A 461,373-nucleotide genomic window follows, 5' to 3' on the forward strand; every position below is an offset into this window, starting at 1 on the left:
CGTCCGGGCGGTGCACGATGCCGCGCACGGTGTGCCGGGTCGTCTGCGGCCGGTTGGAGGTGATCGCCACCTTCTGGCCGACCAGAGCGTTCGTGAGGGTGGACTTCCCCGCGTTGGGACGGCCCACGAAGCAGGCGAAGCCCGCCCTGTGGACGGCCTCGGACGTTTCCGACGGCTCGGATGACTGACTGCGAACGCTCATGGCGCCCATTGTCCCTGATCCACGGGGCACCGCCGTACCGGTACGCCCCCGCGCCGGACCGGGCCCGGCCCGAAAGCCGCCGCGGCCCCGGCCGGCCCGGTCCACCGGGGTCGTCAGCCCGCGTCCACCACGGCCCGCACCGTGCCGTCCGGCGCGGCGACCAGCACCGGCGTCCCCGGACCGCCCAGGTCCCGTACGGCCGCCAGGTCCTCCGCCGCCGCCGACTCCGCCTCGGTCACCACGGCCGCCGCCTCCAGTGACTTCGCACCGGACGCCACGGCCATCGCCACCGCTGTCCGCAAGGCGCTGAGCCGCAGCGATTCCAGGGCGACGGTGCCGGCGACGTAGGTCCGTCCCGTCTCGTCGCGTACGGCGGCGCCCTCGGGGACGCCGTTGCGGGCCCGGGCGGAGCGGGCCAGGGTGACGATCTTGCGGTCCTCGGGGTCGAGCGCGCTGGTGTCGGTCATGAGGTGAGCATACGGAGCGGTCCCGCGCTCACCCCGCCACGGGGTGCATCGTCCCGCGCCGCCCCTCCGGGGAGGCCGGTCCTCCAAAGCGGTGGGGCGGCCCGGTGCGCACCGGGCCGCCCCACCGTGGCCGGGCTCCTCAGGGGCGGTCCAGCCGCAGCCGCTCCGCGCGCGGCAGCCCCGCCACCACCAGGTCGTACGAATCCTCGACGAGTTCCCGCACCAGGCGGTCCGGCAGGCCGCCGTCGGCCGTCACCGTGTTCCAGTGGCGCTTGTTCATGTGCCAGCCGGGGACGACCAGGCCGGGGTGCTCGGCGCGCAACCGGACCGCCTCCTCGGGGTCGCACTTGAGGTTGACCCTCAGGGGCCGCGCGTCGAGGTCGGTCAGGGCGAACAGCTTCCCCCGGACCTTGAAGACGGACATCTGCGGACCGAACGGGAAGTCCTCCACCGCCGCGCCGAAGGACAGGCACAGCGCGCGCAGCTCCCCCGGGGTCATTCCGGCTTCTCCTCCTCGTCGTCGCCGTCCGGGGAGTCCGCCGGGTCCGCGGGCTCCACCAGCACCGTCACGATCTTGTTGCGGCGGCCGGCGGCGGCTTCCGCCGTCAGGCGCAGCCCGCGCCCGTCGGGGAGTTCGACGACGGCCGAGGCACCGGCGATCGGGACCCGGCCGAGCGCCTTGGCGAGCAGCCCGCCGACCGTCTCCACGTCCTCGTCGTCGTACGACTCCAGCCCGTACAGCTCGCCGAGGTCGCCGATGCCGAGGCGGGCGGTGACCCGGTGGCGGTCCTCGCCGAGTTCCTCCACGGGCGGCAGTTCGCGGTCGTACTCGTCGGTGATCTCGCCGACGATCTCCTCCAGGATGTCCTCGATGGTGACGATGCCGGCCGTGCCGCCGTACTCGTCGACGACGACGGCGACGTGGTTGCGGTCCTTCTGCATCTCCCGCAGCAGATCGCCCGCGTTCTTGGTGTCGGGCACGAAGAACGCCGGGCGCATCGCCGTCGACACCAGCTCCGACTCCGCGTCACGGCTGATGTGCGTCCTGCGGACGAGGTCCTTCAGGTAGACGATCCCGACGATGTCGTCCTCGCTGTCGCCGGTGACCGGGATGCGGGAGAAACCGGAGCGCAGGGCGAGGGTGAGGGCCTGGCGGATGGTCTTGTACCGCTCGATGACGACGAGGTCGGTGCGCGGGACCATCACCTCGCGCACCAGGGTGTCGCCCAGCTCGAACACCGAGTGCACCATGCGGCGCTCCTCGGCCTCGATCAGCGACTCCTTCTCGGCGAGGTCGACCAGCGCGCGCAGCTCCGCCTCGGAGGCGAACGGGCCGCGCCGGAAGCCCTTGCCGGGGGTGAGCGCGTTGCCGATGAGGATGAGCAGCGACGGGACCGGGCCCATGATCCGCGCCAGCGGCACCAGGACGTACGCCGCCGCGGTCGCCGTGTTCAGCGGGTGCTGGCGGCCGATGGTGCGCGGGGAGACCCCGACGGCGACGTACGACACCAGCACCATGACCGCGATGGCGACGGCCAGCGCCTCGCCGGTGGCGGGGAACTCCCTCAGGCAGGCGTGGGTGACCAGCGCCGCGGCGGCCATCTCGCAGACGACGCGGACCAGCAGCGCCACGTTGAGGTAGCGGGTCGGGTCCGCGGCGACCCGGGCCAGCCTGGCGCTGCCGCGCCGCCCGGACCGTACGGCCTCCTCGGCCCGGAAGCTGGAGACGCGCGCCAGGCCCGCCTCCGCGCAGGCGGCGAGCCAGGCGACGACGATCAGGGCGACGGCGCCCAGGACGAGCGCGGGGCTCATGAGACGGTCGGAGCCGGGGACGGGCCGGTCAGGCCCCTCTCCGCACGCCAGCCGTCCACGATGGCCGCCTGCAGGCCGAACATCTCGGCCTTCTCGTCCGGTTCCTCGTGGTCGTAGCCGAGCAGGTGCAGCACACCGTGGACGGTGAGCAGCTGGAGCTCCTCGTCCATGGTGTGCCGCGTCGGCGCCTCGGCGCCCTGCCGGGCGGCGACCTCGGGGCACAGCACGATGTCGCCGAGCAGGCCCTGCGGCGGCTCGTCGTCGTCCTTGGCCGGCGGGCGCAGCTCGTCCATCGGGAAGGACATGACGTCCGTCGGGCCGGGCAGGTCCATCCACTGGATGTGGAGCTGCTCCATGGCGTCGGCGTCCACGACGATCACCGAGAGCTCGGAGAGCGGGTGGATGCGCATCCGCGCGAGCGCGTAGCGGGCGATGTCGAGGATCGCCTGCTCGTCGACCTCGGTTCCGGATTCGTTGTTGACGTCGATCGACATGGTCGTGCTGGTCTACTTCCCCTTGGAGCCCTTGGCGCCCGTCGTGCCGCGCTTCCTGTGCGCGCCGTTCTCGGTGCCGTGCTTGCTGTCGTACTTCTCGTACGCGTCGACGATACGGCCCACCAGCTTGTGCCGTACGACGTCGTGGGACGACAGCCGGGAGAAGTGGACGTCCTCGACGCCCTCCAGGATCTCCTGCACCTGGCGCAGGCCGGACTTCTGCCCGTCGGGCAGGTCGACCTGCGTCACGTCACCCGTGATCACGATCTTCGAGTCGAAGCCGAGACGGGTGAGGAACATCTTCATCTGCTCGGGGCTCGTGTTCTGGGCCTCGTCCAGGATGATGAAGGCGTCGTTGAGGGTACGGCCGCGCATGTACGCCAGCGGCGCGACCTCGATCGTGCCCGCCGCCATCAGCCGCGGGATCGAGTCCGGGTCGAGCATGTCGTGCAGCGCGTCGTACAGCGGACGCAGGTAGGGGTCGATCTTCTCGTAGAGCGTGCCGGGCAGGAAGCCCAGGCGCTCGCCCGCCTCGACCGCCGGGCGGGTCAGGATGATGCGGTTGACCTGCTTGGACTGCAGGGCCTGCACCGCCTTGGCCATCGCCAGGTACGTCTTGCCGGTACCGGCGGGGCCGATGCCGAAGACGATGGTGTGCTTGTCGATGGCGTCGACGTACCGCTTCTGGTTGAGCGTCTTGGGGCGGATCGTGCGGCCGCGTGAGGACAGGATGTTCTGGGTGAGCACCTGGGCCGGGGTCTCCTGGCCGTCGCTCTCCCCCCTCTCGCTCGCCTTGAGCATGGCGATCGAGCGTTCCACGGCGTCCTCCGTCATCGGCTGCCCGGTGCGGAGCACGAGCATCATCTCGTCGAACACGCGCGAAACGAGGGCGACCTCCGCAGGGTCGCCGACCGCGCTGATCTCGTTGCCCCGGACATGGATGTCGGCCCCCGGGAAGGCCTTCTCGATCACGCGCAGGAGGGAGTCGCCGGAACCCAGCACGGTCACCATGGGGTGCTGGGCGGGGACGGTGAACTGCACTTTCGCCTGCCCCTGCGCGGGGGTGTGAGCTGTGGGTGTCTGAGTCATGGGCCGGCGCTTAAGGCCTGCGGTTCCTCCTCGTCAGGGCCGCACGGCTGACGGCGGCCTCGCGACTTCCAGGGTACGACGGGCGGGTGACAACACCGAAGAGCTTTTCGGCGGGGTCTTGCGGCAGCGCCGGGCCGGGCGGTGATCAGGCCGGGCGGCGGAAGCCGATCGTGGGGACCGCCCGGCGCAGCGGCCAGGGCCGGACCAGCTCCTCGGGGACCAGACCGGCCAGGAAGGCGTACCGGCGCAGGGCCGCCGGGTCCTGGCCCTCGACGGACTGGACCTTGCGCCACCAGGCGGCGATCTCGGACCAGCCGGGCGCCGACAGGGAGCCGCCGAACTCCTGCACGGACAGGGCGGCGGTCAGGCCGGCGAAGGCGAGCCGGTCGGCGAGCGGCCAGCCGGCCAGGGTGCCGGTGACGAAACCGGCGACGAAGACGTCGCCCGCGCCGGTGGGGTCGAGGGCCTCGACGGCGATGGCGGGGACCTCGGCGCTCTCCCCGGTGCGCCGGTCCACGGCGTAGGCGCCCTCCGCGCCGCGGGTGACCACCGCCACCGGCACGTGCTCGGTCAGGGCGTGCGCGGCGGCCCGCGGGCAGTCGGTGCCGGTGTAGCGCATGGCCTCCTCGGCGTTGGGCAGGAACGCCTCGCAGTGGGCGAGGTCGGTCAGGCCCGCCAGGTCCCAGGCGCCGGTGTCGTCCCAGCCGACGTCGGCGAAGATGCGGGTGCCCCGGGCGGCGGCCTGCGCGATCCAGGGGGCCGGCTTGCCGGGGGTGAGCGAGGCGACGGCGGCGCGGGCGCGCGGGGGGCAGTCGGGGGCGGGTTCCTCCGGCGGCGGCTCGTGGCCGTGGGAGACCATCGTGCGCTCGCCCTCGTACGCCATGGAGACGGTGACCGGCGAGTGCCAGCCGGGCACGGTGCGCGACGGGGTCAGATCGATGCCCTCGCCCTGTTCGAGGGTGTCCCAGCAGTAGTCGCCGTAGTGGTCGTCGCCGAAGGCGGCGGCGAGGGAGGTGCGCAGGCCGAGGCGGGCCAGCGCGGTCGCCATGTTCGCCACGCCGCCCGGGCTGGATCCCATCCCCCGGGCCCAGGACTCCGTCCCGCGCACCGGGGCGGAGTCGAGCCCGGTGAAGACGATGTCGAGGAAGACGGTGCCGGTCAGGTACACGTCCCAGGGCGGATCGGCCGGTGTGCGCAGGGCCGCCAGGGGGTCGACCTGGGGGTGGCGGCGCGTGTCCGCCGCGGCGGGCGGGGCCGGTGCGGCGGGCGCATCGGCCGCGGCCGGCGCGGCGGACACGGTGGACACGGCGGACACGGCGGACGTGGTCGACGCGGTCGGTGCGTCGGACGCGGCGGACGCTGTCACGGTGCGCTCCCTGGCATGGTGCGGACCAGGCCAGTGTGCACCACGCCGCCGACGGCGCGGCGGTCGCTCCGTTTGCCGGTCAGGCCGTCGCGGTCCCCGGCCGCCCGGTGCGGGCCACGCCCGGCGTCGTGTCCGGCGCCGTGCCCGGCGTCCCGGCGGCCGGGGCCTGCGCCCGCCGGGTGCGGACCCGGTCGTTGCGTCCGCCGCCCCGTACCAGCAGGACGCTCAGCGCGGCCAGGAAGCCGACGACCGTGAGGCCGACCAGGCCGCCCTTGGTCGAGCCGGTGGCGTCCTCGATGATCCCGAAGGCGGTGGGGGCGACGAAGCCGCCGAGGTTGCCGATGGAGTTGATCAGGGCGATGCCGGGGGCGGCGGCACGGGCGTCGAGGTAGCTCTGCGGGATGGTCCAGAAGACCGGGGAGGCCGGTTTGAAGCCCATGGCGGCCAGGCACAGGGCGCCCAGCCCCGCCCACGGCGAGACGAACACGGCGAGCAGGGTGCCGCAGCCGCCGAGGACGAGCAGGGTGACCAGGACGGGCCGCCGCTTGCCGATGCGGTCGGAGACCCGTCCGCTGACGTAGACGGCGGCGATCGCGCACAGCCACGGCACGGACGTCAGCAGCCCCACCTGGAAGTCGCTCACCCCGCCGATGTCGTCCACGATCGACGGGAGCCAGAACGTCACCGCGTACAGGGCGACGTTGATGGCGAAGTAGATCCACAGGAACAGCAGCATCTGCGGGTCGGCGAGCAGCTTCCAGCGCGAGACGCGGGCGGTGCCGCGTGTCGTCTCCCGGGCGGCCTGCTCGGCGTCGATGACGGCGGTCAGGCCGGCCTTCTCCTCGTCGGTGAGCCAGGTCGCGGACTCGACGCTGGAGTCCAGGAAGCGGTAGACGACGAAGCCGAGGACGACCGAGAAGACTCCCTCGATGAAGAACATCCACTGCCAGCCGGCGTGGCCCCAGACGCCGTGCATCTCCATCAGGGCGCCGGAGACGGGGCCGACGATGACGGTGGCGGTGCCGGAACCCATCAGGAAGACCGACGTGGCCCGGCCCCGGTGGCTGTCGGGCAGCCAGCGGCTGAAGTAGTAGATCACCGCGGGGAAGAAGCCGGCCTCGGCGGCGCCGAGCAGGAAGCGCAGGGCGTAGAACATCTCCACGCTGTCGACGAAGGCCATCGCGGTGGCGACGACGCCCCAGCTGATCATGATGCGGGTCAGCCACACCTTGGCGCCGAACCGCTCCATCAGCATGTTGGAGGGGACTTCGAAGATCGCGTACGCGATGAAGAAGATGCCCGCGCCGAGGCCGAACGCGGCGGCCGAGAGTCCCACGTCGGCGCGGAGCTCGTCCTGGGCGAAACCGAGGTTGACGCGGTCCATGTAGTTCGCGACGAACATCACGAAGAACAGGGGGACCACGCGGCGGAAGATCTTGCGGATCGCCGACCGGACGGCCGGCGGGTGCTGCGCTTCGGGGACGGGGGGCACTGCAGGCACGAGCGGCTCCGATCGTGGCAGGGGGGAGGGGTTGCGGGTCGGTCACCAGCGCGGCACGGACGGCGTGACCCAGGCGGGGTCGGCCACGCGCATCGCCGCCGCGTCGTCGCGGTCGCGCAGGGTGCCGTCGTCCTCCAGCCAGCGCCGGTGCAGGGCGGCCAGCCGGTCGGGGTCGACGGTGACACCGAGGCCGGGGGCGTCGGAGACGGCGACCTTGCCGCCCGTGAAGGCGAGGCGCTCGGTGAGGACGTCCTCCGACTGCCAGGGGTAGTGGGAGTCGCAGGCGTGGTGGAGGTTGGGGACGGTGGCCGCGACGTGGGTCATCGCGGCGAGGCTGATCCCGAGGTGGGTGTTGGAGTGCATGGACACCCCGACGCCGAAGGTGCGGCAGACCGCGGCGAGCTGCTGGGTGTTGCGCAGGCCGCCCCAGTAGTGGTGGTCGGAGAGCACGACCTGGACGGCGCCGCGCGTGAACGCCTCCGGGATCTCGGCGAACGTCGTCACGCACATGTTGGTGGCGAGCGGCACCTTCGTGCGGGCGGCGACCTCGGCCATGGCGGGGGTGCCGAGCGCGGGGTCCTCCAGGTATTCCAGGACGTCGCCGAGCTCCTGCGCGACCTTCAGGGAGGTCTCCACCGACCAGGCGCCGTTGGGGTCGAGCCGGAGCGGGTGGCCGGGGAACGCCTCGGCCAGCGCCCGGATCGCGGCGATCTCCTCCTCGGGCGGGAAGACGCCGCCCTTGAGCTTGAAGGAGGTGAAGCCGTACCGCTCGGTGAAGGTCCGGGCCTGCTCGACCACGCCGGCCGGGTCGAGGGCGGCGCCCCAGTCGTCCCGCTCGGCGGCGACGCCCTCCGGGTGGCCGGCCCACTTGTAGAACAGGTACGCGCTGTACTCGACGGCGTCGCGCACCTTGCCGCCGAGCAGGGCGTGCACGGGCAGTCCGAGCGACTTGCCGAGGGCGTCCAGGCAGGCCACCTCGAAGCCGGAGACGACCGACAGGCGCAGCTTGTCGGCGGTCTGCACCCCGCGCAGTCCTCCGACGTCGACCTGCCCGGAGACGCGGGAGGCGTCGACGGCGACCTCGTCGGCGAGCAGGAAGAGGCCGTTGAGGTCGCTGACCTGGCACCCCTTCAGCTTCTCGGCGAAGGGGCGGGCCAGCTCCAGGTACTTGGTGTCGCCGTACGTCTCGCCGACGCCGGTGACCCCGTCGGCGGTCTCCACCTCCACGATCAGCCGGGGCGTGTACGGCTGGTGGACGCCCTGGGTGTTCAGCAGCGGCGGGTCGGCGACGAGGATAGGCGTCAGGCGGACGTCGGTGATCGTGAGGTTCACAGGGAGGCTCCTACGAGGTCGAGGCCGGTGGTGAGCAGGGACTTCAGGGCCGCCAGGTCGGCGGGGGCGGGGTCGGTGAGCGGGGCGCGGACGGGGCCGACCGGGCGGCCGCGCAGCCGGGCCGCCGCCTTCACCAGCGACACGGCGTATCCGGGCACCCGGTCGCGCAGTTCGACGAGCGGGACGTAGAAGTCGCGCAGCAGCTTGTCCACGGTGCCGTCGTCGCCGCCGCGCAGCGCGGTGAAGAAGGCGTTCGCGATCTCGGGGGCGAAGGCGTGCACGGCGGAGGAGTAGGCGGGGACGCCGATCGCGGCGTAGGCGCGGGCCTGGATCTCGGCGGTGGCGGCGCCGTTGAAGAACAGGAAGTCCTCGGGGGCGGCGAGGGTGAGGCGCTGGAGGCGGTCGAGGTCGCTGTGGCCGTCCTTGAGGCCGATGACGGTGTCGAGGGCCGCGATCCGCCGGAACGCGGCGGCGGTGAGGGCGACCTGTCCGCGCTGGTAGGCGATGAGCGGCAGCCGGGTGCGGGCGGCGAGGTGCTCCACCTGGGCGACCAGGCCGTCCTGCGGGGCGGCGGTGAGGTAGTGCGGCAGCACCAGCAGCGCGTCGGCGCCGGCGTCCTCGGCGATGCGGGCGAAGCGGGCGGCCTGCGCCCAGCCGTAGCCGGTGCCGGCGACGACGGGGAGGCGCCCGGCGGCCTCCTCGACGGCGATGGTGACGACCCGCCGGTACTCGTCCTCGTCCAGGGAGAAGAACTCGCCGGTGCCGCAGGCGGGGAAGAGGGCGCCGGGGCCGGTGGCGATCTGGGCGGCGACATGGGCGCGGAAGCCGTCCGCGTCGAGGGTGCCGTCCGCGCGGAAGCTCGTCAGCGGGAACGACAGCACCCCGTCGGCCATGCCTGCGCGCAGTCGTCGCGCCACGGCGTCCACGTCCGTATCGAGACCCACGATTATCTCCTCATGTAGACGTCATCTACGTATGGAGATGGAGGTTAGATACGCGAACAGGGCCCGTCAATGGTTCGGACACCCCGATTACGATCGGCGCATGTCGGAGACAGGTGGCGTCCGCGAGGTGAAGTCGGCGGCGCGCACGGTGGAGCTGCTGGAGCTGCTGGCCGCGCGCGGGGACCGCCCGGCGCGGCTGCAGGAGCTGGCGGACGAGCTGGACGTGCCGCGCAGCTCGATGTACGCGCTGCTCCAGACGCTGATCTCGCGGGGCTGGGTGCGCACCGACGTCACCGGCTCGCTCTACGGCATCGGCATCCGCGCCCTGCTCACCGGCACCGGCTACCTCGACTCCGACCCCCGGGTGCGCCTGGTGCGGCCGTATCTAGACGAGGCGTCCGAGGCGCTGGGCGAGACGATCCACCTGGCGCGGCTCGACGGCCGGGACGTGGCCTACCTGGCGACCCGGGAGTCGCACGAGTACCTGCGGACGATCAGCCGCGTGGGCCGCCGGCTGCCGGCGCACGCGGGCGCGCTCGGCAAGGCGCTGCTGGCCGAGCGGCCGGACGCGGAGCTGCCCGAGGGCCCCTACGAGGCGCTCACGCCGAACACCCGCGCCGACCGGGAGTCGCTGGCGGCCGACCTCGCGCGGGTGCGGGAGCGCGGCTACTCCGTCGACCGCGAGGAGGGCGTCCTCGGCATCGTCGGCTTCGGCTTCGCGCTGCGGTACGACAAGCCCGCCCAGGACGCGATCAGCTGCTCGGTGCCGGTGGCGCGCGTGAGCCCCGCGCACGAGCGGCGGATCGTCGCCGTGATGCGGGAGATCCGGGCCCGGATCGAGGCGTCGGCTCCGGCCGGCGGCGGGTCGGTCCACTGGCGTTAGCGCCCGCTGTTACCCGGCTTCCCCAAGATCAAACATAAGAGTGATCCAGATCACATCCTCCGGCTTCGTCGGGGGCTCCTCGCGCTTGATACAAATTGCCCGCGCGTTCCCGTCCGTCGACGGCCGTCGCCCCTCCCCCCTTCCGCTCGCCTCCTTCCGCACGCCTTGGGAACGCCCGTGTTCGCCCGCACCACCCCCTGGCCCCTCGTCGCCCTGTTCACGGCCGGGTACCTCGCCCCGTATCTGCTGCCGACCACCGTCGGCCGGCTCGACTCCGGGCTTCCGCTCTCCGCCACGCAGGCGGGCGCCGTCGGCAGCGCGCTGCTGCTGAGCTCGGCGACGGCGGGCTTCCTGCTCGCCTCCCGCGTCGAACGCGTCGGCGCCCGCGCCCTGGCCCGCACGGGCCTGGTCCTGGCCGCCCTCGGCTACGGCGGCGCCGCGCTCACCACCGCCGTCCCGGCCGTCGTCGCGGGCGCGGTCGTCGGCGGCTTCGGGTCGGGCACGGCCACGACGGTCGCCACCACCCGGATCGCTGCCCGGCGCGACCCGCACCGGGCCTCCACACTGGGGCTGCTGAGCGTCTCCGGTCTCGCGGGCGCGGTGTACCTGACCGTCCCGCACCTCGGTCCCGGGCACGGTCTGCCGCTGGCCGCGCTCGCCCTGACCGCGCTCGCCGTCTGGCCGCTGACCGGCTCCCTCCCCGCCGGCACCGGCGCCGCGCGGACCCGTGCCGCCGACGCCCCGCTCCCCCACCGCCGCTCCGGACTGCTCCTCGTCGCCGTCATGCCGCTGTGGTCGCTCGCCCAGAACTCCCTGTGGGGCGTCAGCGGCCGGATCGGTCTGTCGCAGGCGCACCTGGGCGAGGCCACCATCGGCGCGGTGTTCGCCGTGGCGCTCGGCGCGGGCCTGCTCGGCGTGCTGGCGGCGGGAGCGCTCGGGGCGCGGCTGGGGCGGGCGCTGCCCATCGGGGCGGGCACGGTCCTCATCGCCTGCTGCATCGCGCTGAGCGCCTCCGCGACCTCCCTGGGCACCTTCGCCGCCGGGGAGATCGCCTGGAACACGCTGTACCCGATCGTGCTGTCGTACCTGCTCGGCCTCGCCGCCTCGCTCGACGCGCGCGGCCGGTGGGCGGTGCTCGTCGGGTCGGCTTCCTCGCTGGGGACGGCGGCGGGGCCGCTGACCGGCAGCGTGCTGTCCGCGCAGGCCGGGTTCCCGGTGATGGGCGCGGTCCTCGGCGCCGTCCTGCTGCTGGTCGCCGCGCCGATGACCGCGGTCGCCCTGCACGCCGGCGGGCGCCCGCTGCTGCCCGGCGCGGTCCGCCGCCGCGGGGGGACCCCGGCGGCGGTGGTCGCCGCCTCCCCCGGCACGCCCGCCGGGGCGGTCCCCGAGGTCGGCGCCCCGGAGCAGCCGGTCGTGGAGATCACCGTCGACACCCCGGCCGTCCCCGCCCGGCGCGCCTACGACACGGCGGGACCCCGGCAGGCGGCGGCCGCGCCGGGGTCCGGGACCGGCTGACGGGTCAGGCGCCGAACTCGTACGCCTCCACCTCGGCGAGGCAGCGCGCCCGCCGCTCCTCGTCGTCCTCCAGGAAGGAGGCGAGGAAGGAGTTGCGGGCCAGCTCCCGCAGCCGCTCGTCGTCCAGCCCCAGCGTCTCGCGCACGGCGTCGAAGTTGTCGCCCGCGTACCCGCCGAAGTAGGCCGGGTCGTCGGAGTTGACCGTGCACAGCAGCCCGGCGTCCAGCATGGCGGGCAGCGGGTGGTCGGCGAGGGTGTCGACGGTGCGCAGCCGCACGTTCGACAGGGGGCACAGGGTGAGCGGGACGCGCTCGCGCACCAGCCGCTCGACCAGGGCCGGGTCCTCCATGCAGCGCAGGCCGTGGTCGACCCGTTCGACGCCGAGGACGTCCAGGGCCTCGGCGATGTACTCCGGCGGGCCCTCCTCGCCGGCGTGCGCGACCCGGCGCAGGCCGAGGGCGGCGGCCTCCTCGTACACCTCGCGGAACTTCACCGGCGGGTGGCCGACCTCGGCGGAGTCCAGGCCGACGCCGGTGATCCGGTCCAGGTACGGCTTGGCGGCCCGGAGCGTCTCGAGCGCCGACTCGGCGGACTCGTCGCGCAGGAAGCACAGGATCAGCCGGGTGGAGACGCCGTGCCTCTCCTCGCTGCTCCCCAGCGCCCGCCACAGCCCCTCGACGACCGTCTCCATGGAGATTCCGCGGGACAGGTGGGCCTGCGGGTCGAAGAAGATCTCCGCGTGCCGCACGCCCTGCGCGGCGGCGCGGGCGAGGTAGGCGTCGGCCAGTTCCTCGAAGTCGCGCTCGGTGCGCAGGACGGCCATGAGCTCGTAGTACAGGTTCAGGAAGGACTGGAGGTCCTCGAACCGGTAGGCCTCGCGGAGCTCGCCGGTGTCGGCGTACGGCAGCGGCACGCCGTTGCGCGCGGCCAGCTCGAAAGCCAGCTCGGGCTCCAGTGTGCCTTCGATGTGCAGGTGCAGTTCAGCTTTGGGCAGGGGCATCGGAGCATCGTACGGCGGTCTCACCGACGGCTGGGAACCGGAACCCGCAGCAGGTCGTGCGCCACCGTCAGCTCCCCCTCGTACCCGGCCGCCCGTGCCTGGCGCTCGTACTCCCCGGGATCGGTGTAGCGCTGGCTGAAGTGGGTCAGGACGAGGTGGCGCACGCCGGCGTCCCGGGCGACCCGCGCCGCCTGGCCCGCGGTGAGGTGGCCGTGCTCGACGGCGAGCGCCTCGTCCTCGTCGAGGAAGGTCGACTCGATGACGAGCAGGTCGCACCCCTCGGCCAGCGCGTACACGCCGTCGCACAGCCGGGTGTCCATGACGAACGCGAACCGCTGGCCGCGCCGCACCTCGCTGACGTCCTCCAGCCGCACCCCGCCCAGCGACCCCTCGCGCTGGAGGCGGCCCACGTCCGGCCCCCCGATGCCGTGCGCGGCCAGCCGCTCGGGCAGCATGCGGCGCCCGTCGGGCTCCACGAGCCGGTAGCCGTAGGACTCGACGGGGTGGGAGAGCCTGCGCGCCTCCAGGGTGTAGGCCGGCGTGGCCGCCAGGACCCCGTCGGCGGCGACCGGGGCCTCGGTGATGCCGACCGTCTCGCGGTAGGCGGTGGCGTACCGCAGGCGGTCGAAGAAGCGCCGGCCCGAGAGCGGGTAGTGGGCGGTGACCTCGTGGGGCACCCGGTCGAGGTTGACGCGCTGGATCACGCCGGCCAGGCCCAGGCAGTGGTCGCCGTGGAAGTGGGTGACGCAGATCCGGTTCAGGTCGTGGGCGGCGACCCCGGCGCGCAGCATCTGGCGCTGCGTGCCCTCGCCGGGGTCGAACAGGATGCCCTCGCCGTCCCAGCGCAGCAGGTAGCCGTTGTGGTTGCGGTGCCGGGTCGGGACCTGACTGGCCGTGCCGAGGACGATCAGTTCACGTACGGACAAGGCGCATTACCCCGGGGGCCACTGCAGCCCGCGCCCGCCGAGGACGTGGGCGTGGGTGTGGAAGACGGTCTGCCCGGCACCGCTGCCCGTGTTGAACACGATGCGGTAGCTGTCCAGCTTCTCGTCCTCGGCGACCGCCCGCGTCTCGCGCAGCACGTCCGCGGCGAGCGCCGGGTCGGCGGCGGCGAGCGCGGCGGCGTCCGCGTGGTGCGCCTTGGGGATCACCAGGACGTGGGTGGGCGCCTGGGGGTTGATGTCGCGGAACGCCAACGTCGTCTCCGTCTCGCGCACGACCGTCGCCGGGATCCGCCCTGCGACGATCCTGCAGAACAGGCAGTCGTCCTGTGGCTCCCCTGCCATGCGTGTGCCTCCTCACGCCCGGGTGATCACGTACCGGGGCATCGTAGCGAGTGGGGGTGTCACCCCGGGTCGCCGGAGCCCCGCTCCGGGGCGGGCAGGGTGGGCGGCGTCTTCGCCGGGGTCCGCTCCAGCGCCGCCAGGGCCAGCCCGATCGCCTCGTCGAGCTGCGGGTCGCGGCCCGCCGCGTGGTCCTGCGGGCGCTGCACGACCTCCACGTCCGGGTCGACGCCGTGGTTCTCCACGCCCCACCCGTACCCCTCCAGCCAGAAGGCGTACTTGGGCTGGGTGATCAGCGTGCCGTCGACGAGCCGGTAGCGGCTGTCGATGCCGATGACACCGCCCCAGGTGCGGGTGCCGACCACCGGGCCGATGCCGAGCGCCTTGATCGCGGCGTTGACGATGTCGCCGTCGGAGCCGGAGAACTCGTTGGCGACGGCGACGACCGGGCCGCGGGGCGCGTCGGACGGATAGCTGTAGGGGCGCATGCCGCGCGGCACGTCCCAGCCGACGACGCGCCGGGCCAGTTTCTCGATCACCAGCTGGGAGGTGTGCCCGCCGCGGTTCTCGCGGACGTCGACGATCAGGCCCTCCCGGGCGACCTCCACGCGCAGGTCCCGGTGGAGCTGCGCCCAGCCGGAGCCGACCATGTCCGGGACGTGCAGGTAGCCGAGCCGGCCACCGGACCGCTCGTGGACGTGGGCCCGCCGGTCGGCGACCCAGGCGTGGTAGCGCAGCGGTTCCTCGTCCGCGACGGGCACGACCACCGTGTGCCGCACCCCGCCGCCGCCGGAGGGCGAGACCGTCAGCTCCACCGGCTTGCCCGCCGTGCCGACCAGCAGCGGGCCGGGCCCGGTGACCGGGTCGACGGGCTGCCCGGCGACCGCGACGATCGCGTCCCCGGGCCGCACCGCGACGCCGGGCGCGGCGAGCGGGGAGCGGGCCTCGGGGTCGGAGGTCTCCGAGGGCAGGATGCGGTCGACGCGCCAGGTGCCGTCCTCGTGGCGGGAGAGGTCGGCGCCGAGCAGACCCTGCGGGGCGCCGGAGCCGAAGCCGCCGCGCGGGACGACGTAGGCGTGCGAGGTGCCGAGTTCGCCGTGCACCTCCCACAGGAGGTCCACCAGGTCGTCGTGGGTGGCGACCCGGTCCAGCACCGGCCGGTAGCGGTCCAGGACGGCGTCCCAGTCGACGCCGTTCATGTCCGGCCGCCAGAACTGGTCCCGCATGACGCGGCCGGTCTCCTCGAACATCTGCCGCCACTCGGCCGCCGGGTCGACGGTCTGCCGTACGCGGCTCAGGTCGACGGTGATGTTGGTGTCGCTGTCGTCGTCGTTGGAGGCGCGCCGGTCGCTGGGGACCACCTTCAGCCGTCCGTCGGTCCGCAGCAGCACCCGCTTGCCGTCACCGCTGACCTCGAAGTGGTCGACGTCGCCGGCGAGGTGCTCCAGGCGCTGCTGGACGAGGTCGTAGCGCTCCAGCTCGGTGTGCGGGTCCGGGGCGTCCGGGGTGGCGCGGGAGGCGCCGAGCACACCGGTCACCGGGTGGCGCAGCCACAGCACGCCGTCCTTGGCGGCGCGCAGGTTGGAGTAGCGGGCGGCCTCGACGGGGAAGGGCACGATCCGGTCGGCGAGGCCCTCCAGGTCGACGCGGGTGGTGGGGGCGCCCTCGCTGTCGGGGGTCTCCTCGCGGTGGTCGGAGGTGTCGAACGGGCGGCCGTGCCGCTGCGGCCCGAACGGCGAGGGCGTCGTCGCGGCCAGCGTGATCAGGTGCGGGCGGGCGCCCTCCACGAAGGCCAGGTCGAAGACGTGCTGGTCGTAGACCGGGTCGAAGGAGCGGGTGGACAGGAAGGCGAGGTGCTTGCCGTCGAGGGTGAACGCCGGGGCGTAGTCCCGGAACCTGAGCGGGGTCGCCTCGGTGACCGACAGGTCGGTGGTGTGGGCCAGCTTGAGCTGGCGCAGGGGGGAGGGGCCGGGGTGGGACCAGGCGAGCCAGGCCGAGTCCGGCGAGAAGGCCAGTCCGGAGACGTCGCCGTCCTCGCTGCGGTCGACCTGGCGGACCTCGCCCGACTCGCGTTCGACGAGCAGGACGCGGCCGTCGTGGGAGGCGACGGCGGCGCGGCTGCCGTCGGGCGCCATGGCCAGTCCCAGGACGCGGCCGAGCCGCCCGGCGGCGATACGGCGCGGGGTGGCGCCGGGCGCGAGGCCGGTGGCGGGCGCGAACTCCAGGGCGTCGTCGCCCTCGGCGTCCGTCACCCACACCACCCACTCCTCGCCGTCGGCGCGGAAGACGCGCGGCAGCCGGGACCGGACGCCGGGCCGCACGGACAGCGCGCGGGCGGGGCCGGAGCGGTGGGTGACCCAGTGCACGCCGCCGCGCACGGCGACGGCGCTGCCGCGCGCGGTGTGGTCCGGGAAGGCGGACCCGAGCGAGCGGGCGGCGTCGATCTGGTACGGCTGGAGGTCGACGCGCGGCCCGCCGAGCCGGATGCCGAGCCGGCGCGGCTCGGCGCCCTCCAGGTCGTCCAGCACCCACAGTTCGCCGGCGCCGCAGTACACGACCCGGGTGCCGTCGGTGGCGGCGTGCCGGGCGTAGAAGCCCCCGAGCGGGGTGTGCCGCCGCAGATCGGATCCGTCGGGCAGGGAGGAGTACAGCGCCCCGGTGCCCTCGTGGTCGGAGAGGAACGCCACCCTGCCCGCGGCCCACAGCGGGTACTCGATGTTCCCGTCCAGTTCCTCGTGGAGCCGGACGAACCCGCCGTCGCCCTCGCGGTCGATCCACAGCTTGCCCGCCGTGCCGCCCCGGTACCGCTTCCACCAGGCCGCCTCGCGGTTCATCCCCGACGACAGCAGCACCGTGCCGTCCGGCCCGTGCGCGACGTCGCCGACGGGCCCGTACGGCAGGGTCTCGGCGGGCCCGCCGTCGAGCGGGACGGCACGGGCCCAGGTGCGGCGCAGGCTGGCCTGGCCGTGGGCGCTGAGGGCCAGCACCCGGCCGTCCGGGGTCCAGCCGCGCACCTGGGTGCGCCAGTTCCCCCAGTGGGTGAGGCGCTTGGCGGGGCCGCCGTCGACCGGGGCCAGGTGCACCTCGGGGGCGCCGTCGCGGGTGGAGGTCCAGGCGACGAAGGTGCCGTCGGGCGAGATGCGCGGGTGGGTGACGGGCACGTTGTCGGCGCTGACGCGCCAGGCCCGGCCCCCGTCGAGCGGGGCGAGCCACACGTCGTCCTCGGCGGTGAAGGCCACCAGGTCGCCGTGCGGATGCGGGTAACGGAGATAGGCAGGCGATGCGGACTGGGTCACCCGGTCACCCTATGCAGCACGGGCCCCGCTGGACAGGGGGCCGGGACACTTGCCACCCGCCCTCGTGAACGTCCCCGCGAACGTCATTTCCCCTCCACCGGCCAGCACTTGGGGTGCTCCTGGCACCAGACGGTCCTGGTGACGGTCACGGTCACGGTGGGCCCCGGCCGCTCCCCGGTGGGGCCGCCCGCGGGCGGCGTGGGCGTGGCGTCGCAGTCGCCCAGCCCGTCGACGCGGAACCGCACCTTGCCGTCCACCTTCGCGGTGAGGTTCCCGCGCACGCAGGCCCCGTCGACGACGCGGGTCACCTCGCCGTCGACGGTGATCTCCTTGCCGTCGTCCGTCTCGCCCTCGCAGTCGACGGAGGCGACGGTCTCCCCGGAGGCCGGACGCGCCGACGCCGTACCGCCGTCACCGCGGGAGGCGGTGCAGGTCAGCCACCGCACGCCCGCCTTCTGCCGGTTCAGTTCCCGCGTCACCGCCTCGTCGGTGGTGTACGCCACCGACGCGGAACTCAGCCCGCCGGGATCGCAGGCGACGGCCCCGCCCACGGCGAGGGCCGCGAACGCCCCCGCGACCACCGTCCGCCGCCCGCGCGGCCACCACCGGGCCGGCCTCCTCGATACCCCCATGGCCGGCAGACTGCCACCACTGCCCGCCGGCGCGGTAGAGCGCATACGGCCATGCGGCGCGCCCCCCCGGAGCGACCGGCGCGTCAGCTCCAGCGGCCGGTACGGGCCAGCAGCACCGCCGCCGCGGCCGTACCGGCGGTGGAAGTGCGCAGCACGCTGGGCCCCAGCCGGTACGGCCGCCCGCCCGCCCGCGCGAACACCTCCAGCTCCTCCGGCGAGACGCCGCCTTCGGGGCCGACGACCAGCACGATCTCGCCGGAGGCGGGCAGATCGGCGGTGGCCAGCGGGATCTCGCCGGACTCGTGCAGGACGGCGGCGAAGTCGGCACCGGCCAGGAGGTCGGCGACCTGCCGGGTGGTCGCCGCGTCCGCGACCTCGGGGAAGCGGACCCGGCGGGACTGCTTGCCGGCCTCCCGCGCCGTCGCCCGCCATTTGGCCAGCGCCTTCAGCCCGCGCTCGCCCCTCCACTGGGTGACGCAGCGGGAGGCCGCCCACGGCACGATCGCGTCGACGCCGACCTCGGTCATCGTCTCCACGGCCAGCTCACCCCGGTCGCCCTTGGGCAGGGCCTGGACGACGGTGATGCGGGGCCGCCCCGGGGGCTCCTCGTGGACGCGCTCCAGGCCGCCGACGACGAGCCGGTCCTTGCCCTCGGCGGCCTTCACCACGCCCTGCGCCCAGCGTCCCCGCCCGTCGGTGAGGACGACGTCCTCGCCGGGCCGCAGCCGCTTCACGGAGACGGCGTGCCGTCCCTCGGGGCCGTCCAGCACGTACTCCCCGTCCGGCGGGTCCGCCGGACGGAGGGAGTCGACCACGAACACCGGTGCCGTCATCGGCCCGCACCTCCCGCCGGGAACCCCGGCAACCGTGTGACGGCGGACGCGAGCTCGTCCGCCAGTACCTCCACCAGCCGCCCCGCGGGCAGCTTCCGGGCCATCCGGTGGCCCTGTCCCGCCCACAGCGCCATGCCCTGCGCGTCGCCCGCTCCGGCCGCCGCCGCGCGCAGCGGCGCGGTGAGGTGGTGGACGTCGGGGTAGGCGGCGGGGGCGTAGCGGCCGTGCTCGCGCAGGAAGCGGTTGACCAGGCCGCGTGCCGGGCGCCCGGAGAACGCCCGGGTCAGCTCCGTACGGACGAACAGGGGGTCGGTCAGGGCCCGCTTGTGCAGGGCGTGCGCACCGGACTCCTCGGTGGCGAGGAAGGCGGTGCCCAGCTGGGCGGCGCTCGCGCCGGCCGCGAGCACCGCGGCGATCTGCGCGCCGCGCATCAGGCCGCCGGCGGCGACGATCGGCAGGCTCACCGCCTCGCGCACCTGGGCCAGAAGCGACAGCAGCCCGATCCCGGCGCTGTCCGTCTCCGGACAGTCCCGGTGGGTGCCCCGGTGGCCGCCGGCCTCCACGCCCTGCGCGATCACCGCGTCCGCGCCGGCCCGCTCCACGGCCCGCGCCTCCTCCGCGGTGGTGGCGGTGACCAGGGTGAGGGTGCCGGCGCGGCGCAGGGCGTCCAGGGCCTCCCGGCTCGGGCAGCCGAAGTGGAAGGAGACCACCGGCACCGGGTTGTCCAGCAGTACCGCCAGTTTGGCCTCGTAGCCGTCGTCCCGGCCGTGGCCGGGGTCGCCGAGCCCGGTCCCGTACCAGGCGGCCTCGCCCGCCAGCTGGTGGGCGTAGACGCCGACGGCGGCGGGGTCGGCCGTCTCCGGCTGCGGCAGGAACACGTTGACGCCGAAGGGCCGGTCCGTCAGTCCGCGCAGCTGCTTGATCTCCTGGTACATCCCGTCGGCCGTCTTGTACCCGGCGGCCAGGAACCCCAGCCCGCCCGCCTCGCTCACCGCGGCGGCGAGCCGCGGCACGGAGACACCGCCCGCCATGGGGGCCTGCACGATCGGCAGGGGGAACAGATCGGTCAGCGCGCAGGACATGACCGCATGGTGTCACGTCCCGCGCACCGCTCCGCATCCCCCCTCGAGCGGACCCGGCGCCCGTCGAACGCGTCCTCCGACTCCGAGGACACCCCCGGCCGGCCGGGCCGGCCGCACCCGCGCGGGGGACGGGCCCGGGCCCCCGGCCATATCCGGCCGCGCGCGTCTCAGCGCCCGTTGAACGCGTCCTTCAACCGCGAGAACAGCCCCTGCTGGCCCGGCTGGAACTGGCCCTGCGGCCGTTCCTCGCCGCGCAGCTTGGCCAGCTCCCGCAGCAGGCGCTCCTGCTCGGGGTCGAGCTTGGTCGGGGTCTGCACCTCGACGTGGACGATGAGGTCGCCGCGCCCGCCGCCGCGCAGGTGCGTGACGCCCCGGCCGTGCAGCGGGATCGACTGGCCGGACTGGGTGCCGGGGCGGATGTCGACCTCCTCCCGGCCGTCGAGCGTCTCCAGCGGCACCTTGGTGCCGAGGGCCGCCGCCGTCATCGGGATCGTCACCGTGCAGTGCAGGTCGTCGCCGCGCCGCTGGAAGGTCGGGTGCGGCAGCTCGTGGATCTCGACGTACAGGTCGCCGGCGGGGCCGCCGCCGGGGCCGACCTCGCCCTCCCCGGCGAGCTGGATGCGGGTGCCGTTGTCGACACCCGCGGGGATCTTGACGGTGAGGGTCCGGCGGGAGCGGACCCGGCCGTCACCGGCGCACTCCGGGCACGGCGTCGGGACGACCGTGCCGAAGCCCTGGCACTGGGGGCAGGGGCGCGAGGTCATGACCTGGCCCAGGAAGGAGCGCGTGACCTGGGAGACCTCACCGCGACCGCGGCACATGTCGCACGTCTGGGCGGACGTGCCCGGCGCGGCACCCTCACCGCTGCACGTGGTGCACACCACCGCCGTGTCGACCTGGATGTCCTTGGTCGTGCCGAAGGCCGCCTCGTCCAGCTCGACCTCGATGCGGATCATCGCGTCCTGGCCGCGGCGGGTGCGCGAGCGCGGCCCGCGCTGCGACGCCGTGCCGAAGAACGCGTCCATGATGTCGGAGAAGTTCCCGAAGCCGCCCGCGCCGAAGCCGCCCGCGCCGGCGCCGCCGGACTGCGAGAGCGGATCGCCGCCGAGGTCGTAGACCTGCTTCTTCTGCGGGTCCGACAGCACCTCGTAGGCGGCGTTGATCTCCTTGAACCGCTCCTGGGTCTTCGGATCGGGGTTGACGTCCGGATGCAGCTCGCGGGCGAGCCGCCGGAAGGCCTTCTTGATCTCTTCCTGCGACGCGTCGCGGCGCACGCCGAGTACGGCGTAGTAGTCCGTGGCCACCTACGACTCCGCCAGGATCTGTCCGACGTACCGTGCCACTGCGCGTACCGCTCCCATCGTTCCCGGGTAGTCCATGCGGGTCGGTCCGACCACGCCGAGCTTGGCAACCGCCTCGCCGCCCGAACCGTAACCGACCGACACGACGGACGTGGAGTTGAGTCCTTCGTGGGCGTTCTCGTGACCGATGCGGACGGTCACGCCCGGATCCTTCGCCTCGCCGAGCAGCTTCAGGAGGACGACCTGCTCCTCCAGCGCCTCCAGCACCGGCCGGATCGTGAGAGGGAAGTCGTGCGAGAAGCGGGTGAGATTGGCGGTGCCGCCGATCATCAGCCGTTCCTCGTTCTCCTCGACGAGGGTCTCCAGCAACGTGGAGAGCACCGTGGAGACCGTACCGCGGTCCTCGACCTCGAAGGCGTCGGGCAGGTCCTCCACCAGGCTCGGCACGTCCGTGAAGCGACGGCCCGCGACCCGGCTGTTCAGCCGCGCGCGCAGATCCGCCAGGGACGTCTCGCCGAAGGGCGCCGGGCAGTCGACCACCCGCTGCTCGACCCGCCCGGTGTCCGTGATCAGCACGAGCATCACGCGCGCGGGCGCGAGGGAGAGCAGCTCCACGTGCCGCACGGTCGAGCGGGTCAGCGACGGGTACTGGACGACGGCGACCTGCCGGGTGAGCTGCGCGAGCAGCCGCACCGTGCGGGCCACCACGTCGTCGAGGTCGACGGCGCCCTCGAGGAAGTTCTGGATCGCGCGCCGCTCGGGCGCGGTCATCGGCTTGACCCCGGCCAGCTTGTCGACGAAGAGCCGGTAGCCCTTGTCGGTGGGGATCCGCCCCGCACTGGTGTGCGGCTGGGCGATGTACCCCTCCTCCTCCAGGGCCGCCATGTCGTTGCGCACGGTGGCCGGGGAGACGCCGAGGTTGTGCCGCTCGGTGAGCGCCTTGGAGCCGACGGGCTCCTCGGTGCCGACGTAGTCCTGGACGATGGCGCGCAACACCTGAAGCCTGCGTTCACTGAGCATCGCGCACACCTCCAGAAGTCGTCCGCCGGGTGTCTTCCCTGTCGTCGCCTGGCACTCGACGCGTGCGAGTGCCAGTCTTCCCCGGCCCAGTGTACGGCGGTGGGGTACTTCCCCGGCAAGGCTGGTCCCGCGCCGCCGCGGTCACGGGTCCCGTGCCCGCTAGCGTCCCCGGTATGACGACGAGTTGGGAAGAGCTGGGGTGGGAGCGGGTGGCGGCCGGGGTCGGCCGGTGCCGGCTGCCGGTGTGGGACTGCACGGCGGGGCTCGTGGCCGGCCGGGGCGCGGCGCTGCTGATCGACGCCGGGTCGAGTCTCGGGGAGGGGGCGCGGCTGCGGGCGCGGGCGCGGGAGCTGGCCGGGGGGCGTGTGACGCATCTCGCGCTGACCCACGCCCACTTCGATCACGTCTTCGGGGCGGCGGCCTTCGCGGACGCGGAGGTGTTCGGGGCGGCGGGCCTGGGCGGGGCGCTCGCCGGCGGCCGGCAGGAGCTGAGCGCGGACGCGGTGGCCAACGGCCTGGACGCCCGGCGGGCGCGGGAGGCCGCGGACGCGCTCGTCCCCGTCCGCCACGAGGTGCGCGGCGAGCTGACGCTCGACCTGGGCGGCGGCCGGTGGGTGGTGCTGGCCGACGTGGGTCCCGGGCACACCGCCCACGACCTGGCGGTCCTGGTGCCGGGCGAGGTGGACGTGGTCTTCTGCGGCGACCTCGTGGAGGAGTCCGGCGAGCCGCAGGCGGGTCCCGACGCCGTACCGGCCCACTGGCCGGCCGCCCTGGACCGGCTGCTGGAGCTGGGCGGGGAGGACGCGCGGTACGTGCCCGGCCACGGGGCGGTGGTGGACGCGGAGTTCGTGCGGCGGCAGCGGGACGCGCTGGCGGCGCGCTTCGGCGTGTCGCGCTGAACCGGGCGCGCGGGATCCTCCTATCGTCGGGGGAATGCGTCCACCCGTCTCCCGCCACCGCCCCTCCGGCGAGGGTCCTGCGGGCCCGCGCCCCCGTGTGTACTCCGCCGACCTGACCCCTGCCTGGAAGAAGCCCCGGCCGGTCCCCGAGGTCCCGGCGGAACCGGGTCTGGTGGTCGAGGAGCCGGGGTCGGGTTTCTGCGGCGCGGTGATCCGCTGCGAGGCGGGCACGGTGACCCTGGAGGACCGCTTCGGCAGGCACCGGGTGTTCCCGATGGAGCCGCGGGGCTTCCTGCTGGAGGGCAGGGTGGTCACGCTGGTGAAGCCGCCGTCGGGGCCGGCGCGGCCCACGCGTACGGCGTCCGGGTCGGTGGCCGTGCCCGGCGCACGCGCGCGCGTGGCCCGCGCCGGGCGGATCTACGTCGAGGGGCGGCACGACGCCGAGCTGGTGGAGAAGGTGTGGGGCGACGACCTGCGCGTCGAGGGCGTGGTCGTGGAGTACCTGGAGGGCGTCGACGACCTGCCGTCGATCGTGCGGTCCTTCGCTCCGGGCCCGGACGCCCGTCTCGGCGTGCTGGTGGACCACCTGGTGCCGGGCTCGAAGGAGTGGCGGATCGCGCAGGCGGTGACGAGCGAGCACGCCCTGGTGGTGGGCCACCCGTTCGTCGACGTCTGGGAGGCGGTCAAGCCGTCGTCGCTCGGTATCGAGGCGTGGCCGCGGGTGGAGCGCGGGCAGGACTGGAAGACGGGGGTGTGCCGGGCGCTGGGTTGGCCGGAGAACACGGGGGCGGCCTGGCGGCGGATCCTGTCGCGGGTGCGGTCCTACAAGGATCTGGAGCCGGCGCTGCTCGGGCGGGTGGAGGAGCTGATCGACTTCGTCACGGCCGACGGTGGGGCCTGACGACCCGGCGGACGCCGGATCACCGGTGCCCGGCTCGCGGCCCGGCAGGTCCGGCGGCCCCCTCCGGACCCCGTGATCCGCCCTCCGCACCCGGTGGCCGGCCCCCCTCGCCGGCGGGCTCGGCGCGGAGCACACGGTGCGCCGTCACCGGGTCGGTGACCCGGTGGGCGCCTCACCGGACGCGCAGGCCGAGCGCTCGACCAGCGCCTCGCACCGATTCACCCGCACGAGTGATCAGTCCACCAGGTCCCTGACCACCGCGTCCGCCAGCAGCCGCCCCCGCAGCGTCAGCACCGCGCGCCCCTCCTCGTACGGCTCCTCCTGGAGCAGCCCGTCCGCCAGCGCCCGGCGGGAGGCCGCGAGGCCCTCCTCCCGCAGCAGCGCGAGCGGCACGCCCTCCCGCAGCCGCAGCTCCAGCAGGACGCGCTCCACCCGGCGGTCCTCGTCGCCCAGCACCTCGCGGCCGGCCCCGGGGGACCGCCCGGCCGCCAGCGCCGCCGCGTAGGCGCCGGGATGCTTCACGTTCCACCAGCGCACCCCGCCGACGTGGCTGTGCGCGCCGGGACCGGCGCCCCACCAGTCGGCACCCCGCCAGTACAACTCGTTGTGCAGGCAGCGCCCGGCGCGGGAGGTCGCCCAGTTCGACACCTCGTACCACTCGAAGCCGGCGGCGGACAGGGTCTCCTCGGCGATCAGGTAGCGGTCGGCGTGCACGTCGTCGTCGGTCATCGGGATCTCGCCGCGACGGATGCGGCGGGCGAGTTGCGTGCCCTCCTCGACGATGAGCGCGTACGCGGAGACGTGGTCGGGCCCGGCGCCGAGGGCGGCGTCCAGGGAGGCCCGCCAGTCGTCGTCGGACTCGCCGGGGGTGCCGTAGATCAGGTCGAGGTTGACGTGGTCGAAGCCGGCCGCGCGGGCCTCGGCGACGCACGCCTCGGGGCGGCCGGGCGTGTGGGTGCGGTCCAGGATCTCCAGGACGTGCCGCCGCGCGCTCTGCATGCCGAAGGAGATCCGGTTGAAGCCGCCCTCGCGGAGGGTGGCCAGGTAGGCGGGGTCGACCGATTCCGGATTGGCCTCCGTCGTCACCTCCGCGTCCGCCGCGAGGCCGAACTCGTCGCGGATCGCGCGCAGCATCCGTACGAGGTCGTCGGCGGCCAGCAGGGTGGGCGTGCCGCCGCCGACGAACACCGTGCGGACCTCGCGGGGGTCGTCGCCGAGCACCTTGCGGGCCAGGCGGACCTCGTCGGCCAGCGTCTCGGCGTAGTTGTCGCGGGAGGCGAGGACGCCGCCGGTGCCGCGCAGCTCGGTGGCGGTGTAGGTGTTGAAGTCGCAGTAGCCGCAGCGGGTCGCGCAGTACGGGACGTGCAGGTAGAAGCCGAGGGGCCGGTCGGCGGCCCCGGCCAGCGCGGACGCGGGCAGGGCGCCGTCGGCGGGGACGGGCTCGCCGTCGGGGAGTGCGGAGGGCATGGGTTCCATTGTCCAGCACCGGGCGGCGGCACCGCGCCGGGCCGGTGCCGGGATCTGCCGGCACCGGCCCGTCCCGAAGGCCCCTACGCCTCGCGCGTCCCCTCGTACATCTCGTCGATCAGGTGCTTGTACTCCCGCTCGACGACCGGCCGCTTCACCTTCAGGCTCGGGGTGACCTCGCCGTGCTCGACGTCGAGGTCGCGCGGCAGCAGCCGGAACTTCTTGATCGTCTGCCAGCGCTGGAGGCCCTCGTTGAGCTGTTCGACGTAGCCGCCGACCATCTCGACGGTGGCGGGCGCGGCGACGATCTCGGCGTACGAGCGGCCCTCCAGCCCGTTCTCCCCGGCCCACCCGGTGATCGCGGCCTCGTCGAGGGTGATCAGCGCGGTGCAGTAGTTGCGGTCGGCGCCGTGCACGAGGATGTGGGAGACGTACGGGCAGATCGCCTTGAACCGGCCCTCGACCTCGGCGGGTGCCACGTACTTGCCGCCGGAGGTCTTGATGAGGTCCTTCTTGCGGTCGGTGATGCGCAGGTAGCCGTCGGGCGACAGCTCGCCGATGTCGCCGGTGTGGAACCAGCCGTCCGGCTCCAGCACCTCGGCGGTCTTGTCGGGCAGGTTGTGGTAGCCCTGCATGATGCCGGGGCCGCGCAGCAGGATCTCGCCGTCGTCGGCGATGCGCACCTCGGTGCCGGGCAGCGGCTTGCCGACCGTGCCGGTGCGGTAGGCCTCGCCGGGGTTGACGAAGGAGGCGGCGGAGGACTCGGTGAGGCCGTAGCCCTCCAGGATGTGGATGCCGGCGCCGGAGAAGAAGTAGCCGATGTCGGGCGCGAGGGCGGCGCTGCCCGACACGCAGGCGCGCAGGTTGCCGCCGAACGCCTCGCGGATCTTGGCGTAGACGAGGGCGTCGGCGACCCGGTGCTTGGCCGACAGGCCGAGGGGGGCGCTCGCCGTGCCGGTGCGGCGGAAGTTGTCCTGGGTGACCCTGGCGTACTCGCGGGCGACCTCGGCGGCCCACTGGAAGACCTTGTACTTGGCGGCGCCGCCCGCCCTCGCCTTGGCCGCGACACCGTTGTAGACCTTCTCGAAGATGCGGGGCACGGCCGCCATGTACGTCGGCCGCACCACCGGCAGATTCTCTATGATCTTGTCGACGCGGCCGTCGACGGCGGTGACGTGGCCGACCTCGATCTGGCCGGAGGTCAGCACCTTGCCGAAGACGTGCGCGAGCGGCAGCCACAGGTACTGCACGTCCTCGCCGGTGACCAGCCCGGTCGCGGCGATCGCCTTCGCCATGTACGACCAGCTGTCGTGCGGGAGGCGGACGCCCTTGGGCCGGCCGGTGGTGCCGGAGGTGTAGATGAGGGTGGCGAGCTGGTCCTTGGTGATCGCGCCGACCCGCTTCACGACCAGGTCGGGATCCCTCTCCAGGCGGGCCGCGCCCCGGCGCTCCAGCTCGGCGAGGGTGAGCACCCGGTCGCCGGGCTCGACGCCCTCGCCGTCGATGACGACGACGTGCGTCAGCTCGGGCAGCTCCGCCCGCTTCTCACGCGCCTTGGCCAGCTGCTCGGCGTTCTCCGCGATGAGCACCCGGCTGCCGGAGTCCGACAGGATGTACGCCGACTCCTCGGCGTCGGTCTGCGGATAGACGGTGGTCGTGGCGGCGCCCGCGCACATGATGCCGAGGTCGGCCAGGATCCACTCGATCCGGGTGGCGCAGGCCAGGGCCACCCGCTGCTCCGGTTCCACCCCGAGCTCGATCAGGCCGGCCGCGATGGCGGTCACCCGCTCGGCGGCCCGCGCCCAGCTCAGCGACCTCCACTCGTCCGGGCCCCGGCCGGAGGCGGACGGGAGGGGGTAACGGTATGCCTCGGCGTCCGGCGTGGCCGCCACGCGCTCCAGGAAGAGGCCCGCCACGGACGGCGGACGGTTCTCGATCAGTGTCTGTGCGTCGCTCACGACATCCTCCGGGCCCGCGACAGTGCGGCTGGCTCAGGTGCGGCTGGTCTTCCTCGGCGGTCTTCCTCGCGAGCCGCTGTTTAACTCACGAGTAACTACGGGGCAGGGTTCAGAGTAGAGGCCGGTCGGCCGCGGCGTAAGACTCCGCGCCCTGCCACTTACCCCTTCCCCTCCTCGGAGGATGCCCGCAACCACGCGCGGGGGCCCGCCGTACGGAAGTACGACGGGCCCCTCGCTGTTCGTTTCATCCGGGCGCTTCCCGATCCGTTTCGCCCGGTTACTTCTTGGCCTTGCCCGACCCCGCGCTGTCGTCGCTGGAGAGGACGGCGATGAAGGCCTCCTGCGGGACCTCCACGGAACCCACCATCTTCATCCGCTTCTTGCCTTCCTTCTGCTTCTCCAGCAGCTTCCGCTTGCGGGAGATGTCACCGCCGTAGCACTTGGCGAGGACGTCCTTGCGGATGGCGCGGATGGTCTCGCGGGCGATCACCCGGGAGCCGATGGCGGCCTGTACCGGCACCTCGAAGTTCTGCCGCGGGATCAGCTCCTTCAGCTTGGCGACGAGCCGGACGCCGTAGGCGTACGCCTGGTCCTTGTGGGTGATCGCCGAGAAGGCGTCCACCTTGTCGCCGTGCAGCAGGATGTCGACCTTGACGAGCGAGCTGCTCTGCTCGCCCGTGGGCTCGTAGTCGAGGGACGCGTACCCGCGCGTCTTCGACTTGAGCTGGTCGAAAAAGTCGAAGACGATCTCCGCGAGCGGGAGGGTGTAGCGGATCTCGACGCGGTCCTCGGACAGGTAGTCCATGCCGAGCAGGGTGCCGCGCCGGGTCTGGCACAGCTCCATGATCGCGCCGATGAACTCGGTGGGCGCGAGGATGGTGGCGCGCACGACCGGCTCGTACACCTCCGCGATCTTCCCCTCGGGGAACTCGCTCGGGTTGGTGACGACGACCTCGGTGCCGTCCTCCATGATCACGCGGTAGACCACGTTCGGCGCGGTCGCGATCAGGTCGAGGCCGAACTCGCGTTCCAGGCGCTCCCGGATCACGTCCAGGTGGAGCAGGCCCAGGAAGCCGACGCGGAAGCCGAAGCCGAGGGCGGCGGAGGTCTCCGGCTCGTAGACCAGCGCGGCGTCGTTGAGCTGGAGCTTGTCGAGGGCCTCGCGCAGCTCCGGGTAGTCGGATCCGTCCAGCGGATACAGACCCGAGAACACCATCGGCTTGGGGTCCTTGTAGCCGCCGAGCGCCTCCTGGGCGCCCTTGTGCTGACTGGTGACGGTGTCGCCGACCTTCGACTGGCGGACGTCCTTCACACCGGTGATGAGGTAGCCCACCTCACCGACGCCGAGACCGTCGGCCGGCAGCATCTCCGGCGAGTTGGTGCCGATCTCCAGCAGCTCGTGCGTCGCGTTCGTGGACATCATCCGGATCCGCTCGCGCTTGTTGAGCTGGCCGTCGATGACACGGACGTACGTCACGACGCCGCGGTAGGAGTCGTAGACCGAGTCGAAGATCATCGCGCGGGCGGGGGCGTCCTCGACGCCGACCGGGGCGGGGATCTCGGCGACGACCTTGTCCAGCAGCGCCTCGACGCCGAGCCCGGTCTTCGCGGAGACCTTGAGCACGTCGTCGGGCTCGCATCCGACCAGGTTGGCGAGTTCCTCGGCGAACTTCTCGGGCTGCGCGGCCGGCAGGTCGATCTTGTTGAGCACCGGGATGATCGTGAGGTCGTTCTCCATCGCCAGGTAGAGGTTGGCGAGGGTCTGCGCCTCGATGCCCTGGGCGGCGTCGACGAGGAGGATGGTCCCCTCGCAGGCGGCGAGCGACCGCGACACCTCGTACGTGAAGTCGACGTGCCCCGGGGTGTCGATCATGTTGAGGATGTGCGTGTTGGCCTTGTCGTGGGTGGGGGCCCACGGCAATCGCACCGCCTGGGACTTGATCGTGATGCCGCGCTCGCGCTCGATGTCCATGCGGTCGAGGTACTGGGCGCGCATCTGCCGCTGCTCGACCACGCCGGTCAGCTGGAGCATCCGGTCGGCGAGCGTGGACTTGCCGTGGTCGATGTGCGCGATGATGCAGAAATTGCGGATCAGAGCCGGGTCGGTACGGCTCGGCTCGGGCACATGGCTAGGGATCGCGGGCACGCAGGGTCCTGATTCTTGAGGCGTCCGCAGTGTCTGCGGTCTCGGGTCGGATCGATACGTAGCCTCCATGGTCCCACGGGCGGGGACCGGCGACCGGTTTGGGCCGCGCAATCGCCCGCTGGTAGTCTGAGTGGCTGTGTCTCATGCCCTCTCGGCGGGAGGCACGTCTCCTAGAAATCACCGGCGCGCGAGACGGACCGCCAGCGGCCCCGTGCTCGCGTGCCTGAACCTGTAGAGGCTCATCCGTGGCGAACATCAAGTCCCAGATCAAGCGGAACAAGACCAACGAGAAGGCGCGGCTGCGCAACAAGGCCGTCAAGTCCTCTCTGAAGACCGCGATCCGCAAGGCCCGCGAGGCCGCCGCCGCGGGTGACGTCGAGAAGGCCACCGAGTACCAGCGCGCCGCGGCGCGTCAGCTCGACAAGGCCGTCTCCAAGGGCGTCATCCACAAGAACCAGGCCGCCAACAAGAAGTCGGCGCTGGCGCAGAAGGTCGCGTCCCTCAAGGGCTGAACCCTTTCTTGATCTGACCGGATCCGACCGGACCCCCGGTGGATCCAGCCGCCGGAAGGACCCAGAGCGGGCCCTCTCTCATCCGCTCCCGACCGGCACCCCGGATCCGCGCGCGGCCTGCGTTCGCCACGCGGGCGCGGATCCAGCAGCTTCACCCGGAGGCCCCGCCGTCCCGCCCTTCCCCAGGGCGGGACGGCGGGGCCTTCGGCCTGCCGGGGACGCGCGGTGCCCCGCCACCGGCCGGTGGCGGGCGGTGTCCCCACGTCCGGCGGGGGCCCGGGCGGACCGAGCCCTGTCGGCAGGCAGGGACCCGGTGGTGACGGGCCGGGGCCGCCGCCGGGCCGGGTGTCAGGCGCGGCCCCTCGACCGCGCCGCCCGGGCGATCGTGACGACCGCCTTCTCCAGGGCGTACTCGGGGTCGTCCCCGCCGCCCTTCACCCCGGCGTCCGCCTCGGCGACCGCCCGCAGCGCCACGGCCACCCCGTCCGGCGTCCAGCCCCGCATCTGCTGCCGCACCCGGTCGATCTTCCACGGCGGCATGCCGAGCTCACGGGCGAGATCCGCCGGCCGTCCCCCGCGCGCGGAGGACAGCTTGCCGATCGCCCGTACGCCCTGCGCCAGCGCACTGGTGATCATCACCGGCGCCACCCCGGTCGCCAGCGACCAGCGCAGCGCCTCCAGCGCCTCCGCCGCCCGCCCCTCGACCGCCCGGTCGGCGACCGTGAAACTGGACGCCTCGGCGCGCCCGGTGTAGTACCGCCCCACGACCGCTTCGTCGATCGTGCCCTCGACATCCGCGGCCAGCTGTGCGACCGCCGAGGCCAGCTCCCGCAGATCGCTGCCGATCGCGTCGACGAGCGCCTGGCACGCCTCCGCCGTGGCCGACCGCCCGGCCGTGCGGAACTCGCCCCGCACGAACGCCAGCCGGTCCGCCGGCTTCGTCATCTTCGGGCACGCCACCTCCCGCGCCCCCGCCTTGCGCGCGGCGTCCAGCAGCCCCTTGCCCTTGGCGCCGCCCGCGTGCAGCAGCACGAGGGTGATCTCCTCGGCGGGCGCCGAGAGGTACCCCTTCACGTCCTTGACCGTGTCGGCGGACAGGTCCTGCGCGTTGCGTACGACGACGACCTTCCGCTCGGCGAAGAGCGAGGGGCTGGTCAGCTCGGCGAGCGTGCCGGGCTGCAGCTGGTCCGGGGTCAGGTCACGTACGTCCGTGTCGGCGTCGGCGGCCCGCGCGGCGGCCACCACCTCCTGCACGGCACGGTCGAGCAGGAGCTCCTCCTGGCCCACGGCGAGGGTCACCGGGGCGAGGGGGTCGTCGTTCGCAGTCTTCCTGGCCATCGCCCCAAGCATCCCACGCGCCGCTGACAACGGACCGCGAACCAAAGGGCACGGCGTTCCCGGGCCGCTCCCCGGCCCCACCGGCCGACGGGGCTACGGCTCCTCCCGCCAGCCGTCCCACTCCTGCACGAACGCGTCCAGCTCGGCGGCGTCCAGCCGCTCCTCCTCGTCCCGCAGGACGACGAGCCACTGGGCGTCCTCGGCGTCGTCCTCGCCGGCCAGCGCCTCCCGGACGAGCCGGGGTTCCTCCTCGACGCCGAACCGCTCCCCCAACTCCCGGGCCACTTCCTCCGCGGCGTCGCGGTCGGGCAGCACCAGCACATGTCTCACGTCACTCACGCACGCCATTGTCCGACATCACGCCGGCACCGCACCGACGGCGGCTGCCCCCTGGCGGGGACGAGCCGTCCCTCCGCCCCCGTCCCGTCCCTCCCGGTTCGCCGGCTCCCGGGCACGGTCCGCATGTCGGGCGACCGGACAGAAGGGAGACGGGAAAGGAGGGGGAGACGGAAGAAGGAGGAGACGAGAAGGGGCCATCGGTCACCCGTGGAGCCCCGAGGCGGCACGTGCCCCGCGGACGGAATCCGGCGGACGCGGCGGAACTCGCGCACGGCGCCCCGTACGCGGCCCCGGCCTCAGTCACCCGCCACCCGCAGCCGCCCGTCCGTACCGACGACCGCCAGCGTGCCGTCCCGGTCCGTCCGCAGCACCGCCGCGCCCCCGGCGCGCAGGGCGGCGACCGTGCCGGGGGCCGGATGCCCGTACGGGTTGTCCTCCCCGCAGGAGATCAGCGCCAGCCGCGGAGAGATCCGGCGCATGAGGTCCGGATCCTGGTACGCCGAGCCGTGGTGGGCCACCTTGAGCACGTCCGCGCCTTCCAGCGCCGCTGCCGCCGGTGACCTCGCCAGCGCCCGCTGGGCCGGGGGCTCCAGGTCGCCCAGGAGCAACAGCCGCAGCCCGGCCGTCCGGACCAGCAGGGTGACGCTGGCGTCGTTCGGCCCCTCCGGCTGCGGCACCGGGCGGGCCGGGGCGGCGTGCGCGCCCGCTCCGGACCCGGGGGGCGGGAGGGGCCACACCACCTCCCAGGACAGCGCGCCGGTCCGGCGCCGTTCCCCGGCGGCGGCGTGCCGCACGGGAACGCGCCGGGCCGCCGCCTGGCGCCGGACGAACTCCGCCTGCCCCGCGGGTTCCTCGAAACCGGTCGTCTCGATCGCGCCCACCGCGCGCCCCCGCAGCACGCCGGGCAGGCCCGCCACGTGGTCGGCGTGGAAGTGGGTGAGCACCACGAGCGGGACCCGGGTGATGCCGAGCAGGCGCAGGCAGCGGTCGACGAGCGTGGGATCGGGTCCGGCGTCCACGACGACGCCCGTGCCCTCGCCCGCCGCGAGCACCAGCGCATCCCCCTGTCCCACGTCGCACATCACCATCCGCCAGCCCGGCGGCGGCCACCCCGTGATCACCCGGGTCAGCGGTGGCGGCTGCACCACCACGAGCAGCAGCAGCACCCCGCAGACCCCGCACCACCAGGGGTGCCGCGCCAGACGGCGCCCGGCGAGCAGCACGGCCACCGTGACCAGCGCGAGCAGCGCCGCCCCGATCCAGCCGCCCGGCCAGTCCACTCCCGAGCCCGGCAGTGCCGCCCCGGCGCGGGCGACCCGCGCGATCCACCCCGCTGGCCAACTCGCGCACCAGGCAAGGGACTCGGCCACCGGCATCGCCAGCGGCGCCGTCGCCAGCGCCATGAAGCCCAGCACCGTGGCCGGCGCGACCGCGAACTCCACGAGCAGGTTGCACGGCACCGCCACCAGGCTCACCCGTGCCGAGAGCACGGCGACAATCGGCGCGCACACCGCCTGCGCGGCCGCTGCGGCGGCCAGCGCCTCCGCCACCCGCGGTGGGACCCGGCGCCGCCGCAGTGCCGCGCTCCACCGCGGCGCGACCGTGAGCAGGGCCCCCGTGGCCAGCACGGAGAGCAGGAAGCCGTAACTGCGCGACAGCCACGGGTCGTACAGCACCAGCAGCAGGACGGCCGTCGCCAGCGCCGGGATCAGGGAGCGGCGGCGTCCGGTGGCCAGGGCGAGCAGCGCGACGGACCCGCAGGCCGCCGCCCGCAGCACACTGGGGTCGGGCCGGCACACGACCACGAACCCGAGGGCGAGCGCGCCGCCCAGCACGGCCGTCGTCCGCAGGGAGACGCCGAGGCGGGGCGCCAGTCCCCGGCGCTCGCTGCGCTGGGCCAGGCCGGGCGGCCCGAGCAACAGGGCCAGCAGAATGGTGAAGTTGGCTCCGGAGACGGCGAGCGTGTGAGCGAGGTCGGTCTCCTTGAACGCCTGGTCCAGTTCGGGGGTGATGCGCGAGGTGTCCCCGACGACCAGGCCTGGCAGCAGCGCCCGCGCGTCCGCCGGCAGGCCGTCGGTGGCCTCCCGCAGACCGGCCCGCAGCCGGCCCGCGACGCGCTGCGGCCCCGACGGCTCCCCCACCACGTCCGGTGCCGTCCGGCCCCGTACCCGCAGCACGGCCGCCACCCGGGCCCCGTCCGCCGACGCGGGTGCCAGCCGCCCGGTGACGCGCAGCCGCGTGGACGGCAGCAGGCCGAGCCACGGGCCACCGGCCCCGGCGGCGGATTCCCCGTCCGTCGTACCCGGGCCGGGGCGGACGACCAGCAGCACCGGTGTCCGGGTCGCGACCGCCGGCCCGTCCGCGGCCACCCGCCGTACGTCGGCGTCGATCAGTACCGCGTCCGGGATCATGTGATCGCCCCGGACGCGGGGCCGGCTGAGCCGGGGGTCGGAGACCGTCTCCACTTCGGCGGTCACGGTCGCGTACCGCTTCGCGAGGGCCGGTACGGGTCCCCGGCGCAGGTCGGCTCCGTGGAGTCCGGCCGAGGCCGCGGCGGCGGCGACGCAGAGCAGTACGGCGGCGGCCGGCACGCGTGACCACGCCCCTGCCCCACGCCGCAGCGGCGGCGGCAGCGCCTGGGCCGGTGCCGTCAGCAGGAGACCCGCGACGGCCAGGCAACCGCTCACGGCACCGGCGGCCCATCCCGGTGAGGCGTCCAGCAGCAGCGCCGCCGTCGCCCAGGCCGCGAGCGCGGGCGGCACCAGCCGCAGGTCCGCCGGTCCCTCCTGCCGGGGCCGGGCCGCCCCCAGCCGCGTCCCGGAGGCCGCGTGCACGGCCGCTCGGGCGGGTGGCGTCCGGGCGAGGGCCGGGACGGGGGGCGGGTCGGCGGGGGCCGGGGCGGTCGCGTGCTGCGGCGGTTCGGGGGCCGGGCTCATGGCCGGACCAGGTTCCGCAGGTCCGCGAAGCGCCGCTCGCCGATTCCGTTCACCTCGCGCAGTTCGTCCACCGAGCGGAATCCGCCGTGCTGGGTGCGGTAGTCGACGATGTGCCGGGCCAGCACGGGGCCGACGCCCGGCAGTGTTTCGAGCTGGTCGGCGGTGGCCGTGTTGAGGGAGAGCGGAGCGGCGGGACCCGCCGTGACGGCCCCGGCCGGGCCGCCCGCGCCGGGAACCGGGACGGGGGCGGGGGCGGGTCCGCCGACGACGACCTGTTCGCCGTCCACCAGGAGGCGGGCGCGGTTGAGGCCGTCGGTGTCGGTGCCGGGACGTACGCCACCGGCCGCGCGCAGGGCGTCCTCGACCCTCGAACCGGCCGGCAGCCGGTGGATGCCGGGTTCGCGGACCTTGCCGCCGACGTCCACGACGATCTCGGCGCCGGCCGGGGGCGAGGCCCCGGCCGGGGGCTCGGGCACGCCGCTCTGCGGGTCCGCCCGCCCCGGTCCCCCGCCCTGCCCGCGCTCCTGCCCCGGTTCGCCGTACGGCGCCGCCGCCCGCACCACCTCCGGGACCCGCACGGGCTGGGTACGGCCCGCCCAGAAGTGCTGCGCGGCGAAGGCCGCGGCGGCGACGAGCACCACCGCGAGGGCGGCCACGCCCCGCCGCTCCAGTCCGCACCTGGCTTGCAGCCACACGGGCAGCCGCTCCCGCAGTGCCGGACCGGCCCGCTCCCGCCAGCCGCCTTCGGCCGTCGCGCGCTGCGCCCCCGCCCCGTCAGCGCCTCCCCCGCCCTCGCGTGCGTCCGGCGCCTCCCACCCGTCGCGGGCGGGATGCCCCGCGGCAGGGCGTCCGGTGGCAGGCCCGTCGGGCGGCGGCCCCTCCGCCGGCTCCGGCCGCTCGCCGGCACGGGCGGCGAAGAGCAGGTCCGCCCGTCGGCGGAGCTCCTCGGCCGGGGCCCTCCGGCGCCGTGGGCGGCCGTGGGCGCGGGGCGGGCGGCGGTGGCGGGTACGGCCGTCGGAGGCGGGCCCGCGGCCCGGGCCGCTGGTCGCCGTCGCTGTGCGTGAGGGTGATCGAAGAGCATGCGACGAGGATCGGGCACCTCGCCGCACTCGCGATGATCATGCCGGGGTTCCGGGGACTACTGCCCGGTTGTGGACATCCCGGTCACCCGCACGGGTGACGGGGCGGAAGGCCAGAGGTGCCGCGCCGCCTCAGCGGGAGGACACCACGACCCCCAGCAATCCGGGTCCCGTGTGCGCCCCGATCACCGCCCCGACCTCGCTCACATGCAGGTCGGCCAGGCCGGGGACCCGCGCCCGCAGCCGGTCCGCGAGGGCCGATGCCCGGTCGGGGGCGGCGAGGTGGTGGACGGCGATGTCGACCCGGGCGCCGCCCGCGCGGTCGGCGGCGATCTCCTCCAGGCGGGCGATCGCCTTGGCCGCCGTCCGCACCTTCTCCAGGGGTTCGATCCTCCCCCCGCCCAGCTGCAGAAGCGGTTTCACCGCGAACGCCGAGCCGAGCAGGGCCCGCGCGGCTCCGATCCGGCCGCCGCGCCGCAGATAGTCGAGGGTGTCGACGTAGAAGTAGGCGGAGGTGCCCGCGGCGCGTTTCTCCGCGGCCGTGACGGCCTCGTCCTCCGTGGCGCCCTCCTCCGCCGCCTCGGCCGCGGCGAGCGCGCAGAACCCGAGCGCCATCGCGACCATCCCGGTGTCCACGACCCGCACGGGTACCGGCGCCTCCCTGGCCGCGGCCACCGCCGCGTCGTACGTCCCCGACAGTTCGGCGGACAGGTGGAGCGAGACGATGCCGTCGGCGCCGGACTCGGCGGCCTTGCGGTAGGTCTCGGCGAAGAGCTCGGGGCTGGGGCGGGAGGTGGTGACCGGGCGTCGCTTCTGCAGGGCCTGGGCCAGGGAGCGGGTGGAGATCTCGGTGCCCTCCTCCAGGGCCCGGTCGCCGAGGACCACGGTCAGGGGGACCGCGGTGATGCCGTGGCGCTCCATCGTCCGGGCCGGAAGATAGGCCGTTGAATCGGTGACGATCGCGACATGGCGGGACATGTGCTGGAGGTTACCTGGCGTAGTGCGCGTGCGGCAGTGCGGCCCCGGACGGACGGGGCGGACGGGACCGGATCAAGTCGTGTTCTCGGGGCGGGTCTTCCGCTGCCAGGGGTGGACGGGCCGCGGATCGGGCGGGGTGATGGCGGGACGCGCCGGTTCCTGCGCCGGGTGCGGTCGCGGCTCACCGTCCGGGTGCGGCCGCGGGTCCCGGGACCGGGTCCGTCGCGCCGCCGCGTCGTCGGCAGCCGGGGCTTCGGGCCACGGCGGGGGCGGCGTGGCCGGCTCGTCCACCTGTGACCAGTGCCGCAGGGCACCGGCCTCGACGTCGATCTGCGCGCTCAGCATGTCGAGGTCGTCGTCGGCGAAGCGGTGCGCCCGGTCGCGGGCCGCCCAGCGCAGCGAGTCCGCGGAGCGGGTGATGCGCTCGGTGCGCTCCCGCAGGTCCGGCAGCCGCGCGGCGAGCGCGGCACGGTCCGGTTCGGACTCCAGGCGCCTGAGCTCGGCGTCGAGTTCGTGCCCGTGCGCGCTCAGCCGCTCGAACAGGGCCAGGGACTCCTTGAGGGACGCGTCCTCGGCCGCGCCCGCGTGCAGGGCGTCCTGCGTGGCCCGCATCGAGGTGCGCAGGGCCAGCCGCAGCTGGGCGAGCTCGCCCGCCGGGCCGGGCTGCGCGAAGGACTTGGCGCGCAGCGTGTGGTCCTCGACCGTGCGGCGGGCCTGGGTGAGGGTGCGGTCCACGCCGCGTTTGGCGGCGCCGACCGCCTTCACCGTGGCGTAGACACCGAGGGCGACGAAGATCACGAAGAGCAGGGCGAAGACTGCGATCACTTCTTCCACGGTGCTCCTCCTCCGGCCCTGCGGACCTCCGGCCTGCCACGGCGGCCGCCGCGCCGCTCTTCAACGGTAAACGCAACGGGCAGGTCCGGAGTTCCGGAAGAACCCCGAACCTGCCCGTAGGGGACCACCCCGAGCCCGTCCGCGTGACCGGCCGCGAGCCGCCGCCGGACACCGGCGGAGCGGCGCCGGCCGGCCCGCGCCCGGACGTTCGCGCCTACGCCGGGACGATGTTCACCAGCTTCGGCGCGCGCACGATCACCTTGCGGATCCCGGCCCCGTCCAGCGCGGCGACGACCTTCTCGTCGGCCAGGGCCGCCTTCTCCAGCTCCTCCTCGGAGATGGACGGCGACACCTCCAGCCGCGCCTTGACCTTGCCCTTGACCTGCACCACGCACGTCACGGTCTCGTCCACGACGTACGCCGGGTCGGCGACGGGGAAGTCCTGGTGGACCACCGAGGCGGTGTGGCCCAGCCTGCGCCACAGCTCCTCGGCGATGTGCGGGGCCAGCGGCGCCACCAGCAGCACCAGCGCCTCGGCGACCGGCCGGGACACCGGGCCGCCCGCCTTGGTCAGGTGGTTGTTCAGCTCGGTGATCTTGGCGATGGCGGTGTTGAACCGCAGGCCCTCCAGGTCCTGGCGCACGCCGTCGATCGCCTTGTGCAGGGCGCGCAGCGTCTCCTCGTCCGGCTCGGCGTCGGTGACCGTCACCTCACCGGTCGTCTCGTCGACGATGTTGCGCCACAACCGCTGCAGCAGCCGGAACTGACCCACCACCGCGCGCGTGTCCCACGGCCGGGACACGTCCAGCGGGCCCATGGCCATCTCGTACAGGCGCAGCGTGTCGGCGCCGTACTCGGCGCAGATCTCGTCCGGCGTGACCGCGTTCTTCAGGGACTTGCCCATCTTGCCCAGCAGTCGGGTGACCTTCTCGCCCCGGTACCAGTACGCGCCGTCGCGCTCCTCCACCTCGGCGGCCGGCACCGCGATGCCACGGGCGTCGCGGTAGACGTAGGCCTGGATCATGCCCTGGTTGAACAGCTTGTGGAACGGCTCGGCCGAGGAGATGTGCCCCAGGTCGTACAGGACCTTGGACCAGAAGCGCGCGTACAGCAGGTGCAGCACGGCGTGCTCGGCGCCGCCGACGTACAGGTCGACGCCGCCGTGCGGCTGCCCCTGGCGCGGGCCCATCCAGTACTGCTCGATGCCGGGGTCGACCAGCCTGTCGCCGTTGTGCGGGTCCAGGTAGCGCAGTTCGTACCAGCACGAACCGGCCCAGTTGGGCATGGTGTTGGTCTCACGGCGGTACTTCTTCGGCCCGTCGCCCAGGTCCAGGGTGACGTTGACCCAGTCCTCGTTGCGCGACAGCGGCGTCTCGGGCTGGGTGTCGGCGTCGTCCGGGTCGAAGGTGCGCGGGGAGTAGTCCTCGACCTCGGGCAGCTCCAGCGGCAGCATCGACTCGGGCAGCGCGTGCGCGACGCCGTCCTCGTCGTAGACGATCGGGAAGGGCTCGCCCCAGTAGCGCTGGCGGCTGAACAGCCAGTCGCGCAGGCGGTAGTTGACGGTGCCCTCGCCGATGCCCGTGGACTCCAGCCATGCGGTGATGCGCGCCTTGGCCTCGGTGACGCCCAGACCGTCCAGGTCGATCCGGTCGTTGGCGGAGTTGACGATCTTCGCGTCGTACGACGCGAAGGCGTCCTCCCAGGTCGAGGTGTCGGTGCCGCGGCCGTCGGTCGGCTCCACCACGCAGCGCATCGGCAGCTCGAAGGCGCGCGCGAAGGCGAAGTCCCGCGTGTCGTGCGCGGGGACGGCCATGATGGCGCCGGTGCCGTAGCCCATCAGGACGTAGTCGGCGATGAAGACCGGGATCTTCTCGCCGGTGACCGGATTGGTCGCGTACACGCCGGTGAAGACACCGGTCTTGTCCTTGGCCTCGGCCTGCCGCTCGACGTCGGACTTGGACGCGGCCTGCGCGCGGTAGGCGGCGACGGCCTCGGCCGGGGTGGCGTGACCGCCGGTCCACGCCTCGCGCGTGCCCTCGGGCCAGGCGGCCGGGGTGAACTTCTCCACCAGCGGGTGCTCGGGCGCCAGCACCATGTAGGTGGCGCCGAACAGGGTGTCCTGGCGGGTGGTGAAGACGGTGATGTGCTCGCCGTCGACGGGGAAGTCGATGCGGGCGCCCTCGGAGCGGCCGATCCAGTTGCGCTGCTGCAGCTTGATGGCCTCGGGCCAGTCCAGCTCGTCCAGGTCGTCCAGCAGCCGGTCGGCGTAGGCGGTGATGCGCATGTTCCACTGGCGCAGCTTGGCCTTGAAGACGGGGAAGTTGCCGCGCTCGGAGCGGCCCTCGGCGGTGACCTCCTCGTTGGCCAGCACGGTGCCCAGGCCGGGGCACCAGTTGACGGGCGCGTCGGAGGCGTAGGCCAGGCGGTAGCCGCTCAGGACGTCGGCGCGCTCGGCGGCGGTCAGCTCGCTCCAGGAACGGCCGCCGGGGACGGCGCGCTCACCGGACTCGAACTGCTCGACCAGTTCGGAGATCGGGCGGGCCTTCTTCGCCTCCTCGTCGTACCAGGCGTTGAAGATCTGCAGGAAGATCCACTGGGTCCACTTGTAGTACTCCGGGTCGATCGTGGCGAACGACCGGCGCTTGTCGTGGCCCAGGCCCAGCCGGCGCAGCTGGGCCTTCATGTTCTCGATGTTGGCCTCGGTGGACACGCGCGGGTGCGTGCCGGTCTGCACGGCGTACTGCTCGGCGGGCAGGCCGAAGGCGTCGAAGCCCAGGGTGTGCAGGACGTTGTGGCCGGTCATGCGCTGGAAGCGCGCGAAGACGTCGGTGGCGATGTAGCCCAGCGGGTGGCCGACGTGCAGGCCCGCACCGGAGGGGTACGGGAACATGTCCATGATGAACTTCTTGGGCTTGGCGGCCAGCTCCGGGTCGCCCGCCAGGTCTCCGCTCGGGTTGGGCGCCGCGTAGGTGCCCTCGGCGTCCCAGAAGTCCTGCCAGCGTGCCTCGATCTCCGCGGCCACGGCGGCCGTGTAGCGGTGCGGCGCGGCCACCTCGGCGGTGGCAGCGGGGTTCGTCTCGCTCATGATCCTCAAAGCTCCATCGATCGTCTCTGCCTACGGCTGTCGAGAAACGAAAAATCCCCTCGCACAGGAGGGGATGCCGCGCCGATTCCGGCCACTCGACTCGTCCGGTGGCCGGGACTGATCAGCGCGGCCCGCTAAGCAGAAGGCGTACGGCACGCATGGCGTCAGGGTACCGCAGCCTCCGTGCGGGCGGCGACGCGCTTCCCGCGGACCTCCGCGGCGGCGGGAGCGGTGCGGGCACCCGCCCGCCGGGCACGGCCGGGGCGCCGCTCGAGGTCCACCGCGCGCGGCGGTCGCCGAGGGGCGGCGCGACGACGGCCGGCGAGGCGCTCGCCTCGCCCGCGGCAGGCGGGCGGTTCGCTCGGGGCGGGCGCCCTCCCGCGATCCGTCGGCGCTCCTCGGGGCCACGGACGCCGTGCGCCCGGCCGCCGGCCCGGAAGGATCCGGAAACGAGAAGATCCCGCCGGGTCCGACGACCCTGCGGGATCCTTCTGTGGAGCTAAGGAGAATTGAACTCCTGACCTCCTGCATGCCATGCAGGCGCTCTACCAACTGAGCTATAGCCCCTTGCCGTTTTCCTTCCGGTTTCCCCGGCGGCGACGCCAACATTACACGGTCCCCCCGGCCCAACACCAAATCGCTTTCGTTCTGTCCCTTTTCGCCCCTGATGTCCCCCAAGCTGGTCCCTGCGTCGGCCCCGGCGGGGAAGTCCGGGGGTCAGGCCGTGACGAACGAGTAGAACCGCTTGAGCGTGCAGTGCTCCTCGAGGAGCCGGCCGTAGATCGGCTCACCCTCCAGTTCGCGGTACGTCTCGATCGGGTCGCCTTTTATGATCAGCGCCCGCGCGCACTCCTCGCACCAGTACTGGTACTCCGGGTTGACCGGCTCCATGTCGCGGACGATCGGCGTACCGCTGCCGCACCAGTCGCACTTCCGCCTGTGTGCACCCATCGATCAGCTCCAGCTGTGGCCGCAGGCCGTGCACACGTACGAGATTCCGCCGTTGTCCCCGAGGACTTGGGCCACGTGCGCGGAACCGCAGGAAGGGCAGACGAGACGGGTGCCCGTGTCGTGCGTCACAGCGGTGTCGAGGAAGTGACCGACCTCCTCGCGGATGCTCGCAGGCATCGCTACTCCCTCCCGTCGGGCCGCGCTCCCTTCCGGCCGTTTGATTCTGCCACGACCGGACCGACACGGTCAGCGACGCCTTGGATACCGGTCCGGACACGACGTCCGGAGCCGCCACCCCCGCGACGCGCCCCCGCGGCCGGCGGCGCCCGCCCGGACGAGGAAACGAAGAATCCCGCCCCCCGGAGGGGACGGGATTCGTCCGTGTGCTGTGGAGCTAAGGAGAATTGAACTCCTGACCTCCTGCATGCCATGCAGGCGCTCTACCAACTGAGCTATAGCCCCTTGTGTTCTTCCCGCTCGGCGGGGCGAACAAGAAGAACTTTAGCCTGTGACCTGCCGGAAAGTGAAATCCGGGGTCCCGGACCTGCCGCGGGCCGCTCAGTCGTCGTCGCCGAGCACCGGCTCCGGCAGGGTGCCGGCGTTGTGCTCCAGCAGCCGCCAGCCGCGGGCGCCCTGGCCGAGGACCGACCAGCAGCAGTTGGTCAGGCCGCCGAGGCTCTCCCAGTTGTGCGGCGCCAGCCCGAGGAGGCGGCCGATGGTGGTGCGGATCGTGCCGCCGTGGCTGACCACGACGAGCGTGCCGTCCTCGGGGAGCTTGTCGACGTGCCGGAGCACGACGGGGGCGGCGCGGTCGGCGACCTCGGTCTCCAGTTCGCCGCCGCCGCGGCGCACGGGCTCGCCGCGCTTCCACGCCGCGTACTCCTCGCCGTACCGGGCGATGATCTCGTCGTGGGTCAGGCCCTGCCAGGCGCCCGCGTAGGTCTCGCGCAGCCCCTCGTCGAAGGTCACCTCGAGACCGGTGAGCGCGGCGAGCTCGGCGGCGGTGTCCGCGGCCCGCCTCAGGTCCGAGGCGACGATCGCGTCGGGCCCGAGGCCGGCGAGCAGCCGGGCGGCACGGCGGGCCTGGGCGACACCGGTCCCGGTGAGCTCGATGTCCGTGGTGCCCTGGAAGCGGCGCTCCACGTTCCAGGCGGTCTGGCCGTGCCGCCAGAGGATGACGCGGCGGCCCCTGCCCTGCTTCCTGCCGGGCTCGGCACCGGCGCCGCTCACCGCCACTCCCCGCCCGGCTCCGCGGCCTCCTCGGCGGCCTGCGCTCGCGCGTGCTCCTCGGCCTTGCCGCGGGTGGCCCGGGCGTCGTCGGGCAGTTCGATCTCGGGGCAGTCCTTCCACAGCCGCTCCAGGGCGTAGAAGACGCGCTCCTCGCTGTGCTGGACGTGGACGACGATGTCGACGTAGTCGAGCAGGACCCAGCGGGCCTCTCGGTCGCCCTCGCGGCGCACGGGCTTGGCGCCGAGCTCCTTGAGGAGCCGTTCCTCGATCTCGTCGACGATCGCCTTGACCTGGCGGTCGTTGGGCGCGGAGGCGAGGAGGAAGGCGTCCGTGATCGACAGCACGTCGCTGACGTCGTAGGCGATGACGTCGTGGGCGAGCTTGTCGGCGGCCGCCTGGGCGGCGGTGTTGATGAGCTCCAGGGAGCGGTCGGTAGCGGTCACTGCACGGCTTTCGGTCGGCGGTCGGTTTGCCTTCCAGGGTCTCACGGACGGCCGCGGGCCCCCGGGGTGTGAAGGGGCGGTCCCGCGTGGGCCGCGTCACGCGCGCGGCGCGGCCCACGCGGTCCGTGGTGTGCTCGGCGTCCCTAGGACGACGGCTCGTAGTCCTGGCCGAGGAGCACCGCGACGTCCGCGGTCGAGGAGACCTTCCCCCGGGTGACGGCATCGGCCGGGAGGCCCAGGGTCTTGGCGACCTCGGTGGCGTCCTCCTTGTCGGCGGCGTCCGCGTAGAGGACCTGGGACGTCGTCCGGGCGGACGTCGTACCGCCCTCCAGGAAGGTGAAGCCGCCGTTGAGGAGCGCGACGCGGGCCCTGTCGGTGTCGTCCCGCGTCCCGCCGGCGTTCCGCACCAGGACGCGCACGGCGGAGTCCTGGCCGGGACTCTTGGCGGTGCCGCCGAGGATGTCCTTGACGACGCTGTCGCTCGCCTCGGCGTCGAGCGTGCCGTCCGGCTGGACCGGCAGCAGCGCCGTCTTGCAGTCGCCGCCCTTGGCCAGGTCGGCCAGCCCGGCGAGGAAGGTGCCGAGCTCCTTGTCGGTGAGCGGCGGGTCCAGGATCTGCGCCAGCGTCTGGATGGTGGTGGTCGCGGCCTGCGGATCGGAGGGCAGCTTGCGCAGCACGCCCTGCATGACCTGGCCGAACCGCTCCAGCTGGGCGTTCGGCGACTCCTCGGGGGCGCGGTAGGTGGCGTAGGCGACCGCCATCTTCCCGCTCAGGGTCTGGTTCTCGCCCTGGTGGACCAGCGGCGCCGTGCCCTTCTTCCCGGAGTCCGGGTCGGGCACGTCGGTGTCGGTGTCGACGTCGATGCTGCCGACCAGGTCGACGAGGTTTTGCAGGTAGGGGGTGTCCAGCCGCCAGGTGCCCTGGATGGAGGTGCCCAGGACCGAGTCCAGCGCCTCCTGGGTGCCGTCGGCACCGGCGTCCTCGACGGACTTGGCGAGCGTGGTGGTGGTGCCGTCGTCCCCGGTCAGCGTGAGGGAGTTGGGCAGCAGGACGGCGGTGCCCTGCCGGGTGGTGGCGTTGTCGACGAGCAGCGCCGTGGTGGTGCCGCCGTTCCTGGTGTCGTGCAGGTGGACGACGATCACGTCGCGCTTCTGGGCGCCCGCCGCCGTCGCACCGCCCGTCTCCGCGCCGGAGGACGACAGTCCGGGGAGCTTCCCGGCGTACCAGAGCCAGCCGGTTCCGCCGACCACGCACAGCGCCAGGACGACGGCCAGCGCGATCAGGCGCGCGCGTGCACGGCGGCGGGCCTCCTCGCGGCGCTCGGTGCGGTTCTCGGTGAACTTCAGCCAGTCGATGACGTCCTCGGAGTCGCCGTCCGGCTCCTCGACGAAGGCGAACTGCTCGGTGCGGTAATCCCGTTCGGCCCCTGCGGCTTCGGTCCCCGCTGCGGGTTCCGGCTCGTCGGGCGGGCCGACCTGCTGGGGGACGTAGGCGGTCTGCTCGGCGACGCGCGCCTGCGGCCCGCCGGCGGCGGTCTGCCCGTACGGGTCGTACGGGTCGTGGGGCTGCCCGCCTCCGCCGCCCTGGTGGGCGGCGGAGGCGTAGGAGCCGTAGGGGTCGTGAGGGTCGTGGGAGGCGGAGCCGTAGGAGGGCGCGGACGGCTGCCGGTCCGTGTCGTGGCCGGCGTCCGCGGCCTGGACGCCGTAGGAGGGGGCGGCCTGCTGCGCACCCGCGGTGTACGGGTCGTAGGCGTATCCCTGCTGGCCTTGCTGGCCTTGCTGGCCTTGCTGCCCGTACGGGTCGTACGGGTCGTACGGCTGCTGGTGCGCGTGCTGCTGCACCGGGGCCTGGCGGTACACGGGCTGGCCGTACTCGTCGTAGCCGACGAGCTCGTACGAAGCGCCCCCGTACCCCGCGTCGTATCGGTCGTTCACCGGTACCCCTCTCGGCTCAGTCGCCGTGGTACAGCTGGCGCTTGTCGATGTAGCGCACGACTCCGTCGGGCACCAGATACCAGACGGGGTCGCCCTTGGCGACTCTCGCACGGCAGTCCGTGGAGGAGATGGCCAGGGCGGGGACCTCGACGAGGGAGACACCGCCCTCGGGCAGGCCCGGGTCGGTCAGGTGGTGACCGGGGCGGGTGACGCCGACGAAGTGCGCCAGGGAGAACAGCTCCTCGCTGTTGTGCCAGGTCAGGATCTGCGCCAGCGCGTCGGCGCCGGTGATGAAGAACAGGTCCGTGTCGGGGTTGAGGGCGCGCAGGTCACGCAGGGTGTCCACGGTGTAGGTGGGACCGCCGCGGTCGATGTCGATGCGGCTCACCGAGAACTGCGGGTTCTCGGCGGTCGCGATGACCGTCATCAGGTAGCGGTCCTCGGCCGCGGAGACCTTGCGGTGGCTCTTCTGCCACGGCTGGCCGGTGGGGACGAACACCACCTCGTCGAGGTGGAACCGCACGGCGACCTCGCTCGCCGCCACCAGGTGCCCGTGGTGGATCGGGTCGAAGGTGCCGCCCATGACGCCGAGACGGCGCTTGCCCGTGCGCACCGGGCCGTCACCGGAGCCGGCGGCACGGCCGGGAGCGGGGCGTCCCCGCGCGCCGCTCGCCGTGTCGTTCGCCGGACCGGTAGGCATGTCCTGCTCTCCCATGCGAGCAGACCCTACCGGCCCGGTCCGGGGGCTTCGGCCGCCCCCGGCCCCACAGCACCCGGTGGCCGGGCGCGACGCCGCCGGAGGGCCGCCTAGCGGTCGCGGTTGAAGCGCGTGGTGACCCACAGCAGGAGCATCAGGATGACGAAGGCGGCGCCACCGGTGAGGTAGGGGCTGAGGCTCTCGTGGTTGCCGCCGTGCTCCTGGCCCTCGGCGGCGAGGGTGACCAGCTGGGCAGCGGTGCTGTGGAAGCTCATCTTCGGCAGGACCTATCAGGTGTGGGCGGGATAAAGACGTCGGCTCATCGTATGCGGGAGCCGTGCGGGCGATCACGCCGACTCCGCCGTCGAAGGCGTCCGCCCGCGCCGGGACGCCGGTGCCCTCGCCGTCCGTCCCGTCCGGGGAACCTTCCGGCCGCCTCAGTCGTCCTTCCGCCTGTACCCCCGCAGCAGGAACCACGCGGTCAGCACAGAGCCCAGCACCATCACGATCAGAACGACCCGGAGCAGGTTTCCCGGCCCCTGCTGCTCGGCGGCGAGCGCGGCCTCGGCGAGCCGGGCGGTACGGGGGGTGTGCTCCATGGGGCGGCCTCTCCTTCGCTGTGCTGCCCGTCCACGGTATCTCCGCCTAGGCTGGGCTCTGCCTCGGGGGCACAAAAGGCCGCACAAGGGTCCGTAAGGGACCCCGCACACACGCATGGGGGAAGACATGTCCGACGGCCAGCAGCACACCGGGCACGAGAGCGTGCCGAGCCGGCAGCGCCGACGCTTCCCGGAGATCTCCTCACGCGCCTACGAGCATCCGGCCGATCGCAGCGCCCTGGTGGCGCTGCGCAAGCTGAGCGGCTTCGACACGGTCTTCAAGGCCCTCAGCGGCCTGCTGCCCGAGCGGAGCCTGAGGCTGCTGTTCCTGTCCGACTCCGTGCGCGTCTCGGACCGGCAGTTCCCCCACCTGAACGACATGCTGCGCGACGCCTGTCACATCCTGGACCTGGAGAAGGTCCCGCCGATGTACGTCACCCAGGACCCGAAGCCGAACGCGATGTGCATCGGCCTGGACGAGCCGATCATCGTCGTCACCACCGGCCTGGTGGAGCTGCTCGACGAGGAGGAGATGCGGGCGGTCGTCGGTCACGAGGTCGGGCACGCGCTGTCCGGGCACGCCGTCTACCGGACCGTGCTGCTCTTCCTCACCAGCCTCGCGGTCCGGGTCGCCTGGATCCCGCTCGGCAACGTCGCGGTCATGGCGATCGTGACCGCGCTGCGCGAGTGGTTCCGCAAGTCGGAACTGTCCGCCGACCGCGCGGGTCTCCTGGTCGGACAGGACCTGCAGGCCTCCCTGCGCGCCCTGATGAAGATCGCGGGCGGCGATCACCTGCACGAGATGAACGTCGACGCGTTCCTGGAGCAGGCCGACGAGTACGAGGCCGGGGGCGACCTGCGCGACTCCGTCCTGAAGATCCTGAACGTGCTGCCGCGCTCCCACCCGTTCACCACCGTGCGGGCCGCCGAGCTGAAGAAGTGGGCCGCCACCCGCGACTACCAGCGGCTCATGGACGGCCACTACCCGCGGCGCGGCGAGGACAGGGACACCTCCGTCCGGGACTCCTTGCGGGAATCGGCCTCCAGCTACGCCACGCACGTGCGCGGCTCCAAGGACCCGCTGATGAAGCTGGTGAACGACCTCGCGGGCGGCGCCGGGGACCTCGGCGAGCGGGTACGGCGCGGATTCGGCGGCTTCGCGGGCACCCAGCCGCGGTCGCCGAAGTCCTCCGGCGGACCGGAGGGGACCCCGGGAGCGGGGCCGGAGGATTCCGCGGGTCCTCGGGGCTCCGGCGACGGCGGGACGCCGGGCGGCCGGCCGGGCGACGGGCGCTGACCACCGGCCGGCCCGGCCTTCCACCGGACCTGCCGCCCGTCCTGCCGCCCGGGATCACGCGCGCCTCGGCACGTCCCCCGCGTCACACCCTCGGTTGCGCGCTCGCCGCCAGCGATCCGCACAGGGCCGTGGCGCCGTCCGTGGTGTAGGGGTCGGTGCCGGCCGGGGCGCCCGCCTCGGCGGTCCGGCCGGCGAGCAGCGGACGCAGGTGGTCCGCCGACTCCTCGGCGCAGGACAGCGGACCGGCCCGGACGGAGGAGACGACGAGTCGGGCCTGGCGCAGGCGCAGGTCCTCCCGGTCGAAGCGGAAGAGCAGTTCGCGCCGGACGGTGAACAGGGACGCCTCGGCCCGGTCCTCCCCGGCGGGCCGCAGCGCGTAGACGAAGACGTGGTCGGCGGTGACCTCCAGGGTGGAGGAGCCGGTCTCGGCGACCCCCAGGGTGCCGTGCGCCCGGACCCCGGGGTCGGCGAGCTCGGCGCGGGAGGGGTCGAAGCGCACCAGCCATCCGGTGGGCGCGTGCCGGCCGTCGGCGGCGGGGTCGCGGAGGCTCTCGTCGAACTGGTCGAGCTGGCCGGGGGCGAGCAGGACCCGCACGGAGCGCACCTGCCGGCCGCCGAGCACCTCCGGATCGAGCGCGGAGCGGACGATGTACTCCTTCGCGGTGGTCAGGGCGGTGCGGACCTGGTCGCCGGAGAAGTGCGCGGTCCGCTTGACCGCCGGGAGCGGGACGCCCTCGGCGCCGACGCGGAACCCCGCGGCGGGACTGTGAGCGAACAGGTGGGCGGGATCGGCGGCGCCGGGCACCCGGCCCTGCGGCACGAGCGGGACGACGGCCATGCGCAGCGGCTCGGCGGGCTCCCGGGCGGCGGGCCCCTGGTACGGGTGGCGCAGGCCCATGTAGATCGCGGTGCCGAAGGCGAGGGCGATCAGCACGACGAGGACGAGTGCCTGCCGGGGCAGCCCGGCCCGGCGCAGCGGCGGGCGGCGGCGCACGGCGGGCGCGTGGCCGGCCACGCGCTCCTGGGCGGAGTACTCCTGGAGGCGGGCAGCGCGGACGAACGACTCGTCGAAGACGACGGAGCGGTACTCGTCCTCGCCTCCCGAGGGGACGCCCCCGGGTGTCCCCTCGGGCGGGTCTCCAGGCCCTCCCATACCTTCAGAGTAGGTCGGCGCGAGCCCCGGTAAACGCCCCGCGCGCGCCCGGTCCGGCCGGTGCGCGACAGGTCGCCGCGGTGGCCCTCAAGGGCTGCGCGGGATCACCGGGACGGCCGGCTGGGAGTAGTCGGCGGAGGCCGAGGGGGTCGCCGCGGCGCCCTGCTCCGGGCGGGTCGAGACGGGCGGGGGGACCTGCTCCCGGCCGCTGCCCGAGGACGCGCCCCGGTAGACGGCCGTGAAGGCCAGCGCGACCATGCCGACGCCCATCACGAGGGCGAGCACCCAGGCGACGGGGCGGTGCCAGCGGACCTGCTTGCCGTACGCCCCCGGACGGCCGTAGGGGCCGCCCGGGGCGTCGGTGTCGTCGTCCGGGGGGTCGAGGCCGGGATCGGGGCCGAAGCCGCCGTACCCGTCGTCGTACCGCTCGCTCCTGGGCCGGCTCCGGCCGGCCTCCGTCTCGGAGGCCTCGGCTCTGGCCTGGGCGGCGGCCAGGAGACGTTCGACGGCGGTCGGCTCGTGCACCACGGCCGCCCGTACGAACGCCTCGTCGAAGACCACGGAGGCGAACTCTTCGTCCGGCGCTCCGCGGTCGTGGTCGCTGTCGGGCTCCCAACCGTCCCAGCCGTCAGGGAACGGCGTGCCCCCCACGTCCTCCGGCACGGATCCAGAGTAGACCTGAGGGGTCATTTTGGGCAGACGGTATGGAAATTCGTCCGGAGGGCGGGACGGCGCCTCTCCGGCGTGCCCGCGGCGGACGGGCACCCGCCCGCAGGCACGTGCGCCGCCGTCGGTCCGTGCGGCGCTCAGCGCCGTACGTGCCCGTCGCCGGTGACGATGTACTTGGTGCTGGTCAGCTCCGGCAGGCCCATCGGGCCCCGGGCGTGCAGCTTCTGCGTGGAGATGCCGATCTCGGCGCCGAAGCCGAACTGGCCGCCGTCGGTGAAGCGGGTGGAGGCGTTGACCGCGACCGTCGTGGAGTCGACCAGCTGGGTGAAGCGGCGGGCGGCCTGCTGGGAGGTGGTGACGATGGCCTCGGTGTGCCCGGAGCTCCACAGCCGGATGTGCTCGACGGCCTTGTCGAGGGAGTCGACGACCGCCGCGGCGATGTCGTACGACAGGTACTCCGTCTCCCAGTCCTCCGCCGTGGCCTCGACCACCGTCGCCCGGGAGCCCTTGGCGTAGGCCATCACGCGCTCGTCGGCGTGGACGGTGACGCCGGCGTCGGCGAGGGCGTCCAGGGCGCGGGGCAGGAACTCGGCGGCGATGTCCCGGTGGACCAGAAGGGTCTCGGCGGCGTTGCAGACGCTGACGCGCTGCGCCTTGGAGTTGATCAGGATGTCGACGGCGGTGTCGAGGTCGGCCGCCGCGTCGACGTAGACGTGGCAGTTGCCGGTGCCGGTCTCGATGACGGGGACGACGGACTCCTGGACGACCGTGTTGATCAGCGAGGCGCCGCCGCGCGGGATGAGCACGTCGACCAGGCCGCGGGCGCGCATCAGCTCGCGGACGCTCTCGCGGCTCTCGCCGGGGACGAGCTGCACGGCGTCGGCGGGCAGGCCGGCCCCGCCGACGGCGTCGCGGACGACCCGGACGAGCGCGGCGTTGGACCGGTACGCCGAGGAGGAGCCGCGCAGCAGGACCGCGTTGCCGGACTTCAGGCACAGGGCGGCGGCGTCGACCGTGACGTTGGGCCGGCCCTCGTAGACGATCCCGACCACGCCGAGCGGGACGCGGACCTGGCGCAGGTCGATGCCGTTGGGGAGGGTGGAGCCGCGGACCACCTCGCCGACCGGGTCGGGCAGCGCGACGACGTCCCGCACGTCGGCGGCGATGGCCCGCACCCGCTCCGGGGTCAGGGTGAGCCGGTCGATGACGGCCTCGCTGGTGCCGGCCCCGCGGGCCTTCGCCACGTCCTGGGCGTTGGCCTCGACGATCTCGCTCGTGCGGACCTCCAGGGCGTCCGCGATGGCGAGCAGCGCGTCGTCCTTGACGGCCCGCGGCAGCGGGGCGACATCGGCGGCGGCGGCCTTGGCGCGGTAGGCGGCCTGGGTGACCGGGGTCATCGAGTCGTACGGCGAGAGCGTGGTCATGGAGGAAGCGTAGTGCGCGCGCCGGGCCCGGCCGGCGGCCGTCCCACAGCGCGAGACGGGTTCAGAAGGGGTGCACGCCGGCAGGGGTCGCCGGTGCCGGACCGTATCCCGCGGCGACGCGCTGGTGGTAGGTCGCGCGGTCGATGACCTCCAGGCCGACGATCTCCCAGGGTGGCAGGCCCGCGCTCTGGCGGTGCTCGCCCCACAGGCGCAGCGCGACGGCGGCGGCGTCGTGCAGGTCGCGCGCCTCCTCCCAGTAGCGGATCTCGGCGTGGTCGTCGGCGTAGCGGCTGGTCAGCAGGAAGGGGTGGTCGTGCGCGAGCTGTTCCAGGGCACGCCGCACCTCCGGCAGCGGGGCGCGCGCGCCGGAGACGCTCAGGGTGACGTGCCACAGGCGCGGGAGGTCCGCCGGTTCCCCGCCCTCGAACCGGTCCCCCGCCGCCACGCTCGCCAGGGCGCGCTCCTCGCCGGCCGCGCGGGAGCCGGCACCACCGCGGGAGGTCGCCGTCCCCGGGCGCACTCGTCTCACGACGGCCTCCTTCGTGCACAGGTCGAACCGCGGATCGCGCGGACTGGTCGGGCTGGACGGCGTCGCGTGGAGCCGCCCCCCTGGACAAAGTTGAGCAGGCCGCACGGGCCCGTGGGGCGGTTTTGCGGAACGTAGACCACCGGTGCGGGGATGTTTCGACCCATTAAGGGTGCAGGATGACCAGATCGTCCCTGTGTACGACCTCGCGTTCGTACGCCGGTCCGAGCTCCCGGGCCAGCTCCCGCGTCGAGCGGCCGAGCAGCCGGGGGATCTCCTTGGCGTCGAAGTTGACCAGCCCGCGCGCCACCGCGCGCCCCTCGCCGTCCCGCAGTTCGACGGGGTCCCCGGCGCTGAACTCGCCCTCGACGGCGGCGACCCCGGCCGGCAGCAGCGAGGTGCGGCGCTCGACGACCGCGCGCACCGCCCCGTCGTCGAGGGTGAGCGCCCCCTGCGGGGTGGAGGCGTGCTGGAGCCACAGCAGCCGGTCGGCGGACCGCTTGCCGGTGGGGTGGAAGTAGGTGCCGGTGTCCCGGCCGGCCAGGGCGTCGGCGGCGTGGACGGCGCTGGTCAGCACCACGGGGATGCCGGCGGCGGCGGCGATGCGGGCCGCCTCGACCTTGGTGACCATGCCGCCGGTGCCCACCCCGGCCCTGCCGGCGCTGCCGATCTCGACGTGCGCGAGGTCCCCGGGCCCCCGCACCTCGGCGATCCGCGAGGTGCCCGGCCTGGCGGGGTCGCCGTCGTACACGCCGTCGACGTCGGAGAGCAGCACCAGCAGATCGGCGTGGACCAGGTGGGCGACGAGGGCGGCGAGGCGGTCGTTGTCGCCGAAGCGGATCTCGTCGGTGGCGACGGTGTCGTTCTCGTTGACGACCGGGAAGGCGCCCATGGCGAGGAGTTTGTCCAGGGTGCGCGAGGCGTTGCGGTGGTGGGCGCGGCGGCTCATGTCGTCGCTGGTGAGCAGCACTTGGCCGACGCGGACGCCGTAGCGGGCGAAGGAGGCGGTGTAGCGGGCCACGAGCAGGCCCTGGCCGACGCTGGCGGCGGCCTGCTGGCGGGCGAGGTCCCGCGGGCGGCGGCGCAGGCCCAGCGGTGCGAGGCCGGCGGCGATGGCGCCGGAGGAGACCAGCACGATCTCCCGTCCCTCGCCGCGCACCTTGGCGAGCACGTCGACGAGCGCGTCGACCCGGTCGGCGTCCAGGCCTCCCTCGGCGGTGGTCAGCGACGAGGAGCCGACCTTGACGACGATCCTGCGGGCCTCGTTCACGGCCTGCCTTGCCCCTGCCACCTGTGGTCCTTCCCCTCGCTCGCGGTCCGGCTGCCCGCCTCGCAATCTACGCGAGGCGGGCGCCCGGCCGCGCCTCCGTTCCGGTGGCCGGACGGCCGGCGGCGGGCCGTCCGCTCAGCCGCGCAGGTGCCGCCAGCCCCGCCAGGCCGACTGGATCATGTCGTCCAGGCCGTACCGCGCGGACCAGTCCAGCTCGCGCCGGATGCGGTCGGCGGACGCCACCACGCGGGCCGGGTCGCCGGGCCTGCGCTCCGCGACCACCGGCGCGATGTGCTCGTTGCCGGTGATCTTGAGGATGCGGTCGACCATCTCGCGCACGGAACTGCCCTCGCCGCGCCCGATGTTGAGGACGAGGGAGGTGCCGGCCTCGGCCTCGGTCAGGCGCCGGGCCGCCGCGAGGTGGGCGGAGGCGATGTCCTCGACGTGGATGTAGTCGCGCACGCAGGTGCCGTCCGGCGTGGCGTAGTCGTCGCCGAAGATGCGGGGGGCCTCGCCGGCCTCCAGGCGCTCGAAGACCATGGGGATGAGGTTGAAGACGCCGGCGTCGGCCAGCGCGGGCTCGGCGGCGCCCGCCACGTTGAAGTAGCGCAGCGCGGCGGCGCGGATGCCGTGCGCCCGGGCGGCGGCGGCGATCAGCCACTCGCCGGCCAGCTTGGTCTCGCCGTAGGGGCTCATCGGCGCGCAGGGGGTGTCCTCCGTGACGAGGTCCACGTCCGGCATGCCGTAGACGGCGGCGGAGGAGGAGAACACGAGCCTGCCGACGCCCGCGTCCGTCATGACCTCCAGGAGCGTCTGCAGGCCGGTGACGTTCTCCCGGTAGTAGTGGAGCGGACGCTCGACGGACTCGCCGACCTGCTTCTTGGCCGCGATGTGCACCACGCCTGTCACAGCATGGTCACGAATCGCCCGGGCGAGCAGGGGCGCGTCCAGCACGCTGCCGACGACCACCGGCACCCCCTCGGGCACCCGCTCGGCGCTGCCGGTGGACAGGTCGTCGTAGACGACGACGCGTTCACCGCCCGCCGCCATGGCGCGCACCACATGCGCGCCGATGTATCCGGCTCCGCCCGTGACCAACCAGCTCATCCTCGTGCCTCCCGGGTCGCTGTCACTGGGTGCAGACTCGTCCGTGGGCCCGGGAAAATCGAGTCGGGCATACAAGACATAAGGCAATAAAGGCCTTTATGGGCGCTTCACCATGGGCAAGTTCTCCCGTCACCGCGGAGCGGCCCATCCGCCCCCGCTTTTCCGGATTTTCCGGCACCCGCGGGCCTTCGAGGCCCCCGCTACCTCGCCCACGGAAACTTCATGTGAATCCTTTACGCTGATGCGGCGGCGCGCTCCAGGTCCCGCGCCCGGAGCGCGTTCCGGTCCCAGCCCGCGCCCCGCGGTCAGTCCTCGGAACAGGTTGTAAGGATGCCCAAACTCTCCCTCGTCGTCCCCGTGTACAAGGTGCAGGGCTATCTGCCCGAGTGCCTTGACTCCGTGCTCGGCCAGGACTACACGGACTTCGAGATCATCGCGGTCGACGACTGCTCGCCGGACGGGTCCGGGGCCATCCTCGACGAGTACGCGCGGCGGGACGCGCGGATCCATGTGATTCACCTCACGGAAAACGTCGGTCTGGGGCGCGCGCGAAACGCGGGACTGGAAAAGGCGCGAGGCGAATACGTGCTGTTCCTGGACAGCGACGACACGCTGTCCGACGGGGCCCTGACGGCGATATCCGAGCGGCTGGAAGCCACCTCGAACCCCGACATACTCATCTTCGACTACGCCCGCACCTACTGGGACGGCAGGGTCCGCCCCAACCAGCGCGCGGACCTGCTCGAACAGAGCGGACCGGACGTCTTCACCCTCGCCGAGCGCCCGCAGTTGCTCGGCCTGCTCCAGATCGTCTGGAACAAGGCCTACCGCCGCGACTTCATCGACCGCACCGGCCTCACCTTCCCGCCCGGGTACTACGAGGACGCCCCCTGGACCTTCTGCTCGCTGATCAGCGCCGAGCGGATCGCCCTGCTGAACCGGGTGTGCGTGCTGTACCGGCAGCGCCGCGAGGGCGGCAACATCCTCAAGACGGTCAGCCGCAAGCACTTCGACGTCTTCGACCAGTACCGCCGCGTCTTCGACTTCCTCGACGAGCACGAGGAACTCGACCGGTGGCGCGGACCGCTGTTCCGCAAGATGGTCGACCACTACCTGACCGTGCTGGAGCGCCCGGGCCGCCTGCCGCAGCAGGCCCGCGCGGAGTTCTTCCACCGCGCCTCCGCCGACTACCGCGCCCGCCTGCCCGAGGGCTTCCAGCGCCCGCCGGGCGGCCGCGGCCACAAGTACGCCCTGCTGGAGCGCGACGCGTACGCGGCCATGGTGAGCGCCTCCACCGCGGTGAAGCTGCGCCAGTCGGTCAGGAAGCGCACCCGTGCGGCGCTCATCCGGTCCAAGCGCGGCGCGATGGGCGTCCACTACCAGTCGCAGCTGCGGCTGCCGCTGGACGAGAACCTGGTGCTGTTCTCCGCCTACTGGAGCCGCAGCGTCTCCTGCAACCCCGCGGCCATCGACGCCGAACTGGCCCGTCTCGCCCCGCACATGCGCCGCGTGTGGGCCATCCGGCCGGACGCGGTGGACCAGGTGCCCGAGGGGGTGGAGTACGTCCGCGTCGGCTCGCGCGCGTACTGGACGGCCCTGGCGCGCGCCAAGTACCTCGTCAACAACGTGAACTTCGCCGACGCCGTGGTGAAGCGGGAGGGCCAGGTCCACCTCCAGACCCACCACGGCACGCCGCTGAAGACGATGGGCCTGGACCAGCAGAAGTACCCGGCCTCCACCCACATGGACTTCGCCAAACTCCTGGAGCGGTGCGACCGCTGGGACTACAGCATCAGCTCCAACCGCTTCTCCACCGCCGTCTGGGAGCGGGTCTACCCCTGCTCCTACGTCTCGCTGGAGACCGGCTACCCGCGCAACGACGTCCTGGTCACCGCCGGCGCCGAGGAGGTGCGCCAGGCCCGGAAGGCCCTCGGGCTCGCCGACGGCGCCAAGGCGTTCCTGTACATGCCGACCCACCGCGAGTACCAGCCCGGCTTCACCCCGGGCCTGGACCTGGCCCGGCTGGCCGACGAACTCGGCCCCGACGTCACCCTGATGCTGCGCGGCCACTACTTCTACGGCAGCTCCCCGCACATCGCCGAACTGCGCCGCAGCGGCCGGATCGTCGACGTGTCCGGGCACCCGCGCGTGGAGGAGCTGTACCTCGCCGCCGACGCGCTGATCACCGACTACTCCTCGGCGATGTTCGACTACGCCGTCCTGGACCGTCCGATCATCGTCTACGCGCCCGACTGGGACATCTACTCGGCCGTGCGCGGCACCTACTTCGACCTCCTTGAGGAGCCGCCCGGCGCGGTGGCCACCTCGCAGGCCGAGCTGATCAGGCTGCTCGGGTCGGGTGACTACGACAGCCGGGACGCGGCCGGGCGCCGGGACGCCTTCCGCCGGCGCTTCTGCGAATTCGACGACGGGCACGCAGCCGAACGCGTGGTCCGGCGCGTCTTCCTCGGCGACAGGACCCCGCTGCCCTTCGTCCCGTTCGACGAACGCCCCCACGCCCCGACCCCCGCCCAGGCGCTCGAACCGGTCGAGCGGGCCTGACCCCCGAAAGGAGATCCACCAAGCCATGGCCCCTCGGCTCAGTGTCATCGTCCCCATCTACGACGTCGAGCGCTATCTGCCGGCCTGCCTGGACTCGCTGGCCGCCCAGACCTTCCGCGACCTCGAGGTCCTGATGGTCGACGACGGCTCCCCCGACGACTCCGCCGCCATAGCCGCCGCGTACGCCGAACGCGACCCGCGCTTCAAGCTGATACGCAAGGAGAACGGCGGTCTGGGCGCCGCCCGCAACACGGGCATCGCGCACGTGTCCCCGCAGGCGGAGTACGTCACCTTCGTCGACAGCGACGACCTGATCCCGCCGGACGCCTACCGGCTGATGGTGAACAGCCTCGACGAGTCCGGCTCGGACTTCGCCACCGGCAACGTCTTCCACCTCAAGGGCGAGAAGACCTGGCAGGTGCCCCTGCTGAGGATGCTCGCCGGCGAGGCCCGCCGCGCCACCCACATCTCCCGCTACGGCAAGCTGGTCGCCGACCGGATCGCCTGCAACAAGGTGTTCCGCCGCACCTTCTGGGAGAAGCACGGTTTCGCCTTCCCCGAGGGCCGCCTGTACGAGGACACGCCCGTCACCATGCGGGCCCACTACCTCGCCGACGCCGTCGACGTCATCTCCGAACCCTGCTACTACTGGCGGCTGCGCGAGGGCGAGTCCGCCCCCTCCATCACCCAGCGCCGCACCGACCCGGCCGGTGTCCGCGACCGCGTCACCTCCGTGCTGGAGATCAGCGCCTTCCTGGCCGAGCAGCCCGGCGAGACGTTCGCCCGGCTCAAGGAGGAGTACGACACCCGCGTCCTCAAGGACGACCTGCGGCTGTTCCTCAACGTGGTGCCCGACGGCGACGAGGAGTACCGCGCCGAGTTCCTGCGCTCGGCCAACCGCTTCCTGGACCGCATCGACCCCAAGATCGTCATGGCGCTGCCCGCCCAGCTGCGCGTGCAGTGGCTGCTGGTGCGCAAGCACAAGCTGGACGAGCTGATCACCCTGCTCGCCGGCCAGCGGCGCAAGGAGGCCGTCGAGGTCAGCGGTCTGGTCCGCAAGTACGCCTCCTTCCCCTCGCTGGCCGACGCCGACCTGGACTTCCCGCGCAAGGCGCTGCGCATCGACCAGGACCTGCGGATGCGCGCCCCGCTGCAGGAGGTGACCTGGTCCGAGGGCAAGCTCGTGCTGTCCGGCAACGCCTGGATCGACAAGATCGACCTGGCGTCGAAGCACTCCTCGGTGAAGGTGCTGCAACTGCGCAAGGACAAGTCCCGCCGCCGCATCCTGCTGCCCGCCCGCAACGTCCACCGCCCCGAGTGCACCACCGACTCCGGCCAGGACCGCTACAACTACGACTGGGCCGGCTGGGAGGTCACCATCGACCCGGCGCGGCTGCGCAAGGGCGGCGAGTGGCAGGAGGGCCTGTGGCACGTGGGCCTCGGCCTGTACGCCTCCGGCCTGGTGCGCCGCGCCGCCGTGCAGTCCAGCGGCGGCGCCGCCTGCAACTTCCCCCCGTACCACTGGCTGAGCCCCGACTTCCGGCTGCTGCCCTCCGTCGAGCGCGGCGCGCTCAAGATCCGCATCGAGCGGGTCCGGGCGCTGATCACCGGGCGCACCGTGGAGGGCGACCGGATCGTGGTCACCGGTGAGATCCGGGTGCCCCTCGCCGCCGACGAGAACGTGGTGCTGCGGGTGCGCAACCAGAAGGGCGCCGACGTCCACGAGTACCCGGTGACCGTGACCGACGAGGACGGCACCCAGCGGTTCTCGGTGGAGGTCCCGGTGGCCGACGTGGCGCTGGTGTTCCACGACGGCGTCGACGCCAAGGCGCAGCCGGAGAACCGCACCTGGTCCACCGCGCTGATCGCCCGGGACCCGCAGGGCGCCGAGCGCCAGTTCGGCACCGTGCTCCAGGAGGGCCTGCCCGACGCCCGCTTCAACCTGCCCGCCTCGCTGGGCGAGCGGGCCGAGCTGTGCGAGCTGGCCATCGTCGCGGGGCACACCGGCTACCTGAAGTTCGCCGGCCGCACCCGCCGCGCCACGATCGACCGGGTGGGCGTCGAGGACGGCCGCATCACCATCGCCGCGCACACCGACCCCCGGCTCACCGGCGCCCGGTTCCTGCTCAAGCCCCGCAACCGCTTCGAGGAGCGCTTCGTCGAGGCCCGCTGGTCCGAGGACGGCCGCTTCGAGGTCGCCTTCGACCCGTCGACCCTCGGCGGCGGGGGCAACGTGCCGCTGCGCGCGGGCCGCTGGAACCTGTGGCTGCGCCCGGAGGACGGCGCGCCCGACGTGCCCTTCGTCACCGACCGGCTGGCGGCGGACCAGTTCCCGCTGCGCGCCGAACTGAACGGGCGCCGCTACTGGCTGGAGAACCGCTGGGCCGACTTCCCGCAGCTCAACTGCCGCTCGGAGCTGAGCGACCTGGAGCGCGGCCCGTTCCGGCAGAAGCAGCTCCGCTGCGAGCTGTACCAGCCCCTGCGCCGGCAGCCCCTGCGCGACCAGGTCTTCTACCTCAGCTACAACGGCAAGCAGTTCTCCGACAGCCCGAAAGCGATGTACCAGGAGCTGGTCCGCCGCGGCTCGGACCTCAAGCACCTGTGGGCGGTCCGCGACGGGCAGGTCGTCCTGCCCGAGGGCGTCGAGCGGGTGCGGATGTGGGGCACCGAGTGGTACGAGGCGCTCGCCACCAGCCGTTACATCGTCACCAACGGCCACCTGCCGGACTGGATCGAGCGGCGCCCGGGCCAGGTCATCGTGCAGACCTGGCACGGCACGATGCTGAAGAAGATCGGCCACGACATCGACACGCTGCACTTCGACCGCCGCTACCAGGAGAAGCTGGCGCTGGAGGCGAAGCAGTGGAGCCTGGTGGTCTCCTCCAACCGCTTCAGCACGCCCATCCTCAAGCGCGCCTTCTCCTACGACGGCGAGATCCTGGAGGCGGGCTACCCGCGCAACGACTACCTGTACTCCCCCGACAAGGACCGCATCGCCGAGCGCGTGAAGAAGCAGCTCGGCCTGCCCGAGGGGAAGAAGGTCGTCCTGTACGCGCCGACCTGGCGGGACGACCTGGCGCACAGCGCCGGCCAGTACCTGTTCGACCTGCGGATCGACCTGGAGGACGCGCAGCGGCGGCTCGGCGACGACCACGTGCTGCTCATCCGCCGCCACTCCAACGTCGTCGACGCGGTGCCCGGCGCCGGCAACGGGTTCGTGTGGGACGTGTCGGAGTACCCGGACATCGCGGACCTCTACCTCGCCGCCGACGTCATGATCACGGACTACTCGTCGGTCATGTTCGACTACGCCCACCTGCGGCGGCCGATGCTGTTCTTCACCTACGACCTGGAGCACTACCGGGACACGCTGCGCGGGTTCTACTTCGACTTCGAGCAGGACTCGCCCGGTCCGCTGATCTCCACGTCCAAGGAACTGGTCGACGCGCTGCGCGACATCGACCGGGTGTCGGCCGAGTACCGGGAGCGCTTCGAGCGCTTCCACCACCTGTTCTGCGACCTGGACGACGGCAACGCCTCGGCGCGGGTCGTGGACCGGATGCTGGAGCAGAGCCGGGAGCTGTGACCGCCCCGCGGCGCCGAACGAACGGGCCGGGCCCCGCAGGACGTTTCCTGCGGGGCCCGGCCCGTCGTCGCGGTGCCGCGGCGCCGGGCGCGCCGCGGCGGTGGGTCACAGCCGTACGGTCTTCACCGCGAACTGGCTCAGCGCCGTGTAGTACGGCCGCAGCTCCGTCCTGACCGGCCGCGGGGCGGCCGGCGCCGTGCCCAGGCTGCGCCGGGCACGGCGGACGGCGCGGCCCACCACCGACGGCCGTGCCGCGGGGCCGCTGGTGAGCACCGGGCGGGGGAAGGTGAACACGTCGATCGGCTTGAGCACGTCGGTGGCCAGCTTCGCCAGCGCGGCGCGCGGCGCTCCCTCCTCCGGACGGATCCAGAAGTCCCAGATGGCCTCCTTGCCGTCCTCCTCGCCGTGCTCCCGCGCGAGGGTCGCGCAGTCGACGACCGCCTCGAAGGCGCCGTCCCCGGCGTCGCGCGCCTCGAACCTGAGCACCCGCTCCTTGTTCCGCCGGTGCACGGCCTCCACCACCGCGCCCCGGCCGAGCGCCGCGCCCCACAGCTCCGCCCGCAGCCGGACGGCCCGGTCGTCCACGCGGACCGGCCCGACCTCGGCGTGCACCTCGCGCAGGGCGCTGCGCACCCGCAGCCGGCCGTTGTCGTGCCGGTGCGGCAGCAGCAGCGCGAGCGGGTGGCCGTGCGGCCGGGGCAGCTCCACGGCGAGCAGGTCCCGGGTGTCGCAGCCGTAGCCGTCGGTGGTCAGCGGCACCTCCGCGCCCGAGGGGGAGGCCAGCGCCGCCTCCCAGGTGCCGTGCGGCAGTCCGGCGTCCCAGGCGACGAGCGCCTCACCGGCGTCGGAGAACGGGAAGCGGCGCTCCTCGCCGTCCTTGCCGCTGCGGCGCAGCACCAGCTCGGCGCCGTGGGCCCGGTCGGGCAGCGGGCCGACCGCGATGTGCACGCTGCCCCGGTCGTCGACCCGGGCGGTGGCGTGCCGGGGCAGCGCCTTGCGGGCGAACGCCCGCTCCAGGATGGCCTCGAAGCGCTCCCGGCTGGCGGTCTCGTGGAAGCGTTCGGCGCCGCGCACGGCGTTGGCGCCCATCTTGTGCCGCAGCTCGTCGTCCTGCACCAGCCGCAGGATCGCCTCGGCCATCTCCTCCACGTCACCGCGCGGGACGAGCAGCCCGTCCTCGCCGGGGGTGAGGATGTTGCGCGGGCCGTGGTCGGCGTCGGTGCTGACCACGGGCAGCCCGGCCGCCATGGCCTCCACGATGACGTTGCCGAACGCCTCCCGCTTGGACGGCAGGACGAAGATCGAGCCCTTGCCGAACTCCGGCGTGACCGGGGCGGTCTGCCCCATCAGCAGGATGCTGTTGGACAGGCCCAGTTCCTCGATGCGGGCCCGCAGCCGGGCCTTCTCGGCGCCGCTGCCGTAGATCCGCAGCGTCCAGTCGGGTGCCTGGGCGTGGACCTTGGCGAAGGCGTCGATGAGCAGGGCGTGGTTCTTGTTGTCGGTGAGGTGGCCGGCGGCGACGACGACCTTGTTGGTGCCCTTGGAGCGGATCGGGGAGGCCGGCACGCAGTTGGGCATGACCGCCAGCCGGTCCCGCACCGCCGGCACCTGCCGGCCGATGCTCTCGACCTCCTCCGGGGTGAGCGCCGTCAGGGCGTCCAGGGACAGGTAGGCGGGGAAGAGCCGTTCCTTGATGTCCTTGGCGTAGATGGACGGCATCGAGTGCTCCTGGGCGACCTTGAGGTACGTGCCCGGGGCCTGCGCCAGCATGATGGTGTTGCGCGGGCTGGAGCTGACCACGACGTCGGCGTCCGTGGTGGCGAGGTAGTCGAGCAGCCGCAGCTCGGCGAGCCGGCTGACCACCGGCTTCTTGGAGCCGGTGTTCGGCGGGTAGACCAGCGGCCACTTCTCCACCAGCGGATCGTCCAGGTCGGACACCGGTGAGTGCGGGCGCAGATCGCTGAGCACCCGCACCGAAACCCTGGGGTCGAGGGGGAAGTACGACTCGTCGCGCACCTTGCGCAGCGCCACGATCTCCACCTCGTGCCGGTCGGCGAGCGCGCCGGCCAGTGCCTGGGTCGCGCTCACCACTCCCCCCATGTGACAGAGGTCGCGGACCAGGAATGCAATCTTCACTGTGAATCCCCATCCAGGGCGCCGCGTACGGGCGCCGTACTTGGCCGTGGTCCGATGGCCGGTCGTCGGTGCCGACCGGTCGCCCCGGATTGCCCGCCGCGCGGGCGGGACGAGCCCCGGCCGGGCAGAGAGCGGCCCCGCACATTAGACGGGGGAGGACCGTCCGGCGTTGTTCACCGAACGGTCACGATTGAGACACGTCACCGAGGACCGGCGCACGTACCGGTGCCGGCGCGCGCCGCCGCGCGGCACCGGCCGGTCCCGCGGACGGCCGCCGGCGCGCCCCCCGCGCCGCGGGGCCGGGGACGGGCGCCGGCGGCCGTCCCGCGCCGCTCGGGGGAACGAACCCCTAGAACGGCTCGAAGTCGTCGAACTCCCGCTGCGCCTCGTCCCGCTCTGCCTGCCGGTCCCGGCGCCGCTGCGCGGCCGGCCGGGGGGCCTCCAGGCGGTGGTCCTCGCCGCGCCGGCCGAGCATCTCGGCACCGGCCATCACCGACGGCTCCCAGTCGAAGACGACCGCGTTCTCCTCGGGACCGATGGCGACACCGTCCCCGGCGCGGGCACCCGCCTTCATCAGCTCCTCCTCGACACCGAGGCGGTTGAGCCGGTCGGCGAGGTAGCCGACGGCCTCGTCGTTGTTGAAGTCGGTCTGCCGCACCCAGCGCTCCGGCTTCTCGCCGCGCACCCGGAACAGGCCGTCGTCCTCGCGCGTGACGGTGAAGCCGGCGTCGTCGACCGCCTTGGGCCGGATCACGATGCGCGTCGCCTCTTCCCTGGGCTTGGCGGCACGCGCGGCGGCCACCAGCTCGGCCAGCGCGAACGACAGCTCCCTCAGCCCGGTGTGCGCGACCGCCGACACCTCGAACACGCGGTATCCGCGCGCCTGGAGTTCCGGCCGCACCATCTCGGCGAGGTCCTTGCCGTCCGGTACGTCGATCTTGTTCAGGACGACGATCCGCGGCCGGTCGTCGAGGCCGCCGTACTGCCGCAGCTCCTCCTCGATGACGTCGAGGTCGGAGACGGGGTCGCGGTCGGACTCCAGCGCGGCCGTGTCCAGCACGTGCACCAGCACGCTGCACCGCTCCACGTGCCGCAGGAACTCCAGTCCCAGCCCCCTGCCCTGGCTGGCGCCGGGGATGAGGCCGGGGACGTCGGCGATCGTGTACACGGTCGAGCCGGCCGTCACCACGCCCAGGTTGGGCACCAGGGTGGTGAAGGGGTAGTCGGCGATCTTCGGCTTGGCCGCGCTGAGCACGGAGATCAGCGACGACTTGCCCGCGCTGGGGTAACCGACCAGCGCCACGTCGGCGACGGTCTTCAGCTCCAGCACGATCTCGCGCACGTCACCGGGCTCGCCGAGCAGTGCGAAGCCGGGCGCCTTGCGCCGCGCGGAGGCCAGCGCCGCGTTGCCGAGGCCGCCCCGGCCGCCCTGCGCGGCGACGTAGGAGGTGCCGTGGCCGACCAGGTCGGCCAGGACGTTGCCCGCCTTGTCGAGGACCACGGTGCCGTCCGGCACCGGCAGGACCAGGTCCTGGCCGTCCTTGCCGGAGCGGCTGCCGCCCTCGCCGGGCTTGCCGTTGGTGGCCTTGCGGTGCGGGGAGTGGTGGTAGTCCAGCAGTGTGGTCACCGACTGGTCGACGGTGAGGATCACGTCGCCGCCGCGGCCGCCGTTGCCGCCGTCCGGGCCGCCCAGCGGCTTGAACTTCTCACGGTGGACGGAGGCACAGCCGTGGCCTCCGTTACCCGCGGCGACGTGGAGTTCGACGCGGTCCACGAAGGTGGTCATGGTGGGGTGCCTCCTGGGGGTGCCCCGGCCGGGCCGGGGAGGTACGGGGGTTGCTCTCTGCTCCAACGCGCGAAAGGCGGACCCGCTTCCCGTGAGGGAAGTGAGGTCCGCCTCGCGAAAGTGTCCGATCAGGCGACCGGAACGATGTTCACGACCTTGCGGCCGCGGTGGGTGCCGAACTGCACCGAACCGGCCTGCAGGGCGAACAGCGTGTCGTCGCCGCCACGGCCGACACCGGCGCCCGGGTGGAAGTGGGTGCCGCGCTGGCGGACCAGGATCTCACCCGCGTTGACGACCTGACCGCCGAAGCGCTTCACGCCGAGCCGCTGGGCGTTGGAGTCGCGACCGTTCCGGGTGGACGATGCGCCCTTCTTGTGTGCCATCTGTTCTCAGTCCCTTACTTCGCAGCCGTGGGGATCTCAGTGACCTTGATCGCCGTGTACTGCTGGCGGTGGCCCTGACGACGACGGTAGCCGGTCTTGTTCTTGTAGCGCAGAATGTCGATCTTCTGGCCCTTGTGGTGGTCCACGACCTCGGCCTGGACCTTGATACCGGCCAGCACCCACGGGTCGCTGGTCACGGAGTCGCCGTCGACGAGCAGCAGGGTCGAGAGCTCGACCGTGTCGCCGACCTTGGCGGTGGAAATCTTGTCAACCTCGACGATGTCGCCGACAGCAACCTTGTGCTGCCGACCACCGCTGCGCACGATCGCGTACACGCGGAACTCACTCTCTACGCTCGGGGAACGGCACCCCCGCAGGCCAGCCGTCCGGATTGACGGACGGCCTCTCCCGGCCAGCCCTGTGTCCGGGAGGAAGAGGTTTACGGGGATGTGGCATGTCAGTGGACACGCCGACGGTCAAGGTTACGGGCCCCTGCCCACAGGGGTCAAACCGGGCCCCCTCGGTCCGGTCTGCGGCCGGCGAGGGGGCGAGCCGGGTCAGTACCGGGAGGCGATCTCCCGGCCCTTGGCGAGGTCGTCGTGGTTGTCGATCTCGACCCACGGCACGTCGCCGATCGGCGCCACGTCGACGCGGAAACCGCGGTCCACCAGCTCCTGGTAACCGTCCTCGTAGTACAGCTGCGGGTCCCGCTCGAAGGTCGCCCGCAGCGCGTCGGCCAGCTCCGCCGCCGCCTCGCCCTCGATCAGCGTCACACCGATGTACTCACCGGTCGCCTCCGCCGGGTCCATCAGCTTGGTGATCCGCCGCACCCCCTTGTCCGGGTCCACGACGACCTTCATCTCCTCGTCGGCCAGCCGCTTGACCGTGTCCAGCGCGAGGATGATCTTCTTGCCCTGCCCGCGGGCCGCCAGCAGCGTCTTCTCCACCGAGACCGGGTGCACGGTGTCGCCGTTGGCCAGGATCACCCCGTCCCTCAGCGCCTCCCGCCCGCACCACAGGGAGTAGGCGTTGTTCCACTCCTCGGCCCTGTCGTTGTCGATCAGGGTGAGCTTCAGGCCGTACTTCGCCTCCAGCTGCTCCTTGCGCGCGTACACCGCCTCCTTGCGGTAACCGACGACGACCGCGACCTCGGACAGCCCGACCTCCGCGAAGTTGCCCAGCGTCAGGTCCAGCACGGTCAGGCCGTCCGGCGCGCCCTCGGGCCCCACCGGAACCAGCGCCTTGGGCAGGGTGTCGGTGTAGGGCCGCAGGCGCCGTCCGGCACCGGCGGCGAGTATGAGGCCGATCATCGTGTTTCTCTCCTTGCTTGCGTGCCGTCCGGCAGCGCCCCGGGCGAGGCGCCGGGGCCGGTGGGACGGCGTGGGGCCCTGCCCGCAGGCGGGCAGGGCCCCACGCCGGTGAACCCCGGTCGGGTCAGGCCTCGTCGGTGGAGGCCGAGACGGACGAGGCCGTCTGCTCGGCCGCCGCGGTCTTCTTCGAGGCCGTCTTCTTGGCCGCCGTCTTCTTCGTGGCGGCGGTCTTCTTGGCGGCGGTCTTCTTGGCGGCGGTCTTCTTCGCCGTGGCCTTCTTGGCCGCCGTCTTCTTGACCGCCGTCTTCTTCGCGGCCGCCTCCTCGGCCGCCGCCTCCTCGGTGGCCGCGGTCTGCTCGGCCGCCGCCTCCTCGGTGGCGGCGGTCTTCTTGGCCGCCGTCTTCCTCGTGGCGGCGGTCTTCTTCGTGGCCGCCTTCTTCGCCGTGGCCTTCTTGGCCGTCTTGCGCGCCGCCTTCTTGGCCGGAGCGGCCTCTTCGGCGGCTGCGGCGGTCCCGGCCTCTTCCGGAGCCCCGGCGACCTGCTCGGCAGGGGCCTCCTGCGCCGGGGCTTCCTGCGCGGCGGCAGGCCCGGCGGTCGACGGCAGGACCATGACGGCCGCCTCCACGGGCGCGGTGGGCGCGGTGGGCTTCCGCACGGCGCGGCGCCGCGGACGGGCCGGGGCGGTGGGCTCGGGCTGCTCCGGCGGAGCAGCAGGAGCAACCTCCTCGGCCCGCGCGACCGGCGCCGCCTCGGGGACCGTCACCACGGCCGCCTCGGCTCCCGCCGGCGATCCGGCCGGCGCGGACACCCTGCGGGTCGCCCGGCGACGCGTACGGCCCTTGGGCGCGGCCTCCTCGGCCGCCGGGGCCTCGGCGGCCGGGGCCTCGGCGGCCGGGGCCTCGGCGGCCGGAGCCGCGACGACCGCGTCCTCGACGGCCGCGGGCTCGGCCAGCGCCTCGGCGGCCGTCTCCCGGCGCACCGGACGCTCGGCCTCCTGCTCGGCCGTCACGTCCTGAGCCGTGGGCACCTGGACCTGAGCGGCCTTCCCGGCCTTGCCGGCCTCACCGCGGGACGCGCCCGCCGGAGCCGACGCCCGCCGGCTCGTCCGGCGCCGCGTACGCCCGCGTCCCGCCGCGGCCTCCGCCTCGGCGATGCTGCTGTACAGCTCCTCGTCCGGCGCGAAGTCGGGTGCCGGCAGGGCGACCGGCCCGGCGGCCTCGGCGGTCACCTCGGCCTCGGACTCGGCCTCCGCCTCCTGCTCCGCCGTCTCGGCACCCTCGACGGCCGCCACGGCCTCGTGCTCGTGCTCGTGCGGCTGCTCGGCACCACCCGCACGCGCCCGCTTGCGGCGCTTGCCACCGCTCGGGGCGGCGGACGGCTGGTCCAGGTGGACGATGACTCCGCGCCCGTTGCAGTGGACGCAGGTCTCCGAGAACGACTCCAGCAGGCCCTGCCCGACCCGCTTGCGGGTCATCTGCACGAGCCCCAGCGAGGTCACCTCGGCGACCTGGTGCTTCGTACGGTCGCGGCCCAGGCACTCCAGCAGGCGGCGCAGCACCAGGTCGCGGTTGGACTCCAGCACCATGTCGATGAAGTCGATGACGATGATGCCGCCGAGGTCGCGCAGCCTGAGCTGGCGCACGATCTCCTCGGCCGCCTCCAGGTTGTTCCTGGTGACGGTCTCCTCCAGGTTGCCGCCCTGGCCGGTGAACTTGCCGGTGTTGACGTCGATGACGACCATCGCCTCGGTCCGGTCGATCACCAGCGAACCGCCGCTGGGCAGCCAGACCTTGCGGTCCAGGGCCTTGGCGAGCTGCTCGTCGATCCGGTACGTGGCGAAGACGTCGACCTCGGACGTCCACCGCTGCAGGCGGTCGGCGAGGTCCGGCGCGACGTGGGAGACGTACCCGTGGATGGTCTCCCAGGCGTCGTCACCGCTGACGACGACCTTGGAGAAGTCCTCGTTGAAGATGTCGCGCACGACCCGCACGGTCATGTCCGGCTCGCCGTACAGCAGCGTCGGCGCGTTGCCGTTCTTGGCCTTCTTCTGGATCTCCTCCCACTGCGCCTGGAGCCGCTCGACGTCGCGGCGCAGTTCGTCCTCGCTGGCGCCCTCGGCGGCGGTGCGCACGATGACGCCCGCGTCCTCGGGGACGATCTTCTTGAGGATGGTCTTCAGCCGGGCCCGCTCGGTGTCGGGCAGCTTGCGGCTGATGCCGGTCATCGAGCCCTCGGGCACGTACACGAGGTAACGGCCGGGGAGGGAGACCTGGCTGGTGAGACGGGCGCCCTTGTGCCCGATGGGGTCCTTCGTCACCTGGACGAGCACGGGCTGCCCGGACTTGAGGGCGGTCTCGATGCGGCGCGGCCCGTTGGCCATGCCCAGCGCCTCGAAGTTGACCTCGCCCGCGTACAGCACGGCGTTGCGGCCCTTGCCGATGTCGATGAAGGCGGCCTCCATCGACGGCAGGACGTTCTGCACCTTGCCGAGGTAGACGTTGCCGACGTACGACGTCGACTGCTCCTTGTTGACGTAGTGCTCGACGAGCACGCCGTCCTCCAGGACGCCGATCTGCGTGCGGTCGCCGTGCTGGCGGACGACCATCACGCGCTCGACGGCCTCGCGCCGGGCCAGGAACTCGGCCTCGGTGATGATCGGCACCCGGCGGCGGCCCTGCTCGCGGCCCTCGCGGCGGCGCTGCTTCTTGGCCTCCAGACGGGTCGAGCCCTTGATGGACTGCACCTCGTCGGACGGCTCGGCGGCCTTGCGCGGCTCGCGGACCTTGACGACGGTGCGCTCGGGGTCGTCGGCGGAGGGCTCGGGGTCGGCGGAGGTGTCACCGGCGCGGCGACGGCGGCGACGACGGCGACGGCTGCTGGTGGAGCCGTTCCCGGCGTGGGCGTGCTCGTCGGCGGCAGCCGCGGACTCCTCCGCCTCCTCAGTGTCCTCCTCCACCTGCTCGGCGGTGTCCTCGGCGTCCTGGGCGGCCTGTTCGGCGGCGAACTCCTCGGAGTCGGCGTCCACGCCCTCACCGGCCTCGCCCCGGCGGCGGCGACGGCCGCCCCGGCGCCGGCGGCGGCGCGAACCGCCCTCCTCGGCATCCTCGGCGTCGACCTCGTCGGACTCCTCGGGCTCCTCGGCCTCCTCGGGCTCCGGTTCCTCCTCGGCCCGGGGCTCCACGGCACGCTCGTCGGCCGCCGCGCTCCGGCGGCGCCGGCGGCGGCGCGAACCGACGGCCTGCTCCTCCGGGAACTCCTCTGCCCCCTGGACCTCCGCGGCCTCTGCGGCCTCCGCGGCCTCCTCGTGCTCCTCAGTCCCGGCGGCCACGGCAGCCGCCTCCGCGGCGGCCCGCTCCGGCGTCTGGAACTTCGGCTCGGCGAAGACCGGAGGCTGGAAGACGGCGACGGCGGGACGTGCCGGGCGTCGCGGAGCGTCGGCCTCGGCGGCGGACGCGCCGGCGGGCTGGGCGGGCGCGGCGAAGCCGGTGGCCGCCTTGCGGACGGCCCGGCGCCGCGTACGGCGCGGAGCGGCTTCCTCGGCCTGCGCGGCCTCACCCGTCTCGTCGGCGGGGGCCTCGGGTGCCTGGCTCACGACGGCGTCCTTCCGGCCGTCACCCGCGGCGCTCCCGGGGGATGCGGCGGCCTCGGCCGTCCCGGCGGCCTCGGCGGGCGCGGACACCCGGCGCGCGGCCCGGCGCCGCGTACGGCGCGGAGCGGCGGCCTCGTCGTCGGCACCGGCGCCCTCGGCGGCCGGAGCCTCGGCGCCGGAGACCGGCACCGCTTCCGGAGCAACGGCCTGCGCGGACACCTCGGCCTGCTCGGACACCGCCGACGGCTCCGGCGCGGACACCGTACGCGTCGCACGATGCCGCGTACGGCGCGGAGCGGCGCTCCCGGCCGCCTCGGTGACCTCGGGGGCTTCGGTGGCGGTCCCGGCGGCCGGAGCCTCGGCGCCGGACACCGGCACCGCTTCCGGAGCAACGGCCTGCGCGGACACCTCGGCCTGCGCGGACACCGCCGACGGCTCCGGCGCGGACACCGTACGCGTCGCACGACGCCGCGTACGGCGCGGAGCGGCGCTCTCGGCCGCCTCGGTGACCTCGGGGGTTTCGGTGATGGTCTCGGCGGGCTCACCCGTCCCGGCGGCGGGGGTCGCGGGGACGACGGTCTCGGCCGCCTCCGCCGCCGCGGGGGCGCCGGCGGGTGCGGAGGCACGGCGCACGACGCGCCGGCGGCGACGGCCGGCGGGCGCGGGCTCCTCGGCGGCGGGTGCCGCGGTCTCCTCCGCCGCCTTCTCCTCGTCACCGGCCGTGGCGGCGGGCGCGAGGGCCTCGGCCTCCTCGCTCCCGGTCCGCGTCGCGGCCGGTATGGCCGGCGCGACCGTCTCCGCCGGGGTGTCGGAGGAAGTGGCCGGCGGACCCGCCGGCCGTGAAGCGGCCCGGCGCCGACGACGCGGCGGCAGGGTGTCGCTGGGGGTGTTCTGTTCGGAACCCTGGGTGGGCTCGGTCGGTTCGAGCATGCGGGCGTTTCTCCCGTCAGGCTCCCGGGCGCCGCGCCTGGTCCGGCGCTCGATCAGGTCGATCACCGTTGACGTCCGCGGCTCGCGCGGTGCGCGGTGCCGCCGTCCGGGGCGCGGGCGCCGCTCGGAAGCTCTCCGTGTCCTGTCTCGCCGGTTCCGTACCCCTTTTTGTGCACGGCCTGGCGAAAGTCTTCTGGTCGGTGCGCTGCCCGACCCAGGTGGCTCCCGAGTTCGAGGGCGGCGCTTCGACGTCCGTCCCTGGTGGGGACCTTCCTTACGCCGGCGCCTTCGCGGCGGCAGTCGCGCCGGCCGCCTGCGGCGCGGTCGCTGCTGCCTCGCGGTCGGGCGCGAGCGGGTCGGTCACCGTGCCGGTCTCTTCATCGAACAGCCCCTGCGCCAGCCTGGTCACCGCTGCGGGGACCGGCGGCGCCAGGTCGGCCACGGCGCTGAGACCGGACAGGACGTCGTCGGGTCGTACGGCAGGCGTCACGTGCCGAACCACCAGCCGCAGTATCGCACAGGGCCGGTCACTCGGCCTATCAGCCGGGGAACTCTGCGTTTCCACGCTCTCCAGGTTCGCGACGGCGGACCGGGCGTCGAAGGTGCGGACGCCGTTCTTGGTCAGGCGCTGGACCTCCACGGTCCCGGCGGCGTTGAACGCCTCGACGGCGCGCGCGGCCTGCGCGGGCTCCACCCCGTCCAGCCGCAGCTCCCACACGGAGGCCGTCAGCCGGTCGGCGAGCCCGGGGGTCCGGGCCTCCACCGCCTCGATCACGTCGAGCCCGGCGGGCAGCGACTCGTCGAGGAGGACCCTGAGCTGTTCGGGGTCCCGCGGCTCGGTGAGCGCGATCTCCAGGTACTCCGCCTCACTGCCCGTGCCGGTGGGTGCGGCATTGGCGTACGACACCTTCGGATGCGGCGTGAACCCCGCCGAGTACGCCATCGGCACCTCGGCTCGGCGCAACGCGCGCTCGAAGGCGCGCTGGAAGTCACGGTGGCTGGTGAACCGGAGGCGGCCGCGCTTGGTGTAGCGCAGTCTGATGCGCTGCACCGCGGGTACCGGCGGCGGGCCTTCGGGCTGTCGCTTGCCCAGTGTCGTTCAGTCCTTCGTGAGAGCGGTCGTACTGCTACCAAGAGTACGACCCTCGGCAACCGAAGGTTCCCGCCGGTCCGCCGCCCGGACCGGCGCCGGCTCCCCGAACAGCATCCGCCGCACGTCGGCACGGGCCTGCCGCGCGGAGGCCCGGGCGGAGCCGAGCGCCCGCCGCGCCGCCCGCCCGACCCCGCGCGCGGCCTCGGCGGCGGGCCTGAGCACGGCGTCCCGCACGACGTGCCCGACGGGCGTCAGCACGCTGCGGTACACCCACCGCACCGGCTCCACGACGATCCACCGCAGGAGCGTCCCGAGCGCCCGCCCGACGGCGAGCGAGACGTACCCCGCCACCCGCCAGGCGTGCCCGAGCGCCGCCCGGACCTCCCTTCCGACGACGGCGAGCACCCGCCCGACGGGCGCGAGCACCCACCGCCACACACCGACGGCCGGCAGGACGAACAGCACCCTCGCCACCCGGTACAACGCGATCCCGATCCCGGTCACGGCCATGCGCGCGCACCACGCCAGACCCCTGCCGCACCAGGCGAGGGCTCGTCCGGCCGGCGCGAGCACCCAGGTGCGCAGCCACACCGCCGGCACGACGACGAGGCAGCGCGCCAGCACGCCCAGCACCGCGTACACGGCGCGCCCGACGGCCGCGAACCCGGCGCCCACGGCCCGGAGCACCCGCACCACCGCATGCCCGGCCGGGACCAGCACCCGCGTGTACACCCACGCGAACCCGTGCCCGAGCGGGGTCAGCACCCACCGGTACAGCCACACCGCCGGGACGCCGACGCACACCTTCGCCAGCCGGGCCAGCCCCTTCGCCACGGGCACGACGACGTACCGCCACACCCCCACGAAGGGCCACACGAACACCGCGCGCCCCAGCCACAGCAGGGCCCGCCCGACGGGCCGCAGCACCGTGTCGTTCAGGAACCGCGCCCCGGCGGCCAGCGCGTCCCACATCATCCGCACCGGCAGGACCAGCACCAGCATCACGATCCGCACCGGAATCCGGATCGCGGCGACGAGGCATCCCCCGCCCGGCGCCGGCCGCCGCTCACCGTGAACGGGCCGTGCGGCCGCCTCGGCCGACGCGGGGCTCTCCGGGGGCTGTTTCCGCAGTTCCATACCGGGGTAGACGCGGCAGCACCCCCTTCGGATGCGTCCGGCGGCCATCTCGCCCCGGCCGCCGGACAAGCGCGTGCGCCCCGCCCGGGGACCCGGGCGGGGCGCACGCGGAGTCCGGCTCAGCCCCGGCCGCCGCCGGGCGCGGCGTTCTTGACCGTCAGGGGCAGGAGCTTCTTGCCCGTCGGGCCGATCTGGATGTGGGTGTCCATCTGCGGGCAGACGCCGCAGTCGAAGCAGGGCGTCCAGCGGCAGTCCTCGACCTCGGTCTCGTCGAGGGCGTCCTGCCAGTCCTCCCAGAGCCAGTCCTTGTCCAGGCCGGAGTCGAGGTGGTCCCAGGGAAGGACCTCCTCGTAGCCGCGCTCGCGGGTGGTGTACCAGTCGACGTCGACGCCGAAGGGCGCCAGCGCCTTCTCCGCGCAGCTCATCCAGCGGTCGTACGAGAAGTGCTCGCGCCAGCCGTCGAACCGGCCGCCGTCCTCGTACACGGCGCGGATGACCGCGCCGACACGGCGGTCGCCGCGCGACAGCAGGCCCTCGACGATGCCGGGCTTGCCGTCGTGGTACCGGAAGCCGATGGACCGGCCGTACCTCTTGTCACCGCGGATCTTGTCGCGCAGCTTCTGCAGGCGGGCGTCCGTCTCCTCCGCCGACAGCTGCGGCGCCCACTGGAAGGGGGTGTGGGGCTTGGGGACGAAGCCGCCGATCGAGACGGTGCAGCGGATGTCGTTCGACCCGGACACCTCGCGCCCCTTCTGGATCACGCGGGTGGCCATGTCGGCGATCTGCAGGACGTCCTCGTCGGTCTCCGTCGGCAGGCCGCACATGAAGTACAGCTTCACCTGCCGCCAGCCGTTGCCGTACGCCGTGGCGACCGTCCGGATCAGGTCGTCCTCGGAGACCATCTTGTTGATGACCTTGCGGATGCGCTCCGAGCCGCCCTCGGGTGCGAAGGTCAGACCGGACCGGCGGCCGTTTCTGGTCAGCTCGTTCGCCAGGTCGATGTTGAAGGCGTCGACGCGGGTCGACGGCAGCGACAGGCCGATCTTGTCGTCCGTGTAGCGGTCCGCCAGCCCCTTGGCGATGTCACCGATCTCGGAGTGGTCGGCGCTGGACAGCGACAGCAGGCCGACCTCCTCGAAGCCGGTCGCGTTCAGGCCCTTCTCCACCATCTCGCCGATGCCGGTGATCGACCGCTCGCGCACCGGACGGGTGATCATGCCGGCCTGGCAGAAGCGGCAGCCGCGGGTGCAGCCGCGGAAGATCTCGACCGACATGCGCTCGTGGACCGTCTCCGCCAGCGGCACCAGCGGCTGCTTCGGGTAGGGCCACTCGTCCAGGTCCATCACGGTGTGCTTGGACACCCGCCACGGCACGCCGGACCGGTTGGGTACGACGCGGGCGATACGGCCGTCCGGCAGGTACTCGACGTCGTAGAAGCCGGGAACGTACACCCCGCCCGTCTTCGCCAGGCGCAGCAGCAGTTCCTCGCGGCCGCCCGGCCGCCCCTCCGCCTTCCAGGCGCGGATGATCCCGGTGATCTCCAGCACGGCCTGCTCGCCGTCGCCGATGACCGCGCAGTCGATGAAGTCGGCGATCGGCTCGGGGTTGAACGCGGCGTGCCCGCCGGCCATCACGATCGGGTCGTCCGGCCCGCGGTCCCTCGCCTCCAGCGGAATGCCGGCCAGGTCCAGCGCGGCCAGCATGTTCGTGTACCCCAGTTCCGTGGAGAACGACAGGCCCAGCACGTCGAACGCGCGCACCGGCCGGTGGCTGTCCACCGTGAACTGCGGGACGCCGTGCTCCCGCATCAGCGCCTCCAGGTCCGGCCACACGCTGTAGGTGCGCTCGGCGAGGACGCCCTCCTGCTCGTTCAGTACCTCGTACAGGATCATGACGCCCTGGTTGGGCAGGCCGACCTCGTAGGCGTCGGGGTACATGAGCGCCCAGCGGACGTCGCAGGAGTCCCAGTCCTTGACCGTGGAGTTGAGCTCTCCGCCGACGTACTGGATCGGCTTCTGCACATGCGGGAGCAGAGCTTCGAGCTGCGGGAACACAGACTCGGCGGCTTCGGCAGGCATCTCGCGGAACCTTCGTGTGCTGGCTGGGGGTACCCCCGGCCGGAGGCTGGGGGCGGGTGACCATCAAGCGTAACCCGTTCGCGGGGTACCTCCGGACCCGGCGCTCACCGGCTGCCCGTGCCGGGGTGCCTGCCCCGCCCTCCTCGAGCGGGGCAGGCACCCCCACAGAGCCCGGTCAGGCGCCGCGAGCGCCCCCGGTCCCCTCCGCGCCCGCCCGGGCCGACGCGGTGCTCACGCCGACATGGGCCGCTGCACGGTGATCGACTGCAACAACCCCACCGCTATCCACACGGCGAACATCGACGACCCGCCGTACGACACGAAGGGCAGCGGCAGCCCCGTCACCGGCATGATGCCGAGCGTCATGCCGATGTTCTCGAAGGCCTGGAACGCGAACCAGGCCACGATCCCGGCCGCGACGATCGTGCCGTACAGGTCGGTGGTCTCCCGCGCGATGCGGCACGCGCGCCACAGCACCACGCCCAGCAGCAGGATGATGAACCCGGCCCCGACGAACCCCAGCTCCTCACCCGCCACGGTGAAGACGAAGTCCGTCTGCTGCTCGGGCACGAACTGCCCCGTCGTCTGCGAACCGTGGAAGAGCCCGGAGCCCGTCAGCCCTCCGGAGCCGATCGCGATGCGCGCCTGGTTGGTGTTGTAGCCGACGCCCGCCGGGTCCAGTTCCGGATTGGCGAAGGCCGCGAAGCGGTTGATCTGGTACTCGTCCAGGACGCCCAGCTGCCACACCGCGACCGCTCCGACGGCCCCGCTCCCGAGCAGCCCGAACACCCACCGGTTGGACGCGCCGGAGGCGAGCAGCACCCCCAGCACGATGACGACCATCACCATGACCGACCCGAGGTCGGGCATGAGCATCACGATCAGCATGGGCACGGCGGCCAGCCCCAGGGCCTGGAGCACCGTCCGGTGGTCGGGGTACGGCTTGTCCCCCGCGTCCACCCGCGCCGCCAGCAGCATCGCCATGCCCAGGATGATCGTTATCTTCACGAACTCCGACGGCTGCAGCGAGAACCCGCCGCCGAGCTGGATCCACGAGTGGGCGCCGTTGATCGTCGAGCCGAGCGGCGTGAGGACCAGCAGGATCAGGAAGACGGACGCCCCGTACAGGAGCGGCACGACCGTCCGCAGCGTGCGGTGGCCCAGCCAGACCGTGGCGATCATCAGGGCGATCCCGATGCCGGTGTTCAGCAGGTGGCGGACGAAGAAGTAGTACGGGTCGCCCTGGTTGAGCTCGGTGCGGTTGCGGGTCGCCGAGAACACGAGCACCGAGCCGATCAGTGACAGCGCCGTCGCGGACAGCAGTACCGGCCAGTCCAGCCGGCGCACGACCGAGTCGCGGGCGAGCAGCCGCGTCCACCCGGCGCGTTCGGGCCCGTACCCGGAGACCTGGAAGCCGTTCGCCCCCGTCATGCCAGCACCCTCCGCGCCGTCCGGTGTCCGCGCCGGCACCCGCCGGTGCCTCCGCGCCTGTGCCCGCGCCGCCGCGCCTGCCGGTTCTGTGCCGCCGGTGTCGCCACGGTCGCCGCGTCGTCCCCCGGCTGTCCGGTGCCGTCCGGCGCCGGACTCCGGCCCGGCTCGGCGGCCTTCTCCCGCTGCGCGGGGTCCTCGGCGATCCTCGGCGCGGCGATGGTCCCGTCCGGCTTGACCTTCGGCAGGCTCTTCGCCGGCTCGGGCAGCAGCGCCTTCTTCGGGTCGATGGAACCGTCCTCCTGGACGCCGTACAGCGCGTCGTAGATCTTGCGGACGGCCGGGCCGGACGCGCCGGAACCCGTACCGCCCTGGGAGATCGTCATGACGATCGCGTAGTCGTCGGTGTAGGTGGCGAACCACGACGTCGTCTGCTTGCCGTAGACCTCCGCGGTACCGGTCTTGGCGTGCATCGGGATCTCGTCCTGCGGCCAGCCCCCGAACCGCCAGGCGGCCGTACCGCGGGTGGCGACGCCGGCGAGGGCGGCGTCCATCTTGTCCCGCGTCTCCTTGCTTATGGGCAGCCTGCCGTGCGACTCGGGCTCGATCTCGCTGACCTTCTTGCCGTCGGCGCTGACGATGGCCTTGCCGACGCTCGGGGTGTAGAGGGTGCCCCCGTTGGAGATGGCCGCGTAGATGGTGGCCATCTGAATCGGCGTCACCAGCGTGTCGCCCTGGCCGATGGAGTAGTTGATCTCGTCACCGGCGCGCATCTTGTTGCCCTCGATGCAGTTCTCGTACGCGATCTTCTCCACGTACGAGCCGTCCTTCTTGCCCGACTTGCACCAGGCGTCCTTGTTGGCCTCCCAGTACCGCTGCTTCCACTGGCGGTCGGGGACGCGGCCGGTGACCTCGTTGGGCAGGTCGATGCCGGTCTCCTTGCCGAGGCCGAACTGGTGGGCGGCCTTGAAGAAGTAGTCGTTCGGCTCGCCCTTGGGGTCGATGCCGCCGTCCTTCTTCCACTCCTGGTGCGCGAGCCGGTAGTAGACGGTGTCGCAGGAGACCTCCAGCGCCCGGCCCAGATCGATGGCGCCGTAGTTCGCCGACTCGAAGTTCTTGAAGACCTGGCCGCCGACGTTGTACGCGCTGGAGCACTGGTAGCTGCCGTCGAAGTCGTACCCGGCCTCGACGGCGGCGGCCGTGGAGACCACCTTGAAGATCGAGCCGGGGGCCGCCTGACCCTGTATGGCGCGGTTGAGCAGCGGGTAGTTGGAGTTCTTCCCGGTGAGCTTCTTGTAGTCGGCGGAGGAGATGCCGCCGACCCAGGCGTTGGGGTCGTACGTCGGGTTGGACGCCATGGCGACGATGCGGCCGGTCCTGGCCTCCATGACCACGACGGCGCCGGAGTCGGCCTTGTAGGTGGTGCCGGTGTTGCGGTCGTACTCCTTGCGGGCGGCCTTCATGGCCTCGTTCAGCTCGTACTCGGCGACCCGCTGCACCCGGGCGTCGATGCTGGTGACGAGGTTGGAGCCGGGCTGGGCGGCGTCGGACTCCGCCTTGCCGATGACGCGGCCGAGGTTGTCGACCTCGTAGCGGGTGACGCCGGCCTTGCCGCGCAGCTGCTTGTCGTACTGGCGTTCCAGCCCGGAGCGGCCGACCTGGTCCGAGCGCAGGTAGGGCGATTCGCTGTCCTGGGCCTGCTTGATCTCCTCGTCCGTCACGGGCGAGAGGTAGCCCAGCACCTGGGCGGTATTGGCCTTGCCGGGGCTCGGGTAGCGGCGCACGGCCTGCGGTTCGGCGGTGATGCCGGGGAAGTCCTCGGAGCGCTCGCGGATCTGCAGGGCCTGTTTGGGGGTGGCCTCGTCGGTGATGGGGATGGGCTGGTACGGCGAACCGTTCCAGCAGGGCTGCGGCGTCTCGGCGTCGCACAGCCGGACCTTCTCCATGACCTCCTCGGGCCGCATGCCGAGGACGCCGGCGAGTTTGGTGAGGACCGCCTTGCCGTCGTCCTCCATCTTCATCAGGTCGGTGCGGGAGGCGGAGACGACGAGCCGGGTCTCGTTGTCGGCGAGCGGCACGCCGCGCGCGTCCAGGATCGAGCCGCGCACGGCGGGCTGGACGACCTGCTGGACGTGGTTGCCGGAAGCCTCCTTGGCGTACTCCTCGCCCTCGCGGATCTGGAGGTACCACAGCCGGCCCGCGAGGGTGCCCAGGAGGGAGAGGACGAGGACCTGGATGACGACGAGCCGGATCTGGACCCGTGGACTGCGCCCGGTCTCGGGAATGTTGGTCACTGCGGCTGCGTCCCCCTCTCGGTGTGTGTACGTTTCCCGGCGGCCACCTCGAAGCGCGCACGGGCCCTGCCGGGCCGGTCCGCGTGCGCGCCCCGCACGCCCGGAGTGTTCGAAGCGTCCGGGGCGCCCGGCGTGTCCGTCACCGTCGTCACAGCCGCTTGACCCCCTTGATGCGCCCGGCGCGGGCCGTCCGGGCCCGGGCCGCCTTCACCCGCAGTCCGCCCCGCTGGCCGCCGATGCGCAGGCCGGTGCCTCCGGCGACCCAGCCGGAGGAGATGTCGGTGTTCCGGGCGGCGGAGTTGGTCTCGGCGAGCGGGTCGTCCTCGGCGCGCCGGGCCAGCGCCATGATGCCGGGGACGACGAAGGGGGCGAGCAGCAGGTCGTACAGGGCGGCCGTGAACAGCAGGCCGGGCAGGCCGACGTGGCGGGCGGCGGTGTCGCCGACGAGGGCGCCCACACCGGCGTACAGCAGGGTGGAGCCGATGGCGGCGACGCCCACGACGGCCAGGGGGCCGACGGCGGACTTCAGCCGGCCGTTCTCGGGTTTGACGAGTCCGGCGAGATAACCGACGACGCACAGCACGAGGGCGTAGCGGCCGGCGGCGTGGTCGGCGGGCGGGGCGAGGTCGGCGAGGAGTCCGGCGCCGAAGCCGACGAGGGCGCCGCCGACGTGGCCGTACACCAGGGCGAGGCCGAGGACGGTGAGCAGCAGCAGGTCGGGGACGGCGCCGGGCAGGTGGAGCCGGGCCAGGACGCTGACCTGGATCACCAGGGCGACGACGACCAGGGGGACGGACAGCAGGATCCGGTTGACGCGCATGGGCATGAGCTCCTACTGCTCGGGTTGGAACCGGCCGTCGGCGGGCGCCTGGGCGGACGGGGTCACGGTCACCGTCACCGTCGGCTCGGGGGCCGGCCGGGGCTTGTCCGGGAGGACCGTGTCGCGGGGGTCCTTCTCCGGGGCCTGGACGACGACGCCGACGACGTCGAGCTTGGTGAAGCCGACGTACGGCGTGACGTAGAGGGTGCGGGTCAGGCCGCCGCCGGAGGGGTCGACGCGGGAGACGACGCCGACGGGGACGCCGGGCACGAACGGCCTGTCGGCCTGGGAGCCGAAGGTGACGAGGCGGTCGCCCTTCTTCACCTCCGCCTTGCCGTTGAGGAGTTCGACGCGCAGCGGCCGGTCGCCCTGGCCGGAGGTGAAGCCGAGCTCGTCGCTGCCCTCCAGACGGGTGCCGACGGTGAAGTCGGGGTCGTTGGCGAGCAGCACCGTCGCGGTGTCCGGGCCGACGGTCGTCACGCGGCCCACCAGGCCGTCACCGTTGAGGACGGTCATGTCCCGCTTGATGCCGTCGTGGGCGCCGACGTCGATGGTGATGGTCCAGGAGAAGCCCTGGGCCGCCCCTATCGCGATGACCTGCGCGCCCTTGATGCCGTACTGGCCCTTGCCGGCGAGCTTCAGCATCGTTTCGAGCTGCTTGAGGCGGCTGCGGCCGCGGTCGTCGCTGCCGAGCTTCGCCTTCAGCGCGGCGTTCTCCCTCTCCAGCTCGGCCAGCCGGTCGTGCCGGTCGCCGGAGTCCCGGATCGCGGCGACCGCGTTGCCGACCGGGTCTACCGCGGCCGACACCCCGTTCTCGATCGGACCGAAGACGGTGGCCGCGGCATGCCGGGCACCGTCGACCGGTGAGTCCTCCCCGCCGCGGATATCCACCGTGATCAGCGCGAACGCGATGGCGATCAGCAGCACCAGGAGCAGCCGGCTCTCTTTCGTGTCCCTCACGTGCGGCGGCCGTGCCTTCCTCGTCGGAATTCGGGAATGGATGGGCGAATTCGCTGGTATCGGTGTTATGGAATGGAGTGACGCGGAAACCGCCGCGCCCCCCGGTGCGAACCCGGGCGGCCAGGCGGTCCCTGCTTGTTGTCTCTATATCAACGATCCGCCGTACGAGAGGAGAGCGTCTCGTACGGCGGAACCGGACGTCGCGTCATCTGCGCGGCTGGGCGTCCAGAACCTGCTGGAGCGCCTCGAACTCCTCGACGCACTTTCCGGAGCCGAGCGCCACGCTGTCCAGCGGGTCCTCGGCGATGTGGATCGGCATGCCGGTCTCCCGGCGCAGCCGCTCGTCGAGGCCGCGCAGCAGCGCGCCGCCGCCGGTCAGCACGATGCCCCGGTCCATGATGTCGCCGGACAGCTCCGGCGGGCACTTGTCGAGGGTCGTCTTGACGGCGTCGACGATGGCGTTGACCGGTTCCTCGATCGCCTTGCGCACTTCGGCGGCGGAGATGACGACGGTCTTCGGCAGCCCGGAGACGAGGTCCCGGCCGCGGATTTCGGTGTGCTCGTCGGTGTCGAGGTCGTACGCCGAACCGATCGTGATCTTGATCTGCTCGGCCGTGCGCTCACCCAGGAGAAGGCTGTACTCCTTCTTCACGTGGTGGATGATCGCGTTGTCCAGCTCGTCGCCCGCCACGCGGATGGACTGAGCGGTGACGATGCCGCCGAGGGAGATGACCGCGACCTCCGTGGTGCCGCCGCCGATGTCGACCACCATGTTGCCCGTGGCCTCGTGGACCGGCAGGCCGGAGCCGATGGCCGCGGCCATGGGCTCCTCGATGATGTGCACCTGTCGGGCGCCGGCCTGGGACGACGCCTCGATGACGGCGCGGCGCTCGACGCCGGTGATGCCGGAGGGCACACAGACGACGACCCGCGGACGAGCCAGATACCGCCGCTTGTGGATCTTCAGAATGAAGTAGCGCAGCATCCGCTCGGTGATCTCGAAGTCGGCGATGACGCCGTCCTTCAGCGGACGCACGGCAACGATGTTGCCGGGCGTGCGCCCGATCATCTTCTTCGCTTCGGCACCGACCGCGAGGATGCCACCGGTATTGGTGTTGATCGCGACGACGGACGGTTCGTTGAGTACGATCCCGCGACCCCTGACGTACACCAGCGTGTTGGCGGTCCCGAGGTCGACAGCCATGTCACGGCCGATGAACGACATTGAGTTCCCCATCAGGATTCGACTGGCCTTCCCAAGAGCCTGTGACAGCTCTTCAGGTCGGCGAGGTGGGTGCTGTGACGTGAATGCTTCCATCGTAGACGCGCCTTCACGGACACAGCGCGAGGGTCTTCGCCATTGTCAGCAGATGGCGCACCGCCTCGCTTGTGGAGACGGTCCAACGGAGGCATTCGTTCCCCCGATCGGCACCCATATGTCACAGGGCGGCCGCCTGTGTGCGGCCGCCCAGGTCGGATGGGCCATTCGGCTGACGGAGCGTCAAAAAAAGGGATCTTCGGGAATCAGCCGCGGTCCGGGAAGAAGATCTTCACCTCGCGTTCGGCGGACTCCTCGGAGTCGGAGGCGTGGATCAGGTTCTCCCGGACGATCACGCCGTAGTCCCCGCGGATGGAACCGGGGGCCGCCGCGATCGGGTCGGTCGGGCCGGCCAGCTGCCGGACGCCCTCGATGACCCGCTCACCCTCGACGATCATGGCGACGACGGGGCCGGAGGACATGAACGCCACCAGCGGCTCGTAGAACGGCTTGCCCTTGTGCTCGCCGTAGTGCTGCTCCAGGGTCCCGGAGTCCAGCGTGCGCAGCTCCAGCGCGGTGATCCGCCAGCCGGCCTTGCGCTCGATGCGGCTGATGATCTCGCCGGTCAGGCCACGACGGACGGCGTCGGGCTTGAGGAGGACGAGGGTGCGCTGGGTCACGGCGGGACTCCTTCGGATCAAAGGGTGTGCGGGGTGATGAGAGTACCCGGCGCCTCCGGGCACCCGTTACACAGCGTCAGGCACGCGGCCGGGCCTCAGGCCGCGTCCGGCGCCGAGGCCTCGGCCTGCGCCGCGAATCTCGCCTTGGCCTCGTCGATCTTCCGCCCGTAGTGCACCGACGCCCACCACAGCGCGGCGAAGACCGCCCCCATGAAGAACATCGTCGGCACGACGAAGCCGGAGGCGACGAGCGCGATCTGCAGGACCCAGCCGAGCGCGACCCCGCCGGGCCGGGTGACCGCCCCGCACAGCACCAGGCACAGGAACATCGCGATCCCGCTGACCGTCCACACCGTCGCCATGGACAGGTCCGGGTCCTTCATGGCGACCAGTCCGGCGAAGCCGATGACGAAGAACTCGCCGATCAGGGTCGAGGAACACAGCGTACGCACGGGATGTCAGCCCTTCCCCAGGAGCAGTCGGGCCTCGCCGACGGTGATGACGGAACCGGTGACGAGCACGCCGCCGCCGGCGAACTCGCCCTCCTCCTCGGCCAGCGTGATCGCGGCCTCCAGCGCGTCCGGCAGCCGCGGCTCGACCTGTACGCGCTCCTCGCCGAACACCTCCACGGCGACGGCCGCCAGCGCGTCGGCGTCCATCGCGCGGTGGCTGGAGTTCTGGGTGACGACGACCTCGGCGAAGACCGGCTCGAACGCCTCCAGCAGCCCCCGCACGTCCTTGTCGCCGCTCGCGCCGACGACGCCGACGAGGCGGCTGAACTGGAACGCCTCCCCGATCGCCTCCGCCGTCACCCGCGCGCCCGCCGGATTGTGGGCGGCGTCCAGCACGACGGTCGGCGAGCGCCGGACCACCTCCAGCCGCCCCGGCGAGGAGACGGCGGCGAAGGCCTTGCGCACGGTGTCGATGTCCAGCGGCTCGGCCCGCTGCGCGCCCACGCCGAAGAACGCCTCGACGGCGGCGAGCGCCACGGCCGCGTTGTGCGCCTGGTGGGCGCCGTGCAGCGGCAGGTACACCTCGGTGTACTCACCGCCCAGTCCGCGCAGCGTCATCAGCTGTCCGCCGACGGCGACCTGCCGGTCCAGGACCCCGAACTCCAGGCCCTCGCGGGCCACGGTGGCGTCCACGTCCACGGCCTTCTTCAGCAGCGCCTGCGCCGCGTCCACCGGCTGCTGGGCCAGGATCACGGTGGCGCCCTGCTTGATGATGCCGGCCTTCTCGGCGGCGATCTCGGCGGTCGTCGAACCGAGCCGGTCGGTGTGGTCCAGGGAGATGGGGGTCACGACGGCGACGTCACCGTCGATGACGTTGGTGGCGTCCCAGCTGCCGCCCATGCCGACCTCGACGACGGCCACGTCCACGGGCGCGTCGGCGAAGGCGGCGTACGCCATCGCGGTGAGCACCTCGAAGAAGGACAGCCGGTACTCCTGCCGCCCGTCGACCATCTCGACGTAGGGCTTGACGTCCTGGTACGTCTCGATGAACCGCTCGGCGGAGATCGGCGCGCCGTCCAGGCTGATCCGCTCGGTGATCGACTGCACGTGCGGCGAGGTGTACCGCCCCGTGCGCAGCTCGAAGGCGCCGAGCAGGGCCTCGACCATGCGGGCCGTGGAGGTCTTGCCGTTCGTCCCCGTGATGTGGATCGAGGGGTACGTCCGCTGCGGCTCGCCCAGCACGTCCATCAGCGCGGAGATCCGGGTGACGGACGGCTCCAGCTTCGTCTCGCCCCAGCGGGTCGCCAGCTCCGCCTCGACCTCCCGCAGGGCCTTGTCGACCTCGGGGTCCTCGGGGCGCGCGGGCACGTCGGCCTGCGGCGGACCGCCCTGGGTGCGCAGGGTCCGGCTGCCTGCCTCGATGACCGCGAGGTCGGGGTCGCGGTCGGTCTCGGCCTCGATGATCTCGTCGAAGGAGGCGGCCGGGTCGGGCTGCTCACTGCTGTCGTGCGGGGGGAGCTCACTCACGCTCCCCAGTCTACGGAGCGCCACCGGCACGGGAGGGCGAAGGTCCCCGGAGCCGGTGGCTCCGGGGACCTTCGGGGCCCCTCGCGCGAACGGGCGCCTACGCCTGCGGCAACCGCTCCAGCTGCGCCTGGATGCGCGCGATGTCCTCCTCGGCCTTGGCGAGCCGCGTGCGGATCTTCCCCACCACCTGCTCCGGCGCCTTGGCGAGGAACGCCTCGTTGCCCAGCTTGGCCGTGGCCTGCGCCTTCTCCTTCTCGGCGGCGGCGAGGTCCTTGGCCAGGCGCTTGCGCTCCGCGGCCACGTCGATCGCGCCGGACAGGTCGAGCGCGACCTCCACGCCCGCGACCGGCAGGGTGGCCGTCGCGGTGAAGGCGTCGCCCTCCGGCTGGAGCCGCAGCAGCTGCCGGATGGCCGGCTCGTGCGGCGCGAGCGCGGTGCCCTCCAGGGCCAGCCGGGCCGGGACCCGCTGACCGGGCTGCAGGCCCTGGTCGGCGCGGAAGCGGCGGACCTCGGTGATCAGCGACTGGACCGTGGCGATCTCCCGCTCGGCGGCCTCGTCCCGGAAGCCGGAGTCCTCGGGCCAGTCGGCGATCACGACCGACTCGCCACCGGTGAGCGTGGTCCACAGCGTCTCGGTGACGAAGGGCACGACCGGGTGCAGCAGCCGCAGGGTGACGTCGAGGACCTCGCCGAGGACGCGCTTGCTGACCTCGGCGGCCTCGCCGCCCGCCTGGAAGGTGGTCTTGGACAGCTCGACGTACCAGTCGAAGACCTCGTCCCACGCGAAGTGGAACAGCGCGTCGGACAACTTGGCGAACTGGTAGTCCTCGTAGTACGCGTCCACCTCGGCGACCACCGAGTTCAGCCGGGAGAGGATCCAGCGGTCGGTCGACGACATCCTCGACGCGTCCGGCAGCGGGCCCTGGACCGTCGCGCCGTTCATCAGCGCGAAGCGGGTCGCGTTCCAGATCTTGTTGGCGAAGTTGCGGGACCCCTGGACCCAGTCCTCGCCGATCGGGACGTCCACGCCCGGGTTGGCGCCGCGCGCGAGGGTGAAGCGGAGCGCGTCGGAGCCGTACTTGTCCATCCAGTCCAGCGGGTTGACGACGTTCCCGAAGGACTTCGACATCTTCTTGCCGTGCTGGTCGCGGACCATGCCGTGCAGGGCGATGGTGTGGAACGGCGGGGTGCCGTCCATGGCGTACAGGCCGAACATCATCATCCGGGCGACCCAGAAGAAGAGGATGTCGTAGCCGGTGACCAGGACGGAGTTCGGGTAGAACTTCGCGAGGCTCTCGGTCCGCTCGGGCCAGCCCAGCGTGGAGAACGGCCACAGGCCGGAGGAGAACCAGGTGTCCAGGACGTCGGGGTCCTGGTGCCAGCCCTCGCCGCTGGGCGGCTCCTCGTCGGGGCCGACGCAGACCACCTCGCCGTTCGGGCCGTACCAGACCGGGATGCGGTGCCCCCACCACAGCTGGCGCGAGATGCACCAGTCGTGGAGGTTGTCCACCCAGTCGAAGTAGCGCTTCTCCATCTCCTGCGGGTGGATCTTGACCTTGCCGTCGCGGACCGCGTCGCCGGCGGCCTTGGCGAGCGGTCCGACCTTGACCCACCACTGCATGGACAGGCGCGGCTCGATGGTGGTCTTGCAGCGCGAGCAGTGGCCGACCGAGTGGACGTAGGGGCGCTTCTCGGCGACGATCCGGCCCTCGGCGCGCAGCGCGGCGACGATGGCGGAGCGGGCCTCCAGCCGGTCCAGGCCCTGGAAGGGGCCGTGCGCGGTGATGACCGCGTGCTCGTCCATGACGGCGATCGCGGGCAGGTCGTGGCGCTGGCCGATCTCGAAGTCGTTCGGGTCGTGGGCCGGGGTGACCTTGACCGCGCCGGTGCCGAACTCGGGGTCGACGTGCTCGTCGGCGACGACGGGGATGCGGCGGCCGGTGAGCGGCAGCTCGATCTCGGTGCCGACGAGGTGGCGGTAGCGCTCGTCGTCGGGGTGGACGGCGACGGCGGTGTCGCCGAGCATGGTCTCCGCGCGGGTGGTGGCGACGACGATGGAGGTGTCGCCCTCGCCGTAGCGGATGGAGACGAGCTCGCCGTCGTCGTCCTGGTACTCCACCTCGATGTCGGAGATGGCCGTCAGGCAGCGCGGACACCAGTTGATGATGCGCTCGGCGCGGTAGATCAGCTCGTCGTCGTAGAGCCGCTTGAAGATCGTCTGGACGGCCTGGGACAGGCCCTCGTCCATGGTGAAGCGCTCGCGCGACCACGCCACGCCGTCACCGAGGCGCCGCATCTGGCCGGAGATCTGCCCGCCGGACTCGGCCTTCCACTGCCAGACCCGCTCGACGAACGCCTCGCGGCCCAGGTCGTGCCGGGACTTGCCCTCCTTGGCCAGCTCCCGCTCGACGACGTTCTGCGTGGCGATGCCGGCGTGGTCCATGCCGGGCTGCCACAGCGTCTCGTGGCCCTGCATGCGCTTGCGGCGGGTGAGGGCGTCGATCAGCGTGTGCTCGAAGGCGTGGCCCAGGTGCAGGCTGCCGGTGACGTTCGGCGGGGGGATGACGACGGTGTACGGCGGCTTGTCGCTCTTGGCGTCCGCCTCGAAGTAACCCCGTTCTACCCAGCGCTCGTACAGCTTCCCCTCTACCTCGGCCGGCGTGTACTGGGTCGGCAGTTCGGTCGTGGGCGCTTGCTGCGGCTGCTGAGTGTTCTCGGTCACGGGGGCCAGTTTAGAGGTGTCACGACCCAGTCCCGAAACGCGATTCCTTTGTAACGGTGCGACCCCCGGTGACCTGCGCACGCCATGTCTGCGTCAGGATGACAGCAGATATCGAGCATCCGGAGGGGAACCCCGTAATGAGCTACAACCAGCCGGGCCCGTACGGCGGGCAGCAGCCTCAGCAGCCCGGACCGTACGGCCAACCGGGTCCCTACGGCCAGCCGCCGCAGGCTCCCCAGCCCGGCTACGGCTACCCCCAGCAGACGCCGCCCGCCCCGCCGCAGCCCGGCTACGGCTACCCCCAGCAGTCCGCGCAGGGCGTCCCGCCCCAGGCCCCGCCCTACGGCCAGCAGCCCGGACCGTACGGCCAGCAGCCCGGACCGTACGGCCAGCAGCCGTTCCAGCAGCCCGGACCGTACGGCCAGGACCCCTACGGCATGCCCCAGCCCCCGGCCCCGGGCGGCGGCGGGAAGAGGACCGGGCTGATCATCGGCGCGGTGGCGGTCGTCGTGGCGATCGGCGTGGGCGCGTACGTCGTGCTCGGCGGGGGCGGGACCGGGGGCGGTTCGGACGTCGCCGACGACGGGCCGCACAAGCTGACGACGCCCGCGACCGTGCTCGCCGGCGAGTACGAGAAGGGCCAGAGCCTCGGCGGCTTCAGCGGCAGCGACATCGAGGAAGCGGAGAAGTACGGCGTCAAGGACGCCCGGAACGTCAACGCGAGTTACCAGGCCGGCGACGAGGACAATCCGCTGGCCGCGAAGATGGTCCAGTTCATGGGGGTCTACGGCGAGATCGACGACCCCGAGAAGGTCGTCGACGCCATGTTCACCGGCATGAAGGAGAACGCCGCCAAGGACGCGGACACCCTGGGAGAGGTCGTCGGCAGCCCGCAGGGCTTCAGCCCCGCCGACCTGGACGGCGCGGTCCTGAAGTGCCAGGAGACCAGGATCGACAACCTCGGCGCCGGCACCGGGGCCTCCGGTTCGTCGAAGATGAGCATGCCGGTGTGCATCTGGGCCGACCACAGCACCCTCGGCGTGACCATCAGTGTCGACGTGGCCGACGCCATGTCCGGCAAGACCGCCGACCTCGCGCAGGCGGCCGATCTCACGGCCAAGCTCCGCAAGGACGTGCGCGTCAAGATCTGACGTCCCGGCGTCACGCACCGCGCGAAGGGGCCCCGGCCGAGTGACCGGGGCCCCTTCGCGTGGGTGGGGTGGGCGGTTACGCCGTCTTCTGCTCCCCCGGTCCGCGCCCGCGGTTGTCCCGCGGGATCAGGGTGGGGTTGACGTTGGACGAGACCACGTCCGCCGTGATGACGACCCGCGCCACGTCCTTGCGCGACGGCACCTCGTACATCACGCCCTGGAGGACCTCCTCCATGATGGCGCGCAGGCCGCGGGCGCCGGTCTGGCGCAGGATGGCCTGGTCGGCGATGGCCTCCAGCGCCTCGCGTTCGAAGTCGAGCTCGACACCGTCGAGCTCGAACAGGCGCTGGTACTGCTTCACCAGCGCGTTGCGCGGCTCGATGAGGATCTTGAGCAGGGCCTCGCGGTCGAGGTTGTGCACGGAGGTGATCACGGGGAGGCGGCCGATGAACTCGGGGATCATGCCGAACTTGACCAGGTCCTCCGGCATGACGTCCTCGAACTGGTCCTTGGCCTCCAGTTCCCGCTTGGAGCGGATGGTGGCGCCGAAACCGATGCCCTTGGCGCCCGCCCGGGACTCGATGATCTTCTCCAGGCCGGAGAAGGCGCCGCCCACGATGAACAGGACGTTCGTCGTGTCGATCTGGATGAACTCCTGGTGGGGGTGTTTGCGCCCGCCCTGCGGCGGCACCGAGGCCGTGGTGCCCTCCAGGATCTTCAGCAGGGCCTGCTGCACGCCCTCGCCGCTCACGTCGCGCGTGATCGACGGGTTCTCGCTCTTGCGCGCGACCTTGTCGATCTCGTCGATGTAGATGATCCCGGTCTCGGCCTTCTTGACGTCGTAGTCCGCGGCCTGGATCAGCTTGAGCAGGATGTTCTCGACGTCCTCGCCGACGTATCCCGCTTCCGTCAGCGCCGTCGCGTCGGCGATGGCGAACGGCACGTTCAGCATGCGGGCGAGGGTCTGGGCGAGCAGGGTCTTGCCGGAGCCCGTGGGGCCCAGCAGCAGGATGTTGGACTTGGCCAGCTCGATGGCGTCCTCGCGGCCCTGCGCGCCGCCGTTCTCACCGGCCTGGACCCGCTTGTAGTGGTTGTACACCGCGACGGACAGGGCCTTCTTGGCCGCCTCCTGGCCGACCACGTACCCCTCGAGGAACTCGTAGATCTCGCGGGGCTTGGGCAGCTCCTCCCAGCGGACCTCGCTGGTCTCGGCGAGCTCTTCCTCGATGATCTCGTTGCAGAGATCGATGCACTCGTCGCAGATGTACACACCGGGCCCTGCGATGAGCTTCTTGACCTGCTTCTGGCTCTTGCCGCAGAACGAGCACTTGAGCAGATCGCCGCCGTCACCGATGCGTGCCACGGTGTGCTTCCCCTTCGCCTGGGAGACGCCTGGACGTCAACGTCCGACGACTCCTGGTGCTGCCTTATGTCCGACGGTACCTTGCCGAGCCCCCCGTTCGGGCCCCCCTTGGCGCGGTTCGCTTTGACGTGAACCGCGCCGGACCGCGCCAAGGGGCGGCAGACGATACAGCCTCTCGAAGACTCCCGCGTCAGCGCAGGCTGGCGTTGTCCATCTTCCGGGTGGTGATGATCTGGTCGATCAGGCCGTACTGCAGCGCGTCCTCGGCCGTGAGGATCTTGTCACGCTCGATGTCCTCGCGGATCTTGTCGATCGGCCGGGTGGAGTGCTTGGCCAGCATCTCCTCCAGCTGCGTCCGCATCCGCAGGATCTCGTTCGCGGCGATCTCCAGGTCGGAAACCTGACCGCGGCCGGTCTCGCTGTACGGCTGGTGGATCAGCACGCGCGCGTTGGGCAGCGCCATGCGCTTGCCGGGCGTGCCGGCGGCCAGCAGGACGGCGGCGGCGGAGGCCGCCTGGCCCATGCAGACCGTCTGGATGTCCGGCTTCACGTACTGCATCGTGTCGTAGATCGCGGTGAGCGCCGTGAAGGAGCCGCCGGGGCTGTTGATGTAGACCGAGATGTCCCGGTCGGGGTCCATCGACTCCAGGCACAGCAGCTGCGCCATGACGTCGTTGGCGGAGGCGTCGTCGATCTGGACGCCGAGGAAGATCACTCGCTCCTCGAAGAGCTTGGCGTACGGGTCGTACTCGCGGATGCCCTGGGAGGTGCGCTCGACGAAGCGCGGGATGACGTAGCGGGACTCGGCCGTGGGGCCGGTGTACTCGGCGCGCGTGCGGTCGTAGATGCCGCTGCCGGGGAAATCGTTCACGGTGTCTCCTGGAAGGGGGCTGAGGCGGTCGGCTGGGGGCTGGCTGGGGCGCTTGAACCCGGGAAGCGGGCGGTGGGCCCGGCGGGGCGTCACCGATCCCGTCGAAGGCTTGGCCGGCCCGGCGGCCTGGCTCGGCCGGGGCCTCGCCTGCCCGCGCGGGCGCTGCTCGTCTCCCGTGGGCCTCTCGCCGTGCGGCGCGGCCCGCGGGAGGCGGTCAGGCCCCGGTGCCGCCGCCGCCCGGCATGCCGGCAGCCGTGGCGATGACGTCGTCGATGAGGCCGTACTCCTTGGCCTCGAAGGCGTCGAACCAGCGGTCGCGGTCCGAGTCGCGGGTGATCTGCTCCACCGTCTGGCCGGTGTGCTGGGCCGTGAGTTCGGCCATGCGCCTCTTGGTGTGCAGCAGCCGCTCGGCGTGGATCTTGATGTCCGAGGCCGAGCCGGCCAGGCCCGCGGACGGCTGGTGGATCAGGATCTCGGCGTTCGGCAGGGCGAAGCGCTTGCCGGGGGTGCCCGCGCTGAGCAGGAACTGGCCCATGGAGGCCGCCAGGCCCATGGCGATGGTCACCACGTCGTTCTTGATGTACTGCATGGTGTCGTAGATCGCCATGCCGGCCGTGATCGAACCGCCGGGGCTGTTGATGTACAGGTAGATGTCCTTGTCCGGGTCGGAGGCAAGGAGCAGCAGCTGTGCGGTGATCTTGTTCGCGATGTCGTCGTCGACCGGCTGGCCGAGGAAGATGATCCGCTCGTTGAGCAGCCGGTTGTAGACCTGGTCGCCGAGGCCACCACCGATGGAAGGCTCGCCGGCGGCGGAGGGCATCAGATTCGTCACGTATCCACCTGCTCGTCTTACGACGGCGCCGGGCCGTCTCACGTGTTCTGCCGGGGCGTGGGACTCCGGCGCGCGCCGCCGTCCTGGGCGGCTTCGGAGACTCCCCTGCCCTCGTATTCATGGACCCTAACGCGCGGGTCCCCCCGGGGAATCCCGCGAACGGGAGTGTTCGCCGGGGGCGTAGCGCCGCACCGCGGCACGGTCGCGCACCCGGACCCCCGGGGGTGAGAGGACGGGCCCCGGGTCACAAAGACCCGGGGCCCGTCCTGCGTCCCTCGAAGGTGCCGTACGGCTCAGCCCTCGTTCTTGTCCTCGGCGCCCTTGTCCTCGGCCTCGGCCTCGGCGGAGTCGGCGGCGGCCTCGGCGGCCTCCTCCGTCTCCTCCTCGTCGTCCAGGTCGACGATCTCGCCGTTGGTGTCCTTGACCGTGGCCTTCTCGACCACGACGGCCAGGGCCTTGCCGCGGGCGACCTCGCCGACGAGGAGCGGGACCTGGCCCTGCTCGACGACGGCCTGGGCGAACTGGTCGGGGGACATGCCGGAGGAGGCCGCACGCCGCATGAGGTGCTCGGTGAGCTCCTCCTGGTTGACGTTGAGCTTCTCCTGCTTGACGAGCTCGTCGAGCACGAACTGGGTCTTGATGCCCTTGACCGCGGCCTCGCGGGTCTCGGTGTCGAACTCCTCGGCGGTCTTGCCCTGGATCTCCAGGTACTTGTCGAGGGTGAGACCCATCTGGCCGAGCTGGTGGTGCTCGAGGTTGTGCTTACGGGTGTTGATCTCGTCCTCGAGCAGCTTCTCGGGGACCGGGACCTCGACCAGCTCCAGCAGCTTGTCCAGGACGCGCTCCTGGGCCTGCGTGGCCTGGTCGTACCGCTTCATGTTCTCCAGGCGCTTGCGGCTGTCCGCCTTCAGCTCCTCGAGGGTGTCGAACTCGGAGGCGAGCTGGGCGAAGTCGTCGTCCAGCTCGGGCAGCTCGCGCTGGGCGACCTGGGCGACCTTGACGGTGACCTCGGCCTCCTTGCCGGCCGCCGAGCCGCCCTTCAGCTCGGAGGTGAAGGTGGCCTCCTCGCCGGCGGACAGGCCCTTGACGGCGTCGTCGATGCCGTCCAGCAGCTCACCGGAGCCGATGGTGTAGGAGACGTCCTTGGCGACACCGTCCTCCAGCACCTCGCCGTCGACCTTGGCCTCCAGGTCGATCGTCACGACGTCGCCGTCCTGGGCGGCGCGCTCGACCGGGGAGGTGGAGGCGAAGCGCTCGCGCAGCTGCTCGACCGACTTCTCCACGTCCTCGTCGGTGACCTCGACGGCGTCGACCTCGACCTCGATGCCGGAGTAGTCCGGGATCTCGATGGCGGGGCGGACGTCGACCTCCGCGGTGAAGTTCAGCGTCTCGCCGTCCTTCAGCTCCGTGATGTCGACCTCGGGCTGGCCCAGGGGGCTCAGCTCGGCCTCGTTGACGGCGTCGGTGTAGAACTTCGGGAGCGCGTCGTTGACGGCCTCCTCCAGCACGGCACCGCGGCCGAAGCGCTGGTCGATGACCCGGGCCGGGACCTTGCCCTTGCGGAAGCCCTTCACCGTGACCTGCTGGTTGATCTTCTTGTACGCCGCGTCGAGGCTGTCCTTGAGCTCCTCGAAGGGCACCTCGACAGTGAGCCGAACCCGAGTCGGGTTCAGGGTCTCCACGGCGCTCTTCACGGTTCGGTCTCCTTGTGGCTGACTGCTTGGTTTCTGCCGGAGCCGGAGGGGTCCGGCGGATTTCGCCGCCCGGCGGACTGCAGACACTGAGACACACGGGCGTGCAGCTTGCATAGTAACGGCAGCGGCTACACGGCCCAAAAGGCGATCACCTGGCCGATCGGGGGACGGTCCGGGTGGCGGGCCGGGGAGGAGCGGGCGGAGCCCGCAGAAGCCGCCGGGCGAAGGCCGGCGGCGCGCGCGGCCGGTGGTCGGGGTGGCGGGATTTGAACCCACGGCCTTCCGCTCCCAAAGCGGACGCGCTACCAAGCTGCGCCACACCCCGTCTGGTGCGAGACGTAGGGTACATGCCCCCGGGCGGCGGGGACCGCCACATTTCCGGGTGGCCCGCGGAGGACCGGTGCGCGGGGGTGACGGAAAGGCGGTGTGCGACGAGGGGGGAGCACCCGCTACGATGCACTGCAGTGCCGCGGTCACGGACCTTCGGCACGTCCTGTGCGGGCGTAGCTCAATGGTAGAGCCCTAGTCTTCCAAACTAGCTACGCGGGTTCGATTCCCGTCGCCCGCTCTGCACGGCCCGGGGCCGGGCCGGAGGGAGATCCCTCCGGCCCGGCCCCGGTCGTTTTCCAGGCCGGCCCGCCGGGTCCGCGCGCGGACACGTCGGCGTCCGGGCCGGGACGCGCCCCTCCGGTCCTCCGGCGCACCTCTTCCGGCGCCCCGGCGCCTCCGGCGCGTCCGAGCGGGCGGCTCGCCGAGAGGCCCGCTCAGAAGCTGATCGAGTTGATCGTGTCGGCTATCGAGTCGAGGAAGCGGTTGATCGACGGGGCCATGCCCGTCGAGGCGAGGAAGAACCCGAAGAGCGCCGCGACGATCGCGGGGCCGGCCTTGAGGGAGCCCCCCCGGATCAGCACCACCAGGATGATCGCCAACAGCAGCACCACTGACAGTGAAATGGCCACAACTGATCACACCCTCGGTCGGTCCGCTCTCCCGCCGGGGACGCGATCCGCGCGCCCCGCCGGAACCATCGTGCCACCAACCTCCCCTCCTCATGCGGTGACTGACACATGGTCTGGCCGGTTCCTTCCACCCCGACCGCGCCCCCGCCCGCGAAGAACACCGGCACAGCCGCGTCGCACAGGAATTCGGCGAAACGCCCGCACGGGGAATTCGATCACTTCTTTTCCGCGCCCACACGGCACGTTCGCAGATATTTCGAATGGTGGCGGCGGTGCGCCGGGAAACGCGCCAACAGCCGCCGAAAGCACGCTCAATCGGGCATATCACCGGTGCCGCCCGCTGTGCTTATGGGCGGGTCGGTCACGAACAATGGCGACAAGCGGTGCCGGGCCGATCCGCCGTCAAGCCTCCGGCGGCGTGGGAGTCGTCACACCACCGCCGGTGTCAACCTCCGTGAAACGGCGGGTACTCGGGCTCGATATCCGCAATGGCGTCGAGACGACGTCGAGGGTTTTACGGAATAGCACGGACAACGCTAGGGTGCCTCGAATGTTCTACGCTGCCACGTCCCCCGCAAGAGCAGCGAGGTTGTGGTCCTGCTCGCCGGCTTCCGGCGGGAGGTCCGATGACTGACTCGCTCCGCCCGAACGGCAACCGCAGGACACCACTCCCGCCGGCGCAGCCGTCGGTTCCGGGAGTGCCGGGTCCGCGGTCCGCTCCGCAGAACCGGCACCCGGACCGCGCGGCCCCCTCCCCGGCCGCGGACGCCCGCCCGGCCGGGCCCGCCAAGCAGCGCGACGCGTTCTTCGACAACGCCAAATTCCTGGCGATCGTGCTGGTCGGCCTGGGCCACGCCTGGGGGCAGATCCTGGACGGCAACCGGAGCGTGGAGACCCTCTACCGGGTGGTCTACACCTTCCACATGCCGGCCTTCATCATCATCTCCGGTTACTTCTCGCGCGGCTTCGACATGAGCCCGCGACGCGTCAAGCGGCTGATCACCGGAGTCGCCGTTCCCTACGTCGTCTTCGAGGTCGCCTACTCGCTCCACAAGCGCTTCGTCGACCACGACCCCCAGCACGACATCAGCCTGCTGGACCCCACCTACCTGCTGTGGTTCCTGTGCGCCCTGTTCGTCTGGCGGCTGACCACGCCCATCTGGAAGACGGTTCGCCGGCCCCTCCCGATCGCGCTCGGCATCGCCCTGCTGGCCTCCATGGCGCCCACGATCGGCAACGACCTGAACATGCAGCGGGTGCTGCAGTTCCTGCCGTGCTTCGTGCTGGGGCTGATGATGCGGCCCGAGCACTTCCGAATGGTGCGCCGCCGCTCGGTGCGGATCCTGTCGGTGCCGGTGGCCGCGGTGGCCGTGGCCATGGCCTGGTGGTCCGTGCCGCGCGTGGACACCTCGTGGTTCTACCGCAACAACACCGCGCAGGGCATCGGCGCCCCGTGGTGGACCGGTCCGGTCATGACGCTCGTGCTCTTCGGCTGCTCCCTGGTGCTGACCGCCTGCTTCTTCGCCTGGGTCCCGGGCCGGCGCACGTGGTTCACGGCGCTCGGCGCCGGCACCATCTACGGCTACCTGCTCCACGGCTTCCTGGTGAAGACCGGCACCTACGAGGGCTGGTTCGACGCGCCCGCGCTGGACCGGCCGCTCGGTGAGATCGGCCTGACCGTCCTCGCGGCCGTCCTCATCACGTTGCTGTGCACCCGGCCCGTCCAGCGCGTCCTGCGGTGCGTGGTGGAACCGGGGATGGAGTGGGCCTTCCGGCGGGACGCGGCCGAGCCGGCCGGGAAACGCGTGCAGCGCGGACAGGCCGGCCCGGTCGCGGAGCGCGAGCAGCGCGAGGAGCGGGAGAAGGTCACGGCCTAGGTCCGGCGCCGCCGCGTCTCCCACGTCTCCCCGACCGGGGAGTGCGCGCAGGTGCGCGTACTCCCCGGTCGGTCGTGTCCGCCTCCTCCACCAGCGGCCCGCCCGGTGCGGCGAGGACGCGTGCGGCGTACGCCTCGGGCGGCTCCCCGGCACGCTTGGTGAGCGCGAGGACGTATGTCCCGGGTGCGCTGCGCGGGCGGGGCCCGGGGTCAGTGGCCCGCGGCCTGGGCCGTGGGGCCCTCCCGGCAGATCAGCAGCAGCGCCCGGTCGTCGTTGACGTCCTTCGCGACCGCCTCGATGAGGTGCCAGGCGGCGCCGTGGAAGCCGCCGGCGACGTAGCGGTCCGCCTCGCCGGTGAGGCGGTCGATGCCCTCGACGATGTCCCGGTCGGAGGTCTCCACCAGACCGTCCGTGAACAGCATCAGGACGTCACCGGGGCGCAGGGAGCCCTTCACGGGGTCGAACTGGGCGCCGTCGTACACGCCCAGCAGCGGGCCCTCGGCGGACTTCTCCTCCCAGCGGCCGGTGCCCGCGCTGAGCTGCAGGCCCGGCGGGTGCCCGGCGGAGTAGAGCTCGTAGTCGCCGGAGTCCAGGTCCAGGACCAGGTGGATGGAGGTGGCGAAGCCCTCGTCCCAGTCCTGGCGGAGCAGATAGCCGTTGGCGGCGGGGAGGAAGGCGTGCGGGGGCAGGCTGCCCAGCAGGCCGCCGAAGGCGCCCGACAGCAGCAGGGCCCGCGAGCCGGCGTCCATGCCCTTGCCGGAGACGTCGGTGAGGACCACCTCCAGCGTGCGTCCGCCGTTGGTGCGGGCCGCGACCACGAAGTCGCCGGAGAAGGACTGGCCGCCGGCCGGGCGCAGCGCCATCTCGCGGTGCCAGCCCGGCGGCAGTTTCGGCAGCTTGCTCTGTACGCGGATGCGTTCGCGCAGGTCGAACAGCATGGTGCCGCCGCGCCGCCAGGGCACGCCGACCCGGCTGCGGAACTGGGCGAGCAGCAGTCCGAAGAAGCCGCAGGCGGCGACGACGAGGACGACGCCGGGGGTGACCCGGGAGGGTCCTTCCGTGTACGGGCCCAGGCGCACGGACTCCACGATCAGCGCCGTGGCCGCCGCCGCGTACAGGCCGAGCAGGCTCGCCGGGCGCAGCAGCAGGCCGCCGACGACGATCGGCAGGACCAGCGCGGCCGGCGAGCACCACACCGGGTCGATCATCGTGGCCAGGGCGATCAGGGGGACGGTCAGCAGCAGTCCGGCCAGGGCGACCCAGTCGGAGCCGTCGCCGCGGAAGTAGTCGACGGCGGCTTTGCGCACGCCGACGCGGGCCCGGTGCCACCGCTTCTTCACCCGGGCCGTGAACGTCTCGGCCTCCGCGCGCCGTTGTCGTCCTGCTGCCATCAGTTCGGGACCCTATCCATCGAGGCAGCCGCTTGGCACGGGAGGTCCCACTTGTCCCCCGTCCGAGACCCGGACCGTCGCGGACTTCGCCGTGGGCCGCCTGGTGAAATCCCAGTGAACGGCACCGCGGGCCGCGGCGGGCCCGCCCCGGGGAAATTGCCTGGCCCCTCCCCCGACGGCCCTGATAGGCATGGCGCATGGCGACTGACGGGGTGAGGGACAGCCACGCGGACCGGGTGGGGAGCGCGACCGAACTGCGGGTGCTGCGCCCGCAGGACTGGGACCGGTGGTACGGCAATCTGCTGCGGGCCTTCGGCGGTGTCGCGGAGGCGGACGAGGAGCGGGAGCTGTGGCGCGAGCTCACCGAGTGCGACCGCTCCCTCGGCGCCTGGGACGGTGACACGGTGGTGGGGACGGCGGGGGCGTTCTCCTTCCGGATGACCGTGCCCGGCGGGGCGCCGGTGCCGGCGGCGGGCGTCACCATGGTCGGCGTGGCCGCCACGCACCGGCGGCGCGGGGTGCTGACGTCGATGATGCGGCGGCAGCTGGACGACGTGCGGGCCTGGGGCGAGCCGCTGGCGGTGCTCACCGCCTCCGAGCCGGCGATCTACGGCCGGTTCGGGTACGGCGCCGCGAGTTTCCAGCTCGCGGCGGAGATCGACACCGCCCGGGTGGGACTGGCCGTGCCGGACGGCACCGACGGCGTACGGCTGCGCTACGCGGAGCCCGCCGATGTGCTGGAGGCGTGCGAGGCGGTGTACGCGCGGCTGGTGCCGGAGCGGCCCGGCATGCTGGCCCGGCACCGGCCGGGCTGGGAGCGGGTCGGGCTGCTCGATCCGGAGGACGGGCGGGACGGGGGGTCGCCGCTGCAGTGCGTGGTGGCCGAGCGCGGCGGCCGGGTCGTCGGGTTCGCGCGGTTCCGGGTGAAGCCGGGCTGGGGGGAGGGCGGGCACGAGGGCACGGTGGTCCTGCGGGAACTGTACGGGCTCGATCCGGCGGCGCGGGCGGCGCTGTGGCGGTTCCTGTTCGACATCGACCTGACGTCGACGCTGGTGGTGCGGGGGCGGCCGGTCGACGAGGACTGGCAGCACCAGGTGTCCGACATCCGGCGCTGCCGGCTGCGCGTGCGGGACCAGTACTACGTGCGGCTGGTGGACGTGGGGGCGGCGCTGGCGGCGCGGACGTACCAGGCACCGGTGGACGTGGTGCTGGAGGTGTCGGACGCGTTCTGCCCGTGGAACGAGGGGCGCTGGCGGCTGACGGGGGACGCGAAGGGGGCGTCCTGCGAGCGGACCTCGGACGCGGCGGAGCTCGCCCTGTCCGTGCGGGAGCTGGGGGCGGCGTACCTGGGGGGCGTGCCGCTCGTGTCGCTGGCGGCGGCCGGGCGGGGGCGGGAGCTGCGGCCGGGGGCGCTGGCGGAGGCGTCGGTGGCGTTCGGCAGCACGGTGGCGCCGTGGCTGCCGCACGGGTTCTGACGGCGGGGCCGGCCGGCGCCGGGGACGGTACGGTGCCGGTGCCGACCGACTGAGCGCCGGGGCCGGCCCGGTGCCGGTGCCGGTGCGGGCCGGTCAGCTCCGCTGGCAGGCCGGGCACCAGAAGAGGTTGCGGGCGGCGAGTTCGGCGGTGCGGATCTCGCCGCCACAGATGTGGCAGGGCCGGCCGGCCCTGCGGTAGACGTACACCTCGCCGCCGTGGTCGTCGACGCGCGGCGGGCGGCCCATCGCCTCGGGGGTGTGCTCCGGGCGGACGGTGTCGATGCGGTTGGTGCGGACGCCCTCGCGCATGAGCTCGACGAGGTCGTGCCAGATCGCGTCCCACTCGGCGGGGGTGACCTCCCGGCCCGGGCGGTACGGGTCGATGCCGTGGCGGAAGAGGACCTCGGCGCGGTAGACGTTGCCGACGCCGGCGATGACCCCCTGGTCCATCAGCAGCGCGGCGATCGTCGTGCGGCTGCGGCGGATCCGGGCGTAGGCGGCGGCCGGGTCGGCGTCCGGGCGCAGCGGGTCGGGACCGAGACGGTCGTGTATCGCCCGCTTCCCGGCGTGCGTGATCAGGGCGCAGGTGGTGGGGCCGCGGAGGTCGACGTACGCCGTGTCGTTCGCCAGGCGGAGGCGGACGGCGCCGGTCGGCGGGGGCGCGGGGGCGTCGCCGAAGGCGACCCTGCCGAAGAGGCCGAGGTGGATGTGGACCCAGTGGGCGAGCGACGGGTCGGGGGCGCCGAAGGCGAGGAAGAGGTGCTTGCCGTGGGCGTCGGCGGTGTGCAGGGCGGTGCCGTCCAGGAGGGCGGCGGCGTCGGAGAACTTGCCCTGGGGGCTGGTGACCCGCACGGTCGTGCCGGCGAAGGCGGCGGCGTAGTCCTCGGCCAGGCGGTGGATGGTGTGGCCCTCCGGCACGGTGGCTCCGTTCCTCGGTTCCTTCTTGCCCGCCCCGCCCGGCCCGGCCGGGCGGGGGCGACGTCGTCCGGGCTCCGTCCCTCTGCGCCCCTGGCGGCTCCCGCCGCCGCACTGCCGCCGCGTCGTCGTGCCGCCGCCGCGCCGGGCGGCACGGGACGGCGCACCGGCCGGTCCGTGCCGTGACGGGACGGACCGGCTGTTCGGGGGCGGGGATCCGGGGCGGGGGTCGGCTCCGGGGGCGGAGCCCCGTCCGCTACCGCTGCGGGTGGTGGGCCGGGATCGGGGGCAGGTCGCCGGACGTCTCGTAGGCCGTCAGCATGTCGATGCGGCGGACGTGGCGCTCCTCGCCCGAGAAGGGGGTGTTGAGGAAGGTCTCGACGAACTTCGTCGCCTCGTCCGCGGTGTGCATGCGCGCGCCGACCGCCACGACGTTGGCGTTGTTGTGCTGGCGGCCCAGCGCCGCCGTCTCCTCGCTCCAGGCGAGGACCGCGCGGACGCCCTCGACCTTGTTGGCCGCGATCTGCTCGCCGTTGCCGGAGCCGCCGATCACGATGCCCAGGGCGTCGGGGTCCGCGGCCGTCCTCTCGGCGGCGCGCAGGCAGAAGGGCGGGTAGTCGTCCTGGGCGTCGTAGATGTGCGGGCCGCAGTCGACGGGCTCGTGGCCCGCCGCCTCGAGCCACTCCACGAGGTGGTTCTTGAGTTCGAAGCCGGCATGGTCGGAACCGAGGTACACGCGCATGGTCCGAGTGTGACACGGGTGTTTCGGGGCAGGCGCGTCGGGTGTCGCTCGGGCAAATGTGAGCCTCGTTACGGAAGTCCGGGGAAACGCCAAGTAACAATCCGGAATCAAAGGTTCACGAATTCCTTGCCCTCGGATTCACTGGACCGACCCGTACACCGGTCGCGGACCGCCTGTACGAGAGCTCGTGCGGCGTCGCACCCCCGACGCGCTCCCTCGCACGGCAATCAGCTCCCCCGGCGCAAAGGAAATCCGTTCCATGACCTCGCAGCCGACCCTGAACACGGCCGGAAGCGGCCACGGAAGCGAGCCCGGAAGGGCCGGCGACCCCGGCACCGCGGGCTCCGGAGCACACGGCTCCGGCCTTCAGGCCGGGCTCAAGAACCGCCATCTGTCGATGATCGCCATCGGTGGCGTCATCGGGGCGGGGCTCTTCGTCGGCTCCAGCTCCGGCATCGCCACCGCCGGGCCCGGCATCCTCCTGTCCTACGCCCTGGTCGGCACCCTCGTGGTGCTGGTGATGCGCATGCTCGGCGAGATGTCGGCCGCGAATCCGACCTCCGGCTCGTTCTCCGCCCACGCCGACCGGGCGCTCGGCCCCTGGGCCGGGTTCTCCATCGGCTGGCTGTACTGGTTCTTCTGGGTGGTGGTGCTGGCGGTGGAGGCGACCGCCGGGGCCGTGATCCTGGAGGGCTGGATCCCCGCCGTGCCGCAGTGGGGCTGGGCGCTGATCGTGATGGTCGTGCTCACCGCCACCAACCTGGTCTCCGTCGGCTCCTACGGCGAGTTCGAGTTCTGGTTCGCCGGGATCAAGGTCGTCGCGATCGGCGCCTTCATCGTGATCGGCGGGCTGGCCGTCTTCGGGGTGCTGCCGGGCGTCGACAGCGACCAGGCGGGCCTGTCCAACCTCACCGAGCACGGCGGCTTCCTGCCCAACGGGCCCGGCGCCATCCTCACCGGTGTGCTGCTGGTCGTCTTCTCCTTCATGGGGAGCGAGATCGCCACCCTGGCCGCCGGCGAGTCCGAGGACCCGCAGCGGGCCGTCACCAAGTCGACCAACAGCATCATCTGGCGGATCGGCGTCTTCTACCTCGGCTCGATCTTCGTCGTCGTGACCCTGCTGCCGTGGGACTCGGAGTCGATCACCGAGAAGGGCTCCTACGTCGCCGCCCTGGACTCCCTCGGCATCGGCAACGCCGGGCAGATCATGAACTTCATCGTGCTGACGTCCGTGCTGTCCTGCCTCAACTCCGGGCTCTACACCGCCTCCCGCATGGCGTTCTCGCTGGGGCAGCGGGGCGACGCGCCCAAGGCGTTCGCCCGGACCACCGAGCGGGGCGTGCCGCGGACGGCGATCCTGGTGTCGGTCGCGTTCGGCTTCCTGGCCGTCTTCTTCAACTACAAGTTCCCCGACTCCGTCTTCCTCTTCCTGGTCAACTCCTCGGGTGCCGTCGCCCTCTTCGTCTGGCTGGTGATCTGCTTCTCGCAGCTGCGCATGCGCAGGATCATCCAGGCCGAGGCGCCGGAGAAGCTGGTCGTGCGGATGTGGCTGTACCCGTACCTGACCTGGGCGACGGCCGCGATGATCGTCTTCGTGCTGGGGTACATGCTCACCGACACCGAGCACGACGGGCGCACGACCATGCTGCTGTCGCTGCTCGTCGCGGCGGTCGTGCTCGCCATCGCCTTCGTCAGGCAGAGGATCGCGCGCGGGCGGAGGGCCGAGGCGGCGCCGGTGGACTGACGTCCGCCCGGACGCCCGCGTGAACCGCGTGAACCGCGTGAACGGGGAAGGGGTCCTGCGGCGTGTGCCGCAGGACCCCTTCCCCGTTCTCGTCGCGGGTCAGCGCTTGCCGGCCAGCTTCCAGGCGGCCGGCAGCAGGCCCATCGCCAGGACCGCCTTCAGGGCGTCGCCGATCAGGAAGGGCGTGAGGCCGGCCGCGATCGCGGCGGTGGCGGACATGCCGGTCGCCAGGGCCAGGTACGGGACGCCGACGGCGTAGATGATCGCCTCGCCCAGCACCATCGTGCCGGCCGTGCGCCAGGCGGAGCGGTCGGCGCCGCGGCGGGCCAGCGCGCCCACGGCCGCGGCGGCGAGCAGCATGCCGAAGACGTAGCCGAGGGAGGGGGCCGCCGTCCCGGAGACGCCCTGCGCGAACCACGGCACGCCCGCCATGCCGGCCAGCGCGTACAGCGCGATCGACAGGAAGCCGCGGCGGGCGCCGAGGGACGTGCCGACCAGCAGCGCGGCGAAGGTCTGGCCGGTCACCGGGACCGGGGAGCCCGGCACGGGGACGGAGATCTGGGCGGCGAGGCCGGTGAGCGCGGCACCGCCGAGCACGAGCGCGACGTCGCGGACGCGGGAGGCCGGCAGGAGGTCGGCGAGGACCTGGCCGGTGCGGGTGGGGGTTGCGGCAGCGGTGCTCATGGGGACTCCGCGGTGGTGTGGACATGTCGGGACGATGTGACGCTATCCCAGCACGCGGACGGCGATCACCGTCAGCGCCCGACAAAGGGTCGAGCGGCGACTTGGTGACCTTCGCACAAAGGCCGCTGATTACACCGGGTACGGCGTGACACCGGTCACGAGCGGAGAGGCGTTTCCCCCACTCCGGCCCCACCGGCCGCGACTGTAGACTTCCACCAAACCGGAAACGCCCACCCGGTCGCGCACCTCGCGCCTCTTCCCAGGTGACCGGTCCCTTACGCTCCGCGTCTTCGGCGTCCGCATGGTGGGATCCCCCTGCCCAGGAGCGAGGGTGACCACCCAGACTGTGGGCGTTTTACGCCCGCCACCGCCTCACCCCCTGGACGAGCCGCGCCCATGCCCAGCACTACTACGGAGACGCCGTCGACCACGGACGGCGCCTCCCTCTCCCACGGTCTCAAGCAGCGCCACCTGTCGATGATCGCCCTCGGTGGTGTGATCGGCGCCGGCCTCTTCGTCGGGTCCGGAGCCGGCATCGCCGCCGCCGGACCCTCGATCGTCATCGCCTACGCCCTCTCCGGCATCCTCGTGATGCTGGTGATGCGGATGCTGGGCGAGATGTCGGCCGCCCATCCGTCGTCGGGCTCCTTCTCCGCGCACGCCGAGCGGGCCCTCGGCCCCTGGGCGGGCTTCACCGCGGGCTGGTCGTTCTGGGTGCTGCTGTGCACGGCGGTCGGCCTGGAGGGCATCGGCGCCGCGCAGATCGTGTCCGGCTGGCTGCCGGGGACGCCCGAGTGGGCCTGGGTCGCGCTGTTCATGGTCGTCTTCTGCGGCACGAACCTGGCCGCCGTGAAGAACTTCGGCGAGTTCGAGTTCTGGTTCGCGGCGCTGAAGGTCGGCGCGATCGTCCTGTTCCTGGCCCTCGGCGTGCTGGCGATCGCGGGCGTGCTGCCGGGCACCGACTCCCCCGGCGCCTCCCACCTGAGCGACTTCCTGCCCAACGGCAGCGAGGGCCTGATCGTGGGTCTGCTCGCCTCCGTCTTCGCCTACGGCGGTCTGGAGACGGTCACGATCGCCGCGGCCGAGTCGCAGGACCCGGTCAAGGGCGTGGCCGGCGCCGTACGGACGGCGATGTGGCGGATCGCGCTGTTCTACGTCGGCTCGATGGCGGTCATCGTCACCCTCGTCCCGTGGGATTCCGAGGAGGTCGTCGAGAAGGGCCCGTACGTGGCCACCCTCGACACCCTCGGCATCCCCGGAGCCGGCCAGCTGATGAACGTGGTCGTGCTGGTCGCGCTGCTGAGCGCGATGAACGCCAACATCTACGGCGCCTCCCGGATCGCCTACTCGCTGGTCGAGCGGGGCGAGGGTCCCAAGGCGCTGGGCCGGGTGTCGGGCGGGGTGCCGCGGGTGGCCGTGCTGGCCTCCTCCCTCTTCGGGTTCGGCTGCGTGCTGCTGAGCTACTGGCGGCCCGACGACGTCTTCTCCTGGCTGCTGAACATGATCGGCGCGGTGATCCTGGTCGTCTGGATCTTCATCGCCGTCTCGCAGCTGCGGTTGCGCCGCCGCCTGGAGCGGGAGGCGCCGGAGAAGCTGGTGGTGCGGATGTGGGCGTTCCCGTGGCTGACGTGGCTGGCGCTGGCCGGCATGGTGGCGATCTTCGTCCTGATGGCCCGCGAGCCGGACACGCGCGTGCAGCTGTACTCGACGGGCGGCATGACGCTGGTCATGGCGGCCGTCGGCTACGCCTGGCAGAGGGTCCGCGCCCGCCGCTGACGGCGGCCGGCGCCCCAAGGGCCCCCGCCCGGACTCCTGGAACAAGGGAGGCCGGGCGGGGGCCCTTTCGTGCGCCCGGGCACACGCGCGCACCCTCCTGCTGCTAGCGTGCACTTGCAAGCCTTTTGCAATAAGAGGTCGGAGGGGATCCGCCATGCCCGTCTACACGCTGCCTGAACTGCCGTACGACTACTCCGCGCTGGCCCCCGTGATCAGCCCGGAGATCATCGAACTGCACCACGACAAGCACCACGCGGCCTACGTCAAGGGCGCCAACGACACGCTGGAGCAGCTCGCCGAGGCACGGGACAAGGAGGCGTGGGGCTCGATCAACGGCCTGGAGAAGAACCTGGCCTTCCACCTGTCCGGGCACATCCTGCACTCGGTCTACTGGCGGAACATGACCGGCCCGAAGGACGGCGGCGGTGAGCCGCTGGCCCAGGACGGCGTGGGCGAGCTGGCGGAGGCGATCAAGGAGTCGTTCGGCTCCTTCGCCAGGTTCAGGAGCCAGCTGTCCAAGGCCGCCGCGACCACGCAGGGCTCCGGCTGGGGCGTACTGGCGTACGAACCGCTCAGCGGGCGGCTGATCGTCGAGCAGGTCTACGACCACCAGGGCAACGTGGGCCAGGGCTCGACCCCGATCCTGGTCTTCGACGCCTGGGAGCACGCCTTCTACCTCCAGTACAGGAACCAGAAGGCCGACTTCGTCGAGGCGATGTGGCAGGTCGTCGACTGGCAGGACGTGGCGCGGCGCTACGAGGCCGCCAAGTCCCGCGCGGACGTGCTGCTGTCGGCGCCCTGACGCGCCCGTGAGACGTCCTGCCACGTGATCGTCTTCTCACCCTTCGCGCGGCGGGCGGAAAAGGGGGAGGCCCCCGTGAGGACGTGACTCACGGGGGCTTCCCGCATGCGGGGACCGCCCCGGGTCAGGGCTTGCGGGCCAGGCCGCCGTGCTGGCCGACGGGCCGCGGCTCCGCGCCGTCCGGGGCCGGGTCCGGACGCCACAGGGGGACCGGCACCACACCCGGCGCCACCTGTTCCAGCCCCTCGAAGTAGCCCTCGATCTGCTCCACGGGACGCAGGAAGTAGGGGACGGCTCCGGTCTCGTTGTAGCCGTCCTGGGCCGCCTCGTAGGCGGGGTCGGTGCCGCGCGAGCCGTCGTTGACGCAGAGGTGGCTGCCGGAGGGCAGGCCGGCCATCAGGCGGCGGACCAGGTCGCGGGCCAGGTCGTAGTCGGGGACGTGGCCCAGGATGCCGCTGAGGATCAGGGCGGTGGGCCGGGACAGGTCGAGGGTCTTCCCGGCCGCCCGGAGGATCTCCTCCGGCTCGTACAGGCTCATGTCCTCGTAGGAGGTGGCGCCCTCGGGGCTGGAGGTGAGCAGGGCGCGGGCGTGGGCGAGGACCAGGGGGTCGTTGTCGACGTAGACGATCCGCGACTCGGGGGCGTACCGCTGGGCGACCTCGTGGGTGTTGTCGACGGTCGGCAGCCCGGTGCCGACGTCGAGGAACTGCCGTACGCCGGCCTCCCGCACCAGGTACCGGATACTGCGGCCGAGGAACGCGCGGCTGCCGCGGGCGATGGCGACGATGCCGGGGAAGACGGCGGTGTAGGCGTCGCCGGCCTCCTCGTCCACGGGGTAGTGGTCCTTGCCGCCCAGCCAGTAGTTCCAGATCCTGGCCGAGTGCGGCACCGAGGTGTCGATCTCCGTCATGGGTGGGGCTCGCCTCCAGGGTCGGGGTGCGGGCAGACGGTGCCGGCTGCCGGTGGGGATCCTGCCACGCGGCGGCGGGGCGGGCGGGCGGTATCACGCGCCGGGTGGGCTCGCGGTGCGGCGGGCCGGGCGCCCCGGCCCGGGGACGTGTCCGAGGCGCGTCGGGGCGCGGCCGGCGCCCGGGGCGCGCCGGCACGCCAGGCGGATACGGCTGTGCGCCGCTTCCGGCGCGGGGGCCTCGCGCGGGACAGTGGCCCGCATGGGTCTTCCGAACAGGCGGTGCCCCAACTGCGGGGACACCGCCCAGGACTTCCGGCCGCTCACCGAAGAGGAGAGGGCCTACGCCCTCACCCGGGTGCCCGGGGCGGACGTCGGCACCTACCGGCGCTGCGCCCGCGACGGATGCCTGCGGGTGCAGTCGTACTTCAACTGGAGGTCCGGGTTCAGCCTGCCGGAGTCGTTCCGGGCGGCGGGCGGCTGAGCCGTCGCGGGCCGGCCGCCCGCCTCGGGGCTCAGTCGAAGATCGGACCCTGGGTGCGGGTGCGCTTGATCTCGTAGAAGCCGGGGACGGAGGCGACCGCAAGGGTGCCGTCCCACAGCCGGGCGGCCTGCTCGCCCTTGGGGGCAGGGGTGACGACCGGGCCGAAGAAGGCGATCTGCTCCCCGTCGGGGCCGGGGACGGCGATGACCGGGGTGCCGACCTCCTGGCCGACCTTGTCGATGCCCTCCTTGTGGGAGGCGCGCAACTGCGGTTCGTACGGCGTGCCGTCCCAGTGGTCCATCAGGGACTCGGGCAGACCGACGTCCTTCAGCGCGGCGGCTACCGTCTCCTTCTCCGGGCCGCCGCCCTGGTTGTGGATGCGGGTGCCGAGCGCGGTGTAGAGGTCGCCGAGGACCTCGGCGCCGTGCTCCTCCTGGGCGGCGATGACGACCCGGACCGGTCCCCACGCCTTGGTCGCGAGCATCTCGCGGTACTCCTCGGGGAGCTCGTCGAGCTTGTCCTCGTTGAGGACGGCCAGGCTCATCACGTGCCAGCGGACCCGGATGTCGCGGAGCTTCTCCACCTCCAGCACCCAGCGGGAGGTCATCCAGGCCCAGGGGCACAGCGGGTCGAACCAGAAGTCGACGGGGGTCTTCTCGGACATGTCTCTCCTCATGGGCAAGCGTTCGGCAGCCGATCCCCTGGAAAACGTCCAGGTCCGCCCCGCCCATTCCCGGGTGCCCGCCACCAGGGGCGCATGGCAGGATCGGTGCCGTCCACATCCTGAACACGACCCGAGGGAGTGCCGCCCGTGCCCGGTGAGAATCTGTCCCGCGACGAGGCCCGGCAGCGGGCCGCCCTGCTGTCCGTCGACGGGTACGAGGTGTTCCTCGACGTGCGGTCCGCGGTCGGCGACGAGCACCGGGAGGGGCCGCGCACCTTCCGCTCCGTCACCACGATCCGGTTCCGCTGCGCCGAGCCGGGCGCGTCGACGTTCGCGGACCTGATCGCGCCGAGCGTCACGGCGGTCAGCCTCAACGGGCGCGACCTGGACCCGGGCGAGGTCTTCGACGGCTCCCGGATCGCGCTGGAGGACCTCGCCGCCGAGAACGAGCTGACCGTCGACGCCCAGTGCGCCTACTCCCGCACCGGCGAGGGCCTGCACCGCTTCGTCGACCCCGAGGACGGCGAGGTGTATCTGTACACCCAGTACGAACCGGCCGACGCCCGCCGGGTCTTCGCCACCTTCGAGCAGCCGGACCTCAAGGCGCCGTTCCGCTTCGAGGTGCGGGCACCGGAGGAATGGACGGTGTGGAGCAACGGGGCGTGCGAACGCGTGGAGGAGGGGCGCGACGGGGACGCCCCCGGGCCCGGCCCAAAGGAGCCCGCGCGCAAGGGCGGCGAACGGCCGGCGGGCCGGGTGTGGCGGTTCGCGCGGACCAAGCCGATCTCGACGTACATCACGTGTGTCGTGGCGGGCCCGTACCACTACGTGACGGACACCTACACGCGGACCCTCGGCGACGGCGGGACGCTGGAGATCCCGCTCGGCGCGATGTGCCGCAAGGGCCTGGCCCCGCACTTCGACGCCGACGACGTGTTCCTGGTGACCAAGCAGGGCCTGGACTTCTTCCACGACCACTTCGACTACCCGTACCCGTTCGGCAAGTACGACCAGGCGTTCGTGCCGGAGTACAACCTGGGCGCGATGGAGAACCCGGGACTGGTGACGTTCCGGGAGGAGTTCATCTTCCGCGGCAAGGTGACGCGGGCGTCGTACGAGGGCCGCGCCAACGTGATCCTGCACGAGATGGCGCACATGTGGTTCGGCGACCTGGTCACCATGGAGTGGTGGGACGACCTGTGGCTGAAGGAGTCCTTCGCCGACTTCATGGGCGCCTTCTCGCTGGTGGGCGCGACCCGCTTCACCGACGGCTGGATCACCTTCGCCAACCGCCGCAAGGCGTGGGCCTACCGCGCCGACCAGCTGCCCTCCACGCACCCGATCACCGCAGACATCCGCGACCTGCAGGACGCCAAGCTCAACTTCGACGGCATCACGTACGCCAAGGGCGCCAGCGTGCTCAAGCAGCTCGTGGCGTACGTCGGCCAGGACGCCTTCCTGGAGGGCGCGCGGCGCTACTTCAAGCGGCACGCGTACGGCAACACGCGCCTGGGCGACCTGCTGTCGGTGCTGGAGGAGACCAGCGGGCGGGACATGGGCGCCTGGGCGCGGTCGTGGCTGCAGACGGCCGGCGTCAACTCGCTGACCCCGCAGGTGCTGCTGGGCGCCGGGGGGCGGATCGACGAGCTGGCGGTGGTGCAGGAGGCCGCCGAATCGCATCCGGAGCTGCGTCCGCACCGGGTGGCGGTGGGCCTGTACCGGCGGACCGGGAGCGGTGCCCTGGAGCGGTACGCGCGCGCCGAGGTGGACGTGGACGGGCCGCGCACGGTCGTGGCGGAGCTGGCCGGGGCGGACGCGCCGGAGCTGGTGCTGGTCAACGACGACGACCTGACGTACTGCAAGACCCGCTTCGACGAGACGTCGCTGGCCACGCTGCGCGCCGGCCTCGGCGACATGACGGACCCGCTGGCCCGCGCCCTGTGCTGGTCGGCGCTGTGGAACATGACGCGGGACGCGCTGCTGCCGGCGCGGGAGTTCGTGGACCTGGTGCTGCGGTTCGCGGGCCGCGAGTCGGACATCGGCGTGCTGCAGATGCTGCACGCGTGGGCGGACTCCGCGCTGGCGCACTACGCGGCGCCCGCGTGGCGCGAGGCCGGCGGGCGGCTGCTGGCCGAGGGCGCGCTGCGCGAGCTGCGGGACGCCGAGCCGGGCAGCGAGCAGCAGCTCGCCTGGGCCCGCTTCTTCGCGCGGACGGCCTCCTCGGAGGCCGACCTGCGGCTGCTGCGGGACCTGCTGGAGGGCACCGAGAAGATCGACGGGCTGGAGGTGGACCAGGAGCTGCGCTGGGCGTTCCTGGAGCCGCTGGCGGCGCACGGCGTGGCCGACGAGGCGGTGATCGCCGCCGAGCTGGCCCGGGACGACACCGCCTCCGGCAAGCGCCACCAGGTGCGCTGTCTGGCCGCCCGCCCCTCGGCGGCGGTCAAGGCGCAGGCGTGGGCGCAGGTCGTGGAGTCGGACACGCTGTCGAACGCCCTGGTGGAGGCGACGATCGCGGGCTTCGGCCGGCCCTCGCAGCGGGAACTGCTCGCGCCGTACGCGCAGAAGTACTTCGCGGCGATCGAGCGGGTGTGGAGCGAGCGGTCCATCCAGATCGGGATGGACGTCGTGCGGGGCCTGTTCCCGGCGCTCCAGGACTCGCAGGAGACGCTGGACGCGACGGACGCGTGGCTGGCGGCGCACACCGGTGCCGCGCCCGCCCTGCGCCGCCTGGTGCTGGAGGCGCGGGACGACCTGGCGCGGGCCCTGCGCGGTCAGGCGTGTGACGCGGCGGCCGGCTGACCGCACCCCCGGGATGTACGCCGAGTAACCGTTACGGAATTCAGGCAATCACCCCGTAACCCCTGGTCCGACCCGAATGGACCAGGGGTTTTCGGCGTCGAACACCCGTCCTTCAGGGCGTTCTCGTCCGCGTTTGCCGACGAATGCGTAACACGGGTTCAAAAGGGGGGGCAATGAGGGAAGTTCCGGGGCATGAACCACAACACCCCGCTTCCCTCGCGTCCTCTCCAGCAGCTCGTCGCCGGCCCGCGCCGTGTCCTGACCACGGCCCAGCTCCGCGCGCACGGCGTCCCGGCCGCCGAGACGAACGCGCGGTGCCGCCCCGGCGGCCCCTGGCGGCAGCTCCTGCCCGGTGTCGTCCTGCTCCACCCCGGACCGCCGACCAGCGAGGAGCGGCTGCACGCGGTACTGCTGTACGCGGCGCGGGAGCGGGCCGCCGGCGTCCCGGCCCAGCCCGACGCCCGGGCGGCCGCCGGGACCGGCCCCGCGGAAGCGGTGATCACCGGGCCGGCCGCGCTGACCCTGCACGGTTTCACCTCCACCCCCGCGCTGCCGGACCTGGAGGCCATCGACGTCCTCGTCCCCCGGCTGCGCCGGCTCCGCTCGGCGGGCTGTGCGCGGATCCTGCGCACCGCCGACCTGCCCGTGCCCGAGCAGGTCACCGGAGTCCCGGTCGCGCCGGTGGCGCGGGCCCTGGCCGACGCGGTGGCGGAGCTGACGGACGCGGACGCCGTGCGGCGGCTGCTGACGGAGGCGGTGCGCGGCGGGCACTGCGAACCGGCGACGGTGGTGCGGGAGCTGAAGCGGGCGCGGCTGCTGAGCCACCCGCACGTGGTGGACGCGGTGGAGTCCCTGCTGGCCGAGGGCCGGGCGATCGCGGAGGACCGCCTGTACCGGATGGTGCGCGAGTACGGCCTGCCGGACCCGGCGTGGAACGTGGACCTGCGCCTGCCCGGCGGCCTGCTCCTCGGCGGTGTGGACGCCTACTGGCCCCACCACGCGGTGGCGGTGGAGCTGGACACCCGCGCCCACCGGCGGGAGCAGCCGCACGACGGGGACGCGCTGTGGTCGGAGTACGTCCGCAGACGCGAGCACCTGGAACGGCTGGGGATCACCGTCGTGCACCTCACCCCCAAGAAGCTCCGCGACGCGCCGGAGCAGCAGGCGACCGTCGTACGGACCGCGTTGATGGCGGCGCAGGACAGGGAACCCGCCCCGTACGTAGTGGTGTTGCCCCGCTAGTGACGGACCGCGGGCGGCACCAGGAGGGGAGAGGAGGGGCCGCGGGGCGAACCGCCCGCGGTCCCTCCTCGTCGCCGGACCGGTCGGCGTCGGGAGCGAGAACGAGGGCGAGGGGGAGCGCGTGGCGGCCGTCACCCGCCCCTTCCCGCGCACGCCGTGACGCCGGCCCGCGCGGAGCCCGGTGCGGCCGGCCCGCACACGGGAATGTCATGGTTCGTCCCATACATTCCCGATGACGCATGGCGGAATTACGCCACGTCCCCATCCCACCTCCGTCAACCCTCCCCAAACATCCATCCCTTGCGTCAGGCTGAGCGGTCATCCGGGATCGCATTCCGGACTTCTGCGGCCAGGGTCGATCGGCCCCGGTCGCACCTGATCGTTCCTTTACCTACAAGGGATGCCGATGACCCACACCCCCCAGCGCGAACCGATACCGGGTGCCAGACGCCTGGCCCGCACCGCCGTGGCCGCGGGCATCGTCGCCGCGCTCTGCGCCGCCGGGCCGATACCCCTCGCCTTCGCCGCCGACGACCCGGCCGCCTCCGTCCCGGCCGACGCCACCGCCAAGCCGGCGCACGACAAACTCGGTTCGGACGACGCGGACCTGCTCGCCGAGGCGAAGGCCGAGGACGAGAAGAACGTCACGATGATGATCGCCACCGCGCCCGGGCAGACCGAGCAGGTCGCCAGGCAGCTGGACGCGGTCCGGGGCGGCACCGTGGGCCGCACCTACGACGAGCTCGGCTACGTCCGGGCCACCGTCCCCACCGGCAAGGCGGACGCGGCCATCGCCGCCGCCGTGAAGCTCTCCTCCGTGCACGGCATCGACCTGCGCGAGGAGATCCCGCTGGACGACCCGACGCCGGCCGCGGACACCGCCCGGGCCGCCGGTGCCAGGGACACGGCGGCGTACCCGGCCCCGAACCGCGAGACCCCCGCCGAGAACCCGTACAACCCGTCCTTCGAGACGGGCGCCGTCGACTTCGTCGAGGACCACCCGAAGGCGGACGGCCGCGGCGTCACCATCGGCATCCTCGACTCCGGCGTGGACCTCGCCCACCCGGCGCTGCAGAAGACCACCACCGGCGAGCGGAAGATCGTCGACTGGGTGACCGCCACCGACCCGGTCGTCGACGGCGACCGGACCTGGCGCCCGATGCTGACCTCCGTCTCCGGGCCCGCCTTCACCTACGGCGGCAAGAACTGGCGGGCCCCGGCCGGCTCCTACCGGATCAGCACCTTCCTGGAGTCGTACACCACCGGCGGTGACGCCGCCGGCGACGCCAACCGGGACGGCGACACCACCGACTCCTGGGGCGTGCTGTACGACGCGGCGTCCGGCACGGTCCGCGTCGACCTGAACGGCAACCTGGACTTCGGCGACGACGAGCCGATGAAGCCGTACAAGGACGGCTTCCAGATCGGGTGGTTCGGCACCGACGACCCGGCGACCGACGTCGCCGAGCGCCAGCCGTTCGTGGTGGAGATCCGCAAGGACGTCGTCTACGACTCCGCCGGCGCCAAGGCCGACTTCGTCAACATCGGCGTCATCGAGTCCGAGCACGGCACGCACGTCGCCGGCATCACCGCCGCGAACGGCCTGTTCGGCGGCGAGATGAACGGCGCCGCCCCCGGCGCCAAGATCGTCTCCTCCCGCGCCTGCACCTGGTCCGGCGGTTGCACCAACGTCGCGCTCACCGAGGGCATGATCGACCTCGTCGTCAACCGGGGCGTCGACATCGTCAATATGTCGATCGGCGGCCTCCCGGCCCTCAACGACGGCAACAACGCGCGCGCCGAGCTGTACACCCGGCTCATCGACACCTACGGCGTCCAGCTGGTGATCTCCGCGGGCAACTCCGGCCCCGGCACCAACACCATCGGCGACCCGGCCCTGGCCGACAAGGTGATCTCGGTCGGCGCCTCCATCTCCAAGGAGACCTGGGCCGCCAACTACGGCTCGGTGGTGGAGAAGGAGTACGCGATGATGCCGTTCTCCTCGCGCGGTCCGCGTGAGGACGGCGGCTTCGCGCCCACCCTGGTCGCCCCGGGTGCCGCGGTCAACACCATCCAGACCTGGCTGCCGGGCGCCCCGGTCGCCGAGGCGGGCTACTCCCTGCCGGCCGGCTACGGCATGCTCCAGGGCACCTCGATGGCGTCCCCGCAGGCCGCCGGCGCCTCCGCGCTGCTGCTGTCCGCCGCGAAGCAGAAGGGCATCGACCTGACGCCCGCCACCCTGCGCACGGCGCTGACCTCCACCGCCGACCACATCAAGGGGGTGCAGGCGCACGAGGAGGGCGCGGGCCTGATCAACATCGGGGACGCCTGGGACGCGATCCGCGACGGCGCCACCGCCCACACCTACACGGTCCAGGCCCCGGTGGACACCGCGATCGACGAGCTCCTGGAGAAGCCCGGGTACGGCACCGGCCTGTACGACCGCGAGGGCGGCCTCGAGGCCGGCCAGAGGAAGACGTACGAGATCACGCTCACCCGCACCTCCGGCGCGGACAAGGCGATCCGCCACGAGCTGCACTTCGAGAACAACGCGGGCGGCACCTTCCGCGTCGTCGGCTCCGACGAGGTGCGGCTGCCGCTGAACCGGCCGGTCACCGTCAAGGTGCAGGCCACTCCGAAGTCCGCCGGGATCAAGAGCGCGATCCTGGAGGTCGACGACCCGCGCACCGAGGGCATCGACGAGCAGGTCCTCTCCACGGTCGTGGTCTCCGCGCCGCTGGACGCGTCGCGGGAGTACACCCACTCCGTCTCCGGCTCGGTGCAGCGCAACGGCACCCGGTCGTACTTCGTGACCGTCCCCGAGGGCGCGAAGGCGCTGGAGGTGGCCATCGGCGGGCTGAAGGACAAGAGCCAGACCCGGTTCGTCGCCCTGCACCCCTACGGCGTCCCGGTCGACAACACCTCCACGCCGTACTGCTACAACAACTACCTCGACGGCAACGGCTGCAAGCCCGACGCGCGCTCCTACGCCGACCCGCAGCCGGGCGTGTGGGAGATCGAGGTCGAGTCGCGCCGCACCTCCCCGCTGCTCGACAACCCCTACACCCTCGACGTCGCCGTCCTCGGCGCGGCCTTCGACCCGGAGGTCGTGACCGTGCCCGAGGCGAAGGCCGGCACCCCGGCCGCCGCCTCCTGGAAGGTGACCAACCGCCTCGCCGCCCTCGACGGCAGGCTGGTGGGCGGCCCGCTGGGTTCGGCGGCGACCGCCCGGCCGACGATCGGGCAGGGCCAGACGCGGACCGGCACGGTCGAGGTGCCCGCGGGCGCGACCTCGCTGGACGTGGTCATCGGGGGCGTCTCCGACGCCGCCGCCGACCTCGACCTGACGGTCTACGACGAGGACGGCGACGTCGTCGGCCAGTCCGCCGACGGCGACTCGGAGGAGTCGGTCTCCGTGCCGAAGCCGGCCGCCGGCACGTACACCGTCGAGGTCGTGGGCTACTCGGTGCCGTCCGGCTCCACCGCCTACGACTACCGGGACGTGTACTTCGCCGCCTCGCTCGGCACGGTCACCGTCGACGGCGCGGCGCCGGTGGAGCTCGGCAGCGGCGAGTCCGCGTCGGTCTCCGCCGATGTCACCGCGCTGGCCGCCGCGCCGGAGGGCCGGGAGTTCTTCGGCCGGGTGCAGCTGGTGAACGCGCGCGGCACGGTCGCGGGCACCGGCAGCGTGAAGATCGGGAAGGTCGTGCCGTAGGCCCGCGGGGTCCGCGGTCCCGCGGACCCGGTCACGGCATCGGGGCGGGCGCTCTTCGGGGCGCCCGCCCTTTTTCCGCAGACGTCCGGCCGGGTGCGGACCGTCACCGCGAGGCATACGTCACACCGTCGTGTGCGCCACCGGCCCCTGGGCAGGCTCGCGACAGCACAGCTTGCGGTCCAGTGCCCCGCAGGGCTGAATATCTGCAGCTCAGCGGGGGCGGCGGCCGAAGTTCCGCAACCGCCCGGCGGGGCGTCGCGTCCCACTCCCCGGGCAGCCCGGGCAAAGAAGTGGACAGGTGGGCCGGGCCGGGCCGCATGATGGAAAGACCTCGGCCAGGCAACGGCCACGCAAAGAGACGTCAGAGGAGTCACCGTGAGGGTCGGAATCGTCGGAGCCACCGGTCAGGTCGGCACGGTCATGCGCAGGATTCTCACGGAGCGGAACTTCCCGGTCACCGAGTTGCGCCTGTTCGCCTCCGCCCGCTCCGCGGGCAGGGACCTGGACGGGGTGACGGTGGAGGACGCGGCCACCGCCGACTACACCGGGCTGGACATCGTGCTGTTCTCCGCGGGCGGCGCCACCTCCAAGGAGCTGGCCGAAAAGGTCGCCTCGCAGGGCGCCGTCGTGATCGACAACTCCTCCGCCTGGCGCCGGGACCCCGAGGTGCCGCTGGTGGTGTCCGAGGTGAACCCGCACGCGATCGCGGACCGCCCCAAGGGCATCATCGCCAACCCGAACTGCACCACGATGGCCGCGATGCCGGTGCTGAAGCCGCTGCACGCCGAGGCGGGCCTGGAAGCCCTCGTCGTCGCCACCTACCAGGCCGTGTCCGGCTCCGGCCTCGCCGGCGTCGACGAGCTGTTCGAGCAGGTGACGAAGGTCGGCGAGGACGCGCCGAAGCTGACCCACGACGGTTCGGCGGCGAACTACCCCCAGCCGCGGAAGTACGTCGCGCCGATCGCGTACAACGTGCTGCCGCTGGCCGGCTCCATCGTCGACGACGGGCTGAACGAGACCGACGAGGAGCAGAAGCTCCGCAACGAGTCCCGCAAGATCCTGGAGATCCCCGGCCTGAAGGTCTCCGGCACCTGCGTGCGCGTGCCGGTCTTCACCGGCCACTCCCTCCAGGTCAACGCCCGCTTCGCCCGCCCGATCAGCGTGGAGCGCGCCAAGGAGCTGCTGGCCGGCGCCCCCGGCGTGGCGCTCACCGACGTGCCGACCCCGCTCCAGGCCGCCGGCCAGGACCCGTCCTACGTCGGCCGCATCCGCCGGGACGAGACCGTCGACAACGGCCTGGCCCTGTTCATCTCCAACGACAACCTGCGCAAGGGCGCGGCCCTGAACGCCGTGCAGATCGCGGAGCTGGTGGCGGCGGAGCTGTCCGCCGCGTAGGTCCCGAGCGGTGCGGGGGCGGTCACCGGATGCCGGGGTCCGCCCCCGGCGCGCGGTGGGCGGACACCACGACCGGCAGGGCGAGCAGCGCCAGCCCGGCACCCAGCGCGAGCACCCACGGCAGACCGAGGGCGTCCGCGGCCCGCCCGCCGGTGAACGCCCCGAGGGCGATCGCCGCGTTGAACACCCCGGCGAACAGGCCCGACGCCGCCTCCCGGCCGTCGGGGACGGCGGCCGACAGCCAGTTCTGGGCGGACACCGAGACACCGCCGTACAGCAGGCCCCACAGGACGAGCAGCGCCACCGAGCCGGTGAGCGAGCCGCCGGCCGGGGTCAGCAGCGCGACGGCCGTGCCGATCCCGGCCGACACCACCAGCAGGGCCCGGCGCGGGGCGCGGGCCGCGAGGCCGCCCAGGGTGAAGGTGCCGGCGATGCCCGCGAGGCCGTAGCCGAGCAGCAGGGCGCTGATGAGGCCGGGGCCCGTGCCGGGGACGCGTTCCAGGAGGGGGCGGACGTAGGTGTAGGCCGTGAAGTGGCCGATGACCAGCAGCGCCACCGCCGTCAGGCCGCGGGAGAAGCGGGGCACGCGCAGCAGGCGTCCGAAGGTGTGAAGCCGCACCGGCCTCTCGCCCGCCAGCGGCGGCAGCGCGGCCCGCAGCGCGGCGGCCACCGCCAGGGCCAGCAGGGTCAGCGCGGCGAACGCCCAGCGCCACCCCGCGACCGCGCCGAGGAAGGTGCCCGCGGGCACGCCGAGCACGGACGCCACCGCGATTCCGCTGAAGATCAGTGAGGTGGCCCGTCCCGCCGAGCCCTCCGGCACCAACCGCACCGCCAGTCCGGCGGCCACCGCCCACACCCCGCCGATGCACACGCCGACCAGGGCGCGGGCGGCGAGCAGGACGCCGAAGCCGGGGGCGAGCGCGCACAGCAGGTTGGCGCCGGCGAGCAGGAGCAGCAGCGCGCACAGCACCGTGCGCCGGTCGGTGCGGCCCACGGCGACCGGCAGCAGCAGCGCGCCGCCCGCGGCGACCAGCCCCGGCAGGGTGACGGCCAGTCCGGCGGTGCCGGCCGAGACGCCGAGGCCCGCGCCGAGGGAGGTGAGCAGGCCGACGGGGAGCATCTCGGTGGTGACGACGGCGAAGGTGGCGGCGGTGACGGCGCCCACCGCCGCCCACGGGTGGCGGGGCGGTGCGGCCGGGGGGTTCGCGGAGGTGGCGTTCCGTGTGGTGGAGGACATGCCTCCACCCTTCGGCGCGGGCGGGCCGGGAACAACGGCGAAGTCCTCACCCTTCCATGAGCGGGGCTCATCGATCCGATCGCCCCGAGAGGGAGGGTGACCGCCGTGGCCGGACTGGAGACGCGGGAGCTGGAGTGCTTCCTGGCCCTCGCCGAGGAGCTGCACTTCGGGCGGGCGGCCGAGCGGCTGTACGTGTCGCAGAGCCGGGTGAGCCAGTTGCTGCGCTCCCTGGAGCAGCGCATCGGCGCCCGGCTGGTGCACCGCACCAGCCGCCGGGTGGCGCTCACCCCGCTCGGCGAGCGGTTCCTCGCCGACCTGCGCCCGGCCTACGGCGCGCTGGCCGCGGCGGTGGAGGGCGCGCGGGCGGCGGCGCGGGGCGTCGGGAGCAGGTTGCGGGTCGGCTTCCAGGGAACGGCGGACGCCCGGCTGGTGCGGGCGGTGACCGCGTTCCACGCCGCGCATCCGGGGTGTGAGACGGAGCTGGTGGAGATCCCGTTCGCGGACCCGTTCGGCGCGGTGCGGGACGGGGCGGTGGACGCGTCCGTCGTGCTGCTGCCGGTCGAGGAGCGGGACCTGGTGCTGGGCCCGGTCTTCTCGTTGCGGCAGCAGACGGTCGCGGTCCGCGCGGGCCACCCGTTCGCGGGCCGCCCCTCGGTCACCGTCGCCGAGCTGGCCGCCGTGCCGCTGGTGCGGCCCGCCGCCCCGGCGCCCGCGTACTGGCGGGCGGTGCAGGCCCCCGGTGACCTGCCGGGACCGGAGGCGACGACCCTTCAGGAGGGGCTGAGCCTGGTCGCGGCCGGGCGCGGCGGGCTGCTGCTGTGCCGGCCCACGGCCGACCATCACCGCCGGGAGGACGCCGTCTTCGTCCCCGTCGAGGGTCTGCCCGAGTCGGCCCTCGGCCTGGTGTGGCACCGGGACCGCGAGACGGAGACGGTACGGGCCTTCGCGCGGGCGGTGGCGACGGAGCCGGACGGTTGCGCGACGGCTCAGGAACCGCCGGACGGGCCCTCGGGCCGGCGCACCTCGTACAGGAAGCAGCCGTACTCCACGGCCCGGACGTGGACGAGGGCCACGGACGGGTCGGCGAAGGCCTCGGCGAGGGCGGGCTCGAAGGGGCCGGCCTCCACCAGCCGGCCGCCGAGGATGCGGCCCTCGGCGGAGTAGCGGCGCAGCACCCGGTGGCTGTTGGTGAAGGGCAGCGCGGTCCCGGCCGGGCCCGCGCACTCCCCGGCGTGGACGAAGACCGGGCCCTGCTCGTCGTAGGCGCCGGGGTCGGTGCCCGTCTCGGCGGCCCGGCGGCGCAGCGGCGCGTAGGAGACGAGGGCGATGCGCTCGCCGGGCGCGCTGTGGCGCAGGCAGCAGCGCAGCGGGGCGCCGCCCTCCCCGTCGGTCACCGGGACCGGCTCGCGTCCCGCGTCGTCGGTGACGCGCAGCTCCTTCAGCACGGGGCGGGCGATGGGGTGTGCGGTGTACGTCGTCATGCCCTCCAGGCTGCGGCGCGCGCGGCCCGGGCACCGGCGGGAAACGGACATCGCGCCGTGCCGGTCGGCGTGGAAGGATGGCGCAGACCCACTCATAACGAGGAGATGACCGCGTGCCTGGCACAAACCTGACTCGCGAAGAGGCGCAGCAGCGGGCGAAGCTGCTCACCGTGGACTCGTACGAGATCGAGCTCGATCTCTCCGGCGCGCAGGAGGGCGACACCTTCCGGTCCGTGACCACCGTGCGCTTCGACGTCGCCGAGGGGGGCGCGGAGTCGTTCATCGACCTGGTGGCACCGGCCGTGCGGGAGGTGACCCTCAACGGGGACCCCCTCGACCCCGCCGAGGTCTTCCGGGACTCCCGGATCGCCCTGCCCGGTCTGCTCCAGGGCCGCAACGTCCTGCGCGTGGTCGCCGACTGCGCGTACACCAACACCGGTGAGGGCCTGCACAAGTTCGTCGACCCGGTCGACAACCAGGCGTACCTGTACACGCAGTTCGAGGTGCCGGACGCCCGCCGGGTCTTCGCCTCCTTCGAGCAGCCGGACCTGAAGGCGACCTTCCAGTTCACCGTGAGGGCGCCCGAGGGCTGGACCGTCGTCTCCAACTCGCCCACCCCCGAACCCCGGGACAACGTCTGGGTGTTCGCGCCGACGCCGCGCATCTCGACGTACATCACGGCGCTGATCGTCGGTCCCTACCACTCGGTGCACAGCGTGTACGAGAAGGACGGCCGGTCGGTGCCGCTCGGCATCTACTGCCGTCCCTCGCTCGCCGAGCACCTCGACGCGGACGCGATCTTCGAGGTGACCCGGCAGGGCTTCGACTGGTTCCAGGAGAAGTTCGACTACGCCTACCCGTTCGAGAAGTACGACCAGCTGTTCGTGCCGGAGTTCAACGCGGGCGCGATGGAGAACGCGGGCGCGGTGACCATCCGCGACCAGTACGTCTTCCGGTCGAAGGTGACGGACGCGGCGTACGAGGTGCGGGCCGAGACCATCCTGCACGAGCTGGCCCACATGTGGTTCGGCGACCTGGTCACCATGGAGTGGTGGAACGACCTGTGGCTGAACGAGTCGTTCGCCACCTACACCTCCATCGCCTGCCAGGCCGCGGCGCCCGGCTCGCGCTGGCCGCACTCGTGGACGACGTTCGCCAACTCCATGAAGACCTGGGCGTACCGGCAGGACCAGCTGCCCTCCACGCACCCGATCATGGCGGACATCCGCGACCTGGACGACGTCCTCGTCAACTTCGACGGCATCACGTACGCCAAGGGTGCCTCCGTGCTGAAGCAGCTCGTCGCATATGTCGGCGAGGACGCGTTCTTCCGGGGCGTGCAGGCGTACTTCAAGCGGCACGCGTTCGGCAACACGCGCCTGTCGGACCTGCTGGGCGCCCTGGAGGAGACCTCCGGCCGGGACCTGAAGGCCTGGTCGAAGGCGTGGCTGGAGACGGCCGGCATCAACGTGCTGCGGCCGGAGATCGAGACGGACGCGAACGGCACGATCACCTCGTTCGCCATCCGCCAGGAGGCCCCGGCGCTCCCCGCGGGCGCCAAGGGCGAGCCGACGCTGCGCCCGCACCGGATCGCGGTCGGCTGCTACGACCTCGACGCGGCGGGCAAGCTGGTGCGTACCGAGCGCGTCGAGCTGGACGTCGACGGCGAGGTGACGGCCGTACCGCAGCTCGTCGGCAAGCGCCGCCCGGCGGTGGTGCTGCTCAACGACGACGACCTGTCCTACGCCAAGGTGCGCCTGGACGAGCGGTCGCTGTCCGTGGTCACCGAGCACCTCGGCGACTTCGCCGAGTCCCTGCCGCGGGCCCTGTGCTGGGCGTCGGCCTGGGACATGACCCGGGACGGGGAACTCGCCACCCGCGACTACCTCTCCCTGGTGCTGTCCGGCATCGGCAAGGAGTCCGACATCGGCGTGGTGCAGTCGCTGCACCGCCAGGTGAAGCTGGCGCTCGACCTGTACGCCGACCCGGCCGCCCGGGAGGCGCTGCTGACCCGCTGGACCGAGGCCGCGCTCGACCACCTGCGGGCCGCCGCCCCGGGCAGCGACCACCAGCTGGCGTGGGCGCGGGCCTTCGCGGCGACGGCCCGCACGCCGGACCAGCTCGACCTGCTGGAGGGCCTGCTGACCGGGTCGCAGTCGGTGGAGGGCCTGGCCGTCGACACCGAGCTGCGCTGGGCGTTCGTGCAGCGGCTCGCCGCGGTGGGCCGGTTCGACGAGGCGGAGATCGCCGCCGAGTACGAGCGGGACAGGACGGCCGCCGGTGAGCGGCACGCGGCCACCGCCCGGGCGGCCCGCCCGACGCCCCAGGCCAAGGCGGAGGCGTGGGCGTCGGTCGTGGAGTCCGACAAGCTGCCGAACGCCGTCCAGGAGGCGGTCATCTCCGGCTTCGTCCAGACCGACCAGCGCGAGCTGCTGGCGCCGTACACGGAGCGGTACTTCGAGGTGCTCAAGGGTGTCTGGGAGTCCCGCTCCCACGAGATCGCCCAGCAGATCGCGGTCGGCCTGTATCCGTCGGTGCAGGTCACGCGGGACACGCTGGACCGGACGGACGCCTGGCTGGCCTCCGCCGAGCCCAGCGCGGCCCTGCGGCGGCTCGTCTCCGAGTCCCGCGCGGGCGTGGAGCGCGCGCTGAAGGCGCAGGCGGCGGACGCGGCGGCCGCGACCGCGTAGGCGCCTGGAGCGGGGGGCGTCCGGTGCGGCACCGGACGCCCCCCGCTCGCGTTCGCAGGGCCGCCGCGACGGGTTCCGAACGCACGCCTCCGCCGTCCGCGGCACCGGCGCCGTGCCCGTGCCCGCCCCGACCGGCCCCGGGACGCGTGCCGGAGGGGCGGCACGCCGTCGGCCGGGGCGCGGGAGGTGACCAAGGCCGCCGGACCGGACGAGCGCGGCGGGTGCGATGCCGAGGAGGGGCCGGCGTCCGCGCGGCGGGGCAAGCGGGACGGTCGTCCGGCCGGTGGCGACGGCCACGGGCCTCTTCTCACCGGACGACGGGGAAAGCGGTCCCCCTACCGGCGCGGCACCGGATCCGTCACGTCCGCCGGATCCTTTCGGCCGTTCCCCCCGGGCGAGCCGGAGGACGGGCCTTCCCGTACCGGCGCCGCGGGCGCCGCCGTGCGCGACCCGAGCTGTCCGGCCACCGTCGCCCCGAAGGCCAGCGCCATGCCGGCCAGTTGCACCGGTGTGAGGGCCTGGCCGAGGGCCGCCCAGCCGACGGCCGCGGCGGTCAGCGGTGACAGCGGGCCGAGGAAGGTGACCTGCGTGGCGGTGAGCCGGCCGATGCCGCGGAACCACAGCCAGTACGCGACCGCCGTGTTCGCCAGCGCCAAGTAGAGGTAGCCGCCGGCCGCCCGGGCGTCCAGCTCGGGCGGCGCGCCCTCGGCCAGGAGGGCGAGCGGGGCGATGAGCAGGCCGCCGGCGGTCAGTTGCCAGCCGGTGAGCGCCAGTGGCCCGACGCCGTCGGGGCGGCCCCACCGCTGGGTGAGCACGGTGCCCGTGGACATGGACGCGGTGGAGGCGAGGGCCGCCAGCAGACCGAGCGCGTCCGGCGCCCCGGCCGCCTGGAGCACCACGAGGCTGACGCCGAACGCGGCGGCGACGCCGGTGAGGACGGAGCGGAGGGCCGGCCGCTGCCCCAGCAGGACGGCCGACAGGCCCACCACGAACAGCGGCCCGGCCGAGCCGACGACGGCGGCCATGCCGCCCGGCAGCCGGTAGGCGGACAGGAACAGCAGCGGGAAGAAGGCGCCGATGTTGAGCGCGCCCAGGACCGCCGCCTTCCACCACCAGGCGCCGCGCGGCATCACCCGGGTCAGGGCGAGGAGCGGCAGACCCGCGGGCAGGGCGCGCATGAGGCCGGTGAACAAGGGGCGGTCGGGCGGGAGGAACTCGGTGGTGACGGCGTAGGTGGTGCCCCAGGAGACCGGGGCGAGGGCGGTCAGGGCGACGAGAGCGGTGCGGTCGGCGCGGTCGGTGGCCATGGGAGGCACCCTTCGGGATCCGAAGCGGCAGGCGTCCGTACCCGGCGCCCGGACGGACGGCCGCCGGAGGAGTCGGCGGAAGGCCGGCGAGGAGTCGGCGGAAGTCGGCGAGAAGGCCAACAGAAAGTAGCTTAGCTCTAAGTAAGTTTGCGTCAAGCTACTTTCTTGCGGGCGACCGGAACGCGCCCGATACTCGTGCCATGAGCGAACGCCCCGAACGGCACAGGGACCCGGTCGACGCGATCATCGACCAGTGGGCGGCCGTGCGCCCGGACCTGGACACCGCCGCCATGGAGGTCTTCGGCCGCATCCACCGGCTCTCCCGCGCGATGGGGGACCGGATGGAGAAGGCCTACGCCCGCCACGGGATCTCGCGCGGGGAGTTCGACGTACTGGCGACGCTGCGCCGCTCGGGTGAGCCGTACACGCTCTCGCCCCGGCAGCTCTCGGCGACGCTCATGCTCACCACCGGCGGCATGACGGGGCGCCTGGACAAGCTGGAGCGGGCGGGACTGCTGCGGCGCTCCCCCGACCCGCACGACCGGCGCGGACTCCAGGTCACGCTCACCGGGCGGGGACTGGAACTGGTCGACGAGGCGGTCGGCACGGGGCTCGCCGTGCAGACGGAGGCCCTGTCCGCGCTGGAGGAGGAGAAGGCAGGCCTGCTGGCCGCGCTGCTGCGCGAGCTGCTGGCCGCGACGGAACACTAGCCCGGCCGCCCAAGGCCCGGTGCCCGCGCGACCGCCCGATCCGTGTGCCCCCTCACCCCACGTGAGCGGCGACCGCCGCCTCGACCGACCGCGCGTCGGGAGCCTCCGCCGCCCAGGCCGCGTACCCGTCGGGCCGCACCAGGAGGGCCGTACGGCGGTCGCTCGCCCAGCGCGCCACGGCCAGCCGCCCCTCGCGTCCGCCCCGCTCCCCGTGCGGCCCGTCCGACCCGTACGGCTCGTGCGGCTCGTGCGGCTCGTGCGGCTCCGGGGTGATCAGCACGAACCGCCCGCCCCGCAGGGCCTCGTGGAGCCGGCCGCCCCCGGCGAGGGCGACGTCCGGGACGCGCCGGCCGGTCAGCGGGTGGGAGCCCCGGGGAGCGGCGTACCTGTAACCGATGCCGGTGACCTGGGCGGCCACCGCGCGGCGGGCCGGACCGACGCGGTCCAAGGTGGTGGTGAGCGCCGCGCGCAGAGCCAGCGCCCAGGGGCGCTTGGCCATGGCGAGGCGGATGATGCCGCCGCTGCTGCGGAGCACCGTCCTGCCGACGGGGTGGCGCTCGGCCTGGTAGGTGTCGAGAAGCCCGTCGGACGCGTGCCCGTGGAGGACGGCCGCCAGCTTCCAGCTCAGGTTGGCCGCGTCCTGCAGGCCGGTGTTCATTCCCTGCCCGCCGGCCGGGGTGTGGACGTGCGCCGCGTCCCCGGCGAGGAAGACCCGGCCCACGCGGTAGGCGGGCACCTGGCGCTCGTCGCTGTGGAAGCGGGACATCCAGCGGGCGTCGTGCATGCCGAAGTCACGTCCGAGGGCGAGCCGGGTGATCTCCTTGACCTCCGCCAGGTCGAGCGGCTCGCCGTCGGGGACGTCGCGGCCCCGGTGCCAGCCGATCACCCGGTGGTAGCCGTCGCCGAAGGGCGCGAGGAAGGCGAAGGCGTCGCCCACGGCGTCGGCGGTCAGCAGCGACCCGGGCTCCTCGGCGAGCCGCACGTCGGCCAGGACGACGGAGCGGATGACCGGCCGGCCGGGGAAGGGCAGGCCGACGGCCGTGCGCACGGTGCTGCGCATCCCGTCGGCGCCGACGACGTACGCCGCCCGCAGCTCCTCGGTCCGCTGTCCGCCGGGCCCGCGGACCACCACGGTCACGCCGTCGGCGTCCTGGGCCAGCCCGGTCACCTCGCACTCGTACCGGAACTGCGCACCCGCGTCCGCCGCGCGCCGCGCCAGAACCCGCTCGACCTCGTACTGCGGGATGACGAGGAGGTGGTTGAAGCGGGAGGGGAGGGCGGCGAGGTCGACGGTGAGCCGGCCGAAGAGGCGGAGCCGGTCGAGGGGGCGGCCCACGGCTTCCAGGTGGTCGGCCAGGCCGCGGGCGTCGAGCTGTTCGAGAGTGCGGGCGTGCAGGACGAAGGCGCGGGAGAGGTTGCTGGTCCTGCGGGAGCGCTTTTCGAGGACGGTGACGGGTACGCCCGCGGCGGCGAGGTCGCCGGCCAGGAGCAGGCCGGTGGGGCCGGAGCCGACGACGAGGACGGAGTGGGTGGTGCCGTTCATGGTGGCCTCCCTGGGTCCCAACGCGCCAACAAATGTTTGCCAACGCTTGTGGACTAGAGTAATGGGCGCCCAGGTGGGGGTCAACGGTTGTTGGCATACTGATGTTGGCCTACTGGCGTTGACCTACCGGTGTTGGCCTAGTTCTGCTGGTCCACGCCCGTCGGCCTGCCGCCTACGGCGTCCACTCACGCTGCCGACTCATACCCACCGGCCCGCACCCGTTGCCCCACGCTCGTTGACCCACGTCCGCCGACCGACACCCGTTGACCTACACGCGCGGGTCTGCGTACATGAGCCCACGTGCGTTGGCCAACGCGCGTTGACCCACACGCGTAGGCCCGCATACGTGGACCCGCACACATAGCCCCGCACCCGTAGGCCCGCACCTGTTGGCCCACGCCCGTTGGCACACTCGCCTAGGCTTGTCGCCATGCCCGACGCCAAGCCTTCAGCTCCCGCCCGACCGGTGTCCGCCCGGCGCTCCGCCGCCACCCGCGCCGCCATCCTCGACGCCGCCCGCGAGCGCTTCGCCACCGACGGCTACGAGCGGGCCACCATCCGCGCCATCGCCAAGGACGCGCAGATCGACCCGTCGATGGTGATGCGCTACTACGGCAGCAAGGAGGGCCTCTTCGCGGCGGCCGTCGCCGTCGACCTGAGGCTGCCCGAACTGTCCCCCCTCCCCCGCCACGAGGTCGGCCACGCCCTCGTCACGCACTTCCTGGACCTGTGGGAGCGGAACAACGAGGTCCTCACCGCCCTGCTCCGGGTCGGTGTCACCAACCGTGCGGGAGCCGAGCGCATGCAGGGCGTCTTCCGGGACCAGTTGCTGCCGGTCGCCCGCCAGGCGTGCCCGGACCCCGAGCAGGCGCCGGCGCGTGCGGCACTGGTCGCCTCGCAGTTGCTCGGGCTGGCGCTCACCCGCTACGTGCTGCGGCTCCCGCCGGCCGTCGCGCTGGCCCGCGAGGAGGTGGTGGCGTGGCTGGCGCCCACCCTGCAGCGCTACCTGACCGCTCCGAGCCCCTGACACGGCCCGCCCCGGGCTCCTGGCAGGACCCGCGTTCCGAGCCTCTGGCACGGCCCGTGCCCCGGGCCCCTGGCACGGCCGGAAGCGAACACGCCGAGGGCGCCGGCCTCGTCGCCGTACGGCGGATGCGCGTACGTGCGGCGAGGCCGGCGCCCTCGGCGGAATCCGCGGGTGGCGGGCGGCTCGGTGCGGGACGTCCCGGTGGCGGTGCGGGCCGGCGGGGACCCGCGGGGGCCGGTCAGGCCTTGGCGTCGGCCTTGGTCTTGAGGTTCCGGCTGGTCACCCGGTGCTTCTCGTGCGACCGGTCCAGGACCATGACCAGGCCCGCGATGACCAGGAAGAGCACGAGCGGGGCGACGACGAACAGGCCCAGCGTCTCGATGACGCTCAGGCCCGTGCCGGGGTCGTCGCCGTCGTCGCGGGTCAGCGCGAGCGCGGGGGACGACATGAGCAGCATCATCAGCGTCGTACCGGCGGCCAGGGTGCCGGCGCGCAGGGCGTTCTTCTTGTCCACGGTGCCCAAGTTAGCGAACGGCCGGACGGGCCGCGCGCCCGGGGTGCCGTACGGGGACCGTGCCGCGGCGCCGCCGTCCGGCCCGGAGCGCACCGGTGCTCCGGGCCGGACGGCGGCGCCCTCAGCCACCGGGCGGGCCGTCGGATCCGCCGACGTCCTCCCGGACGGCGTCGATCAGCGCCCGCAGCCTCGAAGACGCCGCCAGTTCCTCCAGCGTCACGGGGCGCCCCTCGGCGTCGGCGATCGGCAGGCGCCAGTTCGGGTACTGGTCCCAGGTGCCGGGCAGGTTCTGCGGGCGGCGGTCGCCGGCCCCGTCCGGGAGCCAGACGCCGACCATCCGGGCGGGGGTGCGGGCCAGGAAGCGGTGGACGGCCTGGATCTCGGCCTCCTCCGAGGCGGTGCCGGCGCGCCCGTCGGTGCCGTGCAGCAGGCCGAGCCGGGCGAGCAGCGCCAGCCACTCCTCCGTGTCGGCGGCGGCCTCCGCCGCCTCCCGTTCCCGGGGGCGGGTCAGCAGGCCGAGGCGGTCGCGGAGTTCGACGTGCTCGCCGGTGAGGCGGGCGGCGGTGGGCGGCAGGTCGTGGGTGGTGGCCGTGGCCAGGCAGTCGGCGCGCCAGCGCTCCGGGGGCAGGGGGCGGCCGTCGCCCGCCCAGTCCCGCTCGAACCACAGCACCGACGTGCCGAGCACCCCGCGCTCGCGCAGCGCCTCGCGCACGCCGGGCTCCACCGTGCCCAGGTCCTCGCCGATCACCACGGCCCCGGCGCGGGAGGCCTCCAGCACCAGGACGGCGAGCATGGCCTCGGCGTCGTAGTGGACGTAGGCGCCCTCCGTCGGCGGCCGGCCGCGCGGCACCCACCACAGCCGGAACAGGCCCATCACGTGGTCGATGCGCAGGGCGCCGGCGTAGCGGAACAGGGCGCGCAGGAGCTGCCGGAAGGGCGCGTAGCCGGAGGCGGCCAGCCGGTCCGGGCGCCAGGGCGGCAGCCCCCAGTCCTGGCCGTGGGCGTTGAAGGCGTCCGGCGGGGCGCCCACCGACATCCCGGCCGCGAAGTGGTCCTGCTGGGCCCAGGCGTCGGCTCCCTGGGGGTGCACGCCCACGGCGAGGTCGTGCACGACGCCGACCGGCATCCCCGCCTCCCGGGCCGCGCGCTGGGCGGCGCGCAGCTGGGCGTCGGTGAGCCAGGCCAGCCGGCGGTGGAAGTCGACGCGGTCCCGCAGTTCGGCGCGGGCGCGGGCCGTCCCGTCCGAACGGGGGTCGCGCAGAGCGGCCGGCCAGTGGTGCCAGTCGGGGCCGTGCACCTCGGCGAGGGCGCACCAGGTGGCATGGTCCTCCAGGGCCCGGCCCTGCTCGGCGAGGAAGTCGCGGTAGGCCGCGCGCCGGCCCGGCCCGAGGGGCACCCCGTCCAGCAGTTCCAGCGCCTGCCGCTTCAGCTCCCACACCGCGTCCCGGTCGATCAGGGCGCCCTTGCCCAGCACCGCCTCCCGCAGCCGTGCGGCCCGCTCCCGCAGCGACCGCACCGCCTCGTCGCCGGTGAGGTGGGCGAACTCGGGGACGTCCTCGATCCGCAGGTGGACCGGGTCGGGGAAGCGGCGGGAGGAGGGCCGGTAGGGGGAGGGGTCGGTGGGGGCGCCGGGCACGGCCGCGTGCAGCGGGTTGACCTGGATGAACCCGGCGCCGAGGGTGCGTCCGGCCCAGGAGGCCAGCTCGGCGAGGTCGCCCAGGTCGCCCATGCCCCAGGAGCGGCGGGACAGGAGGGAGTAGAGCTGGACGAGCAGCCCGTGCGAACGGTGTTCGGGTGTGGGCAGCCGGGCCGGGGCGACGATCAGGTGGACGTCGGCCGTCCGCCCGTCGGGGGCGGTGGCGGTCAGCCGGTGGACGCCGGGCGGGAGGTCCTCGGGGCCGGCGCGGGTCTCGCCCTGCTCGGTGGTGACGCGCAGCCGGGTGCCCTCGGGCAGCGCGGCCAGGGCGGCCGGCGTGCCGTTGCCGCTCCACCACACCACCGTCGGCGGCAGCAGCCGTTCGCGCAGGTGCCGTCGGCGGGCGGCGAGTGCGGCGCGTACGGCCTCGGGCGTGCCCGCGTCGACGTCGAGGGCGGCCAAGGCGAGGGTGACGGCGGTGGCCGAGGCGGTGACCGTACGGCCCGGCGAGGGGCGGTAGGAGGGGGCGACTCCGTGCAGTTCGGCGAGGAGCGACAGGTCCTCGGTGGGGGGATCGGCCGACCGGGGAGCGGTCATCTAGCGCCCCGTGGGTTCCGGGACGGCGAAGGACGGGCCGCCCTGCTCGGGCACGACGGCCGTGAGCTCGGGCGAGGACTCGCTGGTCAGCGGCACGGCGTCGGCGGACGGCGGCTCGCTGGTGAGGGGTTCGGCGTCGGGCAGCGGCGGTTCGCTGGTCAGCGGGGGCTCGGCGCAGCCGCCCTCCGCGCCGAGGGCGCACGGGCGGGGGGTGGCGGATTCGGCGGAGGGCTCCGCCACGGGTTTGGACGGGGACGGGAGCCTGAAGTGTGCCGGTGCAGCCACGGGGGCCTCCTTGTCGAGCACGGTGGGCGTGTCTTGCGGCTGGACGCGTCTCGTGTCCTGTGACCGGACGTGTCCTGTGTCTTGGGGCTGGGCGTGTGTCGGCGTGGTTTTGCGGGTTACGGCAGCCCTACCCAGTGGGCGCGCGGCCAGACGCCCCCGAACGGACAACGTGCTCCTGGTCACATCCGGACGCCGCCGCCCGGCCCGGCCCCGTGGGCGCCCGCCGGGTGTCCGGCGACGTTTCCCGGCAATTCAGTCACCGCGGCCACCGTCGTTGACACGTTCACCGCGGGGATGGTGGGCTCGATTCCTCGATGCGACGGACGTACGACACCCGTGTGCTCCACCAGCGGAGCGGAGGACCAGCGACCAGGAGGGGGCCCGTGCAGCCACGGCGCAGGAAGGGGGCGGCCGCCCTCGCGTTCGCCGTCCTCGCCGGAACCCTGGGGGCCGCGCCCGCCGTGGCGGCCCCGCCGCCCCCCGGTACGGCGACCACGTCGCCCGAGACACCCGGTACGCCGGGCACGCCCGACGCGTCCGGGTCCGACGGCGTCGCGGTCTGGCCGCGTCCACAGTCCCTGCGGGCGAACGGCGCGCCCGTCCCCGTCACCGACGAGGTCGCCCTGATCGCCGGCCCGGCGGCGGACCCCCACGCCGTCACCGCCCTGGGCGCGCTGCTGCGCCGGGCCGGGGCGCGCACGGTCACCTCCCTCCCCGCCGGCGGGACGCCCCCCGCCGGGGCCCTGGTGGTGCGCGCGCGGACGGAGCCGCCCGGCGACGGCAGCCGGCAGGGCCTGCCCTCCGGCGGCTACCGCCTGACCGTCGGCCGCGGCGCCGTCACGCTCACCGGCACCGGCGAGGACGGCCTGTTCCACGCCGTGCAGACGCTGCGCCAGCTGGTGCGCCCCGACGGCACGATCGCGGCCGTCGACGTCCGCGACTGGCCCGGCACCGCCGTGCGCGGCATCGCCGAGGGCTTCTACGGCACCCCGTGGACGCACGCGCAGCGGCTGGCCCAGCTGGACTTCATGGGCCGCACCAAGCAGAACCGCTACCTCTACGCCCCCGGCGACGACCTCTACCGGCAGGCCCGCTGGCGCGAGCCCTACCCGGCCGCGCAGCGCGCGGAGTTCCGGGAGCTGGCCGAGCGGGCCCGGCGCAACCACGTCACGCTCGCCTGGGCGGTGGCGCCGGGGCAGGCGATGTGCTTCGCGTCGGATGAGGACGTGCGGGCGCTGACGCGCAAGCTGGACGCGATGTGGACGCTGGGCTTCCGTGCCTTCCAGCTCCAGTTCCAGGACGTCAGCTACAGCGAGTGGCGCTGTGCGGCGGACGCGGAGCGGTTCGGCTCCGGGCCCCGGGCGGCGGCGCGCGCGCAGGCGCACGTGGTGAACGCGGTGGCCCGGCACCTGACGGAGCGTCACCCCGGCGCCGTCGCGCCGGCGGTGATGCCGACCGAGTACTACCAGGACGGCTCCAGCGCCTACCGCCGGGCGCTGGCCTCGGCCCTGGCCGCGGACGTGCAGGTGGCGTGGACCGGCGTCGGCGTGGTGCCCCGGACCATCACCGGACGCGAACTGGCGCGGACCCGGGACGTGTTCGGGCACCCGCTGGTCACGATGGACAACTACCCCGTCAACGACTACGCGCCCGGCCGGGTCTTCCTCGGTCCCTACCAGGGCCGCGAACCGGCCGTCGCCACCGGCTCGGCCGCCCTGCTGGCCAACGCGATGGAGCAGGCGGAGGCGTCCCGGATCCCGCTGTTCACCACCGCCGACTACGCCTGGAACCCGCGCGCCTACCGCCCCGCGGAGTCCTGGCGGGCGGCGATCGGCGCACTCGCGGACGGGAACGCGGCCCGTGAGGAGGCCCTGTCCGCCCTCGCCGGCAACGACGCGTCCTCCGTCCTGGGCACCGAGGAGTCGGCGTACCTGCGCCCGCTGATCGACGGCTTCTGGCGGGCCCGCGCCACCCGGACGGAGGAGGAGGCCGCCGGGCGCCTGCGCGAGGAGTTCGCGCTGCTGCGCGAGCTGCCGCGCCGGCTCGGGCGGGGCGGCCTGGGCACCGAGGTGGCCCCCTGGTCGCAGCAGCTGGCCCGCTACGGCGAGGCGGGCACGGCGGCGCTGGACATGCTGCGCGCGCAGCGCGCGGGCGACGCGGCGGCGGCCTGGACGGCGTACCGGGACCTGGCCGGCCTGCGCGAGCGGTTGTCGGCGGCCCGGGTGACGGTCGGCAAGGGCGTGCTGGACGTGTTCCTGCGGCGGGCGCGGCAGGCGTACGAGGCGTGGGCGGGCCTGGACCGCGCACCCGCCGCCCGCGCGGGCGACCGGGCGGCCGTCCGCCTCCCCCGCGCCCGCCCCCTGGCCGCCGTGACGGTGCTCGCCGACCCCGGTACCGGCGGGGACGTGGAGGTCCACGTCCCCGGCCGGGGCTGGCGGCGCCTCGGCGCCCTGCGCCCGGGCGGTGCCACGGAGCTCGCCCCGCCCGGTCCCGGCCGGTCGCCGGGGACCGCGCCGGCCCGCCCCGCCGGCGCCCCGCTCACCTCCGCCACCCGGGTCGACGCCGTCCGCGTCACCGGCCCGGACCGGTCCCGGGTGCGTCATGTCGTCCCCTGGTTCGCCGACGTGGCCGACGCCTCCCTGGACCTGGACCGCGCGGAGACGGACGCCGAGATCGGCGGGACCGAGCGCCTGACGGTCCGGCTGGGCGCGCTCCGGCCCTCCGACGTCCGGGGCACGCTCACCGCCGACGCGCCCGAGGGCGTCCGGGTCCGCGTCCCGCGGGCCCCGCTGGTCCTCCCGCGCGGCCAGGAGGCGCAGGTCCCGGTCGAGGTGAGCGTCGCGCCGGGGACGCCCTCCCGGTCGTACGCCGTCCGGCTCGCCTTCGGCGGGGCGAGCCGCACCCTCACCGTCCGGGCCTTCCCGCGCACCGCCGGGCCCGACCTGGCCCGTACCGGCACCGCGAGCTCCTCCGGCGACGAGACACCCGACTTCCCGGCACCGGCCGCCAACGACGGCGACCCCCGGACGCGCTGGTCGTCCCCCGCGGACGACGGCGCCTGGTGGCAGGTGGAGCTGGACCGCCCGGTGCGCCTGGGACGGGTCGTGCTGCGCTGGCAGGACGCGTACGCGTCGGCGTACCGCGTCCAGGTCTCGGCGGACGGCCGCCGCTGGCGCACGGCGGCGACGGTGCGGGACGGCCGCGGCGGGCGGGAGGCCGTCCGCATGGACGAGCGGGACGTGCGGTACGTGCGCGTGCGGGGCGAGGAGCGGGCCACGCGGTACGGGTACTCGCTGTGGTCGGTGGAGGCGTACGCGGTCCTCCCGTGAGCCGCCCCGCGGGCCGGTCCGTGAACCGGCCGCCCGCGGGCCGCCGATAGACGGGGTGTGAGACTGTTCCGCCCCGTGAGGGGCCAGCGGGAGAACGACCCCGGCGACGCCCACGCCTCCGACGCCGCGCTGCTGCGCGCCGTCGCGGGTGGCGACTGCGCGGCGATGACCGCGCTCTACGACCGGCACGCCGGATGGCTGCACGCCCGGCTGACCCGGCGCTGCGCCGACCCGGAGACGGTGCGCGAGGTCCTCCAGGACACCTTCGTCACGGTGTGGCGGTCCGCCGGCGCGCACCGCGGCGAGGAGGCCGGCGGCTGGCTGTGGACCATCGCCGCGCGCCGCCTCGTCGACGCCCGGCGGGCGCAGGAGCGGGCCGCGCGACTGCGCACGGACCCGTTGGAGGACGTACGGGAGGACGGCCGGCCGACGGCGGCCACGCCGTCGGCGCCGTCCGCGGAGGACCGGGTGCTGGCCGGGCTGGAGTACGGCGACGTCGGCACCGCCCTCGGCCGGATCTCGCCCGAGTTGCGCGAGGTGCTGCGCGCCACGGTCGTCGACGGGCTGACCACCCGTGAGACCGCTCGGCTGCTGGGCATCCCCGAGGGCACGGTCAAGTCCCGCGCCCTGCGCGCCCGCGCCGAACTCCGCGCAGCGCTCGCCCCCATGAGCCCGTCACCGGTGGGAGGTCTCGCATGACCGGCTGGCACGCGTCCGACGCCCTCGTCACCGGGTACGCCGACGGCTCCCTGCCGGAACCGGACGCCTGGTCCCTGGAGAAGCACCTGGAGTCCTGCTCCTCCTGCGCCGCCCGGGTCTCCCGGGCCGCGCGCGAGACGGCGGCGGGGGCGGTGCTGGCGCGGGTGCGGGAGACGGTGCTGGACGCCGCGCCCGCACCCGCGACGGCACCCGCGTCGCCCGGTCCCGCGCCGGCGCCCGCCCGCCGCGCCCCCCGGGTCCGCTCGCGGGTGTCCCGGTGGGGCGGTGCCGGGGCGCCGTCCACGCGAATGCTGTGGGCGGCCGGTCCGGCCGTGCGGGGCGCCTGGTCGGCGGCCGTGCTGCTGGTGGCCGCCGGGGCCCTCGCCCTGGCCCATGGGGGCGGCTTCCCGGACGCGCGGCCCTGGCTGCTGGCGCTCGCCCCGCTCGTACCGGTCACCGGGGTCGCCCTGTCCTACGGGCCGCACGCCGATCCGCTGCACGAGATCGTGGCGGCCACCCCGTCGGCCGGGCCGCGGCTGGTACTGACGCGGACGGCCGCCGTGCTGGCGGTGAGTCTGCCGCTGCTCACCCTCGCCGGGGCGGTGCTGCCGTCGTCGGGCGCCCCGGGCGCCGCCGCCTGGCTGCTGCCGGGCCTGGCGCTGACGCTGGCCTCCCTGGCCCTGGCCGGCTGGACCGGCGTACGCGCCGCCACGGCCATTACCGGCGGCGGCTGGCTGTGCGCCGTCCTCGGCCCGGTGCCGGCCGCGCCGGGCGGGCGGCTCACCGCCCACCTGACCGAGCGGCTGTCCGCCTGTCTCGACGGCGCCGCGGCCCAGGGCGGCTGGGCGGCGGCGGCCGCCGGGTGCGCCGCCGTGTTCGTCGCCCGCCGCCACGCCCGTCCCCTCCTGGAGGAACGTTGACCACCGTCCCCCGCCCCGCCCACCCCGCGATCCGGGTCACCGGTCTGCGCGTCCGGCACCGAAGGACGCTCGCCCTGGACTCGGTGGACCTCGACTTCGGCCCGGGCGTGCACGGCCTGCTCGGCCCCAACGGCGCCGGCAAGACCTCCCTGATCCGTGTCCTGGCCACGGTCGCCGAGCCGTCCGGCGGCCGGGTGGAGATCCTCGGCCACGACACCGGCGACCACCGGCGGCGCGCCGAGGTGCGCCGCCGCCTGGGTTACCTGCCGCAGGAGTTCGGCTACTACCCGGGCTTCACCGTGCGGGAGTTCGTGGCGTACATGGCGTGGCTGAAGGAGATGCCCGCCGACGCCGCCCCGGCCGCCGTCGAACGGGCCGTGGCCCGGGTCGGGCTCGCCGACCGCATCGACGCGAAGGTGCGCACGCTGTCCGGCGGCATGGTCCGCCGCGTCGGCATCGCGCAGGCCGTCGTCAACGACCCGCGGGTGCTGCTGCTGGACGAGCCGACCACCGGGCTGGACCCGGAGCAGCGCGTGGAGTTCCGCGGGCTGCTGCGCGAGCTGGGCGCCTCCTGCACCGTCCTCGTCTCCACCCACCTCGTGGAGGACGTCGCGACGGCCTGCACGGACGTCACCCTCGTCGACGCGGGCCGGGTCGCCTACCGCGGGACGCCCGCCGCCCTGGCCACGCTCGGCGAGTCGGCGGACGGCCCCGGGGACCATCCGATCGAGCGCGGTTACACGGCGGCACTGCGCGCCCACCGCTCCCGCGCCGCGCGGGCGAAGGAGCCGTCGGCTCCGGAAGGGGCGGCCCGATGAGTCCGCTCGCGTTCACTGAACCCCGTGCGGACGGCGCGGCACCCCGCCCGCGCCGCGCCCGCCACCCCCTGCGGGCGGAGGCCGTGCGCGGCCTCGCCCCCTGGGCCGGAGCCGCCGTGCTGCTGACGCTGGCGGCGGCGCTGGCGGCCACCTCGGAGCAGTGGCAAGGCGGCTGGGCGGAGACCCGCGACCGGGTGCACACGGCGGCCGTGCTGCTCGGTGTCCCGCTCGCCCTGGCGGCGGGCTGCCGGCAGGGCGGCCGGGAGCACAGACGCCGTACCGGGGAGTTGCTGGCGACGGCCGCGCGCGGCCGGACGGCCGGGTTCCTCGCCTCGGCCCTGCCGCTCGCGCTGTGGGTGGCCGCCGGGTACGCGGCGGCGGCCGTCCTCGCCCTGTGCGCCACCTGGTACTGCGCCACGGGCGACCGGCCCCACCTGGCCACACCGCTCGCCGACGCCGCCGTCCTGGTGTCCGCGTCCCTGGCGGGCCAGGTCGTGGGCCGTGCGGTGCCCTGGCGGCCGGCGGCCCCGTTGCTGGCGGCGGCCGCCTACGCCGGCCTGGGTGTCCTGGAGTACGGCGGCTGGGGGGCCGTACGGTTCCTGTCCCCGCTCGGCGACGGCTCGCCCACCGACGTCCCGGTGGCGTGGCAGCCGGTGGCGACGGTGGTGTGGGCGGGCGGCCTGGCGGCGGGAGCGGTCCTGGCGTACACCGCCCGCCGCCGTACGGCGGCCCTGGTGCCGCTGGCCGCCGCGGCCGTCGCCGGCACGCTGCTGGTGCAGGCCGGCGACGGGCTGCGGCACACCGACCCGCTCGCCCGCCGTCAGGTGTGCGACACCTCCACCACCCCGCAGATCTGCGTCAACGCCCGTTACGAAAAGCTGCTCCCGCAGGTCAGGAACGCCCTGTCCGGGCTGACGGACCGCCTGGACGGCGTGCGGAACCTACCGATCCGCTTCGAGGACCTGCCGGGCCGGCCGGGTCCGGACGAGGCCGAGCTGCCGATGATCACACCCATCGGCCGGTCGGTCGTCCGGGGCCGGCTGACCGATCCCGGGGAGTACGCGTGGGCGGCCGGGATGGAGCTCCAGGGCCGCGGGGACTGCGAGAACCCGGCCCCCGAGGTGACCAGGATGGACGACGCCGTGGAGCACTACCTGGCACCCAGCCCCCTGGCCCGGGTCTTCGACCGGCAGCTCGCCGCGCGCGGCGAGCTGGAGCCCTTCGCGCGGGCCCGCGCCCGGCTGGCGTCGATGGGCGAGCAGGAGCGCCGGGCGTGGCTGTCGGCGTACTTCACCACGCGCGGCGACTGCGACCCGAAGGGGGTGCCCGCGCTGTGACCGGCGGCCCCGCCCGTACGCCCGCCGCCGCTCACCGCGACCGCCGGCCCGCCCCGTAACGCCCGCCGCCGGGGCCGGGAGGCCGCCCCGGCGCGCCGCCCGGTGCCGGGGCCGCCCGCCCGGTCCGGTCGGCATCGCCCCGCCGCCCCGGTATTGGACCGCCGGAACCGGGTCCGCCGCGGCACCGGGCCCGGTTCCCGCCCGGACGCACGGGGGCCCGGACCGTCAGGCCGAGATGCCGTCGATCCGGGCCAGGGCGTCGTCCGCGCCGTAGGGCTGCAGGTACGGCAGCCAGCGCGGATCCCTGTGGCCGGTCCCGATGATGCGCCAGGCCAGGCCGGTGGGCGGGGCCGGTTTGTGGCGCAGCCGCCAGCCGATCTCCCCGAGGTGGCGGTCGGCCTTCACGTGGTTGCAGCGGCGGCAGGAGGCCACCACGTTGTCCCAGACGTGCTTGCCCCCGCGGCTGCGCGGGACCACGTGGTCGACGCTGGTCGCGACACCCCCGCAGTACATGCACCGGCCCCCGTCGCGCGCGAAGAGCGCCCGCCGGGTCAGGGGGACGGGACCCCGGTAGGGGACCCGCACGAATCGCTTGAGCCGGACCACGCTGGGTGCGGGGACGGTGACGGTCGCGCTGTGCATATAGGCGCCGGTCTCCTCGAGGCAGACGGCCTTGTTCTCGAGGACGAGGACGAGCGCGCGGCGGAGCGGTACGACGCCGAGCGGCTCGTACGACGCGTTGAGGACCAGGACATGCGGCACGGGTGCCTCCTTGTACGCCGGCGGCGCGTGGCTCGCGCCGGGACGATCCGTAGTCAGTTTCCCCTCATGCCTGGTGAACGTGCCACCACGTCCCGGTAACGGACTGAGAGTGTTTTCGACCACACCCGCATTCATCCCCCGCGCCCCGCCCCGTTCAAGCACGCGTGAGCAGCGTCTCTCCTTCTCCCGTTCCGCCGACTCGCGCCCGATGCCCCGTTAGTGTGGTGTTTCTGCCCTTCCGGTGACCTTTTCGTGATCTCGGCTTCCGAGCCGGAGGCAGACCGCCGCACCTGGAGGTATCCGCCGTGTCCCTGTCCGCCGTCCTCCCGGCCGCCGGCCCGTCGCCGTCGCCGTCGCCCTCCGGGACGACGGGTCCGTCGGTCCCCTCGCTCCAGGACGCCCAGGAGAGCGCGACGAACGCCGCGAGCTGGGTGGAGGAGAACTGGTCGACGTGGCTCGCGATCGGCCTTCGCGTCCTGCTGATCGTCGTGATCGCCGCCGTGCTCCGCGCGATGGTGCGGCGGGGGATCACCAAGCTGATAGACCGCATGAACCGCACGGTCCAGGCGGTGGACGGCACCGCGCTGGGCGGCCTGCTGGTCAACGCCGAACGCCGCCGCCAGCGCTCGCAGGCCATCGGCTCGGTCCTGCGTTCGGTGGCGAGCTTCGTGATCCTGGGCACCGCCGCCCTGATGGTCCTGGCCACGTTCCAGATCAACCTGGCCCCCCTGCTGGCCTCCGCCGGTGTCGCGGGCGTCGCGATCGGTTTCGGCGCCCGCAACCTGGTCACCGACTTCCTCTCCGGCGTCTTCATGATCCTGGAGGACCAGTACGGCGTCGGCGACACCATCGACGCGGGCGTGGCCTCGGGCGAGGTCATCGAGGTCGGTCTGCGCGTGACCAAGCTGCGCGGCGAGAACGGCGAGATCTGGTACGTCCGCAACGGCGAGGTCAAGCGCATCGGCAACCTCTCCCAGGGCTGGTCGACGGCCGGCGTGGACGTCACCGTCCGCTCCGACGAGGACCTGGACAAGGTCAAGGAGACCATCGGCGCCGTCGGCGAGCGCATGGGCAAGGAGGAGCCCTGGAACGAGATGCTGTGGAGCCCGATCGAGGTCCTGGGCCTGGACAGCGTCCTGCTCGACTCCATGGTGGTCCGCGTCTCCGCCCGGACGATGCCGGGCAAGTCCCTGACCGTCGAACGCGAACTGCGCTGGCGCATCAAGCGCGCCTTCGACGCGGCCGACATCCCCATCGTCGGCGGGGCCACCGCCCCCGCCGAGGAGGCCCCGGCCGCCGACCCGGCGGCGGCGGTCGCACCCCCGTCGGCCTACGCCAGCACGTCGTCCCCGCAGTCGCTGACGGCCTCCCCCCTGACGCCGCCGAACACGGTCAAGTAACCGTCCCCGTCCCGTGCGGCCCCAGCGCACCCCGCCGGAGCCGCACGGGCACCGCGGGCGCCCCGCGCGCGACCGCCGGAGGCAGGCCGCCGCCGGGAACCGAACCGCCTCGTCCGGCGTGTTCGCGGACAGGGGCGGTCGCGGAATTCCGCGACCGGTCCACGATCCTGCACGTTCCGGCAAGATCCCGCGAAGGCCGCTGCGGATCCCGGTTCCGCCAGCGATACTTGCGGCGACGGGTGACCACGGGGGAGGTCGGCAGTGACGCACACGCTGGACAACGGCCCGGCACACCCGGGCGGCACCCCCGCCGTCCCGTCCGCTCCCGTCCCGCCGCCGGGCCCCCGCCGCACCGCCTTCGCCGAGGGCGCCGGCCGGCTGCGCGCCGCCGCCACCACCGAGCCCGGCCGGCTGCGCGTCATCGGCGCCGTCCTCGCCCTCCTCGTCGCCGCCTTCGGCGCCGTCACCGCCTGGCAGGCCACCGGCCGCGCCGGCGCCGCCGACGACGTGCTCACCGGCAGCCAGCCCCTCAGTTCCGGCGCCGCCGACATCTACCGCTCCCTGGCCGACGCCAACACCGCCGCCGCCGGCGGGTTCCTCGCCGGCGGCCAGGAGACCGAGGCGTCCCGCGAGCGCTACGAGGAGGGCATCCGCACGGCCGCCGCCAAGCTCGTGCGGGCCGCCGCCGACTCGGACCCCGGCTCCCCCGCCGCCGCGACCGTCACCCGCCTCAACCGCCTGCTGCCGGAGTACAAGGGCCTGATCGAACGCGCCCGCACCTACAACCGCCAGGGCTTCCCGGTCGGCGGCGCCTACCTGCGCTACGCCAACGAGAAGATGCAGGAGGAGATGCTCCCGGCGGCGGAGGCCCTCTACCGGAGCGAGAACCGGCGCCTGCGCGGCGACTACGCCGACGCCACGCCCCGCCCCTGGGCGGCGATCGCCCTCGGCGCCCTCGCCCTGGCCGCCCTGGCCTGGGCGCAGCGCCGCACCTACCTGCGCACCCACCGGGTCCTCAACCCCGGCCTGGTCGCCGCCACCGCCGCCACCGCCGCCGCCCTGCTGTGGCTGGTCGTCGGCCACGGCGTCGCCCGCGCCCACCTCGATGCCTCCCGCGAGCACGGCGTCCGCTCCCTGGAGGTGCTGCACGAGGCCCGCATCGCCTCCCTCAAGGCGCGCGGCAACGAGAACCTGACCCTGGTGGCCCGCGGCGCGGAGACCGAGCGGGCCGGCGGTGTCACGTACGACGCCTACGACCGCGACTACCGGCGGGAGATGGGAGTGCTCGCCGACCGGCTGGCCGACGCCGGGCGCCTGGCCGACGACCGGGCGGGCGCGCGGCCGGTCGCGGCGGCGGCCGGTGACGTGAGGGAGTGGCGGAAGCGCCACCGGGCGGCCCGGATCCAGGACGAGAACGGCAACTACCGGCAGGCGCTGGCGAAGGTGATCGGCGGCGAGGGCGCCACGGGCGAGTGCTTCGACGGCGTCGTCTCCCGTCTCGCCGCCGCCCTGGCCCACGAGGAGAGCGAGTTCGAGCGGGCGGCCCGGGCCGGCCGGGACGCGATGGCGGGCCTGCCGGCGGGGGCCGCGGTCCTCGGCGTCCTGGGCGCGGCCGGCGCGGTGCTGGGCATCGGCCGCAGGTTGTCGGAGTACCGGTGAACGTGTCGGGAAACAGGGGGAAGTGCCGGAGTACCGGGGGAAGGGAGGACCGGTGGAAGGGGGTGTGAGGATGCGTGCGCGACGGCTGCGGGCCAGCCTGAGGGGCTGGGGCGGAGTGGGTGCGATGGCGGTCGTCTGCGCCCTCGCGGTGGCTTTCGCCCTGCTGCTGCCGGCGGCCCGGTCGCACGGCGGCGTCGGCGGCGCGGACGGCGGCCGGGGCGCCGCCCAGGGCAGCCGGGCGCGGGCGGCGCAGGAGTGCACGGACCCGGAGAAGCAGACGCTCCCCCCGTCCTCGCAGGACGGGCCGACGATCACGACGATCAAGGAACGCCCGGGCGGCAAGCGCAAACTGGTCGTCGGCGTCGACCAGAACAGCTACCGCTGGGGCTACCGCGACCCCAACGGCGGCGACGACGCCGAACTGGAGGGCTTCGACATCGACCTGGTCCGCCGGATCGCCGAGGACATCCTCGGCGACCCCGACGCGGTCCAGTTCAAGGCGATCCCCACCGACCAGCGCATCCCGGCGATCCGGGACGGCCGGGTGGACATGGTCGTCCGCACCATGACGATCAACTGCGACCGCATCCAGGACGTCGCCTTCTCCGCTCCCTACTTCCGCAGCGGCCAGCAGATCCTGGCGCCCAAGTCCTCGCCGATCACGGGTTACAACGGCACGCTGGCGCACAAGAGGATCTGCGCGGCGGCGGGTTCGACGGCGTACAGCACGCTGGAGGCGCACCGCAGGAGCGGCAGGCTCGTGGCCTCCGCCGACTTCTCCACCACCGTGCCCAGCCAGCTGGACTGCCTGGTCCGGCTGCAACTCGGCGAGGTGGACGCGGTGGTCACCGACAGCGCGCTCGCCGCGAGCCAGGCCGCGCAGGACCCGACGGTGGAGCTCAAGGGGAAGGCGTTCACCACCGAGTACTACGGCGTGGCGATGAAGAAGGACGCCGACGATCTGGTACGCCGGGTCAACCGGATCCTGGTGGACTTCCGCGAGGACGGGGCGAACGGCTGGCAGGCGTCGTACGACAAGTGGCTGTCGGCGACACTGGGCGACGACGAGACGGCGTCGAAGCCCCCGGCGCCGGAGTACCTGCGCAGGAGCTGACGGCGCCGCGAGCACCACCACGACCACCCACGGCAGCGAGAGGCGGGAGGCGACCGATGGGCGTCACGGAATCCACCGGGCCGGTGATGGACCGGGACGAGGTGGACCGTGCGCTGGCGCGGCTCGGCGCGGAGCACGAGGCGGTCGAGACCTCGCTCCTGGCCCTCCAGGACCACGCGGGCCGCCGGCTCCTCGAAGGCGCCGCCCTGACCGGCGTCACCGCGGAGCGCTGGCGGGCCACGGAGGCGTCGATCACGCTGCTGTGGACGTACTTCGACGCGTACACGGACGCGCTGCGCACCGCCCGGGAGGTCCGCGCCCGCCGCCGCTGGTCCAGCCGTGAGGACCTGGCGGAGCTGACGGAGCTGCTGCGCGGCGAGTGCGTCACGGTCGCGGGCGGCGCGGTGGCGGCCGCCGGCGCCCCCGCGGAACACGGCGCTCCGGGCCGCCTGAGCGAGCGCTTCACGCTGGCCGCCCTCGTGGACCGGATGAACGAGCTGTACGCGGTGTCGCTGGACGTGGTGGTGGCCGCCGACGCGGTCTGGTCGGCGCTGCCCGCCCGCATCGACCTGCTCGCCGCCGAACTCCAGCGCACCCGCAAGCTGGCGCACTCCGTCGGCGTGCGCCCCGGCGAGCACCCGGCCGGCGACGATCTGGAGCGCATCACGCGCACGCTGACGAAACTGCGCGGGCAGGTGGTGTCGGACCCGCTGGCGTTCTGGCGTCCGGCCGAGGGCAGTTCGGCCCCGGGCGGCGGCAGACCGGACACCACGGTGTACGACCGGGAGGCGCGCGCGCTGGAGGACGTACGCCGCGAGATCGACGCCGTCCTGGCGGTCCGTCAGGACGCGGAGCAGCGGATCGTGCGGCTGCGGGACGTCCTCAGCCGCGCGGACCGCACGCTCGCCGAGGCGCGCGCCGCGCGCGGCGAAGTCCTCGCGAAGATCGCCGCGACGGAGGTGCCGGTGGTCAGCGGCCCGCCGACCGCGCTGCAGGAGCAGCTGGCGACGGCCGCCGAGCACCGCAGGCACGCCCGGTGGCACCGCCTCTCCCCGCTGCTGGAGTCCCTGGAGCAGAAGGCGGAGGACGAACTGCTGCGCGCCCGCGAGTCGCTGGCCGCGGTCACCGCGCCCCTGGCGGTCCGCGCCGAGTTGCGCGGCCGTCTGGACGCGTACAGGGCGAAGGTGGCCCGGCACGGCCTGGCGGAGGACCCCGAGCTGGTCGAGCGGTACGAGAGGGCGCGCCGCATGCTGTGGAGCGCGCCCTGCGACCTGCGCGCCGCCGAACAGGCCGTGCTGCGCTATCAGCAGGCGGCGGCCGAGATGCTCGGCACGGCCCCGCGCGTCCCGGGGCAGGGGGGTCCGCGCGACGCCGGGGGGGCGGACGCGTGAGCGAGGAGGGGGAGGCAGCGTGACGGGTGAGGCACCGCGGTCCTGCCGGCGTCCCGGCTGCGACGGCACGTACGAGGACGTGGGCGGGGGCGAACTGTACTGCGGCACCTGCGGTCTGGCGCCGGTCGCGGCGGCGTCGGAGTCTCCCCCGCCCGAACGGGGCCGAGGGCTCGGGGAAGGCGCGGCGGGCTTTGTGCCGGCGGGCGAGACCGGCGCCCGCGGCTCGGCGGACAGCGGCGGTTCCCGCACGTCGTCGCACTCGTCGCGGCCGTCGCGGTCCTCCAGGTCCCGCCGCTCGGTGTCGGGCCGGCTCTCCCGTTCCCTGTCGGGCCGGCCGACGAGCCGCTCGGTGTCGGTGCGCAGCTCCGGGTCGGCCGCCGGCTCCTCCGCGCGCGGGCGGCTGGGAGCCGGACTCGTGGAGGTGCCGCCGGTCCCGCGGCCCGACCCGCGGTCGGTGGTGCTGCGGGACCCGGAGGTGCCGGAGCGCAGGCGGTTCTGCTCGCGGTCCGGCTGCGGGGCTCCGGTGGGCCGTGCCCGCGCGGACCGTCCGGGGCGCACGGAGGGCTTCTGCACCAAGTGCGGCCACCCGTACTCGTTCGTCCCGAAGCTGCGGGCCGGGGATGTCGTGCACGGCCAGTACGAGGTGGCCGGCTGCCTGGCGCACGGCGGCCTCGGCTGGATCTACCTCGCCGTGGACCGGGCGGTCTCCGACCGCTGGGTGGTGCTCAAGGGCCTGCTGGACACCGGCGACCAGGACGCGATGGCCGCGGCGATCTCCGAGCGGCGCTTCCTCGCCGAGATCGAGCACGCCAACATCGTGCGGATCTACAACTTCGTCGAGCACCTCGACCAGCGCACCGGCTCCCTCGACGGCTACATCGTCATGGAGTACGTCGGCGGCAAGTCGCTGAAGGAGATAGCCGACGCGCGCCGCGCCCCGGACGGCGGGCGGGACCCGCTGCCGGTGGAGCAGGCGTGCGCGTACGGCATCGAGGCGCTGGAGGCGCTCGCGCACCTGCACGGACGCAACCTGCTGTACTGCGACTTCAAGGTCGACAACGCGATCCAGACCGGGGACCAGCTGAAGCTGATCGACATGGGCGCGGTGCGCCGGATGGACGACGAGGAGTCGGCCGTCTACGGCACGGTGGGCTACCAGGCGCCGGAGGTCGCGGAGGTGGGCCCGTCGGTCGCCTCCGACCTGTACACCGTCGCCCGCACCCTCGCCGTCCTCACCTTCGACTTCCGGGGCTACACCAGCGTCTACGCCGATTCGCTGCCGGACCCCGACTCCGTCGAGGTCTTCCGCCGGTACGAGTCCTTCTACCGCCTCCTGGCGCGTGCCACCGATCCCGACCCGGCCCGCCGGTTCGCCTCCGCGCAGGAGATGGCCGAGCAGCTGACGGGCGTGCTGCGCGAGGTCGTCTCGCTCCGGACGGGCCGCGCGCGGCCCGCCCTGTCGACGCTGTTCGGCCCCGAGGTGCGGGTCACGGACACGGAGCTGTTCCCGGAACTGGACGGGGAGGTGTCGCGGCTGGGGGCACGGGCGGTACCGGGGCGGTGGCGGCGCCGCGGGAACGCCGCCACCGCCCCGCCGGCCACGGCACCGCCCTCCGCACCCGCACCCGCACCCACACCCCACCCGTCGGCCCCTTCGGCCACGCCCCCCGGCCCGCCCGCTCCCGGACCCGGCGCTCCCCCACCACCCGGCGAGCGGCCCGGCGACCCCCCGTACGGCACCGCGGGGCTGGTCGAGCCCGTCGACGCCCCGGCCGCCGCGCTCGCCCTGCCGGTGCCGCACGTCGACCCGGACGACCCCGACGCCGGTTTCCTGGCGGGCCTCCTGGCGTCCGCGCCGGCCGAGTTGCTCGGGGCGCTGGCCGCGGCGCCGGCGCCCTCGGCCGAGACCCGGCTGCGGCAGGTCCGGGCCTGGCTGGAGACCGGTGAGGCGCGCACCGCGCTGGAGGCCCTGGCCGCGCTGGAGGACGAACGGCCCGACGACTGGCGGGTGGTGTGGTACCGGGGCGTGGCCGCGCTGGTGACCGGCGACCACGAGGGCGCGGCCCTGGCGTTCGACGCGGTCTACGACGCCTTCCCGGGCGAGGTCGCGCCCAAGCTGGCGCTCGGCCTGTGCGCGGAGGTGCTGGGCCAGGCGGACAACGCCGCCGAGTACTACCGCCTGGTGTGGTCGACCGACCCGAGCCATGTGAGCGCCGCCTTCGGTCTGGCCCGCGTCCGGCTGGCGACCGGTGACCGCGACGGCGCGGTGCGGACGCTGGAGTCGGTTCCGGAGTCCTCCATCCACTACACCGCCGCACGCGTGGCGGCCGTACGGGCCAGGCTGCGGCGGCCCGCGGCGGCCCCGGCCGACGTACCGTCCCTGGACGACCTGACCGCCGCCGCGCGGCAGGTGGAGGCGCTGGACGCGTACGGCCTGGATCCGGCGCGCCGGGAGCGGTTGTCGGCCGAAGTCCTCGGCCGCGCGCTGGACTGGGTACTCTCCGGGGGCCAGGGTTCCGTCCCTGCCCCGGGCTCGCCGCCTTCGAGCAGCGGGGACCCCCATGCCGCCGGGGGACGGACGCTGCTCGGCAGCGGCCTGGACGAACGGGGCCTGCGTTTCGGCCTGGAGCGGGCGTACCGCACGCTCGCCCGGCTGGCGCGGGGCGGCGAGGAGAGGATCGACCTGGTGGAACGTGCCAACCGTTACCGCCCCCGAACGTGGGTGTAGTTGATGTCGCAGATGCCTCAGCGGGCCGCTTTGCCGACGTGTCCGAGCTGTGCGGAACCCCTGGAGCCGGGGGACCGTTTCTGCGGTGCGTGCGGATACGACCTGTCCGCCGTGCCGGCGCACCCCGGGGACGGCCCGACGATCGCCCTGAACGGCTCGGCCCCGGACCGTCCGGCCGGGGTGGCGTGGCCCGTGGCCCCGGAGACGGACGGCTCCGGGCGCCCCGTCCCGGTGCACCGGCCGGCGGACCTGCCGGGCACGGACCCGGGCGGCGGCTTCCCGGCCGCCGAACCCGTGTGGCCCTCCCAGTCGCCGCCGTCCGCGCAGGCGCCGGTTCCGCCGCCTGCGCGGACGCCGCCGTTGCCGGCCCAGGCCCCGCCGCCCCGGCCGCCGTACCCCCCGGCGGGCGCTCCGCAGGCCCCCGTCCCGCCGCCCCCGGCCCACCCGCCGGCCCCCGCCTCCGGCGTGCGCCTCGACCGCCCGCAGGAACCCGAGGAGTACCCGTTGCAGACGCCGGACCCGCGCACCTCCCCCGACCTTCCGACGCCCGCACCGGAACCGGCCGCCGGCGCCGCGGTGTGCGTGGCCTGCCGCGCCGGCCGGGTCGGCGCCGACGGCTACTGCGAGAACTGCGGGCACGCCCAGCCCCGCGAACGCGACCACATGGAGCAGGAGTCGGGTCCGGTCGCCGCCGTCAGCGACCGCGGCCTGCGCCACCACCGCAACGAGGACGCGTTCGCCGTCGGCCACACCGCCCTGCCCGACGGCTCCCCGGCCGCCGTGGCGATCGTCTGCGACGGCGTGTCCTCGGCGACCCGCCCGGACGACGCCTCCCTGGCCGCGTCCCGCGCGGCCGGCGAGTCGCTGCTGGCGGCCCTCCCCCGGGGCACGCACCCCCAGCAGGCCATGCACGACGCGATCGTCGCCGCCTCCCGGGCCGTCGACTCGCTGGCGAACGAGCCCGCCACGGCCCGCGAGCACGCCCCGCACCACAACGCCCCGGCCTGCACCCTGGTCGGCGCGGTGGTGACGGGCGGCCTGCTGGTCGTCGGCTGGGTCGGCGACAGCCGCGTCTACTGGGTCCCGGCGGACCGGAGCGCCCCCGCGGCCCGGCTCACCGAGGACGACTCGTGGGCGGCGCAGATGGTCGCCGCGGGCCTGATGGGCGAGGCCGAGGCGTACGCCGACGAGCGCGCCCACGCGATCACCGGCTGGCTCGGCGCGGACTCCTACGAACTGGAGCCGCACACCGCCTCCTTCAAGCCGGACCGCCCCGGCGTGGTCGTGGTGTGCACGGACGGCCTGTGGAACTACGCGGAGTCGGCCGAGGAGATGGCCCGGGTGGTGCCCCCGGACGCCGCCGTGAACCCGCTGCACAGCGCCCGGGTCCTGGTCGGCCACGCCCTGGACGGCGGGGGCCACGACAACGTAACAGTGGCCGTCGTGCCGTTCCCGGTCCCGCCGCAGGGGGCAGGATCGCTCTGAGGCCGCGTACGCGTACGGGACGGGACGCCGCGCACGCGTACGGGGCCCCGCGGGCCGCAGGGGGCGGTCCGTCCCCGGCCCGGCCCCGGCCCGGCCACGCGGCCGTGGGGCCGCCGGGGGGACGCGAAGGGGGATGTACGCAGGCATGGCCAATTTCTCGAAGCCGAACGTGCCGCGGTTCTCGGTGGACGTCTACCAGAACGAGTACCTGCCGGAGGGCGGCCGTGAGGTCGACGCCATCGTCACGGTGACCGCGACCGGGGGCGGCACGGTCGGGAGCGCGGTCACCGCGCCGCACCTGTACGCGCCCGGGCGGGGCCCGTCCGCGGCCGTGGCGCTGATGGTCGACTGCTCGGGGTCGATGGACCACCCGCCCGCCAAGATGCGCAACGCCCGCGACGCGACGGCCGCCGCGGTCGACACCCTGCGCGACGGCGTGCACTTCGCGGTGATCGGCGGCACCCACGTGGCCGAGGAGGTCTACCCGGGCGGCGGCCGGCTGGCGGTCGCCGACGCCACCACCCGCGAGCAGGCCAAGCGGGCGCTGCGCCGGCTGGGCGCGGGCGGCGGCACCGCCATCGGGACCTGGCTGCGGCTCGCCGACCGCCTGCTGTCGTCGGCGGACGTCGCGATCCGGCACGGCATCCTGCTCACCGACGGGCGCAACGAGCACGAGCCGCCCGAGGACCTGAAGGCGGCGCTGGACGCCTGTGCCGGACGGTTCACCTGCGACGCCCGCGGCGTGGGCACCGACTGGGAGGTGAAGGAGGTCACGGGGATCGCCTCCGCCCTGCTCGGCACCGCCGACATCGTCGCCGACCCGGCCCACCTCGCCGCCGACTTCACGCGGATGATGGAGGAGGTCATGGGCAAGGAGGTCGCCGACGTCCACCTGCGCCTGTGGACCCCGGTCGGCACCACTGTGACATTCGTCAAGCAGGTCGCCCCAACCCTCGAGGACCTGACCGGCCGCCGCACCGAGACGGGCCCGCGCCTCGGGGACTACCCCACCGGTTCCTGGGGCGACGAGTCCCGCGACTACCACATCCGTGTGGAGGTGCCGCCCGCGCGCATCGGCCAGGAGATGCTGGCCGCCCGGGTCTCGCTGGTGGTTCCCCGGCCCGGCGGGAGCGCCCCGGACCCGGACGCCCAGGGCCTCGTGCGAGCCGTCTGGACCGACGACCTGGCCGCCTCGACGTCGATCAACCCGCAGGTCGCCCACTACACCGGGCAGGCCGAACTGGCACAGGTCATCCAGCAGGGGCTCGATCTGCGCAAAGCGGGAGACATCGACGGGGCGACGGCCAGACTGGGCCGGGCCGTCCAGTTGGCCGGCGCGTCCGGGAACGCGGATACTGCGAAACTGCTTTCGAAGGTGGTGGACGTGGTCGATGCCGCGACCGGTACTGTGCGACTGAAGGCGAAGGTCACGGAGGCCGACGAGATGACACTCGAGACCCGGTCCACGAAGACCGTTCGCGTGAAGAAGTGACCTGAGAAGCAGTGCTCCGAGAAGCAGTGGTCTGAGAAAGGGAAGCGCCGACATGCCGACCTGCCCGAACGGACACCAGTCGGGTTCCGACGACTGGTGCGAGGTCTGCGGTCACCGCATGGCCGGTGCCGTGCCTCCGCCGCCCCCGCCGCCCCCGGCCGGCGGCGGTTACGGTTTCCCTCCGCCCGGTGGGCAGCCGGGGGCGCGTGGCCCCATGGGCGCCGCGCCGGGTCCCGAGCCGGAGTTGTGCCCGCAGTGCCGTACGCCGCGCGAGGGCGGCGCGCCCTTCTGCGAGGAGTGCCGGTGGAACTTCCTGACGAACACCGCGACCTCGTACACCCCGGCCGCGCCGCGCCCGCCGGAGCCCGGCCCGGGTCCGCGCTTCCCGCAGCCGCCCGGCCCGTCGTTCGGCGGTGACGCGTACGAGTACCAGGGCTCCCGCCCGTCGCGGGTGAACCGGCCCGCCGAGCCGATCCCGCCGGGTCCGCCCTTCGGCAACGGACCGTCGGGCCCCGGCGGCCCGGGCGGCCCCTCCGGTTTCGGCGCCGACCCCGCGCGGCCGGTTCCGCCGCCGCCCGGCCCCACCCCGCCCCCGCCGCCCGGCCGGGGCGCGACCGGGGGCGCCCCGCAGGCGTTCCGGGAGCCGGGCCGGCCCGGTCAGGACACGGCCGAAGGCGCCCCGCAGGCCTTCCAGCAGCCGGACGGGCCCGGCCAGCCCGGCCCGTCCGAACAGCCCGGTCAGCACGGTCAGCCCGGCCAGTCCGGTCCGTCCGCGCAGTCCGGGACGGCGGGTCCCCCCGCCCCGCCCGCGTTCCCGCGGAGGACCGGCCGGCCCCGGCCGGGCGGCCCGTCCTCCGACGGCGGTGACGACGACTGGGTGATCCCCCCGCCATCGGGCCCCGGCCCCGGCCAGGACGGCCCCGGTGGTCCCGGCGGACCGTCCGGCGGCCCCGGCTCCGGCCAGGGCGGCGGCTACGGCTACCCCCAGCCCGGCTCCGGCCAGGGCGGCTACGGCTACCCCCAGCCGGGCTCCGGCCAGGGCGGCTACGGCTACCCCCAGCCCGGCTCCGGCCAGACCCCGCCCCCGCCGCCCGGCCCCGGCTTCCCCCACCAGCCGCAACAGCCGCAACAGCCGCAGCGGCCCCAGCCGCCGCAGCAGCCTCAGCAGCCGGCGACCTGGACGGCGACCATCGGCCCGGACCGCGAGTACTTCATGGCGATGATGCAGCGCTCCGGCCCCGAGGCCGCCGGCCTGAACCTGCCCGCGTACTCGCCCGAGCAGCAGCGCGCGCTCACCGGCAGCCAGGTCACCATCGGCCGCCGCCGCCACTCCACCGGCGACACCCCCGACATCGACCTGTCGGTGCCGCCGGAGGACCCGGGCGTCTCGCACCAGCACGCGGTGCTGGTGCAGCAGCCGGACGGCAGCTGGGCGATCGTCGACCAGAACTCGACCAACGGCACCACGGTCAACGGTGCGGAGGAGCCCATCCAGCCCTTCGTGCCGGTGCCGCTGCAGGACGGCGACCGGGTGCACGTGGGCGCCTGGACGACGATCACCATCCGGCGCGGGTGAACCGGGTCAGGGCAGGGGCCAGGTGTACGGCCCCCGCGGGTCGTCCAGCCACGCCCAGGCGCGCTCGCCGCGGACGGTGACGCCGTACCGCTCGCGGCGGGGCGCGCCCGCGCGCTCCCACAGCACGTACGCCGCCCGCGGGGCGAGCCCGCCGCCGGTCAGCGCCAGCAGGAACCGGAACAGGTCGTCCTGCCGGGCCCTGCGGGGTACGTCGCCCGGATCGCCCGGCGCGTACGGGTCCGGCACGGGCGGGCCGCCGCGCAGGGGCACGAAGTAGGCGGGCGTGTCCAGGAAGCGTCCCTCGGCGTGGGCGCCGTCGTGCACGGTGAGCGCGACCAGGCCGGTGGCGAGCGGGACGAGGATCCGGCCGCCCGGGCGGCACTGGGCGAGCCAGGCGCGCGGGACCGACGAAAGCGCGCAGGTCGCGATGATCCGGTCGAAGGGGGCGCGCTCCGGTACGCCGCGCGCGCCGTCGCCGGTGACGACGACCGGGTGGTACCCGGCGGCGTCCAGGTGCCGGCGGGCGGACTCGGTGATCTCCGGGTCCAGGTCGACGGTGGTGACCAGGCCGTCGCCGAGCCGGTGGGCGAGCAGGGCCGCGTTGTAGCCGGTGCCGGTGCCGATCTCCAGGACCCTGTCGCCGTCCCGTACCTCCAGCTCCGCCAGCATCAGGGCCATCAGTGACGGCTGGCTGCTGGAGGAGAGCAGTTCGCCGTCGCGCAGCCGGGTGGCGAGCGGGGTGTCCTCGTAGGCGCCGCGCAGCCAGCGCTCACGCGCGGCAGGGTCGGGGTGCTCGCCCCAGCGGCGTTCGCAGCCCCCTGCGGCGGCGACGTAGTAGTACGGCACGAAGAGGTGGCGCGGGACGGCCTCGAACGCCTCCCGCCACACCGGGTCGCCGGCCCAGGCGCCGCTCCGCTCGATCCCGCGCACCAGCTCCGCCCGCGCGAAGGCGGCGAGGCCGTCCGGGTCCGTGCCCCGGCCCTCGTCCCGGACCCCGTCCCCGTCGCCCATGCCCCCACAGTAGAACGCTCCCCGGCGAAGCGTCCCGGGCCGGGCCCCGGCCGGGTCCTGGGTCTTGAGTCCTAGGCCGTCGTGTCTGAGACCATGGAGGGCGTGAATGAGATTCGGCGCGGCACGCTTCAGGAGCAGACCTTCTACGAACAGGTCGGCGGGGAGGAGACCTTCCGCCGGCTCGTCCACCGCTTCTACCAGGGAGTCGCCGAGGACCCGGTCCTGCGGCCGATGTACCCCGAGGAGGACCTGGGCCCGGCCGAGGAGCGTCTGACGCTGTTCCTGATCCAGTACTGGGGCGGCCCGACGACCTACAGCGAGAACCGCGGCCACCCCCGGCTGCGCATGCGCCACGCCCCCTTCACCGTCGACCGGGCGGCGCACGACGCCTGGCTGAAGCACATGCGGGTCGCCGTCGACGAGCTCGGCCTGTCCGAGGAACACGAGCGGACGCTGTGGAGCTACCTGACGTACGCCGCGGCGTCGATGGTGAACACGCCCGGCTGACGGCCCGGACCGAGGTGGCCCCGGGGCCCGGCGGACGCAGCGGTCCGCCGGGCCCCGGGGCCGATCGCCCCGTACGGGCCGTCGCTCAGCGCACGCTGAGGCCCAGTCCGCCCAGGCCCGACCGCCGCACGGCGACGGACCCGTAAGGCGTGCGCAGCCGCAGCCACGCCCCGGAGGAGAACAGCCCGAGGCCGTCCCCCTCCTGCCGCCCCGCGGGCCGCAGGAAGCCCAGGGACTGCGCCGCGTGCACGGCCCGCACCGGCAGCCCGGTCTCCCCGACCGTGCGGGACCAGATCTCCCGCCCGATCCGGTCGAATTCGGCCCGCGTGCGCCGCTCGGGCGCCAGCTCCCGCGTACGGACGCGGAATTCGGTGACGCCGGCGGCGACGAGCCCGCGCAGCGCGTCCGGGGCGGGCAGCCCCGGCTCGGGCCGCCAGCCGCCGCGCGGCGGCAGCACGCCCGCCCACGGCGGGCCGGTCACCGCGCCGGGGACGGCCGCCGTGGCGCCGGCCTCGTCCACCGACTCCAGCAGTTCACCGGCGGAGACGGTCGCGTCGAGGGCGGCGTCGAGCCCGTTCTCGTACGGCTTGGCCAGCCGCGCCGCGCGCACCGCCAGCACCTCGAAGGACGGTGGCCGCCCGAAGACGGCCAGCGCCGTGCCGGCCGCCTGGAGCCGGACGGCGGCGGACCGGTCGTAGTGGAGCAGCCGGGAGAGGAAGGCCGCGAGGTCCGCCGCCTCCCCCTCGTCGGCCAGGTGGAGCACCGTCATGCGGCGACGGCCTCCTCCTCGTCGTCCATGTACTCGCGGAGGAACTCCCGTTCCTCCGCGGTGATCCGGCGGGGCCGCTGCGCCTCGAAGTCGAACGGCACGATCACCGTGGAGGCCCGGACGTAGACCTGGTCGCCGTCCTTCACCTCGTAGGCGAGGGTGAAGGACGCGGCCCGGATCTGCGTGACCCACAGCTCGATGTCGACCGGGGCGTGCCGGTGCACGAGCTGCCGCTTGTAGTCGATCTCGTGGCGCGCCACCACCGACCCTTGCTGGAAATCCTTGTCCGGGCGGAACAGGAAGTCGATACGGGCTTCTTCCAGGTAGCGCAGGAAGACCACGTTGTTGACGTGACCGTACGCGTCCATGTCCGCCCAGCGCAGCGGGCAGCGGTAGAGGTGCCGCAAGATCAGCCCCGGGTCAGCTTCTTGTAGGTGGCGCGGTGCGGACGCGCGGCGTCCGGGCCGAGCCGCTCGACCTTGTTCTTCTCGTACGACTCGAAGTTGCCCTCGAACCAGAACCACTTGGAGTCGCCCTCGTAGGCGAGGATGTGCGTGGCGACGCGGTCCAGGAACCACCGGTCGTGGGAGACGACCACGGCGCAGCCGGGGAACTCCAGCAGCGCGTTCTCCAGGGAGCTGAGCGTCTCGACGTCGAGGTCGTTGGTCGGCTCGTCGAGGAGCAGCAGGTTGCCGCCCTGCTTGAGGGTGAGGGCCAGGTTGAGGCGGTTGCGCTCACCGCCGGAGAGCACCCCGGCCGGCTTCTGCTGGTCCGGGCCCTTGAAGCCGAACGCCGACACGTACGCCCGGGACGGCATCTCGACCTGGCCGACGTTGATGTAGTCGAGCCCGTCGGAGACGACCTCCCACAGGGTCTTCTTCGGGTCGATGTTCTCGCGGCTCTGGTCGACGTAGGAGATCTTGACGGTGTCGCCGACCTTGATCGAACCGGAGTCGGGCTGCTCCAGGCCCTGGATCATTTTGAACAGGGTGGTCTTGCCGGCGCCGTTCGGGCCGATGACGCCGACGATGCCGTTGCGCGGCAGCGTGAAGGAGAGGTCGTCGATGAGGACCTTCTCGCCGAAGGCCTTGTTGAGGTTTTCCACCTCGACGACGACGTTGCCCAGCCGCGGGCCCGGCGGGATCTGGATCTCCTCGAAGTCCAGCTTCCGCATCTTGTCGGCCTCGGCGGCCATCTCCTCGTAGCGGGCCAGACGCGCCTTGGACTTGGCCTGCCGCCCCTTGGCGTTGGAGCGGACCCACTCCAGCTCTTCCTTGAGGCGCTTCTGGCGCTTGGCGTCCTTCTGGCCCTCGACCTTGAGGCGGGCGGCCTTGGTCTCCAGGTACTTGGAGTAGTTGCCCTCGTAGCCGTGCAGGCGGCCGCGGTCGACCTCGCAGATCCAGCCGGCGACGTTGTCCAGGAAGTACCGGTCGTGGGTGACGGCGACGACGGTGCCCGGGTACTTGGCCAGGTGCTGCTCCAGCCAGTTCACCGACTCGGCGTCGAGGTGGTTGGTGGGCTCGTCGAGCAGCAGCAGGTCGGGCTGCTCCAGCAGCAGCTTGCACAGCGCGACGCGGCGGCGCTCACCACCGGAGAGGTTGGTGACGGGCCAGTCGCCGGGCGGGCAGCCCAGGGCGTCCATGGCCTGCTCCAGCTGGGCGTCCAGGTCCCACGCCTCGGCGTGGTCGAGCTCCTCCTGGAGCTTGCCCATCTCCTCCAGCAGCGCGTCGGAGTAGTCGGTGGCCATCAGCTCGGCGATCTCGTTGAACCGGTCGAGCTTGCCCTTGATTTCGGCGACGCCCTCCTGGACGTTCTCCAGGACGGTCTTGTCCTCGCTCAGCGGCGGCTCCTGCAGCAGGATGCCGACGGTGTAACCGGGCGTGAGGAAGGCGTCACCGTTGGACGGCTGCTCCAGCCCCGCCATGATCTTGAGGACGGTCGACTTACCGGCCCCGTTCGGGCCGACGACACCGATCTTCGCCCCCGGCAGGAAGTTCAGGGTGACGTCGTCGAGGATCACCTTGTCGCCGTGCGCTTTGCGCGCCTTGCGCATGGTGTAAATGAACTCAGCCAAGAGAAACCGTCCGGCAACTTGAGATCTGGCAGTGGGCAGATACACCCCATCTTGCCTGACCGCCACCCCTGCGGGGAAACTCGTCCCGTCCGGTGGCTCTGACCTGGCCTTTCCGGCCGGCGCCTGAGCCCCGCCGGTCACTGCCGGCCGGCGTCGGTGGGCCCCGGGCGCCCTCGCGGGTTCAGGGGTGATCACCCGACAACCCGCGTCGGTGGGAGCTTCGCCGCTCCTGCTCGTCGTCGCGGGGATGACCACCGCCGCCACTGTGGTGCGTCCGCCGGATGCCCGTGGTGAGCGCCGCCTTCCGGATGCCCGGAAGTCAGGACTCCCCGGCGGTCGCCTGCCGGGATCGCGGCTGCCCACGGCATGGCCGACGGCGACGCCGATCGCCGCCGTGCGGTTCACGACTCCCGCCCCGGTGTGCGGTCCTCCCCCGGAGAGGACGACGGGAGGGCCGGCGGTGAGGTCGTGGTGCTGCTCAGCCGGGATCGCAATCCTGCGCTGCCAGGAAGCCCTGCCGTTGTACCGCGGCCGCCGGAGGACCACCCGGACACGAGCCGTGTCCGGGTGATCAGGCCTGCCGAACGGCAAGCGGAAAGCCGTCGAGGGGCCGGCCCTTCGTGCGAAGCGGTGTACGGCGACTCGTTCGTCGTTGGTGGCGCCGGATCGGACGTGCACCACCGATGTGCCGATCAGCCACTGGTGTGCTGCGCTTCGGCCGGCCCTCGGCGCTGCCGTGCGGCGCGGATTTCCATCAGCGCGACGACGATGGCGGCGGCGTTGAAGGGGAAGGCCGCCGCGTTCGCCACTTCCGGCAGGCCGAAGGCGCGCAGAAGGCTTGCAAGGGTGGAGACGAGGAGCAGGGCCAGCGGAAGACAACGGCGCCACCAGGGAATGTCTTGCATCCGGAACACGGTGACGGAGCCCCACAGGGTGAGGGCGAAGAGGGCGATACCGAGGGCAGCGACGGCGAGGAGCATGGGGTTTCCTGTCGGGCGGTGCAAGGTCGGCTTGCACACTGTGGACCGGTCAGTGCTCAGGCATCATCGTCTGGCGGAGACGATGCGACAGCCGGAGGCGCGGGTGTGGCGTGTCCGGCCCGTCGGCCCGTGCCGGGGGTGCGGTCGAAGTGCGCACCCGGCGGGCCGGTACGCGTGACCGGGCCGCATGGCCGGCTGCGTGGCCGCCGACCATGCGGTCGCCGGCCGGGGGCCTCGTGGCCCGGCCGCCCCCGGCCGCGCGCCGTCTCACTCCCGCGTCCCGGCGTCCTTCCTCCGTATCACCAGCAGCGTCGCGCCGCCGGCGACCATCAGGCCGAGGGCGATGCCGCCGATCAGCGGGGTGACGCCGGAGCCGCCGGTCTCGGCGAGGTTGACGTCCGCGCCGGCGCCGCCGGCCGTGACGGGGGCCGGTTCGCCGAGGATCTGGGTGCTCTGTCCGTCCTTCGACTCGCCGGCCCGGGTCTGGCAGTCGAGGACGCCGGCGAACCGTTTCTCGAAGCCGCCCGGGCCGCTGATCGTGAAGTCGTAGGACTGGTCCTCCTGGAGCGGGACCGCCACCGTCCGGGTCTCGCCGGCGGCGATGCTGTACCCGGTGTCCAGCAGCTCGAAGACGAACGCCTCGTCGCCCTCGTTGACGGCGGTGATGTCGAGGCTGCCCTCGGCGCAGTCCTCCGCCGCGGACAGGGCCGGTACCGGGCCCCGCGCCCCCCAGGCGGCGCTCGCCGACGCCGAGACCGCCGACTCGCTGGAACCGGCCAGGACCTGGGTCTGGCTGCGGCTCTCGGAGGCGAAGGCGCGTCCGACGGGCACGGTGGTCGACGCCTGCGCGGTCAGTTCGGCCGTGCCGGCCGGGGCGTCGTCCGGTATGTCGAAGAAGACCTGGCTGCCGTCGGCGACGGAGGTCACGGCCTCGCCGTTCGCGTCGACGATCCGCACGCCGCTCGTGGCGGCGTCCGCCGGCGGGATCACCGTCGCGCCGCCGGCGTCGGTGTGCACGGTCACCGGTCCGAGCCGTTCGCCGGGACGGCCGGCGACGGCGGGCGGGTCGAGGGTGAGGGAGGCCGCCGGTTCCGCCAGGGCGCGGGCCTTCTCCTCCAGGTAGTCGGCGAGCCGTTCAGCCTGCGGGTCGGCGGCCCGGACCTCCGCGTCGTCGGAGTAGCGCCAGATGGCCACCTGGGTGCCGGCCGCCGCGTCCTGCTCGGTGAGCCCGCCGCGCACCCCCGCCTTCTTCGCGAGCGCCGCGAGGTCGTTGACCTGCGGGTAGGAGTTCTGCAGGATCCAGCGGACGCGGCCCGCGTGCGGGTTGGTGCCCAGCGAGGTGCCGCTCCAGGGGACCTCGTGGTACCTGGCGTCCTCCTGTGTGGGGGTCTGGATGTCGACGCCGTACGTCTGCAGCGTGCCGCCGCCTTCGACGGACATCTCGAACAGGCCGGCCGGCACCTCCTGCTCCCCCGCGGCGCCGTCCAGTACCGCGGTGCCGTAGACCTTCAGGCCGTTCACGGTGGCGGTCGCCCCGTCCCGGCCCTGCGCCGTCCCGTCGGCGGCGGCGGGGCCGGCACCGGCCAGGACGCCGGCGGCGGCGAGTCCGGACACCATGGTCACGGCGGCGAGGCGGACCGCCCCTCGCCCGGTCGCGGGCAGCACGGAGTACGCAGAAAACACCAAATCCCCTTCGAGCAGGACCCGTTGACGTGGGGGGACGGTCCCACCAGCAGAATCAGCAGCCCCGAAGGGCATGTTCGGCATCCTAAGGATGCGGCACCCCGTGCCCCCCGGTGATGCCGTCCGATCACCGATCCGACTCGGAATCGTTATCGCCCCAACGGCTCTGAGCAGGGCTTATCGACAAATCAACCCGGGGGCGTCCCGTGCGTATTTGCCGATAAGCCGCGGTTCGGACAGGGCACCGGGGCGGTCCGGGTATCGCCGGCGTCACGTCACGGAGGCCGGCCGCGCGTCCTGCGGGGCGGGCGCGTCGGCCGTATTCACCGCCTGGTTCTCCCAGTTGGGCTCGGCTTGCAGTGAAGTGACGGACTGATCGGGCTTGTTGGCGCGTCGGAAGGCCGACGTCCCTCGCGCGAGGTCGTGGCCGATCGCCACCGCGTCGATGTCCGCCGAGGTCCGGCTCTGCCCCTCGCGCACGTCCGTCCGCACCTTCAGCCGGCCCTGCACCAGCACGGGGTCGCCCACCGCCAGCGACGCCGCCGTGTTCGTGGCGAGCTGCCGGTTGGTCCACACCGTGAAGAAGTTGGTGTGCCCGTCCGCCCAGGCGTTCCTCTCCCGGTCCCAGTAGCGCGAGGTGACCGCCAGCCGGAAGCGCGCCGACGGGCCGCTCGCCAGTTCCCGGTACACCGGCTGCGTCGCCACGTTGCCCACCGCGCAGACCATCGTCTCGTTCATCCTGCACCCCTCCCGCCGCCCGGACACCGCCGCCGGGCGGATACGCGTACGGGTCCCTCCCGTACGGCCGCCTCGGCACCGACGGCCGCTCCAGCGCCGTACGCGGCCGTCGTGACGACGGCCGCGCGCGGGCACCGCGTGCCGCCGCCTGCCGCGGCGGCCGCGTCCGTCCCGGGGCGGGTCCCCGGGACGGACGCGGTCGCCGTACGGCCAGACTGCCTCCGCCGGGCCGGGGCCGCCGGGCGCTGTGGACGGCCACGCGCCTGTGGAGAACCCGGCCACCCGGACGGGTGAAGTCCGCCCCGCCCCCGAAGGTCCCGGCCGCTCCCGGCCCCGGACCCCGACGGTCCTCGTCACCCCGGCCCCGGACCCGGGGCTACCGCACCCCCGCCCCCGTGACCCGCCCGTACTGCTCCCGCACCTCCCGGTACCGCAGCAGCTCCGCCGCCACCGCGTCCAGCACGCGCGCCCGGCCGCAGCCGGCCGCCGCCTCCCTCAGCCGCCGTTCCGCGTCCTGGCCGTAGCGCCGCGCCGGTCCCCTGGCCGCCATGCGGCAACTCCACTCGATGACGGGACCGCCGACGATGCCGGACAGCATCAGCAGCACCGGCACACCCAGGTTCGGCGACATGACCCCGACGATCTGGCCCAGCAGCCACAGCCCGCCCACGACCTGCACGAGCGTCATGCACGCCTGGGCGAACACGGCCGCCGGCCACCACCCGGGCCGCGGCGGCCGGCCCGGGGGCAGCCCCGCCTTCGCCGCCAGTTCGTCCAGCGCCTCGGGCAGTCCCTGCGCGCCGCGGACGGCCGCCTCGCGCACCGCCTGCGCCCACGGCGCCGGCAGCCCGGCCGACGCCCGGTCGGCGACCGTGCGGACCGCCTGCTCGACACGCTGGCGGGCCGTGGCCTCCTCGTCCGCCTGGGCGCGCAGCGAGAGCTGCCCGGTCGGCGGTTCGCGCCGGTCCAGGTACCAGCGCCACAGCCGCAGCCACGGCGTGCCGCACGCGCGGCCGGCGTTGCGCAGCCAGGCGCGTTCGGCCGCCTCGCCCGCCGCGGTGGCGCCGACCGCGTCCGCGAGCCGGTCCGCGAACTCCTCACGCGCCTCCTCGCTGAGCCCGGCCCGCTGCCTGGTGACGTACACCGGGCGCAACCGCCAGGCGGCGGTGTCCACGTCGGCCGAGACGCGGCGGGCCGGGGCGCCGCGCTCCGAGACGAACTGGCCGAGCGCCTCCCGCAGTTCGCCGACGCCTTCCCCGGTGAGCGCGGACAGCGCGAGCACGTTCGCTCCCGGTTCGCCGTACTCGCCGAGGGCGACGCCGTCCTCGTCCAGCAGCCGCCGCAGGTCGTCCAGGACCTGATCGGCGGCCTCACCGGGCAGCCGGTCGATCTGGTTGAGGACGACGAACATGACCTCCGCGTAGCCCGCCATGGGCCGCAGATAGCGCTCGTGGAGGAGGGCGTCGGCGTACTTCTCGGGATCGACGACCCAGATGACGGCGTCGACCAGCGCCAGGATGCGGTCCACCTGCTCGCGGTGCTGCACGGCCGCCGAGTCGTGGTCGGGCAGGTCGACCAGGACCAGCCCGCGCAGCTGCGAGTCCACGTCCGGGTACTGCAGGGGGCGGCGGCGCAGCCGGCCCGGAATGCCGAGCCGGTCCAGCAGGCCGGCCGCGCCGTCGCTCCAGCTGCACGCGATGGGCGCCGCGGTGGTGGGCCGGCGCACGCCGGTCTCCGAGATGGCCACCCCGGCGAGCGCGTTGAACAGCTGCGACTTGCCGCTGCCCGTCGCGCCGGCGATGGCGACGACGGTGTGCTGCCCCGACAGCCTGCGCCGCGCGGCCGCCTCGTCGAGGACCCGGCCCGCCGCGGCGAGGGTCCGGCCGTCGAGCCGGGCGCGGGAGAGCCCCACCAGCTCGCGCAGCGCGTCCAGGCGCGACCTGAGCGGCCCGTCGTACGCCAGCGGCGCCACGGCCGCCCCGCCGGGCGCCGGCCGGGACACGACGGGCGGCCGCTCCCCGCCGTCGGCCTCGTTCACCCGCCGCGCGATCAGCCCGTCGTCCCAGGCGTCCGCGCCCTCGGACGGGGCGCCGCTCGGCCGGTCCCGCCCCGCGCGGTCGGCACGGTCCACGTCGTCGCCGCGGTCGGCACGGTCCGTGTGGCTCCCGCGGTCGGCACGGCGCGGGGGGCCGCCGTCCCGCACGCGCGCGTGGCCGTCCTCCTCCCGCTCCCGGCGGCGCTCGCCCCGGGCCGCGGCGGCGCCCGCCGCGGAGGCCGCCTCCCCCGGGCGCCCGTCCTCCCCGCCCTGCTCCCCGGAGGACCGGTCCGCACGACGGTCGTCCCCGCGGGCCCTGCCTTTCGTGTGGTCGGTGTGCTCGGTGGGGTCCTGGTCAGTGACGGCGGTCACCGGTCACCTCTCCTTCTGCAGTACGGACAGCGCGGCGATGAGTTCGGCCTGGGGCTCGGGGTGGATGCCGAGGGCGTCGAGCGGGGCGAGCCGGCGCTCGCGCTCGCGGTGCACGACCCGGTCCACGTACTCGGTCAGCAGCCGCCCGCCCCGGTCGCGCAGCCGCAGCGCACCGTGCGCCCCGATCCGCTCGGCGAGCCCCTCCCCCGCGGACCGCGCCCGGCGCCCGCCCAGCAGCGCCGTGGCGACCAGGGCGGCGACGGCCTCGGGATCGGGGGCGACGCTCCGGTCGAGCTCACGCACCTCCTCCTCGGCGTACTCCTCCAGCTCCCGCCGCCACCGCCGTACGGCCAGGCCGATGCGGTGTTCGACACCCTCCGGCGAGGTGCCGCGGTCGGCGAGCTCCGGCGCGCCCGCCGCCGGTTCGCGCCGCCAGACCTCGTCGACGCGCTCGTCGGCGGCGGTGACGGCGCACAGCAGCAGCGCGGCCAGGCTCTCGGCCAGGGCGTCCAGGAGCTCGCCCGCGGAGCAGTCGAGCGGGAACGCCCGCCACCGCTTGAGCGCGTCCCCGGCGAGCACGGCCCCGGCCTGCAGCCGGCGCCGCACGCGCGCGTGCTCGCTGTCGTACGCCCCGTCGACGGCGGCGGTGAGCCGCAGGGCGGCGGCGTACTGCGCGGCGGCGGCACCGGCCAGCTCCGGCATCCGGGACGCGAGGGAGTCGAGGAGGCCGTACGCCGTACGGGCCATGGCGTCCTGCCGGGCCGCGGGATCCTGCGCCCGGTGGACGAGCCACGTCCGCAGCGGCGCCACCGCGGTGGCCGGCAGCAGCCCGCCGCCCCAGGCCGACTCGGGCAGCTCGGGCACGGTGAACCGGGGCACGTCGCCGAGCCCGGCCTTGGTGAGCAGCGCGGCGTACTGCCGCGAGACCTCGGACACCACCTGGTGCGGCACCCGGTCGAGCACCGTGACCAGGGTGGCGTCGTACTCCTTGGCGGTGCGCAGCAGATGCCAGGGGACGGCGTCGGCGTACCGGGCGGCCGTGGTGACCATCACCCAGATGTCGGCGGCGCACAGAAGTTCGGCGGCCAGGAAGCGGTTCTCGGTGACCAGCGAGTCGATGTCGGGCGTGTCGAGGAGGGCGAGGCCGGGCGGCAGGGTGTCGGCGGTCTCGATGCGCAGCACGCGCGCGGGCTTCTCCCCGGACGTCAGCAGGTCGTCGCCGGGGTCCTGGTGGGGCACCCACACGCGCGTGAGGTCGGGCAGGACCCGCATGCCGCTGAACCAGTGGTGATCCTCCGGATGGCAGACCAGGACCGGTGTCCGCGTCGTCGGGCGCAGGACGCCCGCTTCGCTGACCCGGCGCCCCACGAGCGAGTTCACCAGCGTGGACTTGCCCGCCCCGGTGGACCCGCCGATGACGGCCAGCAGGGGCGCGTCGGGCTCTCTGAGGCGGGGCATCAGGTAGTCGTCGAGCTGCGCGAGCAGGTCGTCGCGGTTGGCACGCGCGCGTGGGGCCCCGGGCAGGGGCAGCGGGAAGCGTGCGGCCGCGACACGGTCGCGCAGGGCGGAGAGTGCGTCGAGCAGCTGAGGCCGTACGTCCAAGGTCACCACATGCGAAGAATGCCCAATTTTAGGGGAATTCTGAAGCATATGAGCATGTCTGCGCGCCGACGGAATATAAGGGGCGGAAGGGAGGAGTGGGGCACCAAGGCGGCCCAGGCATAACGAGTGCACAACACCCGATGCGCAGGGCGCCAAAAGCGGTGCACGATTCGCACTTGCCTGCGATTATCAGGACCGCTTCACCGAACCTCCACATCGAGTCGCGGAGGGGAAGCAACCGGGACGAGGAGCCGGGAGCCCTATCCTTGTCCCCGGCGACGCCGCGGATCAGCCCGCCCGGGCACCGTGGCGAAGGCCACCACACCAGGCCCCCGTAGCTCAGTGGATAGAGCAGGCGCCTTCTAAGCGCTTGGCCGCAGGTTCGAGTCCTGCCGGGGGCGCCACGTCCGACCAGCGAAAACGCCCCAGAGGGAATCTCCCCTCCAGGGCGTTTCGTGGCTCTGACGGCAACGCTGACGGCAACGTCCCCGTCACTCGACGGCCAGCAGGCTCCCCAGCCGGTCCAGAGCGGCCCGCTTCTCCGTCATGTCGGTGTGCGCGTAGATGTTCATGGTCACATCAAGGGCGCTGTGCCCGACGATGTCGCGGACGATGTGCGGCGGGACACCGAGACCGAGCAGCAGGGTCACGCAGGTGTGCCGGAGGTCGTGGAACCGGACCTCCAGGCCCAGCCGCTCGCGGATCGGGTAGAAGTGCCGGTTCAGATTCCGCGGCTCGATCGGGGTGCCCCGCCTGGTGGTGAAGACCAGGCCCGTCTCCTGCCACCGCTCCCCCGCCGCCCGCCGCTCCTCGGCCTGGTGCTCGCGGTGCCGGCGGAGGGCGTCCACGCACACGGCCGGGAGCGGGACGGGACGCTCCGAGCGGCGCGTCTTGGGCGCGGTCAGCGTCAGCTCCCCGTCGACGCGCTGGAGGGCCGTTCGGATCTCCAGCGATCCCCCATCCAGATCAACGTCCGACCAGTGGAGGCCCAGCAGCTCACCGCGCCGCAGCCCGAGGTAGAGCGCGAGCACGTACGCCGCGCTCAGCCGGTCGTCACGCACCTCCGCCAGCAGCTTCTTCGCCTCGGCGACGGAGAGGCCGCGGCCGACGCGGTAACGCGGCGTCTGAACCTGCACCAGCTTCGCGACGTTGCGCTGCACCAGCTCCTCACGGACGGCGTGCTGCAGAGCGTTCCGCAGCACGGCGTGCAGGTACTGGACCATGCGCGGCGACAGGTGCTTGCCGCAGCACCGCTTGGGGCTCAGCGCGCAGCAGCGGCGCTTGGCCGGCGGTCGGGCCGCGTCCTGGCCCTGCGCACAGCACTGGCACGCCTGCCGCGCCCAGTCGAGGAAGAGCCGCACGTCCTTGGCGGACAGCCGGGCGAGCTTCTTCTTCCCGAGCCGGGGGACGATGTACGCGTTGACGCACTTGCTGTAGCTGTAGACCGTTGAGGCCCTCACCTTGTGCCGGACGACGTGGTCGAGCCAGTACGCCAGGTACGACCCGAGGCTTTCGGTCGTGTCGGCCGCCGGGATGCCCTGGTCGCTCTTGGCGAGCATCTCGGTCAGCTTCTTCCGGGCCTCCTCCCAGGTCCTGCCGTAGACCCGCCGGCGCTTCTGCGTGCCGTCGGGCATCAGCACGTAGCCCGCCCCCTCGTACCGGCCGTCCTTGCGGCGGTAGATGGTGCCCTCGCCGTTCGGGTTGCGCTTCGCCACCATCAGGCCGCCGCCTCCAGTTCGTTGTTGATGAAGTCGCGGACGGCCCACGCGGGGATGCGGCGGCACCGGCCGACGGTGATCGAGGGCAGACGGCGGGAACGGATCAGGTCGTAGACCGTGGAGCGGCCGAGGCGGAGCCGTTCCATCACTTCCGGCACGGTCAGCAGTTCGGGGGTGGTCATGCTGCGGCTCCTTCCTGGGCGAGTTGGTCGCGTAGGGCTTCGCGAGCGGTTTCGCGGTTGAGCTGGAGGTTCCGGGCGATGGTGGCGGCGAGGACGGACTCACCGGGGGTGTGGCCGTGTCCGGCGTACTGCCAATCGGCCAGGACCAGGACGGTGTCCGGCTCGGCGTCGCCCAGGCCGAGGGCGGCGTGTTCCTGGGCGGCGCGGTAGTCGGCGCGGGCCTGGCGCAGGGCGCCGAGGGTGGTGGAGTAGCGGCGGGACTTGGAGGAGAAGTGGCCGCGGAAGCCGAGCATGTGCGCCCAGGCCCACAGGCGGCGTTCCGGATACACCGGATCGAGCACCTTGCAGGCTTCGATCAGGCGGCGGGTGTGGTCCGGGACACCGTGGCGGTCGAGTTCGGAGAGCTCCCCGATGCGGCGGTCGAGGGTGCCGGTGTTCTCGGCGGCCTTGGTCGCGTACTTGGCGACGTAGGAGGCGACGGCCTGTTCCGTGATCTCCGAACCGTCGCCGAACGCCTCGACCGGCCGGACGTCGAGCTGGGTGCCCCAGCGGAAGGTCCGGGCCGGTTGGTCGGCGACAGCCGGGACGGAGACCGAGGTGTAGGAGTGCGCGACGGCGGCGCGGATCGCGTCGGCGAGGAGGCCGACCGTCGCCCAGGACGGCGGCGGGGAATCCGGCCCGTCGGGTCCGTCGAGCCGGATCACGGCATGGAAGTGCACGGCGCCGCGCTTCTGGAACTCGGCGACCTTGCCGTACGAGACGCGGCAGTGGTCGGCGAGTTCCCGGCGGGAAAGGCCGGCGCGGGCGGCGATCTCGCGGCGGAGGCGGTTGGTGAAGCGCTGCCAGAGCTGCCCGGCGTGGTTGTTGAACAGCACCGCGCCCGCGTAGTCGTACGTCTCCGGGTCGAGGGCGGTGCCCAGTTCCGGGGCGTCCGGGGCGTGTGCGGTGCCGCAGCGGCAGGTGCCGTGGTCGGGACGGTTGTGGACCGGGCCGAAGGAGGGGGCGGTGAGGGTGGCGAAGACGCGGGGATGGTCGCGGACGGTGGCGGGGATGTCGCGGCGGTCGTCCCCGGCGAGTCCGGCGCGGATGAGATGGTAGGTGTCGCCCGCGTACGTCCAGGCGCAGGCCGGGCAGCGGGAGGCACGGCGGTTGCCGCACGCGACGCGGAGCCGTCCGCCCGGTTCGCTCTCGGTCGAGTAGCGGTGCAGCACTTCGCCGGTGGTCTTGTCCTTGTGGATCGTCCAGCCGGTCAGATGGATGGGGTCGGCGCAGCCGCCGGTGCGGCGGATCTGCTCTTCCCAGCGGTGGTAGTCGGAAGCCGAAGCCACCCTCAGCAGGTCACCGAGGGTGGTCGGGTCGAGCAGCAGGTCAGGCACGGGCGCCCTCCCGGACGCAGCGGGCGGGAACGGTGCCGGTGCCGTGGCAGGCCGGGCAGTCGACGGTGAGGGTGCGCAGGTGACCGCGCGGGTCGCGTCCGCCGAGGGTGACGGCGACCGTGGCGAAGCCGTCACAGGCCGGGCAGATCCTCGGCGCGGGCGGGGTGTGCTGGGCCATGATGGTGGTTCCTTTCGATTGCGGTTGGAAGGAACGGCCCCGGGTGGCGGCGTGCTTGGCGGCTTGTGCGCCACCCGGCGGCCGGTCAGCGAGAGGAGCGCGAGCCCCGGCGGCTGCGGCCCTTGACCGCATACATGGCCGCATCGGCGGCGGCGAGGGCATCGGTCAGGAGCGGTACCGGCAGCTCGGCGAGGCGGCAGACGCCGACCGAGGCAGCCAGCGGCAGCGGCCTCCCGGCGTAGGACAGTGGCCGGTGCAGGTCGGTGATCAGTGCTTCGAGGTCGGCGGCGGCCAGGTCCCGGACGACGGCGACGAACTCGTCCCCGCCCAGGCGCCCGGCGGTGCCGTTGCGGCCGCACCAGGTACGGAGCCGGTCGGCGATAGCGATGAGGGCGGCGTCCCCGGCGGCGTGGCCGTGGGTGTCGTTGAGGGCCTTGAAGTGGTCGAGGTCGACCAGGAGCACGGCCGCGGCCGGGTGCCGGCGGATGCAGTGTTCGGCGCGGGCGGTCCATCCGGCGCGGGTGTGCAGGCCGGTGAGCGGGTCACGACGGGCAGAGGCGAGCCGGTGGGCGAGGACGCTCCCGTGCACGGCCCAGCCCAGTAACGGCACCAGGGCGGCGGCTATCTGCGGATCCATGGGGGTTCTCCCTTGACGACGGCGGTTGGCGGAGCGTGGTCCCAGGGGTGGCGGCGTGCTTGGCGGCTTGTGCGTCGCCCCCAGGACTGGTCAGCGGCGGTGCTGGGAGGCCAGCAGCGAGCGCAGGACGACGGCGCAGACGGCGACCGAGGCGGCGGTGACGGCGACGGCCAGGAGCATGGAGACCAGGACGGCGCCGACGACCAGGACCACGGCGGTGCCGCCGCCCACCACGGCGAGCGCGGTACCGGGCATGAGCTGGACCACGGGCCGGGACGCGACCGGAGACGGGGTGACGGGCGCCGGCGGGGCCGGGATGCCGGGGGTGATGGTGGTCGGCTCCACCACGGTGGGCAGGGTGGCCGTGCCGGTGGGCTGGGGCATGGTCGGGAGCTTGGGCCGGAACATCAGCGGATCTCCTTACTTGACGGCGGTGTCGATGACCGGGGCGAGGAGGCTGTCCGCGAGGAGGTAGCCGCCGAGCAGCAGCACCAGGACCAGCCAGAGCGGCGGGCGGATGAGCTTGACGCCGAGGACTCCGACGCAGAGCAGGGCGAACCAGAGCGGGACATCCATGACGGTGGCCTCCTAGCGGACCTTGCAGCGGTGGGTGCGGGCGGCGAGCTGGGCGGCGGACTGGCTGGAGTAGTCGGCGGACCAGCCGCAGCCGTCCAAGCTGCACACGGCGGCGTGCTTGGTCTGGCCGTTGCGGTCGCGGTGGGTGCCGATCTGCACCGGGCCGATCCGCATCACGGAGTGGAAGAAGTCGCGGGCGGGCATGGTCGATCGGGCTCCTTTCGGGTCAGGCGAGCTGGGCGGCGATGGCGTCGGCCAGGTGCGGCGGGACGCCGAGGCGGGCGCGGAGGGTGTCGGTGTCGATCCGGGCGCCGGTACGGGCGTGGTGGTCGGCGGCGACCTTGCGTGCGTGGTCGACCAGCGCGGCCGGGACCGGCACCGCCGGGGAAGGCTCGGTGGTGGGTAGGGCGGGGGGCTCTTCGGCGACCGGGACTGCCGCAGGTTCGGGGACCGGGTCCGGTTCGATGGCGACCGGTTCGGGCTCCGTCTCGTGCACGGGGTCCGGGTCGGGGGTGGCGGGTGCCGGCGCGTCCGGCTCCGGGCGGGTGGGTGTGTGGGTGAGGAGGGTGCCGCCCATGAAGGCCAGGGCGGGCCAGGCGGCGACGAGGATGCGCAGCCAGGCCGGGACATCGCCGAGGTCGAGGAGTCCGGCGGTGGCGACGTTGGCGCCGAGCGAGGCGACCAGGGCGATCAGGAACCAGCACCAGGCCAGCCGGGACGGCCCCTCGGTGCGCAGCCGACGCCAGGCGGCGACCAGCAGCAGGTCCACCGAAACCGGGTAGGCCCAGGCCTTCCAGCCGTCCTGTCCGGCAGCGGCGGCCAGGTCGTGCAGGTGGGCGAAGGACAGCGCCCCGGCGATGACGGCCTGGACCAGGACGGCGTCCACACGAAGGGCTGAGCGGGGCATGGTTGCTTCTCCTTCCTGGCTCAGGCGGCGGCCGGGGCGGACTCGACGGCCGGGGCCGGGACCGGTGCGAGGGTGCCGAGCACGGGCCGGAACGGGGCCAGGGCGGGCAGGTCCGGGACCAGGTCGGCGTGCCGGTTGCAGATGTTCACGGCTTGCCGCAGCGAGGTGTGCGGGGCGCGGATGCGAGCCCATCCGCCGGTCGAGTCACCGGTGATGGCGACGCCGGGGGTGTCGGTGGGAATCTGGATCGCGGCCAGGACGGCGTCCGGGGCGATGTCGCCGAGGGCCATGTTCGCCGAGGACTCGTCGTTGACGCGGTGGGCGGTACGGCAGGTGAGCTGGGCGCGGAGCATGGTGATGCCCTTGCCGAGTTCGGAGCCGAAGCGCTGCCCGCAGATCTCCAGGTAGATGCCGGCGGCGCGGCCGAGCTGGGCGAGCCGGGCCAGGGCGGTGATGATCCGGTCCCGCCGCTTCTCCTCCTCCTTGGTGGAGAAGAGGGCGAGTTCGGCGACCTCGTCGACCAGGACCACGATCGGCACCGGACGGAGGTCCTCGGGCAGGTCCCAGATGTCGGCGGCGATCTCCGCATCCGGTACGTCGGCGGTGATCCGCTGTTCGGCCCGGATGAGCTGGTACACGTCCTCCATGTGGGCCACCAGCGCATCGAGAAGTTCGGCGGCGGTGTCGGGGTTGTCGGCGAGCGCGGAGAACCGGCGGGCCAGCGGGAACAGCTCGACGCCCTGCTTGCAGTCGATGCCGACCAGGGCGACCCGTTGCGGCGCGAGCGCGGCGACGAGGTTGCGCTGGTAGACGGACTTGCCGGACTCCGTCGCACCGAGGGTGAGGGCGTGCGGCACGGCCCGGTAGTCGCGGTAGTGCACGGCCCCGTCCTCGCGCAGGGCGACCGGGACCCGCATCGGCCGGGTGTCGACCTTGTTCGGCATCTGCACCCGCTTGAGCACGTCGTAGCCGGTCATCCGCAGCTCGACCACGCCCGAGCGCAGCTCACGGGAGGTGACGCCGTACATGGCGAACGAGTGCCGCAGCCGGTCGCACGAGGCGGCCACGTCGAAGGCGTCCTGGCCGGGGCGGAGCTTGAGCCGCAGCACCAGGCCGGTCCGGGTCGGCCGGATCCGCAGGATGCGCGGGGCGCGAGGATCGGGAACGGGCCGGTTGGTCATCCGGGCCAGCGCCAGACGCCAGCGAGGGGCCGGCACCGTCAGGCCGCAGGCGTCCATGACCGAGCCGTACCGGACCAGGACCCGCAGCGCGGCGAGGGTGACCCCGAAGGTCAGCCAGTACCAGGCGGGGCGCCGCCACCGCAGGAGACCCGCAGTGGCGACGACCAGCACCAGGGCGACGATCAGCCACATCACGGCTCAGGCCGCCTTCGAGGCCGAACCCGCGGCGGCCAGCGAGGTCACGGCGACCGCGCGGAAGGCGATCCCGTGCCGCTTCTGGCCGTTGAACTCGTTCTCCCACGCCGAGGCGACCAGGCCCGTCAGGGCGACCGGGGTGCCCATCGTCAGGTCCTCGGAGACGCCGGACTGCGGAACGGTGAGCTTGAGGATCTCGACTTCGTCGGGCGTGGAGAACATGACCTCCACGACCATCAGGGTGGCGCCGTCCTTGTCGGTGGCGATCTCACCGGTACGGCGGTCCTTCACCTTGGGCTGCGGGGCCTTGGCGACCATCACGGTGGCGTTGGAAGTGTCCACGGGGATCTGACGCATCGTCTTGTCTCCTGTTGAGGCGAGGTGTTGGCCGACATCCCGTCGGTGAGATCAGGAGACCGTGAGAGGGGGTGGACGCATCACCGCCCGTATGGACGTTTAGGGACGTCTGAGCTACCGTCAAAACGTCCCTGCGGTCCCAACGAAGGACATGACATGGCGAACGAGCGTCTGCGCGCGGCGATTTCAGCGAAGGGCGAGACGATCCAATCCGTTGCCGAGCACGTCGGCGTGGACCCCAAGAGCGTCGAGCGGTGGATCACCACCAGCCGCACCCCGCACCGCGGGCACCGCTGGAAGGCGGCGAACTTCCTCGGAGTCGACGAGGTCTACCTCTGGCCGTCGGTGGAGAAGCAGGCCGAGAAGGCCAGCACGTCCGAGCTGATCACGTACTACCCGCACCGTGGCGCGGTGCCCGCCCCGCTCTGGTCATCCCTGATCGAGAAGGCGACGGACCAGGTCGACATCCTCGTGTACGCCGGACTCTTCCTCTTCGACAGCCACCCGGACCTGCCCGACCAACTGGCCGAGAAGGCGAAGGCCGGCGCCCAGGTCCGCATCCTGCTCGGCGACCCCGACTCCGAGGCGGTCCGCCAGCGCGGCGAAGAGGAGGGCATCGGTGACGACCTGGCCGCACGCGCCCGGATCACCCGCCGCTACCTCGAGCCCGCCATGTCGACGCCCGGCGTCGAGGTCCGGCTGCACGACACGATCCTCTACAACTCGATCTACCGGTTCGACGAGGACGTTCTGGTGAACCCGCACGTCCTGGGAGCCCCCGCCGGTCAGAACCCGGTGTTGCACTTCCGGTACCTCCCCGGCGCGCGGACCTTCCGGCACTACATGCGGAGCTTCGACTACGCGTGGGAACGAGGCCGGGCGGCATAGCGGGCCCCGGACGTGCAACGCTGAACACATGGCCCGTGTCGACTACTTCAACGATCCCAACGCCCCCAAGGCGAACAGCCTCGTCCCCTCCGTGACCGCCGTGGCCCGCAACGAGGCCGGAGAGGTCCTGCTGATCCACAAGACCGACAACGACCTCTGGGCCCTGCCCGGAGGCGGCGTCGACCTGGGCGAGTCAGCCCCGGACGCAGCCGTACGCGAGACGAAGGAAGAGACCGGCTTCGACGTGGAGGTGACCGGCCTCGTCGGCATCTACACCAACCCCGGGCACGTCATGGCGTACGACGACGGCGAGGTCCGCCAGCAGTTCTCCATCTGCTTTCACACCCGCATCACCGGCGGCGAGCTGCGGACGAGCAGCGAGAGCAAGGAAGTCGCCTTCGTCGACCCGAGCAGGCTGGACGAGCTGAACATCCACCCGTCGATGCGCATGCGGATCGAGCACGGCCTGGCCGACCGGGCAGAGCCCTACATCGGCTGATGAGCCATGCGGTCCAGGGTCCGCTCGACGGCGCCCCGGAGGTACGACCGCGCCTTGCTGATCGCGTTGTGCACCTCGCTGCCCGGCTCGTAGCGGACCAGGATCTCGTCGATCCGGGCGTCGAAGTCGAAGGACTGCCCGGCGGGACCGGTCGTCATGTCGGCGAAGATCAGCGCGTCCAGGACCGGGGAGTCCTCCCGCTCGTAGACGGCCAGCTCTGCCGACAGCCCACGCTGCTCCGCCTCGTACACGGCCCCGGAGTGATGAGCGACCAGCCGCACCAGGCGCGCCGGCGCACCCAGCGATTCCAGGTACCGAGCACCATCGAGAGGATGGAAGCCGGTGACGCACAGCTCGGGCGCGTAGCCGATGTCGTGCAGCCATGCGGCAGCGACGAGAAGATCCCGGTCCGCCTCGGACACAGCCGCGGAAGCCTCACGAGCCCGAGCGGCCACGGCCTGGGTGTGCAGCCAGCGGTTCCCGAGCGGAGGAAGCAGGGACTCAGCGAGTCCGGCCGCTCCCTGGGGCGTGTCCAGTGCAGAAGACATGGACGGAACGGTAGCCGAGTCGAGCGGTGAGCCGACAGGCCACGATCGAGAGCATCAATCAAGGCGGGGTAAGACTTTCCCTACTTCATCAAGCACCCGTCGTCGCTTCGCTCCTCCGGGCGGGCGCGGGCGGCCGGCGGCGCCCGCGCTCATGTCTCCGCCCCGCTCGGCACCGCCGGCCGCCCGTGCCCGCCCAAGAGGCAGGCACACAGTGCATGAAGTCAGAACACGTCGTGGCTGGGGCGGTCGGCTCCACGGCTTTAGGCAGCCACTTTGGGGCGAGCCTCTAAGATCATGGCCCCAACGTCGTGCTTTAACGGGCAGGTCCACAGACTGCCCGACTCGCCATCAGCTTACGGGGCCATGATCACTCGCCCCAAAGCAGCTCCAGCCCAAAGCCGCTCCGCCGACCTATGACCAATGACTGAAAGCGTGACTACGCTCACGCTAAGCTTCCTCCGAGGGCTTCGGCCTTAGGGGTGCAGACTTCATTCCAGAATGGGGGAGACAGTGACCATCATCTCCGCAGAGCCCATCGGCGCAGAGGACACACCGGGAAACCGGTTAAAGGATATCTCAGATGAATACATTGCCCAACTTCATTCCATCATTGAGATTAATCGCTCAGTAATTCCAGAAATGACAGCACGGAAGGAAGACGAACTCGCCAGCATTCGAGATGAAGTCCTTGGCGCCCTCACCCCGGAAGAAGGAGACGCATCGCGCGAATATCTCGAAAAATTCATGGCCAATCTGCACACGCTCCTTGAATCGGGAAGCAAGCCGAGCCTTTCACTTGAAGTGCCCGACAGGGGCGTGGGAGTCGCAGTAAGCCACCTCATTATGCAGCTGGCCAACCGCAGCAAAGCGGGATCTCAAGACGCCCTACTCAGAAAATCACTGCTGGTGTCTGCCATATCTGCTTTCGAGGTTCTTTTTGGCCAGCTAGCTCGAACCATCTATGGCGTCAATACCTCATCTTTGAATGACAGTGACCACTCGTTCACCCTTCAGGAGTTGGCCGAGTTCGGCACCTTAGATGACGCTCGTGAATACTTGGTTGAAAAGAGGATCTCTTCGCTCCTACGGGACAGTATCGACGGCTGGGAAAAGTGGCTTAAGCGCGCATGCGGCGGCGTGTCGATGGAGTCTCTCCCTGTCTTTTGGCCGCTCGTGCGAGAGTCTTTTGCTCGACGAAATCTCATTGTTCACACAGGTGGAGTGGTAAATCACCTCTACATTTCTGTCGTACAGAAACTGGGCATCCAGGAATTGTCCGACGTTAAACCGGGGGCGCGTGTTGAAGTCAGCGAGAAGTACCTCGACTGGGTCCTGCAAGAGCTGCTGGCCCTGGGTCATTTACTCGTTTGCGCCGTCGGGACCAAGCTATATAAAAAGGATACCGAACTTTTCACCCGCGCAGCAATTATTGCGGCTCGCGACTTCTCCATTTGGCGTGCAAGTCACTCCTCCAAAGCGGTCTGCAATTACGTACTGACTCGCAAACTCAGTCGAGCGGATGAAATGAAGATGCGAGTACGCCGCTGGCTTTCCATCAAACAGACAGAAGGACTGGAAAGAGTTCAAACGGAAGTAGAGGAGTGGGATACTAGTGGCCTTGACGCCTCCATTTCCCATTGCAAGCTCGTCTTGTTGGATAATATAGATGCAGCTTGCCGCGAAGTAGAGACACTTATTTCACAAGGTCGCTTGAGTAGGTTTGAGGTGGCCATTGATCCTCTATATAAGAGCCTGATGCAGAATCTATCTGTGAACCAACAAGGACCAGTTGAAGAGATCGGCGGCGACGATCCGGACAGCGCATAGAGGGTGACTCGCTCGGCAAGGGCAGGGTGGTCTAGTGGCAGCCGCTGGGCCGTCCCTGGGCCGTCCGAGGTCACCCGACGCCAACCAACAACGACAGAAGCCCACGGCATCCGAACTGGTCAGAGCCGTGGGCTTCGTCAGGTCCGCTGGTCAGCGGAGAGTGCGATCAGTAGACCGGCTATTGAAGGCTGTGTGGCAGCGGCGACCTCATTCCATATCATCTTGCACTAGCCGCGCCCAACGCTTGTAGGACGAGCCACTTAGGGAAACGAAGCGCGTCACCGTCCATTCAGGAGGGGGCGAAGGCGCAGCGTTAGTCGTGGTTGCTACTGTTTGAAACCCCCTGACTGAGGAGCTGAGGAGATCAGTAGCGTGGGAATATTCATCATAGGTGCCGTTGAAAAGAGCATCCAGCAGTAGCAGCGTGGGCTGCGTGCGAGCATAGGTCTCGGCGATGGCAACCAGCACTTCGAGCGTCACGGTGTTGTCCAATATCCGGCGAGGCCCGCTGTCGGTGACAAGACTGTCACCTCTGATGTACTCCGCTCGGATTTCCTCGTTCTCGATCCAGATTCGTTTTACAGCCCCTTGAACGATCTCAGGCAAACCCTCGATCAGCTTCCGGATTACCCAACTATCCAGGCCTACCGCTTCTGCTAGTTCTCGCAGATTGCGCGGCAGGCTGCCCCAATGGTCGAGTGGACGCACTACTCGGTAGGGCTGTGGAATAAACGGTACAGTGACCCCGTCAGACGCAAAGTGAAGTTGCTGTCCTTCGGCACGAAATTCTGCCCGCCGCGGCTGAGGGTCATACCAATTGATCACGGCATGGACCGTTGAGTCTGGTCGACTTGCGCGCTCCATCACCCTGGAGGGTGACGCCAAGCCGGATAACAGAGAGATGAAATGAGTTTTCCCAATGCCATTCGTTCCCACGAACAAGTTGCACCGCGAGAACCGTACAGTCGTTGGCTCAGCTAGCCACACGTCGTCAAGAATATCGATGGAATGGATCCAACCGAATGGACGGGCCACTCCTCCGTGCTCCATCCGAATACGGGCCTCATGGAGATCACGCCAGGCACGAAGCAGAGATGGTGGATAGGCTCGACCAACATTAGTGTCGACTAACCGGGCGCAACTTGCGCACAGCCAGATGCCGTTGATGGGTGCGCTGCGCTGAGCCGCGTTGAGACCTCCAGTACCTCGGGGGCCACCCGCTGCAGCTGCGTAGATATGCGCTGCCGTACCAGTAATTTCGACGTCAGCGACCCCCGTTCCAGGTCCGATCGTAAGGGCCCCACAGCCCGGATTTGAGCAACGGAAAGCAGCCCGTAATGCCAGGGCGCGCTTTGTCGCCTCAGTGAAGTTTGCCCGCTGTGCCCCCATGAACCGTATCATTGCAGACTTCTGGCTGAGCAGGGAACAGCAGGTCAACCCGTCCGCATCAGTCCCTTCGAGCTTTCAACGCCACCGGTATGACCGTCAGCGACCGAGCCAGATAGTGGCTACGTATCCGAAGGGTTCTACATCAACGGCTGACATCAACAGCGTCGGACGGCGGCGTACACTATCGTCCTTGTCCGGCGTTTATCCCAGTCGCCGGCCGGAGCGGAAGCGAGCCCGGATCGGGCTCCTAAAGCGGTGATCACAGGGCAGCACCGCTGACGGCAGCGCTGACGGCAACGACGACGGACGGCGGTGGCCGTCAGCGGTCGGCCACGGCGGTGAGGCCGGCTGGGTGGGAAGCACCGCGGGGCGGTGCCCGCACCTTCTAAGCGCTTGGCCGCAGGTTCGAGTCCTGCCGGGGGCGCACATGCCCGACGACCAGCGGGAACGCCGGTCTTCTCAGGTACCGCGCAGGATGCGCAGGGGCGGGCGCGCGCCTGCGTCGTGCCGTGTTCGGCGACTTCCTGAACGCGGCGGCCGGGGGTCGCCGACCGGAAGCCTGCCGCGGACGCCGTGGAGGCCGCCCGCCTCGGTGCCCGCCCCAGCGACGGGGGCGCCCCGCCCGCAGCGCCCGGCTTCGGTACCGGGTCCCTGCCCACCGGTCACCCGGCGCGCACGGCCCCGAGCCGGCTCGGGGCGCTCCGCCTCGGTCATGTGGCGCGCGTCGCCTGCACGGCGTACCGCGGCCGGGCGGTGGAGGCCGCCCGGATCCTCCTCGCGGGCCCACCGGTGCGGCGCCTGCCCGCAGGCCCGGCCCCGGGCGGGTGTGACGGCCCCGCGGGCCGGGTGGCCGGATCACCGGCGGCCGGATGCCGGCCCTTCCCTCACCCGTACCGGTAGATCCGGCTGTGGTCCTCCAGCGCCTCCGGCGTCACGTCCCACGGCGGCAGCTTCTCCTGCCGGGCCACGATCCGGCCGTGCTGCGCGCTGCCCGGGCCGGGTGGCCGGGCCGGCAGGTAGCGGGCGCCGGGGTGGCGGCGCTGCCAGCGGGACCACTGCAGGTCGACGAAGGCGTGCAGCAGCCAGAACACCGGGTCGTTCACGGAGGCGCCGCCGAGCATGACCCCGCCGACCCAGCGGTGCACCCGGTTGTGGTTGCGCCAGGAGGCGCTGCCGCGCCCGGGTCCCCACCCCTCCAGCTTGTTGCGGAACCCCTTGGGGGACGTCGAGTCCCACGGCGCGGTGTCGTAGGCGGGGTCCTTCAACGCCCACTCCAGGTCGTTCTTGTCCGGCAACCGGATCGGGGCGCGGCGGCGGCCGAGGTCCCGGGTGAGGAACTCGGTGTCGGTCACGTTCTGCTTCAGGGTCCAGTTGCCCTCCTTGTAGGCGAAGGGTCCGGTCGTCACCTGGTGGTCCGAGGGCCGCCCGTTGCCGCCGAGCAGGTCGTCGGTCCAGGGTACGGAGGTGGTGCCGCGGTCCTTCGTCCAGTCCCAGTACGGCACGCAGACCGACGGGTCCACCCGCTGCAGCGCCCGTTCCAGCTCCAGCAGGAACTGCCGGTGCCAGGGCAGGAAGGACGGCGTCATGTGGGCCACGCGCAGCCCGTTCTCGCCGTCGGGGACGAAGTACTCGATGTGGGTCCGCACGAACTCGTCGTACTCGCCGCGGCGTTTGAGCTCCAGCAGTGCCCGGACGAACCGCTTCCGCTCGGTGCGGGTGAGGGTGCTGACGTCCTTACGCGTGTACACCATGCCGGCCTCCCGGGTGTCCGTGCCCGCCGTCCGCCTCGCGCAGCCGCTGGCCGGGCGCCAGTTCCTCGACGGCCGCGCGGGTCGCCTTCAGTGGGGTGGGATACGAGCGGAAGTGGTCGACCACGCTGAGCCAGGTGCCGTCGGCGCGGCGCATCAGGTGCAGCGGGCGGCCGTCCACGGTGACGTGCCAGGCGCCGGTGCCGCCCGCGGACCTGGCCCCGCGGATGCGGTGGCCGAGGTGGGTCTCGTCGAAGGCGGTGCGGTCCGGGCCGTCCGCGGCCCGCGCGGGACCGGCCGGGGCCGGCCGGGAGGGACCGGAACGGCCGGGGGGCCGGGAGGCGGCGACCGCGGGAGCGAGTGCCGCGGCGAGAACGGGGACGAGCAGCCGGCGCGGCAACCCGCGGCGTCCGGTGTGCGCGGGACCGCCCCTTGCCGTGCCCGCCGGTTCCCGTTCCGCGCGCGGCGGTGCCGCGCCCTCGCTGACGGCCATGTGCGTGCTCCTCGTCCGGTTCGTCCTGTCGGTGGCGGTGAACGGGGTCAGCCCTTGAGCGGCAGGCCGCCGAGCAGGGCGTCCGGCTCGTTCAACTGGTTGGCCATGCTCTTCGTGGTGCGCGGCGCGGATCGCTTCTTCCCGGCGTTGAGCGCTTCCGTCCGGGGCTGCACCGGCACGGAGACGGCCGAGTGCTCGGTGAGCGTGCTCGCGGCGCCGTCGAGGGAGTGCATGAATTCGGTGAGGTCGGTCTGGGCGAACGCGGGCGTGGTGGCACCGGCGAGGACCACGGATCCGGCGATGACAGCGGCGGCCTTCAGGGGGTTCACGGGCTTCCTTTCCTCGGATCCTTCGGCGGCTTCCGCCGCCTCGGAGAATTCCGTCGCCGTGCCCAACGAGGCCGGACCGGACCGGAAACCCCGTGCGCACCCGGGGTTGCCGCACCCCACCCGAAGGAGGGGTATGCCTCATCGGCCTTTCCCATCCTCATATGGAATCTTCGGAAGACCGTGGGAGGAATCGCGAGCCGAATCCGGGCGGGGGTTGAGCGGGAATGCGAGCGTGAACCGGAAAAGGCCGTCGCGACCGCCCGGGGGAGCGAACGCGACGGCCTCCGGGCCGGCTCCGTCAGGAGGAGTTGGCCGGTGTGTCCGGCAGGGTGCTCGCCGGGGCCGGGCCGTTCGGCGCGGCGGGCAGCGGCTGCAGTCCGGCCAGGTCGGGAGCGGGCAGTCCGCCGCCGGTCAGCGTGGCCGTGGCGACGTTGACCACGTCGGTCACCACATCGGCGACGGCCGGGCCCACCTGGTCGGGCCGGCCCGTCGTGCTGACACCGAGCAGGGCGTCGATCGCCTGGCGCAGCGCGTCGAACGCCGCACCGACGAGGCCGCCACCGGCCTGGGCCGGGGCGAGCGGGGCCGGCAGCGTGGTGGCCGGCGCGTCGCCGTTCGGCTGGGCGACGGCCGGCGGCCGGGCCGGTGTGTTCGCCCCGGGGGCCGCCGTGCCCGGCGTGGTCGCGCTCGGCGCGGTCGTGCCCGGCGCGGTCGGCGCAGCCACCGCCCCGGCCTTGGCGAGGGCGTCGTCGATGGCCGCGTCGACGGCGTCGCCGAGCCGGTCCGCCTGCTGGGCGGTGAGACGGCCGTCGTCGTCCTCGAGGACGGCGCCGAGCAGTTCGGTGACCGGTGTGATCACGCCGCCCAGGCCGCTGAGCGTCTGAACCTGGGCGTTGAGTTCGTCGGCGCCGGGCAGCGGTGCCCGGGGCGCCGTGCGGGTGCGTTCCCGGACCGGGTCGCCGTCGGCCGCCACCGCCGCGGGCCCGGCGGCGCAGAGCAGGAGGGTGGCGCAGAGCGCGGAGGTGGCGATCGGCCGTGCGGGCAGACGCATGGGGATTCCTTTCGGTGGGGTGCGAGGTCCTGTTGCCACCGTGGGAGCCGCTCTCGCGCTCTGCAACCGAACCGTCGCGCCGGGTGCCGGTCCCGGTGCCGCGGGCACGCCCCCGCACCTGCCGATACGGCCCGCCCGGATCCGCGTCCCGGATGGCTCCTGCCGACCTCCGTACGGGGCAGCGGGCGGACGGCGAACGGCGGGCCCGCACGCGCGGGGTCGCCGCGGATGTCCACCGGGACGTGGACCGGAACCCGCCCGGGCACTCCCGGCCGGCGTGCCCGGGCGCTCCCGGGCGGCGTGCCCGGGAAGTCCTTGGCGAGTGCGGTGGCGCCGGAGGGCGGGAGCGGGCCCTTCGCGGTACGCGGCACGGAGAGGCGCTTCCCCGGGATTGGCGCGGCCATCCGGGCGAACACCCGGCGCGGCGCCGGCACGCGGCGTCCTCACGGGCCGTGCCGCCGGTGGGGTGATTGCGCGAGGGGCACCCGTGGGTCCGCCCCGCCGGTCCCCGGCCGCACCCCCCGCCCCACTCGACACACTCACTTGGTTTCGCCTGATTCGCCCGAATTGCTACTAGGGTTCACACCGTCCGACGCACCCCGTGCCGGCACACCCCTCTTCCGTGCCGGCGCACCGGACTCGGGCGGCCGCCCGCGGCGCGTTCCCGCCCGTCCCGAGCGCCACCCGTGAGCGAGGAAACCGCGCATGCCCCTGCCAGCGACCGACTCCGCGCCGCGCGTCCTCCACCTCACCCAGCCCGTGGACGGCGGGGTCGCCCGTGTCGTGACGGACCTGGCGCGGGCTCAGCTCGCCGCCGGGCTGCACGTCGCGGTCGCCTGCCCGGACGGTTCCCTCGCCGCCGCGCTGCGCTCGCTGGGCGCGGACGTACGGCCGTGGCGGGCGACGCGCTCGCCGGGACCCTCGCTCGGCGGGGAGGTGCGTCGGCTCGCGCGGGTGATCGAGGACGTACGGCCGGACCTGGTGCACGCGCACAGCGCGAAGGCCGGTCTCGCCGGGCGCCTCGCCGTGCGGGGACGGATCCCGACCGTGTTCCAGCCGCACGCCTGGTCGTTCGAGGCGGTCGGCGGGGTCACCGCCGCCCTCGCGCTCGGCTGGGAGCGGTGGGCGGCGCGGTGGGCGGCGCGGGTGGTGTGCGTCAGTGAGGCCGAGCGGCGCCGGGGGGAGTCGGCCGGGATCCGCGGGCGGTGGGCGGTGGTGCCGAACGGCGTCGACCCGGACCGCTTCCGTCCCGGCCGCCCCGGCGCCGCCGTACGGTCCTCGCTCCTCGCGGACGCCGGCCCGCAGGACCCGCTCGTGGTCTGCGTGGGGCGGCTGTGCCGGCAGAAGGGGCAGGACGTCCTGATCGCGGCGTGGGACCGGCTCGCCGAACAGGTTCCCGGGGCCCGGCTGGTGCTGGTCGGCGACGGGCCGGACCGGGCGCGGCTGCGGGCGCTCGCCCCGGCGTCCGTGCGGTTCGCCGGGGCCGTCGCCGACGCCTCCGACTGGTACCGGGCCGCCGACGTGGTCGTGCTGCCGTCGCGCTGGGAGGGCATGGCCCTGGCTCCGCTGGAGGCCATGGCCTGCGGGACGCCCGTGGTGGTGACCGACGTGGACGGCGCGCGCGAGGTCCTGCCGCCCGCGCTCGCGCCGCACTGCCTCGTGCCCCCCGAGGACCCGGTGGCGCTGGCCGGGGCCGTCGCCGCACTGCTGCTCGACCCGGCACTGCGCGCGTCGGCGGCCCTCCGGGGGCGGGCGCACGTGGTGTCCGCACACGACGTACGGCACACGGCGGGGGCCGTCGCGGCCGTGTACGGCGAACTGCTCGGCGGCGGGCCGGACGCAGGACCGTCCGCCGTACCCACCCAGTACAGGGAGTCCATCCACTCGTGACCGCGGAAAGCACCGTCCCCCCTCCCGCCGGGCAGCAGCGGGACCCGGGGCTCTCCCCCGTCTCGGTCCTGCCGCCGCGCACCGCCGACGGCGGGGTCCCGCTCCCCTGCGAGCGCCCCGCGGCGCGGCCGCCGTCCCGGTTGCCGCTGCTCGCCGCGGACGGCACGGCGGCCCTGCTGGGCGCGCTGGCGCTCACCGGCGTCCCGCATCGCCCGCTGTACGCGGCCCTGCTGGTGGCGGTGACGCTGCTGCTGCGCCCGCGCGGTCTGCCGCACGCGCCGGACGGCGTCCTGGACGAACTGCCCGTCCTGTGCGGCCGGATCGCCGTCGGCTGGCTGGCGCTGGCCGCGCTGGTGGCGGCGTACGCCCCGCACCAGGCGCTGTCCGTCCGCGACCTGCTCCTCGGCTGCGCCGTGCAGACGGCGGCGAGCTGCGCGGGCCGCGGTGCCGTGCACGGGCGGCGCCGGGCGGCGCTGCTGAACCACCCGCGCGCCGCGCTCGTCGTCGGGCCCGCCCGGACGGCGCAGCGCGTGGCCGCGGCGGTGCTGCGCCACCCGCGCTGCGGGGTGCGCCCGGTGGGCCTCGTGGCCGGTGAACCGCGGGAGCCGTCCGCGCCCGGAGGGACCGCGGACGGCGCCGAGACGCTGCCGGTGCTGGTCACGGACGAGGAGGTGCGGCGGGCGGTCGTCCAGAACGGCGTACGGGACGTGCTGGTCGTGGACGCGTCGGCGCGGACGTGGCGGGCACCTCTGCTGCGCGTGTTCGCCGAGTCGGGCTGTGCGGTGTGGGAGGTCGACGCCGACCCGTCGTACGCGCCGTCTCCGTCGCACGTGCCGTACGCGTCGCACGCGGGCCGTGACCGGATCGCCGGGTTCCGCTGCCGGCGGCTGGGGCCGGGGACGGGGCGGCCGGACGGTGGCGCCGGCAAGCGGGTGCTGGACGTGGTGGTGTCCGGGGCGCTGCTGCTGGCGGTCAGTCCGCTGCTGCTGGTGTGCGCGGTGGTGCTGCGGGTCAGCGAGGGGCCCGGGGTGGTGTTCCGGCAGGTGCGCGTCGGGCGCGGCGGGAAGCCGTTCACCCTGCTGAAGTTCCGCACCCACCGGCCGGTGGACGAGCACGAGTCGGCGACCCGGTGGAGCGTGGCGGACGAGCGGCGCATGCCGTGGTTCTGCCGCTTCCTGCGCCGGACCTCGCTGGACGAGCTGCTCCAGCTGTGGAACGTGTTCCGCGGTGACATGAGCCTGGTCGGCCCGCGTCCCGAACGCCCTTACTTCGTCAAGAAGTTCAGCGAGGCCTACCCCGGTTACGCGGCCCGCCACCGGATGCCGGCCGGCATCACCGGGCTCGCCCAGATCCACGGGCTGCGCGGGGACACCTCCATCGAGGACCGGGCCCGCTTCGACAACGCCTACATCGAGGACTGGTCGCTGTGGCGGGACGTCTGCATCCTGCTGCGCACGGCCGCCACGCTCGTGCGCCCCACCGGGAGCTGACGCGGTGAGCCACGTCCTGCCCCTGCCCCGGCGCCCCGGCCCTCCCGGTGCGCGGGCGCTGCCGCCCGCGCTGGCCGTGGCCGCCGTGATCGCCCTGCTCGCGCTGCCGCTCGCGCCGGGCGGGACGGACGGGGTGCACCCCGCCGACGCGGCCTCCGCGCTGGCGGTGCTGTACGGCGCGGTCCGGGTGGTGCGGGGCCGGCGGCGTCCCCTGACCCGTACGGCGGCCGTGGTGCTCGCCCTGCCCGTGGCCGGGTTCGCCCTCGCCGCCCTGCACGCGCCCTCCCCCGGCGCCGGGCTCACCGGGTTCGGCCGCTACCTCCAGGTCTTCGTGCTCCTCCCGGCGGCCGTCGTGCTGCTGGTGCGCGAGCGGCGCGACGTACGGCTGCTCGCCTGGTCGCTGGTGGGGCTGGCGCTGTGGCAGGGAGCGGTCGGCGTGCACCAGTACGCCACCGGGACCGGCGCCTCCTACCGGGGGGAGCAGATCCGGGCGGTGGGCACCTTCGGGCCGCAGGACGTGATGGGGATGGCGACGGTCGTCTCCCTTGGGCTGGTGGCGGCGCTCGGGCTGGCGCTGGGCCGCACGCCGGTGCGGCAGCGGGTGGCGGCCGCCGGGTGCGCGGTGGCGCTGGTGCTGCCGCTCGCCGTCTCCTTCAGCCGGGGGGCGTGGATCGCCACGGCGGTGGCGTGCGCGGCGCAGCTGCTGCTGTCCGGGGCGCGCCGGGCGCTGGCGGTGGGGGCGGGCGCGGCCGCGGCGGGCGTGGTCCTGGTGGGCGGGTTCGGGCTCGGCACGGCGATGCTCCAGGAGCGCCTCGACAGCATCACCCGGGTCGCCGACGCCCCCGACCAGTCGGTGACCGACCGGTACGCCCTGTGGGCGGCGGCCGGGGACATGTGGCGCGATCGGCCGCTGGGCGGCGTGGGGCTGAAGGGTTTCCCCGAGCACCGGGACGCGCACGCCTCGCTGGCACTGTCCTCGGGCAGCGACACGGACGGCGCGGGCGCGGGCTTCCGCCGGCAGCCGCTGCTGTCACCGCACAACATGTACCTGCTCGTCCTCGCCGAACAGGGCCTGCTCGGGCTGCTCGCGCTCGCCGGGAGCTGGCTCGCCCTGCTGGTGTGCGGGGTGCGCGGGGTGTGGCGGGCCCGCGGGCTCCGGCGGCGCGGGCCCGCCGCGCTCGACTGCGGGCTGGTCGCGTGCGGGCTGCTGGTGTGGCAGCTGACCAACTTCGCGTACGCCGACATCGGCGGGCCCTCGACCGTGCTGACCGCCGTGAGCCTCGGGCTGGCGGCCCGGTGGGCCTTCGGGGATGACGGCGAGGGGGCCGCGGCGGGGGGCGGTGCGGCCGCGGCCGGAGCCGACGAGGTCCGGGCGGCCGTCGGCCCGACGGAGGCGCCGGCGCGATGACCGTGACGCCTCCCCGGGCCGGCGGTGCGGCGGCCGTGCCGGACGTACCGGCCGTCCGGGCCGCCGCGCCGCCGGACGCGGCCGGGGCCGAACCGGCCGGGAACTCGCGGGGTTTCCTCGCCCGTGCGACCCTGCTCACCGCCGCGCTGTCCGTCGCCGCGTCCGTGCTGGGCCTGGCCCGGGACCAGGCGCTGGCCCGGCTGTTCGGGGCGGGGAGCGAGACGGACGCGTTCCTGGTGGCGTGGACGGTGCCCGAGTTCGCGGCCACGCTGCTGATCGAGGACGGGCTGGCGTTCGCGCTGATCCCGATGTTCAGCCTGGCCCTGGCCCGCCGCGCGCAGGGCGCCCCGGGCGACCCGGTCCGCGCCCTGGTCGCCACCACCCTGCCCCGGCTGGCGCTCGCCTTCGCCGCGGTCGCCGCGCTGGCCGCCCTCCTCGCGCCCCAGCTGGTGCGGGCCCTCGCCCCGGGCCTGCCCGACCACGCCCTCGCGGTGGAGTGCACCCGGCTCACCGCGACCTGCGTGCTCAGCTTCGGGCTGGCCGGGTACTGCTCCGCCGCCCTGCGCGCGCACCGGCGGTTCCTGGCGCCGGCGGCCATCTACGTCGCCTACAACACCGGCATCATCACCGCGATGTTCGTCCTCGGCGGGCGTCTGGGCGTGCGGTCGGCGGCGGTCGGGGTCGCGGCGGGCGGCTGCCTGATGGTGGCGGCCCAGCTGCCGTCGCTGCTGCGGCAGCTGCGGCGGCGGGACGCCGACGCGGAGCGGGCGGAGGCGGCGGGCGGCGGGACGCCGGCGCCGGCCGCCGCCCTGTTCGCCACCGTGCTGCTGTTCGCGCTGTGCCGGCAGTCCCAGGTGCTCATCGAGCGGTTCCTCGCCTCCGCGCTGCCCGCCGGCGCCATCTCGCACCTCAACTACGCGCAGAAGGTCGCCCAGATCCCGATGACGCTGTCGCTGATGCTGTGCACGGTCACCTTCCCGGTGGTGGCGCGGGCCCTGGCCGACGGCGACACCGCACGGGCCCGCGCCCGGGTGGAGCGGGACGTGGCCGTGGCCGCGTGCGTGGTGCTGCTGGGCGCGGCCACGGTCGTCGCCTGCGCGCCGCAGATCGTCCACCTGCTCTTCCAGCGGGGCGCGTTCACCGCGTACGACACGGCGGCGACCGCGGGCGTGATGCGCGTGTACGCCCTCGGGCTGCTCGGCCAGACCGTGGTGGGCGCGCTGGCCCGCTCCTACTTCTCGGCCGGCCGCGCCAGCTGGTACCCGCTCGGCGCGATGGCCGTCGGCATCGCGGCCACCGCCGGGATCGGCGTGTGCGCCGCGGGCTCCTGGGGCGTGACGGGCATCGCGGCGGCCAACGCGGCCGGCATCACCGTCACCGCGGCGCTGCTGCTCGCCGGGATGGGCGAGCGGAGCGTACCCGTCCGTGTCCGGCGCGTGCTGGGCCGGCTCGCCGGGCCGGTGGCGGCCTCGGCGGGTGCCACCGCGGCGGGCGCGCTGGCCGCGGGCCGGTGCGGCTCCCCCGCCCTCGGCCTGGCCGCCGGCGCCCTGACCGTCACGGTCGTCTTCGTGCTGCTCGGCCGGGCCCTGGGCGTCCAGGGCGTCACCTCCGCGCTCTCCTCCCTCCGTTCCCTCCCTTCCGTCCTCTCCCGAAGGCTCCCGCATGGCTGCTTCCACAGGTTCCGCTGATTCCGCCGGTTTCCCCGCTCCCCCGGGGTCGCCGGGTGCCGCCGGTTCCACCGGTCCGGCGGACCCCGCCGGCCGCGTCGACGCGCTCCCCCGCCCCCGGTCCGGCGTCCGGGGAGGCCGCCGCCCCGCCCCCGTGCCGTGGGTGGCGATGTACCACTCCGTCGGCGACCGCACCGACGACCCGTACCGCATCACGGTCACGCCCGCCCGGCTGGACGCGCAGCTCGGCTGGCTGCGGCGGCGCGGGCTGCGCGGGGTGTCCGTGGGCGAGCTGCTCGCCGCCCGCGCCCGGGGCGAGGGCCGGGACCTGGTCGGGCTGACCTTCGACGACGGGTACGCCGACTTCACCGAGCACGCGCTGCCGGTCCTGCGGCGCTGGGGGTGCGGGGCCACCCTGTTCGTGCTTCCGGGCCGGCTCGGCGGCGACAACGCCTGGGACCCGCTGGGCCCGCGCAAGCCGCTGCTGACCGCCGGCGGCATCCGGCACGCCGCCGCCGAGGGCGTGGAGATCGGCTCCCACGGGCTGACCCACGTGGACCTGACGGAGGCGGACGACGCCACGCTGCACGCCGAGGTCGCCGGCAGCCGGGCGCGGCTCGCGGAACTGACCGGCGCCCCGGTCGCCGGGTTCTGCTACCCGTACGGCACGGTCGACCGGCGCGCCGCCGACGCCGTACGGGACGCGGGCTACGCGTATGCCTGCGCCATCGACCCCGGCCCGCTGACCGGCCCGTACGCCCTGCCGAGGGTGCACGTCGGGCAGCGGGACACGGCCGTGCGGCTGCTGCTGAAGACCCGGTTGCACCGGCTGCGCCGGCGCCCGGCGGCGGGGATCTGAGGGGGTGTCCGCGTGAAGGCCCTGCACGTCATCACCGGCCTCGGCGTCGGCGGCGCCGAGCAGCAGCTGCGGCTGCTGCTGCGACATCTGCCCGTCGACTGCGACGTCGTGACGCTCACCAACCCGGGCCCGGTCGCCGACGGGCTGTCCGCCGACGGGGTGCGCGTGGTCCACCTCGGGATGGGCGGCAACCGCGACCTGACCGCGCTGCCCCGCCTGGCCCGCCTCATCCGCGCCGGCGGCTACGGCCTCGTCCACACCCACCTCTACCGCGCCTGCCTCTACGGCCGCCTCGCCGCGCGCCTGGCGGGCGTGCGCGCGGTCGTCGCCACCGAGCACTCCCTGGGCGAGACCCAGATGGAGGGCCGTCCGCTGACACCGGGGGTGCGCGCCCTGTACCTGGCCGGGGAGCGCCTGGGCAGCGCCACGGTCGCCGTCTCCCCCGCCGTCGCCGGCCGGCTGCGGCGCTGGGGCGTGCCCGCGTCCCGCATCGAGGTGGTCCCCAACGGCATCGACCTGGCCCGCTTCCGCTTCGACCCGCGGCGGCGGCACCACACCCGGCGCCGCCTCGGGCTGCCGGACGACGCGTTCGTCGTCGGCGGCATCGGCCGGCTCGCCCCCGGCAAACGGTTCGACGTCCTCGTGCGGGCCCTGTCCCGCCTGCCCGGCGACTGCTGGCTGATGCTGGTCGGCGGTGGCCCGCAGGAGCACGTCCTGCGGCGCACCGCCCGCGAGGCCGGTGTCGCCGACCGTGTGCTGTTCACCGGGGAACGGCCCTACCTCCCCGGCGACTGCCCGGGCCCCGACCTGCCGTCGCTGGCCTGCGCGATGGACGTGCTCGCCTCGCCGTCGCGCGAGGAGGCGTTCGGGCTGGCGGCCGTGGAGGGCCTGGCGTCCGGGCTGCCGGTGCTCTACGCCTCCTGCCCGGCGCTGGAGGACCTGCCCCCGCACACCGCCCCGGCCGCCCGGCGCGTCCGCGGCGGCGACGGGGAGTTCGCCCGCGCCCTGGCCGAGGTCCACGCGGCCGGCCCCGGCCCGCGCACCGCGCCCGAGGCCGCCCGCCGCTACTGCATCACCCGCAGCGCCTCCCGGCTGATGGACGTGTACGCCACCGCCCTCGCGCAGCCCTCGTTGTCCCCGGCACCCCAGGGAGTCAGCTCCGCATGACCGAGAACGTGACCGAGAGCAGGACCGAGAACAGGACCGAGAACAGGAACGGGAAGAGGACCGAGAGCAGGACCAGGGACAAGACCGGGAACAGGACCGGAGACAAGACCAAGGACAAGACCGGGGACAGGACCGGGAACAGGACCAAGGCCAGGACCGGGGACGGTACCCGGGCCGGCGAGGGCGCCGAGCCCGGCACCGGGCATCCGGCCCCCGCCCCCGCGTCCGCCGGCCCCCCGCGCGCCACCGCTCCCGCCCGGTCCCTCACCCGTGCCCGCGCCCGCGCCCTGCCGCCCTGGTCGCTGCTGGCGGCCGGCGCCCTCCTCGGCGGCCTGCTCGGCGGCGGCTACGGCCTGGCCAGGACACCTGCGTACACGGCGACCAGTTACGTCGTCGCCGTACCGGCGGAGGACTCCGACCCGGCGTCCGCGCTTGGCTTCGCACAGGCTTACGGCCGGGTCGCCACCCAGCTCGCGGTGCTCGGCGACGCGCAGGTGTGGGCGGGCGTACCGGTGACGACGCTGCGAAAGAGCGTGCGCACGGCGACGTCGCCGGACGCGCCGATGGTCGCGATCACCGCCACCTCCGCCCGGCCCGACCTCGCCGCCGACATGGCCAACGCCGTCTCCCGGACGCTGATCCGGCACGCGGGCGACGTCTCCGGCTCCACCCGGGTGAGGCTCCGGCAGTTCGCCCGCGCCACCGAGCCCGCCGAGCCGTCCTCGGCCCCCGCCCCGGTGACCGGCCTGGTCGGCGCGAGCGCGGGCGGTCTGCTCGCCGGACTCGCGCTGCTGGCCCGGCCGCGCCGGCCGGCCGGGGCGCACGGGCGCCCGGCCGCCGTGCCCGCGCCCGCTTCCGCCGCCGACGTCCGCGGGCAGCTGTGACGTACCCGGCGTACACCACCGAAGTGGTCACCGACGAGCGTGTCTTCGCCGCGCTGTCCGCCGACTGGGCCCGGCTGCACCGGCGGTGCGCGACGGCGACGCCGTTCCAGAGCCACGCCTGGCTGCACTCGTGGTGGCTGTCGTACGGCCGCCGCGGCCGGCTGCGGTTGCTGCTGGTCCGCGAGGGCCGCGAGCTGGCCGCCGCGGCGCCGCTGATGCGTGTGACGCGTCCGCTGCCCGCGCTGGTGCCGCTGGGCGGGCCCCTCTCCGACTACGGGGACGTGCTGGTGGACGACGAGCGCGGGGAGGCGGCGGTGGCCGCGCTGACCGAGGGCCTGTCCGCCGCCGCCCGCACCGCCCTGGTCGACCTGCGCGAGGTCCGGCCCGGCGGCGCGGCCGAACGCGTCTACGACCGCTGGCGCGGGCCCCGGATCCGGGTGGACGACTCGCTGTGCCTGGAGCTGCCCGCCGTACCGATGGCCGAGCTCGTCGCCCGGCTGCCGTCGGCGAAGGCGCAGCAACGGGTACGGGCCAAGCTGCGCAAGCTGGACGCCCTGGGCGTCAAGAGCCGCGCCGTCCTCCCCCAGGAGGTGGACGCGGCGCTGGGGCGCCTGCTGGAGCTGCACCGGCTGCAGTGGCAGGGGCGGAAGGTGACGGGCGAGCACCTCAGGCCGCGGTTCCGCGAGCATCTGGTGCGGGCCGTCGGGCCGATGGTGCGCTCGGGGGACGCGGTGGTCACCGAGTTCCGGATGGCGGACGAGGTGGTGGCCGTGGACGTGACGCTGCTGTCGCCGGCGCTCGCGGGCGGCTATCTGTACGGCGCCCACCCCTGCCTGCGGGAGCGCAAGGCGGACGTGGCGGTGATGCTGCTGGACGCCTGCGCCGGGCACCTCGGGCACGGGGACCGGAGCGGCGGCACGCTGAGCCTGCTGCGCGGCGACGAGCCGTACAAGCACCACTGGCGTCCGGAGCCGGTGGTGAACCGGCGGCTGCTGCTGGCCCGGTGGCGCACGGCCCCGCTGCTGTCGGTGGCGCTCGGCGGTGACGCCGCGCGGCGGCGGGGCAAGGAGCTGCTGCGGCGGTGGCGGGAGCGCGGGGGCGGCGGGCCGTGACGGAACCCGCCGCCGTCCGGGTCTCACCGGATGCGCGTCCACCAGTCGAGGCGGAGGCAGAGCTTCCCGCCGAGCCAGTACTCCACCCAGTCGCCCATGGCCAGCGGCGAGCAGTCGGCCGGCGGCCGGGCCGGCTGCGGCGCGGACCGGGACGCCGCCGGGAGCGGAACCGGGGCCGGGACCGGAGTCGGGGCCGGGGCGGGCACCTGGGCCGGCGGCGTGGCGGGCCGGCCGGTGCGGCCGGAGAGGACGGCCCGGTAGACCGCGGACGACCGGGGGTTGCCGTCGCACTGCCACACACCGTGGGGGCAGTAGTCCGTCAGCGTGTTGTACAGGGGCTTGTGCTCGTCCATCCACGCGAGCATGCCCTTCATGTACGCGGCGTTGTCGCCATTGCGGAAGAGGCCCCATTCGGGATAGGAGATGGGCTTTCCGTGGGCTTTCGCGAATTCGACGTGCGCCCGGAGTCCGTAGGGCTCCCTCACCTGCTCGTCGAACGGCATGCCGCGCGGCTGGTCGTACGTGTCCATGCCGATGATGTCGACCACGGCGTCCCCTGGATAGCACTCCGTCCACGGAATGGCGTCCCGGCCGCGGTTGGGTGTGAAGTCGAACCGGAATTTCTGGCCCGGCACCGCGCGCATGGTGGTGACGATCCTGTTCCAGTACGTCTTCCAGGCCCGGGGGTCCGGTCCGCAGCGATGGGTGTACGTGGTGCCGTTCATCTCCCAGCCGAGCACGATCACCGTGTCCGGCACGCCCAGCCGGACCAGCCTCTCGGCGAGGGCGCGGAAGTGGTGGTCGAACCGCCCGGCCGCGCCCTCGCGCAGCAGTCGGCGCACCTCGCGGTCCAGGACCCCCTCCTCGTTCCGTTCCAGCATGGGGACGTTGAGGACGAACATCCGGTCGGCGTCGCGGTTCCGCCAGTCGGCCCACACGTCGAGGAAGCCGGGGGCGCCCGCGATGTTGCTCCAGCGGTCGCCCGGGAGGTAGGTGTGGCCGACACGCAGCTCGGCGCCGCCCAGCCACCGGCTGAGCTGGTCCATCCGGTTCACGCCGGCCGTGCCGTAGTGGAGGTAGGCGCCGAAGGCGGGGAGATCGTTCTTCGGGTCCTTGGGGTCCTTGGGGTCCTTCGGATCTTTCGGGTCCTTCGGGTCCTTCGGATCCTTGGGGTCCTTGGGGCCTGCGGGCTCCTTCGGGTCTTTCGGTCCGCCTGTGGCCGGTGGGGCTTGGGGAGTCCCCGGGACGGGCGATGCCGCCGGGGCGAGTGGTACCGCCGGGGCGGGCCGTGTCGCCGGGACGGTGGGCGCCGCGGGGACCGGGACCACCGCGGGGGCACCGGTGACCGGGCCGGGCGGGGGCGCGGGCGGGGCGGGGGCGAGGGCCGTGGCGGTTCGGACCGGACCCGGGCCCGCCGCGAACCCCGGGCCCGCGGCCAGGGCGGCCGACGCGGCGACCGCCGCCGCGACGAACGCCAGTCGACCGGACCGGACCCATGGCTGCTGTGGGGACATGCCGGCTCTCTTCCCGTTTCGTACTGCCGAATTCGCGGGGGATTTCCGGTACATTCCGGCCGCCTCTTCCACCGCCCACCGGAAACCCTTCGAATTTTTCCTGATTGACAGTCAGTCATATGAAAGAACATCACGCCACCGCCGCTACGGCTTTCGGGTGTCACGGTCGCCCGCACCGGTGATCCGCACCCGTCCGATCCGAAGGAAGAAATCCCGTGTCGCTGTTCGACACCCGCGTCCCCGCCGTACTGCTGCGGGTCGACCGGAACCCCTTTCACCATGGAACGCTGGGTGCCGTGCGCTCGCTCGGCCGGGCGGGGCTGGCGGTGCACGTGGTCGCCGACTGCGCGCAGAGCCCCGTCGGCGCCTCCCGCTTCGTACGGCAGGTGTACGCCCCGCCGCCGCCCGGGGCGTCCCCGGCCGAGATCGCGGACGCGCTGCGCCGCGTCGCCGCCCGGATCGCGTCTCCGGCCGTCCTGGTCCCGATGGACGACGCGAGCGCCGTCGCCGTGGCGCGGATGCGCGCGGAGCTGGCGCCCGACTACCTGCTGCCCGCCCTGCCGGGCGCGCTGCCCGAACGTGTCGCCGACAAGGCGGAACTGGCCGGGGTGTGCGCCTCCCTGGACGTTCCGCACCCGGTGACGGTGGTGCCGGACAGCCCGGCGGAGGCCGCTGCGGCCGCCTGCCGGCTCGGGCTGCCGGTGGTGGCGAAGTGGAGCCGGCCCTGGCTGCTGCCCGCGGGCAGCGGGCTGCGCAGCACGGTGCTGGTGCGCTCGGCGCAGGAGGCGCGGGAGCTGTACGGGCGGTCCGGGGAGGCGGGCTGCCGGCTGCTGCTCCAGGCGTTCCTGCCACCCGGCGCGGACCGCGACTGGTTCGCCCACGGGTACGTCGACCGCGCCGGCGCCCTGCGCGCGGGCGGGACCGGCCGCAAGACGCGGGCCCGGCCGCGCGGTGCCGGCCTGACGGCGGCCGGCTGCTGGACACCCGACCCGCAGGTGCGGGCGCTCACCGAGCGGATCACCGGCGCGCTGGGCTACCGGGGCATCTTCGACCTGGACTTCCGCCGCTGCGGCACGACGGGGCGCCACCACCTGCTCGACTTCAATCCCCGCCCGGGCGCCCAGTTCCGGCTCTTCACCGACCGCGCCGGCCTGGACGTCGTACGGGCCCTGCACCTGGACCTGACCCACCGGCCGCTGCCCGGCGGGGAACCGGTGCCGGGGCGGGTGTTCGTGGTGGAGAACTACGCGCCGCTGACCGCCCTGCGCCCGGCGCCCGCGGGGCGGGAACTGGCCTGGCACGCCCGCGACGACCGGGCGCCCGGCCGGGCGCTGTGGGCGTTGTGGGGCCGCCATGTCGCGGGCCGGCTGCTGCGGCGGCCCCGGCGCGGGCGCGAGCACGGCCGGGAGCGGGGACGGGAGCGCGGACAGGAGACGGGGGCGCCGCCCGGCCGGGCGAGGCGGACGTGGTGCGCCCGGTGATGCCGGCTCCCGCGGTGCCCGGACAGGCCGCCCCGGTGGGCTCGGTCGGCCCGGTGGCCCCGATCGACCTGACGGGACACCGCTGACCGGTGTCCGCCGCCGGTCCGGCACCACCGGTGCCGGACAACGCGGCGCCCCCGGCACACCTGGTGCCGGGGGCGGCGGGGCCACGCTCGTGGGGAGCCGGGGCCCTATCCGTGGGACGTGACGCGCCGTCCCCTGCGGTACAGCGCGATTCCGCCGGTGATCAGCGCGGCGCTCGCGGCGGCGGTGCCGGCGACCGGCCCGCTGCCGGTCCGCGGCAGAGAGGGGGAGTCGTCGCCCGCGGGCGGCATCTCCTCGTCCGCCGGCGGCACCTGTCCGTCGTCCTCGGACGGCTTGGGCTCCTCCTCGTCACCCGGCCGCGGCGTGTGCGTCGGGGGCACCTCGTCGTCGCCGTAACCGCCGTCGTCGCCGTAACCGCCGTCGTCGCCGTAACCGCCGTCGTTGCCGTAGCCGCCGTGGTCGCCGTAGCCGCCCTCGTCGTCGGCGCAGACGCCGGCGACCGCGGCCGTCGTCCCGGCGACCGCGCCGACCGCGCCGTCGCAGGGGTGCGGCGTCGACCAGGTCGGCACCGGTCCGTCGCCGTCCTCGGCCCAGGTCGCGGAGGCCTTCGGTCCGTCGCCGTCCTCGACCCAGGCCCGCGCGGAGGCCTCCGGCCCGTCGCCGTCCTCGGCCCAGGTCGCGGAGGCTTTCGGCCCGTCGCCGTCCTCGATCCAGGCCCGCGCGGAGGCCTCCGGCCCGTCGCCGTCCTCGGCCCAGGTCGCGGAGGCCTTCGGCCCGTCACCGTCCTTCGGTTCGTGGCCGTAACCGGTACCGGGCGTTTCCCCCCGGTCGTTCGCGCAGGCGTGGCCGAACACCCGGCTCATCGCGGCGGTCGCGTCGGCCGTGGCGCCACAGGCGTTCTCCGACGTCTCGTCCGGTGTCCGCGCGTTGCTGCCGGCCAGGGATTCCGGCACGTTCAGGGCCGCCCCGTCCGTCTGCGCGTCGGCGAAGGCGGGGCTGCCGCACAGGGACAGAATGCTCGTCGCGGCGACGGCGAACACTCCCCTGCTCAGGGTCTGTCGCACTCTCGTTGTCTTCCTGCTGGTGGGTATGGGAAAGCCGGCTCCGGGCACACACGGGAGCCAGGGCCGGCCGTGACACGGGCGGGCGGCTCGCGCGAAACGGTGTCAGCCGTTCCCGCGCTTGCCGCCGTACGCCGGATCCGGGGCGCCGGCGCCGCTCACGGTGCTGCCGCGCACGTCGATCGAAACGTGCGCCGGCGCCTAGGCGGCATCGCCGGCCAGGACGCCCCGGGAACCGGTGACGGCACCCTCGGCCTCCGCGCCGGCGACGGCCGGGGCGGCTTCGCCCGAGACCGTGGCCGCGCCCGTGACGACAGCAGCGCTCCTCTTCATCAACTTCCCCTTCTCCGCGGTCATGCCCTGTGGGGACGGCCGGAGCCGAGCGAGCACGGCTTCGACGGCTCGCACCATGACCTACAGCCTGCCAACGAGGTGTCGACGGTGAAGGAAACTTGACCGAAGGTGCGACATGGCCTAATTCACCCGAATGCCCCACGCGATGCCCTACCGGACGTCCCGCTCCACCGGGGAGTCCGGGGCCGGGACCGGTACGCGGAGGCGGGCCACCGGGACCGGCGGGCGGCCTTCCGCCGGGCTACGACACCACGTCCTTGCGGGCGAAGCCCCGGAAGGCCAGGGCGAACAGCACCAGCGCGTACGTGACGGAGACCGCCGCGCCCTGGATCATGCCGGACCACTCCGGGCGCGGCTGCAGGGCGTCCACCCAGGCGAACTGCCAGTGCGCGGGCAGGAAGTCGCGCCAGTGGCCGAGGGCGGTGACGGCGTCCAGCACGTTGCCGACGATGGTCAGGCCGACCGCGCCGCCCACCGCGCCGAGCGGTGCGTCGGTCCTCGTCGACAGCCAGAACGCGAGCCCGGCGGTGACCAGCTGGGACACGAACAGGTACACCACGGCCACCACCAGCCGCTGCACCGCCGTGCCCGGGTCGAGCGAGCCGCCGGTGGGCAGGGCCAGCGGGCCCCAGCCGTAGGCAGCCGTGCCGACGGCGAGGGCGACCAGCGGCAGCAGCGCCATCGCGGCCAGACCGAGGCCGAGTCCGACGGCGAGCTTGGACGCCAGCAGCCGGGCGCGCGGCACCGGCGCGGCCAGCAGATAGCGCAGGGAGGACCAGCTCGCCTCCGAGGCGACGGTGTCGCCGCAGAACAGGGCGACGGGGACGACGAGGAGGAAGCCCGCGGAGACGAAGAGGCCGACGGCGGCGAAGTTGGCGCCGGACGCGGTCGCCGTGTCCATCAGCGTCACCCGGTCGTCGGGCCCCTCCGGCTCGCCGCCGATCGCGAAGGCGACGAGCAGCACGAACGGGAGGGCGGCGAGGATCGCGCCCATGACCAGGGTGCGGCGGCGCCCCAGCTGGCGGGTCAGCTCCACGCGCAGGGGCAGGGTGCGGGCCGCCCGGTAGCCGGGAGCGGATCCGGCGGGGGCCGTGCCACCGGTCTCGCCGGCGTGTCCGGCTCGTTGGGCCAGCGGGCTCATGCGGAGCCTCCGATCAGGGTGAGGAAGGCGTCCTCCAGGCGGCGGTGCGGGCCCACCGACTCCACCGGCACCTCCAGCCGGACCAGTTCGGCGACCAGGCGGGAGGCGGTGGAGTCGGTGCCGAGCCGGATCAGCAGCCCGTCGTCGGTGCGGACGACGGAGGCCACGCCCGGCAGGGCGGCGATCTTCTCGGCGACGGGCTCCGCGACGGGTGCGCCGGTGCCGACCAGGAGCGTGTCGCCGGAGCCGACGATCTCGCCGACCGGGCCCGCCTGCACGAGCCGGCCCCGGTCCATGACGACCAGGTGGGTGCAGGACTGCTCCACCTCGGCGAGCAGGTGGCTGGAGACGATCACGGTGCGGCCGGCGGCGGCGTACCGGATCATCACCTCGCGCATCTCGCGGATCTGGGGCGGGTCGAGGCCGTTGGTCGGCTCGTCGAGGATCAGCAGCTCCGGCAGGCCGAGCATGGCCTGGGCGAGGGCGAGGCGCTGGCGCATCCCCTGCGAGTAGGTGCGCACCGCGCGGGCGAGCGCGTCGCCCAGGCCCGCGATCCGAAGGGCCTCGTCCAGGTGCGCGTCCCCGGGCGGGCGTCCGGTCGCCCGCCAGTACAGTTCCAGGTTCTCCCGGCCGGACAGGTGCGGCAGGAAGCCCGCGCCCTCCACGAAGGCGCCGACCCGCGACAGCACGGGCGCTCCGGGCCGGACGGCGTGGCCGAAGACGCGGATCTCGCCGGCGTCCGGCCGGATCAGGCCCATGAGCATGCGCAGGGTGGTCGTCTTGCCCGCGCCGTTGGGGCCCAGCAGGCCGAGCACCTGGCCCCTCTCCACGCGGAAGGACACGTCCCGCACGGCGTACCGGTCCGTCGAGCCCGCGTACCGCTTGCTCAGCGCGGTGATCTGGAGGGGGACGTCGGCGAGCGCCGGGTCCGGGGCGGGGGCGGTGGTGCGGCGGCGTGCCGTCAGCAGCAGGGCCGCCGCGATCAGCACGCCGGCGAGCGGCAGCCACCACACCCACGCGGGCAGCGGGGCGGCGGCGGTGGTCACGCCGGGGGCCGTCGGGACGCTCAGGCCGCTCTCGAGGGAGACGGTGTGGGTGGCCGGGGCCGCCGGGGAGGCGTAGCCGAGGTCGGTGGAGGCGAGGACCAGGCGGAGCCGGTGGCCCTCCTCCACCTCGTGGTCGATCGCCGGCAGGGTGATCGTGACGTCCCTGCCGGTCCGCGCGCCCTCGACGCGTACGGGCGTGACCAGTTGGGAGGGCAGGACCGGGCGGGCGTCGCCGGGGCCGACGTCGTAGACCTTCGCGAAGAGCACGGCGTCCTCGGCGGTGGAGCGCACGTGGACGGTGACGGTGGGTGACCCGGTGACGCGCAGGTCGCCGGTGACGGGGGCGGAGTCGAACCGGGCGTGCCGGCCGGGGAAGTCGAGCGAGATCCCGGCGCCGAGCGAGGACAGCCCGCCCAGGCCGGCGGCGGCGCCGAGGCCGGGCAGGGCGGAGACGGCGGGCGGGCTGCCGCCCGGGGGGTTGGTGAAGCGCTGCTCGCCTCCGGTGAGGGGGATGTCCGTCAGGCCGCTCCGCAGACCCGGGTACCGGTCCGCGCTCGCGCCCCGCGACCGGGCCTGCCCGTCGGTGGAGTCGACGCCCCCGGTGCGGGTGACGCGGAAGGCCGGGCCCGTGCCGGCACCCTGGTCGCCTTTCAGGTGGCGGTCGAACCAGGCCCGTACGCGCGCCTGGACGCGGCCGGTCTCCATGTCGCCGCCGTCGTGCCCGCCCGCGATCCAGTCGACGGCGACGGGGGCGCCGCCCGCCCGGATCGCCCGTGCCGCCGCGTCGGCCTGGCCGAGCGGGAAGAGGGAGTCGGACTGGCCCTGCACCAGCAGCGTGGGCACGTCGATGCGGTCGGCGACGGCGGACGGGGAGCGCTCCTGGAGCAGTTCGCGCGCCTTCGCGTCCGGGGTGCCGGACACGGCGACCCGCTCGTACATCCGGCACAGCACGGGCTCGAACCTGTCGCAGCCGCCGCCCGAGTCGACGAAGAGTCCGGCCCACAGCTTCTTGAACACGCCGTTCGGGAAGAGGGCGTCGGCGAGGTTCCAGTACGTGATCGCCGGGGCGATGGCGTCCACCCGGTCGTCGTGCCCGGCGGCCAGCAGCGCGACCGCGCCGCCGTAGGAGGCGCCGGCCACGCCCACGCGCGGGTCGCCCTCGCCGTCGAGCCGCACCTGGGGCTGCCGGGCCAGCCAGTCGATCAGCCGGGAGACGTCGGCGACCTCGCCGTCCGGGTCGTTCAGCCCGATCTTCCCCGTCGAACCGCCGAAGCCGCGCGCCGACCAGGTCAGCACCGCGTACCCGTCCTCGGCCAGGCGCTCGGCCTGCTCGCGCACGTCGGCCTTGCTGCCGCCGAAGCCGTGCGCCAGCAGGACGGCCGGGCGGCGGCCGGCGGGGCCGGCAGTGAAGTACGAGGTGTCGACGCGCACCCCGTCGCCCACGGTCATGACCCGGTCGGCGCGGCGCACCGGGGGCGCGTCGCCGGAGGCGACGGCCGTCCACGTACCGGCGCCGGCGAGCACGGCCGCGGCGGCCCCGGCGGCGAGCAGCCGCCGGGGCCCGCGCAGCGCCCGCAGTCCGGGCAGTCGGAGATCCATGCGTCCACGGTACGGGCCGCCGCCGACACCGGGTGCCGCCCGGGGGCCGAACCCGCGCCCCTCCTGCGGGAGTACGGCCCTTTGTCCGTGTACCGCGGTCGCGGTACACGGGCAAAGGGCCGGGTGCGGGGCCGCGCCCGGGACCCGGCACGGTCGGGCCCGGGCGGCCGGCGGGGCCGCGGCGCGGGCGCGGGAGCAGGGCCCCGGCGCAGGGTGGCGGTGGACGTGACGCCGTCGGCCCGCGGCGGGGGCCTCCCGCCGGGTGGGGTGCGGGCGGGGGCCGCGACCGGCGGGACCGGCGCCCCGCCCCCGCCGGGGACCGCCGCGGGGGCGGGGCGCCGTACGGACGTCAGTGGTTGCGCGGGAAGCCCAGGTCCACGCCGGCCGGGGCGTCGGCCGGGTCGGGCCAGCGGGTGGTGACGACCTTGCCGCGGGTGTAGAAGTGCGTGCCGTCGTTGCCGTAGACGTGCAGGTCGCCGAAGAGGGAGTCCTTCCAGCCGCCGAAGGAGTGGTAGCCGACGGGGACCGGGATCGGGACGTTCACGCCGACCATGCCGGCCTCGACCTCCAGCTGGAAGCGGCGGGCCGCGCCGCCGTCCCGGGTGAAGATCGCGGTGCCGTTGCCGAAGGGCGAGGCGTTGATGAGCGCCACGCCCTCCTCGTACGTCTCCGCGCGCAGCACGCACAGCACCGGGCCGAAGATCTCGTCGCGGTACGCCTTCGCCGTGGTCGGCACCCGGTCCAGCAGCGAGACGCCGATCCAGTGGCCGTTCTCGTAGCCGTCGACGGTGTAGCCGGTGCCGTCGAGGACGACCTCGCAGCCCTCGGCCGCCGCGTTCTCCACGTAGGAGGCGACCTTGTCGCGGTGCGCCTTGGTGATCAGCGGGCCCATCTCGGAGGCCGGGTCGTTCCCGGGGCCGATCTTGACCTTCTCGGCGCGCTCGCGGATCTTCTCCACCAGCTCGTCGCCGGTGGAGCCGACCGCGACGACCGCGGAGACCGCCATGCAGCGCTCGCCCGCGGAGCCGTAGGCCGCCGAGACGGCCGCGTCCGCCGCCGCGTCCAGGTCGGCGTCCGGCAGGACCAGCATGTGGTTCTTGGCGCCGCCCAGGGCCTGCACGCGCTTGCCGTGGGCGGAGGCGGTGGTGTGGATGTACCGGGCGATCGGGGTGGAGCCGACGAAGGAGACGGCCCTGACGTCCGGGTGCTCCAGCAGGCGGTCGACGGCGACCTTGTCGCCGTGGACGACGTTGAAGACGCCGTCCGGCAGCCCGGCCTCGGCCAGCAGCTCGGCGAGCTTCAGGGAGGCCGAGGGGTCCTTCTCGCTCGGCTTCAGCACGAAGGTGTTGCCGCAGGCGATGGCGAGGGGGAACATCCACATCGGCACCATCGCCGGGAAGTTGAACGGCGTGATGCCGGCGACGACGCCCAGCGGCTGCCGGATCGCGGCCACGTCCACCCCGTTGGCGACCTGCGTGGACAGCTCGCCCTTGAGCTGCACGTTGATGCCGCAGGCCAGGTCGACGATCTCCAGGCCGCGCGCCACCTCGCCCAGCGCGTCGGAGTGCACCTTGCCGTGCTCGGCGGTGATCAGCGCGGCGATCTCGTCGCGGTGCGCGTCCAGCAGCGCGCGGAACCGGAACAGGACCGACGTCCGCCGGGCCAGGGAGGACCGGCCCCAGTCGGCGAAGGCCTCCCTGGCGGCGGCGACCGCCGCGTCCACCTCCTCGGCGGAGGCGAAGGCGACCTTCGCGGTGACCTCGCCGGTCGCCGGATCGGTCACCGGCCCGTACGTGCCCGAGGTCCCTTCGACGGTCTTCCCGCCGATCCAGTGGTTGACGATGTCCGTCATGACCGAGAACTCCTTCACAGAGGGCGGCGCCGGGCCGGGACGTGCCGTTCGTACGGCTCGCGGGCCCCGGCCGGCGACGGCCGGGCCGCGGCCTGGGGCCCATCCCATCAGTCCGCGGGGCGGGGACGCGCCCGACACAGTGTCGGGCGTTTCGGTCCCCGCGTAGACAGGAGGCACGCGGGGAGCGCCGGAGGCCGTCGGGGAGGGAGCGGGGCCGCGGGCGCCGCGCCGCTCGCAGGGCGGCACCCGGGACGGCGGGTTCACCGCACGGCTCCGGCGGCCAGGGCCGCCGCCACCTCGTCCGGCGTGGGCATCGCGGAGGAGCACTCCAGGCGGGAGGCGACGATGGCGCCGGCCGCGTTGGCGTGCCGCACGGTCCGCTCCAGCTCCCAGCCCGCGAGCAGGCCGTGGCAGAGCGAACCGCCGAAGGCGTCACCGGCGCCGAGGCCGTTGAGGACGGTCACCGGCAGCGGGGGGACCTCTGCCGAGGTGCCGTCGCGGGCGACGGCCAGGGCGCCCCTCGGGCCCTGTTTGACGACCGCGAGCTCCACCCCGGCGTCCAGGAGCGCGCGGGCGGCGGCGTGCGGCTCGCGGACGCCGGTGGCGACCTCCACCTCGTCGAGGTTGCCGACGGCGACGGTGGCGTGGCGCAGCGCCCGGGCGTAGAGGGGGCGGGCGGCCTCCGGGTCGGGCCAGAACACGGGCCGCCAGTCGAGGTCGAGGACGGTCGGCCCGGCCCCGCCGCGGTGGGCGAGGGCGGTGAGGGTCGCCGTACGGCTGGGTTCCTCGCACAGTCCGGTGCCGGTCACCCAGAACACCCGCGCGCCGCGGACGGCGTCGAGGTCGAGCTCGTGGGCGCCGATCTCCAGGTCGGGGGCCTTGGGGTGCCGGTAGAAGTGGAGCGGGAAGTCGTCGGGCGGGAAGACCTCGCAGAAGGTGAGGGGCGTCGGCAGTCCGGGCACGGGGGCGGCCCAGCGGTCGTCGACGCCGAAGCCGCGCAGGGCCTGGCGCAGGTACGCGCCGAAGGGGTCGTCGCCGGTGCGGGTGATCACCGCCGTACGGCGTCCGAGGCGGGCGGCGGCGACCGCGACGTTGGCCGGGGAACCGCCGAGGAACTTGCCGAAGGACGTGACCTGTGCCAGCGGGACGCCGGTCTGCAGCGGATAGAGGTCCACGCCGATCCGCCCCATGGTGATCAGGTCGTACACCATCGTGACCCCTTCGTCGCGTTTTCCCCCGGCTTTGTAGTCCTGCCCGCCGCGACTGTCAACGTTTTGTCCGGACATGAGGGAAACGGGGGTGGGAACGGAGTCTTCGCCCGGCCGGAGTCAACACGCCACGCCCAGGAGCCGGCACGCGCTTGTGCGGCACTCGTGTCACAAACACCCCCTTCGTGTCACACATGTCGCAGGCCCGCAGGGGTTACGTCACACCCGCGCACAGCGCCCGACCGACCGGCGCCCGCCCTCGTTCACCGGGCGCAGGCTGACGAACGCCAGCGCCGCGCCCGGCTCCCCCCGACGGCCATCCCGGCCGTCGCCGCGGCGCGCGCGGGGAGGTGGACGACCATGACCGGCCGAAAGCTCTGGTCCTACCAGGACATCGCGGCCCACATCCAGGTGCGGCCGGACACCGTGCGGTCGTACCGCAAGCACGGCCTGCTGCCCCCGCCCGACCACGTGGAGGGCGGCAAGCCCTACTGGTACGCCGACACCATCCGGGCGTGGGTGGCCGCCCGGCCGCGCAACCGGTCCCGCCGCGGCGACTGACCCCGCCGCGGCCCCCGCCGGCCCGGCCCCGCGGCCACCGGTGGACTCTCCGGCGGGACGTTCCCGCACGGGCGGCCGCCCGTGCGGGAACGTCCCGGTGTCAGCTCCAGGGCTCGACGACCCTCACCCCCGCCCCCGGGGCCGTGCCCAGCGCGGCCAGGGCGCCGGGGGCCGCGTCCAGCGGGAGGGTGGAGGTGACCAGCAGGTCCGGGCGGAGCGCGCCGGTGCGGACCAGCTCCAGCATCGGCGGGTAGGTGTGGGCGGCCATGCCGTGGCTGCCGAGCAGTTCGAGCTCCAGGGCGATCGCGCGGGCCATGGGCACCGGCGTGGTGCCGGACGGGGAGGGCAGCAGGCCGACCTGGACGTGGCGGCCCCGGCGGCGCAGGCCGTCGACGGACGCCGCGCAGGTGGCCGGGGAGCCGAGCGCGTCCAGGGAGAGGTGCGCGCCGCCGCCGGTGAGCTCGCGGACCGCCGCCGCCGTGTCCTCGGTCCGGGCGGCGTCCACGCACTCCGCCGCCCCGAACGTCCGCGCGAGCTCCAGCGCCGCCGGTGACACGTCGACCGCGACGACCCGCGCGCCCGAGGCCGCCGCGATCATCACCGCCGACAGGCCCACCCCGCCGCAGCCGTGCACCGCGACCCACTCCCCCGCCGCCACCCGGCCCTGCTGCACCACGGCCCGGAACGCCGTGGCGAACCGGCAGCCGAGCGAGGCCGCCGTCGCGAACGACATGTCCTCGGGGACGGCGACGAGGTTCACGTCGGCGTGGTCCAGGGCGACGTACTGGGCGAAGGAGCCCCAGTGGGTGAACCCGGGCTGGGTCTGCCGCTCGCAGACCTGCTGGTCGCCCGCCGCGCACGCCCCGCAGGTCCCGCAGGCGCAGACGAAGGGCACGGTGACCCGGTCGCCGGGGCGCCAGGCGGCCACCCGCCCGCCCACCGCCTCGACGACGCCGGCGAGTTCGTGTCCGGGCACGTGCGGCAGGGTGATGCCGGGGTCGTGCCCCTGCCAGCCGTGCCAGTCGCTGCGGCACAGTCCGGTGGCCTCGACGCGGACCACGACCCCGTGCTCCGCGGGCCGGGGGTCGGCCACCTCCCGCACCTCGGCCGGCTCCCCGAATCGTTCGAACACCACCGCTCGCATGCGGTCCCGTCCTTCCTGGCTTCTCCGCCCGGTTCATCCGGTCCGCCCCGGGCGCCGGGCGACACGCTATCCGCGCGCCCGCCGTCCCACCCGCCGCCCCCTTCCCCGGCCGCTCCCTCCCCGTGCGGCCGGCGGCACGCGCGCGGCACCCCTTCGCGCAGGGCCCCGGAGGACGCGTCTTCCGGCCCGCGGCCCGGGCGAGCGACACGCATACCCCCTAGGGGTACAGTGGGAGGCATGGGATCCCACCGTGGGCCACACCGGCCCCTCGGGACGCGCGCCCCGGGCGCCCGGCCTCCGCGGTACGCGGCCGTCCGGCGCGTCCTTCCCGTGGCGCGCGACCCCGTGGCACGCGGTCCCGTGGGCACCCGTTCAGGACAGCGACCCCGCACCGACCCCGATGAGGAGATGCGACATGACCGCCCAGACCGACACCCCGGGTTCCGTCACCACCGTCTACAAGGTGAGCGGAATGAGCTGCGGACACTGTGAGGGCGCCGTCTCCGGCGAGATCTCCCAGATCCCCGGCGTCAGCTCGGTGCAGGCCGTGGCCTCGACCGGTGAGGTCACCGTCGTCTCCGCGGCCCCGCTCGACGAGGAGGCCGTGCGCGCGGCCGTCGACGAGGCGGGCTACGAGCTCACCGGCACCGCCTGAGGCCGGCGGACCGGCCCGCCGTCGAACACCCCGTCGAGCACCCCTCGTGACCGGGCCGCCGGCCGCCCCGCCCGGCGCCGCGCGGCCCGGTCCGCCGCCGCCTGGAGTCCGGACATGACCAGCACCACCCCCACATCCCCCGCGGACACCGCGCCGGAGCCGTCGCAACTCTCCGAGGTCGAACTGCTCATCGGCGGGATGACCTGCGCGTCCTGCGCGGCCCGCGTCGAGAAGAAGCTCAACCGCATGGACGGCGTCACCGCCACGGTGAACTACGCGACGGAGAAGGCCAAGGTCACCTTCCCCGCCGGCACCGAGGTCGCCGACCTGATCGCGACCGTGGTGAGGACCGGGTACACGGCGCGGGAACCCGACCCCCCGCGGCGGGAGACGCCCGCCGCGACCGACGCCCCGGCCGGCGGCGCGGCGGACGACCCGGAGTCGGCGGCCCTGCGCGGGCGCCTCGTCGTCTCCGCCCTCCTCGCCGCCCCCGTCGTCCTGCTCGCGATGGTCCCGGCGCTCCAGTTCGACAACTGGCAGTGGCTCTCGCTCACCCTCGCCGCGCCCGTCGTCGTCTGGGGCGGGCTGCCCTTCCACCGCGCCGCCTGGACCAACCTGCGGCACGGCGCGGCCACCATGGACACCCTGGTCTCCCTCGGCACCCTGGCCGCGTTCGGCTGGTCGCTGTGGGCGCTGTTCCTCGGCGACGCGGGCATGCCGGGCATGCGGCACGGCTTCGACCTCACCGTCTCCCGCACGGACGGCGCCTCGGCGATCTACCTGGAGGTCGCCGCCGGAGTCACCGCCTTCCTCCTCCTCGGCCGCTGGCTGGAGGCCCGTTCCAAACGGCGCGCCGGGGCCGCGCTGAGGGCGCTGATGGAGCTGGGCGCCCGGGACGTGGCCGTGCTGCGGGACGGGCGCGAGGTGCGGATACCGGTGGACCGGCTGGCCGTCGGGGACCGGTTCGTCGTCCGCCCGGGCGAGAAGATCGCCACCGACGGCACCGTCGTGGAGGGCTCCTCCGCGGTGGACGCCTCGATGCTGACCGGCGAGTCGGCGCCGGTGGACGTGGCGCCCGGCGACACGGTCACCGGCGCCACCGTCAACGCCGGGGGCCGGCTGGTCGTCGAGGCCGTCCGGGTGGGCGCGGACACCCGGCTGGCCCGGATGGCGCGGCTGGTGGAGGAGGCCCAGAGCGGCAAGGCGCAGGTGCAGCGGCTCGCCGACCGCGTCTCCGGGATCTTCGTCCCGGTGGTGCTGCTGATCGCCGCCGCCACCTTCGGGGGCCGGCTGGGCGCCACCGGCGACACGGCCGCCGCGTTCACCGCGGCCGTCGCGGTGCTGATCATCGCCTGCCCGTGCGCCCTGGGCCTGGCCACCCCGACCGCGCTGATGGTCGGCACCGGGCGCGGCGCCCGGCTCGGCATCCTCATCAAGGGCCCCGAGGTCCTGGAGTCCACCCGCCGCGTCGACACCGTCGTCCTGGACAAGACCGGCACCGTCACCACCGGCCGCATGACCCTCCAGGAGGTGTACGCCGCCGAGGGCACCGACGAGAAGGAGGTGCTGCGGCTGGCCGGTGCCGTCGAGCACGCCTCCGAGCACCCGGTGGCCCGGGCGATCGCCGCCGGTGCCGCGGAGCGGGTCGGTCCGCTGCCCGCCGCCGAGGACTTCGCGAGCGTGCCCGGGCGGGGCGTGCGCGCACGCGTGGAGGGCCGCGCGGTGGCCGTGGGGCGCCTCGCCGAGCACACCGCGGGCCCGCTCCCCGAGGATGTGGCGCGCGCCAAGGAGAGGGCCGAGCGGGACGGCCGCACGGCGGTCGTGGTCGGCTGGGACGGGGCGGCGCGCGGGGTCGTCGCCGTCGCCGACGCGGTGCGGGACACCAGCGCCGAGGCGGTGCGCGAGCTGCGCGCGCTGGGGCTGACGCCGGTGCTGCTGACCGGGGACAACCGGGCGGTGGCGGAGGCGGTGGCCCGCGCCGTGGGGATCGACCAGGTGATCGCGGAGGTACTGCCCGAGGACAAGGTCGACGTCGTCAGGCGGCTCCAGGGCGAGGGGCGGACGGTCGCCGTGGTCGGCGACGGGATCAACGACGCCCCCGCGCTGGCCGCGGCCGACCTGGGCCTGGCGATGGGCACGGGCACGGACGCGGCGATCGAGGCGGGCGATCTGACGCTGGTGCGCGGGGACCTGCGGGCGGCCGCGGACGCGATCCGGCTGGCGCGCAGGACGCTGGGCACCATCAAGGGCAATCTCGTCTGGGCCTTCGGCTACAACGTGGCCGCGCTGCCGCTGGCCGCCGCCGGACTGCTGAACCCGATGATCGCCGGCGCGGCGATGGCCTTCTCCTCCGTGTTCGTCGTCACGAACAGCCTGCGGCTCCGGGCCTTTCACTGAACCGCCGCCTCACATAAGCTCTTCACAAGGCTCGCGCATCATCCTTACGATTGGGCTCCGATCGGCATATCGGAGCTCTTGCGTACCTAAAGGACATATGCAAGAGACGCAGATCACAGTGATGTGAACGTAACCCTCGAAGGGATTCGAAGGTCTAAGTTGGCGGTGTCAGGCAGCGTCTTGGGGGGCGCCACCTGGCACCTGAGGATGTCTTGGGGGACTTCCTCAGTTGGGGGTACCTCCCGGCTCGAGCGCGACTCGTACGACGCCGAGAGCCTGGAGGAGCGTTGCCGGGGCACGTACACCGGGAAGCTTTGAGCGGCCCTCCCGGGCGTGCGCTGTCCCGGCAGACCGCACACTGCGACTGCACGAGCGCGACGGGTTCCGCCCATCGCGTTCACACAGCGATTCAGGCGCTGTCCACACAAGCGCCCGGCCGGATCCCGTGGGGGGAATCCGCACCGGGACATGGGAAAGCGCCCTGGTCGTCGGCCCGTGGGGGGACCGGCGCGCCGGGGCGCTTTCCGCCGTTCAGGCGGCCTTCCGCCGTCCGGGACCCCCGGGGATCCCGGCGTCATGGAACCGGCCCCGCACCCGGTGGACCGGATACGGGGCCGAAGGCGTCCCGGCCCCGGCCCCGAGCCCCGGGGTGCGGGGTTCGAGGCCGGGGTCCGGAGCTCGGGAGGAGGGGGCTCAGCGCTCCTCGACCGGGACGAAGTCGCGCTCGACCACGCCGGTGTAGATCTGGCGCGGACGGCCGATGCGGGATCCCGGCTCCTTGATCATCTCGTGCCACTGGGCGATCCAGCCCGGCAGGCGGCCGAGGGCGAACAGGACCGTGAACATCTCGGTCGGGAAGCCCATGGCCCGGTAGATCAGACCGGTGTAGAAGTCGACGTTCGGGTAGAGCTTGCGCTCGGTGAAGTAGTCGTCGGAGAGCGCGTGCTCCTCCAGCTTCAGCGCGATGTCCAGCAGCTCGTCGGTCTTGCCGAGGGCGGACAGCACGTCGTGCGCGGCAGCCTTGATGATCTTGGCGCGCGGGTCGAAGTTCTTGTAGACCCGGTGGCCGAAGCCCATCAGGCGGACGCCGTCCTCCTTGTTCTTCACCTTGCGGATGAAGGAGTCGACGTCGCCGCCGGAGTCGCGGATGCCCTCCAGCATCTCCAGCACGGACTGGTTGGCGCCGCCGTGCAGCGGACCCCACAGGGCGTTGATGCCGGCGGAGATGGAGGCGAACATGTTCGCCTGCGAGGAACCGACCAGGCGGACCGTGGAGGTCGAGCAGTTCTGCTCGTGGTCGGCGTGCAGGATCAGCAGCTTGTCCAGCGCCGAGACCACGATCGGGTCCAGCTCGTACTCCTGCGCCGGGACCGAGAAGGTCATGCGCAGGAAGTTCTCGACGTAGCCCAGGTCGTTGCGCGGGTAGACGAACGGGTGGCCGATCGACTTCTTGTACGCGTACGCCGCGATCGTCGGGAGCTTGGCGAGCAGGCGGATGGTGGAGAGGTTGCGCTGCGTCTCGTCGAACGGGTTGTGGCTGTCCTGGTAGAAGGTGGACAGCGCCGAGACGACCGACGACAGCATGGCCATCGGGTGGGCGTCGCGCGGGAAGCCCTTGTAGAAGTTCTTGACGTCCTCGTGCAGCAGGGTGTGCCGCGTGATGTCGTTCTGGAACGCGGTGAGCTGGTCGACGGTCGGCAGCTCGCCGTTGATCAGCAGGTAGGCCACCTCCAGGAAGGTGGAGCGCTCGGCCAGCTGCTCGATCGGGTAGCCGCGGTACCGGAGGATGCCCGCCTCGCCGTCGAGGTAGGTGATGGCGGATTTATAGGCGGCGGTGTTGCCGTACCCGCTGTCCAGCGTCACCAGACCCGTCTGGGCGCGCAGCTTGCCGATGTCGAAGCCCTTGTCGCCGACGGTGCTGTCGATCACCGGGTAGGTGTACTCGCTGCCGTCGTACCGCAGTACTACAGAGTTGTCGCTCACGTCTTCCCTCACCGACGTAGTGCCTCATCTTCGAGGTGCCCTGACTGTCTCTACCATCCCCCACTTGGCTCAGGAGAGTGCACTCGGGGTCGACCATCGGGCCTATCGACGGCACTCAGTGCCGTCAACTTGCTCATCCTGCCCCCTGTGTCCCTCTTTCGGAAGTGCCTTGTGACCTTTGCGACTCATTTGATCGATCATTTTTCACCGGGCGGTCGGAACGACCGCTCCGGCGGGGTCCGGCGCCGCCTCAGGGGCCCGCGAGCCGGAAGTCGAGCGCCGTGCAGCGCCGGCCCGCCGAGACCGTGCGCACCGCCTGCCCGATCGCCCTGCGGGAGCCGACCAGGACCACGAGCCGCTTCGCGCGGGTGACCGCCGTGTAGAGCAGGTTGCGCTGGAGCATCATCCAGGCGCCCGTGGTCACCGGGATCACGACGGCCGGGTACTCGCTGCCCTGGGAACGGTGGATGGTCACCGCGTACGCGTGGGCCAGTTCGTCCAGTTCGTCGAACTCGTACGGGACCTCCTCGTCCTCGTCCGTCAGCACCGTCAGGCGCTGCTCGACCGGGTCGAGGGAAGTGACCACGCCCACGGTGCCGTTGAAGACGCCGTTCTCCCCTTTTTCGTAATTGTTGCGGATCTGGGTCACCTTGTCGCCGACGCGGAAGACCCGGCCGCCGAACCGCTTCTCGGGCAGGTCGGGGCGGCCGGGCGTGATGGCCTGCTGGAGCAGGCCGTTGAGGGTGCCCGCTCCGGCCGGGCCCCGGTGCATGGGGGCCAGCACCTGGACGTCCCGGCGCGGGTCCAGCCCGAATCTGGCCGGAATGCGGCGGGCCGCGACGTCGACCGTGAGCCGGCCGGCCTCCTCGGTGTCGTCCTCGACGAAGAGGAAGAAGTCCTTCATGCCGTCGGTGACCGGGTGCTGCCCGGAGTTGATCCGGTGGGCGTTGGTGACGACGCCCGACTGCTGGGCCTGGCGGAACACGCGCGTCAGCCGCACCGACGGGATCGGGCTGCCGTCGGCCAGCAGGTCGCGCAGCACCTCGCCGGCGCCGACGCTGGGAAGCTGGTCGACGTCTCCGACGAAGAGCAGGTGGGCGCCGGGCGGGACCGCCTTGACGAGCTTGTTGGCGAGCAGCAGGTCCAGCATGGAGGCCTCGTCGACCACCACCAGGTCGGCGTCGAGCGGGCGGTCCCGGTCGTAGGCGGCGTCGCCGCCGGGCTTGAGCTCCAGCAGGCGGTGGACGGTGGAGGCCTCGGCGCCGGTCAGCTCGGACAGGCGCTTGGCGGCCCGCCCGGTCGGCGCGGCGAGCACGACCTTGGCCTGCTTGGCGCGGGCCAGCTCCACGACGGAGCGGACGGTGAAGGACTTGCCGCAGCCGGGGCCGCCGGTAAGGACGGCGACCTTCTCGGTCAGCGCCAGCTTGACGGCGGCCTCCTGCTCGGGGGCGAGGTCGGTGCCCGTACGGCCCTTGAGCCAGCCGAGCGCCTTGTCCCAGTCGACGGTGCGGAAGGACGGCATCCGGTCCTCGTCGGTGCGCAGCAGGCGCAGCAGCTGGGCGGAGAGGGACAGTTCGGCGCGGTGGAAGGGGACGAGGTAGACGGCCGTGACGGGGTCGCCGCCGTCCGGGCCGGGCACCTTCTCGCGGACCACGCCGGGGTCGCCGCCGTCCTCGGGCGGCTCGGCCAGCTCGGCGAGGCACTCGATGACCAGGCCCGTGTCGACCTGGAGGAGCTTGACCGCGTCGGCGATGAGCCGCTCCTCGGGCAGGTAGCAGTTGCCCTGGTCGGCCGATTGCGACAGGGCGTACTGGAGCCCGGCCTTCACCCGGTCCGGGCTGTCGTGCGGGATGCCGACGGACTGCGCGATCTTGTCGGCGGTGAGGAAGCCGATGCCCCAGACGTCGGCCGCGAGCCGGTAGGGCTGGTTCCTCACGACGGAGATGGAGGCGTCGCCGTACTTCTTGTAGATCCGCACCGCGATCGACGTCGACACCTCGACGGTCTGGAGGAAGAGCATGACCTCCTTGATCGCCTTCTGCTCCTCCCAGGCGTCGGCGATCCTCCGGGTCCGCTTGGGGCCCAGGCCGGGAACCTCGATCAGCCGCTCCGGCTCCTCCTCGATGATCCTCAGGGTGTCCAGGCCGAAGTGCTGGGTGATGCGGTCGGCGAAGACCGGCCCGATGCCCTTGACCAGGCCGGATCCGAGGTAGCGGCGGATGCCCTGGACGGTGGCCGGCAGCACCGTCGTGTAGTTCTCCACGTGGAACTGCCTGCCGTACTGCGGGTGCGAGCCCCAGCGGCCCTCCATGCGCAGGGACTCCCCGACCTGCGCGCCGAGCAGCGCGCCCACGACCGTGAGCAGGTCGCCGGCGCCTCTGCCGGTGTCGACGCGGGCGACGGTGTAGCCGTTCTCCTCGTTGGCGTACGTGATGCGTTCCAGGACGCCTTCGACGACGGCGAGCCTTCGTTCGCCGGGGGCGGCGGCCGCGGGGTGGCTGGGCATGATCCGACGGTACCGGGGGGCTGTGACAGCGTGCCGCCCGGAAGGGGGCGCATCGGCACGCCGGGGACACGGGCCGCAGGGGGACGCGCGCGATCGCCGCGGGGCCCGGCGCCCGCGGCGAACGGCTCGAGGGGGCCCGGAGCGTCGGGGCCGGGCCGTCCGGTCCGGGTGCGCGCGTGCCGGGTCGCACCGCGCCCGCGGGAGCGGGTGCCCACGACGGCGGACGCGGTCCGCACGCGGGTTCCGCGTCCGGCTCCGGCGGGGGCCTACGAGGCCAGCCGCTCCTGCGCGTGGTGGCCGGTGCCGGCCGGCGCCAGGCCGGGCCCGGGCCGGCTGATCTCGGCCCACACCGCGTCGAGGGAGAGGCCGAGGACGTCGGCGATGGCCGCGATGGTCGGGAAGGCGGGGGTGGCCACGCGGCCCGTCTCGATCTTCCGCAGCGTTTCCGGTGAGACCCGGGCGGCGAGCGCGACATCGAGCATCGAGCGCTCCCCCCTGGCCCGTCGCAGGAGGGCGCCGAGGCGCTGCCCGCGTTCCACTTCGGCGGGGGTGAGCGGCAGTCTGACCATGGCCCCGATTCTAATACCGGTACAGTAAGACCGGTATTGTTATTGGAAGCGCGAGAAGGACACCACATGATCGAGATCCTGAACTCCACCCTGCTGGCCCGGGCGAGGGACACCGGCGCCCTGGTCGCCGACATCCTGAGGACGCTGAAGGGCCGCACCACGGTCGGCACCAACCTGCTGGACATCGACCGGTGGACCAAGGACATGATCGTCGAGGCCGGAGCCACGTCCTGCTACGTCGACTACGCGCCGTCCTTCGGACGCGGCCCGTTCGGCCACTACATCTGCACGTCCGTCAACGACGCCGTGCTCCACGGACGGCCGTACGACTACACGCTCGCCGACGGCGACCTGCTCACCCTCGACCTCGCCGTCACGCGGGGCGGAGTCACCGCGGACGCGGCCGTCAGCTTCCTCGTGGGCGGCGCCAGGCCCCCGCGGAGCGTCGCGCTGATCGAGGCGACCGAGCGCGCGCTGGCCGCGGGGATCGCCGCCGCCGGGCCCGGGGCCCGCATCGGCGACATCTCCCACGCCATCGGCACCGTCCTCGGCGAGGCGGGATACCCGATCAACACCGAGTTCGGCGGTCACGGCATCGGATCGACGATGCACCAGGACCCGCACGTGCCCAACACCGGGCGGCCGGGCCGCGGTTACCAGCTGCGCCCCGGGCTGCTGCTGGCCCTGGAGCCGTGGGTCATGGCGGACACCGCGCGCCTGGTCACCGACGCCGACGGGTGGACGCTCCGCAGCGCCACGGGCTGCCGGTCGGCCCACAGCGAGCACACCATCGCCATCACCGAGGACGGGGCCGAGATCCTCACCCTGCCGAAGCGGGCGGGGTGACCGCACGCCGTGGGGCGCGGTGATCCGGCCGGCGCGGTGGCGGACCGGGGCCCGAGCGGAGGCGGCCGCGGGGCGGGACCACGGCGCGCCGCGCCGCCGGGCACGCGATCTCGCCAGGGTCACGATTGGGTTTCGGCCACCCCGGGGTCTTGTCACGCGGGCGTGTAATCGTTTCCAATCCTCCGTGTAATCGATTCCACGAGGAGGTGGAAACGGCGATGGCGAGCATCAAGGACGTCGCCGCCGCGGCGGGGGTCTCCGTCGCGACGGTGTCGCGTGCCCTGAACGGTCATCCGTCGGTCAGCGCCGCCGCCCGGGCACGGGTGCTGGCCGCCGTCGAGGAACTGGGGTACCGGCCGAACGCCGTCGCCCGGTCGCTGCGCACCGACACCACCCGCACCCTCGGGCTGGTCATCAGCGACGTGCTGAATCCGTACTTCACCGAACTGGCCCGGTCCGTGGAGGAGGAGGCCCGCGCGCTCGGGTACAGCGTCGTCATCGGCAACGCCGACGAGCGGCCCGACCTCCAGGACCACCACGTCACGACGCTGCTGGACCGGCGGATCGACGGACTGCTGGTCTCCCCCACCGACGGCGGCTCGCCGCGGATGCTGGAGGCCGCGCGGGCCGGGACGCCGATGGTGTTCGTGGACCGGTGGATCCCGGGCGTGGACGTGCCGGTGGTGCGGTCGGACGGGCGGGCGGCCGTGCGGGACCTCGTGGCGCACCTGCACGGGCTCGGGCACCGGCGGCTGGCGATCATCGCCGGGCCGGCGGCGACCACGACCGGGCGGGAACGCGTGGGCGCCTTCCGGGACGCGCTCGGCGAGTTCGGGCTGGAACTGCCCGACGCCTACATCGGGCAGGGCGACTTCCAGGCGGCCAGCGGACGCCGGGTGACCGAGGGCTTCCTCGACCTGCCCGAGCCGCCCGAGGTCGTCTTCGCCGCCGACAACCTGATGGCGCTCGGCGCGCTGGACGCCGTACGCGCGCGCGGGATGCGCGTGCCGCGGGACGTGGCCCTGGCCGCCTTCGACGACATCCCCTGGTTCGTGCACACCGATCCGCCGGTCACCGCGATCGCCCAGCCGACCGGCGAACTGGGGCGTGCCGCCGTGCGCGCGCTGGTCGACCGGATCGAGGGGCGGACGCCGCGGTCCGTCACCCTTCCCGCCCGGCTCGTCGTCCGCCGCTCGTGCGGCGAGCCGGAAACCCCGCAGTCCCCCTCCCCCGTACGAAGGAGTACGACGTGAGCAACGCGGACGAGTTGCTGCGCATCGAGGGCCTCCGCAAGGCCTTCCCCGGCGTGGTCGCGCTCGACGGCGTCGACTTCGACCTGCGCCGGGGCGAGGTCCACGTGCTGCTCGGTGAGAACGGCGCCGGCAAGAGCACGCTGATCAAGATGCTCTCCGGCGCCTACACGCCCGACGCCGGGCGGATCCTCGTCGACGGCGAGGAGGTGCGCATCGACGGTGCGCAGGACTCCGAGCGGCTCGGGATCGCCACCATCTACCAGGAGTTCAACCTCGTCCCGGACCTGACGGTCGCCGAGAACATCTTCCTCGGGCGGCAGCCGCGCCGCCTGGGGATGATCGACCGGAAGCGGATGGAGGCCGACGCCGAAGTGCTGCTGCGGCGGGTCGGGGTCGACGTGTCACCGCGGGCGCGGGTGCGCGACCTGGGCATCGCGCGGCTGCAGATGGTGGAGATCGCCAAGGCGCTCAGCCTGGACGCGCGCGTACTGATCATGGACGAGCCGACCGCCGTGCTCACCTCCGAGGAGGTGGAGAAGCTGTTCGCCATCGTGCGGAAGCTGCGCGAGGACGGCGTCGGGATCGTCTTCATCACCCACCACCTGGAGGAGATCGCCGCGCTCGGCGACCGCGTCACCGTCATCCGCGACGGGCGCAGCGTCGGCCGGGTGCCCGCCTCCACGCCCGAGGACGAGCTGGTACGGCTGATGGTGGGCCGCTCCATCGAGCAGCAGTACCCGCGCGAGCGGCCCGCGACCGGCGCCGTGCTGCTGAAGGTCGAGGGACTGACCCGCGACGGCGTCTTCCACGACGTGAGCTTCGAGGTGCGCGCCGGGGAGGTGGTCGGCATCGCCGGCCTCGTCGGTGCCGGGCGCACCGAGGTCGTCCGGGCCGTGTTCGGCGCCGACCCCTACGACGCGGGCAGCGTGCGCGTCGGGGACGTACCCCTGCGGCGGCACGACGTGAACGCCGCCATGGCGGCCGGGATCGGGCTGGTGCCCGAGGACCGCAAGGGCCAAGGGCTGGTCCTGGACGCGTCCGTCGAGGAGAACCTCGGGCTGGTCACCCTCCGGTCGGCCTCCCGCGCGGGGCTCGTCGACCTCAAGGGGCAGCGCGAGGCGGCGGCCCGGGTCGCCGGGCAGCTCGGCGTGCGGATGTCCGGCCTCGGCCAGCACGTGCGCACGCTCTCCGGCGGCAACCAGCAGAAGGTCGTCATCGGCAAGTGGCTGCTGGCCGACACCAGGGTGCTGATCCTCGACGAGCCGACACGCGGCATCGACGTCGGCGCCAAGGTCGAGATCTACCAGCTCGTCAACGAACTGACCGCGCAGGGCGCCGCCGTCCTGATGATCTCCAGCGACCTGCCCGAGGTGCTCGGCATGAGCGACCGGGTGCTGGTCATGGCACAGGGCCGGGTCGCCGGCGAACTCACCGCCGGGGAGGCCACCCAGGACGCCGTGATGGCACTCGCCGTCGGCACCCCCGCCGGCGGCACGGACACCAGCAACGGAACGGAGGCCCCCGGTGGCCACTGACACCCTCAAGAGCAGGCCGGGCACCTCCGGCGGGCTGCGCCGCCTGCTGCTCGACAACGGCGCGCTGACCGCGCTGATCGTCCTCGTGGTCGCCATGTCGGCGCTGTCCGGGGACTTCCTGACCGCCGACAACCTCCTCAACGTCGGCGTCCAGGCCGCCGTGACCGCGATCCTCGCCTTCGGCGTGACCTTCGTGATCGTCTCGGCCGGCATCGACCTGTCGGTCGGCTCGGTGGCCGCGCTGTCGGCGACCGTGCTGGCCTGGTCCGCCACACAGGCCGGGGTCCCGGTGCCGCTCGCGGTGCTGCTGGCGGTCGCCACCGGCATCGCCTGCGGGCTGGTGAACGGTTTCCTCGTCTCGTACGGCAAGCTGCCGCCGTTCATCGCGACGCTGGCCATGCTGTCGGTGGGGCGGGGGCTGTCGCTGGTGATATCGCAGGGGTCGCCGATCGCGTTCCCCGACTCCGTCTCGCACCTCGGTGACACGCTCGGCGGGTGGCTGCCGGCGCCGGTGCTCGTGATGGTCGTGATGGGGCTGCTGACGGCGTTCGTGCTGGGGCGGACGTACATCGGCCGGTCCATGTACGCGATCGGCGGCAACGAGGAGGCGGCGCGGCTGTCCGGACTGCGGGTGAAGCGGCAGAAACTCGCCGTCTACGCCTTCTCCGGCCTGTTCGCCGCCGCCGCGGGCATCGTGCTCGCCGCCCGGCTCTCCTCCGCGCAGCCGCAGGCCGCGCAGGGCTACGAGCTGGACGCCATCGCCGCGGTCGTCATCGGCGGCGCCTCGCTCGCGGGCGGCACCGGCAAGGCGTCGGGCACGCTGATCGGCGCGCTGATCCTCGCGGTGCTGCGCAACGGCCTCAACCTGCTGTCGGTGTCCGCGTTCTGGCAGCAGGTCGTCATCGGTGTCGTCATCGCGCTGGCGGTGCTGCTGGACACCGTGCGCCGCAAGGCGGGGGCGGGCGCCCCGGCGGCCGGTGCGGGCACGCCGGGCGGCAAGGGCAGGCAGGCGCTGACGTACGTGATCGCCGCGGTCGTCGCGGTGGCCGTCGTCGGGGCGACCTCGCTGCTGCACAGCGGCTCCTCGTACGGAAAGGACCGCGGGATCGGGTTGTCGCTATCGACGCTCAACAACCCCTTCTTCGTGCAGATCCGGGCCGGCGCCCAGGAGCGGGCGGAGGAGCTGGGCGTGGACCTGACGGTCACGGACGCCCAGAACGACGCCTCGCAGCAGGCCAACCAGCTGCAGAACTTCACCAGCGAGGGCCTGTCCTCCGTCGTCGTCAACCCGGTGGACTCCGACGCGGCCGGCCCCTCGGTCCGCTCGGCGAACAGGGCCGGCATCCCCGTCATCGCCGTGGACCGCGGCGTCAACGGGGCGGACACGTCCGCGCTGGTCGCCTCCGACAACGTCGAGGGCGGCGAGCTGGGCGCGAAGGCGCTGGCCGAGAAGCTCGGCGGCAGGGGCACCATCGTGATCCTCCAGGGCCAGGCGGGCACCTCCGCCAGCCGGGAGCGCGGGGCGGGCTTCGCGGCCGGGCTGAAGAAGTACCCGGGCATCGAGGTCGTCGCCAGGCAGCCCGCGGACTTCGACCGCACCAAGGGCCTGGACGTGATGACGAACCTGCTCCAGGCCCATCCCGACATCGACGGCGTCTTCGCCGAGAACGACGAGATGGCCCTGGGCGCGATCAAGGCGCTGGGGTCCAAGGCCGGGAAGTCGGTGCAGGTCGTCGGCTTCGACGGCACCCCGGACGGGCTGAAGGCGGTCGAGGCGGGCACACTGTACGCCTCCGTGGCGCAGCAGCCGAGGGAACTGGGCAGGATCGCCGTGGACAACGCGCTGCGCGCCGCCGAGGGCAAGCGGGTCGAGGAGAGGGTGAAGGTGCCGGTGAAGGTGGTCACGAGGGAGAACGTGGCCGGGTTCGGCGGCTGACGGCCGGTGGTGGCCGGCCGGTGGCCGGCCACCGGTTCAGGGCCGGCGGCCGGCAACGGCGGACGGCCGGTGCGTGTGCGGGCTCGTGCTCGGGTTCGGGCTGTCGGGTGATTCGGGAAGAGGGTTCATGTACGACTACGACCTGCTGGTCGTGGGATCGGCCAACGCCGACCTGGTGATCGGCGTCGAGCGGCGGCCGGGCGCGGGCGAGACGGTGCTCGGCTCCGACCTGGCCGTCCACCCGGGCGGCAAGGGCGCCAACCAGGCGGTCGCCGCCGCCCGTCTCGGGGCCCGTACGGCCCTGCTGGCCCGGGTCGGCGCCGACGACCACGGCCGGCTGCTGCTGTCCTCGCAGCGGGCGGCCGGTGTCGACACGGTGGGCGTCCTGGTGGGCGGTGCCCCGACCGGCGTCGCGCTGATCACGGTGGACCCGTCCGGCGACAACAGCATCGTGGTCTCGCCGGGCGCCAACGCGCGGCTGACCCCGCAGGACGTCCGCGCGGCCGGCAGCCTCCTGCACGCCTCCCGGGTGGTGTCGGCCCAGCTGGAGATCCCGCTGGAGACGGTCGTGGAGGTGGTCCGGAACCTGCCGCCGGGCAGCCGCTTCGTCCTCAACCCGTCACCGCCGCGCCCGCTGCCGCGGGAGGTGCTGGCGGCCTGCGACCCGCTGATCGTCAACGAGCACGAGGCGCGGGTCGTCCTCGGCGACTCCTGTGTGAGCGGTGAGCCGGCGGACTGGGCGCGGCTGCTGCTGGCGAAGGGCCCGCGCTCGGTCGTGGTCACCCTCGGGGCCGAGGGTGCCCTGGTGGCCTCGGCGGAGGGCGTCGCGCGGGTCCCGTCCGTGGCGGTGGACGCCGTCGACACCACCGGCGCCGGGGACGCGTTCACCGCGGCGCTGGCCTGGCGGCTCGGCGCGGGCTGGGACCTGGCGCGGGCGGCGGCGTACGCGGCGCGGGTCGGGGCGGCGGCCGTGACGAGGCCGGGGGCGCAGGTGTCGTACCCGACGGCGGCCGAGGTGGACGCGCTGGGCGATGGAGGGACGAAGGACACGCAGGAGGGGGCGCGGTGAAGAAGGCCGGGATCCTCAACCGCCACCTCTGCGGCGCGCTGGCCGAGCTGGGCCACGGGGACGGTGTGCTGGTGTGCGACGCGGGCATGCCGATCCCGGACGGCCCGCGGGTGGTGGACCTGGCGTTCCGGGCCGGGGTGCCCTCGTTCGCCCAGGTGCTGGACGGGCTGCTGGCCGAGCTGGTGGTGGAGGGCGCGACGGCGGCCGCGGAGGTGCGGGAGGCGAACGCGCAGGCCGCGGCGCTGCTCGACGGGTACTTCCCCGGGCTCGCCCTCGTCCCCCACGAACGGCTGAAGGAACTGTCCCGCGGGGCGCGGCTGGTGGTACGGACCGGGGAGGCACGGCCGTACGCGAACGTGCTGTTGCGGTGCGGGGTCTTCTTCTGACCGGACCCGCGGACGAGGGCGCCCCGTTCGCCGGGCGGTGACGGCTTCGGGCGCCGGGACCTGTGGCGCGAGGTCGCCGCACGGCCTCTCCGCCCACCCCGGAACAGGGGTGGGCGGAGGGGCCGTCAGGACCGGTCGGAGCCGGGCCGGTCAGCTCCGGATTACAGGGCGTGCTCCACGAAGCGCGCCGCCGTCTCCGCCAGCACCTCCCGCCCGTCGCGCGCCCACAGCCCCTCGTTGAAGAGCTCCACCTCGATGGGGCCGGTGTACCCGGCGGCCTCCACGTACCCCTTCCACTCCCGCATGTCGACCGCGCCGTCCCCGATCTGGCCGCGGCCGTTCAGGACGCCCTCCGGCAGCGGGGTCGTCCAGTCGGCGAGCTGGAAGGTGTGGATGCGGCCGCCCGCGCCGGCCCGGGCGATCTGCGCGGGCGCCGTGTCGTCCCACCAGATGTGGTACGTGTCGACCGTGACGCCGACCTGGTGGGCGGGGAAGCGTTCGGCGAGGTCCAGGGCCTGGGCGAGGGTGGAGACCACGCAGCGGTCGGAGGCGAACATCGGGTGGAGCGGCTCGATGGCCAGGCGGACCCCGTGCTCCTCGGCGTACGGGCCGAGCTCGGCGAGGGCGTCCGCGATGCGCTCCCGGGCGCCGCGCAGGTCCCTGGAACCGGCGGGCAGGCCGCCCGAGACCAGGACGAGGGTGTCGGTGCCCAGGGTCGCGGCCTCGTCGACGGCCCGCCGGTTGTCGGCCAGGGCGCGTGCCCGCTCCTGGGGGTCGATCGCGGTGAGGAAGCCGCCGCGGCACAGCGTGGTCACCGCCAGGCCCGCGTCGCGGACCAGCTTCGCGGTGGCCTCCAGGCCGTGCTCCCGGACGGGCTCGCGCCACAGGCCCACCTTGCCGACGCCCGCCTGGCCGCACGCCTCGACCAGCTCGGGCACCGACAGCTGCTTGACCGTCATCTGGTTGATGCTGAAACGCTCGAGTCCGGTCACTGGGCCACCCCGTACAGGGAGAGCAGGGTCCGCATCCGCTCCTGTGCGAGCTTCGGGTCCGGGAACAGGCCGAGGCCGTCGGCGAGTTCGTAGGCGCGGGCGAAGTGCGGCAGGGAGCGGGCCGACTGCAGGCCGCCGACCATCGCGAAGTGGTCCTGGTGGCCGGCGAGCCAGGCCAGGAAGACCACGCCCGTCTTGTAGAAGCGGGTCGGGGCCTGGAAGAGGTGGCGGGAGAGCTCGACGGTGGGGTCGAGCAGGGCGCGGAAGCCCTCCACGTTCCCGGTGTCCAGGACGCGGACCGCCTCGGCCGCCAGCGGGCCCAGCGGGTCGAAGATGCCGAGCAGGGCGTGGCTGAAGCCCTGTTCGTCGCCCGCGATCAGCTCGGGGTAGTGGAAGTCGTCGCCGGTGTAGCAGCGCACGCCGTGCGGGAGGCGGCGGCGCAGGTCGACCTCGCGCCGGGCGTCCAGGAGGGAGACCTTGATGCCGTCGACCTTGTCGGGGTGGGCGGCGATGACCTCCAGGAAGGTGTCGGTGGCGGTGTCCAGGTCGGACGAGCCCCAGTAGCCCTCCAGCGCCGGGTCGAACATGGGGCCGAGCCAGTGCAGGACGACCGGTTCGGCGGCCTGGCGGAGCAGGTGGCCGTAGACCTCCAGGTAGTCCTCGGGGCCCTTCGCCGTGGCCGCGAGGGCGCGGGAGGCCATGAGGATGGCCTGGGCGCCCGCCTCCTCCACGACGGCGAGCTGTTCCTCGTAGGCGCGGCGGACCTCCTCCAGGGTGCGGGGGCCGGCGGTGGTGAGCTGGTCGGTGCCGACGCCGCAGGCGATCCGGCCGCCGACCGCCTTCGCCTCGGCGGCGCTGCGGCGGATCAGCTCGGCGGCGCCCGCCCAGTCCAGGCCCATGCCGCGCTGGGCGGTGTCCATCGCCTCGGCGACGCCCAGGCCGTGCGCCCACAGGTGGCGGCGGAAGGCGAGGGTGGCGTCCCAGTCGACGGCGGCGGGCGAGTCGGGGGTCGTGTCGGCGTACGGGTCGGCGACGACGTGGGCCGCCGAGAAGACCGTACGGGAGGTGAAAGCGCTTCCCGGGGTGAGGGCGAGGGGCTCGGCGCGGGGCTCGTAGGAGCGCAGCGCGCCGTTCGCGTCCGGCAGGCGGAGGGTCACAGCCCGACCTCCGGGACCTCGATGCGGCGGCCCTCGGCCGAGGACTTCAGGCCCAGCTCGGCGAGTTGCACGCCGCGGGCGCCGGCCAGCAGGTCCCAGTGGTAGGGGGCGTCGGCGTAGACGTGCTTGAGGAACAGCTCCCACTGGGCCTTGAAGCCGTTGTCGAACTCCTGGTTGTCGGGGACCTCCTGCCACTGGTCGCGGAAGGAGTACGTCGCCGGGATGTCCGGGTTCCACACCGGCTTGGGCGTGGCGCTGCGGTGCTGGACCCGGCAGTTGCGCAGGCCCGCGACGGCGGAGCCCTCGGTGCCGTCGACCTGGAACTCCACCAGTTCGTCGCGGTTGACGCGGACCGTCCAGGAGGAGTTGATCTGGGCGATCGCCCCGCCGTCGAGTTCGAAGACGCCGTAGGCGGCGTCGTCGGCGGTGGCGTCGTAGGGCTTGCCGTTCTCGTCCCAGCGCTGCGGGATGTGGGTGGCGGTGAGGGCCTGGACGGACTTCACGCGGCCGAACAGCTCGTGCAGCACGTACTCCCAGTGGGGGAACATGTCGACGACGATGCCGCCGCCGTCCTCGGCGCGGTAGTTCCAGGAGGGGCGCTGGGCCTCCTGCCAGTCGCCCTCGAAGACCCAGTAGCCGAACTCGCCGCGCACGGACAGGATGCGGCCGAAGAAGCCGCCGTCGATGAGCCGCTTGAGCTTGAGCAGGCCGGGCAGGAACAGCTTGTCCTGGACGACGCCGTGCTTCACGCCCTTGGCGGCGGCCAGGCGGGCCAGTTCCAGCGCGCCCTCGAAACCGGTGGCCGTCGGCTTCTCGGTGTAGATGTGCTTGCCCGCCGCGATCGCCTTCTTGATCGCTTCCTCGCGGGCGGAGGTGACCTGCGCGTCGAAGTAGATGTCGACGCTCTCGTCGGCGAGGACCGCGTCCACGTCCGTCGAGACGTGCTCCAGGCCGTGCCGCTCCGCCAGTGCCCTGAGCGCGTGCTCACGGCGTCCGACCAGGATCGGCTCCGGCCACAGCACGGCGCCGTCGCCCAGATCCAGGCCGCCCTGCTCGCGGATGGCCAGGATCGAGCGGACGAGGTGCTGGCGGTAGCCCATGCGCCCGGTCACGCCGTTCATGGCGATACGCACCGTCTTGCGTGTCACGTCATTCCCTTCGTACACGTCGTACGCGTCGTACGCGGTCCGCGCGCCGCACGTGCCCCACCACCGGTCGCCCGATGACCTTCGAGCCTCACAGCAAGCGCTTTCTATACGGGACGAAGCTAGCCTGTGCACGGTGGTCTGGACAAGACCGCCGCACGGCGGAGTTGTCCGGGGGAGAACGGGGCCGGCCGGGGCCGTAGGGTCTGACCGGCAGGAGCCGTCCCCGCCGTGGCGGAGCCGGCTGTCCGCACCCCGGTGACCGGCGGCGTGCGGCGGAGCGCGGCGGGCCACGGCGAGTACGGCGCAAGGCGCGACCGGAGCGACCGGAGGACGAGGACATGACGGTGACCCTGGCGGACGTGGCGGCCCGCGCGCAGGTCTCCCCCGCGACGGTGTCGCGCGTGCTGAACGGGAACTACCCCGTGGCCGCATCCACCCGCGAGCGGGTGCTGAGGGCGGTCGACGAGCTGGACTACGTGCTCAACGGGCCGGCGAGCGCACTGGCCGCCGCCACCTCCGACCTGGTGGGCATCCTGGTCAACGACATCGCCGACCCCTTCTTCGGCATCATGGCGAGCGCCATCCAGTCCGAGATCGGCGGGCCCGGCGGCCGGGCGGGCGGGGAGCACCTCGCCGTCGTCTGCAACACGGGCGGCTCCCCCGAGCGCGAGCTGACCTACCTCACGCTGCTCCAGCGGCAGCGGGCGGCGGCCGTCGTCCTGACCGGCGGCGCGGTGGAGAACGAGCCGCACAAGGCGGCCGTGGCGGCGAAGCTGCGCAAGCTCGGCGACGCCGGGACCCGGGTGGTGCTGTGCGGGCGCCCGCCCGCGCCGGACACCGAGGCGATCGCCCTGACGTTCGACAACCGCGGCGGCGGCCGGGAGCTGACCGAGCACCTGATCGGGCTGGGGCACCGGCGGCTGGGCTACATCGCGGGCCCGCAGGAGCGGACGACCACGCGCCACCGCCTGGAGGGCCACCGGGCCGCGCTCGCCGCGCACGGCATCGAGGACGACCCGCGCCGCACGGTCCACGGCCGCTACGACCGGCGGTCCGGCTACGAGGCCACGCTCGAGCTCCTGCGCAGGGACCCGTCCCTGACCGCGGTCGTCGCCGCGAACGACTCCGTCGCGCTGGGCGCGTGCGCGGCGCTGCGCGAGTCCGGGCTGCGGATCCCCCAGGACGTGTCGGTGGCCGGCTTCGACGACCTGCCGTTCAGCATCGACGCGGTGCCCGCGCTGACGACGGTGCGGCTGCCGCTGGCCGAGGCCGGAGCGCGGGCCGGGCGCATCGCGATGGGCCGGGAGGAACCGCCGCCCGGGGGCATCGCCACGGCGCGGGGGGAGCTGATGGTACGGGGGTCGACCGGGGTGCCGCGCGGCGAGGGGTAGGCGACCGCCTCCGGTGCCGGTCGTGGTCCCGTACCGCTGCCGGCCGTGGCCCCGGTGCCGGTACCCTCCCCGGCCCCGTCGCGCTCCGGGTCCCAGGGCGCGACGGGCCGCGAGGCGCCCCGGTTCAGGGGGCGATGGGCAGGCGCCGCTTGTGGTCGGTGAGGCGGTAGCGGTCGACGATCTTCTCGAAGGCCCGTTCGTCCACCGGCTTGCCCTCCAGGAAGTCGTCGATGTCGTCGTAGCCGACACCGAGCGCGTCCTCGTCGGCCTTGCCCGGGTCGAGGGACTCCAGGTCGGCCGTCGGGGTCTTCCACACCAGCTCGGCGGGTGCCCCCAGCGCCTCCGCGACGGCGCGCACCCGGCGCTTGGTCAGGCCGGTCAGCGGGACCAGGTCGGCGGCGCCGTCGCCGAACTTGGTGAAGAAGCCGGAGACCGCCTCGGCGGCGTGGTCGGTGCCGACGACCAGGCCGTCGTGCGCGCCGGCCACCGCGTACTGGGCGATCATGCGCTGCCGTGCCTTGATGTTGCCGTGCACGAAGTCCTGGTGGTGGGCGTCGCGGAAGGTCACGCCGGAGGCCCGCACCGCCTCCAGCGCGGCGTCGCTCGCGGGCTTGACGTCCACGGTCAGCACGTGGTCGGGCCGGATGAAGGAGAGCGCGAGCCGGGCGTCGTGCTCGTCGGCCTGCACGCCGTAGGGCAGCCGCATCGCGTAGAACCTCGCCTCGTGCCCGGCGGCCCGGGCCCGCTCGACGGCGAGCTGGCACAGCCGGCCGGCGGTGGTGGAGTCGACGCCACCGCTGATGCCGAGCACGAGGGAGCGCAGGCCGGTGGAGGTGAGCCGCTCGGTGAGGAAGGCCACCCGGCGTTCGATCTCCCGCTCGGCGTCGAAGGTCTCGGCGACCTGAAGCTCCCGGGCGATCTCCTGCTGCAGGGCGATGGACGCCGGTTCGCTCACGTCTGCTCCTCGTTCCGGTCCGTGGTGTGCCTGTGCTCTCGCGCCTACCCTACCCAGGGCGTTTCCAGCGGATCGGGGCCGCACCCGGGCACGGTGCCACGGTCGCGCCGGGTGCCGCGCCCGCCCCGCGGCCCGGGGGCCGGCCCACCGGCGTGTTCCCCGTGGGGCGGCGAAGGCGTCGCGCGGCCCGGTGCCCGCGCGGACCCGGACCGGTCCGGTGACGCGCCGGCACGGGGCTCGTTCCCGCTCCGGGACGCGGCCCGCGCGCGGGGCGGTCCGCGGTCCGTCCCGCGGGTCCACGGCGCGGACACGGGCCGCCCGTGTGCCCGGCACCGTTCGGGGCACACTGCTGAGCACGGGTCCTGGCAGCAGGACTCATTCCCGCTCAGTCTTGAGGAACGGTCCAACGGCATGAAGCTGGCGTTCTCCACCCTCGGTGTCCCCGGCCTGCCCCTGTCCGACGTGCTGCGGCTCGCGACCGCGCACGGCTACCACGGCGTCGAACTGCGCACCCACCCCGAGGAACCGGTCCACCCGGACCTCACCGTCGCCGAACGGGCCGACGTGGCCGCCGCGTTCAAGGCGGCCGGCGTCGAGATCCTGGGCCTGGCGGGGTACACGCGGGTCGCCGCGCCCGGCGAGGACGGCCCCGTGCTCGCCGAGCTCCGCGCCCTGCTCGACCTCGCCCGCGACCTGGGCGCCCCGTACGTACGGGTCTTCCCCGGCGGCGGTGACGGCCAGAGCCCGCAGGAGGCCGACGCGACGGCCGCCCGGCGGCTCGGCACGGCCGCCGAGCACGCCGCCGACCGCGGTGTGCGCATCCTGCTGGAGACCCACGACTCGCACCGCACCGGCGCGGCGGCGATGCGGGTCCTCGGCCTGGTCGGGCACCGTCGGGTCGGGGCGCTGTGGGACGTCATGCACACCTGGCTCGGCGGCGAGCAGCCCTCGGAGACCTTCGCGGCGCTGTCCCCGCACCTCGGTTACGTGCAGGTCAAGGACATCGCGTCCGCCGATGACGCCACCCCGCTGCCGCTCGGCACCGGCGTACTGCCGCTCGCCGAGTGCGTGGAGGTCCTCTCCCGGCACAACTGGGACGGCTGGCTGTGCTGGGAGTACGAGAAGCGGTGGCACGAGGGGGCCGCGCCCCTTCCCGGTCTGCTGGACGCGGGGCGGGAGCACTTGGCCCGCCTCCTCAACGACTCGGCGTGACACCGGCCGGGCCCGGCCGCGCGGTGAGCCGCGCCGCCCGGCCCGATGCCCGCACCCGGTGCGGCGGGCGGACCCGCGGCCCGTGCCGGGCTCGGGACGCGCGGCCCGGGACACGGGCGACCCGCTCCTCCAGCCGCCGGCGGCAGCCGGGCCGCTCGTCCGCCCCGACCGAGTAGACCGCAAAGTCGCGCGACCGGCCCTCCTCCCCCGGCACCCGGGAGCGTGAGCGGTTGCGCGGGACGCCCCGAAGCGGGCACCCACCGACCCGATCGGCGCGCGGGAGCGGTGGCTGCGGGCGTCCGTCCCCAGGCCCAACCGCCCCAGTGACCTCTTGCGGCCCCTTCGGGCCGCTCCCGTACCGACTTCGGGGAATCGGGCCCTTCCCGGGAACCCGCGCCCGGTTCCGTTCGTCCAAACCGCGAACTGCCGGACGAGTCACCGTGGTGCGGTGTCGGCCCTCGCCGCTGGCTGCGATCGCTGACCACCCTCTCCGCCGCACCCGGCCGGCAGTGCCGCCACCGGCGCGCCCCCTCCCTAGCGCCGGTGGCGGCCCCGCCGTACCGTGCGCGGTCCTCGCCGTGTCTCCTGTGCGCTCCCTTGACCGGCAGAAACTTCCCGGATATTGGTGGCCTTCCGGCAGTTTCCTTCAGCGCCGTGACACGCGGCCCTACGCAGCGATTCTTCAGTGATCCCCAGCGGTCCCGGCGGCCGTCGCGGGTCACTCACTCCGGACCTCCGGAAGGAGCGCACGTGCCCGACAGCAGCACGGGAAGCACCGCCCAGCCCTCCAGACGCACCGTCCTCACCGCCACCGCGGGCGTCACCGCGGCCCTGGCGGCGGGCGGCACCGCCTCCGCCCGGGCCGCCCGGCCCGGCCCCGGCGACGACAAGCTCCGCGCCCTCGTCTCCCGCATGACCCTCGAGGAGAAGGTCGGCCAGCTCTTCGTCATGCGGGTCTACGGCCACTCCGCCACCGCCCCCGACCAGGCCGACGTCGACGCCAACCTCGAGGAGATCGGCGTCCGCACCGCCGCCGAACTGATCGCCAGGTACCGCGTCGGCGGCATCATCTACTTCGCCTGGGCGCACAACACCCGCGACCCGCACCAGATCGCCGCCCTGTCCAACGGCATCCAGAAGGCCTCACTGGAGCTGCCGCGCGGCCTGCCGGTGCTCGTCTCCACCGACCAGGAGCACGGGGCGGTGGCCAGGGTGGGCGAGCCGGCCACCCTGTTCCCGGGCGCGATGGCCCTCGGCGCGGGCGGCTCGCGCTCCGACGCGCGCACCCTCGGCCGGATCGCCGGCGCCGAGCTGCGCGCCCTGGGCATCCGTCAGGACTACGCCCCCGTAGCCGACGTGAACGTCAACCCGGCCAACCCGGTGATCGGCGTGCGCTCCTTCGGATCCGACCCGGAGGCGGTGGCCGCGCTGGTGGCCGCCGAGGTCGCCGGGTACCAGGGCTCGGGGGTCGCGGCGTGCGCCAAGCACTTCCCCGGGCACGGCGACACCGCCGTCGACAGCCACACCGGCTTCCCGGTCATCACCCACAGCCGCGCCCAGTGGGAGGAGCTGGACGCGCCGCCGTTCCGGGCGGCGATCGGGGCGGGCATCGACTCGATCATGACCGCGCACCTGATGTTCCCGGCGCTCGATCCCTCCGGCGACCCGGCCACCCTCTCCCGCCCCATCCTCACCGGCATCCTGCGCGAGGAGCTCGGCTACGACGGGGTCGTCGTCACCGACTCCCTCGGCATGCAGGGCGTGCGGACGAAGTACGGCGACGAGCGGGTGCCGGTGCTGGCGCTGAAGGCCGGCGTGGACCAGTTGCTGAACCCGCCCGACCTGGACCTGGCCTGGAACGCCGTCCTGACGGCCGTACGCGAGGGCGAACTCACCGAGGCGCGGCTTGATGAATCGATCCTGCGCATCCTGCGGCTGAAGGCGCGGCTCGGACTGTTCCGCGAGCCGTACGCCTCCCCGGACCGCGTGGACCGCGTGGTCGGCACCCGGGCCCACCTGGCGGCGGCCGACCGGATCGCCGGGCGGACCACCACCCTGCTGGTCAACGAGGGCGGTCTGCTGCCGCTGTCCCGGCGCCGGACGCCGAAGCTGCTCGTCGTCGGCGCGGACCCGGCCTCGCCGTCGGGCACGACCGGCCCGCCGACCGGCGTACTGGCCGGGGCGCTCACCGAACTCGGTTTCGCGGCCACCGCCCTGTCCACGGGCACCTCCCCGTCCGCGGCGACCGTCGCCCGCGCGGTGGCGGCCGCGCGCGAGGCGGACGCGGTGGTGGTCGCCACCTACAACGTCACGGCCACCAGCGCCCAGAAGACGCTGGTGCGGGAGCTGCTGGCGACGGGCGGGCCGGTCGTGGCCGTCGCCGTCCGCAACCCGTACGACGTGGCCCAGCTGCCCGGCGTGCCCGCCTTCCTCGCCGCCTACTCCTGGACCGACGTCGAAGTGCGCGCCGCGGCCCGGGTGATCGCGGGACGGGTGGCACCGCGCGGCAGGCTGCCGGTCCCGGTGATGCGGGCGGACGACCCGGCGACGGTGCTGTACCCGGTGGGGCACGGGCTGACGTACCGGTCCTGACCCGTCGGGCCCGCTGTGCCGGGCTCGACGTGTCGGATCGGGCGCGGCGGGTCCCGGCTCCGGCGCGCCGGGGCCGGCCGGGCCGTCGCGCGTGCGTGCCGCGGCCCGGCCGGACCGCTGCGCCTACGGGGCGTGTCCGGCCGGGCCGGGGCCCGACGTACCGGACGTACGTGCCGTAACCGCCGTAGCGCGCGTACGACACGCGCCCGTGCCGCCACCCTCACCCTGCGCAAAGCGCCCCCGCGCGTCTGGCGTGCGCCCGCCGCGGCGGGTCACGCTGGGCGGGGACGCGGGGGGATGGCGATGCGTGGGAGATGGTACGCCGGGGCGCCGGCCGCACTGCCGGTGCTGCTCCTGGCCGTGCTGACGGCCTGCCAGAGCCCGGCGGGGACGACGGAGGGGAGCCGGCCCGGCGGGGAGGGACCGGCGTCGTCGGCCGCGGCGCGGCCGTCCGGGTACGGGGCGGTCTTCCTCGCCGTCGGCGAGTGCAGTTCCTTCGGGACGGTCAGCTTCACCGAGGTGCCGTGCACGAGCGAGCGGGCCGCGGCGCGGGTCACGGCCCGGCACGACGGCCGGGCGGACGACGGGCCGCCGTGCCCGGCGACCACCGACTTCGTCCTCCACATCAGCGAGCGGCGGCCGTCGTCCGACGAGGACGGCGACGGGGCCGTGCCGCGCGGCTACGCCTGTATGCGCAACCTCCAGCCGCCGCACCCCGGCGACCCCGGCGGCGGGGGCGGACCGCGCACCATCGTCGGCGACTGCGTCCACGAGGCCGGCGGCGGCAAGGTCCGCGAGACGGCCTGTGACGGCACGGGGAAGCGGAAACCGCAGTACGAGGTGGTGGAGGCGGTGGCGCGGCGGTCCCAGTGCCCGCCGTCGACCGTCCTGTACGTGCGGCTCGGCGGCGGGCAGCCGGTGGGCTGCGCCCGGCCGGTGTGAGACGGAGCCCCCAACGGCCGGGAACGGGACGCGCGTTACGGACGGAGCGCCGGTTCGCGCTCGATGTCCCGCCGGTCGAGCCGGGCGTCGAACGCCGCGAGCGGCTTGGCCGCCGACGGGTTCTCCCGGACCGCCGGGGAGGCGACGCCCGCCCAGGCGAGGATGCGGGCCGTGGCGAACGCCTTCTGGTCGGGGACCAGGCCGGCGACGTTGGCGCCGTGGTTCATGCCGGGGGCGGTGAAGACGTAGGAGTCACGCGCCCCGTGGCCCAGGCGGAACGGTTCGGCGCCCCACGGGTCGTTCTCGCCGTAGACGAACAGCATGTGGCGGGCGTTGTGCTTCACCCAGGTGTCGACGTCGCGCATCGCCCACGGCTGGAACGTCATCGGGATCGAGCGGGGCACGAAGTTGCGCGGCGGCTGGTAGCCGTAGCGGATGTACTCCTTCTCGATGTGCGGGAAGTGGATCGTCGGGGCGCCGAGCTGCGTGCCCGCCTGGTAGTAGTACGGCGTGTAGGTGCTCAGGCCCTGGTCGGTGTAGGCGGAGAAACCGGAGACGGTGTCGACGGAGGTCCAGATCTCCTCGTCGGTGGCGTTGCGCGCGTCCGCCGGGATGTCGTCGCACGCCTTCAGGGTGCTGTACTGCCAGAAGCCCCAGACGTAGTCCAGGACGACCGCCTCGTAGGCCCGGTCCAGGCTGCCGATGGTGTCGAAGGTGTAGCCGTTGTCGGCCGCGTACGCGGCGTACTTCCTCTCCAGCGGCTCGCGGCGCACCAGCGCCTCGCGCTGCACCGCGTTCAGCCGGTCGCGGCACTCCTTCGTGCCGACGGTGGCGAAGAAGCGGTCGTAGGCCGAGTCCTCCTTGTTCACCACGTCGTTGGGGGCGACGTAGGCGACGACGCCGTCCATGTCGCGCGGGTAGAACCGCTCGTAGTACGTGGCGGTCATGCCGCCCTTGGAACCGCCCGTGGAGATCCAGTTCTCGGGGTAGACCGGCTTGAGCGCCCGGAAGACGCGGTGCTGGTCGCTGGCGGCCTGCCAGATGTCCAGCTTGGACCAGTCGGCCGGAGCGGGCCGGGACGGGGTGAAGAAGCGGTACTCCATGGAGACCTGGTTGCCGTCGACGATCTGGGTCGGCTCGCGGCGGCTGGGCGTGGTGGAGACGTTGTAACCGCTGGTGTAGAAGACCGTCGGTCGGCTGACGTCCTTGTGCAGCACGGTGATGCGCTGCTGGAACGTGCCCTGGGACGGGTAGCGGTGGTCGACCGGCTGGGTGTATTCGAGGACGAAGAAGCGGTAGCCGGGGTACGGCTTCTCCTCGATCAGGCTCATGCCCGGGACGGCGAGCAGCCTGTCCTTGATGTCGGTGCCGGCGCCGGTGCCGGTACCGGTCGTGCCGGTGGCCTCCGGCTGGGCGGCGGTGGCCGCCTGGGCCGTACCGACGGTGCCTATGAGCACCGTCAGCGCCAGCAGCCATCTGAGCGCCTTGCGCATGCACCCTCCCCTGTGAGTCAGATGTGCGCCCGGAAGCTATCGGAGCAACGCGTGTGCGCACCAGGGGAGGCGGGGAATCACCGGGAAACGCCCGGCGGGGCCGGGTGGTTCAGCACAGGATCCAGCCCGAGGTGACCGAGCCGCCGCCCACCCTGCCCTCGACCCACACGCACCGCTGCCCGGCGTGCACGGTGACCGGACCGGCCCGGTAGGCATACCGCCCCTCGTCGGTGACCGGCCGGCCGCCGCGCGCCCGCACGCCGACCGACATCCGCCGCTTCGCGCCGGGCCTTTCGGGAACGGTGACGGCGCAGACGTAGCCGCCGCGCTTGTGGACGAGGACGGAACCGGTGGCGAACTCCAGCGTGCGGACCTTGCGGCCGGGGCAGTTCGCGACGGCCCGCGCGTCCTGCGGCGCCGTGAGGGTGAGCAGCCCGGAGGTGGTGAGCACGGCCATGCCGAGCGCCAGCCGGCGTACCGCGCCTGTGGTCATGGACGCCCCTCCCGTCACACCCCTTTCCGTACAGGTGCACGGACGCGGGGGGTGCGGCGGATGGTTGCACGGCCACCGCGGGGCCCGCCGGCAGGGCCCGTCACGGCACCGCCGTCACCGGTGCGCGACGGGGTGTTCCGGCCGCCCGCCTCGCGACGCGGCCGGCGTCCCTCACGACACGCCGACCGTCTCCTCCGGCTCGTCCGCCCCGGCGAAGGTGCGCCACAGCTTCGCGTACCGTCCGCCGCGCGCCAGCAGTTCCTCGTGGGTGCCGTCCTCCGCGACCCGTCCGTGGTCCATGACGACCACCCGGTCCGCGCGGGCGGCGGTGGTCAGCCGGTGGGCGACGACAAGGGTGGTACGGCGGCCCGCGAGGCGGTCGGTGGCCTGGTTGACCTTGGCTTCCGTCGCCAGGTCCAGCGCGGCGGTCGCCTCGTCCAGGAGGAGGATGTCGGGGTCGACGAGTTCCGCGCGGGCCAGCGCGATCAGCTGGCGCTGCCCGGCGGACAGGTTCCGGCCGCGCTCGGCGACCTCGTGGAGGTAGCCGCCCTCCAGGGTGGCGATCATCTCGTGGGCGCCGACCGCTCGGGCGGCGGCCTCCACCTCGGCGTCGGTGGCGTCCGGGCGGCCGTAGGCGATGGCGTCGCGGACCGTGCCCGGGAAGAGGTACGCCTCCTGCGGGACGACGCCCAGCCGGTGCCGGTAGGAGGTCAGGTCGAGGTCGCGCAGGTCGGTGCCGTCGACGGTGACCCGGCCCTCGGTCGGGTCGTAGAAGCGGGCGACCAGCTTCACCAGGGTGGACTTGCCGGCGCCGGTCTCGCCGACGAACGCGACCGTCTGCCCGGCCCGGATGCGCAGGTCGATGCCGCTGAGCGCCTCCTCCTCGCCGCCGTAGCGAAAGCGCACGCCCTCGAAGGCGATCTCGCCGCGCAGGCGGTCCACCGGCCGGGGCTCCTCGGCGGGCTTGGTGGAGGTCGGCTCGCGCAGCAGCTCCTGGATGCGACCGAGGGAGACGGTCGCCTGCTGGTAGCCGTCGAAGACCTGGGAGAGCTGCTGGACCGGTGCGAAGAACAGGTCGATGTAGAGCAGGTACGCCACCAGCGCGCCCGTCGTCAGTGTCCCGTCCTCGACCCGGGCGCCGCCCACGATCAGCACGGCCGCGGCGGCGGCCGACGACAGGAACTGCACGAAGGGGAAGTAGACGGAGATCAGCCACTGGCCCCGGATGCGGGCCCGGCGGTAGCTGTCGCTGCGCTCGGCGAAGCGCCGCCCGCCGTCCCGCTCGCGCCGGAAGGCCTGCACGATCCTCAGCCCCGACACCGACTCCTGGAGGTCGGCGTTGACGGCGGACACCCGCTCCCGCGCCAGCTCGTACGCCTTCACGCTCGCCCGGCGGAAGAAGAACGTGCCGACGATCAGCGGTGGCAGCGTCGCGAAGACGACGAGGGCGAGCTGCACGTCGATGACGAGCAGGGCGACCATGATGCCGAAGAAGGTGACGACCGAGACGAAGGCGGTGACCAGGCCGGTCTGGAGGAACGTCGACAGGGCGTCGACGTCGGTGGTCATCCGGGTCATGATCCGCCCGGTCAGCTCCCGCTCGTAGTAGTCGAGCCCGAGGCGCTGGAGCTGCGCGAAGATCTTCAGCCGCAGCGCGTACAGGATCCGCTCGCCGGTCCGCCCGGTCATGCGGATCTCGCCGCTCTGCGCCGCCCACTGCACGACCACGGTCAGCAGCGCCAGCAGCGACGCCGACCAGACCGCGCCGAGCGCGAGCCGCGTGACGCCCTCGTCGATGCCGTGCCGGATCATGACCGGCAGCAGCAGGCCCGCTCCGGCGTCGACGGCGACCAGCCCCAGGCTGGCCAGCAGCGGCAGTCCGAAGCCGCGCAGCAGGCGGCGCAGGCCGTAGGACTCCTCCGGCCTCACGGCGTCCGCCTCGTCGACGTCCGGGGTGCCGGTCGCCGGGGGCAGCGCCTCGACCCGGGCGAGCAGCTCCGGGGTGGCGGGGCTGGAGGCCTTCGCCGCGTCCCGCGGCTCCCGCTCCCCCGCCCACAGCCGGGGCGTGATGCCGCGCTCGGCGTCGAACTCGGCATCCGGTTCCTCCCTCCCCCACTCCCGGATGGGCTCGAGCGGGGGGACCCCCGTGGAGGTGTCCTCCTCGGGCGCGGCGGGTTGGGCGTGGCCGGGCGAGACGCCGCCGAGCTCGTCGGGGTCGGTGAGCAGGCGCCGGTACAGGGCGCACCGCTCCTGGAGTTCCTCGTGGGTGCCGATGTCGGCGAGGCGGCCGGCGTCGAGGACGGCGATGCGGTCGGCGAGGTTCAGGGTGGAACGGCGGTGGGCGATCAGCAGTGTCGTCCGGCCCCGCATGACCTCCCTCAGCACCTCGTGGATCTCGTGCTCGACGCGCGCGTCGACGGCGGAGGTGGCGTCGTCGAGGACCAGCAGCCGCGGGTCGGTGAGGAGGGCGCGGGCGAGCGCGATGCGCTGGCGCTGACCGCCGGAGAGGGTCAGGCCGTGCTCGCCGACGGTGGTGTCGTAGCCGTCGGGCAGTTCGGCGATGAACCGGTCGGCCTGCGCTGCCCGCGCGGCGGCCCGGATCTGCTCGTCGGTGGCGTCGGGGCGGCCGTAGGCGATGTTGTTGCGGATGGTGTCGGAGAAGAGGAAGGAGTCCTCGGGCACGAGGCCGATCGCGGCGCGCAGCGACTCCAGCGTCAGCTCGCGCACGTCGTGGCCGCCGACGAGGACGGCACCGCGCGTGACGTCGTAGAAGCGCGGCAGGAGCAGGGAGACGGTGGACTTGCCGGAGCCGGAGGCGCCGACGACGGCGAGGGTCTCGCCGGGCCGGATCTCGAAGGAGAGGCCGTCGAGGACGGGGCTGCTCGCCGTGGCCGTCCCCGAGCCGTCCGCGGGGCCGCTCTCGTAGCCGAAGGACACGTCGTCGAACTCGACGCCGGCCGGGGCGTCGGCGGGCAGTTCCCTGGTGCCGTCCCGCATGACCGGCTCGGTGTCGATCAGCTCCAGGACGCGTTCGGTGCCCGCGCGGGCCTGCTGGCCGACGGTGAGGACCATGGCGAGCATGCGGACCGGGCCGACGAGCTGGGCGAGGTAGGTGGAGAAGGCGACGAACGTGCCGAGCGTGATGTGCCCGCGCACCGCCAGCCAGCCGCCGAGCGCCAGCATCGCCACCTGTCCCAGGGCCGGTACGGCCTGGAGGGCGGGGGTGTACCGGGCGTTGAGCCGGATGGTCCGCAGCCGCCCGGCGAACAGCCGCCGTCCGGCCTCCCGCAGCTTCCCGGTCTCCTGCTCCTCCTGCCCGAAGCCCTTCACCACCCGTACGCCGCCGACGGCGCCGTCGACCACGCCGGCGACGGCGGCGGCCTGGGCCTGGGCGTACCAGGTGGCGGGGTGCAGCCGGGTGCGGCTGCGCTTGGCGATCCACCACAGCGCGGGCGCGACGGCGAGGGCGACCAGGGTGAGCGGCGGCGACAGCCACGCCATGATCACCAGGGAGATCAGGAACAGCAGGATGTTCCCGATGGTCATGGGGAGCATGAACAGCAGGCTCTGGATGAGCTGGAGGTCGCTGGTGGCCCGCCCCACGACCTGCCCGGTGGACAGTTCGTCCTGCCGCCGCCCGTCGAGCCGCGTGATCGTCGCGTACATCGACGTCCGCAGGTCGTGCTGGACGTCGAGGGCGAGCCGGCCGCCGTAGTAGCGGCGGATGTAGGTGAGGACGTAGACGACCACCGCCGCGCCGATCAGGAGGCCCGCCCAGACCGCCATGGACCGGCTGTGCTCGCCGATCACGTCGTCGATGATCACCTTGGTGATCAGCGGCACCAGCGCCATGACGGCCATGCCGGCGAGGGAGGAGCCGAGGGCGAGGACGACGTCCTTCGGATACCGCCAGGCGTATCCGGCCAGTCGTCGCGCCCAGCCCTGCTGCGTTCTCACGCGGTGCCCTCCGTTCGTCCTGATCTACCGGAAGGCACCAACGCGACCGGAAGCGGATTTCATCCCTCCGCAACAATCCGGGGTCAGACCCGCACCCGCAGGTCGTAGAGGCGGGTGGTCTGGGCGTCGTTCTGGTTGTCGTCGCTGACCAGCACCACGTCCAGGCGGCCCTTGCTCCGGCCGGTGACCGCCATGCCCTCGATGTTGTCGAGCAGCGGGTTGGGCTGGGGCTGTTTGGCGGTGGCACCGAGGGAGGGGCAGGCGGCGAGGTCCGCCAGCAGGGTCTTGCGGACCGGCCGCACGCCGTCCTGCCCGGTGAGCCGCTCGATGCCGCGGGTGTCGGTGGCGTGGCGCGGGTCGGCGAGGTACAGGCGGACGGTGTTGCCGACACCGGAGGTGAAGCCGCGCTCCAGGACGAGGAGGCGGCCGTCGGGGATCGCGGTGATCTCGGGGACCCCGAGGCCCGGGTCGACGGGGTAGGCGTACTGGGCGCCGAGCCGGAAGGGGCCGCCGCCCGCCCGCGTCCAGGTCTGGAACCGTACGAGGGTGCCGCTGTCGCCGGTGAGGGGGTACTCCATGGACGCCGTCAGGGTCCGTCCTCCGGGCTGCATGGTCAGCCCCTCGAACGTTCCGTTGGGCCGGGCGCGGCCGGCCGGGGCGACGCGGAGGGCGTCGGGCACGGGAAGGCGGGCGAGGATCCCGCCGTCGCGGGAGTGACGGCGCACGGCCGGCTCGGTCTCGGAGGAGACCAGGTAGGTGCCGTCGCGGTCGACGACCAGGCCCTCGGAGTCGAGGGCGGCCCCGTTCTCGTCGGTGAGCGGGACGGCACCCACCGGTTTCCGGGTCCTCGCGTCCAGGTGGAACAGGGCGGAGCGGTCGGAGAGGGCGGCCAGGGTGGAGCGGCGGTCGGGGGCGAGGGCGGAGAGGTTGCCGACGTAGGTGCCGGCGTGGGTGGTCTTGTCGAGGGCGTCGGAGAAGCCGGTGACGGCCACGGACGGGGAGCAGCCGTTCCAGCGGTGCGTGTCACCGCGGGCGGGATCGGCGGCTGCGGGGCAGGGGGCCGCGACCAGGGCTGTGGTGAGGGCGGCGAGGACGGTGCGCAGGAATCTCGGACGCATGGGGGCACTGTAGGGCGGGCGGGTGACAAGGGGATGAGGGGCGGGTGAAGGCGGAGCCGGCCTCCGTACCCGGCTCCCGTGGGCAGTGCCCCGGGCGGGCCGAGGACTCGGGAAGGGACGGGACGCCGCGGGTTCCGGCGGAACCGGGGGCGACGCGCGAGGAGGGGGAGGGCACCGCCACCGCGGGTCTCCCCCTCCTGTCCCACGCCGCCCCATGCGGGTCGGGGGAACGGCTCCCGGTCCATGGGGGCGTCGCGGCACCACGGCTCCGAAGCCCGCGCACGGTCCTCGCGGACTCGTCAAGGGGCTCGGCCCTTCCCTCGCGCCCCCGGACGGGCTGCTCAGCCCGTTGCGGAGCCGCCGGCCGCCCGCCCCGCCGACGTGCCCGCCCGCGGCTCCCCGTGCCCGCGGCCCCGTCCCGCTCCCGCCCGCGGCACCCTGTTCCGCGCCCGTCACGGCCGTCGGGAAGAGCGGACCGCCCGCCGGACGACCCCGCCCGGGTTCTCCCGGCGGGTGCCGCCGGTGAGCCGGGCGCCGGCGGAGGGACCCTGCCGAAAAGCGTGAGCACTCCCGCCGCCACTGTCCTCTCGTCGCTCGTTCGAGTGCCCCGATGACATCCGCCCGCCGACCGCTCACCGTCTCCCGCACGCTGGGCCCATGACCCCCGGCGCCGCGTACGACCACAACCCCTACAGCACCCGGCACGTGATCGGCACCGTACGCGCGCTCATGCGGACCGACGGGCTGGACGTGTCCCTGACCGCCATCGCCCGCGGCTGCGGAACGTCGCGCAACTTCCTCTACGCCAACTGGCGATCGGTCCGCGCGCTGCACCTGCTCGCGCTCAAGGCCGAACTCGTGGGCGCGTTCGACACGGCGGGCCGCACCCGCCCCCGCGACGGCACCGCCGCGGGGATCGCCGAGCACCTGGCGCAGGTCGTACGGACCGTCCGGCGCCACCCGACCACGGCGGCCGTGGCCCGGTCCTCCCCCACGGCGTTCGCACGGGCGCACACCGCGACCGACGGCCCCCTGGTACGGACCGCGACGGAGCTCGTCGGCGACCTGCTCCACCCCCTGGCCCCCCTCGGCGGGATCTGGAGCGACCCCGCGCTCACCTCCCTGGCCTGGAAGATCCTGTGGATCGCCCGCCCCGCCGCCCTGTGCCCCGAGGCCGTGGGCGACCGGGACCGGGAGGACACCCTGGACCGGGCCTTCACCGAGCTGCTGCGCGACCTGCTCGCCCCCTGGGCCACCCCCCGGTGACCGCCGGCGCGGGATGCACAGGCTCCTCCCAGGCGGTGAACAGCCCATCCCCATCGCCCGCCGCCACGGTGTCCTGGTGACATCTGCCACCGATCCCCTGCACCCGGGCGCCGGCCGCCTCGCGGGCCCCGGCACGGCGAGCGCCGGGCCACCCCGCGCGCCGTCCCCCGGCCCCGCCGCGCCCCGCTGGTCGCTTCCCTCCCTCCTGGCGATCCTCGTCCTGGCGGGAGCGCTGTACTCCTGGAACCTCTCCGCCTCCGGCCTGAACAGCTTCTACAGCGCCGCCGTGCTCAGCGGCACCGAGAGCTGGAAGGCGTGGTTCTTCGGCTCGCTGGACGCGGGCAACTTCCTGACCGTCGACAAGCCGCCGCTGGCGCTGATGGTCATGGGCCTGTCGTGCCGCCTCCTCGGGTACGGCACCTGGCAGATGATGCTGCCGATGACCGCGGCCGCGCTGGCGACGATCTGGATCCTGCACGCCTGCGTGAAGCGGGTGTGGGGCCACGGCGCGGCGGCGGTCGCGGCGCTGGTGCTCACCCTGACCCCGATCACGGTCGCCATCAACCGGGACAACAACCCCGACACGCTGCTGGTGTTCCTGATGGTGAGCGGGGCGGCGCTGGGCCTGCGGGCCGTCCGCACCGACCGGCTGCTGCCGCTGCTCGGCTCGGCCGTCTGCTTCGGGCTGGCCTTCAACACCAAGATGCTCCAGGGGTACATCGCCCTGCCCGCCGTCTTCGTCGTCTACCTGTACGCCGCGCGCGCGGGCTGGGCGAAGCGGATCGTGCGCCTGCTGCTCGCCGCCGTCGCGCTCGCCGTGTCCAGCCTCTGGTGGGCGGCGGCCGTGTCCCTGGTGCCCGCCTCCGAACGCCCCTACATCGGCGGTTCCACGGACGGCACGGCCTGGGACCTGATCATGGGTTACAACGGCCTCGGCCGGATCCTCGGCGGCGAGGGCAACGGCGGGGGCGGCGGGGGCGGCGGCTTCTCCGGGGCCGCGGGCATCGGCCGGATGTTCAACGACGTCCTCGGCGGCCAGATCTCCTGGCTGCTCCCCTTCGCGGGCATCGCGCTCGTCGGCGGCCTGGTGCTGTGCGGCCGGGCGCCCCGCACCGATCCCACCCGCGCCGCGCTGGTGCTGTGGGGCGGCTGGACGGTCCTGCACCATCTGACGTTCAGCATGGCCGAGGGCACCATGCACCCGTACTACACGACCGCGCTCGCGCCCGGCATCGCGGTGCTGTGCGGAGGTGGCGGCGTGATGCTGCTGCGTGCCTTCCGGGCCGACCGGCGGTGGGTGTGGGTGCTGCCCCTCGCCCTGGCGGGCACCGGTGCCTGGGCGGTCGTGCTGCTGCGCCGGGCCTCCGGCTGGAACACCTGGCTGTGGCCGGCGATCGCGGTGGCGATGGCGCTGGCGATCGCGGGGCTGCTGCTCTTCCGCTCCGGCCGGCGGACGCGGCTGCTGGCGGTCTCCGTCGCCGCGGCGGTCGTCGCGTCGGTGGCGGGTCCGGCCGCGTACGCCTGGTCGGTGCCCTCCGGTTCGGGCGGCGGCATGGGCGGAACCAACCCGACCGCCGGGCCGGCGACGGGCGGCGGCACGGGCGGTCCCGGCGGCGGTGGCCGGGGTGGTCTCCCGGGCGGCGGGAACGGCGAGGGGCCCGGCGGGCAGCCACAGGGCACCCGGGACGGCGGTTTCCCCGGCGGCGGGGAGCTGCCGAACGGCCAGGACGGCGGTCAAAGCGGTGCCGTGCCCGGCGGCGACGCGAGCGGCCGGGTTCCGGGTGAAGCCGGGGGGACGGGCGGCACGCCCCCGGACGGCGGTGCGAGCACCGGGGACACCGGCACCGGCGGACGCCCCGGTGGTGGAGGGGGCTTCGGCGGAGGCGGCACGGGCGGCGCGAGCAGCGAGCTGATCGCCTACCTCGAGAAGCACCGGGACGGCGCCACGTGGCTGCTGGCGGTCTCCGGCTCGCAGAGCGCCGCGCAGCTCATCCTCGGCAGCGGCGAGCCGGTCATCTCCATGTGGGGCTGGTCCGGCAGCGACAAGGCGATGACCCTCGGCAGGCTCAAGGAGCTGGTGAGGAACGGCGAGCTGCACTACGTGCAGACCGGCGGCGGCAGGGGCGGCGGCTCCGGCCTCTCCTCCGAGGTCACCCGGTGGGTGCGGGAGCACGGCACCGCGGTGCGGGCGAGCGACTACGGCGCCGGCGCGGTGGCGGACACGGGCTCCGGCGCGGAGTCGGCCGCCGGGCAGGGGGACAGCACGTCGACCGTGTACCGGCTGGACCCGTCGGACGTGGACTGACGTCCATAGGAGCATCCTCCGGTGCGCCGCGCATGACGGCGGCCCCCGGCCACCACGGCCGGGGGCCGCCGTCATGCGATCGACACTCCCCGTACACCCCGTCCTCTACATGTCCATGCCACGCTCTGGGGTACCGCTCCACTCGACCCGCGCAGAACGGACACCTCGTATGCTCGCGATACGCATACGGCACCGGGGAGCGGCGGCCCTCGCCACGGCCGTCGCCCTCGCCGCCCTGGCCGCACCCTCCCCGGCCGCGACCGCGGCCGCGCCCGCTGCCGCGGTGGCGGCGACGACGGCGGCGGCGGCCGACTACGACTCGACGTACTACAGGGACGCGATCGGCAAGACGGGCACCGGACTCAAGGCCGCCCTGCACACGATCATCAGCGACCAGACGAAGATCTCGTACTCGGCGGTCTGGAACGCGCTGAAGGTCACCGACCAGGACCCCGCCGACAGCGACAACGTGCTCCTGCTGTACTCGGGCGCCTCCCGCAGCAAGGCGCTGAGCGGCGGCGACACCGGCGACTGGAACCGCGAGCACGTCTGGGCCAAGTCCCACGGCGACTTCGGCACCGCCACCGGCCCCGGCACCGACCTGCACCACCTGCGCCCCGAGGACGTCCGGGTCAACAGCATCCGCGGCAACAAGGACTTCGACGACGGCGGCAGCGCCGTCTCCGGCGGCGGGGGCAGCCTCACCGACTCCGACTCCTTCGAGCCCCGCGACGCCGTCAAGGGCGACGTGGCCCGCATGATCTTCTACATGGCGGTCCGCTACGAGGGCGACGACGGCTGGGCCGACCTGGAGGTCAACGGCAGCGTCGACAACGGCAGCGACCCCTACATGGGCAGGCTCGCCGTCCTCAAGGCCTGGAACGACGAGGACCCGCCGGACGCCTTCGAACAGCGCCGCAACGAGATCATCCACGGCTCCTACCAGCACAACCGGAACCCGTTCATCGACCACCCGGAGTGGGTCGAGGCGATCTGGTAGCCCCGGGGCCGGACCCGCCCCCGGGGCTCCGCAGCCCCTTCGGGGGGCCGGTACGCGCATCCTGTCCGGAGGGCGCCGCCGGGCCGACGGGCCGCACGGGGGCGGGCCGCACGCGGGCGGTGCGGGAGTGGCCGGAAACCGCCGGCCGCCGGAGCGCGAGGGGTGCGGGGACCGCTTCCCGGCAATGCATGAGCCATGCCAGAGGAGCAGGAGAACGGCCACCGGCGGGCCGGACGGCTGTACGCGACACTGCGCGTTCTGAGGTACCTCGCGCAACCCGGCACCGTCAAACCGTCCGAGCGGGACGACCTGAAGGGCAAGGACAGTCCGGGGGAACGCATCGCCGCCCTGAGGCAGGACGTCCTCGCGGACCTGTTCGCCGCGACGCGGAAGGGCGACCACGCGAAGGCGGCGGGCGAGCTGTTCCGGGCGATACCCGACCTGATTCCCCCGCAGGGGGCGCTCAGGCACTGCATCGGCGAAGCGGAGCAGAAGCGCTTCGCCGAGGGGTACCGCGCCCAACTGGCCGAGCTGAGGGGGAAGCACGGCGGCCTGCTGGACTGACGACCCCGCGCCCCGGTGCGGACGCCTCAGCCGAGGTGCGTCGGGGCGAACATCCGCAGCACCGCCGGGAGGACGACCACCGACGGCCCCGGCGTCGCCAGCGCCCGCGCCAGGTCGGCCTCCAGGGCCCCGGGGGAGGTGCGGACGCCCGTGACCCCGAAGGACTCCGCGAGGGCCACGTAGTCCGGCCGGGTCAGTTCCGTCGCCGTGGCCTGCCCGAAGGCGTCGGTCATGTACTCGCGCAGGATGCCGTAGCCGCCGTCGTCGACGATGAGCCAGGTGACGTTCAGGTCGTACTGGCGGGCCGTCGCCAGTTCGGCGATGGAGTACAGGGCCCCGCCGTCGCCGGAGACCGCCAGGACCGGGCGGGTCGGGTCGGCCACCGCCGCGCCGAGGGCGGCCGGGAAGCCGTAGCCGAGGCCGCCGGCGCCCTGGGCCGAGTGCATGGTGTTGGGGGATCCGGCGTCGAAGGCGGACCAGGCCCAGTAGGCGAGGATCGTCATGTCCCAGAAGGACGGCGCGTCGGCCGGGAGGGCGCCTCGGACCGAGGCGAGCACCTGCTGTTCCAGGGTGAGGTCCTGGGAGGCGAGACGGGCGCGGACCCGGGCCAGCAGGTCCCGTACGCGCTGCGGGGCCGTCGGGTCCCGCCGCTCCTCCACCGTCTCCAGCAGGGCCTGGAGGGCGAGGCGGGCGTCGGCGTGGATGCCGAGGGCGGGATGGTTGGACTCCAGTTTGCCGAGGTCGGCCTCGATCTGGACGACACGGCCGCGCGGCTTGAACGTGTGGTAGTTGGAGGACAGCTCGCCGAGGCCGGAACCGACCACGAGCAGGACGTCCGCGTCCTCCAGGAAGTCGGTGGTGTGGCGGTCCTCCAGCCAGGACTGCAGCGACAGCGGGTGCTCCCAGGGGAACGCGCCCTTGCCGCCGAAGGTCGTCACCACGGGGGCTTGCAGGCGTTCCGCGAGCTGCCGCAGCTTGCCCGAGGCGTCCGCGCGGACCACTCCCCCGCCCGCGATGATCGCCGGGCGGGCCGCCTTCGACAGCAGATCGGCGGCGACCGCCGTCAGTTCGGGACGCGGGACCAGTTCGTCGGGGGTCGCGTCCATGGCCGTCACCACCGGCAGCGCGGCGGGCGCGAGGAGGACGTCCTGGGGGATCTCCACCCACACCGGGCCGTGCGGGGCGGTCAGGGCCGACTTCCAGGCAGCGGCGATGGCGGAGGGGATCTGGGACTGGGTGCGGACGGTGTGGACGGACTTCACCACGCCGCGGAAGGAGGCCGCCTGGTCGGGGAGTTCGTGCAGGTAGCCGTGGCGGCCCCCGCCGAGCCCGGCGGTCGGGACCTGGCTGCCGATGGCCAGGACGGGGGCCGAGGCCGCCGCCGCTTCCTGGAGCGCGGCCAGGGAGGTCAGCGCGCCGGGGCCGGTCGACAGCAGCAGCGGGGCCGCCTCGCCGGTGATCCGGCCGTAGGCGTCGGCGGCGAAGCCCGCGTTGTTCTCCGCGCGCAGGCCGATGTAGCGCAGGTCCGAGCGGCGCAGGGCGTCGAACACGCCGAGGGCGTGCTGGCCGGGCAGGCCGAAGACGGTCGTCGCGCCGAGCCCGGCCAGGGTCTCCACGACCAGGTCTCCGCCGTTGCGGCCGGGGGGAGGGTTCAGCGCGGCCTCCGTCTGGGCGGGCGAGGGACGGAGCACCAGGTCGTGGTCGTGGGTCACTTGCCCTCGTCCCCCTTGTCCTCCTCGCGGGCCGCCGCGATCTGGCGGGACATGATCGTGGTCAGCTCGTACGCCGTGTGGGACGCGGCGACCGAGGTGATCTCGGCGTGGTCGTAGGCGGGGGCCACCTCGACGACGTCCGCCGACACCAGGTTGCAGGAGGCCAGGCCGCGCAGGATCTCCAGCAGCTCGCGGGAGGTCATGCCGCCCGCCTCGGGGGTGCCGGTGCCGGGCGCGTGGGCCGGGTCCAGGCAGTCGATGTCGATGGAGATGTACAGCGGGCGGTCGCCGATGCGCCGGCGGAGCTGGTCGGCGACCTCGTCGGCGCCGCGGCGGTAGACGTCCGCGGAGGTGACGATGCCGAAGCCCATCTTCTCGTCGTCGGTGAGGTCCTGCTTGCCGTACAGCGGGCCGCGGGTGCCGACGTGGGAGAGGGCGGAGGTGTCGAGGATGCCCTCCTCCACGGCCCGGCGGAACGGGGTGCCGTGGGTGTACTCGGCGCCGAAGTACGTGTCCCAGGTGTCCAGGTGGGCGTCGAAGTGGAGCAGGGCGACCGGGCCGTGCTTCCTGGCGACCGCGCGCAGCAGGGGCAGGGCGATGGTGTGGTCGCCGCCCAGGGTCATCAGGCGGGCGCCGGTGCCGAGCAGGTCGTCGGCGGCGGCCTCGATCGTCTCGACGGCCTCGTTGATGTCGAACGGGTTGACGGCGATGTCGCCGCCGTCCGCGACCTGCGCGAGGGCGAAGGGGGAGGCGTCCTGCGCCGGGTTGTAGGGGCGCAGCAGGCGGGACGCCTCACGGATGGCGTTGCCGCCGAAGCGGGCGCCCGGCCGGTAGGAGACGCCCGCGTCGAACGGCACGCCCACCACGGCGACGTCGGCGCGGCCGACCTCGTCCAGGCGGGGCAGCCGGGCGAAGGTCGCGGGACCGGCGTACCGCGGGACGCGGGAGGAGTCGACGGGACCGCGGGGCGTCTCGTTGCTGCTCATGAACTGCCTTCCTTCGTACGCTTCATCGCGTATGTACCGCTTGGGTACTACTTGTTATGGTCCGACTCTACTGGTGAGCCGGTACCGGTTCGGTCACGGCCTCGGGGGCCCGTCCGGCGATCCGCTCCCGCCAGGCGGCGAGGACGGTCTCGTCGGTGGGCTTCGTCGCCAGGGAGACGGCGACGTAGGCGGCCAGGGAGGCCGGCAGGCCGTAGTAGACGGGCTCGTTGGCGAGGATGCCGTAGCCGGCCATCAGGCCGGTCACGGCCAGGCCGCCGACCGCGACGGCGGCGAGCGCGCCCTGCGCGGTGCCGCGCTTCCACAGCAGGCCGCCGAGGATGGGGACGAGCAGGCCGCCGACGAGCAGGTTGTAGGCGACGGTGAGGGCTTCGACGACGTCGTCGAGCACGATGGCGGCGCAGATCACCGCCGCGCCCATGACGAGGATGAAGACGCGGTTGCCCTTGACCTCGTCGTGTGCCCGCGCCTTCCCCGGCGGCGTCCCGACGGCGCCGCGCAGGCGCGACCAGATGTCGTTGTTGGCGACGGTGGCGCAGGCGATGAGGGCGCCGGAGGAGGTCGACATGACGGCGGCCAGTGCGGCGGCCAGCACCAGGCCGCGCACGCCCATGGGGAGTTGGTCCTTGACGATGGTGGCGAAGGCGTCGTCGGGGCTGCCCAGCCTGGGGTAGAGCACCTTGGCGGCGGTGCCGACGACCGCGCCGGCGACGGCGTAGACGAGGCAGTAGGTACCGGCGACGGTGCCGCCCCACTTGGCGGTGCGGTCGCTGCGGGCGGTGAAGACGCGCTGCCAGATGTCCTGGCCGATGAGCATGCCGAAGGTGTAGATCAGCACGTAGGTGAAGATCGTCTCGCCGCCGATGCCCAGCGGGTCGAAGTAGGAGGTCGGCAGCTCGGCCCTCATCTCGCCGAACCCGCCCGCCTTGACGACCGCGACGGGCAGCAGCAGGAGCAGCACGCCGATGGTCTTCACCACGAACTGCACCATGTCGGTGAGGGTGATGGACCACATGCCGCCGAGCGTGGAGTAGGCGACGACGATCGAGCCGCCGAGGACGATCGCGAGCGTGCGGTCCACGTCGAACAGGACGTCGAAGATCGTGGCGTAGGCGATGGTCGAGGTGACCGCCAGCATCAGCGTGTACGCCCACATCACGACGCCCGAGATGACACCGGCCCTGCCGCCGTAGCGCAGGTCGAGCATCTCGGAGACGGTGTAGACCCTCAGCCGGGCGATGCGGGCGGAGAAGAGGACGGACAGGGCGAGGATGCCCAGGCCGATGGTGACGACCATCCAGGCGCCGGACAGGCCGTACTGGTAACCGAGGCCGACGCCGCCGACGGTGGACGCGCCGCCGAGGACGATCGCCGCCATGGTGCCGGAGTACATCGCGGGCCCCAGGCGCCGCCCGGCGACCAGGAACTCGCTCTTGGACCCGGCGCGGCGCATGCCCCACCAGCCCATGGCCAGCATGCCGGCCAGATAGACGACGATCACGATGTAGTCGACGGCCATGCGGGGCCCTCCTTCGCGCACTCTCGGTGGCGTGTCGTGCTGATGGGAGTCGGTTGTCCGGTGGCGCGTCGCGGGGACATCCGCCCGTACCCGCGGCTGCCGGTCCGGACTGACCCTAGGTGGCCGGAAAGAGACTGCGAAGTGTACGTTTCCTCCATTCGCGGCGCCGGTGATGGAGGAAACATCCATGACGTCCATGACGCCCGTGGTGCAGGAGCCGGCGGTTCCGCCCACGCCCCCCGTTCCCCTCGCGGCCCTGCTGTCCCGCGAGGACCTCGCCCTGCGCCAGATCGCCGGGCCCGCCGGGCCGGACGTGACGGTCCACTGGGCGCAGACCTCGGAGATGTCCGACCCCTACCCGTACCTCCTGGGCGGGGAGCTGCTGCTGACCGCGGGCGTCCACGTTCCCGAGGAGGCGGTCTCCGGCACGCGCACCGGTTACTTCGACACGTACGTCTCCCGGATCGTGGCGGCGGGCGGCGCGGCGCTCGGCTTCGGCGTGGCGCCCGTGCACGACACCGTGCCGCCCGCGCTGGTCGCGGCCTGCGAGGCACAGGCGCTGCCACTGGTGGAGGTGGCGCCGCGGACGACGTTCTCGGCGGTGGCCCGCGCGGTGTGGCAGCTGATGGCGCAGGCCCGGCTGGCCGAGCTGCGCCGCGTCTCGCAGGCCCAGCGGAGTCTGGCCGCCGCGGCCTCCCGGCCCGACCCGGTGCCGTCGGTGCTGCGCCGGCTCGCCGCCCGCCTCGGTGGCTGGGCCGCGCTGTACGGCCCCGACGGCGCCGAGATCGCGGCGGCGGGCCGTGAGCCGGAGGCCGGGGCGCGCCGGGCCCTGACCGAACTGTCCCGGGTCGTCACCCGCGGCTCCTCCACCACCGCCAGCGACACCGTTCCCGGCGCCCGTCTGTCCGCGTACGCCCTCGGTGCCGGGCGGGGCTTCGTGCTCGGCACCGCCGCACCCCACCGGGAGCCGGGCGACCACACCATCGCCTCGGTCGCCGCGGTGCTGCTGTCCCTCCTCACCGGCGAGCACCACAGCGGCACGGGGGCGGCCCGGTCCTCGGCGCTGGTCCGGCTGCTGCTGGGCGCCACCCCCGAGGAGGTCGCGCCGCTGCTCGGGCAGGGGGCCGGGGGCGGGAGCGCGGACGACCGGTGGTTCGTCGTGCACGCGTGCCCCGACCGGGGCACCCCCGACCCGGTGGCCGCCTCCGCGCTGGGCGCCGCGCTGGGCTCACCGCTGGTCGACCCGGACCGGAACGTCGTACGCGTCCTCGTCCCGGCCGGCCGGGAAGCACCCGCCGGCCGGGGCGCCCCGGCCGGCGGGGAAGGCGCCTTCGGCCGGGAACCGGCGTTCCCGGCCCCGCAGCCCGGCTGGACCCTGGGGGTCAGCGCCCCGGCCGCCCCGCCCGACTGGCCGGCCGCCGACGCCCAGGCGGCCCGCGCGCTGGCCCGGGCCCGTGCCACCCGCGTGCCGCTGGTCCGCCACGGCGCCCGGCCCGCCTTCGCCGACCTGGTCCCCGCGCGGGAGGCCGAGGCGCACGCCCGCGCGCTGCTCGCCCCCGTCGCGGCGAACCCCGCCCTCACCGAGACCCTGCGCACCTGGCTGTCCCTGCACGGCAGCTGGGACCGCACGGCCGTCGCCCTGTCCGTGCACCGCAACACCGTCCGGCAGCGCATCGCCCGCTGCGCGGCCCTGCTCGACGCCGACCTGGACGACGCGGACGTGCGGATGGAGCTGTGGTTCGCGCTGCGGCGGGAGTGGTCCCGGCGGGCGTGAGGCGTCCCAACGTGTGACACGCCCGCAGACCGGTGCCGGCGGCTGCCCCACAATGGGAGCCATGCCGATACCCGGGACACCCAGCCGTGCCGAACTCGTCGACCACCTCGTGAGGACCCGTATCGCGGGCGAGGTCGCCACCCCCCGTGAGAACAACCTCTCCCACTACCGCAAACTGGCCAACGGCGACCGGGGCTTCTGGCTCGGCCTGGAGTTCGGCGACCGCTGGACGGACGAGCAGGACGTCCTCGCGGTGATGGCCGAGCGGGTCGGCGTCGTCGACGACCCCGGCCACCGGTCCGGGCAGGACACCATCGACCCCGAGCTGACCGTCGCCGCGCTGGAGCGCATGGCCGGCCGGCTGCGCAAGGCCGCCGACGACGGGCAGCGCGTGCTGTTCGCGACCGGCCACCCCGGCGGGCTGCTCGACGTGCACCGCGCCACGGCCGCCGCGCTGCGGGCCGCCGGCTGCGAGATCGTCGTCATCCCCGAGGGGCTGGTGACGGACGAGGGGTACGTCGTGCAGTTCGCGGACGTGGCCGTGCTGGAGCACGGGGCCACGCTGTGGCACACCCACTCCGGCGAGCCGATGAAGGCGATCCTGACCGGCCTGGAGCGCGAGGGCCGCCCGCTGCCCGACCTGGTCGTCGCCGACCACGGCTGGGCCGGGTACGCCGGCCAGCACGGCGTGGACTGCGTCGGGTACGCCGACTGCAACGACCCGGCCCTCTTCCTCGCCGAGGCCGAGGGCACCCTCCAGGTGACGGTGCCGCTCGACGACCACGTGGTCAGCCCGCGGTACTACGACCCGATGACGGCGTACCTGCTGGCGGAGGCGGGGCTGGCGTAACCGGGGCGGGGGCGTCGGCCCCGTGGGGCAGCGCCCCGGCCGGGGCGCTGCCCGGGTCGGTCAGGGCGGCGGCGATCACCGGGAGGTGCTCCCGCCGCCGGCGCCCTCCCGGACCGCTTTCGCCGTTCCCGCTCGTGCCGTGCCCCTCAGTGTTCCCGCGGGACGCGCACCAAGCCCTCCTGGACCACCGAGACGGCGAGCCGTCCGTCCTGTGTGTAGATGCGCGCCTGGCCCAGGCCCCGTCCGCCGGACGTCGTCGGGGACTGCTGGTCGTACAGCAGCCACTCGTCGGCGCGGAAGGGGCGGTGGAACCACATGGCGTGGTCCAGCGAGGCCCCGACGACGTCGCCGACGGCCCAGCCGCCCCGGCCGTGCGCGAGCAGCACCGAGTCCAGCAGGGTCATGTCGGAGACGTAGGTGGCCAGGACGACGTGCAGCAGGGGCCGGTCGATGGCGCCCTGCAGCTTGCCGTTGGTGCGGAACCACACCTGCGAGTGCGGCTCGCGCGGCTCGCCGAACCGGCCGAACGGGGGATCGTCGACGTAGCGCAGGTCCACCGCGGCCCGCGCCTGGAGGAACCGCTCCACGACCTCGGCGGGCAGGTGCGGGTAGCCGCGCAGCCGCTCCTCGCCGGTGGGCAGGGTCGCCGGGTCCGGGGCGGGCGGCATCGGGGCCTGGTGGTCCAGTCCCTCCTCGTACGTCTGGAAGGACGCCGACAGGCCGAAGATCGGCTTGCCGTGCTGGACGGCGACGACGCGGCGGGTGGTGAAGGAGCGGCCGTCGTGGAGCCGCTCGACGTTGTAGACGATCGGGGCGCCCGGGTCGCCGGGGCGCAGGAAGTACGCGTGCAGGGAGTGGGCGTGCCGGTCGGCGGGGACCGTGCGCCCGGCGGCGACCAGGGCCTGGGCGGCGACCTGGCCGCCGAAGACGCGCGGGACGACGGCGGGGTGGGACCGGCCGCGGAAGATGTCCTGCTCGATCCGCTCCAGGTCGAGCAGGTCGAGCAGGGACTGGAGTGCCTCGCTCATGTCCGGTGACTACAGGCCCATGTCCTTCGCGATGATCATCTTCATGACCTCGCTGGTGCCGCCGTAGATGCGGTTCACACGGTTGTCGGCGTACAGACGGGCGATCGGGTACTCGTTCATGTAGCCGTAGCCACCGTGCAGTTGCAGACAGCGGTCGATGACGCGGTGGGCGACCTCGGTGCAGAACAGCTTGGCGCCGGCGGCCTCGGCGGGGGTCAGCTCACCGGCGTCGAGCGCTTCGAGCGCGCGGTCGGCGACCGCCTCGGCGGCGTCCACCTCGGCCTGGCAGGCGGCCAGCTCGAACTTGGTGTTCTGGAAGGCGGCGACGGGCTTGCCGAACACCGTGCGCTCCTGCACGTACTGCTTGGCGAACCGGACGGCGGCCTTGGCCTGCGCGTAGGCGCCGTAGGCGATGCCCCAGCGCTCGGAGGGCAGGTTGGCGCCGAGGTAGGAGAAGCCCTTGTTCTCCTCGCCGAGCAGGTCCTCGACGGGGACCTTGACGTCGGTGAAGGCCAGCTCGGCGGTGTCGGAGGTGCGCAGGCCGAGCTTGTCCAGCTTGCGGCCGACGGAGTAGCCCTCGGACTTGGTGTCCACGGCGAACAGGGAGATGCCGTGGCGGCGGTCCTCGGCGGTGGGCGGGGCGGTGCGGGCGCAGACGATGACCTTGTCGGCGTGGACGCCGCCGGTGATGAAGGTCTTGGCGCCGTTGAGGACGTAGTGCGTGCCGTCCTCGCTCAGCCTGGCGGTGGACTTCATGCCCGCGAGGTCGGAACCGGTGCCCGGCTCGGTCATCGCGATCGCCCACATCTCCTCGCCGGAGACGAACTTCGGGAGGTAGCGCTTCTTCTGCTCGTCGGTGGCGAGCATCTTGATGTACGGCAGGGCGAGCAGGACGTGCACGCCGGAGCCGCCGAAGGAGACGCCCGCGCGGGCGGTCTCCTCGTACTGGATCGCCTCGAACTTGTGGGTCTCCAGGCCGGCGCCGCCGTACTCCTCGGGGACGTTGATGCCGAACAGGCCCAGTTCGGCGAGCTTGTAGTAGAACTCGCGCGGCACCTGGCCGGCCTGGAACCACTCGTCGTAGACCGGGACGACCTCGGCCTCGATGAAGGCGCGCAGGGTCTCCCGGAACGCCTCGTGATCCTCGTTGAACACCGTACGGCGCACGCCGCCACCTCCACCGGTACGTCTGTCTAAGCGCTTGCTCAGACCTCACCGTACCGGCGGGTACGGACAGGCGTCCAGGGAGGCGGCGCCGTAACGCTCGTCACGCCGGACGGGTGGCCGCCCGCCTCACTCCGTCCCGGCCGCCGCCCCGGACCCCGCCGCCGCGAACGCCCCCCGCGCCATCCGGTGCAGCAGTTGCGCCGTCGCGCCCCGGCCGGGGAGGGAGCCGCGGCGGCCGAGGTGCGGGGTGGAGTTCAGCAGGCCGAAGACCGAGTGGACCGCCGAGCGGGCGGCCGGTTCGGTGAGGTCCGGGTACACCTCGCGCACCACCGCCACCCACAGCTCCACGTACTGCCGCTGGAGCTGGCGCACCAGCTTGCGGTCGCTGTCCCGGAGGCGGTCCAGTTCGCGGTCGTGCAGGGTGATGAGCGGGCGGTCGTCGAGCGCGAAGTCGATGTGCCCCTCGATGAGCGAGTCGAGGACCTCCCCGGGGGCCGCCCCGCCGGCCTCCGCCAGGCGCCGCTTCGCACCCGTCAGGAGCTGATCGCTGATGCCGACCAGCAGCTCGGCGAGCATCGCGTCCTTGCCGGCGAAGTGCCGGTACAGGCCGGGGCCGCTGATGCCCACCGCCGCGCCTATCTCGTCCACCCCGACACCGTGGAAGCCGCGCTCGGCGAAGAGGCGGGCGGCTTCCTTGAGGATCTGCTCGCGGCGGGTGGGGGCGTCGGTTCTGGTGGCCATGGGGACGATTCTAGACAGCGAGGTTAGCGGTCGTTAACCTGAGGGGAGATGCGTTAACGGTCATTAACTGGTGGACCACTGGGTGAGGGGACCGCACGATGCACGAGGCACCGGAGCTGACGAGCGCGGCCGATCCCGCGTCGGAGGCGTTTCGTGCCAACGAGGAGGCGCACCGCGCCCTCGTGGAGGAGCTGCGCGCCAAGCTCGCCGCGGCCCGGCTGGGCGGCGGCGAGAAGGCGCGGGCCCGGCACACCGCCCGCGGCAAGCTGCTGCCGCGCGAGCGCGTGGACACGCTCCTGGACCCGGGCTCGCCCTTCCTGGAGCTGGCGCCGCTCGCGGCCGACGGGATGTACGACGGGCAGGCCCCGGCCGCCGGGGTCGTCGCCGGGATCGGGCGGGTGAGCGGCCGGGAGTGCGTGATCGTCGCCAACGACGCCACCGTCAAGGGCGGGACGTACTACCCGATGACGGTGAAGAAGCACCTGCGCGCGCAGGAGGTGGCCCTGGAGAACCGCCTGCCCTGCGTCTACCTGGTCGACTCCGGCGGCGCCTTCCTGCCGATGCAGGACGAGGTCTTCCCCGACCGGGACCACTTCGGGCGGATCTTCTACAACCAGGCCCGGATGTCGGCCGCGGGCATCCCGCAGATCGCCGCGGTGATGGGCTCGTGCACGGCCGGCGGGGCGTACGTGCCCGCGATGAGCGACGAGGCCGTGATCGTCCGGAACCAGGGGACGATCTTCCTGGGCGGGCCGCCGCTGGTGAAGGCGGCCACCGGTGAGGTCGTCACCGCCGAGGAGCTCGGCGGCGGCGAGGTCCACGCGCGCGTGTCGGGCGTGACCGACCACCTGGCGGAGGACGACGCGCACGCCCTGCGGATCGTGCGGACCATCGCCGCCACGCTCCCCGCGCGCGGGGAGCTGCCCTGGGAGGTGGCGGAAGCGGTCGAGCCGAAGGTGGACCCCCACGGGCTGTACGGCGCCGTGCCGGTCGACCCCCGCACCCCTTACGACGTGCGCGAGATCATCGCGCGCGTGACCGACGGCTCGCGCTTCGCGGAGTTCAAGTCCGAGTTCGGGCAGACGCTGGTCACCGGCTTCGCCCGGATCCACGGCCATCCGGTCGGGATCGTCGCCAACAACGGCATCCTGTTCGCCGAGTCCGCCCAGAAGGGCGCCCACTTCGTCGAGCTGTGCGACCAGCGCGGGATCCCGCTGGTGTTCCTGCAGAACGTCTCCGGGTTCATGGTGGGCAGGGACTACGAGGCCGGGGGCATCGCCAAGCACGGCGCCAAGATGGTCACGGCCGTGGCGTGCACGCGCGTGCCGAAGCTGACGGTGGTGGTCGGCGGGTCGTACGGCGCGGGCAACTACTCCATGTGCGGGCGGGCGTACTCCCCCCGCTTCCTGTGGATGTGGCCGAACGCCAGGATCTCCGTCATGGGCGGAGAGCAGGCCGCCTCCGTCCTCGCGACGGTCAGGCGGGACCAGATGGAGGCGCGCGGGGAGTCCTGGCCCGCGGAGGAGGAGGAAGCCTTCAAGGCGCCGATCCGCGCGCAGTACGAGCGCCAGGGGAACGCCTACTACGCCACCGCGCGCCTGTGGGACGACGGTGTGATCGACCCGCTGGAGACCCGGCAGGTGCTGGGACTGGCTCTGACCGCGTGCGCCAACGCCCCACTGGGTGAACCCCGGTTCGGCGTCTTCCGGATGTGACAGGGGGATGGGACTGATGTTCGACACCGTGCTCGTGGCCAACCGGGGCGAGATCGCCGTACGCGTCGTCCGCACGCTGCGGTCGATGGGCGTGCGCTCGGTCGCCGTCTTCTCCGACGCGGACGCCGGCGCCCGGCACGTCCGCGAGGCCGACACGGCGGTGCGGATCGGGCCGGCGCCCGCCGCCGAGAGCTATCTGTCGGTGGAGCGCCTGCTGGAGGCGGCGGCCCGCACCGGCGCCCAGGCCGTCCACCCCGGCTACGGCTTCCTCGCCGAGAACGCCGGTTTCGCGCGCGCCTGCGAGGCGGCGGGGCTGGTCTTCATCGGGCCCCCGGCGGACGCGATCGCCCTCATGGGCGACAAGATCCGCGCCAAGGAGACGGTGGAGGCGGCCGGGGTGCCCGTGGTGCCCGGCGGGCGCGACCCCGAACTGGCCGACGCCGCCCGCGCGCTGGGGGCGCCCGTCCTGCTCAAGCCGAGCGCGGGCGGCGGTGGCAAGGGCATGCGCCTGGTGCGGGACCTGGAGCGGCTGGAGGAGGAGATCGCGGCGGCCCGCCGCGAGGCCCGCGCCTCCTTCGGCGACGACACGCTGCTGGTGGAGCGGTGGATCGACCGGCCCCGGCACATCGAGATCCAGGTCCTGGCGGACGGCCACGGGAACGTGCTCCACCTGGGCGAGCGGGAGTGCTCCCTCCAGCGCCGCCACCAGAAGATCATCGAGGAGGCGCCGTCCGTCCTGCTGGACGAGGCGACGCGGGCCGCGATGGGCGAGGCGGCCGTCCAGGCGGCCCGCTCCTGCGGCTACCGGGGCGCGGGCACGGTGGAGTTCATCGTGCCGGGTGGCGACCCCTCCCAGTACTACTTCATGGAGATGAACACCCGCCTGCAGGTGGAGCACCCGGTCACCGAGCTGGTCACGGGGGTGGACCTGGTGGAGTGGCAGGTGCGGGTGGCCGCGGGCGAGCCGCTGGGCTTCGGGCAGGACGACGTCACGCTCACCGGCCACGCGGTCGAGGCCCGCCTGTGCGCCGAGGACCCCGCCCGCGGCTTCCTGCCGTCCGGCGGCACGGTGCTGCGGCTGCGCGAACCGCAGGGGGACGGGGTGCGCACCGACTCGGGGCTCGACGAGGGCACGGAGGTCGGCAGCCTGTACGACCCGATGCTGTCCAAGGTGATCGCGTACGGCCCGGACCGCCCAACGGCCCTGCGCAGACTGCGGGCGGCACTGGCGGAGACGGTCACCCTAGGGGTGCAGACCAACGCCGGGTTCCTGCGGCGGCTGCTCGCCCACCCGGCGGTCGTCGCCGGCGACCTGGACACCGGGCTGGTGGAGCGGGAGGTGGACGGGCTCGTCCCCACCGGCGTGCCGGAGGAGGTGTACGAGGCGGCGGCGGCCGTCCGGCTGGACGCGCTGCGCCCGCGCGGGGTCGGCTGGACGGACCCCTTCTCGGTGCCCAACGGCTGGCGGCTGGGCGGTGAGCCCAGGCCCGTCACCGTCCACCTGCGCGCGGCCGGCGCCGAGCCCGCGGCCCACACCCCGCGCGGCACCCACACCGTCACCGGCGAGGAGGTGTCGGTGGTCCTGGACGGCGTCCGGCACACCTTCCACCGCGCCGGCGACTGGCTGGGCCGCGACGGCGACGCCTGGCAGGTCCGTGACCACGACCCGGTCGCCGCCTCCCTCACCCGCGCCGCGCGCGAGGGCGCCGACTCGCTGACCGCTCCCATGCCGGGGACGGTCACGGTGGTGAAGGTGGCCGTCGGCGACGAGGTGGCCGCGGGGCAGAGCCTGCTGGTGGTGGAGGCGATGAAGATGGAGCACGTCGTCTCCGCCCCGCACGCCGGCACGGTCACCGAACTCGACGTCACCCCCGGCACCGCGGTCGCCATGGACCAGGTGCTGGCGGTCATCGCACCCAAGGAGGCGGGGCATGACGACTGAGGGTCTCCCCATGGCCGTACCGGCGGCGGGCCTGCCCGCCCGCGTCCGCATCCACGAGGTCGGCGCCCGTGACGGCCTGCAGAACGAGAAGGCGACCGTGCCGACGGAGGTGAAGGCGGAGTTCGTCCACCGCCTCGCCGGCGCCGGGCTGACCACGATCGAGGCGACCAGCTTCGTCCACCCCAGGTGGGTGCCCCAGCTGGCCGACGCCGAGCGGCTCTACCCCCTCGTCGCCGGTCTCCCGGTCGACCTGCCGGTCCTCGTCCCCAACGAGCGCGGGCTGGAGCGGGCCCTCGCCCTCGGCGCCCGCCGGATCGCCGTCTTCGCCAGCGCCACGGAGTCCTTCGCCAAGGCCAACCTGAACCGCACGGTGGACGAGTCGCTCGCCATGTTCGAGCCGGTGGTGGCGCGGGCGAAGGCGGAGGGCGTCCACGTCCGCGGCTACCTCTCGATGTGCTTCGGCGACCCCTGGGAGGGCCCCGTCCCGCTCCCCCGGGTCGTCCGGGTCTGCCGGGCCCTGCTCGACCTGGGCTGTGACGAGCTGAGCCTCGGCGACACCATCGGGGTGGCTACCCCGGGCCACGTCACCGCGCTCCTGACGGCCCTGGAGGAGGCCGGTGTCCCCGTGCCCGCACTGGGCGTGCACTTCCACGACACCTACGGCCAGGCGCTGGCCAACACCCTGGCCGCGCTCCGGCACGGCGTCACGACCGTCGACGCCTCGGCGGGCGGCCTGGGCGGCTGCCCCTACGCCGAGTCCGCCACCGGCAACCTCGCCACCGAGGACCTGGTGTGGATGCTGCGGGGCCTCGGCATCGACACCGGCGTCGACCTCGACCGCCTCGTCGCCACCAGTGTGTGGATGGCCCGGCGGCTGGGCCGCCCCAGTCCCTCCCGCACCGTACGGGCCCTCGCCCCCCGCACGGACACCACCGGCACCACCGGCGCCGGCCCCGGCGACACGGCCGCCCCCGTCTCCCACAAGGAGCAGTGACACGATGGACCACAGGCTCTCCCCCGAACTGGAGGAACTCCGCCGCACGGTGGAGGAGTTCGCGCACGAGGTCGTGGCGCCGAAGATCGGCGACTTCTACGAGCGGCACGCGTTCCCGTACGAGATCGTGCGGGAGATGGGCCGCATGGGCCTGTTCGGGCTGCCGTTCCCGGAGGAGTACGGCGGCATGGGCGGCGACTACCTCGCCCTCGGCATCGCGCTGGAGGAGCTGGCCCGGGTCGACTCGTCGGTGGCCATCACCCTGGAGGCGGGCGTCTCGCTGGGCGCCATGCCGATCCACCTGTTCGGCACCGAGGAGCAGAAGCGGACCTGGCTGCCCCGGCTGTGCTCCGGGGAGATGCTCGGCGCGTTCGGCCTGACCGAGCCGGACGGCGGTTCGGACGCGGGCGCGACCCGGACCACGGCCCGGCTGGACGAGGCGACGGGCGAGTGGGTGATCAACGGCACCAAGTGCTTCATCACCAACTCCGGCACGGACATCACGGGCCTGGTGACGGTCACGGCGGTCACCGGCCGCAAGCCCGACGGCGGACCGCGCATCTCGGCGATCATCGTCCCGTCGGGGACACCGGGGTTCACGGTGGCGCCGCCGTACTCGAAGGTCGGCTGGAACGCCTCCGACACCCGCGAACTGTCCTTCGACGACGTCCGGGTCCCCGCCTCGAACCTGCTCGGCGAGGAGGGCCGTGGCTACGCCCAGTTCCTGCGCATCCTCGACGAGGGCCGGGTCGCCATCGCCGCGCTGGCCACGGGCCTGGCGCAGGGCTGCGTGGACGAGTCGGTCGCCTACGCGAGGGAACGCCACGCCTTCGGCCGGCCGATCGGAGCCAACCAGGCGATCCAGTTCAAGATCGCCGACATGGAGGTGAAGGCGCACACGGCCCGGCTGGCCTGGCGCGACGCCGCCTCCCGGCTGGTGGCGGGCGAGCCGTTCAAGAAGGAGGCGGCGCTCGCCAAGCTCTACTCCTCCACGGTCGCCGTGGACAACGCCCGCGACGCCACCCAGATCCACGGGGGCTACGGATTCATGAACGAGTACCCGGTCGCCCGCATGTGGCGCGACGCGAAGATCCTGGAGATCGGCGAGGGCACGAGCGAGGTGCAGCGCATGCTGATCGCGCGGGAACTGGGCCTCGCCGGCTGATCCTCCCCGGCGGCCGGACGCGCCGGTGCCCGTCCCCGCGGCGATCACCGGCGCACCGGTGACGGCTCGTGAGCCGCCTCGGGCCGGGCGGCGCGAGCGCGCGGAGAGCGCTCGGGGCGGCCGGGGCGGGACCGCGTACGAGGCGCTCCCCTTGCCCTGCGTCCCGCCGGGCAGGAGCGGGCGCGTCCCGCGGGCCACCCGGCCGGCGGGCTCCGCGGAGCAGCCGGACCCCGGCGTGGGGCGGGGTCCACCACGCCGGGCCGGTGCCATGGGCCGGTCCCGGAGGGGTACGCACGCTCCGGGACCGGCCCCTCGCCGTCCCCCGGGCACCCTTGGCCCCGAGGCGAGGTTAGGCTAGCCTAAGCGCGGTTCCGGCCCCTGCCGCCGGCACGCGCCTTTGCAGCCTCGTACGGACGAAAGCAGACCCCACCCATGTCGAACGGCACCTCCGCCAACCTCACTCGTCGCGGCCTGCTCGCCACCGGCGGCGCGCTCGGCCTTGGCGTCGCGCTGACCGCATGCGGCGGCGGTTCGGAGGACGGCGGCCCGGACGCGTCGGCGTCCGCCAAGGCGTCCGGTCCCTGGACCTTCCGGGACGACCGCGGCACCACCGTGAAGCTGGACGAGGTCCCCACGAGGATCGTCGCCTTCACCGGTGTCGCCGCCGCCCTGTACGACTACGGCATCGAGGTCGAAGGCGTCTTCGGCCCGACCAGGACCAAGGACGGCAAGGCGGACGTCCAGGCCGGCGACATGGACGTCAGCAAGCTGACCGTCTTCGGCAACAAGTACGACCAGTTCAACGTCGAGCAGTACGCGGCCTTCCAGCCCCAGGTGCTGATCAGCACGACCTTCGACGACGCGGGCACGCTCTGGTACGTCCCGGAGACCTCCAAGGACAAGATCGCCAAGCTCGCCCCGAGCGTCGCCGTCTCCGTCTACGACCGTCAGCTGACCCAGCCGCTGCAGCGCATGCTGGAGCTGGCGAAGTCGCTGGGCGCCGACGTGACCTCCAAGAAGATCACCGACGCCAAGAAGCGGTTCGAGGACGCCTCCGCCCGCCTGCGCGCCGCCGCCAAGGCCAGGCCGGACATCAAGGTCATGGCGGGGTCCGCCAGCCAGGACCTGTTCTACGTCTCGGGCACCAACCTCTCCGTCGACCTGGAGTACTTCAAGGCCCTCGGCGTGAACTTCGTCGAGCCGCCGGAGAGCGCCAAGAAGGCGACCGGCGGCTGGTTCGAGTCCCTGAGCTGGGAGAACGTCGACAAGTACGGCGCCGACATCATCATGATGGACGACCGTTCCTCCACCATCCAGCCCGCCGACATCACCGAGGGCACCTGGAAGGAACTGCCCGCCGTCAAGGCCGGCCAGGTCATCTCCCGCTCGCCCGAGCCGATCCTGTCGTACGACAAGTGCGTGCCGATGGTCGAGAACCTCGCGAAGGCCATCGAGAACGCGAAGAAGGTCAGCTGATCCCCCGCGCCTGATCCCCCGTCCGTCCTGACGCCTCAGGAGGCACCGTGACCACCGCCGTAGCCGCCGCGTTCCGCTTCTTCTCCCTCCAGGTCGTACGGACGAGGCGGCTCGGCCCGTCCCTGGTCCGCGTCACCTTCACCGGGCCCGACCTGCACGCCTTCCACTCCGACGGGCGCGACCAGTCGCTGTCGCTGTTCCTGCCGCACCCCGGCCAGAGCGAGCCGGCCGTGCCGGTCGAGCTGGGCGACGGCTGGTGGCAGGGCTGGCGCGAACTCCCGGACGACGTGCGGGCGGTGATGCGGTCGTACACGCTGCGGGCGCTGCGGCGGGACGCCGACGGGCACACGGCCGAGATCGACATCGACTTCGTGCTGCACGGCGTCGAGCCGGGCGCCGCCGTCGAGGCGGGCCCCGCCTCCCGCTGGGCCGCCCGCGCCGCCGCCGGCGACAAGGTGCTGCTGATCGGCCCCGCGATCGCCGACAACCGCGCCATCCGCTTCCGCCCGCCCGCCGACACCGACCTGGTGGTGATCTGGGGCGACGAGACCGCCGTACCGGCCGCCTGCGCGATCCTGGAGGCGCTGCCGGCCACGGCCCGCGCCCGGGTCTGGCTGGAGGTGCCGCACGCGGCGGACGTGCAGGACCTGGTGACCGCGGCGGACGCCGAGGTGACCTGGCTGGTGCGCGACGAGCACGACGCTCCCGCCGATGGTTCCCCGCTGGCCCTGGACGCCGTGCGGGCGGCCGAACTCCCGCCCGCCGAGCGGCCGTACGTCTGGATCGCGGGCGAGTCCGGCTGCGTGAAGCGGCTGCGCCGGCACTTCGTGGGCGAGCGCGGCGTCGACCGGCGCCGGGTGACCTTCGTCGGCTACTGGCGCCGGGGCCTGACCGAGGAGCAGCTGCGCGAGCAGGAGTGACCCCCCGCCCGGTTCGGGCACGACCGCCGTGCGCCCGGAAACGGCGTGCGGCGGCGACTGCCGCGCCCGGACGCCCCGGAGCCGTGCCCACGTGACAGCGGTCACCTCCGGGACGCGCTCCACCCGAGCTGATTAGGTTAGGCTAACCTAAGCAAAGATCACGGGCTCCGCCCTCTCCCATCCCTCTCGGACCGTCCCCACCGGAGGACCCCCGCATGCGTTCGCACCTGCTCAACGACACCACCGCGGAGCAGTACCGCCGCTCCGTCGCCCAAGGAGTCGAGCGGGTGGCCGCGAAACTCGCCACCACCGACCGTCCGTTCACCGGCGTCACCGTCGACGCCCTCGCCCCCCGCATCGACGCGATCGACCTGGACCGGCCGCTGCGCGACACCACCGCGGTCCTCGACGAACTGGAGGAGGTCTACCTCCGGGACGCGGTCTACTTCCACCACCCCCGCTACCTGGCCCACCTCAACTGCCCGGTCGTCATCCCGGCCGTGGTCGGCGAGGCGGTCCTGTCCGCCGTCAACTCCTCCCTGGACACCTGGGACCAGTCGGCCGGCGGCACCCTCATCGAGCGCAAGCTGATCGACTGGACCGCCGGCCGCGTCGGCCTGGGACCGGCCGCCGACGGCGTGTTCACCTCCGGCGGCTCCCAGTCCAACCTCCAGGCACTGCTGCTGGCCCGCGAGGAGGCCAAGAGCGAGGACCTCGGGAAGCTGCGCGTCTTCGCCTCCGAGGCCGGCCACTTCAGCGTGAAGAAGTCCGCGAAGCTGCTCGGCCTGGGCCAGGACGCGGTGATCACCGTCCCCGTCGACCACGACAAGCGGATGCAGACCGTCGCCCTCGCCCGCGAGCTGGAGCGCTGCGTGCGGGACGGCCTCGTCCCCATGGCCGTCGTCGCCACCGCCGGCACCACCGACTTCGGCTCCATCGACCCGCTGCCGGAGATCGCCGGGCTGTGCGCCCAGTACGGCGTGTGGATGCACGTCGACGCCGCCTACGGGTGCGGGCTGCTGACCTCGCTGAAGTACCGGGACCGCCTGAACGGCATCGAGCGCGCCGACTCGGTCACCGTCGACTACCACAAGTCGTTCTTCCAGCCGGTGAGTTCCTCCGCCGTGCTGGTCCGCGACGCCGCCACCCTGCGCCACGCCACCTACCACGCCGACTACCTCAACCCGCGCCGCATGGTGCAGGAACGCATCCCCAACCAGGTGGACAAGTCCCTGCAGACCACCCGCCGCTTCGACGCGCTCAAGCTGTGGATGACGCTGCGCGTGATGGGCGCCGACGGCATCGGGGAGCTCTTCGACGAGGTCTGCGACCTGGCCGCGGAGGGCTGGCGGCTGCTCGCCGCCGACCCGCGCTTCGACGTCGTCGTGGAACCGTCGCTGTCCACCCTGGTCTTCCGCTACGTCCCGGCGGCCGTCACCGACCCGGCCGAGATCGACCGCGCCAACCTCCACGCCCGCAAGGCCCTGTTCGCCTCCGGTGACGCCGTGGTCGCGGGCACCAAGGTGGCCGGCCGCCACTACCTGAAGTTCACCCTGCTCAATCCCGAGACGAAGGCGTCCGACATCGCCGCCGTCCTCGACCTGATCGCCGGCCACGCCGAGCAGTACCTGGGAGAGTCCCTTGACCGCGCGTCCTGAAGCCCCGGAAACCACCTACGACTTCGTGGGGGTCGGACTGGGCCCCTTCAACCTCGGTCTGGCCTGCCTGACCGAGCCCATCGCCGAACTGAACGGCGTCTTCCTGGAGTCCAAGCCGGACTTCGAGTGGCACGCCGGGATGTTCCTGGACGGTGCCCACCTCCAGACCCCGTTCATGTCGGACCTGGTCACCCTCGCCGACCCGACCTCCCCCTACTCCTTCCTCAACTACCTGAAGGAGAAGGGCCGGCTGTACTCGTTCTACATCCGCGAGAACTTCTACCCCCTGCGGGTCGAGTACGACGACTACTGCCGCTGGGCCGCGTCCAAGCTGAGCAGCGTCCGCTTCTCCACGACGGTCACCGAGGTGACGTACGAGGACGAGCTGTACGTCGTGCGGACCACGGCCGGCGACACCTACCGCGCCCGCCGGCTCGTCCTGGGCACCGGCACCCCGCCGTACGTCCCCGAGGCCTGCCGCGGCCTGGCCGGCGACTTCATCCACAACTCCCGCTACGTGCAGAACCGGGCGGAGCTGACGAAGAAGAAGTCGATCACTCTGGTCGGCAGCGGCCAGTCCGCCGCCGAGATCTACTACGACCTGCTCGCCGAGATCGACGTCCACGGCTACCAGCTGAACTGGGTGACGCGCTCCCCGCGCTTCTTCCCGCTGGAGTACACCAAGCTCACGCTGGAGATGACCTCCCCGGAGTACATCGACTACTACCGGGCGCTTCCGGAAGCCACCCGCTACCGGCTCACCACCGAGCAGAAGGGCCTGTTCAAGGGCATCGACGGCGACCTGATCAACGAGATCTTCGACCTGCTCTACCAGAAGAACCTCAGCGGCCCGGTCCCCACCCGCCTGCTCACCAACTCCGCCCTCACCGACGCCCGCTACCAGGACGGCACCTACACGCTGTCCTTCCGCCAGGAGGAGCAGGGCGAGGACTTCGAGCTGCGCTCGGACGGCCTGATCCTGGCCACCGGCTACAAGTACGTCGAGCCCGAGTTCCTCAAGCCGGTCCGCGACCGGCTGCGCTACGACTCGCAGGGCAACTTCGACGTCGCCCGCAACTACGCCATCGACGTCACCGGCCAGGGCGTCTTCCTGCAGAACGCCGGCGTCCACACGCACAGCATCACCTCGCCCGACCTGGGTATGGGCGCCTACCGCAACAGCTACATCATCCGTGAGCTGCTCGGCAGGGAGTACTACCCGGTCGAGAAGTCCATCGCGTTCCAGGAGTTCGGCGTATGAGCACCACCCCCGGCACCACCCCCGCCGCCACCGCCCCGGGCATCGGGTCCCTCACCCTGCGCCCCCTCGACCCGGCCGAGGACGCCGAGCTGCTCCACCGCTGGGTCACCCACCCCAAGGCCGCGTTCTGGATGATGCAGGACGCGACGCGGCAGGACGTCGAGCGCGCGTACCGGGAGATCGCCGCCGACGAGCACCACCACGCCTACCTCGGCCTGCACGACGGCGAGCCCGCGTTCCTGATGGAGAAGTACGACCCGGCCCAGCGCGAGCTGGTCGGCCTGTACGAGCCGCGGCCCGGCGACGTCGGCATGCACTTCCTGGTCGCGCCGACGGACCGGCCCATCCACGGCTTCACCAAGGCCGTGATCACCGCCGTGATGGCCCACCTCTTCGAGGACCCGGCCACCGCCCGCGTGGTCGTCGAGCCGGACGTGGCCAACACGGCGGTGCACGCCCTGAACGCGGCCGTCGGCTTCGTGCCCGAGCGCGAGATACGGAAGCCGGAGAAGATGGCCCTGCTGAGCTTCTGCACCCGCGAGCAGTTCGAGAAGGCGGTGTCCGCATGAGCCTCGCCGACGCCGTCGCCCACCTGACCCCCGAGCACTGGGAGCGGGCCAACCGCCTGCTGATCCGCAAGGCGCTCGCCGAGTTCGCCCACGAGCGGCTGATCACCCCCGAGCGGGACGGGGAGGCGTACGCCGTCCGCAGCGACGACGGCCTCACCCGCTACCGCTTCACCGCCGCGCGCCGCGCCCTGGACCACTGGCAGGTCGACGCCGACTCGATCACCCGCCACCGCGACGGGACCGAACTCCCGCTCGCCGCGCTGGACTTCTTCATCGAGCTGAAGGACTCCCTCGGCCTGAGCGACGAGATCCTGCCGGTGTACCTGGAGGAGATCTCCTCCACCCTCTCCGGCACCTGCTACAAGCTCGCCAAGCCGCAGGTGACCTCCGCCGAGCTGGCACGGGCCGGCTTCCAGGCCATCGAGACCGGCATGACCGAGGGCCACCCCTGCTTCGTCGCCAACAACGGGCGGCTGGGCTTCGGCATCCACGAGTACCTGTCGTACGCCCCCGAGACCGCGAGCCCGGTCCGGCTGGTGTGGCTGGCCGCGCACCGCTCCCGGGCGGCGTTCACGGCCGGGGCGGGCATCGAGTACGAGTCCTTCGTCCGCCAGGAGCTGGGCGAGGGGACCGTCGACCGCTTCCACGGCGTGCTGCGCGACCAGGGCCTGGACCCGGCCGACTACCTCCTCGTCCCGGTCCACCCCTGGCAGTGGTGGAACAAGCTCTCCGTCACCTTCGCCGCCGAGGTCGCCCGCAAGCTCCTCGTCTGCCTCGGCGAGGGCGACGACGAGTACCTCGCCCAGCAGTCCATCCGGACCTTCTTCAACACCACCCACCCCGAGAAGCACTACGTGAAGACGGCGCTGTCCGTCATCAACATGGGCTTCATGCGCGGGCTGTCGGCCGCCTACATGGAGGCGACCCCGGCCATCAACGACTGGCTCGCCCAGCTCGTCGAGAGCGACCCGGTGCTGAGGTCGACGGGCCTGTCGATCATCCGGGAGCGGGCGGCCGTCGGCTACCGGCACCTGGAGTACGAGCGGGCCACCGACCGGTACTCGCCGTACCGCAAGATGCTCGCCGCGCTGTGGCGGGAGAGCCCGGTGCCCTCCCTGCGCGAGGGCGAGTCGCTCGCCACCATGGCCTCCCTCCTCCACGTCGACCACGAGGGGGCGTCCTTCGCGGGCGCGCTGATCGAGCGGTCCGGGCTGGCGCCGAAGGAGTGGCTGCGCCGCTACCTGCGGGCGTACTACACCCCGCTGCTGCACAGCTTCTACGCCTACGACCTGGTGTACATGCCGCACGGCGAGAACGTCATCCTGGTCCTGGAGGACGGCGCCGTGCGGCGGGCGATCTACAAGGACATCGCCGAGGAGATCGTGGTCATGGACCCCGACGCGGTGCTGCCGCCGGAGGTCTCCCGCATCCGCGCCGAGGTCCCGGACGACATGAAGCTGCTGTCGATCTTCACGGACGTCTTCGACTGCTTCTTCCGCTTCCTCGCCGCGAACCTCGCCACCGAGGGGGTCATGACGGAGGACGACTTCTGGGACACGGTCGCGGAGGTGACCCGCGCGTACCAGGAGTCGGTGCCGGAGCTGGCCGACAAGTTCGCCCGGTACGACATGTTCGCCCCCGAGTTCGCGCTGTCCTGCCTCAACCGGCTCCAGCTGCGCGACAACAAGCAGATGGTGGACCTCGCCGACCCCTCCGGCGCCCTCCAGCTGGTGGGGAACCTGAGGAACCCCCTCGCCGGCCGGTAGTCCGGCGAGGGGGGACGGGCACCCCGCGGTACGGTCCCGCGGGGTGCCCGTCGGGCGTCCAGGGTCTTTCGTTTGGATCAGGTCGGATCAGGGAGCGGGGCATGATCCGAACGAGAGGCCCTAGCCCCGAGTCGGCCAGGGCACCTGGGGCGAGCGGTAGTAGCCGATGCCCAGCGCCTCCCACCGCGGCCCCTGCGCCGCGAGCCGCTCCCTGTAGGCGTCCCAGTCGTGCGTGGACGCCGGCGACCAGCCCAGCTCGGCGATGCCCGGCAGCCGGGGGAAGGCCATGTAGTCGATGTGGGCGGGAGTTTCGACGGTCTCCGACCACAGCGGCGCCTCGACGCCCCGGACGGCGGAGGCGGGTACGCCCGGCAGGTAGGCGCCCGGGTCCCAGTCGTAGGACCGCCGCACCTCGACGTACCCCGCCCAGGACAGGCCGAGGGGGGTGTCCTTGGTGTACTTGATGTCCAGGTAGGCCCGGTCGGCCGGGGACAGGATCAGTCCCGTGCCGTTCCGCGCGGCCTTCGCCACCTGCGCCTTCTCCGCCTCGCCGGTGCGGTCCAGGCCCCAGTACTGCACGAGCGCCCCCTCGGCCGGGACGGCGCTCGTGAGCTGGTGCCAGCCGATGACGGTCTTGCCGTACTCGGCGACGACCGGCTGGACCCTTTCCATGAAGGCCACGTAGTCGGCGTGGCTGGTGGAGTGCGCCTCGTCGCCGCCGATGTGGAGGTAACGGCCCGGGGTGAGGGCGGCGACCTCGCGGACGACGTCGTCGACGAAGTCGTACGTGATGTCCTTGCCGACGCACAGCGAACTGAAGCCGACCTCGGTGCCGGTGTAGAGCGGGGGTGCCACGCCGTCGCAGTTCAGCTCGGCGTAGGAGGCGAGGGCCGCGTTGGTGTGGCCCGGCATGTCGATCTCGGGGACGACCTCCAGGTGCCGGGAGGCCGCGTACCGCACGATCTCCTTGTACTGGTCCTTGGTGTAGTACCCGCCCGGTCCGCCGCCGACCTCGGTGGAGCCGCCGTGGGCGGCCAGGCGCGGCCAGGAGTCGACGGCGATGCGCCAGCCCTGGTCGTCGCTGAGGTGCAGATGCAGCTTGTTGAGCTTGTAGAGGGCGATCTGGTCGATGTACCGCTTGACCTCGTCGACGGTGAAGAAGTGCCGGGCGACGTCCAGCATGGCACCGCGCCAGGCGTAGCGCGGGGTGTCCTCGACGGTGCCGCCGGCCACCGTCCAGGGGCCGGGCTGGACGGAGTCCTTCTCGACGGCGGCCGGAAGGAGCTGGCGCAGCGTCTGGACGCCGTGGAACAGGCCCGCCGGTTCGCGGGCGGTGATGGTGAGGCCCGAGGGGCGGCTGTCGAGGCGGTAGCCCTCGGCACCGTAGGGGCCGTCGGCCAGGCGCAGCCGGATGCCCCCCTCGCCGCGGGAGGTGACGGGCAGCCGGTAGCCGGTCGAGGGCCGCAGCAGGCGGGCGAGGTACTCGCCGACCCGGCGGGCCTCGCGCGGGCCGTCGACGCGGATGTGGGTGCCGCGCGTGATGCGGTACGGGGATCCGCCCGGTTCGACCGAGGCGGGGGCCGGGATCACCCGGTCCAGGGGGACGGGGGCCGCGGCGTCCGGCGCGGGGGCGGCGGCGGTGGTGAGGGCTCCGGCCGCCACCAGCAGCAGTGTGCCGAGCAGCCGGGTCATGCGGGGAGTCGTTCCGTGGTGCCGTGGGTGCCGTCTCACATGCGCTCCCTTCAGCTCAACTCCGGGGCTCCGCGAGGGAAGTCCCGATGGGTGTGGACCACTCTCCCGCAGATCCGTTGGAACGATCCCCCCGTGGCGGAAATCGTCCGGAAGGACGCCGTGCGGGTCCTCGGCGGCGACGCCGTGCGGTTGGCGCCCGGACGGGACGGAAGCGCCGGTCCGCCGCGCCGGTCCCGGGGCGACACCCCGGCGACCCCGGGGACACCGGGAACACTAGGCCGACAAAATCCCGCAAACCGCCCGCAAATTCCCCTTCTCGCAAGATCGACGGCCGCTCCCTGCCCGAATTCGGGCAGGATTCTTGCGAAACGGCCACCGCTCCCCCAGGATCTACCGGGTGCACGACGAACTCGTTGATCATCTGACGCGGTCCACGCCCCTGAGCCGGGGCGAGGCGCTGCGCGTGATCCAGGACGTGCTCGCCTACTTCGACGAGACGACCGAGGAGTACGTCCGTCGCCGCCACCGCGAGCTCCAGGCCCAGGGCCTGGTGAACGCGACGATCTTCGAGCGGATCGAGGCGGACCTGAAATACCGGGCGGTGGCACCGCCGGAGCTCTCGCTCCGCCAGCTGCGCCGCATCGTCTACGGCTGAGGAACTGCTTATCCATGTGCGGAATCGTCGGATACATCGGGAAGCGTGACGTCGCTCCCCTGCTGCTGGAGGGCCTCCAGCGACTGGAGTACCGGGGCTACGACTCGGCCGGCATCGCCGTCACCTCCCCCAAGGCGACCGGCCTGAAGATGGTCAAGGCCAAGGGCCGGGTCCGCGACCTGGAGGCCAAGGTCCCGGCGCGCTTCAAGGGCACCACCGGCATCGCCCACACCCGCTGGGCCACCCACGGCGCCCCCTCCGACGTCAACGCCCACCCGCACCTGGACGCCGAGGGCAAGGTCGCCGTCGTCCACAACGGCATCATCGACAACGCCGAGGACCTGCGCCGCAAGCTGGAGGCGGACGGCGTGGAGTTCCTCTCCGAGACCGACACCGAGGTCCTCGTCCACCTCATCGCCCGCTCGCAGGCGAAGAAGCTGGAGGACAAGGTCCGCGAGACCGTGCGCCTGATCGAGGGCACCTACGGCATCGCCGTGCTGCACGCCGACTTCCCGGACCGCATCGTCGTCGCCCGCAACGGCTCCCCGGTCGTCCTCGGCATCGGCGAGAAGGAGATGTTCGTCGCCTCCGACATCGCCGCCCTGGTCGCCCACACGCGCCAGATAGTCACCCTCGACGACGGCGAGATGGCCACCCTCAAGGCCGACGACTTCCGCACCTACACCACCGAGGGCACCCGCACCACCGCCGAGCCCACCACCGTGGAGTGGGAGGCCGCCTCCTACGACATGGGCGGCCACGACACCTACATGCACAAGGAGATCCACGAGCAGGCCGACGCCGTGGACCGCGTGCTGCGCGGCCGGATCGACGACCGCTTCTCCACCGTGCACCTGGGCGGCCTCAACCTGGACGCCCGCGAGGCGCGCCGCATCCGCCGCGTGAAGATCCTGGGCTGCGGCACCTCGTACCACGCGGGCATGATCGGCGCCCAGATGATCGAGGAGCTGGCCCGCATCCCCGCCGACGCCGAGCCGGCCTCGGAGTTCCGCTACCGCAACGCGGTCGTCGACCCCGACACCCTGTACCTCGCCGTCTCCCAGTCCGGTGAGACCTACGACGTGCTGGCGGCCGTACAGGAGCTCAAGCGCAAGGGCGCCCGGGTGCTGGGCGTGGTCAACGTGGTCGGCTCCGCGATCGCGCGGGAGGCCGACGGCGGCATCTACGTGCACGCCGGCCCCGAGGTGTGCGTGGTGTCGACCAAGTGCTTCACCAACACCTGCGTCGCCTTCGCCCTGCTCGCCCTGCACCTGGGCCGGGTGCGCGACCTGTCCGTGCGCGACGGCAAGCGGATCATCGAGGGCCTGCGCCGGCTGCCGCAGCAGATCTCCGAGATCATGCGCGGCGAGGACGAGATCAAGAAGCTGGCCGAGCAGTTCGCCGAGGCCCGCTCCATGCTCTTCGTCGGCCGCGTCCGCGGCTACCCGGTCGCCCGTGAGGCCTCCCTGAAGCTCAAGGAGGTCTCCTACATCCACGCCGAGGCGTACCCGGCCTCCGAGCTCAAGCACGGCCCGCTCGCGCTGATCGAGCCCGCGCTGCCGACGGTGGCGATCGTGCCGGACGACGACCTGCTGGAGAAGAACCGCGCGGCCATGGAGGAGATCAAGGCCCGCAGCGGCAGGATCCTCGCCGTCGCCCACCAGGACCAGCCGAAGGCCGACCACACCATCGTCGTGCCGAAGAACGAGGACGAGCTGGACCCGATCCTCATGGGCATCCCGCTCCAGCTCCTCGCCTACCACACGGCGCTGGCACTCGGCCGGGACATCGACAAGCCGCGCAACCTGGCCAAGTCGGTGACGGTGGAGTAACCCCCGCCTGCGGCCGGACGTGAACGACCCCCCGCGCGCCACCCGCGCGGGGGGTCTTCCGTTGAGGGCCGGGGCCTCCGCCGCGGGGACGCGCCGCGGACGCGCGCGGGGCTACGGGATGACGACGACGGGCCGCTGCGCCCGCTTGGCGAGCCGGCCGGCGACGGAGCCGAAGATGCGGCCCACGATGCCGTGCGTGGAGCCGACGACGATCGCGTCGGCCTCGTACTCCCGTCCCACCTCCTCGAGTTCGTGGCAGATGTCGCCGCCGCGCTCGACCAGGATCCACGGCACCTCGGCGAGGTAGTCCGCGCACGCCAGTTCCAGGCCCAGCACCTCGGTGCGGTGGTCCGGCACGTCGACGAAGACGGGGGGCTCGCAGCCCGCCCACACGGTGGTGGGCAGCCGGTTGGCCACGTGGACGATGATCAGGCCCGAACCCAGCCGCCGTGCCATGCCGATCGCGTAGGCGAGGGCGCGCTCGCTGGAGAGGGAGCCGTCGAAGCCGACGACCACGCCGTGCCTGAAGGCGGGATCGCACGCGTGGTGAAGCTCTTCCGCCGCCAGGGGGTCGGCCGCCGTCGGGTCGGCGACCGGCCGCTTGCGGTCCGCGGGTTCGAAGAATTCGTGACCGGCCATGGCTGTCTCGGCGTCGTGATCCTTTATGGGTGGGACATCAGTGTGCGGCGGAGCTGTGTCCGGGAATGGTCTTCCCAACCCCATACCCCCAAGGGTACGGCGGCACGCCTCCTTAGCCCAGAGCCCGCGCACTCTCCGTGGCGGTTCACCGGAGCATGCACGAGGGGGCGCCCGCAACGCAATGGTTGCTTCGCTGTACAGGCGGTTTGCGGGGAATTCCGTTACCCGTGGGGATGACGTCGCGGGGCCCGCGCCGGGACGGACAGTGACCGGCGGGCCGGACGGCCGTTGATCCACGCGAGCCACCGCCCCAGGGAGCCCCCCATGCCCGGACCGCACGACCCCACCGCGCCCCCCAGGACGCCTCACGGGCCGCGCCACGCGGACCCGCGGGGACGGGACGGCGTCACCGACCTGGTCCGCTGGGCCGCCTTCAGCTGCGTCCTCGTCCCCGTCGTGCTCCTGTGGTTCGGCGCCTCCCTCGCCGGCGCCGCCGGCACGGCCCTGGGCCTGGCCGCCGTCACCGGCGCCTGCCGCATGCTCCTGCGCCGCTCGGAGCGGTGCGCGGCCGGCCCGCCCGCCGGGACCGGCCGGACCGGACCGGGGGCGCGCAAGGGTGGTCGGCACAGCAGGAGGAGCACACCGGGCGGCTGACCGGTTTCCGCGCACGCCCCCGTTTCTTTTCAGCCAACTTCTGCAGGAGGTGCCCCTCTTGCCGGAACCGCCCTCCGCGCCCTGTTCCACCTGCACGGAAAGGGTCTCCGGGCCCCTGCGCACCCTACGGGGATTGGCCACCGCCACAAGGCGCACTTCCCTGCGGCGCCCACGAGTGCAACGCTTCGTGATCGAATGCTTCACGCCAAGTTGTCATGTCGACAATGTGCCGAGTACCGAACCGGCCACCCCGGCATGACGGGACGCAGTAGATTCGATCATGACTGTCTACGGCGGGGGACTCGTGCAGGACCGAGGGGAAACGTGCAGGAGCGACACAACCGAGGAGCCGCGACCACCGAGGGGGGCTTAGCAGGATGAGCCACGACTCCGCTGCCGCGCCGGACACCGCGGCCCGGAAGCTGTCCGGGCGACGCCGCAAGGAGATCGTCGCGGTGCTGCTGTTCAGCGGCGGCCCCATCTTCGAGAGTTCCATACCGCTGTCGGTGTTCGGGGTTGACCGCCAGGACGCCGGCGTGCCGCGCTACCGCCTGCTGGTGTGCGCCGGCGAGGAGGGCCCGCTGCGGACCACAGGGGGCCTGGAACTGACCGCACCGCACGGCCTGGAGGCGATCTCCCGGGCCGGCACCGTGGTGGTGCCCGCGTGGCGTTCGATCACCGCGCCGCCGCCCCAGGAGGCGCTCGACGCCCTGCGCCGGGCGCACGAGGAGGGCGCCCGCATCGTCGGGCTGTGCACCGGCGCCTTCGTACTGGCGGCGGCGGGCCTGCTGGACGGCCGCCCCGCGACCACGCACTGGATGTACGCGCCGACGCTGGCCAAGCGCTACCCGTCGGTGCACGTGGACCCGCGCGAGCTGTTCGTCGACGACGGGGACGTGCTGACCTCGGCGGGCACGGCGGCCGGCATCGACCTGTGCCTGCACATCGTGCGCACCGACCACGGCAGCGAGGCGGCCGGGGCGCTGGCCCGGCGCCTGGTCGTGCCGCCGCGCCGCAGCGGCGGCCAGGAGCGCTACCTCGACCGGTCTTTACCGGAGGAGATCGGCGCCGACCCGCTCGCCGAGGTCGTCGCCTGGGCGCTGGAGCACCTCCACGAGCAGTTCGACGTGGAGACGCTGGCGGCACGCGCGTACATGAGCCGCCGCACCTTCGACCGCCGGTTCCGCTCGCTGACCGGCAGCGCGCCGCTGCAGTGGCTGATCACGCAGCGCGTGCTGCAGGCGCAGCGGCTGCTGGAGACGTCGGACTACTCGGTGGACGAGGTCGCGGGCCGCTGCGGCTTCCGCTCGCCCGTGGCCCTGCGCGGCCACTTCCGCCGTCAGCTGGGCTCGTCCCCGGCCGCCTACCGGGCCGCCTACCGGGCCCGCCGGCCCCAGGGCGACAAGCAGGGCGGCGGCGAGGGCGGCACGGCCGGCGCCCCGGCGGCGTCCGGTCCGCCCCCCGCCGCGGTCCAGCAGCCCGGACCGCTCGCCGGGGACGGCCCGGTGCCGTATCAGTCCCGCCGCTCGGCGGTCGGCGCCGTCGGCTCCCCGTCGTCGCAGCCGCTGCAGGCGGCCTCGTCGGAGAACGGCCGTGAGGCGTACGTGGCCGGCCGGGCGAGCGTGCCGGGGCAGCGCAGCGCCACCTGACGCCCGGCGGACGCCGCGGAACGCCGGACGGGAGGGGGAACCCGCCCGTCCGGCGCCGCGGGCACCCGGGCGGCCCGAAAGCGGCGGCCCCCGCGGCAGCCGCTCGCCGGCGCCCCCTGCCGGGGACCACGCCGCGGCACGTCCGCCGTAGGGTGTTCGCATGAACGATCGCATGGTGTGGATCGACTGCGAGATGACCGGCCTCTCGCTGTCCGACGACGCGCTCATCGAGGTGGCCGCCCTCGTCACCGACTCCGAGCTGAACGTGCTCGGCGACGGCGTGGACATCGTCATCCGCCCGCCGGAGCGGGCACTGGAGACGATGCCGGAGGTGGTGCGTCAGATGCACACCGCGTCCGGGCTCCTCGCCGAGCTGGAGAACGGCACGACGCTGGCGGACGCCGAGGAGCAGGTCCTGGCGTACGTGAGGGAGTACGTCAAGGAGCCCGGCAAGGCGCCCCTGTGCGGCAACTCGGTCGGCACCGACCGCGGCTTCCTCCTGAGGGACATGCCGACCCTGGAGGACTACCTCCACTACCGGATCGTCGACGTGTCGTCGATCAAGGAGCTGGCCCGCCGCTGGTACCCGAAGGCGTACTTCAACAGTCCGCAGAAGAACGGCAACCACCGCGCGCTCGCCGACATCCGCGAGTCCATCGCCGAGCTGCGCTACTACCGCGAGGCCGTCTTCGTCCCGCAGCCCGGACCCGACTCCGACACCGCCAGGGCGATCGCGGCCCGGCACGTCCTGCCCGGCCGGTAGGCGGCGCGGAGGACCCGGGAAGGGGCGCCGCGAAAGCCGTGCGCGAGCACCCCTTCGGACCCTGTACACTTTTTCTCGGCCGGTCGGGGAAAACTTCCCGGGATCCGGTCATGGTGGGTGTAGCTCAGCTGGTAGAGCACCTGGTTGTGGTCCAGGATGCCGCGGGTTCGAGTCCCGTCACTCACCCTGGGAAGTCAGCCGGTGACCTTGTGAAGAGGTCACCGGCTGACTCCGTTTCAGGGCCCGTCGCGCCGGGGGCGGGCGCCCCCGGCGGTGTCACGAGGACCGGCGCACCACCAGTTCGGTCGGCAGGACCACCCGCTGCCGCCCCGGCTCCCGCGTCACCGCCGGGCGGCGGTCGGCGATCTCGGTGAGGAGGAGGCCGATCATCCGGCGGCCCATCTCGTCGATGGGCTGGCGCACGCTGGTCAGGGGCGGATCCATGTGGCGGGCGATCGCGGAGTCGTCGTAACCGACCAGGGCCACGTCGTCCGGGATGCGGCGGCCCGCCTCCCGCAGCACCTGGCGGGCGCCGGCCGCGGTCACGTCCGAGCCGGCGAAGACCGCGTCCAGGTCCGGGCAGCGCTCCAGCAGCGCCGCCATCGCGCGGCGGCCCCCCTCCTCCGTGAAGTCCCCCGGCTCGATCAGCCGCTCGTCCGCGGCGTGCCCCGCGTCCCCCAGGGCGGCCCGGTAGCCCTCGACGCGCCGCTGGGCGCCGTAGACGTCGAGGCGGCCGGTGATGTGGGCTATCCGGCGCCGCCCCCGGGCGAGCAGGTGCTCCACGGCCGAACGTGCGCCGCCGTAGTTGTCGGAGTCCACCGAGGGAAGGGACTCCGCGGCCGACCGCGGACCGCTGATCACCGCGGGGATCTCCAGCTGCGCCAGCAGGTCCGGCAGCGGATCGTCGGCGTGCACCGAGACCAGCAGGACGCCGTCCACCCGGTGCGCCGCCAGGTACTGGGCGAGCCGCTGCCGCTCCCGGTCGCTGCCCGCGAAGATCAGCAGCAGCTGCATCTCGGTGTCGGACAGCTCGGCCCCGACGCCGCGCAGCATGTCCGAGAAGTACGGCTCGGCGAAGAACCGGGTCTCCGGCTCCGGCACGACCAGCGCGATGGCGTCCGTGCGGTTGGCGGCCAGGGCCCGCGCGGCCGTGTTCGGGACGTAGCCGAGCTCCGCCACCGCCGCCTGGACGGCGGCCCGCGTCGCGTCGCTGACCCGGGGCGAGCCGTTGATCACGCGGGAGACGGTGCCGCGGCCGACGCCGGCGCGGGCAGCGACCTCCTCCAGGGTCGGCCGTCGGCCGCCCCGGCTCCGCCCACCGTTGACCGTCATGATCGCCGCCTCCCGTCCGCAGCCGTCAGGCCAGGAATGTAACAGCCTGGACCGTGCCGCACCCGGGGCCCGTCGCCCCTCGTCCGCCGGGACGCCCCCCGGCCGGGCCCGGAAAACCGGACAGGGGCGCGGCCGGTGTCACGGCGGCGCCCCTGGGCCGGGGTCGGGGGGTGGCGTCAGCCCTGTGCTCCGGCGGGCAGCGCGTTCCGCCGGATCACCTCGGCGTACCAGTGGGCGCTCGCCTTGGGGATGCGGCGCTGGGTGGAGTAGTCGACGTAGACGGCGCCGAAGCGCTTGGAGTAGCCGTAGGACCATTCGAAGTTGTCCAGCAGCGACCACAGGAAGTAGCCGCGCACGTCGGCTCCGTCGGCGATCGCCCGCCGGACGGCGTCCAGGTGGGCGTGGAGGTAGGCGATCCGCTGGGGGTCGTTGACCTGTCCCTCGGGGGAGACGTAGTCGTCGAAGGCGGCGCCGTTCTCGGTGACCATCAGCGGCAGCCCGGGGTGGGAGGCCGCCAGGCCGGTCAGCAGGGTGTGCAGGCCGTTCGCGTCGATGGCCCAGTTCATCGCCGTGAGGTTGTCGTTGGCGAGGTGGAAGGCGACGTGCTCGGAGCCGGTCCACGGCGAGTGGTCGCTCGCGCCGTGGCCGTCGTTCTTCGCCGCGCCGTGGCCGTCGGCGGGCAGGGAGACCACGGTCGGCGAGTAGTAGTTGACGCCGAGCACGTCGATGGGGCGGGAGATCTCGGCCAGGTCCCCGTCCCGCACCAGCCCTGCCCAGTCGACCAGGTGCGCGGTGTCGGCGAGCAGGTCCTCGGGGTAGGCGCCGTCCAGGATCGGCCCGGTGAAGATCCGGTTGCCGACCGCGTCGATGCGGCGGGCCGCCTCGGCGTCCTCGGGGCTGCCGGTGAGCGGGCGCACCTGGTGCAGGTTGAGGGTGATGGAGGTCTGCGCGGACGTCGGCAGCACCGCGCGCAGCGCCCCGATCGCCTGGCCGTGGGCCAGGTTGAGGTGGTGGGCGGCGCGCAGGGTGGCGGCCGGGTCCGTGCGGCCCGGGGCGTGCACGCCGGAGCCGTAGCCGAGGAACGCCGAGCACCAGGGCTCGTTGAGGGTGGTCCACACGCCGACGCGGTCCCCGAGGGCGCGGGCCACGATGCCGGCGTACTCGGCGAAGCGGTGCGCGGTGTCGCGGTGCGGCCAGCCGCCCGCGTCCTCCAGTTCCTGCGGCAGGTCCCAGTGGTAGAGGGTGGCGACGGGGGTGATGCCCGCCTGGAGGAGCTCGTCGGTGAGGCGGCGGTAGAAGTCCAGGCCGCGCTCGACGGCGGGGCCGCGGCCGGTGGGCTGGACCCGGGACCAGGAGACGGAGAACCGGTACGCCTTCAGGCCCAGGTCCTTCATCAGCGCCACGTCGTCGCGGTAGCGGTGGTAGTGGTCGGCGGCGATGTCGCCGGTGTCGCCGTTGCGGACCTTTCCGGGGGTGTGGCTGAAGGTGTCCCAGATGGAGGGGGTGCGGCCGTCCTCGGCGGCGGCGCCCTCCACCTGGTAGGCGGCGGTGGCGGCGCCCCAGACGAAGTCCGTCGGGAAGGAGAGGGCCGATGCCGGCCGGGCGGTGGCCTCGGGTCGCACGGTGGTCATGATGAGAACGCTCCCAAAGTGGCGTGAGGAAAGGCCGGACGGTGGGCCGGCCGTGGGGGGAAGGGAAGGCTGGCGGGTCCCGCGGACGCGCGCGGCCCGAGTCCGGTACGGCCCGTGTGCGGGGCGTGGCAGGGCGGGCCGTACCGGACGGCGGGCGGGGCGCGCAGAGCTGTCGGACCGGTGTCGGCGGCGGCCCGGCGTCAGCCCTTGACGGCGCCCGTCATGATGCCTCCGACGATCTGCTTGCCGAAGACCACGAAGACCAGCAGCAGCGGCAGGGTGCTGATCAGCGCGCCGGCCATGACGATGCTCTGGTCGGGGGTGTAGGAGGCGCTGAGCTGGCCGAGGGCCACCTGGATGGTGGGGTTCTGCTGGTTCAGGGCGAGGAAGGGCCAGAAGAAGTCGTTCCACGCCTGCACGAAGGTGAGCATGCCGAGCACCATCATCGCGGGCCGGGCCGCGGGCAGGACCACGTTCCACACGATGCGGAGGTTGCTCGCCCCGTCCACCTTGGCCGCCTCGATCAGCTCGTAGGGCAGGGCCTCCAGCAGGTACTGGCGCATGAAGAAGACGCCGAAGGCACCGACGAGGGTCGGGAAGATCACCGACTCCAGCTGTCCGCCCCACCCGATGTCCGACATCATCATGAACAGCGGGACGACGCTGAGCTGCGGGGGGATCGTCAGGGTGGCGATGACCGCGGTCATCAGCACGCCCCGGCCGCGGAAGCGCATCTTGGCGAAGGCGTAGCCGGCCAGGGTGCAGAAGAACAGCGTGGCCGCGGTGATGGAGCCGGCCACGATGACGCTGTTGGTGATGGCCTTGCCGAGGTTGGCCTGTTCCCAGGCCGCCTCGAGGTTGCCCAGCAGCCTGCCGCCCGGCAGGAGCGGCGGCGGGTTGTCGAGGACCCGCTGCTGGTCGTGCGAGGCGGCCACCAGCGTCCAGTACAGCGGGAAGACCGAGCCCAGGCCGACGACGGCCAGGACGAGGTAGGTGAACGGGCCGCCCTTGAGCTGTCCGCCCGCGCCGATCTTGAAACGGCTGCGGCCGGTGCCCTCGGAGGCGGGGAGCGGGGCCGGGCCGAGGTCCGGCGCGGCGGTCTTGGTGGGACTGGTCGTAGTCATCGTTGTCGCTCCCGTCAGACCGCGCTCTTGCGCATGAACCGGCCGACGATCCAGTTGATCAGTGCGATGAGCAGCAGCAGGACGAGCATGGCCCAGGCGACGGCCGCGGCCGGGCCCAGGTGCCCGAGCTTCCAGCCGTAGTTGAAGAGGTAGATGCTGAGGGTTTCGTACTGGTGCTCGCTGCCGCCGACGGAGCCGAGCGTGCCGCCCTGCAGCAGCAGCGGCTCCCCGAACAGCTGGAGCGAACCTATGGTCGAGATGACGATGGTGAACAGGATCGTCGGCCGCAGCGAGGGGATCGTCACCTTGAGGAACTGCTGCCAGCGGTTGGCCCCGTCGATCGAGGCCGCCTCGTACAGGTCCGTCGGCACGGCCTGCATGGCCGCCAGGTAGATCAGCGCGTTGTAGCCGGTCCAGCGCCAGATCACGATGACCGCGATGGCGATCTTGGACGTCCAGTGGCCGTTGCCCCAGTCGACGGCGTCGACGCCGAAGAGGCCCAGCACCCAGTTGACCAGGCCGCCGTCGGCCCGGAAGACCAGGGCGAAGACGAGGGCCGCGGTCGCCACCGAGGTGGCGTACGGGGTGAGGATCACCGTCCGCCAGAACGTGCTGGCCCGCAGCTTGTAGTTGAGCAGGTGGGCCAGTCCCAGCGCCATGAGCAGCTGCGGCACGGTCGAGATGACGCCGATGACGAAGGTGTTGCTGACGGACAGCCAGAACTCGGAGTCCTGGAGGATCTTGGCGAAGTTGTCCCAGCCGACCCACTCGGGCTGGTCCAGGCCCGCCATCTCCACCCGGTGCAGGGCGATCCACCCCGTGTAGAGGAGCGGGTAGAGCCCGAAGGCGCCGAAGACGAGGAAGAAGGGGGCGATGTACGCGTAGGGCGACACCATGTCGTCGAGGCGCCACAGCCGCGCGCGCCAGGAGCCGCGCTCCTTCGGCGCGGCGCCGAAGCCGCCGTGCGGTGTCTTGCGGGCGCCCCGTGCGGGGGTTGTCGTTGCCACGGAGGGAATCCTTCCCTGGGAGGTCTCGGCCGGGTGGGGGGCGGGGACGGGAGGCGGGTCCACGGGCCGGGCGCCCGTCCCGCCGTCCCCCGCGCGGACCGGCCGGCGTCCGACGGCCGGCCGGTGGTGCGGCCGGCCCCGCGCGCCCGGGCGCGGTGCGGGCGGGTGCGCGGGCCGCCCGCACCGGCGGGTGTCAGCCGATCACCTTGTCGATCTCTTCGGTCGCGGACTTCCAGGCGTCGTCGGGGTCGGTGCCCCGCTGCTCCATGTTGTTGATCTCCCGGGAGATCGTGTCCTTGATCGTGGCGTCCTTCGCGCCGAGGACGGCCTCGGGGATGGACTTGGCCTCCTCGGCGTAGATCTGGCCGACCGGGGCGCCGTTGAAGTACGGCAGCGTCCCGTTCTTCACGTCGGGCAGGTCGTAGGCCTTCTGGTTCGACGGGAAGATGCCCGCCGCCTTGAACACGGCGGCCTGCTGCTCGGGGGCGGTCAGCCACTTGACCAGTTCGATGGCCTCCTTCACGTGCTTGCCGTTCTTGGGCACGGCCAGGAAGGAGCCGCCCCAGTTGGCCGCGGTCGAGCCGGGCGAACGGGCGATGTCCCACTTGCCCTTGTACTCGTCACCGGAGTAGGTCGCGATCTGGGTGGCCATCCAGGCGGGGCAGACCACGGTGGCCACGCTGCCCTTGCGCAGCGCCGCTTTCCAGGGGTCCTGGAACTGGGCCAGTCCCTGGGTCAGCTTCTTCTCCGCGGCCTCGGCGGCCAGGTCCCAGCCCCGCTTGACGGAGGCGCTCTCCTTGTAGATCGCCTCGCCCTCGGCGTTGTAGTACTGCTCCGGGGAGGAGCTGACGACCGCGTTGAACATGGCGCTCGCGGAGTCCATGAAGTAGGTGCCGGACGGCGCCTTCTTCTGGTACTGCTCACCGAGCTTGATGTAGTCCTCCCAGCCGCCCTCGACCGCCTTGGCGACCTCTTCGCGCTCGGTCGGCAGGCCCGCCTTCTCGAAGAGGTCCCTGCGGTAGCACAGCGACATCGGGCCGATGTCGGTGCCTGCGCCGATGACCGCGCCGTCCTTGGTGGTGGCCTGCTTCGACTTCCAGGACACCCAGTCGGAGACGTCGAGGGAGTCCTTCAGGTCGACGTACTTGTCCGCCTGGGTGGTGACGATCTCGGTGATGCGGCCCACCTCGATGGCCGTCACGTCCCCGAGGCCGCTGCCCGAGTTCAGCTGCTGAAGGAGCTTCGGGTAGTAGTCCTGCTCGTTGGACGAGACCTCCTCCTTCACCGTGATGTTCGGGTGGAGCTCGTGGTACTTCTCGAACAGACCGGCTTCCTTGTAACCGAACTGCCCGTAGTCGGCCACCGTGAGCGTGATGTTGCCGCCCGAGTCGCCGGCGTCGTCGGAACCGCCGTCGTCGCTGCAGCCGGTGAGCAACAGGGCCGAGGCCGTCAGGACCGTCGTGGTCACGGCCGCCGCCTTGCGGCCACGACCGCCGCCGGTGCGGGTGATGCGCATTCCAGTACTCCTTGTTCCAGTGGCGAACGGGACCTCAGGAAGCAGACCTCCGAAGTCCGGCGGTCCGGACCTGCCCTCTCGGTTGGAGCAGCGGCCAGGCCCACAGCACGCGGGGTGCGGTGCGAAGGGTGCTGGTCAACGAGGTGTCACAGGGGGAGGAGGGAAGGGCCGTTGATGGTGCTCCCCACACGGGAGCAAACCCCCCGGACCAACCGTGGGACCGCTCCCACGCGGCATGCCGGAAGACTCCTTCCTGCCGGGCCGAGTGTCAAGACTTGAAAACGGCGTTGTTGCGCAAGCGTGTTCCGCACGTCACGGGAATGTGTCGCCCCGCAGCCTTGCGCCGGCCCGGCCCCGGTCCGCTCCGTGCACGGTTTCCGCAGGTCACCGTCGACGCGCTCCCCGCGGCAAGGCGCCGGCGCCTCCCCGCGGAGGCCACCGTCCGGTTTTCTGGGCGAGAATGGCGCGACCCCCGCCGAACACCGGAAGGTGAACGATGAGCCCTGCCGAACAGCCGCCCGCGGCCGCGGACGTCCGGCGTCCGACCCTGAACGCCGTGGCCGCCCGCGCCGGCGTCGGCCGCGGCACGGTCTCCCGGGTGATCAACGGCTCCCCCAAGGTGAGCGACCGCTCACGGGCGGCGGTGGAGCAGGCCATCGCCGATCTCGGCTACGTCCCCAACCGCGCCGCCCGTTCCCTCGTCACCCGCCGCACCGACTCGGTGGCCCTGGTCGTCCCCGAGGCCGAGACCCGGCTCTTCTCCGAGCCGTACTTCTCGGGGATCATCCGGGGCGTGTCCGCCCGCCTCTCCCGCGCCGGGATGCAGCTGCTGCTGGTCCTGGTGGACGAGGAGAAGGAGTACGCGCGGCTCGCCACGTACCTGTCCGCCCAGCGGGTGGACGGGGTGCTGATGATGGCGGTCCACAGCGACGACACGCTGCCGGACCGGCTGGAGGAGCTCTCCGTGCCGACCGTGCTGGCCGGCCGGCGCGGCCGCCGGGAGCCGCTGGGCCATGTGCGCGCGGACAACGGCGGCGGCGCCAGGAGCGCGGTCCAGCACCTGCTGGCGCGGGGCCGCCGGTCCATCGGCACCATCACCGGGCCCCTGGACATGGACGCGGCCCGGGCCCGCCTCGACGGTTACCGCGAGGCGCTGGAGGGCGCGGGCCTGGCCGTCGACGAGGATCTGGTCGCCCACGGCGACTTCACGGAGGAGGGCGGACGCGCGGCCATGCGGGAGCTGCTGCGCCGGCGCCCCGGCCTCGACGCCGTCTTCGCCGCCTCCGACGTGATGGCCTCGGGCGCCGTGCTGGAACTGCGCGCGTCCGGCCGGAAGGTGCCCGACGACGTGGCCGTCGTCGGTTTCGACGACTCGATCGTGGCCCGGCACACCGACCCTCCGCTGACCAGCGTCCGCCAGCCGCTGGAGGAGATGGGACGCACCATGGCCGACCTGCTGCTGGACGAGATCGCCCAGCGCGGCTCCGGCCACCGGGAAGTGATCCTGCCGACGCAGCTGGTGGTGCGGGAGTCGGCCTGAGCGGGGCGCTCGGCCGGGGCGCGCAGGGTCGGTGAGACGCTCGGCCGGAGCGCGGGGTCGGGCGAGACGCCCGGCCGGAGGGCGGGAACCCCGGCCGGAAGGCGGAACCCCGGCCGGAAGGCGGAACCCCGGCCGGAAGGCGGAACCCCGGCCGGAAGGCGGAACCCCGGCCGGAAGGCGGAACCCCGGCCGGAAGGCGGAACCCCGGCCGGAGGGCGGGCCCCTCGGCCCAAGGGCCGGGGACGCGTCGCGTCGCGGGGCCCGGCCGCCTTCGGGGGCGGGCGGGAGGCCGGGGCGGGGATCGGATCCGTGCTGCTCGCCGCCTCAGCCCCTCTTCCGCTATGGGAGCGCTCCCATGCATAATGAGGCCCCCGACTCACGGGAGCGACTCCATGTCTGACCTGATGGCCGCGCCTTTCCCTCCCACCTTCCTCTGGGGGGCCGCGACCTCCGCCTACCAGATCGAAGGGGCGGTGCGGGAGGACGGCCGTACGCCGTCGATCTGGGACATCTTCAGCCACACGCCGGGCAGGACGGCCGGCGGCGACACCGGTGACGTGGCGGTCGACCACTACCACCGCTACCGCGAGGACGTGGCGCTGATGGCGGGGCTGGGCCTGAACGCCTACCGCTTCTCCGTCTCCTGGCCCCGGGTCCAGCCCACCGGCCGCGGCCCCGCCGACCGGCGCGGCCTGGACTTCTACCGCCGCCTGGTGGACGAACTGCTCGCGCACGGCATCAAGCCCGCCCTCACCCTGTACCACTGGGACCTGCCGCAGGAGCTGGAGGACGCGGGCGGCTGGCCGGAGCGGGACACGGCGTACCGGTTCGCCGAGTACGCGCACATCGTCGGTGAGGCACTCGGCGACCGGGTGGAGCAGTGGATCACGCTCAACGAGCCGTGGTGCAGCGCCTTCCTCGGCTACTCCTCCGGTGTGCACGCCCCCGGCCGCACGGAACCGGCGGCCGCCCTGCGCGCGGCCCACCACCTCAACCTGGCGCACGGGCTGGGCGCGACGGCCCTGCGTTCGGCGATGCCCGCCCACAACTCGGTGGCGCTCAGCCTCAACTCCTCGGTCGTCCGCCCGCTGTCGCAGCGGCCCGCGGACCTGGCCGCGGCCCGGAAGATCGACGACCTGGCGAACGGCGTCTTCCACGGCCCGGTCCTGCACGGCGCGTACCCGCGGTCGCTGTTCGAGGCGACGGCCTCCCTGACGGACTGGTCCTACGTCCGGGACGGCGACCTGGCGGCGATCCACCAGCCGCTGGACGCGCTGGGCCTCAACTACTACACCCCGGCCCTGGTGTCGGCGGCGGACTCCGCCCCGGCCGGCCCGCGCGCCGACGGCCACGGGGGCGGCGACCACTCGCCGTGGCCGGCCGCGGACGACGTGGCGTTCCACCAGACGCCGGGCGAGCGCACCGAGATGGGCTGGACGATCGACCCGTCCGGTCTGCACGAGCTGATCATGCGCTACACCCGCGAGGCGCCGGGCCTGCCCCTGTACATCACCGAGAACGGGGCGGCCTACGACGACAAGCCCGGTCCCGACGGCCGCGTCCACGACCCGGAGCGCGTCGCCTACCTGCACGGCCACCTGTCGGCGGTCCGCCGCGCCCTCGCCGACGGCGCCGACGTCCGCGGCTACTACCTGTGGTCCCTGATGGACAACTTCGAGTGGGCGTACGGCTACGCCAAGCGCTTCGGCGCGGTCTACGTCGACTACGCCACCTTGGAGCGGACCCCGAAGACCAGTGCCCTGTGGTACGGGCAGGCGGCCCGGACGGGGACGCTGCCCAAGGCCGGGGACCTGTAGGCGGCCACGAGGAGCGGGCGGGGGGCGGCGCCCGGGGGATGCCGCCCTCCGCCGCGGGGGCGGGACGGCCGGCCACCCGCGGGCGGGCGCCCGCGGGTGGCCGGCCGTCCCGGGGCGGATCCGCGGCCCCGGCGGCGGGGGCGGGCGCGTGGTGCCCGGCCCGGGTCCGGGTGGAGCCCGCCGCCGGCGCCGAGCGGGTGCCGGTGTTCCGCTCCCGGCACGACGGCCCGCCGCGGGCGGAGACCGGAAGCTGCCGGTCCACCGGAACCGCCGGACCGGCCGGACCGCCCGGCGGTTCGAACCGCCCGGTCCGCCGCGTCAGCGGAACACGGACGGGGGCGGTGCCGGTGACGCCACCGCCGCGGCGTCCGTCACGGGGGCGGCCCCGCCGGCGAAGTCGGTCAGCGCCCTGCCGTGCTCCACGCGCGCGGGGTGGGGGTCGGAGGCGGCGCGGCGGGTCAGTTCGGCGACCGGCAGGGGGCGGTCGGAGGCGACGAGGACGGCGTTGCCGAAGCGCTTGCCGCGCAGCACCGCCGGATCGGCGATCAGCGCCGATTCGGGGAAGCGGGCGGCGACGGTGGCGATCTGCCCGCGCAGGTGCGCCAGCGGCGGGCCGTCGGCGAGGTTGGCGGCGTACACCCCGTCCGGTGCCAGCGCCCGGCGGACCTCGTCCAGGAACTCGGCCGACGTCAGGTGGGCCGGGGTGCGGGCCCCGCCGAACACGTCCGCGATGACCAGGTCCGCCCATCCGTCGGGCACCTTGGCCAGTCCCTCACGGGCGTCGGCGGACCGCACCCGGATGCGGGCGCCCGGGTCCAGCGGCAGCTCCCGGCGGACCAGGCGGACGAGGGCCGCGTCCCGCTCGACGGCCTGCTGGGTGGAGCGGGGGCGGGTGGCGGCGACGTAACGGGCGAGCGTGAGGGCGCCACCGCCGAGGTGCACGGCGCGGACGGGCCTGCCCGGCGGGGCGACGAGGTCGATGACGTGTCCCAGGCGGCGCTGGTACTCGAACGAGAGGTACGCCGGGTCGTCGAGGTCGACGTGCGACTGCGGTGCCCCGTCGATCAGCAGCGTCCAGGCCCGCGGCCGGTCCCGGTCCGGTACGAGTTCGGCGACCCCGCCGTCGACGTGCTCGACGACGGTCTCCGCCGCGCTCCGCCCGCGCCGGGCGTTCCTGGACTTTCCCATCAGGCCATTATCGGACCGGGCGCCCGTGCCCGGCGGCCGGGCACCGGCGTACGGCGGCCCGCCCGGTCGCGGCGCTCAGCAGCAGCCGTCCGCCGCCGCGATCAGCCGGGCCGCCTCCCCGAGGGCGGCCCGCAGCACGGCCGGGTCGGTCGCCGGGTCGGCCTCGCCGGGCGGCAGCAGCCAGCCGGAGCCCTCCGGCGGTGGCACGGGGGGCAGACCGAGGCCGCGGCCGTCGGTCCCGGTACAGGTGCTCCCGGGGACGTCCCACGCGGCGGCCGTGCCCGGCGGCACCAGGAAGCCCAGGGTGCCGCGGCCGTCGTCGTGCAGGACGGGACCGACCGCGTCGCCGGCGCCGCGTCGCAGGATGTCGACCGCCTCCAGCCCCTGGCGCGTCGGCACGGTCACGACGTCGCAGGCCGCTTCCGCGCACGGGGGTGCGCCGCCGTGCGCAGCGGACGCGCGTCCCGCCGCCGACGGCGGTCTGCGAAGGTCGTCGATCCGGCTGGTCTCCATCCCGGCCTCCACCTCAAAACCCCTTCTCGGTCGAGCGGTCGGGAGTCGGGGGCCTCCCGGTCCACGGGGTTCAACGTCTCGGGGCGTCAACGGCTACGGGACAATTCCGCCACAAAGGATGGCACTTCATGGCAGATGACGGACGAGACGCGCGGTTCACCGTCAAACCCCGCGTAGCGACCCCGTCACAGCGGATACCTTCGTGCCCCGCCGGAATCGGGACATCCACGGGCGACCGGCCCGCCGTGGCCCCGGGCCGTCCCGGATCCGGCGCGGTTCGACGGTTCGCACGAGAGGACCCGGCCATGGCGTCGTCCACGGTGACCTCCGGCCGGCCCGGCCGGCCACCGCAGCCGAACCTCGCCTTCCGGCGGTTACGCGGGCAGCGCTCGCCGGCGGAGTTCGCGGCGGCGGTCCGCCGGGCCGCCCGGGAGATCGGCGAGCGGGTCGGCTGCGACGCGCGGTACATCGGCCGGGTCGAGTCGGGCGAGATCCGCTGCCCCAACTACGCGTACGAACGGGTGTTCCTATACATGTTCCCCGGCCGCACGCTCACCGATCTGGGGTTCGCCCCCCGCTCGTCCGTCCGCGGGCGCCGCGCGCGCACCGGCGACGCGCCCTCGCCGCCCACCGCCGCCGCGGCGCGGACCGGCGACGGGACGCAGGCCCCGTGCGACGCGTGCGCCCCGCCCCGGCCGTCCGGCCCCGGCCGTCCGCACGGCCCCCGTCATCCGTACGACACACACGACGACCACGAGGAGGGCGACGTGCTGCGTCGCGCGTTCATGACCGGCGGGGGCGCCACGGTGGCCGCCGCCTCCCTGGGCCCCCTGGGACTCGCCTTCGACGCCGCGGCGGCCCGGCGGCCCGGGCGCCGGGCCGGGGCGAGCGACGCGGGCGCGCTCGAGGAGACCGTTCGCCGGATCCGGCTGCTCGACGACCGCCACGGCGCCGGCGGCCTGCACCGGCGTGCGGCGGCCCCGCTGCGCGCCGCGTACGCGCTGCTGGACGCCGGGGCGACCCGGCAGGCGACGGCGGACCGGCTCGCCGCGAGCGCCGGCGAACTGGCCCTCTCCGTGGGCTGGCTGGCACACGACTCCGGCCGGTTCCCCGACGCCCGCTCCCACTACGCGGAAGCCCTGGCGACCGCCCGGACCACCGGGGACGCGGCCCTGGAGGCACACGCCTTCTGCAACACGGCGTTCCTCGCGCGGGACGCGGGCCGGCCGCGCGAGGCGGTCCGGGCGGCGCAGGCCGCGCAGCACGTCGCCCGCTCCCTCGGCTCCGCCCGTCTGCTGTCCCTGCTCGCGCTGCGCGAGGCGGGCGGCTGGGCGGGGCTCGGCGACCGCGCCGCCTGCGCGCAGGCGCTGGCCCGCGCGCGGACCCTCCACGAGCGGGGCCCCCGCGACGCCGATCCCGAGTGGATGAGCTTCTACGGGGATGCCGAGCTGGAAGGGCTGGAGGCGCAGTGCTGGTCGGCGCTGGGCGAGTGGGCACGGGCGGCGCGGCACGCGGAGCGGGCCGCCGGTCTGCAGGACCCGCACTTCACGCGGAACATCGCGCTGTACACCGCCGAACTGGCGGACGACCTGGCCAGGGACGGGCGGCCGGACGAGGCGGCGGCGGCCGGGACGCGGGTGCTGGGCCTGCTGGAGGAGGTCCAGTCCTCGCGCGTGCACACGATGCTGGCGGGCACGGCGCGGCGGCTGCTGCCGCACCGGCGCGCTCCCGGCGTGGCGGCGTTCCTGGACCGGTGCGCGGCACGGGCGGAGGCGGGGGCGAAGGCGGAGGGACGGGGACGGGTGTGAGGGGCGCCGGGTGAGGGCCGGGGTCCGGCGAGCCGGGTCCGGCGGGGACGGCGCCCGGCGGGGACCCGGACCCGGCAGGGGCCGTACTCCGGCGCGGACGCGCGGACCCGCCCGGGGCCGAGCGAGCCGTGCGAGCCGTGCGGGCCGGCCGCGGCGGGCAGGCGGCGGCCCCGGCGGCGTACGGCCCCTCCACGGGATCCCGCCTCGGAGCCGGGTCCCCCGGCAGGCCCCGCCCCAGGGCCCGGTCACTCCCCGGCCAGGTGCCCCAGGTCGTTCCAGCTCTCGATCGCCGGTTCCCCGTACGCCCAGCCCAGGACCGACAGGGACGTCGGGTTGAGCCGGATGCGCGCCGCGAAGTCGAGCGGCAGGCCCAGCCACCGCGCGCCGATCGACCGCAGGATGTGGCCGTGGGCGAAGACCAGGACGTCACGGTCCCGCTCGCGCGCCCACGCGACCACCTCGTCGGCGCGCGCGGCGACGTCCGCCGGCGTCTCGCCCTCGGGGACGCCGTCGCGCCAGATCAGCCAGCCGGGGCGGACGGCCTGGATCTCGGCCGGGGTCATGCCCTCGTAGGCGCCGTAGTCCCACTCCATCAGCGTGTCCCACAACCGGGCGCGGTCGCCGAAGCCGGCGAGCTCGCACGTCTCGCGCGCGCGGGAGAGCGGGCTGGTGCGGACCTCGACGTCCGGCAGGCCGTCGAGGGGCGCCCGGTGCAGTCGCTCGCCCAGCAGCTTGGCGCCGCGGCGGCCCTCCTCCAGGAGCGGCACATCGGTCCTGCCGGTGTGTCTGCCGGACAGCGACCACTCCGTCTGTCCGTGCCGGGCCAGCAGGATGCGCGGTGCCATGGGGGGCCTTTCCGGGTGGATCTCGGGCGGACCCTTCCATCATCGCGCACGTCGCGCACGGGCAACCCGGCGGGTGATCCCGACGTCTATCCGGGCCGGGGGCGCTCCGGGAAAGGGGCGCCCGTACGCCGTAGAGTGGCACGGCCGGTCCGCCGGGCACGTGGGAGAAGGGGAGGGCGATCGGATGCCGCACGCCGAGACACCGGACACCGGAGCCGTCCCGGCCGCCCGGCCCCGCTGGTGGACCGAACTGCCGCTGATCGTCCTCGTGTACGCCTGCTACTCGGCGGGCCGGCTCCTCGTGGGCGGCGACGTCGCCGACGCCGTCGGCCACGGCCTGGCGATCCTGCGCGTCGAACAGGCGCTGCGCCTCGACGCGGAACATCCGCTGAATCGTCTCTTCACGCGTGAGCCCTGGCTCGGCGTACCGGCCGACTTCTGGTACGCGTCGCTGCACTACCTGGTCACGCCCGCGATCCTGGTATGGGTCTTCCGTTCGCGCACCGCGCACTACCGCGCCGCCCGCACCTGGCTGATGACGTCCACCTTCATCGGCCTGATCGGCTTCACGCTGCTGCCGACCTGCCCGCCCCGCCTCCTCGGCGCCGGTCACGGCTTCGTCGACACGATGGCCCACTACAGCGCCTACGGCTGGTGGGGAGGCGAGGCGAGCGCGCCGCGCGGGCTGGGCGGGATGACCAACCAGTACGCGGCGATGCCGAGCCTGCACGTGGGCTGGGCGCTGTGGTGCGGGGTGGTGCTGTGGCGGTACGGGGGGACGCGCGCGGCGAAGGCGGCCGGTGTCGTCTATCCGCTGGTGACGACCGTGGTGGTCATGGGCACGGCCAACCACTATCTGCTCGACGCGGTGGCGGGCGCGGCCGTGATGGGACTGGGCCTGCTGCTGGCGCCGCGGGTGACGCGGTGCGCGGACCGGGCCAGGGCGTGGGCCACCGCCCGGGTCGCCCCGGGCGCGAGCACCGCCCCCGGCACGAAGGCCACCCCGGTCGCGGGCGCCTCGAGGGACGCGAAGTCCCCGAATGTCAGTGGTGGATGCCAGACTTCCGCGGGTGAGCGAATTCCACGGCAGCGCGAGCAGCGGTTCCCGGCACCGGCCGGACCCGGCACCTCTCCCGCGGACGCGGGGGGCGGTGCTCCGGCACCGGTTCGCTGAGCTGCGCGGTCCCGACGTACCGGCCAAGGCGCTGGACGCGCGCGCCCTGGCCGCCCTCGCCGCGAACCCCGGGTGCCGGCGGCGCGCGCTCCTGGACGGCGCCGGGGTGGACAAGGCGGCGCTGGCGAGCGCGCTGGGCTCGCCGTCGGCCTTCGGGCAGTCACAGTTCGCGTTCATGCGGGGCAACGCGTTCGAGGCGCGGGTCAAGGCGGACGGCGGCGCGGAGTTGCTGCGGCTCGCGCACGAGCGGCTGGACCCGGGCGCCGAGCCGCCCGCGCGGGCGCAGGTGCCCGACCTGTCCGCGGCCGGCCCGCAGGGCCGCGTGGCGCGTACGGCGCTGGCGCTGCGCGAGGCGGCCGGGTCGGGCGGGTGGACCCTGCTGGACCATCCCCTGCTGGTGCTGGAGGTCGCCGGTTCCCCCGCCTTCCTGGAACCGGACGCGGTGGTCGTGCACCCCGACGGAAGCTGGACGGTCGTCGAGATCAAGTCCTTCCCGATGCTGGACGGCGCCGCGGATCCGGCGAAGGTCGGCGCCGCGGCACGCCAGGCGGCGGTGTACGTGCTGGCGCTGGAGGAGGTGGCCGCCCGCCTCGCCCGGGAGGGCGCGTCCCCGCGGGTGCGCCACCGGGTGCTGCTGGTCTGCCCCAGGGACTTCTCCAACCTGCCCACCGCCTCCGCCGTCGACGTGCGCAGGCAGCGCGCGGTGACTGCCCGTCAACTGAGCCGTCTCACACGCGTGGAGGAGATCGCCGACACCCTGCCCGAGGGCACCTGCTTCTCCCCCGAACTGCCGGTGGAGGAGCTGACGGCCGCGGTCGAGGCGGTCCCGGCGGCGTACGCGCCCGAGTGCCTGTCCGCCTGCGACCTCGCCTTCCACTGCCGCGCCCGCGCCCGCGAGGGCGGCGCGGTGACCGCCCTCGGCCGCCCGGTCCGCGCCGAGCTGGGCGGGTTGTCCTCGGTCGAGGACGTCCTCGCGGCGGCCCGCGGGGAGGCCGGCGACCCGGACGATCCGGCGGTGGCGGCGCTGCGCCGCGCGGCGGCCCTGCGGGCGGAGGCGCTGGACGCCGCCCGCGCGCGGACGCTCCCGGCCCCTTCCGCCGGACCGGAGGCGGCCCTGTGTCGCTGATCACCACCCTCGCCCGGCTGGAGGCGGTGCGCGCCGGGCGGGCCCAGCCCGCCGCCACGGTCCGGCACCGGCACCTGTCCGACCGGCCGCTGGTGTTCGTGCCGCTGACCACCGCCGGGGAGGCCGGCGCCCCGCTCGGCGCGCTGGTCGGCACCGACCGGGACGCCCCGCGCCTGCTGGTGGTGCCGCAGCCGCGCGACCGCGACCTCAGGTTCGCGTTCCTGGCCGAACTGGCGGACGTCGTCCTGCCGTACGTGGAGTCGTACGCGGACTGCGTGGAGGCCGCCGCGCGGACCGAGACCGACCCGGAGACCGGCAAACGGGTCAAGGTCGAGGCCGAGTTGTGCGCGGACGCCGCGCAACTGCTCGTGCCGAGCCGCGCGGGCGTCGACTTCGTACGGCTGCTGGGCCGCTCGATGCGTTTCCGGCGGACGGCGGAGCAGGATCCGCAGGCGCCCTACCCGGCGCCGCCGCGGGTCCCGCTGCTCGGGCGGTGGCTGACCCACTACGGGGAGCGGGCCCGCGTACCGGGCTCGTCGCTGCTGCTGGCCATGACGGACCTGCTGGGCCGGCACTGGGCGACCGGGCAGTCCTCGCTGGAGGACCAGCACCTGGGGGCGCTGCTGGCCTGGATCGACCCGCCCGAGGGGAGGTCCGGCGCCGAGGCGGCGCTGCGGGCCGAGCTCGCGCGGGACGCCGCCGGCCAGTTGCTGTGCCCGCCCGCGGGCCCGGCCACCGACCCGGCGTTCGACAACAGGCTGCTGGCCCCCGCCATCGAGCGCTACGACCGGGCCCGTACGGCACTGGCCGCCGCCGAGGACGGTCTGGAGGCGGACGAGCGGCTCGGTGCCGTCACCGCCGCCGAGCGGGAGATCCGCGCCCTGGTCGAGAGCCGGACGCGGCCCACGTGGGACGCGGTGTGGCGGGGTGTGGACCTGCTGCGGGCCCTGCCGCCGGGGGCGCACGTCGAGGAGCGGTGGACGCGCGACCGCTGGTCGTTCACCGGGCACCGCGACCGCGTCGCCGCCGGGGAGCCCCCGCAGCCGCGCCGCGACGACGCGGTCACCGCCGCGAACAAGCTGGCCACGCGGGAGCGCGAGCAGGCCCGGCTGGATGCGCAGGAGGCGCTGGACGACCCGCTGGTGATGGCCGGCCGGCGGCTGGCCGGGGAGGCGTTCGCCGGTGAGGTCACGGACGTCGTCATGGCGTACGGCGAGGGCCGGCGGCCCAGCCCGCGCCCGCTGGTCACCGTGCGCACGGACGACCGGCCGCAGCTGAGCGAGCGGACGAAGGTGTACCGGTCGCTGGGCGGCAGGCCGCAGGCGGCCGAGTTCGTGGAGTTCGCGGAGTGCGACGGGCGGGGCGGGGGCGGCGTGGGCGTCGTCCTGCGGATCCTCGACAAGATGGGCCGGGGCAAGGAGCCCGAGGCCGGGAGCGTGCCCGAGAAGGGCGACCGGGTGTGCTTCACGCTCTTCGAGCACGAGCAGCGGGGCGGCGCGAGGCTGCCCGACCCGGAACAGACCCCGTGGACGCACGGCGGACCGCCCGGTGAGCGGACCGCGCCCGAAGCGGCCGACCCCGTGACGGAGGAGGACCTCCTGTGACCACCGAGACCGTCCTCGCCACCGCTCCCGGCGCCGGCGCCGGCTTCGATCCGGGCGCGGAGGCCGCCCGTGCCACGGAGGCGATCCTCCGCGACACCCTGCACGGCGCCGAGCGCGGCGTCGTCGTCGACTCCCCGCCCGGCGCCGGGAAGTCCACGCTGGTGGTGCGGGCGGCGCTGGAGCTGGCCGAGGCCGGACGCCCGCTGATGGTGGTGGCGCAGACCAACGCCCAGGTCGACGACCTGGTGCTGCGGCTCGCCGAGAAGAACCCCGACCTGCCGGTGGGCCGGCTGCACAGCAGCGACGCCGACCCCTACGACAAGGCGCTGGACGCCCTGCCGAACGTCCGCACGTCGGCGAAGGCCGCCGGCCTCGCCGGGCTGCCCGTCGTGTTGTCCACGGCCGCCAAGTGGGCGCACGTGAAGGTGGACGAGCCGTGGCGGCACGCCATCGTCGACGAGGCCTACCAGATGCGCTCGGACGCGCTGCTCGCCGTGGCCGGATTGTTCGAGCGGGCGCTGTTCGTGGGCGACCCGGGCCAGCTGGACCCGTTCTCGATCGTGGGCGGCGAGCAGTGGGCGGGCCTGTCGTACGACCCGTCGGCCTCCGCCGTCACCACCCTGCTCGCGCACAACCCGGGCCTGCCGCAGCACCGGCTGCCGGTGTCGTGGCGGCTCCCGGCGTCCGCCGCGCCGCTGGTGTCGGACGCCTTCTACCCGTACACGCCGTTCCGCAGCGGCACCGGCCACGGCGACCGGCGCCTGGCCTTCGCCGTCCCCGCCGACGGCTCCGGACCGGACCGGGTGATCGACGAGGCCGCCGCCTGCGGCTGGGGCCTGCTGGAGCTGCCGCCGCGGCACACCCCCCGCACCGACCCGGAGGCGGTGCGGGCGGTGGCGACGGTGGTCCGCCGCCTCCTGGACCGGGGCGGCGCGGCGACCTCCGAGCGCTCCCCCGAACCGGCGCCCCTGACCGCCGGACGCATCGCCGTCGGCACCGCGCACCGCGACCAGGCGGCGGCGGTGCGGGCCGCGCTGGCGGAGCTGGGCGTCACCGGCGTCACCGTCGACACGGCCAACCGGCTGCAGGGCCGCGAGTACGACGTGACGGTCGTCCTGCACCCGCTGTCCGGCCGCCCCGACGCCACCGCCTTCCACCTGGAGACCGGCCGCCTGTGCGTGCTGGCCTCCCGCCACCGGCACGCGTGCATCGTGGTGTGCCGGGCCGGGGTGGACGAACTGCTGGACGACTACCCGTCGACGGAGCCGGTGCGGCTGGGGACGGTCGTGAAGTTCCCGGACGGCTGGGAGGCCAACCACGCGGTCCTGGCCCACCTGGCGGAACACCGGGTGCCCTGGCGTCCGTGACCGTCGCGCCGCCGGGCGCGGCGGTCACGGGACCGGCCGGCGGGACGCCGTGCCGTCCGGCCGCCGCGCACCCCGCGCCACGGGGACGCGCCCGCGCCCCTGGGCCCCCTTGCGCGGGCGCGGGACAATGGACGGTGGCCCACCGCCCCGAAGGGCGCCCCCCGCTCGCGGGGAGGGGCCGTCCACGACGTACGAGGAGGAGAAGACATGGCGGAGCCCACGCCGCGTCGCAACGAACCGCGGCTACGCCCCGCGCCCCTGCTTTTCGAGCCCGCGGAGGCGGGCGCGGACCCGGAACACTTCTTCGACCTGGAGTCGATGGACGACCCCCGGGCGCTGCTGGCCCGCGCGACGGAGCTGACGCAGGCGTTCCGCGCGGCGGCGGACCGGGCGATGGAGTTCCAGGCGGTCGCGGCGGCGCAGCTCGCCGACCCCCGGCGGTTCGACCGGCTGACCACGGCGGACATCGCCGAGCGGGCCGACTGGACCGAGGACTACGCCAAGAAGATGGTCGAGTTCGGACGCAACCTGCTGCGCGGCGGGGAGGGCCCGCACCACACCGACCGGGCGTGACCGCGCCTCCCCGCGGGGCCCGGCGTTCCCGTCCTCCCTTCAGTCCCCCTGTTTCCCGTCCCCGTCCCCGCCAGGGGCCGGCGGTCCAGGGCGGCCCGGCATATGCCAAGCGGGCAGGTTACTCCGCCCGGGTCCACCCTGTCCCGAATTTCTGCGACTCTGCGGAACAGAGCGCTCACGGGCTGTAGACCTGACATCCATGAGCAGCACACCGCACATCTCGGACGTCACCACGGCCGGCGCCGCCTGGCTGGCCTCGGCGGGCACCTACCCCCGCAGCACGCTCGCGCTCTGGGAGGAGCAGCCGGACGCGCCCGTGGTACTGCCCTGCGGCTCCGCCTTCGACGTCGTCAGCGCCCCCGCCGTCTTCGGGCGCCGGATGCTGGACCGGCTGTGGGAGGAGGGCCCCGGCTCGGGGCCGGTGGCGGAGTTCCGGGGCCGCACCCTGCTCTTCTCGACGCCGGGCACGGCCCAGCGGCTGCCCTCGCTGCTGGAGTGGGAGGAGTGGGGCGCCCGCGGCCGGGGCGGCGGACGCGCGGACGCGGTGCCGCCGCTGCTGTGCCACGGCACCGGTGACGCGGTGACCGTCCCGTCACTGCACGGCGCCGGCTCCCCCGCCCGCTCCGGCTCCCGCTGGCTGGTCGCGCCGGACACCCGGCACCCCTGGCTGCCGGGCCCGGAGGTGCTGCTGTGGGCGGCCGTGCGGGCGGCCCGGACGGCCGTGCGGATCTCGATTTCTCCTCCCGCCGACCAGGGTGCTAAGGTCTACGACGTCAGCAGGCGCCGCTAGCTCAGTTGGTTAGAGCAGCTGACTCTTAATCAGCGGGTCCGGGGTTCGAGTCCCTGGCGGCGCACCGACACGGAGAAGCCCCTCGCGCGAGCGGGGGGCTTCTCGCGTAGCCACCCGGCCGTACCGGTCACCGGTCACCGGTCACCCGGCGGTGATCTTCACCGTCCACGCCCCCGCCGCCGTCCGTCCCTCCGCCTCCACCCGCACGCCCTCCCCCGGCACCGTGAAGCTCTCCCCGAGGGCGACGGGCGCGTCCGCGAGCGGCGGGTAGACGGAGCCCTCCCAGCACGCCTCCGTCCGCGGATGGGCGTCGATCACCTCGACCGGCCCGCCGCCGGACGCGGCGCCGCCGCGCACCCGGTACACCAGCACCCCGGCCTCGCAGGCCGCCGTGTCGTTGCCGACCGGCCCGCGCACCTCGAAGGCGAGGACGCTGTCGGCGCCGGTGCGGACGACCGCCAGCTTCACGCCGCGGCCGAGGCCGAAGGACGGCATCCCCGCGGCACCGGTCACCGGCACCCCGGGCCCCGCCCCCAGCGGCTCCAGCGTCAGCCGGGCCGGCCTCGGACCCGCCACGCACACCACCTGGCGCGGCTGGAGCCAGCCCAGCTTCCACTTGTGCCAGCCGAACAGGTCGGGCGCCAGCCCGAACTGGCTGCCCATCAGGTCCCAGTCGCCGACGTGGGTGTCCCAGTCGCCCTTGCCGTCGACGGGCCGGTGGTACAGGTCGGGCAGGTCGAAGACGTGACCGGTCTCGTGGGCCAGCACCAGCCGGTCCGGCGGGTGGTTCTCGAAGACGGTGACCACCCGCCGGATGGCGGTGCCGTCGGCCCGCAGCGGGGTGTCCAGGTTGACGACCTTCGTGGCGTCCGAGTCCACGCCGGGCGCGTCCGGGTCGGCGACGAAGTACACGATGTCGTAGCGGGAGAAGTCGACGTGCGCGTCGGCGGCGGTGAGCGCGTCGCGCAGGTAGGCGGCCCGGTTCTCGGCGTGCCAGTCCCGCTGTATGGCGTACTCCGTCGACGGCCGCGGCATGCCGATCCAGTGCCGCAGCGGGTGCGGGCGCAGCGTGAACTGCCCGTAGGAGGCCCGCTGGAAGAAGCGGGTGGTGGCCGGGAAGTGGTCGGCGGCCAGTTCGCGCGGGCTGGTCAGGGGCTGGGAGTCGGGGAAGGAGAGGAACACCATCACCGCGTCGAGTCCGCGGACCGGCCGCGGATAGGAGGGGTTCCAGGTGTCCAGGCCCTCCGAGTGGTGCGCCTCGGTGCGCTCCAGGGCGCAGGGCGCCGGGGAGAACGGCTCGGCGACCGAGGGGGCGGTCACCAGGGAGGTCGCGACGAGCGCCGCCATGGTGGTGCACACGGCCGCCGTACTGCGCAGCCGGGACCGGGAGCCTGCCCGGCGACGCCGCGCGCCGGGCCCCTCGAGGGCCTCGCGGGGAAGTCGCCTCAGGGGGTACGGGCGCGGCACAAGGACCTCCGGACGGGGTTCACGGGACACCACATCCAGCTTGTGCATATTTGTCGGATTACGCCCTGTTCGTCTGCACCGGACGGGTGAGCGTGCCGAAATTTCCGAGGGAGTCGAAACCCCGGGGCGCTCACTGAACGTCACAACTGGTCGGGGGCGTGAAGAACCCGTCCAGGTACGCGCAGAAACGATCTGCCGGAACGGGCGGCCGGCCCGGAATGCCGAATTGCGGCTGGAAGGGCCCTGGACCAGCCTCTATGATCGGCACACTTTCCTGCACGGACAGAGATCGAGTGCACTGCGGGAGCGAGCGGTGAGCGGAACGTCCGAAGGGCCGACGCCCGCGGCAGACCTCATCCGGTCAGCCGTCACAGAGAGTGACAACAGTACGGCTCCGGGTGCCGGGCCGGCGGCGTACGGGAGTCCCGGCGCCGGGCCGCTCGCCCACGGCACCCTCGGCAGGGACCTGCCGGCGTTCGACGCCGCCACCACCGCCACCACCGCCGCCGCCACCGCCGTCACCGCCGTCACCACCGGGTCACCGCCCCTCGGTCTCCCCGCCACCGAACCCCCGCCGCCCCTCGGCACCCCCGCCTCCCCCGGCGCCCCGGCCACCCCCGAGGTCCCCGCCCCGGCCACCCGCGCCGGTGAGCCGCTCCCCTACCGCTCCGCCTTCGCGGCCGCCCCGCTCGCCATGGCCCTCGTCGACCGCGAGGGTCTGGTCGTCAGCGCCAACGAGGCACTCGCCGCGCTGCTCGGCGCCGGACCCGAAGCACTCGCCGGCCGCGCCGCCGCCGACCTGGTGGACCTCGCCTCCGACACGCGCACCTGGCACGCCTACCGCGAGGTGCTGCGCGGCAGGAGGAACGGACTGCGCTGCGCCCGGCGCCTGAAACGCCCCGACGGCCGGACGCTGTGGGCGCGGATCACCGTGGCGCCGCTGGCGGAAGGGGCCCCCGGTCTGCTGCTGTCCGTCGCCGACATCAGCGCCCGGCGCGAACTCCAGGGCCGGCTGCGCCACTTGCGCATGCACGACCCGGTGACCCGGCTGCCCAACCGCACCCTGTTCTTCGAGCGCCTGACGGCCGTACTGGAGGCGGAGTCGTACGAGCGGGGCGACACCGGCCGGATCGGCCTGTGCTACCTGGACCTGGACGGCTTCAAGGCCGTCAACGACACCCTCGGGCACCGCGTCGGGGACCGGCTGCTGGCCGCCGTCGCCGAACGCCTCACGCGCTGCGCCGAGGAGGCCGGCGGTGCCCGGGCCGACGGCGCCCCGCTGGTGGCCCGGCTCGGCGGCGACGAATTCGCCCTGCTGGTCGAGAACTCCACCGGCACCGAGCAGCTCACCGACCTCGCCGAGTCGGTGCTGACCTCCCTTCAGGAGCCGTTCGACCTCGCGGACCGGCGGCTGTCGGTCTCGGCGTCGATCGGCGTCGTGGAACGCCATGCCGCCGGGACGACCGCCACCGCGCTGATGCAGGCCGCCGACACGACCCTGTACTGGGCGAAGGCCGACGGCAAGGCGCGCTGGACGCTGTTCGACCCCGAGCGCAACGCCCACCGCATGACCCGGCAGGCGCTCGCCTCCACGCTCCGCCCGGCCATCGAGCGGGGCGAGTTCACCCTGGAGTACCAGCCGCTGGTGGGCATGGAGGACGGCCGGGTGCACGGCGTCGAGGCGCTGATCCGCTGGGAACATCCTCAGTTCGGCATACTGGCGCCGAATCGGTTCATCACATTGGCCGAGGAGGACGGATCGATCGTCCCGCTGGGCCGCTGGGTGCTGCGCACGGCCTGCCGGCAGGCCCGCCGCTGGCAGCTGGACCACCCGGACGAGGCGCCGATCTTCGTCAGCGTGAACGTGGCGGTGCGCCAGGTCTGGGACTCCGACCTGGTGGCCGACGTGGCCGACGTGCTCGCCGAGACGGACCTCGCGCCGCACCTGCTCCAGCTGGAGCTGACGGAGTCGGCGGTGATGGGCTCGGCGGGCCGCCCGCTCCAGGCACTGAAGGCGCTGAGCGACATGGGCGTGCGCATCGCCATCGACGACTTCGGCACCGGCTACTCCAACCTCGCCTACCTCAGCCGTCTGCCGGTGTCCGTCCTGAAGCTGGACGGCTCCTTCGTCCGCGGCTTCCAGTACGACAAGCGCGAGGCCCGCGAGGAGGGGGACGCCGCCGCCGACGAGGTGATCGTCGAGGCGATGGTGCAGCTCGCCCACCGGCTCGGCCTGACCGTCACCGCCGAGTGCGTGGAGACGTCGGCGCAGGCCACGCGCCTGCGCCGGATCGGCTGCGACACCGGTCAGGGCTGGCTGTACTCCCGTCCGGTGCCGCCGGAGCGCATCCCCGAGCTGCTGGGACCGCCCGGGGCCGGGGTTCAGGCGGGCGTCGGGAACCCGTAGGCGTCGGCGATCAGCTCGTAGGAACGCAGGCGCACGTCGCCGCCGTGCGCGTTGGCGGTGATCATCAGCTCGTCGGCGCCGGTGCGCTTCTGCAGGTCGTCGAGGCCGGCGCGGACCGCGTCGGCGGTGCCGTGGATGACGTTGGCGTTCCAGGAGTCGACGAACTCCCGCTCCATGGGGCTGAAGTCGTACGCCTCCGCCTCCTGAGGCGTCGGCACGAGACCGGGGCGGCCGGTGCGCAGCCGCACCATGTTCAGCGCGGCGGCCATCACCTGCCGCCGGGCCTCCTTCTCCTCGTCGGCGGCGAGCGCGGAGACGCCGATGAGGGCGTACGGCCGGTCGAGGACCTCGCTGGGCCGGAAGGACTCCCGGTACAGGTCCAGGGCCGGGAGGGTGTTCTGCGCCGAGAAGTGGTGGGCGAAGGCGAAGGGCAGCCCGAGCGCGCCGGCGAGGCGGGCGCTGAACCCGGAGGAGCCCAGCAGCCAGATCGGCGGGCGGTGCGGCGACTGCACGCCGCCCGGGGAGGTCGCCTGCACCGGGCCGGGGACGGCGTGGATGCGGCGGTAGGGGTGCCCGTCGGGGAACTCGTCGTCCAGGAACCGGGTCAGCTCCACCAGCTGCTGCGGGAACTCGTCGGCGCCCTCGTGGAGCCGTTCGGTGCGGCGCAGGGCGGCGGCGGTGGCGCCGTCCGTGCCGGGGGCCCGGCCGAGGCCGAGGTCGATCCGCCCGGGAGCCATCGCCTCCAGCGTGCCGAACTGCTCCGCGATGACGAGCGGGGCGTGGTTGGGCAGCATCACGCCGCCCGAGCCGAGCCGGATGCGCTCGGTGTGCGCGGCGAGGTACGCCAGGATCACGGCCGGTGAGGAGGAGGCCACACCGGGCATGGAGTGGTGCTCGGCGACCCAGTACCGGTGGAAGCCGCGGGCCTCGGTGAGGCGGGCCATGTCCACGCTGGTGCGCAGCGCGTCGGTGGCGGTCCGGCCGGCACCGACGGTGACCAGGTCCAGGACGGACAGCGGGACGGGGGCGGTGCCCTGGGTCGTCCCCCGGATCTCGTCTACGGCGTCTGCGGCCACGGTGGGGTGCCTCCTGATTCGTACGACGTTCGCCGAGCCGACAACAGGAGACGGTCCCCGCTTATTCCCCGGGGCCGGGAACCCCGCCGGGACCGGTGGGGTGGATCTTCAGCGCGGCGACGAAGGCGGAGAAGGCGGGGGCGGAGAAGGCGAGGGGGCCGTGGACGGGGTGCTTGGAGTCACGGACGGCTATGCGGGGGCCGAGCTCCGCGATCTCCACGCACGCGTTGCCGTCACCACTGCCGGAGTGGGACGACTTTCGCCAGTCGACGGGAGCGGTCACGGCACACCTCACAGTTCCTTGGCCAGTCTGTTGATGAGATCACGCGACCGCCGGGGGTCGAGTGACGCCGCCTCCACTCTATGGAAAAGCGTTCGAAAGACACCAAGCTGCGCTTCGGAATCGATGATGAGCGAACCGTGCGGACCGTCACGTACTACGGTGTCCAATTTCGGTACGGCACCGCCGGCATACACCATGGCGGTGGTGATGTCGGCAAAGCCGTCCAAGTCAAAGGGGATGACCCGCACGGTGATGTGGTCTGCCTCCGAGGCTTCCAGGATGTGGGTGAGCTGGGCTCGCAGGGCGGCCCGGCCGCCGACCCTGATACGCAGTGCCGCCTCATGAATCACCACACGGTACGGGAGGGGGCAGGACCCCTGGATGACGATTCGCCGCTGTAGGCGGTGGCGTACGCGCAGCTCCAGTTCTTCCTGCGGAAGCTCCGGAACCCGACGGGAGAAGAGCGCTCGGGCGTAGTCCTCCGTCTGGAGAAGACCGGGGATGTGCAGGAAGTCCACATCCCACCGGCAGGAGGCGTGGTACTCCAGCTCGGACAGATCCAGGAACGACGTGGGCAAGAGACCGCGGTACTCCTCCCACCAGCCCCGGGTCCGGTCGGTCGCCATGCGCACCAATGCATTGATCAATTCCGCATCCGTACACGCATAGTTCGCGGCGAGACGACGCAGCCGCTCCTCGCTCACCCCCGCGAGGGCCGACTCGATGTGGCTGATCTGAACGGGGCTTACCCCCAGCAGCGCCGCCGCCTCCCGCGCGGCAAGACCCGCTGCCTCTCGGAGCCTGCGCAGCTCGGCCGCCAGGCGAAGCTGACGTGCCGTTGGTTCGCGTCTCAAGGCCATTGACCGCTCCCCCGTTCCAACGCGCCCGAGAGCGCGACCCGTTCGGGGACAGATTACGCGACCAGCTTGCGAGACATGAATAATTAGACCTACTTTCGGCAACGAGACAGACACTCTGTGCACCCAGGCGCCGGAAGCGCACCGCTCCGTCATGCCGTGACGGCTGCGGCATCGACACCGGCCCCTCCCCCAATGTCCTGATCCTCGAATGGAGTTCGCCGTGCCCGAAATCGACTCCTGGGAGTACTCCCTCTCCATCCCGCACGACCCGCGTGCCGTCACCGTCTGCCGCCGCACCCTCCGCCTGATCCTCACGGTGCACGGCCTGATCCGCCTGGTGGACACGGCGGAGTTGCTCGTGACGGAGCTGGTCTCCAACGCCGTGCTCCACACCGAGGGACCGGCCGCCCTGCGGGTGCGCTGGCCGGGGAACGGCACGCTGTGGATCGGCGCGTGGGACGCGGACCCGTCGCCACCGGAGCCGCCCCGGCCGTTCGACCGGGCCGTCGAGGCGGAGGGCGGGCGGGGGCTGGCGCTGGTCCGGGCCTGCGCCGACGTGTGGGGCTGGCAGCCGCGGGCCCGCGAGGGCAGCCGGGGCAAGTACGTGTGGTGCGAACTGGGCACCGCACAGGAAGACGTACGGCATATGGCGTAAGGCCGCCCCCAACTGGTCGACCTCGGCATGCCTCTCCTCACCGGCGACGCACCACCGCCTCAACCGGCTGCAGGGGAACCCGTATCCCAAGGCTGATCACCCTGCATCACTGAAGCACACGGATTGGAGTAGGCCCATCCGTCAAGGATCACCGGACCCGGAGAATTGTGCTGCCACGAGGGCCTGACCTGCCGCAGTGCGGAAGTAGAGGACTGAGCGGCCTGCGCGTCGGCGCTGGGCCAGGTGGGCCTCGCGCAGGATCCGCAAGTGCCGGCCCACCGAGCCCAGGGGCAGGCCAGTGAGAGCCACCAGCTGGGTGGTGGTCTTCGGGGTGTCGAGCAGAGTGAGGAGTTCGGCCCGGGCGGGGCCGAGAAGGGCAGCCATGGCCTTAGGTGCCGCGCGGAGGGCGTCGTCGACCAGGACCCCCGAGCACGGGTAAACGACCGCGTACCGCCGGGCGGAACGCGAACGCCGATGGTCAACGGGCGGGACGTCCCAACAAACCCAGCTCTGGTTCAGGGTGACCGGGACGAACATCAGCTGCCCCCGGGAAAGTTCCAGCGGCGGGCTGTCGCAGACGGTGGTCTGCAGACGGTCGTCCCCGAGCCAGCGCATTTCCGGGCGCATCTCGTTCAGAGCGGTGGCCCAGCCATGCAGCCCGAGCCGGGCGGTACGGGCGACGATGTCGGCCTCAATGATCCGAAGGCGGCGTGGCCAGGAGGGCTCGACGGCCTCCGTCCACACCCACTCCAACAAGTCCGCGGCCCGCTGGGCCAAGTCATCGCGGCGCAGGAGACTCGGCAGTGAGCGGTTGAGCGACTCCTCCAGGTCGGCGCGGACGGCCGCAGGCGGGGTGCCGCGGACCTGCTCCAACTCTTCGACGAACGTGCGGTCGCCATCGCCCATCGGTGTGGGCGTAAGGAAGGTTGCATTCCACCGGCGTCCCAGCGCGCCCCTGACCAGTGCGGCCGTGACTGGGTCACCGGCAAGGCGGTCCCGGTAGCTGGAGAGGTGAGCGGCGAGCCACTGGTGCTCGCCGACGTGGGCAGCGCGGCCGCGATGCAGAGTCTTCAGGCCAGCGAGCGCCTCGGCCAGCGGAGAGATGACGAAACGGCTCCCGGCGAGAGTGTCCGTATCGACTCGCCACCAGCTCATTGGTTTCGCCTCCCCGCGAAAATCTAACGACCGATATCTCATGTCGGAGAGGCTCTCCGCCATGCGTTCGTATCGGGAACTCTTCCGTACCAGCGAGTTCACCCCCCTCTTCCTCGCCTCGGCCGGGCAAACCACGGCCCAGACGATCAGCGGGCTGGCCCTGGGTGTTCTGGTGTACAAGCAGACGGACTCGGCGCTGCTGTCCTCCCTGGCCATGTTCGGGACCGCGTTCGCCCAGGTAGTAGGGGCGGCCACCGTACTGTCCGGTGCGGACCGGCTGCCACCGCGCGCCGCCATGACGGGCCTCAGCCTCCTCTTCGGTGCGGGCACAGCCGTGCAGGCCGTTCCCGGGCTGCCAGTCTGGGCCGTGTTCGTAGTACTGCTGGGGCTCGGCGTCATCGGGTCGGTCAGCGGCGGGGTGAGGTATGGGCTGCTCAACGAAATCCTGACCCGGGACAGCTACCTGCTGGGGCGGTCCGTCCTCAATATGTCGGTCGGGGTCATCCAAATTTGCAGCTTCGCGCTCGGCGGCGCGCTAGTAACGGTGATCTCGGCACGCGGCACACTGTTCCTGTCCGCCGCCCTGTACGTGCTGGCTGCTGTAGTGGCGGGCTGTGGGCTCAGCAGCCGGCCACCCCGGGGCGCCGGGAGGACGTCGATCGCCGAGACCTGGCGCACCAACGCACGACTCTGGTCCTCGGTGCCCCGGCGGTACGTCTACCTCGCGCTGTGGGTGCCGAACGGTTTGATCGTCGGGGTGGAGTCGCTTTACGTCCCGTACTCGCCCCACGACGCGGGCCTCCTCTTCGCCTTCGGGGCCGTGGGGATGCTGATCGGGGACGTTGTCGCGGGCCGCTTCCTGCCGGCCCAGTGGCGGGAGCGGCTGACCGTCCCGTTGTGTGTCCTGCTCGCCGTCCCGTACCTGCTCTTCTCGCTGGGCCCGGGGTTGCCGATCGCCCTGGTGCTGGTCACCGTTGCCACCTTCGGGTACGCGGCGGGGCTACTCCTACAGGAACGCCTGATCGCGCTGACGCCTGACGCACTGAGCGGGCAGGCGCTGGGCCTCCACAGCTCCGGGATGCTCACCATGCAGGGGGTTGGTGCGGCGGTGGCCGGGTCGGTGGCCGAGTTGACGTCACCGGCGACCGGGATAGTGGTGACGGCGATGGCTTCGCTGACCGCGACCTTGATGCTGGCACCCGGGCTACGCGGAGGCCCGGTGGCGGGCGAGGCAACGGATCCGGAGCAGGGAGCCATCACTGCCGGGCAGTAATGCTTCGGCGCGGCGAACGTGGCCTCGACATCGCTTACGCGCGGTTTCCATGCGGCTCTTTACAACCCATCTCATTTGGCGTAGTCGGTAGTCTGCGGGCGTGACGATCGTGGAACGTCTGGTGCCGGATGAGCTGTGGGAGCTGTTCCAGCGGGTGGTGCCGCCTGCTCCGACCCGGCCGCAGGGCGGCGGCCGCCGCCGTCACGGTGACCGGGAGGTGCTGGCCGCGATCATCTTCGTGGCCACCTCGGGATGTACCTGGCAGCAGCTGCCGTCGGCGTCGTTCGGACCGTCCGGGGCGACCGCGCACCGGCGGTTCGCCGAGTGGAGCCGGGCGCGGGTGTGGGCCAGGCTGCACCGCCTGGTACTGGACGAGCTCGGCGCCCGGGGTGAGCTGGACTGGACCCGCTGCGCGATCGACTCGGTGAACATGCGGGCGATGAAAAGGGGGAGCTGACCGGCCCGAATCCTGTCGATCGGGGCAAGTACGGCTCGAAGATCCACTTGATCACCGACCGGAATGGTCTGCCCCTCTCGGTCGGCGTCTCCGGAGCCAACACCCACGACAGCCAGGCCCTCATCCCGCTCGTGCGCGGTATCCCGCCCATCCGGTCACGCCGCGGGCGACGCCGCCGCAGGCCCGGCAAGCTCTACGGAGACAAGGGCTACGACTACGCCCACCTGCGGAGATGGCTCCGCCTTCGCGGCATCCGCCACCGCATCGCCCGCAAGGGCGTCGACTCCTCCGCCCGGCTGGGCCGCTATCGCTGGGTGGTGGAGCGAACGGTGTCCTGGCTGGCCGGCTGCCGTCGCCTCCACCGCCGCTACGAGCGCAAAGCCGATCACTTCTTGGCCTTCACCAGCATCGCCTGCACCCTCATCTGCTACCGCCGCCTCGCCAAATGAGATGACTTGTTAGTCCGGAAAAGGCCCTGATCGCCGGTTACCCGGCCATCCCTCCCGCTCTCGCCCGGGCCGCCATCGCCGTGAACCTGCTCTCGGGCGCCGCCTGTGTCGTGGTGGCGTCCGTCGGCCTGCCGGCGCTGACCGGATTCGGCGTCGCCTTCCTGCTGACCGGCGCACTCGTCGTGACGGTGTACGCCGCGCTCGAGTACGCCGGCCTGCGGCGCCTGAGGGCGGAGGTCCGGCCGGGCTGACGGCGCGTCACGCCCACAGCGCCCGGCCTCCCCGCGCGCGAGGGCCGGCCGATGTGCGCTCCGGCCGCATCTGCGATACGATCATCATGCGCTGGTCGACGGAGCAACTCCGAGAAACCGGCACTGCGTTGGTGGTCCAAGGAAAGACGCCCCGCTTCCTGCGGGGAGATGCAGGTGCAAGGCCTGCCCGGCGCTCGACGAGGAACCCCGGTCCCGCTTCGGCGGGGCCGGGGTTCTTTCGCGTTCTCCTCTTCCGCCTTCACGGCGGCCGGTGGGCCCGGAGCCGCCGGGTCCCGCGCCTCACACCTGCACGATCGGTTCCCGCGTGAACAGCGCCCCCAGCTCGGGCGCGTTCACCCGGCGGTCCGCCAGGCGCAGCGCCTCCCAGACGGTGACCTGGTTGGCGGTGAGGACCGGCTTGCCGAGCTCCTTCTCCAGGACGGGGATGTGGGCCACCGTGTGCAGGGCCGTACCGGGCAGGAGGACCGCCTGGGCGTCGGGGTGGTCGGCGGCGCGGGCCAGGGACAGGACCTCGGGCTCGCCCCAGGCGCCGGTCTCGGCGGCGGTGGCGACACCCGCGCCGTGGACGCCGGTGACCTCGACGCCGCCGGCGCGCAGGAACCCGGCGAAGAGGTCGGCGACGTCCTGCGGGTAGGTGGCGCCGACCGCGACCCGGCGCACGCCGATCTCCCGGATCGCGTGCACGAAGGCGAAGGAGGTGGAGGAGGCCGGCATGCCCGCCGTCCGGGCCAGGGCGCGGACCTGCTCCTGGGCCCCCTCCCAGCCGTGCGCGAAACCACCGCTGGTGCACGCCCACACCACGGCCTCCGCGCCCGCGTGCCGCAGTTCCTGCACGCCCGCCGCGAGCCGTTCCGGCGCGCCGATCTGACGCAGCACGTCCACCCGCTGCGCGTCCTCGCCGAGGTCGGTGTGCACCAGGTCCACCCGGATGTCGCTGCCCAGCAGCTGCTCGATGCGGGGGTAATCGTCCTCGGCGGCGTGGCCCGGGTAGAGGAATCCCAGCGCTGTCATGTCCACCCTTCCTGCTGCTGTTCCTGGTCCAAACGGGCCGGAGCGTCCGGCACGGCCTGCCCCTTCGGTGCGTCCCGGCACATCCGGTCCGTCCGTCCCGTTCGGTCCGTTCGGCGTCCGGTACGTCCGGCAGGGGGAGCCGCGGCGCACCGCGGGACGTGCCGGTGTCCGGCGCGGCCCCACGGCACGGGTACCCCGTCGGTGCCGCGCCGCCCACGTCGTCACCGGGTTGGCCGAGATCGCCGGGGTGCGGCACCGCCCGGACCGGCCCGCGGCGACCCGGTGCCGCGGGCGGCGCGCGCCGTACGGGGCCGGGACCGTCGGCGTACGGACCGCCACCGGGCGCACGCGGCCGGGGACACCCGGACGGCGTACGGGTCCGAAAAGAATCCGCATAACCTGTGTGGTTTCGGGTAGCCGCGCGCCCATGGCTGCACCACACGGAACGTCACCGGGCCGCATAGGCGGTCCCCGCTCCCGGCCCGGCCCGCCGGGGGCCGGGCCCACCCGCCGGTCGCTGCTCGCGGGGGTCGCGGCGCTCGGCGCGCTGGGGGCCGCGGGCTGCTCGCGCGTGGCCGCGTCGGGCACGGACGGCGGCGACCTGCTGGACCGGCTGCGCGCCCAGGGCGTCGTACGGCTCGGGATCGCCGGCGAGGTCCCCTTCGGGTACATCGACAAGGACGGCGAGCTGACCGGCGAGGCGCCGGAACTGGCGAAGGTGATCTTCAAGCGGCTCGGGGTGGACCGGGTGCAGCCGGTGCCGACGGAGTTCGGCTCCCTGATCCCGGGCCTGGCCTCGCAGCAGTTCGACGTCGTGGCCGCCGGGATGTACATCAACCCCGACCGCTGCGAGCAGGTCGTCTTCTCCGACCCGGACTACCAGATGCTCGACTCGTTCATCGTGCGCAAGGGCAACCCCCTGGGGCTGCGCGACTACCGGGACGTCGTCGAGAAGAAGGCGAGGTTCGCGACCGGGACCGGGTACGCCGAGATCCAGTACGCGGTCGAGGCCGGGTACGAGCGGGGCGACATCCTCATCGTCCCCGACCAGGTGGCGGGGCTGAACGCCGTGGAGGCCGGGCGCGTCGACGTCTTCGCCGGTACGGCGCTGACCACCCGCGAGGTGGTGAAGGGGTCGCGGAAGGCGGAGGTCACCGAGCCGTTCGCGCCGCTCGTCGACGGCGAGCCGCACGTCGACGGGGGCGGCTTCGCCTTCCGGCCGACCGAGACGAGGCTGCGGGACGCCTTCAACGCCGAGCTGCACGAGCTGAAGAGGAGCGGGGAGCTGTTCCGCATCCTCAGGCCGTTCGGGTTCACCGAGGCCGAGATGACCGATCTGACCGCGAAGGAGCTGTGCGGCGGATGACCCCGGGACTGTGGGAACTCGTCCTCCAGGGCGTCTGGGTCACGATCCAGCTGCTCGTCCTCAGCGGGCTGCTGGCGACGGCGGTCGCCTTCGCGGCGGGCATCGCGCGCACCCACCGGCTGTGGATCGTCCGCTTCCTGGCGGGCCTCTACACCGAGGTGTTCCGCGGAACCTCCGCCCTGGTCATGATCTTCTGGGTGTTCTTCGTGCTGCCCCCGGCCTTCGGCTGGCAGCTGGTGCCGCTGTGGGCGGGCACGCTGGCCCTGGGGCTGACCTACGGGGCGTACGGCGCGGAGATCGTGCGCGGGGCGCTCGGCGCGGTCGATCCGGCGCAGAGGGAGGGCGGCATCGCGCTCAGCTTCACGCCCTGGCAGCGGATGCGGCTGATCCTGCTGCCGCAGGCGGTGCCGGAGATGATCCCGCCCTTCTCCAACCTGCTGGTCGAACTGCTCAAGGGCACCGCCCTGGTGTCGGTCATGGGCATGGGCGACCTGGCGTTCAGCGGCAACCTGGTGCGCCTGGCGCTGCAGGAGAGCGCGGAGATCTACACGTACGTCCTGGTCATCTACTTCGTGATCGCGTTCCTGCTGACGCGGGTGATGCGCGGGCTGGAGAAGCGGCTGAAGGCGGGCGTCGGCAAGGCGCCCGCGCCCAAGGCGGAGGCGGTCGCGGCGGCGCCCGCCGGTGCCGGGGGTGGTGCGCTGTGAACTGGGACTGGAACGCGGTGGCCGAGTTCATGCCGCACTTCCGGGACGGCCTGCTGGTCACCCTGGAGATCCTGGCGCTCGGCTCGCTGATCTCGTTCGTGCTGGGCCTGGTGTGGGCGCTGCTGATGCGGCTGCCGACCCGCTGGGTGCGGTGGCCGGTCGGCGCCGTCACGGAGTTCGTGCGGAACACGCCGCTGCTGGTGCAGCTGTTCTTCCTCTTCTACGTGCTGCCCGAGTGGGGCCTGGCCTTCTCGGCGCTGACCACCGGCGTGGTCGGCATCGGCCTGCACTACTCGACGTACACGATGCAGGTCTACCGGGCCGGCATCGAGGCGGTGCCGGCCGGCCAGTGGGAGGCCGCGACGGCGCTGAACCTGCCGCGGCGGCGGACCTGGACGGCCGTGATCCTGCCGCAGGCCGTCCGCCGGGTCGTGCCGGCCCTCGGCAACTACGTGATCTCCATGCTGAAGGACACGCCGATCCTGATGACGATCACCGTGCTGGAGATGCTCGGCGAGGCCCGGCTGTTCTCCCAGCAGAACTTCCACTTCACCGAGCCGCTGACGGTGATCGGCGTGGCCTTCGTCGTCATCTCCTACCTCGCCTCCCTTCTCCTGCGCACCCTGGAGCGACGCCTTGTCCACTGACATGCACCCCCGCCCCGGAACCCGTCCCGAGCGGCCCACGAACGAACTGGTGCGGCTGGAGCGGGTCAGCAAGCGCTTCGGGGACAAGACGGTCCTCGACCGGCTGGACTTCTCCGTGGACGCCGGCAAGCACGTCACCCTCATCGGACCGTCCGGCTCGGGCAAGACCACGATCCTGCGGCTGCTGATGACGCTGACCAAGCCCGACGAGGGCACCATCACCGTCGACGGGGAGCAGCTGTTCCCGGCGCCCGAGAAGCGGGTCCGCGAGATCCGCAAGAAGATCGGGATGGTGTTCCAGCAGTTCAACCTGTTCCCGAACATGACGGTCCTCAGGAACATCACCGAGGCGCCGGTCACCGTCCTCGGCATGTCCAAGGACGCCGCCGAGGAGCGGGCACGGGAGCTGCTGGAGCTGGTCGGGCTGTCCGAGCACCTGGACAAGCACCCCGGCCAGCTGTCCGGCGGGCAGCAGCAGCGGGTGGCGATCGCCCGGGCGCTGGCGATGCGCCCGCAGGTGCTGCTGCTGGACGAGGTGACCTCGGCGCTGGACCCGGAGCTGGTGGCCGGCGTGCTGGACGTGCTGCGGGACATCGCCCGCTCCACCGACATCACCATGCTCTGCGTGACCCACGAGATGAACTTCGCCCGGGACATCTCCGACCAGGTACTGATGTTCGACTCGGGGCGGGTCATCGAGTCCGGCCCGCCGGAGAAGATCTTCAACGAGCCGGAGCACGACCGGACCCGGGAATTCCTCGGCGCGGTGCTCTGACCCGGGGACGCGCCCGCCGCCCGCGCCGGGGCGCGGACACCCGGAACCGGAACGCCGCCCCCCGACGATCCGGGGACCGCCGGGCGGGTCGCGCCCGGGTCCCGCCCGGTGGTCGAAAGCACCCCTGGAGGCCAGGTAGTATTTACCTCGTCGCCGGCCGCGGAAAGCGGAAGGCGGGAGTCATGCGCCGCTAGCTCAGTTGGTTAGAGCAGCTGACTCTTAATCAGCGGGTCCGGGGTTCGAGTCCCTGGCGGCGCACGGAAGAGGGGCCCTCGCTTCACGCGAGGGCCCCTCTCGTCGTCCGCGCCCGGCCCGCCGGATCAGAAGGTGACGTCCGAGCAGGCGTAGAACGCGTTGCCCGTGTCGGCGACCGTCCACACCGCGAGGATCACGTGGCGCCCGCTCAGCCCGGACGGCAGCGTGCCGCTGTGGGAGAGCGTGGACGGCGGACGCTGCCCGTTGTACGGCACCGTCAGGAACGGGGTCAGGTTGAGGTCGGAGCGGGCCAGGTTGTGGTTCTGGTTCCAGCCCGGCTTGGTCACGTAGTACTTGAAGTCGGTCGTGGCGTGCATGGCGGTGAACTGCCACCGGAAGGTGTAGCTCTGGCCGCCGGTGACCTTGGTGGCCGGCCAGGCGCCGCCCGAGGGGGTGCGCGGGCTGTCGAGCGGGGCGAAGCCGGTGTTGCCGGCGGAACAGATCCGCCCGTCCGCCGGTCCCGCGGCCGGGAAGCCCTTCGGGCCCTCGACGCTCTGCGGCTCCCACTGGATGGCGCCGCAGTTGGTGACCGTGCCGTTCTGGCAGAGCTTCTGCCGGCTGACGGGGAGGTCGGTGTAGCCGTGGCCGCTGGCACCGCCGGAGGAGAGCACGAGGGCTCCGGTGGTCGCCAGGCCCACCACGGCGGCGGACAACTTGGTCCTGGTACGCATGCTGCCGCTCCTGGGGAACGTGGGGGTTCGTGAGCCGTGCAGGTCTAGACCAAGTCTCAGATTATGGGCAGCAGTTGAACATGTCCATACCAATAACGGAGGGGATTTCACCGTCCGTCCGCCCGCCTCCGGGCCGCCGCCGACCCCCGGGCCGCCCTCAGGGAACGGTCTCCCCCCGCCCCGCGCAGAACGCCACCGTCAGGTCCCTGACCAGGGCCTTCCGCTCGTAGTCGTCGAGTTCGACCAGTCCCCGCGTGGTCAGCCGGGTCACCGTGTCCTCCACCGAGTCCACGACCGAGGTGAGCACGCCGGCCCGCCGCTGGGCGTCCAGCGCGGCGATCCGGTGGCGGTGCATCGCCGCGGCGACCTCCGGGGCGTACTCCACCCGCACCGCCCGTACCGAGAACACCTCCAGCCCCACCGGTTCCGCGTCCGCCACCACCAGCCGGGTCAGCGCCTCACCGGTCGCCTCCACCGGGCCCCGCCCGCCGCCCGGCGCCCGCACCGGCACCCGGGCCAGCGCCGCCTCGACGCACTCGCGCAGATACCTCTCGTGGTCCTCGACCCCGAGCGTCGCCCGCGCGGTGTCCCGCACCCGCCACACCACCAGCGTCACCACCCGGAGCGCGACCCCGTTGCCGTCGGCCGCGGGCATCGGCTCGCTGCGCCAGTGCCGCAGCCGCACGTCGACGCGGCGGCGCAGCACCAGCGGGTTGACCCACACCAGGCCGGTGCGCCGGACCGTCCCCCGGTAGCGGCCGAACAGGCCGAGCACCCAGGCCCGCCCGGTCCGTCCCCGGGCCAGCCCGCCGAACCCGAACAGCCCGAGCGCGCCCGCCACCGCGTACGCCGCCCACTGCGCCGGACCCAGCCCGGCACCCGGGTACGCCGGCAGCCGCAGCGCCACCGCCGCGAGGGACGGCAGGATCCCCGCCCACCAGGACGTGGCCAGGCAGCCGGCTACGCCGCAGGCCCCGGCGAGCACGCCCGCCGCGCCGGGCAGCACCCGGGCCGGGCGTTCCGCCAGGTCCGGATCGACCCGCACGGCGGGCTCCGGCCGCGCCGCCGGCGGGCGGCGCGACCGCGGCTGCTCCCCCGTGCCCTGCCGCCGGCCCACCACCGCGGGCCGCGGCGGTACCGGCTCCGGGGCGGGGTCGTCGCGGAACAGCAGGTGGACGGGGATCTCGGTGGTGGCCTCGTTCCGGATGAGCCGGCCGGGCCGGGCCGCCCCCTCCACGGAGCCGCCGGACTCGGGCGTGTGTGACGTGGTCGTACTCATGCGTGCTCCAGCCTCCGCGCCAGGTGCGCCGTGAACGGGTGGACGACGTGGGACCGCGCGGCGCCGGCGAGTGGCTGCGCGCGGGCGATCAGGTGGTCGGGGGGCCAGGTGGCCGGAGGGCCGGGGGCCGGGTGGTCCCGGGGCTTCAGGAGAAGAGCCGCCGCCAGGTCTCCGGCCCCGGGCAGCCGTCCGCCGCGCCGCCCCGCCAGCCCTGGGCGCGCTGGAACGCCTCGACGCCCCGCCGGTCCGCCTCGCCCCAGCGCGGTCCGGGCCCGGTCGTGTAGTGCGCGCCGAACCCCTTCCTCACCAGCTGCTCCCCCAGCCGGGTGACGTACGCGTTGCGCGCGCCCGGGCGGAACATCGCCCGGCCCGGATAGCCGGGCACCCCGTGCGAGGCGGGCCCCGCGGCGGCCGGCCCGGTGCGCGCCGCCGGTGCGCCGCTCCCGGCGGTGGCGGCCGTACTCGCCGCGATCAGCGCGCGGCGGGCGGCCGGGTGGCCCGGAGCACGACCCCCCGGGGAGTGGGGGGAGAGCGGCAGAACGCGCCGCCAGTGCCGACAACCCGGGCAGTCGCAGTCGCTCACGGGATCGAATTCCTCGAACACCGGAGAGTTCATGCGACCTACCTCACATTTCAGGTGGACATGTCCGCGTCTGCGCACGAGTGCCAGTTTTCCAACTGTCTTCCCGGCGCGCATGCTGACGGTCCGAACGATGTACGGAGGGGCGGACCGGACCCCGGGCGGCGCGGACGGTGGTCGGAAGCACCCCGCGACGTCGGGTAAAGTTGATGACGTCAGCAGGCGCCGCTAGCTCAGTTGGTTAGAGCAGCTGACTCTTAATCAGCGGGTCCGGGGTTCGAGTCCCTGGCGGCGCACCGACAGCCGAAGGCCCCTCGCTCACGCGGGGGGCCTTCGGCGTGTTCGATCGAATGTTCGAAGGGTGGGCCGGGCTCCCGCGCCCTGCGCGGCACGGTCGCTCGCAGCCGTCCCGTGCGCCCCCACGCGCTCCACAATGAACACGTATGACCGGTAAACACCGCGTTTCGCGTCTTGCGATCATGACGGACGACGTAGAACCCTGTGTTCTGGTTTTTCAAGTTGCTGCGGATTCGCGGCAGTTGGGGGGACAAGGAGCCGGTTGCCGGTCCACGGGGAGAGGGGTCCCGTTCGCGATCGGGTGCCGAGGGGGGCATCATGCAACCGGAAGGTCGCCGAACCATGTCTATAAGGTGTGAATGGCATGGTGACAGCGACCCGCCACTGGTTGCGCCTGTGAAGGTCTAGGGGGACCGCAGCAGGCGGAGGAAGCGACACGACACGCGACGCGACGCGGCGCGTGCGGGGGGATGACTCATGACGTCGACGCCGACGGGCGCCCGGCAGGACTTCGACCCGTCACAGACCACCCAGCTCAGAGTGCCGGCGCACCGGAACTGGAACACGGGCGCGTTCCACCGCATCAAGAAGACCCTGCCGAAGTACGACTACGAGCACTACAGCCGGCTGGCCGGCCCCCTCACCCAGCCCGATCCGAACAAGCCGTACAAGGTCCGCTACCGCTCGCTGATATCCCAGGAGCCGCACCGCATCCGGGTCGCCCTGATGCTGGCCGCCGCCCCCCTGCTCTCCCTGGTCCTGCTGGTCTGGCTGCTCCAGCCGCAGCACTGGACCGAGCGCGACTACCCGGCCTTCGACTGGCTGCCCGCTCTCGACGTCGTGATGCTCGTCTCGATCGGCCTGATCGAGCTCTTCCGCTGCCTGAACGTGCTGTCGAACGCGCACGCCACCCTGGTCGCCCGCGACCCGATCCCGGTGGTGCCCGAGTCCGGCACCAAGGTCGCCTTCCTCACCTCCTTCGTGCCCGGCAAGGAGCCGCTGGAGATGGTGACGAAGACCCTGGAGGCGGCGGTGAAGATCCGCCACCGCGGGGTCGTGCACGTCTGGCTGCTGGACGAGGGCGACGACCCGGAGGTCAAGGCGGTCTGCGAACGCCTCGGCGTGCACCACTTCTCCCGCAAGGGCGTCGCCAAGTGGAACCAGGCCACGGGCCCGCACCGCGCCAAGACCAAGCACGGCAACTACAACGCCTGGCTGGAGGCGCACGGCGACGACTACGACTTCTTCGCCTCCGTCGACACCGACCACGTGCCGCTGCCCAACTACCTGGAGCGGATGCTGGGCTTCTTCCGCGACCCGGACGTCGGCTTCGTCATCGGCCCGCAGGTCTACGGCAACTACGACACGTTCGTCACCAAGGCCGCCGAGTCGCAGCAGTTCCTCTTCCACGCCCTCATCCAGCGCGCGGGCAACGCCTACGGCGCGCCGATGTTCGTCGGCACCTCCAACGCGGTGCGCATCAAGGCGCTCAAGCAGATCGGCGGCCTGTACGACTCGATCACCGAGGACATGGCGACCGGGTTCGAGATGCACCGCGCCACGAATCCGGCGACGGGCAGGAAGTGGAAGTCGGTCTACACCCCGGACGTGCTCGCCGTCGGTGAGGGCCCGAGCGCCTGGACGGACTTCTTCACCCAGCAGATGCGCTGGTCCCGGGGCACGTACGAGACGATCCTCAAGCAGTACTGGAAGGGCTGGTACTCGCTGCCGCCGGGCAAGCTCTTCAACTACACGATGATGATCATCTTCTACCCGATGTCGGCCCTGAACTGGATCCTGGCGGCGCTGAGCTGCGCGCTCTTCCTGGGCCTGGGCGCCTCGGGCGTGAACATCGACCCGGCGGTCTGGCTGATGCTCTACGGCAACGCCTCCGCGCTCCAGATCGGCCTGTACGTCTGGAACCGCCGCCACAACGTCTCCCCGCACGAGCCGGAGGGCTCCGGCGGCGTCGCCGGCATGGTGATGTCCGCGCTGTCGGCGCCGCTGTACGCCAAGGCGCTGATCGACTCCGTGCTGCGCCGCAAGAGCAAGTTCGTGGTCACCCCCAAGGGTGACTCGGCCAGTCCGGACACCCTGTTCGGGACCTTCCGCTACCACTGGTACTTCATCCTGATCTTCGGCGCGTCGATCACCGCCGGGTTCGTCTTCGGCCACTCCCACCCCGCGATGATCATCTGGGCGACGTTCGCCATGCTGATCACCGCCACACCGCTGTTCGTCTGGTGGCACTCGCTGCGGGAGGCGAAGAGGAAGCCCGCCGCCGCGGAGACCGAGCCGCAGGACCGGCCCCAGGACGCGCCGCCCCCGGTGCCGTACCAGCCGCGGCCACTGCCGGGGCAGCAGACGCCGTCGGGAGCGCACGGGGTGCACATGCCCCAGCAGAAGCCCCGCTGGGCGGCCCCCGGCGAGAGCGACGGGAGCAGCGACCAGACCATGCAGATCGCCCTTGGCGGACTTGGGGGACGTAAGGAATGAAGGACCGTGCCGGCCGCCGTCGTGCCCGTCGCCTCGCGATAGGCACGGCGGTGGTAGTCGCGCTGGCCGGGATGAACGGGCCGTGGCTCTACCGCTTCGGGACCGAGAGATACCACCAGTACAAGATCAATCAGCCCGAGTACAAGGCCGCGAACGGCAAGTGGGAGATCGTCGAGTTCCCCGAGGAACTGCGCCTGAACACCATCCACGCCGCGCTGCTGCACACCGGCAAGGTGCTGCTGGTGGCGGGCTCGGGCAACAACCAGGACAACTTCGACGCCAAGAAGTACGACACCCGGGTCTGGGACCCGGTCAAGGGCACCATCAAGAAGGTGCCGACGCCGACCGACCTGTTCTGCACCGGCCACACGCAGCTGGCCAACGGCAACCTGCTGATCGCGGGCGGCACCAAGCGGTACGAGAAGCTTAAGGGTGACGTGAAGAAGGCCGGCGGCCTGATGATCGTCCACAACGAGAACCCGGACAAGCCGATCACCCTGCCCGCGGGCACCAAGTTCACCGGCAAGGAGAACGGCAAGACCTTCGTGTCGAAGGACCCCGTCCTGGTGCCGCGCGCGAAGAAGAACTTCGACCGGCAGACCGGCCGGTTCCTCGGCAACACCCCGGGCTACGGCCGGGTCTACGTCGAGGCGCAGAAGGAAGGCCGGCAGTACGAGACGGGGACGCAGGACAACTACCGCGTCCAGGGGCTGACGGGCGCCGACGCCCGCAACACCTACGGCATCGCGGAGAAGCTCGCCCTGGACAAGAAGGACTTCCAGGGCATCCGCGACACCTACGAGTTCGACCCGGTCGCCGAGAAGTACATCAAGGTCGACCCGATGCACGAGGCCCGCTGGTACCCGACGCTCACCACCCTGAGCGACGGCAGGATCCTCAGCGTCTCCGGCCTGGACGACATCGGGCAGCTGGTGCCGGGCAAGAACGAGGTCTACGACCCGAAGACCAAGAAGTGGACGTACACGGAGAAGGTCCGCCAGTTCCCGACCTACCCGGCGCTGTTCCTGATGCAGAACGGCAAGGTCTTCTACTCGGGGTCGAACGCGGGCTACGGGCCCGCCGACGTGGGCCGCGACCCGGGCGTCTGGGACGTGGAGACGAACAAGTTCACCAAGATCCCCGGCATGAGCGACCCGAAGCTGCTGGAGACGTCCGGCACGGTGCTGCTGCCGCCCGCGCAGGACGAGAAGTACATGGTGATCGGCGGCGGCGGGGTCGGCGAGTCCAAGGAGTCCAGCAACCGGACCCGGATCGTCGACCTGAAGGACGCCGACCCGCGCTTCGTCGACGGTCCCACGCTGGAGAAGGGCACCCGCTACCCGCAGGCCTCCGTCCTGCCCGACGACAGCGTGCTGGTCTCCGGCGGCTCGGAGGACTACCGGGGCCGCAGCGCCTCCAACATCCTCCAGGCGCGGCTGTACCACCCGGAGACGAACACGTTCGAGCGGGTCGCCGACCCGCTGGTGGGCCGCAACTACCACTCCGGGTCGATCCTGCTGCCCGACGGCCGGGTGATGTTCTTCGGCTCCGACTCGCTCTTCGCCGACAAGGCCAACACCAAGCCGGGCAAGTTCGAGCAGCGCATCGAGATCTACACCCCGCCGTACCTGTACCGCGACGGCGCGCGGCCGGACCTGGGCGGCGGGCCGCAGACCATCGAGCGCGGCGGGTCGGGGACCTTCACCTCCACGGCGGCCTCGTCCGTCAAGAAGGTCCGGCTGATCCGCCCGAGCGCCTCCACGCACGTCACGGACGTCGACCAGCGGTCCATCGCGCTGGACTTCGAGGTGTCCGGTGACAAGCTCACGGTGACCGTGCCCGAGAACCGGAACCTGGTCCAGTCGGGCTGGTACATGCTGTTCGTGACGGACGCCGAGGGCACGCCGAGCAAGGCGCAGTGGGTCCGGGTGCCGTAAGGCCCGTCGCCGTCGCACGCAAGCGGGGGCGCCCCTGTGGAGGGGGCGCCCCCGCTCGCGTGCGATGCCCCTAGCGGCCGGCCCGGGCCAGCTTCAGCGCGTACTCCTCCCACCACTGCCCGGCCTTGGGGCCGCCCTTGCACTCGCCGTCCGACTCGCCCGGCCGCTTGATCCACAGGTAGGCGTCGACCAGCGGGTCCGCCGTCCTCGTCGTCGGTGTCTCGCCCAGCGCGCGGCCCGGCGGGTTGCACCAGCGCTCGCCCGGATCCCCTCCGGTGTAGGGGCCGTTGCCGTTGCGGCTGGTGTCGACGACGAAGTGCTTGCCGCCCACCTTGGCGGAGAGCTCCTTGCCGTAGGCGATGGAGTCCTCGGTGGTGTAGAAGTTCGAGACGTTGACCGAGAAGCCGTCGGCCTGCTCGATGCCCGCCCGCTTCAGCGGCTCGAAGATCTGGCCGGGCTCGCCCCAGCCGGCGTTGCCGGCGTCGAGGTAGACCTTCGTGTTCCTCAGCGCCGTCAGCTTGGCGACGGCGCCCTTGAGGAGGTCGTAGCGCTCCTCGTGGAACTCCTGGGGCGTGCAGCCGTCCACCAGGTGCAGCACGGCGTCCGGCTCCAGGATCACCGTGGCGGAGCGGTCGCCGATGCCCCGGGCCACCCCCTCGATCCAGGAGCGGTAGGTGTCGCCGTCGGCGGCGCCGCCCTGCGAGTACTGGCCGCAGTCGCGGTGCGGGATGTTGTAGAGGACGAGCAGCGCGGTGCGGCCCGCCTTCGCGGCGGCCTCGGTCAGGCCGCGCACCTGCCGCTCCGGGTCGTCCGGGGTGACCCACTCGGCGACCGGGTGCTCGGCGATCCGGCGGATCAGCCGGGCCTCCTCCTTCTTGCCGGCCTCCTCCAGGGCCGCGACCTGCCGGGCCGCGGTGCCGTCGGGGTTGACCCAGAACGGGTCGTCCCCCTTGGGCTGCTGGGTGATCCGGGCTCCCCGGTCCTCACCGTCCTCCCCTCCCCCGGAGGAGGAACAGCCCGCGATCAGCAGTGCCGCCCCCAGCACCATCGCGGACAGCCGCGTCGCGGCCGACGGTCCGGCCCCCCTGCTGCCGTACATCCAACCCCCCTTGGGTGTACCGTTCCGAGTCTCAATCCTGACATACGCCGTGGGCACCCGCGTGCCTCCAGGTCTCCGGTGCGCACGGCGAGCGGACGGTTCCCGCGGTTCACGGGCCGGTCCCGGTCAGGTACGCGGAGACGACCACGTTCGCCGTGTAGCCGCCGGCCGCCCGGTCGAAGGCGCCGCCGCAGGTGATCAGCCGCAGTTCGGCCCGTCCCGGGGCGCGCGGCCCGTAGGCCTGGTGGGCGTCGAAGCGGTCGCGGGAGAGGACCCGGACGTCGTCGACGGTGAACTCGGCGACCTCGTCGTCGGCCCGGAGCACCCGGACGGTGTCGCCGGGCTTGAGCGTGCTCACCTTGTGGAAGACGGCGGGCCGGGTGTCGGTGTCGACGTGACCCACCATCAGCGCGGTGCCGGCCGCGCCGGGCGTCGCGCCGGCGGCGTACCAGCCGACGGAGTCCGCCCGGCCGAAGGGCGGCGGGTCGAGGGCGCCCCGGGCGTCGAGGCCGCGGGCCACCACCGGCGCCCGGACGCCGAGGCCGGGGATGTCCAGGCGTTGCGGGAGCGCCGCGCCGAGCGGCCGGTGCGGCGGCGGCAGGGTCGCGTCGGGTGGCCGGCCGGCCGCCGCCATGTCGCCGGTGGCCGGTCCGAGGACGCCGCCCCCCGGTCCCCCGGTGGTGGCCCGGCCCCACAGCCACAGCCCGAGCAGCAGCACCGCCCAGGCGACGCCGGTCACCAGCCGGCCGGTGCCGCGGGAGGGTTCCTGGCCGGACATGGTCACTCCGTTCCGGGGCGCCGGCGGGCGCCGCGCAGCGCGACGGCCACCGCGGCGGCCCCCGTGAGGAGCAGGCCGGTCACGGTGTGCGCCGCGCCGGGGCCGGCCGTGCGGCCGTCGTCGTCGGCGGCGGTGGTGAGGCGGGCGCTGCCGCCGCCGCCCGCGGCGACGGGGGCGACGGGTGAGGCGGGGACGGCGGACGGGGGTGTCCTCCCGGCCACCGTCAGGGTGTCGGTCCGCCGGGCGGCGCCGCAGCCGACCTTCACCTCGTGCACGCCGGCCGTGGCCGTGGAGCGGACGCGGCCGGCGCCGACGAGGATGCCGTCCGTGCCCACCAGGGCGAGCCGTACGTCCGAGACGAAGGCCGTGGAGACGGCGACGGCCGTCCCGCCGGTGCAGCCGGCGACGCGGAGCGTGACGTCGGTGCCGGGGGCGGGGGTGGCCGGGGAGACCGAGACCCGGCCTCCGTCCGCCGCGTACGACGCCGGGGCGAGCAGCGCGGCGAGCGCGGCTCCGGCGCAGAGGGTGGCGCTGAGTGAGCCCATCGTGTACCTCCCGTTGACCGGAGACTCCCTCGCGGGCCCCGCTCCCGCATCCGGTGCGGGGCGGGGTTGCTCCGAACAGGTGGCGATGGGGGATGGCAGGTTTCAGATCCGGCCAGAACTCATCAGGACCACTCAGAACCGGTCAGGTTCGGACAGCCGGAGTCAAATCCGTTCGACGAGGTCCGCGATGGAGTCCACGACCTGGGACGGCCGGTAGGGGAACTCCTCGATCTGCGCGGGACCGGTCAGGCCGGTGAGCACCAGGAACGTCTGCATCCCGGCCTCGATGCCCGCCAGGACGTCGGTGTCCATGCGGTCGCCGATCATCGCGCTGGTCTCGGAGTGGGCGCCGATGGCGTTGAGGCCGGTGCGCATCATCAGCGGGTTGGGCTTGCCCGCGAAGTACGGCTTCTTGCCGGTCGCCTTGGTGATGAGGGCGGCCACCGCACCGGTCGCGGGGAGCGGGCCCTCGGTGGAGGGGCCGGTCTCGTCGGGGTTGGTGCAGATGAAGCGGGCGCCGCCGTTGATGAGCCGGACCGCCTTGGTCATGGCCTCGAAGGAGTAGGTGCGGGTCTCGCCGAGGACGACGTAGTCGGGGTCGTGGTCGGTGAGGACGTATCCGATGTCGTGCAGGGCGGTGGTCAGGCCGGCCTCGCCGATGACGTACGCCGAGCCGCCGGGCCGCTGGTCGTCGAGGAACTTGGCGGTGGCCAGCGCCGAGGTCCAGATCGACTCGATCGGCACGTCCAGGCCCATGCGGCGCAGCCGGGCGTGCAGGTCGCGCGGGGTGTACATGGAGTTGTTGGTCAGGACCAGGAAGGGCTTGCCGGACTCCCGCAGCTTCTTGAGGAAGGCGTCGGCCCCGGGGATCGGCACTCCCTCGTGGATGAGGACGCCGTCCATGTCGGTGAGCCACGATTCGATGGGCTTGCGGTCTGCCATGTGCTGCGAACTCCTGGCGTGCGTACGGACGAGGGACGGGGGCGCCGGAACCACGGCGTACCGACGCCCCAGCCTAGCCAGGGGAGCGCGGCGGCCCTGATCCCGTCGATCACCCGTCACCGGTTGTCCGCCCCGGCGCACCGAAAACGGGAGCTCGCGTTCGAAGCGGGGCCGAGGACGGTGGCGGTGGCGGAGCACCCGGACCCCGCACCGGGGAGTGGGCCCTGGCGGCGCGCCGGGCCGCCCCTCGCTCCGCGGCGCCCGCGGGGGCCCGTCAGCGGCGCCTGCGGGCCAGCAGGACGGCCGTGGCGCCCGCGGCGACGAGCAGGGCGGCGGTCGTCAGCGCCGGGAGGGCGCGGCCGAGCCCGGTGCCGGCGAGCTGGTCGGCGAAGGGGAACCGGCCGTCGGGGACGGTGGGGGTGAGGCTGGGGAGGAGGGCGGGCGCGGACGGTTCGGCGGGCGATCCGGTCGACGGCGCGGCGGACGGTTCGCCGGATCGTCCGGCGGACTCGACGCGGAAGCGGTAGTCGTTCGACTGGCCGACCCAGTCGCCGTCCTCCTTCCGGCGCTGCACGATCGCGGCGTTGGCGGTGACCTCGTCGGGGGCGGCGCCCGGGGCGATCCTCAGGCGCACCGTCACCGTGAGGGTGCGGCCGGGCCCGACGGTGAAGCCGGGGAAGCCGTCGCCGGCGAACGCGCCGACCAGCTCGTCCGCGTCGGTCGCCGTGAGGCGGACGGGGTGGAAGCGGGTGCCGTCGTGGAACTCCAGACGGATCCGCGCCGGGTCCGGGGACCGCCGTCCGTCGACGAGGACGACGACGGGGTGGATGCCGGAGCAGGTGCGGGTGGTGGTGTTGGTGAGGTCCAGGTACCAGGTGCCGTGGCCGCCGCCGGCCGCGTAGACGGCGGGACCGCCGTGGATGCGGGAGGTGAGGGGGAAGGCGCGGTCGTCGGGGGCGGCGCAGGCGGGGGCCGGGGCGGGGGCCGGGGAGTCGGTGCGGGTGCCGGTGGGTACGGAGGCGGGGGCCGGGGTGTGCGCCGGGGCGGGAGCCGCCGCGGTCGTGATCGTGACCGTGGCGAGGAGGGCGGCTGCCGCCACCGGGCGGGGGGACACGGGCGTACGCAGTCGCATGAGCACATGAGCGTCCCGGAGGTTCCGGGCGGCGGGAACCGCCATTCGGGGTGATGGCCCCCGACGGCCCCGCGCCTCCACCCGGTCGGCGGAGCCGTCAGGCGTCCCCCCGCCCGAACAACGGCGCGAGCAGCAGCTGGGCCGCGCCCTCCGCGACCCCGCGCGCCCCGCCGGGCGCGGTCCGCACCGGTACGGCACCCGCGCGCCCGCCCTCGCGCCGGGCGCGCGCGTCGAGGACGGCGCCGACCCCGCGGACGAACACCTCGGGCGCGGCGGCCACGGTCCGGCCGCCGAGCAGGACCAGGTCGATGTCGAGCAGCCCGGCGAGGTTGGCGGCGCCCGCGCCGAGCACCCGGGCCGCCTCGTCGAGGTCACCGCGGGCGACGGCGTCCAGGCACAGGGCCTCGACGCAGCCCCGGCCACCGCACGTGCAGGGCGGTCCGTCCAACTGCACGACCTGGTGCCCGAACTCGCCGGCCCCCGTCCGGGCCCCCCGGTGCACGCTCCCGCCGATCACGAGCCCGGCCCCCAGCCCCGTACCGAGGTGCAGGTAGGCGAAGGAACCGCCCGAACCGCCCTCGCCGCCGACCGCGAGGCCGAGCGCGGCGGCGTTGGTGTCCTTGTCGACGACGACCGGCATCCCGAGCCGCCGCGCCAGCGCGTCCCGCAGCGGGAAGCCGTCCCACTCGGGGAATCCGGTGACCCGGTGCAGCACCCCGCGCGCGTGGTCGAGCGGGCCGGGGAGCGCGATGCCGAGCCCGAGGAGGGAAGGGGGCGCGGGAAGGGGGATGCCTCCGGAAGGGGAGGCGGCCCGGGGGAGGGAAGGGGAGCCGGGGAGGGAGGGGGAGCCACAGGCGCCCGGCCGCAGCACCTCCGCCGCCAGCCCTTCCGCCACCCGGGCCACCGCCGAGACCACGGCCTCCGCGCCGGCCCCGAGGTCCAGCGGCGCCCGCCGCTCCCCCACCACGGCGCCGTCGAGGTCGACCAGGACCGCGCGCAGCTCGTCCCGGTCCAGGTGGACGCCGAGGGCGTGCCCCGCCTCCGGGACCAGCCGCAGCACGGTGCGCGGCTTGCCGCCCGTGGACGCGCGGCGCCCGGCCTCGGTGGCGAGGCCGTCCTGCCGCAGCCGTGCGGTGATCTTGCTGACCGCCTGGGGGGTGAGCCCGGTCCGCTCGGCGAGTTCCAGGCGGCTGATGCCCCGCGGGCCGGCGGTGCGCAGCAGGTCGAGCACGAGGGCGGTGTTGTGGCTGCGCAGCGCGAGCAGGTTGGCGCCGGCCGCCCCGCGCCGCACGCCGGGCGCCGCGCCCGCCGCTCCGCCCGCATCACGCGTACCGCCCGTACCGCCCGCGCCACCGTTCGTACCGTTCACCTCCCCATTGTCGCTTCCGCTTGCACTTTGGCAACAGCGTTGCGAAAGTGGGGGGCATGACTGGTACTTCCCCCGGCACCCCCGCGCGCGGCCCGCTCCGCGTCGGCCTCGTCGGCTACGGCCTGGCGGGCTCCGTCTTCCACGCCCCGCTGATCGCCGCCACCGAGGGCCTGACCCTGGACACGGTCGTCACCTCGAACCCCGAGCGGCAGCGGCAGGCACGCGCCGAGTTCCCGGACGTACGGATCGCCGCCGCCTCCGACGAGCTGTTCGACCGGGCCGCCGAACTGGACCTGGTCGTCATCGCCTCGCCGAACAAGACGCACGTCCCGCTCGCGGCCACCGCGCTCAAGGCCGGCCTGCCGGTCGTGGTGGACAAGCCGATCGCGGGCACGGCGGCCGAGGCGCGCGAACTGGCGGCGCTCGCCGACGAGCGCGGCGTCCTGCTGTCGGTCTTCCAGAACCGCCGCTGGGACAACGACTTCCTGACCCTGCGCAAGCTGCTGGCCGAGGGCGCCCTGGGCGAGGTGTGGCGGTTCGAGTCGCGCTTCGAGCGGTGGCGGCCCAAGCCCAAGGGCGGCTGGCGGGAGTCGGGCGATCCGGTGGAGATCGGGGGGCTGCTGTACGACCTCGGCAGCCACGTCGTCGACCAGGCGCTGGTGCTGTTCGGCCCGGCCACGCAGGTGTACGCCGAGTCGGTGGTGCGCCGCGAGGGCGCGGAGGCCGACGACGACACGTTCATCGCCCTCACCCACGCGAACGGGGTGCGCTCGCACCTGTACGTCTCGTCGACCACCGCCCAGCTCGGCCCCCGCTTCCGGGTACTGGGCTCGCAGGCCGGCTACGTCAAGTACGGCCTGGACCCGCAGGAGGCGGCGCTGCGCGAGGGCGAGCGGCCCGGCCCCGGCTGGGGCGAGGAGGCCGAGCCGCTGTGGGGCCGGGTCGGTTCCGGCGAGTCGCCGCTGACCGGCGGCGGCCGGGTGGAGCCGTCGCTGCCGGGCGACTACCCCGCCTACTACGCGGCGGTGGTGAAGGCCCTGCTGGAAGGCGGACCCAACCCGGTGAGCGCCCACGAGGCCGCCGCCGCGCTGGACGTCCTGGAGGCGGCCCGCCGGTCGGCCCGGGACGGGGTGACGGTGGCCCTGTGACCTCTCCCCGACCAGTCCCCGACCCGAAGGCGGCCCCCACGATGACCACCCCCCACCCGACTTCCGACCCGGCCCCGAGCGTGGAGGAACTGGAGGCGCAGCAACGCCGCCTGGTCTTCCGCCGGTTCACCCACGACGACGCCTGGGCGCTGGGCTCGCTCCTGGTCGAACTGGCCCGGGAGCGGCAGGCCCCGGTCGCCATCGACATCCACCGCGCCGGCCAGCAGCTCTTCCACGCGGCGCTGCCCGGCTCCACCCCCGACAACGACGCCTGGATCGCCCGCAAGCGCCGGGTGGTGGAACGCTACGGCTGCCCGTCCTACCTGGTCGGCGCCCGCTTCCGCGCCAAGGGCACCACGTTCGAGGAGTCCTCGCGCCTGGACCCCGACACCTACGCCGCGCACGGCGGGTCCTTCCCGATCACCGTGGAGGGCGTGGGCGTGGTCGGCGCGGTCACGGTGTCCGGGCTGCCGCAGGTGCAGGACCACCGGCTGGTGGTGGAGGCGCTGGAGCGCTTCCTGGAGCGGTCCCCGGACCGCTAGGGCCTCTCGTTCGGACCGTGCCGGGCTCGCGGGGCCTGGTGCCGTGACCCGCCGCGTTGTCGTCGGTTGCCATGGCTCCGCCATGGCGCCCTCCTCCGCCTTGCGATGCACGGCACCGGGTCCCGCTCCCTGATCCGACCTGATCCAAACGAAAGACCCCAGGGCGATCGGCGCACCGGTCCGCTGCGGCGGGAATCATCGCCGCGCCCCTCCGGTTGGCACGCGGTGTACGAGCAACGACCACGATCGTCACGGCACACGCGCCCGGCCGGAGGGAACGAGAAACCGATGAGCGAGCACGCAGGAAACCTCAAGCAGCAGGTCGGCCGGTACGGCATCTGGAGCGTCGGACTGCGCGCGGAGGACCCCGAGCGGCGGGACGAACGCGCCGAGGCGGTCGCGGAGCTGGAGCGGCTCGGTTTCGGCGCCGTGTGGCTGGGCGGCAACAGCTCCGCCCGCAACGCCGTCCCGCTGCTCCGGGCGAGCGAGCGGATCGTCGTGGGCACCAGCATCCAGAGCATCTGGGAGCACGGCGCGGACGCCGCCGCGGCGGACTTCGCCGAGGTGGAGGCGGCCCACCCGGGCCGCTTCGTCCTCGGTCTCGGGGTGAGCCACGGCCCGCTGGTGACGGACTACCGGCGCCCGTACTCGACGATGGTCGAGTACGTCGACGCCCTGGCCGAGGCGGGCGTGCCCGCCGGCCGCCTGGTGCTGGCCGCGCTCGGCGCCAAGATGCTCCGGCTGTCCCGGGACCGGGCGGCGGGCGCGATCCCGTACCTGGTCACGCCCGAGCACACCGCGCAGGCCCGGGAGATCCTGGGCGAGAACGCCCTGCTGGCCCCGGAGTTCAAGGTCGTCCTCGACTCCGACCCGGTCCGCGCCCGCGCGACCGCCCGCGCCTACCTCGCCCCTTACCTCAAGCTCCCGAACTACGTCCAAAACTTCCTCCGCCTCGGGTTCACCGAGGCGGACGTGACGGGCGGCGGCAGCGACCACCTGGTCGACGCGGTGTTCGCCTGGGGCGACGAGGACGCCATCCGCCGCCGCATCGGCGCCTTCCACGAGGCGGGCGCCGACCACGTCGCCCTCCAGGTGGTGGAACAGGACCCGCAGGACGCCCTGCCCCGCGAGGGCTGGCGCAGGCTGGCCGCCCTGCTGGGGTGAGCGACCCCCTCGGCTTCCCGGCCGGGGCGAGCCGGCCGGCTTTCGGGTTCCCCACCGGGGCGAGCCGGCCGGCGCTTCAGGCCCCCGGGAGGTGGACCGCCCGGCGCTTCAGAGGGCGCGGGGAACCGCGCGACCGGCTCCACGCGGTCCGCGGCCGGAGACCCACCGCGGTTCCCCGCCCCCTCCCGCGGAGCGCCTACGCGTCCTTCAGTTCCTGCCGCTGCCGCCCCAGCCCCTCGATCTCCAGCTCGACGACGTCCCCCGCGCGCAGGTACGGCTTCGGCTCGGGCCGCCCCATCGCCACCCCCGCCGGTGTCCCGGTGTTGATGACGTCACCGGGGTACAGGGTCATGAACCGGCTGACGTACCGCACGACCTCCCCCACCGGGAAGATCTGGTCGGCGGTCGTCCCGTCCTGCTTCAGCTCGCCGTTGACCCACAGCCTGAGCGCGAGGTCCTGCGGGTCGGGCACCTCGTCGGCGGTCACCAGCCACGGCCCGAGCGGATTGAACGTCTCGCAGTTCTTGCCCTTGTCCCAGGTCCCGCCGCGCTCGATCTGGAACTCGCGCTCGGACACGTCGTGGGCGACCGCGTACCCGGCCACGCACGCGAGCCCCTCCCCGGCCGACTCCAGGTAGCGGGCCGTACGCCCGATCACGACCGCCAGCTCCACCTCCCAGTCGGTCTTGGCGGACCCGCGCGGCACGAGCACGGTGTCGTTCGGCCCGACCACCGTGTCCGGCGCCTTGAGGAAGACGACGGGCTCGGCGGGCGGTTCGGCGCCGACCTCGCGGGCGTGGTCGTGGTAGTTCAGCCCGATGCACACGATCTTGCCGACGCGTGCGAGCGGCGGCCCGATCCGCAGCCCCGCCGCGTCCAGCACGGGCAGGTCACCGGCGTCGGCGGCGGCGCGGATCCGGCCGAGCGCCACGTCGTCGGCGAGGAGCGCGCCGTCGACGTCCGGCACGAGGTCCGACAGGTCCCGCAGCGTTCCCTCGGCGTCGAGCAGCGCGGGGCGCTCCGCACCCGCCGTACCGACTCGCAGCAGCTTCATGGTCCAACTCCCTCGATCGCGGGCGGTCCCACCGGCGAGGAGCGGCGGGGTGCGGCCGGCGCAGCCGTCGGAGGACCCGGCCGATCCTCCAAGGTACGGGTGCGCTCCGCAATACCCCGTTCACGTACTGGACCGTAACCGGCGGGCCGAAACCGCTGCTCAGCGGTACAGCACCGCCCGCTCGGCGGCGGCCCACGCCGTGCTGGTCACCACGTACAGCGCGGCGGCCAGCGGTACCACGGCGACGGTGACGAGCGTGAAGAAGGACAGGAACGGCATGACCCGGCCGACCGCGGCCAGCCCCGGCACCCGCTCCCCGTCCCCGGCCGGCACCGCGGGCCGGGCGGCCGTCATCCGCCTGGTCAGCCGGTAGCTGAAGGTGGCGACGGCGGCGACGACCGCGAACAGCCCGGCGTAGACGAGCCCCGCGCCGCCGAACACCCCGCCCTCGCCCAGGGCGTCGGCCCACCGGCCGCCGAGCGGGGCGGCGAACAGCCGGTGCGTGAGCAGTTCGTTCGCCCGACCGCCGATCGTGGTGCTGGAGAAGAGGTGGTAGAGGAGGAAGAAGGCGGGCAGCTGGAGCAGGGTGGGCAGGCAGCCCGACAGCGGCGACACCTTCTCCTCCCGGTGCAGTTGCAGCACGGCCCGCTGGAGCTTCTCGGGGTTCCTCGCGTGCTTGCGGCGCAGCTCGGCGATCTTCGGCTGGAGCGCGGCCTGCGCCTTCTGCCCGCGCGCGGCGGCCCGGGACAGGGGCAGGACGAGGAGGCGTACGAGGGCGGTGAACAGGACGATCGCGGCGGCGGCGGCAGTGGTGCCGAACAGCGGCTGGAGCAGGTCGGCGAGGCGCTCGACCAGGCTGGCGAACACGGACATGGGTGGGTGAGCCCTCCGGGGGTCTCGTCGTGCCGGTGACGGGTGGGTGTGCGGCATGACGACCCGCGCGGGGCACGGCCGGGCGGTGGGACCCGCCGAAGAGGTGTGGTGCAGCCGCGCCCTACGCGGTGGTCGCCGGGAGGGCGCGTCCGGGTGCCCGGGGCCGCCGGCGGCCGGGGGCGTCGGGGTCGCGTTGCGGCAGGAAGGCCGTACGGCGGGCGCGGTCCCGGATCGCGGTGCGTACGCGCGTCGGCGGCACGGCGGGGACGCAGCGGGCGGCGATCACCGCGCAGGCGACGAGCGCGGCCCCGGCCGCGGCGGTCGCGGCGAGGGCGACGGCGGCGGGGAGCGGACCGGCGTCGAGCAGGGCGGCCTGGAGGAACAGGAGCACCGGCACCAGGACGGGACGCGGATCGGCCCAGTCGCGGAACATCGGCGGCCCCCTCCCCTCGATCAGTCGCCCGCACAGTCGTGCGTACGTCAGTTGTACAGCAACTCCCCGTCGGTCCGCAGGCCGTCAACCCCTCAGGCCGCCGACCGGTACGACCGCCGGACCGCCGGGACACCGGGCGGGCGGACCGCCGAAGCGCCGGTCCGCCCGTCCGTCGATCTCACAGTCCGTCAACCCGCCAGCCCGTCAGTCGTCCGCCAACCCGCCAGTCGTCCGCCAGCCCGTCAGTAGTCCGTCAGTCCGGATCGACGGCCAGCGGCTGCAGCAGCCGCTTCGGCCTGAGCAGCGCACGGCTGACCGGATCCGCCGGGTCCGGATCGAGTCCCGGCCCCGGCGCCATCTCGACGTCCGCGACGGGCACGGAGGTTCCGCACGCGGGGCACGCGCCGTACGGGCCGAGCTCGGTACCGCAGTACGCGTGCCGGAAGATCCGCAGGGGGGCGGTGCCGTAGTGCTCGCGACCCCACAGTCCGAGTGCCCACAGGGTCGGCCACAGCGCGACTCCCCGGTCCGTGACGACGTACTCGTCCCGGGGCGGCGACTCCTGGTACCGGCGCCGTTCCAGGATGCCCTCGGCGGTGAGCGCCTGGAGGCGGTTGGCCAGGACGGCGCGCGGGATGCCCAGGTGCACCAGGAAGTCGTTGTAGCGCCGGACTCCGTAGAGCGCGTCGCGGATCACCAGCAGCGTCCACCGCTCGCCGACGACCTCCAACGCGCGGGCGATCGAGCACTCCTGTGTCGCGTAGTCCTTGCCCAGTGCCATGCGGACCACTGTAACCACTCACCGGCATATCGGTTCAGTCAACGAACCATCGCTGCTAAGGTGACGCCCGCACGCCAGTTCATTCATTGAATCGACAAGCGGCCGGCCCCGTGCCGCGGCCTCCGAAAGGACGCACAGGCGATGCCCGACACCGGAACCGACCCCACCGCAGCAGCCGCCCCGCCCCCCGCCCCCGCCGCACGGGAGGGAACCTGCGAAACCGGTGGACCAGGCAGGCAGGACGGGCCGACCGGACCGGGCGGGTCCGCCGAACGGCCCCCGCACCCCGGCCGCACCCTCGCCCTGACCTGCGCCGCCACCGCCACGGCCCTGATGATCTACACGGCGCCCATGGTCACGCTCCCCGCCACCGCCGCCGCCCTGCGCACCCCGCCGTCCGCCCAGGCCTGGCTGCTGAACGGCACCCCGCTCGGCCTGGCCGCCGCCCTGCTGGTGGCGGGCAGCCTCGCCGACGACCACGGCCGCCGCCGGATCTTCACGGCGGGCACGCTGGCCCTCGGCGCCACCTCCCTCCTGAGCGCCTTCGCGACGACGACGTGGCTGTTCACGGCGGCCCGCGTCGCACAGGGCGCGGCGAGCGCGGCCCTCCTGGCCGGCAGCCTCGGCCTGCTGGCGCACGCCTTCCCGACGCCGGGCGGACGTCTGCGGGCGACCGGCGTGTGGGGCGCGTGCGTCAGCGGCGGCATCGCGGTGGGCCCGCTGTTCACCGGGGCGTTCCCGAGCTGGCGGGCGGCGTACGCCGTCCTGGGCGCCGCCGCCCTGCTCCTGGCCGGGCTCGGGGCGCGGGGACTGGCGGAATCCCGCTCCCCGCGCGGCGGCCGGCCGGACCTCGCCGGGGCGCTGGCCTTCGGAGCGGCGCTGCTCTCGCTGGTGGCGGCACTGACCCTGGGCCGGGACGGCTGGCTGCGCGCCCCCGTGGGCGCACTGCTGGCGGCGGCCGTCCTGCTGCTGGCCGCGTTCGCCCTGCTGGAACGCCGCGCGGACGCACCGATGATCGACCTCGCCCTGCTGCGCCGCCCCCGCTTCCTGGCCTCGTCCGCCGGCGGCCTGTTCACGGGCCTGGGCGTGATCGGCCTGTTCAGCTACCTGCCGGCGCTGCTCCAGCAGGCCCTGGGGCTGTCCCCCATGGACACGGCGTGGCTGTTCCTCATCTGGTCCGGCCTGTCCTTCGCCGTCGCCCTCCAGGCCCGCCGCCTCGCCGGCCGCGTCCCGCCCCGCCACCAGCTCGCCCTCGGCTTCGCCCTGCACACCGCCGGCGTCCTGGCCATGCTGGGCGCGGTCGGCGCCGGCTCCTGGCCGCGCCTCCTGCCCGGCCTGGTCGTCGCCGGGACCGGCAGCGGCCTGCTCAACGCCACCCTGCCCCTGCTCGCGGTGGAGTCGGTCCCGGCGGCGCGGGCCGCGATGGGCTCGGGCGCCCAGCAGACCTTCCGGTATGTCGGTTCCTGTGCCGGGGTCGCCCTGACGATCGCCGTGGCGACCTCGGCGGACGGCCCGGGCCCGGGCGCGGACCTCGCCCTGTGGGTGTCTGCGGCCCTGGGGGCGGCGGGGGCGGCGACGGTGCTGGGACTGCGGGAACGGAGGTGAGCGAGGGCGCCGCGGGTCCGTGAGGACGGGCCGGGTACCTGCGAGGACGGAGCCCACGGACGTGCGGGGACGCGGCCGGAAACCCACGGAGACAGGCAGGTACCCGCCATCCTCCGGGGGTACGGTCCCGCCCCCGCCGGTACCTCACCTTTGTCACCGCTCGGCAGTACGGTGTCCCCCATGCGCCCCGACACGCCTGCCGAGAACGTCGACCACACCGCCGAGGCGGCACGCCTGGAGCGGACCGCCGGCCTCTACCCGGAGGACTCCGAGGCCCTGCTCCTGCGGGCCGCCGCCCACCTGGAACTGGCCGGCGACCGCCCCGCCGCGACCAAGCTCTACGACCGCCTGCTGTCCACGCCCGCCGCCCTGGAGAACCCCGCCCTGGTGCGCGCCCTGAAGGCGTCGAACCTCTGGGAGTACGGCCACGAGGCGGAGGCCCGGGCCATCATCGAGGGCATCCGCACGGCGGCCCCCCGCGACCCGGCCCCCTGGGTGATCGCCGCGGAGGCCCTGGAGGCCCACGACGAGCTGGAGGCGGCCCACGAGACGTTCACGGAGGGCGCCCGCCTCCTCCTCACCGACGTACCGGAACCCCCGTACGCCACCCGCCCCCTCCTCGTCGGCCGCCACCGCGTCCGCCGCATGCTGGGCGTGCCCCACGACCAGTGGGACGCCCTGGCGGACACCCTCCACTCGATGCCGGTCTCCCTGGACGAGCTCCACGACCCCAAGCGGGTCTGGTCCCTCGGCTCGGACAACCCGGCGGAGCTGGAGGCGGAGATCTCCCGCCTGCGCGCGGAACTCGGCGCCTACCGCGAGGCCCTCTCCCGCCCCTTCCCGGTCGCGATGCTCCACTGGCCGGCCGACGAACTGGCCGAGCTGGTCGCCGCCTACCCGGAGCTGGCCGCGGAGTACCCCTCCCACGAGGAGCACCTGGCCACGCTGGAGGCGGCCCTGCGCGAACTGGCCGCCTCCGGCACCGCGAACCTGGGCACCGTCACGGGAACGGTGCCCTCCTACGAGGCGTTCGCCGCCTCGGAGGGCGCCTCCCCGGCCGACGCGACGCTGCTGCCGCAGTACGCGACGGTCCTGGCGGCCCGGGGCAGGGCCGCGGCCTGGCCGCCGGAGCGGGGGGCGGGGTGCTGGTGCGGGTCGGGGCGGGGGTACGGGGAGTGTCACGGCGCCATGCTCTCCTGACACCCCCACCGATGGCGCGGCCTGACCGGGTCCTTGGGTCCGACGGACCCCGGTCGGTCGGGGCACAGGTCTACGCCCCCATCGCTTGTCAGCGGTCCCTGTTAGAACAGACCCACGTTGACATGTGATGAGGGGGTTGTGGTGACGGAGGCGGGGAATCCGGCTCAGCCGGTGGCCGGGGTGTACGAAAAGCTGATCACCCAGAACGTGCGTGCCGAACTGGAGCAGTTGGAGGCCGCGGGCTGGAAGGCCGTCGACGCGGAGGTCAGCGCCGAGTCCTCGCCCCATGTCCTGGCCCGCCACGTCGGCGAGGTGGTCGCTCGCAGGCTCCAGCAGCTCCCGCCCGACCAGCAAGTTCCGTTCGCCAACCAGGTTCTGGAATCCCTGACCGCCGGGACATTCGACCACGGCAATGCCGACCCGATAAGTAAGGTCATCGAAGGCCCCCGACAGTTGCTGGCGCTCGCCGAGCAGGAAGCGGCCGGGGTTTACGCCATCCGCCCGCTCACCCCGCTCTCCGAAACGTCGCTGCTGACCAATTCGTCCGAGGACCTCAACCTGGGCGCAGAACTGCGTGCCGAACTCGCGACCGCGGACCGCATCGATCTGCTCTGCGCATTCGTGAAGTGGTACGGCCTGCGGGTCCTGGAGGACTCCCTCCGCGCCGCCAAGGAGCGAGGTGTACCGATCCGGGTCATCACGACCACCTACATGGGCGCCACCGACCGCCACGCGCTCGACCGCCTGGTCCGTGACTTCGGCGCCACCGTCAAGGTCAATTACGAGATCCGCTCCACTCGCCTGCACGCCAAGGCATGGCTGTTCCGGCGCAAGACGGGGTTCGACACCGCCTACGTCGGCAGCTCGAACCTGTCGAGGGCCGCGCTGCTCGACGGCCTGGAGTGGAACGTCCGCCTGTCATCCGTCGCCACGCCCGCGGTGCTGGACAAGTTCGAGGCCACCTTTGACGCTTATTGGAACAACACCGCTTTCGAGACGTACGACCCCGATCGGCACAGTGAGCGTCTCGACGAGGCACTGGCACGGGCGAGTGGCGGTACTCGAACCACTGACCTGAAGATCAACCTCTCCGGTCTTGAGGTGCGCCCCTTCCCGCATCAGCGGGACATGCTGGAGCGGCTCAGCGTCGAGCGGGAGGTCCGCGGACGGCACCGGAACCTGCTTGTCGCTGCCACCGGCACGGGCAAGACGGTGATGGCCGCGCTGGACTACCGAAGCCTGTGCAAGAGGTGGGGCAGCGAGCGGCCCCGGCTTCTGTTCGTGGCGCACCGCAAGGAAATCCTCAGACAGTCCCTGCGCACCTACCGCGAGGTGTTGGACGACGCGTCGTTCGGGGAGCTCTTGTACGGCGGGGAAGATCCTCACGACTGGAACCACGTCTTCGCCAGTGTTCAATCCCTGAACGTCCGGAGGTTGGAGCAGCTGGGCCGCGACCACTTCGACGTCATCGTCATCGACGAGTTCCACCACGCCACTGCCGCGACGTATCGGCGGGTCATCGACCATTTCGAACCGAAGGAATTGCTGGGCCTGACCGCGACCCCTGAGCGGATGGACGGGCTGAATGTTCAAGACGAGTTCTTCGATGGGCGCATCGCAGCGGAGATGCGCCTGTGGGAAGCCTTGGAAAACGATCTCCTGTGCCCCTTCCACTACTTCGGCGTCCCGGACGGCACAGATCTGAGGAACGTGACCTGGCAGAGGGGCGCTTATGCCGACCAGGATCTCGACAAGCTCTACACGGGCAATGACGCTCGCGCACGGATCGTGGTGAAGCAGATCCGCGACAAGGTGTCCCACCCAGGGGCGATGCGCGCGCTGGGCTTCTGCGTCAGCAAGGCGCACGCCCGCTTCATGGCGGACTTCTTCCGCAGGGCCAACTTCCAGGCGGTGGCGCTGGACAGTGACTCCCCTGCCGCCGTACGCGCTCAGGCGCTGAGCGACCTGCGTGATGGAAAGCTCCAAGTCATCTTCTCCGTCGACCTGTTCAACGAAGGACTCGACATCCCCGATGTCGACACCCTGCTCCTCCTCCGCCCTACCGGCAGTGCCACCGTCTTCCTTCAGCAGTTGGGCCGAGGGCTTAGGCGCACCGAGACGAAACCGGTGCTCACCGTCCTCGACTTCATCGGGCAGCACCGTGCGGAGTTCCGCTTCGAAGAGCAGTTCCGAGCCTTGACCAACCTGTCGCGCAACCGGCTCGTCAACCACATAGAGAACGACTTCCCCCAATTGCCCTCCGGCTGCCAAATCATCCTTGAGGGAAAGGCGAAGGACCTCGTACTCGGAAATATCCGAACTCAACTGAACGCCACGGTGAATACGCTGGTCAAGGAGGTGAAGGACTACAGCACGCCGCGGCTCGCCGACTACCTCCGGGAGAGCCGTCGAGAGATCAAGGAGCTGTACAAGAGCGACAACTCCTGGACAACCGTGTTGCGCCGAGCCGGGCTCATCGAGAGCTCCGCTCCGTCAGGAGAAGCACCTCTCCTCAGGCGCGTGCACGCTTTCCTGCACGTAGACGATCCGGAGCGCGCCCATGCCTACATGCGTCTGCTCAGCGACGACACTCCCCCATACGACGAGCTGAACCCCACCGAGCAGGCCTACGCCCGCATGCTCTTCTTCAACATCTGGGACAACGCGGGCGGCTTCACCAGTTACGGGGAAGGTCTTGAGTCGCTACGCCCACAGCGGGCGTTCCGCGACGAGCTCAGGCAGGTGCTCGCCCACGTCATCGACCAAGCGGATCACTTCCCCCTCCCCTTGTCCGGTCGCCTCAGCCAGGTTCCCTTGAAGGTCCACAGCTCGTACAACCGCTCCGAGATCCTGGCCGCCCTCGGCGTGGCCCGCTTCGGCGGCCAGATGCCCCGGTCCTTCGCGCAAGGCGTGCAGTGGGTCGAAGAGCTTCAGACGGATGCCCTGCTGATCACTTTGGAGAAAAACGAGAAGGACTTCTCCCCTACCGTCCGTTACAAGGACTACGCGCTGAGCCCCACCCTCTTCCACTGGGAGTCCCAGAACGCGACAGCCGCCGATTCACCCACCGGCCTGCGGTACCAGCAGCATGAAAAGAAGGGGAGCCAGGTACTGCTGTTCATGCGGCGCTACAAGAACACCGACATAGGAAAGCCCCAGCCGTGGATGCTCCTCGGTCCGGCGACCTACGAGAGCCACACCGGCAGCAAGCCGATGTCCGTCAAGTGGCGCTTGGAGTACGAGCTTCCGGCCGATGTGTGGACGTACTCCGCCGTCGCGAGCGGGACCTGAACCAGGGGACCGCACCTCAACTGATCTTCTGTGGTGCAGCCTTCAGGCCGGCTGCCGACCGGCATCGACCTGCCCCCGATACTCCGCCCCCATGATTCGCGCAGTGGTCCTCGACGTAGGCGAGTGCCTCGTGGACGAGACGCGTGAGTACGGCGCCTGGGCCGATTGGCTCGGCGTACCACGCCACACGTTCCACGCGGTGTTCGGTGCCGTGATCGACCAAGACCCGGATCACCGGGGAGTGTTCCAGGAGTCCCGGCCCGCTTCGGCCTCCACGAGGACAAGGGACGCCACCGGGGCGGCGGGTGTTGTCGCCGTGCGCGTCGGCCCCGGAACGGCCGCGGGCGGTCGGCCACCGCCGCCCCAAGGAACCCCAAGGGAAGAGGTGGCCGCCCGCCGGATCTCTACGGCCGGCCGGGCCGGCGGGGTGTCACGGCGCCGGGTTCAGTTCCGCCCGCCCGAACAGGAGGGCGTAACCGGGCGGGAGCTGGGCGAGGACGCGGTTGATCAGGTCGTCGCCAACCAGGGGCGGCAGCACGCTGAGGACCGAGCTGACGTCCCACCGCGCGGTGGCCGGGGTGGAGCCCTCGATGCGGACCGCGACCGAGTCGACGAACTCGGACGCGGTCAGCGGGCGGGTCGCCGGGATCTGGGAGGCGACGATCCTGGCCGCCTCCTCGGGCAGGGCCCGGGCCAGGTCGACGCGTTCGTCGCCGATCACGTGCCCGCCGAGGGCCGAGAGGACGATGCGGATGACCTGCTCCGCCTCCGCCCTGGTCGCGTACTGCCCGGCTGCCCGGACCTCCTCGACCATGTCGGTCCAGCGGGGCCGTGCCGGAAGCGTCGGCGCGGACACCGTGGACGGCGCGGGTACGGGCATGGCCGGCGACACCGTCACGCTCGGCTCCATCGTCGTGCTCATCTACGGGCTCCTCCTCCAGGTCGGTCCCAGGTCGGGTTCCCGGTCGAAGCCGGATCGGGCCTCGGATCAGGTTCCGGATTGGTCACGAATGCGCGATCCCGCCAATTCCGGTCGGCCGGGTCCCGTCCGGCCGGGTCCCGTCCGGCTTCGGTCGGTCCGTCGCTCCGCCGCGGTGGGCGGACAGGTGGGTGCGTCCCGCAGGCGGCGTGCGGTGCCCGCGGGACGCTTGTTGTGGGGTGCTGTCAGCCGTTGAGCTGCTTGCGGCCGTCGCCGCCGCTGATCTGGATGCGGCGCGGCTTGGCCTGCTCGGCGACCGGGATGCGCAGGGTCAGGACCCCGGCCTCGTACGAGGCGTCGATCCGGTCGGTGTCGAGGGTCTCCCCGAGGAACAGCTGGCGCGTGAACGTGCCCGTCGGCCGTTCGGCGACCAGCACCTCGGCGCCCTCGGGGGCGGGGGAACGGCGCTCGGCGCGGACGTTCAGGACGTTGCGCTCGACGTCCAGCTCGATGGTCTCGGGGTCGATGCCGGGCAGGTCGAAGTGGACGAGGAAGTCGTCTCCCGACCGGTAGGCGTCCATCGGCATGGCGGCCGGACGGGTGGACCCGAAGACCTGCTGCGTGAGCCGGTCGAACTCGCGGAACGGGTCCGTACGCATGAGCATCACAGGTCACTCCTTCCTTAAGGCGCTCCATGTGCGATGCCCTACTGCTTCTTCTTATATAACTCGGGGGAGGAAAGTTGACAACCCCCGACTCAGGTCCGGATCGGAGCGCGGTTCCGGGATTAGCCTCGGTGCCGGAAGCGAAGCCGGGTGGAGCCGGAAACGAGCACGGAGAGGGAGGTCGGTCGGCATGGTGAGGGTCCCCAGCGCGGTCGTGGCCGCGAGCGGACTGGTCGGCGGGTACGGCGTCGCCCGCTGGACGAAGAAGCGGCAGCTCGGCGGGGCGGTGCTGGCGGTCGCCGGGACCGCCGCCGCGCGGCAGTGGCGGCAGCGGGCCGGCGGACCGGCCGCGGGGGCGCTGACCGCGGCGTACGTCGCGGCCTTCGCCGGATCGCACCCGCTGGCCAAGAAGGTCGGCGCCTGGCCGGCGGTGTTCGGGGTGGCGGGGGCCGTGGCCCTGGCCTCCTGGGCGGTGGCCGACCGGCGGGCCTGACGCCCGGCAGCGCGGCCGGCCACCCGCGATGTCCAGCGGGACGTCCCGGCAGCGCGCGGCCGGCCACCCCCGGTGTCCGCCGGGACGTCCGGTGGCCCGGCGGGACGGGCCGTCCCGGCGCCGTACCGGCGGCGGGCGCGGCGGCCTCAGACGGATCCGGGCGGTCCGGAACGCTGCCGGGCCTCGTCCGCGAGGGTGCGGCCGGATCCGCGCGCCTGCTCGGTGACCTGGCCGGTCTGGTCGCGCGCCTCGTCCTGGGTGGTGCGCGCGGCCTGCGCCGCGGTGTCCTTCACCTCCGCGGCCGCGCTCTGGGCCGCCTCCTTGGCGCCTTCCTTGAGGTGCTGCGCGGAGTCGGCGACGGCCTGCTTCACCGGCTTCAGCGCCTCGCCGCCCTGCTCCATCATCGCGGACGCCTTCTGCTGCTCCGCCTGGGTGCCGGGCAGCAGCGAGGACACCAGCAGGCCGACGCCGAAGGCGACCAGACCGGCGGCCAGCGGGCTGCCCTGGGTCTGCCGGCGGGCCTGTTCGGGCGCCTGCTGCACGGCCTGGCCCGCCTGGCCGGCCACGTCCCGTGCCGTGTCGGCCGCCTGGCCGGCCATCTCGCGCGCCGTTCCGGCCGCCTGGCCGGTGCCCTCCTGCAGCGAACCGGCCGCCGAGTGCGCCGTACCCGTCACACCGTGCGCGGCGTGCGCCGTGGCGCCCATGACCCGGTCGCGGAAGCCCGACACCGCGCCGCGCATCCGTTCCGCCCGGCGCCGGGCCATGCGCCGGGGGCTGGTCCGGTCGGCGAGCCGGTCGACGTCCGTGGACAGCCGGCCGCGGGTGGTCTCGATCTCGGCCCTCATCTGGTCGGCCCTTATCGGGTCGGGTGACGTGCCCATTCCGCGTTCTCCTTCATGGTGTCGACGGTTCGCTCGGGTTTCGGGGAGACCGTCCGCATCCGCTCGCGGCCCTTCTGGTAGAGCACGGCCGCCACGATCGCCCACACCGCGGTGACGATCAGGGCTGCCCAGCCCCCGTCCATGACGTTGGCCAGGCCGAGCACGGCGGCCAGGGACAGGAAGAGCAGGACCATGTAGCCGGCGAAGCCGGCGCCGCCGTACATCCCGGCGGCCTTGCCCGCCTTGGTCGCCTCTTCCCTGATCTCGGTCTTGGCGAGCTCGACCTCCTGCCGGAAGAGGGTCTGCAGGTCCGCGGTCACGACGGACAGCAGCTGGCCGACGGTCTTGTCCTGTCCGGGCGGCTCGGCCGCCCCGGGCACGGGGGGAATCGAAGTCACCTCAGACCTCCGGGTACGGGTGGCGCGGGGTGCCGGTGGGCGGCGTGCCGGTGGGCGGCGTGCCCGTGACCGGCGGCGTGCCCGTGACCGGCGGCATGCCCGTCGGCGCGGCCGGGGCCGGTGGCGGGGTCGTGCGCGTGGGCTCCATCGGCGGCACTCCGGGGGAAGCCGTCGGGGCCGGCGCCCCCCAGGCGCTCTGGTCCGCCGTTCCGGTGGCCTGCTCCTGCTCGGCGCCGTCGGGGCGGGAAGCGCCCCCCGCCGCTTTCACCAGGCGCCCGACGGCCATCCCGGCCAGCAGCGCGCTGCCCAGGAAGGCGCCGGGACGCCGGCGGGCGAAGCCCCTGAGGTCGGAGACCAGCCCCTCGACCCCCTGCCGGTCCAGGTAGTCGGCGGCACGCTGCCCCTTGTCGGCCGCCTGAGCCACCAGGCCGCGGGCGGCCGAGTCGCCCTCGGCGCGCTCGGCCAGCCCGGAGAGGTCGTTCGCCCACTGCCGCAGCGCGCCGGCCGCACGCTTGGTCTGCTCCTCGGCCTCGCCCATCGCGCGGTTTCGCAGGTCGCCGACGACGCCGCCGGCCTGCTGGCGCACCTCGCCCGCCACGGCGCGGGCCTGCTCTCCGGCGGTGCCCGCCACCTGGGACGCGGCCTGTCGGGCCTGTCCGGCCGTCGCGGAGGTCTCTGCCTTGACCTTTTCTCCGGTTCCCCCGGCTCCAGTCTGTACGGGATCACTCATCGGCGGTCTCTCCTCATCGGATGTCCTGCGTACCGGTCACGTGTCCCGGTCGGTGCGCGGCCCCGGGGACCGGGCACCGGGTGACTCGTATAGCCGTTTTGTCCAGAGTGGCCCTATATCGGCATTCGACACTTGTTGAGTCTTGCGCGAACTTCCGGAACGCGGCGGGACGGCCGGAAGGCTCCGGACCCGGGCGGCCCGGCGGGTCCCGGGTCCGGGCCGCCCGGGGCCTGGAACGGCGCGGCCCGGCGGGCCGCCGACGCGTGCGGGCCGGAGGCGGCGGGCGCGCCCCGGCCCGGCCGTCGGCGGCCCGGAGGCCGGCGGTCCCGGCCCCGGGGACCGCGGGCACGGCAACGCCGAGGGGGCCGGGTCGACTCCCCGGCCCCCTCGGCGGGCCTTGCGGTACGGAGGCGGCGGTACTACGCCGGCGCCGCGGTCGATCCCGGCGTCCCCTTCCCGCCCGCCAACGGCGCCTTGTCCGTCGCGGCCGCCGCCGACAGCGGCCGGGCGATGTCCTCCAGCGAGCGGCGTTCGGCCTTGACCGCGAGGAACGCGGCGACGAGACCCGCCGCGCACATCAGGCCGGCGCCGATCTGGAAGGCGAGGACCGTGTCCGCGACGACGCCGGACTCGGTGAGGTCGGCGAAGATCAGCGGGCCGCTGATGCCGCCGGCGGCGGTGCCGAGGGCGTAGAAGAAGGCGATGGCCATGGCGCGGGTCTCCATGGGGAAGATCTCGGAGACCGTGAGGTAGGCGCTGGAGGCGCCCGCGGAGGCGAAGAACAGCACCACGCACCAGCAGGCCGTCAGGGTGGACGCCGACAGCGAGCCGCGGTCGAACAGCCACGCCGTGCCGAACAGCAGCAGGCCGGACAGCACGTACGTCGACGAGATCATGATGCGGCGGCCGACCGTGTCGAACAGCTTGCCGAGCAGGAGCGGGCCGACGAAGTTGCCCGCGGCGATGACGGCGAAGTAGTAGCCGGTGCGGCCCGGCGGCACGTCGTAGAACGTGGTGAGGATGGCGCCGAAGCCGAAGGTGATGGCGTTGTAGAGGAACGCCTGGCCGATGAAGAGGGACAGGCCGAGGACGGCGCGGCGCGGGTAGCTGCGGAAGACGGTCCTGGCGATCAGGCCGAAGCCGATGCTCTTGCGCTGGTGGATGGTGATCTCGCCGGCGGGCGCCGGCAGCGGCTCGCCCTTCTCCCGCTCCACCTCCCGCTCGACGTCCGCCACCAGCCGTTCGGCCTCCTCGCCGCGGCCGTGGATGAACTGCCAGCGCGGGGACTCCGGGACGTGCCGCCGCACCAGCAGGATGACCAGCCCGAGGACGACGCCGAGGGCGAAGCTGAGCCGCCAGCCGAGGTCCTTGGGGAAGATCGAGGTGTCCAGCATGACGATGGACAGCAGCGCGCCGCCGACCGCTCCCAGCCAGTAGCTGCCGTTGATGATCAGGTCGACCCGGCCGCGGTACAGGGAGGGGATCAGCTCGTCGATCGCGGAGTTGATGGCCGCGTACTCGCCGCCGATGCCGAAGCCCGTCAGGAACCGGAACAGGAAGAACCACCACGACTCGAACGACAGTGCGGTCAGCGCGGTCGCGGCCAGGTAGACGGCCAGGGTCGCCATGAACAGCTTCTTGCGGCCGTACAGGTCGGTCAGCCGGCCGAAGAAGAGCGCCCCGGAGCAGGCACCCGCCACGTACAGGGCGGCGGCCAGACCGGTGACCTGCGCGGAGGTGATGTCCAGGCCGCTGCCTTCCTCGGCGAGGCGGCCGGCGACGTTGCCGACGATGGTGACTTCCAGGCCGTCCAGGATCCAGACCGTGCCGAGTCCGATGACGATCATCCAGTGCCACCGCGACCAGGGCAGCCGGTCGAGGCGGGCGGGCACGGACGTGGTGACGGTCCCGGTGGAGGCGGGTACGGAGGCCGGTTCCGGTGACGATGCTGACGAGGCTGCTGTCATGGCTTCCTCTCCCTTGAGCGACGCCCTCCCGGATGCCCGGGTCCGGGACGATCACGCCCGCCGGGCCCGGGACTACGCTCCCAGCATGCGGGAGACGGTGTAGATCAGCAGCCCGGCGAGGGAGCCGACCACCGTGCCGTTGATCCGGATGAACTGCAGGTCGCGGCCGATGTGCGCCTCGATCTTCCGCGTGGTGTGCTCGGCGTCCCAGCCCGCCACCGTGTCGGTGATCAGGGAGGTGATCTCCCGCCGGTAGGTGGTGACCACGTACACCGCGGCCCCCTCCACCCAGGAGTCGACCTTGCCCTGGAGCTTGTGGTCGGAGGCCATCCGGGCGCCGAGGGAGAGCAGCGAGGCCCGCACCCGCAGCCGCAGTTCGCTGCGCTCGTCCTCCGCCGCCGAGACGACCATGGACCGTACGGCCGTCCAGGCGGACGCGATCAGGTCCTGGACCTCGCCGCGGCCCAGCACCTCGGACTTCAGCCGCTCCACCCGCGCGCGCGTGTCGGTGTCGGACTGCAGGTCGGAGGCGAAGTCGGTGAGGAACCGGTCCAGGGCGCCGCGCGCCGGGTGGGCGGGCATGTCGCGCATCTCGGTGACGAACCGCAGCAGCTCCTTGTAGACGCGCTCGCCGACCTTGCGGTCCACGAACCGGGGCGTCCAGCCGGGCGCCCCTCCCTGCACGGCGTCCATCACGGAGTCGCCGTGCAGCACCAGCCAGTCGTGGGCGCGGGAGACGATCAGATCGACGGCCCGCCGGTGGCCGCCGTCGGCGACTATCTTCTCCAGCATCTTGCCGAGGCCGGGGGCGATCTCCCGCAGGTTGGCACGGCGCGTGACCGCCTCCCCCACCACCGCCTGCACATCGGAGTCCCGCAGGACCGTCAGGGCGCCGCGCAGGGCCGCCGACAGCTCCGCCGTGACCCGGTCGGCGTGCTCGGGCACCGCCAGCCACGCACCGAGCCGGCTGCCGATGCCGACGGTCCGCAGCCGCTGCCGCACCACGTCCTCGGAGAGGAAGTTCTCCCCGACGAACTCGCCGAGCGAGACCCCGAGCTGGTCCTTCTTGGTGGGGATGATCGCGGTGTGCGGGATGGGCAGGCCCAGGGGGCGGCGGAAGAGTGCGGTGACGGCGAACCAGTCGGCGAGCGCGCCGACCATGCCGGCCTCCGCGGCGGCGGAGACGTACCCCGCCCAGGCGCCCGCGCCCGCGTGGGAGGCCCACTCGGCCAGCGCGTACACCAGGGCGACGAACAGCAGCAGCCCGGTGGCGGTGATCTTCATGCGGCGCACCCCGCGCCGCTTCTCCTCGTCCGCGGGGCTGAATGTGGCCATCGCGCGGTTCACCGCGTCGCCGGAGCGGGCAGGCTGCCCACCGGCGCCGCCCGCGGTGCCGTCTCCGGCCCTGTCGGGAAGTTCCGTACTCGTCCGTTCCATCCGCTCCACCCGTTCGGTGATCCCGCACACATTGTCCCCTCCCGTCCGACTCCCGGAACGGAACACGAGTTCCCGGCGTCTGTCCGGTCGGGGGAACGGCGGAGGGTCCCGCCGGCCGCCCCCGGCCCATGACGCATCATGGGCTCATCGGATCGGAGCCTGGGGCTCCCGCCTCCCGAGGAGAACAGCACAGCATGACCCGGGGTCGTGGCCACGCCCTGCTAGCCGCCGTCGTCGCGACGATCGCGGCCCTGTCCGCCGCCCTCTACGTCGGGGTGGCGGCCGACGACGGTACGACACACCGCGCCGGTCCTCCCGGCAGCCCCCACCCGCACAACTCCGCCGCGCCCGCCTCCACCGGCAACTGGATCGGCACCTGGGCCACCGCGCCGGCCGGGGCCGAGCCGGGCACCGAGGCGACCGGCCTGGCGGGCCGCTCGGTGCGCAACGTCGTGCACACGACCGTCGGCGGTACGAGTGCCCGCGTCACGCTGTCCAATCTCTACGGCCGCACGCCGCTGACCATCGCCCACGCCTCCCTCGCCCTGGCCGCCGGCGACGGCTCCGCCGCCGCGCTCCCCGGCACCATGCGGCGGCTCACCTTCGCCGGCGGCCCGCGGGTCGTCATCCCCCCCGGCGGGCAGGTGACGAGCGACGCCGCCCCCCTGGCCGTCCCGCACGACGCCGACGTCCTGGTCACCACCTACTCCCCCACCCCGTCCGGGCCGGTCACCTACCACCCGCACGCCCGGCAGACCAGCTACCTCGCCGACGGCGACCGCACCGAGGACGTCGCCCCCACCGCGTACACCGAGCCGACCCCGTACTGGCGCTACCTGACCGCGCTGGACGTGCTGAGCCACGAGGCGGACGGCACCGTCGTCGTCCTCGGCGACTCGATCACCGACGGCATCACCTCCACCATGGACGCCGACCGCCGCTGGACCGACGTCCTCGCCGCCCGGCTGCGCGCGGCGCGGGAGGCCGGGCGGGACGTGCCGCACTACGGCGTCGTCAACGAGGGCATCAGCGGCAACCGGGTGCTGACCGGCGGGCGGGGCAGCCCCGCCGACAACCCCAGCGCCCTCAGCCGGTTCTCCCGCGACGTGCTGGGCCGGCCCGGCGTCCGGGCCGTCGTCGTCGTCCTCGGCGTCAACGACATCCTGCGCCACCCGGGCGTCGCCGACCCGGACCGGATCCTGGACGGGCTGCGCACCCTGACCGGCCAGGCCCACTCCCGCGGCCTGAAGGTCGTCGGCGCGACCGTGATGCCCTTCGGGGGCCACCGCGGCTACACCGACGCCCGCGAGGCCGTACGGCAGGAGATCAACGCCGAGATCCGCGCGGGCCGGGTGTTCGACGCGGTCGTCGACTTCGACAAGGCGCTGCGCGACCCGTACGACCCGCGCCGGCTGCGCTCCGACTACGACTGCGGCGACCACCTGCACCCCAGCGACGAGGGGTACGCGCGGATGGGCGAGGTGTTCGACCTGGACGACCTGGAGGGAGCGGTTCCGGCGGCGCTGTGAACGGGCGCGGGAGCCGCAGGGGCCGGGGGCCCGGGTCCCGGCCCCCGGGAGGACGCCCGTCGGCCCTCAGTCCTCGCCGTGCTCGCCGCGCCTGCGGCGCTCCCGCTCCTCCCGGTGCCGCTCCCGCTCCTCCCCGCGCCGCTCGTGCAGGCCGCCCGCCATGCCGCGGTGGCTCTCCAGCATCCTGCGGTGGGCCTCCGCCGCGTCCTCCCGGACCGAGGCCCGCAGCTCCTTCCGCGCGGCCTTGCGCTCCAGCCTCTCCCGGCGGCGCTCCTCCTTCAGCCGCTGCCGCTGCGCCCGGGGCAGCTTGCGCTCCACCCCGACACCGCCCCAGAAGGCGAACCCGGTCAGGACCACGCGCGGGGCGCCCGGATCGCCGGGCACGCCCTCCTCGTCGTGGCCGAACCCGCCCATGACGCCGATCCCCCGCACCACCACCTCGACGCCGGGCGGCACGATCACCTCGACCCCGCCCATGATCGCGACGCAGTTGATCTCGACCTCGCGGTCCGCGAACCTCGCCTCCCGCAGGTCGATCTCGCCGCCGCCCCAGAAGGCGAAGCAGCTGAACCGCTTCGGCACGGTCCAGCGCCCCTTGCGCTGGAACCCGGACATGACGGCGACGGCACCCGTCGACGTCCCCTCGCCGCCGACGATCCGGTCCGCCCAGCCCTCGTCCCCGGCGGGCCCCTTCGTCATCGGCACCCGGGGCGCGGCGCCGGCCGGCAGATCCCGGGTGATCGGCGCCAGCTCCCCGTACGTCCGGGCCCGGTACGCGGCGTCCAGCCGCTCCTCGAACTCCGACATGTCCAGCCGCCCCTCGGCGAGGGCGTCCCGCAGGATCTCGGCGACTCGTTCACGGTCGGCGTCGGATGCGCGCAGCTCCGGGGCGTCGTCGGTCATGGACAGCAGCCTACGAGCCCGGGGCGCACCGCACTACGCACTCGCCTTGTCCGCGTACATCCTGGCGATCACCGCTTCGATGTCCGGCTCCCGCACCGACAGGTCGACCAGCGGGTACTCCGCCGCGATCCGCGCCACCAGCCCGGCCGCCGGCGCCGACGCCGGGAACGCCAGCCACTGCCGGGGCCCTTCCACCCGCACCACCCGCACCGGCGCCGGGACGTCGATCGGCGGCAGCTCCCGCTCCAGGTCCACCACCAGCGTCCGTTCGCTCTCCCCCGCCTCGTGCAGCCCGGCCACCGGGCCGTCGTACATCAGCCGGCCGTGGTCGATGACCATGACCCGGGAGCAGAGCTGCTCGATGTCCTGCAGATCGTGCGTGGTCAGCAGCACCGTCGTGCCGCGTTCGGCGTTCAGCTCCCGCAGGAAGCCCCGCACCTTCGCCTTGGACACCACGTCCAGGCCGATCGTCGGCTCGTCGAGGTAGAGCACGTCCGGGTCGTGCAGCAGGGCCGCAGCGATGTCGCCGCGCATCCGCTGGCCCAGCGACAGCTGCCGCACCGGCACGTCCAGCAGGCCGCCCAGCTCCAGGAGTTCCACGCACCGGTCGAGGTTCTCCCGGTAACGGGCGTCCGGAACGCGGTACATGCGGTGCACCAGCCGGTAGGAGTCGATCAGCGGCAGGTCCCACCACAGCGTCGTGCGCTGCCCGAACACCACCCCGATGCGGTGCGCGAGCCGGACCCGCTCGCGGGAGGGGTCGATCCCGGCCACCCGCAGCCGGCCCCCGCTCGGGGTGAGGATGCCGGTGAGCATCTTGACCGTGGTGGACTTCCCGGCGCCGTTCGGCCCGATGTAGCCGACCATCTCCCCCCGGGCCACGGTGAACGACAGCCCGTCCACGGCCCGCACCCGCCGCCGCTCCCGCTTCAGGAACCCGGTCCTGCGGCGCACGTCGAAGACCTTCTCGACCCCGTCGAGCACGATGAACCCCTCGTCCACGACCTCGCCCCCCGCTCCGTTCGCCGCTTCGTCCACGTCCACGTCCCGCCGGCCCCCTAACTCCCCGTACTCCGGTACGACCGCAGCCCCGCCCGCCACGCCAGCCCCGCCAGCGCGCAGCACACCCCGGCGGCCACCGGCGACGCGAACGCCGCCCACGACGGCAGCGGCAGCGGATACGGCCGCCCCAGCACGTACGACGCCGGCAGCCAGTTGACGAACGCCAGCGGCAGCACGAACGTCACGCCCCGCACCAGCTCCTGCGCGAACAGCGTCGGCGGGTACTGCAACAGCGTCGTCCCGCCGTAGGTGAACGCGTTCGCCACCTCGGCCGCGTCCTGCGCCGCGAACTGGAACGCCGCCCCCGCCACGAACACCGCGCCGAAGATCACCGCCCCGCTCACCAGCATCACCGGCATCAGCAGCAGCCTGTCCGGCGTCCAGTCCACCTCCACGGCCGTCAGCGCCCAGCCCAGCACCAGCGCGCCCTGCGTGACGCGGCCCACCCGGCGCAGCGCGAACCGGTCCGCCGCCAGCTGCGCCAGCACCGGCGCCGGACGCACCAGCAGCGTGTCCAGCGTGCCGTCCCGCACCCGGCGCCCCAGCCGCTCCGCCGAGCCGATCGCCAGGTCGGCCAGGCCGAAGGCGACGGCGGACAGGCCGTACAGGAAGGCGATCTCCGGCAGCGGCCAGCCGCCGAGCGCGTCCACGCGGGAGAACATCAGCAGGATCGCCACGAAGTCGAGCCCGGTCACCACGAAGCTCGCCGCCGTCGTCATCACGAAGGACGCCCGGTACGCCATCGTGGAGCGGATCCACATCCCCGCGACCAGCCGGTAGGCCCGCAGCCCCTCGCCCGCCCGGCCCCCGAACACCCCGCCGCCGGTCCCCCCGGGCCGCGCCCCGCCCCCGTCGCCCCCGCGGGGCCGCGCCCCGCCGCCCTCGCCCCCGCGGGGCCGCACGTCCGTCTCACCCACCCTGCACCACCACCCGCCGCGTCGCCGCCGACTGCACCAGCCGCCCCACCGCCAGCAGCGCCACCGCCCACCCGGCCTGGAAGGCGTACGTCCCCAGCGGGTCGGCCTCCCCCAGCAGCACGTCCGCCGGCCCCTGCAGCAGCGACGACCACGGCAGCACCCGCACGACCTCCCCGAGCACCCCCGGGAAGACGTTCAGCGGCAGCAGCATCCCCGAGCAGAAGAACGAGGCCATCCACGCCAGGTACTGCACCCCCGTCCCGTCCATCAGCCAGAACGCCGACAGCGCCACCAGGAACCGGATCGCGAAACTCACCACCATCGCCAGCACCACGGCGACCAGGAACGCCATCCAGGCCAGCGCCTCCCCGGGCAGCTCCACCGGAAAGAACAGCGCCCCCACCGCGAACGGCACCACCCCCCGCCCCAGCAGCTGGAACAGCGCCCGCCCCAGATCGGCGGCCAGCCACCACACCTGCAGATCGGCGGGCCGGTACAGGTCGATCGCGACATCACCCGTACGGACGCGTTCCATCAGCTCGTCCTCGACGCCGCCGCCCCCGAGCGCCAGCGTCGCCAAGAACGCCTGCCCCAGCCACACGTACGTGACGGCCTGCGCCTGGTCGTACCCTCCGAGCTGCGGCTTCTCCGCCCACAGGGCCAGATAGGCGTACACCAGGATCAGCCCGAAGACGGTGTTGGTGAAGACCCCGGCCGCAGTGGCGGCCCGATACGTCGCGTACCGTCGGAAGCACCCCGCTGCGACGGCCGCGTACAACCGTCCCGCACCCACCCCGCATCCCTCCTCGCCCACCGGGCACCGAAGCGCAGGAGCCTAGTGCGCCGGACACCGGTGAGCCACGGAATTTCCGGGGGGGGGATGCCGGTCACCGGGAACGGAACGCGCGGTGCGAGAGTCTTCACCGGGGGACGCATTTGGCGTACGAGGCCGTACGGAGACGTACGACGCGAAAACAGGAGTCCGTGCACGACATGAGCGACGAGCCGCAGCCGCAGCAGCCGATGAAGGGCTGGGCACCGGGAGCGCCCCAGGCGGCCGACGAACCCGGGGGCACCAAGCCGCCCAAACGCAGGCGCACCGGCTGGCGCCGGCTGTTCCCCACCTGGCGCATGGTGTTGACCACCTGCGTCGTCGGCCTTCTGCTGCTGGCCGGCGGCCTCTTCCTCGGCTACTCGATGGTGAAGATCCCGCCCGCCAACGCGCTCGCCACCAAGCAGAGCAACGTCTTCCTGTACGCCGACGGAAGCCAGCTCGCCCGCGACGGCGAGGTCAACCGCGAGAGCGTCGGCCTCTCCCAGATCTCCAAGGACGCCCAGCACGCCGTACTGGCCGCCGAGGACCGCGACTTCTACACCGAGTCCGCCGTCGACCCCAAGGCGATGGTCCGCGCCGCCTGGAACACCGCCACCGGCAAGGGGAAGCAGTCCGGCTCGACCATCACCCAGCAGTACGTGAAGAACTACTACCTGGGCCAGGAGCAGACCCTCACCCGCAAGCTGAAGGAGTTCTTCATCGCGATCAAGCTCGACCGCGAGAAGACCAAGGACGAGATCCTGGAGGGCTACCTCAACACCAGCTACTTCGGCCGCAACGCCTACGGCGTCCAGGCCGCCGCCCAGGCCTACTACGGCGTGGACGCCGCCGACCTCGACGCGGCCCGCGGCGCCTACCTCGCCGCGCTGGTGAACGCGCCCAGCCAGTACGACGTCGTCGCCCACCCCGAGAACACGGCCGCCGCCAAGAGCCGCTGGAACTACGTCCTGGACGGCATGGTCGAGAAGGGCTGGCTCAGCGCCTCCGAGCGCAAGGGCATGGAGTTCCCCATGCCGAAGGAGACCACCGTCTCCACCGGCCTGTCCGGACAGCGCGGCTACATCGTCCAGATCGTCACGGACTACCTGGTCGAGAACAAGATCGTCGACCAGGAGTCCCTCGACGCGGGCGGCTACCGCATCACCACCACCCTGCAGAAGGACAAGCAGGACGCCTTCGTCAAGGCCGTCGACGACAACCTGATGTCCAAGCTCGACAAGGACCGCGAGGTCGACACCTACGTCCGCGCGGGCGGCGCCTCCGTCGACCCGAGGACCGGCAAGGTCGTCGCGATGTACAACGGCATCGACTACGTCAAGCAGTACACCCCCAACGCCACCCGCCGCGACTTCCAGGTCGGCTCCACCTTCAAGCCGTTCGTGTTCACCGCGGCCGTCGAGAACGGCTCCCGCACCCAGGACGGCCGCCCGATCACCCCGAACACCGTCTACGACGGCACCAACAAGCGGCCCGTCCAGGGCTGGAGCGGCGGCTACTACGCCCCCGAGAACGAGGACCAGCACTCCTACGGCGGCATCACCGTCCGCGAGGCCACCGACAAGTCCGTGAACGCCGTCTACGCGCAGATGGCCGTCGACGTCGGTTCCGACAAGGTCAAGCAGACCGCGGTCGACCTCGGCCTGCCCGCCGACACCCCCAACATGTACCCGAGCCCGTCCATCGCGCTGGGCACGGCGACCGCCAGCGTCCTCGACATGGCCGAGGCGTACGCCACCCTCGCCAACCACGGCGAGCACGGCACCTACACCCTCGTCGAGAAGATCACCAAGGACGGCAGGCAGGAGATCCCCCTGCCCGACCGGAAGGAACGCCAGGCCGTCAGCCGCCAGGCCGCCGACACCACCACCTCCGTCCTGCGCAGCGTCGTCCAGAACGGCACCGCCACCGCCGCCCAGGCCGCCGGCCGCCCCGCCGCGGGCAAGACCGGCACCGCGGAGGAGGACCGGGCGGCCTGGTTCGCGGGCTACACCCCCGACCTGGCCACCGTCGTCGCCGTCATGGGCCAGGACCCCGTCACCGCCGAGCACAAGTCGCTGTACGGCGTGATGGGCCTGCCGCGCATCAACGGCGGCGGGGCCCCCACGGAGATCTGGGCCCAGTACACCCGGGACGCGCTCGAGGGCGAGCCGGTCCGCGACTTCGACCTCCGGCTCCAGGCCGGCGCCGGGGCCGTCCAGCCCCTGCCCGCCGATCCCTCCGCCGGCGAGGACCCGTCCGAGCCCTCCGGCACCGGCGCTCCGTCCGGCGAGCCCGGCGGCGCCAGCCCCTCCCCGGACCGCAGCGGCGCCGACAGCGGCACCGCGGGCGACGGCGCGACCGACGGCACGGCGGGCGACGGCGCGACCGACGGCACGGCGGGTGACGGCGCGACCGGGGCCCCGGACACCCCGACCGGGGACGGCGGCGCCACCGGCGCCCCCGGCAGCGGCACGGGGGACGACGGGACCGGGGAGGGCGGCACCGGCCCGGCGACGGGCGCGGTCCCGCCCCTCGCGACCCGCCGGCCGTGACCGGTCACCGGCCGGCCGGTCGGCGATCGACCGGCCGGTGACCGGAGGTCAGTGTCCGGAGGTCGCCTTCAGTCCCACGACGGCGACCAGCAGCAGGCAGATGAAGAAGATCCGGGCGGCGGTCGCCGGCTCCCCCAGCACCACCATGCCGAGCACCGCCGCACCGGCCGCGCCGATGCCGACCCACACGCCGTAGGCGGTACCGATGGGCAGGGTGCGGGCGGCGTACGACAGCAGCACCATGCTGGCGACGATGCCGGCACCGGTGAACAGGCTGGGGACGAGGCGGGTGAAGCCGTCGGTGTACTTCATCCCGATCGACCAGCCGACCTCGAGCAGACCCGCGACGATCAGCAGGACCCAGGCCACGACGACACCTCCGAAGAAACCGCACGGCGAACTGAACGGGGGTGCGTCGTCTTTGCCTTCACCCGGTACGGCGCGTCTCGTCGGGTGATCCCACGGTAGCAAGGAAAGGGCGAAGGGGCTGGTGGCCTTGGTCACCAGCCCCTTCGCCCCTTGGGAACCGTCGAATCACAAGGTGGCCGATCCGGTCGGTCTAGAGGTACAGGCCCGTCGAGTCCTCCGACCCCTCGAACCGGTCCGCGGCCACGGCGTGCAGATCGCGCTCGCGCATCAGCACGTACGCGATGCCCCGCACCTCGACCTCGGCCCGGTCCTCCGGATCGAACAGGACCCGGTCGCCCGGCTCCACGGTCCGTACGTTCTGCCCCACCGCGACCACCTCGGCCCAGGCCAGCCGACGGCCGACCGCCGCCGTGGCGGGAATCAGGATGCCGCCCCCGGAACGCCGCTCGCCCTCACTCGTGTCCTGCCGCACGAGTACGCGGTCGTGCAGCATCCGGATGGGCAGCTTGTCGTGATGGGTGCTGTGCTCGTTTCTGTTGGCGCTCACGCCCTGAACCTACCTGCCTTCGCCGACTGCCTGGACGGGTGGGTGCCCCGAAACCCGGCCCCTCAGCCCTTGCGGCGCCGGGAACCGAGGGCGAGCAGTCCCACGACCCCGACCACGACCAGGGCCACGGGCACGACCCGCTCCAGCCGGGGCGACCCCTCCTCGTCCACGAACCGCGCCTTCACATCGCTGACCACACGATTGACGCCGACGTACGCCCGCCCGAGCGTGCGGTCGATGTCGGCGACGACCTTGGCCTTCGCGTCCCCCATGATCGTCTGGGGGTGCACCCGCACCCCGATCTCGTCGAGCGTCTCGGCCAGCACCTCGCGACGGCGCTTGATGTCCGCCTCGATCTGCGCCGGGGTTCTGGTGTCCGACGTGTCCGCCACCGTACGGCCTCCGAAGTGAAGCTGATGCTGTTCTGGACAGTCTGTCAGCTTCCCGCCGCACCGCACGGTCAGCACCCCCGGTTACGCTGGATCGATGAGCGAGCGACTGCAGCCCGGGGACGTGGCCCCCGCCTTCACCCTCCAGGACGCCGACGGCAACGAGGTGTCCCTCTCCGACCACAAGGGCCGCAAGGTCATCGTCTACTTCTACCCCGCCGCCCTCACTCCGGGCTGCACGAAGCAGGCCTGCGACTTCACGGACAACCTCGACCTCCTGGCCGGCGCCGGCTACGACGTCATCGGCGTCTCCCCCGACAAGCCCGAGAAGCTGGCCAGGTTCCGCGACGCCGAGTCCCTGAAGGTCACCCTCCTCGCCGACCCGGACAAGTCCGTCCTGGAGGCGTACGGCGCCTACGGCGAGAAGAAGCTCTACGGCAAGACCGTCACCGGCGTCATCCGCTCCACGGTGATCGTGGACGAGGAGGGCAAGGTCGAGCGGGCGCTGTACAACGTCAAGGCGACCGGCCACGTAGCCAAGATCATCAAGGACCTGGGCATCTGAGCCCCCACGGGACGGAGCGGCAGCGGCGCACCCGCGGGGAGGAGGCCGCCGCGCGTCCCCGCAGCGCCCAGTAGAGTAGGCCCGGTTGAGGGCCCGTACCCCAGCTGGCCAGAGGGCGCCGGTTTAGGTCCGGTGTGTCGTGGGTTCGAGTCCCACCGGGCCCACCGGATTCAGGGGGCCACCCGGTCGGGTGGCCCCCTGAGCCGTCGCTCAGCCCAGCAGCTCCCGCACCACCGGCACCAGGGCCCGGAACGCCTTCCCCCGGTGGCTGATCGCGTTCTTCTCGTCCGCGGTCAGTTCCGCGCAGGTGCGGGTCTCGCCCTCCGGCTGGAGGATCGGGTCGTAGCCGAAGCCGCCGGAGCCGGCGGGCTCGTGGCGCAGGACGCCGCGCAGCCGGCCCTCGACGACCCGTTCCGTGCCGTCGGGCAGGGCGAGGGCGGCGGCGCAGGCGAAGTGCGCCCCCCGGTGCTCGTCGGCGATGTCGGAGAGCTGGGCGAGGAGGAGGTCGAGGTTGGCCTTGTCGTCGCCGTGGCGGCCGGCCCAGCGGGCGGAGAAGATGCCGGGGGCGCCGTTCATGACGTCGACGCAGAGGCCGGAGTCGTCGGCGACGGCGGGCAGGCCGGTGGCCCGGGCGAGGGCGTGGGCCTTGAGGAGGGCGTTCTCGGCGAAGGTGACGCCGGTCTCCTTGACGTCGGGGACGTCGGGGAAGGCGTCGGCGCCGACGAGTTCGTGGGGCAGACCGGCCTCGGCCAGGATGGCCTTCAGTTCGGTGATCTTTCCGGCGTTGCGGGTGGCGAGGATCAGGCGGTTCATGGGGCCCAGTATTCCGGGCCCCGTGACGCCCCGCTCACGGCGTGCAGACCTTGGTGAGTTCGCCGGCCGCGTCGGTGACGGGGCTGACGTCGGGGGTGGGGTCGCCGTTCTCGACGGCGGTGCGGACGCCGTCGACGGCCTTGCCGAGGTCGTCGACGGCCTTGTTGACGTCGGCGTTGTCGGTCCTGTCGCCGATCTTGTCGAGGTTCTTCTCGATGGAGTCGAGGGATTCCCGGAGCCGGGTGGGGTCGTTGGCGGTGTCCTCGGCGGCCTGCTGGAGTTCGGTGACGCTGTCGGCGATGGCGTCGGCGGTCTGGACGCAGTCGAGTGCCTTGTCGACGGCGTCGCAGCCGGTGGCGAGGGCGGTGGTGAGCGCGGTGACGGCCAGGGCCGCGGCGGCGGTGGCGGTGCGGCGGCTGCGGCGTCGGGTCGCGGCCATGGGTGCGGTCCTTCCGTTCGAGTGGTGCGGGATGTGTCCGTATGCGTAGGGACGCGGCCGGGGGCGGCCGAGTTGCGTGCCCGGCCGCCTTTCCCGGCGTGCGCTCGGGGTGCCCCTCAGTCGGCGAGGACGGTGTCCAGTGCCGTGCGCTGGAGGGTGGCGAGGTCGGTGCAGCCGGCGACGGCGAGGTCGAGGAGGGCGTCGAGTTCACCGCGGGCGAAGGGCTGGGCCTCGGCGGTGCCCTGGACCTCGACGAAGCGTCCGTCGCCGGTGCAGACGACGTTCATGTCGGTTTCGGCGCGTACGTCTTCTTCATAGCAGAGGTCGAGCATGGGGGTGCCGGCGACGATGCCGACGGAGACGGCGCTGACGGTGCCGGTGAGGGGGCGGCGGCCGGGGCGGACGATCTTCTTGGCCTGGGCCCAGGCGACGGCGTCGGCGAGGGCGACGTAGGCGCCGGTGATGGCGGCGGTGCGGGTGCCGCCGTCGGCCTGGAGGACGTCGCAGTCGAGGACGATGGTGTTCTCGCCGAGGGCCTTGTAGTCGATGACGGCGCGCAGGGAGCGGCCGATGAGGCGGCTGATCTCGTGGGTGCGTCCGCCGATCCTGCCCTTGACGGATTCGCGGTCGCCGCGGGTGTTGGTGGCGCGGGGCAGCATGGAGTACTCGGCGGTGACCCAGCCCTCGCCGCTGCCTTTGCGCCAGCGGGGGACGCCCTCGGTGACGGAGGCGGTGCAGAGGACCTTGGTGTCGCCGAAGGAGACGAGGACGGAGCCTTCGGCGTGTTTGCTCCAGCCGCGTTCGATGGTGACGGGGCGGAGCTGGTCGGGGGTGCGGCCGTCGATGCGTGACATGCGGGTGAGCCTAGCGGGGTGTGCGGAAGGGGCCCCTCCCGCGGTGCGGAGGGGCCCCTTCGGGGGTGAGCGGGCGGGCCGTCGGGCCCGGCGGGGCTCACATCATGTCTTCGATGTCCGCGGCGATCGGGTCGGCGTCGGTGCCGATGACGACCTGGATGGCGGTGCCCATCTTGACGACGCCGTGGGCACCGGCGGCCTTCAGGGCGGCTTCGTCGACCAGCGAGGGGTCGACGACCTCGGTGCGGAGGCGGGTGATGCAGCCCTCGACCTCTTCGATGTTGTCGATGCCGCCGAGCCCGGCGACGATCTTCTCAGCCTTGCTGGCCATGTTCTTTCTCCCTGATCCGAGCCGCTTTGTCGCAGTAACCCACAATCGGCCCATCTTCGCGAGCAGTCATGCGGTGCGTACCGAATGATGGCGTCACGACAGCGGAACCGTCGCCAACTGGTCTACACCACCAGTCGGACGGCCGCCAAACCGCCTCCCCTGTTCCAGCAGACCGGATCGGACCGGATGGAGACCGGATGAGTGCCGACAGCGTGGCCGGCCCCGCTCGCACCCGGTGGAACAGCTTGTTCCAGGGTTTGCAGAAGATGGGCCGCAGCCTCCAGCTGCCGATCGCCGTACTGCCGGCCGCGGGCATCCTGAACCGGCTGGGGCAGCCGGACGTCTTCGGGGAGGACGGGCTGGGGTGGACGAACGTCTCCAAGGTGCTGATGGGGGCGGGCGGGGCACTGCTGGACGGGTCGCTGGGGCTGCCGCTGCTGTTCTGCGTGGGCGTGGCGATCGGCATGGCGAAGAAGGCCGACGGGTCGACGGCGCTGGCGGCGGTGGCGGGGTTCCTCGTCTACTTCAACGTGCTGCGCCAGTTCCCGCGGGCCTGCCCCGAGGGGTCCGAGGCGGTGCCGGACGCGGGCTGCCGGCTGGCGGACGGCACGATGACGGCTTTCACGTACCAGAATCCGGGGGTGTTCGGCGGGATCGTCCTCGGGTTGATGACGGCGTTCCTCTGGCAGCGCTACCACCGGACGAGGCTGGTGGACTGGCTGGGGTTCTTCAACGGACGCCGGCTGGTGCCGATCGTCATGGCGTTCGCGGCGATCCTGTTCGCGGCGCTGTGCCTGTGGGTGTGGCCGCCGATCGGGGACGCGCTGGAGGGCTTCAGCGACTGGCTGCGGGGGCTGGGCGCGTGGGGTGCGGGCGTGTTCGGTCTGGCCAACCGGGCGCTGCTGGTGATCGGTCTGCATCAGTTCCTGAACGTGCCGGTCTGGTTCCAGTTCGGCAGTTACACCAAGCCGGGCGGTCCGACCGTGCACGGCGACATCAACATGTTCCTGGCGGGCGACCCGGACGCGGGGCAGTTCACCTCCGGCTTCTTCCCGATCATGATGTTCGCGCTGCCGGCGGCGGCACTGGCGATCACGCACTGCGCGAAGCCGCACCGCCGCAAGGAGGTGGGCGGCCTGATGCTGTCGGTGGCGCTGACGTCGTTCGTCACGGGGATCACGGAGCCGCTGGAGTACTCGTTCCTGTTCGTCGCGCCGGCGCTGTACGCGATGCACGCGGTGCTGACGGGGGTGTCGATGGCGGTGACGTGGGGGCTGGGGGTGAAGGACGGTTTCAGTTTCTCGGCGGGACTGATCGACTATGTGATCAACTGGAATCTGGCGACGCGTCCGTGGCTGATCATCCCGATCGGGTTGTGTTTCGCGGCCGTGTACTACGCGGTGTTCCGGTTCGCGATCACGAGGTTCGACCTGAAGACGCCGGGGCGGGAGCCGGAGGAGGAAGTGGAGGACGTGGCGAAGGGGTAGCTCCGGTCCGCCCTCTCCCGGTCGCGCAAGGCCCCCGGACACCGGCTCCGGAGGCCTTCGGCGCGCCGCCCGCCGGGTACGGCGGGTGACGCCTCCGTCGCTGGGATCACGGGTTCCTTACACACCCTCCATCGTGCTACAACAGGTCTACACCACTGGGTGGTGTAGACCACCACGATGGAGGAAGTATGAGCACCGCCACCGCGACGGCGGCCCCCGCGAAGAAGCGGGGATCGGGCCTTTTCCAGGGCCTGCAGAAGGTCGGCCGCAGCTTGCAGCTCCCGATCGCCGTACTGCCGGCGGCGGGCATCATGGTCCGGCTCGGCCAGGACGACATCTTCGGCAAGGACGGCCTGGGGTGGGACAAGGTCGCCGCCGTGTTCGACAACGCGGGCGGGGCGCTGACCGGCTCGCTGCCGCTGCTGTTCTGCATAGGCGTGGCCATCGGCTTCGCCAAGAAGGCGGACGGCTCCACGGCCCTGGCGGCCGTGGTCGGCTTCCTGGTCTACAGCAAGGTCCTGGAGGCCTTCCCCGTCACCGAGGCGGTGGTGAAGGAGGGCGAGGACGTCGCCGCGACGTACAACGATCCCGGGGTGCTCGGCGGCATCGTCATGGGTCTGCTCGCGGCCGTGCTGTGGCAGCGATTCCACCGGACGAAGCTGGTGGACTGGCTGGGCTTCTTCAACGGACGCCGGCTGGTGCCGATCATCATGGCGTTCGTCGGCATCGTCGTCGGTGTCTTCTTCGGTCTGGTCTGGGAGCCCATCGGTGAGGGCATCTCGAACTTCGGCGAGTGGATGACCGGCCTGGGCGCGGGCGGCGCGGCCCTCTTCGGCGCGGTGAACCGCGGCCTCATCCCGATCGGCATGCACCAGTTCGTCAACACCGTCGCCTGGTTCCAGCTCGGTGACTTCAAGGACGCCTCCGGCGAGGTCGTGCACGGTGACATCACCCGGTTCCTGGCCGGGGACCCCTCCGCCGGCCTGTTCCAGTCCGGCTTCTTCCCGATCATGATGTTCGGCCTGCCGGCCGCCGCGCTCGCCATCGCGCACTGCGCCCGTCCCGAGCGCCGCAAGGTGGTCCTCGGCATGATGGTGTCCCTGGCGCTGACGTCGTTCGTCACGGGTGTGACCGAGCCGATCGAGTTCTCGTTCATGTTCATCGCACCGGTGCTGTACGTGCTGCACGCGGCGCTCACCGCCGTGTCGATGGCGGTCACCTGGGGCCTGGGCGTGCACGCCGGCTTCAACTTCTCGGCGGGCTTCATCGACTACGTGCTCAACTGGCACCTGGCGACCAAGCCTTGGCTGATCATTCCGATCGGTCTGGTCTTCGCGGTGATCTACTACGCGGCCTTCCGGTTCGCGATCGTCAAGTTCAACCTGCCCACCCCGGGCCGCGAGCCCGAGGAGGAGGTCGAGGACCTCACGAAGGCGTGAGTCCCCGTCGTCCCCGGACACGATGAAGGCCGCCGGAGCGTTCACCGCTCCGGCGGCCTTCCCACGTGTCAGATCTCGTACGAGGCCCCCGGCACCGCCAGTTCCACCGGCCCCCGGAAGACCGCGCGGGCGTCGGCCAGGTTGACCTGGGGGTCGGTCCACGGGGGGATGTGGGTGAGGACCAGGCGGCGGGCGCGGGCGCGGGCCGCGGTCTCGCCGGCCTCGCGGCCGTTGAGGTGCAGGTCGGGGATGTTCTCCTTCCCGTGCGTGAAGGCGGCCTCGCACAGGAACAGGTCGGCGTCGCGGGCGAGTTCGTCCAGTGCGGGGCTCACTCCCGTGTCGCCGGAGTAGGTGAGCGACGCGCCGCCGTGTTCGACGCGGATGCCGTAGGCCTCCACGGGGTGGGCGACGCGGTCGGTGTGCGCGGTGAACGGGCCGATCTCGAAGATGCCCGGCTTGACCGTGTGGAAGTCGAAGACCTCGCTCATGGAGGAGGCGGTGGGGGTGTCGGCGTAGGCGGTGGTCAGCCGGTGTTCGGTGCCCTCAGGTCCGTAGACGGGCAGGGGGGCGCAGCGGCCGCCGTCGTGCCGGTAGTAGCGCGCCACGAAGTAGGCGCACATGTCGATGCAGTGGTCGGCGTGCAGGTGGCTGAGGAAGATCGCGTCGAGGTCGTAGAGACCGCAGTGGCGCTGCAACTCGCCCAGGGCGCCGTTGCCCATGTCGAGGAGCAGCCGGAAGCCGTCGGCCTCGACGAGGTAGCTCGAGCAGGCCGATTCCGCGGACGGGAACGACCCCGAGCAGCCGACGACGGTGAGCTTCATGAAGCAGAAACCTCCGCTGGCGGATGGGAAGAGACGGGGGTCGTGCGGTCCGTCGAGCGTAAGGCGCGAAACCTTCTGTCGCTCCTCTGCCAGGGGCCGTTGTGTGCGAACTCACCTGTGGTGTCACCGGTTCGGCTGGATGCGGGGCGCCCGGAGCCGGTGCGGGGGCGCGCGGCGGGGACGCGCGCCGGTACGGTCGTCGCATGGACACGTCCTGGTGGCCGGCGCTCGCGGCGGCGGCGGTGGTGCTCGCGCTCGTCGTCGCGCTCGTGGACGGCCGGCGGCGGCGCCCGGCGGGGCGCTCCGGGCCGCCGGGCCGTCCGGCGGAGCGGGGGGCGCGGGGTGCCCGGCCGCGGCCGGCGGAGATCTGGTGGGCGGCCGTGCCGTTCGAGGACCGGGCGGGGGCGAAGGACCGGCCGTGCCTGGTGATCGCGGTGCACGGGCGGCGGGCGCTGGTCGCGAAGATCACCAGCCGGTACCGGGGCGAGCGGCCCGGAGTGATCGCGCTGCCGCCGGGTGCGGTCGGGGACGCGCGGGGGCGGACCGGTTTCCTGGAGACCGACGAGCTGCGGGAGGTCCCGCTGCGGGACTTCCGGCGGCGGGTGGGGGCGGTGGACCCGGCCCTGTGGGACCGGGTCCGTCACCTGGCGGCGTGAGGCGGGACGGCCTTCAGGCCCAGAGCTGGCCCTGGAGGGTCTCGATGGCCTCCTCGGTGGTGGCGGCGGTGTAGACCCCGGTGGACAGGTACTTCCAGCCGCCGTCGGCGACGACGAACACGATGTCCGCGCTCTGTCCGGCCTTGAGGGCCTTCCTGCCGACGCCGATGGCGGCGTGCAGGGCGGCGCCGGTGGAGACGCCCGCGAAGATCCCTTCCTGCTGGAGGAGTTCGCGGGTGCGGGTGACGGCGTCGGCGGAGCCGACGGAGAAGCGGGTGGTGAGGACGGAGGCGTCGTACAGCTCGGGCACGAAGCCCTCGTCGAGGTTGCGCAGGCCGTACACGAGGTCGTCGTAGCGGGGTTCGGCGGCGACGATCTGGATGTCCGGCTTGTGCTCGCGCAGGTAGCGGCCGACGCCCATGAGGGTGCCGGTGGTGCCGAGGCCCGCGACGAAGTGCGTGACGGAGGGCAGGTCGGCGAGGATCTCGGGGCCGGTCGTGGCGTAGTGGGCGCCGGCGTTGTCCGGGTTGCCGTACTGGTAGAGCATGACCCAGTCGGGGTGCTGGGCGGCCAGTTCCTTGGCGACCCGCACGGCGGTGTTGGAGCCGCCCGCGGCCGGGGAGGAGATGATCTCCGCCCCCCACATGCCGAGCAGGTCCCGGCGTTCCTGGGAGGTGTTCTCGGGCATCACGCACACCATGCGGTAGCCCTTGAGCTTGGCGGCCATGGCCAGCGAGATGCCGGTGTTGCCGCTGGTGGGTTCCAGGATGGTGCAGCCGGGGGTGAGGCGGCCGTCCTTCTCCGCCTGCTCGATCATGTGCAGGGCCGGGCGGTCCTTGACCGAGCCGGTGGGGTTGCGGTCCTCCAGCTTGGCCCAGATGCGGACGTCGTCGGAGGGCGACAGCCGCGGCAAGCGCACCAGGGGGGTGTTGCCGACCGCGGCGAGCGGGGAGTCGTAACGCATGGGGCTCAGGCCATACCGCCGGCCACGGCCGGCAGGATCGTGACGTTGTCGCCGTCGGTCAGCTTGGTGTCGATGCCGTCGAGGAAGCGGACGTCCTCGTCGTTGAGGTAGACGTTGACGAAGCGGCGCAGCTGACCGCCGTCCACGATGCGGTCCTGGATGCCCGCGTGGCGGGTGTCGAGGTCGGCGAAGAGCTCGGCGAGGGTGTTCCCGTTGCCTTCCACCGCCTTCTGGCCGTCGGTGTACTGGCGGAGGATGGTCGGGATGCGGACCTCGATGGCCATGGCTCAGGGCTCCTGTCGGGAGGTGTCGGAGGTTCGAGAGGGGCGCGCGGCGGCGCACGGTGGCACGCCGCGGCGGCCGACAGCCGTACGGCGGCAGGGGTGTGTCAACAGATGGCGCTGTTCAGCCTGCACAGGTCGACGTGCAGCCGCGCCACGAGCAGCGTGCCCGGCGTCTTTTCGCTCACGTCGAGAAGAACCATGTGCACATCGTATCGATTCCCGGTCCACCCCCCGGAAGGCAATCTCACTCTTCGGACATCCTTCATCCGCAGTTCGAGACCGAGGGGGCGGTCAGTACGACTCCACCACCTTGACCTCCTCCTCCGTGACCTCTCCCTCGACGATCCGGAACGAGCGGAACTGGAATTCGCCGACGCCGTCGGTGTCCGCGGTGGAGACGAGGACGTAGTGGGCGCCGGGCTCGTTGGCGTAGGAGATGTCGGTGCGGGAGGGGTAGGCCTCGGTGGCGGTGTGGGAGTGGTAGATGACGACCGGCTCCTCGTCGCGGTCGTCCATCTCGCGGTAGAGCTTGAGCAGGTCCTGGGAGTCGAACTCGTAGAAGGTGGGCGAGCGGGCGGCGTTCAGCATCGGGATGAAGCGCTCGGGGCGGCCCGCCCCCACGGGGCCCGCGATCACGCCGCACGCCTCGTCGGGGTGGTCCTCGCGCGCGTGGGCGACGATCTGGTCGTACAGGGCCTGGGTGATGGTCAGCATGTCGGCCAGGATAAGCAGAAGGGCCGTCCCGTACCGAGGGATGGTACGGAACGGCCCATATGCCGGACGCCCTGAGCGGCAGCCTGCGGGAACGCCCGGGCGTTCCCGCGGGCCGGACGCGTCCGGGAGGGCGTCAGCGCTTGCGGAAGGCGGCGGCCTCGGGGTTGCGGCGCTTGAGCACCCAGTAGGCGACGCCGAGGATCAGACCCCACAGCGGCGCGCAGTACAGGGAGATGCGGGCGTCCTTGTCGATGCCCATCATCACGATCACCATGGCGATGAACGCGAGCGCGAACCAGCTCGTGTACGGGGCGCCCGGCGCGCGGAACTCCGAGCGCGGCAGCTCGCCGCGGTCGGCCTTGGCGCGGTAGCGGATCTGGCAGACGAGGATGACGATCCACGCCCACATGCCGGAGATGGTGGCGAAGGAGACGACGTAGTCGAACGCCTTGCCGGGCCACTGGTAGTTGATCCAGACGCCCACCATCATCAGCGCGGCGGAGAAGGTGGTGCCGACGAGCGGGGTGCCGCTGGAGGTCAGCCTGGTGAAGAGCTTCGGGCCCTGGCTGTTGAGCGCGAGGTCGCGCAGCATGCGGCCGGTGGAGTACATGCCGGAGTTGCAGGAGGACAGGGCGGCGGTGAGGACGACGAAGTTGACGATGCCCGCGCCCGCGGCCAGGCCCATCTTCTCGAAGGCGGCCACGAAGGGGCTGACGCCCGGCTGGAAGTGCGTCCACGGCACGACCGACAGGATCATGATGAGCGCGCCGACGTAGAAGACGGCGATGCGCCACGGCACGGTGTTGATGGCCTTGGGCAGGACGGTCCTGGGGTCCTTGGACTCGCCCGCGGTGACGCCGACCAGTTCGACGGCGAGGAAGGCGAACATGACCATCTGCAGGGTCATCAGCGTCTCGCCGATGCCGTTGGGGAAGAAGCCGCCCTGGTTCCACAGGTGGGACAGGGAGGCGGTGTCGCCGGCGTCGGAGAAGCCGAGGGTTAGGATGCCCGCGCAGATCAGGATCATGCCGATGATCGCGGTGACCTTGACCATGGAGAACCAGAACTCCAGCTCGCCGAAGAGCTTCACGGAGATCAGGTTCGCGCCGTAGAGGACGATCGTGAAGATCAGGGCGGACAGCCACTGCGGGATGTCCCACCAGTACGTCATGTAGGCGGCCGCGGCGGTGACCTCGGTGATGCCGGTGACGACCCAGAACAGCCAGTACGTCCAGCCGGTCACGAAGCCCGCGAAGGGGCCGATGAACTCGCGCGCGTAGTCCGAGAAGGAGCCGGACACCGGACGGTACAGCAGCAGTTCGCCGAGCGCCCGCATGATGAGGAAGATGACGAAGCCCGCGATGGCGTACGCCAGGATCAGGCTGGGTCCCGCTTTGGAGATGCCCTTGCCCGCGCCGAGGAACAGGCCGGTGCCGATGGCACCGCCGATGGCGATCATCTGGATCTGACGGGCGCCGAGCCCCCGCTGGTACCCCTCGCCGCCGTCCGCCGGCGCGGCCTCATTGCCGTCGTGGTGCTTGTCGTCGACCTGCGCTGAGGTCATGGATGTGCGCCTTTCTCCATGGCGATCCGAGCCGTCGCGGCGGCCCCGGATCGGGTCACGATCCCCCCGGATGTGGATGGAGCTGTGCCGAACCGGCGATCCGCCGGCGTGGTGGCGCCCCCCGCGCACAGGGGTGGCGCACGCGGGGTGGTCGTGAAGATTTATCACGGCCGTCGCACTGATCGACGGGAGCAGCGTGATACATATCACATATAGATACGGACAAAGGGCGCACGGATGTGCATACGGTTTTTCCGCGGTGACCGGATCGTTATTCGGATCTGAGCGTCCTGTGAGCGAACGGGAAACGGATCGAAAACATCCGCACGGCGGGTACGGAGGCCCTGAGGGACCGGTCCCTCAGGGCATCAGCGTGGAGACCAGCGTCTCCTGGAGGCCGCCCAGCCACAGGTACGCCATCACCATCGGCTTGCGCGGGTCCTCGTCGGGGAGCCGGTAGAACACGTCGGTGTCGTCCTCGTCGGTGATCTCCAGACGGGCGCCGATCGCCAGACGCAGGTCATTGAGGGCGCCCAGCCACCGCCGGGACTCCTGCGGGGACAGCTTCAGCACGGCCCCGCCCTCGCCCGCCGCGTCCGCGGCCAGCGCGTCCAGGGCCCGGATCACCGCCAGGGCGTTGTCGCGCTTGCCGGCGCGCAGGTCGTTCTCGGTGTAGCGGCGGAACTCGGCGGAGTACGCGCGCCGCTCCTCCGCCTCCCGCGCCGAGGCGGGCGCCCGCTCCGGATCGGTGTAGGCGTCGGGGAACAGGCGCCGCAGGACCGGATCGGAGGGCGGCTCGCTCGGACCGTCGGCGAAGAGCTCGGCGAGCGGGTCGTCCGGCGCGTCCTCGGCGGGGCCGGGGCCGATCAGCTCCAGGAGCTGCACGGCCAGCGACCGGATGATGGAGATCTCGACGTCGTCGAGGGCGACGGCCGCGCCGCCGCCGGGGAGCGGTTCGAAGTGTCCTGGCATGGAGGGGGTTCGCTACTTCCGGTCCTGCTGGAGGGTGGCCCACAGACCGTAGCCGTGCATGGCCTGCACATCGCGCTCCATCTCCTCGCGCGTTCCGCTGGAGACGACCGCCCGGCCCTTGTGGTGGACGTCGAGCATGAGCTTGGTGGCCTTCTCCCTGGAGTAGCCGAAGTACGTCTGGAAGACGTACGTCACATAGCTCATGAGGTTGACGGGGTCGTTGTGGACGATCGTCACCCACGGCACGTCGGGCTCGGGTACGGCGAAGGCCTCCTCCGCCGACTCGGTCTTCTCGATCTCCATGGGTGCGGCTGCCGTCACAGGGCCCATGCTGCCACCACAGGGGGGTACTCGCACAAACGGACCCGAAAATCGTCAGTCTGACGAAATGACGGACGGAAGAGAGTACGATTTCTCGCCATGAACACAGCGGACCTTGGGCTGCCGGTGGACGTCCCCTCGACGGCGCTCTTCACGGACCAGTACGAGCTGACCATGCTGCAGGCCGCCCTGAAGGCGGGCACGGCCGGGCGGCGGAGCGTGTTCGAGGTCTTCACGAGGCGGCTGCCCAACGGGCGCCGCTACGGCGTCGTCGCGGGCACCGGCCGGGTGCTGGACGCGGTGGAGAACTTCCGCTTCGACGCGGACGTCCTCGACTTCCTGCGGCGGTGCGAGATCGTCGACGAGGACACCCTGGCGTGGCTCGCCGACTACCGCTTCGGCGGCGACATCTGGGGCTACCCCGAGGGCGAGGTGTACTTCCCGGGCTCGCCGATCATGCGGGTGGAGGGCTCCTTCGCCGAGTGCGTGCTGCTGGAGACCGTGATCCTGTCGATCCTCAACCACGACTCCGCGATCGCCGCCGCCGCCTCCCGCATGGCCTCCGCCGCCGGGGACCGCCCGCTGATCGAGATGGGCGCCCGCCGCACCCACGAGCTGTCCGCGGTGGCCGCCGCCCGCGCCGCCTACGTCGGCGGCTTCGCCTCCACCTCCGACCTGGCGGCCGGCTTCCGCTACAACATCCCCACCGTCGGCACCTCCGCCCACGCCTTCACGCTGCTGCACGACAGCGAGCGGGACGCCTTCCGGGCGCAGGTGGAGACCCTGGGCCGGGGCACCACCCTGCTGGTGGACACCTACGACGTCGCCGAGGCGGTCCGCACCGCGGTGGAGGTCGCCGGCACGGAACTGGGCGCCGTGCGGATCGACTCCGGCGACCTGCTGCTGGTGGCGCACCGGGTGCGGCAGCAGCTCGACGAGCTGGGCGCGCGCGACACGAAGATCATCGTGACCTCGGACCTGGACGAGTACGCCATCGCCTCGCTGGCGGCGGCGCCCGTGGACGCCTACGGCGTCGGCACCCAGCTGGTGACCGGCTCCGGGCACCCCACGGCCTCCATGGTCTACAAGCTCGTCGCCCGTGCCGAGTCCGACGACCCCGCGGCGCCGCTGGTGCCGGTGGCCAAGAGGTCCAGCGGCGGCAAGGCCTCCGTCGGGGGCCGCAAGTGGGCGGCCCGGCGGCTGGACTCCTACGGGTACGCCGAGGCCGAGGTGGTCGGCACCGGGCCGGTGCCCGCGGAGCTGGCCGGCCGGCAGCTGCTGGTGGAACTGGTCAAGGGCGGGGAGGTGGTCGCACGGGAGCCGCTGGACGCGGCACGCGAGCGGCACACCGCCGCGCGCGCGAACCTGCCGCTCTCCGCTACCCAGCTCTCACGTGGGGAACCCGTCATTCCGACGGAGTACGTCCATGGCGGCTCGGGTAGCTAGAGCGGGTGCGCCCGCCCTACGCCCGCCCCTGCCGCCCGTCCGCCCCGTCGTACCCCTCCCGTACCGCACGGGAGGGTCATAGGCTCGGCGGTTCACCGGCCGGGCGGGCGCCCCTTCCGCTCCCGGCCCGCTCCCGGCTCCGCCACCGACCCATCCCCGACCCCACAGTCGAAGGACACCGACCATGCGCCGCGCCTTGATCGTCGTAGACGTGCAGAACGACTTCTGCGAGGGGGGCAGCCTCCCGGTGGCCGGTGGTGCCGACGTGGCCGCCGCCATCACCGAGCTGATCGGACAGGCACCCGCCGGCTACCGGCACGTCGTGGCCACCCGGGACCACCACATCGCCCCCGGCGGCCACTTCGCGGACAACCCCGACTTCGTCCGCTCCTGGCCCGCGCACTGCGTCGCCGGGACGGAGGGCGTCGGCTTCCATCCGAACTTCGCCCCCGCCGTCGCCTCCGGCGCGATCGACGCCGTCTTCGACAAGGGGGCCTACTCGGCGGCCTACAGCGGCTTCGAGGGCAGGGACGAGAACGGGGTGGCGCTCGCCGACTGGCTGCGGGACCGGGGGATCGACGAGGTCGACGTCGTCGGCATCGCCACCGACCACTGTGTACGGGCCACCGCCCTGGACGCCGTGCGCGAGGGCTTCCGCACGCAGGTCCTGCTGGACCTCACCGCCGGGGTGGGCGGGGAGACCACCGAGCGGGCGCTGGAGGAGATGCGCGAGGCGGGTGTGGAACTGTCCGGGAAGCCGGTCGTCCAGTAGGGCGGCGGACCCGGTCCGCACCCCGCGGCCCGGGTCCGGGCCCCGCGGCTCAGGTCCGGGCCGCCGGACGTCCGAACAGCCTGCGGATCGGGTGCCACAGCTCCTGGGCCTGGCCCGGGCCGACCGCCCCGTGACCGGGGGCCGTGCGCCATATGAGGCCGTCCGGGTGGTGCAGGACCGCCGTGACCTCGTCCGGGGTCGGCGGGGCGGTGTTGCCCCGCAGGTAGACCGCCCGCAGCCCGAGGTTGCGCAGCCTGGTCAGGGCGCGCGCCCGGTTCGCGGCGTGCACGAGGACGCGCACTCCCCCGGGGGGAGGGCCCCCCTCGGGACCGCCCGCGGCGGGGCTGGGCAGGTTGAGCGCCACCACCACCGAGCCGTTCGGCAGCTTGCAGAAACCTCCTGCGGCCATGCGGTCGTACCCCCGTGTCAGCCGGTGTCAATAGGAGAAGTACGGACGCACCTAAACACGGATCGGCGGCGACCCGCCAGGGGGTCACCGCCGATCACGCTCTGACCTGGGAAAACACCGATTACTTCACGGCGGGGCCGACCTCGACCGAGATCGTGGAGCCGTTCCGGGCCTCCTTGACGATCTTGATCTTGGTGTTGGTGTCAGTGATGTCGACACCGCCGGTGGGGTTCGACTCGTCGTAGTAGTCGTTGGTGTGGTCGTTGAAGACCGGCACGCCCTTCGAGGACGGGACACGGGTCGCCACGTCCGCCTTGTGGAGCGTGATGCCGTCCGTGCCGTACAGGCTGAACGGCGAGTCGTAGGCCTGGACGCGGTTGCGCATCAGCGTGCCGTCGGACCACCGCAGCGCGGTCGGGTGGGAGTCGACCGGCAGGACCAGGCCGGTGCCCGGGTGGACGCTGGTGTTGTTGTCCGCCTGGGAGGTGTCCCACTTCCAGATCAGCAGGCCGTTCTGGTACGGGTAGTGCTCCACCCAGTCCGGGCGGGACGCGAAGCCGAAGTTGTAGGGGCCGGTCCTCAGCGTCCTGTCGTACGACACGTACTGCCGGTTCTCGGCGATGTAGTACTGCGCGTAGTCCTTGGTGAAGGAGGCGCCGACGCGGGTGAAGCCGCTCGCCGTCCAGGCCGGGTCCGCGCTCTCGGCGTCGTCGGCGAAGAGCGTCGCGCCGTCCGCCGTCACCGTGATCCGGTCCGCCGCGAAGCCCTTGAGGGCCACGCCGCCGTCGGTCTGGTAGCGGAAGCGGAGGTCCATCTTCTTGCCGGCGTAGGCGTCCAGGGGGTACGCGAGGCGCGCGTAGGCGTCGACGCTGCCGGTCAGGGCCGGCTTGTCGCTGCCGTCACGCGGCAGGGGCCGGCCGTCCACCGTGCCGTCCAGGGCGGTCCAGTTGGCACCGCCGTCGGTGGAGACCTCGGCGTAGAGGTAGTCGTAGCCGGCCTCGATGTCGTACCAGCCGTCGAGGGTGAGGGCGGCGGACTTCCGGCCGGTGAGGTCGACGGAGCGGGTCAGCGTGTTCTTGAGGTCGTCGCCGCTGCCGCTCCACCACTGGGTCTGCCCCTGGGCGGGGGCGACGATCTCGGTGGTGACCGTCTTGTCGGGGAGTTCGACGACCAAGGCCTGCTTGTTCTTGGTGTTGTACTCGGCGACGCCCAGCTTGTGCTTCGACGCCGTGGCGGCCTTGGCCGTGTCGTAGTCCAGCCAGCCGAGCTGGAGCTTGTCCCAGGCCGTCATGTCGCCGGGCAGGTCGCCGATCTCGTTGCGGCCGGTGCCGAGCCAGGAACCGGAGGACATCAGCGTCCAGAAGCCGGTGGAGTTCTCGCCGCCGGCGGTGTCGTAGTGGTCGGGCAGGCCGAGGTCGTGGCCGTACTCGTGGGCGAAGACGCCGAGTCCGCCGTTCTCCGGCTGGATGGTGTAGTCGCCGACCCAGACGCCGGTGTCGCCGATCTGCGCGCCGCCCAGCTTGTTGCCGGCGGGGCCGGTGGCGCCGGCGTCGGTGCCGAAGGCGTACCAGCGGTGGGCCCAGATCGCGTCGGTGCCCTCGGCGCCGCCGCCCGCGGACTCGTCCTCGCCGGCGTGCACGATCTGGAAGTGGTCGATGTAGCCGTCGGGCTCGTTGAAGTCGCCGTCGCCGTCGAAGTCGTAGCGGTCCCACGCGTCGAACTTCGCCACGTCCGCCTTGATGTCGGCGTCGGTGCGGCCGGCCGCCCTCTGCTGGGCGACCCAGGCGTCCAGGCCGTCGCTGACGACGTTCCACACGCTGGGGCAGTTGGTGGAGCCGCAGGCGTTGTTGCCGTAACGGGCCTCGTTGTAGGGGACCTTGACCCAGTCGGAGACCTCGCCCTCGACCGAGTAGCGGCCCGAGGACTGCTTCTCGTAGTACTTCTTGACGGACTCGACGCCGTCGCCGGTGCCGAAGTACAGGTCCTCGTAGTGCTCGCGGTCGTAGTCCGCCTTCCAGGCCGTGGAGTTGTCCTCGGCGCGGTCCGGGGCGGCGATCTGGTTGTGCAGCGGGCCCGGCGTGCCGCCGTAGCGGCTGTCCGTCTTCTCGCCGAACTCGACCAGGATGGTGAAGATCCGGTCGGTCTTCTCCCGGCCGAGCTCGACGTACTTTCCGCCGCCCTTTTCGCCCTTGAGCCGGACGACCTTCGACCCCTCGCGGTCCTTGACCGTCGTCCGGCCGGATATGACCTGGTCGAGGGCTTCTCGGCGCTGGGCCTCCCGGGTCTTGCTGAGGGGGCCGTCGAGGTCGTGGGACTCCATGCCCTCGGCGGGGTGCGGGTCGTGGTCGCGGCTGTCCACGGCGGCCGGCGGGGCGGCCGGGGCGGCCTGCGCCACCGGGGCGGCGACGAGCGTGGCGGTGGCCGCGGCGAGGGCGACGGCGGTCGCCGTCGCCCTGAACGTCAGGGGCCTTCTGGTCACTTGGGATCCTCCTCCGCGTCCCGCGCGTGCGGCGGAGGAGGACGGGAACGTGACCGGTCCGCGCACGCGCGATCAACGCGCGTAGTCAAGTGACGACATTTGACTAGAGGTTTGCGGGAAAAGACAGACCTTGACTTGGACAGATCAATTGCACTATGCGGAGTCGCTGTTCGTTTTGCGGACACGTGATGCGGTGCGCCCCTCGCGCGCCGGCACTGCCGGCCAGGTCGCGCTCGCCGTCCGTTCCCCTCGGGCGCGCAGGCGATCGGAGTCGGGGGAGGAACGCCCGGAAGACACCGGAAAGCCAGGCCGACAGCCCGTCCTTCCCCCTCCACCCCTTCCGAGGACACGATGGCCGTGCCCCGTCCGACCGTCGCACAGCTCGCCTGCGGTTCGTGCGCCGCGATCTTCTCGGCCCTCGCCATGCCGCCGCTGCCACAGGCGACTTGGGACGAGGCCGGCGCCCCGGCCGCGACCGCCGCCGTCATCGCCGTCGTGGCTCCCGGCCCGGGCGCGCTGGCCGCGGCGGAGGGGCCCGTCCCCCAGGAGCCGGTGACGGCGCCCGCGGCCCTGCGGGGAGCGGGCGAACCGGTGCGGGAGCGGGCCTCCTCACGACCGTCAGCGGGCGTCGACCACCACCGTCTTGGCCGCCTTGTCGTGCAGGCCCTGCTTGTAGGGCTTGTCGAAGAAACTCCAGCCGCCGGAGATGATCGTCCAGACGCAGGCGCAGCAGAACGCGAACGGGATCCACAGCACCGCCGCGCGCACCAGCGAACTCTGCACGGAGGGCGTGGCGCCGTCGTCCAGGTTGGCCACCCGCAGGCCCAGCCACTTCTTGCCGAGGGTCTGCCCCTTCCGGGCGGTCAGGAAGGTGTCGTACGCCATGTAGAGCACGGCGGCGATCAGTGACTGCCAGGGCGAGTTGCCGACCCCGATCTCCTCTTCGTTCATCCGGTACTCGGCGACGCCGAACCCCCAGGTGAGCAGCCACACCACGGCTCCCACCAGGATCATGTCGACGATCCGCGCGAGCGTGCGCCTGCCGCTGTCGGCGAGCGGGGGCATGCCGGCGAGCGGGTCGCCGTGGGGGCCGCCCCCGTACGGGTCACCGCCACCGCCGTAGGGACCGCCGCCCTGCGGGCCGCCGGGGTACGGCGGGGGCTCGCCGCCGCCGTACGGGGTGTCGTACGGCGAGCCCGGGCCGCCCGCCCCGGGTGGTGGGGGCTGCTTCCTGAACGGGTCGTCGTCCGGCGGCTGCTGACCGGAGCCGGGGGGCGGTTCGCTGCTCATGGCCCGAGTCGACCGCGAACGCCTCCGGCGCGCATCCGGCGAGCGGCCGTCCGGAGTACGGGATCGGGCCGCCCCCTCCTCGCGGGCGGCCCCTCCTTCCGGACGGTCCGTCCTCCCGGGCGGACCTCCCCGCCGGTCCCGCGGGAGCTCAGCCCGCGACGAACGTGCGCGCCGCCTTGTCGTGCCAGCACTGGTGCCAGGGACGGTCGAACAGGCACCACAGGACGCCCACCACGCCGACGGCCAGCAGGCCTGGAACGCTGTAGACCAGCCAGCGGCGCAGGGCCGCCCCGAAGGACGGCGCCTCGTGCGCCTCGATGTCCCGCACCTCCAGGCCGAACAGCTTCTTGCCGAGGGTGCGGCCCCACTTGGCGGTGGGCAGCGCCTCGTAGACGACGCCGAAGAGCAGGAGCACGGCCAGCACGACGCCCAGGTAGACGGAGGTCGTGCCGTCGAGCAGCCAGACCGTGACCGTCTCGCCGGAGAGCTTGGCCGCGTCGATCTTCTCGTTGACGTGGTCGAAGGCCTTCACGCCGAGCGGTACGGCGGCGGCGGAGGTGACGGCCGCGAGGACCGCGGTGTCCACCAGCCGGGCGGCCAGCCGCTTGCCGAGCCCCGCGGGCCGGGCCGCCGCCTGCCGCCGCGCCGCGGCCTGGAACGGGTCCTCGACCGGCGGCTTCCACGGCGCGACGGGCTGCTCGTCACCGGCGACTCCCGCGCCCGCGAGCTGGTGCACCTGCTGCGCCCAGGAGGACTGCCCGCCGCCGGGGCCGGGAGTGAGCGGGGCGGCGGGGGCAGGGGCGGGGGCGGGGGCAGGTGCGGGGGCGGGGACGGGGGCGGGGGTCGTGGCCGCCGGGGCGGGAACCGGGGCGGGGGCCGCCGCGGAGGCGGTGGGCAGGGGCGCGGCGGCCTGCCGGGGCGCGACCGGCCCCGCCTGCTGCGGGCCGGACAGGGCCGCCGGCGCGGTGGCCGCCCCGGCGGCGGGCCCACCGGTACCCGGGACGCTCGCGGTGCCGGGGGTCCCCGCCGCGGCGGGCGCGGGGGTGCCGGCCGCCGACGGGGGCGTACCGCCGGGGGCGGGTGCGCCGTTCGCGGCGCCGCCGTGCGCGGCCGTGCCACTCGCGGGGGCACCGAAACCGGTCGCCGGTGCCGGGCCGGCCGGGGTGCCCGGGCCCGTGGTCGCCGGACGGCGGAAGACGAAGGTGTCGCCGGTGTCCGGCCGGGGCTCGGCGGACCGGGCCGGTGCCGGGCCGGTGCCGGCCGAGGGGTCCGGCCGGGCGGAGGGGTTGTCGCCGGACGGGGTGCCGGCGGAGGCGGTCCCGTCGGCGCGCGGGCCGTCCGGCCCGGCGGCGCCGGCGGAACCGGAGGCCTGCGGCTCCCCCGGGCCGGTGCCCTGTGCCGCCGGCCAGTCGACACGGGCGGGGCCGGACGGCCGGGAGCGGTCGGCGTCCCAGGCGGGCGAGGGCTCGCCGCCCTGCGGGGACGAGGCGCCGGCGGGGGCCGGTTCGGCGACCGGGTCCTCGTCGAAGAAGTGCGGGCCGGTCTCCTCCACGGCGGGCACGGCCGGGCGCACACCGGGCGGCGGGGCGAGCGACTCACCGTCCTCGGGCGCCGGCCGGCTGGTGCCCGGCACCCACGCGGCGCCGTTCCAGTACCGGACGTATCCAGGAATGGACGGGTCCGGGTAATACCCTTCGCGGGGCCTGTCGTCGCCAGCGGCCGGGGTTGGGGCGCTCATGTCCGTCGTCCCGTATCTGCTCGGGGGTGGATGGGAGGGCCTCCACATCTATCAGACGGGCGCAACCCGCACCGCCCCTCCCGCACGACCCGCCCCTTTCCGGGCAACCTCGTGCACGGACTTCACCCCCACGGAAGGACCGGAGGAAAAAAATCGGTGGATCCGCGTAACGCCTCGGCCCGTACCGCTCCCGCGTACGGGCCCGACCGGGCCGCCCGGTGGGCCCGCGGGACCGGTCAGAACAGCTTGCCCGGGTTGAGGATGCCGAGCGGGTCGAACGCCTGCTTGATCGCGCGCTGCATCTCCAGTCCGACCGGGCCGATCTCACGCGCCAGCCACTCCTTCTTCAGGACGCCCACGCCGTGTTCGCCGGTGATGGTGCCGCCCAGTTCCAGGCCGAGGGCCATGATCTCGTCGAAGGACTCGCGGGCGCGGCGGGACTCGTCGGGGTCGGCCGCGTCGAAGCAGACGGTCGGATGGGTGTTGCCGTCGCCGGCGTGGGCGCAGACGCCGATGGTCAGGTCGTACTCGGCCGCGATGCGTTCGATGCCCTCCAACATGTCGCCGAGCCTGGAGCGGGGCACGCACACGTCGTCGATCATCGTCGTGCCCTTGACGGCCTCCAGTGCGGTGAGGGACAACCGGCGTGCCTGGAGGAGGAGTTCGGACTCGGCGTCGTCGTCGGCGGGGACGACCTGGGTGGCTCCGGCGGCCTCGCACAGCGCGCCGACGGCGGCGAGGTCGGCGGCCGGGTCGGGGGTGTCGAAGGCGCAGAGCAGGAGGGCCTCGGTGGTCTCCGGCAGACCCATGCGGGCGAGGTCGTTGACCGCCTTGACGGTCGTGCGGTCCATCAGTTCGAGGAGGGAGGGGACGTGGCCGCCCGCCATGATGCGGCACACGGCGTCGCAGGCCGCGGTGGCGGAGGCGAACTCGGCGGCCAGCACCAGCTGCCGGGGCGGCTTGGGCCTGAGCGCCAGGACGGCGCGGACGACGACGCCGAGAGAGCCCTCGGAGCCGACGAACAGGCGGGTGAGGTCGTAGCCGGCGACGCCCTTGGCGGTGCGGCGGCCGGTGGACATCAGTCGGCCGTCGGCGAGGACGACGTCGAGGCCGAGGACGTACTCGGCGGTGACGCCGTACTTGACGCAGCACAGGCCGCCGGAGGCGGTGCCGATGTTGCCGCCGATGGTGCACATCTCCCAGCTGGAGGGGTCGGGGGGGTAGTACAGGCCGTGTTCGCCGACCGCGCGGGAGAGGACGGCGTTGACGACGCCGGGCTCGACGACGGCGACGCGGTCGACGGGGTTGATCTCCAGGATGCGGTCCATGCGGGTCAGGGACAGCACGATGCAGCCGTCGGAGGCGTTGGCGGCGCCGGACAGGCCGCTGCGGGCGCCCTGCGGGACGACCGGGACGCGCAGTTCGGTGGCGGTGCGCATCACGTGCTGGACCTGTTCGACGGTGCGCGGCAGGACGACCACGGCGGGGGTGCCCGCCGGGCAGAAGCCGGCCATGTCGTGGGCGTAGGAGGCCGTGACGTCGGGGTCGGTGAGGATCGTGTCGGCGGGCAGGCCGTCCAGCAGCCTCTCGACGAGGGTGCCCGTCACCACGCCGTCTTCGTCGGGACGCGCTTCGATACGGCTCATGATCACAGGGTCGCACCGGGGGCCGCCGGTGTGAACCCCGTCGACGGCACCCTTCGGCCACCCGTGTGCGGTCGTCGCGCCGGCGCGCGGTGGGCGCCGTGGGCGCCCTCCCGTACACGGGATCCGGCGGCGGCACGCCCGCCGGACGCCGCAGGCCCCGCCCCCGACGGCCGGCCCCGTCGCCGGCGGCCGCTCCGCGTCGGGGCCGGCCGCGCGGGCACCGGAGGCGCTGGGCGAGCCCCCGTGGGGGGCCCGCCGGGGCCGCGGCGTCCCGGGGCGCCGGCTAGAGGTTGCCGCGCTTGGCCTGCTCGCGTTCGATCGCTTCGAACAGGGCCTTGAAGTTGCCCTTGCCGAAGCCCATCGAGCCGTGCCGCTCGATCAGTTCGAAGAAGACGGTCGGACGGTCCTGGACCGGCTTGGTGAAGATCTGCAGCAGGTAGCCGTCCTCGTCCCGGTCGGCGAGGATCTTCAGCTCGCGCAGGGTCTCGACGGGGACGCGGGTGTCGCCGACCCACTCGCCGAGGGTGTCGTAGTACGAGTCGGGCGTGTCCAGGAACTGGACGCCGGCCGCCTTCATGGTGCGGACGGTCTGCACGATGTCGTTGGTGTTGAGCGCGATGTGCTGCACGCCCGCGCCGCCGTAGAACTCCAGGTACTCGTCGATCTGGGACTTCTTCTTCGCGACGGCGGGCTCGTTGATCGGGAACTTCACCTTCAGGGTGCCGTCGGCGACCACCTTCGACATCAGCGCGCTGTACTCGGTGGCGATGTCGTCGCCCACGAACTCCTTCATGTTGGTGAAGCCCATGACCTGGTTGTAGAACGCGACCCACTCGTTCATGCGGCCGAGTTCGACGTTGCCGACGCAGTGGTCGATGGCCTGGAAGGTGCGGTGGGAGGGCGGTTCGACGAGGGGGGCGGCGGCGACGTAGCCGGGCAGGTAGGGACCGTCGTAGCCGGTGCGCTCGACCAGGGTGTGGCGGGTCTCGCCGTAGGTGGCGATCGCGGCGAGGACGACGGTGCCGTGCTCGTCCTTGACCTCGTGGGGTTCGACGACCGAGCGGGCGCCCCGCTCGACGGCGTAGGCGTGGGCGGCGCGGGCGTCGGGGACCTCGACGGCGAGGTCGACGACACCGTCGCCGTGCTCGGCCACGTGCCGGGCGAGGAAGCGGCCCCAGTCGGTGGACGGCTTGACGACCGAGGTGAACACGAAGCGGGCGGAGCCGTTCTCCAGCACGTAGCTCGCGGTCTCCCGGCTGCCGTTCTCCGGTCCGGAGTAGGCGACCAGCCGCATGCCGAAGGCGGTGGAGTAGTAGTGCGCCGCCTGCTTGGCGTTGCCCACGGCGAAGACGACCGCGTCCATTCCCTTGACCGGGAAGGGGTCTGCCTGCCGTGCGGTGTCGGGAACGTGGTGTGTGGTCTGCGTCATAGCCGCAGGGTCCCGCTCGTCTGCAAGGTGCGCAATAGTTCGCGTATCCGCTGGGCAACCTGCCCGGTGTGACGCCGCCCCGGGCGGACGTTCTGTACAGGATGACCAGGGGGAGGATGCGATGGCGATCGATCACCTGGACGGGCGGATCATCGTGCTGCTGGCGCGGGAGCCGCGGATCGGGGTGCTGGAGATGTCCCGGCGGCTGGGGGTGGCGCGCGGGACGGTGCAGGCGCGGCTGGACCGGCTTCGGTCGAACGGAGTCATCCGCGGTTTCGGCCCCGAGGTGGACCCGGCGGCGCTCGGCTACCCGGTGACGGCCTTCGCCACGCTGCAGATCCGGCAGGGGCAAGGAGCCGACGTGAGAGCGCACCTGGCGACCGTGCCGGAGGTGCTGGAACTGCACACCACGACCGGCACCGGGGACATGCTGTGCCGGCTGGTGGCCCGCTCGAACGCCGATCTCCAGCGTGTGATCGACCGGGTCGTCGGTTTTGATGGCATCGTCCGGGCCTCGACGGCGATCGTCATGGAGAACCCCGTACCGCTGCGGACCATCCCGCTCGTCGAGCAGGCGGCACGGGAGCGGGACGGGCACCCGGACGGGCGTACGAGCAGACCTGAGTGAGCCGGCCGGCCCGGGGTGAGCGGACGCGGACTTCTGGGAGTACCCGGGCAGCCGCCGCGAGCAGCCGCTCGCGGACGCCTTCCAGCAGGCGAGCGCCGTCTTGCGGTGCATGGCCGTGGCGGCCGTGCCCGGTCTCCTCACCGGCGTCGCCACCTACCGCAGCGATCGGGCCGGAGAACCCGGCCAAGCGGTACCACGGGAACCCCCGGCGGGCGGTGCGCGAGCCGGCCGGGAGAACGGGGTGACCCGGCTGCCCCCGGCGTCGCCGAACAACACCTACGCGCCGGCGACGGACCGGGCGGACTTCGAGGAGTACGGCACGAGGACCCCGTCGGACGTGGCCCGGCCGGCGGAGTCGGACCCGGGCGCGGTGACGCTGTGCGTGGAGGGCGAGTCCGCCCACCGGGGGGGGGGACGGGCTGCCGTGGCCGGCCCGGGGCCCGGCCGGCTCAGCAGCCGGGGACCGGGCCCTTGCCCGACGCCAGGGCCCTGAGCGCGCCGACCGCGCCCTTCAAGGTGGTCACCGGCACCAGTCGCAGCCCTTCGGGCAGCTCCGCCTCGGCCTGCGCGCACTCGGCCTTCGGGACCAGGAAGACACTGGCCCCGTCCCGCCGCGCGGCCTGCGTCTTCAGCGGTACGCCGCCGACGGCGCCGATCTCGCCGTCGGCGCCGATCGTGCCCGTGCCGGCGATGACCCGCCCGCCGGTCAGGTCGCCGCCGCTGCCGTCGCCTTCGAGCTTGTCGATGATCCCGAGGGAGAGCAGCAGGCCGGCGCTGGGGCCGCCGACGTCGGTGAGCCGCAGGCGGACGTCGACGTCGGCCGGGTCGAGGCCCAGGTAGTCCAGGGCGGCCCGGGTCGCCGCGTCCTGGGACTCCTCCATCTGGTCCATGTTGTACCGCTCGATCTCCCGGACGTCCCCGCCGCTCGGGTAGACCGCGTCGCGCGGCATGACCGCCCGGTCGGCGGCGAACCAGTTGCCGAGCACGTCGCCGAGCCGGACGTCCGTGTCGGGGCCGGTCGCCACGATCGTCGTCATCCGCAGCTGCCCCTTCGTCTCGCGGACGGGCGCGCCGGAGATCCCGATCACCTCGGAGCCCTTGTACTCGCCGAGCACGTTCGCCGTCGAGCCGGGCCGAGCCACCGAGAAGGGCAGCGGCGCGAACACCGCGGTGGCGAGCAGGGCGACGACGGGCAGGGCGCAGAGGGCGACGGCCTGGTGGCGCTTGAGGCGAGAGAGCACGGAGTCAATCTAACGCGGGGGCGTGTCCCGGCCGGGCCCCGGTACCACCGGGACGGCAGGCCCCCGGCGCCCCGCCGCCCCCGGCCGGCGCCACCCGGGCCGGCCCCGTCCGCGCCCCGGCGTCACCGCAGGGCCTCGGCCACCTCCCGGGCCGCGTCGACCACCCGCTGCCCCACCCGCTCCGGCACCGCGTCCGCCAGCATCACCACGCCCACGCTGCCCTCGAGGCCCGTCACGCCGAGCAGCGGCGCCGCGGCCCCGCTGGCCCCGGCCTCCAGCTCCCCGTGGGTGAGGGTGTACCCGGGGTCCCCGGTCGGCTGCTGCCGCGCCGCGAGGATCGCCCTGCCGGCGGCGCCCCGGTCCAGGGGGTGGCGGAATCCGGCCCGGTAGGCCACGTGGTAGTCGGTCCAGGTCGGTTCGACCACGGCCACGGCCAGCGCCTCGGCCCCGTCCACCAGCGTCAGGTGGGCGGTGGCCCCGATGTCCTCGGCCAGCGCCCGCAGCGCCGGCAGCGCCGCCTCGCGCACCAGCGGGTGCACCCGGCGGCCCAGGCCCAGCACCCCCAGTCCGACGCGGGCGCGTCCGCCCAGGTCGCGGCGGACGAGGGCGTGCTGCTCCAGCGTGGCGAGCAGCCGGTACACCACCGTCCGGTTCACGCCCAGTTTGTGGGACAGCTCGGTGACGGTCAGCCCGTGGTCCGTGTCGGCCAGCAACTTGAGGACGCGCAGTCCCCTGTCGAGCGTCTGGGAGGTCTCCGCGGTCACGACGCCCACTCCTTAGTGGTGAGGTCGGCGGCCCCCTCACGGCGGGCGCGCCACCGAGTCCCGTCGGTGACGCGGGTCAGGGGCCGCCGATCGGCTGACGGCCCGGGGTCCTCCCGGGCCCAGTCGCTTCACGGCTGCGCTCCGCGGCGGCGCTGCCACGGGGCGTGTGCGTAGCGTGACAGTAACGAGCCGGTCCGCTCAGCGGAAGGCTCCGTCCAGAATCCGGGCGGGGGCCGGTGGAGACCGTCTGTGTTTGCCCCGGTACGTACGGCACACGAGACGGGGCCGCACTCCCGGGGCGCACGCGTCACTTCATGCGCGTGGCCCACTCCTGGACCTTGGCGATGCGCTGCCGCAGCTGCCCCGCCGTGGCCTCGGCGCTGGGCGGACCGCCGCACACCCGGCGCAGCTCGGTGTGGATGACGCCGTGCGGCTTGCCGCTCTGGTGGACGTAGGCGCCGACCATCGTGTTGAGCTTGCGGCGCAGCTCCATCAGCTCCTTGTGGCTGACCACCGGCCGCCGCTCCGCGGGCAGTTCCAGCAGGTCGGCATCGGTGGCCGGCTTCCTGCGGCTGTGCGCGATCTGCCGCGCCTGCCGCTTCTGCAGCAGCAACTGCACCTGGTCGGGCTCCAGCAGCCCCGGAATGCCGAGGTAGTCCTGCTCCTCCTCGCTGCCCGGGTGGGCCTGCATGCCGAACTCGGCGCCGTTGTACATGACCCGGTCGAAGACGGCGTCGGACTCCAGCGCCTCGAACGGCAGCATGTCCTGCTCGCCGGTCTCCTCGTCCTGCTGCTTCTCGGCTTCCTTGAGGAGTTTCTCCTCCTCGGCGTACGGGTCCTCCTCGCCGCCCTGCTTGGGCCGGTCGAGGACGTGGTCGCGCTCCTTCTCCATCTCGTTGGCGAAGGAGAGCAGGTCTGGCACGGTCGGCAGGAACACGGAGGCGGTCTCGCCGCGCCGCCTGGACCGGACGAAACGGCCGACGGCCTGGGCGAAGAACAGCGGTGTCGAGATGGTCGTGGCGTACACCCCGACCGCCAGGCGCGGCACGTCGACGCCCTCGGACACCATGCGGACGGCGACCATCCACCGGTCGTCGCTCGCGCTGAACTCGTCGATCCGCTTCGACGCGCCGACGTCGTCGGACAGGACGAGGGTCGCCTTGTGCCCGGTGATCTCCCGGATGAGCTTGGCGTACGCGCGCGCCGCGTCCTGGTCGGAGGCGATGACCAGGGCGCCCGCGTCGGGGATGGCCTTCCTGACCTCGGTCAGCCGCCGGTCGGCGGCGCGCAGCACGGCGGGCATCCACTCGCCGCGCGGGTCGAGGGCCGTACGCCAGGCCTGGCTGACCGCGTCCTTGGTCATCGGCTCGCCGAGGCGGGCCTCGATCTCGTCGCCGGCCTTGGTGCGCCAGCGCATGTTGCCGCTGTAGGAGAGGAAGATGACCGGCCGGACGACGCCGTCGGCGAGGGCGGACCCGTACCCGTAGGTGTAGTCGGCGGCCGACCGCCGGATGCCGTCCGCCCCCTCCTCGTACGTCACGAAGGGGATGGGGTTGGTGTCGGACCGGAACGGCGTACCGGTGAGCGCGAGCCGCCGCGTGGCCGGTTCGAACGCCTCCAGGCACGCCTCGCCCCAGGACTTGGAGTCGCCGGCGTGGTGGATCTCGTCCAGGATCACGAGGGTCTTGCGCTGCTCGACGCGGTTGCGGTGCAGCATGGGCCGCACGCCCACGCCCGCGTACGTGACGGCGACGCCGTCGTACTCCTTGCCGAGCGGACCGGCGCTGTACTCGGGGTCCAGTTTGATCCCCACCCGCGCGGCGGCGTCCGCCCACTGCTTCTTCAGGTGCTCGGTCGGCGCGACCACGGTCACCTGCTGCACGACGTGGTGGTGCAGCAGCCAGGAGGCCAGCGTCAGCGCGAAGGTCGTCTTGCCGGCGCCGGGCGTGGCGACCGCCAGGAAATCGCGCGGCTGCTCCTGGATGTACTTCTCCATCGCCCCCTGCTGCCAGGCGCGCAGCTTGCCGGCGGTGCCCCAGGGGGCGCGGCCGGGGAAAGCCGGGGACAGGTGGTGCGACGAGCTGGAGCTGGCGGTGGTAGTCACGGTCTCCGGAGGGGGTAGAACGGCTCGGCTACGTATGACAACCGGGCCACCCTACCGGCGCCGCCACCCGGCCGACGCCCGGACCGGGTCGGGTCGCCTCCCGGTGGGACCGAGGTCACACCGGCCGTTCGACCGGGTCCCGCGGCGCCTCGGGGACGGCCTCCACGTCCTCCGGATCGCCCGTCGCGCGCCCCGTTCACCGGGCGGGCCGGCGGCACCGGCGCCGGGCGCGGCCGGGCGTCGTCCGGGGGCGCGGACCGACCTCCGTACCGGGACGGGACCGGCCGGTGGGGCCGCGGTGGTACCGCTCACTCCGGCGGTGTCCGCAGCCGCGTCGTCACCCACGCCCCCACCAGCGCCACCCCCGCCATCGGCAGGAACACCGCCGCGAACGCGGCCGGGTGGGAGCCGGCGCCGGCGGCCTCCGCGGACGCGTGGCCGACCGTGCCGCCGCCCAGGGCGGCGAAGGCGGCGCCGCCCGCGGCGAGCAGCAGGACGTTGGACAGGCCGTCGGAGATCTGCAGGGCGGCGGAGTTGGTGCCCGCCTCCTCGGGGGCGGAGAGCTTCAGCAGCAGCACGCTGGTGGAGGAGATCACCAGGCCCATGCCGAAGCAGCCGAACGCCCAGGCGACGGCCACCGTCCAGGCGGGCACCGCGTCGGCCAGCACGCTCGGCGCGGTGGCGATGGCCACCGCGACCAGCACCATGCCGAGCGTCATCAGCCGCTCCCGGTGGGGCTCCACACCCGGCCGGGACTGCACCCACGAGCCCAGCGCCCACGTCGCGCCGCCCGCCGCGAGCGAGAACCCGGCCAGCGTCGGGCTCAGCCCCCGCTGGGTGACCAGCATCAGCGGCACGAAGGACTCGGTGGTGATGAAGGAGCCCGCCGCCAGACCGCGCAGCAGCACCACGGAGGGCAGGCCGCGGGCGGCCCGGCAGGTGCCGCGCGGCAGCAGGCCGAGCACGGCCGGGACGAGCAGCGCCGCGCCCGCCGCGCCGGGCAGCAGCGAGAGCCAGCGCAGGTCCTGGGCACCGTACTGGAGCAGCCCGGCCCCCAGCGAGATGCCGAGGGCGAGGCGGATGCGGCGGCGGTCGAGGGAGGCGGGCCGGTCCCGGCCGTCCGCCCCCGGCACGGGGCCCGCCGCCCGGCTGCGTATCTGCGGCAGCGCCAGTGCCAGGGGGAGCACCACCAGGACCGGGATCCCGACGAACACCCAGCGCCAGCCGAGGTGTTCGGTCACCGCACCCGAGGCGAGCGGGCCGACGATCGACGGGACGATCCAGCCCGCCGCGAACGCCGCCATGATCGCCGGCCGCAGCCGCTCCGGGTAGGCGCGGCCGACGACGACGTACAGCGCGACGATCACCAGCCCGCCGCCGAGCCCCTGCACGGCCCGGCCCAGGATGAACAGCCACATCGCCCCGGCCGTCCCCGACAGCAGCAGCCCCGCCGCGAAGGAGGCGATGCCGCAGGTCAACGGTGCCAGCGGCCCACGCCGGTCCGACCACTGGCCGGACAGCACCATCCCGAACAGGCTCGTCGTGAAGTACCCGGAGAACGCGAACGCGTACAGCGAGACCCCGTGCAGCTCCCGCGCCGCCACCGGCATCGCCGTGCCGACCGCCGTCGCCTCGAAGGCGATCAGGACGACGACGGAGACGATCCCGATGCTCAGCGCCCGGTAGGCACGGCTCAGCACGGTCCCGCCGGCCGGGGCGGGGGCGCCGGGGGAGCTCTTCGCGTCGGTGGCGGCGGGGGCGACGTCGGTGTCGCGCGGCTCGGGAACGGTCATGGTCGCCAGCGTAAGGGGCGCAGCCGGTGGTGGACCCTGTCCGGAGACGGTGCGCACCCGCGACCTTGGTCGTAGGACCGCCGCCCGTTCGTGGACGGCGTGTGCTGTGGGGTCGTGGCGCCGCCCCTTCCCGTGGGAACCGCTCCCGGCGGGACCTTCGGGCCGGGAACCGGGGGGGATCGGTACTCCACCTCCCCGGTCCGGCCGGGTGCCCGAACGGCCGAGGTGCTCACCCGCGCGGCAGCCGTCAGCGGGCCCCGCTCGCGGGGAGGTTACGCGGGTTCGATTCCCGCCACGGCCTCCAGCGGCACCCCGCGGCGCAGCAGCCAGAGGGTGAAGACCAGGGTGGAGAGGTCCGAGGCCAGCGGGTGCAGGGCGGCCTCGGCCTCGCGCCAGGCCAGGACCGTGCCCGTCGCCGCGTCCACGACCACGCCGCTGCCGTCGGCCAGGCAGCCCACACGCACCAGGTGCTCGGCCCGGTCAGGGAGCCGGTCGGCCGGGAACGCGCCGGGGCGCTCGTAGGCGTGGCGCTCGCAGTACTCGCAGTACTCGCGGTGCCCGTGGTACTCGTGGCACTCGTAGTACTCGGCGAGTGTCGGCAGCGGCACCTCCGGGTCGTGGCGGAAGGGGAAGCCGTCCTCGGGCAGGCCCGTCTCCCGCAGGAAGCGGCGGGTCGGCTCGTGGACGAGCGTCGCGGGGAAGTCGATCTCCTCGAACCGCACCACCTCGCCCCGGCCGAACTCCCGCTCCAGCAGCCGGGCCGGAAGGTCCAGCGCCAGCCCGGACGCCGTGCGCCGGCCCGCGGCGAGGACCAGCAGGCCGATCAGCGCGGCCGTCCTCCAGAACAGCGGCAGCCCGTCGCCCCGCAGTCGCTCCGCCGGCGCCGCCGACGGGCCCCGGGCCGCCCCGGCCGCCGTCGCGAACCTGATCAGAGTGAGCGGAGACGGCCCCCACAGGGCCGTCTCCCCTGCCGTCCTCGTCGGTCCCCCGTGCATCGTGCTCCCCCGTACCCGCGTGCCTGTGTCCGTGCCGGGTCGCGGGCGGCGCGGGCGCGTCGCACGCCCGGCGGGCCCGTCGTCCCCACCACCGGAAACATTACGCGCCGGCACTGACAACGCGGGCCGGCGTCACCGGCCGGTCACCACCGCGGCCTGCGGCCGGATCGGCAGCCGGTTCACGGGGCGGCCCGTGGCGGCGCGGACGGCGGAGGCGACGGCCGCCGGGGCGGTCACCACCGGGACCGCGCTGACCGCCTTCGCCCCGAAGGGGGCGACCACGTCCCGTTCCTCCACGAGCTTGACGATCCGGATGTCGGGCGCGTCCAAGGCCGTGGGGAGGGCGTAACCGGTCAGGTCGGGGTGGCGGACCAGGCCGCGCGGCGTGCGGAGGTTCTCGGTGAGCGCGATGCCCACGCCCTGGGTGACACCGGCCTCGATGCGGGCGGCCAGCTGCGCCGGGTTCAGCACCCGGCCCACGTCCTGGGCGACCGCGAGTTCCACCACCCGTACCGAGCCGATCTCGATGTCGACGTCCACCACCGCGCGGACGGCGCAGAAGGACAGGCCCACGAAGGCGTCGCCCTGCCCGGACGCGTCGAGCGGCTCGGTCGGGTGCGGGCGGCACTGGGCCGTCGCCCACAGCTCCTTGCCCTCCAGCGCCTCGGCGACGGTGGTCGACAGCACGCCGTCGTACGAGGTGATCTTGCCGTCGGTGATCTGCAGGAGTTCCGTGGACATGCCGAACTTGTGGGCCAGGGGCTGGAGCAGCTGGGTGCGGACCATCTTGGCCGCGCGCTCCACCGCGCCGCCCGACACCCAGGTGTGGCGGCCCCGGCAGCCCGCGCCGGCCGGCGGCTGGTCGGTGTCGACGGGCGCCACGTGCACCTCGTCGACGCCGAGCGTCTCCTGCACGATCTGCCGGGCCAGCGTGGTGAAGCCCTGGCCGGTCTCGACGGCGGCGCACAGCACGGTGGCCACACCGTCCTGCACCTTCACCGTCGCCGTGGAGACCTCGTCCGCGCCCTCCGCGCCGAGCATGTGCACCATGCCCAGGCCGTAGCCCACGCCCCGGCGCACCGCGCCCGGTTCGCCCGCGCCCTCGGGTCCGCCGGGCAGCAGCCACTCCTCCTCCGGCGTGTCCTTGGGCAGCGGGGGGAGCGGGACGTCGCGGACGGCCCGGAGGAGTTCGGCCACCGGGGCCGGGCAGGTCACCGTCTGGCCGGTCGGCAGCACGTCGCCGGTGGCCAGCACGTTGCGCAGGCGCAGCTCCGCCGGGTCGACGCCGAGCCGCTTGGCCAGCTTGTCCATCTGCGCCTCGTAGGCGGCGCACACCTGCATGGCGCCCTCGCCGCGCACATGGCCGGAGGGCGGGTTGTTGGTGCGCACGGCCCAGCCCTCGATGAACGCGTTCGGCACGACGTACGGGCCGCAGGCGAACGCCACGGCGGCGGCCAGCGCGTCGGAGGACGTGTCGGCGTACGCGCCCGCGTCGAGCAGGATCTGCGCCTCGACCTTCACCAGCCGGCCCTCGGCGTCCGCGTGGTGGCGGTAGCGGAGCAGGGTGGGGTGGCGGTGGGCGTGGCCGAGGAAGGACTCCTCGCGCGTGGCGGTCAGTTTCACCGGGCATCCGGTCTTCAGCGCCAGCAGGCCGAGCGGGAGCTGGAAGCCCTGGTCCTCGCGGTCGGCCGTGGCACCGGGCACACCGGTGACGACGATCTTCACCTGTTCGGGGGGCAGGCCGTAGCAGGCGGCGGCGGTGTCGCGGTCGGTGTGCGGGTCGGTGGAGGCCAGGTACAGCTCCACGCCGCCGTCGGGGCGCGGGACCGCCAGGCCCGCCTCGGCGCCGATGGGCGCCGGGTCCTGGCGGCCGATGCGGTACAGGCCCTCCACGATGACCTCGCCGACCGCCTCGGGGTCGCCGTGCCGCAGCGGGATGTGCCGGATCAGGTTGCCGTCGGGGTGCAGCGGCTGTGCCTCGAAGGCCTGCTCCGGGTCGGTCACCGGGTCGAGCACCTCGTACTCGACGATGACGGCCGCGGCGGCCATCCGCGCGGTGTCGGGGTGGTCGGCGGCGACGGCGGCGATGGGCTCGCCCTGGTGGCGTACGACCTCGGAGGCGAAGACCGGGCGGTCGGCCCTGCCGCGGCCGTGCAGCGGGCTGCCGGGGACGTCCTCGTGGGTGACGACGGCCCGTACGCCGGGCATCTCGCGCGCGTGGGAGGTGTCGATGGACACGATGCGCGCGTGCGCGTGCGGGGAGCGCAGGACGGCCGCCCACAGCAGGCCCTCGGCCCACAGGTCGGAGGCGTACGGGAAGGTGCCCTCCGTCTTGGCGCGGGCGTCGGCGGGCGGCAGGGAGGCGCCGAGGCCGTGCGGGATCGCCTCCGGAACGGGGGCGGCCTCCGTGGCCTGCGCGGTGGCTGCTTCGTCGGTCACGCGTGGCCTCCGTCCTGGCCGTAGGGCTGGTCGTGCGGTCCCGGCGCGTCCGGGGGACCGGGCGTCGCGGGGGCGGCCGGGGGATCGAACACCGAGGGGCCCGCCTGGTGGGGAGCGTGCGGCTGCCCGGCGTCCGCCCCGGGCGTGTCGGCGGCGGCGTGCGCCCGCCGCTCGGCGACGACCTCCTCGACGGCCCGCAGGACGCCCCGGTAGCCGGAGCAGCGGCACAGGTTGCCGCACAGCGCCTGCCGGGCCTCCAGCTCGGTCGGCGCCGGGTTGCCCTCCAGCAGGTCGTGCACGGTCATCGCCATGCCGGGTACGCAGAAACCGCACTGCACCGCCCCGCACCGCGCCAGCGCCCGCTGCACGTCCGACGGCTGCCCGTCGGCGGCCAGGCCCTCGACGGTGCGGACCTCGCTGCCGGCCGCGGTCGCGGCCGGGACCAGGCAGGAGGCGACCAGGCGTCCGTCGACCTGCACGTTGCAGGCGCCGCACTCGCCCTGCGAGCAGCCGTCCTTGGCGCCCGCGAGCCCGAGCCGCTCCCGCAGCACGTACAGCAGCGACTCGCCGATCCACGCGCCGGTGACGGGGCGGTCGGTGCCGTTGACGCGCAGGACGTACGAGGCGAGGGGGTGCTCGTCGTGGGCGACGGGGGCCGCCGCCGGTTCCTCCTCGGGCGCGGGGGGCGCACCGGCCGGGGGCTGCTCCCCGGACGCCGCCTCCGCCGGCGCCGCCGCGTCCGTCTCCTCCGCCGCGTCCGCCGGTTCCGTCCCATCTGCCGCGTCGGCCGCGTCGGCCGGTTCCGTCCCGTCGGCCTCGTCCGCCGCGTCCGCCGGTTCCGTCCCGTCGGCCTCGTCCTCCGCGGAGCGCGTGGGCGCCTGCGCGGCCCCGGGCTCCCCGGCCGCCTCGGGCTCGGACGTCACGTCCTCGGCCGGCGCGGGCGCGGGCACCGCGTCCTCGGCCGGCGCGGGGGCGGCGAGGGCCTCGACGGGGGCGTCGGGGAGCGGTAGGGCCTGCGGAGTGCCGGGGTCGTCGGGGATGTCAGGGGTGTCCGGAGTCGCGGCCGGGGCCTGCGCGGGGCTGTCCGGTTCCCCGGTGCCCTCGGGCTCCGCACCGGCCGGCGACGGCTCCTCGGCGGCGGCCGGCGGCGGCTCCTCGGCCGGTTCCGGCGAGGACTGCGACGGCGGTTCGGCTTCCGGTGCGACCGCGGCCTCCGGCTCCACGGCCTGCGGCGGCTCCGCGGCCTCCGCGGCCTCCGCGGGGTGCCGCGCGTACGGGGCCGTGTCGTGTTCCGGGACGGCGTGCGCGTCGGGATGCCGCTCGCCGTGGTCGGTGGAACGGTCCGCCACGGGGGTCGCCCAGGGCGCGGGCGCGCCACCGGGGAGCGTGGCCGGCGGGGTGCCGCCCCACTGCTCGACCAGGGACGACGTGGTGAACTCGCCCGACTCGTCGGGGAGGTCTCCCCCGGCCACGGGGATGGACCACTGCCCGGTCACGTCGTGGCCGGGGGCGGGCACGGCGACAGGCCCGGACGGGTACTCCGCGGCGGCGGCCTCCGCGGAGTCCCACCGGCCCGCGGTGTCCGGGTGGTACGTGAACCGGTCGTTCGCCGCGTAGGGGTGCACGGCGTCCGGGTCCCCGTGCTCACCGTGCCGCCCGGCCACGCCGTACGGGTCGTGCTGCCGGTACCCGGCGTCCGGGTCCTGCGGGTACACGCCGTCGGAGCCGTGCCCGTACCCGGCGTCCAGATCCTGCTGCCCGTACCCGGCGTCCGAACCCTGCTGCCCGTACCCGGCATCCGGAGCCTGCTGCCCGTAACCGCCCTCCGGGTCCTGCGGGTACACGCCGTCGGAGCCGTGCCCGTACCCGGCATCCGGAGCCTGCTGCCCGTAACCGCCCTCCGGGTCCTGCGGGTACACGCCGTCGGAGCCGTGCCCGTACCCGGCGTCCAGATCCTGCTGCCCGTACCCGGCGTCCGAACCCTGCTGCCCGTACCCGGCATCCGGACCCTGCTGCCCGTACCCGGCATCCGGACCCTGCTGCCCGTACCCGGCATCCGGCACGCCCGGCGCGTGCCACTGCGCCGCGCCGTCCGGTGCCGGCGGCGTCGCCCAGGGGCCCGCGGCCGCCGGGTCGGCGCCCGCGGTCGCGGCCTGCGTGACCGTTATCTGCGGCGGTACGTAGCCGTGGCCGGGCGCGGCGAGCGGGCTGTCGGTGGCGGCCAGGAACGCGTCGACGCCCCCCTCGGGGAGCTGCACGAAGGCGGTCGCGCCGTCGTCGTAGTCGCCCTGGGGCAGCGGGTCCCAGCGTCCGCCGCCCTGGGACATGCCCTCTCCGTGCTGGTCGTCGGTCACGACAGCGCCCTCCCCAGTGCTCGTCGGGCCAGCGCGGCGACGGTGCGCCGCAGGTGCAGTACGGCGGGCGGAAGCTGCGGGACGGAGCCGTCCTCGGCCGGGGCCGGATCGGGGACGCAGGCCGCGGCCACGTACTCGCCGAAGGCGTGCAGGGCGTCCGGTACGAGCGCGCGGTCGTTGTCCCAGTCGATGAGCTGGGCGACCCAGTGCTCGGCGTCCAGGGGGCGCAGCGGCATGGGCGCTATGGCGCCGACGGCGCACCGCACTCCGCGTCGCGCGGGGTCGAGGACCAGCGCCACCGAGGCCACGGCGCGGCCGGGGCCGGTGCGGCCGGTGGCCTTCAGGAAGACCTGCGGGGCGTGCAGGAGCGGCACGCGCACGTAGCCGATGAGTTCGCCCGCGCGGAGCATCTCCACACCGGCCAGCAGGTGCGACACCGGGATCTCCCGGCGGGCTCCGCCCGGGCCCGCGATGATCAGCGTCGCCTCCAGGGCGGCCAGGACGGGCAGCGCGTCACCCGTCGGGGAGGCCGAGGCGATGTTGCCGCCCAGGGTGCCCGCGTTGCGGATGTGGGGCGGGCCGGCGGCGCGCGCGGCGGCGGCGAGCGCCGGGATCAGGGCGGCGAAGTCGGGGCGGCCCATGCGCGCGTGGGTGAGTCCGGCGCCGAGCAGCGCGTGGCCGTCCTGGTACTGCCAGCCGCGGATCTCGCTGATGCGGCCGAGGCCGACCAGGGCGGTGGGCCTGAGCTGTCCGGAGTTGACGGCGGTCATGAGGTCGGTGCCACCCGCGACCGGCACGGCGGCGGGCACGGCGGTGAGGGCCGCCACCGCCTCGTCCAGTGTCGTGGGCAGCGTGACGGCCTGCGCCGCCTGCGGTGCGTGCGTGGTCAAACCGGCTGCCCCTTCCCGCGGTCCCACCTGGTCCCACCTGTGTTGCCGTACGGTACGTGCCGACAGGGCGGACGTGGCAACTCTGGCACATCTTCGCAGGACCCGAACGCGGGGGTCCGCCAGGAGGCGTTCATCCGCCCGGTCGGGGAGACGGTCCGCTTCCGCACGGCATCAACCTGGATCGGCCGTGCACACAACCGGGACTTTTTTGACGTTGTCTGAGGCTTTTCTTCCTTTGCCCTCCTCCGTCTCACTTCTCCGGTGGCGGTCCGTCGATCGGACGGCCCGGTACGCCGGGGCGGCGCTGCCACGGCCGCGGGCCCGTGGGTGGCCGGTAGGCGACCCCGAGGGCGTCGAGCCGCCGGTAGTGGGCGGCCATCCGCCGTTCGAAACCGGCGAAGTCGCGCCGCCGCGGGGCCGGCAGGTCGCTCCAGGCGACCTCGGCGAAGGCGGCGAGCCTGGGGAACACCTGGTAGTCCACCCGCCGCTGGTCCTCCATCGCCTCCGTCCACACGTTGGCCTGGGTGCCCAGGACGTGGCGGGCCTCGCGCTCGGTGAGCTGCGGCGGGACGGGCTCGAACCGGTAGACGTCCTCCAGGGTGCGCACGTACCCGATCGGCACGGGCTCGTCGGGGCCCGCGTCCTGCCGGTGGTCCAGGTAGACCTGCTGCTCGGGGCAGACGACGACGTCGTGCCCGGCCCGCGCGGCGACGATCGCGCCGCCGTAGCCGCGCCACGACGACACGGCCGCGCCGGGGGCCAGTCCGCCCTCCAGGATCTCGTCCCAGCCGATGAGCCGGCGCCCGCGCGCGGCCAGCCAGGCGTCGAAGTGCCCGATGAACCACGCCTGGAGCCCGTCCTCGTCCGCGAGTCCGAGTTCCCTGATCCGGGCCTGTGCGGCGGGCGAGCGCCGCCACTGGTCCTTGGGGCACTCGTCGCCGCCGACGTGGACGAACTCCGACGGGAACAGCTCGAGCACTTCCTCGAAGACCCCCTCGTAGAAGCGCAGGGTGCGGTCGGTGGGGGCGAGGACGTTCGGGCTGACGCCCCAGGTGTCCCAGACGGTGAGGGCGGCGGTGTCGACGACGTCGGTGTTGCCGAGTTCCGGGTACGCGGCGATGGCGGCCTGCGAGTGCCCGGGCACGTCGATTTCCGGGACGACGGTGATGTGCCGTTCGGCGGCGTAGGCGACGATCTCCCGGATGTCGTCCCGGGTGTAGTGGCCGCCGTGCGGTTTCTCCTCCCACAGCGGCGAGGCGCGGTGGCCGAATTTCGTGCGGGCCCGCCAGGAGCCGATCTCGACCAGCTTCGGGTACCGCTCGATCTCGATGCGCCATCCCTGGTCGTCCGTCAGGTGGAAGTGGAAGACGTTGAGTTTGTGCGCGGCCATCAGGTCGAGACAGCGCAGCACGCCGTCCTTGGGCAGGAAGTGGCGGGCGACGTCGAGCATGAGGCCGCGCCAACGGAAACGGGGGCGGTCCTCGATGACCTGGGGCTCGATCGCGTACCGCGCGCCGGGCCGTACGGGGGCCCTCCGGAAGGCGTCCGGCCCGAGGAGCTGGCGCAGGGTCTGGGCGCCCCAGAAGACGCCGGCCGCGCTGCCCCCCGCGATGTCGGCGCCGGACCCGCCGACGGTGAGCCGGTACTCCTCGGGGGCGAGGGCGGCGTCGATGCGCAGCCGCAGGGTGCCGTGGGCACCGCGCGGGTCGCGGCCGCCGTGCGTGTCGCGGGCGCCGTACGGCGCGGGGCGCAGCGGCAGGCCCAGGGCGGGGCCCAGGACGGCCCGCAGCCACCGCTCGGTGGTGCCGGTGCCGGGCGCGGCGTGCACGGTGGTGTCCTCGGTCAGCAGGAACCCCTGCTCACCGGGTCGTTTCTCGACGGCGCGGGGCGCCGGGACCAGTTCGGTGGGGGAAGTCATGTCACACCTCGATCCGTGGGTGCCGGGGCACAGGGTCTTTCGTTTGGATCAGGTCGGATCAGGGAGCGGGGCACGGAACCAGGCCCCGCGAGCCCGGCATGATCCGAACGAGGGGCACTAGTCCTTCACCGCTCCGCCGAGGCCGGAGACGAGTCGTCGTTGCACGAGCACGAAGAACACCAGTACCGGGACCGTCATCACGGTGGACGCCGCCATCACCCCGCCCCAGTCCGGGTCGTCCGGCTCGTAGAACACCAGCAGCGCCATCGGCAGGGTCGACCGGGAGGTGTCGCTGATGATGAAGGACTTGGCGAACAGGAAGTCGTTCCAGGCCGAGATGAAGGAGAACACGCTGGTGGCGACCAGTCCCGGGAGGACCAGCGGGAAGAGGATCCGCCACAGAAAGCACGCCCGGCTCGCCCCGTCGATGTACGCGGCCTCCTCCAGGGCCTCGGGAACGGCCTTCACGAAACCCCGCAGCATCCAGATCGCGAAAGGCAGCGAGAAGGCGATGTGGGGCAGGATCAGCGACCCCAGCGTGTTCAGCCGGCCGGCGTCCCGCATGAGGAAGAACAACGGGATCGCGAGGGCTTCGACCGGCACCGTCTGGGCGATCAGAAACATGATCAGCAAGGTGGTCCGGAAACGGAAGCGGAATCGTGCCACGGCCGTCGCGGCGAGGAACGCGATGAGCGCCGAAGCGATCACGACACTGCCCGCGACGAGGAGGCTGTTGAGGAAGTAACGGCCGAATTCCTGCTGCCCGAGAACCCGCCGGAAGGAGTCCAGGGTGGGCGACAGGGTCCACGGCCGCGGCCGGTCCGACTCGATCTCGCCGGCCGGTCTGAAGGCGCTCAGCACCATCCAGTACAGGGGGAAGGCGACGGCGGCCGCGATCAGCAGGGCCGAGGCCTCGGCGGCCGCCCGCCACGGACGGCGCACGCGCGGGAGGTTCACAGTTCCTCCCCCCGGCGGCGCAGCAGCCGCAGGTACACCAGCGTCACGGCGAGCAGGAGCAGCAGCATCACGACGCCGATCGCCGAGCCGAGGCCGTACTGCGAGGAGGCGAACGCCTTCTGGTAGGCGTAGACGTTCAGCACGAGGTTCTGGCCCGCGATGCCGCCGCCGCCCGTCATGACGTAGATCTGCGTGAAGACCTTGAAGTCCCAGATGACCGACTGGATGGTGACGACCGCCAGGACGGGCCGCAGCATCGGCGCGAGGACGGACCTCCAGGTCCGCCACTGCGAGGCGCCGTCCAGGGCGGCGGCCTCCAGCACCTCGGACGGTACGGCGCGGATGCCGGCGTAGACGGTGACCATGACGAACGGGAAGGAGCACCAGACCACTTCGAGCAGGACGAGGAGGAAGGCGCTCAGGCGCCCGTAGGTCCAGGAGTGGTCGCCGAGGCCGAGGACCCGGTTGACGGGGCCGAAGTCCGGGTCGAACAGGAACAGCCAGACCGTCGAGCCGGTGATCGCCGGGGTGGCCCAAGCGCCCAGCGCGGCCAGCATCAGCGCGAGCCGCGGCAGCGCCCGCACGTGCGTGAGCAGCACCGCGAGCGCGCAGCCGACCGCCAGCGTGGAGACCACGCAGGCCGCCGCGAACAGGACGGTCGCCAGCAGCACCTGCCGGAACTGGTCGTCGCGGGCGAGTTCGGCGTAGTTGCCCAGGCCCTGGAAGGTGACCGGCTCGCCCCCGCTGACCTGGGCCTGGGTGTACTCCAGGAGCGAGATCAGGCCGAGTTGGCAGATGGGGTAGACGAGGAGCGCGCCGAGGACGACGAGAGCGGGGGCGAGGTACAGCCAGGCGGTGGCCGAGCGTCCCCGGGGGTGCGGGGAACGGCGCGGCCGGCCGCCCGGCGCCCGCTCCCGCCGGCGCGCCGCGCGCTCCGCCCCCGCGGTCACCCCCCTCATCCCGCGGAGCCGAACGCGTCGTCCATCTTCCTCGCCGCGTCCCCGGAGGCCGCCGCCACGTCCTTCCTGCCGCTGACGATCTCCTGGAACATGGTCGGCAGCACCAGCGAGGAGTCGATCCGCGCCCAGGCGGGCGAGGCCGGCACGGACCTGGTGCCCGCGGCGAGGGTCTCGACGAACGGCCGCACGAACGGCTTTTTCGCGGCGGCCTGTTGCCGTACGTCGGTGAAGGTCGGCAGGAAGCCCATCGCGTCGAACAGCGCGCCCTGCGCCCTCTTCGACGCCAGCCGCTTCATCAGGTCGACGGCGAGGGTACGGTGCGAGGTGCTCCTCAGTACACCGATGTTGTTCCCGCCTGCGAACGCCGGGGCGATGGAACCCGGTTCGACGCCCGGCAGCGGTACGACGGCGTACTTGCCCTTCACCTTCCCGGCCTCCATGGCCTGGTGATTGAAGTCACCGCCGATCGCCATGCCCGCCTTCCCCGAAGCGAACGCGGTGACGGTGTCGTTGCCGCCCATGCCCGCGCACTTGGCGGCGGGGCAGTTGTCGTCGCCGAAGAGGGACGTGTACGCCTCGATGCCCTTGCGGGCGGCAGGGCTGTCGAGGGCGGAGGCGTACGACCCGTCCTCGCCGGTGGCGAGTTCGCCGCCGTGGGCCCACAGGAACGGCAGCGCCCCGTAGGTGTAGGCGCCGCCGACCACGAGGCCGTACAGGCCGGGCTCGGCCGCCCGGATCGCCCTCGCCGCGGACGCCAGCTCCCCCATCGTCTCCGGCACCTCCAGGCCCAATTCCCGGAAGATGTCCGTCCGGTAGTACAGGGCCCGGACGCCGACGAAGTAGGGGGCTCCGTAGACCCTGCCGTCGACCGTGACCGACCGCCGGGCGGTGGGGTCGGTGTCCCGGGCCTCGGCCCAGGCGCCGAACTCCTCGGTGACGTCCGCCAGACCGCCGTCCGCGACGTAGCCGGCGGTGTCGGTGTTGCCGTACTCGATGACGTCGGGGGCGCTCGCGGGGTCGTTGAAGGCGGCCTTGACGCGCTGGGCGCGGGTCTCGACGGGGATGTACTCGACGGTGACGTCGGTGCCCTCGTGGGCCTTCTCGAAGTCGGCCAGGACCGCGTCGACGACGCGTTCCTTGGGCCGGTTGTCGACCTCCCGGAAGAGCCAGAGGCGCAGGGTGCCGGTCCTCTCGTCCCCGCCGGGGGCGGAGTCGCCGGACGCCCGGGGGGCGCAGGCGGCGGCGGTCAGGACGGCGGCGGCGAGCAGCACGGCCGGACGGGTGAGGCGGCGCGCGGGGCGCCTGGCGGGACGTTTTGCGGGGAGTTTCATGAGCGGTCCTCCGAGCGTTGCAGCATGCGCAATGAATGTTTTGCTCTGCACAACACTCCGGAGGGTAGGGACATCATGAACATGACGACAAGAGGTCTCCACCACTCGGTGTCCCCGATGCCCTGCGCGCACGTCCCGGACGGCCCCGCGGGGCTCCGCCGGACAGCACGAAGGCCCCCGGGCGCGTCGGCGCGCTCGGGGGCCTCACCGGCCTCGGGCGGGAGGGGCCGCTACTTCTTGTCGCCGCCCTTGCCCTCGTCCCCGCCGGCGCCCATGGACTCGTAGATCTCCTTGCACATGGGGCACACGGGGTACTTCTTCGGGTCGCGGCCCGGTACCCAGACCTTGCCGCACAGCGCCACGACGGGGGTGCCGTCGAGGGCGCTCGCCATGATCTTGTCCTTCTGGACGTAGTGGGCGAAGCGCTCGTGGTCGCCGTCACCGTGCGAGGTCTGCGGCGTCGGCTCTACGAGGGTCCCCGTACCAGTCCCGCGCTCGGGCTCGAGAGTGCTCATGCATGCCAGGGTACTGAAGATCACACGGATCAGTTGAGCGACGGGTCGTCCGGGTACGTCGCCACCATCGCCAGCTCGTTGCGCTGGCGGCGCAGGACCTCGCGCCACAGCCGCTCGGGCGCCGGGGAGGAGACGTCGCCGGGCTCGGACTCCACGACGTACCAGGCGCCCTCCACCAACTCGTCCTCCAGCTGGCCGGGGCCCCAGCCCGCGTACCCGGCGAAGATCCGCAGCGAGCCCACGACGGAGGCCAGCAGCTCCGGCGGGGCCTCCAGGTCCACCAGGCCGATCGCGCCGTACACCCGGCGCCAGCCCAGCGGGGCGTCCCCGCCGCTGTCCCCGCCGGGGACGACGGCCACGCCGAGGGCCGAGTCGAGGGAGACCGGGCCGCCCTGGAAGACGACGCCGGGTTCACCGGCGAGGTCCGCCCAGCCCTCCAGGATGTCGCCCACGCCGACCGGTGTCGGGCGGTTGAGGACGACACCGAGGGAGCCCTCCTCGTCGTGGTCGAGAAGGAGCACCACAGCACGGTCGAAGTTCGGGTCCGCCAGGGCGGGGGTGGCCACGAGCAGCCGCCCTGTGAGCGAGGACACCTCGGTCATGCCAGACATGATCCCGCATCTTTCCCCTCCGTGGGGAGGCGATCGGGGGCAGCGGAGTGAGGGCAGCTCACGGCATGTCGGCGCACCCCCGCCCGCACGCCCGCCACTGTCACCCTTCGTGATTGCTCGGAAGCTTTCCGTGCATAGGGGTGGCCGCGCCGCTCCCCGCCGGTCCGCGGGCTTACGGAAGGGGCGCCGAAGGCGATTACCCTTTCCCTCCTGTGCCCCTGCCCCACTCCACGGAACGCGAGATTCATGACCGTCAACGGCTCTGATGACGTACTGCTTGTCCACGGCGGAACCCCGCTGGAGGGCGAGATCCGGGTCCGCGGTGCGAAGAACCTCGTGCCCAAGGCCATGGTCGCCGCCCTGCTGGGCAGTGCGCCGAGCAGACTGCGCAACGTCCCGGACATCCGTGACGTGCGGGTCGTCCGCGGACTGCTCCAGCTGCACGGGGTGACGGTCCGTCCGGGCGAGGAGCCGGGCGAGCTGGTGCTCGACCCGACCCGCGTGGAGAGCGCCAACGTCGCCGACATCGACGCCCACGCGGGGTCGAGCCGCATCCCGATCCTCTTCTGCGGCCCGCTGCTGCACCGCCTCGGGCACGCGTTCATCCCCGGCCTGGGCGGCTGCGACATCGGCGGCCGGCCCATCGACTTCCACTTCGACGTGCTGCGGCAGTTCGGCGCGAAGATCGAGAAGCGGGCGGACGGGCAGTACCTGGAGGCCCCGCAGCGGCTGCGCGGCACCAAGATCCGGCTGCCGTACCCGTCCGTCGGCGCCACCGAGCAGGTGCTGCTGACGGCCGTGCTCGCCGAGGGCGTCACGGAGCTGTCCAACGCGGCCGTCGAGCCGGAGATCGAGGACCTGATCTGCGTCCTGCAGAAAATGGGCGCGATCATCGCGATGGACACCGACCGCACCATCCGCATCACCGGTGTGGACACGCTCGGCGGCTACACCCACCGCGCCCTGCCGGACCGCCTGGAGGCCGCCTCCTGGGCGTCCGCGGCGCTGGCGACCGAGGGCGACATCTACGTCCGCGGCGCCCAGCAGCGCTCGATGATGACGTTCCTGAACACCTACCGGAAGGTGGGCGGCGCCTTCGAGATCGACGACGAGGGCATCCGCTTCTGGCACCCGGGCGGGCAGCTGAAGTCCATCGCGCTGGAGACGGACGTGCACCCCGGCTTCCAGACCGACTGGCAGCAGCCGCTGGTGGTGGCGCTCACGCAGGCCACGGGGCTGTCGATCATCCACGAGACGGTCTACGAGTCCCGCCTCGGCTTCACCTCCGCGCTGAACCAGATGGGCGCCCACATCCAGCTCTACCGCGAGTGCCTGGGCGGCTCCCACTGCCGCTTCGGCCAGCGCAACTTCCTGCACTCCGCCGTCGTGTCGGGCCCGACCAAGCTGGAGGGCGCCGACCTGGTCATCCCCGACCTGCGCGGCGGCTTCTCCTACCTCATCGCCGCCCTCGCCGCCCAGGGCACGTCCCGCGTGCACGGCATCGAACTCATCAACCGCGGCTACGAGAACTTCATGGAGAAGCTGGTGGAGCTGGGGGCGAAGGTCGAACTGCCCGGCAAGGCGCTCGGCTGACGCGTCCCGGCCCCGCGGGCCGGTCCTCGTGCGGGGACACCACCGACACGAGGACCGGCCAGGACCGCGCAGGTGCCGCCCAAAGGCCGTGGAGGGCCGTACGGCGACGGGGCGGCCACCCTTGGAGGGGTGGCCGCCCCGTCGGCGTCCATGGGGTCCGTACGCCGCTCACGGCGTACGGACGCCGGGGTCACTTGCCCTTGGCGGCTTCCTTGAGCTTGGAGCCCGCGGAGACCTTCACGCTGTAGCCGGCCGGGATCTGGATCGGCTCACCGGTCTGCGGGTTGCGAGCGGTGCGAGCGGCACGGTGGGTGCGCTCGAAGGTGAGGAAGCCGGGAATGGTGACCTTCTCGTCGCCCTTGGCGACGATGTCGCCGACGATGTCGGCGAACGCGGCCAGCACCGCGTCGGCGTCCTTGCGGGTCACCTCGGCGCGGTCGGCCAGCGCGGCCACCAGCTCACTGCGGTTCATGTTGTTACTCCCGTATGTTTCTTGCCGTTGAGGCGTGCCACGCGGCTTGGCCGCATGTCGGGCACGGCGAAGCCGATGCTGCCAGGGTCCCCGGTGAGTCCCCGGACCCGGGTCCGTCGTCAGACCCTCGCGCCCAGGGTGGCATCCTGCCTCTACCTGCGGCGGGAAAGCCAATCCGGCACCCGCAGGAGTCGTGAGAACACTCTTGGGAGTCACACGAAGAGCGGGCGGAGCCTGGCCGACACCCTAGAGGCGTCCCGGAGCCCGAGGTTCCGTGACGCGCCGGTAGGGCGGGCCGGCCGTGGCGATGCTCACAGCACCGGGCGGCCACGGTGCCGGCCCTCGCCCCTCGATCTTACGAGGCCGTCGCTCCCACGGCCTTCGCCGCCTCCCGCACCGCGCCGGCCACGGCACCCGCGACCTTGTCGTTGAACACGCTGGGGACGATGTAGTTCGGGTTCAGCTCGTCCTCGGACACCACGCCCGCCAGCGCCTTCGCGGCGGCCAGCATCATCTCGGTGTTGACCGTGCGGGACTGGGCGTCCAGCAGGCCGCGGAAGACGCCCGGGAACACCAGCACGTTGTTGATCTGGTTGGGGAAGTCGGAGCGGCCGGTGGCGACGACCGCCGCGGTCTGGCGGGCGATCGCCGGGTCGACCTCGGGGTCGGGGTTCGCGAGCGCGAAGACCACGGCGTCGTCGGCCATCGCGGCCACGTCGTCGCCGTCCAGGACGTTGGGGGCCGAGACGCCGATGAACACGTCGGCGCCGCGCACGGCCTCCTTCAGCGTGCCCGTCAGGCCCTCGGGGTTGGTGTTGTCGGCGATCCAGCGCAACGCCGACTCGGGGGCGGCGTCCACGAGGTCCTGGCGGTCGGCGTGCACCACGCCGTGGATGTCGGCGACGACGGCGTTCTTCACGCCCGCGGCGAGCAGCAGCTTCAGGATGGCCGTGCCGGCGGCGCCGGCGCCGGACATGACGACCCGGACGCTCTCGATCGACTTGTCGACGACGCGCAGGGCGTTGGTCAGGGCGGCGAGGACGACGATCGCGGTGCCGTGCTGGTCGTCGTGGAAGACGGGGATGTCGAGGGCCTCGCGCAGCCGGGCCTCGATCTCGAAGCAGCGGGGCGCGGAGATGTCCTCCAGGTTGATGCCGGCGAAGCCCGGGGCGATCGCCTTGACGATCTCGACGATCGCGTCGGTGTCCTGGGTGTCCAGGCAGATCGGCCAGGCGTCGATGCCGGCGAACCGCTTGAACAGGGCCGCCTTGCCCTCCATGACCGGCAGGGCGGCCTTCGGGCCGATGTTGCCCAGGCCCAGCACCGCGGAGCCGTCCGTGACGACCGCGACGGAATTGCGCTTGATGGTCAGGCGGCGGGCGTCCTCGGGGTTCTCCGCGATCGCCATGCAGACGCGGGCCACACCCGGCGTGTAGACCATGGACAGGTCGTCACGGTTGCGGATGGGGTGCTTCGACGCCATCTCGATCTTGCCGCCGAGGTGCATCAGGAACGTACGGTCGGAGACCTTGCCCAGCGTGACGCCCTCGATGCCGCGGAGCTTCTCCACGATCTCGTCGGCGTGCGCGGTGGAGGTGGCCGCGATCGTGACGTCGATGCGGAGCTTCTCGTGACCGGACGCGGTGACGTCGAGGCCGGTCACCGAGCCTCCGGAGGACTCCACGGCGGTGGTGAGCTGCGAGACGGCGGTTCCGCTCGCGGGCACCTCCAGCCGGATGGTCATCGAGTAGGAGACGCTGGGCGCCGTTGCCATGGCCGACTTCCTCTGCTTTCACCGTGTCGCGAAGTTGTGCCGTCCGATCGTCGCACCTACCGCGCAGTACGCGGTAGCCACCCCGGATTGCGAACGTATTGTTCGCGTGCCGTTCGGCCGAAGACACCGTTTCGGAAATTGACTTCCACCATACGAGATACAGCTGGGCAAAGAAAGAGACCCACGTCACACGGGGTGACGTGGGTCTCTTCGGTGCTTCCTGAGCGTGACAAGTGTGGTGACACCGACCCGCCATGCTCGCCTCGCGGCAAGTGGTCGCTCGTAGCGACTAAGGTTGGGCCCGGGGGCTTGGATCGGGCCGGTGTCACATCCAGGCTAACAAACCGATCCGGTGTCCCATTCCCGCCCGGACCGAATCGTGTCCCCCGCCCGCGCGGGACCGCCCTCCCGGTCGGCGGGCCCGCCCCGGATTCAGTCCCTGAGCAGGTCCGGCACCCCGGACGCGTCCGGTTCGTCCCGCTGCCCCGAGACGATCGTCAGCTGCTGCGTGGCGCGGGTCAGCGCGACGTACAGCACCCGCAGGCCGGCGGGCGACTCGTCGGCGATCTCGGCCGGGGAGACGACGAGCGTCGCGTCGTACTCCAGGCCCTTGGCCTCCAGACTGCCCAGCGCCACCACCCGGTCGCCGAGCCCGGCCAGCCAGCGCCGGGCCTCCTCGCGGCGCTGCATGGCGACGACGACGCCGACGGTGCCGTCGACGCGCTCCAGCAGCCGCGCGGCCTCCTCGCGGACGGTGGACGCCAGGGAGCCGCGGGAGTCGTCCACGACCGTGAAGCGGGGCTCCACGCCGGTGGAGCGCACCGCGGTCGGCGGTTCGGAGCCGGGCATGGCGAGGGCGAGCACCCGGGAGGCCAGATCGGCGATCTCCGCGGGGTTGCGGTAGTTCACGGTGAGGCGGAAGCGGCGGCGGGGGCGGCTGCCGAGCGCCTCGTCGCGGGCGGCGGCGGCCTCGTCGGGGTCGGACCAGGAGGACTGGGCCGGATCGCCGACGATCGTCCACGTGGCGTGCCGGCCGCGCCGGCCCACCATCCGCCACTGCATCGGCGTGAGGTCCTGGGCCTCGTCGACGATGACGTGGGCGTACTCGGTGCGCTCCTGCGCCAGGCGCTCGGCCCGCTCCCGCTGGGTCTCCTCGCGCACCGGCATCAGCTCCTGCAGACCGGTGAGCTGGTCGAGCGGGTCGATCTCGCGCTTGCGGCGGGGGCGGGCGGGGGCCCCGAGGATCGCCTGGAGCTCGTCCAGCAGCGCGATGTCGTGCACGGAGTACCCGTCCCGCTGGAGCGAGCGGGCGACCCTGCGGGCCTCGCCCGGGTTGAGCACCCGCCGGGACCAGCGGCCCAGCCGCTTGTCGTCCGCCATGGCCGCCAGCACGTCCCGCGGGGTCAGCTCCGGCCACCAGGCGCCGAGGAACGCGAGGAAGGAGTCCTCGCCGGTGACGTCCTCGTCGAAGGAGGAGCGCAGCTCGGCGGCGAGCTCGGGGTCGGTGTGGCGGCCGGCGGCGCCGGACTTGGCCCACAGGGCGTCCAGCAGCAGCTTGCGGGCGCGGGGGCGCAGCAGGTTCACCGGGGCGGTGCCGCCGAGGGCGGTGCGGCGGATCTCCGCCAGCTCCTCGGCCTCCAGTTCGATCCGCCGGCCGAAGGCGACGACGCGCAGCCGCTCGGGCGGATCGTTCAGCTCCAGGGCTCCGCGCGCGGCCTTGCGCAGCACCTTCAGCATGCGGGAGGAGCCCTTGGCGCGGGCGACGGCCGGGGAGTCGTACAGCGTGGCCTGCGCCCCGTCGACCAGGGAGCCCAGCGCGCGGACGGCGACCTGGCCCTCCTCGCCCAGGGAGGGCAGCACGCCCTCGGTGTACGCCACCAGCAGCGGGGTCGGGGAGACGATCAGGATGCCGCCGGCGTAGCGGCGGCGGTCCTGGTAGAGCAGGTAGGCCGCGCGGTGCAGCGCCACGGCCGTCTTCCCCGTGCCCGGACCGCCCTCGACGTACGTCACGGAGGCGGCGGGGGCGCGGATGACCAGGTCCTGCTCGGCCTGGATGGAGGCGACGATGTCCCGCATGGTGTGGCCGCGGGACCGGCCGAGGGCGGCCATCAGCGCGCCGTCGCCGATGACGGCCAGTTCCCGGCCGTCGAGGTACGCCTTCAGCTCGGGGCGCATCAGGTCGTCCTCGACGCCGAGGACGCGCCGCCCCTTGGAGCGGATGACGCGGCGGCGCACCACCCGGCCGGGGTCGACCGGGGTGGAGCGGTAGAAGGGGGCGGCGGCGGGGGCCCGCCAGTCGATGACCAGCGGGGCGTAGTCCTCGTCCAGGACGCCCATGCGGCCGATGTGGAGGGTCTCGGCGATGTCGGCCGTGCCGTCCTCGCGCAGGGCGCCCTCGGCCGGCTCCACGGCGGTGTACGCCCCGTCGGGGCCCTTCTTGCCGTCCTTGCCGAGCAGCAGGTCGATCCGGCCGAAGAGGAAGTCCTCGTACTCGCTGTGGAGGCGGTTGAGGTGGACGCCCGCGCGGAAGACCTGGGCGTCGCGCTCGGCGAGCGCGCCGGGCGTGCCGACCTGGCCGAGCCGGGCCGCGTCGTCCATCAGGAACTCGGCTTCGTGGATCTTCTCCTCGAGGCGGTGGTACACCCGGTCCAGGTGTTCCTGTTCGACGCGGATCTCCCGTTCGCGGACGGAGTCGTGGCCGTCCGGTACCGAGTCGACCGCGGATTCCTGTTGTGCCTGTGCGGCCACCGGGCCCCCTTCTGACGTGCTGGGCAGCCGTCAACCGTACGCGAAGGGAGCCGGTGGAGGCTACGCGTCCCCCTCGGCCGGCCGCTTCCCGGCGCGGGCCACGGCCTCGCGGGGCCGGTCCCGGCGGGTGCGGGGGCGGCGCCCCTCGCTCAGGCGTCGGCGTACTTGGCGTCGGCGGCCGGGTCCAGCGCGAGGCGGTAGCCGCGTTTGACGACGGTCTGGATCAGTTTCGGCGCGCCGAGGGCGGTGCGCAGCCGGGCCATCGCCGTCTCCACCGCGTGCTCGTCGCGCCCGGCGCCCGGCAGCGCGCGCAGCAGCTCCGCGCGGGGGACGACCCAGCCGGGCCGCCGGGACAGGGTCCGCAGCAGCGCCATCCCGGCGGGCGGCACGGGCCTGAGCTCGCCGTCGACCAGCACGGCGTGCCCGCGGATCTCCACCCGGTGCCCGGCGACCGGCAACGTCCTGGCGCGGGAGGGCAGTTCTCGGCACAGCAGCTGCACGAGGGGGCCGAGGCGGAAGCGCTCGGGCTGGACGGTGTCCACGCCGCGCGCCTGGAGCGGCACCGCGGTGACCGGGCCGACGCAGGCCGGCAGCACGTCGTGGCCGAGGGCGGTGAGCAGTTCGGGCAGCAGGCCGCGCTCCTCGGCCCGGTTCAGCAGGGAGGCGGCGGCGGGCGCGCTGGTGAAGGTGAGGGCGTCCAGGCCGCGGGAGACGGCGGCGTCCAGCAGCCGGTCGACGGGGCCGAGGTCCTCCGGCGGCAGCCACCGGTAGACGGGCACCCCGACGACCTCGGCGCCGCCCTCCCGCAGCGCCTCCACGAACCCGGGCAGCGGTTCGCCGTGCAGCTGGACGGCGATGCGGCGGCCGTCGACGCCCTCCTCCAGCAGCCGGTCCAGCACCTCGGCCATGGACTCCGACGACGGCGACCACTCCTCGGTCAGCCCGGCGGCGCGCACCGCGCCCTTGACCTTGGGCCCGCGGGCCAGCAGCTCCACCGTCCGCAGCCGCTCCAGCAGGGCCTCGCCCAGCCCCCATCCGTCGGCGGCCTCCACCCATCCCCGGAACCCGATCGCGGTGGTGGCCACGACCACGTCCGGCGCCCGGTCGATGAGCTGCCTGGTCGCCGCGAGCAGTTCGCCGTCGTCGGCGAGCGGCACGATCCGCAGGGCGGGGGCGTGCAGGACGACGGCTCCGCGCCGCCGGAGGAGGGCCCCCAGCTCGTCGGCCCGGCGGGCGGCGGTCACCCCCACCGTGAAGCCGGCCAGGGGGCCGTGGTCGGGTCGCTGCTGTTCGTCGTCCATGGCTCTCGTCCCGCTCCGGTCATCCACGCTCAGGTGCCGCACGAGCCTGTCAACGGCTCGTGACAGGCTCGGTTCGGCTGCGTGTCCCCCGTGTTACGTCACCCTTGTGTACGTCATACCTCGGCATGGCTCAACTGCGGTTCCTTCCACGTCGCCGCCCGGTCGGCCCCGTCCCGGGCGGCCGGGCGGCGGAGGTATACGGCCCAGGTGACGGCGAAGCAGGCGGCGTAGAAGGCGAGGAAGGCGAGGAAGGCGCCGGTGCCGGAGCCGTAGGAGAGGAACGACTGGCGGAAGGCGAGGTTGATGCCGACGCCGCCGAGCGCGCCGACCGCGCCGATCAGGCCCATGGAGGCCCCGGAGAGCCGGCGCCCGTAGCGGGCCGCCTCCTCGCCCGTGAGCCCCCGGGCGAGGGCCTTGCGCTGGAAGATGGCCGGGATCATCTTGAACGTGGAGCCGTTGCCCAGTCCGCTGAGCACGAACAGCACGACGAACGCGACGGTGAACAGCCCGAGCGACTCCCGCGCGGCGGCGGCGACGAGGACCGCGGTGGCGGCGCCCATGGCGACGAAGTTCCACAGCGTGATCCGCGCCCCGCCGTACCGGTCGGCGAGCGATCCGCCCAGCGGCCGGATGAGCGAGCCGAGCAGCGGGCCGACGAAGGTGACGTACGCGGCCTCCAGGGGCGTGCGGCCGAACTGGTTCTGCAGCACCTGCCCGAAGGCGAAGCTGTAGCCGATGAACGAGCCGAAGGTGCCCACGTAGACGAACGACATGATCCAGGTGTGGACGTCGCGGGCGGCGTCCTTGGCGGCCCCGGTGTCGTTCCGCACGGACGCGATGTTGTCCATCTTCAGCCAGGCGAGGGCGGCGGTGACGACGATCAGCGGGATGTAGATGCCGAGCAGCACGCGCGGCCCGCCGCCCGCCCCGATGATCGCGAGGGCGGCGAGCTGGATGACGGGCACGCCGATGTTGCCGCCGCCGGCGTTCAGGCCCAGGGCCCAGCCCTTCCTCCGCAGCGGGAAGAAGGCGTTGATGTTGGTCATGGAGGAGGCGAAGTTGCCGCCGCCGACGCCGGCGAGCAGGCCGACGAGGAGGAAGGTGGAGAAGGGGGTGCCCGGCTCCATCACCGTGAACGCCGCGACCGTGGGCACGAGGAGGAGGGCGGCGGAGATCGCCGTCCAGTTCCGGCCGCCGAAGACGGCGACGGCGAAGGTGTAGGGCACGCGCACGACCGCGCCGACGAGCGTGACCGCGGACGTCAGCAGGAACTTGTCGGCCGGGGTCAGCCCGTACTCCGGCCCCATGAAGAGCACCAGCACGGACCACAGGGTCCACACCGAGAACCCGATGTGCTCGGACAGTACGGAGAAGAGCAGGTTGCGCCGGGCGACCCGCTCCCCCGTCTCCTTCCAGAACGTCTCGTCCTCGGGGTCCCAGTGCTGGATCCAGCGGCCGCCCCCGCTCGGGGGTGCGGGGACTGTGCTCGGGGCTGTCATGACGCCTCCACGGTGCTCCGGAGCTCGACGACTGGCTTCCGAAGCTAGGGAGGGCGCGTTTCCGCCCTGTGGCGGTGGGTGACCGGAAGGGAACGTTGCCCTCACCCCGCCGGGGGGCGGGGTGAGAGGTCGCGTCCGGGTGCCGCCGTCAGCCCTGCGGGGTCCGGGGCTGCCAGGTTGCCGGAGCTCTGCCGCACGTCGGCGTACTCGTACCCGAACTGCTGGGCGACGAAGGCGAGCCGGGCGAGCTTCCTCACGGACGCCATCGGGCTGGCCAGCTGGACCGGCTCCCCGCTCGCCATCAGCCGCAGCATCCTCCGTGTCTGCCGCCTGCTCATCCCCACCCGCTCCCCATGGGCCGCCCTGTTCGCTCGCGGTTCGCTCGCGGTTCGCTCACGGTTGCTCGCGCAACCCGGGCAGTCTGTCACGGGGACCCGTGGACGCGGAACGGCCCCCGGCCCGCACGGAGTCGCGGACCGGGGGCCGCACGCCGGCCCGGTCAGGCCCGGCGCGTGCCGGCGCGGGACCGCTTCGCGGCGGGCTTCCCGCCGTCCGGCCACAGCCGCGGCCTGCGCTTGGCGGCGACGTCCTCCACCCAGCCGAACCAGACGACGCAGCCCCCGATGAGCACCCAGGTGAGGGCCAGGACCGGCCAGGGGCTCTCCAGCAGCCAGGGGAAGTGCTGCCACATCACGTCGACGCCCCACAGCTGGTCCCACATGGTCGCGGCGGCCAGGATGCACACGTTGTGCCAGAGGTAGATCGTCACGGCCCGGGAGTTGAGCAGGGTGATCAACCGGTCCCAGCGGCGCAGCCGGCGCGGCCACTCGCTCCAGGAGGGGCTGATGTGCAGCAGCAGCATCACCGTGCCGAGGGACCACAGCGCCTGGGCGAAGGGGATGCTGTCCAGGTCGTGTCCGGCCCTGAAGTCGTGGCTCAGCGCGTACCACAGGCCCGCGCCCGCGACGATCGGCGCCACGGACGGGACGACGTACCCGGGAAGGCGCTTGAGGACGCCCTCCTGGTGGGCCATGCCGAGGATCCAGCAGGCCCCGAAGGTGCTGAAGTCGGTGAGGGCGGAGGGGAACCGCTCGCCGGGCAGGTTCAGGTAGCCGAACTCGAAGGCCGCCGACAGGGCGACCGGCGCCAGGATCGTCACCCACGGCACGGCGCGCAGGAGGCGCAGCAGCAGCGGGGAGAGCAGGACGTACCAGAGGTAGGCGCGGATGTACCACAGCGGCCCGGCGAGGTCGGCGGCCCAGTCGTCGCCGAGGACGCCGTGGATGCCGTGGAGGCCCTCGGCGTAGGGCGGATCGCTCAGCGGCAGGATCCAGAACGTCAGGTGCAGCCACCACCAGCCCGGGTGCCCGTCGGCGTCCGGGCCCCAGCCCTGCAGCAGCATGCCGGTGACGCCCACCGCGCCGAGCAGCCACAGCGGCGGCAGCAGGCGGCGCATCCGGCTGCGCACCACCTGCACCGGCGGGCGCTTGAGGGAGCGGGCCATGAGGTTGCCCGCGAGGGCGAACATCACGCCCATGGACGGGAACACGACCGGCAGCCAGGCCCAGCCCGTCAGGTGGTACAGGACCACGCGGAAGAGGGCCAGCGCGCGCAGCAGGTCGAAGTAGCGGTCCCGGACGGGGGCCCGCCGGGCCGGTTCGGCGGGCGGGGCGGGTTCCGCCCCCACGGGCGGCACGGAGGGAGCGGGTGGAGCGGTCACGTCCGGGGCTTTCTGGGTCGTGGCGGTGTTCGGAACGGGATGCGGGGTGGCGGGCACGGGGCCGGGGGGCGGCGGTGCCGTCATCCGACCGGCCGCTCGTCCATGGCCGCCGTCCGCTGGGCGGGGATGGCCCCCGGGCCCGGCGGCGCGGACACACCGCCCTTGCGCCGCAGCTTCTGCCAGCGCAGCCGGCCGCCGGTGAGCGCGGTGATCCAGGACTGCAGGAGCACGACGTACATCAGCTGGCGGTAGAGGATCTGCTGCAGCGGCAGCGAGATCAGCGGGGTGAGCCGCTCGCGGTCGAGGACGAAGGCGTACGCGGCGCAGACCGCCTGGATGGCCAGGACGCCGAACCACGCCACGATCGTCTCCTCGGTCGGGCCGAAGACCAGGCCGTACAGGAGGAAGATGTCGATGAGCGGCGCCAGCAGCGGGGCCAGGACCATGAACAGGGAGACGAAGGGCAGGCCGACGCGGCCGAAGCGGCCCGAGGGCCCCTTCTCGACGAGGGCGCGGCGGTGCTTCCAGATCGCCTGCATGGTGCCGTAGGACCAGCGGTAGCGCTGCGACCACAGCTGCTGCACGGACTCCGGCGCCTCGGTCCAGGCGCGGGCGTTCTCCGCGTAGACCACGCGCCAGCCGTCGCGGTGCAGCGCCATCGTCACGTCGGTGTCCTCGGCGAGCGTGTCGTCGCTCATGCCGCCGACGCGTTCGAGGGCGGAGCGGCGGAAGGCGCCGACGGCGCCCGGGATCGTCGGCATGCAGCGCAGGACGTCGTACATGCGGCGGTCGAGGTTGAAGCCCATCACGTACTCGATGTGCTGCCAGGCGCCGATGAGGGTGTCCTTGTTGCCGACCTTGGCGTTGCCCGCCACGGCGCCCACCTTCGGGTCGCCGAAGGGCTGGACGAGCTCGCGGATGGTGGTCGGTTCGAAGACCGTGTCGCCGTCCATCATGACGACGATGTCGTACCGGGCGTTGGCCAGGCCGCGGTTGAGGGCGGCCGGCTTGCCCGCGTTGAGCTGGCGGATCACCCGGACGTTCGGCAGGCCCATCGCCTCCACGATGCGGGCCGTGCCGTCGGAGGAGCCGTCGTCGACGACGATGACCTCGATGGGGTGATCGCTGGCCATCAGCGAGCGGACGGTGTTCTCGATGCACTTGGCCTCGTTGTACGCCGGGACCAGCACCGACACCGGTTCGGTGACCGGCGGGCCCCAGCGGAAGCCCTTGCGGCGCACCCGGCGGGCGTGGGCGCCGGACAGGGCGAGCATCAGGGCGAAGCGGCCGATGACGAGGAAGCCGATGACCGCCAGGCCCACCACCAGGGCGCCGGTGACCTTCTCGGAGGCCTGGACCAGGAAGATCCACGCCTTGGCCTTCCACAGGTCCAGGCCGGTGACCGGGGTGTGCGCGCTGGGCGCGCCCAGCGCCTCGGTGAGGTTGGTGAACTCGTACCCCTGCTTCTGCAGGCCGGGCAGGAACCGGTCCAGGGCCTGCACGGTCTGGTGCCGGTCGCCGCCGGAGTCGTGCATGAGGACGATGGCGCCCTCGCCGCCCTTGGGCGTGGCGCGGCGGATGATCTCCTCGACGCCGGGCCTCTTCCAGTCCTCGCTGTCGGTGTTGTTGACGACGGTGAGGTACCCGAGGCTGCCGATGTACTCGGTCACCGGCCAGGACTCGTTGTCCATGGCCTCGGCGAAGGAGGAGTACGGCGGGCGGAACAGGGAGGTGCGGATGCCGGCCGCGCCGGATATCGCGAGCTGGTTCTGCGACAGCTCCCAGTCGATGCGCTTCTTCGACTGGAGGGACAGGTCGGGGTGGTTGAAGGTGTGCAGGCCGATCTCGTGGCCCTCCTCGACCATGCGCCGGACCAGGTCCGGGTGGCGGGAGGCCATGGTGCCGGTGACGAAGAACACCGCGTGCGCGTCGTGCTCCTTCAGCACGTCCAGCACCTTCGGCGTCCAGACCGGGTCCGGTCCGTCGTCGAAGGTGAGGACCAGGCGGTGGTCGGGCACGCTCAGGCTGTCGGTGCGGCCGCCGCGGGTGTCGATGACCGGGCCGCCCTCCAGGATCTCCTGCGGCACCCGGTCGGTGGGGGCGGGCGACTGGACGCGGTGGTCGGCGAGGATCTCGCTGTGCACGTAGCCGCGCAGCATGAGCATCGCCATCAGGGCGACGAGGACGAGCGCCGGCATCAGCAGGCGCAGGGGCAGGCGGCGACGCCGGAGGCCGTCACGGGCCGCGGTCGCGGTGCCGTGACGGCGGGTGGGGGATGCCATCAGAGGAGGTACTCCGGGGACGGTGCGGATGCGGCGGGGGCGCTCATGGTGCGGGAGGCGCGGTCGTTCGGTCCGCCGGCCGGCGTGTCGCCGCCGGGGAGGTTGCCCCTGCCCCTGCCCGGACCGGTCGGGAGCCCGCCGCCCTGGGTCGGGAACAGGTCCGGCATGCCGGTGGACGGCTGCCCGCTCGTTCCCGTCGGACCGGGCTCGGTCGTACTGCCGCCCGGCCCGGGAGCGGTCCGGGCCGGGGCGGGCTCGGGGGCGAGGGTGCCGTCCGGCTGCGGCAGCGCCGGGACGACGCCGGGCGCGGTGGTGCCGGGGCCGGGCGCCGGCGTCGCGGCGTCCGTGGCCGGCGGGGCGGGGTCCTCGGCGGCGGGGGCGCCGGAGGCGGACGGCGAAGCCGGCCGGGAGGGCAGGGGGGCGGGGTCGGCCTGACCGGCCGGCGGCTGCTCCTTCGGGTCCCGCACGGGCAGCCAGGGCGCCTCGGAGCTGCCGGACAGCAGCGTGGCGACCATGGCGACGGCGTACGCCGCGCAGGCGAGGCCGACGGCTATGCCGAGGCGGCGGAAGCGGCGGACGCGCCGGCCCGACTCGTCGACGAAGACGGGCCCGTCGGAACCCTCGGGCGTGCCGCCCGGCATCTCCGGGGCGACCCGTACCAGCCGTCCGTCGCCGAGCTGTACGGCGTCCAGCTGGACGGTCACCTCGTGCGGATCGTGCGTGTGCTCGGCCGCCCCGGCGCCCTGCCGGGGGTTCCGGACGACGGTGGGGGTGTCGGGCTCGGCGGGGGCGCCGGGTCCCGCGGCGGTGAGGGGAGGGGAGGGCTGGCGGGTCCCGGGCAGGGGCCGGGCCTCCGGGAGGACACCGGCCTGCGGCAGCACATGGGCCTCCGGGAAGGCGCGGGTCTCCGGCAGGACGTGGACCTCCGGCAGGGGCCGGACCTCCGGGAGGACACCGGCCTGCGGCAGGACGTGGACCTCCGGGAAGGCGCGGGTCTCCGGCAGGACGTGAGCCTCCGGCAGGGGCCGGACCTCCGGCAGGACACCGGCCTGCGGCAGAACGTGGACCTCCGGGAAGGCGCGGGTCTCCGGCAGGACGTGAGCCTCCGGCAGGGGCCGGGCCTCCGGCAGGACACCGGCCTGCGGCAGGACGTGGGCCTCCGGGAAGGCGCGGGTCTCCGGCAGGGCGCGTGTCTCGCCCACCGTCGGCAGCACGGCGGTCCCTTCGACGTCCGGGGCGCTGCGGGGACTCGGCACGGCGCCCTGCCCTGTCTCCGGGGTCTTCGGCAGCCGCAACGTCGTGGTCCTCTCCGCGTCGTCCGAGGGCCTCCGGGCGGACGGCGCCTCACGTACGGCGTCCTCCACGCGCAGGCCGCTCGCGGCGGCCTCCGGGTGGGGGGCGCTCCCGGCGAACTCCAGGCGGGCGTGGTGCACGTCCCCGGCAACGGTCCCCGGCGACGCCGACATGGCGCCGCCGCCCTCCGGCTCCGCCGACGACTCCGGGAGTCGCCGGGGCGAGGACGCGGCCCCCGGCCATTCGGGTTGGGCGTCTTTCTGCCACTTTTCCACGCGCGCACTTCCCCCCACGGGTAAGTTCCGGAAGCGCCTACGACCCTGAGCACCCGCCGACCGGACCAGGCCCCCACCAGGTCCGAGCGCCCCCTTTATCACACCGTGCTCAGGGCACGAATGTAGCGCACGCGCGAAAGGGGTGTTCACCGGGTGTCGGTTGTGACCGACATCGCTCGCTCATCAGTGGCCGAAATCCATCCTCCCGCGGGCTGCTTCAGCCAGCCCTCCTCGGCGGCGAGCCGGCCCGCGGCCCGGCGCAGGGCGTCGAGCGCGGGGTGCGACAGGCCCTTCCGCCAGACCAGCGACACGGGCGACAGCGGCACCGGGTCGACGAGGGGCCGCACCACCGACCGCGCCATGGCCGGGAAGTCCACCACGGCCAGGACCGGGTGGCGCGTCTTCGCCATGAGCCGCTGGAACTCCTCGTCCCCGACGGCCAGCGGAGCGGGGGGCGCCACCTCGATGCCGCGTCCCTCGAAGAGGCGGCGGGCGAGGTCGGTCCACTCCGGCGTGCGCGGGTTCCCGGCCCCGGCGTACACCGTCTCGCCCGCGAGTTCCGCCAGCGGCACCTCCTTCCGGGGGGCCAGCCGGTGGTCCTCCGGCAGCACGAGCGCCATGGGTTCGTAGCGCACGGGCTGGTGGCCGAGGCCGGCCCGCAGGGCCGGGTCCAGTCCGGCGACGCGTCCGAACGACGCGTCGAGGCGGCCCGCGAGGATCTCGACGGCGGCGCCGGTCAGGCCGCTCTCGTAACGGGCCATCAGCTCCTGCCCGGGGGCGAGTTCGCGGGCCAGCTCCAGGACGCGGCGCCCGGTGGCCAGGCCCGGGGAGTTGAGGTCCACCAGCAGGGGTCGGGCCTGCCCGAAGGCGGCGAGGAGGTCGTCCTGGGCCTGGAGCAGGCGGCGCGCGTGGGGCAGCAGCCGCTCGCCGTCGGGGGTGAGCGTCACCTGGCGGGTGGTCCGGACGAACAGCTCGGTGCCCAACTCCCGCTCCAGACGCCGTACGTCCCGGCTCAGCGCCTGCTGGGCGACGTAGAGGCGGGCGGCGGCCCGGGTGAAGTGCAGCTCCTCGGCGACGGTGAGGAAGGCGCGCAGGAGGCGGGGGTCGAGATGGCGCGGCGACGGCATCCGGCGAACGTACCGGATTCACAACGGCGGTGCGTGAATCGGTGCGGAGAAGGTGTTGGACCCCGTGTCCGGCTCCGCGCGACCGTTGCCCCATGCCGCAGCCGACGCCCACCCGCCCGTCCGCGCCCGCTCCCCTGCTCACCGTCACCGGCGACACCCTCGTCGCCGCCGACTTCGGGTCCCGCGCCCCGGGCCGGGAACGCCCCGGCGCCGGACGCCCGCCCGGCCCCTACCGCCGTCTGTTCGCCGCCCCCGGCGCCCGCGCCTTCACGGCCGGGAACCTCGTCGCCCGCCTGCCCATGGGCATGTTCAGCGTGAGCGCGGTCGTGATGATCGCCGGTACGCGCGGCTCCTACGCCCTCGCCGGCGCCGTCACCGCGACGGGGCTGGCGGCCACCGCGCTGGTCGCCCCGTGGACCGCCCGGCTGATCGACCGGCACGGGCAGGCCCGGGTGGCGCTGCCCGCCACGCTGGTCGCCGTGCTCGGCTCCCTCGCGCTGTTGCTGTGCGTGCGCCACGGCGCCCCCGACTGGACGCTGTTCGCCGCGTACGCCGCGACCGCCACCACCCCCAACACCGGCGGGATGTCCCGCGCCCGCTGGAACCACCTGTTCAGGGGTGACGCGGCGGCCCTGCACACCGCGAACTCCTTCGAGCAGGCCACCGACGAGCTGTGCTTCATGCTGGGTCCGGTGCTGGCGGTCTTCCTGTGCGGGACGTTCTTCCCGGAGGCGGGCACGCTCGTGGGCGCCTTCCTGCTGCTGGCGGGCATGCTGCTCTTCACGGCCCAGCGCGCCACCGAACCCCCCGCCGCGCGGGTGCGGGACACCGCCGGGGCGGGGCCGAAGTCCCCCTTGCGGTCCCCGGGCGTACCGCCGCTGCTGGCGGTGTGCCTGGCGACGGGCGGGGTGTTCGGGTCGATGGAGGTCGTCACGATCGCGTTCGCGGACGCGCGCGGGCACGGTGCGGCGGCGGGCGTGGTCCTCGCCCTCCAGGCGGCCGGTTCGTGCGCGGCGGGCCTGCTGTACGGGGCGGTGCGTCCGGCCGGCTCCGCACGGTCCCGCCTGCCGTGGTGCGTCGCCGCGATGACGGCCCTGCTGACGCTGCCGGCACTCGCGGCGGCCGGCCCCGGCTCGCTCCCGCTGCTGGGCGGCGCGCTGCTGCTCGCGGGGATGGCGACCGCCCCGACGATGGTCACCACCATGACGCTGGTCCAGCGGCGCACCCCCGAGGGCCGTCTGAACGAGGGCATGACCCTCGCGGTCACCGGCCTGCTCGGTGGCATCGCCTGCGGCAGCGCGGCCGGCGGCTGGGCGGTGGAGCACCTCTCGGCCGCCGCCGGATACGGCGTCGCGGTGGCCGCCGCCGCGCTGGCCCTGCTGATCAGCCTGCTGCCGCTGCCCGGTTCCCGCGCGAACCATTGACGCGCGCACCGTCCGTCCCTACCTTCCCCTCGCAGCGCTTCCACGACAGGCATCCCACCGGCCCCGTCCGCCTCCGGGAGGAATCGACCATGCCGACGGTACGAGGGCGGGTCCGCAGGCCGACGCCGGAGCCGGGGCCGGTCCGATGGTGAGGATCACGGACGTGGCGCGGCGCGCCGGGGTGTCGCCCAGCACCGTCTCCTACGCGCTCAGCGGCAAGCGCCCGATCTCGGCGGCGACCCGGCGCCGTGTCGAGGCGGCGGTGCGCGAGCTGGGTTACCGGCCGCCCGGACGGGCCCGGCCGGTGGCGGGCGGCCGGACGAACGTCCTGGCGCTGGTGCTGCCCCCGGCCGCCGACGTCACGGCGCCGGCGGTGATGGAGCGCGTGGCGTCCGTGGTCACCGCCGCCCGGGCACACGGCCAGGACGTCCTGCTGGCCACCCGTGCGGAGGGCCCGGACGGGCTGCGGCAGGCGGCGGACGCGGCGCTGGCGGACGCGCTGATCGTGACGGACGTCCGGGCGCACGACCCTCGGCTGCCGCTGCTGCGCACGCTGGGCCGGCCCTGCGTACTGATCGGCCTGCCCGCCGAGCCGGACGGGCTGACCTGCGTGGACGTCGACGCCGAGGCGGCCGGCGCGCTGTGCGTGGACCATCTGGCGGGGCTCGGGCACCGGGCCGTGGCGCTGGTCGGGCCACCGCCGCGGGGGCCGGCCCGGCGGGTGGCCCGGGGCTTCGCGGGCGCCGCCGCCCGCGCGGGGCTGGCCTGCGCCGCGCACTCCTGTGCGACGGCCCCGGACGCCGTCCGGCGGACCGCCGGACGGCTGCTGCGCGCGCGGCCCGCGCCGACCGGCGTCGCGGTCCACGGCGGGCCGCTGCTGGAACCGCTCGTCGGCGCCTTCGAGGAGTTCGGTCTGCGCGTGCCCGGCGACGTGTCCGTGGTCGCCCTGGGCCCGGACCCGCTCACCGGGCCGGCCGGCCGTCCCCCGGTCACCTCGGTCACCGTCCCGTCCGCCGCCCTGGGCGCGCGGGCGGTGGAACTGCTGATGCGGAGGCTGGCGGGTGAGCCGGTGCCGGGCGTCACGCTGCTGCCGCCGCGGCTGACACGGGGCGCGAGCACGGCACCGCCCCGCGCCTGACCGCCGGCGGGCGGACATGGCGAAGGCCCCGCCGCTCGACGCGGCGGGGCCTTCGCCCACATGGGTGGGAGGCCGGTGACCTCCCGATCGTGGAGATGGCGGGAATCGAACCCGCGTCCAACGGTGTGGAACCAGGGCTTCTCCGTGTGCAGTCCGCTTCGCTTTTCTCGGCCCCGGAGATCACGCGGACAAGTCTCCGACGGGCTCAGTCACTGTGTGGTTTCCCTCTGCACCCCGTGACCGGGTCCAGAGGTTTAGTTCCCTAGCTGATGCCAGGATCCGGGTCGGGAACAGCCCCGGGCTGACACTCCCTTAGTAGGAGGCTCGCTCCGCTACCTGAGGTCAGGCAGCGAGGGCGAAGGCCTGCTGGGAGGAATCGCGCTTGGTGTTGGCGATTATTTTTTTCGGCCTGTGGTTTACGAGATCATGGCCGCTTCCTCGACACGCTTCCCCTGCTTCGACAGCCGCTGTCGAAACCGATCATCCCCATGTTGATTTCTCAAGGTGCGCACCCGCTGTGAGGTGCAGGTGCCATCGTAAAGGACCAACGCCCGTCGATGCCACCGTATTCCCGGCGGTCGCCCCGCCGTCACCCGGCGGTCGCCCCGCCGCGGTACCGGGTTCAACGCGTCCCGGCCCGGGATCGTTCCCGGGTACCCGGGGCGTGGCGGGTCACGCCCGCTGCCGCCGCCGGATCGCCGACATCGCCCGCTCGGCCTCACGCCGGTCCTGCTTCTCGCGCAGGGTCTGGCGCTTGTCGTACTCCTTCTTGCCGCGCGCCAGCGCGATCTCGATCTTGGCGCGGCCGTCCTTGAAGTACAGCGCGAGCGGCACGATCGTGTGCCCCGTCTCCTGGGACTTCGACTCCAGCTTGTCGATCTCCACGCGGTGCAGCAGCAGCTTCCGCTTGCGGCGGGCGCTGTGGTTGGTCCAGGTGCCCTGGCTGTACTCCGGCACGTGCACGTTGTGCAGCCACGCCTCGTGCCCGTCGAGCTGCACGAAGCCGTCGGCCAGCGACGCCCGCCCCTGGCGCAGCGACTTCACCTCGGTCCCGGTGAGGACGAGACCGGCCTCGTAGGTGTCGAGGATGTGGTAGTCGTGCCGCGCCTTCTTGTTCTGCGCGATCAGCTTGCGCCCTTTTTCCTTAGCCATAGTGCCGACCATTTTCGCACTACGCGGGGGGCTCGCGGGAAGCCGATTTACGCGGGCGGCGGTTCCTGTCCCAGACCGCTGAGCACCGTCCGGGCCCGCTGGAGGGCCTCCGGGGCGCCGGGGTCCACCTCCAGGTCGGGCGTGATGCCCCTGCCGTCGACGCCGCGGCCGGAAGGGGTGCGGTAGTGGCCGACGGTCAGCTCGGCGACCGAGCCGCCGGGCAGCCGGCTCGGCATCTGCACCGAGCCCTTGCCGAAGGTGCGGGAGCCCACGACGACCGCGCGTCCGCGGTCCTTCAGGGCTCCGGCGAGGAGTTCGGCCGCGCTCATCGTGCCGCCGTCGACGAGTGCGACCAGGGGTCTGGAGGTGTCGCCGCCGGGCTCGGCGTGCAGGACGCGCTGCTCGCCGTCGACGTCGTAGGTGGCGACGAGGCCGCCGTCGAGGAAGGCGGAGGCGGCCGTGACCGCCTCGGCGACCAGGCCGCCGGAGTTGCCGCGCAGGTCGAGGACGACCCCGTCGCGGGGCGGGGCCTCGCGCACGGCGGTGCGGACCCGCTCGCCGGTGCCCCGGGTGAACGTGGCGACCTCGATGACGGTGACTCCGCCGGGCAGCTCGCGGACGGTGACGGAGTCCGTCGACAGGCGGGCCCGGTGCAGGGTGAGGCTCCACGTGCGCGTGCCGCGCTGGAGGCCCAGCCGGACGGTGGTGCCGGCGGGCGCGCCGGTGGCGTCGCCGCGCAGCAGGGAGACCACCTCGGTGACGGGACGCCCGTCGACCGGCTCGCCGTCGACGCTGCGCAGCCGGTCGCCCGCGCGGATCCCGGCGGTGCCGGCGGGCGAGCCGGCCCGCACCTTCGTCACCTCGATCCGGCCGTCCCGCTCGCGCCGCGCCCACAGGCCGACGCCGGTGTAGCGGCCGTCGAGGGCCTCCTCCAGCTCCTCGTACTCGCCCCGTGAGTAGACGGCGGCCCAGCGGTCACCGCTGCGGCTGACGGCGCGCTCGGCGGCCTCCACGGGGGACTTGCCGTCGGCCATCGCCTCGGCCGCCGCCCGGGCCACGTCCTGCCGGTGCCCGGTGGGCGCGGGCGAACGGGCTTCGCCCGCCGCGGACTTCCGCTCCGCCCGGTCCGCCTGAGGAAGCGATCCGGTGGCCGCCCCCGCGGCGAGCACACTCGCGAACACCAAGGTCAGGGCGGCCCCGTGGCGGAAGCGGCGGGGCTGACAGAACAGGTCACGACCTGACATGCCGGTGAGTCTAGGACAACGGAAAGGGCCGTACGGACGGCTGTCCGTACGGCCCCTCGCGGCATGTGTCACACCTTCAGATACTTGCGCAGCGCGAAGAACGCGGCCAGCGCGGGCATCAGGAAGCTCGCCGCGAGGATGAGCGGCAGCTTGGTGAGGACCGCGTCCCAGCCGACGAAGTTGATCAGCGGCAGCTTCTCGGACAGGGCCATGCCGTTGTCGATGACGAAGTACTGGCCGAGCACGAGGAAGGAGCAGGCGATGGTGCCGCCGACGAGGCCGGCGACCGCGGCCTCCATGATGAACGGCGCCTGGATGTAGAAACCGGAGGCGCCGACCAGGCGCATGATGCCGGTCTCACGGCGGCGGCTGAACGCCGAGACGCGCACCGTGTTGACGATCAGCAGCAGCGCCACGACCAGCATGACGAGCATCACGCCCCGCGCCGCCCAGTTGAGGTACCCGAGGAGTTTGAAGAGGTTGTCCAGGATGCCCTTCTGGTCCTGCACCGACTGCACGCCCGCCCGGCCGTTGAAGGCGGTCGCGATGACCTCGTACTTCTCCGGGTCCTTGAGCTTGATGCGGTACGACTCCTGCATCTGGTCCGGCGTGAGCGAACTGGCCAGCGGGGAGTCGCCGAACTGCTCCTTGTAGTGCTTGTACGCCTCGTCCTGCGACTCGTACAGCACCTCGTCGACGACCGCCATCTTGTCCAGGTCGTTCTTGATCTGCTGCTTCTGCTCGGTGGTGACGGCGCCCTTGGCACAGTTCGGGTCGGACTCCGCGTCGCTCTTGTTGCAGAGGAAGATCGAGACGTTGACCTTGTCGTACCAGTAGCCCTTCATCTGGTTGACCTGGTCGCTCATCAGCAGGGAGCCGCCGAACAGGGCCAGGGACAGGCCGACGGAGACGATGACGGCGAAGGTCATCGTCAGGTTGCGGCGGAGACCGACACCAATCTCCTGGAAAACGAACTGCGCGCGCATGGCGTCTTCTTCGGGCCTTTCCGTGGACGGGGGATCAGTGCTGGTAGCCGTAGACGCCGCGGGCCTGGTCGCGGACGAGGCGGCCCTTCTCCAGCTCGATGACGCGCTTGCGCATCTGGTCCACGATGTTCTGGTCGTGGGTCGCCATCACCACGGTCGTACCGGTGCGGTTGATCCGGTCGAGCAGTTTCATGATGCCGACGGAGGTCTGCGGGTCGAGGTTGCCCGTCGGCTCGTCGGCGATCAGCAGTTTGGGCCGGTTGACGAAGGCCCGGGCGATCGCGACGCGCTGCTGCTCACCGCCGGAGAGCTCGCCGGGCATCCGGTTCTCCTTGCCGCCGAGGCCGACGAGGTCGAGCACCTGGGGCACGGACTTGCGGATCTCGCCGCGGGACTTGCCGATGACCTCCTGCGCGAAGGCGACGTTCTCGGCGACGGTCTTGTTCGGCAGCAGCCGGAAGTCCTGGAACACGGTCCCCAACTGGCGGCGCATCTGCGGCACCTTCCAGTTGGAGAGGCGTGCGAGGTCCTTGCCCAGGACGTGCACCTGCCCGTGACTGGCCCGCTCCTCGCGGAGGATCAGCCGCAGGAAGGTGGACTTGCCGGAGCCGGAGGACCCCACGAGGAAGACGAACTCGCCCTTCTCGACCTCCAGGGAGACGTCCCTGAGGGCGGGTCGGTTCTGCTTGGGGTAGACCTTGGAGACGTTGTCGAATCGGATCACGGATGCACCACGGGTCGCCGGGGGTAGATGAGCGTGACCATACGCGAACCGGGGTGGGGGCCGCAGTCACCGGTCGGGGTTGTGCGGGGGTTGCGCGTTTTGTCCGGCGCCCGGCCCCGGTCCCCGGGTCCGCGGGGCCTCGGGGCCCGCCCCAGGGGGAACGCGCGCAGCGGTCCGCGGAACCTGGCACAGTGGAGAGGGAACGTTCGCGGCGGCGTGGGCGTTGTGTACGTGGAACCGGTGTAAGGAGGGCGAGCGCATGACGTACGACCGGTTGGTGTGCGCGAACTGCGCGGCGCCCGTGAGCGAGGGCCGGTGCCCGGTGTGCCGGGCGAACCGCGAGCGGCTGCAGCAGGAGAACTTCTTCGCGGGGCTGAACCCGATGGCGCTGGTCGCGCTGCTGGTGGTACTGGTCGCGGCGGTGGCGCTGCTGGCCCACCAGACCGCCTGAGGCGGCCCCGGACGCGGCGGGGGCCCGGAGCGCGCCGGCTGCGCTCCGGGCCCCTTGGCCCATGCCGTGCGTACAGTGGGTACGCGGGTGGCTACCGTCAGGCGGTGGCGCCGCCCCGGCCGCCCACCAGGCGCGGCAGCATACGGAAGCCGATACCGCCGGCGATCATCGTGGCGGCGCCGACCAGCAGGAACGTGGTCTCCGCGGCACCGGTCTCGGCGAGTTCCCCGCCCCCGTTCTGAGCCGAGGTGTCGGCGGCCGGGAGGACGTCCGCGCCGGTGTCGGTCAGGGCCGAGGTGCCCTGCTCCTGGGTGGAGGCGTTGGAGCCGCCGTCGGTGCTGATGTCGCCACCGCCGGTGTTCCCACCGCCGTTGCCGCCACCGTTGCCGCCGCCGCCGTTGCCGGTGTCGCCGCCGCCGTTGCCGCCGCCGTTGTTACCGCCGCCGTTGTTACCGCCGCCGCCGTTGCCGCCGCCGCCGTTGCCGGTGTCGCCGCCGCCGTTGCCGCCGCCGTTGTTACCGCCGCCGCCGTTGCCGCCGCCGTTGTTGCCGCCGCCGCCGTTGCCGCCGCCGTTGTTGCCGCCGCCGTCACCCGGGGTGCCCGGGTCGGTGGTGGGCGGGGTGCCCGGGTCGGTGGTCGGCGGGTTCGGGTCGGTGGTGGGCGGGGTGCCCGGGTCGGTGGTGGGCGGGGTGCCCGGGTCGGTGGTCGGCGGGTTCGGGTCGGTCGGGATGCTCGGGTCGGTGGTGCCCGGCTCCCCGTCGCCCCCGATGCCGATGTTGACGTCACCGGTGACGCCGGCGTCACCGGCATCGCCGACACCGACGCCGACGCCGACGCCGATCTCGAGCGCCGAAGCGGCGCCCGCGGCGGTCAGCGAGGCGCCGGCCGCGATCACGGCACCGGCCGCGATTCGAGCGACACGGATCCGCATCTTCTTCGTCATATGGTTGCTACCCCCAGTAGCTCATCGTCAGTGAGGCGGCGCTCGGGGCCGTGATCGACGGAGGTAGCTGAAGTAAAGCCCCCCGGTTCACATGCGCCCCAGAAATACGCATGCCGCGCCTCACCCTTCCCACTTTTCAAAGCAACGTCAAGGGCATTGCGTACGTGATGTCCGAGTAAGGGGGGAATGCCGGACGGGTTGGTGTGTGAGTGTGATGTAGAACCCAGACATAGGGCATGGAAAAGGCAACTGCCGCCCGATAGGCGGCAGTTGCCTTGTCGACAAAACGGCGTATTCGCCGGGTCTACTTCTCCTGCTGCTTGCGCCAGCGAATTCCGGCCTCCAGAAAGCCGTCGATCTCGCCGTTGAACACGGCCTCGGGGTTGCCGACTTCGTACTCGGTGCGCAGGTCCTTGACCATCTGGTAGGGGTGCAGCACGTACGAACGCATCTGGTTGCCCCAGGAGTTGCCGCCGTCGCCCTTGAGGGCGTCCATCTTGGCCTGCTCCTCCTGGCGGCGCCGCTCCAGCAGCTTGGCCTGGAGGACGTTCATCGCGGTCGCCCGGTTCTGGATCTGCGAGCGCTCGTTCTGGCAGGAGACGACGATGCCGGTCGGCAGGTGGGTGATGCGCACCGCGGAGTCGGTGGTGTTCACGCCCTGGCCGCCCGGGCCGGAGGACCGGTAGACGTCGATGCGCAGCTCGGACTCGTCGATGTCGACGTGGTCGGACTGCTCGACGACGGGGAGCACCTCAACACCCGCGAAGGAGGTCTGCCGGCGGCCCTGGTTGTCGAACGGCGAGATGCGCACCAGGCGGTGCGTGCCCTGCTCGACGGAGAGGGTGCCGTAGGCGTACGGCGCCTGCACGGCGAAGGTGGTCGACTTGATGCCGGCCTCCTCCGCGTACGACGTCTCGTAGATCTCGGTCTTGTAGCCGCGCTGCTCGGCCCAGCGCAGGTACATGCGCTGGAGCTTCTCGGCGAAGTCGGCGGCGTCGACGCCACCGGCCTCGGCGCGGATGTTGACGAGCGCCTCACGGGCGTCGTACTCGCCGCTGAGGAGCGTGCGGACCTCCATCTCGTCCAGCGCCTTGCGGACCGCGGCGAGCTCCGCCTCGGCCTCGGCGCGGGTGTCCGGGTCGTCCTCCTCCTCGGCCATCTCGAAGAGCACGGCGAGATCGTCGATCCGCCCGCGCAGGGCCTCCGCCTTGCGGACCTCGGCCTGGAGGTGGGAGAGCCTGCTGGTGATCTTCTGCGCCTCGTCCGGGTTGTCCCACAGGGACGGCGCGGCCGCCTGCTCCTCGAGCACGGCGATGTCTGCCCTCAGCTTGTCGAGGTCCAGAACGGCCTCGATCGACTCCATGGTCGAGGAGAGGGACTTGAGCTCTTCGGATACATCGACGACTGCCACGCATCCAGCGTAACGGCTCCGCCAGGCGGCGGACGCCGGGTGACGGTACTCACAGGGGCCGGGCGGGGCCGCCGATCCCGCATGCGGCCACCGGCCGCCCCCGGTCCACCGGGCCCCGGGGGCGGCCGGTGCCTCAGGGGGACACCGGGGCGGAGTTCCCCGTGTCCCCGGTGTCCCCGGGGCCGGTGCCGCCGTCCTCGCCGCCCGTGGCCGCCCAGGCGCCGAACCCGATCGCCGCCACCAGCACCACGGCACCCGTGCCCAGCGCCGCCCGGCGGCGCCGCGTGGCGGCCCGGTTGCGGGCGGAGCCCGGCCGGGGCGCGCCGGCGGGGCGGGGGGCGCGGGCGGTGCCGCGGGCGCCGCCGGCCAGCTCGTCGGGGCCGGGGACCCGCATGGAGGTGTGGGTGTCCCGGTTGGCGTCGGCGGGCCTGGAGCCCGGCACCAGCGGGACCGCGCCCCGCCGCGGCACCGGTTCCCCGGCGGGGGCGGGCCCGGCGGGCGGCTCCTCGGGGACCTCCTCCGCGGCCTGCGCGCCCGGCTCGTCCACGTCCAGCGGCGGCATGCCTGCCAGCGTCGGCAGCAGCTCGCGCAGCCGCGCGGCCAGCTCCGAGGCGCGCAGCCGGGAGGCCGGGGCCTTGGCCAGGCACTGCACGATCAGCTGCCACAGCTCGTCCGGGATGCCGGGCAGGGGGACGACCGTCTCGGTCACGTGGCGGCGCAGGACGGCACCCGGGTGGCCGCCGCCGAACGGGGTGAAGCCCGCGAGCAGCTCGTACAGGACCGTGGCCAGGGCGTAGATGTCGACGGAGGCGCGGGGCGGGAGGCCCTCGACGATCTCCGGGGCCAGGTAGTCGGGCGTACCGATGATCTTGGTGGCGCGGGTGCGGCGCGGGGTGTCGATGAGCTTGGCCACCCCGAAGTCCGTCAGCAGCGCGGGGTGCGAGCCGCCGGGGCCCAGCGGGCCCTCCATGTCCAGCAGGACGTTCTCCGGCTTGACGTCCCGGTGGACGACCCCGGCGGCGTGCGCGGCGGCCAGCCCGTCCGCGACGTCGGCGACGATCGCCACCGCGGCCTCGGGCGGCAGGCGCCGCTCCCGGTCCAGGCGGGTGCGCAGGTCCGTGCCGCGGACCAGGTCCATGACCAGGGCGAGGTCGTTGCCGTCGACGACCAGGTCGCGCACGGAGACGACGTGGGGGTGCTCCAGACCGAGCAAGGCCGTGCGCTCCTGCACGAAGCGCCCGACGAGCTCCTGGTCGGAGGCGAGGTCCTCGCGCAGCAGCTTGATGGCGACGGGGCCCTGAGGCCCCTCGCCCAGCCACACCGTGCCGGCACTGCCCCGTCCGAGGATCTGGTGGGCGGTGTACCGGCTGCCGATCTTCCGTGCCAAGTCTGCTCCTACCGACGCGTGTTGCCGACAAAACTACGCGCCCGGGGAGCCGGCCTTCACCGAGGAGGCGGAAATCACCCGTCGGTTGTCGACAAATCGCCACACTCGCCGGGCGGACCCGGCGCCCGGTCCGGGCGCCGGCGCCGGCCCGCGCCGCCGCCGGTGTCAGCCCGTACCCGTGCCCGTGCCCGTGCTGTCGCCCAGATCCTGGACCCAGCCGGTCACGTCACCGACCCAGTCGCTGAGCTGTTGCCAGTAGGACCTGCCGGTGCCGATCCACTCCTGCAGCGGGCTCAGCTCCCACACCAGCCAGCCGGCCACGAACAGGATGACCAGCGTGAACAGGCACCCCTTCAGGCAGCCGAGCCCGGGGATCCGCATCGGGTTGGCGCTGCGCCGCCGCGGCGGCCGGGGCTCCCGCGCGGGCCGCCGGGGCTCCGGCGCGGGCGGCGGGGCGTACCGCTGCGGCTGGGGCTGGGGAGGCTGCTGGGGCTGGGGAGGCTGCTGGGGCTGGGGAGTCGCGTACGGCTGCGGGTGGCCGTAGCCGCCCTGGCGGGGCCGGTGCTGCGCGGGACGCGACGGCGGCTGCTGCGGCCGGGCGACCTGGCGCTGGGGACGGCGGCGCAGCGGGTCCTCGTCGGGGTCGAGGTACTGGATCTGCGTCTGCTCGTTGCGGTCGCGGGCGGCCCGCAGCTGGTTCTGCCAGGGGTGCGGCTCGTCCGGCTGCTGCCCCGGGGGCACCGGCGGCATGACGGCCGTCGGATCGGCGGCGCCCCGGTGCGGCAGGACGGCGGTGGGGTCGGCGGCGCCGCCGGGGCCGCCGGTGTGCGGCAGGACGCTGGTGGCGGCGTCGGGGCCGTACGCGCCGTTCGGGTTCTGCGGCAGGACCTGCGTCGGGTCGGCGGCACCGGGGGTGCCGGGCACGGGCGCGGGCGCCGGGTCGGGGGCGAGGAGCGCGCCCACGTTCTCGGCGGCGGCGATCTGCGCGGGGCTCGCGTGCACGCCGATGCCCTCGGCGACGACGCGCAGGGCGCGGGCGAGGTTCTCGGCGCCGGGCCGCTCGTCGGGGTTCTTGCGCAGGCAGCGCTCGATGACCGTCCAGAGGGGGTCGGGGACCGTGGAGGGGCGGCGCGGTTCGGCGCTCAGGTGCTGGTGTAGGACCTCCAGGGCGGAATCGCCGGAGAACGGCGGGCGGCCGGTGACCAGCTCGTAGAGGAGGATGCCGGCGCCGTAGACGTCGACGGCGGAGGTCTGCGGGCGGCCCTCGGCGGACTCCGGCGCGACGTACGCGGGCGTGCCGACGAACTCGTGGGTGCGGGTCAGCCCCGGCGAGTCGGCCAGGCGCGCGATGCCGAAGTCGGTGAGCATCGGGTGCAGCCGGTCGCCGTCCCGCTTGAGCAGGACGTTCGCCGGCTTCAGGTCGCGGTGGACGACGCCGTCGGCGTGGCTGGCGGCGAGCGCGTCGGCGATCTGCGCGGTGAGCAGCGCGGCGGCGACGGGCGTGAAGGGGCCGTTCTCGCGCAGGTGGCGGTGGAGGTCGGGGCCGTCGACGAGGTCCATGACCAGCGCCAGCAGGTCGCCCTCGACGACCAGGTCGCGGACCCGGACGATGTTCGGGTGGGTCAGCCGCAGCAGCACGGACCGCTCCCGCAGGAAGCGCGTCACGACGTCGGCGTCGTTGGCGAGCTCCTCCTTGAGGACCTTGATCGCGACCGTCTCGCCGGGCTGTCCGGGCACGGCCGCCTCGGCGCCCGCCGTCTCTCGCTGGCGAGCTCGCCAGACGGTCCCCGTAGCGCCGCGGCCGAGCGGCTCCTCGAGGAAGTACTTGCTGCCTACCGGCCGCACGTCATGCGCTCCCTGTTGCTTGCTTGGCTGGCCCGTGCACTGTGATCCATGCGATCCATCGTGCCGTCCGTCGTGCCGGGGTGCCACGGGGTGGTTCCGACCCACTGTAGTGCCGCCCCGCGCGGCACGGGCCGTCGTCTTCCCGCGCGCCCCGCGCGGTCCGCCGCCGCCTCCCCCCGACTCCCCGCGTGCCCTGGGAGGACGTCCGACCCGGTCCATTGGTTGCCGGACCCGGACGTGACCGATCCAAAGACGCCTCCATCCGATCGACACTGCGGCACTCGCCGGGCATTTTTACGGTCAGAGCAGACCAATCAAGATCATTTGACGGTGGGCGGCGGACATGTTGTCGGCGGCAGGTGCGAGGATGCCCTCCAGTATTGGCCGACGTGCTCGTGGGGCGGCGGGGGAAGTCCGCGGTGGGGGACCGCGTCAGGTGGCTTCGTCCCCGGTCCGCGGGTGCCCGCGCAGAAGGGACCGCTGACGGCGATGCAGATCCGGCTGACCGTCGTAGACCCGCTGGGCCCCTCCCCATCGGCGCACAGCGGCGCCGCGAGCTGTGACGTGCTGGTGACGGCGCCCGCCGGCACCGCCCTGGCCGCGGTCGCGTCGGCGCTGGCCTCGGCAATCCCGGGCGCCGACGGCTCCGGCTCCGGCGCCCCCGCGCTGTACGCCGGTGCGCAGCGGCTGGACGCACAGCGCTGCACGCTGGGCGAGCCCCCGCTGATCGACGGCGCCGTGCTCTGCGTGGGCGCCCCGGGCGCCCCCGAGCCCCACCCCGAGGCGGCCGACGCCCCCACCCGGCTCCACGTGGTCGCCGGTCCCGACGCGGGCGGCGTCCACCTGCTGCACGGCGGCCGGGTGCACATCGGCCGCTCCGCCGACGCCGACGTCCCGCTCGACGATCCCGACGTCTCCCGGATGCACTGCGCGGTGACCGTCGCCGCCGACGGCCGCGTCACGGTCGCCGACCTCGGCTCCACCAACGGCACCACCCTGGACGGCGCCCCCGTGGGCGACCACCCGGTCCGTTTCGCGCCGGGGGCGCTGCTGCGGATCGGGGAGTCGGCGCTGCGGCTGGTCCCGGCGGCCCGGGGGGCCGGGACGCGGGTCGGGACGACACCGGACGGGGAGGGCCATGTGCGGCTGTCCCGCCGCGAGGACGGCGCGGGCGGCGCGGGCGGCGCGGGCGGCCCGGCGTCCGGTGGCGGGGAGGCGGCGCACGCGCGCGTGCCCGACGGGGCGGGCGGCCCCGCCGAAGGCGCGGCGGACCCCGCCGGACGGACCCACCACGCCTACGGTGCGGCCGGCCACGGCTGCGGTGAGGCGGGCGCACAGGGGTACGGCGGCCCGGTCGCGCCGCCGCCCGTCCCCGGCCGGGGCGGGACGGCGCGGACCGGGGGCCACGGCACGGGTCCGGCGGCGCACGCGGCGGCGCCGGGGGCCGGGCCGCGACCGGTGCCCGGCGCGGGCGGCGCGCACGCGGGACGTTCCTCCGACACGCCCCCCTCCGACGGCCCCGGCGCCTGCGGCGTCGCGGACCCGTACACGGACGCGGACGGCACGGCGCGCAAGGGCACGCCGCTGAGGGGGACCGAGGTGCCGCCGGGCGTACGGCGACGCGGCGGCCTCGCCGCGTGGGCACGGCGCCTGGCCGGCGGCCGCGGCGAAGCCGGTGCCGCCGGGCGGGAGGCGTACGGCGAGGGCGCGGCCGGGGCCGCGGAGGCCCCGGCGGCCACCTCCCCGGTGCCGGAGACCTGGCCGGACCCGGCCTCGCTGCTGCTGACGGCCCTGGGACCGGGGCCGCGGCTGTGGGAACGCGAGCCGGGGCACCCCGAGGCGCTCGCCGTCCGGCTCGGCACGGCCGACCGGGCGGCGCCCGACGGCTCGGGGCTGCTGCCCGCGGTACCGGTGACCACCGGGCTGCGCGAGGTCGGCTCCCTGGGACTCGCCGGCCCCCGGGCGCGGCTCGCCGGGCTGGCGCGCGCGGTGCTGGCCCAGCTCGCCGCGCTGCACTCCCCCGACGTCCTGGAGATCGTCCTGATCAGCGCGGACGACGCCCGCCCCCTCCCGGAGCGCACCGCGGAGTGGTCCTGGCTGGGCTGGCTGCCGCATGTGCGCCCGGGACACGGCCAGGACTGCCGTCTGCTGCTCGCCCACGACCGGGAGCAGGCCGCGGCCCGCGTCCAGGAGTTGCTGCGGCGCCTGGAGGACCACCTGCCGGATCCGGGACGGCCCACGAGCGGGACCGCACCCGCCTCCGCCCCCGCCATCCCCGCCCAGCCGACCGCCGCCGCGCACGGCGGGTGCGCCGGGCCCGGCGTGTCCGGCGGAACGCGGGGCACCGGCGGCCCCGGCACGCCGGCCGGCCCCGCGGGCGTGCCCGGCGGCCCCCGCGGGGCCGAAGGCCCCACCCCACCGCCCGGCCGGCGCCGGGGCCCCGCGTGGGCCCGCACGGACGGCGAGGACGGCGGGCCCGCCGGGACGAGCCGTCCCGGCGGCGCCGGCAGGGCCACCGCGACCGGCTGGACCACCGGAACCCTCGCGCCCCCGGGAACCGCTCCCGCCCCCGGCGGGGCCGGCGCCCTTCCCGTGCCGGGCCCCCCGTCCTCCTCCGCGTCCCCCGCCCCCTTCCCCGGCCCGTACACCGTGGTCGTCGTCGACGGCGACCCCGGTGCCGCCGACGTGCGCGAGGCGCTGGCGCGGCTGGCGGTGGAGGGACCGCGGGCCGGCGTCCACCTGGTGTGTCTCGCCGAGACCCCCGCCGCGTCCCCGGCGTCCCCGGTGGCGGAGACGTACGAGGCGGCCTGCGCGGCCTCGCCGGTGTTCCGGGAGTGCGGGGCCGTGGCGCTGCTCAGCGGTGATGTGGCGACGGCCCTGCGGCTGCTGCGCGTCGCCCGCGCGGGCGGTGCCCCGGCCGGTCCGGCCGGCCACGGCACCGTCGCCACCGTGGACGCCGTCTCCCCCGCCTGGGCCGAGCGGTTCGCGCGGGCGCTGGCACCGCTGCGGACGGACGGCGCCGGCGGTGCCGGGGACGCGCGGCACGCGCGCGTGTCCGCGCCGCTGCCCCAGGCGTCCCGGCTGCTGGACGAACTCGGGCTCGCGCGGGCCACCCCGGCGTCGCTGATGGCGCGCTGGGCCGACGCGGCCGACGACCCGGCGGCACTCGGCGGGCGGGCGCACGCCGTGCTGGGCGCCGGGCCGCGCGGCCCGGTCGGCGTGGACCTCGCGGCCGAGGGCCCCCACCTGCTGGTCGAGGGGCCGCAGGGCAGCGGCCGTACGGAACTGCTGCGAGCCGTCGTCGCCTCGCTGGCCTCCGCCGAGCGGCCCGACCGCCTCGGCATCGTCCTGGTCGACGGCCGGGACGGCGCGGGCGCGGCGGACGGCGGGGCCGGCGAGGGGTTGCGGGTCTGTACGGACGTACCGCACGTCATCACGCACCTCACCGCCAACGACCCGGTGCGGATGCGGGAGTTCGCCCAGGCGCTGAGCGCGGAGCTGAAACGGCGCGCCGAGCTGCTCGGGCGGTCGGACTTCACCGAGTGGCACACCCGGCGCGAGGTGTCGGGCCGGATGGTCGCCCAGCGCACGGCGCCGGGCTCCGCCCCGGCCACCGGGTCCGCCGGCGCGGGGGCCGGGGACCTCGACACCCCGCCCGGTACGACGCTGCGGCTGCGCCCGGCGGCGGCCCGGCGGCGTGCGGAGGACGCGGCGCCGCCGCTGCCCCGGCTGATCGTGGTCGTGGACGACCTGGACGCCCTGGCCGCCCCCGCACTCGGTTCGCCGGGGCGGCCCGCGGCCGGCTCGGTGATGCGGGCGCTGGAGGCCGTCGCGCGGGACGGCGAACGGCTCGGCGTGCACCTGGTGGCCGCCACCGGCCCCGACGACCGTACGGCGCAGTCGGAGCCGGCCCGCCGGGCGGCCCTGCGCGTCACGCTGGACGCCCCGGTGCCGGGGCCGGACGAGCCGGCTCCGGGACGCGGGCGGCTGGCCCGCGCGGACGGGCGGACCGTGCCGTTCCAGGGCGGCCGGGTGACCGGTCGCATCCCGAGGACGGCGACCCTGCGCCCCACCGTCGTACCGCTGGAGTGGCACCGCATGGGCGATCCGCCGGCCCGGCGCCCGGTCCGGGAGCTGGGCAACGGCCCGACCGATCTGGCGTTGCTGGCGAGTGCGCTGGAACGGGCGGCGCGGGAGGCTTCGGCACCGGTGGTGGCACCGCTGATGTGAGCGCGGGCGGCGCCGCCGGCGCTCGCGTGGGCGACACCCGGTGCGAGCGCGGGCGGCGCCGCCGGCGCGAGGCGGGCGCCGGCCCGGCCGTGGCGCGCCCGTACCTGGTCACGAGGGCATCACGATCTCTCGCCGGACCCCGGTCGCGCTCTTGCCGCCCCCGACTCCCCCGGCGTACACAGAGCGCACGGAAGAGCGCCGAACGTTCGACGAGGAACGAAGAACGGGGCAGTGATGCGCACCACGAGCAGCACCATCCGGACACGCAGGACCACGAGCGGGACCACCAGGGCCGTGACCGCCCTCGCCGCGGGAGCGCTCGCGTTCTCGCTCACCGCGTGCGGGGGCGACGGCGACGGCGACGGCGAGGAGAGCGCGCGGCCGGGCGGCGACAAGGAGACGGCCGCCTCCGTCACCCTCCCCCGGCTGGACGGCGCCTCCCTGGAGGTCGCCGCCGTCTGGACCGGCACCGAGCAGGCCAACTTCAAGAAGGTTCTCGCGGAGTTCGAGAAGCGCACGGGTGCGAAGGTGACCTTCGTCCCCGCCCAGGACCCGATCATCAACTTCCTCGGCTCGAAGATCGCGGGCGGCCAGCCGCCGGACATCGCGATGCTGCCGCAGCCCGGCGCCATCAAGCAGGCCGTCGACAAGGGCTGGGCCAAGCCGCTGGGCGCCGAGGCGCTCAAGGAGCTCGGCGAGAACTACTCGCCGGGCTGGCAGGACATCGGCAAGGTCGACGGCAAGCAGTACGGGGTGTACTACAAGGCCGCCAACAAGTCCCTGATCTGGTACAACGCGCAGGTCTTCGAGAACGCCGGCGCCCAGGAGCCCAAGACGTGGGACGAGTTGCTGACCACCGCCCGGACGGTCTACGACTCCGGCGTCACCCCGTTCTCCGTCGGCGGCGCCGAGGGCTGGACCCTCACCGACTGGTTCGAGAACGTGTACCTCTCGCAGGCGGGCCCGGAGAAGTACGACCAGTTGGCCAAGCACGAGATCAAGTGGACGGACCCCTCGGTGAAGGAGGCCCTGACCACCCTCGCCGAGATATGGGGCAAGGAGGAGTACGTCGCGGGCGGCCCGCGCGGCGCGTTGCAAACGGAGTTCCCGGCCTCGGTGACCCAGACCTTCACCGGCGGCGACCAGCCCAAGGCGGGCATGGTCTACGAGGGCGACTTCGTGCAGGTCAACATAGACGAGGCGGGGGCTGAGGTCGGCACGGACGCCAAGGTGTTCCCCTTCCCGGCGGTCGGTGACACCGCGCCGGTGGTCTCCGGCGGCGACGCGGCCGTGATCCTGGAGGACTCCGAGGCGGCGCAGGCCCTGGCCACGTTCCTGGCCTCCCCCGACGCGGCGACGATCCAGGCGAAGCTGGGCGGCTACCTCTCCCCGAACAAGAACGTGGACGCGTCGGCGTACCCCAATGCCGTGCAGCGCAAGATCGCCGAGGCGCTGATCGCGGCCGGCGACGACTTCCGCTTCGACATGTCGGACCAGGCCCCGCAGGCCTTCGGCGGCACCCCCGGCAAGGGCGAGTGGAAGGCCCTGCAGGACTTCCTGAAGAACCCCGAGGACGTCGCGGGCACGCAGCGGAAGCTGGAGGCCGACGCGGCCGCCGCCTACGGAGGCTGACGCGATGAAGCCGGCCAGCGCGGCAGGGGCCCCGCCGGCCCCTGCCGCTCCTCCGTCGCGCAAGAGCGTGACCGGCACCCGCAAGGCCGTGGCGGCACTGTTCCTGCTGCCCGCGCTGGTGCTGCTCGGCGCGCTCGTGGTCTACCCGATCGGGTACTCGCTCGTCCGCAGCTTCTACGACCAGTCCGGTGACGGCTTCGCCGGACTCGACAACTACCGGGCCCTGTTCACCGACGACGGCGTCCGCACCGCCCTGAAGAACAACATCGTCTGGGTGGTGTTCGCGCCGGCGGTCTCCACCGCGCTCGGCCTGATCTTCGCGGTGCTGACCGAACGGGTGCGCTGGGGCACGGCCTTCAAGCTGGTCATCTTCATGCCCATGGCCATCTCGATGCTGGCGGCCGGCATCATCTTCCGCCTGGTGTACGACCAGGACCCCGACAAGGGAGTGGCGAACGCGGTGTGGGTGGGCGTGCACGACACGTTCGCGCAGTCGTCGGCGTTCCCGAAGGCGCACCCGGGCCGCGAGTCGCCGCTGGAGGCCGCGGGCGGCGGCGCGTTCGTCACCAAGGAGCCCGTCCGCGCCGGCGAGCCCGTCATGCTGCCGCTGGTCGGCGTGGCCCCCGACGTGATGCCCGACGACGCCGAGAGGGCCGCGGCGCCCGAGGCCGAGCCGGGCAAGGTCACCGGCACCACCTGGCAGGACTTCACCCGCGGCAAGGGCGTGGGCACGCTGGGCGGCGTCGACGCCTCCGAGTTGGGCTACCCCGGCATGAGGATCGAGGCCGTCAAGGACGGCGAGGTCGTCGCGTCGGCGAAGGCCGCCGCCGACGGCACGTTCACGCTGCCCGCCGCGGCCGACGGGGCGCTGCTGCGGCTGCCCGCCGACAACTTCAGGGAGCCCTACAACGGCCTGGAGTGGCTCGGCCCGTCGCTGGTGACACCCGCGATCATCGGGGCGTACGTGTGGATGTGGGCGGGCTTCGCGATGGTGCTGATCGCGGCCGGTCTGGCGGGCGTCCCCCGGGAGCTGCTGGAGGCGGCCCGGGTCGACGGCGCCAGCGAGTGGCAGGTGTTCCGCAAGGTCACGGTGCCGCTGCTCGCGCCGGTCCTCGCGGTCGTCACCGTCACCTTGATGATCAACGTGCTGAAGGTGTTCGACCTGGTCTTCATCATCGCCCCCGGTTCCTCCCAGGACGACGCGAACGTGCTCGCCCTGGAGCTGTACCGCAAGGGCTTCGCGGTGGACCAGCCGGGCATCGCCAGCGCCATCGCGGTGTTCCTGCTGCTGCTCGTCATCCCGGTGATGTGGTTCAACATCCGTCGGCTCAGGCGGGAGGTGCGGCGATGACGGCACAGGAGCGGTCCGGGGCGGTCGCGAAGGCGGCCGGGGCCGGGCCGGCCGGGGCGAGGCGGTCCCTGGGCGCGCGTCTCGCGCAGGGCGCCGGCGGTGGTCTGGTGCGCGTGTTCCTCCTCGTCGTCGGCCTGTTCTGGCTGATGCCGACGGTCGGCCTGCTGCTGTCCTCGCTGCGCACCCCGCAGGACATGGCGGCCGACGGCTGGTGGAAGGTGCTCACCGAACCGTCCCGGCTGACGTTCGAGAGCTACGAACAGCTGCTGGAGAACGGCGACATCACCGATTCGCTCGTCAACACGGCGCTGATCACGGTCCCGGCGACCGTGCTCGTCGTCGTCATCGGCTCCCTGGCGGGCTACGCGTTCGCGTGGATGGAGTTCCCCGGCCGCGACTGGTGGTTCCTCGGCGTGGTCGGGCTGCTGGTGGTGCCGGTACAGGTGGCGCTCATCCCGATCGCCGAACTCTTCGGGAACATCGGCCTGTTCGGCTCGATCGCCGGCGTGGTCCTGTTCCACGTCGGGTTCGGCCTGCCGTTCGCGGTGTTCCTGCTGCGGAACTTCTTCGCGGAGATCCCCAAGGAGCTGCTGGAGGCGGCGCGGCTGGACGGCGCCGGCGAACTGCGGCTGTTCGCACGCGTGGTGATGCCGCTGGGCGGGCCGGCCATCGCGAGCCTGGGCATCTTCCAGTTCCTGTGGGTGTGGAACGACATGCTGGTCGCGCTGATCTTCGCGGACTCCGGGAACCAGCCGATCACGGTCGCGCTCCAGACGCAGGTCCGGCAGTTCGGCAACAACGTCGACGTGCTGGCGCCCGGCGCGTTCATCTCCATGGTGATCCCGCTGGCCGTGTTCTTCGCGTTCCAGCGGCAGTTCGTGTCCGGCGTGATGGCGGGCGCGGTCAAGTAGGCCCCGGAAAGGCGGTGCCGGGGGCGGGCCGGACACGGCCCGCCCCTCGCCGTACACGCGCCGCCGCACTCCGCCCGCGTGCCGCCCGCGCCCGCGCTCCCCGTGCCCAGGACGCCGTACACGCGCCGCCCGCGTCCCGCCGGTCCCGTGTCCCCCGTATGCCGTAGGGGCCGTAACCCCGTCACTCCATTGGCCGTTCCCGGGCCGAACGCCCGTGACGACCCATGGATGTCCCCGTGCCCCGGTTCAGTGTCATCGTCCCCGCGTACCAGGTCCAGGCGTATCTGCACGCGTGCCTGGAATCGGTGCTCTCCCAGTCGTGGCCGGACCTGGAACTGATCGCGGTGGACGACGGCTCGCCGGACGCCTGCGGCGAGATCGTCGACGAGTTCGCGGCCCGCGATCCGCGCGTACGGGCCGTGCACCTGCCGCGGAACCAGGGCCCGGGCCCCGCCCGCAACGCCGGGATGGAGCGGGCCAGGGGCGACTACCTGCTCTTCCTCGACGGCGACGACACCCTCACCCCGGGCGCGTTGCGGGCCGTCGCCGCCCGGTTGCGGGAGACCGGCGAGCCGGACGTCCTGGTGCACGGCTGGGCGCGGGTGGACTGGTCGGACGAGCCCGTCCGCGGTGACGCCGCCGTCCGGCCGGCCGCCTCCGGACCGGCCCCGTTCCGCCTGGCCGACCGTCCGGGGCTGCTGTCCGCGCCCGCACCGGTCTGGGACAAGGTCTGCCGCCGCGCGTTCGTCGCCCGGGAGGGCTTCGCCTTCCCGCCGGGCCACTACGAGGACACGCCGTGGACCTGCCCGGTGCTGCTGAGGGCGGAGTCGATCGCGGCCCTGGACCGGGTGTGCGTGCACCACCGGCGGCGCCGGTACGGCGACGCCCTGGCCACGCCCGGCGCGCACCACTTCGACGTCTTCGCGCAGTACGACCGCCTCTTCGCGTTCCTGGACTCCGACCCCCGCCTGGCCCCCTGGCGGCCGGTGCTGTACCGCCGCATGGCCGGCCACCTGGCGGCGCTGGCCGACCGGCCCGGCCTCCTCCCGCGCGGGACGCGGACCGAGTTCCTGCGCCGGGCCCGCGCCCACTGCCGCCGCCACCGCGTCCCCCGCGCCGCCGCCCCGCCGCGCGTCCGCCTGCGCCACGCCCTGCTCCGCCTGGGCCTGTACCGCACCCACCGGACCCTGCGCCGGGCCTCGGCCCCGGTCCGCGGCGCGTCGAAGGGCCTCGCCGTCCTCCTGCGCGCCACGCGCGCCGCCGTCCTGTGGCTGCACCACCGCCTCCAGCGCCTCCTCCCCCTGCGCGCCGACCGCGCCGTCTTCACCGCCCACGACGGCCGGGGGTGCGGCGGCGACCCGGGCGCGCTGGAGCAGGCGTTCCGCGAGTTCGCCCCGCACGTGCGCACCGCCTGGATCGCCCCTCCCGCACTCCACCACACCCTCCCGCCCGGCCCGCGCCGCCTCGCCCCGGGCACGGCCGCCGCCCTCACAGCGCTGGCCCGCTCCCGGTACGTCGTGCACGACACCCGCCTCGGCGGCCGCCTGGTCAAGCGCCGCGGCCAGGTCGTCGTCCACACCCCGCGCGGCGCCCCGTTACGGCCCACCGGGCCGGACCTCCTCCCGCACCCGGCGGCCCGCGCCGCGGACGTGGCCCGGCTGCTGCGCGACGTCGACACCTGGGACCACGTCGTGTCCGCCGACCGCCACTCCACCCTGACCTGGCAGCGCGTCCTCCCCGGCCGCTGCACCACGCTGGAGTACGGCCGCCCCCGCACCGACGTCCTCCACCGGGCGACGGCCGCGGACGTGGCCCGGCTGCGCTCGGTGCTCGGCGTCCCCGAGGGCGCGGTCGCGATCCTGTACGCGCCGGCCGACCGCGGCCACCACGACCGCGCCGGGGGTCCCGGCCTCGACCTGGAGCGCGTCCTGCGCCGCCTCGGCCCGCACTTCGTGGTGCTGGCCCGTCCCCGCTCCCCGTACGGCGGCCCGCTCGTCCCCGGTACGGACCGCGTCATCGACGTCGGCGGCCACCCGCGCGTGGAGTCGCTCTGCCTGGCCTCGGACGTCCTGCTGACCGACTGCTCGCCCCTGGTGTTCGACTACGCGGTCCTGGACCGGCCGATCGTCCTGTGCGCCGGCGACGGGGAGGCGCTGGAGGCCGCCCGCGGCGCCTGCGTCGACCTGCGCTCCTGTCCGCCGGGTGCGGTCGCCCGCGGCGAGGACGAGCTGGTCGACCTCTTCGCCACCGGCCACTGGCGCGGCTCGCACGCCACCCGGCTGCGCCGGGCCTTCCGCGAGCGCTTCTGCCCGTACGACGACGGGCGCGTCGCCGAACGCGTCGTACGGCGGGTCGTGCTCGGGGAGAGCGACCTGCCGCCCCTGGTGCCGCCGGCCGCGTGGCGCCCGGCTCCGGGTGCCGCGGCGTCCACCGCGGGTGTCCCGCCCGCCACCGTGCCGCAACCCGCCGGTCCCCACACCGTCACCGAGAGCCTCTGACCGCCGTTGTCCCCCTCGGGAGTCCGCATGCCCCGCAGCTCGTCGCGGCCCGCTCCGGCCGGACCGCCCGCCCGGCGGCCGGCGGGCCGGCCCGGCCGCCGCCGCGCCGGCTGAGGCGGCGGCCCGTGAAGCCCGTGAAGCCCGTGAAGAACGACGACAGGGAGAGCAGAATGCCCCGCTTCAGCATCATCGTCCCGTCCCATGGGGTCGCGGGCCGCCTGTCCCAGGCGCTGGACTCGGTCCTCGCCCAGTCATTGGGCGACTTCGAGCTGATCCCGGTCTGCGACGCACCGGACTGCGCGGCGGCGGACGTCGCCGCCGCCCTCGCCGAGCGGGACGCCCGGGTGGCGCCCGTGTACTCCCCTCCGTCGGCCGGTCTGGCCGGGGCGCGCAACGCCGGGATGCGGGCGGCGACCGGCGCGTACCTGCTCTTCCTCGACGGCGACGACGTCCTCGCGCCGGGGGCGCTGGCGGCGCTGGACGCGCGGCTGGCCGAGACCGGCGACGTCGACGTGCTGTACTTCGAGCACGAACGCGTGCCCTGGTGGGAGGGCGAGCCCGTCAACCCGGCCGCGCCGCTGCTGGCGAAGACACCGCGCGGGGCCTTCCCCCCCGACGCCGCGCCGCACCTGACCGGTGTGCGGCTGCCGGCCTGGAGCGCCGCCCACCGCCGCGCCTTCCTCACCGAGCACGGCCTGCGCTTCCCCGAGGGGCACTTCACCGACGTCGGTTTCGGCGGCCTGGCCGCGGCGTGCGCCACGCGCATGGCCGTACTGCGTTCCGTGGTCGTACGGCATCTGGTGCGCCGCCAGGGCAGCCGGCTGAACCTGCCGGGCCCGCACCACACCGACCTGCTCGACCAGGCCGACCTGCTGCTCACGCGGGCGGCCGAGCGGGGGCTGCCCGCCGCGCGCCTCACCCTCCTGTTCGAGCACCTCTTCGCGGCGATCCTGAGGACGGCCACGCATCCGCGGCGCCTGCCGAAGGGGCGCCGCGCCTTCTTCCGCCGGGCCTGCGCGCTCCACCGCCGCCACCGCCCCGCCGGTTTCCGCCCCCCGGCCGGGCGGCTGGGCGTGCAGCACCGGCTGCTGGCCTGCGGGTCGTACGCGGCGTTCCGCGCGCTGCGCGGCGCCAACCGGGCGGCGACGCACGCGCTCCGGGGCCTGCCCCGCCCGCGCGGGCTGCGCACCCGCCTGCTGTACCGGTGGCACCTGCGCCGCCCCCTCGACGCGAACCTCGTCGTGTACTGCGCGTACTGGGGGCGCGGCTACGCCTGCAACCCGGCCGCGATCCACGCCAAGGCCCGCGAACTCGCCCCCCACCTGCGCGCGGTGTTCCTCGTCGAGCCCGGCCGGGAACACGCCGTGCCGGACGGGGTCGACCACGCGGTGATCGGCAGCCGCCGCTACTGGCGGGTGCTGGCCCGCGCCGCGTACCTGGTCAACAACGCCAACTTCGCCGAGGGCGTGGTCAAGCGCCGCGGCAGCGTGCACCTGCAGACCCAGCACGGCACGCCGTTGAAGACGATGGGCGTCGACCAGTCCCCGTACCCGGTGGTCGCCGCGGCCAGCGGCAGCTTCACCAAGCTGCTGGGCCGGGTGGACCGCTGGGACTACAACCTGTCCTCCAACCGCCACTCCACCCAGACGTGGGAGCGCGCCTTCCCCGGCTCCTACGAGCAGCTGGAGTACGGCTACCCGCGCAACGACGTCTACTACACGGCGACCGCCGACGACGTGGCCCGCGTCCGCCGCGAACTGGGCGTCCCGGAGGGCAAGACGGCGGTCCTGTACGCGCCCACGCACCGCGACCACCGGACTGGTTTCGGCACCGGCGGCCTGGACCTGGAGGCGTTCTGCGAGGCGGCCGGCGAGGACGTCGTCGTCCTGCTGCGCGCCCACTACTTCTACGACCGGGGCGGCAGGCACGGCGGCAGCGGCCGGATCATCGACGTCACCGCGCACCCCTCCTCCGAGGACGTGTGCCTGGCCGCCGACGCACTGGTCACCGACTACTCGTCGATCATGTTCGACTACGCCAACCTGGACCGGCCGATCGTCGTGTACGCCGACGACTGGGAGGTCTACCGCGAGACGCGGGGCGTCTACTTCGACCTGCCGGCGGCGCCGCCCGGCCCGGTGGCCCGCACGCCCGAGGAGCTGGCGCGGATCTTCGCCGACGGCTCCTACGCGGGCGCCGAGTCGGCGGCGCTGCGGGCCGCGTTCCGGGAGCGGTTCTGCGAGTTCGACGACGGCCGGGCCGCCGAGCGGGTCGTGCGCCGGGTGCTGCTCGGCGAGCCGCCGGAGGCGATCCCGCCCGTCGTCCCGCTCGCCGAGCGCGTCCCGGCCCCCGCCGCCGCCACCCTGGTAAGGAGCTGACCCGCAGTGCCCCGCTTCAGCGTCATCCTCCCCTGCTTCAAGGTGCAGGGCTTCCTGCGCGAGTGCCTCGACTCGGTCCTCGGGCAGTCCCACCGGGACATCGAGGTGATCGCCGTGGACGACTGCTCGCCGGACGGCTGCGGCGCCATCCTCGACGAGTACGCGGCCCGCGACGACCGCCTGCGCGTGCTGCACCTGAGGGAGAACGTCGGCCTCGGCCCCGCCCGCAACGCCGGGATGCCGCACGCCACCGGCGACTACCTCCTCTTCCTCGACAGCGACGACACCCTCACCCCCGGCGCCCTGCGCGCGATGGCCGACCGGCTGGAGGAGACCGGCGACCCGGACGTGCTGGTCTTCGACTACGCCCGCACCTACTGGTGGGGCGGCACCCGCCGCAACGTGCTCGCGCACCTCCTCGCCGAGGCCGGCGGGGGCACGTTCACCGCCGTCGAGTACCCGCAGATCCTCGACCTGCTGATGGTGGTGTGGAACAAGGCCTACCGGCGCGACTTCGTCGAGCGGGAGGGCTTCGCCTTCCCGCCGGGCTACTACGAGGACACGCCGTGGACGTTCCCGGTGATGCTCACCGCCGGGCGGATCGCGACGCTGGACCGGATCTGCCTGAACTACCGGCAGCGCCGCCAGGGCAACATCCTGTCCACCACCAGCCGCAAGCACTTCGACGTCCACGAGCAGTACGCGCGCGTGTTCGCGTACGTCGACTCCCGTCCGGAGCTGGCGCGGTGGCGGCCGTACCTGCACGCCAAGATGGGCGAGCACTGCCTGGACATCCTGGCCAAGCCGGACCGGCTGCCGCCCCGTGACAAGGCCGAGTTCTTCCGCCGTACGGCCGAGATGTTCCGCGCGCACAAGCCCGAGGGCGCCCCGGTCCCCAAGGAACTGCGGGTGCTGGAGGGCGGCTGGGCCGGTTACGTGCTGTGGCGGCAGTCGGGGCGGGCCCGGCGCGAGCTGGGGCGGCGGGCGCAGCGGGCGCGCGCGGCGGCGGACGCCCGGCTGGGCCGCGCCCGGTCGGTGCTCGGCGCCCGCCGCCCCCTCGATCCGCACCTCGCCGTGTACTCGGCGTTCTCGCACCGGGGCGTGCTCGGCGACCCGGCGGCGATCTACCACAAGGCCAGGGAGATTGCCCCGCACCTGCGCGGGGTGTGGGTGGTCCGGGACGAGGAGCAGGCGGCCCTGCTCCCGCCCGGCGTCGAGCACGTCGTCCTCGGCACCGCGCGCTACCGGCGGGTGACCGAGCGGGCCACGTTCTTCGTCAACAACGTCAACTGGCCCGGCTCGCTGGCCAAGCGGCCCGGCAGCGTCCACATCCACACCCACCAGGGCACCCCGCTGAAGTACATGGGCGCCGACCTGCTGGACAAGCCCGGCGCCCGGCTCGGCGTCGACGTGCCGCAGATGCTGCGCCGCGCCGACCGCTGGGACTACAGCCTGGTCGCCAACCGGTACTCGGAGCGGGTGTGGGAGCGGGCCTACCCCTGCCACTTCACCTCCCTGCGCACCGGCAGCCCGCGCAACGACGTGCTGGTCGGCGCGGACCCGGACGCGGGCCGGGAGACCCGCGCCCGGCTCGGCGTCCCCGACGGCCACACCGTCGTGCTGTACGCGCCGACCCGGCGGGACTACCGCCGGGGCGGGCTGGTCGAGCGGCTGGACGTGGCCCGCCTCGCGCGCGACCTCGGCGAGGGCCGCACCCTGGTCGTGCGCCTGCACCCCTCCCTCGCGGCCGGCCCGGCGCGCGGCCTGGGCCTGTCGGAGCTGCACCGGCGCGGCATCGTGATCGACGCGACGGACGAGCCGCACGTCGAGGAGCTGATGCTCGCCTCGGACGTCCTGCTCACCGACTACTCCGCCCTGATGTTCGACTACGCCAACCTGGACCGGCCGATCGTCGTGTACGCCGACGACTGGGACGCGTACACGGCGAGCCGCGGCGCCTACTTCGACATCACCGCCGAGGCGCCGGGCCATGTCGCCCGCTCCTACCGGGAGCTGGCGTGGCTGTTGGACTCCGGGACGTGGCGGGACGAGGAGGCGGCACGCCTGCGGTCCGCCTTCCGGGACCGGTTCTGCGAGTACGACGACGGGCGGGCCGCCGAGCGGGTGGTGCGGACGCTGATGCTGGGCGAGCCGGTGACCGGGCCCACGGGGATCCCCCGGGCCCGCCGGGTGCCCGCCGCCGACCGCGACGCACTGGCCTCGCCGTGAGGCCGCGCGCCTGGGTGCTGGTCCTGGCCGCGCTGTTCGCCGTGGTCCAGCTGGCGAACGTCACCGGCCGGGACACCCCCGACACCAAGAACTACCTGGCGTACGCCCTGAGCCTGAGCGGCGAGGGCAAGCGGGAGACCGCCGGGTCCGTCATCGACTACGTCTGCGCGGGCAAGGCGTCGCAGGCGCGTCGCGCGCAGAGCGTGCACGTGGTGCACTTCCACCGGCCCGCCCCCACCACGCGCATCGCCTCGACGTGCCACGCGCGCGAGTGGAGGGCGGTGGAGACGCGGCTGCGGGCCGGGCAGACCGGCGGGCACACCGTGCCGTTCATGTCGGAACGCTTCATGCGGATCTTCGAGGCGCGGCCCGGCTACCCGGCGTTCCTGGTGCCCTTCGTCACCGCGTTCGGCGTGACGTGGGGGCTGTGGGCGGCGAGCGTGGTGATCGCGGCGGCGGGCGGTGTCCTCGTCTTCCTGGTGCTGCGCACCCTGTCGGTGCCGGTGCCGCTCGCCCTGACCGGGCAGGCGCTGTACTACGTGCTGCCGTGCGGGACGACCGCGATGCGCCCGATGACCGAGGGGCTGCTGCTGGCGCTGACGCTGGCGGCGCTGTGGGGCTGCGCGCTGGTCCTGGAGGGGCGTCGGGAGCGGGTGGGGTTCGCGCTGGTGGGCGGTGCGCTGGCCGCGCTGTTCACCGTCAAGCACTCCCAGGCGCTGTTCCTCGGGGTGTGCCTGGCGGCGGCGGGCGCGCTGATCGCCGTACGGCGCCGGCGGCGCGGCCGGCCGTCCGGCCGGGGGGTGCCGGCGCTCGGCGCGATCGGGCTGGGCGCCGCGCTCGGGACGGTGGTGCTGGCGCGGCTGCTGCACTACCCGTCGGAGTCCGACAGTCTCCAGGACCTGCTCACGGATCACTTCGCCCGGCCCGACCGGGCGGATCCGTGGCCGGAGTTCTGGCGGTTGCAGGGGAACTTCTGGCTGGAGTGGCTGCGGCGGCAGGCGTGGCAGCCGCTGTTCGCGGCGGCGCTGGGCGCGGGGGTGTGGGGTGCGCTGCGGCGGCCGGTGTTCGGCGGCTTCCTGGTCGCGGCGGCGGCCACCGGCTTCCTCACCCAGGCCGCGCACCCGGACATCAACATCTGGGGCGAGCGGCTGATCGTCCTGGCGTGGCTGCTTCCGGTGGTCGGGATCCCGCTGCTGCTGGAGCCGGTGGTGCGGGCCCGGGTTCCGGTGCCGGCGCAGGGGCACGCCGGCCGGACGGAGCCGGTGGGCTGAGCGGGGCGCGGGGTGCCCGCCAGACCCGACTCACTCGATGAGGTGACGTGAGGTCAAGCCGTTGACCCTACCGGGAACATACGGCAAATGCCCGACATGCCCCCTGCCTCCAAAGTCCGGTGAGCGCCGGCGTCCTCGTCCGGCGGACCGCGCGCGGCGCCACGGCGCCGCGCGGCGGCCGCATCCGGCGCCCCACCCCCTACCAGGCCTTCGGCTTCCTGTTCTGGCTGGTGATGACGGTGGCGTACTGGCGGGTGCCGCTGTGCTGCGACGCGGGCCAGCACGCGGCGGTCGTCGAACGCCTCAAGGCCGACCTGCTCCACCCGCGCCACCCGATGGCCGACCTGCCGGGCGCCGGCAGCGCGTACTACTCGCCGTACGCGGTCGCGCAGGGCGCGTTCGCCCGGCTGACGGGGCTCGACGGGTGGGCGGTGCTGCGGCTCGCCGGACCGCTGAACCTGCTCGTGCTGCTGACCGGCATCGGCCGCTTCGTGCGGGTGCTGACGCCGCGGCCGTGGGCGCCGGTGCTCGCGCTGGCGGCGATGACGCTGCTGTGGGGCACCGAACGGGCCTGGTGGAGCGGCTACCTCGGACTGATGTCGATGACGGGCAACCTCGGCTATCCGTCCGCGTTCGCCATCGGGCTCACCTTCTGGGCCTGGGCGCTGACCGGGTCGCGGGCGCGCAACGCGGGGCGCCTGCGGTACGTGGGCCCGAGCGGGCTGCCCGGTTTCGCCGGGTACGCGGGGCTCGGCGTGCTGTACGGCGTGATCCTGCTGGTGCACCCGATCACGTCGGTGGCGGCGGCGCTGGGCGCCCTGGCCCTCGTCGCCGGGTGGCAGCGCGGGTGGCGGGGCGCGGTCGCCGGACGCTGGGCGCCGGCGGCGGGGGCGGCGCTGGCGGTCGCGCTGTCCTGGCCGTACTTCGACGTGCTGGCACTGGCCGGGGACGACAGCGTGGACGCGATGCACCGCACGCTCTACCTGAACCTGCCCGGGCAGTTCTGGCTGGCGCTGCTCGGGCTGCCGGCGCTGTGGCTGCGCGGGCGGCGCTCCCCCCGGGACCCGCTCGTGCTGATGTTCGCCCTGGAGGGCGCGGTGGTGGCGTACGGGTGGTTCAGCGGCCACTACACCTACGGCCGGATCCTCGGGCTCACGCTGGTGCCCCTGCAGTTCGCCCTCGCCGTGGAGCTGGCGGCGCCCCGGCCGTGGGGCCGCCGCAGGCACCTGCTGGGCTGGGCGGCGACCGCGGGGGCCTGCGCCGGGTTCCTCACGGTGCACGCGGGCGCGGTGGTGCCGTCCGCCCTGGACCCGGTCGGCTTCGAGCAGCCGCCGCGCTGGCCGTCGTACGACTGGGCGGCACGGCACATCCGGCCCGGCGAGGTCGTGATCACCGACGGCTACTACGCCGTCCACGCCATCGCCGGGTACGGCCCCAACCTCGCCGCGCCCGCCTGGCCGGACCCGGCCCTGGACGAGCGGGAGCGCCTGCGGCGGGCCGCCGACGTCCGCGCCTATCTCGCCCGCGACTCCACCCCCGCCTTGCGCGCCGCCGTCGTCCGCCGCCACCGCGTGCGCTGGCTGCTGCTGACGCGCTGGCACCCGGTGCCGGAGGAGGCGGTGGTGGTGGCGCGGAGTGGACGGACGGGGGAGGTGCTGGCGCGGGTCGGGGACCGGGGCCGCCCGGGGAGGACCTACTCGACGACGAGGTCGACCGGGACGTTGCCGCGGGTGGCCTGGGAGTAGGGGCAGACCTGGTGGGCCTGCTCGACCAGCTTGCGGCCGGTGGCCTCGTCCACGGTGTCGGGCAGCTCGACGCGGAGGGTGACGGCGAGCCCGAAGCCCTCGCCCTGCCTGCCGAGGCCGACCTCGGCGGTCACCGCGGCGTCACCGACGTCGACCTTCGCCCGCCGGCCGACGAGCGCGAGGGCGCTGCCGAAGCAGGCGGCGTAACCGGCGGCGAACAGCTGCTCCGGGTTGGTGCCCCGCCCGTCGCCGCCCAGCTCCACCGGGGCGCTGAGCGCGAGGTCCAGCCTGCCGTCGGAGCTGACGGCGCGGCCGTCGCGGCCGTGGGTGGCGGTGGCGGCGGCGGTGTAGAGCGTGTCCATGGAAGTCCGTCCCTTTTCATCGAGTTCATCGAGATCGTCAAGTTCATCGAAATCGCCGAGATCGTCGCGGGGCGGCCGGGCCGCCCACCGAGCACAAGTAGAGCACGCAATTCAGTTGCGCACAACTGAATTGGGGGTAAGAGCTATTCTGGAGGCATGACCACGCCCGCAGCGGACTGGCTCCGCCTCGACCAGCAGATCTGCTTCTCCCTGAACGCGGCCTCGCGCGCCTTCGGCGGGGTCTACCGCGGGCTGCTGAAGGATCTCGGGCTCACCTATCCGCAGTACCTGGTGATGCTGGTGCTCTGGGAGCACGGCGAACTGCCGGTGAAGAAGCTCGGCGAGCACCTGCGGCTCGACTCCGGCACGCTCTCGCCCCTGCTCAAGAGGCTGGAGGCGGCCGGTCTCGTACGGCGGGAGCGCAGCGCGCGCGACGAGCGGTCGGTCCGGGTGGGACCGACCGGGGAGGGCGAGGCGCTGCGCGAGCGAGCGCTGGAGGTGCCGCGCCGGATCGTCGCCGCGACCGGTTTCGACCTCGACGAGATCCGCGACCTGCGGGCCCGCCTCGACCGGCTCACCGACGCGCTGGACGCGGCGGCGGCCCTGCCGCGGGAGCCCGGCGGCCGGTGACCGGGCGGCCGGCCCCGGTCACCGGGCGGCCCGCGAGCGGACGGCGGAGGCGGAACCGGAGGATCATCCCCGGGTGCGCACCGCCGCGTCACGGGCACGCGGCACCCCTCCACGGCCGTGGCACCCGCCCGGCCCGCCGCCCCCCGGTTCGCCGGTCCCCGCGCCCCGCCCGTCACGCGCCTGGTCGCGGGCGATCGAATGACGTTTCGCCGCGCTTCGCCGGCCGGCCGGGTCCACGGGGCATCCATACGGCGCACGATCCCCACCTCGCGCCGGCGTTCCGGCCGGCCCGCGCGCAGGGAGGCAGGCCGTCATGTCCCCGTCCCCCCGCCCCCGGGGCGCCGTCACCGTCGTCGTCATCGGGTACGACGACGCGGACCACGTGGCGGACGCCGTGCGGTCGGCGCTCGCGCAGGGCCCGGCCGTCCGCGAGGTCATCGCCGTCGACGACTGCTCGACGGACGGCAGCGCGGAACTGCTCGCCCGGCTCGCGGCGTCGGACGCCCGGCTCCGGGTCGTCCGGCTCCCGGCCAACAGCGGGGGCTGCGGCACCCCGCGCAACACGGGGGCGGACGCGGCGACGTCCCCGTACGTGATGTTCCTGGACAGCGACGACGTACTTGCGCCCGGTGCGGTGGACACGCTGCTGGCGGCGGCGCGCGCGGAGGGCGCACAGGTCGCGAGCGGACTGTGCGTGCGCCGTGAGCTGCCCTCGGGGCGCGAGGTGCCGTGGCAGGCGCCGCTCTACGCGGCGCGGGCCGTCGTCGAGCGCCCCGCGCTGCGCCCGCACCTGGTCCGCGACACGCTGTGCGTCAACAAGCTCTACGCCACGGACTTCCTGCGCGCGCACGGCATCCGGTTCCCCGAGGGCCGCTTCCCCTACGAGGACGTCGTCTTCACCGCGCGCGTACTGGCCGCCTCGCCGCGCGTCGCGCTCGTCCCGGACCGGGTGTACGTCTGGCACGTCCGCCGGTCCGCCGAACGGCTGTCGATCTCCCTGGACCGGGCCGGCATCGACAACTGGCGGGCGCGCACGCGGGCGTGCCGGGCGGCCCACGCGATCCTGCTGGCCGCCGGGGAGGAGGAGCTCGCGCGGGCGGCGCGCGGCAAGTTCCTCGACCACGAGCTGCGGATGTACGTGCGCGAACTGGGGTTGCGCGACGCGCACTACCAGCGCGCGTGGTGGGAGCACACGCGGGCGTACCTCGCCGAGTACGACGCGGCCGACTGGGAACGCGCTCCGGCCTCGCCGGGACGCCTCGTCGGCCGGGTCGTCCTGGCCTCCCCCGAACCGCGCGACCTGCCCCGCCTGCGGGAGCTGGCGTCCCGTCCGGCCCGGCTGCCGCCCCCCTACGCCCGCGCCCCCGACGGCACGCCCGTCTGGTCCGCCGACCTGCCCGAGGTCACCCTGGAGCCGCTGCTGGCCCGCCCGGTCGGGTCCCTGCCGCTCGCCGTCGACGCGGAACTGCGCCCCCACGCGCGCGCCACCCGCGTGGGGCCGCCGCCCCTGCCGCGCCCGTCGCCGCCACCACTGCGGCTGCGGCTGCGGCTGCGGCTGCACGATCTGTACGGCCGTCTGGCCGAGGCCGGCGGCCCGCAGGCGGTGGAGGTGGAGTGGCGGCGCCGGGAGGACGGGCGGCCGGGTCCGTGCCGGACGGTGGTTCCCGCACCGGCGCCCGCGGGAGCCGAGGGGGCCGGCGAGTCCGCCTGGACGGCCGAGGCGGACGTGGACCCCACGGCGCTGGCGGCGCCGGGAGCGGGCACCTGGGACCTGTTCCTGCGTCTGCGCTTCCGCGACGGCGCGAGCCGTGAGGTCACGGCGCACGCGCTCACAGGTGCCGGCCTGCTGCGCCGCCGCGCCCTGCCGAGCGTCCGGCACGGCGTGCTGCTCGTCCAGCCGTACGCCACGCACTCCGGCGCGCTGGCCCTGCGAGTGGCCCCCGGGGCGCGCGCAGCCGCGGCCGTGGCACGCCGCAGGCTCCGGCGTCTGCTCCGCCGGGGCCGACCGGCGTAGGCAGGCTTTTTCATCCCCCACGCCGCGGGGTACCCCTCTGCCCATGGAGATCAAGATCGGCTACAAACTGGCGGCGGAGGACTTCGGGCCCACCGAACTGATCAGGCAGGCCGTCGCGGCGGAGGAAGCGGGCTTCGACTTCGTCGAGATCAGCGACCACTTCCACCCCTGGCTCGACAAGCAGGGGCACTCCCCCTTCGCCTGGTCGGTGCTCGGCGCCATCGCGGCGAAGACCAGCCGGGTGCAGCTGGCCACCGGGGTGACCTGCCCGACCGTGCGCTACCACCCCGCGATCATCGCGCAGGCCGCCGCGACCCTGGCCCTGATGTCGGACGGCCGCTTCGTGCTCGGCCTCGGATCGGGCGAGAGGCTCAACGAGCACGTCGTCGGCAAGGGCTTCCCCGACGCCGTCCACACGCGCCACGAGATGCTCCGCGAGGCGCTGGAGATCATCCGCCTGCTGTGGCGCGGCGGCTACCGCTCGTACGAGGGCAAGCACCTGCGCCTGGAGGACGCCCGCGTCTTCGACCTGCCCGACGAGCCGCCGCTCATCGCCGTCGCCGCCGGCGGCCCGGTGGCCGCCCGGCTGGCCGCCGAACTCGGGGACGCCCTCTTCGCCACCGAGCCCAAGACGGAGCTCGTCAGCCACTACCGCGAGGCGGGCGGCGCCGGTCCCCGCTACGCCGAGGTCCCGATGGCCTGGGCGCCCGACGAGCACACCGCGGCCCGCGCCGCCCTGGAGACGAACCGGTGGGCCGTGACGGGGTGGAAGGTGATGAGCGAGCTGCCCAACCCCGTCAACTTCGACGCCGCCACCACGACCGTCCGCGAGGAGGACATCCTCGGCCAGTTCGCCTGCGGAACCGACCCGGACCGCTACGTCCAGGTGACGCAGCCGTTCGTCGACGCCGGTTTCGACCACCTGGTCATGCAGAACGCGGGTCCCGACCCGGACGGGTTCCTCGACTTCTACCGGCGGGAACTCGACACCAGGCTGCGCGCTCTGCGGCCCCGGGGCGCCTCCTCCTGACGGAGGCGCCTCCTCCCGGACGAGGCCCCGCCGGAGCGGGCGGGGCCTCGTCCGTCCCGCCCGGTCCGCCCGGTCCGGCCGGGTGCCGGGGTCCGGCGTCCGGCACCCGGCCGCCTCACAACGCCTTGAGCGCCCCCGCCGTGGCCTGCGCCAGCATCGCCAGGTAGCCCTTGGGCAGCTTCCGGGTGCGGATCACCACCGAGCGCCAGTAGAGCGGGCCCGAGATCAGGTCGAGGGCCAGCTCCTCGTCGAAGCCGGAGCGGATCTCACCGCGCTGCTCCGCCGCCACCAGGATCTGGCTGGCGACGCCCTCCTGCCCCTCGCGCAACGCCTTCTGCACGGCCTCGGCGATCTCCGGGTTGCGGGCGGCCTCCGCCTGGAGGTCGGGAATGATCTGCGAGGCCACGGGGTGGCGCAGGGCGCGGGAGGTCACCTCGTACAGCAGCCGCAGGTCCGTCTCCAGGGAGCCGGTGTCCGGGGCCGGCAGGCCCTGCACGGCGAGCGCCGAGACGACGTCGAGCACCAGGTGCAGCTTGGAACGCCAGCGCCGGTAGACCGCCGTCTTGCCGACACCCGCCCGGCGCGCGATCCCCTCGATGGACATGCGCGCGTAGCCGACGGCCGCGAGCTCCTCGAAGACGGCGGCCCGGATGGCTTCCGTCACGTCCTCACGGAGCACGGCCGCCCCCGCGGGGGCCCGGCGGCGCGGGCGCGGCTGGGACTCGTCGGCGTTGGTCGTCATGCCGACCAGCATAGAACGTCGCGACGATACGGCCCCGTCGCGACGCAGGGAGAGCAAGGGCGTCACGACGAAACGGCCGCGTTCCAGCGCAGGGAGGAGACGAGCCCGTCTCGACGAGGCGGTTGCGTTCCAACGTATCGAGGAGAGAAGCCCGCCTTGACGGGACGGTTGCGTTCCAGCGCATGGAAGAGACGAGCCCGTCACGACGGGACGGTTGCGTTCCGACGTCTTCACGACCTACGCTCACGTTGCGACGATACGGTGCCGTCCCGACGTAAGTGAACGCGAGGAGTCACCCGCGGAAACACCGTTCGCCGCCCCCGCCGACCCCTCCTCGAACGAAAGCAGCGGATGTGAGCCAGGTCCTCCACGCACCGCCTCCGGCCACGGCGCCGCCCGCCGAAGACCTCGCGGCGCTCGCCGCCCGCCACGGCCTCTCCGTCAGCGGCGCCCGCCCCTCCCTGCCGCAGTACGTCCGGCAGCTGTGGGCACGCCGCCACTTCATCACCGCCTTCGCCACCGCCAAGCTCACCGCGCAGTACAGCCAGGCGAGGCTGGGCCAGGTCTGGCAGGTGATGACGCCCCTGCTGAACGCGGCGGTGTACTACTTCGTCTTCGGCGTGCTGCTGCAGACCAAGCAGGGCGTTCCGGACTTCGTGCCGTTCCTCGTCACGGGCGTGTTCCTCTGGACGTTCACGCAGAGCTCGGTGATGGCCGGGACCCGCGCGATCTCCGGCAACCTCGGGCTGGTGCGCGCGCTGCACTTCCCGCGGGCCTCGCTGCCGCTCTCCTTCTGCCTCCAGCAGCTCCAGCAGCTGCTGTTCTCCATGGCCGCCCTGGTCGTGATCCTGCTCGCGTTCGGCGTGCCGCCCGCTCCTTCCTGGCTGCTGGCGGTCCCGGCCCTGTTCCTGCAGTTCGTGTTCAACGCGGGCCTGTCGATGGCCGTGGCCCGGCTGGGCGCCAGGACCCCCGACATCGCCCAGCTGATGCCGTTCGTGCTGCGCACCTGGATGTACGCGTCCGGCGTGATGTGGAGCATCGACCACATGACCGGCGACCGGAGCGGCCTGCCGTCCTGGGTCGGCCCCCTGCTCCAGCTCAACCCCGCCGCCGTCTACATCGACCTGATGCGCTTCGCCCTGATCGACACCTTCCACGCGAGCCGGCTGCCGCCGCACGTGTGGGCGATCGCGACGGGCTGGGCGCTGCTGGCCGGCGTCGGCGGCTTCGTCTACTTCTGGAAGGCCGAGGAGAGGTACGGGCGTGGCTGAGCGCACCCGGCAGATCACCCGAGGGGCCGCGCGGGAGACCGCCGGCCGGGTCCCCACCGTCGTCGTCGACGGCGTCGACATCGTCTACCGCGTCAACGGGGCCGCCGCCGGCCGCGGTTCGGCCACCGCCGCCCTCAACCGCATCCTGCGCCGCGGGCAGACCGAGAAGGCGGCGGGCACACGCCGGGTGCACGCGGTGCGCAACGTGTCCTTCGTCGCGTACCGGGGCGAGGCGATCGGCCTGATCGGCACCAACGGCTCCGGCAAGTCGACCCTGCTGAAGGCGGTCGCGGGCCTGCTCCCGGTGGAGAACGGCCGCATCTACACCGACGGCCAGCCCTCCCTGCTCGGCGTGAACGCCGCGCTGATGAACGACCTGACCGGCGAGCGCAACGTCCACCTCGGCGGACTGGCGATGGGCATGTCCCGCGAGCAGGTCAAGGAGCGCTACCAGGAGATCGTCGACTTCTCCGGCATCAACGACAAGGGCGACTTCATCACCCTGCCGATGCGGACGTACTCCTCCGGCATGGCGGCCCGCCTGCGCTTCTCCATCGCCGCCGCCAAGGACCACGACGTGCTGCTCGTCGACGAGGCGCTGGCCACCGGCGACCGCTCCTTCCAGAGGCGTTCCGAGGAACGCATCCGGGAGCTGCGCGAACGGGCGGGCACGGTGTTCCTGGTCAGCCACAGCAACAAGTCGATCCGCGACACCTGCGACCGGGTGCTGTGGCTGGAGCGCGGCGAGCTGCGCAGGGACGGGCCGACGGAGGAGGTGCTCGAGGAGTACGAGGCGTTCACGGGCGGCCCGGGCGGGACCGCCTCCAGGCCGAAGCCCTGAGCACGCCCGCGGGCGCGGCCCTCCGCGGCGGCGGGGCCCCTTCCCTCCCGAGGCGCACCAGCATCCCCCGTTTTCATCACACAAGTGCCACTATGACCGAATGAGGTGTGCGCCCGAAGCGCCGACGGCGACGCAGGCGAAGGAGTACCCCGATGCCCGAGACCCCCGTGACCGCCCCCGCTTCCGCTCCCACGCTGAGCCTCGTCGTCCACGGCCCGAACCTCCAGGACCGCCTGACCGGACTCCTCGACTCGCTGGCCGCCCTCCCCCCGCCGGACACGGAGGTGATCGTGGCGGCGGTGGGCGACTGGGCCCGGGAGACGGCCGAACGGCACGCCCCCGCCTTCCGGGTGCTGACGCTGCCGGAGGGGACGGGCGACGCCGCCGCCCGGGCGGCGGGGGCCGCGCGGGCGGCGGGCCGCTGGCTGCACTTCGTGCACGCCAAGGACGGGCTGCCCGCCGGGGCCCCGCGCCTGGTCGCCGAGCGCGCCGCCGAACTCCCCGACACCGTCGACGTCCTGCTGCTGGACCACGTCCGCACCACCTGGCGGACCTCCGCCCTGCCCTCCCGGGACGGTCCCCTGCTGGCCCGCGCGGGCCGCACCGGCACCACCCTCGACGACCACCCGCACCTGCTGCACCTGACCCCGCTCCTGGGCACCCGCGTCCTGCGCGCGGCCTTCTGGCACGGGCACGGGGAACGGCTCACCACCGACGACGAGCCGTTCGCGGCGTACGCGGCCCTCCTCCTGGCCGGCCGCGTGGCCTGCCTGCCCCACCCCGCCTACGAGGACCGCCTGCTGCGTCCCGAGAGCCTTCCGCCCCCCTCCCCCCGGCAGCGCCACGCGCTCGTCGACCGCTACGAGACCCTGCTCGGCCTCACCCGGGACCGCCCGGCCGTCCACGCCGTCCTCTACGACGTCATGGTCCGCGACTGCCTGCGCGCCTTCGTCCGCGCCGGGATGTCCCGGGAGACGGCACGGGAGTTCTTCCACCGCGCCTCCGCGGCGGCCCGGCGCCATCGCCCCGAGGGCCACCGGCGCCCCGCCGGCCCCGAAGGGGTCCGCCGGGCGCTGCTGGAGGAGGACGCGTACACCGGCTACCGGGCCCTGCAGGCCGCCAACCGCGTCCGCCGCGCGGTGCGGACCACCGCACGGGCGCGCAGGCGGCAGGCCGGCGCCCGGTTCCGCGACCTGGGGTACCGCAGGGCGCTCGGCCGCCCGGCCGACCCCCGCCTGGCGGTGTTCTCCGCCTACTGGAACCGGGGCGTGGCCTGCAACCCGGCCGCGATCGCCGGCAAACTGGCCGAGCTCGCCCCGTGGATCCACCCGGTGTGGGTGGTGGGCGCCGACAACGTGGCCCTGCTGCCGCCCGGCACGGACCATGTCGTCCCCGGCACCGCCCGCTACTGGGACGTGCTGGCCCGGGCGAAGTACCTCGTCAACAACGTCAACTTCCCGAACGCGGTGGTCAAACGCCCCGGCGCGGTCCACCTCCAGACCCACCACGGCACGCCCCTGAAGCGCATGGGCCTGGACCAGATGCCGTACCCGGCCGCCGCCCGCGGCCTGGACTTCCGCGCCCTGCTGGAGCGGGTCGACAAGTGGGACTACAGCGTCTCCGCCAACAGCCACACCACCCGCATGTGGCAGCGGGCGTACCCCTCCCGCTACGTCTCCCTCGACCACGGCTATCCGCGCAACGACGTCTTCTACACGGCGGGCGCCGCCGAGGTCCGCGCGGTCCGCGAGCGCCTCGGCATCCCGCCGGGCCGCCGGGCCGTCCTGTACGCGCCCACCCACCGCGACTACGAGGCCGGCTGGACGCCGCGCCTGGACCTCGCCGCACTCGCCGACCGCCTCGGCGAGGAAACGGTCCTCTTGGTGCGCGCCCACTACTTCTACGACACCGCGCCCTCCCCCCTGACCGGCCTGCGCCGCACGGGCCGGATCGTGGACGTCTCCTCCTACGACCCGGTCGAGGAGCTCTGCCTGGCCGCCGACGTCCTGGTCACGGACTACTCGTCGATCATGTTCGACTACGCCAACCTGGACCGCCCCCTCGTGATCCACGCCGACGACTGGGAGACGTACCGCACCACCCGCGGCGTCTACTTCGACCTCATGGCCGAGGCCCCGGGGCCCGTCGCCCGCACCCAGGGGGAACTGACGGAGATCCTCGCCACGGACGCCTGGCGCGACGAGGCCGCGGCCGGGGCGCGGGCCGCCTTCCGCCGCCGGTTCTGCGAGTACGACGACGGACGCGCCGCCGAACGCGTCGTGCGCCGCGTCTTCCTCGGCCAGGACGAGGAGACGCTGCCGCCGGTGCTCCCCCTGGAGGAGCGCACCCCGGCACCGCGCCCCGAGGAGGTCGCGTGAACCCCCGGCCCCCCGCGGCGGTCCCCGACGTCACCGTCACGGTCATCGTCTACAACGACGCCGGCCGGCTGCCCCGCGCCGTGGAGTCCGTCCGCCGCCAGACCCACGCCAACCTCGAGATCGTCGTCAGCGACGACCACTCCACGGACGCGACGCCGCGGGTGGCGCGGGAACTGGCCGCCCGCGACCCGCGGATCCGGTACCTGCGCCTGGCGGAGAACAGCGGCGGGTGCAGCGCCCCCCGCAACCGCGCCGTGGAGATCGCGCGGGCGCCGTACCTGATGTTCCTGGACAGCGACGACGAACTGCCCGAGCGCGCGGTCGAGGTGCTGCTCGCCGCCCACCGCGCCCGCGAGATCGACTTCGCGATGGGGGCGGTGCAGCGCGTCCGGACGGACACCGGGCGCCGCTCGACGTGGATGCCGCACCTGGTGGCCGAGCACCGCACCCTGGAGGGCATCGAGGCCGACCCGCGGCTGTTCTTCGAGCACCTGTCGACCGGCAAGATGTACGCCCGCGCCTTCCTCGACCGGCACCGCCTGCGCTTCCCCGAGGGCATCCACTACGAGGACCAGCTGTTCTCCGCGCAGGCATACTGCCTGGCGAAGGCGTTCACCATCGTCCCCGAGCCGGTCTACCGCTGGTACGTGGCTCCCTACGCCGCCTCCGGCTCGGCCTCCATCTCCAACCAGCGGCACAAGATGGCCAACGTCCGCGACCGGATCCACGTGCAGCGGCTCATCGACGCCTTCCTGGCCGAGAGCGGGCACGAGTCGCTGCGCGAGGACAAGGACTACAAGTTCCTCAAGCACGACTTCCGGATGTACGCCGGTGACCTGCCGCTGCGTGACGAGGCGTGGCTGGCGTCCTTCGCGGACACGGTCAACCCCTACCTCGACACGCTGGCCGAGGGGGCGTACGCCCGGCTGCCCCGCGCCGAGCGGGTCGTGGTGGAACTGGTCCGCGACCGGCGCCTGGCCGACGCGCGGACGGCCGCCCGCGGCCTGGGCCACGACGTCGCGCCCCCGCGGGTGACGACGGACGCGGACGGCCGGACGTACTGGGGCGACCACGTCCCCGGGACCGAACGGGCCCGCCGCGAACTGGACGTCACCGACCTGGAGCCGGCCACCCGCCCGTTCTTCGCCGCGTGGTTCCGGCACGAGATCACGGAACTCGCCCGGGGGCCCGGCGCCTCGCTCGACCTGACCGTCCGCACCCACGACCCCGGGCGGTGCCTCCCCGTCGGCCCGCAGCGCGCGACCCTGCTCCTGACGCCCGGCCGGCACCGGCTGGCGGTCGCCTTCCGGCTGTCCCCGGTCCGCCCCGGCGTCTTCGAGGGCCGGGTCCGTCTGGACCTGGCGGCGGCCCGGCTCCCCCTGCGCGGTTTCGGCGGCGTACGCCATCCCGTGCTGCGCCTGCGCCACCAGGGCCGGAGCCACACGGGCATCCTGCTGGCGCCGCCCTCCTTCCCGCCGTTCACCACCCGCGTGGCCGGGCGCTCCGGCGCCGCCCCGCACCGGGTCACCGTCGAACCGGAGGGGTGTGCCCCGGGCCGGCTCCAGGTGCGGTGGCAGCCGACGGGGACGGCGGCGCGGATACTGCGGCCGGTGGTACGGCACCTCGCGCGGCCACGGGTGAGGCGGGCGGTCCGACTGGTGCGCGGCGCGCTGCGCTGACCCCCCGGCTCCGCCCGGCGCCCCTCGGGCCGGAATTCCGGCGCCCGCCCCCGCCGCGTTCCACTCATCCCGCGCGACGCCCCTCACCCGGCGCCGACGACCTCGTACAGCACCTGCCCGCCCGGCCCCCGGGCCACCTCCCTCAGTCCGGGCGCCGCCCGCAGCGCCGTCCCGCGGTCCACCACCCACCGCACGCCGTACTCCCGCGCGATCTCCCGCCGCTCGCCGCCCGGCGTGCCCGCCGCGAAGTACCGCCGCACCGCCGCCGCCCGCCGCTCCTCGTCCGGCAGGAAGAAGTCGGGGTAGCCGGGGGCCACGGTGTACGCCCCGTAGGCGGGGATCTGCCGGGACGGGAAGGTGCGGGCCATGACGACGTCCCCGTAGCGGACCCACGGCGTGATCCAGTGGTACCCCGCCCACGGCTGCCGGCACTTGGCCGCGACCGCTCCCGGCAGCGCGTCCCGCGCGACGACGTACCCGAGCGTGCCCGCCTGCGCCCACGCGCCGACGGCCAGCGCCCCGGCGAGCAGGCACGCCCACCCGGCCCGCACCGCTCGCCGGCCGGCCTCCACCGCCTCCAGCGCGGCGGCGAGCTGCGCCGGGATCAGCGCGGCGGGCAGCGCGCGCCCCCAGGAGTGGTGGCCGCTCAGCCCGCCGGCCGCGAACACCAGCAGGCCCAGGGCGAAGAACGGCACGAGCGGGTCGCGCCGGTCCCGCCGCCACCGCGGGACGAGGGCGGCCACCCCGAGCAGCACCAGCCCGAACCGGCCGGGCAGGCCGGAGTAGAGCGGCCGGTGCACCGCCTCCAGCCCGTCCCCGGCCCCGGACAGCGCGAAGAAGTCGTAGTACGGCCACAGCCACAGGACCACCCCGCCCGCCAGCAGACCGGCGCCGATCCGCGCTCCCACCGCCCGCGGGGGCCGCGCGGCGAGCACGGCGGCGAGGGCGCCCAGCGAGGCGACGACCCCGGAGAACTGGTGGCACAGCAGGATCACGGCCCACAGCGCCCCGAGTCCGAGCCACGTCCCCCACCCGGCCCGGTCGCCGCCGCGCAGGGCCCGCGCGAGCCGGGCCCAGAGGTGGAAGGCGAGCCCGAGGGCGAGCACGCTCGGGTACGCCACGGTCAGCGCCAGCGAGTGCAGCCCCCAGAAGCCGCTCCAGGCGAACGGCACCGTGCCCCAGAGCAGCGGCAGGCACAGCAGGGCGAGCGCGGGGGCCGCCCGGTGCGCGCTGAGGGTGCGCGTGTACCGCCACACACCCGTCACCAGCACCCCGAGCCCGGCCAGCGCGCCGAGGCGCAGCACGACGAAGACCGACCAGCCGCTCGCCCGGGCCACGGCGCCGAGCAGCAGCGTCCACGGCGAGTAGTAGGGGCTCGGCGTGTCCGCGTCGACCAGCGGGTTGCCGGGGTCGCGGAGACTGTGCCGCAGCCGTTCCACGGTCGCCGCGTGCATGCCGAGGTCACCCGCCCACGGCAGCCGCGCGATCACCAGGAGCAGCAGGAGAAGCAGGAGGCAGAGCACGAGCGCGGCGGCCGCCCGGGGAAGGGCCGCCGCGCGCGGCGGCGTGGTGCGCGTCGTGCCGGAACGCCCCATCACGCGGTCACTTTATCCGTTACGTCCGAATGGCGACGGGTGCGACAGGACGGTTCCGGTTCGTGGCCGCGAAGGCGGGGCGCCCCGGACCGCGGTGGTCCGGGGCGCCCTCGGCTCCGTGCGAGCCGGTACGTACGGGACGTACGCGCGGGGCACGTACGGGTCGGTACGGCGTTACGAATGCGTCCGCAGCAGCGTCCGCATGGTCCGCATCGCCACCGACAGGTTGGCGAGGTCGAACGTGTCGGAGCTCTGGATCTCCTCCAGGGTGGCGCGGGCCCGGCTGAGGATCGCCGCGTTCTTCTGCTCCCACACCTTGAAGCGCTGCCCGGGCGTCGAGCCGTCGTCACCCGCCGCCAGGACGTCGGCCGTGAGCGCCGCGTGGGCCGCGTACAGGTCCTCGCGGATCGCGGCGCGGGCCATGGACTGCCAGCGGTCGGCGCGGGGCAGGGCGCTGATGCGGTCCATCATCTGGGTGATGGTCAGCCGGTCGGCGAGGTCGTAGTAGACCTCGGCGACGTCCAGCGGCTCCTTGCCCATGCGGTCGGCCACCGAGACGATGTCGAGCGTCGGGAAGGCGGAGGAGAACCCGGCCACGCGGGTGGCCAGCTCGTCCGGGACGCCGGCGTCGGTCAGCTCGTCGTAGATGTGCTGGTACCACTCCTGGTCCGCGCCGCGCAGCAGCTTCGGCAGCTCCTGCCAGACCTGCTCGACGCGGTCGGCGAAGAAGTCGACCGTCTCGGCGAGCTGGAGCGGCTGCGGCCGGTTGTTGAGCAGCCAGCGCGTGCCCCGCTCGACCAGGCGGCGCGAGTGCAGCCGGATCCGGGTCTGGACCTCCGCCGCGACCTTGTTGTCCAGGCTCTCCACCGCGTCCCACACCGGGTAGGCGCGGAAGATCGCACGGGCCGCGGTCTGCGCCCGGACGATCTCCTCCAGGGAGGCGCCGGTCTCCTCCCGCAGCCGGTGCAGGTACGTCGTGCCGCCCGTGTTGACCGTGTCGTTGACCAGCACGGTCGTGGTGATCTCACGGCGCAGCGGGTGGGTGTCGATCCGGTCGCCGAACCGCTCGCGCAGCGCGGTCGGGAAGTAGGCGTGCAGCAGGCCCTTGAGGTACGGGTCGTCGGGCAGCGAGGTGTGCAGCAGCTCCTCGGCGACCGTGATCTTCGTGTAGGCCAGCAGGACGGCCGTCTCCGGGCCGGTCAGGCCCTGCCCGGAGCTGAGCCGCTCGCGGATCTGGCGGTCCGTGGGCAGGAACTCCAGGGCCCGGTTCAGGTGGCCCTCGCGCACCAGGTGCCGCATGAAGCGCTGCTGGGCGTGGAGCATGTCCTTGGACTGGGCGAGCGCGTTGGCGATCGCCGTGTTCTGCGCGTAGTTGTTGCGCAGCACCAGCCGGCCGACCTCGTCGGTCATCTCGGCGAGCAGCTTGTTGCGCTGCTTGACGGTCATGTCGCCGTCGGCCACGAGCCCGTTGAGCAGGATCTTGATGTTCACCTCGTGGTCGGAGGTGTCCACGCCCGCGCTGTTGTCGATGGCGTCGGTGTTGACCCGGCCGCCGTGCATCGCGAACTCGATCCGGCCGAGCTGGGTCAGGCCCAGGTTGCCGCCCTCGCCGACGACCTTGACCCGCAGGTCCCTGCCGTCGACGCGGATGGCGTCGTTGGCCTTGTCGCCGACGTCGCCGTGGGACTCGGCGGACGCCTTGACGTACGTGCCGATGCCGCCGTTCCACAGCAGGTCCACCGGCGCCTTGAGGATCGCCTTCATCAGGTCGGCCGGGGTCATCTTGGAGACCTTCTCCTCGATGCCCAGGGCCTCGCGGATGTGCGCGTTGACCGGGATCGCCTTGGCCGTACGGGGGAAGACGCCGCCGCCGGGCGAGAGCAGCGCGGTGTCGTAGTCCTCCCAGGAGGAGCGGGGCAGCGCGAACAGGCGGCGGCGCTCGGCGTAGGAGGTGGCCGCGTCCGGGTTCGGGTCGATGAAGATGTGCCGGTGGTCGAAGGCGGCGACCAGGCGGATGTGCTCGCTGAGCAGCATGCCGTTGCCGAACACGTCACCGGACATGTCGCCGATGCCGACGACCGTGAAGTCCTGGCTCTGGGTGTCCACGCCCAGCTCGCGGAAGTGCCGCTTGACGGACTCCCAGGCGCCGCGGGCGGTGATGCCCATGCCCTTGTGGTCGTACCCGGCCGAGCCGCCGGAGGCGAAGGCGTCGCCCAGCCAGAAGTCGTACTCCCCGGCGACCTCGTTGGCGATGTCCGAGAACGTCGCGGTGCCCTTGTCGGCGGCGACGACGAGGTAAGTGTCGTCCTCGTCGTGGCGGACGACGTCCTTCGGGGGCACGACCTCGCCGGCGACCATGTTGTCGGTGATGTCGAGCAGCGCCGAGATGAACGTCCTGTAGCTGGCGATGCCCTCCGCCAGCCAGGCGTCGCGGTCCGCGGACGGGTCCGGGAGCTGCTTGGCGACGAAGCCGCCCTTGGCGCCGACCGGCACGATGACGGTGTTCTTCACCATCTGCGCCTTGACCAGGCCGAGGATCTCGGTGCGGAAGTCCTCGCGCCGGTCGGACCAGCGCAGGCCGCCGCGCGCGACCTTGCCGAAGCGCAGGTGCACGCCCTCCACCCGCGGCGAGTACACCCAGATCTCGAACGCCGGGCGCGGCGCCGGCAGGTCGGGGATGGCCTGCGGGTCGAACTTCATGGAGACGTAGTCGTGCGGCCGGCCGGGCGCCGCCTCCTGGAAGAAGTTGGTGCGCAGCGTCGCCTTGATGACCGTGAGGAAGGACCGCAGGATGCGGTCCTCGTCCAGGCTCGCCACCTGGTCGAGGGCGGCGTCCAGCTCCTCCAGCAGGGCGTCGACGATCTCCCGTCCGGCGTGCTGCCGCTCCGGCGACATCCGCGCCTCGAACAGGGCGACGAGCAGCCGGGTGGTGTGGACGTTGTTGCGGAGGGTGTCCTCCATGTAGTCCTGGCTGAAGGTGGAGCCGGCCTGGCGCAGGTACTTGGCGTAGGCGCGCAGCACCATCGCCTGGCGCCAGGTCAGCCCGGCGCTCAGGACGAGGGCGTTGAAGCCGTCGTTCTCCGCCTTGCCGGTCCAGGTGGCGGCGAAGGCGTCCTGGAACCGCTCACGGGCGTCGTCGCCCAGGTAGTCGCCGTTGCCGGCGACCGCCTTGGGCATGCGCAGGCCGAAGTCGTAGATCCACGCCATCCTGCGGTCCGCGCAGCGCAGCTCGTAGGGCCGCTCGTCGGTGACCTCCACGCCGAGCCGGCTGAGCACCGGCAGCACGGCGGACAGGGAGACCGAACCGCCCTTCTGGTAGATCTTGAAGCGGCGCTCCTCGGGCCCGGCGCCCACCGGCTCGTACAGGCTGAGCGCGAACGTCCGGTCCTCGTCGAGCTGCTCCAGGTGGACGAGGTCGGCGACCGCGGCGCGCGGACTGTGGTCGGCCTTGTAGCCCTCGGGGAAGGCGTCGCCGTACCGGCGCGACAGCTCGGCGGAGCGCTCCTCGCCGAACTCCGCGTTCAGCGCCTCGGCGAACCCGTCGGCCCAGGAGCGGGCGGCCTCGGCGAGGCGGGCCTCGATGCGCTCCTTGTCGGCGTCGGACAGCTCGGACAGCTCGGTGCCCTGCGGGACGCGGACGACGAAGTGCAGCCGGGACAGGATCGACTCGGTGTTCCAGGCGGTGAAGTCGACGCTGGTGCCGCCGAGCTCCTCCTTCAGGATGTCGATGATCCGCAGTCGCACGCCGGTGGTGTAGCGGTCGCGGGGCAGGTAGACGAGGGCGGAGTAGTAGCGGCCGTACTCGTCCTGGCGCAGGTAGAGCCGCAGCCGGCGGCGCTCCTGGAGGTAGAGGACGGAGGTGGCGATGGCCTGCAGCTCGTCGGCCGGGGTCTGGAAGAGCTCGTCGCGCGGGTAGGTCTCCAGGATCTGCAGCAGGTCCCGCCCGTCGTGGCTGTTGGGCGAGAACCCGGCGCGCTCCAGCACTTCCTCCACCTTGCGCCGGATGACCGGGACGCGGCGCACGGACTCGGTGTACGCGGCGGAGGAGAACAGGCCGAGGAAGCGCCGCTCGCCGACGACGTCGCCGTTCTCGTCGAACTTCTTGACGCCGACGTAGTCCAGGTACGACGGCCGGTGCACGGTCGCCCGGCTGTTGGCCTTGGTCAGCACCAGCAGCCGGTGCTCGCGGGCCTTGGCGCGGGCGTCGGCGGACAGCCGCTCGAAGGAGGGGCTGACCGGGTGGTCGTCCTCACCGGCGTGGTGGGGGTCGGCGCGCAGGATGCCGAGGCCGGTGCCGGGCACGGCGGCGAGGGAGTCGTCGTCGCGCAGCTGGTACTCCCGGTACCCCAGGAACGTGAAGTGATCGTCCGCCAGCCAGTTCAGCAGCTCGGCGGCCTCCTCGACCTCCGCCGCCGGAAGGTCGCCGGGGAGGGGCTCCTTGGACAGCGAGTCGGCGAGGCGCGTCGCGGCGTCCCGCATCTTGCCCCAGTCCTCCACGGCCTCGCGGACGTCGGACAGGACGCGCAGCAGGTCGGCGGTGATCTGCTTCAGGTCGGCGCGGTCGGTCTCGCGGTCGATCTCGACGTGGATCCAGGACTCGACGTGCGCGTCGTGCGGGAGGTCGTCGGAGGGCGGGGTGGCGAGCACCTCGATCAGCTTGCCGCTGACGTCGCGCCGCACCGTGAACTGCGGGTGGACGACGACGTGGATGCCGCGCCCCTGCCGGGTCAGCTCGTTGGTCACGGAGTCGACGAGGAACGGCATGTCGTCCATCACCGCCTCCACGACGGTGTGGCTGCAGGTCCAGCCGTTCTCCTCCACCGTCGGGGTGTGGACCCGCACGTTGGCGGTGCCCTGCGGGCGGTTCTCCGCCAGCCGGTAGTGCGAGACGGCGGCTCCGAAGACGTCGACCGGATCGCGGCCGGTGAGGTCCTCCGGGGCGGTGTGCAGGTAGTAGCGCTGGAGGAACGCGAGCACGGATTCGCGATCCGGGGTGTCCGGGGTGCCCTCGCTCGTCGTCCCGGTCGGTAGGTGGCCCCCGACCGGGCTGTTCTCAGCTACCCGGGCGGCCCTTTCGAGCAACTCGGCCTTGGCTTCGTCCAGCTTGGTCTGCATTGTCCTCTGGCTCCTGTCGCGCGCCGTTGCGTGACGTAGAAGGAAGTACGGTCTCCCGCCTTCCGGCGCAACGCCTCGACCCGGGGTTTCCGGTCTGCTCCGACGCTATGCCGCAAGACGAGATGAGCGGGGGCGTATCAGCCATTTTCGACACGCTCGCCGGAAAGGACACCGCACACGGCGCCGTCGTCGTCCGGGGAGTGCTCGGCGTCCGGGGAGTCCTCGACGCCCCGTCCCGCCCGCGAGGACCAGCGAGTGCCGCCCGGTCACGGATGCCCACCGTGCTCACCGGGCGCAGGGCGGAGGCACCGGTGCCCCCGCGGACTATCGCGCTGATCACGCCCCAAGGCTATCGCTCCCGGCGGGGGGCCCGTCATGAGCCGTATGTGTACAAAACAGGGGGTGGAAGTTTGACGTTCTGCACAGGGACGCGGCGGGCCGGTCCGGCGTATCCGCGAGGGGACGGGCGGTGACGCCCGTCCCCTCGCGGGCCTCACGCCGCCAGCCGCTCCGCCTCCGCGACCGCCTCCCCCAGCGTGTCCACCACCGGCACCCCCGCCGACTCCAGACTGGCCCGGCTGTGCGAGCCCCCGGTGTACAGCACGGCCCGCGCCCCCACGTGCCGGGCGGCCACCGCGTCGTCGGCGGCGTCCCCGATCACCACCGTCCGCGCGGGGTCCACGCCGTTCACCACGGCCAGGGCCGCCAGGTGCCGCACCATGTGCTCGGCCTTGCTGCCGCCGGAGGGCCCGGTCCGCCCGTCGATCCGCAGGAAGTGCGCCTCGATCCCGAACCCGCGCACCAGCGGGACCAGCTCCTCGTGCCCGTACATGCTGAGGATCGACTGGCTGCGCCCCGCCGACCGCCAGGCCGTGAGCAGCTCCGCCGCGCCCTCGGCCAGTCCGCAGCGCACCCGGTGCTCGGTGTAGTGCCGGTGGAAGGTCCGGTCCATGACCTCCCACTCGGCGTCACTGGGCAGCCGCCCCAGCAGCCGCTCGTAGAACTTCGGCACCGGCACGCAGTACATGGCCCGGTACTCCTCCAGCGTGATGGGCTCCAGGCCCAGCTCGGCGAAGGCCGCGTTCGTCGCCCCGATGATCGCGTCGTTGTCGTGGAACAGCGTCCCGTTCCAGTCCCACACGATGTGCGCGGCTGTCTGCATCCCCATGTCCGACAACGTACCCGCCGCCACCGGCGGTCAGGGGATCACCGGGACGCCGAGGCGGGTCAGCCGGCGGTTCCCACCAGGTTCGGGATCTCCTGCGTCGCGTACCACAGCAGTTCGTGGTCCTCGGCGCCGTCCACGACGAACTGCGCGTCGTCGTCCCCGGCGTCCGCCGCCTTCAGCGCCTCGGCGGCGGCGGCCACGTCGGCCTCCGCGTCGTCCGCGTCGACGTGCACCGAGGCGGCCTTCGCCAGGGGTACGGCGCCGGCGACCCGCACCTCGCCGAGCGCGGCCGGGTCGAGTCCCCGGTCGGGGTCGGCGCTCGCCGCTTTGTCGGGCACGTCGACGGCGACCACGACGCGGCGCCGCGGCGCGGCGGGGTCGGCGGCCAGCAGCCGCAGCGAGGCCAGCGCGGCGCGGCTCAGCGCCGCGTACTCCAGTTCCTCGATGTCGTCGGACAGGTACCACTCGCGCAGGGCGGGCGTGACGGCGTACGCCACGAGCGGCGCGGCCTCCAGCTCGCCCGTCCTGTACGCCTCGGCGAGGCCGGGGAGGGTCAGGGGGACGTAGACGCGCATGAGTGGCCGCTTTCGTGGTCGGGGCTCCGCTGCAAGGGCCTTCAGGATACGTGCGGATGTCCCCTTTCGGGGTCGTGGCCGTGACGCCCGGGGCGTCCACCTCCGGCCCGGATTTCACCCGGTACGGCCGTGCGGTACCGGGCTCCCCCGGCGGCCGGCCACCCGGATAGGTGAATCCCTCCCCCACCCCCGTCCGGCCGCCCGCCCCCTTGCCGCCGCGCCGCGCCACCCCGTACAAGATCCCCACCACGAAGTTACCGCCCGGTATCCACCGGGCCGCCGAACGGGGACTCCCATGCACAAGGTCATGACCAGGGCCCACCAGCGCTCCGGCGGCGCCCGCCCGTCCAACCGCCGCGACCCTCGCCGTCCGGGTACCGCTCCGTCCCGCGCGCCCGGCTCGGGCACCCCGCCCCGCACGCCGGACGGAGGCGCGCCGCGCACCGCCGCCGGCGGCGGCCGCCGGCCGGACTCCCCCGGCGAGCCGCCGCGCGTCCGTGCCAGGCCCCTGGACACCCGTCCGCCGACGGTCCGGGAAGCGGGCCCGGCCGCCCCCGCCCGGCTCCCCCGCGGCCCCCTTCCGCAGCCCCGGCCCACCGACGTGTTCGCCGAGCGGCTCCTCGGCGTCCTCAGCGGTCTGCGCCCCGTCCACTCGATGCTCCGGCACACCGCCGGACGCGCCTACGACGAACTGGTGTGGCTCGCCGAACACCACCCGCTGCGCACGCGCGGCACCCGCCCCGTGGTCCGGGACATCGGCTGGTTCGAGCCCCGCCCGGGTGCCGTGGAGGTCTTCGCGCGCATCGGCACCGGCGACCGGCTGCGCGCCCTGGCCTTCCGCCTGGAACGCGGCCGGGACCTGCGCTGGCGCTGCACGGCCGTCGAACTGGGCGGCCCCCGCATGCCCCGCGCCGACGACGCCTGAACCGGCGCGGCCCGCCCCGGACCGCACCGGACCGCACCGGGCGGGCCCGGACGAGCCGAAGGGCCGGGCGCCCCGAGGGGACCCGGCCCTTGCCCGCCCTACGGCGCCGACGGCGCCGACGGCGCCGTCACTTCTTGCGGCGCCGGCCGCCTCCCTTGGCCTGCTTGCGGCGCTCCGCGCGCGTGAGGCCGTCGGCCGGGGAGCGCACCGGCTCGTCCTCGGGGGTGACGTCGCGCTCGATGACGCCGCCCTCGCCGTCCACGGTCGGCGCGGTCAGGTGCAGGTTCCGCCGCTGCGGAGCGTCGAGCCCCTTGGCGCGGATCTCCGGGCGGCTGCCCGCCTGGGCCGGCACCGCGTCCCGCGGCGCCTTCTCCAGGGACGTCGACGGCTTCACGTCCTCGACCGGAACCTCCTCGACCTGCTGCTCGACCTGGACCTCCAGGTTGAACAGGTAGCCGACGGACTCCTCCTTGATGCCGTCCATCATGGCCTGGAACATGTCGAAGCCCTCGCGCTGGTACTCGACCAGCGGGTCCTTCTGCGCCATCGCGCGCAGGCCGATGCCCTCCTGGAGGTAGTCCATCTCGTAGAGGTGCTCGCGCCACTTGCGGTCCAGGACCGACAGCACGACCCGGCGCTCCAGCTCCCGCATGATCTCGGAGCCGAGCTGCTCCTCACGCGCCTCGTACTGCCGCTGGATGTCGTCCTTGATGGACTCGGCGATGAACTCGGCGGTCAGGCCGGCCCGGTCGCCGGCCGCCTCCTCCAGCTCCTCGATGGTCACGCTCACCGGGTACAGCTGCTTGAACGCGCCCCACAGCCGGTCCAGGTCCCAGTCCTCCGGGAAGCCCTCGGAGGTCTCGGCCTGGACGTAGGCGTCGATGGTGTCGTTCATGAAGTGCTGGATCTGCTCCTGCAGGTCCTCGCCCTCCAGGACGCGGCGCCGCTCGCCGTAGATGACCTCGCGCTGCCGGTTGAGGACCTCGTCGTACTTCAGGACGTTCTTGCGGGTCTCGAAGTTCTGCTGCTCGACCTGCGACTGGGCGGAGGCGATGGCGCGCGTGACCATCTTGTTCTCGATCGGCACGTCGTCGGGGACGTTCGCCATCGACATCACGCGCTCGACCATCTGGGCCTTGAACAGGCGCATCAGGTCGTCGCCGAGGGAGAGGTAGAAGCGGGACTCGCCGGGGTCGCCCTGACGGCCGGAGCGGCCGCGCAGCTGGTTGTCGATCCGGCGGGACTCGTGCCGCTCGGTACCCAGCACGTAGAGGCCGCCGAGGCGCTCGACCTCCTCCTTCTCGGCCTTCACGGCCTCCTCGGCGCGCTTGAGCGCCTCGGGCAGGGCGGCGGCCCATTCCTCGATGTGCTCCTCGGGGTCGAGGCCGCGCTGGCGCAGCTCCGCCTCGGCGAGGTCCTCGGGGTTGCCGCCGAGCTTGATGTCCGTACCGCGGCCGGCCATGTTGGTGGCCACCGTCACGGCGCCCTTGCGGCCGGCCTGGGCGACGATCTGCGCCTCGCGGTCGTGCTGCTTGGCGTTGAGCACCTCGTGCTGGATGCCGCGCTTGCTGAGCTGCTGGGAGAGGTACTCGGACTTCTCCACGGAGGTGGTGCCGACGAGGATCGGCTGGCCCTTCCTGTGCTTCTCCTCGATGTCGTCGACGACCGCCTCGAACTTGGCGACCTCGGTGCGGTAGATCAGGTCCGACTGGTCCTTGCGGATCATCGGCTTGTTGGTCGGGATCGGGACCACGCCGAGCTTGTAGATCTGGTGGAACTCGGCGGCCTCGGTCATCGCCGTACCGGTCATGCCGGAGAGCTTGTTGTAGAGGCGGAAGAAGTTCTGGAGGGTGATCGTGGCGAGCGTCTGGTTCTCGTCCTTGATCTCCACCCCTTCCTTCGCCTCGATCGCCTGGTGCATGCCCTCGTTGTAGCGGCGGCCGGCGAGGATACGGCCGGTGTGCTCGTCGACGATCATGACTTCGCCGTCGATGACGACGTAGTCCTTGTCCTTCTTGAAGAGCTCCTTGGCCTTGATGGCGTTGTTCAGGTAGCCGACCAGCGGGGTGTTCACCGACTCGTAGAGGTTGTCGATGCCCAGCCAGTCCTCGACCTTGGCGACACCGGCCTCGTGGATGGCGACCGTGCGCTTCTTCTCGTCGACGTCGTAGTCGCCGGTCTCCTCCAGGCCCTTGAGGGGGTTGCCGGGCTCGCCGCGCTTGAGGCGCTTGACCAGCTTGGCGAAGTCGCCGTACCACTTGGTGGCCTGGTCGGCCGGGCCGGAGATGATCAGCGGCGTACGGGCCTCGTCGATGAGGATGGAGTCGACCTCGTCGACGATGGCGAAGTTGTGGCCGCGCTGGACGAGCTCGTCCTTGGACCACGCCATGTTGTCGCGCAGGTAGTCGAAGCCGAACTCGTTGTTCGTGCCGTACGTGATGTCGCACGCGTACATCTCGCGGCGCTGGGCCGGCGTCATGCTGGCGAGGATGCAGCCGACGTTCAGGCCCAGGAACTTGTGGACGCGGCCCATCATCTCGGAGTCGCGCTCGGCCAGGTAGTCGTTGACCGTGACGATGTGCACGCCGTCGCCGGAGAGGGCGTTGAGGTAGGCGGGCAGCGTGCCGACGAGGGTCTTGCCCTCACCGGTCTTCATCTCGGCCACGTAGCCCATGTGCAGGGCGGCGCCGCCCATCAGCTGCACGTCGTAGTGGCGCTGGCCCAGGACGCGCTTGGCGGCCTCGCGGACGGTGGCGAACGCCTCGGGCAGCAGGTCGTCCAGGCTCTCACCGTCGGCGTAGCGCTGCCTGTACTCGTCGGTGAGGGCCCGCAGCTCGGCGTCGGAGAGGTCGACGAAGTCCTCTTCGATGGAGTTGACCTGGTCCGCGATGCGGTGCAGCTTGCGCAGGATCTTGCCTTCGCCTGCACGCATGATCTTCGAGAGGACGGACACGGGGGTTGGTCTCCTTGCCGGTCGGGCCTGGGACGGTCGGTTTCCGTTTTACGTGAGTGAGCAACGGCCATCGTATGCGAGGACCCCGTCGCCCCGGGAGGCCTGCCGCGAGGGACCGTCCGCTGCCACATGTCGCTTCCTGTCTGCTTTCGGAAAGGACAACGGGCGGGGCCCGCGGATGGTGCCGCGTCCCGCCGCCGAATTCCGCGAAACGTGACCCGCCGCTCACACCCGGCGAGGAGATGGCTTCCTCCCCGGTCGGCGCGGAGAATCGCCCGATGGACCCCGTCACGCTCACC

At 73.5% G+C, this 461,373-nt stretch carries 369 protein-coding genes, 12 tRNA genes, 1 other RNA gene, 5 pseudogenes and 1 riboswitch (2 of these 388 running past the window's edge); of the genes and pseudogenes, 151 read left to right on the top strand and 236 right to left on the bottom strand.

What is annotated here, in order from left to right:
- From era to ACSU6Z_RS09050, 10 genes are all read right to left on the bottom strand, one after another.
- Positions 1–202: the 5' end (the start) of a GTPase Era gene (gene era / locus ACSU6Z_RS09005; protein ID WP_437044430.1), read on the bottom strand. The gene continues 758 nt to the left of window position 1, outside the view; only the first 202 of its 960 coding nucleotides appear in the window; it begins with the start codon at positions 200–202; the stop codon falls past the left edge of the window.
- 113 nt (positions 203–315) lie between these two features.
- Positions 316–669 carry a cytidine deaminase gene (locus tag ACSU6Z_RS09010; RefSeq protein ID WP_437044431.1) on the bottom strand — a complete coding sequence of 118 codons (354 nt, stop codon included), beginning with the start codon at positions 667–669 and terminating at the stop codon, positions 316–318.
- Positions 670–808: 139 nt separating this feature from the next.
- Positions 809–1,168 (bottom strand): MmcQ/YjbR family DNA-binding protein, encoded by a 360-nt coding sequence (locus tag ACSU6Z_RS09015; RefSeq protein WP_437044432.1) that lies wholly within the window; start codon positions 1,166–1,168, stop codon positions 809–811.
- Positions 1,165–2,481 carry a hemolysin family protein gene (locus ACSU6Z_RS09020; protein WP_437044434.1) on the bottom strand — a complete coding sequence of 439 codons (1,317 nt, stop codon included), beginning with the start codon at positions 2,479–2,481 and terminating at the stop codon, positions 1,165–1,167. The genes ACSU6Z_RS09015 and ACSU6Z_RS09020 overlap by 4 nt, the downstream gene beginning before the upstream one ends.
- A complete protein-coding gene (gene ybeY / locus ACSU6Z_RS09025; RefSeq protein ID WP_437044435.1) occupies positions 2,478–2,975 on the bottom strand; it encodes an rRNA maturation RNase YbeY in 498 nt (165 codons plus the stop codon). Before ybeY ends, ACSU6Z_RS09020 begins: the two co-directional genes overlap by 4 nt.
- 12 nt (positions 2,976–2,987) lie before the next feature.
- On the bottom strand, positions 2,988–4,064 hold the full coding sequence (locus ACSU6Z_RS09030; RefSeq protein WP_437044436.1) for a PhoH family protein: 1,077 nt from the start codon (positions 4,062–4,064) through the stop codon (positions 2,988–2,990).
- A 145-nt stretch (positions 4,065–4,209) separates the two neighbouring features.
- Positions 4,210–5,361 carry a carbohydrate kinase family protein gene (locus ACSU6Z_RS09035; RefSeq protein WP_437050236.1) on the bottom strand — a complete coding sequence of 384 codons (1,152 nt, stop codon included), beginning with the start codon at positions 5,359–5,361 and terminating at the stop codon, positions 4,210–4,212.
- A 148-nt stretch (positions 5,362–5,509) separates the two neighbouring features.
- The gene (locus tag ACSU6Z_RS09040; RefSeq protein WP_437050238.1) at positions 5,510–6,853 is read right to left on the bottom strand and encodes an MFS transporter; all 1,344 of its coding nucleotides are present in this window, start codon (positions 6,851–6,853) and stop codon (positions 5,510–5,512) included.
- A 120-nt stretch (positions 6,854–6,973) separates the two neighbouring features.
- Positions 6,974–8,263 (bottom strand): glucarate dehydratase family protein, encoded by a 1,290-nt coding sequence (locus tag ACSU6Z_RS09045; RefSeq protein ID WP_437044437.1) that lies wholly within the window; start codon positions 8,261–8,263, stop codon positions 6,974–6,976.
- A complete protein-coding gene (locus tag ACSU6Z_RS09050; protein WP_437050240.1) occupies positions 8,260–9,156 on the bottom strand; it encodes a 5-dehydro-4-deoxyglucarate dehydratase in 897 nt (298 codons plus the stop codon). Before ACSU6Z_RS09050 ends, ACSU6Z_RS09045 begins: the two co-directional genes overlap by 4 nt.
- Positions 9,157–9,307: 151 nt before the next feature.
- Between ACSU6Z_RS09050 and ACSU6Z_RS09055 the strand changes: the two genes are divergently transcribed.
- Together ACSU6Z_RS09055 and ACSU6Z_RS09060 are read left to right on the top strand one after the other, a co-directional pair.
- Positions 9,308–10,090, top strand: a complete 783-nt coding sequence (locus ACSU6Z_RS09055) for an IclR family transcriptional regulator (protein WP_437044438.1) — start codon at positions 9,308–9,310, stop codon at positions 10,088–10,090.
- A gap of 177 nt (positions 10,091–10,267) precedes the next feature.
- A complete protein-coding gene (locus ACSU6Z_RS09060) occupies positions 10,268–11,605 on the top strand; it encodes an MFS transporter (protein WP_437044439.1) in 1,338 nt (445 codons plus the stop codon).
- A gap of 4 nt (positions 11,606–11,609) precedes the next feature.
- Here ACSU6Z_RS09060 and ACSU6Z_RS09065 read toward each other — a convergent pair whose 3' ends face one another.
- The 9 genes from ACSU6Z_RS09065 to hrcA all read right to left on the bottom strand — a co-directional run bounded on the left by ACSU6Z_RS09065 (position 11,610) and on the right by hrcA (position 22,052).
- Complete coding sequence (locus ACSU6Z_RS09065) at positions 11,610–12,605, bottom strand: adenosine deaminase (RefSeq protein ID WP_437044440.1); 996 nt, start codon at positions 12,603–12,605, stop codon at positions 11,610–11,612.
- 20 nt (positions 12,606–12,625) lie between these two features.
- Positions 12,626–13,531, bottom strand: coding sequence for a ribonuclease Z (locus tag ACSU6Z_RS09070; RefSeq protein WP_437044441.1), 906 nt, complete (start codon positions 13,529–13,531; stop codon positions 12,626–12,628).
- Between the two features lie 6 nt (positions 13,532–13,537).
- A complete protein-coding gene (locus ACSU6Z_RS09075; protein WP_437044442.1) occupies positions 13,538–13,891 on the bottom strand; it encodes a histidine triad nucleotide-binding protein in 354 nt (117 codons plus the stop codon).
- Between the two features lie 59 nt (positions 13,892–13,950).
- A complete protein-coding gene (locus ACSU6Z_RS09080) occupies positions 13,951–17,184 on the bottom strand; it encodes a S41 family peptidase (RefSeq protein WP_437044443.1) in 3,234 nt (1,077 codons plus the stop codon).
- A gap of 83 nt (positions 17,185–17,267) precedes the next feature.
- The gene (locus tag ACSU6Z_RS09085) at positions 17,268–17,816 is read right to left on the bottom strand and encodes a hypothetical protein (RefSeq protein WP_437044444.1); all 549 of its coding nucleotides are present in this window, start codon (positions 17,814–17,816) and stop codon (positions 17,268–17,270) included.
- 83 nt (positions 17,817–17,899) lie between these two features.
- Entirely contained in the window at positions 17,900–18,649 is a 750-nt protein-coding gene (locus ACSU6Z_RS09090; RefSeq protein WP_437044445.1) for a 16S rRNA (uracil(1498)-N(3))-methyltransferase, read from the bottom strand.
- On the bottom strand, positions 18,646–19,731 hold the full coding sequence (locus ACSU6Z_RS09095; protein ID WP_437044446.1) for a nitronate monooxygenase: 1,086 nt from the start codon (positions 19,729–19,731) through the stop codon (positions 18,646–18,648). The genes ACSU6Z_RS09090 and ACSU6Z_RS09095 overlap by 4 nt, the downstream gene beginning before the upstream one ends.
- A 167-nt stretch (positions 19,732–19,898) precedes the next feature.
- Positions 19,899–21,035 (bottom strand): molecular chaperone DnaJ, encoded by a 1,137-nt coding sequence (dnaJ, locus tag ACSU6Z_RS09100; protein WP_437019657.1) that lies wholly within the window; start codon positions 21,033–21,035, stop codon positions 19,899–19,901.
- Positions 21,036–22,052, bottom strand: a complete 1,017-nt coding sequence (hrcA, locus tag ACSU6Z_RS09105) for a heat-inducible transcriptional repressor HrcA (RefSeq protein ID WP_358779619.1) — start codon at positions 22,050–22,052, stop codon at positions 21,036–21,038.
- Positions 22,053–22,225: 173 nt separating this feature from the next.
- Between hrcA and ACSU6Z_RS09110 the strand changes: the two genes are divergently transcribed.
- Both ACSU6Z_RS09110 and ACSU6Z_RS09115 read left to right on the top strand, forming a co-directional pair.
- Entirely contained in the window at positions 22,226–22,951 is a 726-nt protein-coding gene (locus tag ACSU6Z_RS09110) for an MBL fold metallo-hydrolase (RefSeq protein ID WP_437044447.1), read from the top strand.
- 34 nt (positions 22,952–22,985) lie between these two features.
- On the top strand, positions 22,986–23,852 hold the full coding sequence (locus ACSU6Z_RS09115; RefSeq protein ID WP_437044448.1) for a DUF3097 domain-containing protein: 867 nt from the start codon (positions 22,986–22,988) through the stop codon (positions 23,850–23,852).
- 234 nt (positions 23,853–24,086) lie between these two features.
- On the opposite strand, the gene hemW is transcribed toward ACSU6Z_RS09115, so the two are convergent.
- From hemW to lepA, 3 genes are all read right to left on the bottom strand, one after another.
- A complete protein-coding gene (gene hemW / locus ACSU6Z_RS09120) occupies positions 24,087–25,319 on the bottom strand; it encodes a radical SAM family heme chaperone HemW (protein WP_437044449.1) in 1,233 nt (410 codons plus the stop codon).
- Between the two features lie 83 nt (positions 25,320–25,402).
- Entirely contained in the window at positions 25,403–27,277 is a 1,875-nt protein-coding gene (locus ACSU6Z_RS09125) for an AMP-dependent synthetase/ligase (protein ID WP_437044450.1), read from the bottom strand.
- Positions 27,278–27,554: 277 nt separating this feature from the next.
- On the bottom strand, positions 27,555–29,423 hold the full coding sequence (lepA, locus tag ACSU6Z_RS09130; RefSeq protein WP_437044451.1) for a translation elongation factor 4: 1,869 nt from the start codon (positions 29,421–29,423) through the stop codon (positions 27,555–27,557).
- A 245-nt stretch (positions 29,424–29,668) separates the two neighbouring features.
- Here lepA and rpsT point away from each other — a divergent pair, with 245 nt between their 5' ends.
- Entirely contained in the window at positions 29,669–29,935 is a 267-nt protein-coding gene (gene rpsT / locus ACSU6Z_RS09135; RefSeq protein ID WP_437044452.1) for a 30S ribosomal protein S20, read from the top strand.
- Between the two features lie 348 nt (positions 29,936–30,283).
- Here the strand turns inward: rpsT and holA are convergent, their stop codons facing one another.
- From holA to ACSU6Z_RS09220, 17 genes are all read right to left on the bottom strand, one after another.
- Positions 30,284–31,273, bottom strand: a complete 990-nt coding sequence (holA, locus tag ACSU6Z_RS09140) for a DNA polymerase III subunit delta (protein WP_437044453.1) — start codon at positions 31,271–31,273, stop codon at positions 30,284–30,286.
- Positions 31,274–31,366: 93 nt separating this feature from the next.
- Positions 31,367–31,612: a hypothetical protein gene (locus ACSU6Z_RS09145; protein WP_437044454.1), complete on the bottom strand. Its 246-nt coding sequence runs from the start codon at positions 31,610–31,612 to the stop codon at positions 31,367–31,369.
- 296 nt (positions 31,613–31,908) lie between these two features.
- Complete coding sequence (locus ACSU6Z_RS09150; RefSeq protein ID WP_437044455.1) at positions 31,909–34,548, bottom strand: ComEC/Rec2 family competence protein; 2,640 nt, start codon at positions 34,546–34,548, stop codon at positions 31,909–31,911.
- The gene (locus tag ACSU6Z_RS09155; protein WP_437044456.1) at positions 34,545–35,657 is read right to left on the bottom strand and encodes a helix-hairpin-helix domain-containing protein; all 1,113 of its coding nucleotides are present in this window, start codon (positions 35,655–35,657) and stop codon (positions 34,545–34,547) included. The genes ACSU6Z_RS09150 and ACSU6Z_RS09155 overlap by 4 nt, the downstream gene beginning before the upstream one ends.
- A 102-nt stretch (positions 35,658–35,759) precedes the next feature.
- Positions 35,760–36,605, bottom strand: a complete 846-nt coding sequence (locus ACSU6Z_RS09160; protein ID WP_437044457.1) for a DegV family protein — start codon at positions 36,603–36,605, stop codon at positions 35,760–35,762.
- A 72-nt stretch (positions 36,606–36,677) separates the two neighbouring features.
- A complete protein-coding gene (locus ACSU6Z_RS09165) occupies positions 36,678–37,439 on the bottom strand; it encodes a hypothetical protein (RefSeq protein ID WP_437044458.1) in 762 nt (253 codons plus the stop codon).
- A 214-nt stretch (positions 37,440–37,653) separates the two neighbouring features.
- Complete coding sequence (leuS, locus tag ACSU6Z_RS09170) at positions 37,654–40,524, bottom strand: leucine--tRNA ligase (RefSeq protein ID WP_437044459.1); 2,871 nt, start codon at positions 40,522–40,524, stop codon at positions 37,654–37,656.
- Between the two features lie 494 nt (positions 40,525–41,018).
- Positions 41,019–41,091 (bottom strand) — tRNA-Ala (locus ACSU6Z_RS09175).
- 150 nt (positions 41,092–41,241) lie between these two features.
- A complete protein-coding gene (locus tag ACSU6Z_RS09180) occupies positions 41,242–41,475 on the bottom strand; it encodes a hypothetical protein (protein ID WP_053750770.1) in 234 nt (77 codons plus the stop codon).
- A 3-nt stretch (positions 41,476–41,478) separates the two neighbouring features.
- Entirely contained in the window at positions 41,479–41,652 is a 174-nt protein-coding gene (locus ACSU6Z_RS09185; protein WP_437044460.1) for a hypothetical protein, read from the bottom strand.
- Positions 41,653–41,864: 212 nt separating this feature from the next.
- Positions 41,865–41,937, bottom strand: a tRNA-Ala gene (locus tag ACSU6Z_RS09190).
- A gap of 96 nt (positions 41,938–42,033) precedes the next feature.
- Entirely contained in the window at positions 42,034–42,711 is a 678-nt protein-coding gene (locus tag ACSU6Z_RS09195) for a histidine phosphatase family protein (protein ID WP_437044461.1), read from the bottom strand.
- Positions 42,702–43,148: a ribosome silencing factor gene (gene rsfS, locus ACSU6Z_RS09200; protein ID WP_437044462.1), complete on the bottom strand. Its 447-nt coding sequence runs from the start codon at positions 43,146–43,148 to the stop codon at positions 42,702–42,704. Before rsfS ends, ACSU6Z_RS09195 begins: the two co-directional genes overlap by 10 nt.
- 143 nt (positions 43,149–43,291) lie before the next feature.
- Entirely contained in the window at positions 43,292–45,082 is a 1,791-nt protein-coding gene (locus ACSU6Z_RS09205) for an LCP family protein (protein WP_437044463.1), read from the bottom strand.
- A gap of 16 nt (positions 45,083–45,098) precedes the next feature.
- On the bottom strand, positions 45,099–45,797 hold the full coding sequence (nadD, locus tag ACSU6Z_RS09210; RefSeq protein WP_437044464.1) for a nicotinate-nucleotide adenylyltransferase: 699 nt from the start codon (positions 45,795–45,797) through the stop codon (positions 45,099–45,101).
- Between the two features lie 92 nt (positions 45,798–45,889).
- Complete coding sequence (locus ACSU6Z_RS09215) at positions 45,890–46,054, bottom strand: hypothetical protein (RefSeq protein WP_358785923.1); 165 nt, start codon at positions 46,052–46,054, stop codon at positions 45,890–45,892.
- Positions 46,055–46,216: 162 nt separating this feature from the next.
- Entirely contained in the window at positions 46,217–46,378 is a 162-nt protein-coding gene (locus tag ACSU6Z_RS09220; protein WP_437044465.1) for a hypothetical protein, read from the bottom strand.
- A gap of 127 nt (positions 46,379–46,505) precedes the next feature.
- On the opposite strand from ACSU6Z_RS09220, the gene ACSU6Z_RS09225 reads away from it, so the two are divergent.
- On the top strand, positions 46,506–47,675 hold the full coding sequence (locus ACSU6Z_RS09225; RefSeq protein ID WP_437044466.1) for a M48 family metallopeptidase: 1,170 nt from the start codon (positions 46,506–46,508) through the stop codon (positions 47,673–47,675).
- A gap of 82 nt (positions 47,676–47,757) precedes the next feature.
- On the opposite strand, the gene ACSU6Z_RS09230 is transcribed toward ACSU6Z_RS09225, so the two are convergent.
- The 6 genes from ACSU6Z_RS09230 to galE all read right to left on the bottom strand — a co-directional run bounded on the left by ACSU6Z_RS09230 (position 47,758) and on the right by galE (position 53,824).
- Positions 47,758–48,828, bottom strand: a complete 1,071-nt coding sequence (locus ACSU6Z_RS09230) for a hypothetical protein (RefSeq protein ID WP_437044467.1) — start codon at positions 48,826–48,828, stop codon at positions 47,758–47,760.
- Positions 48,829–48,915: 87 nt separating this feature from the next.
- Complete coding sequence (locus tag ACSU6Z_RS09235) at positions 48,916–49,518, bottom strand: hypothetical protein (protein ID WP_437044469.1); 603 nt, start codon at positions 49,516–49,518, stop codon at positions 48,916–48,918.
- A 116-nt stretch (positions 49,519–49,634) separates the two neighbouring features.
- A complete protein-coding gene (locus ACSU6Z_RS09240; protein WP_437044470.1) occupies positions 49,635–50,921 on the bottom strand; it encodes a glutamate-5-semialdehyde dehydrogenase in 1,287 nt (428 codons plus the stop codon).
- A gap of 61 nt (positions 50,922–50,982) precedes the next feature.
- Positions 50,983–51,441, bottom strand: a complete 459-nt coding sequence (locus ACSU6Z_RS09245; RefSeq protein WP_437050241.1) for a hypothetical protein — start codon at positions 51,439–51,441, stop codon at positions 50,983–50,985.
- A gap of 172 nt (positions 51,442–51,613) precedes the next feature.
- Complete coding sequence (gene proB, locus ACSU6Z_RS09250) at positions 51,614–52,738, bottom strand: glutamate 5-kinase (protein ID WP_437044472.1); 1,125 nt, start codon at positions 52,736–52,738, stop codon at positions 51,614–51,616.
- 114 nt (positions 52,739–52,852) lie between these two features.
- Positions 52,853–53,824, bottom strand: coding sequence for a UDP-glucose 4-epimerase GalE (gene galE / locus ACSU6Z_RS09255; protein ID WP_437044473.1), 972 nt, complete (start codon positions 53,822–53,824; stop codon positions 52,853–52,855).
- A 330-nt stretch (positions 53,825–54,154) separates the two neighbouring features.
- Between galE and ACSU6Z_RS09260 the strand changes: the two genes are divergently transcribed.
- Both ACSU6Z_RS09260 and ACSU6Z_RS09265 read left to right on the top strand, forming a co-directional pair.
- Complete coding sequence (locus ACSU6Z_RS09260; protein WP_437044474.1) at positions 54,155–56,386, top strand: bifunctional glycosyltransferase/CDP-glycerol:glycerophosphate glycerophosphotransferase; 2,232 nt, start codon at positions 54,155–54,157, stop codon at positions 56,384–56,386.
- Between the two features lie 25 nt (positions 56,387–56,411).
- A complete protein-coding gene (locus ACSU6Z_RS09265) occupies positions 56,412–59,972 on the top strand; it encodes a bifunctional glycosyltransferase/CDP-glycerol:glycerophosphate glycerophosphotransferase (RefSeq protein ID WP_437044475.1) in 3,561 nt (1,186 codons plus the stop codon).
- Positions 59,973–60,077: 105 nt separating this feature from the next.
- Here the strand turns inward: ACSU6Z_RS09265 and ACSU6Z_RS09270 are convergent, their stop codons facing one another.
- The 18 genes from ACSU6Z_RS09270 to ACSU6Z_RS09355 all read right to left on the bottom strand — a co-directional run bounded on the left by ACSU6Z_RS09270 (position 60,078) and on the right by ACSU6Z_RS09355 (position 86,555).
- Entirely contained in the window at positions 60,078–62,108 is a 2,031-nt protein-coding gene (locus tag ACSU6Z_RS09270) for a glycosyltransferase (RefSeq protein WP_437044476.1), read from the bottom strand.
- A 349-nt stretch (positions 62,109–62,457) separates the two neighbouring features.
- Positions 62,458–63,894: a GTPase ObgE gene (gene obgE, locus ACSU6Z_RS09275; RefSeq protein ID WP_437044477.1), complete on the bottom strand. Its 1,437-nt coding sequence runs from the start codon at positions 63,892–63,894 to the stop codon at positions 62,458–62,460.
- Positions 63,895–64,022: 128 nt separating this feature from the next.
- Entirely contained in the window at positions 64,023–64,277 is a 255-nt protein-coding gene (gene rpmA / locus ACSU6Z_RS09280; protein WP_010041940.1) for a 50S ribosomal protein L27, read from the bottom strand.
- A gap of 14 nt (positions 64,278–64,291) precedes the next feature.
- Positions 64,292–64,612, bottom strand: a complete 321-nt coding sequence (rplU, locus tag ACSU6Z_RS09285) for a 50S ribosomal protein L21 (protein WP_164391257.1) — start codon at positions 64,610–64,612, stop codon at positions 64,292–64,294.
- 222 nt (positions 64,613–64,834) lie between these two features.
- Entirely contained in the window at positions 64,835–65,587 is a 753-nt protein-coding gene (locus ACSU6Z_RS09290) for a sugar phosphate nucleotidyltransferase (RefSeq protein ID WP_437044478.1), read from the bottom strand.
- A gap of 124 nt (positions 65,588–65,711) precedes the next feature.
- Positions 65,712–70,106: an Rne/Rng family ribonuclease gene (locus ACSU6Z_RS09295; RefSeq protein ID WP_437044479.1), complete on the bottom strand. Its 4,395-nt coding sequence runs from the start codon at positions 70,104–70,106 to the stop codon at positions 65,712–65,714.
- A 274-nt stretch (positions 70,107–70,380) separates the two neighbouring features.
- Complete coding sequence (locus ACSU6Z_RS09300) at positions 70,381–71,157, bottom strand: TIGR03936 family radical SAM-associated protein (RefSeq protein ID WP_437044480.1); 777 nt, start codon at positions 71,155–71,157, stop codon at positions 70,381–70,383.
- A gap of 48 nt (positions 71,158–71,205) precedes the next feature.
- Complete coding sequence (locus tag ACSU6Z_RS09305; RefSeq protein WP_437044481.1) at positions 71,206–72,336, bottom strand: hypothetical protein; 1,131 nt, start codon at positions 72,334–72,336, stop codon at positions 71,206–71,208.
- Between the two features lie 119 nt (positions 72,337–72,455).
- Positions 72,456–74,414 (bottom strand): TIGR03960 family B12-binding radical SAM protein, encoded by a 1,959-nt coding sequence (locus ACSU6Z_RS09310; RefSeq protein WP_437044482.1) that lies wholly within the window; start codon positions 74,412–74,414, stop codon positions 72,456–72,458.
- A gap of 231 nt (positions 74,415–74,645) precedes the next feature.
- Complete coding sequence (gene rodA / locus ACSU6Z_RS09315; protein WP_437044483.1) at positions 74,646–75,845, bottom strand: rod shape-determining protein RodA; 1,200 nt, start codon at positions 75,843–75,845, stop codon at positions 74,646–74,648.
- A complete protein-coding gene (mrdA, locus tag ACSU6Z_RS09320) occupies positions 75,842–78,136 on the bottom strand; it encodes a penicillin-binding protein 2 (RefSeq protein WP_437044484.1) in 2,295 nt (764 codons plus the stop codon). Before mrdA ends, rodA begins: the two co-directional genes overlap by 4 nt.
- A 148-nt stretch (positions 78,137–78,284) precedes the next feature.
- A complete protein-coding gene (gene mreD, locus ACSU6Z_RS09325) occupies positions 78,285–78,956 on the bottom strand; it encodes a rod shape-determining protein MreD (protein ID WP_437044485.1) in 672 nt (223 codons plus the stop codon).
- A gap of 12 nt (positions 78,957–78,968) precedes the next feature.
- Positions 78,969–79,916, bottom strand: a complete 948-nt coding sequence (gene mreC, locus ACSU6Z_RS09330) for a rod shape-determining protein MreC (protein WP_437044486.1) — start codon at positions 79,914–79,916, stop codon at positions 78,969–78,971.
- Between the two features lie 205 nt (positions 79,917–80,121).
- Positions 80,122–81,141 carry a rod shape-determining protein gene (locus ACSU6Z_RS09335; protein ID WP_437044487.1) on the bottom strand — a complete coding sequence of 340 codons (1,020 nt, stop codon included), beginning with the start codon at positions 81,139–81,141 and terminating at the stop codon, positions 80,122–80,124.
- Positions 81,142–81,440: 299 nt separating this feature from the next.
- A complete protein-coding gene (gene ndk / locus ACSU6Z_RS09340; protein WP_437044488.1) occupies positions 81,441–81,854 on the bottom strand; it encodes a nucleoside-diphosphate kinase in 414 nt (137 codons plus the stop codon).
- A 95-nt stretch (positions 81,855–81,949) separates the two neighbouring features.
- Positions 81,950–82,306, bottom strand: coding sequence for a DUF4233 domain-containing protein (locus tag ACSU6Z_RS09345; protein WP_437044490.1), 357 nt, complete (start codon positions 82,304–82,306; stop codon positions 81,950–81,952).
- A 6-nt stretch (positions 82,307–82,312) separates the two neighbouring features.
- On the bottom strand, positions 82,313–83,833 hold the full coding sequence (gene folC / locus ACSU6Z_RS09350; RefSeq protein WP_437044491.1) for a bifunctional tetrahydrofolate synthase/dihydrofolate synthase: 1,521 nt from the start codon (positions 83,831–83,833) through the stop codon (positions 82,313–82,315).
- A 97-nt stretch (positions 83,834–83,930) separates the two neighbouring features.
- Positions 83,931–86,555 (bottom strand): valine--tRNA ligase, encoded by a 2,625-nt coding sequence (locus ACSU6Z_RS09355; RefSeq protein ID WP_437044492.1) that lies wholly within the window; start codon positions 86,553–86,555, stop codon positions 83,931–83,933.
- A 137-nt stretch (positions 86,556–86,692) separates the two neighbouring features.
- On the opposite strand from ACSU6Z_RS09355, the gene ACSU6Z_RS09360 reads away from it, so the two are divergent.
- Positions 86,693–87,706: a hypothetical protein gene (locus ACSU6Z_RS09360; RefSeq protein WP_437044493.1), complete on the top strand. Its 1,014-nt coding sequence runs from the start codon at positions 86,693–86,695 to the stop codon at positions 87,704–87,706.
- Between the two features lie 76 nt (positions 87,707–87,782).
- On the opposite strand, the gene clpX is transcribed toward ACSU6Z_RS09360, so the two are convergent.
- The 5 genes from clpX to ACSU6Z_RS09385 form a co-directional block, all read right to left on the bottom strand.
- Positions 87,783–89,069: an ATP-dependent Clp protease ATP-binding subunit ClpX gene (clpX, locus tag ACSU6Z_RS09365; RefSeq protein ID WP_437044495.1), complete on the bottom strand. Its 1,287-nt coding sequence runs from the start codon at positions 89,067–89,069 to the stop codon at positions 87,783–87,785.
- A 190-nt stretch (positions 89,070–89,259) separates the two neighbouring features.
- Complete coding sequence (locus ACSU6Z_RS09370; protein WP_437019562.1) at positions 89,260–89,940, bottom strand: ATP-dependent Clp protease proteolytic subunit; 681 nt, start codon at positions 89,938–89,940, stop codon at positions 89,260–89,262.
- A 214-nt stretch (positions 89,941–90,154) separates the two neighbouring features.
- Complete coding sequence (locus tag ACSU6Z_RS09375) at positions 90,155–90,760, bottom strand: ATP-dependent Clp protease proteolytic subunit (RefSeq protein WP_437023232.1); 606 nt, start codon at positions 90,758–90,760, stop codon at positions 90,155–90,157.
- Between the two features lie 305 nt (positions 90,761–91,065).
- On the bottom strand, positions 91,066–92,466 hold the full coding sequence (gene tig, locus ACSU6Z_RS09380) for a trigger factor (protein ID WP_437044496.1): 1,401 nt from the start codon (positions 92,464–92,466) through the stop codon (positions 91,066–91,068).
- A 248-nt stretch (positions 92,467–92,714) separates the two neighbouring features.
- Positions 92,715–92,791: transfer RNA gene (locus ACSU6Z_RS09385), tRNA-Pro, on the bottom strand.
- A gap of 172 nt (positions 92,792–92,963) precedes the next feature.
- On the opposite strand from ACSU6Z_RS09385, the gene ACSU6Z_RS09390 reads away from it, so the two are divergent.
- Positions 92,964–93,034 (top strand) — tRNA-Gly (locus ACSU6Z_RS09390).
- Positions 93,035–93,230: 196 nt separating this feature from the next.
- Here ACSU6Z_RS09390 and ACSU6Z_RS09395 read toward each other — a convergent pair.
- Complete coding sequence (locus ACSU6Z_RS09395; protein WP_437044498.1) at positions 93,231–93,425, bottom strand: hypothetical protein; 195 nt, start codon at positions 93,423–93,425, stop codon at positions 93,231–93,233.
- 626 nt (positions 93,426–94,051) lie between these two features.
- Here ACSU6Z_RS09395 and ACSU6Z_RS09400 point away from each other — a divergent pair.
- Positions 94,052–95,302, top strand: coding sequence for an acyltransferase family protein (locus ACSU6Z_RS09400; RefSeq protein ID WP_437044499.1), 1,251 nt, complete (start codon positions 94,052–94,054; stop codon positions 95,300–95,302).
- Positions 95,303–95,378: 76 nt separating this feature from the next.
- Here the strand turns inward: ACSU6Z_RS09400 and ACSU6Z_RS09405 are convergent.
- Positions 95,379–95,496: pseudogene (locus ACSU6Z_RS09405) on the bottom strand (HD domain-containing protein); the annotation flags it as partial.
- A gap of 15 nt (positions 95,497–95,511) precedes the next feature.
- Positions 95,512–96,693, bottom strand: coding sequence for a PP2C family protein-serine/threonine phosphatase (locus ACSU6Z_RS09410; RefSeq protein WP_437044501.1), 1,182 nt, complete (start codon positions 96,691–96,693; stop codon positions 95,512–95,514).
- Positions 96,694–96,890: 197 nt separating this feature from the next.
- Between ACSU6Z_RS09410 and ACSU6Z_RS09415 the strand changes: the two genes are divergently transcribed.
- Positions 96,891–98,168, top strand: coding sequence for a GNAT family N-acetyltransferase (locus ACSU6Z_RS09415; protein WP_437044502.1), 1,278 nt, complete (start codon positions 96,891–96,893; stop codon positions 98,166–98,168).
- Between the two features lie 93 nt (positions 98,169–98,261).
- Here the strand turns inward: ACSU6Z_RS09415 and ACSU6Z_RS09420 are convergent, their stop codons facing one another.
- Positions 98,262–99,086 (bottom strand): Fpg/Nei family DNA glycosylase, encoded by an 825-nt coding sequence (locus tag ACSU6Z_RS09420; protein WP_437044503.1) that lies wholly within the window; start codon positions 99,084–99,086, stop codon positions 98,262–98,264.
- A gap of 253 nt (positions 99,087–99,339) precedes the next feature.
- Positions 99,340–99,825 carry a ribose-5-phosphate isomerase gene (locus ACSU6Z_RS09425; protein WP_437044504.1) on the bottom strand — a complete coding sequence of 162 codons (486 nt, stop codon included), beginning with the start codon at positions 99,823–99,825 and terminating at the stop codon, positions 99,340–99,342.
- A 259-nt stretch (positions 99,826–100,084) separates the two neighbouring features.
- Here ACSU6Z_RS09425 and ACSU6Z_RS09430 point away from each other — a divergent pair, with 259 nt between their 5' ends.
- Complete coding sequence (locus ACSU6Z_RS09430; protein WP_437044505.1) at positions 100,085–101,569, top strand: amino acid permease; 1,485 nt, start codon at positions 100,085–100,087, stop codon at positions 101,567–101,569.
- Positions 101,570–101,668: 99 nt separating this feature from the next.
- Here ACSU6Z_RS09430 and ACSU6Z_RS09435 read toward each other — a convergent pair whose 3' ends face one another.
- On the bottom strand, positions 101,669–102,253 hold the full coding sequence (locus ACSU6Z_RS09435; protein WP_437044506.1) for a biotin transporter BioY: 585 nt from the start codon (positions 102,251–102,253) through the stop codon (positions 101,669–101,671).
- A 396-nt stretch (positions 102,254–102,649) separates the two neighbouring features.
- On the opposite strand from ACSU6Z_RS09435, the gene ACSU6Z_RS09440 reads away from it, so the two are divergent.
- A complete protein-coding gene (locus tag ACSU6Z_RS09440; RefSeq protein WP_437044507.1) occupies positions 102,650–104,029 on the top strand; it encodes an amino acid permease in 1,380 nt (459 codons plus the stop codon).
- Between the two features lie 154 nt (positions 104,030–104,183).
- Positions 104,184–104,831 (top strand): superoxide dismutase, encoded by a 648-nt coding sequence (locus ACSU6Z_RS09445; protein WP_437044508.1) that lies wholly within the window; start codon positions 104,184–104,186, stop codon positions 104,829–104,831.
- Positions 104,832–104,955: 124 nt separating this feature from the next.
- Here the strand turns inward: ACSU6Z_RS09445 and ACSU6Z_RS09450 are convergent, their stop codons facing one another.
- The gene (locus ACSU6Z_RS09450) at positions 104,956–105,741 is read right to left on the bottom strand and encodes an SAM-dependent methyltransferase (RefSeq protein WP_437044509.1); all 786 of its coding nucleotides are present in this window, start codon (positions 105,739–105,741) and stop codon (positions 104,956–104,958) included.
- Positions 105,742–106,000: 259 nt separating this feature from the next.
- On the opposite strand from ACSU6Z_RS09450, the gene ACSU6Z_RS09455 reads away from it, so the two are divergent.
- Positions 106,001–106,222, top strand: coding sequence for a hypothetical protein (locus ACSU6Z_RS09455; protein ID WP_437044510.1), 222 nt, complete (start codon positions 106,001–106,003; stop codon positions 106,220–106,222).
- A gap of 31 nt (positions 106,223–106,253) precedes the next feature.
- Here the strand turns inward: ACSU6Z_RS09455 and ACSU6Z_RS09460 are convergent, their stop codons facing one another.
- Positions 106,254–106,886 (bottom strand): mycothiol-dependent nitroreductase Rv2466c family protein, encoded by a 633-nt coding sequence (locus ACSU6Z_RS09460; protein WP_437019537.1) that lies wholly within the window; start codon positions 106,884–106,886, stop codon positions 106,254–106,256.
- Between the two features lie 147 nt (positions 106,887–107,033).
- Here ACSU6Z_RS09460 and pepN (ACSU6Z_RS09465) point away from each other — a divergent pair, with 147 nt between their 5' ends.
- The 4 genes from pepN (ACSU6Z_RS09465) (at position 107,034) to ACSU6Z_RS09480 (ending at position 116,037) form a co-directional block, all read left to right on the top strand.
- Positions 107,034–109,685, top strand: coding sequence for an aminopeptidase N (pepN, locus tag ACSU6Z_RS09465; protein ID WP_437044511.1), 2,652 nt, complete (start codon positions 107,034–107,036; stop codon positions 109,683–109,685).
- A gap of 192 nt (positions 109,686–109,877) precedes the next feature.
- Positions 109,878–110,927 carry a hypothetical protein gene (locus ACSU6Z_RS09470; protein WP_437044512.1) on the top strand — a complete coding sequence of 350 codons (1,050 nt, stop codon included), beginning with the start codon at positions 109,878–109,880 and terminating at the stop codon, positions 110,925–110,927.
- A gap of 406 nt (positions 110,928–111,333) precedes the next feature.
- Positions 111,334–114,642 carry a S8 family serine peptidase gene (locus ACSU6Z_RS09475; RefSeq protein WP_437044514.1) on the top strand — a complete coding sequence of 1,103 codons (3,309 nt, stop codon included), beginning with the start codon at positions 111,334–111,336 and terminating at the stop codon, positions 114,640–114,642.
- Positions 114,643–115,017: 375 nt separating this feature from the next.
- Positions 115,018–116,037, top strand: coding sequence for an aspartate-semialdehyde dehydrogenase (locus tag ACSU6Z_RS09480; RefSeq protein WP_437044515.1), 1,020 nt, complete (start codon positions 115,018–115,020; stop codon positions 116,035–116,037).
- Positions 116,038–116,059: 22 nt separating this feature from the next.
- Here ACSU6Z_RS09480 and ACSU6Z_RS09485 read toward each other — a convergent pair whose 3' ends face one another.
- Positions 116,060–117,274, bottom strand: coding sequence for an MFS transporter (locus tag ACSU6Z_RS09485; RefSeq protein ID WP_437044516.1), 1,215 nt, complete (start codon positions 117,272–117,274; stop codon positions 116,060–116,062).
- Positions 117,275–117,379: 105 nt separating this feature from the next.
- Here ACSU6Z_RS09485 and ACSU6Z_RS09490 point away from each other — a divergent pair.
- Positions 117,380–118,246, top strand: a pseudogene (locus ACSU6Z_RS09490) (LysR family transcriptional regulator); the annotation flags it as partial.
- A 14-nt stretch (positions 118,247–118,260) separates the two neighbouring features.
- Here ACSU6Z_RS09490 and ACSU6Z_RS09495 read toward each other — a convergent pair.
- Entirely contained in the window at positions 118,261–118,755 is a 495-nt protein-coding gene (locus tag ACSU6Z_RS09495) for a DUF1203 domain-containing protein (protein WP_437044517.1), read from the bottom strand.
- A 113-nt stretch (positions 118,756–118,868) separates the two neighbouring features.
- Here ACSU6Z_RS09495 and pepN (ACSU6Z_RS09500) point away from each other — a divergent pair, with 113 nt between their 5' ends.
- Positions 118,869–121,445: an aminopeptidase N gene (gene pepN / locus ACSU6Z_RS09500; protein WP_437044518.1), complete on the top strand. Its 2,577-nt coding sequence runs from the start codon at positions 118,869–118,871 to the stop codon at positions 121,443–121,445.
- Positions 121,446–121,780: 335 nt separating this feature from the next.
- Here pepN (ACSU6Z_RS09500) and ACSU6Z_RS09505 read toward each other — a convergent pair whose 3' ends face one another.
- On the bottom strand, positions 121,781–122,752 hold the full coding sequence (locus ACSU6Z_RS09505) for an EamA family transporter (protein WP_437044519.1): 972 nt from the start codon (positions 122,750–122,752) through the stop codon (positions 121,781–121,783).
- 200 nt (positions 122,753–122,952) lie between these two features.
- Between ACSU6Z_RS09505 and ACSU6Z_RS09510 the strand changes: the two genes are divergently transcribed.
- Positions 122,953–123,462, top strand: a complete 510-nt coding sequence (locus tag ACSU6Z_RS09510) for a MarR family winged helix-turn-helix transcriptional regulator (RefSeq protein WP_437044520.1) — start codon at positions 122,953–122,955, stop codon at positions 123,460–123,462.
- Positions 123,463–123,514: 52 nt separating this feature from the next.
- Here ACSU6Z_RS09510 and ACSU6Z_RS09515 read toward each other — a convergent pair whose 3' ends face one another.
- On the bottom strand, positions 123,515–125,005 hold the full coding sequence (locus ACSU6Z_RS09515) for an FAD-dependent monooxygenase (protein WP_437044521.1): 1,491 nt from the start codon (positions 125,003–125,005) through the stop codon (positions 123,515–123,517).
- 430 nt (positions 125,006–125,435) lie between these two features.
- On the opposite strand from ACSU6Z_RS09515, the gene ACSU6Z_RS09520 reads away from it, so the two are divergent.
- On the top strand, positions 125,436–126,032 hold the full coding sequence (locus ACSU6Z_RS09520) for a TetR family transcriptional regulator (RefSeq protein WP_437044522.1): 597 nt from the start codon (positions 125,436–125,438) through the stop codon (positions 126,030–126,032).
- Between the two features lie 238 nt (positions 126,033–126,270).
- Here the strand turns inward: ACSU6Z_RS09520 and ACSU6Z_RS09525 are convergent, their stop codons facing one another.
- From ACSU6Z_RS09525 to ACSU6Z_RS09535, 3 genes are all read right to left on the bottom strand, one after another.
- Positions 126,271–126,546 (bottom strand): hypothetical protein, encoded by a 276-nt coding sequence (locus ACSU6Z_RS09525; protein ID WP_437044523.1) that lies wholly within the window; start codon positions 126,544–126,546, stop codon positions 126,271–126,273.
- A 121-nt stretch (positions 126,547–126,667) separates the two neighbouring features.
- Complete coding sequence (malQ, locus tag ACSU6Z_RS09530; protein WP_437044524.1) at positions 126,668–128,779, bottom strand: 4-alpha-glucanotransferase; 2,112 nt, start codon at positions 128,777–128,779, stop codon at positions 126,668–126,670.
- Entirely contained in the window at positions 128,780–129,064 is a 285-nt protein-coding gene (locus tag ACSU6Z_RS09535; protein ID WP_437044525.1) for a hypothetical protein, read from the bottom strand.
- 383 nt (positions 129,065–129,447) lie between these two features.
- Between ACSU6Z_RS09535 and ACSU6Z_RS09540 the strand changes: the two genes are divergently transcribed.
- The 5 genes from ACSU6Z_RS09540 to ACSU6Z_RS09560 are packed head-to-tail and all read left to right on the top strand — an operon-like array spanning position 129,448 to position 136,167.
- Positions 129,448–132,393, top strand: a complete 2,946-nt coding sequence (locus ACSU6Z_RS09540) for a beta-N-acetylglucosaminidase domain-containing protein (RefSeq protein WP_437044526.1) — start codon at positions 129,448–129,450, stop codon at positions 132,391–132,393.
- Between the two features lie 57 nt (positions 132,394–132,450).
- Positions 132,451–133,092: an RNA polymerase sigma factor gene (locus ACSU6Z_RS09545; protein ID WP_437044527.1), complete on the top strand. Its 642-nt coding sequence runs from the start codon at positions 132,451–132,453 to the stop codon at positions 133,090–133,092.
- Positions 133,089–134,012 (top strand): zf-HC2 domain-containing protein, encoded by a 924-nt coding sequence (locus ACSU6Z_RS09550; protein ID WP_437044528.1) that lies wholly within the window; start codon positions 133,089–133,091, stop codon positions 134,010–134,012. Before ACSU6Z_RS09545 ends, ACSU6Z_RS09550 begins: the two co-directional genes overlap by 4 nt.
- Complete coding sequence (locus tag ACSU6Z_RS09555) at positions 134,009–134,830, top strand: ABC transporter ATP-binding protein (protein ID WP_437044529.1); 822 nt, start codon at positions 134,009–134,011, stop codon at positions 134,828–134,830. Before ACSU6Z_RS09550 ends, ACSU6Z_RS09555 begins: the two co-directional genes overlap by 4 nt.
- Entirely contained in the window at positions 134,827–136,167 is a 1,341-nt protein-coding gene (locus tag ACSU6Z_RS09560) for a hypothetical protein (protein ID WP_437044530.1), read from the top strand. Before ACSU6Z_RS09555 ends, ACSU6Z_RS09560 begins: the two co-directional genes overlap by 4 nt.
- A gap of 225 nt (positions 136,168–136,392) precedes the next feature.
- Here ACSU6Z_RS09560 and ACSU6Z_RS09565 read toward each other — a convergent pair whose 3' ends face one another.
- On the bottom strand, positions 136,393–136,929 hold the full coding sequence (locus ACSU6Z_RS09565) for an HNH endonuclease (protein WP_437044531.1): 537 nt from the start codon (positions 136,927–136,929) through the stop codon (positions 136,393–136,395).
- A gap of 305 nt (positions 136,930–137,234) precedes the next feature.
- Between ACSU6Z_RS09565 and ACSU6Z_RS09570 the strand changes: the two genes are divergently transcribed.
- The 8 genes from ACSU6Z_RS09570 (at position 137,235) to ACSU6Z_RS09605 (ending at position 149,774) form a co-directional block, all read left to right on the top strand.
- A complete protein-coding gene (locus tag ACSU6Z_RS09570) occupies positions 137,235–138,329 on the top strand; it encodes a mechanosensitive ion channel family protein (RefSeq protein WP_437044532.1) in 1,095 nt (364 codons plus the stop codon).
- A 261-nt stretch (positions 138,330–138,590) separates the two neighbouring features.
- Positions 138,591–139,988 carry a hypothetical protein gene (locus tag ACSU6Z_RS09575; RefSeq protein ID WP_437044533.1) on the top strand — a complete coding sequence of 466 codons (1,398 nt, stop codon included), beginning with the start codon at positions 138,591–138,593 and terminating at the stop codon, positions 139,986–139,988.
- 70 nt (positions 139,989–140,058) lie between these two features.
- Positions 140,059–141,102, top strand: coding sequence for a glutamate ABC transporter substrate-binding protein (locus ACSU6Z_RS09580; RefSeq protein WP_437044534.1), 1,044 nt, complete (start codon positions 140,059–140,061; stop codon positions 141,100–141,102).
- A 56-nt stretch (positions 141,103–141,158) separates the two neighbouring features.
- A complete protein-coding gene (locus tag ACSU6Z_RS09585; RefSeq protein WP_437044535.1) occupies positions 141,159–142,493 on the top strand; it encodes a hypothetical protein in 1,335 nt (444 codons plus the stop codon).
- A 19-nt stretch (positions 142,494–142,512) separates the two neighbouring features.
- Positions 142,513–145,221, top strand: a complete 2,709-nt coding sequence (locus ACSU6Z_RS09590) for a tetratricopeptide repeat protein (RefSeq protein WP_437044536.1) — start codon at positions 142,513–142,515, stop codon at positions 145,219–145,221.
- Between the two features lie 3 nt (positions 145,222–145,224).
- Positions 145,225–146,706 (top strand): PP2C family serine/threonine-protein phosphatase, encoded by a 1,482-nt coding sequence (locus ACSU6Z_RS09595; protein ID WP_437044537.1) that lies wholly within the window; start codon positions 145,225–145,227, stop codon positions 146,704–146,706.
- Between the two features lie 145 nt (positions 146,707–146,851).
- Positions 146,852–148,198, top strand: a complete 1,347-nt coding sequence (locus tag ACSU6Z_RS09600; protein ID WP_437044538.1) for a VWA domain-containing protein — start codon at positions 146,852–146,854, stop codon at positions 148,196–148,198.
- Between the two features lie 52 nt (positions 148,199–148,250).
- Positions 148,251–149,774 (top strand): FHA domain-containing protein, encoded by a 1,524-nt coding sequence (locus ACSU6Z_RS09605; RefSeq protein WP_437044539.1) that lies wholly within the window; start codon positions 148,251–148,253, stop codon positions 149,772–149,774.
- 6 nt (positions 149,775–149,780) lie between these two features.
- On the opposite strand, the gene ACSU6Z_RS09610 is transcribed toward ACSU6Z_RS09605, so the two are convergent.
- Positions 149,781–150,785 carry a methyltransferase domain-containing protein gene (locus ACSU6Z_RS09610; protein ID WP_437044540.1) on the bottom strand — a complete coding sequence of 335 codons (1,005 nt, stop codon included), beginning with the start codon at positions 150,783–150,785 and terminating at the stop codon, positions 149,781–149,783.
- A 93-nt stretch (positions 150,786–150,878) separates the two neighbouring features.
- Here ACSU6Z_RS09610 and ACSU6Z_RS09615 point away from each other — a divergent pair, with 93 nt between their 5' ends.
- Positions 150,879–151,292: a globin gene (locus tag ACSU6Z_RS09615; protein WP_437050243.1), complete on the top strand. Its 414-nt coding sequence runs from the start codon at positions 150,879–150,881 to the stop codon at positions 151,290–151,292.
- An 85-nt stretch (positions 151,293–151,377) separates the two neighbouring features.
- Here the strand turns inward: ACSU6Z_RS09615 and ACSU6Z_RS09620 are convergent, their stop codons facing one another.
- The 8 genes from ACSU6Z_RS09620 to ACSU6Z_RS09655 form a co-directional block, all read right to left on the bottom strand.
- Positions 151,378–152,061: a hypothetical protein gene (locus tag ACSU6Z_RS09620; protein WP_437044541.1), complete on the bottom strand. Its 684-nt coding sequence runs from the start codon at positions 152,059–152,061 to the stop codon at positions 151,378–151,380.
- Positions 152,058–152,468, bottom strand: a complete 411-nt coding sequence (locus ACSU6Z_RS09625) for an acyl-CoA thioesterase (protein WP_437044542.1) — start codon at positions 152,466–152,468, stop codon at positions 152,058–152,060. Before ACSU6Z_RS09625 ends, ACSU6Z_RS09620 begins: the two co-directional genes overlap by 4 nt.
- Positions 152,469–152,470: 2 nt before the next feature.
- Positions 152,471–154,135 (bottom strand): energy-dependent translational throttle protein EttA, encoded by a 1,665-nt coding sequence (gene ettA, locus ACSU6Z_RS09630; protein WP_437044543.1) that lies wholly within the window; start codon positions 154,133–154,135, stop codon positions 152,471–152,473.
- 692 nt (positions 154,136–154,827) lie between these two features.
- Positions 154,828–155,115, bottom strand: coding sequence for a hypothetical protein (locus ACSU6Z_RS09635; protein WP_437044544.1), 288 nt, complete (start codon positions 155,113–155,115; stop codon positions 154,828–154,830).
- A gap of 267 nt (positions 155,116–155,382) precedes the next feature.
- Positions 155,383–156,798, bottom strand: coding sequence for a TQXA domain-containing protein (locus ACSU6Z_RS09640; protein ID WP_437044545.1), 1,416 nt, complete (start codon positions 156,796–156,798; stop codon positions 155,383–155,385).
- A gap of 270 nt (positions 156,799–157,068) precedes the next feature.
- Complete coding sequence (locus ACSU6Z_RS09645; RefSeq protein ID WP_437044546.1) at positions 157,069–157,536, bottom strand: single-stranded DNA-binding protein; 468 nt, start codon at positions 157,534–157,536, stop codon at positions 157,069–157,071.
- A 376-nt stretch (positions 157,537–157,912) separates the two neighbouring features.
- Positions 157,913–159,943, bottom strand: a complete 2,031-nt coding sequence (locus ACSU6Z_RS09650) for a GTPase (RefSeq protein ID WP_437044547.1) — start codon at positions 159,941–159,943, stop codon at positions 157,913–157,915.
- A 3-nt stretch (positions 159,944–159,946) separates the two neighbouring features.
- A complete protein-coding gene (locus ACSU6Z_RS09655; protein ID WP_437044548.1) occupies positions 159,947–161,554 on the bottom strand; it encodes a dynamin family protein in 1,608 nt (535 codons plus the stop codon).
- 319 nt (positions 161,555–161,873) lie between these two features.
- Here ACSU6Z_RS09655 and ACSU6Z_RS09660 point away from each other — a divergent pair.
- Positions 161,874–161,949: transfer RNA gene (locus tag ACSU6Z_RS09660), tRNA-Arg, on the top strand.
- 87 nt (positions 161,950–162,036) lie between these two features.
- On the opposite strand, the gene ACSU6Z_RS09665 is transcribed toward ACSU6Z_RS09660, so the two are convergent.
- The 11 genes from ACSU6Z_RS09665 to ACSU6Z_RS09715 form a co-directional block, all read right to left on the bottom strand.
- On the bottom strand, positions 162,037–163,263 hold the full coding sequence (locus ACSU6Z_RS09665) for a tyrosine-type recombinase/integrase (RefSeq protein ID WP_437044549.1): 1,227 nt from the start codon (positions 163,261–163,263) through the stop codon (positions 162,037–162,039).
- Positions 163,263–163,445, bottom strand: coding sequence for a helix-turn-helix domain-containing protein (locus ACSU6Z_RS09670; RefSeq protein WP_437044550.1), 183 nt, complete (start codon positions 163,443–163,445; stop codon positions 163,263–163,265). Before ACSU6Z_RS09670 ends, ACSU6Z_RS09665 begins: the two co-directional genes overlap by 1 nt.
- On the bottom strand, positions 163,442–164,821 hold the full coding sequence (repSA, locus tag ACSU6Z_RS09675) for a replication initiator protein RepSA (protein WP_437044551.1): 1,380 nt from the start codon (positions 164,819–164,821) through the stop codon (positions 163,442–163,444). The genes ACSU6Z_RS09670 and repSA overlap by 4 nt, the downstream gene beginning before the upstream one ends.
- On the bottom strand, positions 164,814–164,999 hold the full coding sequence (locus tag ACSU6Z_RS09680; protein ID WP_437044552.1) for a hypothetical protein: 186 nt from the start codon (positions 164,997–164,999) through the stop codon (positions 164,814–164,816). Before ACSU6Z_RS09680 ends, repSA begins: the two co-directional genes overlap by 8 nt.
- 85 nt (positions 165,000–165,084) lie before the next feature.
- On the bottom strand, positions 165,085–165,636 hold the full coding sequence (locus ACSU6Z_RS09685; RefSeq protein ID WP_437044553.1) for a GGDEF domain-containing protein: 552 nt from the start codon (positions 165,634–165,636) through the stop codon (positions 165,085–165,087).
- Between the two features lie 90 nt (positions 165,637–165,726).
- Positions 165,727–166,044 (bottom strand): SpdD-like protein, encoded by a 318-nt coding sequence (locus ACSU6Z_RS09690; RefSeq protein WP_437044554.1) that lies wholly within the window; start codon positions 166,042–166,044, stop codon positions 165,727–165,729.
- Between the two features lie 12 nt (positions 166,045–166,056).
- Positions 166,057–166,212, bottom strand: a complete 156-nt coding sequence (locus ACSU6Z_RS09695; RefSeq protein ID WP_004987943.1) for a hypothetical protein — start codon at positions 166,210–166,212, stop codon at positions 166,057–166,059.
- Between the two features lie 12 nt (positions 166,213–166,224).
- Complete coding sequence (locus ACSU6Z_RS09700) at positions 166,225–166,416, bottom strand: mobile element transfer protein (protein WP_437044555.1); 192 nt, start codon at positions 166,414–166,416, stop codon at positions 166,225–166,227.
- Positions 166,417–166,438: 22 nt separating this feature from the next.
- Positions 166,439–167,119 (bottom strand): DUF2637 domain-containing protein, encoded by a 681-nt coding sequence (locus ACSU6Z_RS09705; protein WP_437044556.1) that lies wholly within the window; start codon positions 167,117–167,119, stop codon positions 166,439–166,441.
- Positions 167,120–167,139: 20 nt separating this feature from the next.
- Positions 167,140–168,492: an FtsK/SpoIIIE domain-containing protein gene (locus tag ACSU6Z_RS09710; RefSeq protein WP_437050245.1), complete on the bottom strand. Its 1,353-nt coding sequence runs from the start codon at positions 168,490–168,492 to the stop codon at positions 167,140–167,142.
- Positions 168,493–168,498: 6 nt separating this feature from the next.
- Entirely contained in the window at positions 168,499–168,852 is a 354-nt protein-coding gene (locus ACSU6Z_RS09715) for an SCO3933 family regulatory protein (protein ID WP_437044557.1), read from the bottom strand.
- A 156-nt stretch (positions 168,853–169,008) separates the two neighbouring features.
- Between ACSU6Z_RS09715 and ACSU6Z_RS09720 the strand changes: the two genes are divergently transcribed.
- Together ACSU6Z_RS09720 and ACSU6Z_RS09725 are read left to right on the top strand one after the other, a co-directional pair.
- Entirely contained in the window at positions 169,009–169,740 is a 732-nt protein-coding gene (locus ACSU6Z_RS09720; protein ID WP_437044558.1) for an XRE family transcriptional regulator, read from the top strand.
- 28 nt (positions 169,741–169,768) lie between these two features.
- The gene (locus ACSU6Z_RS09725) at positions 169,769–170,239 is read left to right on the top strand and encodes an NUDIX hydrolase (protein WP_437044559.1); all 471 of its coding nucleotides are present in this window, start codon (positions 169,769–169,771) and stop codon (positions 170,237–170,239) included.
- On the opposite strand, the gene ACSU6Z_RS09730 is transcribed toward ACSU6Z_RS09725, so the two are convergent.
- The gene (locus ACSU6Z_RS09730; RefSeq protein ID WP_437044560.1) at positions 170,227–170,787 is read right to left on the bottom strand and encodes an HD domain-containing protein; all 561 of its coding nucleotides are present in this window, start codon (positions 170,785–170,787) and stop codon (positions 170,227–170,229) included. The two genes, ACSU6Z_RS09725 and ACSU6Z_RS09730, sit on opposite strands and share 13 nt — an antisense overlap.
- 510 nt (positions 170,788–171,297) lie before the next feature.
- Between ACSU6Z_RS09730 and ACSU6Z_RS09735 the strand changes: the two genes are divergently transcribed.
- Positions 171,298–172,614 (top strand): hypothetical protein, encoded by a 1,317-nt coding sequence (locus tag ACSU6Z_RS09735; protein WP_437044561.1) that lies wholly within the window; start codon positions 171,298–171,300, stop codon positions 172,612–172,614.
- Positions 172,615–172,821: 207 nt separating this feature from the next.
- Here ACSU6Z_RS09735 and ACSU6Z_RS09740 read toward each other — a convergent pair whose 3' ends face one another.
- Complete coding sequence (locus ACSU6Z_RS09740; RefSeq protein ID WP_437044562.1) at positions 172,822–173,439, bottom strand: hypothetical protein; 618 nt, start codon at positions 173,437–173,439, stop codon at positions 172,822–172,824.
- Between the two features lie 922 nt (positions 173,440–174,361).
- On the opposite strand from ACSU6Z_RS09740, the gene ACSU6Z_RS09745 reads away from it, so the two are divergent.
- A tRNA-Arg gene (locus ACSU6Z_RS09745) sits at positions 174,362–174,424 on the top strand.
- A 463-nt stretch (positions 174,425–174,887) separates the two neighbouring features.
- Here ACSU6Z_RS09745 and ACSU6Z_RS09750 read toward each other — a convergent pair.
- From ACSU6Z_RS09750 to ACSU6Z_RS09765, 4 genes are all read right to left on the bottom strand, one after another.
- Positions 174,888–175,754, bottom strand: a complete 867-nt coding sequence (locus ACSU6Z_RS09750) for a tyrosinase family protein (RefSeq protein WP_437044563.1) — start codon at positions 175,752–175,754, stop codon at positions 174,888–174,890.
- Complete coding sequence (locus ACSU6Z_RS09755) at positions 175,738–176,244, bottom strand: tyrosinase family oxidase copper chaperone (protein ID WP_437044564.1); 507 nt, start codon at positions 176,242–176,244, stop codon at positions 175,738–175,740. The genes ACSU6Z_RS09750 and ACSU6Z_RS09755 overlap by 17 nt, the downstream gene beginning before the upstream one ends.
- A gap of 47 nt (positions 176,245–176,291) precedes the next feature.
- Positions 176,292–176,573, bottom strand: coding sequence for a hypothetical protein (locus tag ACSU6Z_RS09760; protein WP_437044565.1), 282 nt, complete (start codon positions 176,571–176,573; stop codon positions 176,292–176,294).
- Between the two features lie 298 nt (positions 176,574–176,871).
- The gene (locus ACSU6Z_RS09765; protein ID WP_437044566.1) at positions 176,872–177,624 is read right to left on the bottom strand and encodes a hypothetical protein; all 753 of its coding nucleotides are present in this window, start codon (positions 177,622–177,624) and stop codon (positions 176,872–176,874) included.
- 705 nt (positions 177,625–178,329) lie between these two features.
- Here ACSU6Z_RS09765 and ACSU6Z_RS09770 point away from each other — a divergent pair.
- From ACSU6Z_RS09770 to ACSU6Z_RS09805, 8 genes are all read left to right on the top strand, one after another.
- Positions 178,330–179,514, top strand: coding sequence for a glycosyltransferase (locus ACSU6Z_RS09770; protein ID WP_437044567.1), 1,185 nt, complete (start codon positions 178,330–178,332; stop codon positions 179,512–179,514).
- Positions 179,511–181,004, top strand: coding sequence for an exopolysaccharide biosynthesis polyprenyl glycosylphosphotransferase (locus tag ACSU6Z_RS09775; protein WP_437044568.1), 1,494 nt, complete (start codon positions 179,511–179,513; stop codon positions 181,002–181,004). The genes ACSU6Z_RS09770 and ACSU6Z_RS09775 overlap by 4 nt, the downstream gene beginning before the upstream one ends.
- 4 nt (positions 181,005–181,008) lie before the next feature.
- On the top strand, positions 181,009–182,412 hold the full coding sequence (locus ACSU6Z_RS09780; protein WP_437044569.1) for an O-antigen ligase family protein: 1,404 nt from the start codon (positions 181,009–181,011) through the stop codon (positions 182,410–182,412).
- Entirely contained in the window at positions 182,409–184,100 is a 1,692-nt protein-coding gene (locus ACSU6Z_RS09785; RefSeq protein WP_437044570.1) for a lipid II flippase MurJ, read from the top strand. The genes ACSU6Z_RS09780 and ACSU6Z_RS09785 overlap by 4 nt, the downstream gene beginning before the upstream one ends.
- A 148-nt stretch (positions 184,101–184,248) precedes the next feature.
- A complete protein-coding gene (locus tag ACSU6Z_RS09790) occupies positions 184,249–184,938 on the top strand; it encodes a polysaccharide deacetylase family protein (protein ID WP_437050246.1) in 690 nt (229 codons plus the stop codon).
- 12 nt (positions 184,939–184,950) lie between these two features.
- The gene (locus ACSU6Z_RS09795; protein ID WP_437044571.1) at positions 184,951–186,105 is read left to right on the top strand and encodes a glycosyltransferase; all 1,155 of its coding nucleotides are present in this window, start codon (positions 184,951–184,953) and stop codon (positions 186,103–186,105) included.
- Between the two features lie 287 nt (positions 186,106–186,392).
- On the top strand, positions 186,393–186,989 hold the full coding sequence (locus ACSU6Z_RS09800; RefSeq protein ID WP_437050248.1) for a lipopolysaccharide biosynthesis protein: 597 nt from the start codon (positions 186,393–186,395) through the stop codon (positions 186,987–186,989).
- Positions 186,986–188,101 (top strand): GNAT family N-acetyltransferase, encoded by a 1,116-nt coding sequence (locus ACSU6Z_RS09805; RefSeq protein WP_437044572.1) that lies wholly within the window; start codon positions 186,986–186,988, stop codon positions 188,099–188,101. Before ACSU6Z_RS09800 ends, ACSU6Z_RS09805 begins: the two co-directional genes overlap by 4 nt.
- A 23-nt stretch (positions 188,102–188,124) precedes the next feature.
- Here ACSU6Z_RS09805 and ACSU6Z_RS09810 read toward each other — a convergent pair whose 3' ends face one another.
- Positions 188,125–189,615 (bottom strand): glycoside hydrolase family 26 protein, encoded by a 1,491-nt coding sequence (locus ACSU6Z_RS09810; RefSeq protein WP_437044573.1) that lies wholly within the window; start codon positions 189,613–189,615, stop codon positions 188,125–188,127.
- 215 nt (positions 189,616–189,830) lie between these two features.
- Here ACSU6Z_RS09810 and ACSU6Z_RS09815 point away from each other — a divergent pair, with 215 nt between their 5' ends.
- Positions 189,831–191,096 carry an ATP-grasp domain-containing protein gene (locus ACSU6Z_RS09815; protein ID WP_437044574.1) on the top strand — a complete coding sequence of 422 codons (1,266 nt, stop codon included), beginning with the start codon at positions 189,831–189,833 and terminating at the stop codon, positions 191,094–191,096.
- A gap of 191 nt (positions 191,097–191,287) precedes the next feature.
- Here ACSU6Z_RS09815 and ACSU6Z_RS09820 read toward each other — a convergent pair whose 3' ends face one another.
- The 6 genes from ACSU6Z_RS09820 to iolC all read right to left on the bottom strand — a co-directional run bounded on the left by ACSU6Z_RS09820 (position 191,288) and on the right by iolC (position 199,405).
- A complete protein-coding gene (locus ACSU6Z_RS09820) occupies positions 191,288–192,205 on the bottom strand; it encodes a chaplin family protein (RefSeq protein ID WP_437044575.1) in 918 nt (305 codons plus the stop codon).
- A 198-nt stretch (positions 192,206–192,403) separates the two neighbouring features.
- On the bottom strand, positions 192,404–192,559 hold the full coding sequence (locus ACSU6Z_RS09825; protein WP_437044576.1) for a hypothetical protein: 156 nt from the start codon (positions 192,557–192,559) through the stop codon (positions 192,404–192,406).
- A 238-nt stretch (positions 192,560–192,797) separates the two neighbouring features.
- Positions 192,798–193,697: an ABC transporter permease gene (locus ACSU6Z_RS09830; RefSeq protein WP_437044577.1), complete on the bottom strand. Its 900-nt coding sequence runs from the start codon at positions 193,695–193,697 to the stop codon at positions 192,798–192,800.
- Positions 193,694–196,342 (bottom strand): CocE/NonD family hydrolase, encoded by a 2,649-nt coding sequence (locus tag ACSU6Z_RS09835; protein WP_437044578.1) that lies wholly within the window; start codon positions 196,340–196,342, stop codon positions 193,694–193,696. The genes ACSU6Z_RS09830 and ACSU6Z_RS09835 overlap by 4 nt, the downstream gene beginning before the upstream one ends.
- Before the next feature lie 349 nt (positions 196,343–196,691).
- Positions 196,692–198,194: a CoA-acylating methylmalonate-semialdehyde dehydrogenase gene (gene mmsA / locus ACSU6Z_RS09840; protein WP_437044579.1), complete on the bottom strand. Its 1,503-nt coding sequence runs from the start codon at positions 198,192–198,194 to the stop codon at positions 196,692–196,694.
- A gap of 260 nt (positions 198,195–198,454) precedes the next feature.
- Complete coding sequence (gene iolC / locus ACSU6Z_RS09845) at positions 198,455–199,405, bottom strand: 5-dehydro-2-deoxygluconokinase (RefSeq protein WP_437044580.1); 951 nt, start codon at positions 199,403–199,405, stop codon at positions 198,455–198,457.
- 357 nt (positions 199,406–199,762) lie between these two features.
- Here iolC and ACSU6Z_RS09850 point away from each other — a divergent pair, with 357 nt between their 5' ends.
- Positions 199,763–199,963: a helix-turn-helix transcriptional regulator gene (locus ACSU6Z_RS09850; RefSeq protein ID WP_437044581.1), complete on the top strand. Its 201-nt coding sequence runs from the start codon at positions 199,763–199,765 to the stop codon at positions 199,961–199,963.
- A 100-nt stretch (positions 199,964–200,063) separates the two neighbouring features.
- Here the strand turns inward: ACSU6Z_RS09850 and ACSU6Z_RS09855 are convergent, their stop codons facing one another.
- Positions 200,064–201,107, bottom strand: coding sequence for a zinc-dependent alcohol dehydrogenase family protein (locus tag ACSU6Z_RS09855; protein WP_437044582.1), 1,044 nt, complete (start codon positions 201,105–201,107; stop codon positions 200,064–200,066).
- A 415-nt stretch (positions 201,108–201,522) separates the two neighbouring features.
- Between ACSU6Z_RS09855 and ACSU6Z_RS09860 the strand changes: the two genes are divergently transcribed.
- Positions 201,523–201,762 carry a heavy-metal-associated domain-containing protein gene (locus ACSU6Z_RS09860; RefSeq protein ID WP_437044583.1) on the top strand — a complete coding sequence of 80 codons (240 nt, stop codon included), beginning with the start codon at positions 201,523–201,525 and terminating at the stop codon, positions 201,760–201,762.
- Positions 201,763–201,876: 114 nt separating this feature from the next.
- Positions 201,877–204,159, top strand: a complete 2,283-nt coding sequence (locus ACSU6Z_RS09865; protein ID WP_437044584.1) for a heavy metal translocating P-type ATPase — start codon at positions 201,877–201,879, stop codon at positions 204,157–204,159.
- Between the two features lie 693 nt (positions 204,160–204,852).
- Here the strand turns inward: ACSU6Z_RS09865 and ACSU6Z_RS09870 are convergent.
- The 3 genes from ACSU6Z_RS09870 to ACSU6Z_RS09880 form a co-directional block, all read right to left on the bottom strand.
- Positions 204,853–206,142, bottom strand: coding sequence for a citrate synthase (locus tag ACSU6Z_RS09870; RefSeq protein WP_437044585.1), 1,290 nt, complete (start codon positions 206,140–206,142; stop codon positions 204,853–204,855).
- A gap of 250 nt (positions 206,143–206,392) precedes the next feature.
- Positions 206,393–208,648 (bottom strand): SF1B family DNA helicase RecD2, encoded by a 2,256-nt coding sequence (gene recD2 / locus ACSU6Z_RS09875; RefSeq protein ID WP_437044586.1) that lies wholly within the window; start codon positions 208,646–208,648, stop codon positions 206,393–206,395.
- 266 nt (positions 208,649–208,914) lie between these two features.
- Positions 208,915–209,217 (bottom strand): helix-turn-helix transcriptional regulator, encoded by a 303-nt coding sequence (locus ACSU6Z_RS09880; protein ID WP_437044587.1) that lies wholly within the window; start codon positions 209,215–209,217, stop codon positions 208,915–208,917.
- A 66-nt stretch (positions 209,218–209,283) separates the two neighbouring features.
- Between ACSU6Z_RS09880 and map the strand changes: the two genes are divergently transcribed.
- The 6 genes from map (at position 209,284) to rbsD (ending at position 216,242) form a co-directional block, all read left to right on the top strand.
- Positions 209,284–210,063, top strand: a complete 780-nt coding sequence (map, locus tag ACSU6Z_RS09885) for a type I methionyl aminopeptidase (protein WP_437044588.1) — start codon at positions 209,284–209,286, stop codon at positions 210,061–210,063.
- A gap of 218 nt (positions 210,064–210,281) precedes the next feature.
- Entirely contained in the window at positions 210,282–211,316 is a 1,035-nt protein-coding gene (locus ACSU6Z_RS09890; protein ID WP_437044589.1) for a LacI family DNA-binding transcriptional regulator, read from the top strand.
- On the top strand, positions 211,313–212,851 hold the full coding sequence (locus ACSU6Z_RS09895; RefSeq protein ID WP_437044590.1) for a sugar ABC transporter ATP-binding protein: 1,539 nt from the start codon (positions 211,313–211,315) through the stop codon (positions 212,849–212,851). Before ACSU6Z_RS09890 ends, ACSU6Z_RS09895 begins: the two co-directional genes overlap by 4 nt.
- Positions 212,841–214,787 (top strand): ABC transporter permease/substrate-binding protein, encoded by a 1,947-nt coding sequence (locus ACSU6Z_RS09900; protein WP_437044591.1) that lies wholly within the window; start codon positions 212,841–212,843, stop codon positions 214,785–214,787. The genes ACSU6Z_RS09895 and ACSU6Z_RS09900 overlap by 11 nt, the downstream gene beginning before the upstream one ends.
- A gap of 127 nt (positions 214,788–214,914) precedes the next feature.
- Entirely contained in the window at positions 214,915–215,856 is a 942-nt protein-coding gene (locus ACSU6Z_RS09905) for a ribokinase (RefSeq protein ID WP_437044592.1), read from the top strand.
- Positions 215,853–216,242, top strand: a complete 390-nt coding sequence (gene rbsD, locus ACSU6Z_RS09910) for a D-ribose pyranase (protein ID WP_437044593.1) — start codon at positions 215,853–215,855, stop codon at positions 216,240–216,242. Before ACSU6Z_RS09905 ends, rbsD begins: the two co-directional genes overlap by 4 nt.
- A 161-nt stretch (positions 216,243–216,403) precedes the next feature.
- Here rbsD and ACSU6Z_RS09915 read toward each other — a convergent pair whose 3' ends face one another.
- From ACSU6Z_RS09915 to ACSU6Z_RS09925, 3 genes are read right to left on the bottom strand one after another with little or no spacing between them, the layout of a single operon-like run.
- A complete protein-coding gene (locus tag ACSU6Z_RS09915; RefSeq protein WP_437050250.1) occupies positions 216,404–217,201 on the bottom strand; it encodes a sugar phosphate isomerase/epimerase family protein in 798 nt (265 codons plus the stop codon).
- 29 nt (positions 217,202–217,230) lie between these two features.
- On the bottom strand, positions 217,231–218,391 hold the full coding sequence (locus ACSU6Z_RS09920; protein WP_437044594.1) for a dihydrodipicolinate synthase family protein: 1,161 nt from the start codon (positions 218,389–218,391) through the stop codon (positions 217,231–217,233).
- On the bottom strand, positions 218,388–219,539 hold the full coding sequence (locus ACSU6Z_RS09925) for a Gfo/Idh/MocA family protein (protein ID WP_437044595.1): 1,152 nt from the start codon (positions 219,537–219,539) through the stop codon (positions 218,388–218,390). Before ACSU6Z_RS09925 ends, ACSU6Z_RS09920 begins: the two co-directional genes overlap by 4 nt.
- Positions 219,540–219,877: 338 nt before the next feature.
- Here ACSU6Z_RS09925 and ACSU6Z_RS09930 point away from each other — a divergent pair, with 338 nt between their 5' ends.
- Complete coding sequence (locus tag ACSU6Z_RS09930; protein ID WP_437044596.1) at positions 219,878–220,930, top strand: LacI family DNA-binding transcriptional regulator; 1,053 nt, start codon at positions 219,878–219,880, stop codon at positions 220,928–220,930.
- A 124-nt stretch (positions 220,931–221,054) separates the two neighbouring features.
- On the opposite strand, the gene nadE is transcribed toward ACSU6Z_RS09930, so the two are convergent.
- Positions 221,055–221,885: an ammonia-dependent NAD(+) synthetase gene (gene nadE / locus ACSU6Z_RS09935; RefSeq protein WP_437044597.1), complete on the bottom strand. Its 831-nt coding sequence runs from the start codon at positions 221,883–221,885 to the stop codon at positions 221,055–221,057.
- Between the two features lie 411 nt (positions 221,886–222,296).
- Here nadE and ACSU6Z_RS09940 point away from each other — a divergent pair, with 411 nt between their 5' ends.
- From ACSU6Z_RS09940 to ACSU6Z_RS09950, 3 genes are all read left to right on the top strand, one after another.
- A complete protein-coding gene (locus tag ACSU6Z_RS09940; RefSeq protein ID WP_437044598.1) occupies positions 222,297–223,097 on the top strand; it encodes a sugar phosphate isomerase/epimerase family protein in 801 nt (266 codons plus the stop codon).
- Between the two features lie 750 nt (positions 223,098–223,847).
- On the top strand, positions 223,848–225,689 hold the full coding sequence (locus ACSU6Z_RS09945; RefSeq protein WP_437044599.1) for a glycoside hydrolase family 3 protein: 1,842 nt from the start codon (positions 223,848–223,850) through the stop codon (positions 225,687–225,689).
- Positions 225,690–225,992: 303 nt separating this feature from the next.
- Entirely contained in the window at positions 225,993–226,631 is a 639-nt protein-coding gene (locus ACSU6Z_RS09950) for a hypothetical protein (protein ID WP_437044600.1), read from the top strand.
- 35 nt (positions 226,632–226,666) lie between these two features.
- Here the strand turns inward: ACSU6Z_RS09950 and ACSU6Z_RS09955 are convergent, their stop codons facing one another.
- The 4 genes from ACSU6Z_RS09955 to ACSU6Z_RS09970 form a co-directional block, all read right to left on the bottom strand.
- Entirely contained in the window at positions 226,667–228,124 is a 1,458-nt protein-coding gene (locus tag ACSU6Z_RS09955; protein ID WP_437044601.1) for a S28 family serine protease, read from the bottom strand.
- A 109-nt stretch (positions 228,125–228,233) separates the two neighbouring features.
- Positions 228,234–228,617, bottom strand: coding sequence for a hypothetical protein (locus tag ACSU6Z_RS09960; protein ID WP_437044602.1), 384 nt, complete (start codon positions 228,615–228,617; stop codon positions 228,234–228,236).
- Between the two features lie 171 nt (positions 228,618–228,788).
- A complete protein-coding gene (locus ACSU6Z_RS09965) occupies positions 228,789–232,574 on the bottom strand; it encodes an ABC transporter ATP-binding protein (protein WP_437044603.1) in 3,786 nt (1,261 codons plus the stop codon).
- 83 nt (positions 232,575–232,657) lie between these two features.
- The gene (locus ACSU6Z_RS09970) at positions 232,658–233,692 is read right to left on the bottom strand and encodes an esterase-like activity of phytase family protein (RefSeq protein ID WP_437044604.1); all 1,035 of its coding nucleotides are present in this window, start codon (positions 233,690–233,692) and stop codon (positions 232,658–232,660) included.
- A 657-nt stretch (positions 233,693–234,349) separates the two neighbouring features.
- On the opposite strand from ACSU6Z_RS09970, the gene ACSU6Z_RS09975 reads away from it, so the two are divergent.
- The 4 genes from ACSU6Z_RS09975 (at position 234,350) to ACSU6Z_RS09990 (ending at position 238,827) form a co-directional block, all read left to right on the top strand.
- Complete coding sequence (locus ACSU6Z_RS09975) at positions 234,350–234,958, top strand: hypothetical protein (RefSeq protein ID WP_437044605.1); 609 nt, start codon at positions 234,350–234,352, stop codon at positions 234,956–234,958.
- A gap of 76 nt (positions 234,959–235,034) precedes the next feature.
- Positions 235,035–237,263, top strand: a complete 2,229-nt coding sequence (locus ACSU6Z_RS09980) for an ArnT family glycosyltransferase (RefSeq protein WP_437044606.1) — start codon at positions 235,035–235,037, stop codon at positions 237,261–237,263.
- Between the two features lie 169 nt (positions 237,264–237,432).
- Positions 237,433–238,263 (top strand): endonuclease I family protein, encoded by an 831-nt coding sequence (locus ACSU6Z_RS09985; RefSeq protein ID WP_437044607.1) that lies wholly within the window; start codon positions 237,433–237,435, stop codon positions 238,261–238,263.
- Positions 238,264–238,458: 195 nt separating this feature from the next.
- A complete protein-coding gene (locus ACSU6Z_RS09990; protein WP_437044608.1) occupies positions 238,459–238,827 on the top strand; it encodes a hypothetical protein in 369 nt (122 codons plus the stop codon).
- A 26-nt stretch (positions 238,828–238,853) separates the two neighbouring features.
- Here ACSU6Z_RS09990 and ACSU6Z_RS09995 read toward each other — a convergent pair whose 3' ends face one another.
- From ACSU6Z_RS09995 to ACSU6Z_RS10005, 3 genes are all read right to left on the bottom strand, one after another.
- Positions 238,854–240,539: a thiamine pyrophosphate-binding protein gene (locus ACSU6Z_RS09995; RefSeq protein WP_437044609.1), complete on the bottom strand. Its 1,686-nt coding sequence runs from the start codon at positions 240,537–240,539 to the stop codon at positions 238,854–238,856.
- Complete coding sequence (gene speB, locus ACSU6Z_RS10000) at positions 240,536–241,525, bottom strand: agmatinase (protein WP_437044610.1); 990 nt, start codon at positions 241,523–241,525, stop codon at positions 240,536–240,538. The genes ACSU6Z_RS09995 and speB overlap by 4 nt, the downstream gene beginning before the upstream one ends.
- Positions 241,526–241,592: 67 nt before the next feature.
- The gene (locus tag ACSU6Z_RS10005) at positions 241,593–243,062 is read right to left on the bottom strand and encodes a sodium:solute symporter (protein ID WP_437044611.1); all 1,470 of its coding nucleotides are present in this window, start codon (positions 243,060–243,062) and stop codon (positions 241,593–241,595) included.
- Positions 243,063–243,249: 187 nt separating this feature from the next.
- Between ACSU6Z_RS10005 and ACSU6Z_RS10010 the strand changes: the two genes are divergently transcribed.
- Positions 243,250–244,836 carry a helix-turn-helix domain-containing protein gene (locus tag ACSU6Z_RS10010; RefSeq protein ID WP_437044612.1) on the top strand — a complete coding sequence of 529 codons (1,587 nt, stop codon included), beginning with the start codon at positions 243,250–243,252 and terminating at the stop codon, positions 244,834–244,836.
- A 61-nt stretch (positions 244,837–244,897) separates the two neighbouring features.
- A complete protein-coding gene (locus tag ACSU6Z_RS10015) occupies positions 244,898–245,686 on the top strand; it encodes a phosphatase (protein WP_437044613.1) in 789 nt (262 codons plus the stop codon).
- A gap of 146 nt (positions 245,687–245,832) precedes the next feature.
- Here the strand turns inward: ACSU6Z_RS10015 and ACSU6Z_RS10020 are convergent, their stop codons facing one another.
- The 3 genes from ACSU6Z_RS10020 to ACSU6Z_RS10030 form a co-directional block, all read right to left on the bottom strand.
- Positions 245,833–246,714 carry an acyl-CoA thioesterase gene (locus tag ACSU6Z_RS10020; RefSeq protein WP_437044614.1) on the bottom strand — a complete coding sequence of 294 codons (882 nt, stop codon included), beginning with the start codon at positions 246,712–246,714 and terminating at the stop codon, positions 245,833–245,835.
- 9 nt (positions 246,715–246,723) lie between these two features.
- Positions 246,724–247,881: an acyl-CoA dehydrogenase family protein gene (locus ACSU6Z_RS10025; RefSeq protein WP_437044615.1), complete on the bottom strand. Its 1,158-nt coding sequence runs from the start codon at positions 247,879–247,881 to the stop codon at positions 246,724–246,726.
- 126 nt (positions 247,882–248,007) lie between these two features.
- Entirely contained in the window at positions 248,008–248,622 is a 615-nt protein-coding gene (locus tag ACSU6Z_RS10030; RefSeq protein WP_437044616.1) for an SACE_7040 family transcriptional regulator, read from the bottom strand.
- 98 nt (positions 248,623–248,720) lie between these two features.
- Between ACSU6Z_RS10030 and ACSU6Z_RS10035 the strand changes: the two genes are divergently transcribed.
- From ACSU6Z_RS10035 to ACSU6Z_RS10080, 10 genes are all read left to right on the top strand, one after another.
- Entirely contained in the window at positions 248,721–250,337 is a 1,617-nt protein-coding gene (locus tag ACSU6Z_RS10035) for a carboxyl transferase domain-containing protein (RefSeq protein WP_437044617.1), read from the top strand.
- Between the two features lie 16 nt (positions 250,338–250,353).
- Positions 250,354–252,279 carry a biotin carboxylase N-terminal domain-containing protein gene (locus tag ACSU6Z_RS10040; protein WP_437044618.1) on the top strand — a complete coding sequence of 642 codons (1,926 nt, stop codon included), beginning with the start codon at positions 250,354–250,356 and terminating at the stop codon, positions 252,277–252,279.
- Positions 252,269–253,273 carry a hydroxymethylglutaryl-CoA lyase gene (locus ACSU6Z_RS10045; protein ID WP_437044619.1) on the top strand — a complete coding sequence of 335 codons (1,005 nt, stop codon included), beginning with the start codon at positions 252,269–252,271 and terminating at the stop codon, positions 253,271–253,273. Before ACSU6Z_RS10040 ends, ACSU6Z_RS10045 begins: the two co-directional genes overlap by 11 nt.
- A 4-nt stretch (positions 253,274–253,277) precedes the next feature.
- On the top strand, positions 253,278–254,438 hold the full coding sequence (locus ACSU6Z_RS10050; protein ID WP_437044620.1) for an acyl-CoA dehydrogenase family protein: 1,161 nt from the start codon (positions 253,278–253,280) through the stop codon (positions 254,436–254,438).
- Positions 254,439–254,870: 432 nt separating this feature from the next.
- Positions 254,871–255,914 (top strand): ABC transporter substrate-binding protein, encoded by a 1,044-nt coding sequence (locus ACSU6Z_RS10055; protein ID WP_437044621.1) that lies wholly within the window; start codon positions 254,871–254,873, stop codon positions 255,912–255,914.
- Between the two features lie 47 nt (positions 255,915–255,961).
- Positions 255,962–256,834 (top strand): siderophore-interacting protein, encoded by an 873-nt coding sequence (locus ACSU6Z_RS10060; RefSeq protein WP_437044622.1) that lies wholly within the window; start codon positions 255,962–255,964, stop codon positions 256,832–256,834.
- 215 nt (positions 256,835–257,049) lie between these two features.
- The gene (gene desA, locus ACSU6Z_RS10065; protein ID WP_437044623.1) at positions 257,050–258,492 is read left to right on the top strand and encodes a lysine decarboxylase DesA; all 1,443 of its coding nucleotides are present in this window, start codon (positions 257,050–257,052) and stop codon (positions 258,490–258,492) included.
- Complete coding sequence (locus ACSU6Z_RS10070; protein ID WP_437044624.1) at positions 258,476–259,753, top strand: lysine N(6)-hydroxylase/L-ornithine N(5)-oxygenase family protein; 1,278 nt, start codon at positions 258,476–258,478, stop codon at positions 259,751–259,753. Before desA ends, ACSU6Z_RS10070 begins: the two co-directional genes overlap by 17 nt.
- Positions 259,750–260,322 carry a GNAT family N-acetyltransferase gene (locus ACSU6Z_RS10075; RefSeq protein ID WP_437044625.1) on the top strand — a complete coding sequence of 191 codons (573 nt, stop codon included), beginning with the start codon at positions 259,750–259,752 and terminating at the stop codon, positions 260,320–260,322. Before ACSU6Z_RS10070 ends, ACSU6Z_RS10075 begins: the two co-directional genes overlap by 4 nt.
- On the top strand, positions 260,319–262,088 hold the full coding sequence (locus ACSU6Z_RS10080) for an IucA/IucC family protein (RefSeq protein WP_437044626.1): 1,770 nt from the start codon (positions 260,319–260,321) through the stop codon (positions 262,086–262,088). The genes ACSU6Z_RS10075 and ACSU6Z_RS10080 overlap by 4 nt, the downstream gene beginning before the upstream one ends.
- A gap of 120 nt (positions 262,089–262,208) precedes the next feature.
- Here ACSU6Z_RS10080 and ACSU6Z_RS10085 read toward each other — a convergent pair whose 3' ends face one another.
- Positions 262,209–263,780 (bottom strand): beta-N-acetylhexosaminidase, encoded by a 1,572-nt coding sequence (locus tag ACSU6Z_RS10085; protein ID WP_437044627.1) that lies wholly within the window; start codon positions 263,778–263,780, stop codon positions 262,209–262,211.
- Positions 263,781–264,177: 397 nt separating this feature from the next.
- On the opposite strand from ACSU6Z_RS10085, the gene ACSU6Z_RS10090 reads away from it, so the two are divergent.
- Positions 264,178–264,435 (top strand): hypothetical protein, encoded by a 258-nt coding sequence (locus tag ACSU6Z_RS10090; RefSeq protein ID WP_055417062.1) that lies wholly within the window; start codon positions 264,178–264,180, stop codon positions 264,433–264,435.
- A 14-nt stretch (positions 264,436–264,449) separates the two neighbouring features.
- Entirely contained in the window at positions 264,450–266,267 is a 1,818-nt protein-coding gene (gene glmS / locus ACSU6Z_RS10095) for a glutamine--fructose-6-phosphate transaminase (isomerizing) (protein WP_437044628.1), read from the top strand.
- Between the two features lie 111 nt (positions 266,268–266,378).
- Here glmS and ACSU6Z_RS10100 read toward each other — a convergent pair whose 3' ends face one another.
- On the bottom strand, positions 266,379–266,906 hold the full coding sequence (locus ACSU6Z_RS10100) for a universal stress protein (RefSeq protein WP_437019351.1): 528 nt from the start codon (positions 266,904–266,906) through the stop codon (positions 266,379–266,381).
- 324 nt (positions 266,907–267,230) lie between these two features.
- Here ACSU6Z_RS10100 and ACSU6Z_RS10105 point away from each other — a divergent pair, with 324 nt between their 5' ends.
- The 4 genes from ACSU6Z_RS10105 to ACSU6Z_RS10120 all read left to right on the top strand — a co-directional run bounded on the left by ACSU6Z_RS10105 (position 267,231) and on the right by ACSU6Z_RS10120 (position 270,158).
- Positions 267,231–267,560, top strand: coding sequence for a hypothetical protein (locus tag ACSU6Z_RS10105; RefSeq protein WP_437044629.1), 330 nt, complete (start codon positions 267,231–267,233; stop codon positions 267,558–267,560).
- 377 nt (positions 267,561–267,937) lie between these two features.
- Positions 267,938–269,209: a helix-turn-helix domain-containing protein gene (locus tag ACSU6Z_RS10110; protein ID WP_437044630.1), complete on the top strand. Its 1,272-nt coding sequence runs from the start codon at positions 267,938–267,940 to the stop codon at positions 269,207–269,209.
- Between the two features lie 160 nt (positions 269,210–269,369).
- Complete coding sequence (gene orn / locus ACSU6Z_RS10115) at positions 269,370–269,972, top strand: oligoribonuclease (RefSeq protein ID WP_437044631.1); 603 nt, start codon at positions 269,370–269,372, stop codon at positions 269,970–269,972.
- 113 nt (positions 269,973–270,085) lie between these two features.
- Positions 270,086–270,158: transfer RNA gene (locus tag ACSU6Z_RS10120), tRNA-His, on the top strand.
- Positions 270,159–270,248: 90 nt separating this feature from the next.
- Here the strand turns inward: ACSU6Z_RS10120 and ACSU6Z_RS10125 are convergent.
- The 5 genes from ACSU6Z_RS10125 to ACSU6Z_RS10145 form a co-directional block, all read right to left on the bottom strand.
- Entirely contained in the window at positions 270,249–271,304 is a 1,056-nt protein-coding gene (locus ACSU6Z_RS10125) for a LacI family DNA-binding transcriptional regulator (RefSeq protein WP_437044632.1), read from the bottom strand.
- Between the two features lie 176 nt (positions 271,305–271,480).
- Positions 271,481–272,935, bottom strand: coding sequence for a GH1 family beta-glucosidase (locus tag ACSU6Z_RS10130; RefSeq protein ID WP_437044633.1), 1,455 nt, complete (start codon positions 272,933–272,935; stop codon positions 271,481–271,483).
- Between the two features lie 200 nt (positions 272,936–273,135).
- The gene (locus tag ACSU6Z_RS10135; protein WP_437044634.1) at positions 273,136–274,059 is read right to left on the bottom strand and encodes a carbohydrate ABC transporter permease; all 924 of its coding nucleotides are present in this window, start codon (positions 274,057–274,059) and stop codon (positions 273,136–273,138) included.
- 14 nt (positions 274,060–274,073) lie between these two features.
- Positions 274,074–275,066 (bottom strand): carbohydrate ABC transporter permease, encoded by a 993-nt coding sequence (locus ACSU6Z_RS10140; protein ID WP_437044635.1) that lies wholly within the window; start codon positions 275,064–275,066, stop codon positions 274,074–274,076.
- 193 nt (positions 275,067–275,259) lie between these two features.
- On the bottom strand, positions 275,260–276,582 hold the full coding sequence (locus tag ACSU6Z_RS10145) for an ABC transporter substrate-binding protein (protein WP_437044636.1): 1,323 nt from the start codon (positions 276,580–276,582) through the stop codon (positions 275,260–275,262).
- Between the two features lie 496 nt (positions 276,583–277,078).
- Between ACSU6Z_RS10145 and ACSU6Z_RS10150 the strand changes: the two genes are divergently transcribed.
- The gene (locus ACSU6Z_RS10150) at positions 277,079–278,122 is read left to right on the top strand and encodes a LacI family DNA-binding transcriptional regulator (protein ID WP_437044637.1); all 1,044 of its coding nucleotides are present in this window, start codon (positions 277,079–277,081) and stop codon (positions 278,120–278,122) included.
- 392 nt (positions 278,123–278,514) lie between these two features.
- Positions 278,515–279,939 (top strand): GH1 family beta-glucosidase, encoded by a 1,425-nt coding sequence (locus tag ACSU6Z_RS10155; protein WP_437044638.1) that lies wholly within the window; start codon positions 278,515–278,517, stop codon positions 279,937–279,939.
- Between the two features lie 318 nt (positions 279,940–280,257).
- On the opposite strand, the gene ACSU6Z_RS10160 is transcribed toward ACSU6Z_RS10155, so the two are convergent.
- Positions 280,258–281,127, bottom strand: coding sequence for a spermidine synthase (locus tag ACSU6Z_RS10160; protein ID WP_437044639.1), 870 nt, complete (start codon positions 281,125–281,127; stop codon positions 280,258–280,260).
- Positions 281,128–281,202: 75 nt separating this feature from the next.
- A complete protein-coding gene (locus tag ACSU6Z_RS10165; protein WP_437044640.1) occupies positions 281,203–281,640 on the bottom strand; it encodes a hypothetical protein in 438 nt (145 codons plus the stop codon).
- A 305-nt stretch (positions 281,641–281,945) separates the two neighbouring features.
- On the opposite strand from ACSU6Z_RS10165, the gene ACSU6Z_RS10170 reads away from it, so the two are divergent.
- Positions 281,946–283,448: a hypothetical protein gene (locus ACSU6Z_RS10170; RefSeq protein ID WP_437044641.1), complete on the top strand. Its 1,503-nt coding sequence runs from the start codon at positions 281,946–281,948 to the stop codon at positions 283,446–283,448.
- Positions 283,449–283,693: 245 nt separating this feature from the next.
- Here the strand turns inward: ACSU6Z_RS10170 and ACSU6Z_RS10175 are convergent, their stop codons facing one another.
- Complete coding sequence (locus ACSU6Z_RS10175; protein WP_437044642.1) at positions 283,694–284,293, bottom strand: histidine phosphatase family protein; 600 nt, start codon at positions 284,291–284,293, stop codon at positions 283,694–283,696.
- A gap of 184 nt (positions 284,294–284,477) precedes the next feature.
- Between ACSU6Z_RS10175 and ACSU6Z_RS10180 the strand changes: the two genes are divergently transcribed.
- The 7 genes from ACSU6Z_RS10180 to ACSU6Z_RS10210 all read left to right on the top strand — a co-directional run bounded on the left by ACSU6Z_RS10180 (position 284,478) and on the right by ACSU6Z_RS10210 (position 290,991).
- Entirely contained in the window at positions 284,478–285,467 is a 990-nt protein-coding gene (locus ACSU6Z_RS10180) for a phosphatase PAP2 family protein (protein ID WP_437044643.1), read from the top strand.
- Complete coding sequence (locus ACSU6Z_RS10185; RefSeq protein ID WP_437044644.1) at positions 285,445–286,593, top strand: hypothetical protein; 1,149 nt, start codon at positions 285,445–285,447, stop codon at positions 286,591–286,593. Before ACSU6Z_RS10180 ends, ACSU6Z_RS10185 begins: the two co-directional genes overlap by 23 nt.
- On the top strand, positions 286,584–288,197 hold the full coding sequence (locus ACSU6Z_RS10190; RefSeq protein ID WP_437044645.1) for a hypothetical protein: 1,614 nt from the start codon (positions 286,584–286,586) through the stop codon (positions 288,195–288,197). The genes ACSU6Z_RS10185 and ACSU6Z_RS10190 overlap by 10 nt, the downstream gene beginning before the upstream one ends.
- Complete coding sequence (locus ACSU6Z_RS10195; protein ID WP_437044646.1) at positions 288,194–289,564, top strand: AAA family ATPase; 1,371 nt, start codon at positions 288,194–288,196, stop codon at positions 289,562–289,564. Before ACSU6Z_RS10190 ends, ACSU6Z_RS10195 begins: the two co-directional genes overlap by 4 nt.
- A 207-nt stretch (positions 289,565–289,771) precedes the next feature.
- Positions 289,772–290,137, top strand: a complete 366-nt coding sequence (locus ACSU6Z_RS10200; RefSeq protein ID WP_437044647.1) for a hypothetical protein — start codon at positions 289,772–289,774, stop codon at positions 290,135–290,137.
- 199 nt (positions 290,138–290,336) lie between these two features.
- Positions 290,337–290,927: a bifunctional DNA primase/polymerase gene (locus tag ACSU6Z_RS10205; protein WP_437044648.1), complete on the top strand. Its 591-nt coding sequence runs from the start codon at positions 290,337–290,339 to the stop codon at positions 290,925–290,927.
- Positions 290,918–290,991 (top strand) — tRNA-Lys (locus tag ACSU6Z_RS10210). Before ACSU6Z_RS10205 ends, ACSU6Z_RS10210 begins: the two co-directional genes overlap by 10 nt.
- A gap of 77 nt (positions 290,992–291,068) precedes the next feature.
- Here ACSU6Z_RS10210 and ACSU6Z_RS10215 read toward each other — a convergent pair.
- The gene (locus ACSU6Z_RS10215; RefSeq protein WP_437044649.1) at positions 291,069–292,442 is read right to left on the bottom strand and encodes a M6 family metalloprotease domain-containing protein; all 1,374 of its coding nucleotides are present in this window, start codon (positions 292,440–292,442) and stop codon (positions 291,069–291,071) included.
- A gap of 265 nt (positions 292,443–292,707) precedes the next feature.
- On the opposite strand from ACSU6Z_RS10215, the gene ACSU6Z_RS10220 reads away from it, so the two are divergent.
- Positions 292,708–294,801: a putative bifunctional diguanylate cyclase/phosphodiesterase gene (locus ACSU6Z_RS10220; RefSeq protein WP_437044650.1), complete on the top strand. Its 2,094-nt coding sequence runs from the start codon at positions 292,708–292,710 to the stop codon at positions 294,799–294,801.
- Here the strand turns inward: ACSU6Z_RS10220 and ACSU6Z_RS10225 are convergent.
- From ACSU6Z_RS10225 to ACSU6Z_RS10235, 3 genes are all read right to left on the bottom strand, one after another.
- The gene (locus ACSU6Z_RS10225) at positions 294,777–295,877 is read right to left on the bottom strand and encodes an LLM class flavin-dependent oxidoreductase (protein ID WP_437044651.1); all 1,101 of its coding nucleotides are present in this window, start codon (positions 295,875–295,877) and stop codon (positions 294,777–294,779) included. The two genes, ACSU6Z_RS10220 and ACSU6Z_RS10225, sit on opposite strands and share 25 nt — an antisense overlap.
- A 61-nt stretch (positions 295,878–295,938) precedes the next feature.
- Positions 295,939–296,160 (bottom strand): DUF397 domain-containing protein, encoded by a 222-nt coding sequence (locus ACSU6Z_RS10230; protein WP_437044652.1) that lies wholly within the window; start codon positions 296,158–296,160, stop codon positions 295,939–295,941.
- A gap of 8 nt (positions 296,161–296,168) precedes the next feature.
- Positions 296,169–297,020 (bottom strand): DUF5753 domain-containing protein, encoded by an 852-nt coding sequence (locus ACSU6Z_RS10235; RefSeq protein WP_437044653.1) that lies wholly within the window; start codon positions 297,018–297,020, stop codon positions 296,169–296,171.
- Between the two features lie 220 nt (positions 297,021–297,240).
- On the opposite strand from ACSU6Z_RS10235, the gene ACSU6Z_RS10240 reads away from it, so the two are divergent.
- On the top strand, positions 297,241–297,675 hold the full coding sequence (locus ACSU6Z_RS10240) for an ATP-binding protein (protein ID WP_437044654.1): 435 nt from the start codon (positions 297,241–297,243) through the stop codon (positions 297,673–297,675).
- A gap of 141 nt (positions 297,676–297,816) precedes the next feature.
- Here ACSU6Z_RS10240 and ACSU6Z_RS10245 read toward each other — a convergent pair whose 3' ends face one another.
- The gene (locus ACSU6Z_RS10245) at positions 297,817–298,830 is read right to left on the bottom strand and encodes an ArsR/SmtB family transcription factor (protein WP_437044655.1); all 1,014 of its coding nucleotides are present in this window, start codon (positions 298,828–298,830) and stop codon (positions 297,817–297,819) included.
- A gap of 61 nt (positions 298,831–298,891) precedes the next feature.
- Here ACSU6Z_RS10245 and ACSU6Z_RS10250 point away from each other — a divergent pair, with 61 nt between their 5' ends.
- The 3 genes from ACSU6Z_RS10250 (at position 298,892) to ACSU6Z_RS10260 (ending at position 301,260) form a co-directional block, all read left to right on the top strand.
- Positions 298,892–300,103 (top strand): MFS transporter, encoded by a 1,212-nt coding sequence (locus ACSU6Z_RS10250; protein WP_437050251.1) that lies wholly within the window; start codon positions 298,892–298,894, stop codon positions 300,101–300,103.
- A gap of 109 nt (positions 300,104–300,212) precedes the next feature.
- Positions 300,213–301,009, top strand: a protein-coding gene (locus ACSU6Z_RS10255) for an IS5 family transposase (RefSeq protein WP_437050253.1) whose coding sequence is annotated in 2 segments (ribosomal slippage) — positions 300,213–300,558 and positions 300,558–301,009 — 798 coding nt in all. Because the reading frame shifts where the segments join, the coding sequence is not laid out codon by codon here.
- Between the two features lie 80 nt (positions 301,010–301,089).
- A complete protein-coding gene (locus tag ACSU6Z_RS10260) occupies positions 301,090–301,260 on the top strand; it encodes a hypothetical protein (RefSeq protein WP_437044656.1) in 171 nt (56 codons plus the stop codon).
- Between the two features lie 300 nt (positions 301,261–301,560).
- Here ACSU6Z_RS10260 and ACSU6Z_RS10265 read toward each other — a convergent pair whose 3' ends face one another.
- Positions 301,561–302,292 (bottom strand): maleate cis-trans isomerase family protein, encoded by a 732-nt coding sequence (locus ACSU6Z_RS10265; RefSeq protein ID WP_437044657.1) that lies wholly within the window; start codon positions 302,290–302,292, stop codon positions 301,561–301,563.
- A 427-nt stretch (positions 302,293–302,719) separates the two neighbouring features.
- On the opposite strand from ACSU6Z_RS10265, the gene ehuB reads away from it, so the two are divergent.
- The 5 genes from ehuB to ACSU6Z_RS10290 all read left to right on the top strand — a co-directional run bounded on the left by ehuB (position 302,720) and on the right by ACSU6Z_RS10290 (position 306,045).
- Entirely contained in the window at positions 302,720–303,658 is a 939-nt protein-coding gene (gene ehuB / locus ACSU6Z_RS10270) for an ectoine/hydroxyectoine ABC transporter substrate-binding protein EhuB (protein WP_437044658.1), read from the top strand.
- Complete coding sequence (ehuC, locus tag ACSU6Z_RS10275; RefSeq protein WP_437044659.1) at positions 303,655–304,365, top strand: ectoine/hydroxyectoine ABC transporter permease subunit EhuC; 711 nt, start codon at positions 303,655–303,657, stop codon at positions 304,363–304,365. The genes ehuB and ehuC overlap by 4 nt, the downstream gene beginning before the upstream one ends.
- On the top strand, positions 304,362–305,012 hold the full coding sequence (gene ehuD / locus ACSU6Z_RS10280; protein ID WP_437044660.1) for an ectoine/hydroxyectoine ABC transporter permease subunit EhuD: 651 nt from the start codon (positions 304,362–304,364) through the stop codon (positions 305,010–305,012). Before ehuC ends, ehuD begins: the two co-directional genes overlap by 4 nt.
- Position 305,013: 1 nt before the next feature.
- Positions 305,014–305,787: an ectoine/hydroxyectoine ABC transporter ATP-binding protein EhuA gene (gene ehuA / locus ACSU6Z_RS10285; protein ID WP_437050254.1), complete on the top strand. Its 774-nt coding sequence runs from the start codon at positions 305,014–305,016 to the stop codon at positions 305,785–305,787.
- A 184-nt stretch (positions 305,788–305,971) separates the two neighbouring features.
- Positions 305,972–306,045, top strand: a tRNA-Lys gene (locus ACSU6Z_RS10290).
- 62 nt (positions 306,046–306,107) lie between these two features.
- Here ACSU6Z_RS10290 and ACSU6Z_RS10295 read toward each other — a convergent pair.
- From ACSU6Z_RS10295 to ACSU6Z_RS10305, 3 genes and pseudogenes are all read right to left on the bottom strand, one after another.
- On the bottom strand, positions 306,108–306,713 hold the full coding sequence (locus ACSU6Z_RS10295) for a lytic polysaccharide monooxygenase auxiliary activity family 9 protein (RefSeq protein WP_437044661.1): 606 nt from the start codon (positions 306,711–306,713) through the stop codon (positions 306,108–306,110).
- Positions 306,714–306,870: 157 nt separating this feature from the next.
- Positions 306,871–307,992 carry an SPFH domain-containing protein gene (locus tag ACSU6Z_RS10300; protein ID WP_437044662.1) on the bottom strand — a complete coding sequence of 374 codons (1,122 nt, stop codon included), beginning with the start codon at positions 307,990–307,992 and terminating at the stop codon, positions 306,871–306,873.
- Between the two features lie 145 nt (positions 307,993–308,137).
- Positions 308,138–308,452, bottom strand: a pseudogene (locus tag ACSU6Z_RS10305) (peptidoglycan-binding protein); the annotation flags it as partial.
- A gap of 342 nt (positions 308,453–308,794) precedes the next feature.
- Between ACSU6Z_RS10305 and ACSU6Z_RS10310 the strand changes: the two are divergent.
- The 3 genes from ACSU6Z_RS10310 to ACSU6Z_RS10320 all read left to right on the top strand — a co-directional run bounded on the left by ACSU6Z_RS10310 (position 308,795) and on the right by ACSU6Z_RS10320 (position 313,302).
- A tRNA-Lys gene (locus ACSU6Z_RS10310) sits at positions 308,795–308,868 on the top strand.
- A gap of 478 nt (positions 308,869–309,346) precedes the next feature.
- Positions 309,347–311,365 (top strand): glycosyltransferase family 2 protein, encoded by a 2,019-nt coding sequence (locus ACSU6Z_RS10315; protein ID WP_437044663.1) that lies wholly within the window; start codon positions 309,347–309,349, stop codon positions 311,363–311,365.
- Positions 311,362–313,302, top strand: coding sequence for a galactose oxidase-like domain-containing protein (locus ACSU6Z_RS10320; protein WP_437044664.1), 1,941 nt, complete (start codon positions 311,362–311,364; stop codon positions 313,300–313,302). The genes ACSU6Z_RS10315 and ACSU6Z_RS10320 overlap by 4 nt, the downstream gene beginning before the upstream one ends.
- A 70-nt stretch (positions 313,303–313,372) precedes the next feature.
- Here the strand turns inward: ACSU6Z_RS10320 and ACSU6Z_RS10325 are convergent, their stop codons facing one another.
- The 6 genes from ACSU6Z_RS10325 to ACSU6Z_RS10350 all read right to left on the bottom strand — a co-directional run bounded on the left by ACSU6Z_RS10325 (position 313,373) and on the right by ACSU6Z_RS10350 (position 319,167).
- Positions 313,373–314,401 (bottom strand): glycoside hydrolase family 6 protein, encoded by a 1,029-nt coding sequence (locus tag ACSU6Z_RS10325; protein WP_437044665.1) that lies wholly within the window; start codon positions 314,399–314,401, stop codon positions 313,373–313,375.
- 109 nt (positions 314,402–314,510) lie between these two features.
- Positions 314,511–315,179, bottom strand: a complete 669-nt coding sequence (locus ACSU6Z_RS10330) for a class F sortase (RefSeq protein WP_437044666.1) — start codon at positions 315,177–315,179, stop codon at positions 314,511–314,513.
- Positions 315,180–315,181: 2 nt separating this feature from the next.
- Entirely contained in the window at positions 315,182–315,724 is a 543-nt protein-coding gene (locus tag ACSU6Z_RS10335) for a hypothetical protein (RefSeq protein WP_437044667.1), read from the bottom strand.
- A 162-nt stretch (positions 315,725–315,886) separates the two neighbouring features.
- On the bottom strand, positions 315,887–316,666 hold the full coding sequence (locus ACSU6Z_RS10340) for an HAD-IIA family hydrolase (RefSeq protein ID WP_437044668.1): 780 nt from the start codon (positions 316,664–316,666) through the stop codon (positions 315,887–315,889).
- Positions 316,667–316,940: 274 nt separating this feature from the next.
- Positions 316,941–317,798, bottom strand: a complete 858-nt coding sequence (locus ACSU6Z_RS10345) for a hypothetical protein (protein WP_437044669.1) — start codon at positions 317,796–317,798, stop codon at positions 316,941–316,943.
- A gap of 97 nt (positions 317,799–317,895) precedes the next feature.
- A complete protein-coding gene (locus ACSU6Z_RS10350) occupies positions 317,896–319,167 on the bottom strand; it encodes an ROK family transcriptional regulator (protein ID WP_437044670.1) in 1,272 nt (423 codons plus the stop codon).
- 56 nt (positions 319,168–319,223) lie between these two features.
- Between ACSU6Z_RS10350 and ACSU6Z_RS10355 the strand changes: the two genes are divergently transcribed.
- The 3 genes from ACSU6Z_RS10355 to ACSU6Z_RS10365 all read left to right on the top strand — a co-directional run bounded on the left by ACSU6Z_RS10355 (position 319,224) and on the right by ACSU6Z_RS10365 (position 322,021).
- Complete coding sequence (locus ACSU6Z_RS10355) at positions 319,224–320,315, top strand: Gfo/Idh/MocA family oxidoreductase (protein ID WP_437044671.1); 1,092 nt, start codon at positions 319,224–319,226, stop codon at positions 320,313–320,315.
- A 41-nt stretch (positions 320,316–320,356) separates the two neighbouring features.
- Positions 320,357–320,857, top strand: coding sequence for a heme-degrading domain-containing protein (locus tag ACSU6Z_RS10360; protein ID WP_437044672.1), 501 nt, complete (start codon positions 320,357–320,359; stop codon positions 320,855–320,857).
- A 288-nt stretch (positions 320,858–321,145) separates the two neighbouring features.
- On the top strand, positions 321,146–322,021 hold the full coding sequence (locus ACSU6Z_RS10365) for an LLM class F420-dependent oxidoreductase (protein ID WP_437044673.1): 876 nt from the start codon (positions 321,146–321,148) through the stop codon (positions 322,019–322,021).
- A 196-nt stretch (positions 322,022–322,217) separates the two neighbouring features.
- Here ACSU6Z_RS10365 and ACSU6Z_RS10370 read toward each other — a convergent pair whose 3' ends face one another.
- From ACSU6Z_RS10370 to ACSU6Z_RS10385, 4 genes are all read right to left on the bottom strand, one after another.
- On the bottom strand, positions 322,218–323,075 hold the full coding sequence (locus ACSU6Z_RS10370) for a fumarylacetoacetate hydrolase family protein (protein WP_437044674.1): 858 nt from the start codon (positions 323,073–323,075) through the stop codon (positions 322,218–322,220).
- A gap of 159 nt (positions 323,076–323,234) precedes the next feature.
- Complete coding sequence (locus ACSU6Z_RS10375) at positions 323,235–323,948, bottom strand: YidC/Oxa1 family membrane protein insertase (RefSeq protein ID WP_437044675.1); 714 nt, start codon at positions 323,946–323,948, stop codon at positions 323,235–323,237.
- Positions 323,949–324,069: 121 nt separating this feature from the next.
- Positions 324,070–324,381 carry a DUF6412 domain-containing protein gene (locus ACSU6Z_RS10380; RefSeq protein ID WP_437044676.1) on the bottom strand — a complete coding sequence of 104 codons (312 nt, stop codon included), beginning with the start codon at positions 324,379–324,381 and terminating at the stop codon, positions 324,070–324,072.
- Positions 324,382–324,634: 253 nt separating this feature from the next.
- A complete protein-coding gene (locus ACSU6Z_RS10385) occupies positions 324,635–325,162 on the bottom strand; it encodes a winged helix-turn-helix transcriptional regulator (RefSeq protein ID WP_437044677.1) in 528 nt (175 codons plus the stop codon).
- 141 nt (positions 325,163–325,303) lie between these two features.
- On the opposite strand from ACSU6Z_RS10385, the gene ACSU6Z_RS10390 reads away from it, so the two are divergent.
- The 4 genes and pseudogenes from ACSU6Z_RS10390 to ACSU6Z_RS10405 all read left to right on the top strand — a co-directional run.
- Positions 325,304–326,767, top strand: coding sequence for an MFS transporter (locus ACSU6Z_RS10390; RefSeq protein ID WP_437044678.1), 1,464 nt, complete (start codon positions 325,304–325,306; stop codon positions 326,765–326,767).
- 180 nt (positions 326,768–326,947) lie between these two features.
- Complete coding sequence (locus ACSU6Z_RS10395) at positions 326,948–327,967, top strand: SEC-C domain-containing protein (RefSeq protein ID WP_437044679.1); 1,020 nt, start codon at positions 326,948–326,950, stop codon at positions 327,965–327,967.
- A 141-nt stretch (positions 327,968–328,108) separates the two neighbouring features.
- A complete protein-coding gene (locus ACSU6Z_RS10400; protein ID WP_437050256.1) occupies positions 328,109–331,258 on the top strand; it encodes a DUF3427 domain-containing protein in 3,150 nt (1,049 codons plus the stop codon).
- Between the two features lie 91 nt (positions 331,259–331,349).
- A pseudogene (locus tag ACSU6Z_RS10405) lies at positions 331,350–331,565 on the top strand (haloacid dehalogenase); the annotation flags it as partial.
- 123 nt (positions 331,566–331,688) lie between these two features.
- Here the strand turns inward: ACSU6Z_RS10405 and ACSU6Z_RS10410 are convergent.
- Positions 331,689–332,138 carry a DUF2267 domain-containing protein gene (locus ACSU6Z_RS10410; RefSeq protein ID WP_437050257.1) on the bottom strand — a complete coding sequence of 150 codons (450 nt, stop codon included), beginning with the start codon at positions 332,136–332,138 and terminating at the stop codon, positions 331,689–331,691.
- A 284-nt stretch (positions 332,139–332,422) separates the two neighbouring features.
- Entirely contained in the window at positions 332,423–332,842 is a 420-nt protein-coding gene (locus tag ACSU6Z_RS10415) for an Hsp20/alpha crystallin family protein (RefSeq protein ID WP_437044680.1), read from the bottom strand.
- A gap of 190 nt (positions 332,843–333,032) precedes the next feature.
- Between ACSU6Z_RS10415 and ACSU6Z_RS10420 the strand changes: the two genes are divergently transcribed.
- A complete protein-coding gene (locus ACSU6Z_RS10420) occupies positions 333,033–333,335 on the top strand; it encodes a hypothetical protein (protein WP_437044681.1) in 303 nt (100 codons plus the stop codon).
- 146 nt (positions 333,336–333,481) lie between these two features.
- Here the strand turns inward: ACSU6Z_RS10420 and ACSU6Z_RS10425 are convergent, their stop codons facing one another.
- The 5 genes from ACSU6Z_RS10425 to ACSU6Z_RS10445 all read right to left on the bottom strand — a co-directional run bounded on the left by ACSU6Z_RS10425 (position 333,482) and on the right by ACSU6Z_RS10445 (position 338,748).
- Entirely contained in the window at positions 333,482–334,216 is a 735-nt protein-coding gene (locus tag ACSU6Z_RS10425; protein WP_437044682.1) for a DUF3618 domain-containing protein, read from the bottom strand.
- On the bottom strand, positions 334,192–334,614 hold the full coding sequence (locus ACSU6Z_RS10430) for a phage holin family protein (RefSeq protein ID WP_437044683.1): 423 nt from the start codon (positions 334,612–334,614) through the stop codon (positions 334,192–334,194). Before ACSU6Z_RS10430 ends, ACSU6Z_RS10425 begins: the two co-directional genes overlap by 25 nt.
- A 1-nt stretch (position 334,615) precedes the next feature.
- A complete protein-coding gene (locus ACSU6Z_RS10435; RefSeq protein ID WP_437044684.1) occupies positions 334,616–335,344 on the bottom strand; it encodes a hypothetical protein in 729 nt (242 codons plus the stop codon).
- Between the two features lie 419 nt (positions 335,345–335,763).
- On the bottom strand, positions 335,764–337,311 hold the full coding sequence (locus ACSU6Z_RS10440) for an MFS transporter (RefSeq protein ID WP_437044685.1): 1,548 nt from the start codon (positions 337,309–337,311) through the stop codon (positions 335,764–335,766).
- A 72-nt stretch (positions 337,312–337,383) separates the two neighbouring features.
- Positions 337,384–338,748 carry a DUF445 domain-containing protein gene (locus ACSU6Z_RS10445; protein ID WP_437044686.1) on the bottom strand — a complete coding sequence of 455 codons (1,365 nt, stop codon included), beginning with the start codon at positions 338,746–338,748 and terminating at the stop codon, positions 337,384–337,386.
- 194 nt (positions 338,749–338,942) lie between these two features.
- On the opposite strand from ACSU6Z_RS10445, the gene ACSU6Z_RS10450 reads away from it, so the two are divergent.
- The gene (locus tag ACSU6Z_RS10450; protein ID WP_437044687.1) at positions 338,943–340,277 is read left to right on the top strand and encodes an SGNH/GDSL hydrolase family protein; all 1,335 of its coding nucleotides are present in this window, start codon (positions 338,943–338,945) and stop codon (positions 340,275–340,277) included.
- Positions 340,278–340,343: 66 nt separating this feature from the next.
- On the opposite strand, the gene ACSU6Z_RS10455 is transcribed toward ACSU6Z_RS10450, so the two are convergent.
- The 4 genes from ACSU6Z_RS10455 to ACSU6Z_RS10470 form a co-directional block, all read right to left on the bottom strand.
- Positions 340,344–341,180 (bottom strand): DUF1707 SHOCT-like domain-containing protein, encoded by an 837-nt coding sequence (locus ACSU6Z_RS10455; RefSeq protein WP_437044688.1) that lies wholly within the window; start codon positions 341,178–341,180, stop codon positions 340,344–340,346.
- Between the two features lie 33 nt (positions 341,181–341,213).
- Positions 341,214–342,224 carry an ABC transporter ATP-binding protein gene (locus ACSU6Z_RS10460; protein ID WP_437044689.1) on the bottom strand — a complete coding sequence of 337 codons (1,011 nt, stop codon included), beginning with the start codon at positions 342,222–342,224 and terminating at the stop codon, positions 341,214–341,216.
- A gap of 14 nt (positions 342,225–342,238) precedes the next feature.
- Positions 342,239–343,003: an ABC transporter permease gene (locus ACSU6Z_RS10465; protein ID WP_437050258.1), complete on the bottom strand. Its 765-nt coding sequence runs from the start codon at positions 343,001–343,003 to the stop codon at positions 342,239–342,241.
- Between the two features lie 148 nt (positions 343,004–343,151).
- Entirely contained in the window at positions 343,152–343,952 is an 801-nt protein-coding gene (locus ACSU6Z_RS10470) for an ABC transporter permease (protein WP_437044690.1), read from the bottom strand.
- A gap of 200 nt (positions 343,953–344,152) precedes the next feature.
- Between ACSU6Z_RS10470 and ACSU6Z_RS10475 the strand changes: the two genes are divergently transcribed.
- A complete protein-coding gene (locus tag ACSU6Z_RS10475) occupies positions 344,153–346,525 on the top strand; it encodes a transglycosylase domain-containing protein (protein ID WP_437044691.1) in 2,373 nt (790 codons plus the stop codon).
- Between the two features lie 48 nt (positions 346,526–346,573).
- On the opposite strand, the gene ACSU6Z_RS10480 is transcribed toward ACSU6Z_RS10475, so the two are convergent.
- The 3 genes from ACSU6Z_RS10480 to ACSU6Z_RS10490 all read right to left on the bottom strand — a co-directional run bounded on the left by ACSU6Z_RS10480 (position 346,574) and on the right by ACSU6Z_RS10490 (position 347,833).
- Positions 346,574–346,894 (bottom strand): DMT family transporter, encoded by a 321-nt coding sequence (locus ACSU6Z_RS10480; protein ID WP_437044692.1) that lies wholly within the window; start codon positions 346,892–346,894, stop codon positions 346,574–346,576.
- A 40-nt stretch (positions 346,895–346,934) separates the two neighbouring features.
- Positions 346,935–347,005, bottom strand: a riboswitch (guanidine-III (ykkC-III) riboswitch).
- A 79-nt stretch (positions 347,006–347,084) separates the two neighbouring features.
- Positions 347,085–347,441, bottom strand: coding sequence for a GroES family chaperonin (locus tag ACSU6Z_RS10485; protein WP_168374468.1), 357 nt, complete (start codon positions 347,439–347,441; stop codon positions 347,085–347,087).
- A 62-nt stretch (positions 347,442–347,503) separates the two neighbouring features.
- A complete protein-coding gene (locus tag ACSU6Z_RS10490) occupies positions 347,504–347,833 on the bottom strand; it encodes a DUF3618 domain-containing protein (protein ID WP_437044693.1) in 330 nt (109 codons plus the stop codon).
- A 94-nt stretch (positions 347,834–347,927) separates the two neighbouring features.
- Between ACSU6Z_RS10490 and bcp the strand changes: the two genes are divergently transcribed.
- The gene (gene bcp, locus ACSU6Z_RS10495; protein WP_437044694.1) at positions 347,928–348,395 is read left to right on the top strand and encodes a thioredoxin-dependent thiol peroxidase; all 468 of its coding nucleotides are present in this window, start codon (positions 347,928–347,930) and stop codon (positions 348,393–348,395) included.
- Between the two features lie 89 nt (positions 348,396–348,484).
- Positions 348,485–348,559: transfer RNA gene (locus tag ACSU6Z_RS10500), tRNA-Leu, on the top strand.
- 46 nt (positions 348,560–348,605) lie between these two features.
- Here the strand turns inward: ACSU6Z_RS10500 and rdgB are convergent.
- From rdgB to ACSU6Z_RS10520, 4 genes are all read right to left on the bottom strand, one after another.
- The gene (rdgB, locus tag ACSU6Z_RS10505) at positions 348,606–349,208 is read right to left on the bottom strand and encodes an RdgB/HAM1 family non-canonical purine NTP pyrophosphatase (protein ID WP_437044695.1); all 603 of its coding nucleotides are present in this window, start codon (positions 349,206–349,208) and stop codon (positions 348,606–348,608) included.
- 34 nt (positions 349,209–349,242) lie between these two features.
- Positions 349,243–349,647 carry a hypothetical protein gene (locus ACSU6Z_RS10510; protein WP_437044696.1) on the bottom strand — a complete coding sequence of 135 codons (405 nt, stop codon included), beginning with the start codon at positions 349,645–349,647 and terminating at the stop codon, positions 349,243–349,245.
- A 116-nt stretch (positions 349,648–349,763) separates the two neighbouring features.
- Positions 349,764–350,501 carry a ribonuclease PH gene (rph, locus tag ACSU6Z_RS10515; RefSeq protein WP_437044697.1) on the bottom strand — a complete coding sequence of 246 codons (738 nt, stop codon included), beginning with the start codon at positions 350,499–350,501 and terminating at the stop codon, positions 349,764–349,766.
- A 97-nt stretch (positions 350,502–350,598) separates the two neighbouring features.
- Positions 350,599–350,832 carry a PTS glucose/sucrose transporter subunit IIB gene (locus ACSU6Z_RS10520; protein WP_351898403.1) on the bottom strand — a complete coding sequence of 78 codons (234 nt, stop codon included), beginning with the start codon at positions 350,830–350,832 and terminating at the stop codon, positions 350,599–350,601.
- Between the two features lie 197 nt (positions 350,833–351,029).
- Here ACSU6Z_RS10520 and ACSU6Z_RS10525 point away from each other — a divergent pair, with 197 nt between their 5' ends.
- The gene (locus tag ACSU6Z_RS10525; protein WP_437044698.1) at positions 351,030–352,319 is read left to right on the top strand and encodes a PTS transporter subunit EIIC; all 1,290 of its coding nucleotides are present in this window, start codon (positions 351,030–351,032) and stop codon (positions 352,317–352,319) included.
- Between the two features lie 188 nt (positions 352,320–352,507).
- Positions 352,508–353,758, top strand: coding sequence for a PTS transporter subunit EIIC (locus ACSU6Z_RS10530; RefSeq protein WP_437044699.1), 1,251 nt, complete (start codon positions 352,508–352,510; stop codon positions 353,756–353,758).
- Between the two features lie 68 nt (positions 353,759–353,826).
- On the opposite strand, the gene ACSU6Z_RS10535 is transcribed toward ACSU6Z_RS10530, so the two are convergent.
- Positions 353,827–354,579: an MBL fold metallo-hydrolase gene (locus ACSU6Z_RS10535; protein WP_437044700.1), complete on the bottom strand. Its 753-nt coding sequence runs from the start codon at positions 354,577–354,579 to the stop codon at positions 353,827–353,829.
- A 203-nt stretch (positions 354,580–354,782) separates the two neighbouring features.
- Here ACSU6Z_RS10535 and ACSU6Z_RS10540 point away from each other — a divergent pair, with 203 nt between their 5' ends.
- Entirely contained in the window at positions 354,783–355,235 is a 453-nt protein-coding gene (locus ACSU6Z_RS10540; protein WP_437044701.1) for a type II toxin-antitoxin system PemK/MazF family toxin, read from the top strand.
- 13 nt (positions 355,236–355,248) lie between these two features.
- Here the strand turns inward: ACSU6Z_RS10540 and ACSU6Z_RS10545 are convergent, their stop codons facing one another.
- The 7 genes from ACSU6Z_RS10545 to clpS all read right to left on the bottom strand — a co-directional run bounded on the left by ACSU6Z_RS10545 (position 355,249) and on the right by clpS (position 360,063).
- Positions 355,249–356,199, bottom strand: a complete 951-nt coding sequence (locus ACSU6Z_RS10545; RefSeq protein WP_437019216.1) for a PLP-dependent cysteine synthase family protein — start codon at positions 356,197–356,199, stop codon at positions 355,249–355,251.
- 5 nt (positions 356,200–356,204) lie between these two features.
- Positions 356,205–356,483 carry a MoaD/ThiS family protein gene (locus tag ACSU6Z_RS10550; protein WP_437044702.1) on the bottom strand — a complete coding sequence of 93 codons (279 nt, stop codon included), beginning with the start codon at positions 356,481–356,483 and terminating at the stop codon, positions 356,205–356,207.
- Positions 356,484–356,587: 104 nt separating this feature from the next.
- A complete protein-coding gene (locus tag ACSU6Z_RS10555; RefSeq protein WP_437044703.1) occupies positions 356,588–356,683 on the bottom strand; it encodes a putative leader peptide in 96 nt (31 codons plus the stop codon).
- Positions 356,684–356,774: 91 nt separating this feature from the next.
- Positions 356,775–357,197, bottom strand: coding sequence for a Mov34/MPN/PAD-1 family protein (locus ACSU6Z_RS10560; RefSeq protein ID WP_437044704.1), 423 nt, complete (start codon positions 357,195–357,197; stop codon positions 356,775–356,777).
- A gap of 133 nt (positions 357,198–357,330) precedes the next feature.
- On the bottom strand, positions 357,331–358,761 hold the full coding sequence (locus ACSU6Z_RS10565) for an amino acid permease (RefSeq protein WP_437044705.1): 1,431 nt from the start codon (positions 358,759–358,761) through the stop codon (positions 357,331–357,333).
- 360 nt (positions 358,762–359,121) lie between these two features.
- Complete coding sequence (locus ACSU6Z_RS10570; RefSeq protein ID WP_437044706.1) at positions 359,122–359,733, bottom strand: DUF2017 domain-containing protein; 612 nt, start codon at positions 359,731–359,733, stop codon at positions 359,122–359,124.
- Between the two features lie 12 nt (positions 359,734–359,745).
- Complete coding sequence (clpS, locus tag ACSU6Z_RS10575) at positions 359,746–360,063, bottom strand: ATP-dependent Clp protease adapter ClpS (protein WP_437044707.1); 318 nt, start codon at positions 360,061–360,063, stop codon at positions 359,746–359,748.
- 90 nt (positions 360,064–360,153) lie between these two features.
- Between clpS and ACSU6Z_RS10580 the strand changes: the two genes are divergently transcribed.
- Positions 360,154–361,500: a nicotinate phosphoribosyltransferase gene (locus ACSU6Z_RS10580; RefSeq protein ID WP_437044708.1), complete on the top strand. Its 1,347-nt coding sequence runs from the start codon at positions 360,154–360,156 to the stop codon at positions 361,498–361,500.
- A 184-nt stretch (positions 361,501–361,684) separates the two neighbouring features.
- Complete coding sequence (locus tag ACSU6Z_RS10585; protein WP_437044709.1) at positions 361,685–362,272, top strand: nicotinamidase; 588 nt, start codon at positions 361,685–361,687, stop codon at positions 362,270–362,272.
- Positions 362,273–362,321: 49 nt separating this feature from the next.
- Here the strand turns inward: ACSU6Z_RS10585 and ACSU6Z_RS10590 are convergent, their stop codons facing one another.
- The 6 genes from ACSU6Z_RS10590 to hppD form a co-directional block, all read right to left on the bottom strand.
- Positions 362,322–362,681, bottom strand: coding sequence for a hypothetical protein (locus ACSU6Z_RS10590; RefSeq protein WP_437044710.1), 360 nt, complete (start codon positions 362,679–362,681; stop codon positions 362,322–362,324).
- A gap of 121 nt (positions 362,682–362,802) precedes the next feature.
- Positions 362,803–365,160 carry an immune inhibitor A domain-containing protein gene (locus ACSU6Z_RS10595; protein WP_437044711.1) on the bottom strand — a complete coding sequence of 786 codons (2,358 nt, stop codon included), beginning with the start codon at positions 365,158–365,160 and terminating at the stop codon, positions 362,803–362,805.
- 618 nt (positions 365,161–365,778) lie between these two features.
- Positions 365,779–366,450, bottom strand: a complete 672-nt coding sequence (locus tag ACSU6Z_RS10600; protein ID WP_437044712.1) for an RDD family protein — start codon at positions 366,448–366,450, stop codon at positions 365,779–365,781.
- A gap of 148 nt (positions 366,451–366,598) precedes the next feature.
- The gene (locus ACSU6Z_RS10605) at positions 366,599–368,188 is read right to left on the bottom strand and encodes an RDD family protein (RefSeq protein WP_437044713.1); all 1,590 of its coding nucleotides are present in this window, start codon (positions 368,186–368,188) and stop codon (positions 366,599–366,601) included.
- A 236-nt stretch (positions 368,189–368,424) separates the two neighbouring features.
- On the bottom strand, positions 368,425–369,840 hold the full coding sequence (locus tag ACSU6Z_RS10610; protein WP_437044714.1) for an FAD-binding oxidoreductase: 1,416 nt from the start codon (positions 369,838–369,840) through the stop codon (positions 368,425–368,427).
- A 277-nt stretch (positions 369,841–370,117) separates the two neighbouring features.
- A complete protein-coding gene (gene hppD, locus ACSU6Z_RS10615) occupies positions 370,118–371,263 on the bottom strand; it encodes a 4-hydroxyphenylpyruvate dioxygenase (protein WP_437044715.1) in 1,146 nt (381 codons plus the stop codon).
- 121 nt (positions 371,264–371,384) lie between these two features.
- On the opposite strand from hppD, the gene ACSU6Z_RS10620 reads away from it, so the two are divergent.
- Positions 371,385–371,891: an Lrp/AsnC family transcriptional regulator gene (locus tag ACSU6Z_RS10620; protein WP_437044716.1), complete on the top strand. Its 507-nt coding sequence runs from the start codon at positions 371,385–371,387 to the stop codon at positions 371,889–371,891.
- A 449-nt stretch (positions 371,892–372,340) separates the two neighbouring features.
- Here ACSU6Z_RS10620 and ACSU6Z_RS10625 read toward each other — a convergent pair whose 3' ends face one another.
- From ACSU6Z_RS10625 to ACSU6Z_RS10640, 4 genes are all read right to left on the bottom strand, one after another.
- On the bottom strand, positions 372,341–373,132 hold the full coding sequence (locus tag ACSU6Z_RS10625; RefSeq protein WP_437044717.1) for a S16 family serine protease: 792 nt from the start codon (positions 373,130–373,132) through the stop codon (positions 372,341–372,343).
- A 122-nt stretch (positions 373,133–373,254) separates the two neighbouring features.
- A complete protein-coding gene (locus ACSU6Z_RS10630) occupies positions 373,255–373,896 on the bottom strand; it encodes an IclR family transcriptional regulator (protein WP_437044718.1) in 642 nt (213 codons plus the stop codon).
- A 307-nt stretch (positions 373,897–374,203) separates the two neighbouring features.
- Positions 374,204–376,000, bottom strand: coding sequence for a DEAD/DEAH box helicase (locus tag ACSU6Z_RS10635; RefSeq protein WP_437044719.1), 1,797 nt, complete (start codon positions 375,998–376,000; stop codon positions 374,204–374,206).
- 308 nt (positions 376,001–376,308) lie between these two features.
- Entirely contained in the window at positions 376,309–377,793 is a 1,485-nt protein-coding gene (locus tag ACSU6Z_RS10640; RefSeq protein WP_437044720.1) for an MFS transporter, read from the bottom strand.
- 202 nt (positions 377,794–377,995) lie between these two features.
- Here ACSU6Z_RS10640 and ACSU6Z_RS10645 point away from each other — a divergent pair.
- A tRNA-OTHER gene (locus tag ACSU6Z_RS10645) sits at positions 377,996–378,097 on the top strand.
- Here ACSU6Z_RS10645 and ACSU6Z_RS10650 read toward each other — a convergent pair.
- The 10 genes from ACSU6Z_RS10650 to ACSU6Z_RS10695 all read right to left on the bottom strand — a co-directional run bounded on the left by ACSU6Z_RS10650 (position 378,066) and on the right by ACSU6Z_RS10695 (position 390,753).
- The gene (locus ACSU6Z_RS10650; RefSeq protein WP_437044721.1) at positions 378,066–378,788 is read right to left on the bottom strand and encodes an SUKH-4 family immunity protein; all 723 of its coding nucleotides are present in this window, start codon (positions 378,786–378,788) and stop codon (positions 378,066–378,068) included. The two genes, ACSU6Z_RS10645 and ACSU6Z_RS10650, sit on opposite strands and share 32 nt — an antisense overlap.
- Positions 378,789–378,920: 132 nt before the next feature.
- Complete coding sequence (locus ACSU6Z_RS10655; RefSeq protein WP_437044722.1) at positions 378,921–381,227, bottom strand: xanthine dehydrogenase family protein molybdopterin-binding subunit; 2,307 nt, start codon at positions 381,225–381,227, stop codon at positions 378,921–378,923.
- Complete coding sequence (locus ACSU6Z_RS10660; RefSeq protein ID WP_437044723.1) at positions 381,224–383,581, bottom strand: 2Fe-2S iron-sulfur cluster-binding protein; 2,358 nt, start codon at positions 383,579–383,581, stop codon at positions 381,224–381,226. The genes ACSU6Z_RS10655 and ACSU6Z_RS10660 overlap by 4 nt, the downstream gene beginning before the upstream one ends.
- Positions 383,578–384,471, bottom strand: coding sequence for an FAD binding domain-containing protein (locus tag ACSU6Z_RS10665; protein ID WP_437044724.1), 894 nt, complete (start codon positions 384,469–384,471; stop codon positions 383,578–383,580). The genes ACSU6Z_RS10660 and ACSU6Z_RS10665 overlap by 4 nt, the downstream gene beginning before the upstream one ends.
- Before the next feature lie 250 nt (positions 384,472–384,721).
- Positions 384,722–386,389, bottom strand: a complete 1,668-nt coding sequence (locus tag ACSU6Z_RS10670) for a beta-N-acetylhexosaminidase (protein ID WP_437044725.1) — start codon at positions 386,387–386,389, stop codon at positions 384,722–384,724.
- A gap of 117 nt (positions 386,390–386,506) precedes the next feature.
- On the bottom strand, positions 386,507–387,346 hold the full coding sequence (locus ACSU6Z_RS10675; RefSeq protein ID WP_437044726.1) for a carbohydrate ABC transporter permease: 840 nt from the start codon (positions 387,344–387,346) through the stop codon (positions 386,507–386,509).
- Positions 387,343–388,305, bottom strand: a complete 963-nt coding sequence (locus ACSU6Z_RS10680; RefSeq protein ID WP_437044727.1) for a carbohydrate ABC transporter permease — start codon at positions 388,303–388,305, stop codon at positions 387,343–387,345. The genes ACSU6Z_RS10675 and ACSU6Z_RS10680 overlap by 4 nt, the downstream gene beginning before the upstream one ends.
- Positions 388,302–389,636 (bottom strand): extracellular solute-binding protein, encoded by a 1,335-nt coding sequence (locus ACSU6Z_RS10685; RefSeq protein ID WP_437044728.1) that lies wholly within the window; start codon positions 389,634–389,636, stop codon positions 388,302–388,304. Before ACSU6Z_RS10685 ends, ACSU6Z_RS10680 begins: the two co-directional genes overlap by 4 nt.
- A 230-nt stretch (positions 389,637–389,866) precedes the next feature.
- Positions 389,867–390,151 carry a DUF3039 domain-containing protein gene (locus tag ACSU6Z_RS10690; protein ID WP_210925044.1) on the bottom strand — a complete coding sequence of 95 codons (285 nt, stop codon included), beginning with the start codon at positions 390,149–390,151 and terminating at the stop codon, positions 389,867–389,869.
- 29 nt (positions 390,152–390,180) lie between these two features.
- Entirely contained in the window at positions 390,181–390,753 is a 573-nt protein-coding gene (locus tag ACSU6Z_RS10695; protein ID WP_437044729.1) for a YqgE/AlgH family protein, read from the bottom strand.
- Between the two features lie 255 nt (positions 390,754–391,008).
- Here ACSU6Z_RS10695 and murA point away from each other — a divergent pair, with 255 nt between their 5' ends.
- Positions 391,009–392,355, top strand: coding sequence for a UDP-N-acetylglucosamine 1-carboxyvinyltransferase (murA, locus tag ACSU6Z_RS10700; RefSeq protein ID WP_437019168.1), 1,347 nt, complete (start codon positions 391,009–391,011; stop codon positions 392,353–392,355).
- A 190-nt stretch (positions 392,356–392,545) separates the two neighbouring features.
- On the opposite strand, the gene ACSU6Z_RS10705 is transcribed toward murA, so the two are convergent.
- The 10 genes and pseudogenes from ACSU6Z_RS10705 to ACSU6Z_RS10750 form a co-directional block, all read right to left on the bottom strand.
- On the bottom strand, positions 392,546–392,827 hold the full coding sequence (locus tag ACSU6Z_RS10705; RefSeq protein ID WP_437019166.1) for an HU family DNA-binding protein: 282 nt from the start codon (positions 392,825–392,827) through the stop codon (positions 392,546–392,548).
- A gap of 355 nt (positions 392,828–393,182) precedes the next feature.
- A complete protein-coding gene (locus tag ACSU6Z_RS10710) occupies positions 393,183–394,601 on the bottom strand; it encodes an NAD-dependent malic enzyme (RefSeq protein ID WP_437044730.1) in 1,419 nt (472 codons plus the stop codon).
- A 432-nt stretch (positions 394,602–395,033) separates the two neighbouring features.
- Positions 395,034–397,349, bottom strand: coding sequence for a HelD family protein (locus ACSU6Z_RS10715; RefSeq protein ID WP_437044731.1), 2,316 nt, complete (start codon positions 397,347–397,349; stop codon positions 395,034–395,036).
- 149 nt (positions 397,350–397,498) lie between these two features.
- Positions 397,499–398,650 carry a uroporphyrinogen-III synthase gene (locus ACSU6Z_RS10720; RefSeq protein ID WP_437044732.1) on the bottom strand — a complete coding sequence of 384 codons (1,152 nt, stop codon included), beginning with the start codon at positions 398,648–398,650 and terminating at the stop codon, positions 397,499–397,501.
- Between the two features lie 113 nt (positions 398,651–398,763).
- Positions 398,764–400,149 (bottom strand): nitrate/nitrite transporter, encoded by a 1,386-nt coding sequence (locus tag ACSU6Z_RS10725; protein ID WP_437044733.1) that lies wholly within the window; start codon positions 400,147–400,149, stop codon positions 398,764–398,766.
- 158 nt (positions 400,150–400,307) lie between these two features.
- A pseudogene (locus ACSU6Z_RS10730) lies at positions 400,308–400,487 on the bottom strand (hypothetical protein); the annotation flags it as partial.
- Positions 400,488–400,648: 161 nt separating this feature from the next.
- Positions 400,649–401,953: an acyltransferase family protein gene (locus ACSU6Z_RS10735; RefSeq protein WP_437044734.1), complete on the bottom strand. Its 1,305-nt coding sequence runs from the start codon at positions 401,951–401,953 to the stop codon at positions 400,649–400,651.
- On the bottom strand, positions 401,950–404,151 hold the full coding sequence (locus tag ACSU6Z_RS10740) for a glycosyltransferase (RefSeq protein WP_437044735.1): 2,202 nt from the start codon (positions 404,149–404,151) through the stop codon (positions 401,950–401,952). Before ACSU6Z_RS10740 ends, ACSU6Z_RS10735 begins: the two co-directional genes overlap by 4 nt.
- Positions 404,151–405,584, bottom strand: a complete 1,434-nt coding sequence (locus ACSU6Z_RS10745) for a hypothetical protein (RefSeq protein ID WP_437044736.1) — start codon at positions 405,582–405,584, stop codon at positions 404,151–404,153. The genes ACSU6Z_RS10740 and ACSU6Z_RS10745 overlap by 1 nt, the downstream gene beginning before the upstream one ends.
- 281 nt (positions 405,585–405,865) lie before the next feature.
- Positions 405,866–406,846 carry a LysR family transcriptional regulator gene (locus tag ACSU6Z_RS10750; protein ID WP_437044737.1) on the bottom strand — a complete coding sequence of 327 codons (981 nt, stop codon included), beginning with the start codon at positions 406,844–406,846 and terminating at the stop codon, positions 405,866–405,868.
- Between the two features lie 92 nt (positions 406,847–406,938).
- Here ACSU6Z_RS10750 and ACSU6Z_RS10755 point away from each other — a divergent pair, with 92 nt between their 5' ends.
- Together ACSU6Z_RS10755 and ACSU6Z_RS10760 are read left to right on the top strand one after the other, a co-directional pair.
- Positions 406,939–408,270: an MFS transporter gene (locus ACSU6Z_RS10755; protein ID WP_437044738.1), complete on the top strand. Its 1,332-nt coding sequence runs from the start codon at positions 406,939–406,941 to the stop codon at positions 408,268–408,270.
- A 145-nt stretch (positions 408,271–408,415) separates the two neighbouring features.
- Positions 408,416–409,408, top strand: coding sequence for a LacI family DNA-binding transcriptional regulator (locus tag ACSU6Z_RS10760; protein ID WP_437044739.1), 993 nt, complete (start codon positions 408,416–408,418; stop codon positions 409,406–409,408).
- A gap of 87 nt (positions 409,409–409,495) precedes the next feature.
- Here the strand turns inward: ACSU6Z_RS10760 and ssrA are convergent.
- From ssrA to ftsE, 5 genes are all read right to left on the bottom strand, one after another.
- Positions 409,496–409,896, bottom strand: a transfer-messenger RNA (tmRNA) gene (ssrA, locus tag ACSU6Z_RS10765).
- Positions 409,897–410,080: 184 nt separating this feature from the next.
- A complete protein-coding gene (gene smpB / locus ACSU6Z_RS10770) occupies positions 410,081–410,560 on the bottom strand; it encodes an SsrA-binding protein SmpB (RefSeq protein WP_164396754.1) in 480 nt (159 codons plus the stop codon).
- 47 nt (positions 410,561–410,607) lie between these two features.
- On the bottom strand, positions 410,608–411,804 hold the full coding sequence (locus ACSU6Z_RS10775; RefSeq protein WP_437044740.1) for a S41 family peptidase: 1,197 nt from the start codon (positions 411,802–411,804) through the stop codon (positions 410,608–410,610).
- 68 nt (positions 411,805–411,872) lie between these two features.
- Positions 411,873–412,790, bottom strand: a complete 918-nt coding sequence (gene ftsX / locus ACSU6Z_RS10780; RefSeq protein ID WP_437019136.1) for a permease-like cell division protein FtsX — start codon at positions 412,788–412,790, stop codon at positions 411,873–411,875.
- Positions 412,791–412,824: 34 nt separating this feature from the next.
- Positions 412,825–413,514: a cell division ATP-binding protein FtsE gene (ftsE, locus tag ACSU6Z_RS10785; protein ID WP_437019134.1), complete on the bottom strand. Its 690-nt coding sequence runs from the start codon at positions 413,512–413,514 to the stop codon at positions 412,825–412,827.
- Between the two features lie 259 nt (positions 413,515–413,773).
- On the opposite strand from ftsE, the gene ACSU6Z_RS10790 reads away from it, so the two are divergent.
- Positions 413,774–413,965: a hypothetical protein gene (locus ACSU6Z_RS10790; protein WP_437044741.1), complete on the top strand. Its 192-nt coding sequence runs from the start codon at positions 413,774–413,776 to the stop codon at positions 413,963–413,965.
- Positions 413,966–414,062: 97 nt separating this feature from the next.
- Here the strand turns inward: ACSU6Z_RS10790 and ACSU6Z_RS10795 are convergent, their stop codons facing one another.
- The 4 genes from ACSU6Z_RS10795 to ACSU6Z_RS10810 all read right to left on the bottom strand — a co-directional run bounded on the left by ACSU6Z_RS10795 (position 414,063) and on the right by ACSU6Z_RS10810 (position 419,551).
- Entirely contained in the window at positions 414,063–414,908 is an 846-nt protein-coding gene (locus tag ACSU6Z_RS10795) for a hypothetical protein (RefSeq protein WP_437044742.1), read from the bottom strand.
- A gap of 304 nt (positions 414,909–415,212) precedes the next feature.
- Positions 415,213–416,319: a peptide chain release factor 2 gene (gene prfB, locus ACSU6Z_RS10800; RefSeq protein ID WP_437044743.1), complete on the bottom strand. Its 1,107-nt coding sequence runs from the start codon at positions 416,317–416,319 to the stop codon at positions 415,213–415,215.
- A 133-nt stretch (positions 416,320–416,452) separates the two neighbouring features.
- Positions 416,453–417,706, bottom strand: a complete 1,254-nt coding sequence (locus tag ACSU6Z_RS10805) for a serine/threonine-protein kinase (protein WP_437044744.1) — start codon at positions 417,704–417,706, stop codon at positions 416,453–416,455.
- Between the two features lie 165 nt (positions 417,707–417,871).
- A complete protein-coding gene (locus tag ACSU6Z_RS10810; RefSeq protein WP_437044745.1) occupies positions 417,872–419,551 on the bottom strand; it encodes a protein kinase domain-containing protein in 1,680 nt (559 codons plus the stop codon).
- A 489-nt stretch (positions 419,552–420,040) separates the two neighbouring features.
- Here ACSU6Z_RS10810 and ACSU6Z_RS10815 point away from each other — a divergent pair, with 489 nt between their 5' ends.
- The 9 genes from ACSU6Z_RS10815 (at position 420,041) to ACSU6Z_RS10855 (ending at position 437,796) form a co-directional block, all read left to right on the top strand.
- Positions 420,041–423,781: an FHA domain-containing protein gene (locus tag ACSU6Z_RS10815; RefSeq protein ID WP_437050259.1), complete on the top strand. Its 3,741-nt coding sequence runs from the start codon at positions 420,041–420,043 to the stop codon at positions 423,779–423,781.
- A gap of 234 nt (positions 423,782–424,015) precedes the next feature.
- Positions 424,016–425,413: an ABC transporter substrate-binding protein gene (locus ACSU6Z_RS10820; RefSeq protein WP_437044746.1), complete on the top strand. Its 1,398-nt coding sequence runs from the start codon at positions 424,016–424,018 to the stop codon at positions 425,411–425,413.
- A gap of 67 nt (positions 425,414–425,480) precedes the next feature.
- Positions 425,481–426,764 (top strand): carbohydrate ABC transporter permease, encoded by a 1,284-nt coding sequence (locus tag ACSU6Z_RS10825; RefSeq protein WP_437044747.1) that lies wholly within the window; start codon positions 425,481–425,483, stop codon positions 426,762–426,764.
- Positions 426,761–427,675, top strand: coding sequence for a carbohydrate ABC transporter permease (locus tag ACSU6Z_RS10830; RefSeq protein WP_437044748.1), 915 nt, complete (start codon positions 426,761–426,763; stop codon positions 427,673–427,675). Before ACSU6Z_RS10825 ends, ACSU6Z_RS10830 begins: the two co-directional genes overlap by 4 nt.
- Before the next feature lie 236 nt (positions 427,676–427,911).
- Positions 427,912–430,173 carry a bifunctional glycosyltransferase/CDP-glycerol:glycerophosphate glycerophosphotransferase gene (locus ACSU6Z_RS10835; protein WP_437044749.1) on the top strand — a complete coding sequence of 754 codons (2,262 nt, stop codon included), beginning with the start codon at positions 427,912–427,914 and terminating at the stop codon, positions 430,171–430,173.
- 170 nt (positions 430,174–430,343) lie between these two features.
- A complete protein-coding gene (locus ACSU6Z_RS10840; protein WP_437044750.1) occupies positions 430,344–432,551 on the top strand; it encodes a bifunctional glycosyltransferase family 2 protein/CDP-glycerol:glycerophosphate glycerophosphotransferase in 2,208 nt (735 codons plus the stop codon).
- 6 nt (positions 432,552–432,557) lie between these two features.
- Complete coding sequence (locus ACSU6Z_RS10845) at positions 432,558–434,780, top strand: bifunctional glycosyltransferase/CDP-glycerol:glycerophosphate glycerophosphotransferase (RefSeq protein ID WP_437044751.1); 2,223 nt, start codon at positions 432,558–432,560, stop codon at positions 434,778–434,780.
- The gene (locus ACSU6Z_RS10850) at positions 434,777–436,051 is read left to right on the top strand and encodes a hypothetical protein (protein ID WP_437044752.1); all 1,275 of its coding nucleotides are present in this window, start codon (positions 434,777–434,779) and stop codon (positions 436,049–436,051) included. Before ACSU6Z_RS10845 ends, ACSU6Z_RS10850 begins: the two co-directional genes overlap by 4 nt.
- 119 nt (positions 436,052–436,170) lie before the next feature.
- Complete coding sequence (locus tag ACSU6Z_RS10855) at positions 436,171–437,796, top strand: hypothetical protein (RefSeq protein ID WP_437044753.1); 1,626 nt, start codon at positions 436,171–436,173, stop codon at positions 437,794–437,796.
- Here ACSU6Z_RS10855 and ACSU6Z_RS10860 read toward each other — a convergent pair.
- Complete coding sequence (locus ACSU6Z_RS10860) at positions 437,745–438,158, bottom strand: organic hydroperoxide resistance protein (protein WP_437044754.1); 414 nt, start codon at positions 438,156–438,158, stop codon at positions 437,745–437,747. The two genes, ACSU6Z_RS10855 and ACSU6Z_RS10860, sit on opposite strands and share 52 nt — an antisense overlap.
- Before the next feature lie 156 nt (positions 438,159–438,314).
- Between ACSU6Z_RS10860 and ACSU6Z_RS10865 the strand changes: the two genes are divergently transcribed.
- The 3 genes from ACSU6Z_RS10865 (at position 438,315) to ACSU6Z_RS10875 (ending at position 441,832) form a co-directional block, all read left to right on the top strand.
- Entirely contained in the window at positions 438,315–438,788 is a 474-nt protein-coding gene (locus tag ACSU6Z_RS10865; protein ID WP_437044755.1) for a MarR family winged helix-turn-helix transcriptional regulator, read from the top strand.
- A gap of 313 nt (positions 438,789–439,101) precedes the next feature.
- Entirely contained in the window at positions 439,102–440,802 is a 1,701-nt protein-coding gene (locus tag ACSU6Z_RS10870; protein ID WP_437044756.1) for a glycosyltransferase family 2 protein, read from the top strand.
- 49 nt (positions 440,803–440,851) lie between these two features.
- Positions 440,852–441,832: a TIGR03557 family F420-dependent LLM class oxidoreductase gene (locus tag ACSU6Z_RS10875; protein WP_437050261.1), complete on the top strand. Its 981-nt coding sequence runs from the start codon at positions 440,852–440,854 to the stop codon at positions 441,830–441,832.
- 115 nt (positions 441,833–441,947) lie between these two features.
- Here ACSU6Z_RS10875 and ACSU6Z_RS10880 read toward each other — a convergent pair whose 3' ends face one another.
- On the bottom strand, positions 441,948–442,586 hold the full coding sequence (locus ACSU6Z_RS10880) for a TetR/AcrR family transcriptional regulator (protein ID WP_437044757.1): 639 nt from the start codon (positions 442,584–442,586) through the stop codon (positions 441,948–441,950).
- 341 nt (positions 442,587–442,927) lie between these two features.
- Here ACSU6Z_RS10880 and ACSU6Z_RS10885 point away from each other — a divergent pair, with 341 nt between their 5' ends.
- From ACSU6Z_RS10885 to ACSU6Z_RS10900, 4 genes are all read left to right on the top strand, one after another.
- Complete coding sequence (locus tag ACSU6Z_RS10885) at positions 442,928–443,845, top strand: ABC transporter permease (protein ID WP_437044758.1); 918 nt, start codon at positions 442,928–442,930, stop codon at positions 443,843–443,845.
- Positions 443,838–444,686, top strand: a complete 849-nt coding sequence (locus ACSU6Z_RS10890) for an ABC transporter ATP-binding protein (RefSeq protein WP_437044759.1) — start codon at positions 443,838–443,840, stop codon at positions 444,684–444,686. Before ACSU6Z_RS10885 ends, ACSU6Z_RS10890 begins: the two co-directional genes overlap by 8 nt.
- A gap of 152 nt (positions 444,687–444,838) precedes the next feature.
- The gene (locus ACSU6Z_RS10895) at positions 444,839–447,064 is read left to right on the top strand and encodes a CDP-glycerol glycerophosphotransferase family protein (protein WP_437044760.1); all 2,226 of its coding nucleotides are present in this window, start codon (positions 444,839–444,841) and stop codon (positions 447,062–447,064) included.
- Positions 447,061–448,743 (top strand): glycosyltransferase, encoded by a 1,683-nt coding sequence (locus tag ACSU6Z_RS10900; RefSeq protein WP_437044761.1) that lies wholly within the window; start codon positions 447,061–447,063, stop codon positions 448,741–448,743. Before ACSU6Z_RS10895 ends, ACSU6Z_RS10900 begins: the two co-directional genes overlap by 4 nt.
- A gap of 83 nt (positions 448,744–448,826) precedes the next feature.
- Here the strand turns inward: ACSU6Z_RS10900 and ACSU6Z_RS10905 are convergent, their stop codons facing one another.
- From ACSU6Z_RS10905 to ACSU6Z_RS10920, 4 genes are all read right to left on the bottom strand, one after another.
- On the bottom strand, positions 448,827–450,338 hold the full coding sequence (locus ACSU6Z_RS10905; RefSeq protein WP_437050262.1) for a hypothetical protein: 1,512 nt from the start codon (positions 450,336–450,338) through the stop codon (positions 448,827–448,829).
- A gap of 174 nt (positions 450,339–450,512) precedes the next feature.
- Positions 450,513–455,453, bottom strand: coding sequence for an NAD-glutamate dehydrogenase (locus ACSU6Z_RS10910; protein WP_437044762.1), 4,941 nt, complete (start codon positions 455,451–455,453; stop codon positions 450,513–450,515).
- A 493-nt stretch (positions 455,454–455,946) separates the two neighbouring features.
- Entirely contained in the window at positions 455,947–456,621 is a 675-nt protein-coding gene (locus ACSU6Z_RS10915) for an HAD family hydrolase (protein WP_437044763.1), read from the bottom strand.
- 59 nt (positions 456,622–456,680) lie between these two features.
- The gene (locus ACSU6Z_RS10920) at positions 456,681–457,196 is read right to left on the bottom strand and encodes a DUF6912 family protein (RefSeq protein WP_437044764.1); all 516 of its coding nucleotides are present in this window, start codon (positions 457,194–457,196) and stop codon (positions 456,681–456,683) included.
- Between the two features lie 295 nt (positions 457,197–457,491).
- On the opposite strand from ACSU6Z_RS10920, the gene ACSU6Z_RS10925 reads away from it, so the two are divergent.
- Positions 457,492–458,121 (top strand): Rv3235 family protein, encoded by a 630-nt coding sequence (locus tag ACSU6Z_RS10925; RefSeq protein ID WP_437044765.1) that lies wholly within the window; start codon positions 457,492–457,494, stop codon positions 458,119–458,121.
- 127 nt (positions 458,122–458,248) lie between these two features.
- Here ACSU6Z_RS10925 and secA read toward each other — a convergent pair whose 3' ends face one another.
- Complete coding sequence (gene secA / locus ACSU6Z_RS10930) at positions 458,249–461,074, bottom strand: preprotein translocase subunit SecA (protein ID WP_437044766.1); 2,826 nt, start codon at positions 461,072–461,074, stop codon at positions 458,249–458,251.
- Between the two features lie 278 nt (positions 461,075–461,352).
- Here secA and ACSU6Z_RS10935 point away from each other — a divergent pair, with 278 nt between their 5' ends.
- On the top strand, positions 461,353–461,373 hold the 5' end (the start) of the coding sequence (locus tag ACSU6Z_RS10935; protein ID WP_437044767.1) for a GNAT family N-acetyltransferase. The gene runs 552 nt beyond the window's last position; 21 of the gene's 573 nt are visible here — the first part of the coding sequence; the start codon lies at positions 461,353–461,355; its stop codon lies off the right edge, out of view.

Origin of the sequence: Streptomyces sp. enrichment culture (assembly GCF_964273145.1) — a bacterium.
Taxonomy (GTDB): Bacteria; Actinomycetota; Actinomycetes; order Streptomycetales; family Streptomycetaceae; genus Streptomyces.

Bases quoted from the DNA above. Each gene is read 5' to 3' on its own strand.
- ACSU6Z_RS09645 (WP_437044546.1), bottom strand. From the start codon at position 157,536: ATGAACGAGACGATGGTCTGCGCGGTGGGCAACGTGGCGACGCAGCCG.
- nadD (WP_437044464.1), bottom strand. From the start codon at position 45,797: ATGGGAGAGCAGGACATGCCTACCGGTCCGGCGAACGACACGGCGAGC.
- ACSU6Z_RS09290 (WP_437044478.1), bottom strand. From the start codon at position 65,587: ATGATCGGCCTCATACTCGCCGCCGGTGCCGGACGGCGCCTGCGGCCC.
- ACSU6Z_RS09730 (WP_437044560.1), bottom strand. From the start codon at position 170,787: ATGTCTTCTGCACTGGACACGCCCCAGGGAGCGGCCGGACTCGCTGAG.
- hemW (WP_437044449.1), bottom strand. From the start codon at position 25,319: ATGCCCTCCGCACTCCCCGACGGCGAGCCCGTCCCCGCCGACGGCGCC.
- ACSU6Z_RS10125 (WP_437044632.1), bottom strand. From the start codon at position 271,304: ATGACGGTCAACGGTGGGCGGAGCCGGGGCGGCCGACGGCCGACCCTG.
- ACSU6Z_RS10530 (WP_437044699.1), top strand. From the start codon at position 352,508: ATGAGCACCGCCACCGCGACGGCGGCCCCCGCGAAGAAGCGGGGATCG.
- ACSU6Z_RS09835 (WP_437044578.1), bottom strand. From the start codon at position 196,342: ATGGATCTCCGACTGCCCGGACTGCGGGCGCTGCGCGGGCCCCGGCGG.
- ACSU6Z_RS10315 (WP_437044663.1), top strand. From the start codon at position 309,347: ATGACGTCGACGCCGACGGGCGCCCGGCAGGACTTCGACCCGTCACAG.
- hppD (WP_437044715.1), bottom strand. From the start codon at position 371,263: ATGACGCAGACCACACACCACGTTCCCGACACCGCACGGCAGGCAGAC.
- ACSU6Z_RS09475 (WP_437044514.1), top strand. From the start codon at position 111,334: ATGACCCACACCCCCCAGCGCGAACCGATACCGGGTGCCAGACGCCTG.
- ACSU6Z_RS09235 (WP_437044469.1), bottom strand. From the start codon at position 49,518: ATGACCCCTCAGGTCTACTCTGGATCCGTGCCGGAGGACGTGGGGGGC.
- ACSU6Z_RS10790 (WP_437044741.1), top strand. From the start codon at position 413,774: ATGACGTACGACCGGTTGGTGTGCGCGAACTGCGCGGCGCCCGTGAGC.
- leuS (WP_437044459.1), bottom strand. From the start codon at position 40,524: ATGAGCGAGACGAACCCCGCTGCCACCGCCGAGGTGGCCGCGCCGCAC.
- galE (WP_437044473.1), bottom strand. From the start codon at position 53,824: ATGAGCTGGTTGGTCACGGGCGGAGCCGGATACATCGGCGCGCATGTG.
- ACSU6Z_RS10325 (WP_437044665.1), bottom strand. From the start codon at position 314,401: ATGTACGGCAGCAGGGGGGCCGGACCGTCGGCCGCGACGCGGCTGTCC.
- ACSU6Z_RS10245 (WP_437044655.1), bottom strand. From the start codon at position 298,830: ATGAGCTGGTGGCGAGTCGATACGGACACTCTCGCCGGGAGCCGTTTC.
- ACSU6Z_RS10450 (WP_437044687.1), top strand. From the start codon at position 338,943: ATGACCCGGGGTCGTGGCCACGCCCTGCTAGCCGCCGTCGTCGCGACG.
- ACSU6Z_RS09705 (WP_437044556.1), bottom strand. From the start codon at position 167,119: ATGCCCCGCTCAGCCCTTCGTGTGGACGCCGTCCTGGTCCAGGCCGTC.
- ACSU6Z_RS10535 (WP_437044700.1), bottom strand. From the start codon at position 354,579: ATGAAGCTCACCGTCGTCGGCTGCTCGGGGTCGTTCCCGTCCGCGGAA.
- ACSU6Z_RS09440 (WP_437044507.1), top strand. From the start codon at position 102,650: ATGCCCAGCACTACTACGGAGACGCCGTCGACCACGGACGGCGCCTCC.
- ACSU6Z_RS09495 (WP_437044517.1), bottom strand. From the start codon at position 118,755: ATGACGACGTACACCGCACACCCCATCGCCCGCCCCGTGCTGAAGGAG.
- ACSU6Z_RS10455 (WP_437044688.1), bottom strand. From the start codon at position 341,180: ATGACCGACGACGCCCCGGAGCTGCGCGCATCCGACGCCGACCGTGAA.
- ACSU6Z_RS09755 (WP_437044564.1), bottom strand. From the start codon at position 176,244: ATGGCCGTCAGCGAGGGCGCGGCACCGCCGCGCGCGGAACGGGAACCG.
- ACSU6Z_RS09930 (WP_437044596.1), top strand. From the start codon at position 219,878: ATGACGGTGACCCTGGCGGACGTGGCGGCCCGCGCGCAGGTCTCCCCC.
- ACSU6Z_RS10085 (WP_437044627.1), bottom strand. From the start codon at position 263,780: ATGACCCGGCTGCTCGGCACACTGCTGCTGGTGGCGGCCGGAGCCCTC.
- ACSU6Z_RS09505 (WP_437044519.1), bottom strand. From the start codon at position 122,752: ATGGCCACCGACCGCGCCGACCGCACCGCTCTCGTCGCCCTGACCGCC.
- clpS (WP_437044707.1), bottom strand. From the start codon at position 360,063: ATGGGCCCTGTGACGGCAGCCGCACCCATGGAGATCGAGAAGACCGAG.
- ACSU6Z_RS10865 (WP_437044755.1), top strand. From the start codon at position 438,315: ATGACCACGCCCGCAGCGGACTGGCTCCGCCTCGACCAGCAGATCTGC.
- ACSU6Z_RS09685 (WP_437044553.1), bottom strand. From the start codon at position 165,636: ATGGATCCGCAGATAGCCGCCGCCCTGGTGCCGTTACTGGGCTGGGCC.
- glmS (WP_437044628.1), top strand. From the start codon at position 264,450: ATGTGCGGAATCGTCGGATACATCGGGAAGCGTGACGTCGCTCCCCTG.
- ACSU6Z_RS09020 (WP_437044434.1), bottom strand. From the start codon at position 2,481: ATGAGCCCCGCGCTCGTCCTGGGCGCCGTCGCCCTGATCGTCGTCGCC.
- ACSU6Z_RS10555 (WP_437044703.1), bottom strand. From the start codon at position 356,683: ATGGTTCTTCTCGACGTGAGCGAAAAGACGCCGGGCACGCTGCTCGTG.
- ACSU6Z_RS09460 (WP_437019537.1), bottom strand. From the start codon at position 106,886: ATGTCCGAGAAGACCCCCGTCGACTTCTGGTTCGACCCGCTGTGCCCC.
- ACSU6Z_RS09415 (WP_437044502.1), top strand. From the start codon at position 96,891: ATGGCGACTGACGGGGTGAGGGACAGCCACGCGGACCGGGTGGGGAGC.
- ACSU6Z_RS10475 (WP_437044691.1), top strand. From the start codon at position 344,153: ATGAGCGACGAGCCGCAGCCGCAGCAGCCGATGAAGGGCTGGGCACCG.
- ACSU6Z_RS10130 (WP_437044633.1), bottom strand. From the start codon at position 272,935: ATGACCACCGTGCGACCCGAGGCCACCGCCCGGCCGGCATCGGCCCTC.
- ACSU6Z_RS10670 (WP_437044725.1), bottom strand. From the start codon at position 386,389: ATGACTTCCCCCACCGAACTGGTCCCGGCGCCCCGCGCCGTCGAGAAA.
- ehuC (WP_437044659.1), top strand. From the start codon at position 303,655: ATGACCCCGGGACTGTGGGAACTCGTCCTCCAGGGCGTCTGGGTCACG.
- ACSU6Z_RS10550 (WP_437044702.1), bottom strand. From the start codon at position 356,483: ATGGCCATCGAGGTCCGCATCCCGACCATCCTCCGCCAGTACACCGAC.
- ACSU6Z_RS10815 (WP_437050259.1), top strand. From the start codon at position 420,041: ATGCAGATCCGGCTGACCGTCGTAGACCCGCTGGGCCCCTCCCCATCG.
- ACSU6Z_RS10860 (WP_437044754.1), bottom strand. From the start codon at position 438,158: ATGGACACGCTCTACACCGCCGCCGCCACCGCCACCCACGGCCGCGAC.
- ACSU6Z_RS09400 (WP_437044499.1), top strand. From the start codon at position 94,052: ATGACTGACTCGCTCCGCCCGAACGGCAACCGCAGGACACCACTCCCG.
- ACSU6Z_RS10215 (WP_437044649.1), bottom strand. From the start codon at position 292,442: ATGCACAAGCTGGATGTGGTGTCCCGTGAACCCCGTCCGGAGGTCCTT.
- ACSU6Z_RS09240 (WP_437044470.1), bottom strand. From the start codon at position 50,921: ATGACCACGCTCTCGCCGTACGACTCGATGACCCCGGTCACCCAGGCC.
- ACSU6Z_RS10020 (WP_437044614.1), bottom strand. From the start codon at position 246,714: ATGAGCGAGGCACTCCAGTCCCTGCTCGACCTGCTCGACCTGGAGCGG.
- ACSU6Z_RS10050 (WP_437044620.1), top strand. From the start codon at position 253,278: ATGGACCACAGGCTCTCCCCCGAACTGGAGGAACTCCGCCGCACGGTG.
- ACSU6Z_RS10395 (WP_437044679.1), top strand. From the start codon at position 326,948: ATGCGCCCCGACACGCCTGCCGAGAACGTCGACCACACCGCCGAGGCG.
- desA (WP_437044623.1), top strand. From the start codon at position 257,050: ATGCGTTCGCACCTGCTCAACGACACCACCGCGGAGCAGTACCGCCGC.
- ACSU6Z_RS09015 (WP_437044432.1), bottom strand. From the start codon at position 1,168: ATGACCCCGGGGGAGCTGCGCGCGCTGTGCCTGTCCTTCGGCGCGGCG.
- ACSU6Z_RS10840 (WP_437044750.1), top strand. From the start codon at position 430,344: ATGCCCCGCTTCAGCATCATCGTCCCGTCCCATGGGGTCGCGGGCCGC.
- ACSU6Z_RS10390 (WP_437044678.1), top strand. From the start codon at position 325,304: ATGCCCGACACCGGAACCGACCCCACCGCAGCAGCCGCCCCGCCCCCC.
- ACSU6Z_RS10360 (WP_437044672.1), top strand. From the start codon at position 320,357: ATGACCACCCCCCACCCGACTTCCGACCCGGCCCCGAGCGTGGAGGAA.
- ACSU6Z_RS09770 (WP_437044567.1), top strand. From the start codon at position 178,330: ATGCCCCTGCCAGCGACCGACTCCGCGCCGCGCGTCCTCCACCTCACC.
- ACSU6Z_RS10560 (WP_437044704.1), bottom strand. From the start codon at position 357,197: ATGCTGACCATCACCCAGGCCCTGTACGACCAGATCGTCGCCCACGCG.
- ACSU6Z_RS09485 (WP_437044516.1), bottom strand. From the start codon at position 117,274: ATGTCCTCCACCACACGGAACGCCACCTCCGCGAACCCCCCGGCCGCA.
- ACSU6Z_RS09790 (WP_437050246.1), top strand. From the start codon at position 184,249: ATGTACCACTCCGTCGGCGACCGCACCGACGACCCGTACCGCATCACG.
- ACSU6Z_RS09335 (WP_437044487.1), bottom strand. From the start codon at position 81,141: ATGTCGTTCATCGGCCGTGACATGGCTGTCGACCTCGGGACCGCCAAC.
- ACSU6Z_RS09580 (WP_437044534.1), top strand. From the start codon at position 140,059: ATGCGTGCGCGACGGCTGCGGGCCAGCCTGAGGGGCTGGGGCGGAGTG.
- ACSU6Z_RS10690 (WP_210925044.1), bottom strand. From the start codon at position 390,151: ATGAGCACTCTCGAGCCCGAGCGCGGGACTGGTACGGGGACCCTCGTA.
- ACSU6Z_RS10415 (WP_437044680.1), bottom strand. From the start codon at position 332,842: ATGCTCATGCGTACGGACCCGTTCCGCGAGTTCGACCGGCTCACGCAG.
- ACSU6Z_RS10145 (WP_437044636.1), bottom strand. From the start codon at position 276,582: ATGCGCATCACCCGCACCGGCGGCGGTCGTGGCCGCAAGGCGGCGGCC.
- ACSU6Z_RS10385 (WP_437044677.1), bottom strand. From the start codon at position 325,162: ATGGCACTGGGCAAGGACTACGCGACACAGGAGTGCTCGATCGCCCGC.
- ACSU6Z_RS09990 (WP_437044608.1), top strand. From the start codon at position 238,459: ATGCCAGAGGAGCAGGAGAACGGCCACCGGCGGGCCGGACGGCTGTAC.
- ACSU6Z_RS10605 (WP_437044713.1), bottom strand. From the start codon at position 368,188: ATGAGCGCCCCAACCCCGGCCGCTGGCGACGACAGGCCCCGCGAAGGG.
- ACSU6Z_RS09665 (WP_437044549.1), bottom strand. From the start codon at position 163,263: ATGGTGGCGAAGCGCAACCCGAACGGCGAGGGCACCATCTACCGCCGC.
- ACSU6Z_RS10335 (WP_437044667.1), bottom strand. From the start codon at position 315,724: ATGGGCTCACTCAGCGCCACCCTCTGCGCCGGAGCCGCGCTCGCCGCG.
- ACSU6Z_RS10720 (WP_437044732.1), bottom strand. From the start codon at position 398,650: ATGGACGACGAACAGCAGCGACCCGACCACGGCCCCCTGGCCGGCTTC.
- ACSU6Z_RS09430 (WP_437044505.1), top strand. From the start codon at position 100,085: ATGACCTCGCAGCCGACCCTGAACACGGCCGGAAGCGGCCACGGAAGC.
- malQ (WP_437044524.1), bottom strand. From the start codon at position 128,779: ATGACCGCTCCCCGGTCGGCCGATCCCCCCACCGAGGACCTGTCGCTC.
- ACSU6Z_RS09180 (WP_053750770.1), bottom strand. From the start codon at position 41,475: ATGGGTGCACACAGGCGGAAGTGCGACTGGTGCGGCAGCGGTACGCCG.
- ACSU6Z_RS09970 (WP_437044604.1), bottom strand. From the start codon at position 233,692: ATGCGTCCGAGATTCCTGCGCACCGTCCTCGCCGCCCTCACCACAGCC.
- ACSU6Z_RS10920 (WP_437044764.1), bottom strand. From the start codon at position 457,196: ATGCGCGTCTACGTCCCCCTGACCCTCCCCGGCCTCGCCGAGGCGTAC.
- rph (WP_437044697.1), bottom strand. From the start codon at position 350,501: ATGTCACGCATCGACGGCCGCACCCCCGACCAGCTCCGCCCCGTCACC.
- ACSU6Z_RS09725 (WP_437044559.1), top strand. From the start codon at position 169,769: ATGGCCCGTGTCGACTACTTCAACGATCCCAACGCCCCCAAGGCGAAC.
- ACSU6Z_RS09095 (WP_437044446.1), bottom strand. From the start codon at position 19,731: ATGTCCTGCGCGCTGACCGATCTGTTCCCCCTGCCGATCGTGCAGGCC.
- ACSU6Z_RS10590 (WP_437044710.1), bottom strand. From the start codon at position 362,681: ATGGCCGCAGGAGGTTTCTGCAAGCTGCCGAACGGCTCGGTGGTGGTG.
- ACSU6Z_RS09600 (WP_437044538.1), top strand. From the start codon at position 146,852: ATGGCCAATTTCTCGAAGCCGAACGTGCCGCGGTTCTCGGTGGACGTC.
- ACSU6Z_RS09680 (WP_437044552.1), bottom strand. From the start codon at position 164,999: ATGGCCCAGCACACCCCGCCCGCGCCGAGGATCTGCCCGGCCTGTGAC.
- ACSU6Z_RS10435 (WP_437044684.1), bottom strand. From the start codon at position 335,344: ATGAGTGATCCCGTACAGACTGGAGCCGGGGGAACCGGAGAAAAGGTC.
- ACSU6Z_RS09855 (WP_437044582.1), bottom strand. From the start codon at position 201,107: ATGCGAGCGGTGGTGTTCGAACGATTCGGGGAGCCGGCCGAGGTGCGG.
- ACSU6Z_RS09765 (WP_437044566.1), bottom strand. From the start codon at position 177,624: ATGCGTCTGCCCGCACGGCCGATCGCCACCTCCGCGCTCTGCGCCACC.
- ACSU6Z_RS10165 (WP_437044640.1), bottom strand. From the start codon at position 281,640: ATGGAGACCAGCCGGATCGACGACCTTCGCAGACCGCCGTCGGCGGCG.
- ACSU6Z_RS09055 (WP_437044438.1), top strand. From the start codon at position 9,308: ATGTCGGAGACAGGTGGCGTCCGCGAGGTGAAGTCGGCGGCGCGCACG.
- ACSU6Z_RS10585 (WP_437044709.1), top strand. From the start codon at position 361,685: ATGCGCCGCGCCTTGATCGTCGTAGACGTGCAGAACGACTTCTGCGAG.
- ACSU6Z_RS09455 (WP_437044510.1), top strand. From the start codon at position 106,001: ATGGGTCTTCCGAACAGGCGGTGCCCCAACTGCGGGGACACCGCCCAG.
- mreD (WP_437044485.1), bottom strand. From the start codon at position 78,956: ATGCGCGTCAACCGGATCCTGCTGTCCGTCCCCCTGGTCGTCGTCGCC.
- ACSU6Z_RS10735 (WP_437044734.1), bottom strand. From the start codon at position 401,953: ATGACGGCACCGCCGCCCCCCGGCCCCGTGCCCGCCACCCCGCATCCC.
- ACSU6Z_RS10650 (WP_437044721.1), bottom strand. From the start codon at position 378,788: ATGCACGGGGGACCGACGAGGACGGCAGGGGAGACGGCCCTGTGGGGG.
- ACSU6Z_RS09905 (WP_437044592.1), top strand. From the start codon at position 214,915: ATGTACGACTACGACCTGCTGGTCGTGGGATCGGCCAACGCCGACCTG.
- ACSU6Z_RS10250 (WP_437050251.1), top strand. From the start codon at position 298,892: ATGCGTTCGTATCGGGAACTCTTCCGTACCAGCGAGTTCACCCCCCTC.
- rpmA (WP_010041940.1), bottom strand. From the start codon at position 64,277: ATGGCACACAAGAAGGGCGCATCGTCCACCCGGAACGGTCGCGACTCC.
- ACSU6Z_RS10150 (WP_437044637.1), top strand. From the start codon at position 277,079: ATGAGCCCTGCCGAACAGCCGCCCGCGGCCGCGGACGTCCGGCGTCCG.
- ACSU6Z_RS09030 (WP_437044436.1), bottom strand. From the start codon at position 4,064: ATGACTCAGACACCCACAGCTCACACCCCCGCGCAGGGGCAGGCGAAA.
- ACSU6Z_RS10695 (WP_437044729.1), bottom strand. From the start codon at position 390,753: ATGACCGAGGTGTCCTCGCTCACAGGGCGGCTGCTCGTGGCCACCCCC.
- ACSU6Z_RS09700 (WP_437044555.1), bottom strand. From the start codon at position 166,416: ATGCCCGCCCGCGACTTCTTCCACTCCGTGATGCGGATCGGCCCGGTG.
- ehuA (WP_437050254.1), top strand. From the start codon at position 305,014: ATGCACCCCCGCCCCGGAACCCGTCCCGAGCGGCCCACGAACGAACTG.
- ACSU6Z_RS09470 (WP_437044512.1), top strand. From the start codon at position 109,878: ATGAACCACAACACCCCGCTTCCCTCGCGTCCTCTCCAGCAGCTCGTC.
- ACSU6Z_RS10440 (WP_437044685.1), bottom strand. From the start codon at position 337,311: ATGACAGCAGCCTCGTCAGCATCGTCACCGGAACCGGCCTCCGTACCC.
- ACSU6Z_RS10710 (WP_437044730.1), bottom strand. From the start codon at position 394,601: ATGGCAACGGCGCCCAGCGTCTCCTACTCGATGACCATCCGGCTGGAG.
- ACSU6Z_RS09635 (WP_437044544.1), bottom strand. From the start codon at position 155,115: ATGCTCCTCGCCGTCGCTGCCCTCGGTATCGCCCTCTTCGCCCTCACC.
- ACSU6Z_RS10300 (WP_437044662.1), bottom strand. From the start codon at position 307,992: ATGAGTACGACCACGTCACACACGCCCGAGTCCGGCGGCTCCGTGGAG.
- ACSU6Z_RS10340 (WP_437044668.1), bottom strand. From the start codon at position 316,666: ATGGCAGACCGCAAGCCCATCGAATCGTGGCTCACCGACATGGACGGC.
- ACSU6Z_RS09230 (WP_437044467.1), bottom strand. From the start codon at position 48,828: ATGGGAGGGCCTGGAGACCCGCCCGAGGGGACACCCGGGGGCGTCCCC.
- ACSU6Z_RS09865 (WP_437044584.1), top strand. From the start codon at position 201,877: ATGACCAGCACCACCCCCACATCCCCCGCGGACACCGCGCCGGAGCCG.
- ACSU6Z_RS10510 (WP_437044696.1), bottom strand. From the start codon at position 349,647: ATGGCCGCGACCCGACGCCGCAGCCGCCGCACCGCCACCGCCGCCGCG.
- ACSU6Z_RS09425 (WP_437044504.1), bottom strand. From the start codon at position 99,825: ATGCGCGTGTACCTCGGTTCCGACCATGCCGGCTTCGAACTCAAGAAC.
- ACSU6Z_RS10640 (WP_437044720.1), bottom strand. From the start codon at position 377,793: ATGACCGTTCCCGAGCCGCGCGACACCGACGTCGCCCCCGCCGCCACC.
- ACSU6Z_RS09550 (WP_437044528.1), top strand. From the start codon at position 133,089: ATGACCGGCTGGCACGCGTCCGACGCCCTCGTCACCGGGTACGCCGAC.
- ACSU6Z_RS10725 (WP_437044733.1), bottom strand. From the start codon at position 400,149: ATGACAGCCCCGAGCACAGTCCCCGCACCCCCGAGCGGGGGCGGCCGC.
- orn (WP_437044631.1), top strand. From the start codon at position 269,370: ATGAACGATCGCATGGTGTGGATCGACTGCGAGATGACCGGCCTCTCG.
- ACSU6Z_RS09090 (WP_437044445.1), bottom strand. From the start codon at position 18,649: ATGACGGCACCGGTGTTCGTGGTCGACTCCCTCCGTCCGGCGGACCCG.
- ACSU6Z_RS09950 (WP_437044600.1), top strand. From the start codon at position 225,993: ATGCGTGGGAGATGGTACGCCGGGGCGCCGGCCGCACTGCCGGTGCTG.
- ACSU6Z_RS09295 (WP_437044479.1), bottom strand. From the start codon at position 70,106: ATGCTCGAACCGACCGAGCCCACCCAGGGTTCCGAACAGAACACCCCC.
- ACSU6Z_RS10830 (WP_437044748.1), top strand. From the start codon at position 426,761: ATGACGGCACAGGAGCGGTCCGGGGCGGTCGCGAAGGCGGCCGGGGCC.
- ACSU6Z_RS10170 (WP_437044641.1), top strand. From the start codon at position 281,946: ATGGCGTCGTCCACGGTGACCTCCGGCCGGCCCGGCCGGCCACCGCAG.
- map (WP_437044588.1), top strand. From the start codon at position 209,284: ATGATCGAGATCCTGAACTCCACCCTGCTGGCCCGGGCGAGGGACACC.
- ACSU6Z_RS10080 (WP_437044626.1), top strand. From the start codon at position 260,319: ATGAGCCTCGCCGACGCCGTCGCCCACCTGACCCCCGAGCACTGGGAG.
- ACSU6Z_RS09810 (WP_437044573.1), bottom strand. From the start codon at position 189,615: ATGTCCCCACAGCAGCCATGGGTCCGGTCCGGTCGACTGGCGTTCGTC.
- ACSU6Z_RS10620 (WP_437044716.1), top strand. From the start codon at position 371,385: ATGGCGATCGATCACCTGGACGGGCGGATCATCGTGCTGCTGGCGCGG.
- ACSU6Z_RS09915 (WP_437050250.1), bottom strand. From the start codon at position 217,201: ATGACGGTCAAGCAGCTGTCGGTGCCCGAGCTGGTCGAGGCGTGCGGC.
- rdgB (WP_437044695.1), bottom strand. From the start codon at position 349,208: ATGAACCGCCTGATCCTCGCCACCCGCAACGCCGGAAAGATCACCGAA.
- ACSU6Z_RS09520 (WP_437044522.1), top strand. From the start codon at position 125,436: ATGCCCGACGCCAAGCCTTCAGCTCCCGCCCGACCGGTGTCCGCCCGG.
- ACSU6Z_RS09215 (WP_358785923.1), bottom strand. From the start codon at position 46,054: ATGAGCTTCCACAGCACCGCTGCCCAGCTGGTCACCCTCGCCGCCGAG.
- ACSU6Z_RS10135 (WP_437044634.1), bottom strand. From the start codon at position 274,059: ATGACTACGACCAGTCCCACCAAGACCGCCGCGCCGGACCTCGGCCCG.
- ACSU6Z_RS10750 (WP_437044737.1), bottom strand. From the start codon at position 406,846: ATGCCGTCGCCGCGCCATCTCGACCCCCGCCTCCTGCGCGCCTTCCTC.
- ACSU6Z_RS10570 (WP_437044706.1), bottom strand. From the start codon at position 359,733: ATGCCAGGACACTTCGAACCGCTCCCCGGCGGCGGCGCGGCCGTCGCC.
- ACSU6Z_RS10580 (WP_437044708.1), top strand. From the start codon at position 360,154: ATGAACACAGCGGACCTTGGGCTGCCGGTGGACGTCCCCTCGACGGCG.
- ACSU6Z_RS09160 (WP_437044457.1), bottom strand. From the start codon at position 36,605: ATGTCCCGCCATGTCGCGATCGTCACCGATTCAACGGCCTATCTTCCG.
- ACSU6Z_RS09960 (WP_437044602.1), bottom strand. From the start codon at position 228,617: ATGACCACAGGCGCGGTACGCCGGCTGGCGCTCGGCATGGCCGTGCTC.
- ACSU6Z_RS09450 (WP_437044509.1), bottom strand. From the start codon at position 105,741: ATGACGGAGATCGACACCTCGGTGCCGCACTCGGCCAGGATCTGGAAC.
- ACSU6Z_RS10760 (WP_437044739.1), top strand. From the start codon at position 408,416: ATGGTGAGGATCACGGACGTGGCGCGGCGCGCCGGGGTGTCGCCCAGC.
- ACSU6Z_RS09220 (WP_437044465.1), bottom strand. From the start codon at position 46,378: ATGGAGCACACCCCCCGTACCGCCCGGCTCGCCGAGGCCGCGCTCGCC.
- ACSU6Z_RS09510 (WP_437044520.1), top strand. From the start codon at position 122,953: ATGAGCGAACGCCCCGAACGGCACAGGGACCCGGTCGACGCGATCATC.
- ACSU6Z_RS10915 (WP_437044763.1), bottom strand. From the start codon at position 456,621: ATGGGGATGCAGACAGCCGCGCACATCGTGTGGGACTGGAACGGGACG.
- ACSU6Z_RS10905 (WP_437050262.1), bottom strand. From the start codon at position 450,338: ATGGGGCGTTCCGGCACGACGCGCACCACGCCGCCGCGCGCGGCGGCC.
- ACSU6Z_RS09605 (WP_437044539.1), top strand. From the start codon at position 148,251: ATGCCGACCTGCCCGAACGGACACCAGTCGGGTTCCGACGACTGGTGC.
- ACSU6Z_RS09085 (WP_437044444.1), bottom strand. From the start codon at position 17,816: ATGGGGGTATCGAGGAGGCCGGCCCGGTGGTGGCCGCGCGGGCGGCGG.
- ACSU6Z_RS10045 (WP_437044619.1), top strand. From the start codon at position 252,269: ATGACGACTGAGGGTCTCCCCATGGCCGTACCGGCGGCGGGCCTGCCC.
- ACSU6Z_RS09670 (WP_437044550.1), bottom strand. From the start codon at position 163,445: ATGACCACCCCCGAACTGCTGACCGTGCCGGAAGTGATGGAACGGCTC.
- ybeY (WP_437044435.1), bottom strand. From the start codon at position 2,975: ATGTCGATCGACGTCAACAACGAATCCGGAACCGAGGTCGACGAGCAG.
- ACSU6Z_RS10755 (WP_437044738.1), top strand. From the start codon at position 406,939: ATGCCGCAGCCGACGCCCACCCGCCCGTCCGCGCCCGCTCCCCTGCTC.
- ACSU6Z_RS10155 (WP_437044638.1), top strand. From the start codon at position 278,515: ATGTCTGACCTGATGGCCGCGCCTTTCCCTCCCACCTTCCTCTGGGGG.
- ACSU6Z_RS09750 (WP_437044563.1), bottom strand. From the start codon at position 175,754: ATGGTGTACACGCGTAAGGACGTCAGCACCCTCACCCGCACCGAGCGG.
- ACSU6Z_RS09620 (WP_437044541.1), bottom strand. From the start codon at position 152,061: ATGACGGTGCTCCACCTGGCCGACGAGGGGGAGGCGGCGGACCTCGCG.
- recD2 (WP_437044586.1), bottom strand. From the start codon at position 208,648: ATGCCCAGCCACCCCGCGGCCGCCGCCCCCGGCGAACGAAGGCTCGCC.
- ACSU6Z_RS09695 (WP_004987943.1), bottom strand. From the start codon at position 166,212: ATGGATGTCCCGCTCTGGTTCGCCCTGCTCTGCGTCGGAGTCCTCGGC.
- ACSU6Z_RS10895 (WP_437044760.1), top strand. From the start codon at position 444,839: ATGCCCGAGACCCCCGTGACCGCCCCCGCTTCCGCTCCCACGCTGAGC.
- ACSU6Z_RS09110 (WP_437044447.1), top strand. From the start codon at position 22,226: ATGACGACGAGTTGGGAAGAGCTGGGGTGGGAGCGGGTGGCGGCCGGG.
- ACSU6Z_RS10445 (WP_437044686.1), bottom strand. From the start codon at position 338,748: ATGGAACGGACGAGTACGGAACTTCCCGACAGGGCCGGAGACGGCACC.
- ACSU6Z_RS10030 (WP_437044616.1), bottom strand. From the start codon at position 248,622: ATGGCCACCAGAACCGACGCCCCCACCCGCCGCGAGCAGATCCTCAAG.
- ACSU6Z_RS09880 (WP_437044587.1), bottom strand. From the start codon at position 209,217: ATGGTCAGACTGCCGCTCACCCCCGCCGAAGTGGAACGCGGGCAGCGC.
- ACSU6Z_RS10355 (WP_437044671.1), top strand. From the start codon at position 319,224: ATGACTGGTACTTCCCCCGGCACCCCCGCGCGCGGCCCGCTCCGCGTC.
- ACSU6Z_RS09955 (WP_437044601.1), bottom strand. From the start codon at position 228,124: ATGCGCAAGGCGCTCAGATGGCTGCTGGCGCTGACGGTGCTCATAGGC.
- ACSU6Z_RS10370 (WP_437044674.1), bottom strand. From the start codon at position 323,075: ATGAAGCTGCTGCGAGTCGGTACGGCGGGTGCGGAGCGCCCCGCGCTG.
- ACSU6Z_RS09975 (WP_437044605.1), top strand. From the start codon at position 234,350: ATGACCCCCGGCGCCGCGTACGACCACAACCCCTACAGCACCCGGCAC.
- ACSU6Z_RS10005 (WP_437044611.1), bottom strand. From the start codon at position 243,062: ATGGCCGTCGACTACATCGTGATCGTCGTCTATCTGGCCGGCATGCTG.
- ACSU6Z_RS09720 (WP_437044558.1), top strand. From the start codon at position 169,009: ATGGCGAACGAGCGTCTGCGCGCGGCGATTTCAGCGAAGGGCGAGACG.
- ACSU6Z_RS09585 (WP_437044535.1), top strand. From the start codon at position 141,159: ATGGGCGTCACGGAATCCACCGGGCCGGTGATGGACCGGGACGAGGTG.
- ACSU6Z_RS10425 (WP_437044682.1), bottom strand. From the start codon at position 334,216: ATGGGCACGTCACCCGACCCGATAAGGGCCGACCAGATGAGGGCCGAG.
- holA (WP_437044453.1), bottom strand. From the start codon at position 31,273: ATGGCCAGGAAGACTGCGAACGACGACCCCCTCGCCCCGGTGACCCTC.
- ACSU6Z_RS10010 (WP_437044612.1), top strand. From the start codon at position 243,250: ATGACGTCCATGACGCCCGTGGTGCAGGAGCCGGCGGTTCCGCCCACG.
- ACSU6Z_RS10105 (WP_437044629.1), top strand. From the start codon at position 267,231: ATGCCCGGACCGCACGACCCCACCGCGCCCCCCAGGACGCCTCACGGG.
- ACSU6Z_RS09310 (WP_437044482.1), bottom strand. From the start codon at position 74,414: ATGCCTGCCGAAGCCGCCGAGTCTGTGTTCCCGCAGCTCGAAGCTCTG.
- speB (WP_437044610.1), bottom strand. From the start codon at position 241,525: ATGAGCAGCAACGAGACGCCCCGCGGTCCCGTCGACTCCTCCCGCGTC.
- ACSU6Z_RS09050 (WP_437050240.1), bottom strand. From the start codon at position 9,156: ATGGCCGACGGGGTGCTGTCGTTCCCGCTGACGAGCTTCCGCGCGGAC.
- ACSU6Z_RS09715 (WP_437044557.1), bottom strand. From the start codon at position 168,852: ATGCGTCAGATCCCCGTGGACACTTCCAACGCCACCGTGATGGTCGCC.
- ACSU6Z_RS10600 (WP_437044712.1), bottom strand. From the start codon at position 366,450: ATGAGCAGCGAACCGCCCCCCGGCTCCGGTCAGCAGCCGCCGGACGAC.
- ACSU6Z_RS09115 (WP_437044448.1), top strand. From the start codon at position 22,986: ATGCGTCCACCCGTCTCCCGCCACCGCCCCTCCGGCGAGGGTCCTGCG.
- ACSU6Z_RS10365 (WP_437044673.1), top strand. From the start codon at position 321,146: ATGAGCGAGCACGCAGGAAACCTCAAGCAGCAGGTCGGCCGGTACGGC.
- ACSU6Z_RS09065 (WP_437044440.1), bottom strand. From the start codon at position 12,605: ATGCCCCTGCCCAAAGCTGAACTGCACCTGCACATCGAAGGCACACTG.
- ACSU6Z_RS09075 (WP_437044442.1), bottom strand. From the start codon at position 13,891: ATGGCAGGGGAGCCACAGGACGACTGCCTGTTCTGCAGGATCGTCGCA.
- ACSU6Z_RS09435 (WP_437044506.1), bottom strand. From the start codon at position 102,253: ATGAGCACCGCTGCCGCAACCCCCACCCGCACCGGCCAGGTCCTCGCC.
- ACSU6Z_RS10420 (WP_437044681.1), top strand. From the start codon at position 333,033: ATGGTGAGGGTCCCCAGCGCGGTCGTGGCCGCGAGCGGACTGGTCGGC.
- ACSU6Z_RS10055 (WP_437044621.1), top strand. From the start codon at position 254,871: ATGTCGAACGGCACCTCCGCCAACCTCACTCGTCGCGGCCTGCTCGCC.
- ACSU6Z_RS09785 (WP_437044570.1), top strand. From the start codon at position 182,409: ATGACCGTGACGCCTCCCCGGGCCGGCGGTGCGGCGGCCGTGCCGGAC.
- ACSU6Z_RS10465 (WP_437050258.1), bottom strand. From the start codon at position 343,003: ATGTGGATCCGCTCCACGATGGCGTACCGGGCGTCCTTCGTGATGACG.
- ACSU6Z_RS10410 (WP_437050257.1), bottom strand. From the start codon at position 332,138: ATGCCCGTACCCGCGCCGTCCACGGTGTCCGCGCCGACGCTTCCGGCA.
- ACSU6Z_RS09150 (WP_437044455.1), bottom strand. From the start codon at position 34,548: ATGAGCCCGGCCCCCGAACCGCCGCAGCACGCGACCGCCCCGGCCCCC.
- ACSU6Z_RS10035 (WP_437044617.1), top strand. From the start codon at position 248,721: ATGCACGAGGCACCGGAGCTGACGAGCGCGGCCGATCCCGCGTCGGAG.
- ACSU6Z_RS10205 (WP_437044648.1), top strand. From the start codon at position 290,337: ATGAGCAGCACACCGCACATCTCGGACGTCACCACGGCCGGCGCCGCC.
- hrcA (WP_358779619.1), bottom strand. From the start codon at position 22,052: ATGCTCAGTGAACGCAGGCTTCAGGTGTTGCGCGCCATCGTCCAGGAC.
- ACSU6Z_RS10520 (WP_351898403.1), bottom strand. From the start codon at position 350,832: ATGGCCAGCAAGGCTGAGAAGATCGTCGCCGGGCTCGGCGGCATCGAC.
- ACSU6Z_RS09690 (WP_437044554.1), bottom strand. From the start codon at position 166,044: ATGTTCCGGCCCAAGCTCCCGACCATGCCCCAGCCCACCGGCACGGCC.
- ACSU6Z_RS10540 (WP_437044701.1), top strand. From the start codon at position 354,783: ATGGACACGTCCTGGTGGCCGGCGCTCGCGGCGGCGGCGGTGGTGCTC.
- ACSU6Z_RS09710 (WP_437050245.1), bottom strand. From the start codon at position 168,492: ATGTGGCTGATCGTCGCCCTGGTGCTGGTCGTCGCCACTGCGGGTCTC.
- ACSU6Z_RS10795 (WP_437044742.1), bottom strand. From the start codon at position 414,908: ATGACGAAGAAGATGCGGATCCGTGTCGCTCGAATCGCGGCCGGTGCC.
- iolC (WP_437044580.1), bottom strand. From the start codon at position 199,405: ATGGTGTACGACCTGATCACCATGGGGCGGATCGGCGTGGACCTCTAT.
- ACSU6Z_RS10180 (WP_437044643.1), top strand. From the start codon at position 284,478: ATGCCGCACGCCGAGACACCGGACACCGGAGCCGTCCCGGCCGCCCGG.
- ACSU6Z_RS10870 (WP_437044756.1), top strand. From the start codon at position 439,102: ATGTCCCCGTCCCCCCGCCCCCGGGGCGCCGTCACCGTCGTCGTCATC.
- ACSU6Z_RS09890 (WP_437044589.1), top strand. From the start codon at position 210,282: ATGGCGAGCATCAAGGACGTCGCCGCCGCGGCGGGGGTCTCCGTCGCG.
- ACSU6Z_RS10680 (WP_437044727.1), bottom strand. From the start codon at position 388,305: ATGAGGGGGGTGACCGCGGGGGCGGAGCGCGCGGCGCGCCGGCGGGAG.
- ACSU6Z_RS09515 (WP_437044521.1), bottom strand. From the start codon at position 125,005: ATGAACGGCACCACCCACTCCGTCCTCGTCGTCGGCTCCGGCCCCACC.
- ACSU6Z_RS10200 (WP_437044647.1), top strand. From the start codon at position 289,772: ATGGCGGAGCCCACGCCGCGTCGCAACGAACCGCGGCTACGCCCCGCG.
- ACSU6Z_RS10685 (WP_437044728.1), bottom strand. From the start codon at position 389,636: ATGAAACTCCCCGCAAAACGTCCCGCCAGGCGCCCCGCGCGCCGCCTC.
- ACSU6Z_RS09360 (WP_437044493.1), top strand. From the start codon at position 86,693: ATGAGCTACAACCAGCCGGGCCCGTACGGCGGGCAGCAGCCTCAGCAG.
- ACSU6Z_RS09595 (WP_437044537.1), top strand. From the start codon at position 145,225: ATGTCGCAGATGCCTCAGCGGGCCGCTTTGCCGACGTGTCCGAGCTGT.
- mmsA (WP_437044579.1), bottom strand. From the start codon at position 198,194: ATGACGGACATCGTCAACCACTGGATCGGCGGGAAGACCGTCGAAGGG.
- ACSU6Z_RS10525 (WP_437044698.1), top strand. From the start codon at position 351,030: ATGAGTGCCGACAGCGTGGCCGGCCCCGCTCGCACCCGGTGGAACAGC.
- ACSU6Z_RS10295 (WP_437044661.1), bottom strand. From the start codon at position 306,713: ATGCGTACCAGGACCAAGTTGTCCGCCGCCGTGGTGGGCCTGGCGACC.
- ACSU6Z_RS10910 (WP_437044762.1), bottom strand. From the start codon at position 455,453: ATGCAGACCAAGCTGGACGAAGCCAAGGCCGAGTTGCTCGAAAGGGCC.
- ACSU6Z_RS10880 (WP_437044757.1), bottom strand. From the start codon at position 442,586: ATGCTGGTCGGCATGACGACCAACGCCGACGAGTCCCAGCCGCGCCCG.
- ftsX (WP_437019136.1), bottom strand. From the start codon at position 412,790: ATGCGCGCGCAGTTCGTTTTCCAGGAGATTGGTGTCGGTCTCCGCCGC.
- ACSU6Z_RS10925 (WP_437044765.1), top strand. From the start codon at position 457,492: ATGCACAAGGTCATGACCAGGGCCCACCAGCGCTCCGGCGGCGCCCGC.
- ACSU6Z_RS10820 (WP_437044746.1), top strand. From the start codon at position 424,016: ATGCGCACCACGAGCAGCACCATCCGGACACGCAGGACCACGAGCGGG.
- ACSU6Z_RS09225 (WP_437044466.1), top strand. From the start codon at position 46,506: ATGTCCGACGGCCAGCAGCACACCGGGCACGAGAGCGTGCCGAGCCGG.
- ACSU6Z_RS10100 (WP_437019351.1), bottom strand. From the start codon at position 266,906: ATGGCCGGTCACGAATTCTTCGAACCCGCGGACCGCAAGCGGCCGGTC.
- ACSU6Z_RS09410 (WP_437044501.1), bottom strand. From the start codon at position 96,693: ATGGCAGCAGGACGACAACGGCGCGCGGAGGCCGAGACGTTCACGGCC.
- ACSU6Z_RS10040 (WP_437044618.1), top strand. From the start codon at position 250,354: ATGTTCGACACCGTGCTCGTGGCCAACCGGGGCGAGATCGCCGTACGC.
- ACSU6Z_RS10545 (WP_437019216.1), bottom strand. From the start codon at position 356,199: ATGCGTTACGACTCCCCGCTCGCCGCGGTCGGCAACACCCCCCTGGTG.
- ACSU6Z_RS10345 (WP_437044669.1), bottom strand. From the start codon at position 317,798: ATGCGACTGCGTACGCCCGTGTCCCCCCGCCCGGTGGCGGCAGCCGCC.
- ACSU6Z_RS10160 (WP_437044639.1), bottom strand. From the start codon at position 281,127: ATGGGAAAGTCCAGGAACGCCCGGCGCGGGCGGAGCGCGGCGGAGACC.
- ACSU6Z_RS09830 (WP_437044577.1), bottom strand. From the start codon at position 193,697: ATGAGCCCGCTGGCCCAACGAGCCGGACACGCCGGCGAGACCGGTGGC.
- ACSU6Z_RS09860 (WP_437044583.1), top strand. From the start codon at position 201,523: ATGACCGCCCAGACCGACACCCCGGGTTCCGTCACCACCGTCTACAAG.
- ACSU6Z_RS09260 (WP_437044474.1), top strand. From the start codon at position 54,155: ATGCCCAAACTCTCCCTCGTCGTCCCCGTGTACAAGGTGCAGGGCTAT.
- ACSU6Z_RS09375 (WP_437023232.1), bottom strand. From the start codon at position 90,760: ATGCCCTCCGCCGCCGGCGAGCCTTCCATCGGTGGTGGCCTCGGCGAC.
- ACSU6Z_RS10565 (WP_437044705.1), bottom strand. From the start codon at position 358,761: ATGACCTCAGCGCAGGTCGACGACAAGCACCACGACGGCAATGAGGCC.
- ACSU6Z_RS10235 (WP_437044653.1), bottom strand. From the start codon at position 297,020: ATGGCCTTGAGACGCGAACCAACGGCACGTCAGCTTCGCCTGGCGGCC.
- ACSU6Z_RS09825 (WP_437044576.1), bottom strand. From the start codon at position 192,559: ATGACCGCGGAGAAGGGGAAGTTGATGAAGAGGAGCGCTGCTGTCGTC.
- ACSU6Z_RS10330 (WP_437044666.1), bottom strand. From the start codon at position 315,179: ATGTCCGGCCAGGAACCCTCCCGCGGCACCGGCCGGCTGGTGACCGGC.
- ACSU6Z_RS10320 (WP_437044664.1), top strand. From the start codon at position 311,362: ATGAAGGACCGTGCCGGCCGCCGTCGTGCCCGTCGCCTCGCGATAGGC.
- ACSU6Z_RS09850 (WP_437044581.1), top strand. From the start codon at position 199,763: ATGACCGGCCGAAAGCTCTGGTCCTACCAGGACATCGCGGCCCACATC.
- ACSU6Z_RS09985 (WP_437044607.1), top strand. From the start codon at position 237,433: ATGCTCGCGATACGCATACGGCACCGGGGAGCGGCGGCCCTCGCCACG.
- murA (WP_437019168.1), top strand. From the start codon at position 391,009: ATGACCGTCAACGGCTCTGATGACGTACTGCTTGTCCACGGCGGAACC.
- ACSU6Z_RS10375 (WP_437044675.1), bottom strand. From the start codon at position 323,948: ATGTCCGTGTTCGCCAGCCTGGTCGAGCGCCTCGCCGACCTGCTCCAG.
- ACSU6Z_RS10175 (WP_437044642.1), bottom strand. From the start codon at position 284,293: ATGGCACCGCGCATCCTGCTGGCCCGGCACGGACAGACGGAGTGGTCG.
- ACSU6Z_RS09560 (WP_437044530.1), top strand. From the start codon at position 134,827: ATGAGTCCGCTCGCGTTCACTGAACCCCGTGCGGACGGCGCGGCACCC.
- smpB (WP_164396754.1), bottom strand. From the start codon at position 410,560: ATGGCTAAGGAAAAAGGGCGCAAGCTGATCGCGCAGAACAAGAAGGCG.
- ACSU6Z_RS09940 (WP_437044598.1), top strand. From the start codon at position 222,297: ATGAAGCTGGCGTTCTCCACCCTCGGTGTCCCCGGCCTGCCCCTGTCC.
- ACSU6Z_RS10265 (WP_437044657.1), bottom strand. From the start codon at position 302,292: ATGACAGCGCTGGGATTCCTCTACCCGGGCCACGCCGCCGAGGACGAT.
- ACSU6Z_RS10015 (WP_437044613.1), top strand. From the start codon at position 244,898: ATGCCGATACCCGGGACACCCAGCCGTGCCGAACTCGTCGACCACCTC.
- obgE (WP_437044477.1), bottom strand. From the start codon at position 63,894: ATGACCACCTTCGTGGACCGCGTCGAACTCCACGTCGCCGCGGGTAAC.
- ACSU6Z_RS09010 (WP_437044431.1), bottom strand. From the start codon at position 669: ATGACCGACACCAGCGCGCTCGACCCCGAGGACCGCAAGATCGTCACC.
- ehuB (WP_437044658.1), top strand. From the start codon at position 302,720: ATGGCTGCACCACACGGAACGTCACCGGGCCGCATAGGCGGTCCCCGC.
- ACSU6Z_RS10740 (WP_437044735.1), bottom strand. From the start codon at position 404,151: ATGGCATCCCCCACCCGCCGTCACGGCACCGCGACCGCGGCCCGTGAC.
- ACSU6Z_RS09615 (WP_437050243.1), top strand. From the start codon at position 150,879: ATGGAGGGCGTGAATGAGATTCGGCGCGGCACGCTTCAGGAGCAGACC.
- ACSU6Z_RS10110 (WP_437044630.1), top strand. From the start codon at position 267,938: ATGAGCCACGACTCCGCTGCCGCGCCGGACACCGCGGCCCGGAAGCTG.
- ACSU6Z_RS10380 (WP_437044676.1), bottom strand. From the start codon at position 324,381: ATGTTCCGCGACTGGGCCGATCCGCGTCCCGTCCTGGTGCCGGTGCTC.
- ACSU6Z_RS09265 (WP_437044475.1), top strand. From the start codon at position 56,412: ATGGCCCCTCGGCTCAGTGTCATCGTCCCCATCTACGACGTCGAGCGC.
- ACSU6Z_RS09445 (WP_437044508.1), top strand. From the start codon at position 104,184: ATGCCCGTCTACACGCTGCCTGAACTGCCGTACGACTACTCCGCGCTG.
- ACSU6Z_RS10705 (WP_437019166.1), bottom strand. From the start codon at position 392,827: ATGAACCGCAGTGAGCTGGTGGCCGCGCTGGCCGACCGCGCCGAGGTG.
- ACSU6Z_RS09610 (WP_437044540.1), bottom strand. From the start codon at position 150,785: ATGGGCGACGGGGACGGGGTCCGGGACGAGGGCCGGGGCACGGACCCG.
- ACSU6Z_RS09305 (WP_437044481.1), bottom strand. From the start codon at position 72,336: ATGGAACTGCGGAAACAGCCCCCGGAGAGCCCCGCGTCGGCCGAGGCG.
- ACSU6Z_RS10075 (WP_437044625.1), top strand. From the start codon at position 259,750: ATGAGCACCACCCCCGGCACCACCCCCGCCGCCACCGCCCCGGGCATC.
- ACSU6Z_RS09185 (WP_437044460.1), bottom strand. From the start codon at position 41,652: ATGCCTGCGAGCATCCGCGAGGAGGTCGGTCACTTCCTCGACACCGCT.
- bcp (WP_437044694.1), top strand. From the start codon at position 347,928: ATGAGCGAGCGACTGCAGCCCGGGGACGTGGCCCCCGCCTTCACCCTC.
- rodA (WP_437044483.1), bottom strand. From the start codon at position 75,845: ATGACGGGGGCGAACGGCTTCCAGGTCTCCGGGTACGGGCCCGAACGC.
- ACSU6Z_RS10775 (WP_437044740.1), bottom strand. From the start codon at position 411,804: ATGTCAGGTCGTGACCTGTTCTGTCAGCCCCGCCGCTTCCGCCACGGG.